The organism is Devosia pacifica, assembly GCF_014652635.1.
GTDB classification, from domain to species: Bacteria; Pseudomonadota; Alphaproteobacteria; order Rhizobiales; family Devosiaceae; genus Devosia; species Devosia pacifica.
In genome coordinates this window covers 301,293-629,986 of record NZ_BMZE01000001.1, presented here as the reverse complement: position 1 = coordinate 629,986, position 328,694 = coordinate 301,293, and the positions used below count along the sequence as shown (strand labels likewise).

351 protein-coding genes, 5 tRNA genes, 4 pseudogenes and 3 riboswitches are annotated in these 328,694 nt (G+C 59.9%); of the genes and pseudogenes, 196 read left to right on the top strand and 164 right to left on the bottom strand.

Features of this window, described 5'->3' with window-relative positions:
* Positions 1-30: 30 nt before the first annotated feature.
* A complete protein-coding gene (gene sbmA, locus IE127_RS03205; RefSeq protein ID WP_189423316.1) occupies positions 31-1,332 on the bottom strand; it encodes a peptide antibiotic transporter SbmA in 1,302 nt (433 codons plus the stop codon).
* A gap of 180 nt (positions 1,333-1,512) precedes the next feature.
* On the opposite strand from sbmA, the gene ttcA reads away from it, so the two are divergent.
* From ttcA to IE127_RS03180, 5 genes are all read left to right on the top strand, one after another.
* A complete protein-coding gene (gene ttcA, locus IE127_RS03200) occupies positions 1,513-2,382 on the top strand; it encodes a tRNA 2-thiocytidine(32) synthetase TtcA (protein ID WP_189423314.1) in 870 nt (289 codons plus the stop codon).
* On the top strand, positions 2,379-3,200 hold the full coding sequence (locus IE127_RS03195; RefSeq protein WP_189423311.1) for an inositol monophosphatase family protein: 822 nt from the start codon (positions 2,379-2,381) through the stop codon (positions 3,198-3,200). Before ttcA ends, IE127_RS03195 begins: the two co-directional genes overlap by 4 nt.
* Before the next feature lie 61 nt (positions 3,201-3,261).
* Positions 3,262-3,576, top strand: coding sequence for an ArsR/SmtB family transcription factor (locus tag IE127_RS03190; RefSeq protein WP_189423308.1), 315 nt, complete (start codon positions 3,262-3,264; stop codon positions 3,574-3,576).
* The gene (locus IE127_RS03185; RefSeq protein WP_189423305.1) at positions 3,573-3,938 is read left to right on the top strand and encodes an SRPBCC domain-containing protein; all 366 of its coding nucleotides are present in this window, start codon (positions 3,573-3,575) and stop codon (positions 3,936-3,938) included. Before IE127_RS03190 ends, IE127_RS03185 begins: the two co-directional genes overlap by 4 nt.
* A 59-nt stretch (positions 3,939-3,997) precedes the next feature.
* Positions 3,998-4,618 (top strand): ATP-dependent Clp protease proteolytic subunit, encoded by a 621-nt coding sequence (locus tag IE127_RS03180; protein WP_189423303.1) that lies wholly within the window; start codon positions 3,998-4,000, stop codon positions 4,616-4,618.
* On the opposite strand, the gene IE127_RS03175 is transcribed toward IE127_RS03180, so the two are convergent.
* From IE127_RS03175 to IE127_RS03165, 3 genes and pseudogenes are all read right to left on the bottom strand, one after another.
* Entirely contained in the window at positions 4,615-5,076 is a 462-nt protein-coding gene (locus IE127_RS03175; RefSeq protein WP_189423301.1) for a GNAT family N-acetyltransferase, read from the bottom strand. The two genes, IE127_RS03180 and IE127_RS03175, sit on opposite strands and share 4 nt — an antisense overlap.
* A 121-nt stretch (positions 5,077-5,197) precedes the next feature.
* The gene (locus IE127_RS03170; protein ID WP_189423299.1) at positions 5,198-6,448 is read right to left on the bottom strand and encodes a multidrug effflux MFS transporter; all 1,251 of its coding nucleotides are present in this window, start codon (positions 6,446-6,448) and stop codon (positions 5,198-5,200) included.
* A 116-nt stretch (positions 6,449-6,564) separates the two neighbouring features.
* A pseudogene (locus IE127_RS03165) lies at positions 6,565-7,806 on the bottom strand (MFS transporter).
* A gap of 176 nt (positions 7,807-7,982) precedes the next feature.
* Here IE127_RS03165 and IE127_RS03160 point away from each other — a divergent pair.
* Positions 7,983-8,276 (top strand): Dabb family protein, encoded by a 294-nt coding sequence (locus tag IE127_RS03160; RefSeq protein ID WP_189423297.1) that lies wholly within the window; start codon positions 7,983-7,985, stop codon positions 8,274-8,276.
* 56 nt (positions 8,277-8,332) lie between these two features.
* Here the strand turns inward: IE127_RS03160 and grxD are convergent, their stop codons facing one another.
* From grxD to purC, 12 genes are all read right to left on the bottom strand, one after another.
* Positions 8,333-8,668 carry a Grx4 family monothiol glutaredoxin gene (grxD, locus tag IE127_RS03155; RefSeq protein WP_189423295.1) on the bottom strand — a complete coding sequence of 112 codons (336 nt, stop codon included), beginning with the start codon at positions 8,666-8,668 and terminating at the stop codon, positions 8,333-8,335.
* 57 nt (positions 8,669-8,725) lie between these two features.
* Positions 8,726-9,388 (bottom strand): HAD family hydrolase, encoded by a 663-nt coding sequence (locus tag IE127_RS03150; protein WP_189423293.1) that lies wholly within the window; start codon positions 9,386-9,388, stop codon positions 8,726-8,728.
* 34 nt (positions 9,389-9,422) lie between these two features.
* Positions 9,423-9,746 carry a DUF6665 family protein gene (locus tag IE127_RS03145; RefSeq protein WP_244639911.1) on the bottom strand — a complete coding sequence of 108 codons (324 nt, stop codon included), beginning with the start codon at positions 9,744-9,746 and terminating at the stop codon, positions 9,423-9,425.
* 17 nt (positions 9,747-9,763) lie between these two features.
* Positions 9,764-10,513, bottom strand: coding sequence for a hypothetical protein (locus tag IE127_RS03140; protein ID WP_189423291.1), 750 nt, complete (start codon positions 10,511-10,513; stop codon positions 9,764-9,766).
* Complete coding sequence (locus IE127_RS03135; protein WP_189423288.1) at positions 10,510-11,253, bottom strand: 3-deoxy-manno-octulosonate cytidylyltransferase; 744 nt, start codon at positions 11,251-11,253, stop codon at positions 10,510-10,512. Before IE127_RS03135 ends, IE127_RS03140 begins: the two co-directional genes overlap by 4 nt.
* Before the next feature lie 64 nt (positions 11,254-11,317).
* Positions 11,318-11,551 carry a BolA family protein gene (locus IE127_RS03130; RefSeq protein ID WP_189423286.1) on the bottom strand — a complete coding sequence of 78 codons (234 nt, stop codon included), beginning with the start codon at positions 11,549-11,551 and terminating at the stop codon, positions 11,318-11,320.
* Positions 11,552-11,627: 76 nt separating this feature from the next.
* Positions 11,628-12,224, bottom strand: a complete 597-nt coding sequence (locus IE127_RS03125; RefSeq protein WP_189423282.1) for a hypothetical protein — start codon at positions 12,222-12,224, stop codon at positions 11,628-11,630.
* 69 nt (positions 12,225-12,293) lie between these two features.
* The gene (gene purL / locus IE127_RS03120) at positions 12,294-14,513 is read right to left on the bottom strand and encodes a phosphoribosylformylglycinamidine synthase subunit PurL (RefSeq protein WP_189423279.1); all 2,220 of its coding nucleotides are present in this window, start codon (positions 14,511-14,513) and stop codon (positions 12,294-12,296) included.
* 50 nt (positions 14,514-14,563) lie between these two features.
* Positions 14,564-15,232: a phosphoribosylformylglycinamidine synthase subunit PurQ gene (purQ, locus tag IE127_RS03115; RefSeq protein ID WP_189423276.1), complete on the bottom strand. Its 669-nt coding sequence runs from the start codon at positions 15,230-15,232 to the stop codon at positions 14,564-14,566.
* A gap of 97 nt (positions 15,233-15,329) precedes the next feature.
* Entirely contained in the window at positions 15,330-16,421 is a 1,092-nt protein-coding gene (locus IE127_RS03110; protein ID WP_189423274.1) for an acyltransferase family protein, read from the bottom strand.
* A 249-nt stretch (positions 16,422-16,670) separates the two neighbouring features.
* On the bottom strand, positions 16,671-16,913 hold the full coding sequence (purS, locus tag IE127_RS03105) for a phosphoribosylformylglycinamidine synthase subunit PurS (protein ID WP_189423271.1): 243 nt from the start codon (positions 16,911-16,913) through the stop codon (positions 16,671-16,673).
* Between the two features lie 9 nt (positions 16,914-16,922).
* The gene (gene purC, locus IE127_RS03100; protein ID WP_189423268.1) at positions 16,923-17,687 is read right to left on the bottom strand and encodes a phosphoribosylaminoimidazolesuccinocarboxamide synthase; all 765 of its coding nucleotides are present in this window, start codon (positions 17,685-17,687) and stop codon (positions 16,923-16,925) included.
* A 209-nt stretch (positions 17,688-17,896) separates the two neighbouring features.
* Here purC and IE127_RS03095 point away from each other — a divergent pair, with 209 nt between their 5' ends.
* Positions 17,897-18,220, top strand: a complete 324-nt coding sequence (locus IE127_RS03095; protein WP_189423265.1) for a DUF1476 domain-containing protein — start codon at positions 17,897-17,899, stop codon at positions 18,218-18,220.
* On the opposite strand, the gene IE127_RS03090 is transcribed toward IE127_RS03095, so the two are convergent.
* From IE127_RS03090 to rpe, 3 genes are read right to left on the bottom strand one after another with little or no spacing between them, the layout of a single operon-like run.
* Positions 18,217-18,774, bottom strand: coding sequence for an RBBP9/YdeN family alpha/beta hydrolase (locus IE127_RS03090; protein WP_189423262.1), 558 nt, complete (start codon positions 18,772-18,774; stop codon positions 18,217-18,219). The genes IE127_RS03095 and IE127_RS03090 overlap by 4 nt on opposite strands.
* Positions 18,771-20,087: an adenylosuccinate lyase gene (gene purB, locus IE127_RS03085; RefSeq protein WP_189423259.1), complete on the bottom strand. Its 1,317-nt coding sequence runs from the start codon at positions 20,085-20,087 to the stop codon at positions 18,771-18,773. The genes IE127_RS03090 and purB overlap by 4 nt, the downstream gene beginning before the upstream one ends.
* Before the next feature lie 25 nt (positions 20,088-20,112).
* Entirely contained in the window at positions 20,113-20,793 is a 681-nt protein-coding gene (gene rpe / locus IE127_RS03080) for a ribulose-phosphate 3-epimerase (protein WP_189423257.1), read from the bottom strand.
* A 145-nt stretch (positions 20,794-20,938) separates the two neighbouring features.
* On the opposite strand from rpe, the gene IE127_RS03075 reads away from it, so the two are divergent.
* Positions 20,939-21,673 (top strand): cytochrome c biogenesis CcdA family protein, encoded by a 735-nt coding sequence (locus IE127_RS03075; protein WP_189423254.1) that lies wholly within the window; start codon positions 20,939-20,941, stop codon positions 21,671-21,673.
* Positions 21,674-21,762: 89 nt separating this feature from the next.
* Positions 21,763-23,004, top strand: a complete 1,242-nt coding sequence (locus IE127_RS03070) for a GNAT family N-acetyltransferase (RefSeq protein WP_189423251.1) — start codon at positions 21,763-21,765, stop codon at positions 23,002-23,004.
* On the opposite strand, the gene radC is transcribed toward IE127_RS03070, so the two are convergent.
* Positions 23,001-23,726 carry a RadC family protein gene (radC, locus tag IE127_RS03065; RefSeq protein WP_189424657.1) on the bottom strand — a complete coding sequence of 242 codons (726 nt, stop codon included), beginning with the start codon at positions 23,724-23,726 and terminating at the stop codon, positions 23,001-23,003. The two genes, IE127_RS03070 and radC, sit on opposite strands and share 4 nt — an antisense overlap.
* Positions 23,723-24,553, bottom strand: a complete 831-nt coding sequence (map, locus tag IE127_RS03060) for a type I methionyl aminopeptidase (protein ID WP_189423248.1) — start codon at positions 24,551-24,553, stop codon at positions 23,723-23,725. Before map ends, radC begins: the two co-directional genes overlap by 4 nt.
* A 155-nt stretch (positions 24,554-24,708) precedes the next feature.
* Between map and IE127_RS03055 the strand changes: the two genes are divergently transcribed.
* Positions 24,709-25,485, top strand: coding sequence for a competence/damage-inducible protein A (locus IE127_RS03055; RefSeq protein ID WP_189423245.1), 777 nt, complete (start codon positions 24,709-24,711; stop codon positions 25,483-25,485).
* A gap of 58 nt (positions 25,486-25,543) precedes the next feature.
* On the top strand, positions 25,544-26,038 hold the full coding sequence (gene gpt / locus IE127_RS03050; protein ID WP_244639907.1) for a xanthine phosphoribosyltransferase: 495 nt from the start codon (positions 25,544-25,546) through the stop codon (positions 26,036-26,038).
* Between the two features lie 8 nt (positions 26,039-26,046).
* Here the strand turns inward: gpt and IE127_RS03045 are convergent.
* A tRNA-Leu gene (locus tag IE127_RS03045) sits at positions 26,047-26,129 on the bottom strand.
* A gap of 70 nt (positions 26,130-26,199) precedes the next feature.
* Here IE127_RS03045 and IE127_RS03040 point away from each other — a divergent pair.
* On the top strand, positions 26,200-26,490 hold the full coding sequence (locus tag IE127_RS03040; RefSeq protein ID WP_189423240.1) for an ASCH domain-containing protein: 291 nt from the start codon (positions 26,200-26,202) through the stop codon (positions 26,488-26,490).
* 14 nt (positions 26,491-26,504) lie between these two features.
* On the opposite strand, the gene IE127_RS03035 is transcribed toward IE127_RS03040, so the two are convergent.
* Positions 26,505-27,194: an RluA family pseudouridine synthase gene (locus tag IE127_RS03035; RefSeq protein ID WP_189423237.1), complete on the bottom strand. Its 690-nt coding sequence runs from the start codon at positions 27,192-27,194 to the stop codon at positions 26,505-26,507.
* Positions 27,195-27,286: 92 nt separating this feature from the next.
* On the opposite strand from IE127_RS03035, the gene IE127_RS03030 reads away from it, so the two are divergent.
* The 4 genes from IE127_RS03030 to IE127_RS03015 all read left to right on the top strand — a co-directional run bounded on the left by IE127_RS03030 (position 27,287) and on the right by IE127_RS03015 (position 29,902).
* Entirely contained in the window at positions 27,287-27,469 is a 183-nt protein-coding gene (locus IE127_RS03030) for a CsbD family protein (protein WP_189423234.1), read from the top strand.
* A 65-nt stretch (positions 27,470-27,534) separates the two neighbouring features.
* A complete protein-coding gene (locus tag IE127_RS03025; RefSeq protein WP_189423232.1) occupies positions 27,535-28,425 on the top strand; it encodes a CHAD domain-containing protein in 891 nt (296 codons plus the stop codon).
* A gap of 4 nt (positions 28,426-28,429) precedes the next feature.
* Positions 28,430-28,882: a CYTH domain-containing protein gene (locus IE127_RS03020; RefSeq protein WP_189423231.1), complete on the top strand. Its 453-nt coding sequence runs from the start codon at positions 28,430-28,432 to the stop codon at positions 28,880-28,882.
* Between the two features lie 66 nt (positions 28,883-28,948).
* The gene (locus IE127_RS03015; protein ID WP_189423229.1) at positions 28,949-29,902 is read left to right on the top strand and encodes a DMT family transporter; all 954 of its coding nucleotides are present in this window, start codon (positions 28,949-28,951) and stop codon (positions 29,900-29,902) included.
* Between the two features lie 5 nt (positions 29,903-29,907).
* Here the strand turns inward: IE127_RS03015 and IE127_RS03010 are convergent, their stop codons facing one another.
* Together IE127_RS03010 and IE127_RS03005 are read right to left on the bottom strand one after the other, a co-directional pair.
* Positions 29,908-30,444, bottom strand: a complete 537-nt coding sequence (locus IE127_RS03010; RefSeq protein ID WP_244639905.1) for a gluconokinase — start codon at positions 30,442-30,444, stop codon at positions 29,908-29,910.
* A gap of 25 nt (positions 30,445-30,469) precedes the next feature.
* Complete coding sequence (locus IE127_RS03005; RefSeq protein ID WP_189423227.1) at positions 30,470-31,243, bottom strand: SDR family oxidoreductase; 774 nt, start codon at positions 31,241-31,243, stop codon at positions 30,470-30,472.
* A gap of 257 nt (positions 31,244-31,500) precedes the next feature.
* Between IE127_RS03005 and gnd the strand changes: the two genes are divergently transcribed.
* On the top strand, positions 31,501-32,919 hold the full coding sequence (gene gnd / locus IE127_RS03000) for an NADP-dependent phosphogluconate dehydrogenase (protein ID WP_189423225.1): 1,419 nt from the start codon (positions 31,501-31,503) through the stop codon (positions 32,917-32,919).
* A gap of 31 nt (positions 32,920-32,950) precedes the next feature.
* Here the strand turns inward: gnd and IE127_RS02995 are convergent, their stop codons facing one another.
* The 4 genes from IE127_RS02995 to IE127_RS02980 all read right to left on the bottom strand — a co-directional run bounded on the left by IE127_RS02995 (position 32,951) and on the right by IE127_RS02980 (position 36,351).
* Complete coding sequence (locus IE127_RS02995; protein ID WP_189423224.1) at positions 32,951-33,442, bottom strand: GNAT family N-acetyltransferase; 492 nt, start codon at positions 33,440-33,442, stop codon at positions 32,951-32,953.
* Positions 33,414-34,760 carry a TCR/Tet family MFS transporter gene (locus tag IE127_RS02990; RefSeq protein ID WP_189423222.1) on the bottom strand — a complete coding sequence of 449 codons (1,347 nt, stop codon included), beginning with the start codon at positions 34,758-34,760 and terminating at the stop codon, positions 33,414-33,416. Before IE127_RS02990 ends, IE127_RS02995 begins: the two co-directional genes overlap by 29 nt.
* A gap of 133 nt (positions 34,761-34,893) precedes the next feature.
* Entirely contained in the window at positions 34,894-36,081 is a 1,188-nt protein-coding gene (locus IE127_RS02985; protein WP_189423220.1) for an FAD-dependent oxidoreductase, read from the bottom strand.
* Between the two features lie 15 nt (positions 36,082-36,096).
* On the bottom strand, positions 36,097-36,351 hold the full coding sequence (locus IE127_RS02980) for a zinc-finger domain-containing protein (protein ID WP_189423218.1): 255 nt from the start codon (positions 36,349-36,351) through the stop codon (positions 36,097-36,099).
* A gap of 122 nt (positions 36,352-36,473) precedes the next feature.
* Between IE127_RS02980 and IE127_RS02975 the strand changes: the two genes are divergently transcribed.
* The 3 genes from IE127_RS02975 (at position 36,474) to IE127_RS02965 (ending at position 38,457) form a co-directional block, all read left to right on the top strand.
* Entirely contained in the window at positions 36,474-37,244 is a 771-nt protein-coding gene (locus IE127_RS02975) for an alpha/beta fold hydrolase (RefSeq protein ID WP_189423215.1), read from the top strand.
* Between the two features lie 73 nt (positions 37,245-37,317).
* Positions 37,318-38,148: a serine O-acetyltransferase gene (gene cysE / locus IE127_RS02970; protein ID WP_189423212.1), complete on the top strand. Its 831-nt coding sequence runs from the start codon at positions 37,318-37,320 to the stop codon at positions 38,146-38,148.
* A 96-nt stretch (positions 38,149-38,244) separates the two neighbouring features.
* Positions 38,245-38,457: a DUF3126 family protein gene (locus IE127_RS02965; protein WP_189423210.1), complete on the top strand. Its 213-nt coding sequence runs from the start codon at positions 38,245-38,247 to the stop codon at positions 38,455-38,457.
* Between the two features lie 6 nt (positions 38,458-38,463).
* Here IE127_RS02965 and IE127_RS02960 read toward each other — a convergent pair whose 3' ends face one another.
* Positions 38,464-39,126 (bottom strand): hypothetical protein, encoded by a 663-nt coding sequence (locus IE127_RS02960; protein ID WP_189423207.1) that lies wholly within the window; start codon positions 39,124-39,126, stop codon positions 38,464-38,466.
* Between the two features lie 100 nt (positions 39,127-39,226).
* Here IE127_RS02960 and IE127_RS02955 point away from each other — a divergent pair, with 100 nt between their 5' ends.
* The gene (locus IE127_RS02955; protein ID WP_189423204.1) at positions 39,227-39,544 is read left to right on the top strand and encodes a DUF6949 family protein; all 318 of its coding nucleotides are present in this window, start codon (positions 39,227-39,229) and stop codon (positions 39,542-39,544) included.
* A 91-nt stretch (positions 39,545-39,635) separates the two neighbouring features.
* On the opposite strand, the gene IE127_RS02950 is transcribed toward IE127_RS02955, so the two are convergent.
* The 3 genes from IE127_RS02950 to IE127_RS02940 all read right to left on the bottom strand — a co-directional run bounded on the left by IE127_RS02950 (position 39,636) and on the right by IE127_RS02940 (position 41,777).
* On the bottom strand, positions 39,636-40,256 hold the full coding sequence (locus IE127_RS02950) for a transglutaminase-like cysteine peptidase (RefSeq protein WP_189423201.1): 621 nt from the start codon (positions 40,254-40,256) through the stop codon (positions 39,636-39,638).
* 120 nt (positions 40,257-40,376) lie between these two features.
* Positions 40,377-41,009, bottom strand: a complete 633-nt coding sequence (locus IE127_RS02945; RefSeq protein WP_189423198.1) for a PilZ domain-containing protein — start codon at positions 41,007-41,009, stop codon at positions 40,377-40,379.
* 114 nt (positions 41,010-41,123) lie between these two features.
* Complete coding sequence (locus IE127_RS02940; protein ID WP_189423170.1) at positions 41,124-41,777, bottom strand: PAS domain-containing protein; 654 nt, start codon at positions 41,775-41,777, stop codon at positions 41,124-41,126.
* Positions 41,778-41,954: 177 nt separating this feature from the next.
* Between IE127_RS02940 and IE127_RS02935 the strand changes: the two genes are divergently transcribed.
* Positions 41,955-42,695 carry a rhomboid family intramembrane serine protease gene (locus IE127_RS02935; RefSeq protein WP_189423168.1) on the top strand — a complete coding sequence of 247 codons (741 nt, stop codon included), beginning with the start codon at positions 41,955-41,957 and terminating at the stop codon, positions 42,693-42,695.
* On the opposite strand, the gene hisI is transcribed toward IE127_RS02935, so the two are convergent.
* Entirely contained in the window at positions 42,689-43,135 is a 447-nt protein-coding gene (gene hisI / locus IE127_RS02930) for a phosphoribosyl-AMP cyclohydrolase (RefSeq protein ID WP_189423166.1), read from the bottom strand. The genes IE127_RS02935 and hisI overlap by 7 nt on opposite strands.
* Before the next feature lie 120 nt (positions 43,136-43,255).
* Here hisI and IE127_RS02925 point away from each other — a divergent pair, with 120 nt between their 5' ends.
* The gene (locus IE127_RS02925; RefSeq protein WP_189423164.1) at positions 43,256-44,392 is read left to right on the top strand and encodes a DUF418 domain-containing protein; all 1,137 of its coding nucleotides are present in this window, start codon (positions 43,256-43,258) and stop codon (positions 44,390-44,392) included.
* 4 nt (positions 44,393-44,396) lie between these two features.
* Here the strand turns inward: IE127_RS02925 and folE are convergent, their stop codons facing one another.
* Complete coding sequence (gene folE / locus IE127_RS02920) at positions 44,397-45,020, bottom strand: GTP cyclohydrolase I FolE (protein WP_189423162.1); 624 nt, start codon at positions 45,018-45,020, stop codon at positions 44,397-44,399.
* Between the two features lie 133 nt (positions 45,021-45,153).
* Here folE and IE127_RS02915 point away from each other — a divergent pair, with 133 nt between their 5' ends.
* From IE127_RS02915 to arfB, 5 genes are all read left to right on the top strand, one after another.
* Positions 45,154-45,606, top strand: coding sequence for an iron-sulfur cluster assembly scaffold protein (locus IE127_RS02915; protein WP_189424654.1), 453 nt, complete (start codon positions 45,154-45,156; stop codon positions 45,604-45,606).
* A complete protein-coding gene (gene yidD / locus IE127_RS02910) occupies positions 45,606-45,917 on the top strand; it encodes a membrane protein insertion efficiency factor YidD (protein WP_189423160.1) in 312 nt (103 codons plus the stop codon). The genes IE127_RS02915 and yidD overlap by 1 nt, the downstream gene beginning before the upstream one ends.
* 88 nt (positions 45,918-46,005) lie before the next feature.
* Positions 46,006-47,994: a threonine--tRNA ligase gene (gene thrS / locus IE127_RS02905; RefSeq protein ID WP_189423158.1), complete on the top strand. Its 1,989-nt coding sequence runs from the start codon at positions 46,006-46,008 to the stop codon at positions 47,992-47,994.
* A gap of 47 nt (positions 47,995-48,041) precedes the next feature.
* Positions 48,042-48,269 (top strand): hypothetical protein, encoded by a 228-nt coding sequence (locus IE127_RS02900; RefSeq protein ID WP_189423156.1) that lies wholly within the window; start codon positions 48,042-48,044, stop codon positions 48,267-48,269.
* An 8-nt stretch (positions 48,270-48,277) separates the two neighbouring features.
* Positions 48,278-48,709 (top strand): alternative ribosome rescue aminoacyl-tRNA hydrolase ArfB, encoded by a 432-nt coding sequence (gene arfB / locus IE127_RS02895; protein ID WP_189423154.1) that lies wholly within the window; start codon positions 48,278-48,280, stop codon positions 48,707-48,709.
* On the opposite strand, the gene rlmB is transcribed toward arfB, so the two are convergent.
* Positions 48,706-49,464, bottom strand: coding sequence for a 23S rRNA (guanosine(2251)-2'-O)-methyltransferase RlmB (gene rlmB / locus IE127_RS02890; protein ID WP_189423152.1), 759 nt, complete (start codon positions 49,462-49,464; stop codon positions 48,706-48,708). The genes arfB and rlmB overlap by 4 nt on opposite strands.
* 151 nt (positions 49,465-49,615) lie before the next feature.
* Here rlmB and IE127_RS02885 point away from each other — a divergent pair.
* Positions 49,616-49,700 (top strand) — tRNA-Tyr (locus IE127_RS02885).
* A 105-nt stretch (positions 49,701-49,805) separates the two neighbouring features.
* On the opposite strand, the gene IE127_RS02880 is transcribed toward IE127_RS02885, so the two are convergent.
* From IE127_RS02880 to IE127_RS19675, 4 genes are all read right to left on the bottom strand, one after another.
* Entirely contained in the window at positions 49,806-50,798 is a 993-nt protein-coding gene (locus IE127_RS02880; RefSeq protein WP_189423150.1) for an MBL fold metallo-hydrolase, read from the bottom strand.
* A 59-nt stretch (positions 50,799-50,857) separates the two neighbouring features.
* Positions 50,858-52,417, bottom strand: a complete 1,560-nt coding sequence (locus tag IE127_RS02875; protein WP_189423148.1) for an ABC transporter substrate-binding protein — start codon at positions 52,415-52,417, stop codon at positions 50,858-50,860.
* A 64-nt stretch (positions 52,418-52,481) separates the two neighbouring features.
* Positions 52,482-52,589: riboswitch (guanidine-I (ykkC/yxkD leader) on the bottom strand.
* A 166-nt stretch (positions 52,590-52,755) separates the two neighbouring features.
* On the bottom strand, positions 52,756-53,745 hold the full coding sequence (locus IE127_RS02870; protein WP_189423146.1) for an ABC transporter permease: 990 nt from the start codon (positions 53,743-53,745) through the stop codon (positions 52,756-52,758).
* 2 nt (positions 53,746-53,747) lie between these two features.
* Positions 53,748-54,107 (bottom strand): ABC transporter permease, encoded by a 360-nt coding sequence (locus tag IE127_RS19675; protein WP_244639983.1) that lies wholly within the window; start codon positions 54,105-54,107, stop codon positions 53,748-53,750.
* Between the two features lie 31 nt (positions 54,108-54,138).
* Between IE127_RS19675 and IE127_RS19670 the strand changes: the two genes are divergently transcribed.
* Entirely contained in the window at positions 54,139-54,492 is a 354-nt protein-coding gene (locus IE127_RS19670; protein WP_244639902.1) for a hypothetical protein, read from the top strand.
* A 101-nt stretch (positions 54,493-54,593) separates the two neighbouring features.
* On the opposite strand, the gene IE127_RS02860 is transcribed toward IE127_RS19670, so the two are convergent.
* The 3 genes from IE127_RS02860 to IE127_RS02850 form a co-directional block, all read right to left on the bottom strand.
* The gene (locus tag IE127_RS02860; protein WP_189423144.1) at positions 54,594-56,342 is read right to left on the bottom strand and encodes an oligopeptide/dipeptide ABC transporter ATP-binding protein; all 1,749 of its coding nucleotides are present in this window, start codon (positions 56,340-56,342) and stop codon (positions 54,594-54,596) included.
* Positions 56,335-57,114 carry an N-acyl homoserine lactonase family protein gene (locus IE127_RS02855; RefSeq protein ID WP_189423142.1) on the bottom strand — a complete coding sequence of 260 codons (780 nt, stop codon included), beginning with the start codon at positions 57,112-57,114 and terminating at the stop codon, positions 56,335-56,337. The genes IE127_RS02860 and IE127_RS02855 overlap by 8 nt, the downstream gene beginning before the upstream one ends.
* Positions 57,115-57,233: 119 nt before the next feature.
* Positions 57,234-57,338: riboswitch (guanidine-I (ykkC/yxkD leader) on the bottom strand.
* A gap of 179 nt (positions 57,339-57,517) precedes the next feature.
* Complete coding sequence (locus IE127_RS02850; RefSeq protein ID WP_189423140.1) at positions 57,518-58,204, bottom strand: GntR family transcriptional regulator; 687 nt, start codon at positions 58,202-58,204, stop codon at positions 57,518-57,520.
* 77 nt (positions 58,205-58,281) lie between these two features.
* Here IE127_RS02850 and IE127_RS02845 point away from each other — a divergent pair, with 77 nt between their 5' ends.
* From IE127_RS02845 to IE127_RS02835, 3 genes are read left to right on the top strand one after another with little or no spacing between them, the layout of a single operon-like run.
* Positions 58,282-59,280 carry an Ldh family oxidoreductase gene (locus tag IE127_RS02845; protein WP_244639900.1) on the top strand — a complete coding sequence of 333 codons (999 nt, stop codon included), beginning with the start codon at positions 58,282-58,284 and terminating at the stop codon, positions 59,278-59,280.
* Positions 59,281-59,284: 4 nt separating this feature from the next.
* A complete protein-coding gene (locus IE127_RS02840) occupies positions 59,285-60,529 on the top strand; it encodes an iron-containing alcohol dehydrogenase (protein ID WP_189424652.1) in 1,245 nt (414 codons plus the stop codon).
* A gap of 4 nt (positions 60,530-60,533) precedes the next feature.
* Positions 60,534-62,009: an NAD-dependent succinate-semialdehyde dehydrogenase gene (locus tag IE127_RS02835; protein ID WP_189423136.1), complete on the top strand. Its 1,476-nt coding sequence runs from the start codon at positions 60,534-60,536 to the stop codon at positions 62,007-62,009.
* A gap of 5 nt (positions 62,010-62,014) precedes the next feature.
* Here IE127_RS02835 and IE127_RS02830 read toward each other — a convergent pair whose 3' ends face one another.
* The gene (locus IE127_RS02830) at positions 62,015-62,749 is read right to left on the bottom strand and encodes a FadR/GntR family transcriptional regulator (protein WP_189423134.1); all 735 of its coding nucleotides are present in this window, start codon (positions 62,747-62,749) and stop codon (positions 62,015-62,017) included.
* A gap of 131 nt (positions 62,750-62,880) precedes the next feature.
* Here IE127_RS02830 and IE127_RS02825 point away from each other — a divergent pair, with 131 nt between their 5' ends.
* Both IE127_RS02825 and IE127_RS02820 read left to right on the top strand, forming a co-directional pair.
* Positions 62,881-63,378 carry an RpiB/LacA/LacB family sugar-phosphate isomerase gene (locus IE127_RS02825; RefSeq protein ID WP_189423132.1) on the top strand — a complete coding sequence of 166 codons (498 nt, stop codon included), beginning with the start codon at positions 62,881-62,883 and terminating at the stop codon, positions 63,376-63,378.
* A 29-nt stretch (positions 63,379-63,407) separates the two neighbouring features.
* Positions 63,408-64,184 (top strand): RraA family protein, encoded by a 777-nt coding sequence (locus IE127_RS02820; protein WP_189423112.1) that lies wholly within the window; start codon positions 63,408-63,410, stop codon positions 64,182-64,184.
* Positions 64,185-64,312: 128 nt separating this feature from the next.
* Here the strand turns inward: IE127_RS02820 and IE127_RS02815 are convergent, their stop codons facing one another.
* The 3 genes from IE127_RS02815 to IE127_RS02805 are packed head-to-tail and all read right to left on the bottom strand — an operon-like array spanning position 64,313 to position 68,078.
* Complete coding sequence (locus tag IE127_RS02815) at positions 64,313-66,070, bottom strand: glycoside hydrolase family 140 protein (RefSeq protein WP_189423110.1); 1,758 nt, start codon at positions 66,068-66,070, stop codon at positions 64,313-64,315.
* Between the two features lie 17 nt (positions 66,071-66,087).
* A complete protein-coding gene (locus IE127_RS02810; protein ID WP_189423108.1) occupies positions 66,088-66,876 on the bottom strand; it encodes an enoyl-CoA hydratase/isomerase family protein in 789 nt (262 codons plus the stop codon).
* A complete protein-coding gene (locus IE127_RS02805) occupies positions 66,873-68,078 on the bottom strand; it encodes a CaiB/BaiF CoA transferase family protein (RefSeq protein ID WP_189423106.1) in 1,206 nt (401 codons plus the stop codon). Before IE127_RS02805 ends, IE127_RS02810 begins: the two co-directional genes overlap by 4 nt.
* A gap of 147 nt (positions 68,079-68,225) precedes the next feature.
* Between IE127_RS02805 and IE127_RS02800 the strand changes: the two genes are divergently transcribed.
* From IE127_RS02800 to IE127_RS02745, 12 genes are all read left to right on the top strand, one after another.
* Positions 68,226-68,921 (top strand): GntR family transcriptional regulator, encoded by a 696-nt coding sequence (locus IE127_RS02800; protein WP_189423104.1) that lies wholly within the window; start codon positions 68,226-68,228, stop codon positions 68,919-68,921.
* A 159-nt stretch (positions 68,922-69,080) separates the two neighbouring features.
* Positions 69,081-69,854 carry an RraA family protein gene (locus IE127_RS02795; RefSeq protein WP_189423102.1) on the top strand — a complete coding sequence of 258 codons (774 nt, stop codon included), beginning with the start codon at positions 69,081-69,083 and terminating at the stop codon, positions 69,852-69,854.
* A gap of 54 nt (positions 69,855-69,908) precedes the next feature.
* Entirely contained in the window at positions 69,909-70,814 is a 906-nt protein-coding gene (locus tag IE127_RS02790) for an amidohydrolase family protein (protein ID WP_189423100.1), read from the top strand.
* Between the two features lie 2 nt (positions 70,815-70,816).
* Positions 70,817-71,719 carry an NAD(P)-dependent oxidoreductase gene (locus tag IE127_RS02785; protein WP_189423098.1) on the top strand — a complete coding sequence of 301 codons (903 nt, stop codon included), beginning with the start codon at positions 70,817-70,819 and terminating at the stop codon, positions 71,717-71,719.
* A gap of 18 nt (positions 71,720-71,737) precedes the next feature.
* Positions 71,738-72,034, top strand: a complete 297-nt coding sequence (locus IE127_RS02780; protein WP_189423096.1) for a YciI family protein — start codon at positions 71,738-71,740, stop codon at positions 72,032-72,034.
* 338 nt (positions 72,035-72,372) lie between these two features.
* Positions 72,373-73,725, top strand: a complete 1,353-nt coding sequence (locus tag IE127_RS02775; protein ID WP_189423094.1) for an ABC transporter substrate-binding protein — start codon at positions 72,373-72,375, stop codon at positions 73,723-73,725.
* 97 nt (positions 73,726-73,822) lie between these two features.
* Positions 73,823-74,794 carry a carbohydrate ABC transporter permease gene (locus IE127_RS02770; RefSeq protein WP_189423092.1) on the top strand — a complete coding sequence of 324 codons (972 nt, stop codon included), beginning with the start codon at positions 73,823-73,825 and terminating at the stop codon, positions 74,792-74,794.
* Positions 74,781-75,677: a carbohydrate ABC transporter permease gene (locus IE127_RS02765; protein ID WP_189423090.1), complete on the top strand. Its 897-nt coding sequence runs from the start codon at positions 74,781-74,783 to the stop codon at positions 75,675-75,677. The genes IE127_RS02770 and IE127_RS02765 overlap by 14 nt, the downstream gene beginning before the upstream one ends.
* 20 nt (positions 75,678-75,697) lie before the next feature.
* Positions 75,698-76,882: an ABC transporter ATP-binding protein gene (locus IE127_RS02760; RefSeq protein WP_189423088.1), complete on the top strand. Its 1,185-nt coding sequence runs from the start codon at positions 75,698-75,700 to the stop codon at positions 76,880-76,882.
* A 48-nt stretch (positions 76,883-76,930) separates the two neighbouring features.
* Positions 76,931-77,656: an RraA family protein gene (locus IE127_RS02755; protein WP_189423087.1), complete on the top strand. Its 726-nt coding sequence runs from the start codon at positions 76,931-76,933 to the stop codon at positions 77,654-77,656.
* A 217-nt stretch (positions 77,657-77,873) separates the two neighbouring features.
* Positions 77,874-79,895, top strand: coding sequence for a methyl-accepting chemotaxis protein (locus tag IE127_RS02750; protein ID WP_244639899.1), 2,022 nt, complete (start codon positions 77,874-77,876; stop codon positions 79,893-79,895).
* Between the two features lie 108 nt (positions 79,896-80,003).
* Positions 80,004-80,168 carry a hypothetical protein gene (locus IE127_RS02745; RefSeq protein WP_189423085.1) on the top strand — a complete coding sequence of 55 codons (165 nt, stop codon included), beginning with the start codon at positions 80,004-80,006 and terminating at the stop codon, positions 80,166-80,168.
* 7 nt (positions 80,169-80,175) lie between these two features.
* On the opposite strand, the gene uca is transcribed toward IE127_RS02745, so the two are convergent.
* The 4 genes from uca to IE127_RS02725 all read right to left on the bottom strand — a co-directional run bounded on the left by uca (position 80,176) and on the right by IE127_RS02725 (position 86,477).
* A complete protein-coding gene (gene uca / locus IE127_RS02740) occupies positions 80,176-83,709 on the bottom strand; it encodes an urea carboxylase (protein ID WP_189423083.1) in 3,534 nt (1,177 codons plus the stop codon).
* Position 83,710: 1 nt separating this feature from the next.
* Positions 83,711-84,538, bottom strand: a complete 828-nt coding sequence (locus IE127_RS02735) for an ABC transporter ATP-binding protein (protein WP_189423081.1) — start codon at positions 84,536-84,538, stop codon at positions 83,711-83,713.
* Complete coding sequence (locus tag IE127_RS02730) at positions 84,535-85,350, bottom strand: ABC transporter permease (protein ID WP_189423079.1); 816 nt, start codon at positions 85,348-85,350, stop codon at positions 84,535-84,537. Before IE127_RS02730 ends, IE127_RS02735 begins: the two co-directional genes overlap by 4 nt.
* A gap of 62 nt (positions 85,351-85,412) precedes the next feature.
* Positions 85,413-86,477, bottom strand: a complete 1,065-nt coding sequence (locus IE127_RS02725) for a putative urea ABC transporter substrate-binding protein (protein WP_189423077.1) — start codon at positions 86,475-86,477, stop codon at positions 85,413-85,415.
* Between the two features lie 71 nt (positions 86,478-86,548).
* A riboswitch (guanidine-I (ykkC/yxkD leader) is annotated at positions 86,549-86,655 on the bottom strand.
* Positions 86,656-86,851: 196 nt separating this feature from the next.
* On the opposite strand from IE127_RS02725, the gene IE127_RS02720 reads away from it, so the two are divergent.
* Positions 86,852-87,748 (top strand): MBL fold metallo-hydrolase, encoded by an 897-nt coding sequence (locus IE127_RS02720; RefSeq protein ID WP_189423075.1) that lies wholly within the window; start codon positions 86,852-86,854, stop codon positions 87,746-87,748.
* A 39-nt stretch (positions 87,749-87,787) separates the two neighbouring features.
* On the opposite strand, the gene atzF is transcribed toward IE127_RS02720, so the two are convergent.
* From atzF to IE127_RS02675, 9 genes are read right to left on the bottom strand one after another with little or no spacing between them, the layout of a single operon-like run.
* A complete protein-coding gene (gene atzF / locus IE127_RS02715; RefSeq protein WP_189424649.1) occupies positions 87,788-89,590 on the bottom strand; it encodes an allophanate hydrolase in 1,803 nt (600 codons plus the stop codon).
* Between the two features lie 11 nt (positions 89,591-89,601).
* Positions 89,602-90,234 carry an urea amidolyase associated protein UAAP2 gene (locus IE127_RS02710; protein ID WP_189423073.1) on the bottom strand — a complete coding sequence of 211 codons (633 nt, stop codon included), beginning with the start codon at positions 90,232-90,234 and terminating at the stop codon, positions 89,602-89,604.
* Positions 90,235-90,244: 10 nt separating this feature from the next.
* The gene (locus IE127_RS02705) at positions 90,245-91,069 is read right to left on the bottom strand and encodes an urea amidolyase associated protein UAAP1 (RefSeq protein ID WP_244639897.1); all 825 of its coding nucleotides are present in this window, start codon (positions 91,067-91,069) and stop codon (positions 90,245-90,247) included.
* Positions 91,070-91,078: 9 nt separating this feature from the next.
* On the bottom strand, positions 91,079-92,470 hold the full coding sequence (locus IE127_RS02700; protein ID WP_244639895.1) for a M20/M25/M40 family metallo-hydrolase: 1,392 nt from the start codon (positions 92,468-92,470) through the stop codon (positions 91,079-91,081).
* A 2-nt stretch (positions 92,471-92,472) separates the two neighbouring features.
* Positions 92,473-93,105, bottom strand: coding sequence for a cysteine hydrolase family protein (locus tag IE127_RS02695; protein ID WP_189423072.1), 633 nt, complete (start codon positions 93,103-93,105; stop codon positions 92,473-92,475).
* Positions 93,106-93,131: 26 nt separating this feature from the next.
* On the bottom strand, positions 93,132-93,935 hold the full coding sequence (locus IE127_RS02690; protein WP_244639893.1) for an ABC transporter permease: 804 nt from the start codon (positions 93,933-93,935) through the stop codon (positions 93,132-93,134).
* Positions 93,932-94,828, bottom strand: a complete 897-nt coding sequence (locus tag IE127_RS02685) for an ABC transporter permease (protein ID WP_244639891.1) — start codon at positions 94,826-94,828, stop codon at positions 93,932-93,934. Before IE127_RS02685 ends, IE127_RS02690 begins: the two co-directional genes overlap by 4 nt.
* A gap of 9 nt (positions 94,829-94,837) precedes the next feature.
* A complete protein-coding gene (locus IE127_RS02680) occupies positions 94,838-95,881 on the bottom strand; it encodes an ABC transporter ATP-binding protein (RefSeq protein WP_189423071.1) in 1,044 nt (347 codons plus the stop codon).
* 7 nt (positions 95,882-95,888) lie between these two features.
* Positions 95,889-97,004 (bottom strand): ABC transporter substrate-binding protein, encoded by a 1,116-nt coding sequence (locus IE127_RS02675; protein WP_244639889.1) that lies wholly within the window; start codon positions 97,002-97,004, stop codon positions 95,889-95,891.
* A gap of 216 nt (positions 97,005-97,220) precedes the next feature.
* Between IE127_RS02675 and IE127_RS02670 the strand changes: the two genes are divergently transcribed.
* From IE127_RS02670 to IE127_RS02650, 5 genes are all read left to right on the top strand, one after another.
* Complete coding sequence (locus tag IE127_RS02670; protein WP_189423069.1) at positions 97,221-98,150, top strand: LysR family transcriptional regulator; 930 nt, start codon at positions 97,221-97,223, stop codon at positions 98,148-98,150.
* 96 nt (positions 98,151-98,246) lie between these two features.
* Positions 98,247-98,885, top strand: coding sequence for a cysteine hydrolase family protein (locus IE127_RS02665; protein ID WP_189423067.1), 639 nt, complete (start codon positions 98,247-98,249; stop codon positions 98,883-98,885).
* 8 nt (positions 98,886-98,893) lie between these two features.
* Positions 98,894-100,303 carry an MATE family efflux transporter gene (locus IE127_RS02660; RefSeq protein ID WP_189423065.1) on the top strand — a complete coding sequence of 470 codons (1,410 nt, stop codon included), beginning with the start codon at positions 98,894-98,896 and terminating at the stop codon, positions 100,301-100,303.
* A 101-nt stretch (positions 100,304-100,404) separates the two neighbouring features.
* Positions 100,405-101,094 carry a GntR family transcriptional regulator gene (locus tag IE127_RS02655; protein ID WP_189423063.1) on the top strand — a complete coding sequence of 230 codons (690 nt, stop codon included), beginning with the start codon at positions 100,405-100,407 and terminating at the stop codon, positions 101,092-101,094.
* Between the two features lie 64 nt (positions 101,095-101,158).
* Positions 101,159-101,232: transfer RNA gene (locus tag IE127_RS02650), tRNA-Gly, on the top strand.
* 83 nt (positions 101,233-101,315) lie between these two features.
* Here IE127_RS02650 and IE127_RS02645 read toward each other — a convergent pair.
* From IE127_RS02645 to IE127_RS02620, 6 genes are all read right to left on the bottom strand, one after another.
* The gene (locus IE127_RS02645; protein ID WP_189423062.1) at positions 101,316-102,521 is read right to left on the bottom strand and encodes a site-specific integrase; all 1,206 of its coding nucleotides are present in this window, start codon (positions 102,519-102,521) and stop codon (positions 101,316-101,318) included.
* A gap of 198 nt (positions 102,522-102,719) precedes the next feature.
* Entirely contained in the window at positions 102,720-103,568 is an 849-nt protein-coding gene (locus IE127_RS02640) for a ParB N-terminal domain-containing protein (RefSeq protein WP_189423060.1), read from the bottom strand.
* Entirely contained in the window at positions 103,565-103,927 is a 363-nt protein-coding gene (locus tag IE127_RS02635; RefSeq protein ID WP_189423058.1) for a S24/S26 family peptidase, read from the bottom strand. Before IE127_RS02635 ends, IE127_RS02640 begins: the two co-directional genes overlap by 4 nt.
* Complete coding sequence (locus IE127_RS02630; RefSeq protein WP_189423056.1) at positions 103,924-104,442, bottom strand: hypothetical protein; 519 nt, start codon at positions 104,440-104,442, stop codon at positions 103,924-103,926. The genes IE127_RS02635 and IE127_RS02630 overlap by 4 nt, the downstream gene beginning before the upstream one ends.
* Positions 104,443-104,514: 72 nt before the next feature.
* Positions 104,515-104,808, bottom strand: coding sequence for a hypothetical protein (locus IE127_RS02625; RefSeq protein WP_189423054.1), 294 nt, complete (start codon positions 104,806-104,808; stop codon positions 104,515-104,517).
* An 83-nt stretch (positions 104,809-104,891) separates the two neighbouring features.
* Positions 104,892-105,650 (bottom strand): helix-turn-helix domain-containing protein, encoded by a 759-nt coding sequence (locus IE127_RS02620; RefSeq protein WP_189423052.1) that lies wholly within the window; start codon positions 105,648-105,650, stop codon positions 104,892-104,894.
* Positions 105,651-105,746: 96 nt separating this feature from the next.
* On the opposite strand from IE127_RS02620, the gene IE127_RS02615 reads away from it, so the two are divergent.
* The 7 genes from IE127_RS02615 (at position 105,747) to IE127_RS02585 (ending at position 110,259) form a co-directional block, all read left to right on the top strand.
* Complete coding sequence (locus tag IE127_RS02615) at positions 105,747-105,995, top strand: hypothetical protein (RefSeq protein ID WP_189423050.1); 249 nt, start codon at positions 105,747-105,749, stop codon at positions 105,993-105,995.
* Positions 105,996-106,069: 74 nt separating this feature from the next.
* Positions 106,070-106,300: a hypothetical protein gene (locus IE127_RS02610; protein ID WP_189423048.1), complete on the top strand. Its 231-nt coding sequence runs from the start codon at positions 106,070-106,072 to the stop codon at positions 106,298-106,300.
* Positions 106,297-107,196 carry a hypothetical protein gene (locus IE127_RS02605; protein WP_189423046.1) on the top strand — a complete coding sequence of 300 codons (900 nt, stop codon included), beginning with the start codon at positions 106,297-106,299 and terminating at the stop codon, positions 107,194-107,196. Before IE127_RS02610 ends, IE127_RS02605 begins: the two co-directional genes overlap by 4 nt.
* 13 nt (positions 107,197-107,209) lie before the next feature.
* The gene (locus tag IE127_RS02600; RefSeq protein WP_189423044.1) at positions 107,210-107,545 is read left to right on the top strand and encodes a hypothetical protein; all 336 of its coding nucleotides are present in this window, start codon (positions 107,210-107,212) and stop codon (positions 107,543-107,545) included.
* Positions 107,542-109,125: a DEAD/DEAH box helicase gene (locus IE127_RS02595; protein ID WP_189423042.1), complete on the top strand. Its 1,584-nt coding sequence runs from the start codon at positions 107,542-107,544 to the stop codon at positions 109,123-109,125. Before IE127_RS02600 ends, IE127_RS02595 begins: the two co-directional genes overlap by 4 nt.
* Before the next feature lie 181 nt (positions 109,126-109,306).
* Positions 109,307-110,041 carry a primase/helicase family protein gene (locus IE127_RS02590; RefSeq protein ID WP_189423040.1) on the top strand — a complete coding sequence of 245 codons (735 nt, stop codon included), beginning with the start codon at positions 109,307-109,309 and terminating at the stop codon, positions 110,039-110,041.
* The gene (locus tag IE127_RS02585) at positions 110,038-110,259 is read left to right on the top strand and encodes a hypothetical protein (RefSeq protein WP_189423039.1); all 222 of its coding nucleotides are present in this window, start codon (positions 110,038-110,040) and stop codon (positions 110,257-110,259) included. Before IE127_RS02590 ends, IE127_RS02585 begins: the two co-directional genes overlap by 4 nt.
* 580 nt (positions 110,260-110,839) lie before the next feature.
* Here the strand turns inward: IE127_RS02585 and IE127_RS02580 are convergent.
* Together IE127_RS02580 and IE127_RS19890 are read right to left on the bottom strand one after the other, a co-directional pair.
* Positions 110,840-111,904, bottom strand: coding sequence for an RDD family protein (locus IE127_RS02580; protein ID WP_244639887.1), 1,065 nt, complete (start codon positions 111,902-111,904; stop codon positions 110,840-110,842).
* 171 nt (positions 111,905-112,075) lie between these two features.
* Positions 112,076-112,207, bottom strand: a pseudogene (locus IE127_RS19890) (DUF4339 domain-containing protein); the annotation flags it as partial.
* A gap of 188 nt (positions 112,208-112,395) precedes the next feature.
* On the opposite strand from IE127_RS19890, the gene IE127_RS02575 reads away from it, so the two are divergent.
* Positions 112,396-113,253 carry a hypothetical protein gene (locus tag IE127_RS02575; protein ID WP_189423034.1) on the top strand — a complete coding sequence of 286 codons (858 nt, stop codon included), beginning with the start codon at positions 112,396-112,398 and terminating at the stop codon, positions 113,251-113,253.
* A gap of 257 nt (positions 113,254-113,510) precedes the next feature.
* Here the strand turns inward: IE127_RS02575 and IE127_RS02570 are convergent, their stop codons facing one another.
* On the bottom strand, positions 113,511-114,947 hold the full coding sequence (locus tag IE127_RS02570; protein ID WP_189423032.1) for a calcium-binding protein: 1,437 nt from the start codon (positions 114,945-114,947) through the stop codon (positions 113,511-113,513).
* Between the two features lie 61 nt (positions 114,948-115,008).
* Between IE127_RS02570 and IE127_RS02565 the strand changes: the two genes are divergently transcribed.
* The 15 genes from IE127_RS02565 (at position 115,009) to IE127_RS02495 (ending at position 126,341) form a co-directional block, all read left to right on the top strand.
* Positions 115,009-115,578, top strand: coding sequence for a hypothetical protein (locus tag IE127_RS02565; protein WP_189423030.1), 570 nt, complete (start codon positions 115,009-115,011; stop codon positions 115,576-115,578).
* Positions 115,579-115,952: 374 nt separating this feature from the next.
* Positions 115,953-116,504 carry a terminase small subunit gene (locus IE127_RS02560; protein ID WP_189423028.1) on the top strand — a complete coding sequence of 184 codons (552 nt, stop codon included), beginning with the start codon at positions 115,953-115,955 and terminating at the stop codon, positions 116,502-116,504.
* Positions 116,407-118,446, top strand: a complete 2,040-nt coding sequence (locus IE127_RS02555; protein WP_189423026.1) for a phage terminase large subunit family protein — start codon at positions 116,407-116,409, stop codon at positions 118,444-118,446. Before IE127_RS02560 ends, IE127_RS02555 begins: the two co-directional genes overlap by 98 nt.
* A 10-nt stretch (positions 118,447-118,456) precedes the next feature.
* The gene (locus IE127_RS02550) at positions 118,457-120,112 is read left to right on the top strand and encodes a phage portal protein (protein ID WP_189423024.1); all 1,656 of its coding nucleotides are present in this window, start codon (positions 118,457-118,459) and stop codon (positions 120,110-120,112) included.
* Entirely contained in the window at positions 120,105-120,362 is a 258-nt protein-coding gene (locus IE127_RS02545; protein WP_189423022.1) for a hypothetical protein, read from the top strand. Before IE127_RS02550 ends, IE127_RS02545 begins: the two co-directional genes overlap by 8 nt.
* Positions 120,363-120,377: 15 nt before the next feature.
* Positions 120,378-121,424 carry a head maturation protease, ClpP-related gene (locus IE127_RS02540; RefSeq protein WP_189423020.1) on the top strand — a complete coding sequence of 349 codons (1,047 nt, stop codon included), beginning with the start codon at positions 120,378-120,380 and terminating at the stop codon, positions 121,422-121,424.
* 17 nt (positions 121,425-121,441) lie between these two features.
* The gene (locus IE127_RS02535) at positions 121,442-121,816 is read left to right on the top strand and encodes a head decoration protein (RefSeq protein WP_189423019.1); all 375 of its coding nucleotides are present in this window, start codon (positions 121,442-121,444) and stop codon (positions 121,814-121,816) included.
* Positions 121,817-121,830: 14 nt separating this feature from the next.
* Positions 121,831-122,856 (top strand): major capsid protein, encoded by a 1,026-nt coding sequence (locus IE127_RS02530; protein WP_189423017.1) that lies wholly within the window; start codon positions 121,831-121,833, stop codon positions 122,854-122,856.
* Position 122,857: 1 nt separating this feature from the next.
* Complete coding sequence (locus tag IE127_RS02525) at positions 122,858-123,091, top strand: hypothetical protein (protein WP_189423015.1); 234 nt, start codon at positions 122,858-122,860, stop codon at positions 123,089-123,091.
* Between the two features lie 4 nt (positions 123,092-123,095).
* Entirely contained in the window at positions 123,096-123,479 is a 384-nt protein-coding gene (locus tag IE127_RS02520) for a hypothetical protein (RefSeq protein ID WP_189423013.1), read from the top strand.
* Positions 123,479-124,291 carry a hypothetical protein gene (locus IE127_RS02515; RefSeq protein ID WP_189423011.1) on the top strand — a complete coding sequence of 271 codons (813 nt, stop codon included), beginning with the start codon at positions 123,479-123,481 and terminating at the stop codon, positions 124,289-124,291. Before IE127_RS02520 ends, IE127_RS02515 begins: the two co-directional genes overlap by 1 nt.
* The gene (locus IE127_RS02510; protein WP_189423009.1) at positions 124,288-124,836 is read left to right on the top strand and encodes a phage baseplate assembly protein V; all 549 of its coding nucleotides are present in this window, start codon (positions 124,288-124,290) and stop codon (positions 124,834-124,836) included. The genes IE127_RS02515 and IE127_RS02510 overlap by 4 nt, the downstream gene beginning before the upstream one ends.
* A gap of 11 nt (positions 124,837-124,847) precedes the next feature.
* Positions 124,848-125,051, top strand: coding sequence for a hypothetical protein (locus IE127_RS02505; protein ID WP_189423007.1), 204 nt, complete (start codon positions 124,848-124,850; stop codon positions 125,049-125,051).
* Positions 125,044-125,439, top strand: a complete 396-nt coding sequence (locus IE127_RS02500; RefSeq protein WP_189423005.1) for a GPW/gp25 family protein — start codon at positions 125,044-125,046, stop codon at positions 125,437-125,439. Before IE127_RS02505 ends, IE127_RS02500 begins: the two co-directional genes overlap by 8 nt.
* Positions 125,436-126,341 carry a baseplate assembly protein gene (locus tag IE127_RS02495; RefSeq protein WP_189423003.1) on the top strand — a complete coding sequence of 302 codons (906 nt, stop codon included), beginning with the start codon at positions 125,436-125,438 and terminating at the stop codon, positions 126,339-126,341. The genes IE127_RS02500 and IE127_RS02495 overlap by 4 nt, the downstream gene beginning before the upstream one ends.
* Positions 126,342-126,346: 5 nt before the next feature.
* Here IE127_RS02495 and IE127_RS02490 read toward each other — a convergent pair whose 3' ends face one another.
* A complete protein-coding gene (locus IE127_RS02490; protein ID WP_189423001.1) occupies positions 126,347-126,616 on the bottom strand; it encodes a hypothetical protein in 270 nt (89 codons plus the stop codon).
* Positions 126,617-126,789: 173 nt separating this feature from the next.
* Between IE127_RS02490 and IE127_RS02485 the strand changes: the two genes are divergently transcribed.
* From IE127_RS02485 to IE127_RS19800, 11 genes are all read left to right on the top strand, one after another.
* Positions 126,790-128,037, top strand: a complete 1,248-nt coding sequence (locus IE127_RS02485) for a phage tail protein I (RefSeq protein ID WP_189422999.1) — start codon at positions 126,790-126,792, stop codon at positions 128,035-128,037.
* Entirely contained in the window at positions 128,037-130,229 is a 2,193-nt protein-coding gene (locus tag IE127_RS02480) for a hypothetical protein (protein ID WP_189422998.1), read from the top strand. Before IE127_RS02485 ends, IE127_RS02480 begins: the two co-directional genes overlap by 1 nt.
* A gap of 30 nt (positions 130,230-130,259) precedes the next feature.
* Positions 130,260-130,412 carry a hypothetical protein gene (locus IE127_RS02475; protein ID WP_189422997.1) on the top strand — a complete coding sequence of 51 codons (153 nt, stop codon included), beginning with the start codon at positions 130,260-130,262 and terminating at the stop codon, positions 130,410-130,412.
* A gap of 6 nt (positions 130,413-130,418) precedes the next feature.
* Complete coding sequence (locus IE127_RS02470) at positions 130,419-131,615, top strand: hypothetical protein (RefSeq protein WP_189424749.1); 1,197 nt, start codon at positions 130,419-130,421, stop codon at positions 131,613-131,615.
* Complete coding sequence (locus IE127_RS02465; protein ID WP_189422996.1) at positions 131,615-132,346, top strand: glycine-rich domain-containing protein; 732 nt, start codon at positions 131,615-131,617, stop codon at positions 132,344-132,346. Before IE127_RS02470 ends, IE127_RS02465 begins: the two co-directional genes overlap by 1 nt.
* Positions 132,346-132,768, top strand: a complete 423-nt coding sequence (locus IE127_RS02460) for a hypothetical protein (protein ID WP_189422995.1) — start codon at positions 132,346-132,348, stop codon at positions 132,766-132,768. The genes IE127_RS02465 and IE127_RS02460 overlap by 1 nt, the downstream gene beginning before the upstream one ends.
* Complete coding sequence (locus IE127_RS02455; protein ID WP_189422994.1) at positions 132,765-133,217, top strand: hypothetical protein; 453 nt, start codon at positions 132,765-132,767, stop codon at positions 133,215-133,217. The genes IE127_RS02460 and IE127_RS02455 overlap by 4 nt, the downstream gene beginning before the upstream one ends.
* A gap of 34 nt (positions 133,218-133,251) precedes the next feature.
* Positions 133,252-134,475, top strand: coding sequence for a phage tail sheath protein (locus tag IE127_RS02450; RefSeq protein WP_189422993.1), 1,224 nt, complete (start codon positions 133,252-133,254; stop codon positions 134,473-134,475).
* A gap of 65 nt (positions 134,476-134,540) precedes the next feature.
* Complete coding sequence (locus tag IE127_RS02445; protein WP_189422991.1) at positions 134,541-135,059, top strand: phage major tail tube protein; 519 nt, start codon at positions 134,541-134,543, stop codon at positions 135,057-135,059.
* Between the two features lie 46 nt (positions 135,060-135,105).
* Positions 135,106-135,423, top strand: a complete 318-nt coding sequence (locus IE127_RS02440) for a phage tail assembly protein (RefSeq protein ID WP_189422989.1) — start codon at positions 135,106-135,108, stop codon at positions 135,421-135,423.
* 8 nt (positions 135,424-135,431) lie between these two features.
* Complete coding sequence (locus IE127_RS19800; RefSeq protein WP_280516629.1) at positions 135,432-135,563, top strand: hypothetical protein; 132 nt, start codon at positions 135,432-135,434, stop codon at positions 135,561-135,563.
* A gap of 16 nt (positions 135,564-135,579) precedes the next feature.
* Here the strand turns inward: IE127_RS19800 and IE127_RS02435 are convergent, their stop codons facing one another.
* Positions 135,580-135,921 carry a DUF6693 family protein gene (locus tag IE127_RS02435; protein ID WP_210310402.1) on the bottom strand — a complete coding sequence of 114 codons (342 nt, stop codon included), beginning with the start codon at positions 135,919-135,921 and terminating at the stop codon, positions 135,580-135,582.
* Between the two features lie 12 nt (positions 135,922-135,933).
* Complete coding sequence (locus tag IE127_RS02430; RefSeq protein WP_189422987.1) at positions 135,934-136,251, bottom strand: signal recognition particle; 318 nt, start codon at positions 136,249-136,251, stop codon at positions 135,934-135,936.
* A gap of 58 nt (positions 136,252-136,309) precedes the next feature.
* On the opposite strand from IE127_RS02430, the gene IE127_RS02425 reads away from it, so the two are divergent.
* Complete coding sequence (locus IE127_RS02425; protein ID WP_189422985.1) at positions 136,310-138,643, top strand: phage tail tape measure protein; 2,334 nt, start codon at positions 136,310-136,312, stop codon at positions 138,641-138,643.
* A gap of 60 nt (positions 138,644-138,703) precedes the next feature.
* Here IE127_RS02425 and IE127_RS02420 read toward each other — a convergent pair whose 3' ends face one another.
* Positions 138,704-139,897, bottom strand: a complete 1,194-nt coding sequence (locus IE127_RS02420; protein ID WP_189422983.1) for a sensor domain-containing phosphodiesterase — start codon at positions 139,895-139,897, stop codon at positions 138,704-138,706.
* Between the two features lie 261 nt (positions 139,898-140,158).
* Here IE127_RS02420 and IE127_RS02415 point away from each other — a divergent pair, with 261 nt between their 5' ends.
* The 3 genes from IE127_RS02415 to IE127_RS02405 are packed head-to-tail and all read left to right on the top strand — an operon-like array spanning position 140,159 to position 141,716.
* Positions 140,159-140,605, top strand: a complete 447-nt coding sequence (locus tag IE127_RS02415; protein ID WP_189422980.1) for a phage tail protein — start codon at positions 140,159-140,161, stop codon at positions 140,603-140,605.
* Entirely contained in the window at positions 140,605-140,832 is a 228-nt protein-coding gene (locus IE127_RS02410) for a tail protein X (protein ID WP_189422978.1), read from the top strand. Before IE127_RS02415 ends, IE127_RS02410 begins: the two co-directional genes overlap by 1 nt.
* Entirely contained in the window at positions 140,832-141,716 is an 885-nt protein-coding gene (locus tag IE127_RS02405; RefSeq protein WP_189422976.1) for a phage late control D family protein, read from the top strand. Before IE127_RS02410 ends, IE127_RS02405 begins: the two co-directional genes overlap by 1 nt.
* 395 nt (positions 141,717-142,111) lie before the next feature.
* Here the strand turns inward: IE127_RS02405 and IE127_RS02400 are convergent, their stop codons facing one another.
* The 6 genes from IE127_RS02400 to IE127_RS02375 form a co-directional block, all read right to left on the bottom strand.
* Complete coding sequence (locus tag IE127_RS02400) at positions 142,112-142,468, bottom strand: VOC family protein (protein ID WP_189422974.1); 357 nt, start codon at positions 142,466-142,468, stop codon at positions 142,112-142,114.
* A gap of 117 nt (positions 142,469-142,585) precedes the next feature.
* Positions 142,586-143,209: a hypothetical protein gene (locus IE127_RS02395; RefSeq protein ID WP_189422972.1), complete on the bottom strand. Its 624-nt coding sequence runs from the start codon at positions 143,207-143,209 to the stop codon at positions 142,586-142,588.
* A 100-nt stretch (positions 143,210-143,309) separates the two neighbouring features.
* Positions 143,310-143,777, bottom strand: a complete 468-nt coding sequence (locus tag IE127_RS02390) for a hypothetical protein (protein ID WP_189422971.1) — start codon at positions 143,775-143,777, stop codon at positions 143,310-143,312.
* Positions 143,774-144,709: a DUF4238 domain-containing protein gene (locus tag IE127_RS02385; protein WP_189422969.1), complete on the bottom strand. Its 936-nt coding sequence runs from the start codon at positions 144,707-144,709 to the stop codon at positions 143,774-143,776. The genes IE127_RS02390 and IE127_RS02385 overlap by 4 nt, the downstream gene beginning before the upstream one ends.
* Entirely contained in the window at positions 144,702-145,088 is a 387-nt protein-coding gene (locus IE127_RS02380; RefSeq protein ID WP_244639885.1) for a thermonuclease family protein, read from the bottom strand. Before IE127_RS02380 ends, IE127_RS02385 begins: the two co-directional genes overlap by 8 nt.
* A 224-nt stretch (positions 145,089-145,312) precedes the next feature.
* The gene (locus IE127_RS02375) at positions 145,313-148,402 is read right to left on the bottom strand and encodes an Eco57I restriction-modification methylase domain-containing protein (RefSeq protein WP_189422966.1); all 3,090 of its coding nucleotides are present in this window, start codon (positions 148,400-148,402) and stop codon (positions 145,313-145,315) included.
* A gap of 768 nt (positions 148,403-149,170) precedes the next feature.
* On the opposite strand from IE127_RS02375, the gene IE127_RS02370 reads away from it, so the two are divergent.
* Positions 149,171-149,377, top strand: coding sequence for a hypothetical protein (locus IE127_RS02370; protein ID WP_189422964.1), 207 nt, complete (start codon positions 149,171-149,173; stop codon positions 149,375-149,377).
* Between the two features lie 18 nt (positions 149,378-149,395).
* Here the strand turns inward: IE127_RS02370 and IE127_RS02365 are convergent, their stop codons facing one another.
* Both IE127_RS02365 and IE127_RS02360 read right to left on the bottom strand, forming a co-directional pair.
* Positions 149,396-149,842, bottom strand: a complete 447-nt coding sequence (locus IE127_RS02365) for a hypothetical protein (RefSeq protein WP_189422962.1) — start codon at positions 149,840-149,842, stop codon at positions 149,396-149,398.
* A 193-nt stretch (positions 149,843-150,035) separates the two neighbouring features.
* A complete protein-coding gene (locus IE127_RS02360) occupies positions 150,036-150,563 on the bottom strand; it encodes a hypothetical protein (RefSeq protein ID WP_189422961.1) in 528 nt (175 codons plus the stop codon).
* Between the two features lie 353 nt (positions 150,564-150,916).
* Here IE127_RS02360 and IE127_RS02355 point away from each other — a divergent pair, with 353 nt between their 5' ends.
* From IE127_RS02355 to IE127_RS02345, 3 genes are read left to right on the top strand one after another with little or no spacing between them, the layout of a single operon-like run.
* Positions 150,917-151,759: an ORF6N domain-containing protein gene (locus IE127_RS02355; protein ID WP_189422960.1), complete on the top strand. Its 843-nt coding sequence runs from the start codon at positions 150,917-150,919 to the stop codon at positions 151,757-151,759.
* Entirely contained in the window at positions 151,759-151,995 is a 237-nt protein-coding gene (locus IE127_RS02350; RefSeq protein ID WP_189422959.1) for a hypothetical protein, read from the top strand. The genes IE127_RS02355 and IE127_RS02350 overlap by 1 nt, the downstream gene beginning before the upstream one ends.
* A complete protein-coding gene (locus tag IE127_RS02345) occupies positions 151,992-152,342 on the top strand; it encodes a hypothetical protein (RefSeq protein WP_189422958.1) in 351 nt (116 codons plus the stop codon). Before IE127_RS02350 ends, IE127_RS02345 begins: the two co-directional genes overlap by 4 nt.
* 264 nt (positions 152,343-152,606) lie before the next feature.
* Here the strand turns inward: IE127_RS02345 and IE127_RS02340 are convergent, their stop codons facing one another.
* From IE127_RS02340 to IE127_RS02325, 4 genes are all read right to left on the bottom strand, one after another.
* The gene (locus IE127_RS02340) at positions 152,607-153,014 is read right to left on the bottom strand and encodes a VOC family protein (RefSeq protein WP_189422957.1); all 408 of its coding nucleotides are present in this window, start codon (positions 153,012-153,014) and stop codon (positions 152,607-152,609) included.
* Positions 153,015-153,147: 133 nt separating this feature from the next.
* Positions 153,148-153,675 carry an AAA family ATPase gene (locus IE127_RS02335; RefSeq protein WP_189422956.1) on the bottom strand — a complete coding sequence of 176 codons (528 nt, stop codon included), beginning with the start codon at positions 153,673-153,675 and terminating at the stop codon, positions 153,148-153,150.
* Positions 153,676-153,704: 29 nt separating this feature from the next.
* Complete coding sequence (locus IE127_RS02330; RefSeq protein ID WP_244639883.1) at positions 153,705-154,364, bottom strand: class I SAM-dependent methyltransferase; 660 nt, start codon at positions 154,362-154,364, stop codon at positions 153,705-153,707.
* A 62-nt stretch (positions 154,365-154,426) separates the two neighbouring features.
* Positions 154,427-154,906, bottom strand: a complete 480-nt coding sequence (locus IE127_RS02325; RefSeq protein ID WP_244639881.1) for a DUF421 domain-containing protein — start codon at positions 154,904-154,906, stop codon at positions 154,427-154,429.
* 172 nt (positions 154,907-155,078) lie between these two features.
* Here IE127_RS02325 and IE127_RS02320 point away from each other — a divergent pair, with 172 nt between their 5' ends.
* Positions 155,079-156,131: a DUF4214 domain-containing protein gene (locus IE127_RS02320; protein WP_189422954.1), complete on the top strand. Its 1,053-nt coding sequence runs from the start codon at positions 155,079-155,081 to the stop codon at positions 156,129-156,131.
* Positions 156,132-156,163: 32 nt separating this feature from the next.
* Here the strand turns inward: IE127_RS02320 and IE127_RS02315 are convergent, their stop codons facing one another.
* Positions 156,164-156,403, bottom strand: coding sequence for a helix-turn-helix domain-containing protein (locus IE127_RS02315; protein WP_189422952.1), 240 nt, complete (start codon positions 156,401-156,403; stop codon positions 156,164-156,166).
* A 238-nt stretch (positions 156,404-156,641) separates the two neighbouring features.
* Here IE127_RS02315 and IE127_RS02310 point away from each other — a divergent pair, with 238 nt between their 5' ends.
* From IE127_RS02310 to IE127_RS02295, 4 genes are all read left to right on the top strand, one after another.
* Positions 156,642-157,844: a glycine C-acetyltransferase gene (locus IE127_RS02310; protein ID WP_189422950.1), complete on the top strand. Its 1,203-nt coding sequence runs from the start codon at positions 156,642-156,644 to the stop codon at positions 157,842-157,844.
* A gap of 11 nt (positions 157,845-157,855) precedes the next feature.
* Positions 157,856-158,881, top strand: coding sequence for an L-threonine 3-dehydrogenase (gene tdh, locus IE127_RS02305; protein WP_189422948.1), 1,026 nt, complete (start codon positions 157,856-157,858; stop codon positions 158,879-158,881).
* A gap of 55 nt (positions 158,882-158,936) precedes the next feature.
* Complete coding sequence (locus tag IE127_RS02300; protein ID WP_189422946.1) at positions 158,937-159,326, top strand: MAPEG family protein; 390 nt, start codon at positions 158,937-158,939, stop codon at positions 159,324-159,326.
* A gap of 63 nt (positions 159,327-159,389) precedes the next feature.
* A tRNA-Trp gene (locus IE127_RS02295) sits at positions 159,390-159,465 on the top strand.
* A 47-nt stretch (positions 159,466-159,512) separates the two neighbouring features.
* On the opposite strand, the gene IE127_RS02290 is transcribed toward IE127_RS02295, so the two are convergent.
* The 4 genes from IE127_RS02290 to IE127_RS02275 form a co-directional block, all read right to left on the bottom strand.
* Positions 159,513-160,034 (bottom strand): AAA family ATPase, encoded by a 522-nt coding sequence (locus IE127_RS02290; protein ID WP_189422944.1) that lies wholly within the window; start codon positions 160,032-160,034, stop codon positions 159,513-159,515.
* 89 nt (positions 160,035-160,123) lie between these two features.
* Positions 160,124-161,215 (bottom strand): Gfo/Idh/MocA family protein, encoded by a 1,092-nt coding sequence (locus IE127_RS02285; protein ID WP_189422942.1) that lies wholly within the window; start codon positions 161,213-161,215, stop codon positions 160,124-160,126.
* A gap of 222 nt (positions 161,216-161,437) precedes the next feature.
* Positions 161,438-161,581, bottom strand: coding sequence for a hypothetical protein (locus tag IE127_RS02280; RefSeq protein ID WP_189422940.1), 144 nt, complete (start codon positions 161,579-161,581; stop codon positions 161,438-161,440).
* A gap of 80 nt (positions 161,582-161,661) precedes the next feature.
* Complete coding sequence (locus tag IE127_RS02275; RefSeq protein ID WP_189422939.1) at positions 161,662-161,895, bottom strand: hypothetical protein; 234 nt, start codon at positions 161,893-161,895, stop codon at positions 161,662-161,664.
* A 658-nt stretch (positions 161,896-162,553) separates the two neighbouring features.
* Here IE127_RS02275 and secE point away from each other — a divergent pair.
* The 8 genes from secE (at position 162,554) to rpoC (ending at position 174,515) form a co-directional block, all read left to right on the top strand.
* The gene (secE, locus tag IE127_RS02270) at positions 162,554-162,748 is read left to right on the top strand and encodes a preprotein translocase subunit SecE (protein WP_189422938.1); all 195 of its coding nucleotides are present in this window, start codon (positions 162,554-162,556) and stop codon (positions 162,746-162,748) included.
* Positions 162,749-162,781: 33 nt separating this feature from the next.
* Complete coding sequence (nusG, locus tag IE127_RS02265; RefSeq protein ID WP_189422937.1) at positions 162,782-163,312, top strand: transcription termination/antitermination protein NusG; 531 nt, start codon at positions 162,782-162,784, stop codon at positions 163,310-163,312.
* Positions 163,313-163,448: 136 nt separating this feature from the next.
* Entirely contained in the window at positions 163,449-163,877 is a 429-nt protein-coding gene (rplK, locus tag IE127_RS02260) for a 50S ribosomal protein L11 (protein ID WP_189422936.1), read from the top strand.
* Between the two features lie 4 nt (positions 163,878-163,881).
* Positions 163,882-164,574: a 50S ribosomal protein L1 gene (rplA, locus tag IE127_RS02255; RefSeq protein ID WP_189422935.1), complete on the top strand. Its 693-nt coding sequence runs from the start codon at positions 163,882-163,884 to the stop codon at positions 164,572-164,574.
* A gap of 298 nt (positions 164,575-164,872) precedes the next feature.
* A complete protein-coding gene (gene rplJ, locus IE127_RS02250; protein ID WP_189422934.1) occupies positions 164,873-165,388 on the top strand; it encodes a 50S ribosomal protein L10 in 516 nt (171 codons plus the stop codon).
* 71 nt (positions 165,389-165,459) lie between these two features.
* Entirely contained in the window at positions 165,460-165,837 is a 378-nt protein-coding gene (gene rplL / locus IE127_RS02245; protein WP_189422933.1) for a 50S ribosomal protein L7/L12, read from the top strand.
* A 254-nt stretch (positions 165,838-166,091) separates the two neighbouring features.
* Entirely contained in the window at positions 166,092-170,228 is a 4,137-nt protein-coding gene (gene rpoB / locus IE127_RS02240) for a DNA-directed RNA polymerase subunit beta (RefSeq protein ID WP_189422932.1), read from the top strand.
* A 78-nt stretch (positions 170,229-170,306) separates the two neighbouring features.
* The gene (gene rpoC / locus IE127_RS02235; RefSeq protein ID WP_189422930.1) at positions 170,307-174,515 is read left to right on the top strand and encodes a DNA-directed RNA polymerase subunit beta'; all 4,209 of its coding nucleotides are present in this window, start codon (positions 170,307-170,309) and stop codon (positions 174,513-174,515) included.
* A gap of 50 nt (positions 174,516-174,565) precedes the next feature.
* Here the strand turns inward: rpoC and IE127_RS02230 are convergent, their stop codons facing one another.
* On the bottom strand, positions 174,566-175,042 hold the full coding sequence (locus tag IE127_RS02230; protein WP_189422929.1) for a YbjN domain-containing protein: 477 nt from the start codon (positions 175,040-175,042) through the stop codon (positions 174,566-174,568).
* A gap of 444 nt (positions 175,043-175,486) precedes the next feature.
* On the opposite strand from IE127_RS02230, the gene rpsL reads away from it, so the two are divergent.
* From rpsL to IE127_RS02070, 32 genes are all read left to right on the top strand, one after another.
* Complete coding sequence (gene rpsL, locus IE127_RS02225) at positions 175,487-175,858, top strand: 30S ribosomal protein S12 (protein ID WP_189422928.1); 372 nt, start codon at positions 175,487-175,489, stop codon at positions 175,856-175,858.
* A 14-nt stretch (positions 175,859-175,872) separates the two neighbouring features.
* On the top strand, positions 175,873-176,343 hold the full coding sequence (gene rpsG / locus IE127_RS02220; RefSeq protein ID WP_189422927.1) for a 30S ribosomal protein S7: 471 nt from the start codon (positions 175,873-175,875) through the stop codon (positions 176,341-176,343).
* 12 nt (positions 176,344-176,355) lie between these two features.
* On the top strand, positions 176,356-178,446 hold the full coding sequence (gene fusA, locus IE127_RS02215; RefSeq protein ID WP_189422926.1) for an elongation factor G: 2,091 nt from the start codon (positions 176,356-176,358) through the stop codon (positions 178,444-178,446).
* Positions 178,447-178,518: 72 nt separating this feature from the next.
* Positions 178,519-179,709, top strand: a complete 1,191-nt coding sequence (tuf, locus tag IE127_RS02210; RefSeq protein ID WP_189422925.1) for an elongation factor Tu — start codon at positions 178,519-178,521, stop codon at positions 179,707-179,709.
* Between the two features lie 69 nt (positions 179,710-179,778).
* On the top strand, positions 179,779-180,087 hold the full coding sequence (gene rpsJ, locus IE127_RS02205) for a 30S ribosomal protein S10 (RefSeq protein ID WP_189422924.1): 309 nt from the start codon (positions 179,779-179,781) through the stop codon (positions 180,085-180,087).
* Positions 180,088-180,171: 84 nt separating this feature from the next.
* Entirely contained in the window at positions 180,172-180,873 is a 702-nt protein-coding gene (gene rplC, locus IE127_RS02200; protein WP_189422923.1) for a 50S ribosomal protein L3, read from the top strand.
* Entirely contained in the window at positions 180,874-181,515 is a 642-nt protein-coding gene (gene rplD, locus IE127_RS02195; protein WP_189422921.1) for a 50S ribosomal protein L4, read from the top strand.
* Entirely contained in the window at positions 181,512-181,805 is a 294-nt protein-coding gene (locus IE127_RS02190) for a 50S ribosomal protein L23 (protein ID WP_189422919.1), read from the top strand. Before rplD ends, IE127_RS02190 begins: the two co-directional genes overlap by 4 nt.
* Before the next feature lie 18 nt (positions 181,806-181,823).
* Positions 181,824-182,663 carry a 50S ribosomal protein L2 gene (gene rplB, locus IE127_RS02185; protein WP_189422917.1) on the top strand — a complete coding sequence of 280 codons (840 nt, stop codon included), beginning with the start codon at positions 181,824-181,826 and terminating at the stop codon, positions 182,661-182,663.
* Between the two features lie 3 nt (positions 182,664-182,666).
* Positions 182,667-182,945, top strand: coding sequence for a 30S ribosomal protein S19 (rpsS, locus tag IE127_RS02180; protein WP_189422915.1), 279 nt, complete (start codon positions 182,667-182,669; stop codon positions 182,943-182,945).
* A 2-nt stretch (positions 182,946-182,947) separates the two neighbouring features.
* Entirely contained in the window at positions 182,948-183,328 is a 381-nt protein-coding gene (rplV, locus tag IE127_RS02175) for a 50S ribosomal protein L22 (RefSeq protein WP_189422913.1), read from the top strand.
* Positions 183,328-184,035, top strand: coding sequence for a 30S ribosomal protein S3 (gene rpsC, locus IE127_RS02170; RefSeq protein ID WP_189422911.1), 708 nt, complete (start codon positions 183,328-183,330; stop codon positions 184,033-184,035). The genes rplV and rpsC overlap by 1 nt, the downstream gene beginning before the upstream one ends.
* A 14-nt stretch (positions 184,036-184,049) precedes the next feature.
* Positions 184,050-184,463 (top strand): 50S ribosomal protein L16, encoded by a 414-nt coding sequence (rplP, locus tag IE127_RS02165; protein WP_189422909.1) that lies wholly within the window; start codon positions 184,050-184,052, stop codon positions 184,461-184,463.
* 12 nt (positions 184,464-184,475) lie between these two features.
* The gene (gene rpmC / locus IE127_RS02160; protein WP_189422908.1) at positions 184,476-184,670 is read left to right on the top strand and encodes a 50S ribosomal protein L29; all 195 of its coding nucleotides are present in this window, start codon (positions 184,476-184,478) and stop codon (positions 184,668-184,670) included.
* Between the two features lie 12 nt (positions 184,671-184,682).
* On the top strand, positions 184,683-184,916 hold the full coding sequence (rpsQ, locus tag IE127_RS02155) for a 30S ribosomal protein S17 (protein ID WP_189422907.1): 234 nt from the start codon (positions 184,683-184,685) through the stop codon (positions 184,914-184,916).
* Positions 184,917-184,983: 67 nt separating this feature from the next.
* Positions 184,984-185,352: a 50S ribosomal protein L14 gene (gene rplN, locus IE127_RS02150; RefSeq protein ID WP_189422906.1), complete on the top strand. Its 369-nt coding sequence runs from the start codon at positions 184,984-184,986 to the stop codon at positions 185,350-185,352.
* Entirely contained in the window at positions 185,352-185,663 is a 312-nt protein-coding gene (gene rplX, locus IE127_RS02145; RefSeq protein ID WP_189422905.1) for a 50S ribosomal protein L24, read from the top strand. The genes rplN and rplX overlap by 1 nt, the downstream gene beginning before the upstream one ends.
* Positions 185,656-186,213, top strand: coding sequence for a 50S ribosomal protein L5 (gene rplE, locus IE127_RS02140; protein WP_189422904.1), 558 nt, complete (start codon positions 185,656-185,658; stop codon positions 186,211-186,213). The genes rplX and rplE overlap by 8 nt, the downstream gene beginning before the upstream one ends.
* Positions 186,214-186,243: 30 nt before the next feature.
* Positions 186,244-186,549, top strand: coding sequence for a 30S ribosomal protein S14 (gene rpsN, locus IE127_RS02135; RefSeq protein WP_189422903.1), 306 nt, complete (start codon positions 186,244-186,246; stop codon positions 186,547-186,549).
* A gap of 13 nt (positions 186,550-186,562) precedes the next feature.
* Positions 186,563-186,961, top strand: coding sequence for a 30S ribosomal protein S8 (gene rpsH, locus IE127_RS02130; RefSeq protein WP_189422902.1), 399 nt, complete (start codon positions 186,563-186,565; stop codon positions 186,959-186,961).
* Positions 186,962-187,027: 66 nt separating this feature from the next.
* Positions 187,028-187,561 (top strand): 50S ribosomal protein L6, encoded by a 534-nt coding sequence (gene rplF / locus IE127_RS02125; protein ID WP_189422901.1) that lies wholly within the window; start codon positions 187,028-187,030, stop codon positions 187,559-187,561.
* 12 nt (positions 187,562-187,573) lie between these two features.
* Positions 187,574-187,936 (top strand): 50S ribosomal protein L18, encoded by a 363-nt coding sequence (gene rplR / locus IE127_RS02120; RefSeq protein WP_189422899.1) that lies wholly within the window; start codon positions 187,574-187,576, stop codon positions 187,934-187,936.
* 22 nt (positions 187,937-187,958) lie between these two features.
* The gene (gene rpsE, locus IE127_RS02115) at positions 187,959-188,492 is read left to right on the top strand and encodes a 30S ribosomal protein S5 (RefSeq protein ID WP_189422897.1); all 534 of its coding nucleotides are present in this window, start codon (positions 187,959-187,961) and stop codon (positions 188,490-188,492) included.
* A 16-nt stretch (positions 188,493-188,508) separates the two neighbouring features.
* Entirely contained in the window at positions 188,509-188,697 is a 189-nt protein-coding gene (gene rpmD, locus IE127_RS02110) for a 50S ribosomal protein L30 (RefSeq protein WP_189422895.1), read from the top strand.
* A 17-nt stretch (positions 188,698-188,714) separates the two neighbouring features.
* Complete coding sequence (gene rplO, locus IE127_RS02105) at positions 188,715-189,194, top strand: 50S ribosomal protein L15 (RefSeq protein ID WP_189422893.1); 480 nt, start codon at positions 188,715-188,717, stop codon at positions 189,192-189,194.
* A 139-nt stretch (positions 189,195-189,333) separates the two neighbouring features.
* Entirely contained in the window at positions 189,334-190,671 is a 1,338-nt protein-coding gene (gene secY, locus IE127_RS02100) for a preprotein translocase subunit SecY (RefSeq protein WP_189422891.1), read from the top strand.
* Positions 190,668-191,237 carry an adenylate kinase gene (locus IE127_RS02095; RefSeq protein ID WP_189422889.1) on the top strand — a complete coding sequence of 190 codons (570 nt, stop codon included), beginning with the start codon at positions 190,668-190,670 and terminating at the stop codon, positions 191,235-191,237. The genes secY and IE127_RS02095 overlap by 4 nt, the downstream gene beginning before the upstream one ends.
* Positions 191,238-191,417: 180 nt before the next feature.
* Entirely contained in the window at positions 191,418-191,786 is a 369-nt protein-coding gene (gene rpsM / locus IE127_RS02090; RefSeq protein WP_189422887.1) for a 30S ribosomal protein S13, read from the top strand.
* 74 nt (positions 191,787-191,860) lie between these two features.
* Entirely contained in the window at positions 191,861-192,253 is a 393-nt protein-coding gene (rpsK, locus tag IE127_RS02085) for a 30S ribosomal protein S11 (protein WP_189422885.1), read from the top strand.
* Positions 192,254-192,357: 104 nt separating this feature from the next.
* On the top strand, positions 192,358-193,374 hold the full coding sequence (locus IE127_RS02080) for a DNA-directed RNA polymerase subunit alpha (protein ID WP_189422883.1): 1,017 nt from the start codon (positions 192,358-192,360) through the stop codon (positions 193,372-193,374).
* A gap of 31 nt (positions 193,375-193,405) precedes the next feature.
* Positions 193,406-193,834: a 50S ribosomal protein L17 gene (gene rplQ, locus IE127_RS02075; protein ID WP_189422882.1), complete on the top strand. Its 429-nt coding sequence runs from the start codon at positions 193,406-193,408 to the stop codon at positions 193,832-193,834.
* A gap of 84 nt (positions 193,835-193,918) precedes the next feature.
* Complete coding sequence (locus tag IE127_RS02070; RefSeq protein WP_189422880.1) at positions 193,919-194,983, top strand: NAD-dependent epimerase/dehydratase family protein; 1,065 nt, start codon at positions 193,919-193,921, stop codon at positions 194,981-194,983.
* Here IE127_RS02070 and IE127_RS02065 read toward each other — a convergent pair.
* Both IE127_RS02065 and IE127_RS02060 read right to left on the bottom strand, forming a co-directional pair.
* Positions 194,980-195,522 (bottom strand): P-loop NTPase family protein, encoded by a 543-nt coding sequence (locus IE127_RS02065; protein WP_244639879.1) that lies wholly within the window; start codon positions 195,520-195,522, stop codon positions 194,980-194,982. The two genes, IE127_RS02070 and IE127_RS02065, sit on opposite strands and share 4 nt — an antisense overlap.
* A gap of 67 nt (positions 195,523-195,589) precedes the next feature.
* A complete protein-coding gene (locus IE127_RS02060) occupies positions 195,590-196,762 on the bottom strand; it encodes a type III PLP-dependent enzyme domain-containing protein (protein WP_189422878.1) in 1,173 nt (390 codons plus the stop codon).
* Between the two features lie 171 nt (positions 196,763-196,933).
* Here IE127_RS02060 and IE127_RS02055 point away from each other — a divergent pair, with 171 nt between their 5' ends.
* The 7 genes from IE127_RS02055 to IE127_RS02025 are packed head-to-tail and all read left to right on the top strand — an operon-like array spanning position 196,934 to position 203,096.
* A complete protein-coding gene (locus IE127_RS02055; protein WP_244639877.1) occupies positions 196,934-198,475 on the top strand; it encodes a Do family serine endopeptidase in 1,542 nt (513 codons plus the stop codon).
* 3 nt (positions 198,476-198,478) lie between these two features.
* Positions 198,479-199,810: a replication-associated recombination protein A gene (locus IE127_RS02050; protein WP_189422876.1), complete on the top strand. Its 1,332-nt coding sequence runs from the start codon at positions 198,479-198,481 to the stop codon at positions 199,808-199,810.
* Positions 199,810-200,193: a fluoride efflux transporter CrcB gene (gene crcB, locus IE127_RS02045; protein ID WP_189422874.1), complete on the top strand. Its 384-nt coding sequence runs from the start codon at positions 199,810-199,812 to the stop codon at positions 200,191-200,193. The genes IE127_RS02050 and crcB overlap by 1 nt, the downstream gene beginning before the upstream one ends.
* Positions 200,190-201,179, top strand: coding sequence for an RluA family pseudouridine synthase (locus IE127_RS02040; protein WP_189422873.1), 990 nt, complete (start codon positions 200,190-200,192; stop codon positions 201,177-201,179). The genes crcB and IE127_RS02040 overlap by 4 nt, the downstream gene beginning before the upstream one ends.
* Positions 201,176-201,838 carry an HAD-IA family hydrolase gene (locus tag IE127_RS02035; RefSeq protein ID WP_210310401.1) on the top strand — a complete coding sequence of 221 codons (663 nt, stop codon included), beginning with the start codon at positions 201,176-201,178 and terminating at the stop codon, positions 201,836-201,838. Before IE127_RS02040 ends, IE127_RS02035 begins: the two co-directional genes overlap by 4 nt.
* Before the next feature lie 2 nt (positions 201,839-201,840).
* Entirely contained in the window at positions 201,841-202,620 is a 780-nt protein-coding gene (locus tag IE127_RS02030; protein WP_189422871.1) for an ATP12 family chaperone protein, read from the top strand.
* A gap of 2 nt (positions 202,621-202,622) precedes the next feature.
* The gene (locus IE127_RS02025) at positions 202,623-203,096 is read left to right on the top strand and encodes a GNAT family N-acetyltransferase (protein WP_189422870.1); all 474 of its coding nucleotides are present in this window, start codon (positions 202,623-202,625) and stop codon (positions 203,094-203,096) included.
* Here IE127_RS02025 and folK read toward each other — a convergent pair.
* The 4 genes from folK to rimO all read right to left on the bottom strand — a co-directional run bounded on the left by folK (position 203,080) and on the right by rimO (position 206,162).
* Positions 203,080-203,526, bottom strand: a complete 447-nt coding sequence (gene folK / locus IE127_RS02020; RefSeq protein ID WP_189422869.1) for a 2-amino-4-hydroxy-6-hydroxymethyldihydropteridine diphosphokinase — start codon at positions 203,524-203,526, stop codon at positions 203,080-203,082. The genes IE127_RS02025 and folK overlap by 17 nt on opposite strands.
* A 2-nt stretch (positions 203,527-203,528) precedes the next feature.
* Positions 203,529-203,906, bottom strand: a complete 378-nt coding sequence (folB, locus tag IE127_RS02015) for a dihydroneopterin aldolase (protein WP_189422868.1) — start codon at positions 203,904-203,906, stop codon at positions 203,529-203,531.
* Positions 203,903-204,754: a dihydropteroate synthase gene (folP, locus tag IE127_RS02010; RefSeq protein WP_189422867.1), complete on the bottom strand. Its 852-nt coding sequence runs from the start codon at positions 204,752-204,754 to the stop codon at positions 203,903-203,905. The genes folB and folP overlap by 4 nt, the downstream gene beginning before the upstream one ends.
* 61 nt (positions 204,755-204,815) lie before the next feature.
* Positions 204,816-206,162 (bottom strand): 30S ribosomal protein S12 methylthiotransferase RimO, encoded by a 1,347-nt coding sequence (gene rimO, locus IE127_RS02005; protein ID WP_189422866.1) that lies wholly within the window; start codon positions 206,160-206,162, stop codon positions 204,816-204,818.
* Positions 206,163-206,376: 214 nt separating this feature from the next.
* Between rimO and IE127_RS02000 the strand changes: the two are divergent.
* Positions 206,377-206,759: pseudogene (locus tag IE127_RS02000) on the top strand (DoxX family protein).
* A gap of 2 nt (positions 206,760-206,761) precedes the next feature.
* Here the strand turns inward: IE127_RS02000 and IE127_RS01995 are convergent.
* Positions 206,762-207,289: a DUF4282 domain-containing protein gene (locus IE127_RS01995; RefSeq protein ID WP_189422865.1), complete on the bottom strand. Its 528-nt coding sequence runs from the start codon at positions 207,287-207,289 to the stop codon at positions 206,762-206,764.
* A gap of 55 nt (positions 207,290-207,344) precedes the next feature.
* Positions 207,345-208,091: a lipoyl(octanoyl) transferase LipB gene (gene lipB / locus IE127_RS01990; protein WP_189424626.1), complete on the bottom strand. Its 747-nt coding sequence runs from the start codon at positions 208,089-208,091 to the stop codon at positions 207,345-207,347.
* Positions 208,092-208,162: 71 nt separating this feature from the next.
* Here lipB and IE127_RS01985 point away from each other — a divergent pair, with 71 nt between their 5' ends.
* Positions 208,163-208,396, top strand: coding sequence for a FliM/FliN family flagellar motor switch protein (locus IE127_RS01985; RefSeq protein ID WP_189422864.1), 234 nt, complete (start codon positions 208,163-208,165; stop codon positions 208,394-208,396).
* Positions 208,397-208,505: 109 nt separating this feature from the next.
* A tRNA-Leu gene (locus IE127_RS01980) sits at positions 208,506-208,590 on the top strand.
* Positions 208,591-208,624: 34 nt separating this feature from the next.
* Here IE127_RS01980 and IE127_RS01975 read toward each other — a convergent pair.
* Positions 208,625-208,963 carry a hypothetical protein gene (locus tag IE127_RS01975; protein WP_189422863.1) on the bottom strand — a complete coding sequence of 113 codons (339 nt, stop codon included), beginning with the start codon at positions 208,961-208,963 and terminating at the stop codon, positions 208,625-208,627.
* 107 nt (positions 208,964-209,070) lie between these two features.
* Between IE127_RS01975 and mgtE the strand changes: the two genes are divergently transcribed.
* From mgtE to IE127_RS01950, 5 genes are all read left to right on the top strand, one after another.
* Positions 209,071-210,483 (top strand): magnesium transporter, encoded by a 1,413-nt coding sequence (gene mgtE / locus IE127_RS01970; protein WP_189422862.1) that lies wholly within the window; start codon positions 209,071-209,073, stop codon positions 210,481-210,483.
* Positions 210,484-210,981: 498 nt separating this feature from the next.
* On the top strand, positions 210,982-211,659 hold the full coding sequence (locus tag IE127_RS01965) for a glutathione S-transferase family protein (RefSeq protein WP_189422861.1): 678 nt from the start codon (positions 210,982-210,984) through the stop codon (positions 211,657-211,659).
* On the top strand, positions 211,656-212,084 hold the full coding sequence (locus IE127_RS01960; protein WP_244639872.1) for a DUF1489 family protein: 429 nt from the start codon (positions 211,656-211,658) through the stop codon (positions 212,082-212,084). Before IE127_RS01965 ends, IE127_RS01960 begins: the two co-directional genes overlap by 4 nt.
* Before the next feature lie 180 nt (positions 212,085-212,264).
* The gene (locus tag IE127_RS01955; protein ID WP_244639871.1) at positions 212,265-212,846 is read left to right on the top strand and encodes a VWA domain-containing protein; all 582 of its coding nucleotides are present in this window, start codon (positions 212,265-212,267) and stop codon (positions 212,844-212,846) included.
* The gene (locus IE127_RS01950; RefSeq protein WP_189422859.1) at positions 212,843-213,562 is read left to right on the top strand and encodes a J domain-containing protein; all 720 of its coding nucleotides are present in this window, start codon (positions 212,843-212,845) and stop codon (positions 213,560-213,562) included. Before IE127_RS01955 ends, IE127_RS01950 begins: the two co-directional genes overlap by 4 nt.
* On the opposite strand, the gene IE127_RS01945 is transcribed toward IE127_RS01950, so the two are convergent.
* From IE127_RS01945 to IE127_RS01935, 3 genes are read right to left on the bottom strand one after another with little or no spacing between them, the layout of a single operon-like run.
* A complete protein-coding gene (locus tag IE127_RS01945) occupies positions 213,563-214,303 on the bottom strand; it encodes a hypothetical protein (RefSeq protein ID WP_189422858.1) in 741 nt (246 codons plus the stop codon).
* Positions 214,300-214,587 (bottom strand): hypothetical protein, encoded by a 288-nt coding sequence (locus IE127_RS01940; RefSeq protein WP_189422857.1) that lies wholly within the window; start codon positions 214,585-214,587, stop codon positions 214,300-214,302. The genes IE127_RS01945 and IE127_RS01940 overlap by 4 nt, the downstream gene beginning before the upstream one ends.
* A gap of 45 nt (positions 214,588-214,632) precedes the next feature.
* Positions 214,633-216,198 (bottom strand): D-alanyl-D-alanine carboxypeptidase, encoded by a 1,566-nt coding sequence (locus tag IE127_RS01935; RefSeq protein WP_189422856.1) that lies wholly within the window; start codon positions 216,196-216,198, stop codon positions 214,633-214,635.
* A 374-nt stretch (positions 216,199-216,572) separates the two neighbouring features.
* Here IE127_RS01935 and clpS point away from each other — a divergent pair, with 374 nt between their 5' ends.
* Together clpS and clpA are read left to right on the top strand one after the other, a co-directional pair.
* Positions 216,573-216,923 carry an ATP-dependent Clp protease adapter ClpS gene (gene clpS, locus IE127_RS01930; protein WP_244639869.1) on the top strand — a complete coding sequence of 117 codons (351 nt, stop codon included), beginning with the start codon at positions 216,573-216,575 and terminating at the stop codon, positions 216,921-216,923.
* Positions 216,924-216,932: 9 nt separating this feature from the next.
* Positions 216,933-219,296: an ATP-dependent Clp protease ATP-binding subunit ClpA gene (gene clpA, locus IE127_RS01925; RefSeq protein WP_189422855.1), complete on the top strand. Its 2,364-nt coding sequence runs from the start codon at positions 216,933-216,935 to the stop codon at positions 219,294-219,296.
* A 72-nt stretch (positions 219,297-219,368) separates the two neighbouring features.
* On the opposite strand, the gene IE127_RS01920 is transcribed toward clpA, so the two are convergent.
* The 6 genes from IE127_RS01920 to IE127_RS01895 all read right to left on the bottom strand — a co-directional run bounded on the left by IE127_RS01920 (position 219,369) and on the right by IE127_RS01895 (position 223,935).
* A complete protein-coding gene (locus IE127_RS01920) occupies positions 219,369-219,800 on the bottom strand; it encodes an HIT family protein (RefSeq protein WP_189422854.1) in 432 nt (143 codons plus the stop codon).
* A gap of 78 nt (positions 219,801-219,878) precedes the next feature.
* Entirely contained in the window at positions 219,879-221,057 is a 1,179-nt protein-coding gene (locus IE127_RS01915) for a GNAT family N-acetyltransferase (RefSeq protein WP_189422853.1), read from the bottom strand.
* A gap of 46 nt (positions 221,058-221,103) precedes the next feature.
* A complete protein-coding gene (locus IE127_RS01910; protein WP_189422851.1) occupies positions 221,104-221,856 on the bottom strand; it encodes a glycerophosphodiester phosphodiesterase family protein in 753 nt (250 codons plus the stop codon).
* A 31-nt stretch (positions 221,857-221,887) separates the two neighbouring features.
* The gene (locus IE127_RS01905) at positions 221,888-222,352 is read right to left on the bottom strand and encodes a RidA family protein (RefSeq protein WP_189422849.1); all 465 of its coding nucleotides are present in this window, start codon (positions 222,350-222,352) and stop codon (positions 221,888-221,890) included.
* Positions 222,349-223,659 (bottom strand): DNA polymerase IV, encoded by a 1,311-nt coding sequence (locus IE127_RS01900; protein ID WP_189422847.1) that lies wholly within the window; start codon positions 223,657-223,659, stop codon positions 222,349-222,351. Before IE127_RS01900 ends, IE127_RS01905 begins: the two co-directional genes overlap by 4 nt.
* A 3-nt stretch (positions 223,660-223,662) precedes the next feature.
* Entirely contained in the window at positions 223,663-223,935 is a 273-nt protein-coding gene (locus IE127_RS01895) for a DUF3572 family protein (RefSeq protein ID WP_189422845.1), read from the bottom strand.
* 99 nt (positions 223,936-224,034) lie between these two features.
* Between IE127_RS01895 and IE127_RS01890 the strand changes: the two genes are divergently transcribed.
* Both IE127_RS01890 and IE127_RS01885 read left to right on the top strand, forming a co-directional pair.
* Positions 224,035-224,406: a response regulator gene (locus IE127_RS01890; RefSeq protein ID WP_189422843.1), complete on the top strand. Its 372-nt coding sequence runs from the start codon at positions 224,035-224,037 to the stop codon at positions 224,404-224,406.
* 133 nt (positions 224,407-224,539) lie between these two features.
* Positions 224,540-225,910, top strand: a complete 1,371-nt coding sequence (locus IE127_RS01885; RefSeq protein ID WP_189422841.1) for a PleD family two-component system response regulator — start codon at positions 224,540-224,542, stop codon at positions 225,908-225,910.
* Between the two features lie 350 nt (positions 225,911-226,260).
* Here the strand turns inward: IE127_RS01885 and rpmG are convergent, their stop codons facing one another.
* From rpmG to rnr, 3 genes are all read right to left on the bottom strand, one after another.
* Positions 226,261-226,428, bottom strand: a complete 168-nt coding sequence (gene rpmG / locus IE127_RS01880; protein WP_189422839.1) for a 50S ribosomal protein L33 — start codon at positions 226,426-226,428, stop codon at positions 226,261-226,263.
* A 123-nt stretch (positions 226,429-226,551) separates the two neighbouring features.
* Positions 226,552-226,968 carry a DUF983 domain-containing protein gene (locus tag IE127_RS01875; protein WP_189422837.1) on the bottom strand — a complete coding sequence of 139 codons (417 nt, stop codon included), beginning with the start codon at positions 226,966-226,968 and terminating at the stop codon, positions 226,552-226,554.
* Positions 226,969-226,972: 4 nt separating this feature from the next.
* Entirely contained in the window at positions 226,973-229,255 is a 2,283-nt protein-coding gene (gene rnr, locus IE127_RS01870) for a ribonuclease R (RefSeq protein ID WP_189422835.1), read from the bottom strand.
* 143 nt (positions 229,256-229,398) lie between these two features.
* On the opposite strand from rnr, the gene IE127_RS01865 reads away from it, so the two are divergent.
* Entirely contained in the window at positions 229,399-230,439 is a 1,041-nt protein-coding gene (locus IE127_RS01865; RefSeq protein ID WP_244639867.1) for a dipeptidase, read from the top strand.
* Here IE127_RS01865 and topA read toward each other — a convergent pair whose 3' ends face one another.
* From topA to ruvX, 6 genes are all read right to left on the bottom strand, one after another.
* Complete coding sequence (gene topA / locus IE127_RS01860; protein WP_189422831.1) at positions 230,440-233,067, bottom strand: type I DNA topoisomerase; 2,628 nt, start codon at positions 233,065-233,067, stop codon at positions 230,440-230,442.
* A 115-nt stretch (positions 233,068-233,182) separates the two neighbouring features.
* Positions 233,183-234,313, bottom strand: coding sequence for a DNA-processing protein DprA (gene dprA / locus IE127_RS01855; RefSeq protein ID WP_189422830.1), 1,131 nt, complete (start codon positions 234,311-234,313; stop codon positions 233,183-233,185).
* Positions 234,314-234,922, bottom strand: a complete 609-nt coding sequence (plsY, locus tag IE127_RS01850; protein WP_189422829.1) for a glycerol-3-phosphate 1-O-acyltransferase PlsY — start codon at positions 234,920-234,922, stop codon at positions 234,314-234,316.
* A complete protein-coding gene (gene pyrC, locus IE127_RS01845; protein WP_189422828.1) occupies positions 234,919-236,223 on the bottom strand; it encodes a dihydroorotase in 1,305 nt (434 codons plus the stop codon). Before pyrC ends, plsY begins: the two co-directional genes overlap by 4 nt.
* Complete coding sequence (locus IE127_RS01840; RefSeq protein ID WP_373297268.1) at positions 236,220-237,212, bottom strand: aspartate carbamoyltransferase catalytic subunit; 993 nt, start codon at positions 237,210-237,212, stop codon at positions 236,220-236,222. Before IE127_RS01840 ends, pyrC begins: the two co-directional genes overlap by 4 nt.
* Before the next feature lie 81 nt (positions 237,213-237,293).
* A complete protein-coding gene (gene ruvX / locus IE127_RS01835; RefSeq protein WP_244639865.1) occupies positions 237,294-237,743 on the bottom strand; it encodes a Holliday junction resolvase RuvX in 450 nt (149 codons plus the stop codon).
* 87 nt (positions 237,744-237,830) lie between these two features.
* On the opposite strand from ruvX, the gene IE127_RS01830 reads away from it, so the two are divergent.
* From IE127_RS01830 to IE127_RS01805, 6 genes are all read left to right on the top strand, one after another.
* Positions 237,831-238,361 carry a hypothetical protein gene (locus IE127_RS01830; RefSeq protein WP_189422827.1) on the top strand — a complete coding sequence of 177 codons (531 nt, stop codon included), beginning with the start codon at positions 237,831-237,833 and terminating at the stop codon, positions 238,359-238,361.
* Positions 238,362-238,447: 86 nt separating this feature from the next.
* On the top strand, positions 238,448-238,735 hold the full coding sequence (gene gatC / locus IE127_RS01825; RefSeq protein WP_189422826.1) for an Asp-tRNA(Asn)/Glu-tRNA(Gln) amidotransferase subunit GatC: 288 nt from the start codon (positions 238,448-238,450) through the stop codon (positions 238,733-238,735).
* Between the two features lie 2 nt (positions 238,736-238,737).
* Positions 238,738-239,256, top strand: coding sequence for a GNAT family N-acetyltransferase (locus IE127_RS01820; protein WP_189422825.1), 519 nt, complete (start codon positions 238,738-238,740; stop codon positions 239,254-239,256).
* 2 nt (positions 239,257-239,258) lie between these two features.
* The gene (gene gatA / locus IE127_RS01815; RefSeq protein ID WP_189422824.1) at positions 239,259-240,743 is read left to right on the top strand and encodes an Asp-tRNA(Asn)/Glu-tRNA(Gln) amidotransferase subunit GatA; all 1,485 of its coding nucleotides are present in this window, start codon (positions 239,259-239,261) and stop codon (positions 240,741-240,743) included.
* 37 nt (positions 240,744-240,780) lie between these two features.
* Entirely contained in the window at positions 240,781-241,098 is a 318-nt protein-coding gene (locus IE127_RS01810; protein WP_244639863.1) for a hypothetical protein, read from the top strand.
* Positions 241,099-241,187: 89 nt separating this feature from the next.
* On the top strand, positions 241,188-241,541 hold the full coding sequence (locus IE127_RS01805; protein WP_189422820.1) for a hypothetical protein: 354 nt from the start codon (positions 241,188-241,190) through the stop codon (positions 241,539-241,541).
* On the opposite strand, the gene IE127_RS01800 is transcribed toward IE127_RS01805, so the two are convergent.
* On the bottom strand, positions 241,538-242,143 hold the full coding sequence (locus IE127_RS01800; RefSeq protein ID WP_189422818.1) for a 5'-methylthioadenosine/S-adenosylhomocysteine nucleosidase: 606 nt from the start codon (positions 242,141-242,143) through the stop codon (positions 241,538-241,540). The two genes, IE127_RS01805 and IE127_RS01800, sit on opposite strands and share 4 nt — an antisense overlap.
* A 15-nt stretch (positions 242,144-242,158) precedes the next feature.
* Entirely contained in the window at positions 242,159-242,332 is a 174-nt protein-coding gene (locus IE127_RS01795; protein WP_189422816.1) for a DUF2934 domain-containing protein, read from the bottom strand.
* Between the two features lie 149 nt (positions 242,333-242,481).
* Between IE127_RS01795 and IE127_RS01790 the strand changes: the two genes are divergently transcribed.
* On the top strand, positions 242,482-243,729 hold the full coding sequence (locus IE127_RS01790) for a TIGR03862 family flavoprotein (protein ID WP_189422815.1): 1,248 nt from the start codon (positions 242,482-242,484) through the stop codon (positions 243,727-243,729).
* Between the two features lie 3 nt (positions 243,730-243,732).
* Here IE127_RS01790 and IE127_RS01785 read toward each other — a convergent pair whose 3' ends face one another.
* The 4 genes from IE127_RS01785 to IE127_RS01770 form a co-directional block, all read right to left on the bottom strand.
* Positions 243,733-244,962, bottom strand: a complete 1,230-nt coding sequence (locus tag IE127_RS01785; RefSeq protein ID WP_210310400.1) for a PQQ-dependent sugar dehydrogenase — start codon at positions 244,960-244,962, stop codon at positions 243,733-243,735.
* A gap of 135 nt (positions 244,963-245,097) precedes the next feature.
* The gene (locus IE127_RS01780; RefSeq protein WP_189422813.1) at positions 245,098-245,508 is read right to left on the bottom strand and encodes a VOC family protein; all 411 of its coding nucleotides are present in this window, start codon (positions 245,506-245,508) and stop codon (positions 245,098-245,100) included.
* A gap of 60 nt (positions 245,509-245,568) precedes the next feature.
* Positions 245,569-246,204: a LuxR C-terminal-related transcriptional regulator gene (locus IE127_RS01775; RefSeq protein ID WP_189422811.1), complete on the bottom strand. Its 636-nt coding sequence runs from the start codon at positions 246,202-246,204 to the stop codon at positions 245,569-245,571.
* Positions 246,204-248,384: a sensor histidine kinase gene (locus IE127_RS01770; RefSeq protein WP_189422809.1), complete on the bottom strand. Its 2,181-nt coding sequence runs from the start codon at positions 248,382-248,384 to the stop codon at positions 246,204-246,206. Before IE127_RS01770 ends, IE127_RS01775 begins: the two co-directional genes overlap by 1 nt.
* Before the next feature lie 153 nt (positions 248,385-248,537).
* Between IE127_RS01770 and IE127_RS01765 the strand changes: the two genes are divergently transcribed.
* The 4 genes from IE127_RS01765 (at position 248,538) to IE127_RS01750 (ending at position 252,814) form a co-directional block, all read left to right on the top strand.
* Complete coding sequence (locus IE127_RS01765; protein WP_189422807.1) at positions 248,538-248,810, top strand: hypothetical protein; 273 nt, start codon at positions 248,538-248,540, stop codon at positions 248,808-248,810.
* Between the two features lie 82 nt (positions 248,811-248,892).
* Positions 248,893-249,987 carry an ABC transporter ATP-binding protein gene (locus IE127_RS01760; protein ID WP_189422805.1) on the top strand — a complete coding sequence of 365 codons (1,095 nt, stop codon included), beginning with the start codon at positions 248,893-248,895 and terminating at the stop codon, positions 249,985-249,987.
* A 95-nt stretch (positions 249,988-250,082) separates the two neighbouring features.
* Complete coding sequence (locus IE127_RS01755) at positions 250,083-251,108, top strand: extracellular solute-binding protein (protein WP_189422803.1); 1,026 nt, start codon at positions 250,083-250,085, stop codon at positions 251,106-251,108.
* A 35-nt stretch (positions 251,109-251,143) separates the two neighbouring features.
* Positions 251,144-252,814, top strand: a complete 1,671-nt coding sequence (locus IE127_RS01750; RefSeq protein ID WP_373297295.1) for an ABC transporter permease — start codon at positions 251,144-251,146, stop codon at positions 252,812-252,814.
* Positions 252,815-252,816: 2 nt separating this feature from the next.
* On the opposite strand, the gene IE127_RS01745 is transcribed toward IE127_RS01750, so the two are convergent.
* The 5 genes from IE127_RS01745 to IE127_RS01725 form a co-directional block, all read right to left on the bottom strand.
* Positions 252,817-253,926 carry a DUF1513 domain-containing protein gene (locus IE127_RS01745; RefSeq protein WP_189422799.1) on the bottom strand — a complete coding sequence of 370 codons (1,110 nt, stop codon included), beginning with the start codon at positions 253,924-253,926 and terminating at the stop codon, positions 252,817-252,819.
* Entirely contained in the window at positions 253,907-254,986 is a 1,080-nt protein-coding gene (locus tag IE127_RS01740) for an imelysin family protein (protein WP_189422797.1), read from the bottom strand. The genes IE127_RS01745 and IE127_RS01740 overlap by 20 nt, the downstream gene beginning before the upstream one ends.
* A complete protein-coding gene (locus tag IE127_RS01735) occupies positions 254,986-256,497 on the bottom strand; it encodes a di-heme oxidoreductase family protein (protein ID WP_189422795.1) in 1,512 nt (503 codons plus the stop codon). The genes IE127_RS01740 and IE127_RS01735 overlap by 1 nt, the downstream gene beginning before the upstream one ends.
* Before the next feature lie 42 nt (positions 256,498-256,539).
* Entirely contained in the window at positions 256,540-257,805 is a 1,266-nt protein-coding gene (locus IE127_RS01730; RefSeq protein ID WP_189422793.1) for an imelysin family protein, read from the bottom strand.
* A 118-nt stretch (positions 257,806-257,923) separates the two neighbouring features.
* The gene (locus tag IE127_RS01725) at positions 257,924-258,289 is read right to left on the bottom strand and encodes a DUF4174 domain-containing protein (protein ID WP_189422791.1); all 366 of its coding nucleotides are present in this window, start codon (positions 258,287-258,289) and stop codon (positions 257,924-257,926) included.
* A gap of 142 nt (positions 258,290-258,431) precedes the next feature.
* Between IE127_RS01725 and IE127_RS01720 the strand changes: the two genes are divergently transcribed.
* From IE127_RS01720 to IE127_RS01710, 3 genes and pseudogenes are all read left to right on the top strand, one after another.
* Positions 258,432-259,361 (top strand): aldo/keto reductase, encoded by a 930-nt coding sequence (locus IE127_RS01720; protein ID WP_189422790.1) that lies wholly within the window; start codon positions 258,432-258,434, stop codon positions 259,359-259,361.
* A 55-nt stretch (positions 259,362-259,416) separates the two neighbouring features.
* Positions 259,417-261,505: pseudogene (locus IE127_RS01715) on the top strand (ATP-dependent helicase).
* A gap of 79 nt (positions 261,506-261,584) precedes the next feature.
* Positions 261,585-262,001, top strand: coding sequence for a DUF4112 domain-containing protein (locus tag IE127_RS01710; RefSeq protein WP_189422788.1), 417 nt, complete (start codon positions 261,585-261,587; stop codon positions 261,999-262,001).
* 385 nt (positions 262,002-262,386) lie between these two features.
* Here IE127_RS01710 and IE127_RS01705 read toward each other — a convergent pair whose 3' ends face one another.
* Positions 262,387-263,007, bottom strand: coding sequence for a trimeric intracellular cation channel family protein (locus tag IE127_RS01705; RefSeq protein ID WP_189422786.1), 621 nt, complete (start codon positions 263,005-263,007; stop codon positions 262,387-262,389).
* 188 nt (positions 263,008-263,195) lie between these two features.
* Here IE127_RS01705 and IE127_RS01700 point away from each other — a divergent pair, with 188 nt between their 5' ends.
* The 3 genes from IE127_RS01700 to IE127_RS01690 all read left to right on the top strand — a co-directional run bounded on the left by IE127_RS01700 (position 263,196) and on the right by IE127_RS01690 (position 265,347).
* Entirely contained in the window at positions 263,196-263,825 is a 630-nt protein-coding gene (locus IE127_RS01700; RefSeq protein WP_189422784.1) for an NAD(P)-dependent oxidoreductase, read from the top strand.
* 18 nt (positions 263,826-263,843) lie between these two features.
* Positions 263,844-264,329, top strand: coding sequence for an anthrone oxygenase family protein (locus tag IE127_RS01695; protein WP_189422782.1), 486 nt, complete (start codon positions 263,844-263,846; stop codon positions 264,327-264,329).
* 217 nt (positions 264,330-264,546) lie between these two features.
* The gene (locus IE127_RS01690; protein WP_189422780.1) at positions 264,547-265,347 is read left to right on the top strand and encodes an alpha/beta fold hydrolase; all 801 of its coding nucleotides are present in this window, start codon (positions 264,547-264,549) and stop codon (positions 265,345-265,347) included.
* 78 nt (positions 265,348-265,425) lie between these two features.
* Here IE127_RS01690 and IE127_RS01685 read toward each other — a convergent pair whose 3' ends face one another.
* From IE127_RS01685 to IE127_RS01635, 11 genes are all read right to left on the bottom strand, one after another.
* Positions 265,426-266,955 (bottom strand): hypothetical protein, encoded by a 1,530-nt coding sequence (locus IE127_RS01685; protein WP_189422778.1) that lies wholly within the window; start codon positions 266,953-266,955, stop codon positions 265,426-265,428.
* Positions 266,952-267,968, bottom strand: a complete 1,017-nt coding sequence (locus IE127_RS01680) for a glycoside hydrolase family 5 protein (RefSeq protein WP_189422777.1) — start codon at positions 267,966-267,968, stop codon at positions 266,952-266,954. The genes IE127_RS01685 and IE127_RS01680 overlap by 4 nt, the downstream gene beginning before the upstream one ends.
* A 10-nt stretch (positions 267,969-267,978) precedes the next feature.
* Positions 267,979-269,841, bottom strand: coding sequence for a GumC family protein (locus tag IE127_RS01675; protein WP_189422776.1), 1,863 nt, complete (start codon positions 269,839-269,841; stop codon positions 267,979-267,981).
* 107 nt (positions 269,842-269,948) lie between these two features.
* The gene (locus tag IE127_RS01670) at positions 269,949-271,049 is read right to left on the bottom strand and encodes a lipid II:glycine glycyltransferase FemX (RefSeq protein ID WP_189422775.1); all 1,101 of its coding nucleotides are present in this window, start codon (positions 271,047-271,049) and stop codon (positions 269,949-269,951) included.
* Entirely contained in the window at positions 271,039-271,905 is an 867-nt protein-coding gene (locus IE127_RS01665; RefSeq protein WP_189422774.1) for a polysaccharide pyruvyl transferase family protein, read from the bottom strand. Before IE127_RS01665 ends, IE127_RS01670 begins: the two co-directional genes overlap by 11 nt.
* Before the next feature lie 133 nt (positions 271,906-272,038).
* A complete protein-coding gene (locus IE127_RS01660) occupies positions 272,039-273,256 on the bottom strand; it encodes a hypothetical protein (RefSeq protein WP_189422773.1) in 1,218 nt (405 codons plus the stop codon).
* Positions 273,253-274,575, bottom strand: coding sequence for a lipopolysaccharide biosynthesis protein (locus tag IE127_RS01655; RefSeq protein ID WP_189422772.1), 1,323 nt, complete (start codon positions 274,573-274,575; stop codon positions 273,253-273,255). The genes IE127_RS01660 and IE127_RS01655 overlap by 4 nt, the downstream gene beginning before the upstream one ends.
* A gap of 8 nt (positions 274,576-274,583) precedes the next feature.
* Positions 274,584-275,372, bottom strand: a complete 789-nt coding sequence (locus IE127_RS01650; RefSeq protein ID WP_189422771.1) for a WecB/TagA/CpsF family glycosyltransferase — start codon at positions 275,370-275,372, stop codon at positions 274,584-274,586.
* On the bottom strand, positions 275,369-276,829 hold the full coding sequence (locus IE127_RS01645) for an exopolysaccharide biosynthesis polyprenyl glycosylphosphotransferase (RefSeq protein ID WP_189422770.1): 1,461 nt from the start codon (positions 276,827-276,829) through the stop codon (positions 275,369-275,371). The genes IE127_RS01650 and IE127_RS01645 overlap by 4 nt, the downstream gene beginning before the upstream one ends.
* A gap of 267 nt (positions 276,830-277,096) precedes the next feature.
* Positions 277,097-277,324 carry a DUF2188 domain-containing protein gene (locus IE127_RS01640; RefSeq protein WP_189422762.1) on the bottom strand — a complete coding sequence of 76 codons (228 nt, stop codon included), beginning with the start codon at positions 277,322-277,324 and terminating at the stop codon, positions 277,097-277,099.
* A 67-nt stretch (positions 277,325-277,391) separates the two neighbouring features.
* Positions 277,392-281,099 carry a vitamin B12-dependent ribonucleotide reductase gene (locus IE127_RS01635; RefSeq protein ID WP_189422760.1) on the bottom strand — a complete coding sequence of 1,236 codons (3,708 nt, stop codon included), beginning with the start codon at positions 281,097-281,099 and terminating at the stop codon, positions 277,392-277,394.
* A 642-nt stretch (positions 281,100-281,741) separates the two neighbouring features.
* Here IE127_RS01635 and IE127_RS01630 point away from each other — a divergent pair.
* Both IE127_RS01630 and IE127_RS01625 read left to right on the top strand, forming a co-directional pair.
* Positions 281,742-282,140, top strand: coding sequence for an NADH:ubiquinone oxidoreductase subunit NDUFA12 (locus IE127_RS01630; protein ID WP_189422758.1), 399 nt, complete (start codon positions 281,742-281,744; stop codon positions 282,138-282,140).
* Positions 282,141-282,166: 26 nt separating this feature from the next.
* Positions 282,167-282,592, top strand: coding sequence for a DUF2155 domain-containing protein (locus IE127_RS01625; RefSeq protein ID WP_373297265.1), 426 nt, complete (start codon positions 282,167-282,169; stop codon positions 282,590-282,592).
* Positions 282,593-282,601: 9 nt separating this feature from the next.
* On the opposite strand, the gene IE127_RS01620 is transcribed toward IE127_RS01625, so the two are convergent.
* From IE127_RS01620 to IE127_RS01595, 6 genes are all read right to left on the bottom strand, one after another.
* The gene (locus IE127_RS01620; protein ID WP_189422756.1) at positions 282,602-283,375 is read right to left on the bottom strand and encodes an APH(3') family aminoglycoside O-phosphotransferase; all 774 of its coding nucleotides are present in this window, start codon (positions 283,373-283,375) and stop codon (positions 282,602-282,604) included.
* Positions 283,332-284,009 carry a leucyl/phenylalanyl-tRNA--protein transferase gene (gene aat, locus IE127_RS01615; RefSeq protein WP_189422754.1) on the bottom strand — a complete coding sequence of 226 codons (678 nt, stop codon included), beginning with the start codon at positions 284,007-284,009 and terminating at the stop codon, positions 283,332-283,334. The genes IE127_RS01620 and aat overlap by 44 nt, the downstream gene beginning before the upstream one ends.
* A gap of 61 nt (positions 284,010-284,070) precedes the next feature.
* The gene (accC, locus tag IE127_RS01610) at positions 284,071-285,417 is read right to left on the bottom strand and encodes an acetyl-CoA carboxylase biotin carboxylase subunit (protein WP_189422752.1); all 1,347 of its coding nucleotides are present in this window, start codon (positions 285,415-285,417) and stop codon (positions 284,071-284,073) included.
* A 9-nt stretch (positions 285,418-285,426) separates the two neighbouring features.
* On the bottom strand, positions 285,427-285,927 hold the full coding sequence (gene accB, locus IE127_RS01605; RefSeq protein ID WP_189422750.1) for an acetyl-CoA carboxylase biotin carboxyl carrier protein: 501 nt from the start codon (positions 285,925-285,927) through the stop codon (positions 285,427-285,429).
* 32 nt (positions 285,928-285,959) lie between these two features.
* Positions 285,960-286,397 carry a type II 3-dehydroquinate dehydratase gene (gene aroQ / locus IE127_RS01600; RefSeq protein ID WP_189422748.1) on the bottom strand — a complete coding sequence of 146 codons (438 nt, stop codon included), beginning with the start codon at positions 286,395-286,397 and terminating at the stop codon, positions 285,960-285,962.
* An 87-nt stretch (positions 286,398-286,484) separates the two neighbouring features.
* A complete protein-coding gene (locus tag IE127_RS01595) occupies positions 286,485-287,360 on the bottom strand; it encodes a DsbA family protein (protein ID WP_189422746.1) in 876 nt (291 codons plus the stop codon).
* A gap of 153 nt (positions 287,361-287,513) precedes the next feature.
* Between IE127_RS01595 and IE127_RS01590 the strand changes: the two genes are divergently transcribed.
* Entirely contained in the window at positions 287,514-288,659 is a 1,146-nt protein-coding gene (locus tag IE127_RS01590) for a pyridoxal phosphate-dependent aminotransferase (RefSeq protein WP_189422744.1), read from the top strand.
* A 52-nt stretch (positions 288,660-288,711) separates the two neighbouring features.
* Here IE127_RS01590 and IE127_RS01585 read toward each other — a convergent pair whose 3' ends face one another.
* Entirely contained in the window at positions 288,712-291,468 is a 2,757-nt protein-coding gene (locus IE127_RS01585) for a ribonuclease E/G (RefSeq protein WP_189422742.1), read from the bottom strand.
* Between the two features lie 563 nt (positions 291,469-292,031).
* On the opposite strand from IE127_RS01585, the gene IE127_RS01580 reads away from it, so the two are divergent.
* Both IE127_RS01580 and IE127_RS01575 read left to right on the top strand, forming a co-directional pair.
* Positions 292,032-293,363: an N-acetylmuramoyl-L-alanine amidase gene (locus IE127_RS01580; RefSeq protein WP_189422740.1), complete on the top strand. Its 1,332-nt coding sequence runs from the start codon at positions 292,032-292,034 to the stop codon at positions 293,361-293,363.
* Positions 293,364-293,435: 72 nt separating this feature from the next.
* The gene (locus IE127_RS01575; protein WP_189422738.1) at positions 293,436-295,961 is read left to right on the top strand and encodes a penicillin-binding protein 1A; all 2,526 of its coding nucleotides are present in this window, start codon (positions 293,436-293,438) and stop codon (positions 295,959-295,961) included.
* A gap of 52 nt (positions 295,962-296,013) precedes the next feature.
* Here IE127_RS01575 and lexA read toward each other — a convergent pair whose 3' ends face one another.
* The 8 genes from lexA to IE127_RS01535 all read right to left on the bottom strand — a co-directional run bounded on the left by lexA (position 296,014) and on the right by IE127_RS01535 (position 304,483).
* Positions 296,014-296,733 carry a transcriptional repressor LexA gene (gene lexA, locus IE127_RS01570; protein WP_189422736.1) on the bottom strand — a complete coding sequence of 240 codons (720 nt, stop codon included), beginning with the start codon at positions 296,731-296,733 and terminating at the stop codon, positions 296,014-296,016.
* 87 nt (positions 296,734-296,820) lie between these two features.
* Positions 296,821-298,029: a molybdopterin molybdotransferase MoeA gene (locus IE127_RS01565; RefSeq protein ID WP_189422734.1), complete on the bottom strand. Its 1,209-nt coding sequence runs from the start codon at positions 298,027-298,029 to the stop codon at positions 296,821-296,823.
* Positions 298,026-298,514 (bottom strand): cyclic pyranopterin monophosphate synthase MoaC, encoded by a 489-nt coding sequence (moaC, locus tag IE127_RS01560; RefSeq protein WP_189422733.1) that lies wholly within the window; start codon positions 298,512-298,514, stop codon positions 298,026-298,028. Before moaC ends, IE127_RS01565 begins: the two co-directional genes overlap by 4 nt.
* Complete coding sequence (trpC, locus tag IE127_RS01555; RefSeq protein WP_189422731.1) at positions 298,514-299,323, bottom strand: indole-3-glycerol phosphate synthase TrpC; 810 nt, start codon at positions 299,321-299,323, stop codon at positions 298,514-298,516. The genes moaC and trpC overlap by 1 nt, the downstream gene beginning before the upstream one ends.
* A complete protein-coding gene (gene trpD, locus IE127_RS01550) occupies positions 299,320-300,342 on the bottom strand; it encodes an anthranilate phosphoribosyltransferase (RefSeq protein ID WP_189422729.1) in 1,023 nt (340 codons plus the stop codon). Before trpD ends, trpC begins: the two co-directional genes overlap by 4 nt.
* Entirely contained in the window at positions 300,339-300,938 is a 600-nt protein-coding gene (locus IE127_RS01545; protein ID WP_189422727.1) for an anthranilate synthase component II, read from the bottom strand. Before IE127_RS01545 ends, trpD begins: the two co-directional genes overlap by 4 nt.
* Positions 300,939-301,015: 77 nt before the next feature.
* Positions 301,016-302,524 carry an anthranilate synthase component I gene (trpE, locus tag IE127_RS01540; RefSeq protein WP_189422725.1) on the bottom strand — a complete coding sequence of 503 codons (1,509 nt, stop codon included), beginning with the start codon at positions 302,522-302,524 and terminating at the stop codon, positions 301,016-301,018.
* A 15-nt stretch (positions 302,525-302,539) separates the two neighbouring features.
* Complete coding sequence (locus IE127_RS01535) at positions 302,540-304,483, bottom strand: peptidylprolyl isomerase (RefSeq protein WP_189422723.1); 1,944 nt, start codon at positions 304,481-304,483, stop codon at positions 302,540-302,542.
* Between the two features lie 76 nt (positions 304,484-304,559).
* Between IE127_RS01535 and tpiA the strand changes: the two genes are divergently transcribed.
* From tpiA to IE127_RS01515, 4 genes are all read left to right on the top strand, one after another.
* On the top strand, positions 304,560-305,315 hold the full coding sequence (gene tpiA / locus IE127_RS01530; RefSeq protein ID WP_189422721.1) for a triose-phosphate isomerase: 756 nt from the start codon (positions 304,560-304,562) through the stop codon (positions 305,313-305,315).
* A 110-nt stretch (positions 305,316-305,425) separates the two neighbouring features.
* Positions 305,426-306,019 (top strand): preprotein translocase subunit SecG, encoded by a 594-nt coding sequence (secG, locus tag IE127_RS01525; RefSeq protein ID WP_189422719.1) that lies wholly within the window; start codon positions 305,426-305,428, stop codon positions 306,017-306,019.
* Positions 306,020-306,129: 110 nt separating this feature from the next.
* On the top strand, positions 306,130-307,758 hold the full coding sequence (pyrG, locus tag IE127_RS01520; RefSeq protein ID WP_189422717.1) for a CTP synthase: 1,629 nt from the start codon (positions 306,130-306,132) through the stop codon (positions 307,756-307,758).
* A 49-nt stretch (positions 307,759-307,807) separates the two neighbouring features.
* Positions 307,808-307,987 (top strand): DUF4169 family protein, encoded by a 180-nt coding sequence (locus IE127_RS01515; RefSeq protein ID WP_189422715.1) that lies wholly within the window; start codon positions 307,808-307,810, stop codon positions 307,985-307,987.
* On the opposite strand, the gene IE127_RS01510 is transcribed toward IE127_RS01515, so the two are convergent.
* Both IE127_RS01510 and IE127_RS01505 read right to left on the bottom strand, forming a co-directional pair.
* Positions 307,984-308,772 (bottom strand): ion transporter, encoded by a 789-nt coding sequence (locus IE127_RS01510; protein WP_189422713.1) that lies wholly within the window; start codon positions 308,770-308,772, stop codon positions 307,984-307,986. The genes IE127_RS01515 and IE127_RS01510 overlap by 4 nt on opposite strands.
* Positions 308,773-308,847: 75 nt before the next feature.
* Positions 308,848-309,435 carry a VOC family protein gene (locus IE127_RS01505; RefSeq protein WP_244639860.1) on the bottom strand — a complete coding sequence of 196 codons (588 nt, stop codon included), beginning with the start codon at positions 309,433-309,435 and terminating at the stop codon, positions 308,848-308,850.
* Here IE127_RS01505 and IE127_RS01500 point away from each other — a divergent pair.
* Together IE127_RS01500 and eno are read left to right on the top strand one after the other, a co-directional pair.
* Entirely contained in the window at positions 309,407-310,363 is a 957-nt protein-coding gene (locus IE127_RS01500) for an NAD-dependent epimerase/dehydratase family protein (protein ID WP_189422711.1), read from the top strand. The two genes, IE127_RS01505 and IE127_RS01500, sit on opposite strands and share 29 nt — an antisense overlap.
* A gap of 111 nt (positions 310,364-310,474) precedes the next feature.
* Entirely contained in the window at positions 310,475-311,752 is a 1,278-nt protein-coding gene (gene eno / locus IE127_RS01495; RefSeq protein WP_189422709.1) for a phosphopyruvate hydratase, read from the top strand.
* 54 nt (positions 311,753-311,806) lie between these two features.
* Here the strand turns inward: eno and IE127_RS01490 are convergent, their stop codons facing one another.
* Entirely contained in the window at positions 311,807-313,282 is a 1,476-nt protein-coding gene (locus tag IE127_RS01490) for an AMP nucleosidase (RefSeq protein WP_189422707.1), read from the bottom strand.
* A gap of 220 nt (positions 313,283-313,502) precedes the next feature.
* Positions 313,503-313,943 (bottom strand): DUF1801 domain-containing protein, encoded by a 441-nt coding sequence (locus IE127_RS01485; protein WP_189422705.1) that lies wholly within the window; start codon positions 313,941-313,943, stop codon positions 313,503-313,505.
* 101 nt (positions 313,944-314,044) lie between these two features.
* On the opposite strand from IE127_RS01485, the gene folD reads away from it, so the two are divergent.
* On the top strand, positions 314,045-314,947 hold the full coding sequence (gene folD, locus IE127_RS01480; RefSeq protein ID WP_189422703.1) for a bifunctional methylenetetrahydrofolate dehydrogenase/methenyltetrahydrofolate cyclohydrolase FolD: 903 nt from the start codon (positions 314,045-314,047) through the stop codon (positions 314,945-314,947).
* On the opposite strand, the gene IE127_RS01475 is transcribed toward folD, so the two are convergent.
* A complete protein-coding gene (locus tag IE127_RS01475; protein WP_189422701.1) occupies positions 314,944-315,285 on the bottom strand; it encodes a hypothetical protein in 342 nt (113 codons plus the stop codon). The two genes, folD and IE127_RS01475, sit on opposite strands and share 4 nt — an antisense overlap.
* Complete coding sequence (gene metH, locus IE127_RS01470; protein WP_189422699.1) at positions 315,282-319,046, bottom strand: methionine synthase; 3,765 nt, start codon at positions 319,044-319,046, stop codon at positions 315,282-315,284. Before metH ends, IE127_RS01475 begins: the two co-directional genes overlap by 4 nt.
* Before the next feature lie 219 nt (positions 319,047-319,265).
* Here metH and IE127_RS01465 point away from each other — a divergent pair, with 219 nt between their 5' ends.
* From IE127_RS01465 to IE127_RS01435, 7 genes are all read left to right on the top strand, one after another.
* Positions 319,266-320,261, top strand: a complete 996-nt coding sequence (locus IE127_RS01465; protein ID WP_189422697.1) for a septal ring lytic transglycosylase RlpA family protein — start codon at positions 319,266-319,268, stop codon at positions 320,259-320,261.
* Positions 320,262-320,320: 59 nt separating this feature from the next.
* Positions 320,321-321,475: a D-alanyl-D-alanine carboxypeptidase family protein gene (locus IE127_RS01460; protein WP_189422695.1), complete on the top strand. Its 1,155-nt coding sequence runs from the start codon at positions 320,321-320,323 to the stop codon at positions 321,473-321,475.
* A 43-nt stretch (positions 321,476-321,518) separates the two neighbouring features.
* The gene (tmk, locus tag IE127_RS01455) at positions 321,519-322,205 is read left to right on the top strand and encodes a dTMP kinase (RefSeq protein ID WP_189422693.1); all 687 of its coding nucleotides are present in this window, start codon (positions 321,519-321,521) and stop codon (positions 322,203-322,205) included.
* Positions 322,198-323,220, top strand: a complete 1,023-nt coding sequence (locus IE127_RS01450; protein ID WP_189422691.1) for a DNA polymerase III delta subunit-related protein — start codon at positions 322,198-322,200, stop codon at positions 323,218-323,220. The genes tmk and IE127_RS01450 overlap by 8 nt, the downstream gene beginning before the upstream one ends.
* Complete coding sequence (gene metG / locus IE127_RS01445) at positions 323,217-324,764, top strand: methionine--tRNA ligase (RefSeq protein WP_189422689.1); 1,548 nt, start codon at positions 323,217-323,219, stop codon at positions 324,762-324,764. The genes IE127_RS01450 and metG overlap by 4 nt, the downstream gene beginning before the upstream one ends.
* Positions 324,764-325,543: a TatD family hydrolase gene (locus IE127_RS01440; RefSeq protein ID WP_189422688.1), complete on the top strand. Its 780-nt coding sequence runs from the start codon at positions 324,764-324,766 to the stop codon at positions 325,541-325,543. Before metG ends, IE127_RS01440 begins: the two co-directional genes overlap by 1 nt.
* 168 nt (positions 325,544-325,711) lie before the next feature.
* Complete coding sequence (locus IE127_RS01435) at positions 325,712-326,386, top strand: MBL fold metallo-hydrolase (RefSeq protein ID WP_308430287.1); 675 nt, start codon at positions 325,712-325,714, stop codon at positions 326,384-326,386.
* Positions 326,387-327,582: 1,196 nt separating this feature from the next.
* Here the strand turns inward: IE127_RS01435 and IE127_RS01430 are convergent.
* Positions 327,583-328,503: a rolling circle replication-associated protein gene (locus IE127_RS01430; RefSeq protein WP_444542489.1), complete on the bottom strand. Its 921-nt coding sequence runs from the start codon at positions 328,501-328,503 to the stop codon at positions 327,583-327,585.
* The coding region (locus IE127_RS19590; RefSeq protein ID WP_210310399.1) for a hypothetical protein at positions 328,487-328,694 on the bottom strand (208 nt) is incomplete at its 5' end. The genes IE127_RS01430 and IE127_RS19590, both read right to left, overlap by 17 nt.

Genomic DNA, 328,694 nt, shown 5'->3' with positions numbered 1-328,694 from the left:
CCCTTTTTTGTGCTGTGCGCAATTGCCAGGTCAGAACTGCGCGGGCTTGCGCGGAATGTCGTCGCTGGTGCGCGGCTCCGCCAGTTCCTTGAGGAAACGCGGGTCGTCGTAGTCGTTTGCGGAAATTGCGTCGCGCGGGATGTTGGCTTCAAATGCGCGCAAGCGCTTGAAGACTGAGATCAGTGAGATGATCGTCGTCCAGGAACTTGCCAGGAACTTGAACGAGTCCTCGACCTGCCCGAAGGCATTATTGACCTGCTGGAACACACCCAAGGTGATTGCGCCCGCAACGATAGTCGGCCCCATGGCAATCAAGGGCACAAAATTAGACCCCTGTAGGTATGCATAACGGGCGATGTTGAAATACAGGTAGTGGCGATAGAGTCGGAAATAGTTGTGCTGCATGTTTACGAACAATTGCCGGATAGTCACCGGCTCAGCCCGCTCCTGAGCATCTTCGCCGTAGACGAGCTCCTTACGAAACGCAGCTTCAACACGCTGATTGTCGAACTCGAGCCCCGGCAGCTTCCAACCAACCGCAGCCAACAGTACCGTGCCAAAGGCCGACGAGACCAGAGCAACCCAGACGAGGCTCCCGTCGACCTCTCCGACAAAAGGGAGTTGGGTAATGTTGGACGAAAGGTCCCACAGCAGCGGAAGAAACACGATCAACGTCATGATCGATGCAACGAATGACACTGCTAGTCCCTCGACGATACTTGAAAAGCGCTGCGTATCCTCCTGAATACGTTGTGAAGCACCCTCAATGTGCCGGAGGTATTGCCAGTGGCTCATATAGAAAAACGACATGGCGCGACGCCACCGGAACAGGTAGTGCGCGATGAAGAATGCGTTCAAAACCAGGACGGTGATGTTTGGGATGAGGACGTAGGCTACCGTCCATATCTCGCCGAGGAACTGTTCGAGCGTGACTGTGCCAGGAGATGTTAGCGCCGCTTGGATCAAGTTATAAAATGATCCGTACCAGTCATTTAGCCACGCGCTGATCTGAACGTTGAAATATACAACTTCGATAATCGTTACGCTTCCGACCACTGACCACCAGTACCAGCGCCGGTTCCCGCCGATCCAATACCAGGGGATACAGAACAGATATCCGGCCATCAGCACGTATTGATAAAGCCAGATCCGGTCGGCATCGAAAAACGGTTCCGGATCCGCTTCGGTGGGAACGACTGCGACCAAGCGGCCAATACTTACGACGTCACGTAGAACGGGGCCCGCCACGAACCAGAACACCATCGCAAAGATGGTCCAGAGCAAAGCCGCAGGAAAGAAGATGCGCGGAGCGGGGAAGAATGAGCGAAACACCTAAGTCTCCTGGGTGTTGCGGTGAATGGACCATGTAACTGTGGCTTTCGGGCGCAATCAAGCGCGCCAGATTAAAGCTCGGTAAGGTGACATGAAACCTTGGTAAGCTTTGAATGGCGGCGCGGGCTCTTTCATTGCTGGCCCCGGAGCGCTATCAGCGCACCGACAGGAGATTTTTCAATGGTAGAAGCGCTGGCACCGATACAGGAAGAAACGGATGCGCCGCAGGAAGGCGCTCCCGCAATTTACAGAAATGCTCCATCGAGCGTCGGCTTCAACAAGCTCAGGAAGCGGCTGATTCGGCAGGCGCGTGAAGCGCTTGATAGCTTCGCCATGGTGCGGCCGGGTGAGAAATGGCTTGTAGCGCTTTCAGGCGGCAAAGATAGTTACGGGCTTCTCGCGATCCTTCTTGACCTCAAATGGCGGGGGCTGCTGCCCGTCGAACTGCTGGCGTGCAATCTCGACCAGGGTCAGCCGAACTTCCCGAAGCATATACTGCCCGAATTTCTCGATGGGTTGAGGCTGCCGCACCGCATTGAATACCGCGATACCTATTCCATCGTCACCGACAAGCTTCCGGAGGGCGCAACCTACTGCTCGCTATGCTCTCGGCTGAGGCGGGGGCACCTTTACCGCATCGCGCGCGAGGAGGGGTGTTCGGCGCTGGTCTTGGGCCATCATCGGGACGACAGCCTCGAGACCTTCTTTATGAATCTCTTTCATGGCGGCAAGCTGGCGGCAATGCCGCCGCGCCTGTTGAACGACGAGGGGGATGTGGAGGTGCTGAGGCCGCTGATCTATTGCGCCGAATCCGATCTGGCGCGGTTCTCCGAAGCGATGCAGTTTCCTATTATTCCCTGCGATCTGTGCGGTTCTCAGGACGGGCTCCAGCGAAACGCCATGAAAGCCATGCTCGATGATATCGAGCGCCGGATGCCGGGACGCAAGGACGTGATGATCCGCGCGCTCGGCAATATCAATCCCAGTCATATGCTCGATCCAAAGCTATTCGACTTTGCCGGCCTGCTCAATGAAAGGACCACTGCGTGACCATCGCTCCCGACAAACTCGCCGAGATTCTGCGCGATGCCGCCAAACGCGAGATCCTACCGCGCTTTCGCAAGCTGGATGAGGGAATGGTTCGCACCAAGTCGAGCGCCATCGACCTCGTCACCGAGGCCGATGTCGGCGCTGAAAGAGTGATAACGGCAGCTCTTAAGCAGGCTGCGCCAGACGCTCTCGTTGTGGGCGAGGAAGCCGTAGCGGCGGACGCTAGCTTGCTCGACAGGGCGCTCGACGCCCCATTTGTGATCTACGTCGATCCTGTCGATGGTACAGCGAACTTCGTCGGCGGCTTGCCGCTCTACGCGGTGATGGCTTCGGTGGTCGTCAACGGAGAGACTGTCGCCGGGGTCATCTATGACCCGATGGGCGACGACTGGTTGATGGCGGAAATCGGTAGCGGCGCATGGCTGAAGTTCCCCGATGGTCGCGCCATCCCTCAACGCTTCTCCGATCCTGCCCCTCTCAACGATATGATCGGCACGGCATCGCCATTCTACATGCAGCCAGCCGCCAGGGCCAAAGTGCTTGCCAACTTCAACAAGCTGCGCATGGTGGCGAGCTATCGTTGCGCCGGGCACGAGTACCGGCTGGCTGCGGGCGGCAATATTCACTTTCTGATGTTTCATAAGCTGATGCCGTGGGACCATCTGGCTGGCAGTCTGATCATGCAGGAGGCCGGTGCCTTCGTCGCGCGTTTCGACGGAGAGCCCTACCTACCGGCGCATCGTGATGGCGGATTGCTGATCGCGCCCGACCAGGACAGCTGGACTGAGTTGCGGCAGCAGGTATTTGTCGACGCGTAGGTTTGCGGTCCAAAGCGACCAACGCTTGCACGACTCATAAGTCTATGCTTATCTCATTGGCATGAGTGAAGCAGAGATCTTTCGGGCGCTGGCAGATCCGACCCGCAGGGCGGTTTTTGAGCGCCTTGCCACTGGCGAAATGACGGGGACCGCCCTTCGGGACGGCCTCGCCATCTCACAGCCGGCTCTTTCCCAGCATCTGGCTGCGTTGCGTGGCGCAGGACTGCTGCGCGAGCGTCGATCTGGCCGCTTCGTCAATTACAGCATCGAGCCAGAAGGCCTGCGTCCGTTGCACGACTGGATGCTGCGCTATCGCGCCTTCTGGCCTGAGCGGATCGAGCACCTCAAGGATCTTCTGGGGGAGATGGATCAATGACGCATCCAGAACTGAACTTCGAATGTGAACTGGATGCGTCGCGGGACAAGGTGTGGCGTGCATTGACCATCCCCGCCTACCTCGAACGATGGCTGTTGCCGCTGGTCGATGGGCAATCCGATACCGGGCTTCGTGGAAGAACTGCCAGCGGCAGTCAGATCGAGTGCGAAATCCTTGATGCCGAGGCACCGCACCGGCTCCGCTATCGTTGGCGCGAACGCGTTGCTGGCATGGTGGAAGAAAGCATCGTCACCATTGACCTCGATGGCAATGACGAGGGGCCGACACGGCTACTGCTGAAACACGAAATACCGGCCCAGCCTGCCAACGACAACACCACCACCATGGCACTGGCGGCCTGATCTTTTCGCGCATCTGGCGCGATCTATTTGACCACACATCACTGACCGGAGGTTCGCCTATGCGCGACACGATGCAACTCGTCCCTATGGTGGTGGAGCAGTCCACCCGGGGTGAACGCTCATTTGATATCTACTCGCGGCTTCTGCGAGAGCGGATCATCTTTCTCAACGGGCAGGTGGAGGATGGGATGGCAGCGCTGATATGCGCGCAGCTTCTGTTTCTCGAATCCGAGAGCCCGAAGAAAGAAATCTCGCTTTACATCAACTCGCCGGGCGGCGGTGTGAATGCTGGCTTTGCGATCTACGATACGATGCAGTTCATCAAGGCGCCGGTCGCAACGCTCTGCATGGGCTCGGCAATGTCGATGGGCTCGTTCCTGCTCATGGCCGGTGAGCCGGGCAGGCGGATGTCACTCCCGAATTCCAGTATCCTGCTGCATCAGCCGTTGGGCGGGTTCCAGGGGCAGGTAAGCGACATTCTTCGTCACGCCGATAACGCTCGTCAGCTCAAGGAACGTATGATCAGGCTTTACATGCAACATTGTGGCCGCACCTACGAGGAGGTCGAGCGCACGCTGGACCGCGACCACTTCATGACGCCGGATGAAGCCAGAAGCTGGGGACTGGTAGATCGCGTCTACCACGAGAGGGATGAGAGCACAGCCTCCACTGAGATCTAGTCTCCCCAGTCCCGGCGCATTGTGAGCATGCCGTTCGACCGCCCGAGCTCTTCGTAGCCCGATGCCTCGTAGACGCGCAGTGCCGGTTCGTTGTCTTCCTCGACCTTGAGCGTGATAGCGATTGCGCCAAGGTCGCGCGCCGCCTGCTCAGCGAACTCGGTGAGCGCCTTGCCGGTTCCACCGCGTGAAGCCTCTTCCACGAACACATAAACCAGGTGACGGACCTCGGGGCCGATGCCGACGCGCAGGGCAAAGAACCCAATTTCGCGACCAGTCTCATCGACAAGGTAGAATGACGCATCGTCCGGCTCGTTGAGCCACTTTTCCTGCCATTCGAGTGGATCGAACGGGTATTTGGCGTTCGGATTGACCAGCTGCAGATCACTCTCGTCATGCAACAGATGCGATAGTGGCGTCAGGTCGAACGGGGCGTTGGGTCGGAAACTGATATCAGGCATCTAAAGGCTCTCGGCGTTGCGCGACGAAGGGGCTTTGATGCGCACTCGCACATGAGTGCGAGGCTGTAAACGGTTGTGAGGCACCCGGCCCCTGATGGGCCGGATGCTTTCGAATGCGATTTCAGTGCGGCTCGGCGACAGCGTCGGGCTGCGAATAGGCCTCGCCGACACCGAACAGGCGACCTTTTTCGGCAATCAGTATGCAGGTAAGCGCTGCCAGCCCCATGCAGAAATACCCTGCCGATGTGGGCACGACAGTATCGTTGAATTGCTGTCCGATGAAGCTTCCGATCAAGGCGCCGCCGACTGTCTGGATGAAGCCGAACACAGACGAGGCCGTGCCGGCAACGCGCCCCAGCGGTTCCATCGAGAGCGAGTTCATGTTGCCGGCGGCCCAGCCAAACATGAACATCACGGTCCCCAGGAAGCACAGGAACAGCCACAGCGGAATAAACCCGCTAATGGCGAAGGTCATCCAGATGCCGCTGACGACGGTGAACACGCAGACGGCGAGATGCGAGATCCGACGCATACCGAACCGCTGAACGATGCGCGAATTGATTAGCGAGGAAATGGCCATAAGTCCGGCCACGGCCGCGAAAGCCACGGGGAAAAGGCTGCCAAGATCATAGATGCCAACATAAATCTGCTGGCTCGTGCTGATGAAGCCAAACAGCGCGCCGAACATGAACATGCCCGCAAGCCCGTAGGAAATCGCGGCTCGATTGGTGAAAACGATCTTGAAACCTTCAAGGATGACCTCTGGACGGAACTCACGCCGGTTTTCCGGCGCAAGCGTCTCCGGCAGGCGAATGAACATCCAGGTCCCAAAGACAAAAGCCAGACCGCCCATGAAGACAAATATCGCCTGCCATGGACCGGTCAGAAGCAGAAGCTGTCCGATGCCCGGAGCGACAATCGGGATTGTCATGAAAACCATGAAGGTCAGCGACATCACCTCAGCCATGTCGCGGCCGGAGTAGCGGTCGCGAACAATCGACATGGCGATCACGCGGGTTCCTGCAGCACCCAGGCCCTGAACGAACCGCAATATGAGCAGCGTAGCGAAATTCGGCGCGAAGATTGCGGCAGTAACCGCGGCGATATAGACGGCGATACCGCTCAGTAGCGGGATGCGACGCCCGAAACGGTCGGAGAGGGGGCCGATGATGATTTGCGCAGCGCCGAAGCCAAGCATGTAAACCGAAACGACGAACTGACGTTCGTTCTCATCCGCAACGCCTAGCGCCTCGCCCATATAGGGAAGGGCTGGCAGCATCACGTCGATCGCGAGCGCGTTGAGCGCCATCATCGCCGCAATAAGGGCGATGAATTCCGGGCGGGATACAACCCGCTGAGCTATAGAGGACATGAAATATCTCGAAATTTCTGGCCGCGAGGAGGGGCAGCCGACAAGTACGTCGGCGGAACCATGAACTCCGGGCCCTCGAATTGCAAGCCGCTCTATCGGGTTTCGCCGATTGAAGCTTAGCGCGCCGGCATGGCTGATTTCAGATTGAAGCTTGGCGCTGAGCCTTCGCGGATCGGCAGATGCAGGGCTGCCGAGGCGAGGCCGAGGATGATGCCGAGATACCAGACCAGGCTGTACGAACCCGTGCTGTCATAGACATAGCCGCCGAGCCAGACACCGACAAACGAGCCGAGTTGGTGCGAAAAAAACGCGATGCCGTAAAGCATGCCGAGATAGCGCGGACCGAAGAACAGTCCCACGAGCCCCGCCGTCAGCGGTACTGTCGACAGCCACAATACGCCCATGGCCGCTGCGAATGTGTAGGCAGTAGCCTCGCTCACCGGCAGCAGCAGAAACAGGCCGATGGCTATGGCTCGCAACAGATAGATGCTTGCCAGGAGAATCTGCTTGGGCAGTCTGCCGCCGAGATAGCCGGCAAGCAGCGAGCCGATGATGTTGAACAATCCGATTACTGCAATTGTCCAACTGCCTACGCTCGGCGAAAGCCCGCACTGCACCAGATAAGCCGGCATGTGCACGTTGATAAACGCCAGGTGAAACCCGCAAACAAAGAACCCAATCACCAGGAGCCGATAGGAGCCATGCCCCCATGCCGAGGCCAGCGCGCGCATGAACGGGAGGTCTGCCTCGCCCGGAACGCTTTCGACGCGTCCACGGAGAGCGACAGTGAGTGGCACCATCAGCAGTACCGCCATCGCAAGGTAGATTAGCGTGGGCTGCCAGCCAAAGCTTGAAATGAAGCCCTAGCTGATCGGTGCGAATGCGAACTGTCCGAAGGACGAGGCAGCGGTGGCAACGCCAAAAATGAAGCTGCGCTTTTCGACCGGCACATTGCGTCCGAACGCGGCCATGACGACGCTGAACGAGGTGATTGCGATGCCGACACCGGTGGTTACGCCGGCTGTGAGGTAGAGAAGCTCTGCGCTCGATGAAAACGCCATGCCGAGCATGCCGAGGCCATAGATCAGAGCACCAACCGCCAGTGTCCGGCCCGTGCCGACGCGATCGGCGAAAGCGCCGGCGATCGGCTGCGCGATGCCCCAGGCGAGATTCTGGATGGCCATGGCGAGGCCCCATGACTCGCGAGAGAGACCGAGGTCGCCGGTCATCGGGAGCGTGAACAGACCAAAGCTCGTGCGAACACCGTTGCCGATCGCGGCAATGGCGCAGCCGGCGATGATGATCACCGCAAGCGGCAGGACAGTATGACGTGTTGCGCCAAGCGTTGAGGTCGTCATGGGAGGATCTGCGTTATCGTTACTTCACCTTCGATAACGCCGATCTCTCGTCTCGGACAGTGAATTGTCCTGATGGCACCTATCAGCGCGGCGAATGCGCGCGTTGTCGGCAGATGCCTTGACCCTGGCTCTGACAGGCCGCAGAAGGCGCGCAGTCAACAACTACCGAGCCCATTTTGATCCGACATATCGTGTTCTTCACCGCAAGCGACGAGTCGCACCTCGATGCCATTCTCGAGGGTCTCTCTCTACTGGGGACGACCGGCCTCACCGAGCGTTTTGAGGTAACGCCCAACCTCAAGGTCGACCAGATTTCCAATGAGATCGATGTCGTCGTTTATGCCGAGTTTGCGGATGTCGCGGCCCTTAGGGCCTATAAGCAGCATCCGGTCTATGCCGAGGCCACGAAGCGTGTGCGCCCGCTGCGAGAGCTACGCTATTCGGCTGACTTCGAGGCCTCACCCCGCTAACGAAAAAGAGCCGCGCCAAAAGCGCGGCCCTTCACAACTTCATTTTGCCTTAGCAATCAGGCGCTCTGGCTGACGGCGATGCCCTTGTCCTCAAAGGTCTTTTGCAGTTCACCTGCCTGGAACATCTCGCGGATGATGTCACAGCCGCCAACGAATTCGCCCTTTACATAAAGCTGCGGGATCGTCGGCCAGTTGGAATAATCCTTGATGCCCTGACGCAGATCGTCGCTTTCGAGCACGTTTGCGCTTTCATAGTCGACGCCGAGATAATTCAGGATCTGAACGACTTGGCCCGAAAAACCGCATTGCGGGAAATCCGGCGATCCCTTCATGAACAGGAACACGTCGTTGCTTTTCACCTTGTCGTCGATAAAGGCGTTGATGTCTGTCATGGCGAAACTCGCTTTCTTGTCCGGAGGGCGGACGGTGTCTCGTTCCTAGATAGGAGATCAGGTGCCCGGTGTCGAGGTGTGCGGCGTTGTGCGTTTTAGTCTGTCGTCAATGTATCGATGGTTGAGGAAATCCTCGGTTGTGTCGAACAGTACCGCCTCCCAGCCACAAGCGGTGGCGGTGTCGACAACCTTTGCAGTGTCATCGAAGAACAGCGGTGGCTCAGACTGCGGACCAATTTTCATATCAACGAACTTGAAGAACTCCGGACGGGCTTTTGTGCAGCCGATCCGCGCAGAGTAGAAAATGTCGTGGAATATCTCGTGAAGCCCCAACACCTGCCACAACCACAGCGCCCGCATGTGTTCCTGGTTGGTCGCGATATAGAACTGCAAATCTGACGACGCTCTGAGGGGGCGCAGGTACCCGAGAAGGTCGTGGTTGAGCGTGCTGTCCTTCGCCAGCCAGTACTGCGCGAAGCGCATAGGGGAACCGGTGAAGCCGAGTGAGGGGAGACGCCGTTCAAGGGCCTCGATCAAGGCCATCTCGCCGACAATCACTTTCTTGACGAAGATGTCGAAGATGAATTCGGTTCTGAACCGCCCAGGATCAACGCCAAGGTCTTCCAATAGGTTTTGGTCCCAACGGACCTGCCGCTCGGGACGTGCGTGGTATCCGTGGATCAACACGCCGTCGACATCGAATATGATCGCACGGCTCATTGTGTCCACAACCTGCGGTCGGGACCAACTGTGCTCATGTCTGGCGCTTGGCCGGCATCACACCGAGGCCTGCCAGAACTTCGGACGGAATGTCGAGATCCCGGATCACGTCAGTATGGCGGCGAAAGCCGGACAGCTCGCGCTGGACGAAGTACTCCCAGACATAGCGCCGCGCCGTCGCGAGCACCGCCTTGCGGTCTTCTGGCTCGGCTTTGAGTTCGGCGATGCTTTTTTTTACGCGGCGCTCGGCCTCACCCAGCGATGAGGCACGCTCGGCCATGATCTCGTGGTCTAGTGCCGCAGTGCCCGTCTGAGGACGGACCATGCGGATCATGTCGAGGGAATCCTTGAGGGACATGGGCGGCTCCCTTCGCCTTAAGACGCGACTGTGGCTACCCTTCCTGTCCAGAGGGGCAAGCCGCTGTGTTCGGCAAATATGGCGTCTGAGGCAAAGACGGGCAACCCTCGACGAGCGACGGCGCGGCATACACGCAGGTCCGCGCTAACATGGCTGCGCGGTCCTTTCCGGTCGGGTGCGAAATACCAGCCAGGCGTCACGGAGAAGCCAGCCATCACCACTGGCTTGGCTCCAAGTTTGAGCGCCAGAAGCATTGCGAGGATACCGTTCGAGATGCCCGAGGACACGGTGACCACGTATTCCCCGGACATCTCCACGACAACGGCTCCGCGGATATGCCGGTCGAGCTCGGTTACCGTGTCGGGAAGATAGCCGCGCGCTTTCGCATAGTCTTCAATGCCATGATCCCAAGGGCTTGCGATCGTAGCCACAAGGTGGCGGGTTGTCTTGGCAGCCAGCGCCGCCCAAACCACCTGTGGATGTTCGTCCTCGCGCATGATGGCGTCGCGCATCACGGTAAGATCAGGTGTGCCGAGGCCGAAATCGTTTGCGGTGATCTGGGACGCGTTGACAGTCACCACACCCCAGCTTTGGTCAAGCCCTGTGGGCCGTGTCGGATTGGGGGCACTGCCGACGACAATTGTCGGGCCAGTGAAGCGGGGAAGTTCCGCAAGTGCCGCGTCGTAGCGTTTCCGCCGGATGGTGAGATAAAGGAAAGCGCGGGTGCGTGGTGCGAATCCCGCCCGCATCCGCGTGAAGGAGGTCATTCGGCGGCTGTATCGTATGTTGCGGCCAAAACCCGGCGCACGCGTTCAGCATCCTCCGGTGTATCGACCGCGACCGATTCGGCGCTCATTTCGACAAGGCGAATATCGTACCCCATCTCGAGAAAGCGCAGGCACTCATTGTCCTCGATCTCTTCGATCACGCCCTTGCCTTCGTGGGCCGCATAGTCCGCGAGCGCCGCTGGGGGGAAGCCATAGACCCAAACTGGTCGCCACGCACGGCGGAACTCGAGATACTTTGTCGAGGGCAGCGCTGTGCGGGAGACATAGAGCAACCGTCCATCCTTGCGGAAGACCGCCTTGGGGATGGTTGGGTTTCGAAACTCGCGCTCGTCGAAAATCTCGGTAATCCCGAGATGCAGCTCATGTGGCGCGTTTCGGGCAGCTACAATAAGGCGGCTGATGTCGTCCGGGTTGATCAGCGGCTCGTCACCCTGGACATTGACAAAGTAATCGGCGTCGATCCGGGTAGCGACCTCTGCCACACGGTCAGTGCCTGTGAGACACTCGGGTGATGTCATCATCCAGCGGATACCGACCGATTCGCAATGGTCGGCGATCCGCTGATCGTCGGTCGCGACCAGGACCTGATCTTCCGCAATCGCGCTGATGCAGCGCCGCCAGGTGCGTTCCACCATAGGCATGCCATCGAGGTCGATCAGCGGCTTTCCCGGCAGGCGTCCTGAATTGTAGCGGGCGGGAATGACGACCTGAACCTGCATCTCGACCTCGTGGGCTCGTGCATTTGCAGTCCCACTCCTAAAGTCTCAGCTTGACAGTTTTGCGTCAGTCCGGAGGGCTGGTCTGCAGCGCCAGAGCGTGCAGTGCGCCGCCCATGTCACCCTGCAGCGCGGCATAGACCAGTTGATGCTGCTGCACCCGCGTCTTGCCGCGGAACTGCTCCGACTTGACCGTCGCGGCGTAGTGGTCGCCATCGCCGGCAAGATCGCGGATTTCGATTTCTGCATCCGGAAGCGCGGTCTTGATGCGGCGTTCGATTTCGCTTGCGTCCATGGGCATGGCAGGAATCCTCGATCTCGGTGCGGCTATCTGTTCGCTGAGGATATCGCACGGCCTGCGAGCCTCATCAACACGCTCACTCGCTGAACGGGATATCCGGATCGAGGCGTGCGACCCCAACGCAGCAATCGCCATCAGAGCGGGTCGAGAAATTCGCGACGATGAAATTGACAATCGGGCGCGCATTGGCCGTCACGGATGTCGCGAAAAAGCAATCCAGTATATAGCCACGCCCGCTGCTGACAGTCTCCGTGTGGACGAGACTGATCGGCATGTTCATCGGCGACGTCTCGCTCGTCCCCTCGTAAATCAGAGCGCGCCCGCTTTCGTAGCTCGTGATGCCCGAGCTATCGATCTCGAAGCCAGGAAAAGTCTCCGCCCACTGCGCCGTCAGCGACTCCTGGTCGAGCCGTGCCAGCGCGCTTTCTGGCGACCAATCGCTATCCTCGGCAGGTATCACTTCAAGTGTGCATTGCAGCGGCGCTTGAGGATGGTTGATCGTTAGGGGATCTGCGCCGCCACCGCTGGCCTGCATCGTGCTTGGATAGACGAGGGTGTACGGCCGGTCTTCCAAGATCGAACGGGTAACGCTGACATCGCTTGCAACCGCTAGCGTAGACCCGAATGGCATTGCGAGTATGGCCAGCGTCAAGGCATGCAGGCAGCGTATCATCGAAGGCTCCGAGCCGATCATTGTATCTTTTCGCCGCCAACTGCGTCGATGTTAAGGCCGTATTCCTGCTTAGTTGCTCATGAAACGAGGAAACCACTCCTCGTGCGAATGCCGCAGGTCTTCAATTGCCAGCGGAGCAGCCGCGCCGAGCGTGAGATCGGTGCCGCCGGTCGTGCCGATCCAGGGCGCGAAAATCCCGGCCTCCTCGGCATCCTGCCAGAGCTTATCGAGCGCTTCATCCTGCGGATCGACCGAGAGCGTCACAAGGTAACGTCCCTGGTCTTCACCAAAGAACACCTCGACCGGATCACATCCTTCAAGTGCAGTGATTTCGGCACCGATGCCGGATGCCAGCGCCATTTCTGCAAGGCCGATCGCGAGGCCACCGTCCGACAGGTCATGCACCGCGCTCGCCATGCCGCTTCTGATCAGCGAGCGCACGAAATCTCCGGTCCTGCGCTCGTGCTGAAGATCGACTGGCGGTGGCGCCCCTTCCGAACGCTCAAACAAGTCCTTCATATAGGCGGACTGGCCAAGATGCTTGCCCCAGGCGGCAGGAGCGCCGACCAGTAGAATTGGCTGGTTCTTGGCCGCGAAGCCGATCCGAGCCATGTTCGCGTGATCGGGAAGAAGGCCGACGCCGCCAATGGTTGGGGTCGGAAGGATCGCGCGTCCGTTGGTTTCGTTATAGAGCGAGACATTGCCTGAAACGATCGGAAACTCGAGCTCTCGGCAGGCCTCGCCGATCCCCTCTATTGCCTTGACCAGTTGGCCCATGATCTCCGGGCGCTGCGGGTTGCCGAAATTGAGGTTGTCAGTCGCAGCCAATGGGTCCGCACCCGTTGACGTCAGGTTGCGCCAGCATTCGGCGACCGCCTGCTTGCCGCCTTCGAACGGATCCGCTTCGCAATAGCGCGGCGTCACGTCGGCGGAAAAGGCAAGAGCTTTGGTCGGATGCCCGGCGACCCGCACCACCCCTGCGTCACCGCCCGGCGTCTGCAGAGAGTTGCCGCCGATCAGCGTGTCGTACTGCTCGTAGACCCAGCGACGTGACGCAAAGCGGTGGCTGGAAAGTAGCTTCAGGACAGCCTCTCCAACATCCATCCGGGGTATATCGCCCAACGGCGCCGGTGCAGGGGGCGTCACCCACTCACGGTCGTATTCCGGTGCTTCGTCGCCGAGTTCGCGGATCGGCAGATTGGCGACCTCATCGCCGTGCCACAGGATGCGGAACCGCAGATCGTCGGTGGTTCTGCCGACGGTCGCAAAGTCCAGTTCCCATTTCTCGAAAACTGCACGGGCCTCTGCCTCCTTGTCGGGGCTGAGGACCATCAGCATGCGCTCCTGGCTTTCCGAGAGCATCATTTCGTAGGGTGTCATTGCCTCTTCGCGCACAGGCACCTTATCGAGGTCGAGTTCGATGCCGAGGCCACCCTTTGCCCCCATCTCGACAGCAGAGCAGGTAAGGCCCGCCGCGCCCATGTCCTGAATGGCGATTACTGCGCCCGTCGCCATGAGTTCAAGACACGCTTCCAGCAGGCGCTTTTCGGTGAAAGGGTCGCCCACCTGCACAGTTGGGCGCTTCTCCTCGATATCGTCGCCGAATTCGGCCGAGGCCATGGTGGCGCCACCAACGCCGTCGCGTCCGGTCTTCGCACCGAGATAGACAACCGGCAGGCCGACGCCCTCGGCCTTCGAGTAGAAGATGGCATTGGTATCGGCGAGACCGGCGGCGAAGGCATTGACGAGAATATTGCCGTTATAGCGTGCATCGAACTCAACCTCGCCGCCCACAGTGGGCACGCCGAAGGAATTGCCATACCCGCCAACGCCGGCCACGACACCCGACACGAGGTGCCGTGTCTTTTCATGGTCGGGCGCACCGAAGCGCAGCGCGTTCATCGCCGCGATCGGACGCGCGCCCATGGTGAAGATATCACGCAGGATGCCGCCAACCCCGGTGGCTGCGCCCTGATAGGGCTCGATAAAGCTCGGGTGGTTGTGTGACTCCATCTTGAACACCACGGCCTGACCGTCACCGATATCGACGACGCCGGCATTCTCGCCCGGTCCCTGAATGACCCGCGTGCCAGTGGTTGGCAGCGTTTTCAGCCATTTCTTCGAGGACTTATAGGAGCAGTGCTCGTTCCACATTGCCGAGAAGATGCCGAGCTCTGTGAAGTTCGGCTCTCGGCCGATCAGCTGCTTGATCTTTTCGTACTCATCCGAGGACAGGCCGTGATTAGCGACAATGTCCGCTGTGATCTGGATATCGTTCGGAATGCTCATAAAGCCGCTCCCTGGGGCGGATAAGATAGGCGGGGCTCAGCGCGAGGCGTTCAGGCAACCTGATCCAATGCTGCGGCGAACAATGCGCGTCCATCGCTGCCGCCGTGCGCGGCCTCGATCAGGTTCTCCGGGTGCGGCATGAGGCCAAGCACATTCTTCGCTTCATTGAAGACGCCGGCAATATCGTTCAGCGACCCGTTAGGGTTGGTGCCCTCGGCGTAGCGGAATGCCACCTGGCCATTGCCCTCGACTCGATCAAGTGTGTCCGAGTCAGCGAAATAGTTGCCGTCATGGTGCGCAACGGGGCAGTCGATGATCTGACCGGCGCTGTAGCCACGTGTGAACGCGGTGTCAGCATTCTCGACCTTCAGACGCACCGTCTTGCATACGAAGCGCAGGGAAGCGTTGCGCATCAGAACGCCGGGCAGGAGGCCTGCTTCAGTCAGAATCTGGAAGCCATTGCAGACGCCTAGCACACGAGTTCCCTGATCTGCCTTTTCGCGAATTGCCTGCATGATGGGAGACCGTGCGGCAATGGCGCCGGCCCGCAGATAGTCGCCATAAGAAAAGCCGCCGGGAATAACCACGAGATCGACGTCCGGAAGGCCGGTTTCCTTGTGCCACACAGTGACCGGCGGGATGCCTCCGATGCTTTCGAGGGCGGCCAACATGTCTCGATCGCGGTTGAGACCGGGAAAAACGACGACTGCTGACTTCATCGGCGGTGCCTCGACTGTGGAAGAGATCAGCCGCCTTTTCGTCGCTCCGGAGGCAAAAGGCAAGTCCCGTGCACTGCACGAAACCGGGCCTTCCGCATCATTCCGCCGGGGTGCGGCTGACCAGTTCTGCTGATTGGCGCGAGCCGGGCGTGCCGGGAATATGGGCCCAGGCGGGGCGCTCGAACAGGAACCGTCCGATGCCGGTGCGTTCTATGATCGCCTGCAGAATCAGCGGGCTGATAACTGCGGTCGCCATTACAAGCAGACTGATCGCCGAAACATCTTCGATGATACCAAGCCTTAGCAAGATCTCACGGGCGACACCCATTGGCAGCGCGAAGGCCAGGTAGACGACGATAGAGCGGGCGCCGAGCCAGCGCAGCCAATCCATTGCTGGAATGCGCGCAAGCAGCGCAGAGGTGGTGCACAGGGCGACTGCTCCGGCAACGCCAAGCATGAGATTCACACCGGGCAGGCCCGCATAGCCCAGATATGTTTCCGTTGGCTCGATTGCGAACCCGGGCGAGAAGACCAGCATCGAGTGTATTGTTGCCCATGCCGCAAGGCTGAGAAGCGCCAGGATCACATGCTTCGCAGCCCAATCGGCAAGCTGGAACACCAATGGTGCACCTGCATATCCGGCATAGAAGAAGACGAAGAACTCGGCAAACTGATCGACCGCATAGCTGCCTGTGTGAACCGGCGCGATCTGGAGCGCAGCTCCAGCCGCCAGCACGAACCAGTGCGGAAGGCGCAGATCATGGCACAGCTTGGCAACGGCGCTGACAATAGCCAGCATGTAGATAAACCAAAGGACTCCGTAGGGCTCTACAGGTGCAAGCGCGATATAACGCAGCGCGTCTGGCGCTGAATACGCGCCGAGGCCAAACTTGAAGCCGATGTGGATGACGGCCCAAACGGCGTAGAAATATAAATAGTGTACCACCCGCCGGTCGGCGTAACGCCCCCAGGGACGGGCGATGACGGCTGCCAGGAAAAGCCCGGAGATCAGGAAGAATTCGGGCATTCGGAATGGTGTCGCCCAAGCGATCACCCAATGCAGCACCCCAATATCGCCCGTGTCGGCGCCGACGCCATAGGCCGAGTGCATCATTACCACCAGAAGGATGGAAATGCCCTTGGCCAGATCCACCCAACCGAGACGACCTGAAGATGACGCCGATGCCATGCCGCTACTCCAACTACTGAGTTGGCCGCAACTTAGCGCGCGAGGCATCGGGTTTGTGAGAAACTGATCTACAGCCTTAAAAAACAGGCTTAATCAGTAAAATTGTCAGAGAAATTGATGCCTTCACACTGGCACAGATGCGTAGGCTGCAAACATAAATGCAAGAGAAGCGAAGAAGAGGATGGAAAGAGAAATAGTCTTGACCATGATTGCCGTCCGGCGCCCCCAGCGCCTTATTCCAACTCTGAACTATTCAGAGATTTCTACCGAGTAATTCTCGATAACCGTGTTCGCCAAGAGCCGCGTGCACATGCTATCGACTTTTGAACGCGCGTCCTCTGCATCGGTTGCATCGACTTCGAGGTCAAAGATCTTTCCCTGGCGGACCGCTGAGACGCCGGTAAATCCGAGACCACCGAGCGAGCCTTCAATAGCCTGCCCTTGCGGATCGAGCACACCGGGTTTGAGGGTAACGACAACGCGAGCCTTCATGAGCTTTCCTTACTGAACGAGCCGCGGGCCGGTAGTGAGGGCGTTCTCGGCTTCCACCAGGATACCAAGCCGCTGCGCGACCTCACGGTAAGCATCGACCACGCCGCCGAGGTCTTCACGGAAGCGGTCCTTGTCCAACTTGTTGCGGGTCTTGGTGTCCCAGAGCCGACAGCTGTCGGGGGAGATCTCGTCGGCGAGAACAATGCGCATGAGGTCGCCTTCATAGAGCCGACCAACTTCGATCTTGAAGTCTACGAGCTGGATCCCGACACCCATGAAAAGGCCGGAAAGGAAATCGTTGACGCGGATAGCCAGCGACATGATGTCGTCAAGTTCCTGAGGCGTCGCCCAACCGAACGCTGTGATGTGCTCTTCCGAGACCATCGGGTCGCCCAGAGCGTCATCCTTGTAGCAGAACTCGATGATCGAGCGGGGAAGCTGGGTCCCAGGCTCAAGGCCAAGCCGCTTGACGAGAGAGCCAGCGGCAACGTTGCGCACAATGATCTCAAGCGGAATGATTTCCACTTCCTTGATCAGCTGCTCGCGCATATTGATTCGACGAATGAAATGCGTGGGGATGCCGAGGGCATTCAGCTTGCTGAAGACGAACTCGGAAATGCGGTTATTGAGTACGCCCTTGCCGTCCATGACTTCATGCTTGGCGCCATTGCCAGCAGTCGCGTCGTCCTTGAAATACTGAACCAGAGTACCGGGCTCAGGACCCTCGAACAGGATCTTGGCCTTGCCCTCATAGATTCTGCGCCGACGATTCATTCTGGTCCTGCCGCTTGTCGATAAGGGAGATGGTTGCAATCGGGCCGCTTCATGCGCCAGAAAAGGGCAAACTTGCAAGCCCTTTCGCTCGTCGCGAATGCTTCCTCCCCGGAGGAATCGGCACGATGGCCGCCACAACGCCGTTGCAGGAGCGTGATTGCGTGACTATCTCGGTAGGGTGATCACCAGGGCAATTTTCGGGAGAAGCCATGTCCAGTTTCGATGATCGTCGCAAGAGCCATGAGGCCAAGTTTGCCCATGATGCTGAACTCCGATTCAAGGCAGAGGCGCGGCGCAACAAGCTGTTGGGAATCTGGGCCGCTGAACTTATGGGGCTCGAAGGCCAGGAGGCCAAAGCCTACGCTGCCCAAGTGGTAGCATCAGATTTTGAAGAGGCCGGCGAAGAAGACGTTTTCCGCAAGGTCAGCGGTGACCTCAAGGCCAAGAATGTCGACGTAAGCGACGAGACGATCCGCCAGAAGATGGCCCAGCTGGTGACCCAGGCGCAGGAACAGGTGCTGGCCGAAGGCTAGGCCCGCAGTCTCTGCATCAACCGGGTAAACATCAGCAAACCTTCGGGCCACGGACCGTGGCCCGATTCTTCATCGATGTGTCCAGCATCGCCCGCGTCGTGAAAGTCCGAGCCCCAGCAAGTGGCGAAATCCACGGCACGCTCAAGCGAGCAGAACCTGTCGGTGCTGGAACTGACAAGCATCGAGGGAAACGGCAGCGGATCTCGCGGCACTGGTGAGAATGCCCTGGCCGTTCGCGCGACCTTGGAGTTCAACTCAGGGTCGGGTGCCGCTACCAGAAAAGCGCCGCGCACCTTGGTGTCAGCCATCCGCGCAGCGGCATGCGCAACGGCCAATACCGACAGCGAATGAGCGACGAGAACCACCGGGCGTGTGGACATCATGACATGCCGCTCGATCGTGGCCACCCACTCCTCGAGCTTCGGCTTGTCCCAGTTCTTCTGTTCGATGAACTGTCCGGACGAAAGCCTTTCCGCCCAGCGCCTTTGCCAGTGCCCGCGACCGCTATTGCCGAGGCCTGGCAGAATCAAAATGTCGGCTTCCGATACCTTCACGCATTGGCTCCGAAAACTCGTGAGAAGATCGTATCGACGTGCTTGAGATGATAACCCTCATCAAACATAGCGTCGATTTGTTCATCGGAGAGAGTCACTTCGCTGTCTTCCTTGAGGAACTGAGCGAACTTGCCGGTGCGGTCCTCACGTAGTTCCCAAACCTTCATGGCGTTGCGCTGGACCAGCGCATAGCTGTCCTCTCGCGAGAAGCCGGCCTGCGTCAACGCAAGCAACACGCGCTGCGAGTTATGCAAGCCGCCAAGCAGGTCGAGATTGCGCTGCATGTTCTCCGGGTAAACCAGCAGGTTCTTGATCACCGAGGTCAAGCGAGCGAGCGCAAAGTCGAGCGTTATGGTGGCGTCGGGGCCAATCATCCGTTCGACGGAGGAGTGCGAGATGTCGCGCTCGTGCCAGAGCGCCACGTTCTCAAGGGCAGGGGCCACCATGCCGCGCACGAGACGCGCCAAGCCTGTGAGGTTTTCGGTGAGCACAGGATTGCGCTTGTGCGGCATGGCCGAAGAACCTTTCTGGCCGGGGGAGAAGTACTCCTCCGCCTCGAGCACCTCGGTCCGCTGCAGGTGGCGTATCTCGGTAGCGACCCGTTCAATCGACGAGGCAATGACGCCGAGGGTAGCGAAGAACATTGCGTGCCGGTCGCGCGGGATCACCTGGGTCGAAACCGGCTCGGGCCGCAGACCCAGCTTTTCAGCAACGTGCTCCTCAACGGATGGATCGATATTCGCGAATGTGCCAACCGCACCAGAAATGGCGCAGACGGCGACTTCCTCACGTGCAGCCGCGAGGCGTGCCCGGTTCCGCGCGAACTCTGCGTATGCCTCTGCGAGCTTGACGCCGAACGTGGTGGGTTCAGCGTGAATCCCGTGACTCCGGCCAATGGTGACGGTGTTCCTGTGCTCCATGGCGCGCGTCTTCAACGCCTCGAGCAACGAATCAATATCAGAAAGGAGCAGATCGGCGGCCCGGCTCAGCTGTACGGACAGAGTGGTGTCGAGGACGTCCGAGGAGGTCATCCCCTGATGAACGAAACGCGCTTCCGGCCCCACGATCTCACTAAGGTGGGTGAGAAAGGCAATGACATCGTGCTTGGTGGTCCGCTCGATCTCGTCGATACGCTCCACATCAAAACTGGCGGAACCACCTTTCTCCCAGATTGTCTGTGCCGCTTCCTTCGGAACGATGCCGAGCCCGGCAAGGGCGTCCGTCGCGTGTGCTTCGATCTCGAACCAGATGCGGTACTTGCTCTCGGCAGACCAGATGGCGACCATTTCGGGACGGGCGTAGCGCGGGATCATCTCCGGTAGAATCCTTATCTTTCGTTCAGGCGATGCGGCTGGTGGCGTTGGTGCGGATCTGTTCGATGCGGCTGGCGTAGGTATCGGGATCGTTGCCTTTGAAGATCGACGAACCGGCGACGAAGACGTTGGCGCCCGCATCGGCGACTTCGCGTGCATTGTCTGCACTGATGCCCCCATCCACCTCGAGGTCGATCGGGCGGTTGCCGATCAGCTGACGCGCCTGGCGCAGCTTGTCGAGAGCGGCCGGGATAAATGATTGTCCGCCAAACCCTGGGTTGACCGACATGATCAGGATCAAGTCCACGTCATCAATCACGTGCTCGAGTACAGACACAGGTGTTGCGGGGTTGATGGAAACGCCTGCTTTCTTGCCGTGCGCCCGGACCGCCTGGATCGATCGGTGCAGGTGAGGGCCGGCTTCAGCGTGTACGGTGATGATATCGGCGCCGGCATCGGCGAAATCAGCGATGTAGCGGTCCACCGGCGCGATCATCAGGTGGACATCCAGCGTTTTCTCGGTGCGCGCGCGTATTGCATTGAGAACAACAGGGCCAAAACTGATATTCGGAACGAAGTGTCCGTCCATGATGTCCACGTGGATATAGTCGGCGCCGGCCTTATCGACGGCCTCGACTTCCGCGCCCAGCTTGGTGAAATCTGCCGCCAATATGGATGGCGCGATGCGAACCGGTCTCGATGTCATGATCTGTGTCCTCGTTTCGCGTAGCGCTTCGTGCCTGCCTTAGCCTCTCGCCAAGCCGGCGGCAAGCTTGGCGGGTGCTGCGTCGCGAAAGCGCATTGCCGACGGCGTACATGACGCTTAACAGGGACGTACGCGGAGGTGCGACTTGGAATTTTCCCTGCCAATCGTCTTCGGGGCCGGCATATTGAGCTTTCTGAGCCCGTGCGTTCTACCGCTCGTGCCGCCCTATCTGACCTATATGAGCGGCGCCAGTTTCGAGCAGTTGCGCGATGGCGAACTGCGCACCGGCGCCCTGCAGCGTCGTGTGGTCGGGACGTCGTTGTTCTTCATTCTTGGGTTCTCCGTCATTTTTGTTACGCTCGGCGCGACCGCGACAGCGTTCGGGCAAGTGTTCCGGCAAGCGTTGCCAATCCTCACGCCGATCGCCGGGCTGGTGATCATCGCGATGGGGCTGCACTTTCTCGGCGTCTACCGCCTGGCATTGCTCGACCGACAGGTGCGGCACAATGGGCCGACCGCGGCAAGTGGTCCGGTTGGTGGCTTTCTTCTGGGGCTCGCCTTCGCCATAGGCTGGACGCCCTGCATCGGTCCAATCCTTGCTGCCATTCTGTCCGTAGCCGCGAGCCGTGATACGGCGCTGGAAGGGGCAGCGCTTCTGGGCCTCTATTCCCTCGGCCTCGGGGTGCCATTTCTGCTTGCAGGCCTCGCGATCGGCCCGTTCCTGGCGTTTTTTAACGGCTTCCGGCGCCATCTCGGCGTGGTGGAGAAAGTCATGGGCGCGTTTCTGGTCGTGACAGGCGTACTGTTCCTGACTGGTCAGTTCACCCGATTGTCCTTCTGGTTTCTGGAGACGTTTCCGGTGCTTAGCCAGTTTGGCTGATCAGCGCCATTCGCCCTTAACCTTTCGCAGGCGAATGTTTTGATGCCGTTGGATATTTGGCGCATATTCGCTGGAAAGACGGGGGCGACATGGCTTTGGCCACAGCACGGGGCGACATTGAAGAGCACGACACGTCCGTGTTGGAGGATCGCTACGTTCGTACTGCGCATGAACTCAACGCAGGTCGTAAGATTCGTGTTGAGCTACACCACGATCTGAATTCAGTTCAGGGCGTCTGGTCGCAATTGGCGTCAGAGGCTGCTCAAAATTCTCCAGGGCAGTCCTTCGGGTTCACACGAGAGTGGATTAAGCATCAGCAGATCCCTGCCAACTCGCAGCTTTACGCCGTGGCCTACATTGGCTGTCGGCCTGCCGCTTTGTTGGCGCTTCACATCAGGTGGCGGTACGGTATCCGCGTGCTCTCGTTTTTTCCGGGTGCGCACGTGGGATGCAACGGCCCGGTAGTCGGCGCAGCATTAAAGCAGTTGAGCGAGCCGGAACGACAGGCCTTCTGGCGGGACGTGTTCGGCGCATTGAAAGGCGCGGACATTGCAGTGCTTCGCAGTGTGCCGTGCGAGTCGGGGGATCCGTTGATGTGCCTAGGCGGCATCGGAACCCGCATTCCGGTCGACACGCTCTATCGGGCGCAGTTCGAGAGCTGGGAAGAGTGTGACAAGACCCAGCGCGGTCGCTCCCGGCGCAAGCATGATCGCCAGCAGGGAGATAAGCTCAGCGCGCTCGGCGAGGTGCAGTTCGAAGTCTTGCGCAATGGTGACGATGTCGATGACGTCATCAACACAATGTTCGAGCAGAGGGCGGTACGGTTTCGGGCGATGGGTGTGCGTAACCCGTTCCAAACCAAAGGCATTCGGGACCTATACCGCGACATGCTCTCTTTCGACTCCGGCGTTGAGGTCGTTCTGCATGTCCTCCGGCTTGAGGGACGAATTGTTGCGACACGGTACAATATCGTTGAGGGCGAGAGGATGTTCTGCCTGATCTCCTCGATGAGCGAAGATCCAGCCATTCAGGCGGGGTCACCGGGCAAGCAATGTCTGCTACGCGTGATGCAGTCGATCTTCGATGATGGCTATCGGCTCTTTGATATGGGCGCAGGCCTCACCGACGAGAAGCGTCACTGGTGCAATGTCCAGATGCCGCTTTATCATCATTACGTGCCACTGACACCACTGGGCCATCTGCACGGCCGCGCCCACCAGCTGCTGCATGCGCTGAGGGCCAGGGCCAAGTCTGCACGATGGCTTCTTGATATGCGCCGCAAGTTTGCCCAGAAGCTGCAGGGTGCAGAAAGACCCTCCGGCGTTCGCTAGATCAGCTTGAGGCTGCGCAGGGATGTGTGACCGGATTTGCCGATGACCAGATGGTCGTGCAGCGTGATCCCCATGGATTGCGCGATATCGGCGATCTCGCGCGTCATTCGCACGTCTGCCGCAGAGGGTTGGGGATCGCCTGAAGGATGATTGTGAACCAGTATCAGCGCCGTCGCCGACAGTTCCAGCGCGCGCTTAATCACCTCGCGTGTGTATACGGGCGTGTGGTCCACCGTACCGGTTTGCTGGACCTCGTCGGCAATCAGCAGGTTTTTCTTGTCGAGAAACAGAATGCGAAACTGCTCGATGGATTCGTATGCCATCTGCGCGCGACAGTACTCGATCAATTGTGTCCATGAACCGAGAATTGGCCGATCGCGTACGATCTGGTCGCGGCTGTAGCGTTGGCCAACGGCCTGTATGACCTTGATGTGCGTGATGGTCGTCTGACCAAGACCCTTGATCTCCGCCAGTCGCTGTCTGGGAGCGCCGAGCACTTCTGAGAACGAGCCGAACCGGCTCAGGAGTTCCTTTGCCAGAGGCTTTGTATCTTTTTGCGGAATGATGATGTGCAGCATCAACTCCAACAGCTCATAGTCCTTGAGAGACTCCCCGCCGATTTCGATAAAGCGCTGGCGTGCACGTTCCCTGTGCCCGGTGTAGTGCGGGAGCGCTTCGGAAAGACCCTTGCCTTTCTCACTGCCGCCCGAGTGCACGGTCAGCGCCGCGCAACGAGAGGATTGAACAGGTTGGCAGGCGAGGCGGTGAACACCTCGCACCCGGTCTCGGTAATTCCGATCGTGTGTTCGCACTGCGCGGACAAAGTCCGGTCGCGCGTTACCGCTGTCCAGCCATCCGCCAGGATCTTCACGTGCGGCTTGCCGAGGTTGATCATTGGCTCAATGGTGAAGATCATGCCGGGCTTCAGCTCCGGCCCCATCCCCGGTGTGCCGAAATGCATGATGTTCGGCTCGTCGTGAAACAGCTGACCTACACCGTGGCCGACGAAATCCCGCACAACGCTCGTCCGCTCGCCCTCCGCATAGGCCTGAATGGCAGCCCCGATGTCGCCGGTGGTGTGGCCGGCACGGGCAGCGTCGATGCCGCGAGCAAGGCTTTCATAGGTCACTTCGATCAGCCGTTCGGCTTTGCGAGAAATCTCGCCGATCGGGTACATACGGCTCGAGTCGCCGTGCCAACCATCGAGAACGAGGGTGAGATCGATATTGGCGATGTCACCTTCACGCAGCGGCCGGTCGTCGGGTATGCCGTGGCAGACAACGTGGTTGATCGATATGCAGGTCGAATGCCGGTAGCCTTTGTAGAAAAGAGTTGCCGGCACGGCACCGTTGTCCCGGGCGAACTCATAGGCAAGCTGATCCAGCTTGAGCGTTGATACGCCTGGCTGTGCATAGTCCACCAGCATGTCGAGTGCTTCTGCAGTCAGCCTGCCGGCGCGGCGCATGCCTTCGAAGCCCGCTTCGCCATGAAGAGGTATCACGCCGGGAGTGCGGCGGGACTTGTTGCGGGCGTCGGTATAGGTAGTCATCGGATCTCCGCTTTGGGCTGAAGTAACCCCTCTGCAACGTAATGTCTGCAGCCGAGCAAGGGAAGAGGTGAGCGCGGTTGGGGCAAAGGCTTCGCTCTCCCTTGATTTTTCCCCTGCTGCGGGGCATGGCATGCAGCAAGCGAGAGGACAAGCATATGCAGGACGACCAGGGAATTGTGACCGCCGGCATGGTGGTAATCGGCGACGAAATTCTCTCCGGGCGCACCAAGGACATCAACATCGCAACAACCGCAGAGTTTTGCACCGATCTCGGCATCGAACTCAAGGAAGTACGTGTGGTGTCAGATGAGGTCGACGCTATCGTCGAAGCGGTGAACACGTTGCGCGCGCGCTACACCTATGTCTTCACCACAGGCGGTATCGGTCCTACCCACGATGACATTACAGCCGATGCCGTCGCTGCCGCCTTTCAGGTGGCGCTGCCGATCAACCCTGAAGCTCGCGAGATGCTGGAATCGCGCTGGCGCAAGACGGGGACGGAGGTGACGGAGGCGCGGCTGCGCATGGCCCGGATTCCGGAAGGGGCCGACCTCATCGTGAATTCGGTCAGCGCTGCACCCGGCTTCCGGATCGAGAACGTTCACGTCATGGCCGGCGTGCCGGTGATCATGAAGGCGATGCTGGAAGCGCTGGCGCCAACGCTCAAGGGCGGACGCAAGGTCATGTCTGTCGCGATCAAGGCCTATGTCGGCGAAGGGACTGTTGGCGGGCCGCTTGGCCTTCTGCAGCAGGAGTTTCCCGACGTGAAGATGGGCAGCTATCCGCAGATGGGCGCGGATCGCGTGATGACCGAACTCGTGCTACGGTCCGCCGACGAGGAGCGCCTGCACCTCGCTGCGGAGCGGGTGCGGGCCATGGTGTCAGATGCTCATGCCAAAGCGGGCGTCGAACTTCCGACCGAACAACAGTAGCGGGCGCCCACAACATGATCCTAGAGGCTGCCGCCGCGTCAATACGGAGACAAGCGAGTTGAGCGACAACCAGAAGTCATTCCCCGTCAGTTGGGATCAGTTCCACCGCGATAGCCGTGCCCTCGCGTGGCGGCTGATGGGGCAGGGTGGTTTTGACGCCGTCGTGGCGATTGCCCGCGGCGGTCTTGTGCCTGCTGCCATCGTTGCTCGCGAACTGAACATTCGGGTCGTTGAGACAGTCGCGGTAAAATCCTATGACCATCAGGCACAAGGCCAGGTGCAGGTGCTGAAGCAAATCAGCAAGCCGGTGCTCGATGTTGCAGCCAATGGTGGCCGCGTGCTCATCGTCGATGATCTGGTGGATACCGGTGCCACGGCGCGCGCCGTGCGCGACATGCTTCCGGGCGCGCACTTCGCGACTGTCTATGCCAAGCCCAAAGGCCGAGAGATGGTCGACACCTTTATCACCGAAGTGAGCCAAGACACCTGGATCTTCTTCCCCTGGGACCTCGACGTGGCCTATGCGGCACCGATCTCCGGTGGAACCGACTGATCACCTGGTGGTACGGGCGGCGGGACTCGAACCCGCATGCCATAGGCCAGGGATTTTAAGTCCCTTGTGTCTACCATTCCACCACGCCCGCAATGAGCGTGTGTTTGTCATAAGCGCACCTCGGTGACAATCTTCACATTGCCCAACTACGGGGATAAGCCATGCTGCTGAAGCGTGACCTGCTGGAGAAGATCAAGGCCGGGGAGGTCGACCTGGTGTTTCGACGCTGGAAGCGCCCAAGTGTGAAAGCGGGCGGAACACTGAAGACCAAGGTGGGCTTGCTGGCCATCGAAGCCATGGACGAAACGACGCCCGAAGCCGTGACTGAAGAGGAAGCCCGGCGCGCCGGGTTTGCTGATAAAGACGAATTCTGGCGTTGGCTTGCCACGATGAAAGACGGGCATCTCTTTCACAAGATCTCGGTGCGTTATGTCGGCCCCGCGCCGGTGTAAGGTGAAGCTGATCCTCAGAATGGCGCCTTCACGACGAAGGTGCAGTCCTCACCAGTCGTGGGGTGTACGAAACCGAGTTCTTCCGCATGCAGTTGCAGGCGGTCCGCTGCGGCAAGCGCGTTACCTTCAGCATAAAACGCATCTCCCAGAATCACATGGCCGATTGCCTTCATGTGAACCCTCAACTGGTGCGTGCGACCGGTGAGCGGCACCAAGCGAAGGCGCGTCGCAATTTCCTCGCGATCGATAACCGACCATTGCGTGCGCGCCTCGCGGCCATTCTCGAAATCCACGCGCTGGCGTGGCTTGTTGTCCCAATCCGTCATCAGGGGCAGATCAACGAGACCTTCATCGTCTGTGAGGACGCCGTCGACCCGCGCCACGTAGCTCTTGCGGGTCGAACGCTTCTCGAACTGCATCCCAAGTTTCGCATGCGCCGGCTTGTTGAGCGCCATCAGTATCAGGCCTGATGTGTCCTTATCGAGCCTGTGAACCATCTCTGCCGTGGGCCAGCGCTTGCGTGCGCGGTGTCGGATGCTGTCCCACAGCGACGGATGCCGTCCCGGCACACTCAATAGACCACTGGGCTTATCGAAAATGAGGATGTCGTTGTCCTCGTGGATCACCACCAGATCGGGCTCGGTCGGGGGATGATAATCGAGCAGTGTTGGCAGCGGATCTGACGGCGGCGGACGCTGGGGCATGAGCTATTCAACAGGTATCTGGGCGGTGCGCCGAGGCGCAGGAACGATGCGGCGATGACGGCGTTTGTATCGCATCGCACAGGAGGTGCATCATGGACAAGAATCGGATCGACGGCGCAGGCAAGCAAGCCAAAGGCGCTTTGAAGGACGCAGCCGGTAAAATTACCGGTAACGACCGTCTACAGGCGGAGGGTAAGCTGGACAAGGCGGCCGGCAAGACTCAGCAAAAGATGGGTGAGGCGGCTGACAAAGGCCGTGATGCTGCAAGGCACTAATAAGAATACCGTTTAGACCTTCGAAAGGGCCGCGACAGCGGCCCTCTTACTGTCTGGAGAATGTGTTGTCTTTCAAGTTCAAGCGCAAGGATCGCTCTATACAGCATGCGGTCAGACGCATCGCCCGCGAACAGATCGACAAGGCCATCGAGACGGCTGAGGACAAGAGCATCGATAGCGAAGAGCGCATTCACGCCGTTCGCAAGCGCTGCAAGAAAATGCGCGGCCTCGTGCGCGTGGTGCGCCCCGAGTTCGATGGGTATGAGAAAGCTAATGCCACCCTTCGTGATGCCGCCAGACGCTTGGCCGTGTCGCGCGATGCGACGGTCCAGATCGAGACGTTGGATGACTTGAAAGCAGAGGGTGACACCGGCGAGGCCCACGAAGTCTCCGAGGCCGCGTATCGTAGCAAGCGCCTTGAGCTCGAGGCACGCAAATCCGAAGCAGAGGCGGGATCCGACCCCGAACAGCTGCTCAGTGAGTTCGTATCCGAGATGAAGCGCTTACGCCGGGCGGTCAAGCGCTGGCGGATTGATGAAGACGGATTTGCCGCAATCGAAGGCGGCCTTACGAAAACGTACAGACGCATGCGAAGCGCCATGCACGAGGCGCGCGAAAATCCTTCGACCGAGACTATGCATGAGTGGCGCAAGCGCGCGAAATATCATTGGTATCACGTGAGCCTTTTGCGCGACGCTGCGCCAGCGATGCTTAAAGCGCGCGCCAGTGCTTTGAAGGACCTTGGCGACCTGCTAGGTGATCACCACGATATCGCCATCTTCCGTTCCATGCTGGATACGGAGGACGAGCAGGACGCGCTTCTCGAACGCACAGCCAAAGAGAGGCAAAGCCAGCTTGAAGCAACTGCTTTTGAGTTGGGCCAACAACTGGCTATCGAATCGCCCTCTACACTGAGGAAGCGGTTTGAGGGATTTTGGGGTTTGATGAAGGATTAGTCGCATGGGCGTCGAGATCGAACGGAAGTTTCTGGTCGACGGAGACGCATGGCGCGATGAGGTCCGAGAGAGCCACGCCATTGCTCAGGGCTATCTCAGCCGTGGCGCCGGCAATTCCGTAAGGGTGCGAAGCTACGACGACCAACGCGCCAAGCTTACCATAAAGGGAAAAGAATTCGGCTTCAGTCGGCTGGAATTCGAGTACGACATACCGATCGAGGATGCGCGCGAGTTGCTGGAGCTGGCGCAGCCACTGGTCATCCAAAAATGTCGGCATATTGTTGGTGCGGGCCACAGGGTCTGGGAGATCGATGTGTTCGAGGGCGCGCATGACGGGCTGGTCCTCGCGGAGATCGAGCTGGGTGACGAGGCTGAAGATTTCGAGCGCCCGCGCTGGCTCGGTCGCGAGGTGACCGGCGAAGAGGCGTATTATAATTCCACTCTGGCAGGCGTTTAGGGCTAGTCTGGGCTTGATTGCTCTTGTCGGTGTCCGTAGGACAGCACGACTCCCGCCGGATCTGACATGACTTTGCACCAGCCCAATACCAGACTAGCGCTGGTCCTCGTCACCTGCGCCATCATCATGATGACCGCAATGAACTCTGCGGTGCACGAGGCGGCTGAGATTGCTCCAGTGGGGCAAATCGTCTTCTGGCGAAGCTTTGTGGCCATTTTTCCTGTGCTGATCTACATGGCTGTCCGGGGCGAGCTGCCCGGGGCCTTGCGCACTCGCTATCCGCACAAGCACGTCATTCGCGGCGCGCTCGGCTGTCTCATCATGTTCTTGAATTTCACCGCCCTGAGCTATCTTGCGGTTGGTGTTGCGACAGCGCTCAGCTATCTGGCGCCGATTCTCTCGATCGCGGCCGCGATGGTGTTCCTGCGTGAGCGGCCCGGCGTTGCGGTGTTTGCAGGCGTTCTGCTTGGTTTTGGCGGCATCATCGTCATGCTGTTCCCAACCTTGCTGGGGGCCGAGGTGCGCGAAGGCGCAATCATCGGCGTGCTGTGCGGGGTGGGCATGGCAGCGACCAGCGCGCTGTCGCGGGTTCAGGTCAAAGACCTTACGAAGACCGACCCTGCCTCAAGCATTGCCTTGTCATTTGCTATAGCCTCCAGCCTGGGTGGCCTCGCGACGCTGATTTTCGGCTGGGTGGAGCTCGACCTCTACGCCTGGACCCTGCTTGTTGGAGCAGGGGTTCTAGGCGGTATCGGACACATTATGTTTTCGGAAGGGCTTGCCCGCGCTCCGGTATCCGTCATTGCACCTTACGAATACACGGGAATTCTCTGGGCATTCGTATTCGATATCGTTCTGCTAGGCACAGCGCTCGATGCATTTTCTGTAGTCGGCGCCATGCTGATCGTCGGTGCCGCGGCGCTTGTCGCGTTCGGGCAATCGCGCGGTTTGCGCCGTGCACGTGAGGCTTTGCCGGAAAACGCAATAGAGCCGGCAACACTCAAGCAGCGCGGCACCTGACCACTTTATTGCTTGCGCTTGAAGGTCTTGAGGTGATCTAGGGCGTCCGTCACGGTGCGCGTGAGCTTTTCGATGCTATCGGTGACCGGTACTTCCAGCACGTTCTCGGTGGCAGGATCGGGCTCTTCGAGCGTTGCGAACTGGCTGTCCAGCAGGCTCGCCGGCATATACTCGTGCTTTCGCTTGGCGATGCGCTCGCCAATCGTCTGCTTGTCGCCCTTCAGATAGACGAAGAGGATTGGTTCGCCAGCCTTCTCTACCAGAAAATCGCGATAAGCACGCCTTAGGGCCGAGCAGGCACCAACGGCAGCATCCTTGCGATCTGCTGCGGCTGACAAAGCATTTGCGAGCGCCTCGAGCCACGGCCATCGGTCCTCATCGACCAAAGGCGTTCCTGACCGCATCTTCTCGACATTTGATTCCGGGTGGTACTGGTCACCGTCGAGAAATGGCACGTGCAGGCTGCGGGCCACCGACTGGCCGATGGTGGACTTGCCTGAGGAACTGACCCCCATGACGATAATGATACGTGCCGGCTGCAAGATCTGCCCTCCGAGTGGCTAAGCTTCAGACTACTGCGGTAAACGCGCCGTCGACGTAAAGGATGTGGCCATTTACGAAGCTGGCGGCATCCGAGGCGAGGAATATTGCCGCACCGCCGAGTTCTTCGAGTTCGCCCCAGCGGCCCATGGGAGTGCGTGTTTCAACCCAGGCGTTGAAATCGGCGTCAGCCATCAGCGCAGTGTTGAGTTCGGTCTTGAAATAACCTGGCGCGATGGCGTTGGCGTTGATGCCATGCTTCGCCCAATCTGCCGCCATGCCCCGGGTAAGATTACCGATGGCGGCCTTTGCGGCGCCATAAGGTGCGGCGGTTGGGCGCGAAACATTCGTCAGCACGGAGCAGATATTGATGATACGGCCACGGCCTCGCCCGATCATGCCGGCCGCAGCTGTCTTCGAGACGTTGAAGGTTGCTGTCACATGGGTCGACATCATTAATTCGAAATCAGCCAGATCGTAGGAGTCGAGGGGACCACGGATCTGTACGCCGGCATTGTTGACGAGAATGTCGATACCGCCGAGCTCGGATTCGCAATACTGGATGCCTTCGGCTACGCTCTCCGCGCTTGTCACATCGAATGCCACCGCCTTCACAGTGGCTCCGGCCTCCGCCAGTCGCGACGCAGCGTCCCCTAGCGCCTCGGTGTTGCGGCCGTTGAGGATGATCTCCGCGCCGGCCCCGGCAAGCGCTTCGGCAATTGCGAACCCGATACCGCGGCTCGAACCGGTGATCAGGGCACGGCGGCCGGTCAAGTCGAACTTGGAGAGCTTCGCCGTCATTGTCGATCCTGTGCCTGTTGAGTGCGCGGTCTCGTGTTAGCTGCCCAAGTGGCTGGGTGCAACGTCCCGCACACGCCCGGCGCTGCAGCCAGTTGCCTTCAGCGCGACTTTTAGGCAAGTTCTTCCATACAAGACAGACGAAAAGCTGCAAAATTGTGCGTTCAGCCCTTCCGCTTTGCAGCGGTTTGTGGTCAGGTTCGCCCGCCCGCAAAGGGTGAACCAGTTGGTTACTTATCTGACATCTAAAGGACAGGCGTATGTCGAAAGCAGATATCGGCCTTATCGGGCTAGCGGTCATGGGCTCCAATCTGGCGCTCAACATCGCGGAGAAAGGCCATACGGTCGCTGTCCACAACCGCACGACATCGCGCATCGATGACTTCGTAGCCACCGCCAAGGAGCAGGGGCTTGAAGAAAAGGTAATCCCGCAAGCTGATCTGAAAGCGTTCGTCGATGCAGTCGCAAAGCCGCGCTCGATCATCATCATGGTGAAGGCGGGCGGGCCGGTCGACGACATGATCGAACAGCTTCTGCCCATGCTCGACGAAGGCGACGCGATCATCGAATGCGGCAATTCACTGTATTCTGATACGCAGCGCCGCTTCGACTACCTCAAGCCCAAGGGCATCGGTTATCTCGGCGTCGGTGTCTCGGGCGGTGAAGAAGGCGCGCGGCATGGTCCCTCGATCATGGTCGGCGGCGCCAAGGAACAGTGGCACAATGCGGAAACCGTGCTGAAGGCGATTTCGGCCAAGTTCAATGGCGAGCCGTGCTGCGCCTATCTGGGCGAAGGCGGTGCAGGCCATTTCGTCAAAACTATCCATAACGGCATCGAATATGGCGACATGCAGATGATCGCCGAGGTCTATGGCGTGATGCGCGATGGCTTGGGCATGGAGCCGAAGGCTTGTGCCGAAGTGTTCCGCAAGTGGAACCAGGGCCCGCTCAATTCCTACCTGATCGAAATCACTGCGCATGTGCTCGACGCTGTCGATGATGAAACCGGCAAGCCGCTGGTGGAACTGATCCTCGACAAGGCGGGCCAGAAGGGCACTGGTGTGTGGTCGGCTATTGCTGCGCAGACCCTCGGTGTTCCCGCAACTGCGATCGAAGGCGCGGTTGCGGCGCGTTCGATTTCGTCGCGCAAGGACGAGCGCGAAGCGGCCGAGAAGGTTTATGGCGCACGCCATGCTGGCAAGGCCGACATTTCGCTGGAAGACCTCGAAAAGGCGCTTCTTGCCGGCAAGATCGTCTCTTATGCGCAAGGCTTCGCCGTGATGGCGCGTGCCTCGGAAGAGAATGGTTGGAATCTGCCGCTAGCCGAAATCGCAAAGATCTGGCGCGCCGGCTGCATCATCCGCTCGCGCTTCCTCGACCAGATGTCTGCTGCCTATCAGAAGACCGATACGGTGAACCTCCTGATGGTACCGGATTTCATTGAGCTGATGAAGCAGAACCATGGCGCTCTGCGCAAGCTGGTGGCGGAAGGCGCCCTCGGCGAATTCCCGCTGATCTGCCTGTCTTCGGCGCTAAGTTATTTCGACAGCTACCGCCAGGCGCAGGGCACGGCGAACCTGATCCAGGGGCAGCGCGACTTCTTTGGTGCGCACGGCTTCGAGATCGTCGGTCGTGGAAAGGATCTTCACGGCGACTGGCCGTCTACTCTCGACAACTAATCTCGAAGAGCCCCGCTTCGGCGGGGCTTTTTTATAGCAGCTTGCGGAACATCACATAGCTGTCGACAAAGCCGAGCCGCGGGTGATTAAAGGCTTGCGGCAGCGTGCCGACAATCTCAAACCCGAGCGATTTCCACAGTCGCACCGCACGGTCGTTTGTCGACACCACGTGATTGAATTGCATTGCGCGAAAGCCCTGGCGCGTCGCTTCCTTCATAGCGTACTCGCACATTGCACGTGCCACGCCTTTGCCCTGTGAGTCAGCGGCGGTAACGAACCCGCAATTAGCGACATGCGCCCCACCGCCACCCTGATTGGCCATCAGGTAGAAGCTGCCAGTCAGGCGGTCGGCCTCGGTCGCAACGAAGACCTGATGGCGCGGCATAAACCAGAAATCCGCCACCTGCTGCAGGCTCATATCGCGATCCAGAGCATAGGTTTCGCCGGCAGCGAATACTGGTGCAACAATATCGAGGACGGCTTGATGATCGGCGTTAGTGACGGGGCGAATCGTCGTCATCATCGTCGTCCTGCTCGTTCTCTACAGAGGGAATGCGCATCTGGCCCGGCGGTGCGATCTCCGGGCGGTGGGGATTATCTGCAATGCTGGGGCGCCGCCTCAAGTCATAGCTGAGCGCGGCAATGATAAAGAGACCAGCACCCACCAGCACCAAGAACGCGGAAGCAATGAACGGCGCGCCCGGGAAGTAGCCGGGCCCCTCCGTCTCACGGGTAAAGTACGAAAAGATCTGCGTTGAAAGCAGCGGGCCGATAATGGTTGCGAGCGAGTTCGCAGCATTCACAGCTCCTTGCAACTCGCCCTGGCCATTATCCGGCACCTGGCGCGAAAGAATGCCATTGATCGCGGGCGCCGCCACGCCGCTGAGAGCGCCCAGCATCAAATAGGCGTAGAGCATAGAGACGTCATTGTTGAACGAGACACCGATGAATGCGCCGGCCGCGGCCACCATGCCGAGAACCACCACGGCAACTTCGCCAAATCGCTTGACCAGCGGACCCACCAACAGCCCTTGGCAGATGGCGAAGCCGATGCCGAAGGCCCCGAGCGCTCGCCCGATCTGGCTCGAGGTGAAGTCAAAGACCGCGATTGTGTAATAGTTGAAGACCGAGGGAAACGCCTGCGCCGATGTGGTGAACAGCAACAGAACCAGCAAGAGCCAGAGAACGATCGGAGAATTGCGAAACTGGACCAGCGCTCCAAACGGATTAGCCCTGCGGATATCGAATCGGCGTCGATGTTGCGGCTCAAGGCTTTCCGGGAGGACGAGCAGGCCGAACAGGAAATTCGCGAAGGCGAGCAGCGATGCGGCAAGGAATGGCACGCGCGGGCCAAACTCCCCGAGCTCGCCGCCAAGAACCGGGCCGATGATGAACCCAAGCCCGAACGCTGCGCCGATGAGCCCGAACCGCTGGGTGCGCTTATGGGGCGGGGTGATATCCGCCATATAGGCAGTGGCCGTTGCGACAGCCGCCCCCGCAATGCCGGCTACGATTCTGCCAACGAACAGCACCCACACGTCCTGGGCCATCGCCATGATCATGTAGTCGACGGAAAGACCGAGCAGCGACAAAAGCAGTACGGGGCGCCGCCCGAACCGGTCGGAGAGGTTTCCGAGGACCGGCGAGAATATGAACTGCATCAGCGCATAGACGAACACGAGATAGCCGCCGATGACTGCGGCGAGCGCCACACCGCCGCCGGTCACCTGTTCCAGCAGTTCCGGGAGCACCGGAACAATGATGCCGAGCCCCACCATATCCAGAAGAATGGTGACCAGAATGCAGGCGAGTGTCAGTCTGGATTGCGTCGCTAGGCGCATACGGGAACAAAACTCTCTATTTCTGCGCCTCGACCCTGAAGCCGATACCGGTTCTGCTGGTGCCCATTGCATTGCTGTCGCAACCGGGCCGAGCGAACCCTCACCATGCTCTACGCCAGTTTACAGAGGGTTGTCACCGCTTGACTGTCGCTGGCGCTCCCGCATCGTGATCATAAAGCCAGCCGAGGCGTCGGAAATGCTCTTGTTTTCCCTGGAGCCGCATCACTGTATCGCGTGCGACAGAAAGGGGCGGGCGCATGTGAAATATTTGGCCATTTCGGCGTGAAAGCGTGGCGACACGCTTTACGCGCATCTGACGTGATCTGGCGTAAGCTGCCAGCGCCTGCTCGGCATCAGCGCCATCCGCAAGGAGCGGTGCAAGACACGCCGCATCCTCGATCGCCAGCGCAGCGCCCTGGGCCTGAAAGGGCAGCATCGCGTGGGCAGCGTCACCCAGCAGCCCGACCGGTCCATCGTGCCATTGCCGGGTGTGGACGCTGAACAGCGGCCATGCGGTCCATGGTTGATCGGCTGCGTCTACGAGGCCCATGAGCCGGCGGCTTGCGCGACGCGGCAATTTTGGTTGCTGCGGTGCCTCTGGAGCGTCCGCATTGAGGAAAAGTACGAGGTTGACTGCGTTGCGGCGCGGCAGCGGGTAGGCCACGAGGTGTGTGTCTGGTGCCAGCAGAAGGCTGGTGTTCTCGAGGCTGAGAAATGGCTGGACGCGTTCCGGCGAGACCAGCGTTCGCCAAGCGAGTTTATGCGTGAACTGCGCCGGCGGTCCCTTCAAGACCGTCGTTCTTGTGTTTGAGCGGACCCCGTCAGCGCCGATGAAGGCGAATCCTCGTCCGCTTCGTCCGGTTCGCTGAAGCTTTTCAGCCTCGACCAGCACGCCGTTGCCGTCTCGGCTGACGGCAAGATCCGATACGCCGAATATGCACTCGATGTTGGCGAAGCGCTTGCAGGCGCGATAGAGCGCCTCGGCGAGATCGCCGCGATGCATCACCACATATGGGCTGCCGAAGCGCTCGCGGGCAGGCTGCCCTAGTGTCAGCGTCACGAGCGGTTCGGAATGCGACGCCGTATAGACATCGATGCCTGCCGGCTCGAAGGCGCGTTCAAGTATGGCTGGCCCAAGGCCCAGCCCTTCCAGTACGCGGTAGGCATTGGGGCTTAGCTGCAGGCCGGCGCCGAACTCGGCGACCTGATCTGCACGCTCCAGCACGACGACCTGTAGGCCGCGCTTGGCCAGAGCCAAAGCAATCGTCAGCCCCGCAATGCCGGCTCCGGCAATATAAACGGTGCGGTCGTTCCGACCCATGAAACTGCTTTTTGACTAGGCAGACTTGGCATCTTCAAGATGGAAGACGGCAGTGGCAGGCTTTGCGTCACCTGCTGCCAAAGATGCATCGAACACGTAGTGCGTCGAGCAGTAAGGGCACACGATATCGGCATCCTTGCCCATGTCGAGAAACACGTGCGGATGATCGAACGGAGGCAGTGCGCCGACGCATTGGAATTCTTTGGACCCGATAACGATCTGGCTCAGCCCTTCGGTATTGTGAAAGTGAGGCGTCGAATGCTGCGCCATGGGAATACCCCGTAACTGCGTTGGATCGGGCGGACCATACTCAAGCCGTGGCGGGAAGGAAAGGGTTGGTGGTGCGCTCCGCGCTTGATAAGTGCGAAGTCGCTTCATTCGGGAGATATGGAATGCCCCACTTCGAGTCTGATGGATTGCAACTGCACTACCGCATCGAAGGTGAGGGGCCGCCGGTCCTTTGCATCCACGGTTTCGCCTCCAACGGGCAGGTAAACTGGTTCGAGACGGGTTGGGTCGAGACGCTGACCGAAGCCGGATATCAGGCTATTGTTCTCGACAATCGGGGGCACGGCGAAAGCGACAAACCGCACGATCCTGCTGCCTATACGCCGCGCCTTATGGCGGGTGATGCGATACGTCTGCTTGATAGCCTCGGCATTCAACGCGCCGCGCTGTTGGGATATTCGATGGGTGCGCGCATCAGCGCCTTTCTGGCTTATGATCACCCCGATCGGGTTGCTGTCGCGATCTTCGGGGGCATGGGGATGAACCTGGCCCACGGTCTCAGTGACAGCAGCGACATCATCGCCGGTCTGACAGCGCCGTCTGTGGACGGTCTCACCCATCCGACAGCACGCCAGTTTCGCATTTTTGCAGAACACACCGGGGCTGACCGTGAGGCTTTGGCAGCCTGCATGGAGACGTCACGCGAGGCGATGCCGAAGGCGGACATACGCCGGATCGAGGTACCGACGCTCGTCGTTGTCGGAGAGGCCGATACGATGGCTGGCAAACCCGAAGATTTGGCAGAGCTGCTGCCAATGGGAGAGGCAGTGGCAGTGCCGAGGCGAGACCATATGCGAACGACAGGCGATCCGAAATTCAAACAGGCGGCGCTGGATTTTCTCAAGCGCCATGAATCAACTTTCGCAACCGCGTGAACCATCTTGAAGGCGCGTGCTTTGTAATGTCACGCTGATGACCTATATGGGCGGGGCGAATGGAGAGACCGTCATGACAGTTGGCAGCAAGTCCAAGGCCGCTCAGATCGCGGAAGTCGACCCCGTTTGGGCCGCCGTCGTGGCAGGTGCCCGCCAGATAGCCAGTGACGAGCCACCGCTGGCCAACATGGTCGTCGCCAACATCTTGAACCATGAACGCTTTGAGGACGCGCTCGTGCATCGGCTTGCAAGCCGACTGCACCATCCGGACGTATCCTCAGACATGATCCGGCGTGCGTTTCACGATGCGTTGGAGCAGCACTCCGATATCGGTACGTTTGCGCGGGCGGATCTCGCCGCTACGCTCGAGCGTGATCCGGCCTGCCAGCGCGCAGTCGAGCCGCTGCTTTATTTCAAGGGCTTTCAGGCGATCCAGACACACCGGTTCGCGCATGCACTCAACAAGATGGGACGGCGTGATTTCGCGCTGTATCTGCAAAGCCGGGCCAGTCAGGTCTTCCAGACCGATATCAATCCGGCTGTACCGATGGGACGGGGCATTATGCTCGACCATGGCACCGGCCTGGTGATCGGCGAGACGGCTGCGATCGGCGATAACGTATCCATTCTTCAGGGCGTGACACTTGGTGGAACCGGCAAGTCAGACCAGGACCGTCACCCGAAGATCGGCAACGGCGTGCTGATCGGGGCGGGGGCCAAGGTTTTGGGCAATATCCAGATCGGTGAATGCTCGCGTATCGGGGCAGGTTCGGTTGTGTTGAAGGCGGTTCCGCCCAGAACAACAGTCGCTGGTGTGCCGGCAAAGGTGATCGGCGAAGCGGGTTGCGCTCAGCCGGCGCTGGTGATGGATCAGATGGTACTCGTCCACGATCCGAATTCGTGATCACGAGAACAGCGGGTAAATCTGGCAGCAAGGGTTGCTACCGAAGGCATACTGACTACATTCGCCGCTCCTTACAGACATAATCAGGTAGTCCTCGTGCAACACCCCGAGATCATCAAGCTTCAGAAATTTCTTCAGACGAAGTTCAATTCCAAGATCGACGTGCGTCCGCGCGGAAAGCTTAACGATTCCGTCGAGGTGTTCCTTGGCGAAGAATCAATCGGTTTGATTCATGTCGATGATGAAGACGGCGACCGTTCCTATGTCTTCACCATGTCGATTCTCGACATTGATCTCGACGAGGTCTGATCCAGACTATTCGGCTCGCCACGCGCCAATTGCGTCAAGTGGCGTCTGCATGATGGCGTCAAACTCACGCCATTGTGCGAGCAGCGCGGCATCAAACGAATAAACGGCGCCGATGCCACTAGGCAGGACGACGGAGCGCAGGCATCGTCCGTCTGGTTCGGGGGCAATCGGCGCCAAGCACTTTGCGGCGAACGGCGCGGGGGACAGCGGGTCGTACCAGACCGTCTCGTCTGCAAAACCGCTTTGCCTATCGAGTGGTTTGCCCACAAGGCCCGGTATCCCCGAAACGACCTCTGGCTGGAACTGGTGAAGGTAGACGGTGTCGAGCAGGACGCTGCTTGCGCGCATCCGGCTTTGCGGTAGCAGCGTCACATCGACACTGCGGCCGTCTCCAAGCGGCACAATCAGATCAATCTGACTGCTAAAGCCTGAAGCCATCGTGCCGCCCGTACGGAACCACGATCCTGGGATCGTCAGTTCGCGCCCGCCTATGGTTCGTTCAAGCGCGATGTCCGAGTGACCGTCGCGTTGCTGACCTGCGCTATAGCCGTCGATGGCGTACGCCACGCCTATTGCCATCATGGCTGCCAATACCGCCATTCCCGCCAGATTGAAGCCTACCGACCCGGTCTCGGGCTTGGCAGTGCTTGCGGCAGTAGAGGCGTTCATAGCGTTAACCAAACCTTACTCGGGCGGGTGACAGTCGATTGAACGGCGAATATGCTTAATTTGGCGTTAAGCAATTCAAGTCGAGGCCGGAGACTGGCGTATGAACGAGTTTGTTCTGGCAACATTCATAACCGCTGTCGGGCTTTGCGTGGCTGGGGCAGGAACGCATCTATATCAATGGCTTTTGCGCGAACCGGCGCATCTGCGGTACGATGGAAAGACTGCCGTCAGTTCGCTCGGACACGTCTTCATGAGTTTTGTGTGCGGGCCTTACATCTTGCTGCAGATGGGATGGCAGCAGGAGGACGACGGCACCGTGGCACTCGGTTCGGCGCTGCTCTCCGCGTTTGTGGCTTTCGGCTGGTCATTCATCACCGGCTTGTTCGTGATGAGTTTGTACGTCGCACTGCGCTACTGAGCGGCAAAAATACAATCGGGCCGGCACCGTGAGGTGCCGACCCGATTCTTCAGGCCCCTATCAGGGAAAAGGGTGCGGGGCCCGGAACTTGTCAGTTGCTTGCAGCAACCATGATCTGGCGGTCGTCTATCATGTCGACCCAGCGTGAGGAATCGGCCTGATCCTGACGCTTGATGAATTGGTAGGGCGTGTCGCTCCACAGCTGGATCAGCCCTTCCTGATTATCGAGCACGAGGTCGCCGCGGTCGGTCTTGACGAGAAGCACCGCGTGGCCCTCACCATCGAGTTCCCGGACAACGGTCACCAATAGTGTGCTGGCGGGCCAGCCGGCATCTATCAAGGCGCGGCGCTTGGCGAGAACGAAGTCCTCACAATCTCCGTAGCCGTTGGGGTAGGTCCAGAACTCTTCTACACCGTAGAGCTCGCGGTCCGAGATCGGGATAATTGTATCGTTGAAGTGCGCATTGACCTGAAGCAGCGTTTCCCAACGCGGCTGGTCAAGCTCGACATAGACGACTTGGTGCTGGTTCGGTCCGCACTCGGTCTTCCGTGTCTTGCAGAATTCAGCGTGCCCAACCGGGGTGCTTGCCTGGCCCTCGACAACCTGGATGAACGCCGCATCGACGACTTGCGCATTTGCAGCCCCTGCCATCGCAAGAGTGATCGCTCCGGCGGTTGCGAGGCTCGCGACTAGTTTGAGAACGCTCTGCATTGTGTGGTCTCCCTGATGGGAACCACGCTAGGCAGTCGGAATTGGCACGGTCCGAAAAAGGCCGCGGAGTTTTTAGATGTGTTTTATGGAGTAGCGAAAGCTTTTGCTAACCACGCACGCTCAGTTCAGCCGCAGGTTTTGCTGAACGACAGAGATCATCTGCTGGGCAGAGATGAACTCCACTGCGACGCCGTTCTGGAAGTGACGCACGACGCGTGCGCGCATCCGACCGAGGGTGAGTGGCGTTCCCATCGCCGGGCGGACATCGATCTCGATCGCGGCGCCGGAGAGCGAGATGTCGATAATCTTGCAGTTGTAGCGCCGGCCATCGTCGAGCACTGCTGACGAATGCCTATTATCGGGAACCACACGATCGTGCCGGCGGTCTTCGGGAAGGTTCAAAAGCCCCTTGTTGGCTATCCATGTCAGCTGGGCAGCCATCTTGTCGCGCTTGCGAGGCGAGGCGGTGACGCTCATGATGAACCCGCCATCGATCTGCTCGAGGATCTCGCCCTCGATACGGCCCATATTATCGAGGTAGGCAATAACCCGTTCACCAATTTCGCCGGGAACAGGTGCGACGACGACAGCGTCGCCAGGTGACATTTCAAGAATCTGGCAGGGGTACTCGCGACGACTGGCGAGCATGTATCGCCCCAGCACAGAAACCTGCACCCGCTGAAAACGGCCTTTTTCCAGCACGATTCCAGCGTTCCGCAAGGTCTGTGGGGGCGAGAGATCGTCGCTAAGCATCAACCCGGGTCCGCAATAGGCAGTGAAGTATTCTCCAGATCCTAAAGCGCCTTGGTTAATGTAAGGTAAGATAGCGGCAGTCTTTCTAAAGCGTATTTGACCGCTCTTTTCTGCCTACTGACGGCCCCCATCGATCACCGAAAGATGGGCGTATCTGCGCGCGGAGCGTCCAAAGACCTGGGACGGAATGGCGCTCATACCGGGGACAGAGTAGGGCGGTTCCCCCGAAACGTTAGCGGCCACATCAACGTCGCTGCCAAGATCGGACGTGATGTCATCGGGCCAGATCAGCCGCAGACCGGTGATCCGCTGTTCGAGAATCGGTTGGACGCCGAGCCAGTACGGCTCATCGAGCGCGGTGGTGGCGCCGAGAATGCGCGCATGGGTGCTGCCGTTATGGCGCAGCGGGAGCAGAATGGTCTCGAACTGCGTGCGGGTGTTCACTGCCGTCGTGCCCTGGAATGTAACGAGGGCGACGGCATGGTCTTCCGTCACTGCACGCACGAGCGTGTCCATCGCATCCGCATCGCGCTCGTCCCATAGCTTCGTGAAAGAGCGCCCCTTCAACTCACGACAATAGGCCGTGCACAGATGTGATCCGGCAAGCCGAAAGGAGTAGCCCGTCGTCTCTTCAGCCTCAAGGATGAAGGTGTAGGCGAGGGCCTCCCGGATAGCGGTCGGGTCGATATCCCGGCGTTCCGGTGCGCTGCGTGCTCCGCGCAGCAGGTTCCAGTATTGATAGAGAGTCTTGGAGCTCGTTTTTTGCATGCTTCTCTCGCCAGAATCGTGCGAGCCATCCCCCAGTGGATGCTCCCGTTGCCGAAATCGACACTGGCAAATGCGGGCCTGAAAATCGCCCTTAAAGAATGGTTAAGGTTAACGCGGCCGCTCGAATGTGGAAAAGCTGTCCTGATCTGAGGCGGCGCAAGGGAAAGTCGGCAGTGCATGAGTGATCAGAACGATGATGGCGGAGACCCGAGCGAATCTGGGCCTCAGCCGGTATTTCTGTTGCCCGGTGTCGTCACCGCGCTCGCTGGTTTGCTGGTGGCGATTCACCTTGCGGCAACCTTTGTTCTTAACTCTGACAGCTACCTGACCTTCCTGCAGCTCTTCGCGTATCTGCCTGTGCGGATCCCGGTCGCTCTGGCTGAGGACCCGACCTACGCGCTGCCTTTGCTGTGGACACCAATCACCCACGCGCTCTTGCACGATGGCTGGGAACACCTGCTGGTGAACACCGCTTGGCTCGCTATCTTTGCGACCCCTGTGGCGCGCCGGTATGGAGCGTCCTCAACGCTTCTGGTGTTCTTCGCATCGGCAGTAGCGGGGGCCGCTGCGTTCACGATAACGAATCTCAATGAGCCGGCATTTCTGATCGGCGCCTCGGGCGGGGTTTCGGGGCTGACCGGTGCCGCCGTACGCTTCATCTTTCAGCCGGTGTTGATCGGGCGCGACGAGGAAACCGGACAGCGGGTTGTCCTCGGTCGCCGGTTGCTGTCACTTGGTGGCATTCTGCAGGAGCCGCGCGCGCGGGCTTTCACACTTATCTGGATCGGCCTCAATGCGGCGGTGCCGCTGCTGCCGGCGGTATTCGGGATCTCGGGGATCCAGATCGCGTGGGAAGCCCATCTTGGCGGCTTCATCGCCGGTCTTTTGCTGGCAGGCTGGCTGGAGCGCGGTCAGTAAACTTTGTTCGGGTCGAAAATCTGCGGCATGCCGGTGTCCTCCAGCACGGCGTTTCCATCAACGAGCAGCGCGCGCCGGTAGAAGCAGGATTTGCGCCCGGTGTGGCAGGCCGCGCCACGGCCGGTCTGTTCCACTGTCATGACCATCGCGTCCTGATCGCAATCCGTGCGCAGTTCCACGAGGCGCTGTAGTTCTCCCGAGCTTTCGCCCTTCTTCCACAGCTTCGAGCGAGAGCGGGACCAGTAGTGCGCGAAGCCCGTCTCAAGCGTCAGTGCCAGCGCATCCGCATTCATGTGCGCGAGCATCAGCACTTCGTTTGTACCATGCTCCACCGTGACGACCGTGACGAGGCCGTTGGCATCGAAACGCGGCGCAAATGTACTGCCGTGTTCGAGCCGTTCGTGGTCGAGGGTTTCGGGCTTGGCGAAGGTCATGCTCATTGGGTGCTCTTAGACTCTACCTGAGGCGGAGACCAGCATTGTCTCACGCGCTCGTGCGCGAAAGCTCGGCATCTTCGTGATGCACCGCTCGTTCTGCAAGTAGGCAACCGGCGGATGAACATGGCCAGCACGCGAGAAGACCCGTCCGTTGTGACGGATGGACGTCTGGAAGGGCTCGATGCGGCCCGCGCACTAGCGTTGGTCGGAATGCTCTGCGTGCACTTCGGTCCCGAAGATGCTCCTGGAATCATAGGTGCCGCGTACGGCGTCTTCCATGGCCGGGCCTCGATACTATTTGCCGTTGTGGCGGGGTTCGGAATGGCGCTGCTGGCCGGAAGCAGCCTTGGAATCAGAGCGGCCCGATATCGTTTGTTGAGCTTTGCCATCGTCTTGCTGCCGCTCGGGCTGGCGCTGCAAGCGCTCGATCATGGGATTGCGGTCATTCTTCAGCACTACGCGCTGTTCTTCGTGCTTGGTGCATTGGTGCTGGCGCTACCCGGTCTCGCGCTCATCGTATCCGGCGCCCTGGCAGGCGTTCTCGGCCCAATTGCGTACCTGGCGTGTCGGGCTGCATGGCCTGATCTTGTCGATCGCGGTAGTGTCGCGTGGGGCAATTCTCCGACCGGCATCCTTTTGGGACTGCTCCTTTCCGGGCCTTATCCGTTGCTGACATGGGCGGCACCGATTCTGGTAGGAATCGGCGCTGGAAAGCTCGCTGCATCTGGCCGGGGTATGGCTCCGTCGTTCGTTGTTGGCGGGCTGATGCTTGCTGCGCTTTCGATTGGGGCTGCTCATGCATTTGCTGAAGTTTGGGGTGCACCCACCTCGGACGCAGATTGGCGCAATCTGCTGATCGTAACAGCGCATTCGCAAATGCCACTGTGGATCGCGCAATCGACATCTATAGCTGTCGCAGTGGTTGGAATGATGCTGCTGATGGGGAACAGGCCAACTTCGGTGATCCGGCAAGCTGTGGCGAGGCTCGCGCTGCTTGGTCGCTATGTCTTGAGCGTTTACGTGGCGCATCTCTTGGCGCTGGCGCTCTGGCGTGACGCCCTAATGCAAGACCGGGTGGCGGATGCGTTGCTGAGCGTTACCGGCTTTTCAGTTGCTGCCTCGATCTGCATCTGGTTGTGGCGCAAACAGGGATTTACCCGCGGGCCCGTGGAGATGCTCGTGCATATTCCGTGGTCGATAACGCGAGAGATACTGGCGCGCAGGGCATCGAAGCACCGGCGCCCTGCCTGTCTGCGCTAGCTGCTCAGCGCCGTCCGATCAGTGCATAGAACCGGTCGCGTTCTTCGCGATCTTCGGCGAAGACCCCCGTGAACCGATGCGTGATAGTGGCAACATCGTGCGCCCGAACTCCGCGCATGGTCATGCACATATGCTCGGCCTCCAGCATCACTGCGGCGCCACGCGGATTCAGGTTTTCATTCAGAGCGTCGATGATCTGCGCCGTCATGTTTTCCTGAGTCTGCAAGCGTCGGCCAAAGACCTCCACCAGCCGCGCCAGCTTCGATAATCCCACGACCCCATCATGCGGCAGATAGGCGATGTGCGCCTTGCCGACGAAGGGCACCATGTGGTGCTCGCAGTGCGAATGAAACGGAATATCGCGCATCAGAACGATATCGTCATAACCGCCGACATCGCGGAACGTGCGCTTCAAAATTTCACTGGCGTCCTGGCTGTAGCCGGCAAAGAACTCACCAAATGCCTTGGTTACCCGGGCAGGGGTTTCCAGCAGTCCCTCACGCTCTGGATCGTCACCCGCCCATGCAATTAGAGTGCGAACGGCTTCCTCCGCTTGTTCGCGCGTGGGGCGGGGCGCATCGCGGCGCTCGAGGCGGGAGGCCTCGCTGGACTTCATTTGGGCATCCATGGAAAACTCCTTGCAGGCGCGACATCAGTACGGGCGCCCAACACAGCCGGATCAGATTGAGCCCTGTGATCCGGCGTTTCGTGCACTTATATAGGCCCTTGCCGCAGTCTCTCAAGAAACAGCGTTGCAGGTAATGGAACTAAGCGATCTTTATTCCCAGGCCATCCTCGATATTGCAGGAAATCCGCCCTCGGCCCCGCGCCTCGTGTCGCCGGACGCAAGCGCGCGCAAGGTGAGCCGCATCTGCGGATCCCGGATCGAGGTCGACATATCCGTGCGCGACGGAATTGTAGTCGCCTACGGCCATGAAGTATCGGCCTGCGCTCTCGGGCAGACTTCGGCAGCGATCGTCGCGCGTGAGATTGTCGGCAGTTCCGTCGCGGAGGTTCTCGAGACCCGGCAGAGCATGCACGACATGCTGAAAGCCAGTGGCGATCCGCCAGCCGGCAAGTGGTCCGATCTGAAATATCTCGAGCCTGTTCGGGACTATCCGCAGCGGCATGTTTCGACACTCCTGGTGTTCGATGCTCTTGCCTCAGCTCTCGAGAAACTCGAGTCGAAACCGGAACTTGCGGCAAGAACCTGATGCAGAGAATCGTCTCCTGGTTCTTGCGGGCCGTTGATCTGCCGTTCAAGCTTTCGGCCTATGGCCTGATCACAGTCTATCGGTACACGCTGTCGGCCTTCATGGGTCGAACCTGTCGGCACATGCCGACATGTTCCGAATTTACCCGCGATGCCATCTGGCGGCACGGATTTTGGCCTGGCGGTTGGATGGGGCTGGCGCGAATTGTTCGATGCCGGCCGGGTGGCACAGACGGATACGATCCCGTTCCCGAGGACACACCAGCGCACAGTCACTGGTATGCGCCCTGGACCTATGGCCGGTGGCGCTGAGCGGGCTGGCATCTGCGACAAACCGTGCTAGACAACGCCGGCGCGGCAGCTGCGCGCGCTTATCGAATTTCTTTCTGGAGATAGGACTATGATCAAGGTGACATTCCCCGATGGGGCTGTACGCGAATTTGCGGCCGGCACCACCGGCACCGCGATCGTTGAGGGCATCTCCAAGAGCCTTGCCAAGAAGACGGTCGCGATGCGCTGGAACGGCGTGTTGAGCGATCTTGCCGATCCGCTTGAGGCGGACGGAAAGCTGGAGTTCGTGACCCGCGACAGCGGCTCGAAGGACATTCTGGAGCTGATCCGTCACGACAGCGCCCACGTGCTGGCCGAAGCCGTTCAGGAATTGTGGCCCGACACGCAGGTGACCATCGGTCCGGTGATCGAGAACGGCTTCTATTATGACTTCAAACGCGAGACTCCGTTTAGCGAAGATGACTTCCCTGCCATCGAAAAAAAGATGGCTGAAATCATCGATCGCGGCGCAGCCTTCACCAAGGAGGTCTGGAGCCGCGAGGAAGCCAAGCAGGTTTTTGCGGCCAAGGGCGAGAGCTTCAAAGTCGAGTTGATTGACGCCATTCCGGCCGATCAGGACGTAAAGATCTACAAGCAGGGCCAGTGGTTCGACTTGTGCCGCGGCCCCCACATGCGCTCGACACGCGATGTCGGTCCGGCCTTCAAGCTGACCAAGGTGGCCGGCGCCTACTGGCGTGGCGACAGCAATAATCCAGTGCTCAGCCGCATCTATGGTACGGCCTTCCCGAGCAAGGCTGAACTCGAAGCCTACCTGACAATGGTGGAAGAGGCTGAAAAGCGCGACCACCGCAAGATCGGGCAGGAGATGGACCTTTACCATTTCCAGTCCGAGGCTCAGGGGAGCGTCTTCTGGCATCCAAAGGGTTACGTCCTATACAACCAGATGGAAGCCTATATCCGACGCCGCCTGAACAGCTCGGGCTATCAGGAAGTGAAGACGCCACAGCTCATGAACTCGAAGTTCTGGGAGCAGTCGGGACACTGGGGCAAATACCGCGAGAACATGTTCGTGGTGCCCGACGAGGTGCCGGGTGTCGACGAGGAAGGGCCCGTGCTCTCCGGCGAAGGCGAGCTGATGGCACTCAAGCCGATGAACTGTCCGGCGCACGTGCAGATCTTCAACCAGGGAATCAAGTCATACCGCGATCTCCCGCTGCGTATGGCTGAATTCGGCTGCTGCCATCGCAATGAGGCGCATGGTGCTCTGCACGGATTGATGCGCGTACGTCAGATGACCCAGGACGACGCTCATATCTTCTGCCGCGAGGATCAGATCCAGAGCGAGACCGAGCATTTCGTTCATCTGCTCTATTCGGTCTATGGCGACATGGGCTTTGAGGATGTGGTGATCAAGCTGGCGACGCGCCCCGAAAAATATGGCGGCACCATCGAGCGCTGGAATGCTGCCGAAAAGGCTTTGGGCGATGCCCTGCTGGCCACCGGCTATGAATTCGAGATCGCGGAAGGCGAGGGGGCATTCTATGCGCCCAAGCTCGAATTCCACCTCAAGGATGCGATCGGACGCAGCTGGCAGGTCGGCACACTGCAACTCGACTACGTGCTGCCGGAACGGCTCGACGCCACTTACGTAGCTGAGGATGGCAGCCGGAAATATGCAGTGATGCTGCACCGCGCGATCCTCGGATCGCTCGAACGCTTCATCGGCATGTTGATCGAGAACTATGCCGGCAGGATGCCTATGTGGCTGGCGCCGACCCAGGTGGTCGTCGCCACCATCGTGTCGGAGGCCGATGCGTACGCTCAAGGGCTTGTCGACACGCTGCGCGCTGCGGGCATTCGTGCCGATCTCGATACCCGCAACGAAAAGATCAACTACAAGGTGCGCGAGCACTCGGTTGGCAAGGTGCCGCTGATCTTTGTTGCCGGGCGGCGCGAAGCCGAAGAAGGCACCGTTTCGGTGCGTCGACTGGGGACGCAGGGGCAAACCGTCATGCCCTTTACCGAAGCGCTCGACAGCCTCGTCAGCGAAGCTTTGCCGCCGGACCTTGCACGCCAAGCCAAGTCCGCAGCAGCCTGATCTTTTCGCCGGCCGCCTCGGGCGGCCGGCATCTCGAGAAGTGTGAAATGACCCGTCCGTCAAACCGTGAATTGAAGGTGCTGAGCCACCTCGGCGAAGTAAACGCGTTGGGTCCTGACGACTTCAAGGACGTCGGGGACAAGGTGTTCTCGGGCATGCTCAAGAAAAACTGGATCGTCGCCGATTCAAAGACGCCCGGCGTTTATCGGGCGACCGAAAAGGGACTGACGGTGCACGCTGAAGAAATCGTCTACAAGGGACGCTGGAAGCGCTAGGAGAGGGCATGCCCGAGCTCATCCAGGTGACATCGTCGATCGCCATCGATCCCAGCGAAATCGAAGAAAGTTTCATTCGTGCCTCTGGGCCCGGCGGGCAGAATGTCAACAAGGTGTCGAGCGCGGTACAGGTGCGCTTCGACCTGATGAACTCGCCATCATTGCCGGAGGCCGTAAAGAAGCGTGTCGCGGCAATTGCCGGCAGTCGCCTGACCAAGGACGGTGTGCTGATCCTGACGGTCAACAATTACCGGTCGCAGGCGCAGAACCGTGAGGCGGCACAAGCTCGGCTCGTCCAGCTGCTGCGCGAAGGCACAATTGTCCAGAAAAGGCGCGTCGCCACGCGCCCGACGCTCGCGTCAAAGCGGCGGCGGCTGGAAGGCAAGAGTGTCCGCAGCAACATCAAGAAGATGCGGCGAGGCCCAAGTATCGAGGACTAGTGCGTGTCCGGTACGCCTGCCAGGGCGTAAAGGGTGATGGCAGCCGCGTTCGACACGTTCAGCGATTTAATCGGCCCCGGCATGTCGAGACGCACCACCGCATCACAGAGAGCCCTGGTACGCTGGCGCAGCCCCTTGCTCTCGGCGCCCAGCACGATGGCAAGCGGCTTGCCGCCGGTCCTCGGGGCAAGGGGGGCATCCGCCTCCGAATCGAGGCCAATCACCTCCATGCCACGCCCTTTGAGCTGTTCGAGCGTATCTCCAAGGTTGCGCACTTCGACCATCGGCACCTGATCGAGAGCACCCGAGGCTGATTTCGCCATCACCCCGGTTTCGCGCGGTGAATGACGCGCCGTGGTGATGACTGCGTCTGCACCAAAGGCACAGGCAGTGCGCAGGATCGCGCCGACATTATGCGGGTCGGTGATCTGGTCGAGCACGACGACAAGCCGCGGCTGGGCAACCTCTTCCAGCTGGAAGCGTGTGACCGGATCCACCTCAAGCGCAACGCCCTGGTGCACAGCCTCGCCCCCCAGAAGGCGATCTAGGTCGCGCGGGGTTGTTTGCTGCGGCTCGAGGCCGGCCAGATCGCCCGTCTCCTGAAGCCGGGACAGCGCATTGGGTGTGGCCAGGAGCGCCTTGCGCACACGCAGCGGATTATCCAGCGCCGCCCGCACTGTGTGCAGACCGTATAGATAGACTGGCCCGAGATCCGGGTCGTGGCGTTGTTTCGGGGGGAACTTGTTGCGGCTCATGGCGTCCCCTAGCGCCTTTGCGCTGCGCCGACAAGCTATTGTGGTACAAACCGGTTTAGGGGTGTTGACACTGCCGGCTCAGCCAACCATAAAGCCGCCCGACGCGAACGTTACTTCGCTGTCACATCGCTCACGCTCGGTGCCGAGATGTGGAGGGGTGGGAGAGTGGTTAAATCCATCAGACTGTAAATCTGACGCCTATGGCTACACTGGTTCGAATCCAGTCCCCTCCACCACCGCGCGAGAGCAAAACCCCCGGAAATCCTTGAGAAACGCTGCCGGCTCGTCGGCGCCCTAGCTTTCGGGCCTTAGCACTACATCCGCGCGATATACGGAAGCCCTCAAAACCTGAGGCTTTCGGTCGATACTTTGCTTCGACCGCCATAAAACTGCTTCGCAATCTTGAGATTGTTTCGATGGAGTGCGCGGTAAGGCTCATGAAGCGCAAGCACGCCACGATCGAGCCAAGGCTGGATAAAGCTCTCAACCGGGGCTGACAGGAAGTCCTCGTCATTCGCCCGATCAAGCAGCTTGACGTTGTAGTCCAGCATCGCGGCAATGAATTCGTTCGTGTAGCCACCGCCGTCAATGACCTCAAAACGTCCGTGGCATGGGTAAACGGTTTTCGCACCCAAGCCTAAAAGCTCTCGGTAGGTTTCAAGCTGGATCGGCAGTTCACTGGTCATTGCCGGGGCGTTGAACGGGACCGTGTCTTCGCAAGCGTCGCCTGCCAGAAGGATCTGGTCTTGCGGTAGGTATGCTACCAGATGTCCAATCTGATGAACGAAGGTCTCGATCAGGTCAATCCGTATATCATCGAGGTAAAGCGTCATGCGGCCGTCGAACGTGCGGTTCGGCAGAATAACCTCTTCCACTCCCGGATAGTACGGGTCTCCGGACATCGCCCAGATTTCCCCCGTACGGAACATCTCTGCGTTCGCTTCGAGCTTCAGGCGGGTCTTGCTTGTGCTGATGATATCGCGATTTTTGTAGAGGAAGTTGCCGGCGATATGGTCGCAATCCCAGTGCGAGTTGATGACCGATACGTGTTTCACGCCCATCTGTTCGAGATAGGCATCGATCCAGATTATGTGCTCCCTGTAGAGCATGGTGTCGAAGATGATGGCCTTTTCGCCGCGATGCAGGACGTAGCAGCACAGCCCAAGCTGCATGTCGATATTGGTATGCAGCCAGGCTGGATACTCTGCGATTTCGCGTCCATCGTAAAAGCAGATGAGATAGTCGTTCATGTGCGAGACGCGCATGTCCGGCGTGAATGGTTGCCGGTCGATGGTGGGGTCCTGGGCCACGCGCGTGATTTCAACAGTGTCCATCGCTTCAAACCTCGGCTCGCTGGCGGAGAAGGGCGGCTGCCGCAGCAGCCACCCGGTTTTTAGTCGGCCCAGCGCACGGAGCCGTAGTCGATATTGCCGGGCGCATAGGCAGCGCGCAGGTCAAAGTCGACAAGGCCTTCCGGATGCACCACCACATCATCCACCTCGACCAGCGGAATGAAGAGGCCGTTCTCGATGTAGAGTCGGCTTGCTTCTTCATAGAGCGCGTCGCGCTCGGCGATATCTGTCAGCGTCCCGGCTTCAGCAACCAGTGCGTCCGCCTCGGGAAGGCCGCGACCGTAGAAGTTGATCGGCGCGTTCTCGGTAAAGAAGATGGCCGCCTGGTTTTCAGGATGGAGCGCGTCCGGTGTGAGTTTGCCGATATACATGTCGGGGCCGTCCGGGTTGTCCCTGAGCCCAAAAGCGGCGCCAGAGGGCAGGATGGTGACGGTCGCGTCGATGCCGATTGCCGCCAATTCCGCAACCATCAGATCGCCTACTCGTCCTAGAGCATTGGCTTCCTCGGTGCTGATTCCGATAGTGAGCGAAATCGGCCCTTCATCGGCAACGGTCTGTTTGGCGGCGTCCTCGTCTGTCGGAAAACTCAGCGGCGTTTCAGGATCGAGCATGATTGTTGGGTAGAGTGACTTGGCAGGATGCCCGTATGCGCCAAACGCATCCTCAACCCAGCCTTCCGGATTGATGGCGGTGAGGAATGCTTCTCGAATTTCAGGATCGGTGAGTGGCGAGTCGGGTTTGATGAAGCCGATAATCAACGACGTGCTCTTCGCCGTGGTAATTTCGAGCCCCGGGGGTAACGCCGCAAGTTGCGCCCAAGGATAGTTGCTTGGCACTGCATCAACTTCCTGGGTCTGAAGGCTCAGTACCTGCTGGCTGACCTCTGGCATGAGGGGAAGTTCGATGGTGTCGAAAAAGGCCGGATCGCCATAATAGTCGTTGTAGCGTTCCAGCACATATCCCTGGCCACGATCAAAGCTGGCGAGTTGATACGGGCCGGTGCCCACGGCATTCGTATCGAGCCATTCGGCAGCATTGTCTTCGCCAGAATGTTCTGAAAGGGCCGTGGGGCTGATGACCTTCGGTCCCCAAGGGCTCGCGAGACTGTCGAGAAAAGACGGCTGCGGCATGCCGAGGGTCAGCTCGACGGTGTCCTCGTCGGTGGCCTCGATCTCTTCGAGATTCCACAGGAAATAGGAGAGGATCAGGTCGCTTTCCTTGCGCCGCTGAAATGAGGCGACCACGGCCTCAGCATCGACGGGGGTGCCGTCATGAAACGTCGCTCCGTTCACCAGGTCGAACGTATAGACCAGGCCGTCGTCTGAAACATCCCAGTCGGTCGCCAGCCGTCCGCGTATATCGGCGCTGCCGGGGACATATTCCACCAGGCCTTCATAGACATTGTTGATGGCGGCGAGGCCGTCCATCTCGAAAGCGTTGTCGGGATCGAATGAGTCAAAATCAGTCGCTATCGGTAGCCTCAGCACTTCCTGCGCCGCAGAGGGCATCGCGCTGGCCGCAACGGCCCCTAAGGCCACCACGGCCGAAAGTACGCAGCGAAGATAGCGTTGCCGGTATCCCGGCAGTCTTTGAATTGTCATAGGTTGCTCCCTGTCTAACAGGGGATTGACGAAGACCATCCGCGCCAATCCCACTGGCTACGAGGTCTCCCGGGCTTTTGTCCCGCCGTGCATCCAATGGACAGCCGCCCACCGGTGGCAGCTCTCGGACCAGCCATGCAGTACGTGCACCGGAACCCTAGCCACCACTCTCGGAGAAGAGTTTTGCAAGTTGCGTGCCAGAGTGCCGAAGTTCGCAAAGTGTTGTAATTATTGAATTTTAGTCTGGAGAACTGTATACTTAAGTGGTATAAATGCTTGTTTTATGATCGGCCTTGGTGCATGTGCTTAGAAATTAGGCGGAAAGGCTTGCGCGTTACCTAAAGTGCGATGCGCGGATCAGCCAGCGATTGGGCGATTTCAACCAGCATTGTCACGGTAATGTAGAACGCGCCGAACACCAAAGCGACGCCAAGCACCGCTGGCAGGTCGGAGGTGGCGAAGGATTGCACAGTATAGAGGCCGAGGCCGGGCCAGGCGAAAACTCGCTCGACAATCAACAGATTGCCGAACAACAGACCCACCTGCAGGCCCAGCATCGCCAGTGGTGCCGAAGCGGCATTGCGTAGGCCATGGCGCAGGAAGATGCCGCTGGCGCTCAGGCCCTTGCCACGTGCCGTACGGATATAGGGCTGACGCATCACATCGATCAGCGACGAGTTCAGAGAGCGTCCGACCGACACGGCAATAGGCACCGACAACGCGAGGGCTGGGAGGGCCAGATGACGAAGTGCCGACAGGCTGATGTCTGGTCGTCCAAGTAACAGCCCGTCAAGCACGAAAAAGCCGGTTGGTCCGCTGAAACGCCGGATATCGAGCCGGCCATTGCCTGGAAACCAGCCGAGCTTGAACCAGAGGAAATATGCCAGCAGGAGCGCGCTCAAGAAAATTGGCACGGATCCAAGGCCGAGCATCAGAACCCTGATGCCGTCAGAACGCCGAACGATCGACTGCAGGAAAGCGAAAGCAAAGGCAAGAAGACTGCCAAGGAGCATCGCCGCGATGATCAGTTCGAGCGAGGCCGGGCCATAGCGCAAGACGTCAGCCGCAATCGGTTGGCGCGTGCGGACCGAAGTGCCAAGATCGCCTTCTGCGAGCCTCATGACGAAATTGCCGTACTGGACCAAAAGCGGATCGTTGAGCCCCATGTCCTCGCGCAGTTTTTGGATGGTTTCTTCTGGCGCCGAGGGCCCGGCCATCGCCCGTGCCGGGTCAGCCGGTATGATGCTTTGCAGGCAAAAGACAATGAAGCTCATGACCATGAGGACCACCACCAGTCCGAGCAGGCGCTTGAGCAGATAAACAGCCATGGTCACGCTCCCCGCAAAGCTGCGCGCAAGCCGTCGCCAGCGAGGTTGGCGCAGACAGACAGCACAAAGATCGCAACCGCCGGCAGAATCGGCAGCCACCAATAGACCGTCAGACTGCCGATTGAGCGTGCGGTCATTGCACCAAGTTCAGGCGCGGGCGCGGGCAGGCCCAGCCCGAGGAAGGACATCAGCGACAGGGTCAGGATTATGTTGGCGACATCAAGGGTCGAGGCGACGAGGAGCGTCGGCACAGCACCGGGCAAGAGGTAGCGCAGCATCAGCCGCGGGCCACTGACCCCGGACATTCTTGCTGCCTCTACGTGCGGCCGGCTGCGAATGCGCCGAACCTCGTCTCGCGACATACGGGCGTACCAGGGCCACCAGAAGATAGTGATGGCGATCATGGTGTTTATAAGGCCTGGACCTAGCGCAAATGGCGATAAGTGTCGACGGGAGAACGAGAAACAGTTCGACAATACGCTGCAGCAAGGCATCGACCCAACCGCCCATCATGCCGGCGAAGACACCGACGGTGCTGCCGATAACAAGAGCAATGCCGATGATGGCGAGGCTCGGAAGCCAGGTGTAGCGGACGCCGAGCAAGACGCGCGAGAACAGGTCGCGCCCGATTTCATCGGTGCCGAAGAGGTGCTCAAGGCTCGGCGGCAAATAGGCATCGGCCACCCGAAGCATCGGATCAAACGGTGCCAGAAGTGGCCCGAAAATCGAAATGATGGTGATCAGTAGGACGCCCAAAAGGCCGATGCGCTCGACCCAGCCGACCCTGCGCAACCAGGACCATCGCTTTGAAACCATTGAGATTTGTGGTGCGTGAGAGACCGACATCCTCATGCCCCCTTGATTGATGCGCCAATGCGCGGGACGGCGCTGACGAGGCTTTTGGTGTAAGTGTGAGCAGGCGCGGAAATGATCTGATCCGGCTCGCCGATCTCGACGAGATTGCCCTTGTCGAGAACCGCAATGCGGTCGGCAATCAGGCGCGCCGCCGCGAGATCATGGGTGACGAAGAGCATGCCCATATTCATCTGGCGCCGTAGCGTGCCCAGCAGGTTAAGTGTCTGGGCGGCAAGCGAAACGTCCATTGCGCTGATGGGTTCGTCGCACAGCAGAAGCCGTGGCGGGACCACAACCGCGCGAGCGACGGTGACGCGCTGGCACTGGCCGCCGGAGAGTTCGGCGGGCAGGGCGGAAGACAGTGCCGGGTCGATGCCGACAAGCTCGAGCGCCTCGGCAATGCGGGCGTTCTGCTCTGCCTTTGGGAGGCGAAGCGGGCGCAAGCGATCGCGAATTTGTTCACCGATGGTGAGCCAAGGTGTTAACGCGGCGCTAGCATCCTGAAACACGACCTGGGGCAGATCACCGCCGGGCCAGGATACGTCACCTTCATCGGGCGTGACGAGGCCGGCGGCGATCCGCAACAGCGTCGATTTGCCGGAGCCGCTTTCGCCGACGAGGGCGACGCATTCGCCGAGCCTGATCTTTAGATTGATGCCAGAGAGCACCTCGGTTCGGGTGCGCTTGCCGGAGGCAAAGCTCTTGCGGATTGCAAACAGTTCGAGCGCATCGACCTCGCCGGGCGAAGCGTGCGGCCATGCAGGCGTTTCGCGGCGGCTCGAGAGCAATTCGGGGACACGATCTGAATTGAAGCAGGCTACAAGACGGTTCTCGCCCCGCTTGGCGAAGTCAGGCCGGCGCTGTGTACATATGGATGTGGCGAGCGGACAGCGTGCCGCGTAGTTGCACTGTGCGCCCTCGAGCTTTTCGCTGCCGGCCTCGGCGGAGAGTGTCGCCAGCTGCCGGTCGCGATCCGAGGTCAGGTCAAAGCGCGCCGAAAGAAGCCCGGCTGCATAGGGGTGAGCCGGGGCGTCCACCACGGATTGGGTATCGCCCAGTTCCATGATGCGGCCGCCGAACAGCACCATGACACGATCCGAGAGTTGCGACGCGACTGCCAGATCGTGGGTGATGAAGAGGATGGCGGTATCCTGTTCGCGGGCCAGATCGGCGAGAAGCTTGAGGATCTGCGCCTGTACCGTCACATCGAGCGCGGTGGTCGGCTCGTCGGCAATCAGCACTCGCGGCTTTGCTGCCATGCTCATGGCAATCAGAACCCGCTGGCGTTGCCCGCCGGAGAGCCTATGCGGCAGGTCTGCGGCAATACGCTGAGGGTCGGGCAGCCCGACACGCTCCAACCACTCAAGCGCTTCGGTCCTTTCGATGCCGGATTCCTGCATCTGCCGGCCGATGGTCATCGTAGGGTTGAGGGCACCCATCGGGTCTTGCGGCACTGAGCGGATCAGGCTGCGCCGCACCTGACGCAGCGCTGCGGGCTTGGCGCCGACAACCTCCTGGCCGGAAATGCGGATGCTGCCATTGATCTCAGGCAGACTCTCTGCCGGTAGCAAGCCCTGAAGCGCCAAGCCTATTGTCGACTTGCCCGAGCCGCTTTCGCCGACCAGCGCCACCACTTCGCCTGCCGTGAGCCGGAGATCGATGCCGTCCAGCACTGTACTGGCGCGCCCGTCGCGGCTGAGCCGAACGTGGAGCCCGTGTATGGAAAGTGCCTCCTCACACATAGTAATCCGGGGCCAGTTTGATCTTGCGGACCAGAACCGGATCATGCGTGAGGAACATCTCGCCGTCGGTTCGCTGGTGCAGATCATTGATGCGGTGGATGGAAGCGATGGCTTCTTCGTCGTTGGTGGCCGAACCCGGAAGTATCTCTTGCGTGAAGTTCTCGATCCAGTCGCCGACATCGGCGGTGAGGATGGTTTTACCTTTGGACGGCAGATCAATGACCAGCGACTGATGGCCGGGGGTGTGCCCCGGGGTGAAGATCGCGTCGATGCCGGGCATGAGCTGCTGATCGCCATCGATCACAGTCCAGTTGAGGCCCGGCAGATCGTAGTCTTCGGGGAAGTACGCGACCTTTGGCTCGTCGGAGAACGCGTAGTCGTATTCGCGCTTCTGGATGATGATCTCTGCTTGCGGCATCCGCTTGATATGGCCGCTATGGTCGGCGTGAAGATGCGACAGGATGAGGATCGAGATATCCTCAAAGCCGATGCCGATCTGGCGAAGCTGCTCTTCCATTTCGTGCACAGGCTCAACCACCGGCGGTGGGAACCAGCCATCGCGCGAAAAGTACTTCTCGACCTGTGCGGGGTCGGTGAGGTGGTGGCTGTCGAGACCGGCATCGAACAGCACCCAACCGGCTTCGGTATCCAGCAGGTAGGTGCAGATCGGCACCGAGACGATGAACCGCGGATTCGCACCGCGCAGAGAAACGGTTATCGGCAGGATTTCATAGCCGCATAACAACACGAACAGGCGCCTGACAGAGGTCATGCTGCACCTCCTGTGCCTGCTCGCGATTCAGAATTGGTGTTTATCAAAGGCACTACGCGTTTCCCTCTCACTTGAGGGACCAGCGAGAGTCGACGCTCGCCAATCCCTTGGCCAACGAGGTCTCCCGGGCTTTTATCCCGCCGTGCATCTGACCGATGTCGTTCGGCCAGTGGTCGCTCTCGGACCTGCCGCGCAAAAGCGCCGGAACCCTAGCGACCAACTCAAAGAAAATTATGCAAACGGTGTGCCAGCGCGCAGAAACGGCGATTAGCGCGCTTTTCGGCGAAAGTACGGAAATAGCGATGCGCGGAAAGTGGGCAGTGCCGATTTATTAGGCTGCAGCAGCGGTGCTTTGCGCTGTGGCGAGCGGCGCTGCACTCAGCCGTAACTGCCTGCTTGAATATCACACGGCGAGCATGAACCGTTCCCGCGAGCGGGCAATGTGTCGGCGCATCGCGGCTTCGGCATCTTCGGGCGCGCGCCGCTTGAGAGCGTCAAGAATTTCCTCGTGCTCTGTATTCGCGGTCGCGGTCGCCAGCGTATGGTAGAACAGCCGGAACAGGTGAACGTGGATGTAAAGTCTCGCCAGCGCTTCCTGGATCAGCTCGTTGCCGCTGCCATCGGCAATCTTGTCGTGAAATGCTGAATCCTTGCGGGCGAAGCGACTATAGGCGGCGCGTGGGTCTTCATTCTCATCGGTGTGAAGCATCATGTCCGCAGCCAGAGTCTCCAAGTCGTTCAGCGCTTCATCGCTCATATTGGTAGCCGCCATGGCTGCAGCGTGGGGCTCGAGCAAGAGCCGAAGCTCGTAGAGTTGTTCGAGCCGTTTCCTGTCAATTTGGTTGGTTGCGCTATAGCCGACGAGATGTGTTTTGGTCACGAGCCCCTGGGCTTCCAGCCGTGAAAGCGCCTCGCGGATCGGTGTCTGCGAGACGCCGAGCTCACGCACTAGGCTATCGACTGAAATGCGCGCCCCAGGCGGTATCTGCAGGGTCATCAACTGAGCGTAGATGGCGTTGTAGACCTCTTCGCCCAGACGTGGCGGCCTCTGTATCAAGCTGCCGGTCTCCGGCTTTGCGCGTATCGTCATGATCAGCCTCGTTGACACCGAACGGATAGCACCCTAGCGTCCAGCCAACAATGGGATATCCGATCGGATCTGATCTAGTGCCGGTACTCAAACAGAGTGAGATCGAGCAGGTGGTGTTGGCTCTGCTGGCCGGCGCAGGCGTTCCACGCGACCAGTCTCGCCTGCAGTGCGATCTGCTTGTCGACGCAGAGATGCGTGGGTTGCCTTCACACGGTCTCTTGCGGTTGCCGCGCATAATCGAACGCATCGCGAATGGCGTCACGGATCCGAACGCGCGCGGAGATTGCGACTGGGTTTCGCCCGCCTTTCTGAGGGTCGACGGAAAAAGAGGCCTCGGCCCGGTGGTTGCGCTAAACGCACTCGATGCGGCAATGCCGCGAGCGCGGGAGATGGGAACGGCGGTCGTATCCATCGCCAACTCAAACCATATCGGCAGCCTTGGTTTTTACGCGGAGTGCGTGGCGAACGCGGGCCAATCCGTCATCGCGTTCTCGACAAGCGAAGCGCTGGTCCACCCGTGGGGCGGGCGTAGAGCTTTGATCGGTACCAACCCGATCGCCATCGGCGTGCCCGGCGCCCCGGAGCCGTTCGTGATGGACACCGCCACGAGTGTCGTCTCGATGGGCAAAATTCACGATCACGCGGCCCGCGGTGAAGCGATACCGGCCGGGTGGGCGCTCGATGCCGATGGCGTGGTTACCGAAGATGCGGAGCGGGCCAAGCAAGGGGCGATAGCGCCTGTCGGGGGCGCGAAAGGCTACGCTCTCGGTCTTGCGTTCGAACTGCTGGTTTCCGGTCTTGCAGGCGCCAGCATTGGCCGGGATGTCAAGGGAACGCTGGACTCGACCGAGGTTGCGAACAAGGCCGACCTGTTCATTCTGATCGACCAGCCACTGGCAGCGTTCGACGCCTATCTCGATGAGCTGAGAAATTCCCCGCCGGCAGACGGTTTTTCGGGGGTCCGTATCCCGGGGGAGCGAGGCCGCGCGCTACGGGCGGAGCGTCGGCAGGGCGGCGTACCCGTCGATGAAGGGCTATGGGCGCAGTTGCTGCGCCTGCAACAGGAAGTGGTTTAGATTGATGTTTGGTGTCGCCAGATCACCCAGAAATGTCGTGTTCGGGGCAGGGCAGAGATTCTCTGTCGGCAAGAGTGCGGCTGCGCTCGGTAGCAGGCTTCTGGTCGTGACGGATGCACGACTGGAAGCCGACCAGGAATTTGCCAAACTGATGGATGTGATACGTTCGACGGGCGTGGCGTTTTCCGTTTATGCCGGTGTCGAGCCGGAACTTCCCGCTGCATCGCTGGTCGGCGGGGTGAGCGCGGGCAAGGTGCTCGGCGCCGAAATGGTGCTTGGGATCGGCGGCGGCAGTTGCATTGATGCCGCCAAGGCCATTGCTCTGCTCCTCGCGCATGGCGATCCGCTCTCATCGTATTATGGCGAGTTCAAGGTTCCGGGGCCGACGCTGCCAGTCATCGCCATGCCGACGACCTCAGGCACTGGCTCGGAGGTCACCCCGGTCGCGGTGGTGGCGGATGCTGATCGCGCCCTGAAGGTCGGCATCGCAAGTCCGCACCTCATTCCACACACCGCCATATGCGATCCGGAGCTGACCTATACCTGTCCGCCGGGTTTGACTGCCATCTCCGGTGCCGACGCGTTGGTGCATGCCATCGAAGCCTTCACTACGGCGCGGCGTGCCCCTGACCACGGCACCGTGCACGAGCACGTCTTTATCGGGAAGAATGAGATCAGCGATCTCAACGCGCTCGCTGCAATCGGGTATATCGGGGCCAGTCTCGAGCAGGCCTACGCGAATCCCAAGGACGAGACCGCCCGCGCCCGCATGATGTTCGGATCACTTCTGGCGGGACAGGCGTTCGGGGTGGCGGGAACGTCGGTGTGTCACGCGGCGCAATACCCAATCGGTGTCTTGACTCATACGCCGCACGGACTCGGCGTTGCCGCCATGTTGCCATATGCACTGGCGTTTAATCGGCCGAATGCGGGGCCGGACATCGTTCGCGTCGGCAGGGCGCTCGGCGTTGAGGTTTTCGAAGAGAGCGAGGATGCAACGGTTGAGTCCACAATACGACACATCGAGCAGCTACTGGAGAGAATCGGCGTTCCGCAATCTCTCGAAGCGCTGGGGCTGGCGGCGTCCGACCTCGACTGGGTCGCAGAACATGCGATGCTTTCGACCCGGCTGGTGAAGAACAATCCCAGGCCGATCGACCAGCAGTCGATGCGCTCCCTAATCGGGGCCGCACATGCCGGAGACCGCCACATGCTCAGCACGTCTTCCACACACTCGCAGGCCGTTTGAAATCATGAACAAATTCAGCCCAATTCCGGAAATCTCATTCGATCCCTCCCAGTTGCCGACCGATCTTTTCATCGGCGGCGCCTGGCGCCCCGGGCAAGGCGGCGCGCGGATCGACGTTCTCGATCCATCGACCGGCAAGGTCATCGCTGCGGTTGCCGATGCCACGGTCGAAGACGCGATGGATGCAGTTTCAGCGGCCTCGGATGCGATGCCCGGTTGGGCGGCGACTGCACCGCGCCAGCGCTCTGAAATCCTCAGACGCTGTTTTGAGCTGATGATCGAGCGGCAGGACATGCTGGCTGAACTGATTTCGCTCGAGAACGGGAAGTCGCTCTCAGATGCCAAGGGGGAAGTCGCCTATGCCGCCGAGTTTTTCCGGTGGTTTGCCGAAGAGGCCGTACGGCTGAACGGCGAACTTTATCGGGCGCCTGGCGGCAACAACAACATCATCGTGCGGTACCAGCCGATCGGTGTTTCCGTGCTGGTGACGCCATGGAATTTTCCGGCAGCAATGGCGACGCGCAAGATTGCGCCGGCCTTGGCTGCAGGATGCACGGTTGTGCTGAAACCTGCTACGGAGACGCCGCTCACCGCCTACGCGCTCGCGGATATCTACCGCGAGGCGGGGGTGCCGGACGGTGTCGTCAATGTCTACACGTCCTCGAAGTCCGGTGCGACGGTGAGTGCCATGCTGCACGATCCACGCGTGCGCAAATTGTCGTTCACCGGATCCACCGAAGTTGGTCGCAAGCTGCTGCGCGAGGCGGCCGATACGGTCGTGTCGTGCTCAATGGAACTCGGCGGCAACGCGCCCTTCGTCGTGTTCGACGATGCAGACCTTGAAGCGGCACTCGACGGCGCAATGATTGCAAAGATGCGCAATGGCGGTGAGGCGTGTACGGCCGCCAATCGCTTCTATGTGCAGCGCGGCGTTGCTCAAACGTTCGCCGATGGTCTGGCAAAGCGGATGGGAAGTCTGAAGGTCGGCAAGGGCTATGTTGCGTCAACACAATGCGGACCGCTGATCAACCCGGATGCAGTGGAGAGGATCGGGAGCCTGGTTGAGGAAGCTCTCAAGAAGGGCGCGACGGTGCTAACGGGCGGAGAGGCACAAGCCGGGGAAGGCTTTTACTTTCCGCCAACGGTTCTTTCGCAGGTGGATGCCGATGCACGCATCATGAATGAAGAGATTTTTGGCCCCGTCGCGCCGGTTGCCATCTTCGATAGCGAAGACGAAGCGGTGAGGATGGCGAACGCCACGGAATATGGCCTGATGGGCTATGTCTACACCAAGGATTTGGGGAAGGGCCTGCGTGTCTCGGAACAGATCGAGGCGGGCATGATTGGTCTCAATCGCGGGCTTGTCTCCGACCCGGCAGCGCCATTCGGCGGCGTCAAGCAATCGGGGCTTGGCCGTGAGGGCTCGCATCACGGCATTCTCGAGTTCTGCGAGGCGAAGTACATCGCTGCCGAGTGGTAGGCGCGTTAGTTCTGCCGCGGTTCAGCGGCAGCTTGCCTCTGGAAGTCGGCACCGATCTCGAAATGCTGCATCAATAGTCTGTCCGCGGCCTCCTCGTCGCGGGCTACCACTGCAGCCAAGAGATCTCGGTGATGCTCGACAAGGTAGGCATCGATACCGTGCAGGTTGATGATGCGCTCGCGCCGCTCGAAGTGCGAGCGCTTGAGGAGAATCGCAATCGCCGCATGGAGGCTGGCGAGCGTCGGTGCATGCGCCGCCGCTATCAGGGCGTCGTGAAACGCAAAGTCTGCATCGCCGCCGACTTCCGGGTCTCTCACGGTTTCCTCGATTCGCTGCAGGGCATGGCGCAATGCTGCGATATCGGCAGGTGTGGCGCGTAGGCATGCAAGGCGGATCGCCTGCCGTTCGATTGCTATACGGGCCTCCATGACGTCTTCCACCACCTCTGCCTGCTGCGCCAGCATCATGGTGAAGAGATCGCCCAATTCAGCGAACCCGGGCTGACGCACCACGCTCCCATATCCGTGGCGGATCTCAAGAACACCGATTGCGGCAAGGGCGCGGAGAACCTCGCGTATGACAGGGCGGCTGACGCCGAGTTGGGCGGCAAGTTCTCTTTCCGGGAGCAATCGGTCCCCGGCCTTGAGCTGACCGGACAACAACTGATCGCGCACAAAAGCGAAGACCTTGTCGTAGCCCTTCGCTTCCGGCTCTTCCTGTCGCGTCAGCGCAGCGGCCATAGTTCGTTCCTTAAAATTCCTGTCCCGCACATGACCGTCGTTCGGACTGCTGTCAACGCAGCGCAGGGCAGAAGCCCTTGCACAAGTGGTAATACCACGGTAAGACTACTTGGCAAAGGGGAGGACGCCGAATGAGCGAGACGCTGCAGCACACGGGCATTGAGATCCCTCGCCGCAAGGCGATCGGCCTTGCATCGGACCATGCGGGATTTCCGATGAAGGGGTTCATTCGCGATCTGTTGGCGCAGCATTGCGACGAGGTGATTGCGCTCGGCGCGACGTCTGAAGAGCCAGTTGATTTTCCGGATGTAACGCGTGCGGCGATCGATCTCATTTTGACTGAGAAGGTCGATCGGGTCGTGCTGGTTTGCGGCACCGGAGCCGGCGCCTGCATCGCGGCAAACAAGATCTCAGGGATTCGCGCGGCTGTGGCTCACGACACCTACGTGGCGCGTCAGTGCGTCGAGCATGACAACGTCAATGTTCTTTGTATTGGCGCCTGGATTGTCGGTCAGCAAATCGCCGCTGACGTGACGCGAGCGTTCCTGGCTGCCGAGTTCAGTTCCGAACCGCAATTCCGCCGCCGCGTCGAGAAACTGGCCGAGATGGACCGGGCACGCGGCAGTTGAACATAACTGATCTGAAAGGGAGGGGTCTCATGGACGCCAGCAAGCGCAAGGAAATACTCGACACCGTCGCCAAGTTGCGGGTGACAGACATTCGTGACGGCATGGATTGGGTTGGTCTGCACCATGTCGGTACGGTGGATCCGGAAATCCGGCCACTATACCGCACCAAGTCCGCCGGGTTTGCCCAAACCTACAAGCATATCCCGACGCAGATCCGCGTGCCGGAGCTCTCACCCGAGGATTATACCAAGTGGGCCTATGAGTACTGGTACGGCCAGCTCTGGAACATGGGTGATTTCCGTGAGCAGGTCGGCGAGGGTGATTTTCTGGTCATCGATACGCTCGGTCAGAAAACTCCGGCGGTCGGCTCGATGGATTCGATGGTGTGGGCCGCCAAGGGGGTGAAAGGTGTGCTCACCAATGGTGGTGCTCGCGATACCGATGAGCAGCTCTACCAAAAGGCAATGCCGTGCTGGCACCGCTGGGTCGTCCAGCCCATGTATCAGGGGCGCGTGGAATTCGGTGAGCCGAACTCAACGGTTGAGATCGGCGGCGCCACGGTGCGTCCGGGTGATCTCGTGGTTGCTGATGGCGATGGCGCGATCGTCGTGCCGCAGGACGTGATCGACGACGTCATCTACTACGCCAAGCAGGAATCCGAGAACGACCGGTATGATCGTGCGATGCTGTTCGAAGCCCTCGGGATCGAGCCGGATGAATCGACCCAATCGATGTTCCCGGACATGCCGCCGCATCCCTATAAGAAGAAGCGGGAAGACTTCATGAAGCGGCTCGGGAAGTCGTAGTCGTCCATCTCGCTAGAGTATTTTAGCGCAAGAGATAGAGCGGTCTGGCCTACATGGCCGGGCCGCTTCTCTCAGCAAAAAAAGGGGCGCCAAGGCGCCCCTCATCGTCGGGTCATGACGCTTTCAGTTCAAAGTCGCTCCAGCATGAGGCCCCAATCCGACTCGTCGGGTCGGGCGGGCAGGGTGAGGACACCGCTCCGCGCAACGGTAATTGCATCTCCAGCTTCCGCCCACTCGCCGCGCCGCGGATCGAAGAAGCGTGGACGATAGCTGGCACCTGAGGGCAGTGCACGCACAGTCGCTTCGAGGGGCGCGGTAGCTTCGAAATACAGCATCAGCCAGGAGCGATCCTGCGTTGCGGCGCAATAGCTCCAGCCCTTGTAGCTGTATCCGGGGCCAGTTTTATTGGGCACTACAAGCTCGGAGGACGGGATCAGGTCGAGATAGCGCTGGTCCTGTATCGTCGCGAAAGCTTTCAGGTGCTGGACCTGATTTGCTGATTCCCAGGAAAAGCTGTCCCACATCTTGTGAAGCGACTCGGGCTCGATGTCGGATTGCCAGATGCCCTCGGCACCATAGATGAAGCCGGCAAGCCCACCCGAAAGGAAACTGCCGTAAAGGCCCGAGCGCACATATATGCGATCATCCTCGCTGTCCGGGTCAACACGGAGCGGATAAGGCTCACCGAGCTGGTGCAGTCCCGCATAATAGGGTTCGCCGTTGATCGCAGGCTTATGCTCTGCCTGGAACATATCGGTCAGGTACCAATAGGTGTAGTGCTCGCGCACATTGCCAGATTGGTGAAGGTTCACCCAACTGTCAGGCCCGAAGTTGATTAGCGTCGAGGGGTTGGGATTGGCGGTCATCAATGTGCCGAAGGGCGGCTTGCCGTGTCGCTCTAGGGCGAGGTTGATCGCGGCATTATAGTCCTCGGCTGGAATGGTCTGGCCCCAGTAATCGTAGTGAATGGGACTGAACAGGCTGATATGGGCGCCGTACCTCGCCATCATGTACTGGACGTAACGAGCGTAGGACTCGGGCCAGTCGTGAAATTTTTGCCAGCACTGGCCGCTGTCGCGTCGTGAAATCTCGATGAAGGGCACCATCCCTTCGTCATTGAGAACATCCATCTTGCGATCGAGAACCTTGAAATACTCGGGGTTTATCCTATCCATATCCGGGAAGACGTCTTCGAAGCCCGGCACTTTTCCTGGAAACTCGAAAGGCCGCCCGCCTTCGTTGTGCATGTCCTTGGCAGATGTCGTGCCCGGCTGCTTCCAGGCGGCGCGCACCCACGTGCCGTCGTCCATCTGCAGGCTGTTAGGTTTTCCATCGTTTGCCCAGGCCGGCTGGGCGGCGATCAGGCCGACGCAGTTGAAGCCCTGTGCTTTGCGTTTTGCAACGTAGTCGTTAAGGCTCGCCTGCGGACCGAGGTTCTCCGGCGAGCCTTTGTCCTCAGAGAGTGGAAAGCGGAAGCTGGGCAGGGACCACCAGGTATCTCCCAACAGGAAAAACGGCGTGCCATCGGCATATTGCAGACCTCGGCCATCGGCTGTCACGCCAAGCATGCCACGGCGATTGGGATTGGCTTCAAGATCGGCGGTGTCCCAGGCTTTGGCCACGAAGCTTCCCGAGACCCCCGAGAGGCCTGGAACTTCTGGCGTGCTCCCGCTCTTCCAGCGCCACTCTCCAGGGCCCGTTGCCAGCACGCGCACGACAAAGTCGTTGCCGCCGTTCCAGAAGCCGTAAACTCGCTTTGAGAAACCGGGACCTTCAAGATCGACCCAGATATCGACATCCGTATAGGGATTATCGAAGGTCTTCTCGGATTTGAAATTCAGATCGAGTCTGGCCCAGACGCCGATCGCATCTGCTGACTTGCTCATGAGTCCTCCCCGCCGCTCTAGCGGCCTTGCCATTCCGGCTTCGTTTTCTTGACGAATGCGTCGACTCCACGCCGAAAGTCCTCGCTGCCGTATGCGAGTGAGATCAGATCGTCGGCGGGATCGATGTCGCGGGCCAGGATGCGCCCGATTGCCGCCTTGCTGACCCGCAGTGTGATCGGGGCGTTCTCGAGCAGGCGCTGGATGACCGCATTCGCATCAGCATCAATCGCGTCGGGTTCGCTTAGCCGTGCCAAAAACCCGGCCGCCATTGCCTCTTCTGCATCGATGAATTCGGCCAGCAGCAGCATGCGCTTCGCGCGCGCCTCTCCAAAACCACTCACAAGGCGGTTGTACGTCTGCATCGAGACGCAATTGCCGATTGTCCGGGCGATCGGGCTGCCGAAGCGCGCGCGGCGGCTCGCAATACGAATATCGCAGCACGCAGCAATGTTGAGACCCCCGCCGACAGCCCAGCCATCGATAATGGCAACAGTTGGAACCGGGACGGCCAAAAGGCGGTCGAAATACCCATTCATCTTGGCTTCGTAGGCGATGCCGTCGGCGCCACCGGAGAATTCATGAAATTGGGAGATGTCGGACCCGGCCACGAACGCTTTGCCACCCGCGCCACGAAGGGTCACGACCCGGAGGTTCTGATCGTCACTGAGGCTTGCAAGAATTGCGTCCAGCTCTTCATACATCGCCCAGGTGAAGGCGTTATGCGCCTCGGCCCGATCGAACGTGATATGTGCGACCGCGCCTTCACGCTCGAGCGTAACTCTCGCGTTGTCGGAATCCATGCTCATGCGTTCGCGCCCATGCCGAGTTCCGCAAGGATCTCATCGTTGTGCTCGCCGAGCAGGGGAGGCGGCCTTTGTACGCTCGCGGGAGTTCTCGACAGCTTGGCTGGAAAGCCGAGCGCCTTGAACTTTCCTTCAACCGGGTGCTCGATCTCCATCACTGCCTTGCGGTGATGAACATGCTCGTTGTCGAGCGCGACGCTGTAGTCGTTGATCGGTCCGGCAGGCACGCCTGCCGCGAGAAACAGTTCCACCCATTCATTTGCCGGCCGTCCAAGGAATGTCGGGCGCAAGACCTCTGCAAGTTCGTCCCGGCGCTGGACGCGATCGATATTGTCCTTGAAGCGGGGATCGTCCCGCAGCTCGGGCCGCCCAACGACATCGCAGAAGATCAGCCAGAGCTTTTGATTTGCCGCGCCTACGACGAAGTGACCATCCGAGCCGGCAAATGCCTGGTAGGGGGCGCTCATCCTGTTGGCGGTGCCGAGCGGCGCCGGCGACTTGCCTGTGGCCCAGTACTCAGTGCTTTCCCACACGGAAAGCGCCAGGGCCGCATCAAGCAAGGAGGTGTCGACATATTGGCCCAGCCCGGAACTTTGCCTGCCGATGACCGCCGAAAGGATGCCATAGCAGGCAAACATCCCTGCACCGAGATCTCCCACGGGTATACCGGACTTGACCGGCTCGGCGCCTGGAATGCCGGTGCCGCTGATAATGCCACCCATCGCTTGTGCGATAAGGTCGAATCCCGGGCGCTGTGACCAGGGACCTGTCTGGCCAAAACCGGAGATGCTCGCGTAGATCAGCTTCGGATTGATCTTGGAGAGCGTTTCGTAATCCGCACCGAGCTTTTTCGTGACGCCAGGACGGCTGTTCTCCACTAGAATATCGGCGGTTTCGACCAGCCGGTGCAGAACGCGTTGTCCCTCTTCAGACTTGAGGTCCAGCGTGATGCTTCTCTTGTTTCGGTTGAGCGCCAGGAACCCGGGGCTGTCCTCGCCCTTCATGCGAAATCCCATCGACTTTCGTGTCTGATCTCCCACACCCGGAGGCTCAACCTTGATGACGTCGGCGCCCATGTCACCGAGCAGCATGCAGCAGAATGGACCTGCCATGACCTGGCTGAGATCCAGAACGCGCAGGCCAGCGAGCGGCAGCCCATTCTGGCGCGCGTTATTGTAGCCGTCTTCGGCACCACCTTCGGACATTGGCTCCTCCCCATTGGCCGCAAGGATTTTCGACAGCCGTCAAAACCCTTCCTTGTGAATTCTTGCATACAAGACGTGCCGCGCTTAAAAATCAAGGGGGACATTCCCGGATCTTGCATTTCGGCGAGAAGCTGCATACGAGCAGATATGGAAAAACACCCGGAAATCGGCGATATCGAAGAGCTTCTCGATAGTTCAGCCAGCAGAAAGAAGGGCCGGCTGCATACAGAAGCCGCCGCTCGCCTGCGCAGCATGATCCTTTCGGGGGAGCTTCCACCAGGCGCGCGCTTGCGAGAATTGCAGCTATGCGAACAACTTGGCGTGTCACGCACACCCGTACGCGAAGCCTTTCGCACGCTGGCGGCCGAGGGTTTGCTTGACCTGCTGCCGAACCGCAGCGTTGTCGTATCGCAGCTTCGGGCGCCGGATCTCGAGCATTTGTTTGTCGTATTCGGAGCGGTGGAAGGCTTTGCGGCGGAGCTCGCCTGCAAACGAATAACCGAAGCCGAGATCGGCGAGATCGGTCGTCTGTTGGCGGAAATGATCGACTTTCACGCGCGAAAAGAGCGTGCGCCATATATGCGGGTCAATCAGCTTATTCACCAACGCACGGTAGAAATCGCAGCAAATCCAGTACTTTTGTCAGTGTGGCAGTCTCTCGCCCCGAGGGTCGAGAGGGCGCGAGCCTTGGCGAACCTGGATACCGGTCGTTGGACTGGCGCGCTTTTCGAACATACCAAGATGTTCACAGCTTTGGCCGCCCGCGATGGGGCATTGCTGTCGCAGCTGACGCGCGAGCATTTTCTCAACAGCCTGCCTTTCCTTCAGTCTCGCGCTGAATAACGCTTAGCGCCGATCGACTCTCGCATTGGATGCATTTGCGTCCGAAAACCGTTTGACTTGATGCATCCTTGCATACAAGAATGGCAGGCGGACGGGGAGGAGCCCTCCAAATCAATTCCATTTAGAGGCGGCGCTACTGGGCGCCAGCAAGGATTCGCCATGTCTTACGAGCCGAAAGATTCAGACGGCAACGCCGTAGATCCGTACCACATCCGCAAGTACTTCGAGCCTCTGCGTGTTGTGGACGTTGCCGACGCTATGGATGGGCTCGGCTATTTCAATATCGGATTGGTCTCGCAGGAAATTCGTCCCCTCTGGCTCGGGATGAAGTTCTGGGGACCGGCAGTAACCCAGCGTTGTGTGCCGGCCAACAAGCCGATGTGGCAGCTTGAAACCACCGAAGATATCGTTGGCGCACACGGGATCTGGTTCAAAAAATATGGCCACAATGGACGCGGGCTGAACGATCTCGTCAAACAGGGTAGTGTGGTCGTGACCGACGTGGGGAGTTCGGGCGAGGTCGGCTTTTTCGGCTCGGAGAATGTCCTTGCTTTGCAGGCTAGTGGCGCCGTGGGCATCGTGACCAACGGACACTGCCGCGACACTGGTGAAGTCGCAATGCAGGAGACGCCGATGGTTTGCCGCGAACGCGGTCGCACAATCATTCCAGGCCGCATCGAGGTGGTGGAGCTGAACACACCGGTGGGAATCGGCGGTGCGCAGGTGCGGCCGGGTGATATCGTCGGCTGCGATGACGACGGCCTTATCGTCGTACCGATCGAGATTGCGCGGCAGGTGGCATTGCACGCCAAGGCCGTGCTGATTGCCGACATGAATGCGCGCCGCAAACGCTATGACGCACTCGGCCGCACGCACGATGAGAGCGTCGATACGGATGCCATCGATCGCCACTACGCACAGCTTGAAGCCTGAGCCGGACAACGACAAGGGGGCCGCTTGGCGGCTCCCTCCAGCGGGAGGTCATTCGTGAGAATTATCGACGCGCACCAGCACTTTTGGGACCTTGAGGCAAATTACCTGCCGTGGTTGACCGACAAGCCGGTCAACTTTCGCTACGGCGACTATGACGCGATCAAAAAGAGCTACTTGCCCGCCGATTATCGGCAAGATGCGCAGGAGTTCGAACTCGCGGCTAGTGTGTTCATCGAGACGGAGTGGGATCCGACAGATCCCCTTGGTGAAGTCGCCTGGGTGAACAGTTTGCGCAAGCGGGAGAGCCTCCCGAGTGTAATGGTGGCCCAGGCATGGCTTGATCGCGACGACGCGGAGAGTGTGCTCGCGGCGCATGGTCAGACCGATTTCGTGCGCGGCATAAGGCATAAGCCAAAAGCTGCTTCCGCTCCGGGGGATGTCGTTCCAGGCGCGCCGGGCAGCATGGGCGATCCGGCCTTTCGCCGAGGATTTTCGATGCTCGCCGCTAACGGGTTGAGCTTCGACCTGCAAACCCCTTGGTGGCACTTGCCAGAGGCCGCGGACCTCGCGGAAGCCTATCCGAACACTCAGATTATCATCAACCACACTGGCCTGCCTGCAGATCGCAGCGATGACGGGCTGGCTGGGTGGCGTGCCGCATTGATGCGTGCAGCCGAGTGCCCAAACATTTCGATCAAGATTTCGGGCCTCGGGCAGAAAGGGAAGCCTTGGGAGTCCGCGGAGAACCGCCCGATCATCCGCGATACGATCGAAATCTTTGGTGCGGACCGGTGCATGTTCGCCTCGAATTTTCCCGTCGATAGCCTCGTCGGAACATTCAGCACGATTTTCAACGGCTTTCGGGATGCTGTCGAGGATTTTACGCCCGGCGAACAACAGGCGCTTTTCCACGACAATGCGGCGCGCATCTACCGGATCGACCCCACGCGAGAGGTGTAGGCATGGCAGAACAGATATTCGGCAAGCAGACCCGGTTGGGTTTTATCGGGCTCGGCATCATGGGCGCACCGATCGCGTCGCGCCTGCGCGACTGCGGATACGAAGTGACCGTTTGGAACCTTGAGCCGGAGCGCTTCGAGGAAGTGAAGGAGAGCGGCGCCACATGGGTCGACTCGCCGGCCGAGGTCTGGAGTAATTCAGACGTGGTGCTGGTCTGTGTCCTGGGCGACGATGCTATCGAGAGCGTCTGTTTTGGCGAGAATGGCTTTGCGAGTGCCGGCACGGGCGCCAAAGTTCTGATCGATCTTTCGACGACCTCTCCAGATGCCACACTCAAACTATCGCCGCGCCTAAAGGATGAACTCGGTGCTGAGTGGGTGGATGCGCCGATGTCCGGTGGGCCGCAACCGGCACGCGAGGGCGGGCTGACGGTGATGGCTGGCGGTGATGACGCACTTTATAAAACGGTGGAGCCGATCCTCCGCGATATCGGCTCAAACGTTACCCATATGGGAGCGCTCGGCTCGGGGCAGAAGACAAAGATCCTGAACCAGGCGATTGTTGGGGCCAACTATATCCTGATGGCTGAATTGCTGGCCATTTGCAAAGCTGCCGGTGTCGACCCGGATCTGCTGCCTGTTTGCCTGAAGGGTGGCCTGGCTGACAGCCAGATTCTGCAACGCATCTACACCCAGATGTCCGCCGAGGATTTCGATCCACCACGCAGCTATGCCCGCCAGGTAAACAAGGACCTGAAGTCTGTTGCCCACTTTGTGGAAGAGTTAGGCCTCGATCTGCCTCTGCTCGACATCTCCATCAGCCAGTACCGCCGCTACACCGAAGCGGGAAATGAGATGCAGGACGGTGCGTCCGTATCGCGGCTCTATCAGTCGAAAGAAAACTAGAGTTTCGAGGAGGGTAGTATGCTGTTCATAGTGAGCGGGCGTGACAAGGCTGATGGAATGTCCGGCCGACTGGCGTTCCGAAGCGAGCACCGGGCGTACTACTCGGCCCTGGGTGACGATCTCATACTCGCCGGCCCGTATCTTGATTCAGAAGGCGAGCCGATTGGCAGCATGATCGTCATGCGCGCCGACAATCAGCAGGCCGCAGAGCAATTCGCACGATCTGATCCCTATTGGACGCAAGGGGTGTTCGAAACCCTCGACGTGTCGCGTTGGGACTGGTTCATGAAACGCCCGGACGACCTCAAGAGCTAACCGAGATCTGTGCATACAAGACTTGGAGTGACTAGTCGCCTCTGGCGCTCGCACCGTTTGGTACAGTTTCGACACAGTATGCGCCATTCCAAGGCTGATGAGCGCGATTTTTTGGGTGATAACGGCGAAATTATTCCGTCAGAAAGAGCAAGCTAGGGTGAAAGAGCCGTTGACACTGTTCTTTCTTGCATACAAGAATATGCATACAGCAAGCGGTCGTGGATCCGGTGGGAGGTATATCGGCACTCGACGCGCCGCTGTTGATTGCCAGACGCTGGCGCGGTGGAAGGACCCGGCGCGCAGGATCAGCGGCAGAGTAATTTCAACGGGAGGAGACCATGCAGAAATCACGACTTTTCGGAGCCGCAATGCGCCCGGCCATCGCCACGTCAGTAATCGCGCTGACGCTGGCCACCGTGCCGGGCACTACGGTAGCGCAGGATAGCGACCTGCAAGGCGATATTCGGTTTAGTTGGTGGGGCGGTCAGGTCCGCAACGACAAGACGGACCAGATCATCCAGTTGTTTGAAGAGCAGCATCCGGGCGTATCGATTTCGCGCGAGAACGCTGACTGGGAGCCATATTGGCAGCGTCTGACCATTCAGACCACCGGTAACAATCAGCCCTGCGCCATCACGATGCAGACGCGTTGGCTGGCAACCTACGCGAGCGAAGACATCCTGATGCCACTGGACGACATGGTCGCCGATGGCACGTTGAACGTCGAGGGCATTCCCGAGGCGGTGCTGGAGTCCGGGCGCGGCCCCGACGGCAACCTTTATATGATCCCGCACGGGGTGTTCTACTTTGCTCTGATGTATAATGAGCAGATGGCGGAGGCAGCTGCGGAAGCAGGCGTCGAGCGGCCTGAGTACCCGTATAACTGGGATCAGTTTGCGCAGTATCTGCGCGATGTTCTGCCAACTCTGGAAGAGGGCGCGGTTGCCTCGCACAACATGGGCATTGAACCCGACGCGTTCATCCCCTGGGTGCAGTCTCACGGTGAAGACGTGTTCGATGGCTCCGAGATCGCGTTCTCGCGCGATACGGTGATCGAGTGGTTCAACTACTGGGAAGCCCTGCGCCAGGAGGGCGTCACCGAGCCTCCAGAGGTCATGATCGAGGACAACAGCGCTCTGATCGAGCAATCCAACCTCGCCAATGCCCGCGGCTTCGTGACGAACCGTCCGCCAAACCAGCTCGGTTCCGTGCAGACCATCGTGGACACCGTAAGCCCAGGCGCCACTATCGACATTATGCCATATCCGGTCGGTCCGGATGGCACGGTAGGCATGGACCTCGGCGCAAACGGCATCGCGATCGGTGCGAACTGCCCGGAAGAGAAATGGCCGGTGGTTGCGGAGTGGATCAACTTCTTCACCCAAAACCCCGAGGCTGCGGACATCTATGAGTCCGATAACGGCGTGGTTGCGGTAGACTCGCTTGCAACGGCGCAGGCCGAGAATCCGGATACGCAGGCAACCCAGGTTCGTCACATCGAGCTCTACCAGGAGGTCGGCGAGACGGCGAACCCAGTGTTCTGGCCGCCGAGTGGCTATCAGGCACTGGATGACACCCTCGGCCGTGCCTATGAGGCAGTCGCCTTTGGTTCGCTGTCGGTTGAAGATGCTGCGGACCAGTTCATGAGCGACCTGCAGCAGCAGCTCGATCAGGCAGCCAGCCAGTCCTAGCCTTCGCAAAAAGTAAGGTTTCGGGGCGCCTAGTCGCGCCCCGAGGCCATTGCCAGCGATCTCAGCCGAGACGTAGTCCGATGCTTTGGGGAGGACCATGACGACCCTCGCTCCAGACGATGCCAAGAGCACGTCCAAACCGGCGCCACGCCGTCGCGAAATTCCACAGAACAGGTCGGGCTCTGCACTCAAACAGTCCGAAAATCGAGCGGCCTATCTGTTCCTGACGCCTTGGTTGCTTGGCATTGTCGGGATCACCGGTCTGCCGATGCTGGCGTCGCTATATCTCAGCTTCACCGATTACCGCGTCACCGCCGCGCCGAACTGGGTTGGTCTCGAGAACTATGCGACACTGTTTGGCGGAGATCGCCGCTTCATCAGCTCCATATGGGTGACGTTGAAGTATGTCGGGTGGTCGGTGCCGCTCGTCCTTATCTTCTCACTAGCAATTGCGGTTGCGCTCAATCGCGGCCTCAAGGGGCTGGCAATTTACCGCTCGCTTTTCTACGTGCCCTCCTTGATCGGCGCGAGCGTGGGCATAGGCTTGCTCTGGAAAGAGGTCTTTGGTGCCCGCGGCGTTGTCAACGAGATCCTCGGCTGGTTCGGCATGGCGGGTCGCGGCTGGGTCAACAGTCCCACGTTCGCGCTTCCGACCATCGTCGCGCTGAACGTTTGGACCTTCGGGGCCTCGATGGTTATCTTTCTGGCGGCGCTGCGTCAGATTCCAGAATCCTATTATGAAGCCGCCTCGATCGATGGCGCGAACGCGTGGCAGCGGTTCAGGCGGATCACGCTTCCGTTGATCACTCCGGTGATCTTCTTCAACACCGTGCTGCTGCTGATCAACTCTTTCCAGTCTTTCACGCAGGCCTTCGTGGTCTCCGGGGGTAGCGGCGGCCCAGTGGATTCGACGCTCCTGTACTCGCTCTATCTTTACCAGAAGGCCTTCCAGCAGCTTCAGATGGGCTACGCCTCCGCGATGGCCTGGGTTCTGTTGCTGGCGATCGGCATCGGCACAGCCTTCGTGTTCTGGACCTCCAAATATTGGGTGTTCTATGGCGACCGCTAAGACCTACGATCCCGAAGCACTCGCCTCGCAACGGCGTCAGCGGCGAAATGCTCGTCTGCTACGGCATCTCGGGCTACACGCCCTGCTGATCGCGCTCCTGGGTATCATGCTCTATCCGGTTATCTGGATGATCTTCAGTGCCCTGCGGCCTGAGCAGGAGATCTTCGGAGAGATGGGGTTCATCCCCACCAACTGGACTCTCGAAAACTTCACCAGCGGTTGGCAGCTCTACGGCGACCTGACGTTCACGACGTTCTATGTGAACTCGTTCATCATCTGCGCCCTGGCGATCCTCGGAAACCTGATCGCCTGTTCTATGGCCGCCTACGCTTTTGCCCGGCTCAACTTTCGGCTCAAGTGGCTGCTGTTCGCGGCAATGCTGACGACGATCATGCTGCCTATCCATGTGCAGCTCATCCCGCAGTACATCTTCTTTCTCAATATCGGATGGGTGAACACGATCCTGCCACTGGTCGTGCCGAAGTTCCTCGCCACTGATGCGTTCTTCATCTTCTTGATGGTGCAGTTCATGCGCTCGCTTCCAAGCGAGCTGGAGCAGGCTGCCGTGGTGGACGGAGCCTCCTACTGGCAGCGGTATTGGCGGATTATCTTGCCGTTGACGATGCCCGCGCTCGCAACCACCGCGGTCTTCACCTTCATCAATACCTATAACGACTTCTTTTCGCAGCTCATCTACCTCACCGACACCGATGCCATGACCGTTCCGGTCGCGCTGAGGCTGTTTCTCGATCCAAGCGGAGGTCAATCCTCGTTCGGCGGGCTGTTCGCCATGGTGCTCGTGTCAATCGGTCCGGTTCTGGGCTTCTTCATTGCCTCGCAGCGTCTGCTCACCAAGGGCATCGCGACGCAAGGTTTCAAATAACAGGGCTCCGGGAGGCAGGTATGTCCAGTGTAACGCTGCAAAACGTCACAAAGATCTATGGCGGGGGAGCGCTCAAGGCTGTCAAAGATCTCAGCTTCGAGGTGGAGGACGGCGAGTTCCTAGTCCTAGTAGGGCCATCCGGATGCGGAAAATCGACCGCGCTTCGCATGATTGCAGGGTTGGAGGAGATTTCGGACGGCGGCGTGTGGATCGGCGACGAATTCGTCAACGACATGCATCCAAAAGACCGGGACATCGCGATGGTGTTCCAGTCATATGCGCTCTACCCGCACATGTCGGTCTACGACAATATCGCCTTTCCTCTTCAGATCGCGAAGATGTCGCGCCAGGAAACGGAAAAGCGGGTTCAAGAAGCGGCCCGAGTGCTCGAGCTCGAAAATTACCTGAAGCGCAAGCCGGGACAGCTTTCGGGTGGACAGCGTCAGCGCGTCGCGATGGGCCGCGCGATTGTGCGTCAGCCATCGGCCTTTTTGATGGATGAGCCGCTGTCCAACCTCGATGCGAAGCTGCGCGTACAGATGCGGGCAGAAATCGCGGGCCTGCAGCGCCGGCTCGGCACCACCACAATCTACGTTACCCATGACCAGGTCGAGGCCATGACGATGGGTGACAGGGTGGCGCTGATGAAGGATGGCGTGCTGCAGCAGATCGACAGCCCCAGCAATATCTACAACAAGCCCTGCAACATGTTCGTCGCTGCCTTCATCGGCTCGCCGACCATGAACATGTACTGGGCTGATCTTGAGTCCGGTGCCAACGATTCAGCGCGGCTGATTTTCGGGGACAATACGCTCACCGTGCCAGCCTCCATCGTGGCTGAACACAAGCAGTTGTCACGATATCGGGGCAAGCGGGTGGTTCTGGGTATTCGGCCTGAAGATATTGCCGATGCGCGTGAGCAGACTGAGCCAGCGCCCGGAGACGAAATCGTCAAGGGCAAGGTGGACCTTGTCGAAGCGCTTGGCTCGGACATCAATGTCCACCTCAACCTCAACGCGCAACCGGCCGTCGTGACGAGTTCCGACAGCTTGCAGGATCTGCATGCGAACGAAGGCGACGGCGCGCGCTGCATCGCTCGGTTCACAGCCAAAAGTCAGGTCCGATACGGCGACAACGTGCAATTGCGGTTCGATGCCGAGCGGCTGCACCTATTCGACGGCGAGACCGGCGAAGCCATCACCTGAGCGGCCCTGCGCCGCCCGAACATAATTTAAAGGAAAGGGTCATTCATCATGGCTATTAGCTCTGCAACACTCGAAATCTTGCGGAAGGTCCGTACTTCGGATGTCACCGACGCCCTCGATTCACTCGGCTACATGAACACCTACGAGATGGATCCAAGACTGCGCCCGCTTTTTCCTGGCGTCTTCTTCGCCGGGATCGCAACGACTGCCGAGTTCAACATCATCAATCGGCACATTCCAGCGATGAGCTATGATGAGTTCGACGACCGCCAGTATAAGCGCAATCCGGACCGCTCTTCGCATCCGGATGCTCTCTGGCCGGCGGGACACAGCTTCGGCGCGCCGGACGAGGTGCACGTGATCGATACAAAGCAATCGCGCTGCGGTCTGCTTGGCTCGAACAACCTCCTAGACGCGCGGGTCAAGGGCTCCGTAGGGTTCGTTATCGATGGTGCGTGCCGGGATTCCGGCGAATGCATCATGCAAAAAGACCCGGTCTTCTGCTCGGTGCGCTCCATGCGGCACATGGCCGGCCGGCTGGAGCTTGCATCGATGGACAAGCCGATCACCTGTGGCGGCGTCTATGTCCGGCCGGGCGATGGCGTGATCGCCGATGACGATGGAATCGTTGTGATCCCGCAGGAAGACGGTGAGGAAGTCGCCAAGCGTGCATGGCGGGTTCAGGACAAGGACCGCCGCATGCGCCGCGCATTCTACGAGAAGCTGGGTATGCCGATGGACAAGACCGTCGAGCTCGAAGAGCGTCCCTGGTAGGTCCATCTTGATAGCATAGCGAACGGGGCGCTCGAACGGGCGCCTCGTTTCCGGCTCTCGTAACGAGTGTCGGTCGCCTTGACGGTCAAGGAGGCTAGCTGTCAGGAGACGAGACTTTGGTCTTTCACTAAGATTTTTATTAGGATTCCTACGATATCACCGGTCCAAAGGCCGCGATTGAAGCGGCCCGTTTTTCTTCAAGCGGGACACGGTGCGAATGACAATCAAAGCGAGACTATTGCTGAGCATGGGGCTGCTTGTCGCCGCGCTCCTGGCGACAGCCCTTACCGGCTACGCCGCCATGACACTGTCTAACGATAAGGCAGAAACGATCGTACAGGATCGCGTCAAGCCACTTGTACAGCTTAAAGACGTGGCAGACGCCTACGCTGTGGACATTGTTGACGCCGCTCAAAAAGTACGCGGTGGAGCGCTATCGTTCGAAGACGCAGAGCAGACCGTCAATAGCGCACTTGTGCAAATCGACACCAACTGGTCGGCTTACTCCGCCACCAGGTTTACCGGGCGCGAGCCGGAACTGGCGGCGCAGGCTGAAGCTGCCATGGCGGCCGCTGCTCCGGTCATTGATAGGCTTCTGACGATCTTCAGCGAGGCGGACAGAGTAGCGCTCGCCGGGATTGTCTCGACGGAGCTGTATCCGGCTATGGATCCGATCAGCGATAGCATTAGTGCACTTATCGACGTGCAGACAGACGTTGCTGTGCAGGAATACTACGCCGCCGAAGAGATACAGTTCTATTCGATGATCGTCATGGCTGTTATTGGCCTGGCGAGCCTTGTGATTGTCGGTTTTGCGATGAGCGTTGTGTTGCGCGGCGTCGCCAGGCCACTTCAGGTGATGCAGGCACTGATGCAGAAATTCGCCGCAGGCGACTACTCGCAGCCTGTGCCGTATGTTGACAATCGCGACGAAGTCGGTGGCATGGCGAGGGCCGTCTCGGTGTTCCGCGAGAACGGAATCCGCATTGCTGAGCTGGGCGAGGAAGAACGTGACCGCGCAGTGCTGGCCGCCGAGCGTGCAGCCATGATGGAGTCGTTCCAACACTCCTTCGATGAGGTGATCTCCGCCACTAGTAATGGTGATTTCACGCAACGTATCGACAAGCGTTTTGGCGACACCGATATCGATCGGATTTCAGCGAATTTCAATGGCATGCTGGACGTCGTGAATACCGGGCTGGAGGAAGCCGGGCAGGTGTTGTCCGCGCTGGCCCGCGCGGAACTCGGTCAGCGTATGCGCGGCGACTACAAGGGCGCCTTCAATGCGCTCAAGACGGATACGAACGCGGTCGCCGACAAGCTCACCGAGATTGTCGGCCAGCTCAAGGATACCAGCCGTGCGCTGAAAACTGCGACCGGCGAAATTCTTGCCGGGGCAAACGACCTTTCCGAGCGCACAACCAAGCAGGCGGCGACGATTGAAGAAACGTCGGCGGCGATGGAGCAACTCTCCGCCAACGTGGCCCAGAACTCACGCCAGGCCCAGGAAGCCTCCAACAAGACTGTTGCCGCGTCCGAACTTGCCGAGCAGAGTGGGGCGGTCATGGAGCGTGTGACTGGCGCGATGCAACGCATCACAACCTCGTCTGCCAAGATATCGAACATTATCGGAATGATCGACGATATCGCTTTCCAGACCAATCTGCTTGCGCTGAACGCTTCAGTTGAAGCTGCCCGAGCGGGCGAGGCTGGCAAGGGCTTTGCCGTGGTTGCCGTGGAAGTAAGACGTCTGGCGCAAAGCGCCGCCGAAGCGTCTTCGGAGGTCAAGGCGCTGATCGAGACGAGCTCCAGCGAAGTTGGCGACGGCTCGAAGCTCGTAGACGAGGCTGCCAGCAAGTTGGTCGCTATGCTCGATGCCGTTCAGCGAAACGCCGAGCTGATGAAGCAGATATCGAAAGCCAGCACCGAGCAGGCCTCGGCGATCGAGGAGGTCAACACCGCCGTGCGGCAGATGGACGAGATGACACAGCACAATGCTGCGCTTGTCGAGGAGACGAATGCCGCAATCGAACAGACGGAATCTCAAGCCTCGGAGCTCGATCGTATCGTTGAAGTCTTCACGCTGGGGGATGTTGCAAGGCCTGCCAACGATACACGCCCGAAAGGCGGCCGGTCCGGGATTCGAGGACTTCAGGACAGGGTCACCGCTGCTGCAAAATCCTATCTGAATCACGGCAATGCGGCAGTCGACACTGACAGACAGTGGAACGAATTCTGATCCTCGTCGCGCTCTGCGTCTAAGGAAATCAGGGAACGTAGTGGGCCTCCAGGCGTCTATCGCGAGGGGGCCTTTTCGTTGGCCTGTTCGCAATAAAGAGACTCGTTCATGGCCATTATCCTCATCATTGCGCTGCTAGTCGGCGCGGGCGCCAGCCTTGTTGCCATCAGTGTCATGAAGCACGTGCTTGGCGGCACGATGCGCCGCCCCCTTTTGATAGGGGGGCTGCTTCTGTTCGCCTGCGGCATCGCGCTCCTCGTGCTTTTGGTGTAAATGAGGCTTAAGGCTCAAGTACCGCTATAAGGTCACCGCCACGCACGGCGCTACCCGGTCTGGCCCGGATCGAGCGAACCCTCCCGGCCTCGGTGGCAACGACGGTGAACTCCATCTTCATCGACTCGATGATTGCGACAGTTTCGCCGGCGGCAACCGCAGCGCCGTCTTCCACCAGAACTTTCCACACGCTGCCAGGCACCGTGCTTGTCAGTCCTATGCAGCCAGCGGGGACCTCTAACTCTGCCTCAGCAGCCAGAGGTTCGCTTGAGGTAAAGCTGTCGAGGCCCTCATCCTTCCAGCGCTGCCGCTCAGCCTCGAACGCTGCCTGCTGGGTCTGCTTGAAGGCGGAAATAGACTCAGCTTCTCGCCGATGAAACTGCGCATATTCAGCGTAATCAAATCTGGTTTCTTCGATGCGCATGGGATAATCGCCATAGGGAAAACTGGCGCGCGCTTCCGTCAGCTCATCGTGTGAGACCGGGAAGAACCGGATCTGGTCGAAGAAGTCGAGCAGCCACGGTTTTTCCTGCGGGAAATAGGGCGTCGAGCGCCAGGTGTTCCAGACTTGAATCGTGCGTCCGAACAGCTGGTAGCCGCCGGGACCCTCCATACCGTAAATGCACATATAGGCGCCGCCGATGCCGACGGCGTTCTCCGGCGTCCAGGTGCGGGCCGGGTTGTATTTGGTGGTGACTAGCCGATGCCGCGGGTCGATCGGCGTTGCCACCGGCGCGCCGAGATACACATCGCCGAGGCCCATCACCAGGTAGCTGGCATCAAAGATGATCGATTTCACGGCATCGATATCGGGCAGGCCGTTAATGCGGCGGATGAACTCGATATTGTCCGGGCACCAGGGTGCGTTGGGGCGGACGAGTTCCTGATATTTGCGCATGGCGAGCTGCGCGTCGACGTCGTTCCAGGACAGCGGTAAATGCAGAATGCGGCTTGGGACCTTGACCTCCTCTGCGGGAGGCAAGGAGCTTTCGATCTCAGCCAAGAGACCAAGGAGGCGCTGGCGGGTGAGCGCTGTCCCGTCATAGTGGATCTGGAGCGAGCGGATGCCGGGGGTCAGATCGATCAGGCCGGGCGGGTTGGCTTCGCGTAGCGCCTGCATCAACAGGTGGACGCGTAGCCTTAGGGCGACGTTGAGGGTCATCGCACCGTATTCGACCAGCAAATTGTCGTCGCCCTGGCGGCGATAGACCACCGGGACCGGTCCAGAGTCGCCGAGACCAACAATGGCGGAACCGATATCGGGACCGGGGCGGTGGACTTCAGGTGTCGGGATCGGATCGTCCGGGCGCGCGGCGGGCACGAAGCGGATCGTGTCGCCGGGCTTGAACTGGCCCATTTTCCACTGCTCGGAACGCGCGATCACGGCGGGGCAGACGAATCCGCCCAGGCTCGGGCCATCAGGGCCGAGAATGATCGGCATGTCGCCGGTGAAGTCGATGGCCCCGACAGCGTAGGCATTGTCGTGAAGATTCGAGGGGTGAAGGCCAGCCTCGCCGCCGTCGTCGCGGGCCCAGCGCGGTGTCGGCCCGAGGAGCCGAACGCCGGTGCGGGCGCTGTTGTAATGCACCTCGTATTCCGCCGAGAACAAATCATCGATATCCGCCTCCTGGAAGAAGTCGGGGGCGCCGTGCGGTCCGTAGACCACTGAGACCTGCCAATGGTTGGTCAATTCGGCGGGGGCTTCCGGCGGCTTCGGTCCCGTCTGCGTGGCCCTGGCGAAGTGCAGGGTCTCGCCGGCCTTGAGAGTTCCGGTGGCATGGCCGCCAAAGGCGCCGAGTGCAAACGTGGCGCGAGAGCCGAGGATTTCCGGAGCCTTGATGCCGCCTTCAATGGCGAGATAGGAGCGTTGGCCGGGGCCTTCGACGGAGCCGACTTCCAGAACTGAGCCGGCCTCGACTTCGAAGGGTTGGCCGTGCGGCATGAGGGTGCCGTCGAGCCGTGCCGGCATGCTTGCGCCGGCCAGAGCCACGCGGGCGAGGGCATGAAACAGAAGTTTTGGGCCGGAGACCGTCAGCTCGAGTGCGGCGGTGCCATCGGCGTTGCCAACGAGGCGATTGGCGTGGCGGAAAGACCGCTCGTCCATCGGGCCACTGGGTGGTACGCCGACATGCCACAGGCCAATGCGTCCCGGCAGCTCCTGAACGCTCGATTGGGCGCCTGGGATCAGGATGTCGATGCTGTCAGAGGTGAACTCGAACTGGTCGAGCGCCGTCGTCGCGACATCGCCAGAGACGAGAAGATTGGACCGGGCGATGGCGCGTAGATAATCGAGATTGGTCTCGATGCCGGCGATCTCAGTATCATCGAGCGCTTGGCGTAAAGCTTTCAGCGCAGCGGGCCTGTCCGCGCCGGTGACGATGATCTTGGCCAGCATCGGGTCATAATAGGGGGTGACGTCGGCGCCGGTCTCGATCCATCCGTCGATGCGGGCGGTATCGGAAAAACGCACTTCGGTCAGCCGACCGGCACTGGGCTGGAAGCCGGAATTCGGCTTTTCAGCATAAAGGCGCACTTCGATGGCGTGGCCGCTTGGCTCCAGGTTTCCTGCATTTTGAAGAACTGGTTCGCCGGCGGCCTGCCGAACCATCCATTCCACAAGGTCTATCCCGAAGACAGCCTCGGTGACCGGGTGTTCGACCTGCAGCCGGGTATTGACCTCGAGGAAGTAGAACTCTTCGCGTTGCGGGTCGTAAATGAACTCGACAGTGCCGGCGGATTCATATTGCGCCGTGGCGCCGAGATCGATCGCGGCCTGGTGCATGCGCGCGCGAACCTCTGACGACAGGCCGGGGGCAGGGGTTTCCTCGACGACTTTCTGGTTGCGCCGCTGCAGGGAGCAATCGCGTTCGCCAAGAGCGATGACATGGCCCTTGCCGTCACCGAACAGTTGCACTTCCACGTGCCTGGCTTTTGCAACGAACCGCTCGAGATAAACACGGGCATCGCCAAAGCTGGCGCTGGCGGTGCGCTGCACGGACTCGAAGCGTTGACGCAACGTGTCCGCGTCATGGCACAGCTGCATGCCGATGCCGCCGCCGCCGGCGGTGCTTTTGAGCATGACCGGGTAGCCTATGCTTTGTGCGCCCTCGAGCGCGGCCTCTGCGCTATCCAGCAGATCGGTGCCCGGCAAGAGCGGCACACCGGCTTCCTGCGCCAGTGCGCGCGCGGTGTGCTTCAGCCCGAAGGTTTCTAGATGTTCCGGGCGTGGTCCGATGAAGGCGATGCCTTCCTCGGACAAACGACGGGCAAAGTGTGCGTTCTCGGACAGAAACCCGTAGCCGGGGTGGACAGCTTCGGCACCGCTGCTTTTACAGGCGGCGATGACCGTCTCGACATCGAGATAGCTCTCGGTTGCGGGCGCGGGGCCGAGCCGAATGGCTTCGTCCGCCAGTCTGACAGCGGGCGTGAAGCGGTCCGCATCCGAATAGACGGCCACGGCGCCGATCCCGAGCCGCTGCAGCGTTCTGATGACACGCACGGCGATTTCGCCACGGTTTGCGACGAGAACCTTTTTGAACATCTTAGTCTCCGGGCACAGTCTCGAGTGCCAGGTCGTCCCGGCTGAAAGCCTCGGAAAGGATCGGGCCGTCCCGATCCGGGCTGTAGGGATCTGGTTCACCAGCGAGGCGGGCTGGCCAGATGGAAATGTCCTGGCTAAGCCGCGCTCCGTAGCGCTCGCGCTCTTCGGGCCGGTCGCGCGGCCGTTCGAACGCGATGACACGGTTGGCGAGGGTGAAGGCTTCGCGCATGTCATGCGTCACCATCACGACGGTGAGCGCAGTTTCATGCCATAGCCGGCGCATCAGCACGTGAATGTCGGCGCGTATGCCAGGATCGAGTGCGCCGAAGGGCTCATCCAGCAGCAGGACCTTGGGTCGCATGACAAGCGCCTGGGCCAGCGCCAGCCTTTGCTGCATGCCGCCTGAAAGCTGCGCGGGGTACTTGGTTTCGCTTCCGGCGAGGCCGACTTCGGCAATCATTTCGCGCGCCGTGTCGATGGCGCGCCGGCGTGCCTCACCGCGCAGGCATATCCGCACTGATGAGCCTTGCAGTTCGAGGCCCAAGAGCACATTGCCGAGCACCGTCAGGTGCGGAAACACCGAGTACTTTTGAAACACCACGCCCCGATCTGGCCCGGGCTCTGATGGCAATGGATGACCATCGAGGGTGATGGTGCCGCGCGTCGGACGTTCGTCGCCGAGCAGCATGCGCAAGAAGGTGCTCTTGCCACAGCCGGAGGGGCCGACAAGCGCTACGAAGGCGCGCGGCGCGATGGTGAGGGATATCTGCTCCAGTACGATCTGCTCGTCGTACTCCTTCCAGACATCGGAAATGACGATCTCGCTCATCCTGCGCTCCCGCGCGCCCAGGGGAACGCACCCCAGCGCAGCCAATCAAGCAGCAGGTTCATGATCACCGCCAGCAGCGTGATCCAGGCGACGTAGGGAAAGATGATGTCCATCGACAGATATCGCCTGACGAGAAAGATGCGATAGCCGAGCCCCGAATCCGACGAGATGGCTTCGGCGGCAATGAGGAACAGCCAGGCGGGGCCAAGCTGCAGCTTCAGGCTTGTGAGAAGCCGCGGCAGAACCTGCGGCAGCACCACGCGCATGCCGATCTGCCAGGATGAGGCGCTCAGGGTTTGCGCCTTTACCAGCTGCTCATGCGGCAGGTCCGTGACCTTGAAGGCGAGGTCACGGATCAAGATCGGTGTCACGCCGATGGCAATAAGCGCAATCTTCGCGGCTTCACCAAGCCCCATGAGAATGAAGAGAATCGGTAACAGCGCCAGCGGCGGCACCATAGAGATTACCGCAACAAACGAGCCTAACAGGCTGCGAACGTAAGGAAACATGCCGAGGACCATGCCGGTCGCAAGGGCGATGGCGGTAGCGATCGCAAGGCCGGCGCCAAGTCTCGTCAGGCTGGCGATGGTATCGCTCACCAGCAGCAGTTCACCGGTTCGCTGGTCCGGCATGAACGCCATGCGCTCGATGGCTTGGGCGAATGCAGCGAGGCCAGGCAGCAATTTGTCGCTTGGATTGTCTGCGAGGCGCGCCGCCGAGCCCATGGCATAGACGACGAGCACGAGGACAAACGGCACCAAGGCAAGGGCCAGCCGAGCGCTTCGCGTGGGCGTTGCGTTGATCCAGCGCATGAAGGACCACCTGAGCTTGTGGGAAGAGTGGGGCGCTTCAAAGCGCCCCAAAGCGCGTGGTTCTACAGGTCGCCGTCAGCGGCTTGCTGCATGTAGCTGTCCGTGAACCGAAGCTTGATGTTGTTCTCATCGCCGAGAACGGTGCCGTCCGGCAGTTCGATGCCGATCACGTCCGCTGAGGGTGCACCCGAGCCAAGCAGACCCTTGTCGAACAGGAAGCTGCGAACGTTATCCATGGTTGTTTCGAGATCCGGCGATGTAACGAACTCAACGGCTTCGCTTGGGGTCGAGAACAGCTTGGTGGCGGCAAGCTGCGCCTCGTAGCCTTCCTGATCGGTGCCGGAGGCGGCGCCCATGGCGGCACGCGCTTCGGCGCCTTCCGGCGTGTCTGCAGTCATGATCTGCATGGTGTCATACCAGATGCCCGTCAGTGCCCTTCCGAAATCCGGATTGGCTTCGAGCACGTCGGTCTTGACCGCCATCATATCGATGATCTCGCCGGGAATCTGCGAGCTGTCGAAGACGTTGTTGGCGTTCGGCATGGATAGGATTTCCGAGACCATCGGGTTCCAGGTGACCATTGCCGTGACGTCATCCGTCTGGAAGGCGCCGACCATGTCGGGGTCCGCGGTGTTGACGACGTTAAGATCGCGCTCTGTCAGGCCGACGCTGTCGAGCGCACGGGCCAGCAGGTAGTGGGAGACCGAAAACTCAACGAGATTGACGTCCTGTCCAGCGATCGAGGCGAGGTCATCGCTATCCTTGAGGATGACGGCATCGTTGCCGGCGGAAAAATCTCCGATGATCAGGGCCGTGGTATCGACACCTCCGGCTGCCGGGATCGACAGCGCATCCATGTTGGTCAGCGTCACCGCGTCATAGTCGCCAGCGGTAAACTGGTTCATCGATTCAACGTAGTCGTTGAACTGGGTCACCTCGATTTCGAGGCCATATTTTTCGGCCCATTCATCGACGATGCCGTGGTCCTCGGCATAGCCCCAGGGCATCCAGCCGACGTAGATGGACCACGCGACGTTGAATTGCGTGCGTTCCTGAGCGATTGCCGGTGTCGCGATGCTCGCGACGCCCGCCATCAATGCCAGTACAGTTCTGCTGATTGTTTTCATGCCAATCCCTCACCTTATGTTTCATTGGGATTGGTGACGACCATCGTGCCGCCAATCCCTTGGCCACAGAGGTCTCCCGGGCTTTTGTCCCGCCGTGCGACCGTACGGATGTCTCCCGTATGGTGGCAGCTCTCGGACCAGTCACGCCGATGGCGCCGGAACCCTAGCCGCGAACTCGTGCACCCAATGCTGCAAGACACGTGCCAGAGGCAAAAACCCCTTGTGATCGACACTCGGGAAGGTGCTCGAGAAGGGTGGTGCGCATCTGGCTGGCAGAATGATTACTTTTTAGGCTCAGATGAAAAGTAAATCATAAATCGGCTTGAAATTGAGTTGTTGTATGCAAAGCTTGGCGCAAATCGAAGGAGAGTACGATGAGCGTTCAGCTGGGTTCCACCATGAAGGTCCTGCGTCCATACCCGAATGTCTTGGCGTTCTATGATGGGCGTATTCCCGGAGTGCGGGCGCATTCCGAGGGTCCGAACTGGCTCGATGATGGCGCCTTTACCCTGGGGACCGCGTCCTATGCGATCGTCGATGGTAGTGAGGCCCTGGTCTACGACACGCATATGTCGATTGCGCATGCGCAGATCGTCCGCGAAACCCTCGAGCGCCTGGGAGTGGAGCGCATGACGGTGGTCTTGAGCCACTGGCACACCGACCACGTCGCCGGTAACGCGGTGTTCTCAGACTGCGAGATCATCGCCAATACATTTACCGAGCAGGCGCTCAAGGCAAACCGCGACGCCCTTGAAGGCGGCGATCCGCCAATCAACCCGCTAATCATGCCGAACCGGATCTTCGAGACCGAAATGACCTTGCAGATCGGGGGGCTCACAGTGGAATTGCGGCACCTCGATATTCACAGTTTCGATGAGACGGTTTTGTATATGCCCGAGCATGACGTGGTGTTCGCCGGTGACACGCTGGAAGACACGGTGACCTATGTTTCCGAGCCGGACCGGCTTGATGCGCACCTTGTGGACCTGGAGCGTTTCGCGGGGTGGTCGTTCAACAAGATCCTGCCGAACCACGGCTCTGTCGAGCGCATTCAGGCGGGCGGGTACGATCGTAACTTCATCGAGGCGACCCGCATCTACGTCGAAAAGCTGTTGCAGCTCGAAGCGCACCCGGATTTGGCGCAGCAGGATCTCCAGACATTTGCTGCCGAGGCGCTGGCAACGGGCGGGGTGGAGTATTTCGAAGCCTATGAGGCGGTACACCAGAGCAATGTAAAATCTGTGCTCGAGGCCGGGCGCAAACGCGCCTGAGTACTGGTGGCCGGGCGTCGAAACGCCCGGCCACGACGATCAGCTTGCCTTTTTCGTTGTGCTCGCGACGTAGGCACGCCAACCGCCGAACTCGGTGATATCCTGGGCCCCGGCGAGGCCTATGGCTTCGCACAAAAAGCCCATGACGTGACGGCCATCAGCGAGTTCGAGCTTGCCGACGCCAAGCGGAGCCGGGATTGCGGCTATGAAATCCGCCAGTTCGGCCCGGGGCAGGGACCAGACTTCAACGATGATCCCACTGTCTTGCTGCTCGCTGGTGCGCTGGAGGCCGGGCTTCGCGGGCGTTGTGCCGGCCAGCGCGTAAAAGTTGTAGAAGGGCGCGGTGCGGGTTTCCTCGACCAGGGTGCCGCCGCGACTGGTCAACTGCGGGTTGAGGGGCATGCCAGTGAGATGAGCGCCAACGACCGCGATCTCCAACCGATCGTTGGCGTTGTGCGGAATATCTTCGATTGCTTTGCTGCGATCGAGGCCGCTGCCCGTTTCGGCAACCCGATGGAGGCGAGACGCGAACGGCGCGAGGGCATCGTCGGCGTCCTGCGGACCCACAAGCGTGACGCCGAACGGCAGACCAGCTTCGGTAAAGCCCGCGGGTACGGCGATGGCGCTGTAGCCGAGGAGGTTTGCGAAATTGGTGTAAAGCCCGAAGCGCGAGTTCAATGCGACCGGATCGGCCTTCATCGCCTCCACCGTCTGGATATCGGGCGATGTGGGGAGCAGAAGCACGTCGGCCTTCGCCCATTCCTTCAGCGATAGCTGACGAAGGCGCTCAAGCTCGTAGCGGGCGTTGAAGGCATCGACGGCAGAGTAGTTCGCGCCACCGGCGATGATGTCACGCACGGTCGGGTCCATGGCGTCGGCATGCGCGTTGAAGAAGGATTCGATCGCGGCCAGGCGCTCGGCCACCCAGGGGCCTTGGTAGAGGAGGGCTGCAGCCTCACGAAACGGGGCGTAGTCGAATTCGACGATCTCGGCGCCAAGCGTGCGCGCACGCTCGATAGCCTGCTCATAGAGCTTGGCGTAGCCGCCATTGCCGTAGAATTCGCGGTCTTTGTCCATCAGTACGCCGACGCGCAGCGTTGCCGGCAGGGCAGCCTGACTGGCTTCGCGGGAGAACGGGTCCTCGGCGCCGTAGCCATCCATGATGGCGCGCGTGGCGATGCCGTCAGCCACGGTATTGGCGAACACCGTGACGACGTCGACACTGCGGCAGGCGGGCAGAACCCCTGTGTTCGGCACGCGGCCCGGGCTGGGTTTGACGCCGACGATGTTGTTGAAGGCTGCGGGCACGCGGCCGGAACCGGCGGTATCGGTGCCGAGAGCAAAGGCCGCAAGGCCCGAGGCGACCGTCACCGACGAGCCGGAGCTCGATCCGCCTGAGACATACTCGGAATTGAACACCGAGCGTGGTGCGCCATAGGGCGAACGGGTGCCATTGAGACCGGTTGCGAACTGGTCGAGATTGGTCTTGCCGATAAGCAAGGCGCCAGCCGCCTTCAACCGCGCAACCACCGTTGCATCGCGCTCGGCGGTGTAAGCGAATTCCGGACAGGCGGCCGTGGTTGGCATGCCGGCGACGTCGATATTGTCCTTGACCGCGAACGGCATGCCCCACAGCGGCAGCGAGTTGGGCTCGGGTGCGCGCGCCATCAACTCTTCAGCGGCCTTTTTCAGTTCGGCATCGTCGACGCGGGCAATGAAGATCGCCGGATCTGGCGAGGCGTTCATGCGCTCGATCACGGTCTCGACGAGAGCCACCGGGGTCAGGCCGGATGCGAATGCCGCGCGCAGTGCCGTGAAATCAAGGGTGATAGGCAGGGTCATGTCTTCGTCGCTCACGCCGTCTTACCCTCATAGATGCGCACGCCAACCGGGGTGGGGTTGAAGCCGTTGCAGGGATTGTTGATTTGCGGGCAATTCGAGATGACGCACAGGACATCCATCTCCGCCACCATCTCGACGTATGATCCCGGTGTGGAAATGCCATCGTCGATGATCAGGTCGCCATTCGGGGCGATCGGCACGTTCATGAAGAAATTGATGTTGGGCACGATATCGCGCTTAGACATGCCGTGGCGGGTGACCTCGGTGACGAAGTTTTCACGGCAAGCGTGCTCGAACTTTGTGTGATGTCCGAAGCGCACGGTGTTCGACTCGCATGAGCAGGCGCCGGCGGAGGTGTCGTGCCGCCCGCATGAATCGTCGGTCACCGTCAGCATGACATTGCCTTCGTTGGACATCAGCCGCGTGCCGGTGGTGATATAGGCGGCGGCTTGCGCCTGCAGCGTATCCTGGGCGCTATAGCGCTCGGCGGTGTCGGCAGCAGCGTAGAACAAGGTGTCGACGGCCTGCTGACCGCAGGTGTCGATCAGGCGGAAGCGTTGACCCTTCTTGATGATCCCGGACCATGGCTCGCGCGCGGGTATCTCATGTTCGTAAACCAGGCCGTTTTCGGTAGTGTCGGTCATGGCTCTTGCCTCACATGTTCCGGTAGGTGTCGGTGTTTTCGAATCCGCGAACGGCTTCGGGCGTCGCGGTGCGGCAGAAGTCCTCGGCCTCGATGTCCTTGGCTTTGAGGACCGTTACGCCAAGTGGGCCCGGCGCATAGTCCGGCGACGGGTCGAGCGGATGCGGGCAATTCGAGACGGCAACCAGCAAATCCATTTCGGCGCGCACTTCGATGAAGTCGCCTGGCTTGCGGATACCGTCGCGCCAGCTCAGTTCTCCGCCTTCGGCGACAGAGACCGGCGCGAAGAATGTCAGCAGCGGCGGAATATCGCGCGGATCGAGGCCAAACTTGGCAGCGGCCAGGATCATGTTTGTTCGTGTGTTCCGCAGATCGGGGTCATCGCCATATTTCGCTGCGACGCCGGCCTTATTAAGACCGCCCGCCAGCACATCGTGCGCTCCTGAGCTATCCTCGACAATCGAGAGCAGAACCCGACCCATATCGGAGAATACCACCCGGCCCTTTGCCAGCTTTGAGGTCCATTGCACCTTGATGCTGTCGGCGTGGTTCAGCCGCTCAGATGTATCGGCGGCGTTCCAGGCGAGAAGGGCTGCAGCGGCAGTGCCCTCGGTATTCTCGAGGCGCAACCGTTCGCCGGTTTTGAGGCGGTAGTTTGCATACCAGCCACCGGGAATGGTCTCGGCGAATATCACGTCATCATCGTTGATCCGCGCCTCGCCCAGCGCAGTGGGTTGCGGCATTGCCTTGGGTGACTGGTCTGTTCCGGCCGCCTTTAGCGCTTCGTAGCGTTCACGGTTCTTCGCGATCAGCGTTTGCGTATCCATCTTACTCATGGCGTTCTCCTAGGCAGTCCAACTCGCATCCCAGAATGCAGCGGGGTCGGTCGTCAGTATCGCGCGCGCGCCGTAACGGGGTGGAGCAATCGTCTGGCCCTCTGTCCGCCGCGCCAGTTCGGCCTTTGCACCGTCGATCAGTTCGGGTTGCTGAGCCAGAGCCACGGCACCGAGCGCCAGCGCTTCCGAAGCCATCATCGGGCCGGGAGTGCTGGCCGAATGCCCGGACAGCGCTGTCCACGCCCAATGGTGGATCGGCACGTTCTTGGGGTACGCCCAGTTGACGCGACCAAGCGGGATCGCCCAGCTCACATCGCCATCGTCCTGGCCATAATAGTCGACGCCGGTATCGAAGTAATCGAGCTCCCGATGCAGGTCGAATTCGGTGCCCGGTGCGCTGTTCGCGCTGAGCTCGGTCATGAATGCGATATCGTCCTCGCTCCATGCCGGCGGGCCGATGACTTCAAGTGCTTCGGCCAGCACATGGCCGATTGTGTCATTGCCCAGATAGCCCCTGCACATATTGATCAGGTGCGCGGAGAAGCCGACATTTTCGACCTCCGCGATCTCCTCGAACGTCTCATGCATCAGGTCATAGCCAGCGGTCAGCCGATCGAAGTCGAGATGGCGCACCGAGCACCAGACGCGAACTTCTTCCGGCATCACGCCGGGGGCAACTCCGGCGACGCGGAAGATGTGTTTGAATTGCAAGTCCGGGTCGGCCTCGGACCGCTTTGCTTCGAATGCGGCGATCGCGGCTTCTGCGGCTGCAAGGGCGTTGCGGGTGGTGCCCATACCGCCATGAGCGCTGTCGCCAGTGAATCGAAACTCACCCGAAGCGACACCGTGGCAGGGACGCGCCAGCGAACCGTTCTGGTAGTCACCGTGCGAGGTCAGAATGACGTCGAGTTCGTCGAACACGCCGGCATCCTGCAGCGCCAGCTTTCCCCAGCCGATTTCTTCCGCCGGGCAGCCGACCACGATGATCTCGCCATCGAGGCCGAGTTCAGCCAATGCGGCAGCGGCAGCGATGCCGGCCCCTGTATTGGCGGGGCCGATATGGTTGTGGCCGCATCCGTGGCCTGGCTTGCGACCTGATCCCTTGCGATAAGGAACCGCCTCATTGTCCAGCGAGGGCAGGGCATCGTACTCAGCCAGAATGCCGATGCGTGGCCCTTTGCCGTTTCCGCTGCGCGCCTTGAAGGCGGTGGGGACGCCGCCGGCACCACGCTCGACCGCGAACCCGTTGCGTTCGAGAAACTCCGCGAGGCGCGCCATCGATGCGTACTCCATCGCCGGCATTTCAGGCTCGGCCCACATTTCGGCGAACAGCTCTTCGATGCGAGCGCGATAGCGTTGCCAGATGGCGCGCGTCGCGGTTTCGGTGTTGCTGGCGGCCACGATCACGCCACCTTGGATTTTGCTGATGCGCCGTAGGTGTTGAAGGCGTCGATGATCTCGGCCGCTGTACGCCGCGCACCGTGCTGGAGATACTCCATGTTGTTCAAAGCGGCATTGTGCGCATCGATACTGGAGCCGCACACGCAGTCCTCGACCACGCGGACATGGAAGTCTTTCTGGTGAGCGTCGGCGAAAGTGTAGTGAACGCAGATGTTCGTCAGCCCGCCGACGAGGAACAGGGTCTGAGCGCGAAGCCCGCGCAGGAGGATCTCGAGGTCCGTGCCGATGAAGCCCGAGTAGCGGCGCTTTTGTACGACATAGTCGTCCTCACGCAGGCCAACGACATCGGCAGCGATCTCGGTTTCCGGCCAGTCTTCGCGCAGGTGCTCGTCCTCGTCGCCGTCCATCTCACGGCCATAGTCGACGCCGGACTTGCGGTGGATTTCCTGCAAGAAGACGATCGGAATGTCGTTTTCACGCGCGGCATCGATCACGGAGCGCGCGCGATAGGTGTTCTCGTCGGCGCCCGGCATGATCGGGATTGCCGTGCTGACATCGCCGATACCGGATTTTTGGATGTCGACGACGATCAGGACGGGCTGATCAACGATGAGGGGGATCTGTTTTTTCTGCATGGAACTACTCTTGTTCGTGTGAGGGATTAGCCTTTGGCGCCCATCAGCTTAGGCAGATTGCCGAGGCGCGCGATTGCGAGGAAACCGGCAAGACCAAGCGTGAGGAACAGCACCGCAGCCACGCACATGGTGGGGGTGAAGCCTGTTCGCATGCTGGAGAATATCTTGACCGGCAGAGTTTGGGTCGCGAAGCCGCCCACCATGTAGGCGATGAGGTACTCATTGAGCGAAAAGATCGTCACAAAGATCAGGCTCGCGATGATGAACGGCAGCACAATCGGCAAGGCGATGGAACGGAACACCTGGTCCTCCCGCGCGCCCATGGTTTCCGCGGCTTCCACCAGCGTCTGCTCGACCGAGGCGAAGCCCAGCGTGATCATCACAAGCGGCATCGCAACGAAGGTGATGGCATGGCTGACGATGATGTTTTCGATCCGTCCGACGTGCTGGACAATGCCCCAGAACAGCAGAAAGACGATAGCAATCACCACTGGCGGCAGGATGAACGGCAGGCCGCCGAGTGCGGCCAGCGCATCCGCGACCTTCGAGCGGTGCTTCCATTGTGCGTAGGCGATCGGCAGCGCAAGACTGGTGGACAGCACGGAAGCCGAAAGCGCAATTATGACCGAGCGTTCGAATGCACCGACCCATGTCGGATCATTGAAGAACTCCTCGTACCAGCGAAGGCTCAGGCCTTGCGGCGGGAAGACCATCTGCGCCGTGTCGTTGAAGCTGACGCTGGACACCACGATCAACGGCATGGCGAGAAATATCGCAACGAGGGTCAGGAAGACGAACCGGGCGAGCCAGGCGGCTTTATCGGTCATCATGATACGTACCCCTTTCCGCCGATGCGGTTGATGCCGAGAACCAGCATTGCAGTGACTAGCATCAACAGGATTGCTATGGCCGAGGCGAGCGGCAGGTTCTGTCCCGTTATCGCCACCTCGCTGATGACGACGCCAATGGTCCAGTTCGCCGGGCCTCCGAGCACGATAGGGGCGACATAGGCGCCGATCGTCATGATCACCGTGGTCAGGAACGCCGTGGCGATGGGCTTGCGCATCAACGGCAGCAGGATCTCGAAGAACGCCCGGGTCGGGCGAGCGCCAAGAGTGCGAGCCGCCTCGAGATAAGACGTATCGAGGCGCGAAAGGCCTGGATAAAGCGTCATGAAATTGAACGGTATGACGAGATAGATGATGCAGGCGACGACACCGCCGAAGCTCGGTGCGAGCGACATCGACTCATCGAGGATGCCCAGCATTACCAACACGTTGGACATGCCCGCCTTTTTCGAAAGCAGGATCTGCCAGGAGAAGGTTATCAGCACCTCGGATAGCGCAAGCGTGCTTAAAAACCCGATCAGCCAGGCCACTTGGGCACGTCGGCTGAGGCGGGTGATGAAGTAGGTCGCTGGAAAGGTGACCAGCATGCTGATGCTGGCAACGATCAGCGACAGCATCACCGAAAAGCTCACCGCGTTGAGCACCATCGGCTGGCCGAGTTGCGTGAACGCCTGAAGGCTGAACCCGGTGCCCTGATATACGGCCGGGTCCCGGTTTGCGAGGCTTACCCGGAACAGGAAAAATAGCGGGATCGCAAAGAACCCCAGGATCATGAGCGCCGGCCAGATCAGTGGCAGCTGCGAGAGCCCGCCGGGGACATTTTTCAGCCCGCGGATATTCAGGCCGCTGGGGCGCATTTCACTTATGGTTGCCATATGGGCTTCCTAGCTTGCGAGTAGGGTGGCCGAATTGGCGCTGAAATCGATGCCAAGGCGCTCATTGCCTGAAATCTCGGCCCAACGGGCAGGGCTGGCGGTGGCGAGAATTTCCCGGCCATTGCACTGGAGCCAGACCTCGACGCTCGAGCCGACATCGCGCACGAACGAGACATCGCCAATCAGACCGGAAGCGCTGTCGCCCGGAGCCGTGAGGATGACATCCTCGGGACGCACGCACAGTGTCGTTCCCTCGAGCTGGTTCTCATTCGATGCAACTGGGAAGGTCGTCTCGCCAAAGCGGACCGTGCCTGGTGCGACCTGCTCGACATCGATCAGGTTGGACTGACCTATGAAGTTGGCGACGAATTTGTTGGCTGGACGCCGGTAGATATCGACGGGGGAGCCGACCTGCTGCACCTTGCCTTCGGACATGACGACGATCGTATCGGCAATGGTCATCGCCTCGCGCTGGTCGTGCGTGACGAACACCGTCGTGATCTTGAGTTTCTGCTGAAGTTGGCGAAGTTCGACCTGCATATGGTCGCGCAGTTTCGCGTCGAGGGCGGACAGGGGCTCATCCATCAGGAACAGGCGCGGCTCCTGTGCCAGCGCGCGGGCAATCGCCACACGCTGACGCTGGCCGCCCGACAGCTGATTGACGCTGCGATCCTCGACGCCCGGAAGGGCGACGAGGTCGAGCAGTTCCGACACACGCTCGCGGCGGAATTTCTGCTCCATGTTCCTCAGGCGCAGGCTGTAGCCGATGTTCTGGCCCACGTTGAGATGCGGAAACAGCGCCAGTGCCTGGAACACCATGCCGAAATTGCGCGCATGGGTCGGCGTTCCGGTAATGTCACGACCATTGAGGATGATCGAACCGGAGGTCGGCTGCTCCAGCCCGGCGATCATGCGCAGGAGTGTGGTCTTGCCGCAGCCTGATGGACCGAGAAAACAGACGAACTTGCCGTCCTCGATGCTGAGCGAGACATCGTCGACCACCTTGCCGGCACCGAACGATTTGCTGAGATTTGCGACTTCCAGTCCGATCATCTTGACCTCACGACGACAGGATGCGGATGAATTCCTGCGCGAGGAAATCGGCGTTCTTCACCTTGGCCTCCGAAGCGATCAGGATCGGCTCGGACTGCGAGGACACTGCTGCGAACTCTTCATCCGTCAGATCGAGCTGCGAGCGATCGATCAACGGTGCGGCTGACACGTGGCGTGCGATTAGCTCGTGCGCTTCCGGGGTCGCGCTCCAGTTGAGGAACTCGATCATCGAGTCAGTCACCTCATTGGAGGACGGAATGCACCATGCGTTGTATCCTTGGACCGCGCCTTCCTCCGGGAAGATCGACTCGATTGGAGTGCCTTCACTCTTCATGATCATCGCGACGTCATGATAATAGGTGCCGCCGATGACTTCCTCGTTCTGGTAGGCGCTCTGCATCGAGCCTTCATCGCTCCACCACAGTCGCGTGTTTGGCTTTAGCTCTCCGATCTTGGCGAGAACTTCAGCGCAGCCTTCTTCGGTGTCGAGGGTCGATGCGCCGTCGAAATAGGTCGCGGCTGTGATGTCGAGGATCGGCGAGGTGCCGCCGCTATTGATGCCCCAGGCGCCGGGGTGGTCGCCCCACAGCTCTTTCCAGCTTGTCGGCAGCGTTTCGAACTCGTTGGGGTTGGCGAGGAAGGTCATGTACCATCCCATCGCGCCGACACCATCCACGCCTTCATCGCTACGATAGACATAGGGTGTCATCAGGTTGGACAGGTTGGGCAGGCTGGCTTCGTCGACACTTGCCCAAAGGTTCTGGGCACGGCCGCGGATGACTTCCGCCTGGCCAGCACAGCAAATATCCATTGGGGCTGCGCCGGCCTGGTTGGCCTGTGCCAGCTGGATCAGGAACTGCGCGCCCCCGGATTGCGGAATGGATTGGACCGGTATGCCCGTTGCTTCGGTGAAAGCCGGGTAGACGTGTTCGGCGAACGCCTGCTCGAAAAAGCCGCCGAAGTTCGAAATCCGCAGGGGCGTTTGTGCCGCGGCACGGCTGATGAATGGCATGCTGACGCTGCCGACGAGGGCGGCGCTACCCATGCCCTTAAGCACAGAACGGCGAGACAGGTTTTGACCGGAGCGGGGCCGGGAATTGGGAAAGAGGATCTTGGAGGGCAACGGTGTTCTCCTTGCAACGGATGTCAGGGCTCCCGTCAAGGCGGTTGCAACATGCGTGCCAACTTGCTTTCGAGCGAAACTATCCACAAAATCAGCGGGACGGATCGCCGATGCTTTCATGAGCATCGGCATCTATGACTAAAACTTAGGCATAAATACCACCATTTGTGCGGCGTTGCATACAATGTTGCATGCGGTGGATGGGCGGAGGCGGTGTTGTCTCAATTGGGCTATTCGAAACGCTTCCTGGGTTTTCGGCTGGGGGAAGCGGATATCCGACTTATCCGTATCTTCTGCGCAGTGGCGGAAGCAGGGGGCTTTTCGGCAGCGCAAAGCGAACTGCAGATGAGCATGCCGGCAATTAGCCGTGCGGTGTCCGGCCTTGAAGCCCGGCTGGACAGCCGTCTCTGCACGCGCGGCCGCCGCGGCTTCATGCTCACCGACGCTGGCTTGCAGGTACTCGAGATGGGCGGGCGGCTGCTTGGTGATCTCGATCGCTTCGAGAGGGAGATGCGGCACCTGCACCAAGCGATGAGCGGTCGCTTGCGGCTGGGCATGGTGGATTGTGTCCTGGGTCACCCCTCAGGCGCCGTGCCGGCTCTCATCGATCGCATCAAGGGGCAAGTGCCGAGCCTCGATATTGAGATCTCTATCGCGCGTGTGCTCGATGTCGAACAGGGTGTGACCGAGGGGCGCTTTGATGCGGGGATTGTTGCAGCGCGGCAAAGGCAGTCCCGGCATCTGACGCGCTACACGCTCTACGAAGAGGCAAGCAACCTCTACTGCGCCCACACGCACCCGCTAGCGGCAGGGGTCGAGGCGCCAGAGCAACTCAGTGAGTATGACTACGCCGGGTTTACCTCGGCACAGGGCGGCCCGCGCACGAAATACACGCAGTTCCTCAAACGGACAGCCAGTGTGGATCATGTGGAGGCACTGGCTGTACTGGTGGCAAGCGGACGCTATATCGGCTTCCTGCCGGACCACTATGTCGACACGACTCCGGCGCTTGCGGGTGCCGTGCCTGTCATGCCTCGCCTGTTTCGCGCCCGCGCCCGCATGGAACTTGCAATAAAAGCCGACCAGCCTCCGGCAATGGCCCGGCTGTTGATGGAAATTGCCCAGAATAGCCAGAACGTCGCATAGTTGCGCTGTGGCGCAAGTATGATTGCGCGCAACGCTATTTTCCCGTGCTCAGTATCGAGCCCATCTCATTGCGAAACCCGTCAAAAGGAGTTCGTGATGAACGACAGCAATCCCGTTACTGCAAAGCCGATGATTGTCGGGCGTCCGGTGGTGATTTCGGTCGATATCCAAAAGGGCGGCTTCATGACACGCCCCGACACGTCCCGGCTTGAATTCATGTCCGACGGTATCGAGCGTATGTGGCGCGCCAAGACCGTGATTGATGCTGCCCGCGATGCGGACATCCCGATCGTGTTCGTCAAGGAGGAACACCGTAACGACATGATCGATTTCGGTCGCGAACTTGACGGTATGGAGAGCGTCCACTGCCTCGAGAGTTCTCCCGGCACGGACTTTCCGTATGAGGAACTGGAGATGCGGCCGGATGACTACAAGATTACAAAGCGCCGCTACTCCGTCTTTTACGGCACGGACCTCGAGATCTTGCTGCGTGGCCTCAAGGCGGAAACGCTGATCCTGGTTGGCGGCTTCACCGATGTCTGCATCCACTACAGCTTCGTTGATGCCCACCAGGGCGACTATTACTGCCGCGTGGTGGAAGATTGCGTTTCCGGGTCAAGCCGCACCGCGCACGATGCAGCCCTCAACGCGATGGAATATCTGCAGGCCGGAGCACGGCGCTCTGCAGAAGAGATTATTGCGGCGTTTTCTTCTCGCTCCGACAAAGCCGCCTGATACTCTCCATGATCCTCAAGGCGCGTTCGGAAAGACCCGAACAGTCCGAGCTCGCAGCGCTGCTGGTCATCGCAGCGCCGCTTGCGGCGACGCAGTTGAGCCAGCTGGCGATGTCCCTCATCGCCAGCTTTGCGCTCGGTCGGCTCGATAGCGCAGCTTTCGCAGCCGGCGGAATATGCGCAATCATCATCCAGACCATTACCGTTGTCAGCCAAGGGCTTATCGCCGGGGTGCAACCATTGCTCGCTGCCGATCGTGGTGCGCGGTTCGAGCGCATTGAAGGCGATGGTCTTGGCGTAAAGGGGTTTGCTGGCGCCTACGTGCTGGCGCTTGCCCTGTCGCTGCTAGCGGTCATCGCGCTCTACAATCTGGGACAACTCCTCGTCCTGTTTCAGTTCGATCCGCTGGTTATCGAAAAGGCCGAGCGTTTCGTGCGGCCCGCTGCTTGGAGCCTTCCAGCGGTGCTGTTGCTGGCGCCGATGCGATTTCATCTTGCCGTCGAGCAGCGCACATGGGTGATCATGCTCGCAGCGTGCGGCGGCGTTGCCGTCTATAGCGGTCTGCTGATGCTGCTGGTGTTCGGCCCGATGACGCTTGGCATTGCCGGGGCAGGGCTCGCCCTTACCATAACCTGGTGGCTGATAACCGCGGCCGTTGCCCTTTATCTTTGGGTTGGCAGGCTCTTTCCGGCGGGCCTTGCAGAACTGTCAGTGGCGGATCTAAAGGCCGGCGTGCTCGCTGTGTTCGGTATAGGCTGGCCGATCGCCGTGATCTATGGGGCGGAACTGGGGCTGACCACTGTGCTTGCTCTGCTTGTTGGCAGTTTCGGAACGATGTCGATGGCGGCGCATCAGGTCACGCATTCCATCAACTCCGTTGCGTTCATGCCGGCAGTGGCTCTGGGCCAGGCGGTTACAGTCCGTGTCGCCTACCACATGGGGCGGCGGCGTGCCGATGCGGCGCGCGCTGCAGGCAATCTGGCGCTTGTCGTTGTCGCCGTACAAATGAGTCTCTTGGGCGTTGCGGTGGTTCTGTTCTCGGATCAGATAACTCTGCTCTTCATCGGCGCTGACAATCCGGATGCCGGGCGCATCATGGCGATCACCCGGACGCTCAACGTCATCCTGGCGTTGTTCCTGATCTTTGATGGGTTCCAGGCCGTCGCCAGCGGCGCGTTGCGCGGCCTGAAGGATACGCGAGTGCCGATGCTGCTCGGTGTGTTCTCTTACTGGGTGATCGGGCTGCCGCTCGCGTTGTTGACCGCCTTCCATCTGGGTCTGGGCCCCGCCGGAATCTGGATCGGCATTCTCGGTGGCATCGGCACCGTGGCATGCCTCTTGCTTTATCGTTGGCACAAGCGCACCGCTATCAAGGCGGTGCCGCTCCAGGCCCTGACGCCGGAGCCCGCGCAACGCTAGAGCAAAGACAGACCATGCACTCGCTTGATAACTTCTCCGCCTCAGTTGACACTCACAACGAGGAATCGGGCGGTGACAAGCGGAGGCGGCGAGAGCAGGGGATGGATGGAAGTGAAGCGCTTCTCCCGGAAAGTGCCGTATTGCGCAAGCTCACGCGTGCCGAAGAGGTCAGCCAGCGGCTTGCAGATGATATCGCCGAGGGCAAGTTGGCGCCGGGCATGTCGATTGACGAAACAGAGATCGCAAGTCGTTACGGCGTGTCTCGCACACCGGTGCGCGAGGCTATTCGTGATCTCGCCGCGATGGGTCTGGTCGAAACCCGGCCTCATCGCTCGGCCGTGGTGACGCGGCCATCAACGGAACGGCTGCGTGATATGTTCGAGGTCATGGCCGAACTCGAGGCGACGTGTGCCTCGAACGCTGCGGTGCGCATGCGCCCGGACGAGCGCAATGCGATGAGAGCCATCCATGAGCAGATGGCGCAGGTGGTGCGCGACAGCAGTCTCGATAGATACAAGCTCATCAACGAGCAGTTTCATGCCGGGATCTATGCGGGCAGCCACAATGCTTATCTTGCCGAGATCACGACAACGACACGCAAGCGGCTCTCGCCGTTCAGGCGCGCGCAATTCCTCTCTCCTGGCCGTCTTGCGCAGTCCTATCAGGAACATGACCAGATCCTGGCCGCGATCTTCCGGGCAGATGCGCGGGGAGCCGCCGACGCCATGCGAAAGCACATTCTGGTCGTCGAAGATACTTACGAGCGCATGGTCGGAATGGGTGGTGAATAAGCATCCACGCGTGCGCCCGGCACTTGCCTTAGGGCCGCATCTCGGGCTATAGCGCCAAAGGCTCGCGGGTATAGCTCAATGGTAGAGCAGCAGCCTTCCAAGCTGAATATGCGGGTTCGATTCCCGCTACCCGCTCCAATATCTACCTGATATTGCTGCTGTTTTACGATTAAGCCAGTCGACTGTTCCAATGCGTTCCAGAGCCGTTCCAGAACGACTCGTTAGCTCCGCAAACCTTGTCTTGCGCGAGCAGTCGCCCTGTTGCTCTCCAAGACGTCGTTCCGCACATAGCGCATTGTCGTCTTGACGTTCGAGTGCGTTGCCAGTTTCCTCGCAGCGTCGAGGTTCCCCGTAGCTGCCTCGGCTTCTGAGATCGCGCCGGCCCGGCTATCCATTGACCACACCGTGTCAGGCACACCGGCTGCTCGAGCGATCGCTCGCCAGTCCTGTGCATAGTAGTTTTCGCGATACGGCACTCCCGTGTCTTCGGATACGATCAGCGGACCAACCGCCGGCAGATCGATCTTGTCGAGAACCAGTGATGTGAGCGAACAGAGTGTCAGGTCGTGAACGGATCGAGCACCCGTTTTTGAAGTAGCCTCGATCGTGAGCACATGGTCTTTAGAGATCACAGTCACCGACGGGCCATGCCATCGGGTCTTGCCCCGGATGATGCCGCCTTCACCTTCTGCCGCCGGCAGCCATTCACCAATCAAGTCGATGCGTCGGAGAGCGGTGTCCCACTGTAGAGCTTGCGTGAGTGCAATAGAAGCACGGCCAAGCTCGAGCGCCTTCTCAACAATCGCCTTAGCGTGCTCGAACTCCATCTTGATCGAGCGTGCCTTGGGCGCCTCGAATTCGATAAGAGACAAGATCTCGCGTGCAAGCCGGCAATCCTCGAAGCGCTGTTCCACGCCGAAGCTGAGCACGGTGCGTAGCTTGCGTATCGCGTTGTGCCCGCGGTGAGTGCGGCCTTCAGTCGACCAGTTCGCGTGCCAGCGCCGAAAGTCTCTTCCGCGCAGAGCATGAATGGCACGATCGCCGACAGTGTCGCTGATTACCTTCAGGATTGGATCGTAATCCCGTTTCCTGGTGGAGAGCTTTAGCGCCTGATAAGAGGAATCCTCATCCGTACGGTAAAGCCGGATGAGGCTTTTGATGGTTCCATCATACCCCGGCGTAGCTTGAAGGTCTGCAAGCTCGCCAATCAGTTCGTCGGTCCACCGCTGACACAGGTCTTCTATTTGCGCGTCGCTTGCCCGATCTTCAATTTGCTTCGCTTTCAGGTACTTCGGTGCATCTGCTAAAGCGCGTTGCGGTATCCAGTAGTGAGCAATCGAACCATCCTTTCGCTTGCGGCCCTTATAGCCAGGCCGCTTTGACCGTCGTTCTGACATTTTAGAAGTTCTCCTTTCCATCGGCAGCAAGAGCGCTGCCAGTGGAAGGTGCGTCTATGCCAGCGCGGTTGTCAAAGAACCTGTCGACCATTCTGCTGTCAGTGCGATTGGTGATGGCGTCTCGGCGAGGGAAGCTACGCATCGAGCGCAGTCGGCGAAGCGCCCTTTCGCTTAGGCCAAAGTGATGTCGCAGCTGCTCGTCGGACATGAAGCGAGGGACATGGTCCGTCATGCCGGTCTCCGCTTCTTCCGGCATTTCCGGAACCAGATCGAAGCCATCGCCTTCCATACCGGCACGCGATGCGTCGCTGCCCAAAGTTTGGCCTCATCGTCGATTGTCATTTCCTGCGCTTGGATGCATTCGGTGAGCGCCTCAGGATAAAGCGTTTCGCGAAACTCGGGGTCGGTCAGCAGGTACTCGGCCGATTTGATATGCGGCGCGGTGACCGGAGCGAGCTCTGCCTTCGCCAGAACCTCGAGGATCTGCCGAGCGCGCATCGCCCCCCGCCGCGATGTCAGGCCATTGATTGCGGCGATCGCGACCGTATCCCGAGGCGCATAGACCTTTGGCGTAGAGCGGAGAATGCGAAGGCCGGCACGATCGCATACCTGAGCTACCGTAATGGCTTCAGGGTCTTGAGCGGCCAATGCTGCAAAATGGATCTGCAGAGGGGTGACGTTCAGCCGTTCCTTGTTCTGCCCGATAAAGGCCACGGCCTGCGATTGCGTATCCGGTGCCTCTACGATCATGACTGGGATCGTTTCTATGTGAGGATTGCTGGCGCAGGCGATCGCAGTGTGCTGGCCGTCGAGTACCTTGAGCACGCTCTGGCCTTGGCCGTCTTCCGCGAATGCACAAATCGGAGGCTTGAATTTGGCCCAGTCGAAACCTTCGACGATGCGCCGAACTTGCTTCAGGCCTTTCTCGCCGACGGAGCGCTGGTAGGCCGGATCGACCCACAGGTCGCGCGGATCGACCATTTCGCATATCGGCGCGCCGGTAGTCGGTGCAGCGGGGATGAGCCCGGTCAGCGCAATCGGACGGACCTGGCGTAGCGGGGCAGGGGTTTCCGTCATGGAAGTCGCCCGAGCAAACGAAGCAGCATCTCTCGGTCACGCACGTGCATCTCGCAGACCACGATGCCCACCATGATCTGCTGGAGTTGATGCCTGGCAACGCCTGTGACCTCCCAGCCATCTTTCTCGCCAAACAACCGATATGTGCCGTGCCCGGTGTACTGGACATGGCAGACAAAGAGGTGCCCGTCGCCGTAGTCCAAGACATATATATCGTCAGCGACAAAGCCAGAGCGTGCGTAATAGACGGCGTCTTGTCCGTCCCGAAGACGAGGAGACATAAGGTCGCCACGCACAGCGAGGGCCAGCAGTGCAGGCGTAGGGCCTTGCATGGGTATCGATTGCAATGCTTGGGTCACGCCATCTCTCCCCGTGCTCGTGCGGCGCTGTCTTGGATCTTTCTCGACCGATTGAAATGAACGCCTTGCAGTTGCGTGAAGCAGCCTGGCTCATCCCCCTCGGTGCGCGACACCCAGACCCCGAGTATGGTGGGGTCGTATTCTTGAGCAGCATCACGCAGAGCGGCGATCGCCTTATCGAGCTTCGCGCGCCGGGCGTTGGCCGACGGCGCCTCCTGCAGCCGATTGGCGAGAGCTTTCGCGCGATCTATAAAGTCGTCGCTGCAGTCCGAGTCTCCGTAGTCGGTGGAAACAAGGAGTTGGATCGCCAGGTCCCGGGCGGTCAACGGAGCCATCTGCTCCACGATCGACACCTGCAGTTCGCGACAGCGCCGGTATTGCTCCTCACGTTGTACGGCATTCTCGCTGCTGGCAGCGGCTTTGCGCACATTCAGCCAGTCTGCATAGGCTTCTGCGATCGTCGCAGCCGCCGCTGGCAACGCGGTGTGTTCGGGTATAGGAAGGGGACATGCCATTTGAGCCTCCAACGGATCGGGTGGTAGAGGGCTCAGGACGGGTGGCCGCCCGCCTGGGCCCGTTTTAATGGGTCAGGCGGACTTTATCCGGACGCTATCGAACGAGTGCAGCAGAGCTTCCACCTGATCTCTATCTAGCGTTTCGGTGTGCTTGATGTGGAGAAGCAGGTAGCCGATCTTGCGCCGCAGCTCGATGGTGCTGGTCGGCACATACATTACCAGAGCGTCGAAGGCCTGCCGCTCTGCCTCATCGTATGCTTCTGTAACGGCATCTTCGTTGTCGACCGTGCACTCGAGGTCGGCTAGCGCCGCCGCGTGCTGTGCGATCAACCTGTAGATGGTCTGAGCAGTCGAAGGCAACGGCATTTGGGTCTCCATCGCTCTGTGAGCTTGAAGTTAACCCTAATGCCGGAAATATCCTGCGTCAACAGCTTTGCGTGAAATATCCGTCAGAATGGGTCGCGCAGAATCCTCGTCACTCGAATGGCCAGACCCTCAATCGTCAGCGTATTTCCTGGACCGGTAAGGTAGTTGTTGCGGAGGGTGCCAGGCTCGTCGTCTAAAATCTCGTGCGACCATATCTTGATCGCTTTCGGTTCGCCTACTGCCGGTCGGGTAGTGAGGTAGACGTCGCCGCCTGCGATCTCTATCTGGCGAGCGCTGTATTCACTGGCTTCAGTGCCAAGGTCCCTCCGAACGATGGCGATGGAGCCGGAAGACAACGGCAGGTCTATATCGCCAAAGTGATCCGCCACAAACGTAAGCTGGTCGCCCTCTAGAATACCAATTCCGGCCAGACTGTCATCGTCCATGATTGCCAAGCTCACTGCCTGTTTCGGGTGGCTTGGGTTTCTATACACAATCGTCGGGGAGATCGTTCGCTCCAAGCCGGAGCCGCGCTCACGATATATCCCTGTCGCCAGAACTATCGCTGAAGTTCGGATTTCGGTGTCCAAGAGAGCGTATTCCTCTCTAGACAGCCTGTCGGGCTTTGGGTCGTCTCGATCGCCGGTGAGATAGGCGAGGCTGCATTGTAGTGGCCCAGTCAACTTCTTGAGGGTGTCTACCCGAGGATGCGCCGCCTTCCCTTTGAGGATGTCCAGCACCGACGACCTACTTAGCCCCGCCTCAAGCGCCACCGCTGATGGGTTCTTATTAAGGGCGTCAAGCCTCGCTTGAATGCGATCTGCGACTGTCGATCTTGTCATGTAGTGAATATCCGTCATTGGCTTGACGGATTCAAATCAGAAAAATCCGGCTTATACCACTTGCGATAGGCGGATGTTTCCGGCATAGTAAACAGCATGGAAACAGCGCTACGCGAACATCTGCTCTCTTTGGCCCGTCAGTATGCGGATGCGGCAGGGGTAGGAATATCGACAGTTGGGCGGCGGTGCCGCCGCGACAGTTCGTTCTTCACCCGGATAGCTGACGCCGACAGTAGCTTTACCGCTCGCACTTTTGACGAGGTGGTGGCTTGGTTCGACGCCAACTGGCCGGACGGAACCGTCAAACCTGATTTCGCGCTCCAGCCGGAAGCTGTGAGTGCCTAGCCCTTAAGCAGTTCGGTCGGGCAGGTGGAGTGGGATCCTTTGTCCGGCCGTCACCAACCAATCGGAGATCGACCATGCGCGAGTTGACCGTGGACGGCGAAGCTATGTCTGCCGTCGAGGGACAATGCCCCGACGGGGTGATCGTGAACCTGCTGGATATGCAGGTGGGCCCGCAGCGTGCGGCCTTCGACAGCTACCAAGCGGCGTTCCGAGCGAATGAAAGGGAACCAAATTTGGCGCATGCCGCCGAGCTCGTTCGTGCATGGAATGTCTTGGCTGACGTGACGGGGCTCGCCCGCACATGAGGACAGCGCTTAATCAGATCAGTCGCTCTGACGCGCAAATCCTCACGGATCAGATCCGTGTAGCCGTCGATCAGCTCTGGGAATTGCTGCTCGAGGCACATGAGCGGCAGGCATGGAAGGCCATGGGGTATCCGACTTGGGACGCCTATATCGCCGGCGAATTCAACATGTCTCGGCGTCATTCCTATCGCCTCTTGGATCAAGGCATGGTGAACCGCGCCATAGCCGATGCCTCGGGGCAGGATGTGACCCATGGGTCACAAATATCCGAGCGCGAGGCCCGCGATCTCAAACCAATCATCGGCGAAGTGACCTCCGAAATACGGTCGCGCGTTGAAAGCGGAGAGCACCCAGGCAGGGCCGCATCGGAGGTTGTTGAGGCGAAGCGCGCGAATAAGAAGAGAGCTGATGCAGAGAAATCCGTCAGGAAGGTTGAGCGCGAAGCCGAGCAAGCCAAGCACGATAAGGAGCGAGCCAGAAACGCTGATGCGCTACCGGATGCCGTTAAAGAGCAGCAGGCCCGCAAGGCTGAAGCTATGGGCGAACGGCGCCAGCAGAGGACTGAGGTGGGCATCGACCGCATCGCCGCACTCGAGGCCGAGAACGAAGAGCTTCGTGAGACCAACAACGCCCTCGAAACCGAAATTGCCACCCTCAGGTCAGGTCACGCAAAATGGGAAGGCATGCGCGTCCAGTTCGAAAAGGGCGGGTTCGAGAAGGTGGTCGCAGATAAGGACGAGGAAATCCGCGTCCTGAAAACACGGGTCGAGTCCGAAAGCCGCGATAAGGTCGGATGGAAGAGATCTGCAGACCACTGGAAAGCGGAGGCCGAGAGGCTCGGATACAGCCGCGACCTGATCATGGACCTGGAAACGGGCGAGATCACCGATGCCTGATGGTGCAAGCATCATGGCCCGAGTTCGATCGCGTGGCGCTGACCTCAGGCTGGTCAATGGCGCGCTGCGTATTGTCAATGGCAATCGGCTCGATAGTACCGCCCGCGACTACATCATGCAGCACCGCCAAGAGGTACGAGCATATCTCGAGGCTGAGCGAGACTTTGAGATCGAGGAGCGCGCTGCTCTCATAGAGTTCGACGGTGGAGCCCCGCGACAGTGGGCAGAGCAGTTCGCCCGCGTCCTTTACAGCCAGCGCCCTGACGGCGTCAGTGACCTCGAGTGGTCGTGGTTCATGACTGCATGTGGCCGCATGATTGATGAAGCGCCTGGCCGGAGGGCAGCATGAACCTGTTCGCTCCAATCAGCAGGGACATAAACCTCCGTCCGTATCAGGATAGCGCGGTACAAAAACTCCGCGAGGGCATCCGGGAGAAGCGCCGACGGCAAATCCTCGTTGCTCCAACCGGCGCTGGCAAAACGGAAATGGCGATGAAGATCGTCCAAGGTGCCGAAGCGAAAGGGTCAAGGGCCTGGTTTATTGTCGATCGCGTCGCGCTGATCGACCAGACCAGTGACCGCTTCTCGTCTTACGGCATCGACCACGGCGTTATTCAGGCCGACCATTTCCTCACCGACTATTCGAAACCGATCCAGATTGCCAGCGCACAGACGATTGCCCGCCGGTCGATCCGCGACCTCCCAGACCTGATTATCTGGGACGAGTGTCATGCGATATACAAGGCGATCGTCGATCTCATCGAGCGGGCTGAGTTCGCCAACGCAATCGGCCTCACGGCAACTCCGTTCACTGCCGGAATGGCCGATCACTGGGATGGGCTGGTCAACAGCACAACCGTCAACCAGTTACTCTCGGAAGGCTACCTTGCGCCGCTGAAGGTCAAGGCCTGCGTGACGCCGGACATGGCAGGCACCAAGAAGAAGTTCACCGGCGAATATGAGGACGAAGAGGCAGGTCAGCGCGGCATCACCATCATCGGTGACGTGGTGCAGACCTGGGTGTCGCAGACAGCGAAGCACTTTGGCGGTCCGGTGAAAACCATCGTCTTTTCGCCATCGGTGAGACACGGCGAAGAGTTGTGCCGCCAGTTCGCCGATGCAGGCTTCAACTTCCAGCAGATCAGCTACCTCGACAAGGATGATGACGAGCGCCGCGAAAAGATCAGCGAGTTCCGCAAGCCAGACAGCGCGATTGACGGGCTGGTCTCTTGCGCGGTGCTGACAAAGGGGTTCGACGTCCCCGACGTGCTGTGCGGTATCTCGTGCCGGCCATACCGCAAATCCTTCTCGTCTCATGTTCAGGAGATGGGGCGGGTCATGCGCACCTTTCCAGGCAAAGAGTTTGGGCTCTGGCTCGATCACTCCGGAAATTGCGTTTCTTTCGCAGAGGATACGGCTTGGCTGTTTGAGTATGGGGTCGACAACCTCTCCACTGCGCAGAAGCGTGACACTGAAGTTCGTGAGCCGACCGAGCGCGTAAAGCAGGAGCGTTTCTGCGGCGGGTGCGGTGGACAGATGGAGCCCGGAGATGCCCCCTGCTCTCTATGCGGGTGGGAGCGTCCAAAGCGCGGTGAGATCCAGATCGTCGAGGGCGAACTTGTCGACCTGAACCTCAGTGCCCCCGATGCTTTCGCGCCGAGGAAGGGGCTGCGGGCAGCCTGTCTTAGCAACCCGCGCGGGGTCTGGAACGCAGCGCTCGCGTACTGCCTCTCAAATTGCCGGAACGGCGAAGACAAGGCTCGGAAGTGGGCATATGGCGTTTGGCGGGGCATCTATCCCGAGGCGAAATTGCCGAACGGGCTATTCGACGCCCCGTGCACCCATCACCTCGTGACGCCCGATCAGTACGGACTGATCGAGCGCGAAGTCACGCGGTTCCGCAAACGTCCGCGGAGGCGCGCAGCGTGACGCTCGAGGAGGCTCTCCAACAGGCCTGCGCGTCGGTCGGCATCTTGCCGCCGAAAGAGCGCACGCCTCGCCGGTGGCTGCTGGCTGATGTTGTCGGCAAGCGCAGCAAAGGCGATGGCCGGGTGATCATGGATGACGACAGGGTATCGGCCTTCAACTGGCAACGGGCGACAAGGCGACAGTGTGGCTCAAGGAGCAGCGCACTGCAGAAGACAAGCGCCGGTTTGCAGAGCGCAAGGCGCGCGATGAGAAGCGTGACCGTGAGCGCTCAGAGCGCGCTTCGAATATCGCTGAGCGGCTCGTGACGACCGCCAAGATGGACGGCCATCCATATCTGCGCCGCAAAGGCTTTCAGACCGAGAAGGCACTGGTAATTGGCGCCGACGCCGTCCGAGAGATCGGCGGCGAGTATCTCGTACCGGACCGCGCTATGTCGGCAATCGTGGTACCGGCGCGCGTCGGAGTTCGACTGGCGAGCGTCCAGTTGATCTGGGAAGATGGCACCAAAAAATTCCTCGCTGGTGGACAGATGGGCGGCGCATGGCACCGCATCGCGACCGGCGCCGATACTTGGTTGTGTGAGGGATACGCCACAGCGCTGTCTATCCGTATGGCACTCAAAGGGCTCGGTCGCCGCGATACCGTGCTGGTCTGCTTCTCCGCCGCAAATATCGTGAAAGTGTCGGGCTCAGTCCGGGGCCGCTGCTTTGTCGCTGCAGACCATGACATGCCGCCGAGCGCCAACCCTGAACAGTTCGGCGGCCTCGGTGCAGGCGAGCACTTCGCGCGCCAGACCGGCAAGCCCTACACCATGCCTCCGGGCGAGAAGATGGACCTCAACGACCTGCATGCCGCGGAAGGGATCTTTGCCGTTCAGCGGCTGATCCTCAGTATTTTGCGAGAGCGGTCGACATGAGGTTGCGAGACAAGAGAGAGCGTCAGGCGCTCAAGTTTCTAATGTCTCGCCGCGTCGCCAACGCAATCGATCTGGCACGCGCAGCCACGGACGGCGAGGTGCGTCGGGAACACATGAAGGATTCCGGAAGTCTCGGCGTGATGCTGGGCAATCGTTTCATCCGGCGCGGCTTCGCGCGCCTCGACAAGTACAACCGTTATGAGTGGGTGCCGAAGTGACAGAGCGTTATTACGACGAAGGATTGCAGGCGTGGGTGACGGTCTGCCGGCCCGGTGCCGCCAAGGGCGTCTTGACCGCTGAGGGCTTCCGTGGCGCCCGAGCATCGGGATGGGGAGCGTCCAAATCCGCGTCATCTGCGAAAGCTTGGAATGGATCCAGCAAGCGATCGAGAAAGAAGCGCAAAGCTTAGCCTCAGCCGCCTAGTTACATACGCCCAGCCCGTCTGTCGGGGGTCCGGCCAAGCGAAAGTGGAGGCTACGGACGGCACACCAAATGAACGAAGCGGGATACCGCCGTCCATGGAAGGAGGATACTCCTTGCGCGCATTGTCGGCTGGTCGGCTCTGCGCGTGAACCGTCTGCTTGTGACGCACTGGTAGCGATGACCGGGCAACCCCATCGCGCTCTACTTGAGAAATCCAGCGCCCAGCTCATGCTCGTTGCCATACCCGGCTCGGTCCTGCATGACAGCGTCCCCCTCACCGATTCTCCGGCGGGGGGACGTATGCCCAGAACCACCCCTCTCTATCCTGCATAAGATTTCTGACAGTCAGATTGGAGTCATCCCATGAGGCTCGACCTATCTTGTCGTGCTCCACAGCGCACTGGCGAGAGCGGGATCGGATACGTCGCCGCCCGAGGCAGCCGTGTCGATGCTGACGATGCGCCAGAACGTGGTGCCGACTTTGTTGATCAGCATGGAGGCCCGCCAGCCCTCACTGTCGAAAGTGCCATCCGCGCGTAGCACGCCCGGCGTCAGGGTCTGGGCAAAGTCTCCGAACGTCATCGTGCCGGCGACACCAGCCTTCAGGGCCCGGCCATAGGTCGCCAAGTCGGTGACATCGGCAACCTCATCCTCGGCGCCGAAGATCGCCTGCTTGGTACCATCTGCATTGTTAAAGACGTGGACCGTTGCGCCTTGGCCATTGTCCTGAGCGGAAGCGGTCCAACCAGCAGGCAGCATCATGCGCTTGCCGGTGACTGGGTTGGTCCACTCCATCGAGATGACTGAAGTCGGATTGGGTGGGCTGTACGCTACGGGCTTGGGCCAGACGCTGTATGCGATCCCACCGACGAATACCAAGGCGCAGAAGAGCATGCCGCTGGCCCGACGCCATCCGGGGATGTCGTCTTGCTTCACCAGCACGATGCCTTCGTCGTAGCTCGCCGGCAGGCCCTTGGTCGCACGGCGGTATTGGAAGACGAGCGAGAAGATCGACACGATCGGAATGCCGAAGGCGAGGCCTTGAACCCATACCTTGAGTTCGCGGACGATCTGGCCGATAAGACCAAGGTGACCGTTGAGATAGGCGAAGCGTAGCGCCATAACCGATTTGCCGATCGTCGTGCCGAAGATGCCCGTCACGATGCCATTGAGGATCAACGCGACCGGCAACAGGATAACGTTCTGGACCTGAGCCTGCTGGCTCACAAGCTGCAGGTAGAGGCTTGGCGCCCAATATGCCAAGGCATATCCGACGCCTAAGCCGGCAAGGTAGCTGGTGATCGTGAGGTCCAGCGCGCGAGCAAAGTATCGAGACCAAGGGCTGTTTTTGTTCAACTCGCGTCGCTCGGCAGCCGGCACGAAAATGGGTTCTCCCCAACCATCGGGCCTCTCGTCCTCGGATACGGTGGGCTCATCCATCGCCGGCGCCCGTGAGCCACGGGATTTGAGCACAGAGTGTGGCCTCAGATCCTCGACTACGAGAGCAGCAGGCGCAGGTTCGGGGCTATTCCCCTCGACCGGTTGTTGAGGCGGTAACGGTGGCGGAGATGCGCGAAGATTTTGGAAAGGCAGCTGCAGCCGGAGGGGTGCCCACTGCGGCATGCCTTCGCTCCAGACAAGGGTGTCACCGTCCAAGCGACCGGTCAGGAACAGGTTACGGATGTATTCTTCATTGTGCGGACCATCGGCCGCACCCTCTGCAGCAAAATACCAATCGGCCAAGTCGATTCCCCCAACGGCCAAAGTCTTCGCCTAGATCGTGCCACAATTAGGCGCAGCTCGTCACGATCTACTTCATCAGTGGGTCAATCTTCGAGGACCAAGCTGTTGACGAAGCGGTCGATTTCAGCCAGATTACCTGTATCCCACTCTGCCTGCCCGACCTCTCCTTCGTTATCGAGAGGTTGCATATGCCTAAGCCCCGCACGGGTAAGCCAGCTCAGATCACATTCGAACAGGCCATTGCCGAGTTGCCGGACGCCGAAGCGAAACTGCGCGCGGAGTCGACAGAGTACGCGCGGGCCTATGAGCAGTGCATAACCGAACTCCACCGCCTGCACGGTATTATGGCAAGGGAGCGGGCGCGACACCTCCAGACTAAGGTGCGTGTCGATCAGTTGCGCGCTGTGATAGACAGGGGAGACGGCGAAGGTCGACCGGCGGTAGTCTATCGGTCGATACCCAATCCCTACATCACTCAAGGCCTGATCGACGCGGTGGCTAGCGACGAGGTGGAAACCAAGCACGAAGCCAGTCAGATGGCGGCTATGAATCTGACGCTGCTCGTTGGCGGGCTAGCGCGTGTGCGCAACAAGACCGAACTCCAGACCGCCGCTGCGATCCGCTACTCCAATCTGCACGACCGGTCTCAAATTGGCGGTGCGCGAGCGGTGGATTATTCGAAAGAGCGTGTGGACACGTCAGGTCCGAAGCAAGACGCCCTCTCGGCATCCCAAGATGACGCGCGAGCAGAACTGGCTGGTGCCCGTAAGGTCCTTGGTGTACATCATGCGAGCATAGTGGACGCCGTAGTCATCGGTGGGGAGTCGATCCGAACGGTGGCCAAACGGCTTGGAAATGGCCAGAGCGGATCTGGCCGGCGAAAAGCTGAGGCTGCGCTGCTTGATGCACTCGACGTATTAGTCGACTATTTTGCGATGCAGCCCAACGCGCAAGTAAGGCAGAGAAGGTGGAGCGATGGCAGCCGGGCAAGGATCTTGAGAGACCTCGACGGACTGCCGTTAGCGTATGGTCCTGAGGAGGCCTAATCTGGCCCCTTGCGCGGTTGGGCCAAATCGGCGTATGAAGTGTTATTCGCCATATTAGCGCTCGCGTAAAGGCTCCGCTTGTCGGGAGCCTTTTGCATTTGATTCACTTGGATCTTTACGGTCCGTGCAGTCTAGCCGGAAGCGCACCTGTTCACTGCCGGCCTTTTCGACCCTGGGCGAGCAGCAGCCTGAAAGCACTAGATTGAATTGCGGACCGCGTAAGTGAACATGGTCCGCATCCGCGTCTGTCCCTGCTGTTATTTCCTGACGCCCTTAGGAGATACAGTGATGATGCCATCGATGAGTATGAGTTGATCGAGCGTCAGCCAAGTATCTTTGAGTGTCACAATAAGTGACCAGGAACTCATATCCCGCTCGTCTTCAAGTGCATAGACCTCTGATCCCTGACCACTGCGCTCTATTTTGACAAAACGCCGAATATTATAGATTGAAGGGGCGGTATAGTTAGACAAAAGATTACTTAGCTCTAGGGTGTCGCCGTCAAAAAGCGAGAAATCCAAAACCGTGTCGGGATCAGAGGTAAAGTTCATAAACCAGAAACTATCCGCTCCACTTCCGCCGGTGAGAACGTCATAACCCGACTGGCCGACTAACTCGTCAGCGCCTGGGCCTCCGTCCAGGATGTCGTCTCCAGCACCACCAAGGAGGGTATCGTTTCCTTCCTCTCCGTAGAGAATATCTTCCCCGCCACCCCCAAAGATGTAGTCTCTATCAGTTCCGCCATACAGTGTGTCATTGCCCTCGTAAGCGGCTGAATCCCCTCCATCTCCATAAATGTCATCTCTGCCGGCTCCGCCCCAAATCGTGTCATCATGGTGGCGGCCGAAGAGTTTATCGTTGCCTTCTCCGCCAAATAGTACGTCGCTGCCCAATCCTCCCTCCATGGTGTCCCAACCTGCGCGACCATGCAGGATGTCATCGCCCTCCATGCCGTAGATTAGGTCGTCTCCATTCGACCCTCGGACCTCATCGTCGCCACGCAGCTCGTGCGGATCTGTAACAACGCTTACAAGGATAGTGCTCGAGATCTGGTTCTTGTTGGCTATCGTGATAGTGAGCGAGTCCACAGTTGAGACTGATGAGGGAGATCTGTTGCGATACGCTAGTGTCCCGTCTGGCCACACATTAAACGTACCGTAATCGGCTCTCACGTACCCCCGTGCGCGGTCGATGGTGACCGCCTCTGTCCAAGTCGATATCTGAACAACATGGTCTCCAGCCTCTATCTGCTCCGGCTCTAAGAGATAGTATAAGTGTGCTGGGTCATCGCTTAGATAGAAAAACTTTGTAGCGACTTCAGGGGGAGTGTCCGAGTCTACAGCGACCGAAGTACTTGCAATTGCACCAGCTGGAGGTCGACCTTGCGGTGTTTGTTCCTGAGACGTCGCAAAGTAGAGCCACCAAGCCACGAGCATTGCGTGCAGCGATGCGAAGAGAATAAAGGCAGTCGCGTAAGCGCGGAAATGTTGAGGCTGAAGTACAAGATAAAATAAGCCTAGGCCTAAAAGCGATAAACCCACGGCGGATCCAACAACGGTGTAAGGGATCCCGGGGATTTCGGTGGCCACTAATGTGGCGGTTATGCCTGTAATTGGCCCGCAAATGCCAACAAACTTTGGTAGGTCAAAGGCGCGCTCCGCGCGCGCAAGCACACTGGGCGCCCACTTAATCATTCACATTGTCCTTCGGCAGAGCGAGCGACTGACGTGAACCTATCCTATTCAATGTGCTGAGATGTCCATCAAGATCGAATTCCACGGCGAAGGCCTGCCCAAGTTTCAAGATGCTGTTGAAGCTCTTGGTGAAGGCAAAGCCACCAGCGCATACCGCAAGGCTCTGAACTCCACCGGCAAGAAGGTTTTCACTCAGGTCAAGCGCAGCGTAGCCAAACAGATGGGCACATCGCAACGCAATGTGGTGAAGCACGGTGGCATGAAGCGCGTCCCGGCATCGGGTGCTCATCTTGTTACGACGATCGAAGCCAAAGGCAATTACCTGCCACTGAGCGACTTCAAGTCTCGCCAGGTCGGTGCTGGTGCTTCCGCTGCGCCTTGGGCAACACGCCGGATCTTCCGTGGCACTTTCATCATCGCAAAGCTTGGTGGCAACGTCTTTCGTCGCACAGGCAAGTTCAGTCCTGCCTCTGGCCGTCACAACGCCATCGAGAAGCTATGGGGACCAGCAGTGCCGAAGGAGATGGTGAGAGACGAAAGCGCGGCAACGTTCGATCGCGTCGTCCGCACCGAGTTGGCACCGGAGGTCAACCGCCTCCTCAAGCTGATGAGCAATGGCGCGCTATCGTGACGATCAACGAAGAACTCCAGTCAGTCGCTCGCCGCATAGAGAGACTGTCACCATCGCCGCGCAATCCCGATCGCTTCCACGAAGACAAGTCAGAGATCGTTCGCGATCTGCTCGATCTTGCTAAATCGGTTGGTCAGTCGAGCAAGCCATCGATGGTCGCGACGCCCCCCGGTTCAGGGACCGTTTGCAGCGTCACAGCCGTTAGCGGGCGCGCAGCCGCGAAATCTGGCTAGGTCCAGAACCTCCAAATCGCACTTTGCTTTGCAGGAAATAGCAGCAAAAACAGTGATTTGAGGAAAGTGCTTTCGCCAGCGCTCTCAACGCTCTAGTGCCGATTTTGGCTGTCACACTCTTTTTGCTCAGGTTGGAAAGTGATGGCGAAGAACGAAGGCAGGCTCGTTACCCAGACTGAGCTGTCGCAGATCCTCGGATATTCGGCGGTCACGATCCGAGCCTGGGAGCGCCAGGGCTGCCCGGTCGAGAAGAAGGGCAGCCGAGGCAAGAGCTCGCTTTACAACACCGCGGAAGTAATCCGCTGGCGTGAAGAGCAAGCAGTGCTGTCGGCTTCAGGCGATACTGCCGCAATGGATATGGAAGAGGCCCGGCGTCGAAAGACGGCGGCTGAGGCAGCGATTGCGGAACTCGATCTGTCGGTTCGCCGCGGCGCCTATGTTCTGATCGAGGAGGTCGGGGCGATCGTCGCTGATGAATACGCAACGATCCGCGCCAACTTCACCTCATTGCCGGGAGACATCGCCGCTGACCTCGAGAACCTAACGGCAGTCGAGATCCAAGAAGCGCTGGCCGCGAAGGTATCGGAAATCCTCGATGGACTTTCAGCAGACGACAGTTTCGCGATTGATGGCGAGGCTGAAGCGGGCGCGCCGGGAGGCACTGCGTCCGCCACCGAAACTGAACCTGATTGAGTGGGCCGATAGCTACAGGTTTGTCTCGAAGAAGAACTCGGCCAATCCGGGGCTATGGCAGACGGGCAGGGTGCCCTGTGCCTACGGCCCTTATCTGGCGGTGACCGAGAAAGACACGGACACCATCACCGTGATGGCGTCCACCCAAATGGTGAAGACCGAGCTGCTGCTGAATATCGCCAGCTACTTCATCCATCAGGACCCGGCGTCGATCCTCTTCGTGCAACCGACGCAGAAGCTTGCAGAAGATTTTTCGAAAGAGCGGTTTGCACCGACACGGGAATCGACGCCGGTCCTTCGCGAACTGATCCCTGACGCCAAGGCGCGCGATAGCGGGGTGACGATTACCCACAAGGAATACCCGGGTGGTACGCTCGACTTCGTCGGCGCGAACTCACCGGTGGATCTGGCCTCGCGTCCGAAACGGATCGTGCTGTCGGATGAGATCGACAAGTATCCGGCCTCGGCTGGGTCCGAAGGCGATCCTCTAAGCCTCGCCGAAGAGCGCGCCTCGACGTTCTGGAATCGCAAGAAGGTACGGGCCTGCTCGCCGACCGACGAGCAATCGTCGCGGGTGGCAACTGAATATCAGTCTTCAGATCAGCGAAGGTGCTTTGTTCCATGTCCGCATTGCGGCCATGAGCAGATCCTTCGGTTCACGCCTGAGACTGTGATCTGGGACAAGGACGACGACGGCAACCACAAGCCGCAGACGGCGCAATACTACTGCGAAGGTTGTGGTGCCGGCTGGAGTGAGGCAGAGCGGATCAGGGCATTGCGCTCGCTACTCGACAAGCCAGACAAGGGATGGCGTCAGACCAAGCCGTTTCGCTGCTGCGGTCGAGAGCATCAGCCCAGTGTCTGGACCGAGAAAGGCCGATCGCTCTGCCCTGATTGCGGAACGCCTTCGCACTACAGTGGCCACGCCGGCTTTCATGTGTCGAAGCTTTATTCGACGCGCCACAAGCTGGCCGATGTCGTCAAGGAATGGCTGCAGGCGCACAAGAGCAAGGAGAAGCTGCGCAAGTTCGTGAACACTGCACTGGCCGAGACCTGGAAAGAAAAGGTCGAGCGGCTGGACCCGAAGGCGCTTGCCGAGCGTGTTGAGCCATATACGGCCGATGCGGTGCCGGCGGATGTGCAACTCGTCACATGGGGCGGCGACACTCAGGACGATCGCATTGAGGTGACGTTCCAAGGCTGGGGCGCCGATGAAGAGTGCTGGGTGCTCAAGCATGGGGTACTGCTCGGCGACACTGCCAAGAAGGCGGTGTGGGATCAGCTCGACGAACTGATCAAGGAGCCGTTTCTGACCGTCGACGGGCACCGGCTTGTGCCGCAAGCCGGATGCATCGACAGCCAAGGGCACCGCGGCGAAATGGTTCACGCCTTCTGCCGCAGCAAACGCAATCGCCGGGTCTACGCCGTGAAGGGTCAGGGTAACGATCCGCGTGGCTCAAAGCTGATCTGGCCAAAGACGCCGTCGCGAACCAAAAACAGTGGCGACAAACTCTATCTGGTCGGCGTCGACACAGCCAAAGATGCGTTGGCCTCGCGCCTCGCAATAGAGATCGTTGGTGAAGATCAGCCGACGCCGTTTGCAATTCACTTCCCGCATGACGGATTGAGCGCTGACTACTTTGAACAGCTGACGGCGGAAAAGGCCGTCACGGTCATTCAGCACGGTCGCGAGTACCGCGTCTGGAGGCCGAAAGCCGAGGGCATCCGAAACGAGGCGCTCGATTGCTTTGTGTATGGCCTGGCGGCACGGCTTTCATTGCCGAATAAGCTGAGGGCAAAGCCACAGCCAAAGCCGACGACGGACGAAGAACCAGTGACCGAGCAAAAGGAGCCAGTAGCGGCAAACGCTACTCCTGAAGTGGCTCCTGCGCCAATTGCCCGCCCATCTCGTCAGCGCTCCCGCTGGAACGCTTATCGATAGGATTGTTTGAATGTCATCGATCGACAAGCCGCGTGTCCGTGTGAAGACGGGTAGCGGAGTAGCTGCACTTAAAAGCTCGCCGAAAAAGGCAACGGCTCGGTACCTTCGCGGAGACAACTCCGGCATCCTGCATATGCGCCGGGCAATTACTCGAGATGCAGGTCATGAGGTCCGTGAGGCTGCAGACCGGGCTACAGCCCTCGCTCTCGATTTTCTGCACAACTCCGGCTGGCTCTCGGGTGCCGCCGTCCAAATCCTCTGCGATACGATCGGCGAGGAGCTCAAGCTCAACTGTCGGGCGCAGCTGACGCGGTTCGGGTATTCTGACGACGAGGCCCGTGCCTGGTGCCGAGATGTCGAGGCGGCCTGGCGCCGCTGGGCCTGGAATCCGAAGGAATGCGATCTCGCTGGTGTGTCGACCATTGCCGAGATGCTCGATGGTGTTGTGCGCTCCTATCTCGCCTATGGCGAAGCGTTCGGCGTCATGGACTTTCTGACAACCCGGGAGCGCCGGCGGCTCGGTGTTGGGACTGGCCTCAAAGTGTCGCTGGTGGCGCCACATCGCTGCCGGCGGACCTCGAACCTTTTCGAAGGGATCGACCAGGGCATCGTCAAGGACAGTTTTGGGCGTCCTCAGCGCTATCGGTTCCGCGAGCTCTCGGACGGCATCGAGCGCGACAAGGATGTGCCGGCGGTCGACGTGGTGCATGTGATGGATCGCGGCGAGAACCTCAACAGTCCGCGCGGCATCTCGCCAATGACGCCGGCGCTGAAGGTTGCCGCACAATTCGACCAGCTGGCCGACGCCACCCTCGCGACGGCACTGATGCAGACGATCTTCGCGGCAACGATCAAAAGCCCGGAAGCCAGTGAACAGGCGTTCGAGGCAATCCAGACACTGGCGGATACCCAGCCCCCGGCGGGCTTTGATGGCAACTGGGCCGAACATGTCGGCGCCATTGCCCAGGACCTGATCGACGTGTGGGGCATGCGCATCGATGCCCTCAAGGAAAAAGGCATCTCGATGTCTGATCCGGCCCGCATCAATCATCTAGGACCCGGCGAAGAATTCCAGATGCACACGGCATCGACACCGGGGTCGCAATACATTCCGTTCTCGCAGAACCTACAGCGGGAACTGGCCCGATGCCTCGGCGTCACCTTCGAGAGTTTTACCGGCGATCATTCGAGCGCGACCTATTCGAGCGTTCGCATGTCGATGGCCTCAATCTGGCCAGTGGTGATGCGCCGCCGCTCGCGTATTGCCGCGCCATTCGTCCAGGCGATCTACGAACGCTGGCTCGAGGAGAGCATCGTCGAGGGCCGGATCCCGTTCCGCGGCGGCGCACGAGCATTCCTGCGTGACAAGGAATCGGTGTTCCAGGCAGAGTTCCAGGGGCCCTCGCAGCCAACGGCTGACGACTACAAATCGGCCATGGCCAACAAGGTCAAGCTCGAAACCGGACAGGCCTCGCTCGAGGACATTCACGCGGCCTCTGGCCAGAACCATACCGAGACGCTGGCGGCGATCGAGCGCGGGCACCGCTGGTTCAGCGAGCGCGATATCCCCTCGCCATATGGGCGCTCGACCGGTGGCAGTGGCGGGCCGCTCGGCGGCGCCGCCGATGGCAATCGCGAACCGAGCCGGGAGACGACAGATGCCTGATGAGCAGGACGAACTGGCGGTCGACTGGTGCGGCCGGGCTGCGACGCTGCGGAAGGTCGAAGAGGCGCTGCTGACCGGTGAGTTGGTCACCGAAGCGCGGTTCGGCGCCGACATGGCGCGCTATGCCACGGCCTCGCTTGGCGAGGTGCAGCGGGCGCTCAACGAGGCGATCCGCAACTGCCAGATCGCCCGCGGCGAGACACCGGCACGTGCCCGCTACGCCATTCGCGGCCGCATGCGGCCTTACTGACCGAGAGTTCTTACCATGGCTTGTATCCTCAACGACGGGAAGCTGACGCTTTCCGGCGATGTCGGCGACTTTTACTTCGGTGAGTGCTTTACCCACACCGATGTCGTCATCGCCCTGGCGCAGATCGACGACGAGGCGGACCTCACAGTCTTTCTCAATAGTGGTGGCGGTTACACCGATGAGGGCGCCGCCATTCATGCGCTGCTCGATCGCCGGCCCGGCAAGACGGACATCGTCGTCGACGGCATTGCGGCATCGGCCGCATCGCTGATCGCCATGGCAGGCGACACTGTCACTATGTCCGCCGGCTCCTTGATGATGATCCATGGGCCGTCGACCGTCACGATCGGCAATGCCGACGAGCACAACAAGACGCTCGAGCACCTCGAGGCGCTCGCCCAGTCCTGGGCGAAGATCTACGCCAGAAAATCCGGCAAGAGCATCGACGAGTGCCGCGCCATCATGAAGGCGGAACGCTGGTACGCGCCTGACGAGGCGGTCGAAGAGGGCTTTGCCGACGCTGCCCGTGATGAGGCAGCGCCGATGGTCGCAGCCTTTGACTACCGGCTCTACGCCGAGGCGCCACAGCGCCTCAGAGCCCTCGCCAGCAAGAAGAACTGGTCGATGGCGACCAGCAAGCACCCTGCGGCACCCGCCGCACAGGACAGTCCAACAGAGGAACAATCCATGACGGACAATAATGCCGGCGGGGACAAGACCGCCGATCTCGAAAAGACAAAAGCCGATGCCGGCAAGGCGGCGGTAACGGCCTATCGCGAGCGCCGCAAGACGGTGCTGGCAATGGACGAGGCCAAGGGCCGCGAAGGTCTCGCCGAGCATCTCGTCGATACCGATCTCGATGAGGACGCCATCCGGGCAACGCTCGCTGCAGCGCCAAAGGCCGAGGCGAAAGCCGACGAGCCCGATCCTGCTGCCGATCACGAGCGCCGCCGCCTCAATGGCGAGGGTCTCAACGTCAATGGCAGTGACGGCAAGCCGAAGGCGAAGGGTGACAAGTCTGCCCTCGCTGCCGCCGTCGCCCGCACCAACAAGCGCCGCTAACTGGAGATCGTTTCGACATGACCATTCTGACAGAAGACCGGTTTTCAGGGGCAGCGCACTACATCGTCTCGGAAGCCACCGGCTATCGCTCGCGCGAGCAGATCGTCATTGCCTCGGGCGCCGGCAAGCTGAAGCCCGGCGCAGTGCTCGGCAAGGTTACGGCATCGGGCAAGTACGTTGCCTTCGATCCGGATGCCGAGACCGGCGCTGAGACGGCGGCCGCGATCCTCTATGAGGGGTGCGACGCCACCGACACAGATGTGCGGCGCACCGCCAGCGTCCGCGACACGGAAGTCCATGCCGATGTGCTGGTGTGGGCGGATGGCACCACGGACATCGAAAAGACCGCCGCGCTCGCCGACCTGGCCGCCGCCGGCATTATCGGCCGCTAAGGAGGGCTGACACCATGGGTCTGGTTACAGACGTCTTTACCGCCAATGCCTGGGGCGTTGTCGACTTTCAGGAGGAGGTGGTCGAGCGCACTGAGTTTCGGCCGCAGCTCTTGGGCCAGCTTGGCCTGTTCGAGCCGATCTATTCGCGCTCGCGCACCATTGCAATCGCCGATCGCGACCGCACGCTGTCGCTGATCCCGACCTCGGAGATGGGCGCACCGCCGGAAGAACTGATCCCGCAAGGCGCGAAGGTCCGCCCGTTCAACACCACGCGGCTCGCCAAGGGCTCGACCATCTATGCGGCCGAGCTCGCAGGCGTCACGGCGCTACCCTTCGATGTCCAGACCATCGACATCTCGCAGGAGGTCTCCGACCGCACCGCCCAGATCATGGATGATCTGGAGCTGACCTGGGAGCACATGCGGTTCGGCGCCATCCAGGGCAAGGTTTTGGACGCCAACGGCTCGACCATTATCGACTGGTTCCAGGAATGGGGCATTGAGCAGCCTGCCGAGATCAACTTCGAGCTCAATGTCGAAACCACCGATGTGCGCAAGAAGTGCCGCGACCTGAAGCGGACCATGCAGCGCGCCTCGAAGGGTATCTGGACGCCGGCGACACGGATCGGTGCGCTTGTTGGCGACACGTTCTTTGACCTCTTGGTCAACCACAAGCAGATCAAGGAGACCAAGCTCGGTACCGAGCGCGCCGCAAGCCTCGAGAACATCGAGGGCTATTCCGCGATCGAGATCGAAGGCATCACCTTCATCAATTATCGCGGTACTGATGATGGCTCGAAGATCGCCATCGATACGGCAAAGGCCCGGTTCTTTCCGATGAATGCGCGCGGCGCCTTCAAGGTCGGGTTCTCGCCTGCCAACGAGTTCAAGCCGTATCTCAACCAGCGGGCCCGTGAATATTACGGGCTGATCCTGGCCGACAATTCTGGCCGGGAGGCCTGGGACCGGGTCGAGATCTACAGCTACCCGCTGTTCATCGCGACCCGCCCGGAGATGCTGCTGCGCGGAAGGGCTCAGTAACATGGCCATGATCGCAAAATCGGGATTTTATGGCGGCAAGTTCTATAAGGCCGGACAATCGGTGCCAGACGGTCAGTCGACCGAACAAGACCTGCCGAAGGACAAGCCGCTCGACCGGATGAACAAGGACGAGCTGATCGCCGAGGCCGAGCGCCGCGGCGTCGAGATCAAGGCGTCCGACACCAAGGCGGACATTCTCGCGGCCATTGCGGCGGCTGAGCAGCCGGCGTCCTAAAGCCATGCCGATCGCTGGAAACATGGCCGAGGCGAGACAAAAAGTCGTTGCCTCGGTCGATCGCTTCCGGGCCGAGCCGGTGAAGATTTACTTCTTCCATGACGGCGTGACCGATCCAGGCCGGCAGCCGGTCGAGATTAAGGCAGTGCTGGCCGTTGGCGGCGGAGACGAAAGCAACATCGCTGGTGGATTTGCACAGTCGTGGCGGACACAGCTCGCCGCCGGCAAGGCAGAACTGCATATCGACCGAGCAACTTATGATGGCCCGCCGCTGAAAACTGGCGACAAGGTCGAGGCGATCTCGCGTCATGGGAAGCCGCTCTGGGGCATTCTGCGTGTCGATGATCGTGGCGACACTCGGCTTGTCGCTGAACTTGGAGAAGCTTGATGTCACTGGCCCGCATCGCACTACGCATTGCGGCTGTCGAGGCGATCAAGGGTCACACTCTGGTCGGACAGAACGTTCTCGATTCTCCGAATGGTGCGCTCGACATTCAGGCTGATGGAACGTTGCGGACGGAGAAGGATAAGCCATTCGTCTCGGTCTTCACCGACCAGGGCAAGGCCGAGGGCGTGACCAATCGCAGCCTCGTCGAGAACGGCCTTGTCGACATCGTGTTTGAGATCGGCCTTTCGACGGCAATGCTCGAGCATGATCCGGAAACGAAGGAATCTCGGTTAGTCGGCATTACGGTGCCGGCGACAGACCGCACTTTCGAGTTCTTCCTTGATGTGGTGCAGCGCCAGATTGCGGATGCGCTAAACGATCCGGCCAATGAGTGGGCTGAGATCTATCGAGGCCTGCACTATCATGTCGTGAAGGTCGAGTATGCCGGCGCCCGCAATACCGATGACGGCCAGCGTCTTGCCGGGCATCAGATGCGGGTAACGATCGCCTTGGCGGATGATCCGGTCAAAGGCGAGCAGATGGATGAGGACGCGCCGTTCATGCGGTTCCTCGACCGTCTAGATGCTACCGAAGACGTTACTTACCAGACACAGGCGGCGATGATCCGCTCGCTTATCGAAGGTCAGAACACGCCGTGGCAGGACATCCTGAAGCGGCATGGGCTGACAGCCGACGAACTGCTGGCAGTTGGGCTTGGCCCTCTGGCTGTGAAGGATGATCTGTCGGCTCCTGAATTCGAAGTAGGCTCGCTTGAAGTCGAGGGTGCGGACGAAACGGACGTGACGCCATGATCCGCGAAATCGTAACAATGAAGGCCGACCTTGAGGCGCTGAAGACGCAGTTCGGGACCGCGCTGCGGGTTGGACCTGTTGACAAGGTCGATGCCGAAAAGGGCTTCCGGGTCAGTTGGGGGCAGGATGCACGCGGCGAGCCGTTCCTGTCGCCCTGGTATCCGCATCCGGAATCCGGTGGCCGCACCTCGACCTGGATGCCGTTGAGCGAAGGGCAGGTCGTGGGGATCATCAACCCGGATGGCGATCCACGGCAGGGCATTCTGTTGAGGGGCGGGTTTTCTGACCTCAACCCGCCGCCGAGCCAGAGCCTCGATGAGAACGTGTTTCGGTTCGGTGGCGTGACCATCACCATCAGCGCTGATGGGGCTGTGACAGTCGACGCGGCGGGGCCGGTGACGGTCATTACACCACAGGTGAACCTCGGCGGCGAGGGCGGAAAGCCTGTTGCTCGCATCGGCGACAAAGTCGCTGTCGGCACAGGCTCATCGGCCGGCGAATGGCCGATTGTTGAAGGGTCTGGGACCGTGTTCGCGGTAGACTAGGGAAAGCTCAAATGACGAAAACAACCTATGAGGCTCGGCCGGATGTGGCCTGGGTCAATGGAAAGCCTGTGCCAAAGAACCGGCGGGTCGAACTGACCGAAGCCGAGGCCGGATATGATCTGTCGCTCGGGCGGATTGCGCCAGTTGGCAGCAAGGCGAAGCCGAAGTCTGGCGACAAGCTGGATGAGCCGGCGCAAGCCCAAAACAATGGCTGACATCGACCGGCACACCGGTGCCGTCATCGACAACTTTTCGTCGGCGCTGCAGTCGGTCGAGCTGATCTTCTCGACCCGGCTCGGTGAGGTGGTGCTGGCCCGAGATTTTGGGGCAGGGCTGGTCGAGCTGCTGGGCCGGGCGCTGACGCCGAAGCTGATCGCAGCGTTTCAGACGCTGATGGTCGTCGGCATCGATCTTTGGGAGCCGCGCTTCCGAGTGCGACGGGTGAGTGTCGACGGCAGCGTCGACGAGATCCGGCTCGGACGCGCCGGCTTCCGCATCGAGGTCGATTGGCGCCCGCGCGGTCACCTCGGAGACTTTCGGGTCGAGGGCGTTCGCGCCTTCGGCGTCAACTTTGGTAATGGACAGGCGAGGGTGCTGGCATGACGCGGTTTTCTGCTGCGACGCTCGACCTGTCACGCTTTCCGCCGCCATTTGCGATCAAGGCGCTCGATCTCGACACGGTGTTGGCCGAACGGCTGGCGCGGCTGAAGTCGTTGTTTGCGGCCGAGGGTATCGACTGGGATGTCGACCAGCTGGTCGGCAATCCGGCCGCCATCCTCGAGCGCGCCGACTCCTATCGCGAGCTGCTGGTCCGGGCTGCACTCAATGATGCGGTGCGCGCCGTCATGGTGGCGTTCGCCATCGGTTCGGACTTGGAACATTTGGCCGCATTCTATGGCTTGTCTCGCCGGGTGATCACGCCGGCGCAGAATGGCCAGCCGGCGGTGATGGAAAGCGATGCCGAGCTGCGGCGCCGGGCACTGCTGGCGCCCGAAGCCTTCGCTGCGGCGGGGCCGCACGGGGCGTATGTCTTTCACGCGCTCAATGCTGATCCGCGTGTGCTCAATGCTGATGTCTGGTCGCCGGCACCGGGCGAAGTGCAGGTGGCCATCCAGTCCCGCGAGGGGGACGGTAGTGCCTCGGCCGAACTTGTCGATGCCGTGCGCCGGCATCTCAACCGCGATGACATCAAGCCGATCACTGACATGGTCTCGGTCCGGTCGGTCACGAACCATCCGTTCTCGATCTCGCTCGACGCTTACGTGCAGCCTGGCCCGGATCCGGTGGCAGTCAAGGCCGAGATCGAAGAGGCGATCCTCAAGGCGGTCGCTGACCGGCGGACGCCATCTCGTGACATGCCGAGATCGGCCATTATCGGCGCCGCGCAGCGTTCCATGGTCGACAGGGTGACTCTGGTATCGCCGGCTGTCGATCTGGCGCGCGGCAATGGCGAAGTTGCGGTGCTGCAGGCCATGGACGTTCGGGTAACGACGCATGACGGTTGAGATGACTAGACAGTCTCGGGCAGTTCCGGGAGTGCATCATGCTCGGGAGCACCAGGGCGCTCGTCGAGGGCGCAGATCAAACGGCGCACGAGGGTATAGTCCCGATCGGGATAAAGATGGCTCTGGGTTACCAGATGTGCCTCGAGGCTGCGCACCAACTGGACTTTATCGGCACCGGTCTGGGCAGCAATGTCTGCCAACGCTGCTGACACAGCCGCCGCCAGTTCGGTACTGCGTTCCAGCTGCGCCTGCCCATGCCCGGCGATTGACCGCATGGCTTGCGCGGTTGCGGCATCCTGTTCGCGCGCATGCGCTCTAGGCCAATGAGACGCTGTTCGAGCAGCAGTAGCCGTCTGTCGTAGTCGTCCATATCCGAAACACTCCAACCGGCTCGGCAACAATCTATGTGCGCGCTTTGCGGTGAAGAGTCGAGGATGAAGGTAAAAAGATGTCGTTCCAGACAATCCTGCCGACGAACAGTACGGCCTTTGAGCGCTCACTTGAACAGACATCAGGCGAACGCTGGGACGATCTCGACGTCGACCTCGTGCGCCGGTTCAAGGATCCCTGGGCTTGCCCGCCGCATCTGCTGAACTTTCTGGCCTTCGAGCGCTCGGTCGATATCTGGAGCCCGGACTGGAGCGAAGAGCGAAAGCGCGAGGTCATCGACCGTGCGCCGCGTCTGCATCGCCTGAAGGGTACGCGGCGCGGACTTGAGAATGCGATCGCGTTGACGGATGCCCGGCTGCGCGACGTGATCGTGCCGCCGGCCAAGACGTTCCTGTCACCGAACACCACGCCGGAACAGCGAGCGGCGTTCCTCGCGCGCTATGCCCAGCTGCGGATCTATCCGCAGCGGTCACGGGGGCAGGCCAGGGGTCTTTTCCTGGGAACACGCCGGGGCTATGTCGAACGGCACTTCCCGATGCCGAGTGATGCGTTCTTCCGGGCACTGCCGCGCGCCTTCATCTGGGACAAGGGCACGGAGACTGAACTCACGGTGCTCGAGCGCCGGCACGAAACCAGGACCGCCGAGATCGAGGAACGGATCGACCTGCGCCAGAAGAGCAGGGCGCGTCCGAACCACTATGCCCCGGTGGGCAATCGCAAGGTCTTTGCCCTGACCTCGACGGCGCCGCGCCGGATTTACTCGATTCACACGCGGCAGTCTCTCGAGGTGCCGGGTGATGATCGTCTCGCACGCCGAATGGTGCATCCATCGATCACGCCGATCAATGTCGTCGCCGATATGGTGCGCGAGCGTGGCGTTCGCAGAACGGCCATGCTCGGACGTGCCTATCCTGGTGCCAATCGGTTCACCGGCTTCCTGCAACGCTCGCGGGCCAAGGAGCGTGTCTATCGGCGCACCTACATCTTTGATCCATCGCGTCCGCTTCGGCGACGTGGCGCCACCACCTTTGTCGGGGTCGGGCGGCTCGGCATGCCGCACCACACGGCGGAGATCACTGTCGAGCTGCGCTATCGCCGGCACCCATTCGCGGTGCGTGGCCATGTCGCCGGCTATCTGATGGCGCGCGGGCGTCCCGAGCTTGACCTGACCAAAAGCGCGATCCGTTCCGCCAAGCGGCTATCGGATCGCATCCTCATCAACACCAGGACCGTCGCTGCCGTGACGGCCGGCGTTCAGCGCCGCGCCGGTGCGCTCTATGCCGGCCAAATCGTGGAGACCGTTTAATGGAACAGCTCGTCGTCTTTCGCGACCGCCAGGAGCTCGATCCAGCCGACCTCAATGGCATCGAGACGATCGCGCGCACCTCGCTCGACCGGATCGTGCGCGAAGCTGTCACCAGCGACGCGCGCTATGCCGGTTTGCAGGTCGCTGCCGCGACGGTAACCAGTGTGTCTGTTGGACCCGGTGCCTTCTTCAACGAGGGTCGGGTCTATGCCGTCTCAGAACCCGCGCCGATCAATCTCTATGAGAACCTGCCGATCAATCACCGCAGGTACATCGCGATTGTCGCGTCCGGTCAGGACGATGTGAACGACCGGGTCGAGGAACGCGACTTCCTGATCGATGCCGACAGCGACGAGGTCGAGCCGCAGGCAGTGCCGATGCGCACCGTGCGGCTCGGTGGCGTGTCGAAGGTTGTCGGCACCGAGAATATTGATCCGCAGGTGCCGACCATTCCACCTGGCGCCATTCTTGTCGCCACGGTGCTGATGAGCACGTCCGGCATTCAGTCGGTCAAGATGCATGAGGAGACCCGGCTGCCTTCGCTGAAGCGGCATGCCGAGCGACTGATCGACCTCGACAACTTCAGAAAGCGCGCCGAACCGCAGATCGGCGCCCTCACCACGCAGCTTGCCAATATTGCCGATCGCACCGAAGACAAGCTCGACCGCGAGGAGCTGCTGCCAATGCAGCTCGATCTGGCGCGGATCAAGGAGCGGGTGAACCTGCCGGACGATTATTACGACTATGGCTCCGACAAGTTCACCGATGCCGACGAGACCGATCCGGCCTCGGCAAGCGGCCACACCATTGCAGGCGACGGCCTCGGGTTCGCTTCGGTCACTGCCACGCGGGCACTGAGCCTCCTCAACCCGACAGACCCCAAGGTCAAGCGTTACGAGGCCGACTGGATCCAGCCGAGCTACTCTCCTAAGGTGATGCTCGAGGTGCTTGGCGAGAGCGGGACGATCACCATGTCGTCCTATCAGACGCAGGGTGCCGACACCCAGAAGGCGGTCGTGAGCAGGAAGGAGGTGAAGTATCAGGGCTTCATGGCGGACTACGTCAACAGGCAGCTTGATGCGGGGAGGAAGGTTCGCCGAGGCATCACGTTGGCTGACGGCTCCCGCGGCTACTACTACATCACAAAAGAGTACAAGGACGTCACGACGTATGTGACTGTCCCGGGGCCGGTTACCACCCATACCGGTGCACAATTGTCGCAAACCGTTCTGGCGCCGCGCACCTTCGTCATGTCGCAGCTTGGGTTCTTCCTCGCCGAGCTCGACGCCAGCGGCGACGTGACGGTGCTGGTGACCAAGACAAAGGACGGCAAGCCGGATCTCGATGCGGTGATCAACCGTGTCACCGTGGCGCGTGCCAACCTAATCGGGGGCGGCGAAACGGTGGCGGCGATCCAGCCGACGCTTCTCGAAGCTGGCCAGCTCTATGCCTTCGTCTTTATCACCCAGGGTGGCCACAAGATCACCGTGGCCGAAGCCGGCTCGACCGAAGGCCAGTTCTATTATGGCCAGGATGGGGCGTGGGTATCGACCGATGCCACGAGGGACGTGAAGCTTAAGCTCTATGCCAACAAGTTCGATCGGACCCGTACCGAGGTAGCCCTCGGTACGGTGACCCTTGCTGGCGGGATCTCCGACATCAGCTGGGGCACGGACGTGATCGAGCCGGAAGGCACGCAGATCTACCTTGAGGCGCGCAAGGCCGGGCACTGGTACACGCTCTACGATCACGGCTTCCTCGACGACGAGCCTGATACTCTTGAGCTGCGCGCGGTGTTTGTCGGCACCTCCGACTTGCAACCCTCGCTCAAGCTTGGTGCGGATCTCATCACGCTTCACCGCGTCGGGGACACGATCGAACACCTCTCGACCGCAAGAATTCTTGCGGCCGGAAAGCAGAACTTCGTCGTTGACCTTCACCTCACGAACTACAGCCCGGACGATCCGGACCAGGATCTGACGGTGACGCTGAAGCGCGGGGCCGGGTACGCGACAACGACGACCGCGTCGGCGGAAGTGGTCGAGGACGATATCCTCGGCACCAAGCGGGTACGGTTCTCGTTCAATACCGGCACGCCGATCACCAGCTACAAGATCGCGATCTCGGGGAGCCGGCAGGCGCCGGCCTTCCCATTCCTGGTGCTCGAACGCGTCGACGTCGCGATCAGCTAACCCACTTTCGTCAATCGGAGATCATTGGCCATGGCCAAATCACAACAGCCCGAGACCGGGCTGGTGAGCGTCACGCTTATCGAAAAACACGACCTTCCGGGGCTCAAGCTGCGCCCCGGCACCATCAAGGTCTCACCCGAACTGCGCGATGAGCTGGCAGCGGCGGGCAAACTCGCGGAGTAACGCCATATGGCCATCGAGTTCGGAAGCCCGAACCTGCCGGCAATGCGGGACGGCAAGAACGGCACGATCCTCAGTGCTGACTACTTCAATCCGATCTTTGCACGGCTCGACGGGCGCCTGCATGTCGTCGAGCAACTGCGTGCCTCCTGGCTTGAGGCGGTCGACACCGTCACCCGCCAAGGGCTCACCCGCATCGATGTGGTTCTGGCGCCAGCCTTCGAAAAGCTGGGGCAGGTGCTCGAGCTCGGCTTTCTGGTGGTGTCGAGCAGCACGCCGGCAACGCTCAGCGAGGGCGCGAACATCACCTTCGTGACCGATGCCGGTGTGCAAAGCGAGCTGTTCACGCCCAGTCCGATGCTGTCGGTACAGCGGCGCGGCTCGGTCGACGATTGGGCGGTCGTCAAGCTGATGGCGCCGTATAATCGGACGACGAGAGAACTGCAGGTTCAGGTTGTCGCCACGAGCGGTGACGGGCTTGAGCATGACGATTGGGACATCGGGGCGCTTGCGGGCTCGACGGCCGCGCAACTTGCGATGCTTGATCGCGTGGAGACGGCGCGAGCTGAGGTTGCGGCGAACCGTGCCGCTGTCACCGCCGATAAACAAACGGTCGCGGCTGACAAGGCGGCAGTGACCGCGCTGCGCAGCGAGACACTGACCTATCGCAACGCGGCGGAGACGTTCCGGAACGAAGCGGCGGCCTCGGCTGCTGCAGCGGCTCTGTTCGACCCGGCCTCGTTCTATCCAAAGAGCGAGACCTACACGAGGAGCCAGGTCGAGACGCTGATCGCCGATGCGGTCAATGCTCTCATCAGCGGTGCGCCTGGTGCGCTCGATACGCTGAACGAACTCGCCGCGGCATTCGGCAACGATCCGAACTTCGCGACGACAGTGCTCAACAGCCTTGCGACCAAGGCGCCGATCGCTGCAACGCAGGTGTCGACGAACGTCACCCTGGTGCCGGGTCAGCGGGCATGGGTGATGTCGGATGCTGCAGCCCGCACCGCGACGCTGCCGTCAAATCCATCTACCGGCACGGAAGTGCAGGTGGCGCGGGTTGGCGCCAACCTCGTCACCATCAACCGCAACGGCAAGACCATTGCCGGGCTCTCGGAAAACCTCGTGATCGATGAAGATTTGCGCATCGTGTCGCTGACCTATGTCGGCAGCACCTGGCGCGTCACTGCTGGGAGTATCGCCTGATGGCCAATCTGTCTGAGCTTATGGGTGGCGGCGGCGGCAGCGGCGTCATTGATCAACAGCAGTTCGATACCTCTGGCACTTGGACCAAGCCCGATGGTGTCGAGGATTGGGACGTTGTTGAAGTCGAAATGTGGGCCGCTGGCGGCGGCGGATGCAAGTATGCTGGCAGTAATTACTACGCATGGGGAGGCAGCCCTGGAGCCTACGCGCGTATTAGGTTTTTTGCGCGAGATTTGGAAGCTAGCGAAACTGTTCAAGTGGGCGCTGGCGGCGCGGCGGGAACCTACGTTGCTGGATCAACGGGGGGAATAACGTCTTTCGGGCCCCTAGTCATGAACGGCGGGGCAGGCGGTAGCTACAACAACGGATATATTGCCAACGTTGAAAGTGCTTCCCAGGCTTACTTTCAGAGCGCGTCTTCTCAAAAATTGAGAAGAATGGTTGAGTTTGTCGACGCCTACTTCAGTTCAAGCGAACAAACGTCCTTTGTATTTTGCGGTGGAGGTCCCGGATACGTAACAGGCAGTGGTTCATACAATGGCCAGAAAGAAACTATGTTTGGCGGACAAGCTGGCGACACTGTTGTGAACAATACAACCCGCGTCGGCACGCGAGGGACAACCAATGGCGAGACACCGGGAGGGGGAGGCGGTGCCTCGTTTGGCAATGAAAACGCAGGCAAAGGCGGCGATGGCCGTGTGATCATCCGTGTTTTGAAAGGCGGCGTCTGATGCGAGTAGCAATCGACCAAGATAGCAACGGCGTCGTTGATAACGTCATCGAGGCTGAAAGCGTCGAAGCCGCGCAGTCGATGTTTCCCGGTGCCAGCGTCTTTGCGTCAGACGAGGTCGGCCCGGGCTGGGTATCGGACGGCGAGGGCGGATGGCAGGCACCGCCTGAGCTGCCGACAACGAAAGACCCGGTTCGCATCGACACGCCGCTATTCCTCATGCGCTTCACGCCACAAGAGCGCATTGGTATTCGCCAGGCGGCCAAAACCGACCTCGTGATCGAGGATTGGTTCGCGATCATCAACGATCCGCGGCTCGCCTATATCGAGCTCGGCGATCCGAACCTCACGGCCGGAATGGGATACCTCGTGCAGCAAGAGCTGATGACCGAGGCCCGCGCGCAAGAGGTGCTGGCGCCGTGATCACCCTCGCGTTCTACAAAGCCGACGGCGACTGGTTCGATAAGCTTATCCGCTGGTGGACGTGTGGCGCCTATAGCCATTGCGAGCTTGTCGTCGGCGATTCCGAAACGTTGCCGGGCGAAGTGATCATCCTCTCGTCGTCTCCACGCGATAGTGGTGTGCGGGAGAAGCACCTGGCGCTCGATCCGGAGCACTGGACGCTTGTGACCGTGCCCGGTGATGCCGATCACGCTGCCATGTTCATTCGCGGCTGGATCGGTGCCCGCTATGACTGGCTGGGGATCGTTCTTAGCCAGGTCGTTCCGCTCGATCGGCACTGGTCGAACCGATGGTTCTGCTCGGAGATCTGCGCGGCGGCTTTGGGGATACCAGAGCCGCAGCGAATGAGCCCTTCGGGGCTTTATCGTCACCTCACAAAGGCCCGGCCCCAGAGCCGGGCTTTTTCTTGACCGCTATTCCAGTTCTGAACACAGGAGAGACCCGATGACCGCACCGGTTTTCGGCATGACCTTTTCGCGCCCGGCCGATGAGCCGGTACCGGTTCTCGGCGCCGACTTTTCCAAGGCACTTCTTATCGAAACTTCCGAAGATGCAGATGCCACGGCGTTCCCGCTTGATACGCCCGTCCGGCTCTCTTCGAGCGACACCGCGATGGTGGCAAAGCTTGGTACCGGATTGCTTGCGGATGCTGTTGCCGGCATCAACGCGCAGCTGACCGGTCTCAATGCCGGCGCCGACATCACGGTGGTGCGGGTGAAGGAAGAGGCGGCGGTTGCCGATACTGCGGCCAATATCGTCGATGTGCTGGCTGACATCGCGACGATTCCCTCGCAGGTGAACGCGACGCCTCGGCTCATCTGGTGCGGACGCACGGCCTGGCGCGTTGATCTCGACACGACAAACCCGATTGTCGCGGCGCTACCGGCGGCTTGCGAAAAGTTGCTGGCAATTGCTGTCGTTGATGTCGATGACACCTCGGCGGCGAATGCCATCGATGCCCGCGAGACCATGAACTCCGAGCGGCTACTGCCGGTGGGTGTTGCGGCGCGGGTCTATGAAGATTCAGACCTGGTGACCCGGCCTATGGCGCCGCGCGTGATCGGGCTGTTCATCCGCGTCGACAATCTCAACGAGGGCAAGCCATTCGATCCGATCGCCAACCGTGCCGTCTATGGCTTGGCTGCCCTCAGCCGCAAGATCCCGTTCTCGCTGCTCGATGGCTCGACGGAAGGTCAGCAGCTCCTGGAAAGCGAGGTGTCGATCGTCGCCTCAGGTGAAAGTGGTGTCGATGGCTCGATCGCCGATGGCGGGTTCGTGTTCATCGGCACCGACAACACCACGACTGGTGAACTCTGGAAGCAGATCCACCAGGTGCGCGGCGCCGACTACATCACCGTCAAGCTGATGCAGATCACCCGCCAGTTCCTAGGCCAGAAGATCACGGCCGACATGGCCGAGGCGTGGCTCAACTCGATCAAGTTCACGCTGCGCGACCACAAGGCCGACGAGGATATTCTCGGTTATGAGGTCGATTTCCGTGCCGCCAAGAACAGCCCCGAACAGATTCGGCTTGGTCACCTGACTGTAAACCTCGGCATCGAGCCAGCTCCGGCGTTCAAGGTGGCGCACCACGAGGTGCGGCGCTATCGCCCGGCAGTCGAGGGGTTGGTCTCCGAGATCATCGCCCGGCTCAATGCTGTGAGCTGACCCTTCTGACGGCGCTGCTGCGCTTCGCCGTCCATTCCTGTTGCTATCCCATCTGAGGAACCACCATGCAGCCGCTTTACCTGCTGACGGCCGTCGATTTGCGCCGTGCTACCGAGACCGGGTCGTCCCGCGCCGCGACCATTTCGTCGCTTACCCTGCCATCCATCCAGTTCGCCAATGCCGAGCACAACCCGGGTGGCGGCGTGGGTGCCGTGAACTTCGCCATTCCACGTATTCAGGCGCCGGAGCCGAAGTTTTCGGCCAAGGGCATCGACCGCGACATCTTTCGCGGCATGGGGCAAGCGGAACGCTGGACCTTTGCCGGCGCCTACCGTGAGAAGCGCTCCGGCGGCTCTGTCTCGATCGGCGGTCGCGGCATCATCGAAGGTGCAATCACCATGTGGGAGCCCGACGAGAGCGATCCGGCGGAGTTCCAGGGCTGCAATCACAGCTTCACCGAGGTGACGCACTACGAGCTGACGCTCGGCGACGAAGAACTGTTCTACTGGGATTTTTGGGAGCGGGTCGTCCGCGTTGCCGGCGTCGATCTCTTCGCCGATGAACGCCGGGCGCTGGGCGCGTAGCCGCCTCTCAGCCCCTCACTGACATTCTGAAAAACCGAGACCCGATATGACCGAGACCCGACCAACGTCGGCCACCGTGCCGCTGTCCGAACCCGTCACTTATGATGGGGTGACCTACACCGAGCTCACCTTCCGCCGCATGAAGGCGCGCGACACTCTCGTTGGTGAAGGCGAGACCAACGAAGTGATGGCGGGCTACAAGATGTTTGCCGCGCTCGCCGATGTGCCTGTCGAGGTAATCCTCGAGCTCGACATGGAAGACATCTCTGAAGTCGGTGCGAAGGTGGCGCCCCTGATGGGAAAGCGCGCGGCGGCGGCACTGGAAGTCGCGATGGAGAAGAGCCCGTCGCCTGGCGAGACGTGATCCTCGCCATGGCCCGACACGGCAACTCGCCAGTTGATGCGGTCGAGGATTGGGACATCGACAAGCTGATCGACTACTCGCGTGCGCTCAGCGGGCAGCTATCGCGGGAGAACAAGGGACGGGGCGGGAAGAGGCGTTAGCGCCCCGCCCCCCCCCTCAAGAGAAATATTCTATTTCGGTTTCGTTCATTACGACGCGCAGAACACGGTAGGCATAGAAGAACGCAGCAATGCCGAGTGTGAAGATGATCAGCAAAATCCAGATGATCACGTGGCCAACTGAAGACACGAGGCTGAAGCGGCAATTTAGCCTGCCGATGACGTGACCGTTGGCGTCAAGAACCTTGGTCTTATTCAACACGTCTTTGTTGAAGTAGTAGGGGAAAACGGCAAGGGCTAAGCCCAAGGTGACGATGGTGAGCAATATCCAAATCACCGCTACGCCGATGGTGTCGATGATCCCGAATTCGGCTTTGAAGCTGACGGCGCGATTGTCCATCTCTACGGTTTCCTATTCGATGAAACCGTAGGACCGCGCGACACGAGTAATCTGTGCGCAGTGCGCCGTCTTGGCCGAGGCAGAAAGTTCGTTGATCTGCATCTCTTGGCCCATGACCATGGTTTGAAGTGTCGAGGCAAAGCTCATGTCGTCTGCCGCAACTTCGGCCTCGATAAATGCGGTGATCGCCTCCTGGTCATAGGACAAACCGCAGGCTTCTTCTGAGCCCAGAACCGTGCCGAGTTCCACGGCTGTATTCATGCTGCCGAAGTCCTGACCGACTGCCGGCAGTGCGACTGCCATGAGTAGACCAGTAATAATAGCCCGCATTCGACCACCCTCCTGTTTGTCCCGCAGATTACGCTGACGCGCAGAAGAAAGTCCATTCATGGCAACCCTTACCTCTCAGCTCATCGTCAGCCTGATCGATGAGGTGACGGCACCTGCGCGTTCAATCGCAGGAACGGTGCACAACCTGCAATCCGCTCAGCGTGCCAACCGTGCCGAGATGGATGCCATGCGTGGACGCATGGTCGATGCGGCAGCGGCTGCCTATGCCATGGCCCGCGCTGTTGCCGCGCCAGTCAAAGCGGCAATCGAGTTCGAAAGCGCCATGGCGGATATCCGCAAGGTGGTGGACTTCGAAACGCCAGAAGCCTTTAAGGCAATGAGTGACGACATTGTTGCGATGTCGATGCGCCTGCCGATGGCGGCGAATGATATCGCCGCGATCGTCGCTGCCGCTGGTCAGGCTGGGATGGCTGGCGACGAGCTGCTGGCGTTCGCCGAGATGGCCAGCAAGGTCGGCGTGGCGTTCGACATGTCGGGCGATCAGGTCGGCGAGGCGCTTGCCAAGATCAAGACGCAGCTCAACCTGACGGTTTCGGAGACCGGTGCGCTTGCGGATGCGATCAACCATTTGTCGAACAACTCGGCATCGGCTGCGCCTGATCTCATCGAGTATATGAAGCGGGTCGCGTCAGCCGGTGAATTCTTCGGCTTCACGTCCGAACAGACTGCGGCGATTGGCTCGGCAATGATTGCGGCGGGCGCGGAGGCGGAAGTTGCAGCAACTTCGTTCCGTAATGTCGGCAGGGCTCTTTCTCGAGGATCGTCCGCGACAGATCGGCAGGCAGAGGCATTTCAGCGACTGGGGCTTGATGTCACGGAGGTGGCGCGCCAGTTCAACGAGGATGCCGTCGGCACCCTCCGCGATGTCATCGTCAGGATCAACGGGCTGCCTGAGCATCTGCGCGCCAACACGCTCTCAGAGATCTTCGGTGACGAGGCGCGAGCGCTGCAGCCTCTGGTGACGCAAGTTGAGCTTTACGACAACGCTCTCGAATCTGTCGCGGATAAGACGGCCTATCTCGGCTCTACCGAGGAAGAATACGCAGCCCGCGCCGCGACCACTGCCAACAACATGCAGCTGCTGGCGAACAAAGCACATGCAATCTCAATTGCGATTGGCAACGCGCTGCTGCCGGCGCTCAATGCATTCGCTGATGCGATAGGGCCGGTGCTGATCGCGATTGCCGATTTTGCCGCACAGAACCCGGCGATCGTGCAGGCGATCATTGCCTTGGTAGGTTCTCTGGTTGCGGTCCGCGTTGCTTCCGTTGCGGCGCGCTGGGGCTTTCTGTTCCTCAAAGGCGGGCTGATCGATATCGCGCTGTTTGCGACCCGTGGCGCGGCATCAATGCTGAGCCTACTAAACCCGATCAATCTCGTGAAGGGCGCCATGGTGGCGCTGCGCTTTGCGGTGATCGGCACTGGCATCGGGGCGATTCTTGTCGGCATCGCGCTTGCCGGGATGTGGATCTACAACAACTGGAAGGGTCTGACCGCCTTCTTTGAAGGGTTCGGCTCCGCCTTTATGGCGGCGATCGAGCCGATCATGCCGGTGCTGCAGCCGGTGGTCGACGCGGGTTCCGAGCTGCTTGGGTGGGTTGAGGCACTTGTCGGTCCGGTCGATGCCAGCGAGGGCGAATGGCGAAGCTGGGGCGAAACCCTTGGCGGCACTGTAGGCAATGCCATTCGCACCGTGGTCGAGGGCATCCAGTCAATCATGTCGGCGGTTGGTAGTGCTGCGGCCAAGGCTGGCGAGCTGGCCAATGCGCTCGGCAGTCTGACGCTGCCTGAGGCCATCCAGTGGATCAAGGATATGGCGGCGACTGGCATCTCTTTGGCGATTGGGTTCACTCAGATTGCCATCCCTCAGGTCATTCAATGGCTGATGGATATCATCGGATCGGTCGCGACGTTCGGCATAAACATTGAATGGCCACAGCCCCCCGAATGGCTGACATGGCTCATGGGCGAGGGGGCCAAACTGCTCGGAATGGGCGGCGATGCCGGTGTAGTTGGCGGTGCAACGCCAGCGGGAACCAATCCTGACAGCCCTGAGCACTTCCTTTCCCTGCCGGATGGCGCAGGTGTTGATGGCACCCGCGCTGCCGGCGGGCCGATCCTCGGTGGCAAGACCTATCTCGTTGGCGAGCACGGCCCCGAACTGGTCACGCCGAACCGCTCCGGCTTCGTCCACACTGCTGACCAGACATCACGAATGATGGGTGGGCTCGGGCCGATCCAGTTCGGGGACATTGTGATCAACGGCGTTCAGAACCCAACAGCGATCGTCGATGAGGTGATCCGTCAGCTCAACGACAGAGTTGGGCAGGCGTTCGACGGTATACATGCCGATATCGAGTACAGGGGGTAGAACGGGCCTGTTTGAGAACCTGAACCATCCATGCCGGTCAACCCGACTGGGGTCTTGGTTTCACCTCTTGAGCGGGCGGCTAAACAGGTAGCCTTGTGCCAAATCGATGCCTAAGGTCTTCAACGTAGCCGCCTCTGCCTCTGTCTCGACCCCCTCTGCAACGATGCGAGCGCCCGTCTCGTTGGCAAAGAATACCATCGCGCTCGCGAGGCTGCGCCGTGACGTATCGCTGTCAATATCGCGCGTGAGATTCATGTCGAGCTTTATGATCTCAGGCTGCAAGTTGACGATATGCTGAAAGCTCGAGTAGCCCGCTCCGGCGTCATCGACGGCTATGTACGCACCACGGGCACGCAATTTCGAAAGCGCCTCTATTAGAGTGAGATAGTCTTCGACAATTGCATGCTCAGTAACCTCAACCATGACACGTTCAAGACGGTTGTTGGCGAGCAGCTCAACGATCTCAGGGTCATGCAGCGCGGCTGGAGATACGTTGAGAGATAGGCGCGCAGTCATGGGAAGTGTTTCAAGGCCATTTAGCGCCGACCGCATCGTCTCCGCCTCAAGCGCAATGCCCATGCCGACCGCCTCGGCCTCTTTAAACCACTGGTCCGGAGTGCGCATGGGCTCTGCATCGAAGCGAGTCAGCGCTTCGAAAAAAACCGGCCTGCCTGTATCCAGCTCGATTATTGGCTGAAAGACCGGATAGAAGCTACCCCTCGCCAGAAGTGCCGCGATGCGCTCGCGAGCAGTGTTGTGGACATGGTCTCGCTCTTCCTCGGCAATCACCACCTCGGCGGCAAGATCGGCAAACATCCGCATAGTGTCGAGGTCACGATCGTTGAGACTGCCATTGGCTTTGCGGCTCAAGCAGCAGAACATGCCATATGGTTCTCCGTTTGGGCGGCGGATTGGAATGCTGACATGCGAGCCAATCGGCACCTGCTGCGTAATCGGCATTTCGCGCGCAGAAGGAAAATCTGCGGTGTCCGGCATCAACTGAGGCAAACGCCCTTCGAGGATATGACCGCAATATACCGCATCCAGCGGCATGCTTTGCCCCGGCTGGATGACCGCCTCTAGTCCCGGTGCGTCGACGCGCTGAAAGACAGTTTTGTCGCCTTCTATTCTCGAAAGATAAGCGACTTCCATGTTGAGATGTTTGCGTATCGTTGAAAGAGCTCTCTGTACGAGGTCGTTCCCCGAACTGCTATCTAGGTCGTATTTGTCGATAGAGCGTGCGAGGTCACGCATCAGAGCCTCCCAAATTACCCTAAGACCTTGCCCGCGAACGGTTAATATATTCTAGCTGTCGCTATTATGTGATCACTTAAGGGGCAGTGTAACTCGGCACTAATCTAGTGGCAGGGTCTACGCAAGGCTAAGAGTCTAAAGTTAGCGAGTCTGCTCATCGGCTGGTTTGCGAAGACTCGCCAGTTCGCTTCCCCCGGCTAATCAGCCGCCAGATAGCGAAGCGCTGAACCCCAACTCATAGCAATCGAGCGGAGGAATCCGATGCTTTACCAGATCGGGCCGATCGCGCTCGACACCCGGCCCTTCTCTGCGGATTCGTTGAGCCGTGCTGGCGGTGCAGATCTCGCTGTCAAGCCGCTGATGAATGCGTTGCCTGGCCGTGAGTTCATGGGCGAGGCAGACGAGAAGATCTCGATTTCCGGCCAGCTGCTGCCGACAAAGATCGGCGGGATGACCGAACTCGAGATGGCACATGCGTTGAGCCGGCAAGGTACGGCGCTGCCGGTGATGCGCGGCGACGGCAAGATGTTCGGCTGGTTCGCAATCGAGAGCGTCAGCGAAGGGCACGAAGAGCTGCTGCGCGACGGCATGGGTTTCGTGGTCAAGTATCAACTGGCCCTGGTGAAGGTGGAGCCGGATGCCGGCAATGTGGCAACGCCCGCCGGCGGCATCGTCGGCATGCTTCTCAGTTTGTTCGAGGCGCTTTGATGGAAACCGTGACGATCACCCGCGAGCGCATGACGCTCGACCTGTTGTTGTGGCGCCGGTTCGGCGGGGCAGGGCGCGCGCTGATTGCGGCTGCGCTCACTCTCAACCCCGGCCTTGCTGCACTCGGCCCCGTGCTTCCACTCGGCACCGTCGTGACGCTGCCTGAGCCGCCGCTCGAGACCGCGCAGCGCTCGCGCAAGGTTCTTTCGCTGTTCGGAGACGCGTGATGGCGTGGACCGTTTCGTGGCGCGTGCTGATCAATGGCCGTGACCTCACTTCGGCTTGGCGCCCAGTGCTGATCGACATAGAGATCGAGGACCGCGACGGCACCTCGTCTGACACCTGCAGCCTGACGATCGACGACACCGATGGCCAGGTGCGCCTGCCCAACAAGGGCGATCGGCTGATGGTTTTTCTCGAAGGCGGCAAGGTGTTCGAGGGCTTTATCGAGCAGCCGCAATCGAGCGGCTCGCGCAGTGCCGGCAGGGTGTTGAAAATCCGTGCCAAGGGGTTCGACTCGACCGGCAAGGTGAAGGAGCCGCAGGGCTTTCACATGGATGATGCCAGCCTCGAGGCGTTCCTCAGTCGCGCAGCCGGGCATGCCGGCATGACGATCAACATCGATCCGGACTTTGCAGGGATCGTTCGCGACTACTGGTCAGCCGAAGGTGAGAGCTTTCTGGCGCTCGGCAACCGCATGGCGAAGAAGCTCGGCGGCACCTTCAAGATCCGAGGCGATCGAGCGGTGCTGGCGAAACGTGGCGCTGAGTCTGTCGGTGCTGTCCTCGGCATCGTCGGGCAGAATGTCATCAGTTGGGACATCACCCCTCGTGCGCCACGGCGGGCGTTCAAGTCTGGCTCTGCAAAATGGTTCGACCGCAAGTCGGCCCAGTTCGTGACCGAGACGCTAAAGTTCGGCGCCGAGGGTGTCGAGGCTGACAATTTGGCGCGTGACGTGATGGCCGATGCCGATGAGGCGAGAGAAGCCAATGACACGTGCAAGCGCGAGGGCGAGCGCGATATGGACCAGCGGTTTCCCATGGCAACGCCACGAAATCGAGCGCCATCGCTGGCAGCCCCAAGCCAGAAGCCAGCCCTAGTCCCCCCATGATCGATAGCAACCGCCTGCGTCCAATCATCTTGTGAAGGTCGTGTGTAAAACCGAGATCGTGGTCATGCTTTTGTGCGTGCGACATTGATTTTGTCCTGAGCTTAGTGATCGCGGCCTCAAGCGACCGCAGCATCAGGCTATTGCTTGCGATCTAACGACGATCTGTCCTAGGGATTAATTCTCGGCAAGGGTTGGAGCTGGCTCACTGCCCGCGTGCCGCCATTCAAATTCCACCGCCATCCGTTTGTCAGCGCGCAACGAGTAGATATCGCGCAGAGCGTGGGTAGGGGGCTGAAAACAGCGCTGCACTAGGCACAGGGCAGAAGAGCCGTCGGAAGGCTTGACACGGAGCCGGACCAAGCTATTCCGGTCCGATCGATCCGCGACGGATGTGCCTATACTTGCTTCTGAATTACACAGAACCGATTTCCATCGGGATCCGCCAAAACAACGTAGTCAGCGTCTTCCGGATAATCTCTCTCCACACGCGTCGCCCCAAGTGCGATCAGTCTTTCGACCTCGGCCTGTTGGTTCTTGGCATAAAGATCGAGATGGTGGCGCGGGCGCTCCCTGGAAGCTCTGACATCAGCCTGATCTATGGCAATCTGCACGCCGGCACCATTGCAAGGCACTAGAATAGCCCAGTCAACATCTGGCTCCCGCAGTGGCCGGTAGTCGAGGGCCTCACACCAGAATGCGATGGCCCGTGGGACATCGTCGACTCCCCAAACGATTGAACCTATGCGTAGCATGGTTACCTCCTGCGATTGTGCCGCAATGCGTTGCCTATTGCTTCTTACCGTCCGTTGGTCCGCCGTCGATACAGCTCCGCCGACGGCGCTGTGAAGGGGTCAGGCCGCTTTTCAACCTTAGTCTGCTGCCAGTTGATCAGCGATCCTAGCCCGCTCGGACTTCGACCGAATCTGTTGCGTTTGCATGCGTTGCGGTCGCAGCTGCCAAACGCCCTCGTGCTCCACAAGATTGAAGCGCCGTCTTGCACCGATCATGAGATCTTCGGACGCGTAGTCGGCAAAGACGTCGATTTGTGCGGTAACCGGCGATTCTAGGCGGCGCAAGGTTTCCGCCGATTGCCCTCTGTCCTTGTCTAGTGCCCTATCGAGCAGTTCGCCGTATGCGCCGGCGTCCAGATAGTCTCCCGCGCCCAGCGGACCTTGAAACGTCAACTCTCTTGGGTCGTTGGGCCGAGCGCTGTCGTCCGACAGTTCGCGCGCTGTGACTGAGGCACTCCATCGCCGGTCACCGGCCTCCAGCGTCGCTATAATGCTCTCGACGTAAATCGCATCAGAACTCATGTTGCTGATCAGGCACCGAGCATCTAGTCCGCCGCTGGCGCCGCGGTTGATCAGGATCTTCGATCGGGTCTGCCGTCTGTAGCTTTGCAGGAACAAATGAAGGTAGGCCACCCAGATAAACAGCATCCCCCAATTTGCTGCGAGATTGAGCAGCTCAGTATTACTCGACAACCATTGCATGCTGGCAAACTCCACACGAATTTTTCTACGCCGACAAACGCAAGTGGGCTTCTGAGGTGCCGGTTTTATCCTGTGATGCTGAGTTGCGTCTCTGAGAACTTCATATACCGGTGCGCCGTCGATACAGTTCCGCCGACACCGCCTCCATAAGGCGCTTGATGTTCGGCTCCATGCGATCGAGCCTAATTGCTGTTTCCCACCTCACTCGGATCTGGTTCAGCACCTTGTGCAGATATTCGGTGTCTTCCTCAAGCAGCCCGGCCGGGATCCGTTGAGAGAGCCTGTCGAGCATCGCATCGATCTCTCCCACCACATCCCTCGGCACCTTTGTCGTCTCGATGAGCCGATGCCATGCTTCGGTTGCTGCATCCGCTGCGGCCTGACGATCGGCTGCCATGCCGAACTCACCGAAGCGTCCTTCCCAGAACACGCTCCATTGCCATTTCTCCTGCCCGACAGCCTGCGGCATGTGCCGGACTGTTGCGGCATGATCCGGGTGATCGTCGGGATAGGCGACGAACCAGTCGCCAGAGGTGGAGCGTTGCCAGGGGAGGCGGGGCAGGGTCATCCAGTCAAAGACCGCTCGCGGCGGGTGGCGAAGACGGCTTCGATTAGTCGGGGCTGTGGGGTCTTGCCGAATCTGTTGTGAATGAATCGACTTTGACGCTCATCGACGGCGTAGACGTAGTTAGCCGCACCCTCAGTCACCGCCTGATTCACATATGCTACTAGGTCTCGCGGCCTTACCTTCGAAAGTCCTGCCGCCATCGTGTCGTCGGTGGCCGCCAGAAATAGCTTCCGCGGGCCGATAGGGAGCAGAAGGTGACCGCCCTTGCGCAGCAAAGCCGCCGTCCGGATGACCGGTCGATCGGAAGTCAGAAACGTTCGGTCGGAAAAGTTGTTATAAACCGACCAATGAAGGTTATTAATCTCTTGTGCCACACGAGAACTGTCAATGCAGTAGGCGAACACCTGTGCCATGGATAGCTCGTGTTCGCGCTCCGTCATGCTGTCTATTAGGTCCAAGATCGACCCATCAAAGCCAGGAGGCGCATGCTCCTTATAGTCCTCTTCGTCAGCGGCATCTATCTGCCTAATCTCTCGCGGCCACTCTCGGCGAAATACGGCGACATCTTCTGGAGATCGCACCAAGAGAGAATAAATAAATCGCGACCACGCAGAGGTTCTGCGGGCGGTCCAGTTTCCTTCCCAGATATTGGGTTGATCTAGGAGATCCAGCGCATCCGAAGCGGCGTTGTCGATCGGGGCGAAAAAGTGCGTCTCAAGGATGCTCGCGGCGGCGGGTTCAACATGCTGCAGTTCGTAAAGTCGATCCATGAAGCCGGTAGCATTGGGATGAGCGCGGCGCACAGCGATCCGATTGCCATGCACCCTCCTAAATTCAGTTAACTTTCCGTCGACCCCGGTGGCCCATCGCTTGAGGTAGAACGCCGGAATATAGTGATGCTTGTGAGCCGGGTTTTGCCGACTCTCACTCACTGCACCACCACTCCTCACCATCCGGCCACCTGCGCGCCAGTCCTTCGCTGATCAGGATATCGCCAACGTCGCGGCCGCCGATCCGAATCGTGCCGAGCGTCCTGCCGTAGTTGCCGGTGCCGCCTGTCTCAATCGTCCACTCATAGCCGTTGAGCAACTCAACCAGGCGATTGCTGGCTTGCTCTGCCAGTGCCTTCTCTTGAGCACCACCACAGATGTTCGTCATCGGCTCCGGAGTGTCGAAGTCCTTCAGCCTGATATTTTCGCCATTGAGCCAGAGCGTGTCGCCGTCAACAACGCAGGTTTTATCTGCGGTGTTTGGTTGTCCCGGTCGGCACTTCTCTATGGCTTGAGCGGGCAGGGCGAGGAGGGCGCTCAACAAGAGGATGGCTGTTCGCTTCATGCTCGACGATATAGCACCGCCTCAATGCCCCTAGCCAGTTGCAGGCAGGACCCGTTCCCACTTCTGACCACTTTGCAGCATTGCCAATGTGGATGGCGAGTGGGAACATTTCCTGAGCTCTACATATAATGATTTCGCCTGTCACTCCTGAACCGGTCGTTCGAGGATGCGGGGCGGCGCGGGGCGGAGTGACATAAGGCCTAGATGCCGATAATGTCACGTTCTGTTTGGCTGAGCCCAAATGCCGTGGCCAGCGTCTCGTCGATCTCGGCCTCGGCGGCGTCAGCGGAAGCCATGACCTTGGCTACTCGGGCTTTATGGCGGGCGAAGACGTCCAGCCACTGCGGACGTTCCTTTATCGGGACGTGGACACCGCGCTTCACTATCTCGGCAAGGAATTCTGCTGATGACAGTTCATGCCACGCGTCGAGCTTCCGCCCGAGCTTTGCCGCACCGCCCGATGCCCGGAGCAGGGAATGCAACGAGGCTGTGGTCTCCACGAACTTCGACCGGCCAGCCACAATGCGGTCGACAAGCGCAGCGATCACAGGCTTCTTGATCCCCTTCGGAACTGGGATCGAGTTTATCATGTCCGAGGTGAAGTTGACGCCGCCGTTGTAGCTGGCGCTGGCGTACTTCTGCTTCACGTAGAACGACGCAATCTGGCTGTTCACAATGCCGGCCAGGCACTTCAGTAGGACGAGGTCGTCTGAACAGATCACCAGCGTGGTCTTGCCGGGCACGTAGGAGCCGTCGAGATCGATCGCTCCGTCTAGGAGGGTCAGTCCCTTGATGACGATCTTGGGCGATGCCGCCCGCCGATTGTATGTGGCGCCGAGAGTCTCCCGGAACGATGCTTTCGAGACGATCGGGAACTCGTAGTCGTTCTTGAGGTAGCGCATTGGCTTCGCGCCCCAACGGAAGACGTACTTGTCGAGCGTCCCGGTGTTGGCGATTCTGTAGTCCTTTGCCGGGTCGTAGCCATGTACGGATTCCGCGTCCTCTATGATCCCGCCGAGGGTGTACGTGTCGGCTGTGGCGCAAGCGTTCTCGGTCTCCGCGAGCTCGCCGAGCCGCTTCGCGGCTTTTTTGTCCAACTTGCGCAGGAAGGCATGATGCACGGAGAGAAGACGGTCGAACCCATCCTCACCATTGAGTTCAGCCTTTGGAATTCTTCCGGAAACTACGATCTCGCCGTCGATCAGATCGTGGATCTGCAACTCGTCCGACGGCTTATCGCCTATCGTCGTGATGATTGAATCCACTAGCGCGCTCTCGAAGACGTCGCGACCGACCGGCAGAATCGACAGGATACCCGGCACAATACGCTTGCGCATCGCGGTGCCGAAGTCCTTCGAGATCCACTTGTCGGGCGTGATGTAGGAGAGGTAGCCGCCGGGAGCCATCAGGTCGCAGCCGAGCTCTAGGAAGGCGATGTACAGGTCCCAGTTCCCCCTAGTCTGCGAGTAGGTCTGGGTGATGAACTCGCGTTCGCGGGTCCATGCCTTCACCATCGCTTCCGAGTCGACGTAGGGGGGATTGCCGACCACCACATCGAACCCTCCGTCCTCCATGATCTCCTCAAACTCAACTTCCCAGTCGAAAGCGTTGTCGCCTACGACAGACGCGTCGTCGATGAGGGAGTTTCCCGTCTTGATGTTGTCATCGAGGTAACTGAGCTTCTCGTTGCGGTTGGCGGTTTTCAGCCACAGGGAGAGCTTGGTGATCTCTACGGACTCGCTGTTAATGTCCACGCCGTAGACGTTATTTGCAAGAATATGTGTGTCCCATCGGAAGAGGTTGATCTGGCCCCCGTACAGGGTCTCCAGCGTCCGATTGATCGTCTGTCCCTCGCGGTACAGTAGGTCGAAGACCTCATTCAGGAAGGCGCCTGAGCCGCACGCGGGATCCACGACGCGAATCGTCGATAACCGGTCCCTATAGGCCTCCCAGATGGCGACGTGCTTCCGGATGTTCTCGTTGAAAACAACCTTCGATACCTTCCGACCCCTCGTTGGGATCCTGATGGACGCGTAGTCGGCGTCCGCGAGCGGCGCCAGTTTGTCGAAGCCGAGCTCCGCCTTCCTCTCGGCGAGCCAGCGTCCGACCGTCTGCTCGACGATGTGGCGAGTGATGAATGGCGGGGTGTAGAAGATGCCGTCTGTCCGCCGCTTCGAGCCGACCTCAGGCGGAGGCGCGGAGTCGGGGTCGAGCTCCTTCTTCAGGTCCTCGATGTCGGAGATCGACTGCTCGAAGACGTGGCCGAGGATGTTGACCGACACCTCACTGTCGTAGTCGTAGTCGCCCATGGCGGCAAAACGGGCGCACATTTTCTCGCTTATCGCGAGGGCGTTGATGTCTTCGTCCTTCGCGAAGAGACCGCCGTTGTAGCCGGGGATACCGAGGCGTTCGTTGCCCTGGTCGATCGAGTTGAAGAGGCCTTTGAAGTTCTCCCAAGCCGGCTGGGGGCTGTAGGGGTTCTTCGTCTCGAAGGCTTCCTTCAAACTTTCCTTCCGAAGCAGTCCACGATCCTCCGCGAAGGCGATGAACAGCACCCGATCCAGGATGGTCTGCGCCATACGGACGGCCGAAAGCGACTTGATGGCCGGATCCGATGACCTGATTTCCTCAATCAGTTCGGTTCGGATCTTCTTGTACTCCGCGTAGAGCTGCTTCGTGATCTCCTTCTGTGTCGCATCACTCTCCTTCAGGAGGTCAAGCGTCGCGCCGGACAGCAAGTTTTCGGCCGACAGGAGCAGCATGAAGCGGTGGTAGTTCTCCGGCCGCGTCATCGTAGCCAAATCGAAGGCTTCGTAGTCCTTTCGTCCGTATCCCACGGCGTAGAGGCGAATCTGGCGATAGTTGGAAACAATGACCCACTGGGCACCCTTCGCGTCCATTGCGTATTCCCACGCCTGCTGGACGGGGGACTTATTCCTCCCTGACATCATGGCGTCCAGATCCTTCATCCGGGCGCCCTTCAGCTCGAACGGTGCCAGGATCTTCGGATCTATTCCGGCCCCGAACCGGCCGAGGGCTACGTCGACGTTCCCTGTCCCGACCGGCTGGTTCTTCGCAACGGTCCAAGTCGGCCCCGCACTGCTGCCGGAATAGCCGAGGGTATCGACTAGAATGCGCTGAATAAATTCGCCATCGTTCGACGTCTCTCGGTCGTACACACCGTCCGAAAGACTCTGACTCCACGCTGAAAGGATAGTCGCATGGGTGGCTGGGATCGGACCCATATTCCGCAGCTTTTTTGTGATTGCACGGGGATGGAATAACGGCATGTAGCGAATCCAGTACTAACGGCAGTCGTTCGCATTCGCTTCATCTATGCGTTAGCGACGGTGTCGAAAAACAAAATATAGTCAGTGCTCGATCGATAGATCAACGTTGAGCAAACTCCATCATGGCCGTTATACTAGGAGATCGCGCTGGTGTAGGATATGCTTTCAGCGCTCCGCGACCTGAAGCGGTTTGGAAGCTATCCACCCCGTTTGCGCAGTGAAGGTGCGACAGGGTTAGGGGCAACGGAAAATCAGCTTCAATAGGCAGCGTTGCGGACCGCACAATACGCGAGCACTCGCATAAAATCTGCTGTGGATGTTGCGCACGAGGCAGGTCGCAATGGGCACGACCCTCAAGTTCTTGTCCAAGGCAGGGACAACAAGTTCAGGACCGAGTGGACATACGGAAACGATCCCTATCAGCTGAAGGTTAGGACCGACCGCTAAGCTTTATCGTCATTGCCGACAAATCGCGACGCGTAGAATGTCCGTCTGAAGCTCAGCGAGGTACTCCCTTGACCCTGTCAGTATTTCGGCACCGCTGCCGCTTCTCCCGAATTACCCGCATAGTTACGTAAAGCCGCCCGGCAACATACTCGGCTTCTAGGTTGCCTCGACGGATCTCGAGTCGCAGACTGTTCACCGTCAGTTCGCCGCCCGGATAAGCCAATGGCAGAATGTCTTTGAGGCGGTAGGGGCGATCGATATCAATCTCGGTTTCGGAGATTGTTGCATTCCGGGAGTCTAGAAGGGCGGAAGGATGCGAGGATGAAACAACCGAAGATGCAGTTCGAGATCAACCTAATGGATGACGGTTCGGTCCTTACCGCCGATGGCGAGTATCTGGGCACTTGGTCCGACATCAATGACGCGATCTACACGTTTACTCCGGATGGATCTGAGGAGGAGTTGTTCGCGCACTCATTCGTGTGGGGGCTCTGCGAACAGATCAAGGAGTGGCAGAGTTCGAAGTAGGACGCGAGCCGCGCCTCATCAACGCTTCTTCGTCTTCTTGCGCTTGTCCAATTCTTCGCGGAGACGCTTCAGGTCTTCATAGCTGTTGTTCATGAACTCAACCTTCTGACGCTTGCTCTCGATAGATGCCGCACGGGTAATGTCGAACAGCTTCAATTCTGTCGGTCCTGGCTTCACCGCCTTGACCAGGATCCACCAGCAGTTGTCACCGTTGAACTCGCCGACATAGTAGCGCCGGACGACCTCAAAGGCGTCTTCATCGCCGGGGTCTCGGCGCGGCCAGAGCATGACCTTGATATCGCCGACGCTGGGCAGGACGCCTCCGAACATGTCGAGCGTGTAGTGGTCCTCCAAGTCCTCGACGTCGCCATCTTCGGTGAGGAGCGCGAAGCGGACACCGTACTCCGAGAACTCGATGGGCTCAGACCCCTCGGGGCCGTCCGGTCCTTCGACGATGTCTCTCACGCTACTGTCCTATTTCAGTTCCCGCTGTACTTGGCGGTCTTGCGCCACAGCGAGAGAGCCTGCGTTGCAGTCCGTCCCTTCACCTCGGTGCGCTGGTCCAGATAGTGGCTGACGGCTACATGGCTCCTTTCCTGGCCGGCAGGATCGCGCGGATGCGTCAGGGGCGCAAGAGGTGCTCACTTCTGCTATCGTCCTAGAAAGGTATGTCGTCAGTGATAGTGCCGGGACCGAATTTGTCGTCGTCAGGCACCCACGACCAAGCCAAACCGCCGCGCTTGCTGGCTTCCCCTGGAGGCCAAACCAGAACTGTCCCATCGTCCGATATTTTAACGTTCCAACCGTCCTTCATCCAAAAGTCGACTTTATCTTCTTCGAAAGACATGGACCCGACCAGCGGGTGCCCGACGAGGATGTCCCGTGACACTTCGACAGCACTTCGCTGAGCGCCCAGCCTAGTCAAAAATCGGCTGATGATTCGCTCTAAGGTATCCCGAGATTTCAACGCGTCGTCGAGAAGCCGGCGAACTGCTTCAACCTCAGAAGGATAACCCTTCTCCCTCTGGTACTCGACTATCCGCTCTACAAGGTCGGCGGGCAGAGCGTAAACCCGGCGCTGCGTTTCGACAGGTGCTGGCGGCGAGGGCGGATAGGGAATTCCTTCCTGAGCTTTAAGCCGACCCTTCACCGGCTGCTTTTGGCCGCCCTCATCATCATCAACCATTGTTCCCTCCATTTGTACCGCAGGTGTGGGCAGTGGTAGCCGCCTGCTTGACAATGATCCATTGCACGAGCAATGTCACAATCGTTGTCACATTAAGGGTAACAGAATGCTTGCATATCGAAGGAACCGCCCGAAGCCCTGTCGAGTGGTAGTCCTCTTCGACCAGTCAGAACTACAGAAGATTGACAGAGTTGGTGTGGCGTTGGGGATGACTTCTCGGAGCGCCGCTATCCGACACCTTGTTCGCGAGGGTCGTTACCAAGCTGACGCCAAGAACGAGAAAGGCCCGGCCGAGACTGCAATCTCGCCGAGCCATGATCATAACCACCCCACGGAAATGGATGGAGGAAATGATGCCTGAATATAAGGGCAATCTGCACGAAATTGCAATCGTCGGTACCACGGTGCGTCAGATCGCCTATCGCGGTGAGCCGGTCGTGACATTCGCGATAGTCGACCGGGTGCATCAACGAGTCGATGGAACGGCGGGAAGAACCTTTCGCGAAAACCGTGAGCGCTTTGTCGAAGGCGAAGACTTCGTCGAAGCGCCGTACGATGCATTTTCGTCCGACGTAGTGCGTCGGACCAAGGGCGGCAACCGCAAGCCGATCATCCTGTTGACTCGCCGCGGTTACCTCAAACTGGTCAAGCCCATGAACGATGATCGGGCATGGAAGGTGCAAGGCGAGATGGTCGACCGCTACTTCATGGTGGAGCAGGCGCGGTCCGGCACTCTCGACTTCAGCGATTACCGCGCCGCACGAGAACACCGTCTCCAGTTCGCGCAGAACCTCAAGATGGCGGCGCTGATCGGGCTCAAGGGCGCTGAAGCTGCCATCGCTGCCAATCAGGCGACGGCGCGTGCCACCGGCTTCGACACGCTCGAGGCGATGGGCCAGCGGCACGTCATCGCGCCTCAGAAGGACGCGCTCATCGTCCCGTCCGATATCGGCAAGGAGGTCGGCCTCAACGCCGTCGAGGTCAACCACCTTCTCCAGGTCCATGGCTTTCAGGAGGGCAAGCGCACCAAGAAGGGGAAGCCGTACTGGGTGCCGACGCCCAAGGGTGAGCAGCATGGCGGTACGATGGTCGTGGTGCAGCGGGCCCATGACGTCACCGGCTCCGCCCGTCAGCTGAAATGGCCGACCAGCATGATCACCATTGTTCGCGAATTGGTCGCTCGGGAGGTCGTATAGTGGAAACGATCGTTGTGACCTTTGATGGTGTCGGCCTCACCGACGGCGAGAACTATCACCACCGCGCCGGCCGCAAGGCAGTTCGCGCAGGCTTCATGATCAATCAGGATGTTGTGTTGCAATACCCCGATGGCTCAATGGGGAGGGGGACGCGCATTCTGGTGACGCCGAAGGGGCTCGAACGCCTGAAGCGGTCGATGCCCCTTTCTCTCCGTGGAAGTGAGGGCACAGCATGACGCCCGAATCTCTCGATATGACCGACTGGTCGATCCTCGACTTCGAGCTTGCCTATGATGGTATCCGCCAGGTGGCAGAGGCAGCTCTGTGGCTCCAGAACCAGCCACGCGCGTATGATGGCTCACAGTACTACGCCGGCGCTGACTTCATCGTCGAACTGGGCGAGGGTTGGTGCGCGTCCGTTCTAGATGAACTGATGGGAGCACTCAGGATTCGGCGTTTTTCTGAGCGCGCTGATGAGGATCGGCGTCTACGGTTGCTTATTCGGGACATGACACATCACGGCCCGGCGGGTGATCCAATTGAAGCCATCGTGCAGCTGGTAACCGAGCAAAGGGCAGCCTGAAAACCGCGGCCTGAGGAACTGGAACAACGGTGAACGGGCGCCGACCAATAGCAGATCGGCGCTCATTTTAGTTGGAACACGTCATTGAAATCATTGACTACCTAGCAGCCTTCCAAGCTGAATATGCGGGTTCGATTCCCGCTACCCGCTCCAATAGACTACCGCTTTCCCTTGATTGCGCCGGTCATCCGCTCCCAAGCCATTCTGAAATCGCCCCGCAAACGCAACCTTGCGTGAGCTTCGGCATGGTCACCTCCCGAGATCTTATGCGGAGGGAAACTGGCTCATGTCCATGTAGACGTATTCCCAGACATGCCCGTCAATATCGGCAACCGCCCGGACGTACATGAATCCATGGTCCTGCGGATCGCGTATCTCGGTGCCACCGGCGGCGATGCCCGCATCAGCGATTTCGTCAACAGCTTCGCGGCTTTCGCGGGACAGGGCGTATAGAGCCTGAGTTTGCTCTTTGGGGTCAGGGATTGGCAATGGCGAAAACTGTTTGAACTTCTCGTGGGTGAGCACCATCAGGTAAATGGTGTCGCTGATCACGATCGACGCCGCCGTCTCGTCCGTAAACTGGGGATTGTGATCGAAGCCGAGGGCCTTGTAGTAAGCCATCGAGGCTGCAAGATCCCGAATGGGCACGTTGATGAAAATCGAAGTGGGCATTGCCTGATCCCTCCGTGGGGCGGTTCAGTTGTAGCGACAAGCTAACCGTACGCAATACCCCGGCCAGCCCACACCATCTTTGCGGTCGGCCATCAGAAAGCCAGGGCGAACAGCAGCCGGAAGTGGAGAGCTTCTAGGCGATTGACGGGGGTCTCTGCGACAGCGTGCAATAACTCAGTATTGTGTCGACCACGTCGCTCAGCGGCCTTGTCGCGTCGATGGTGATCGAGTCGGTCGGTATATCCTCACGGCTGGCATGCAGGCGCATTATGAAGTCACGCTCTTCTGGGTGACTGCCCCATTCGTCTTTAGGTCTTTGCTCCAGCCGCTGACGCAGGGTTTCTGCGTCGACATCAAGCACAAACACACGGTCGAAGAGGTCGATGAACTGGGGGAAATTTCGCGAGCCTCCACAAAAGAACGTTGCCGGCGCAGAGGTGTCCGCGGCGATGTCCGCTACCTTGGTGACATCCCAAAGATGATAGTAGTGGCCCTGACCATCCGGAACGTTGAGGATGGGCTTTCCGGTTGCCGGATCTCCCTTGTAGGCGAGGTCGCGGTCGCCATTCAAAGCCTGATACCCACGTCGACGCAATTCGTGACAGACCGAGGTCTTGCCAGTACCGGAAACGCCTTCGATCAGATAGTTGCGAACGCCCATTCTGCTGACTTTGTCTGTTCGATTACGAGCTAGGCGTACGCCACCCACCCTCTGAAGCTCAAGGCACAGTAGAATAGCTCGATGCCGGAAAAACCGGCTTCGGCAAGCATAGCTTCTTCGTCTGACGGAGACAGTACGTGCAATCGCGTGGCGATGGCGCGTCGCGACTCTTCGGCTTTTGCCGGGTCAGCGCTCGGGCCCAGGCCGTAAGCGACATGCCTTGCAATCCACTTCGCCCGCTCAGGTTCGGACTGCGCAAAACTGATATGCGCAAGGATCAGGGGAGCGCCCCGTCTCATCCTTGCCCGCATTTGGCGCAGCGTTTCGAGCCGTTCGGGGGGCGCGATGAAATGAAAGGTCAGAAGACTGACCGCCGCGTCGAACGGCCCGTCAGGTGCGGCAGAAATGGAGCCTTCGTGCAGCGACATCCGCGGACCAAACTCGTGCAACGTCTGCCGTGCGAGGGCAAGCATATCCGTGGAAGGATCGACACCATCAAAGCGCCAGCCAGGTGACGTTTCGGCAAGCGCCTTGGTTTCCATACCGCCGCCGGCGCCCAGAACGAGGAGGCGGGCGCTTGCAGGAACCGTCTCCTGCAGCAGCAGTGCGGTCATTCGGTGAAGTGCCTCGAGACCCGGCACCTGCCGACGCGCATTAGCGATATAACCAGAAGTGAGATGATCAGACATGCTCGTGCCTCAATTTGTATCATCAACTGATACAAATTGAGGCACCATGTCAATCTTTGATGCTACTTCAATACTACGCTGATGGTGCCGTCGCTTTCGAGAACCATGGATTGTACCGCAGAGACCTCCTGAGCGCCGCCGGCACGCAGCGCGCTCTCGGCTTCCTCCAAGGTGACGCGCTCACGTTTCAATGCGCCGGCGCAGTATTCGCCCTTGTGCGCCAGCAGGGTCGGATCAGAGCGCATCACATGCGCGAACGGTCGCGACCGAACGGATATGAAGGTCACCAGGAATTGCAGCGAGATTAGCAGCGCCAGCGCCAAAGCGCCTTCGGCTAAAGCGATGGATTCCTGCAAGAGGATCGCTGACAGCGTGGAGCCAAGTGCGACCGTCACAACCAGATCGAACGCGTTCAGCTTGGCCAGGGTGCGCTTGCCGGAAATCCGCAGGAATAGAACCAGCGTCAAATATGCCAGCACCCCGACAATGAGGGTGCGGACAATTCCGCTCCAGTTCTGGAAAAACATCTCGGAGAAGTCCACCAGCGCCTCTTCTGTCTCAGTAAAATGCTAATTGATCCAATGAGTCTCGGCGGCATTAGGCTCCGCAGATCGCGCAGGTTAGTCCGCGTGATTCAGAGCTGGAGGCGACTTTCGATTGTAAAGCGTAGCTTTGAAAGCTTATCATCCCGGGAATATTGATCGGGGGGACACTATGGCAGTTGATTACAGAACTGATAGCTCGCAAGACGCTATTAATGCCAAGGAGTTGGAGCTCTACAACCTGATCATGGATTATAGGGCGACGCTTGGGCTGGCGTCGGTTCCGCTTTCCGAGGCCTTGTCTACCGTCGCAGCACGGCATGCGCTTGATACGGTAGAGAATGTCGGAACGTATTCTGGTCATTCGTGGAGCGACGCGCCTTACGATCCCTCCAATCCTGCCACTTACGGGACCATCTGGTATGCGCCGCAGCGGCTGCAGACCGACTATCCCGGGAATGGCTACGAGATCAGCACCGGGTATACCGGCAACATAGCCTCGTACGAGATGTCTCCGGAGCGTGCCCTGCAAAACTGGCAGGGTTCACCCCCGCACAATGATGTTCTCACAAATCAGGGGCCATGGGACGATCCATGGCTTGCGATTGGTATCGGCATGTATAAGGGCATCGCCCATGTCTGGTTCGGACACGAGACGGATCCCGATACTGGACCGTCCGGCGTGATTACCGGAACGCCCGGCCTCGATATCTATACGCTGGATGCCGGCCGTGGCGCGGCGACGATAGAAACGTCCGACAAAACCATCATCATTACGACCGGCACGATTTCGGTGACGCTGTCCGACTATGAACGCGTGGCGTTCAACGACGGGGTTCTGGCGTTCGATATCTCGGGAACGGCGGGGCAGGGCTACCGCATCTACCAGGCCGCGTTCGATCGCACGCCGGACGCTGAGGGACTTTCCTTCTGGATTGGCGAAATGGATGGAGGCATGTCGCTTTATGATGTCTCGACGCGCTTCCTGATTTCGCAGGAATTTATCGCGCTATACGGGGCCAGCCCGAGCAACGCGGAATTTGTCGATTTGCTCTATCGCAACGTTCTCGGCAGAGAAGGCGAGGCTGAAGGCACACAATGGTGGAACGAACAGCTTGATAGTGGCGCTTATGACCGCGCCAGGACCTTGGCGAGTTTTTCCGAAAGCGACGAAAACGTTGCGAATGTTGCGGGAGCGATCGCTGACGGAATATGGCTCACATAGCCAATCTTCGACGGTGGCGCCTAGTCTTCTGATCAGGTCTTGACGCTCTGGGATGACGGCGGGTTGGCTTCCAGCCGTTCCAGCGCCGCCCCGACGCGCTCGGCAACGCTTGTGTCGAAGTCATGATCGGGGCTGGTCGTCTCGTATTCGTGGAGTTGGTCAGGCGTCACACCCGCCTCTGCAGCCAGTTGCTCAAGCTCAAGACCAAGGTCGAGGCGGCGATTGTGATCGCCCTTCGGTACACGGTCAGCGGGGTTGATGGGTGTTGGCATGTTCAGGCTCCTCGTGGTGCTTTTGCTACGAGAAAGCCTGCAAAGCAGGAAAGGTTCACGAGGAAAGGGTCTTGCTGACCCAAGCATCGCGGACAGTGACGCCCTGGAGCAGCGCCAACAACCGTACGGCTGCCTTTCACGCACCTCATGACAGCTGCCCGTCTATCTGCACTCGACTGTTGACGGCGAACCCGATACCGCTGACCGCTCAGAACCGGATCAGTTGATGGAGATGGGCATGCTCGGCAAGTTTGAGGATCATGCGAGGGAAATCCTGGCGCAGATCGAGGCCGATGGCCTTTACAAGCGCGAGCGCCAGATAACCAGCGCACAGGATGGGCGCATCAGCTTCAAGAGCGAGCACGGAGAGCGCCAGGCGATCAATCTGTGCGCCAATAACTATCTCGGCCTCGCGAACCATCCCGAGATTGCGGCTGCGGCCAAGGCGGGCATGGACTCCCACGGCTACGGAATGGCCTCGGTGCGCTTTATCTGCGGCACGCAAGACCTTCATCGTGCGCTGGAGCGGCGCATTGCAGATTACCTGGAAAAAGATGACGCGATTCTCTTCGCCGCGTGTTTCGACGCCAACGGCGCGATCTTCGAGACGCTGCTTGAGGCGGAGGATGCAGTCATTTCCGATTCCCTGAACCATGCTTCCATCATCGACGGCGTTCGCCTGTCGAAGGCGAAGCGCTTCCGGTACGCCAACAACGACATGGATGAGCTCGAAGCGCGGCTGAAGGAAGCGGACGCTGCCGGCGCTCGGTTCAAGCTCATCGTGACTGACGGGGTCTTCTCGATGGATGGCCACGTCGCGCAGTTGCCGGAGATGGCGGATCTGGCGGAACGCTATGGCGCGATGGTCGTCGTCGACGATTGCCACGCTACCGGCCATCTCGGTGAAGGAGGGCGCGGCACGCCGACACTCACCGGCGCCGGTAGTAAGGTCGACATCATCACGGGGACGCTCGGCAAGACCCTCGGCGGCGCGATGGGCGGGTTCATCACGGGGCCGCAGGCGGTGATCGATCTCCTGCGCCAGCGGGCTCGTCCCTACCTGTTCTCAAATGCTCTCTCGCCTGCTCTGACTGCCGGAGCCCTGAAGGCCGTCGACCTGGCGGAGCAGGCAGACGATCTGCGCGAAAAGTTACAGCGGCTCAGCAAGAAGTTTCGTCAAGGCCTTGAGGATGCTGGGTTCACGCTGATCCCAGGCCGCACGCCGATTATTCCGGTGATGCTCGAGGAGGCCGAGTTGGCGCAGCGCATGGCGCAGGAGCTCGACAGGCGAGGCGTCTTCGTTGCCGGCTTCTTCTATCCGGTGGTGCCAAAGGGCAGGGCGCGTATCCGCACGCAGATGTCTGCCGCCCTTTCCGAGACGGACGTCGATGCCGCGCTTGATGCGTTTGTCGATGCCGGCAAAGCCCTCAAGGTCATCTAGGAGCGCTTGTCATGCGTGCATTGGTCAAAGCAAAGCCCGAGCAGGGCATCTGGATGGAAGAGCGTGCCCGGCCCGAAATCGGACCCAAGGAAGTCCTGGTGCGGGTCCACAAGACCGGCATCTGCGGAACCGACGTGCACATCTACAAATGGGACGCTTGGGCCCAGAACACCGTGCCGGTGCCGATGGTCGTCGGACACGAGTTTGCCGGAGAGATCGTCGAGGTCGGCAGCGACGTCAAAGACCTGGCCATAGGGCAGCGTGTGTCCGGAGAAGGGCATGTGGTGGGAATGAACAGTCGCGCCAGCCGTGCGGGCAAGTTTCATCTCGATCCTGAAACGCGCGGTATCGGTGTCAATCTGCCCGGAGCCTTTGCCGAGTATCTCGCTCTCCCGGCCTTTAATGCGGTGCCTTTGCCCGACAGCATCGACGATGAACTCGGCGCAATTCTCGATCCTCTGGGCAATGCTGTTCACACGGCCCTCGCGTTCGACATCGTCGGCGAGGACGTGCTGATTACCGGTGCCGGGCCGATCGGCATCATGGGCGCGGCTGTCGCGCGGCATGTCGGGGCGCGTCATGTGGTGATTACAGACGTCAATCCGCAGCGGCTGGAGCTGGCGGGCAAAGTGGCAGACGTGGTGCCGGTGAATGTTGCGGAGACAGAGCTGCGTGACGTCATGAGCCGGCTCGGGATGAAAGAGGGGTTTGACGTCGGGCTCGAAATGAGCGGCGCACCTGCCGCGCTCGACGAGATGATCGCTCACACCGTCATGGGCGGTCGCATCGCGCTACTAGGCATCCCCGCGCAACCTTTCCCATTCGATCTCGGCAAAGTGGTGTTCCGGATGATTACCCTCAAGGGTATTTACGGGCGCGAGATGTTCGAGACCTGGCACAAGATGTTGGCGATGCTGGAAAGCGGCCTCGACATACGTGGTGTCATCACCAGCCGCATGCCGGCAGCTGACTACCAGAAAGCCTTCGAATCGGCTGCGGCTGGTGGCGAAGGAAAGATCGTTCTCGATTGGCAATGATCGGCGGACGCCTGAGCGGCGTTGAAGGTGAGAGCCAACTCAATAGGAGGCCAGCATGGTCCTGATAATTCTCCTCGTTCTGCTTCTGCTCATGGTGCAGGCGTTCCTTCCTGCCAAATATCTCACCGATCAGGTGGGGCCGGAAAAGCAGATGGGCCCGCGCGACGACCTCCCACAGCCGTCCCCCGAGTTGCATCGCGCCCAGAACGCCCTCCGCAATTTGCAGGAGACGCTACCGATCTTTCTGACGTTGGCAGTGCTCGGCATCGTACTTGACGCAGTGACGATCATCAGCCTCGCTGGTGCCGTGCTTTATCTGCTTGCAAGGGTGGCGCATCTTGTCTGCTACCTGCGTGCCCTGAGCCCGTGGCGCTCGGTTGCGTTTGGCATTTCACTGCTCGGTCTGATTGCGATGGTGATTCCGCTGCTTTGGCATCTGTGGTAGTGGAGAAACAGGGATAAGGCCTTGCACAGCGCGGGCTTTGGCTTTAGACAGCATTCGGCCTGAAGGGGTGTAGCTCAGTTGGTAGAGCATCGGTCTCCAAAACCGAGGGCCGTGGGTTCGAGTCCCTCCGCCCCTGCCAGGCCTAAAGTCTTCCGAAACTGTTGACCTCTCGAGCACCGGTAGGCTTTAGCCGGTGCCATATGCTGATATTATGGCGTCAACAGTGTCCTCCACCGTCATCTGCGAAGTATCCAGCCACAGCCCGTCTCGGGGCGTTAGCTGTTGAAGCGCCTTAGATAGCACGCTGGCTGGGAAACCTTCGTTGTATCCTGTCTTGCTTCGCTGCTGATCTCGCCGCGACAGGACTTCGACAGTGGGGTTGAGAACCACCACACGCGGTTGAAGATCGGACAGCTCATGCGTGATGCGGATGAGGTCTTCGCCGATCAATATGTCCTGGTAAACGGTAGTGAAACCGGCGCCGACAAAGCGGCGCACGGTATCCATGGCGATGTCCTGCCTCAAACGCAGCTGCGAAACTGCCTCGGCGTCGAGCACGGGACCCATCACAGCCCGGCCTCTCGCGATCATGTGCAGGAACGCATCGCCGCCGACATGGGCGGCCCTGTCGTATCGCTCGACCAGCGCTCGCGCCACGGTGGACTTACCCGCCGCCATGGCTCCAGTGATGATGTATAGGCCAGCCATCGCATACCACGCATCTAGTGGTGCTGAATGTCACTTCCTTAAGGGCACGCCAGCTGCATGAGCGGCCGGCGTAGCCCAGCAATGAAAACTCAGGCCGATTGCCCTGCAAGCTTCGAGAACAGCTCATCATAAGCTTGGCGGGACAACGGCAGTTCAACTGGAGCCCCGGTGTGGCTGGACAGGATCAGAGCGTTCGCCAGTTCCAGCGACTGCCGCCCGCTTGCGCCGTCTGCCACCAATGCGGTGCCGTTCTGGATCGCATCATGCAGATTGCGGTAGATTTCACGGTGATTGCCTTCGCCGTCGAGCGGCTTGATCGCAACGTCATCTGCAGAAAGCTTCGGCATGGCTTCATCGCTGGTCTTGGCGATCTCGGCGAAGTCCGGCGATAGCCGCCGATGCGTCAGTTCACTGTCGATGATCTGAACTGAGCCGGCCGAGCCAACGATCTCGAAGCGCTCTGAGCGGCCTGCTTCAGCAGTGGTGATGTGGAGCGATCCGAGCATGCCGTTGGGCCATTCGCAGATGGCATGCACGGTGTCTTCGGTTTCGATGTTATGCAGAACGGTGCGGGTCCAGGCGAAAACCCGCGCAGGCAAACCGAACAGATGGCAGATGAGATCAAGATTATGGGGCGCTTGATTCATCAAAACGCCGCCGCCTTCGCCCTTCCACGTGCCGCGCCAGCCGCCGCCCGCGTAATATTTCGCGGTGCGTGGCCACGCCGCCACCATGTCCACGTGCTGTAGCTTGCCAAGCTCGCCGGACTGAATCAGCTGCTGGATGGCGCGAATGTCGCCGCGGGTGCGATGCTGGAAGTTGATGGCCAGCAGCTTGCCGTTTCGCTCGGCAGCTTCAACCATTGCGTCCGCTTCCGAGGCGCGGACCGCCATCGGTTTTTCAACCAGCACATGCGCACCAGCGTCGAGCGCATCAATAGTGAGCGAGGCGTGGAATGGGTGCGGTGCGAGGATCACCACCACATCCGGTTTGGCCTCTGCGAGAAGTGCATGGTGGTCGGCAAAGAAAGGAACGCCCAGTTCTTCGGCACGCGCAGAACCGATTTCCTGGTTCACATCAGTGACACCCACCAATTCGGCTGTGTCCAGTTCCAGACCCGGGCGGTGCCCGCCGAGAATGCTGGCGCCAACACCTATGATTGCGTGACGGAGCGTGGCCATATCTTGCCTCTTGACGTTTTTGGCGCAGACGTGCTGCGCGCGAGTTTTTTCGAGTTTGATCGCGAGGAAGGTGCGCCTCGCTTCGGATGGTGGAATGCTGATAGCACCTCAAGGTCCGCTTGTGAGCAGGTGCAGCTAAAAAACATGCCGACGTTGACGGCCCGACAGCAAAAAGCCCCCTCAAGCGGAACTTGAGGGGGCTTTGAGAATTCGTTGGCTCGTTTAGCGGCCGCGTCCGCGAGACTGATTGTTCTGGCGTCCGTTGCCTTTTGCCATGCCGGCGGCTTGGCCGAACTTTGTTCCGCCAACCTGATCACCGGTGCTCATATGCTTGAGGCGCCCGGCCTGACGGTCCTTGTTGCTCATCTTAGCCTCCTGGGTTCTGTTCGTCACAGGAATGGCCGAGACGAGCGCCTGGTTCCCTCGGCGATCTCAGGAAGCAGAAACTACTTCTCTTTTTTGTCTTCGCGAGAATGTGCAGGACGTAAAATGGGAAGTGTCACACCGCTGTCTGTGTGGTTTCCCTCCATCTGGTCACGGTAGTTCTGCAAGGTGGCAATAAGCGTGTCTAGGCTATCCGGGCCAAACTCGCTGGTCGCCACGGACTCGCCATCGACGCTCATGCGGATTTGCAAGCGCCGTGGACTGGTCAATTTGAAATGCAGGCCGGTTCTAGCCATTGGGCGCCCCCTCAGCGCGCCGCATACAAACACTTGAACTCTGCGGTGTCTACGGCCCTACATCACTAAGTTGCGCGGGGCACTACACATTATCGACTTAGGTAAACTTGCTAAGTTAATGTCCCAGCGCGGGATCATCGATCGAGACCCGGCCGTGGAAGCGCGTCGAAACGACGTTGTATCTGCAAGCGATCTAGCCGCTGGTCCAGCTGGTCGAATTGTGACCGTTCGTCCGTTCTGCGGACGCGATCACCTAGCTCATTATTAAGGCAAATGATCGTTTGGCGTTGATTGGTCAGATAATTAGAGCTGGCGTTGTCGGCTAACGCGACACATCTTGCCTGAACGGCTGTCGTCCCGATTAGCCCAAGCCATAAGACGCAGGCTGCGCGTCTCAGGTATTTGTCCATCCCAACCTTCTTCATTGTTTCCAACTCGAGCACAATTGGAACTCTAGCGACAACGCGCTATCAGTCCAACGGTTCATGTCGGTCGGCAATAGGCATGTTGCAGATCCATCGTAGAGTCCAAAAATGCATGAGCCTGAGCGCCCAGGTGTTGCAATCCCGCTCCAAAGCTTCTAGATACGCATCTCCGAGCCGTGCGGGCATACCGCGCGGCCTTTAGTTTTGCTCACAGCACAAGAGTCGATTCGCGGATGGCCCGAACGAACCCGATTACATTTCTCCAGCAGGTTCGTCAGGAAGTCTCCAAGGTTACCTGGCCGGGGCGGAGTGAGGTTTTGATATCCACGGTGATGGTTATCATCCTTGTGATCCTCGCGAGTCTTTTCTTTCTGGCGGCGGATCAGGTGATTTCCTGGTTTGTCTCGCTGCTGCTGTCGATCCGCTAGTCGGACCACTGAGAATTAGGAGCGGCGAGCCGCATGGCCAAGCGCTGGTATATTGTTCAGGCGTACTCGAATTTCGAGCGCAAGGTGGCGGAAGACATCCGCCAGAAGGTTGCGCAGAAGAAGCTTGAGGATCTTTTCGAGGACGTCATCGTCCCGACCGAAAAGGTCGTCGAGGTGCGTCGTGGCCGCAAGGTCGATGCCGAGCGCAAGTTCTTCCCTGGCTACGTGCTGGTGAAGATGGACATGACCGATCAGGCATTCCACCTGATCAAGAATACGCCGAAGGTTACGGGGTTCCTCGGTGCCGACAACAAGCCGATGCCGATCTCCGAGGCTGAAGCAATGTCGATCCTGCAGCAGGTGCAGGAAGGCGTCGATCGGCCAAAGCCGTCGATCAGCTTCGAGGTGGGAGAAAGCGTGCGTGTGGCCGACGGGCCGTTTGCCAGCTTCAATGGCGTCGTCGAGGAAGTCGATGAGGAGCGTTCGCGCCTCAAGGTAGAAGTTTCCATCTTTGGCCGGCCGACGCCGGTGGAGCTGGAATACGGTCAGGTCGAAAAGGTCTGATCTGCCGGGCCAACTGGCTCGGCGAAATCTGTGGGAGTAGGTGGCAATCGCCAGTTGCCTGACCCTGCGAACCACAGCGTCAACTGTCCGGTAGAGCCGGACACAGCGTCCCAAGCGGGACATTGAAAGGACGAACATGGCAAAGAAGATTACGGGCTATATTAAGCTCCAGGTGCCGGCTGGCTCAGCGACGCCGTCGCCCCCGATTGGTCCTGCGCTCGGTCAGCGTGGCCTGAACATCATGGAATTCTGCAAGGCGTTCAATGCCGCCACGCAGGAGCTGGAAAAAGGCTCGCCGATTCCGACCGTCATCACCGCCTACGCCGACAAGAGCTTCACCTTCACGATGAAGCAGCCGCCGGTGACCTTCTTTATCAAGAAGGCGATGAACCTGAAGTCCGGCTCGAAGACCCCGGGCAAGGAATCCGCCGGCACCATCACTGAAGCTCAGCTTCGTGATATCGCCGAGAAGAAGATGAAAGATCTTAACGCGGATACCGTGGAAGGCGCGATGTCGATGATCGCCGGTTCCGCGCGCTCCATGGGCATTCAGGTCGAGGGCTGAGACGATGGCAAAGATTGCAAAGAAGCAAGCCGCAGCGCGTGAAGGCATCGATCGCAAGAAGCTTTACCAGCTCGATGAAGCCATCAAGATGGTGAAGGATCGCGCCTCGGCGAAGTTCGACGAGACCTTTGAAGTGGCGATCAATCTCGGTGTTGACCCGCGCCACGCAGACCAGATGGTCCGCGGCGTCGTCAACCTGCCGAACGGTACCGGCCGCACGGTGCGCGTTGCCGTTTTCGCCAAGGATGCCAAGGCTGAAGAAGCCCGCGCCGCTGGTGCTGACGTCGTCGGTGCCGACGATCTCGCAGAGCAGGTTCAGGCCGGCAACATCAACTTCGATCGTTGTATTGCAACGCCGGACATGATGCCGCTGGTTGGCCGTCTTGGTAAGATCCTCGGCCCGCGCAACCTGATGCCAAACCCGAAGGTCGGCACGGTGACCCCAGATGTTACGGCCGCGGTCAAGGCCGCCAAGGGTGGTGCAGTCGAGTACCGCGTCGAGAAGGCCGGTATCCTGCATGCAGGCGTTGGCAAGGTGTCTTTCTCGGAAGATGCACTGCGCGAGAACATCAAGGCGTTTACGGACGCCGTTCAGAAGTCGAAGCCGGCAGGCGCCAAGGGCACGTATGTGCGCCGCGTGTCTGTGTCCTCGACGATGGGCCCTGGCGTCCACGTCGATCCGTCTTCGGCTGTTTGATTTAAGTTTCCGGGTGCGGTTCTGCCGTGCCCGGTAAACCCGATCCGGCTTCGGCCGGGACGGGCAAGACCTGTCCGAGACTGCCGGTGCGCTGCAATTTGGTAGCGTTTAATTCCGCAAGGAGCCTGCACAGATGGGGTGAGACCGAATTCCGCCGTTGGCGGTGGTTCGGTTCGAACCAGGCCAATTGTCCCGCTGGGGCGATGGTTGACAGGCACTAACCGTTGCTTCCCGCAGGGAAGCGACAATTGGCAATGGTCCGGTGGCTCGTCCGCCGGGCTGGAAGTGGAGACTAGCATTGGAAAGAGCGGAGAAGGTTGAAGCCGTCGCGATGCTCCAGCAGGCCCTGGGCCAGGCTGGGTCTATCGTCGTCGCGCACAACACCGGTCTGTCCGTGGCTGAACTGACTGACTTGCGCGTGCAGGTCAAGCAGGCAGGCGGGCAGCTCAAAGTCGCCAAGAACCGCCTCGTCAAGCTCGCTCTCAAGCAAACCGAGACCGCGGACATCGCGGACCTGTTCACAGGTCCGACGGTGATTGCCTATGCGGAAGACCCTGTGGTGGCGCCGAAGATCGTCGCCAAGTTCGCCGAGAAGAACCAGAAATATGTGGTTCTCGGCGGTGCCATGGGTGAAACCGCGCTTGACGCCGATCGCGTCAAGGCACTCGCCACGATGCCCTCGCTCGACGAACTGCGTGCGACCCTCGCCGGAATGCTCAAGCAGCCGGCACAGCGCATTGCAACCGTCGCGCAGGCACCGGGTGCGCAGATCGCACGCGTGTTGTCCGCCTATGCGGAAAAGGGCGCTGCCTAAGAGGCACTCCGAAGTCCCAAGGGGCTTCGTCCACTGTTCGAACCGAAACACATTGAAAGAGAAGTACCGAAATGGCTGATCTCGAAAAGCTCGTTGAAGATCTGTCCGCTCTGACCGTCCTGGAGGCTTCCGAGCTCTCCAAGATGCTCGAAGAGAAGTGGGGCGTTTCCGCCGCCGCTCCGGTCGCTGTTGCTGCTGGTGGCGCTGCTGCTGCCGATGCTCCGGCTGCCGAAGAAAAGACTGAATTCGATGTCATTCTTGCGTCGTTTGGCGACAACAAGATCAACGTCATCAAGGAAGTCCGCGGCATCACCGGTCTGGGTCTCGGCGAAGCCAAGGCACTCGTCGAAGGCGCTCCGAAGGCTGTCAAGGAAGGCATTTCCAAGGCAGAAGCCGAAGACATCCAGAAGAAGCTGGAAGCTGCCGGCGCAAAGGTCGAACTCAAGTAGTTCGTCAAAAGTTCGTGTTCCGGGGTGGCGCTCAGGTGCCATCCCGGCCTAACCCTTGGAACGGGGTACTGCCACTTTGGTGGCAATGAGTTGCGGATCATCACAGAGTATTCGAGCCGAAGCGCGGATTCCGCCTTCGGCAAATCGTGTCTAGGATGATCCCGTGCAGGGCACATGTCCCGATATTCGACGGCTGATTGTCGGATCTTTGGACATTTGCCTCCGAGACATATTCGCAAGAAACAGGAGCTTTCATGGCTACCACGTTCAACGGACGCCGCAAGGTCCGCAAATCCTTCGGCTCCATTCGCGAAGTCACGGAGATGCCAAACCTGATCGAGGTCCAGAAGGCCTCTTACGATCAGTTCCTCTTGGTGGATGAGCCTCAGCAGGGTCGTCCCGAGGAAGGGCTTCAGGCCGTCTTCAAGTCCGTTTTCCCGATCACCGATTTCTCGAACACTGCGTCGCTCGAGTTCGTGCGCTATGAGTTCGAGCAGCCGAAGTACGACGTCGACGAATGCCGGCAGCGCGACATGACGTTCGCTGCGCCGCTGAAGGTGACGTTGCGGCTGATCGTGTTCGAAGTCGACGAGGAGACCGGTGCGCGCTCCGTCAAGGACATCAAGGAGCAGGACGTCTATATGGGCGACATGCCCTTCATGACGGCCAACGGCACCTTCATCGTCAACGGCACCGAGCGTGTTATCGTCTCGCAGATGCACCGTTCACCTGGTGTGTTCTTCGATCACGACAAGGGCAAGTCGCACTCGTCGGGCAAGCTGTTGTTTGCCGGCCGCATCATTCCGTACCGCGGTTCCTGGCTCGATCTAGAGTTCGACGCCAAGGACATCGTTTATGCGCGTATCGATCGGCGCCGGAAGATCCCGGTAACCTCGCTGCTAAAGGCGCTCGGAATGGATGCCGAGGAAATCCTCGACACCTATTATGAGAAGCTGACCTACGAGAAGGCCGAGAACGGCTGGCGCAAGCCCTACGACGCCGAGAAGATGAAGGGCGCGAAGCCGCTTCAGGATCTGATCGACGCGAATACTGGCGACGTTGTCCACGAAGGTGGCAAGAAGCTGTCGGCCCGGCAGGCGAAGAAGCTCGCCGAGAATGGCCTGACGCATCTTCTCACCACGGAAGACGATTTGTACGGCACGTATCTCGCAGAGGATATTGTCAACCTGCAGACCGGCGAAGTTTACGCCGAAGCCGGTGACGAGATCGACGAGAAGCTGCTGAACAAGCTGGTCGAGAATGGCTTCGACGAGTTGCCGATCCTCGATATTGATCACATCAATATCGGTGCGTATCTGCGCAACACGCTCGCGATGGACAAGAACGAAAGCCGTGAAGACGCGCTGTTCGATATCTATCGCGTAATGCGTCCGGGTGAGCCGCCGACGGTCGAGACCGCCGAGGCGATGTTCCATTCGCTGTTCTTCGACTCAGAGCGTTACGATCTCAGCGCCGTCGGCCGCGTGAAGATGAACATGCGCCTCGAACTCGATGCGCCGGACACCATGCGGGTCCTCCGCAAGGAAGACATCGTCGAGGTGCTGCGTACGCTTGTCGATCTGCGTGATGGTCGTGGCGAAATCGATGACATCGACAACCTTGGCAACCGCCGCGTGCGTTCGGTCGGCGAGCTGATGGAAAACTCCTATCGGCTGGGCCTGCTGCGCATGGAACGGGCGATCAAGGAGCGCATGTCTTCGGTCGAGATCGACACCGTCATGCCGCAGGATCTGATCAACGCCAAGCCGGCGGCCGCAGCCGTTCGCGAGTTCTTCGGGTCTTCGCAGCTTTCGCAGTTCATGGACCAGACCAACCCGCTGGGCGAAATCACCCACAAGCGTCGCCTGTCGGCGCTTGGCCCGGGCGGCCTGACTCGTGAACGTGCAGGCTTCGAGGTGCGCGACGTGCACCCGACGCACTACGGCCGTATCTGCCCGATTGAAACGCCTGAAGGCCCGAATATCGGCCTGATCAACTCGCTGTCGACGTTTGCCCGCGTCAACAAGTACGGCTTCATCGAAACCCCGTACCGCAAGATCGTCAACGGCAAGCTTACCGACGAAGTCGTTTACCTCTCGGCGATGGAAGAGGCGAAGCACTACGTGGCCCAGGCCAATGCGGAGTTCACGGAAGATGGTGAGCTGGCGCATGAAATGGTCACCGCGCGTCACTCCGGCGAAGTCATGCTGACGACCAAGGATACGGTCGACCTCATGGACGTGAGCCCGAAGCAGCTGGTTTCAGTTGCTGCCTCGCTCATCCCCTTCCTTGAGAACGACGACGCCAACCGCGCGCTGATGGGTTCGAACATGCAGCGTCAGGCTGTTCCGCTTCTGCGCTCGGAAGCGCCGTATGTCGGTACTGGCATGGAAGCTGTCGTGGCTCGCGACTCGGGTGCTGCAATTGGCGCCAAGCGCAAGGGCATCGTCGATCAGGTGGACGCTACACGTATCGTTATTCGGGCGACCGAAGAGACCGATGCGTCGAAGTCCGGCGTCGACATCTACAGCCTGATGAAGTTCCAGCGCTCGAACCAGTCCACCTGCATCAACCAGCGCCCGCTGGTGGTTGTCGGTGACCATGTCGAGGCAGGGGACATCATTGCTGACGGCCCGTCCACCGAACTCGGTGATCTGGCGCTCGGCCGGAACGTGCTCGTCGCGTTCATGCCGTGGAATGGGTACAACTTCGAGGACTCCATCCTGCTGTCCGAGCGGATCAGCACGAATGACGTCTTTACCTCGATCCATATCGAGGAATACGAAGTCATGGCCCGCGATACCAAGCTCGGCCCAGAGGAAATCACGCGTGACATTCCGAACGTTTCGGAAGAAGCGCTGAAGAATCTCGACGAAGCGGGTATCGTGCATATCGGTGCCGATGTTCAGGCTGGCGACATTCTCGTTGGCAAGATCACGCCGAAGGGCGAAAGCCCGATGACGCCGGAAGAAAAGCTCCTGCGCGCCATCTTCGGCGAAAAGGCGTCCGACGTCCGCGACACGTCTCTGCGTGTGCCGCCGGGTGATGCCGGCACGGTCGTTGAGGTGCGGGTGTTCAATCGCCACGGCATCGACAAGGACGAGCGTGCGATGGCGATCGAGCGCGAGGAAATCGAGCGTCTCGCCAAGGACCGTGATGACGAGCAGTCGATCCTCGACCGAAACGTCTATGCGCGTCTCAAGGAGATGCTGTTCGGCAAGGTCGCGACGACGGGTCCGAAGGGCTTCGTTGCCGGCACCAAGCTCAACGACCAGATGTTCGAAGCACAGCCACGCTCCAAGTGGTGGCAGTTTGCTGTCGAGGACGACAAGGTCATGAGCGAGATGGAGGCATTGCACGCGCAGTATGACGAGAGCCGCAAGCTTCTCGAGCAGCGCTTCATCGATAAGGTCGACAAGCTTCAGCGCGGTGACGAACTTCCGCCGGGCGTGATGAAGATGGTCAAGGTCTTCGTCGCAACCAAGCGCAAGATCCAGCCAGGCGACAAGATGGCTGGCCGTCACGGCAACAAGGGCGTGGTTTCGCGCATCGTGCCTGTCGAGGACATGCCGTATCTCGAAGACGGCACCTCGGTCGATATCGTGCTCAATCCGCTGGGCGTGCCTTCGCGCATGAACGTCGGACAGATCCTCGAGACGCACCTCGGCTGGGCCTGTGCCGGCATGGGCCGCAAGATCGACAAGATGATGCGTGCCTACCAGGCCAACGGTGATCTCAGCCCGATCAAGAGCGAAATCACCGAGCTGTTCGCGAACGACGAGACGATCACCGACCTTGATGACGATGGCATTGTCCGCCTCGGCGAGCATCTGTCGAAGGGTGTGCCGATTGCCACTCCCGTGTTCGATGGCGCCAAGGAGCCGGATATCGTCGAGATGCTCGAGCGTGCGGGCCTCAAGGGGTCCGGTCAGTCGACCGTATTCGATGGGCGCACTGGTGAGCAGTTCGATCGTCAGGTGACGGTGGGCTACATCTACATGCTCAAGCTGCACCACCTGGTCGACGACAAGATCCACGCGCGTTCGATCGGTCCGTACTCGCTCGTTACCCAGCAGCCGCTGGGCGGCAAGGCGCAGTTCGGCGGACAGCGTTTCGGCGAGATGGAAGTGTGGGCTCTCGAGGCGTATGGCGCTGCCTATACGCTGCAGGAAATGCTCACTATCAAGTCGGACGACGTTGCGGGGCGCACCAAGGTCTACGAGGCGATCGTTCGCGGCGACGAGACTTTCGAAGCGGGGATACCGGAAAGCTTCAACGTTCTGGTCAAGGAGATCCGTTCGCTGGGTCTCAATGTCGAACTCGACTTGCGCGAGAACGACGAGGCCAACCAGAACGAAGAGCTGGCACCTCCTCAGGATGCGGCGGAATAAATCTGGCGCAGCCTACCCATTAACGCTTTCGTACGCCGGAGCTGAGTGCTCCGGCTGTACGGAACGAGGAGAGAAGTGATGAATCATCATTCCCACGTCATGGACCCGTTCAATTCAGCGGTTCCGGCGCAAACCTTCGATCAGATGAAGATCAACATCGCCAGCCCGGAGAAAATCCTCAGCTGGTCGTATGGCGAGATCAAAAAGCCCGAGACCATCAACTACCGTACGTTCAAGCCGGAACGCGACGGCCTGTTCTGTGCGCGCATCTTTGGGCCGGTGAAGGATTACGAGTGCCTTTGCGGCAAGTACAAGCGGATGAAGTTCAAGGGCGTCATCTGCGAGAAGTGCGGTGTTGAAGTCACGCTCAGCCGCGTGCGCCGTGAGCGCATGGGCCATATCGAGCTGGCTGCTCCGGTCGCTCATATCTGGTTCCTGAAGTCGCTGCCGAGCCGCATCGCCTTGCTGCTCGACATGACCCTGAAGGACATCGAGCGCATCCTCTACTTCGAGAACTACGTGATTCTCGATCCGGGTTTGACGCCGTTCAGCCAGAACGAGCTTCTGACTGAAGAGCAGTATATCGATGCTCAGGACGAATACGGTGCCGACAGCTTCACCGCCAAGATCGGCGCCGAAGCGATCCGCGACATCCTGATTTCGCTCGATCTCGAAAAGATCGCGGCTGATCTGCGTGTCGAGATTGCCGAGGCGACCACCGAGCTGAAGCCGAAGAAGCTGGCGAAGCGTCTCAAGATCGTCGAGCAGTTCATCGTTTCGGGCAATAAGCCTGAATGGATGATCATGACCGTCATTCCGGTCATCCCGCCCGAGTTGCGCCCGCTGGTGCCGCTCGATGGTGGCCGGTTCGCGACCTCAGATCTCAACGATCTCTATCGTCGCGTGATCAACCGCAACAACCGCCTGAAGCGCCTGATCGAACTTCGTGCGCCGGATATCATTATCCGCAACGAAAAGCGCATGCTGCAGGAAGCTGTCGACGCTCTGTTCGACAATGGTCGGCGTGGCCGCACCATCACCGGCGCCAACAAGCGTCCGCTGAAGTCGTTGTCCGACATGCTCAAGGGCAAGCAGGGCCGGTTCCGCCAGAACCTGCTTGGCAAGCGCGTCGACTATTCCGGCCGTTCGGTCATCACCGTTGGTCCGGAGCTGAAGCTGCACCAGTGCGGTCTGCCGAAGAAGATGGCGCTCGAGCTGTTCAAGCCGTTCATCTATTCGCGGCTTGAAGCCAAGGGCTTCTCATCGACTGTGAAGCAGGCGAAGAAGCTGGTCGAGAAGGAGCGTCCGGAGGTCTGGGATATCCTCGATGAGGTGATCCGCGAGCACCCGGTTCTGTTGAACCGCGCCCCGACGCTTCACCGCCTCGGCATTCAGGCGTTCGAGCCGATGCTGATCGAAGGTAAGGCGATCCGTCTGCACCCGCTCGTCTGTTCGGCCTTTAACGCCGACTTCGACGGTGACCAGATGGCCGTTCACGTTCCGCTTTCGCTGGAAGCCCAGCTGGAAGCGCGCGTGCTGATGATGTCGACGAACAACATTCTGCACCCGGCAAACGGTCAGCCGATCATCGTGCCGAGCCAGGATATCGTTCTCGGGCTCTATTATCTCTCGCTGATGAACGAGAACGAGCCGGGTGAAGGCATGGCCTTCTCCTCGATGGCAGAACTCGAGCATGCTCTCGAGAGCCGGATCGTCACCCTTCACACCAAGATCAAGGGCCGCGTCCGGGGCATCGATGAAAACGGCAATCGTTACACCGAGGTCGTGGAAACAACGCCTGGCCGCATGATCATCGGGCAATTGCTGCCCGAGAGTGCTGCCGTGCCGTTCGCCACGGCCAACCAGCTGATGACCAAGAAGATGATCTCGAAGATGATCGATACGGTCTATCGTGGCTGTGGTCAGAAGGAGACGGTGATCTTCTGTGACCGCGTCATGCAGCTTGGTTTCCGCCAGGCGGCCAAGGCCGGCATCTCGTTCGGCAAGGACGACATGGTCATCCCGCCGTCGAAGTACGAGATCGTCGATGCGGCACGTCAGCAGGTCGAGGAGTTCGAGCAGCAGTACAATGACGGCCTGATCACTCAGGGCGAAAAGTACAACAAGGTGGTCGACGCCTGGGCCAAGTGCGGCGACAAGGTTGCCGAAGAGATGATGAAGGGCATCGCGACCGTTCAGTTCGATGAAGAGACCAAGCGGCAGAAGCCGATCAACTCGGTCTATATGATGTCGCACTCGGGTGCTCGTGGTTCGCCGGCTCAGATGAAGCAGCTATCCGGTATGCGTGGTCTCATGGCCAAGCCGGATGGTTCGATCATCGAGACCCCGATTACCGCGAACTTCAAGGAAGGCCTGAACGTTCTCGAGTACTTCAACTCGACGCACGGTGCCCGTAAGGGTCTGGCCGATACCGCTCTGAAGACCGCGAACTCGGGTTACCTGACCCGTCGTCTTGTCGACGTGGCACAGGATGCGATCATCGTTTCCGAGGATTGCGGCACCGATAATGGCCTCACCATGGAGCCGATCGTCGATGCCGGGCAGGTGGTTGCGTCGCTCGGTCAGCGTGTTCTTGGTCGCACGACTGCGGATGATGTCCATCATCCGGTGTCTGGCGATATGATCGCGCCGAAGGGCACTCTTCTCGAAGAGAGCCACGTCGAGGCCATCGAATCTGCCCGCATTCAGTCGGTTCGCATCCGGTCGCCGCTCACCTGTGAGATGCGTCAGGGCTGCTGCGCCGCCTGCTACGGCCGTGACCTCGCACGTGGTACGCCGGTGAACATCGGTGAGGCTGTCGGCGTGATCGCCGCTCAGTCGATCGGTGAGCCGGGCACTCAGCTGACCATGCGTACGTTCCACATTGGTGGTACGGCGCAGGTGGTCGACACCTCGTTCCTCGAGGCTGGCGGCGAAGGCAAGGTCACCATCAAGAATGCGAACGTTGCGCGCGTCGCGGATGGCAAGCTTGTCGTCATGGCACGTAACGTGTCGCTGGTGATCACCGACTCCGAAGGGCACGAGCGTGCGTCGCACCGCGTGGCCTATGGCGCCAAGCTTCTGATCGAGGACGGCCAGGACGTCCGGCGTGGCCAGCGTCTCGCCGAATGGGACCCCTATACCCGTCCGGTGCTGGCGGAAGTCGAAGGCTCGGTGATGTTCGAGGACCTCATTGATGGTGCCTCGGTCGCCGAGACCACCGACGAGGCGACCGGCTTCACCAAGCGTCTCGTGATCGACTGGCGCACCAGCCAGCGTGGCGAGGGGCTGCGTCCGGCGCTTGCCGTTGGCCGTGATGGCCAGGCGGTCAAGCTCGATCGTGGTGGTGAAGCGCGCTATCTGCTGTCTGTCGATGCGGTGATTTCCGTTGAGCCGGGCGAGAAGGTGGCACCGGGTGATGTGCTGGCGCGTATTCCTCTGGAAAGCGCCAAGACCAAGGACATCACCGGCGGTCTGCCGCGTGTTGCCGAACTCTTCGAGGCGCGTCGTCCGAAGGACCACGCCATCATCGCAGAGATCAGCGGCACGATCCGGTTCGGACGCGACTACAAGAACAAGCGTCGCGTCATCGTCGAGCCGGTGGAGGAGGGCCAGGATCCGGTCGAGTACCTGATCCCGAAGGGCAAGCCGTTCCACCTGCAGGAAGGCGATACGATCGAGGTTGGCGAGTACATCCTCGATGGCAACCCGGCACCGCACGACATCCTTGCGATCAAGGGCGTCGAAGAGCTAGCGCGCTACCTCGTGAACGAGATTCAGGAGGTCTATCGACTGCAGGGCGTGCTGATCAACGACAAGCACATCGAGGTGATCGTTCGCCAGATGCTGCAGAAGGTCGAGATCGTCGAGCCGGGTGATACCGGTCTGCTCAAGGACGAGCAGGTGGATCGGCTGGATTTCGAGGAACTCAACGATCAGCTGATCGCTGAAGGCAAGAAGCCGGCTACGGCAACTCCGGTGCTGCTCGGCATCACCAAGGCTTCGCTGCAGACGCGCTCGTTCGTTTCGGCTGCATCGTTCCAGGAGACCACCCGCGTCCTGACCGAAGCTGCGGTCTCGGGCAAGGCGGACCTTCTGGAAGGCCTCAAGGAGAACGTCATCGTCGGCCGGTTGATCCCAGCGGGTACGGGTGCGGGCATCGCCTCGGCCAAGCAGATCGCCACCAAGCGCGACGATCTGATCCTCGAGGAGCGGCGCCGGCAGGCATCGACTGCCAAGATCGCCGGACCGGGGGCAGGGGTCTTCGAAGATACGCCTGCTGAGTAAAATCGGCTCAGGAAGACAAAGAAGAAGGGGCGCCTGCGGGCGCCCCTTTTTTATTCCGTTTCGATATACCCGATGTGCTCGGCGAACTGCGTCGACACCAGCTGCCACAGGTCGAAGACGGATCGCATATATTCGACCGATACCGGCACCGCGAGATCGAGATCCATCTCAACATTTGGTGTTCCGTCCTCGCCGATATACGCGCGGCTGAATCGCTTGCTCCTGTTCCAGTCGTTGACCGTCTCGAGCGATGGCGTTAGCGCGCTGAACCCCATGTAAAAGTTAACGTCCTCGCAGTCCTGATTATCGGTGCAGTTGAGGAAGTAGATCTGATAGATCAGCCCATCGAGCCGTCCTGTGATCAGCGGATCTTCGCCGGCATCATGCTCAGTGATTGCCTTGCCGTAACCGCGCGCGATGTCCAGAATCGCCTCGACGTTGCTGCCGTCAATTGTCTCCTGGGCGGGGGCAGCGACAGTCGTTGTCAAAGACGCGGTTGCGAAGAAAAGAATTCGAATCATCTTCATTTGGGCACCTTCCGTTCCTACATGTGTACTCGACCGACACTTTCGGGTCAGGGTACATGGTTTGGCGCGGATGGGCAGGTGGCATTTCCGCCTCCATCATCAGCATGAGACCAAATATTGTCTCGATTAGCCTCCCGCATGGCGGGGTTGCAGGAAATTCTCGATACAGCCCTTGACGTCGCGAGAGTCGGCAAGTAAACAGCGCCTACCTTAGCGGTCGGTCGTGATTGTCGCTTTGGGTTCCTGCCACCTAGCGCGGGCATCCGGGACTTTCAAACACACTGTCAGGTAGATAGACGAGCAAATCGTTGTACGCATGACTGTCGTCCTCGGGCGATGGTCCCCTGCAATTGAGGCGCCGCCGGGCTGAAAGCCACGGGCGGGCGCCGATTTGGTTTGCTTGTATCGCGATCGAATTGAATTTTGGACGATGGAAAGAGCTCGATGCCGACCATTAATCAGTTGATCCGCAAGCCTCGCTCGTCGAAGCCGAAGCGGAACAAGGTCCCGGCGATGGAAGCGAACCCGCAAAAGCGTGGGGTTTGCTCGCGTGTATACACCACCACGCCCAAGAAGCCGAACTCGGCTCTGCGCAAGGTGGCAAAGGTTCGCCTGACCAACGCCCGTGAAGTGATCTCCTATATCCCCGGTGAGGGGCACAATTTGCAGGAGCACTCCGTGGTTCTGATCCGTGGCGGTCGCGTTCGTGACCTTCCGGGTGTCCGTTATCACGTGCTCCGCGGTGTCCTCGACACGCAGAGCGTGAAGGACCGCAGGCAGCGCCGTTCGAAGTACGGCGCGAAGCGGCCGAAGTAAGGAGATATCGAGTCATGTCCCGTCGCCACCGTGCAGAAAAGCGTGACGTTCTCCCCGATCCAAAGTTCGGGGATATCATCGTCACCAAGTTCATGAACTCGCTGATGAAGGACGGCAAGAAGTCGGCCGCCGAGAGCATTGTCTACGGCGCTTTCGACATCGTGCAGGCCAAGATCAAGCAGGACCCGATCGAGGTCTTCCACGGCGCTCTCGATAACATTCGTCCCGCCGTCGAAGTTCGCTCCCGCCGCGTTGGCGGTGCCACCTATCAGGTGCCGGTCGAGGTTCGTACAGACCGTCAGCAGGCTCTGGCCATCCGTTGGCTGATCGACAGTGCCCGCAAGCGTGGTGAGAACACCATGCGCGAGCGCCTGTCTGGCGAGCTGATGGACGCGCTCAACGGGCGCGGCCAGGCCGTCAAGAAACGCGAAGATACGCACCGCATGGCAGATGCCAACCGTGCTTTCTCGCACTACCGCTGGTAGTAGGAGGACCTTATGGCCCGCGAATATTCTATGAAGCACTACCGCAACTTCGGCATCATGGCTCACATCGATGCCGGCAAGACCACCACGACTGAGCGCGTGTTGTTCTATACCGGCAAGAGCCACAAGATCGGCGAAGTTCATGACGGCGCTGCGACCATGGATTGGATGGAGCAGGAGCAGGAGCGGGGTATCACCATTACCTCGGCTGCCACGACGACCTTCTGGAAGGGTCGCGATGGCACCATGCACCGCTTCAACATCATCGACACTCCCGGACACGTTGACTTCACCATTGAAGTCGAGCGTTCGCTCCGCGTTCTCGACGGTGCAATTGCGCTGCTCGATGCGAACGCTGGTGTCGAGCCGCAGACCGAGACTGTCTGGCGCCAGGCCGACAAGTACGAAGTCCCGCGCATGATCTTCGTCAATAAGATGGACAAGATCGGTGCAGACTTCTTCCGCTGCGTTGACATGATCCAGGATCGCCTTGGTGCGAAGCCTGTTGTCATGCAGCTGCCGATCGGCGCCGAGAGCGAGTTCAAGGGCGTTGTCGATCTGATCGAGATGAACGCACTGATCTGGCGCAACGAAGAACTCGGCGCACAGTGGGATATCGTCGAGATCCCCGCTGAACTCAAAGAGCAGGCCGAGAAGTATCGTGAGCAGATGATCGAAGCCGCCGTTGAGGTGGACGATGCTGCCATGGAAGCCTATCTCGAAGGCGAGATGCCGGATAACGACACCATTCGTCGTCTTATCCGCAAGGGCACCTGCGATGTGGCCTTCTTCCCGGTATTCTGTGGTTCAGCGTTCAAGAACAAGGGCGTTCAGCCGTTGCTTGATGGCGTGATCGATTTCCTTCCGTCGCCGCTCGATGTTCCAGCTATTGCCGGTGTCGATGCGAAGACAGAAGAGCCGATCGAGCGTCATGCAGACGATGACGAGCCGCTGTCCATGCTTGCGTTCAAGATCGCAAACGACCCGCACATGGGTTCGCTGACGTTCTGCCGTATCTATTCGGGCAAGCTCGAAGCCGGTGCGCAGCTGCATAACACGGTCAAGGACAAGCGTGAGCGCGTCGGCCGTATGTTCCAGATGCACTCGAATAGCCGTGAGCAGATCACCGAGGCGTTTGCCGGTGATATCGTGGCGATCGTGGGCCTTAAGGATACCACTACGGGTGACACGCTGTGCGTGCCGAACTCGCAGGTTATTCTTGAGCGCATGATCTTCCCGGATCCGGTTATCGACATCTCGGTTGAGCCGAAGTCAAAAGCCGACCAGGAAAAGATGAGCCTTGCCTTGGCCCGTCTGGCCGCTGAGGATCCGAGCTTCCGCGTCAAGAGTGACGAAGAGTCCGGTCAGACCATCATCTCGGGCATGGGCGAATTGCACCTCGACATTCTCGTCGATCGCATGAAGCGCGAGTTCAAGGTCGAGGCGAATATCGGTCAGCCGCAGGTCGCGTATCGTGAGACGATCACGAAGCTTGCTGAAGTGGACTACACCCACAAGAAGCAGTCGGGTGGTTCGGGTCAGTTTGCTCGCGTCAAGATGACGGTCGAGCCGGCAGAGCCCGCAGCAGGTCTCGTGTTCGAGAACAAGATCGTTGGTGGTTCGATCCCGCGCGAGTACATTCCGGGTGTCGACAAGGGCGTTCGCTCTGTGATGGCTTCAGGTCCGCTGATCGGGTTCCCGATCGTCGACGTGAAGGTCACCCTGCTCGATGGCGCCTACCACGACGTCGACTCCTCCGTGCTCGCTTTCGAGATCGCCGGTCGTGCCGGCTTCAACGAAGCGCTGCGCAAGGCGGCTCCGCGTATCCTGGAGCCGATCATGAAGGTTGAGGTGACGACGCCTGAAGACTATATGGGCGACGTTATTGGTGACCTCAACTCGCGGCGTGGTCAGATCCAGGGCACCGAAGGCCGTGGTGTGGTTCAGGTCGTGAATGCGTTCGTGCCACTTGCAAACATGTTCGGTTATGTGAACTCGCTGCGCTCGATGAGCCAGGGTCGTGCTCAGTACACGATGCAGTTCGATCACTACGAGCAGGTGCCGCAGGCGGTCGCGGACGAAGTCCAGGCCAAATACGCCTAACAGCGCAAGCCTACTCAATAACAGTCAATCTAAGAATGTCGGCCTTTGCGCTGACGATTACGGAGAAAAGCGATGGCGAAGGAAAAGTTCTCTCGCAGCAAGCCGCACTGCAACATCGGCACCATCGGTCACGTTGACCATGGCAAGACCTCGCTGACTGCAGCGATCACCAAGGTGCTCGCCGAGACCGGCGGCGCGCTCTTCAAGAACTACGCCGACATCGACGCTGCGCCCGAAGAGAAGGCCCGCGGCATCACCATCAACACCGCTCACGTCGAGTACGAGACGGAAAACCGTCACTATGCTCACGTCGACTGCCCCGGCCACGCTGACTATGTGAAGAACATGATCACCGGCGCCGCGCAGATGGACGGTGCGATCCTCGTCGTGTCGGCTGCCGACGGCCCGATGCCCCAGACCCGTGAGCACATCCTGCTCGCTCGTCAGGTTGGTGTTCCGGCTCTCGTCGTGTTCCTCAACAAGTGCGACATGGTCGACGATCCGGAGTTGCTCGAGCTCGTCGAGCTGGAAGTGCGTGAGCTCCTGAGCTCGTACGAGTTCCCCGGCGACGATATTCCGATCACCAAGGGCTCGGCTCTTGTTGCTCTCGAGAACGGCGATCCGAAGCTCGGCCACGATGCCATCCTCGAGCTGATGAAGACTGTCGACGAGTACATTCCGCAGCCGGAGCGTCCGGTTGACCAGCCGTTCCTGATGCCGATCGAAGACGTGTTCTCGATCTCGGGTCGTGGTACCGTTGTGACCGGTCGTGTCGAGCGCGGCATCGTCAAGGTTGGCGAGGAAGTCGAAATCGTCGGCATCAAGGCGACGCAGAAGACGACCGTTACCGGCGTTGAAATGTTCCGCAAGCTGCTCGACTCGGGTGAAGCTGGCGACAACATCGGCGCACTGATCCGCGGTATCGACCGTTCGCAGGTCGAGCGTGGTCAGGTTCTGTGCAAGCCCGGTTCGGTTACCCCGCACACGGACTTCGTTGCAGAAGCCTACATCCTGACCAAGGAAGAAGGCGGCCGTCACACTCCGTTCTTCGGTAACTACCGTCCGCAGTTCTACTTCCGCACGACCGACGTGACTGGCGTCGTGACCCTGCCGGAAGGCACTGAGATGGTCATGCCGGGCGACAACGTGAACATGAACGTGCAGCTGATCGTGCCGATCGCCATGGAAGAGAAGCTCCGCTTCGCTATCCGTGAAGGTGGCCGTACCGTCGGCGCCGGCGTGGTTGCGAAGATCCTGAAGTAAGAACCCTAAAGACACTCGCGGCGCGCGGGGCTATCCGCGCGCCGCAGTCCATTTTGTCAGGATTTGAAAATGAACGGTCAAAATATTCGCATACGGCTCAAGGCCTTTGACCATCGCGTGCTCGATACATCGACGCGGGAGATCGTCAGCACGGCCAAGCGCACGGGCGCCCAGGTTCGTGGCCCCATCCCGCTGCCGACGCGGATTGAAAAGTATACCGTGAACCGTTCGCCGCACATCGACAAGAAGTCGCGCGAACAGTTCGAGATCCGGACCCACAAGCGTTTGCTCGATATCGTGGATCCAACTCCTCAGACGGTTGATGCACTGATGAAGCTCGATCTCGCCGCCGGTGTGGACGTCGAAATCAAGCTCTGAGTGACTGAGTTTCCGCGCTCTTCCGCAAAAGGGTCCTCTGAAGACATGACCCGGAACAGCGCTCAATAGAGAAGGTAGCAACCGATGCGTTCTGGATTGATCGCACAAAAGCTGGGCATGACCCGCATCTTCACGGAAGATGGATCGGATGTTCCGGTGACGGTGCTCGGCCTGCAGAATTGCCAGGTCGTGGGACAGCGGACCGCCGACAAGGACGGGTACGTCGCACTTCAGCTCGGCGCCGGCCAGGCGAAGGCCAAGAATTTGGCGAAGGCCACACGTGGCCAGTATGCCGTGGCCAAGGTCGAGCCCAAGCGGCACGTCGCGGAATTCCGCGTTGACGCTGAGAACCTCATTGAAGTTGGCGCCACGTTGAAGGCTGACCATTTTGTTGAAGGCCAGCTTGTTGACGTTACCGGCACCTCGATCGGTAAAGGCTTCGCCGGCGGCATGAAGCGCTGGAACTTCGGTGGTCTTCGCGCCTCGCACGGTGTGTCGGTTTCGCACCGTTCCGTCGGTTCGACTGGTCAGAACCAGGACCCCGGCAAGGTGTTCAAGAACAAGAAGATGCCTGGTCACATGGGTGCCCAGCGCGTCACCACGCAGAACGTCAAGGTCATCAAGACCGATGTTGAGCGTGGTCTGATCATGGTTCAGGGGTCGGTGCCAGGCGCCAAGGGCGGCTGGATCCAGATCCGCGATGCGGTCAAGCGGCCCGCTCCTGAAGGTATCGCTCTTCCCGGTTCGTTCGAGCCGGCCTCGGAAGCTGCGGGGGAAGGTAAATAAATGGAACTCCAGGTCACAACCCTCGACGGCAAGTCGGCCGGCAAGGTTGAGCTGGCAGACGACGTATTCGGTCTGGAAGTCCGCCAGGATCTTCTGCACCGCATGGTTCGCTATCAGCAGCTCAAGGCCATGGCCGGTACGCACCAGGTCAAGCACCGCTCCGATATCTCGCTGACGGGCAAGAAGTTTGTTCGCCAGAAGGGCTCCGGTGGTGCACGTCACGGCGATCGCAAGGTCACCCAGTTCCGTGGTGGTGGTCGCGCCTTTGGTCCCGAGACCCGCAGCCATGCGATTGATCTTCCCAAGAAGGTTCGCGCGCTTGCTCTCAAGCATGCACTTTCGGCGAAAGCCCGGGCAGGCGATCTCGTTGTTGTCGACAGTGTCGCGCAGCAGGAGGCCCGTACGGCCGGTCTGCGCACGGCTTTCGGCAAGCTGGAATGGACCAACGCGCTGATCATCGATGGCACCGAGGTGGATAAGAACTTCGCGCTTGCCGCGCGGAACATTCCTCACATCGACGTTCTGCCGGTGCAGGGTATCAACGTTGTCGACATCCTTCGTCGCCAGAAGCTGGTTCTGACGAAGTCGGCTCTCGATGCTCTCGAAGCGCGGTTCAACAAGACCGAGAAGGTGTCGGCATGAACAAGCTCGCTGCATACGACATCATCCGCAATCCGGTGGTGACTGAAAAGTCGACCCTGGCTTCGGAGTACAATCAGGTGGTTTTCGACGTCGCGGTTGATGCCTCGAAGCCCGAGATCAAGGCTGCGATCGAGCAGCTGTTCTCGGTGAAGGTTAAGGCGGTCAACACGTTCGTGCGCAAGGGCAAGGTCAAGCGGTTCCGCGGCCAGCTCGGTGCTCGCAACGATGTCAAGAAAGCCGTGGTGACCCTCGTCGACGGTCAGTCGATCGATATTTCGACCGGCCTCTAAGGGAGGGAGAAGAAGATAATGGCTCTAAAAACCTACAATCCGACCTCAGAGGGTGTTCGTCACCTCGTCACGGTCAACCGTGCGGGCCTGTGGACTGGCAAGCCGGTCAAGGCTCTGACGCAGGGTCTGACCAAGTCGGGCGGACGCAACAACGCTGGTCGCATCACCGCCTTTCACCGTGGCGGCGGGCACAAGCGCGCCTACCGCATGGTCGACTTCAAGCGGGTCAAGTACGACGTTGAGGGCACGGTCGAGCGTTTGGAATACGATCCTAACAGGACCGCGTTCATTGCGCTTGTAACCTACTCCGATGGCGAGCAGGCCTACATCCTGGCCCCGCAGCGTCTGCAGGCCGGCGACAAGATCGTCTCCTCGATGGGTACGGTCGACGTCAAGCCGGGCAATGCAATGCCGCTCGAGCGGATGCCGGTCGGCACTATCGTGCACAACATCGAGCTGAAGCCGAAAAAGGGCGGTCAGATCGCCCGCTCCGCCGGTGCCTATGCTCAGTATGTCGGTCGCGACCAGGGCTGGGCGGTTCTCCGTCTCAACTCGGGTGAGCAGCGCCGCGTGCATGGTTCCTGCCTCGCAACCGTTGGTGCGGTGTCCAACCCGGACCACTCGAATACATCGCTCGGCAAGGCCGGTCGTAAGCGTTGGCTCGGCAAGAAGCCGGTTAACCGCGGCGTGACCATGAACCCTGTCGACCACCCGCACGGTGGTGGTGAAGGCCGGACCTCAGGTGGTCGTCACCCTGTGACGCCGTGGGGCAAGCCGACCAAGGGCAAGCGTACCCGCACGAACAAGTCGACGGATAAGTTCATTATCCGTTCGCGCCACACCAGGAAGGGCCGCTAAGCCATGACCCGTTCGATTTGGAAAGGTCCCTTCGTTGATGGCTACCTGCTGAAGAAGGCAGAGAAGTCACGCGAGGGCGGCCGTAACGAAGTGATCAAGATCTGGAGCCGTCGTTCGACGATCCTGCCGCAGTTTGTGGGCATCACCTTTGGTGTTCACAACGGCCAGAAGCATGTTCCGGTGCTCGTGTCCGAAGAAATGATCGGCCACAAGTTCGGTGAGTTCGCTCCGACGCGCACCTATTACGGGCACGCGGCCGACAAGAAGGCGAGAAGGAAGTAGTCATGGGTAAGTCGAAAACCCCGCGGGCGCTCGCCGACAACGAGGCCAAGGCCGTTCTGCGTATGGTTCGGATCAGCCCGCAGAAGTTGAACCTTGTGGCACAGCTCATCCGCGGCAAGCGCGTTGAGAAGGCCATGGCTGAACTCGAGTTCTCGCACAAGCGGATCTCCGGGCAGGTCAAGAAGGTGCTGGAAAGCGCGATCGCGAACGCCGAGAACAATCACGGGCTCGACCCGGATGCGCTCGTCGTCAAGGAAGCCTATGTGGGCAACTCGCTGGTGATGAAGCGCTTCACCGCACGGGGCCGTGGACGCTCCTCGCGGATCCTGAAGCCATTCGCGCATCTGACGATTGTTGTCCGTGAAGCTGAGGAGGCCGCATAATGGGCCAGAAAATCAATCCGATCGGCTTCCGTCTCGGGATCAACCGGACCTGGGATTCGCGTTGGTACGCGAACAAGGGCGAGTATGGCTCGCTTCTGCAGGAAGATCTGAAGATCCGCGACATGCTGATGCGCGAGCTGAAGCAGGCGGCGGTCTCCAAGATCGTCATCGAGCGTCCGCACCGCAAGTGCCGCGTTTCGATCCACACTGCCCGTCCGGGCATCGTGATCGGCAAGAAGGGCGCAGATATCGACAAGCTGCGCGCCAAGGTTCGCAAGTTCACTGACAGCGAGGTTCACCTGAACATCGTTGAAGTGCGCAAGCCCGAGACCGATGCCACTCTGGTCGCCCAGGGTATCGCTCAGCAGCTCGAGCGTCGCGTTGCATTCCGTCGTGCCATGAAGCGTGCGGTGCAGACTGCGGTCCGCATGGGTGCCGGTGGCATCCGCGTGAATGTTGGCGGTCGTCTCGGTGGTGCCGATATTGCGCGTACCGAATGGTACCGCGAAGGTCGCGTTCCGCTGCACACCCTGCGTGCCGACATCGACTATGGCGTTGCTGAAGCCGAGACCACTTACGGCATCATCGGTGTCAAGGTCTGGATCTTCAAAGGTGAAGTTCTTGAGCACGACCCGATGGCGCATGAGCGTCGCGCCACTGAAGGTGGCGGGGAAGGCTCTGGCCGCCGCCAGCAGGCCGCCGGCTAGGAAGGTAGTGAATTATGCTGCAACCAAAACGCACTAAGTTCCGCAAGGCCCACAAGGGCCGGCTGCACGGCAATGCCAAGGGCGGTACGGACTTGAACTTTGGCCAGTTTGGCCTTAAAGCGACCGAACCCGAGCGCGTGACCGCGCGGCAGATCGAGGCGGCCCGCCGCGCGATCACCCGCGAAATGAAGCGCCAGGGTCGCGTGTGGATCCGGGTGTTCCCGGATCTGCCGGTTTCGCAGAAGCCGACTGAAGTACGCATGGGTAAAGGCAAGGGCTCGATTGAATATTGGGCTGCTCGCGTCAAACCCGGCCGTATCATGTTCGAGATTGACGGTGTGCCGGAAGATGTTGCGCGTGAAGCGCTGCGTCTCGGTGCCATGAAGCTTCCGGTTACGACCCGTGTCGTGACGCGGATTATCGACTAAGGACCGCGAGCTATGAATGCCAGTGATGTGCGGGCGAAGACCGCAGACGAGCTGAAGAGCGAGCTCGTGAACCTGAAGAAGGAACAGTTCAACCTGCGTTTCCAGCAGGCAACCCAGCAGCTGGAAGCTCCGGCCCGGGTGCGTCAGGTCCGCCGCGATATCGCGCGGATCAAGACGATCCTGGCCGAGAAGACCGCAGCGAAGTAAGGAGCGGCCCCAATGCCAAAACGTGTCTTGCAGGGGACTGTCGTCTCCAACGCAACTGATAAGACGGTGGTGGTGCGCGTTGAGCGTCGCTTTACCCACCCGCTGCTGAAGAAGACGGTTCGCCGTTCCAAGAAGTACCACGCCCATGACGAGGCCAATACGGCCCAAATAGGGGATGCGGTGTCGATTGAAGAATGCGCACCGAAGTCCAAGACCAAGCGTTGGTCGCTTGTTCCGCAGGCGTAGTGAATTTTAGAGATTTAGGTCGGCGAGCCGGGGACGGTGGGCCGGCTCAACAAGAAGGCATCCAGTCATGATTCAGATGCAATCCAATCTCGACGTCGCGGACAATTCCGGCGCTCGTCGTGTTATGTGCATCAAGGTGCTGGGCGGCTCGCATCGCAAGTACGCATCGGTTGGCGATATCATCGTCGTCTCGGTGAAGGACGCGATTCCGCGTGGCCGTGTTAAGAAGGGCCAGGTGATGAAGGCTGTGGTGGTTCGCACCGCATACGACATCCGCCGCCCCGATGGCACCGTGATCCGCTTCGACAAGAACGCCGCGGTTCTGATCAACAATCAGAAGGAACCGGTCGGCACACGTATCTTCGGGCCAGTGCCGCGCGAACTGCGCGCACGCAACCACATGAAGATCATCTCGCTCGCCCCAGAGGTGCTGTAATGGCTGCCAAGATTAAAAAGGGCGACAAGGTTGTCGTCCTGGCCGGCAAGGACAAGGGCAAGACTGGCCAGGTCCTTGAGGTCATTCCGTCCGAAACGCGCGCACTAGTCCAGGGCGTGAACCTGGTTCGTCGCCATCAGCGTCAGACGCCATCTAATGAGGCCGGCATCTTCACCAAGGAAGCGCCGATTCACCTTTCGAACCTGGCCGTCGCCGATGCTAACGGCAAGCCGTCGCGTGTCGGTTTCCAGATCAAGGACGGGGTTAAGAGCCGCGTCGCCAAGACCACCGGAGATGCAATCGATGGCTGAGACAGCTTATGTCCCTCGGCTCCGGACCGAGTATGACGAAAACATCAAGAAGGCGCTGTCCGAGCAGTTCGGTTATTCGAACGTCATGCAGCTGCCGCGGCTCGAGAAGATCGTGCTGAACATGGGCGTCGGTGAAGCCGTTGCGGATTCCAAGAAGATCCGTTCTGCTGCCGCCGATCTCGAACGCATCAGCGGTCAGAAGCCTGTCATCACCCGTGCCCGCAAGTCGATCGCCGGCTTCAAGGTTCGTGAAGACATGCCGATCGGCGTCAAGGTTACGCTGCGCAAGCAGCGCATGTACGAATTCCTCGATCGCCTGGTGAACATTGCGTTGCCGCGCGTTCGTGACTTCCGCGGGCTCAACCCCAAGTCGTTCGATGGCCGTGGCAACTACGCCATGGGTATTCGGGAACACATCGTTTTCCCGGAAATCAACTATGACCAGGTCGATCAGATCTGGGGCATGGACATCATCATTGCGACGACCGCCAAGACGGACGACGAAGCTCGTGCGCTCTTGAAGGGTTTCAACTTCCCATTCCGCCAGTAGGCGCAAGAGGGAAGGGACAAGGAACAGGATATGGCAAAGACCAGCTCCATCGAAAAGAACAAGCAGCGCGCCGCCGCTGCGAAGCGGACCGCTGCGAAGCGCGCCGCTCTCAAGGCAATCACCAAGGACCAGAGCTTGTCCATGGAGCAGCGTTTTGCCGCTCAGCTCAAACTGGCCGAGTTGCCCCGCAATTCGTCGCCGGTGCGCGTGCGCAACCGCTGTGAAGTGACCGGCCGTCCGCGTGGGTACTACCGCAAGCTCAATCTGAGCCGTGTGGCACTGCGCGAACTGGGCAACATGGGAATGATCCCGGGCCTGGTTAAGTCGAGCTGGTAAGGAGAAAAAGAAGATGAGCCTTACAGATCCGATCGGGGATATGCTGACCCGCATCCGCAATGCGCAGATGCGTCGCAAGAACTCGGTGACTACTCCGGCTTCCAATATCCGTGGTCGTGTGCTCGACGTGCTGCAGTCCGAAGGATTCATCCGCGGCTACAGCGAGGTCAAGTTCGAGAACGGCGCTGCCGAATACGAGATCGAACTCAAGTATTCTGAGAACGATCCGGTCATCCGCGAGATCCAGAGGGTTTCGCGTCCTGGACGTCGCGTGTATGCGTCGGTCCGCAATATTCCGTCGGTCGCTAATGGGCTTGGCGTGTCGATCCTGAGCACCCCGAAGGGTGTGATGGCCGATCACGAAGCGCGCGCGGCCAATGTTGGTGGTGAGGTACTCTGCCGCGTGTTCTAGTGCTGCGCCCGTTCGGCGGGCGTATTCTGGAATGCGGGTAAGACGATTACTCAAAAGGTTTATGAAATGTCACGTACTGGCAAGAAGCCGGTTGCTCCGGTGAGCGGTGTGACGGTCGCGATTGATGGTCGCTCCGTATCCGCCAAGGGCCCGAAGGGCGAACTCAGCATGATGCTGATGGACAACGTCTCGGTCGAGAACTCCGATGACGGTGTCGTGGTTACGCCGAACAACGACTCCAGCAAGGCTCGGGCGGCCTGGGGCACGACGCGCGCGTTGATCCAGAACATGGTCACCGGGGTCTCCAACGGCTTCGAGAAGCGCCTGGCGATCCAGGGCGTCGGTTATCGCGCTGCCATGCAGGGCAGGGACGTGAAGCTGTCGCTGGGCTTCAGCCACGAAGTGGTCTATCAGGCTCCTGAAGGAATCACGCTGGCAACGCCGACGCCGACCGAGATCGTGATCTCGGGCATCGACAAGCAGCAGGTCGGCCAGGTGGCATCGAATATTCGTGAGTGGCGCCCGCCTGAGCCCTACAAGGGCAAGGGTGTACGGTATGCGGATGAGCAGGTCTTCCGCAAAGAAGGCAAGAAGAAGTAAGGAGCGCCGGATATGGCAATCAGTGCAAAGGGAGCGGCCCGTCGCAAGGCTCGCGTGCGCAAGGCGCTCAGGGCCCGTGCCAACGGCCGTCCGCGGCTCTCGGTCTTCCGCTCCGACAAGAACATCTATGCGCAGATCATCGACGACGCCTCGGGGCGCACGTTGGCTGCGGCATCGACCCTCGACAAGGACGTCAAGTCCGAGGTCAAGAACGGCTCCACAACCGACGCAGCGGCCCGCATCGGCAAGCTGATCGCCGAACGTGGCTGCCAGGCCGGGGTTTCGCAGGTTGTCTTTGATCGTGGCAGCTACATCTATCATGGCCGTGTGAAGGCCCTCGCAGACGCCGCCCGTGAAGGCGGCCTGCAGTTCTAGCGCGGCTGAGGAAAGAAACATTATGAGCAGAGACGTTCAGGAACGCGATAGCGAATTCGTTGATCGCCTGGTTCACATCAACCGCGTTGCCAAGGTGGTCAAGGGTGGCCGTCGCTTCGGCTTCGCCGCTCTTGTTGTGGTTGGCGATCAGAAGGGCCGCGTTGGCTTCGGACACGGCAAGGCGCGCGAAGTGCCGGAAGCGATCCGCAAGGCAACCGAGCAGGCCAAGCGTCAGATGATCCGTGTGCCGCTGCGCGATGCGCGTACGCTGCACCACGATGTGGCCGGTCGCCACGGCGCCGGTAAGGTGATCCTGCGTGCAGCTGTGCCCGGTACGGGTATCATTGCCGGTGGTCCGATGCGTGCAGTGTTCGAGACGCTCGGAATCAACGATATCGTCGCCAAGTCCCAGGGCACGGCGAACCCCTACAACATGGTGCGAGCCACGTTTGACGCTCTCAAGCGCGTGGACAGCCCGCGCTCGGTTGCGGCGCGCCGGGGCCTCAAGGTCTCGGAGCTTCAGGCTCGTCGCGGCGAAATCGCCGTTGAAGCCTGAGTGACGGAGACAAAGAATGGCCAACGCTAAGACCATCGTTGTCGAGCAGATCGGTTCGCCGATCCGTCGCGACAAATCGCAGCGCGCGACCCTGATCGGGCTCGGGCTGAACAAGATGAACAAGAAGCGCGAGCTTGCAGACACGCCCGACGTTCGTGGCATGGTCCGCAAGATTCCGCACCTCGTCCGCATCGTCGGCGAGTGAGAAGGTAAGGTCCCGATATGACCCGTTTGAACGAACTCCGCGACAACCCCGGCTCGTCGAAGTCCCGCATCCGCATCGGGCGGGGCATCGGTTCGGGTAAGGGCAAGACCGGCGGCCGCGGCGGCAAGGGCCAGACGGCGCGCTCGGGTGTTGCCATCAACGGCTTCGAGGGTGGCCAGATGCCACTGCACATGCGCATGCCGAAGCGTGGCTTCAATGCGTATAATCCCTCGAAGTGGAATGCGGTCCGTATTGATCGCATCCAGGGCTACATCGACAGCGGCAAGCTGGACGCCAAGCAGGTGATCGACACCGACGCACTGGTTGCCGCCGGCGTTATCCGTCGTGCCAAGGACGGCGTGCGCCTGATCGGATCTGAAGGTTTCACCACGCAGAAGGTGTCCTTCAAGGTTGACTATGCGACCAAGGGTGCTCGTGAGGCCATCGAGGCTGCGGGCGGCAAGGTCGAAATGGCAGTAGACGCATCGGCCGAGTAATCTCGGCCCCGCGCCTGGCCTCTGGAGCATCGACGCGCAGGCGGGTGAGCCCGTCCTGCGCGTTCTGGTGCGCTAAATGACAGATTGGAGTGTCCTCTGCTTCGGCAGATAGTGGGCACCCACGCCAAGGGAGCGATTAATGGCGTCCGCAGCCGAACAGCTGGCCAGAAATCTCAATTTCTCGACATTTTCGAAGGCGAAAGCCCTGCAGCAGCGCATCTGGTTCACACTGGGCGCGCTGCTTGTCTATCGTCTGGGTACTTTCATTCCCGTTCCCGGCATCGATCCTGATGCCTTCCGGGCGACGTTTGAGCAAAGCCAGCAGGGCATTATCGGCATGTTCAACATGTTCGCCGGCGGTGCCGTCGAACGCATGGCGATCTTTGCGCTCAATCTTATTCCCTACATTACCGCATCGATCGTGGTGCAGGTCATGGCCACAGCCATCCCTCGGCTCGAGCAGTTGAAGAAGGAAGGCGAGGCGGGTCGCCGCAAGATGAACCAGTACACGCGCTACCTGGCGGTCGTGTTCTGTTCTGTGCAGGCATACGGCATCGCCGTAGGGCTGGAATCGAGTCCTGGCGTGGTACTCGATCCGGGCTGGTTCTTCCGCCTTTCGACCGTCATCACGCTCGTCGGCGGTACGATGTTCCTGATGTGGCTTGGTGAGCAGATCACCGCCCGCGGTGTCGGCAATGGTATTTCGTTGATCATTTTCGCCGGTATCGTCGCGAACCTGCCTGGCACGGTGGCGCAGACGCTCGAGCTCAGCAGAACCGGCGCTCTGCCGGCCTGGGCTGGTGTCGGGCTCCTGGTTCTTGCCGTGGCGGTCATCGCCGTCATCGTATTCTTCGAACGCGCCCAGCGTCGCTTGCTGATCCAGTATCCAAAGCGCCAAGTGGGCAACAAGATGTTCCAGGGCGATACCTCGCACCTGCCGCTCAAGCTGAACACTGCCGGTGTTATTCCGGTGATTTTCGGGTCTTCGCTGCTGCTGTTGCCTGCCACCATCGCGTCGTTCGCCGCGCAGGGGAATGCTCCCGGCTGGCTGACGACCATTACAGCTCTGCTCGGTCGCGGTCAGCCTCTCTATCTGGCTCTGTTTGCCGCGCTGATCATCTTCTTCGCGTTCTTTTACACGGCAATCGTGTTCAACCCGACGGAGACTGCTGACAATCTGAAGCGCTCAGGCGGCTTCATCCCTGGCATTCGCCCAGGTGAGCGTACGGCCCAGCACATCGATTACGTGCTGACGCGTATCACCGTCGTCGGTGCAGCCTACCTTGCGGTTGTTGCGCTTATTCCGGAAGTTCTGGTGAGCCAGCTCAGTGTCAGCCAGTTCATCGGCGGTACGTCGCTGCTCATCATGGTGACGGTGACGCTTGATACCATCAGCCAAATTCAGAGCCATCTGATCGCCCAGCAGTACGAAGGGCTGGTCAAGAAATCGAGACTTGGGGGAGGGCGACGCCGATGAGGCTGATCCTTTTGGGCCCGCCGGGGGCAGGCAAGGGCACACAGGCAAAGATCCTGATCGCGGAGTATGGCATTCCGCATCTATCGACCGGAGATATTCTGCGCGGCGCTATCGCGGAGAAGACCCCGCTGGGGTTGGAAGCCAAGGCCATCGTCGATCGCGGCGACCTGGTTTCAGACGATATCGTCAACGGCATTGTGTCGGAGCGGCTCGATGCCGAGGATTGCAAGCCGGGCTTCATCCTTGACGGCTTCCCGCGCACCATCGCCCAGGCGGAAGCGCTTGAGGCCATGCTTGAGGAAAAGGGCATGCAGCTCGATGCCGTTATCGAGGTTCAGGCCGATGCCGATACGCTTGTCGAGCGCGTTAAGAATCGTGCCAAGGAAAGTGGCGGTGCTCGCGCCGACGACAATGAGGAAGTGCTGCGCAAGCGCCTCGAGGTCTACAAGGGGCAGACAGCGCCGCTGGTAGAATTCTACCGCGGCAAAGGTCTTCTGAAGCCGGTTGACGGCATGAAGCCGGTGGATGAAGTCACCGCTTCGATTAAGGCGTCGCTCGGACGCTGAAACGAATAAAGGCAAGGCGGGCCTGTTGACAGTGTCAAGCCTTGTCCTTAAAGAACCGCACCAGTCTCACGGATTTTTGGACTGGATTCGGTTCCTCAATTGGTTGGGGGTCGAAGTCCGGTCCCTTGTTGTTTAACGACGCGCATCCAGGTGGTCCGCGTTGAATGAAGGAGAGCAGGCGTGGCTCGTATTGCTGGCGTCAATATCCCGACGAACAAGCGCGTGGTTATCGCGCTTCAGTACATTCACGGTATCGGTGACAAGTTTGCTGTCGATATCTGTGAGAAGGTGGGCATTCCCGCCGAGCGCCGTGTCAATGAGTTGACCGACGCTGAAGTCATTCAGATCCGCGAGACGATCGACCGCGATTATATCGTTGAAGGCGATCTGCGTCGCAGCGTGGCGATGAACATCAAGCGCTTGATGGATCTGGGCAACTACCGTGGCCTGCGTCATCGCCGCGGCCTTCCTGTTCGCGGTCAGCGCACGCATACCAATGCGCGTACCCGCAAGGGCCCCGCTAAGGCGATCGCCGGCAAGAAGAAATAGGATCCGCTGGATCCACGATGTAGCTGCCGGGGCATTCGGCTGACGGCAGCGCTGATATCGAACTGAGGACTTAAATGGCAAAGACCGAGACTACACGCGTTCGCCGCAAGGAACGCAAGAATATCACGTCGGGCGTGGCCCACGTGAACGCCTCCTTCAATAATACGATGATCACCATCGCCGACATGCAGGGCAACACGATTTCGTGGTCCTCGTCGGGCGTGATGGGCTTCAAGGGTTCGCGCAAGTCGACCCCGTACGCCGCGCAGGTTGCGGCTGAAGATGCTGCTAAGAAGGCTCAGGAACACGGCATGAAGACCCTTGAGGTCGAGGTTCGTGGTCCCGGTTCGGGGCGTGAATCGGCGCTTCGTGCACTTCAGGCGGCCGGTTTCAGCGTCACCTCGATCCGTGACGTGACCGCAATTCCGCACAATGGCTGCCGTCCGCGCAAGCGGCGCCGCGTCTAGTCAGACGCCCCTGGACTCCCGGCCTGCCGCATGGCGCCGGGAGCTGCATTTGCGTTTGCGGCCAAGCGGCCTTGGGTGGGCCGCTCTATTGAAAGGAATATACCGTGACGATCCAGAGGAACTGGCAAGAACTGATCAAGCCGACCAAGCTGGACATTGTTTCGGGTGACAACGCGCGCGTGGCTTCAGTGGTTGCTGAGCCGCTTGAGCGCGGGTACGGACTGACCCTTGGCAATGCTCTTCGTCGCGTGCTGCTGTCGTCTCTCCAGGGCGCCGCTGTCACTGCGATTCAGGTCGATGGCATTCTGCACGAGTTTTCTTCGCTGCCGGGCGTGCGCGAAGATATGACCGATCTCGTGCTGAATGTGAAGGAAATTTCGGTAAAGATGGATGGCGAGGGGCCGAAGCGGCTCACGCTCTCCAAGCAGGGTCCAGGCACCGTTACCGCCGGCGACATCCGCGTCACCGGAGATATCGAGATCCTGAACCCGGAACTCGTGATCTGCCACCTCGATGACGGTGCCGAGATCAATATCGAGTTCACCGTCGATACCGGCAAGGGTTACGTCGCTGCCGACAAGAACCGTCCCGAAGATGCTCCGATCGGCTATATTCCGGTCGACAGCCTGTTCTCGCCGGTTCGCCGTGTCAGCTACAAGGTCGACCCCACCCGTTCGGGTGAGAGCCTCGACAAGGACAAGCTGACGCTGCAGGTCGAGACCAATGGCGGTATCAGCCCTGAGGATGCGGTTGCCTATGCCGCCCGCATTCTGCAGGATCAGCTGACGGTCTTCGTGAACTTCGAAGAGCCGACGAAGGAAAAGGCGCAGGACAGTGTTCCCGAGCTGGCCTTCAACCCGGCGCTGCTCAAGAAGGTGGACGAGCTCGAGCTTTCGGTGCGTTCCGCCAACTGTCTCAAGAACGACAACATCGTATATATCGGCGACCTCATCCAGAAGACGGAAGCCGAAATGCTGCGGACCCCGAACTTCGGCCGCAAGTCGCTCAACGAGATCAAGGAAGTGCTGGCACAGATGGGCCTGCACCTTGGAATGGACGTGGCCAACTGGCCGCCTGAAAACATTGACGACCTCGCCAAGCGCTACGAAGATCACTACTGATCTCGCGCGGCACTGTTAAAGGAGACCTGAAATGCGCCACGCAAACCGAGGCCGCAAGCTCAATCGAACCGCCAGCCACCGCAAGGCGATGTTCGCGAATATGTCCGCCGCGCTGATCAAGCACGAGCAGATTGTCACCACTTTGCCGAAGGCGAAGGATCTTCGTCCGATCGTTGAGAAGCTCGTCACGCTCGGCAAGCGCGGCGACTTGCATGCCCGTCGTCAGGCGATCTCGCAGATCCGCGATGAGGCTCAGGTGCAGAAGCTGTTTGACGTTCTGGCGTCGCGCTATGCTGATCGTCAGGGCGGCTACCTGCGCATCATGAAGGCGGGCTTCCGCTATGGCGACAATGCGCCGCTGGCTGTCATCGAATTCGTTGATCGCGATGTGAATGCAAAGGGTCTCGACAGCGGCCCGGTGCAGGAACGCGATGACGAGGATGAAGCTGCCGCAGCATAAGCTGCCACACAGTTTCGGCTAGACTTTAGGAGGGCGGTCACGCAATGTCGTGACCGCCCTTTTTCTGTTGGGCTGGGGGAAACGATGAGCAACAAGGGCCTTGTGCTTGTAACCGGTGCATCGGGGTTCGTTGCGAAATACGTGATCGCCGGACTGATCAGTGGCGGCTACGAGGTGCGAGGCACCTTGAGGGACTTAAAAAAAGCTGACAGCGTCCGTCAGGCAGTTGCCAACATTTGCCCTATTGATAGCGCGCGCTCCCAGCTTGAGTTCGTCGAGACCGATCTGTTGGCCGATGCGGGCTGGGCGGCGGCAATGAACGACGTGTCCGCTATCATGCATGTCGCAGCAACCGTCGTGAAGATCGAACCGAAGGATGCGGATAGTGTGGTTCGGCCAGCGGTCGAGGGGACACGCCGTGTCATGGAAGCCGCGCACGCCGCCGGCGTCCGCCGTGTCATCCTGACATCTTCGATTGCCACCGTTGGGTACGGGCATGGCCACAAGAGCGGCGAGCGGACCTATACTGAGCAGCATTTCACCAATCTCGATGCAATGGCGAAGCCATGGGCCTACTGTATCGGCAAGACGCGTGCCGAGCAGGCCGCCTGGAGCTATGCCAGGGCGAACGACATGGCGCTCACAACCATCCATCCGGGCATGATCCTGGGGCCGGCCTCCGATCAGGACACCAGTATCTCTCTAGGTCTGGTCTCGGGGCTGCTGGATGGTTCGACACCCGCCATGCTCAATATGGGCTTCGCTGTTATAGATGTGCGCGACGTCGCGGCCATGCACATCGCTGCGCTCGAAAACGATGAATCAATCGGAGAGCGGTATCTGGCGACCAACCGCTATATCCACTTTACGGAAGTCGCGGAGATATTGCGGCAGAAGTACCCGGACCGGCCGATCACCCGCAAGGTAGTGCCGGATTGGATGCTGCGAATCATGGCGCGCATGGGCGCTCCGGTTCGCCAGATCATCAATGATGTCGGCAACGTCAAGCATTTCGAGGGGCGCAAAGGCGAGCGCCTGCTCGGGCGCCCCTACATTTCGGCGGAAGAGGCAGTGCTCAGCGCAGCAGAGACCGTTACCCGTTTCGGGTTGTTGTCAGATAAGGCCGTACCGAAGCGTCGCTCGGCCTAAGGTCTTGTCAGAGCCCACGCGTCGTAGAGCGCGTTCAGCTCGCGTGCGGAGCGGCAGTACACCATCGGCACGCCGATCGAGCGCGCGGTCTCAGGATAACGCTGCGGGCGCCGAGCCGAAACGATGAACACCCATTTCACCATCGACCATTTCAGGCTGTCGCGGCCGCCTTCGAGCATTCCTGCGCGTGGCTTGAAGCCGAACGTGCGCAAGAGATACCGGCCCATACGCCGCCATCGATTGTCCCAGAGCACGATGGCGCCGGTCGCCCTCGCGAAACGGGTAGGGTAGAGCTTCGAGTAGTTCCCCTCCATCACCCAGCGCGCGCTCGCGACGGCCTCATCATGAAGACGCTTGAACTCCTCGTCGGGGCGCTCCTGCCAATCACTGTTCTCGAGAAATCTGAACCGGTCGAGATGGATGGCTGGCAACCCGGTTGCGCCACTGATCGCTTCAGCGAGCGTCGACTTGCCCGCATTCGAGGGGCCGAGAATGACAATGCGTTCGCCGAACTCGGCGAGTGGCAGGATCGCAGGCACAACACCCTCCAGAGACGAAAAAGCCGCCGGCCCGGAAAGCCGGCGGCAACATTGAGGCTTGTCAGGTCTACTCCGGACGAACGTCCTTGCCGGTATAGATCTCGTCGACAAAATACTGATGGCGCTTATCGAAGCCGTTGAAGGGGGTCAGCGATGCCTGGGTATAGGCCCCCATCAGGCCGAACTCGATCCAGTCGTCCTCGCCGATATCGGCCGGCAGCATGTAGGTCTGCGGCAACACGTCATAGCTGTCGCAGGTCGGCCCGAAGATCGTGAAGCCTGCCACATCTTCCTCGGCATGAATCCGCGCGCCCCTCCAAACGCGCACTGGCGGCGTGAAGTCCATGAACTTCACTTCCATCAGAGCGCCGTAGGCGCCATCGTTGAGATAGACCGACAGCCCGCCGCGCTGATGCTTTACGCGCAGCAGCAACGACGTGCACGAGGTTGCAAGCGCGCGGCCGGGCTCGCAGATCAATTCGGGACGCGAGGAGCCGAAATTGTCGTCCATCGCCTCATTGATGAAGTCGAAATAATAGTCCATCGGCGGTGCGACGCTGGTCGGGTAGGGTGCCGGGAACCCACCGCCGATATTGAGGCGCTTGAGCTCAATGCCGGAGTCGCGCGCGATGCGCGCTGCCGCTGCGATGTGGCGCTCATAGGCGTAAGCGTCCTCGCACTGGCTGCCGACGTGAAAGCAGAGGCTGGGCTGGTAGCCCATCTGCTCGACCATCGTGGCGATCTCCACCGCACCCTGTTCCATCACGCCGAACTTGGTGCCGAAATCGTAGGACTTCAGCGCCTTGCCAGCCTTGAACCGTGTGGTCACTTCCACATCGCGATCCGGCGGCACCACCGAGGCCAGCTGATCCAGCTGCTGCGGGTGATCGATCGTGAAGGAGCGCACGCCGAACTCGTTATAGGCGCGCTCGATCTCGCGGCGGTTCTTGATCGGGTTATTGTAGTGCATCGTCGCGCCCGGCGCATATTTCTGCACCAGCGCCATTTCGGTGTTCGATGCCACGTCGAAGGCTTGCAGGCCCTCCTCATGCAGCTTCGCCAGGATGTGCGGCGAGGGGTTGCACTTGACGGCATAGGTCAGAAGACCCGAAAAGCCCTTCCGGAAAACCTGTACCGCACGCTGCAATTCGCGCTCCGAATACAGAAAGCTCGGGTAATCCGGCGCCTCGGCGGCGATCAGGGCAGACGTGGTCGGATACGCAGCAATAGTCTCGGTCATGAATCCGCGTCCTCGGCGTTGGTTTGAGAAGGGAGCGCCGCGTATAATCAGTGTTGGCGCGCAGCGCAATTGGTATATGGCGCAGGGATCTGACGATCGTGCGACCACCTTATTGGCGTCACCTTTGAGGGATTGAGGAACTGCACATTCTGCAGGTCCGGGGAATAGTATATGGCATCGTCTAGAACAGTCTTGGGCATCGTCGGAGGGGTTGGCGTCATCCTCTTGGCGGGTTGGTTTGCGCTAGATGAACACGATAGTGTCAACCCGGTCTTCAACCAACCCTCTGAAGCGCCGTCAGTTGTGGAGCCGGCAGTTGTCGGCACCGAAGCCCCGGTTTCGCAGATGATCGCTGAGGCGCCCGCACCCGAAATCACGCGGGCGGTGCCGAGCTCTCAAGATCAGGTGCGCCTCAGCTTCGCGCCGGTCGTAAGCGCCGTTGCCCCGGCGGTCGTCAACGTCTACGCCACGAGGGTCGAGCAGAGGAGCGCCAGCCCTTTCGCCAATGATCCGTTCTTTCAGCGGTTCTTCGGCGGGCGGACGCCCTATCAAAGCCGGCCTCAGACCTCCCAGTCGTTGGGATCGGGCGTGATCATCGATCCCTCGGGACTGATCCTGACCAATAGTCACGTGGTCAGCGGCGCAACCGACATTCGCATTGCCCTGACGGACCGGCGGGAACTCGGGGTCGAACTCGTTCTCGATGATCCTGAAACCGATCTGGCGGTGTTGCGGCTGAGCGAGCCGGAGACCGAGCCGTTGCCCTCACTCGGGTTTGCGGATTCAGATACGCTTGAGGTCGGCGATCTTGTGCTCGCAATCGGCAATCCGTTCGGCGTCGGGCAAACCGTGACCAGCGGCATCGTTTCGGCCCTAGCACGGACCGGGGTGGAGGCGAGCGATTACGAGTTCTTCATCCAGACCGATGCTGCCATCAATCCGGGAAACTCCGGCGGGGCACTGGTCGATCTCGATGGCAATCTGGTCGGGATCAACACAGCAATCTTCTCCCGGTCTGGTGGATCGGTGGGAATCGGCTTCGCCATTCCCTCGAACATGGCGCGAGTCGTCGCCGATGCCGGCTCGCGCGGCGGCGATATCGTGCGGCCATGGCTCGGGGCCCGGCTGCAGCCGGTTACCCCCGAACTGGCGGAGAGCCTTCAGCTCTCCTCGCCATCGGGCGCCCTTGTGAACGAAGTTGCGCCAACTGGCCCTGCCATGCAGGCGGGTCTGCAAACGGGAGACGTGATCACCGCGATCGATGGCGTACCCGTGACCACCCCGGCAACGTTGAACTTTCGTCTGGCGACGATGCCGCTCGGCACAGAAGCAGAGCTGAGTGTCGTGAGACGGGGTGAGACCGTGTCGCTCAATCTTCCAGTCGAGGCGCCCTCCGGCGGCACCGATGTCAGCGCGACAACGATCGAGGGAAACACGCGGTTTGCCGGCGCGACGGCTGAAACCCTGCAACCGGCCCTCGCTGAGCAGTATGGTCTGTCCTACGAGGCCAGCGGCGTTGTCATCACCGATGTGGCCGCGTCCTCGCCGGCTTCTGCCATGGGCCTTGCCACAGGGGATGTCATTCTTACCCTTAACGGCATAGAGATCGAAAACGCCGAAACTTTCTCTCAGCTTGCCTCACAGCGTCAGCGCGTCTGGGAGATTGTCCTGCAACGAAACGGCCGGGTCATTCGTACCCGGGTCAGTGGTTGAACCATGTCCGATCTTTTTGCCAGTCCGCAGGATGAGTCCGATTATGAGGATGGGGGTAGCCGTCCGCTCGCCGACCAGCTTCGGCCACGTAGTCTTGACGAGGTCATCGGGCAGGCCCATCTGCTCGGGCCCGATGGTTCGCTATCGCGCATGCTGGCGTCGGGCCGGCTAGGCTCTTTGATCCTTTGGGGCCCGCCTGGTACCGGAAAGACCACAGTTGCGCGTCTACTGGCCGACCGCATTGATTACCGTTTCGAGCAGATCTCGGCTGTTTTTTCCGGTGTCGCTGACCTCAAGAAAGCATTTGAACGCGCCCGTTTTGAGCGGCGGAGCGGCCGTAGCACCTTATTGTTTGTCGACGAGATCCACCGGTTTAACCGCGCCCAGCAAGACGGCTTTCTGCCTGTCATGGAAGATGGCACCGTGGTTCTGGTGGGGGCGACGACAGAAAATCCGTCATTCGAGCTCAATGCCGCCTTGATGTCGCGGAGCCAGGTGCTGCGCTTCCAGTCCTTGGCGATCGAGGATCTCGACCAGCTTGCACGCCGTGCCGAGGAGCTGACGGGCGCACAGCTGCCGCTTGAACTCGAGGCGCGACAGACGCTGCTGACGCTTGCGGATGGCGACGGCAGGGCTCTGCTTGGTCTTGTCGAGGAGGTTCTGGCGTCCGTGCGCGAGGGAGAGGTGCTCGACGCGCCTGGCCTGCTGTCCGTCGTGCAGCGTCGCGCGCCAATTTACGACAAGGCGCAGGATGGGCACTACAACCTCATCTCGGCCCTGCACAAGACAGTGCGCGGTTCGGATCCCGATGCGGCGCTCTACTATTTCGCGCGCATGCTCGATGCGGGAGAAGACCCGTTGTTCATTGCCCGCAGGCTGATCCGCATGGCGGTGGAGGATATCGGGCTTGCAGATCCGCAAGCGCTGCCGCAGGCGGTCGCGGCTCGGGATGCCTACCAGATGCTCGGCTCACCCGAGGGTGAGCTGGCCCTCGCTCAGGCAGTCGTCTACCTCGCGTCTGCGCCCAAATCGAATGCCGTCTACACGGCCTTCAAGGGTGCAATGAGCGTCGCAAAATCCAGCGGGTCGCCAACACCGCCTTTCGTCATCCTCAATGCGCCGACAAAGCTCATGAAGTCTGAGGGCTATGGCGAAGGCTATATCTATGATCACGATACGCCCGAGGGTTTTTCTGGCCAGGAGTACTTCCCCGAGGCCATTGGCCGACAGGACTTCTACAAACCTGTCGAGCGCGGCTTCGAGCGGGAGCTGCGCAAGCGGCTGGACTATTTTGATCGCCTGCGGGCGAGCAAGCGCGAAGGAACAGAAGACTGATGCAGAATTTTCTGCTGGTGGGTGCAGGCGGGGCGATCGGCGCCATCGGGCGGTACGGTCTTTCGGTTCTGTTCGGTCGCCTGCTGCCCACCGGGTTTCCCGCCGCCACGCTTGTGGCGAACATTCTCGGTTCGATCGCGATGGGGCTGTTCATCGGCTGGCTTGCACGCTCCACACCGTCCTGGCAGGCCGAACTACGGCTGTTCGTGGCGATTGGACTGCTTGGCGGCTTCACGACTTTCTCAAGTTTCTCGCTAGACACCGTTGCACTTCTTGAGCGCGGTGCGTACGGGCAGGCCCTTGCATATATTCTGGCCTCGGTCGTCATATCCGTGTTCGGCCTGTTTGTCGGTCTCAGCCTAATAAGGAGCCTGCCGTTATGAGTGGTGTTCAGCAGCGTCGCGTAGAGGCAGACGAGCAGGGCATGCGGCTTGACCGCTGGTTTCAGCGTAATTTCCCGCAGCTCGGCTTCGGCCGCCTGCAAAAGCTTATCCGCAATGGCGAGGTGCGTGTCGACAAGGGCAGGGTGAAAACCAGCACCCGGCTCGAGCCGGGGCAGATGGTGCGGATACCGCCCATCGATGACGAGGATACCTATCGCGCGCCACGCATCGTCGATGAAGATGCGCAGTTTCTGCGTGATCTCATCATTTATGAGGACGATGAAATCTACGTCTTCAACAAGCCGCACGGGCTTGCAGTGCAGGGCGGCAGCGGCACCACGCGTCACATCGACGGAATGTTGCGCAGCCTGCCGAACAAGCTGGGGGAGCCGCCGCGGCTCGTCCATCGTCTGGACCGCGACACGTCTGGTTGCCTGATCGTCGCAAAGACGCGGCAGGCGGCGAGCCACTTCGGGTCCGTGTTCCGCTCGCGCTCTGCGCGCAAGATCTATTGGGCGCTGGTGGCCGGCAACCCGACGCCGAAGCAGGGTGAGATCTCTTGTTTCCTTGCTCGCCAGAAGACGGAGGATGGTGAACAGATGAGGGTGGTCGCAAACGGTACGCCGGGCGCGCAACACTCAATGAGCTACTATTCCACCACCGACACGGCCAGCAGGCGTTTCGCCTGGGTTACGCTCAAGCCGGTGACAGGGCGTACGCACCAATTGCGTGTGCACATGGCGCAGCTTGGCAATCCAATCCTCGATGATCCGCGGTATTTCAATATCGAGAACTACGAGCGCTCGGATGGCCTCGGCGAGGGGCTTCACCTGCATGCACGCCGTTTGGCATTCCCGTTGCGCTCTGGTAAGCGCCTCGATATTTCCGCGCCTCTGCCGCCTCACATGCGGCAGAGTTTTGAAGCGCTCGGGTTCGATGCGGATCGGTTCGATGTTCAAAAGAACGATCCGGAGGATGGCGCTTGAGGCTTGTTATCTTCGACATGGATGGCACGCTGATCGATACGCAGGCCCTGATCAGCGAACACATGGCAAGCGCCTTCCAAGCCGTGGGGCTGGAGCCACCAAGACCGACCGAGGTTCGTCGAGTCATCGGGTTGTCGCTCCCTATTGCAATAAGCCGGTTGGCTGCTGACGCTGATGCCCAGACTGTCGAGCGATTGGTGGAGACTTACAGGAGCCACTACCGGGCCGGCCTTGTGCGCGACGAGGATCGGGAGGGGCTGTTTCCCGGCGCTCGAAAAGTCCTCGAAGTGCTCTCCGCCGATCCGGCCACTCTCCTTGGCATCGCGACAGGCAAGGGGCTGTCAGGCGTAAACCGTATCCTTTCGGTGCACGAGCTTGCGCCCTATTTCGTCACACTACAGACACCAGACCATAATCCGTCAAAACCGCACCCCGGCATGGTGTTGCGCGCGATCGATGAAACCGGCGCAGAGGCTGCTTCGACGGTTATGGTTGGTGATACGACCTTCGATATAGAAATGGGCCGCGCCGCCGGCGTGGCGACAATCGCGGTCTCCTGGGGCTATCATGAGCCTCAAGACCTTCTGAAATCCGGCGCCGACATCCTGATCGATGATTTCGATCAGCTATCCGGTGCCATAGACCAAGTGTTGGCTTGACTATGCGAGACCATTTGGAAGAGGCGCTGAACCACCGCGACGACGGCTATGGGCGCGTGCAACGCAATCTGCGTCCAGAGTTGCCCAAGCGCTTCTACAAGGAAGCGACAGCGTTGCCGGCGGATGGTGGATACACTGTCGCGCTTGATAACAGGCCGACCCTGACCCCCGGCAATCGGACGCCGGTGCGTGTGCCGTCAGAGGATATTGCCGCAATCATGGCCGGCGAGTGGGGAAGCCAGGGCGAGCGTATCGATGCCGAAACGATGCCGATGGTCCGGCTCGTAAATTCCGCGATCGAAAGCGGGGAGACGAGCATTCCGGCGCTGCGGGCGGAGGTCGTCAAATATGCTGCAAGCGATCTGCTGCTTTATCGTGCCGAACACCCGCAAGAGCTGGTAGCCGAGCAGGAGCAGCACTGGGACGCGGCGCTTGTTCGTATTGCTCGGCACTTCGAGGTCAGTTTTCAGCCAACGGTCGGCATCCTTTATCAGGAACAGCCGGCAACCACGCTCGAGAAGCTCGATCACAGCCTTGAAGGGGCAGGGTTACTGGAGATCACCGCACTTGTATCAATAACGTCATTGACCGGCTCGGGGATTCTTGCAATCGCTTTGCGTCACGACTTGCTCGATGCGGATTCGGTCTGGAATTCCGCGCATGTGGACGAAGACTTTCAAGCGCGTCTTTGGGGAGTCGACGAAGAGGCTGCGCTCAGGCGGAGAAAACGCCGTACGGAGTTTGATGCTGCAGTCAGGTTGGTAGAAGCGATGCGGAGGTAAGGGTGGCCGTCGAGGTCCGAAATTGCGAAGTAGCGGACCTTGCTGCCGTCATCGACATTCTTCAGGCGCGCCGCGCCGAACATGAGCGATACGAACCCGTCTTCTGGAAGATCAGCGAGGATGCTGCGGCGTCCAGCAAGGCCTTTTTGGCTACTGTTCTCGAGGATGAGGAATCGTTGTGCCTTGTCGCGATGGAATCCGGCATCCTTGTCGGTTTTCTGTTCGCGAGGCCAATGCCGACGCCGCCAGTCTATGATGCAGGGCCGACCGCCGTCATCGATGATTTCTACATGCTGTCGCCAGACCGCTGGATCACCGCCGGCGTGGCGCTGATCGAGAATGCCAAGCAGCGGCTTTCGGAAAAAGGCATCAAGCAGATCGTTGCCGTCAGTGCTTACAAGGACAATGCCAAGATGGTGTTCCTGCGCCAGCAGGGGCTCTCGCTCGCCTCGGCCTGGTTTACGAGCGAGATCTAGCGCGCTCCTCAAGCCAATTGGCTGTGTCGGGCGCGATCTCGCGCAGCGGATCGAGAACGAACGATCTCTCGTGAGCGTGTGGGTGGGGCAGCTTTAGTCTGTCGGAAAGAATTTCCTGGCGGTCATAGGCGATGATGTCGATGTCGATGACGCGCGGCCCCCACTTCTCCAAGCGCTCGCGTCCCATCCTGCGCTCGATTGAAAAGCAGAGCTCAAGCAGAGCGGTTGGTGGTAGCGTGGTGTTAACCTCGAGTGCCATGTTTATGAAGTCCGGCTGGTCGGTCTTGCCCCATGGCTTGGTCGTCATCAACGCAGATTCCCCTGTAACTTCAAGGCCATCCGCTGCATCCAGTAGCGCCACCGCTCGCCGAACCTGGCTTGCAGGATCCTCACCAATATTCGCACCAAGTGACAACCAGGCTGTCGGCATTCTTATCCCTCGCGGCTGCGGAGCAAACGTACCTGGGCATCGCCGCGCACCATCGCAATCGGTGCCTCGGGCTTCCGGATTGTGATTTCAATACAAGTGATTAGGGGGAACTCCTCGAACAATGAGTCGACGATGCGTTGGCCCAGAGCCTCAAGGAGTTTGAACCTTTTGCCCTCAAACGCTGCTTTAATGACATCATACATCTCAGCATAAGAAACCGTATCCTCAACTTGGTCGGAACGGCCCGCTTTCGCGAGATTTAGGCCACATTCGATGTCGATGAAGAAGCGCTGGCCAAGGCGCGCCTCCTCCTCCAGGACCCCATGATATCCATAAAAACCGAGGTCGCGCAGTATGATAGCATCGCCATCGATTGTCATTGCTGCGCACCTTCCACGCCGAGTGAATAGAGCGTTGCCGCAGCCACCATCAGCGCATCGCGCACCGGGCGCGGGTCATGCACCCGAAACAGGTGCGCCCCGGATTGGTAGCCAAGAACATTGGTCGCGATCGTACCCGGCAGGCGCTCGTCCACCTCGCGGTTGAGCAGCTTGCCGATCATCGATTTCCGAGAGGTGCCGACGGCTATAGGGTACCCGGGGTAAAAAGATCCGAGCTCGCGTAACAATCGGTAGTTCTCGTCGAGGGTTTTCGCAAAACCGAATCCCGGATCAAGGATGAGCTGAGACTTGTACATTCCTGCATTCTCTGCGGTCGCGATCGTGCGGTCGAACCAACGACGCACCTCGTCTAGCAGCGGCTTGTCACGGTCGCGGTTCTTGTCCCAATGCATTGCTATCAGTGGCGCCTTATGAAGGGCCGCCACGTCTGCCATTTCCGGGTCCCGCTGGAGACCGTAGACATCGTTTATAATGCAGGCGCCAGCCTGAAGAGCCTGATCCGCAACCAGTGGCTTGTAAGTATCTATTGATATCAGGGACTTGAAGCTGATCGCTTTCAGAGCATCGAGGATCGGCATGACTCGGTCGAGCTCATCCTGCACCTGAACTTCTTCGGCGCCGGGCCGGGTACTCTCGCCACCGATGTCGATGATCTCTGCGCCGTCATCGGCGAGCGCTATCGCCTGACGAACAGCGGTATCGACGCCATCATAAGAGCCGCCGTCCGAGAAGCTGTCCGGGGTTACATTGAGAATGCCCATGATGGTTGGGCGTTGACCGAGAGTGAGCGTGCCGGCGGCGGTCTCAAGTGTATGGGTCGTATGCATGCGCAGTCCGCTCTGCCTATAGGCGGGGCCTCCGACCGCTGGCGGTCGAAGGCTATGGCGTTCAGTTCACCGCGGCGGGTACGGCAAAGAGGTCATATTCGTCACTATCGGTGACCGTAACCGAGATCATGTCGCCGGGTTTGACACCCGTTGCATTGTCGACGAGCACCTGGCCATCGATTTCCGGAGCATCCCATTTCGAGCGGGCGACCGCCCGGTTGCGGTCTGGCAGAACGTCATCCACCAGAACCTCAATGGTGCGCCCGACCTTCTTCGACAGTTGGTGCGCAGAAATGTCCTGAGCCACTTCCATCAGGCGTTCGAACCGGTCGCGCTTGACCTCGTCGGGCACGACACCCGGCAGTTCGTTGGCCTTGGCGCCCGTCACCGGCTCATACTCGAAGCAGCCAGCGCGGTCGATCTCGGCTTCCTCGATCCAGTCGAGCAGAAACTCGAAGTCTTCTTCAGTCTCGCCCGGATAACCGACGATGAAGTTCGAGCGCACAGTGAGATCCGGACAAATTTCTCGCCACTTCTTGATCCGGTCCAGCGTCTTTTCGTGATTTGCCGGACGGCGCATGGCCTTGAGGACGTTCGGTGAGGCGTGCTGGAACGGAATGTCGAGATACGGCAGCACAGTGCCCTCAGCCATCAGTTCCACAACCTGATCGACGTGCGGGTAAGGATAGACGTAATGCAGCCGCACCCAGGCGCCGAGATCTCCGAGCTCCTTCGCAAGGTCATAAAAGCGCGCCGCAACCTGCCGGCCCTTATAGGGTGAGGTGGCGTATTTCAGATCCAGGCCATAGGCGCTGGTGTCCTGCGAGATGACCAGAAGCTCCTTCGTTCCAGCCTTCACCAGCCGCTCGGCCTCGGAAATCACGCTTGCGGCCGGCCGCGAGGCAAGATCACCGCGTATCTGCGGAATGATGCAGAAGCTGCAGCGATTGTTGCAACCTTCTGAAATTTTCAAATAGGCGTAGTGACGCGGCGTCAGCTTGAGTCCCTGTTCAGGGACCAGATCAACAAACTTGTTGGGCACGGGTGGCAGATGCTCGTGCACCGCCCCGACCACCGCCTCGTACTGGTGCGGCCCAGAGACAGCCAGCACGTTCGGATGCGTTTCGCGGATCATTTCCTCTTCGACACCGAGGCAGCCGGTGACGATCACGCGGCCATTCTCGTTGAGGGCCTCGCCGATCGCCTCGAGGCTTTCCTGCTTGGCGCTATCAAGAAAGCCGCAAGTGTTGACCAGGACGAGGTCCGCGCCCTGATAGTCGCGGCTGAAAGCGTAGCCCTGAGCGCGCAGTGTCGTCATGATGCGCTCGCTATCAACCAGCGCCTTCGGACAGCCGAGACTGACAAGGCCGATGCGCGGCGCCTGGCCGGATTTGGTCGTCTGGCTCATTAGCCAACCATTCGTTTGGGAAAGTAGCCGGGTACATAGCGCAATCTGCGCGAAAATCAATGTTGGCCCGGGCCTGTGCAGCGACCTGGCGCCTTTGCACGCGAGTTTGTGATTCAATTTGCGAACAGAGCGTGCGCTGTACGGGGGCTCGTTCACAAGCAATGGCGCCAACTATGGTCCGGCCGCGAACCATAGAGTCCATGAAAGGAATACCATGTTCGAACGGCTGACGCCTCATGCTCCGAAAGCGCTCGCAGTTCTGCGCATCATCACTGGTCTGCTGTTTCTCGAACACGGCACCCAAAAGCTCTTTGCGTTCCCCCCAACCGAGGGAACGCCGCCGCTGATGTCGATCTTCGGCGCTGCCGGCGTGATCGAGTTGATCACCGGCGTGCTGGTGGTGCTCGGGTTTTTCACGCGGCCTGCCGCGTTTTGGCCTCTGGTACAATGGCGGTTGCTTACTGGATGGTGCACGCGCCGGGCAGCCTTTATCCAGTGAACAATCAGGGCGACGCAGCCATCCTGTTCTGCTTCGTGTTCCTCTACCTGGTGTTCTCCGGACCCGGCGCCTGGAGCCTCGATAGCCGCAAGGGCTGAACCTATGGCTTTGCCGCCGGGTTTCTCCGAGCGGTGCGCGTGGGACGTGGACGCGTCGAATGCGTTTCACCTGGAATGCTCGCCGGCCCACGCTCAAGATCAGGATCGGACGCGGCGCCGCTGCTGGGTCCATCCGCCTCGTATTCGCTGACTTCGGCGTACTCCTCGTCTTCCTCGTCCCCATCTGCAAGATCCCGGATCGCGTCGCGCACTTCATCGAGAAGCGAGCCATTGGTGCGGACTACCGGCTCCATCGCGGCCGATTTGTCGCGGAAATAGACGAGCAGCGCCTCGCAGCCGATGCGCAGCACCGTGAACATCAGAAGTCCGAAGACCAGAATTTCGAGGATTCCCCATAGCCCTTGGCCGAACCCGAGGCTGAAGCGCCAGAAAAAGTGCGAGACCGCCCACAACAAGAGACCTGCCAGACCGAGGGCGTAGAGAATCTGTATCAAGCGTGGCGCCAGAATTGCATCAAGGCGGAACAGGGTAGGGCCGGTGAACAGGCGGCGAAGGTCTCTGAACGTCATTTCCGCATCCGATTGACGGTGGAGGGTCTGGGTGGGTGGCCGAAGAGTGCGCAAATTATGCTGGCTTTGCAATCGGCATGGGGTCGGCAAGTCGCGTCGGGCCGAAACAGCTCTCAAATGCCTGCCGCAGGACCATGTCGACTTCCGGCATCGAAACCAGATGCCCAAGATCCTCAAAGCTGGTCACGCCCTGATCGCTAATGCCGCACGGAATGATTCCATCATAATGGCTGAGGTCAGGAGCAACGTTAAGCGCGATGCCGTGAAAGCTCACCCATTTCGAGACGCGAACCCCTAAAGCCGCGATCTTGTCCTGGCGCGCAAAACCCTTTTCCGGGCGGTCGACCCAAACGCCGATTCGGCCTGCGCTGCGTTTGCCGATTATGTTGAAGGCATCGAGTGTCTCGATGAGCCAACTTTCCAACCCCTGCACAAGGCAGCGCACGTCGCGCCCACGCTGGCGAAGGTCAAGCATCACGTAGGCAACCCGTTGGCCGGGGCCGTGATACGTGTATTGCCCGCCGCGTCCTGCTTCAAACACCGGGAACCGCGATGACTTCAAGTCATCTGGCCGAGCAGACGTGCCTGCGGTATAGAGCGGCGGGTGCTCAAGCAGCCAGACAGCCTCTTCCGCTTCTCCTGCCGCAATAGAAGCTGCACGTTGCTTCATAGACGCCAGAGCCACCTCGTATCCAACGACATCATCGCTCACGATCCACTCAACAGGACGCTTGTCAGAGCGCATGAGCGCCAGCGGCGCATGACGGCCAGGAGTCTCGGTGTTTAACGCTTCACTAACCATGTTCGGCAATGCTCGGCTCAGTTTTGAATCGCGCCCGCGATAAATGGGCGTCTCGGCTATGGGCCTTATCTATGAGTTCTATCGACAAGATTGAAGTCGACATCTCTGTGGAGTTGGGGGCGGCGAATATGCCGATACACCATTTGCTCCGTATGGGCCGCGGCGCCGTGATCGAACTCGACACAACCGAGAACGACCCGATGCGGATTCACGCCAACGGGCGACTGGTCGCGCAGGGTGAGGTGCGCGTCGAAGACGGGCAGCTGCGCGTGATCGTCATCGAGAAGGTTGCGCGGGGGGCCTGAAGGCGCGCTTCCACAATTCGATCAAAAGCGCAAAATCGCCGCTTGAGGTCCTGCAAGTGATTTGCTACATGCTCACTCGCTCCGCTGAGGCGGGCTCCTACCATGATGTGCGGTCGTGGCGGAATTGGTAGACGCGCAGCGTTGAGGTCGCTGTGCCGCAAGGCGTGGAAGTTCGAGTCTTCTCGACCGCACCATTGGCCCTTAGGGCCGACACCTGGGGAAAGGCGATCAGCCTCTCTCGCTCCAGGCGTCTTCAAGACGAAGCGAAAGCTCCTGATCATCGATTTTTGATAGCCTGACGAACAGCGCTGGCTCATCTTCGGTGTCTGCTGTCTCGAAATAGATTTCCGGTGAAATCTCAACAAGCAGGGCCTTCTGCTCCACCGGACAATCGAGCGCGATCGTATCAGAATCAATGAGGCTTGCGAAAACGGCGCCGTTTCGGGCGAGGGCCGGTTTTCCGTCACGCTGCGCCGACTCAACTGGCTCAAGGTGGCGCTCTTGAACCAGCTTCTCGCACCTCGAAAAGATGTGGGAGAGATCGTGGGGGCCATTATCGATACTCATTTCGAAACTCCGCCTCATCAGTGCGTGACCATGCGAATCCGCTCTGGTTGGTCTGCGCTCAATTCTGTATCCGTTGAGGCAACACCGGTTCGTAAGCAGGGCGGCGCATGACAGACTACAATGATAATCATCAAGCCGAAACGGCGTCTGAGGCAAACCGGTTTCGTGATGAGGAAGGACGTATCGATCCGGCGTGGTTGATGCGACTGCGCACGGCCCTCGCTGCGGCTCAGACTGCTGAGATCGTCGAGATGATCGCGCCGTTGCGCACCGCAGATACCGGTGACGTTCTCGAATCACTCGAGAATCCAGAGCGACTGGCGCTGGTCATGGCGTTGGGAGACCGGTTCGATTATTCCGCGCTCACCGAGGTCGACGAAAGCGTCCGTCTAGACCTGCTTGAGCTTGTGCCCAACGCCGACATTGCGCGCGGTGTCGCCAATCTGAGCAGCGATGACGCTGTCTACCTGCTTGAAGATCTCGAGACCGTTGATCGGGATGATATTCTGGCGCAGCTGCCGGCCTTTGAACGCCTGAGCCTGAAGCGAAGTCTCGACTTTCCAGAAGAATCAGCTGGGCGTCGGATGCAATCCGAGTTCATCGCGATCCCGCCATTCTGGACCGTCGGGCAGACGATCGACTATCTGCGCGCCGAACGCGATCTGCCGGATGAGTTCTACCAGATTTACGTCGTCGATGCCTCTTACCACGTGCTCGGCATCGTACCGCTCGACAGATTGCTGCGTACGCGCCGCCCAGTGAGCATCGAACAGTTGATGACCACTGATATCGTCCTTGCGCATGCCAATGACGACCAGGAAGAAGCAGCGCGTGATTTCGAGCGTTACGACCTGATCGAGGTTGGTGTCGTCGATGAAAACGAGCGTCTGGTCGGCGTGCTCACTGTCGACGACATCGTTGATGTCATTCAGGAAGAGGCTGGCGAGGATATCCGCCTGCTTGCAGGCGTGGGTGATGAAGAGGTGTCCGACAGCACCCTCGATACGGTCAAAAGCCGCGTTCCCTGGCTGATCGTGAATTTGTGCACGGCCATTGTGGTTTCGCTGGTGATCGGGCTGTTCAACGCCACGATCGAGCAGATGGTGGCCTTGGCGGCTCTGATGCCAATTGTCGCCTCGATGGGCGGGAATGCGGGCACTCAGACGATGACTGTGACGGTGCGAGCGCTGGCGATGCGTGAACTCTCTGGACGTAAACTGCGCCGCTTGATCACGCGCGAAATGGTTGTCGGCGTGATTAACGGAATCATCTTTGCGATTCTGATCGGTATCGTCACCGCCATCCGCTTCGCAAATGTCGATCTGGGCGTCGTGATCGCCATGGCGATGATCATCAACCTGATCGTCGCTGGCACTGCGGGAATTCTCATTCCGCTCACGCTCGATAGGCTGAAGGCCGACCCGGCTATCGCCTCGGCGGTGTTCGTCACCACCATTACCGACGTGGTCGGGTTCTTCGCGTTTCTGGCGCTTGCGGGGTTGTGGTTCGGGTTATTCTGATTCGTTTTCCAGCGACCGTGGCGCGGATCCTTAGCCGACGTTCAGTATTTTGCTGCGGGCACCGCGGCAAAGCGGCGCCTTCGAAGAGGAGCTTGCAATTAAAAGGTCGATTCAGATGTGCGGCCTATGCCTCTGATAACGCAGTATCTTCTAGAATGTACCTTGACGGTAACGGGAGGGATATCCACATACCGCGCTCATCATCGGGTGTGGCTTTTCTGCCGCTTGCCGACGCCGCTGAGACCAGCCTAGGCTTGCTGCTCGGGCGGCGATCCCGCGGTGGAGGCGGCGCTCGATATCGAACGGCTGACAGGGAGCATAGCATGCGAAGTCAACCGAATACCCAGCGGTGGCGATCTGCCACCTGGACTTTGGTCTGTCTGGTATCGATGGGCTTGTTGTTCTCAGTGGTTGCCGGCGTGTAGATTGCCGTCAGCCCAACGATGAAGTGATTTACGGGGCGTCTGCGAAAGTGGGCGCCCCGACTTTCGAGAGCCAATGAAACTTCTGATCGGAAACAGAAACTATTCGAGCTGGTCGCTGCGCCCTTGGTTGGTGCTGTGCCACTTCGATATACCGTTTGACGCTGAGCAGCTGTTGTTATCCGGCCCCGGGTGGAAGGAAGCAATTAACGAGCGGTCTCCAACAGGCAAGGTTCCCGTGCTGATCGACGGCGACCTGGCTGTCCCGGAGACAATTGCAATCCTCGAGTACCTGGCTGACAAGTATCCAGACAAACCGATTTGGCCGAGCGATATAGCGGCCCGGGCCTTGGCGCGCGCGGCATCTGCCGAAATGCACGCTGGTTTTCCTGCGCTAAGACGCGAAGCGCCGATGAATTTGCGCGCCAGCCATCCGAACCTCGTGCCTCTCGATGCGGTGGCATCTGACCTGCATCGTATCGAGGAGCTTTGGGACGGTGCTTTGCAAAGGTCCGGCGGTCCGTTCCTCTTCGGTGAGTTCTCGGCTGCGGACGCAATGTATGCGCCGTTGGCAACGCGGTTGCGGACATACGAGCTGCCCATTTCGGATCAGGCATCACGTTATGTCGAGGCCATCTATGCGCTACCAGCTTTCCAGGAATGGCTGACGGAGGCGCTTAAGGAGCCATGGGTGGTCGATGATGACGAGATCGAGGTCTTGCAGGGGCGCAGACCGCGCGGGAGTATCGGTTGATCCATCTGGTAAAGTTGAGTGTGGGCGTCTCCAGCGTTGAAGAGCTGGAGAGCTACCGGGATCAACGTGCGCACTGGTGGGGCGCCGACTATGGCGAGGATGTTCATGTACATCGCACACGTATGACGCCGCGCCGTGCCGGGGAACTGGCAGGGAAATCGTCGATTTATTGGGTCATCGGAGGGGTTATCGGCTGTCGCCAGCCGATCCTGCGGTTCGAGCAGTATGTGGACGATGAAGGAAAGTCATACTGCGATATCATAATGTCGCGTGATCTGGTGCGCACTGTTCCGTACCCCAAACGTCCGTTCCAAGGATGGCGTTATCTGCAGGAAAAGGACGCCCCGCCCGATCTGGCAGGGGAAGGAGATGGCGATGGATCACCGGAGCTGGCCGCTGAACTCGCTCGGCTCGGCCTGCTATAGCGCGCGGGCGGGCTTGTCGCCGGTGCTCTGGGTCCACATATTGGGCCTATGGCAGAGAAATCTCGCATAGCGCGAAGAAGTGGCGACGCCGCTGCGCCTTCCAGCAGGTCCGACATTGCCGCGTTCGTGCGCAACGCAAACGCCGTGGCACGGCCCGCGGAGGGCGGTCAGGGTCGGTTATTGTTCGCGATCGACGCAACAATGAGCCGTCAGCCGACGTGGGATCTGGCCTGCGGGCTTCAGGCGGAAATGTTCAAAGCTATACCCCCTGAGTCTGCGCTCGACGTTCAATTGCTGTACTTCCGTGGTTTTGGAGAATGCCGCAACTCCAAATGGGTCCGTGATGCAAACGCGCTTTCCCGCTTGATGACCGGGATCGAGTGCCGGGGCGGTCATACGCAGATTCGCAAGGTATTCTCTCACGCCAAAGCAGAGCACGGGAAGCAGCGCCTCAACGCGGTGGTCTATATCGGCGACGCCATCGAAGAAGATGTCGACATGCTTGCGCAGCGTGCTGGAGAACTCGGGCTCCTGAAGTGCCCGCTGTTTCTGTTTCAGGAGGGCTCTGATCAACGGGTTGAGGCGGCCTTCCGAGATTTTGCCAGGCTGACAAAGGGCGCCTATGCGCGTTTTGACAGCAATGCACCGGCGCAACTCGCAGATTTGCTCAAAGCCGTGGCTGCCTTTGCAAGCGGAGGGCGCACGCTTCTCGGCCAGCAGAAGAGTGCTTCGGCCAAAGCGCTGCTGGAGCAATTAAGGTGAGCTATGTCCTTTTGGGCTGCCTTATCCTTCTCCTGGTGGTTGTCGGCTACCAGTGGGCGCGCCACCGGCTGGGACGAGGCTTCCTAGTAAGTGCCGCTCGTTGGGGGAGTGCCGCCGTCGCGGTCCTGATCACAGTGCTTTTCGCCCTGGCGCGTCGATTCGACATTGCTTTTTTCGCGGGGGTCGCAGCGTTCTCAATCATCGCAAGAGGACAACTGGGTCCGATATCCTTTCGACGCGATGAAATCGGCTCTGACAATACCTCGCGGGTGCGCAGCCTGTTCTTCGACATGACCCTTGATCATGACACCGGCGAAGTCTCGGGCAGGGTGGTTTCGGGAAATTTTCAGGGCGCTGATCTGCTCGATCTCGATGAGCATGAAACGCGTCAACTCATCGAGGAAGTCTCAGGCGATGCCGACAGCATCAGCCTTCTGGAAACTTGGCTGGATGCAAATCGTAGCGGCTGGCGGGAGTATTTCGCCGAAGCCTACGGCGATGGCCCGGGGAATGAAGAGCAAAGTGCTGGCAACGATCCGGTAGCGGATGCGCTGGAGGTATTGGGGCTTGAGCGCGGCGCTTCGGCAGACGAGATCCGTGCGGCGCACCGCAAGCTGATGAAAGCTGTTCATCCCGATCACGGAGGGTCAGCCTATCTCGCCTCTAGGATCAACGAGGCACGCGATCTGCTTCTGGACCTCGAGCGGAAGTCCTGATTACAGGAATTCTCGCATCGCGGCAGCATGCTGGGCAGCGAACTCAATCCGGCGTATCCACTGCAGCGGATCATCATCCAGTGTGTCCGCTAGGCGACCATAGTCTTCAAGCGTTCTGTAGTAGAGCGCATCGCATTCGGTGTACTCGACCCTGAAGCCGAGCGCTCGTGCCCTCAGCGGCCACTCAGCGTCGTTCGCGAGGCTGTCTACCTTCGAAGTCTCGACGATCATGCGGGCGACATCTGCAGTCATGCGCCTCATGGCGAACATGAGGTCATACTGTTCGCCGGTGATCAGAGCGTGCACATGGTTCACCAGCCGCTCTGTCTGCTGAAGGCGCTCCGGTTCCGCAGAGAAAGCCCTCTCAGAACGCCCAATGACAAGCATATCCGCATTTGGCTTTGACGATAGAGTTCTGCTCAGTGAGCCAATATCGGCTTCGATCCAGCGAAGCAGGTGGTCGAGGTCTGTGTAGAAGACACTCGGTTGATCGAGCACTAGCGCGATGGATTCGCGCCGGAAGCGCCCAATGGCACTTTCTTCCGGCTTATGGCGGGTGAGGCGGGTGGCCTTTATGTTGGCTAGAGCAGCAACAACCTTCTCGCTTGTAGCTGTCGAGAGATTGACCGCCACCGTACTGAAGAGTTGCGACAGTGTTTCGGCGTGTGTCTCTATCGGGCCCGCGAGCTTGCCCTGCGGGTCATGCAAGGCAACGGCGAGCGCCGGCTGAGGCGCTGTCATTTCACGGCCGAAGACGGCGCGCTTGTAGCAGGCTGATCGAAACGGACAGCACGGCGACCCTCTGGGTCGAAGACATCGAGATCTATGCGAACGGCTGGCTGCGCCGTGCGGCGGGTCCGAGCGGACAGAACCAGCACCGCGTTGAGCAATTCGCCGACCGAGCGCCTTTGGGGACTGGCAGACCCAAGCTGGGTGTGCCGGGAGGCTCGCCTCGTGACAGGCTGCTGCCTTTCACTGTGCGGGGCAAAGTCTGCAAGCTTGCTAAGAGCGGTGGTGTCGTTCATTGGGCTACTCCAAACACATGCCAATTCGACGGTGAGATCGAAGAACTATCCTTCGAGGGCGAGGCAACTGAGGCTGTTGGCCTTGATGCGGTTGCAGGTGGTTTCGGCCTGGCCGCGATCGCCAAAGCCAACAAAGCGCGCCCGATAAAATGTCTGGCCATTGGCATCGACCTTGACGATCGCAGGCCGGTAATCGAGCAAAAAGTTCATGCGGGTTGCCGCATCAGCCAGGATCGCCCTTGCCGAAGCTTCGCTCGGTGCAGCAGCTATCTGCACGACCCATCCGCCTGATACTGAACTCGCGGCGCCGGTCGAGTTGGTGACGCCAAGATCAAGGCTAAGAGGCGCTGATGGCGTTGTCTGGCCAAGCGCGGCCGGTGGCGCGCCAAGCTCGTAAGTGTCGCTTAGCCACGCTGCGATCACGTCGCTGCCGGTATAGTCGGGCGTCGAGGCAGCGGTTGGCTCTGCGAGCCCCGAGACAGCCTGAACAGCTGTATCGCGAGGAACCGGATCAGGGATCGGCGCCGGAACAGGCGCCGCGACTGGAGCAGGAGCCGAGGGAAGGCTGGCAACAGCCAAGCCCGGAGCGGGACGGGCGCCATTTGCGGCCACGAGCTGTTGCAGGCGAAAGCCCGGCAAGGGCATCGGCCTCACGAACACCGGTTCACGCGGGGCGGCTGGAGCCGTCGCTACAGCAACGGCGACCGGAGCGCTACCTGCGCGGCCAGGATAGGGAATTCTCGCGTTCGCGAGATAGGTGCCGCGACGACCTTTGGGCAGGTATTCCGAGACGAGCTCACGGACCTTCTGGTCGCGCGCGGCTGAGGAATTAAAGCCAAAGGCAACGACGATGATGTGCCGATCGTCCTTGCGCGCAGCGGTCAGAAGATTTGATCCTGCAGCATTGATATAGCCTGTCTTGATGCCGTCAACGGCCCCCATGTAGCCCAGCACGCGGTTGTGGTTGCCGAAGGTACGGCCGCCATACTTGAAGGCCTTGGTCTGGAAGACGCCATAATACTGCGGGAAGTGTTGATAGACGGCGATCCCGAGGATCGCCTGGTCCCGCACCGTCGTGATCTGGCCGCCATCGGGCAGGCCGGACGCATTTTTGTAGGTGGTATTGCGCATGCCGAGGGCGCGGGCCGTAGCGGTCATGCGTTGTGCAAATGCAGATTCGGACCCTGAAATGTGTTCGGCTATGACGCGCGAGATGTCGTTGGCTGATAGCGTCACCAGCGACATGATTGCATCTTCCACCGTAATCGTGGAGCCGGCCCGCAGGCCAAGCTTGGTGGGCACAGCCGCTGCCGCGTGGCGCGATACGGTCATTTTTGTAGAAAGGCTCAGGTTCCCGGCTTCTATCTCCTGAAACAGGACATAGAGTGTCATCACCTTTGCGACCGACGCGGGATAGCGCCGCTCGTCGGCTGAAGACTCGTAAAGCACCTGCCCGGATTTGGCGTCGACAACGATGCCTGCATATTTCCGCAGGTTTTCAATGGCGGATGCGGGGGTGGAGGCGAGGCTGACGCCACTGACCACGAGTATGACCGCCAGACACAAGCGCGCGGCAAAGGCGCGCCAGGGGTTTTGCGCCGAATGGGCCACCGGTAAACTCCAAACTCATTACGCGCGAACCGAAGCGATCGATCCGTTACTAGACAACACGCCCGAGGCACGCCGCATGCCCCCGCAGCGGCACGTCCTCGGATGCGCCAAACATTAGGCGATGTGCCTTACTTTTCGGTAAAATGCGCAACAAATGCCGAGAAGCCGGATTTCAGCTGGATCACGATTATGGGAATCCGCGCCCCTTAACACGGCTGCGATTTTGCCTACATAATGGGTCCAACATGCTGCTTCGCTTTCCGCCAACTCGCTGTTCGACGCCCACCGGCAAACGGTCCTCGCAAACGGACATGACTACGCTCGCCCCAACAGCGGTGCTGCGAGATGGCGGTGATACATGGATGGAGTATTATATGAGACTGACGGCCGGCCCCGAGCGGGATGACGAGGGGGACGGCGGACGCACAGGAACGGAAACCGGTGCGGTTACCAAGACGCGTCCGAAAACCAAGCGTCCCAGCCTTTATCGAGTTTTGCTGCTGAACGATGACTACACCCCACAGGAGTTTGTGGTGGTCGTTCTGCAGGAGGTCTTCAACAAGAGCCATGAAGACGCCTTTCGCATCATGATGCACGTCCATACTCGCGGCGTGGGCGAATGCGGCGTCTACCCTTATGAGGTGGCCGAAACTAAAGTTACCCGCGTTATGGACATCGCCCGCAAGAACCAGCATCCGCTGCAATGCGTGATGGAAAAGCAGTAGGAACCCAACATGCCTTCATTTTCCCGCGGATTAGAAAAGGCCCTCCACCAGGCGATGAACCTGGCGCGGGAGCGTTCGCACGAATTTGCTACCCTCGAGCACCTGTTGCTTGCCCTCACCGATGACCGAGAGACGGTTGTCGTGCTGAACGGTTGCGACGTCGATATCGACGCGCTCAAGAGTGACCTCGAGGATTTCATCAACGAAGAACTCGATAGCCTCATTGTGCCGAACGGGCAGGATGCCCGCCCAACGGCGGCGTTCCAGCGGGTGATTCAGCGCGCGGTGATTCACGTCCAGTCTTCTGGCCGAGAAGAAGTGACGGGTGCGAATGTACTAGTCGCGATCTTTGCCGAGCGCGAAAGCCATGCAGCTTATTTCCTCGAGCAGCAGGACATGAGCCGGCTTGATGCGGTGAACTTCATCTCGCACGGGATTACCAAGTCGGGTGCCACCGAGGACCGCACGATCCGCGGAGCCGAAGACGGCGCTGAGACTGGCGGCGGCGAGGGTGCACGTGGCGAAGGCGGCAAGTCGTCGGCTCTTGCTGATTTTTGCGTCGACCTCAATGCCAAGGCCCGTAACGGCAAGATCGATCCGCTGATCGGACGCGATGCGGAACTCCGCCGCACCATTCAAGTGCTGTGCCGTCGTTCGAAAAACAACCCGATCTTTGTGGGTGATGCAGGTGTCGGCAAGACAGCGATTGCCGAAGGCCTTGCCCGTCGAATCGTCGAGAACGATGTTCCAGAGGTTCTGAAAGAGGCGGTTATCTATGCACTCGACATGGGTGCGCTTCTGGCGGGTACGCGCTATCGCGGTGACTTCGAGGAGCGGCTCAAGGCGGTGATGAAGGAACTCGAGAAGATGCCGCATGCGGTTCTCTTCATCGACGAAATTCACACCATGATCGGCGCCGGCGCTACTTCGGGCGGTGCGCTCGACGCGTCAAATCTCTTGAAGCCGGCTTTGGCCTCGGGTGCAATCCGCTGCATCGGTTCGACCACCTATAAAGAGTATCGCCAGTTCTTCGAGAAGGACCGCGCACTGGTTCGCCGGTTCCAGAAGATCGACGTCAACGAGCCTTCGATCGTCGACGCGATCGAGATCGTCAAAGGCTTGCGCCCCTATTTCGAGGAGTTTCACAAGCTCAAGTACACCGACGAGGCGCTGACTGCGGCTGTTGAGTTGTCAGCGAAGTACATCAACGACAGGAAGCTGCCGGATAAGGCGATCGATGTGATCGACGAAACCGGGGCGAGCCAGAAGTTGCTGGCCGAGGACAAGCGCAAGGAGGTAATCGACGTCGAGGACATCGAGACCACCATTGCGAGTATCGCGCGGATCCCACCGAAATCCGTCAGCAAATCGGATGCTGAACTTCTGGCCGGCCTCGAGCAGAACCTGCAGACGGTTGTTTTCGGGCAGGACGAAGCAATCACGGCGCTCACCTCCGCGATCAAGTTGGCCCGTGCAGGGTTGCGCGAACCGGAAAAGCCGATTGGCTCTTACCTCTTCACCGGCCCGACTGGCGTCGGCAAAACCGAGGTGGCCAAGCAGCTGGCCGATACGATGGGCGTCGAACTCCTGCGCTTCGATATGTCGGAGTATATGGAGCGTCACACCGTCAGCCGCCTGATCGGTGCGCCTCCGGGCTATGTGGGCTTTGACCAAGGCGGTCTGCTGACCGATGGGGTCGACCAGAACCCGCACTGCGTGGTGCTACTGGACGAGATCGAGAAAGCGCATCCGGATCTTTACAACATCCTGTTGCAGGTGATGGACCACGGCAAGCTAACCGACCACAACGGCAAGTCGATCGATTTCCGCAACGTCATCCTGATCATGACCTCCAATGTGGGGGCCATGGAGCTGCAAAAGAGCCCGATCGGGTTCGGCCGCAAGCGCGAGAAGGGCGACGACGAGGAAGCCATTAATCGGATGTTCACGCCGGAATTCCGCAATCGGCTCGATGCGATCATTTCGTTCGCACCGCTGCCGCCGGAGACCGTGCGCCGGGTTGTCGAGAAGTTCGTGCTTCAACTTGAAGGCCAGCTGGCAGAGCGTGGCGTGACCATCGAGCTGACGGCCGAGGCTGCAGATTGGCTCTCCGAGAAGGGGTACGATGAGCGCATGGGTGCGCGCCCGTTGGGCCGCGTGATCCAGGAGTACGTCAAGAAGCCGCTGGCTGAGCAGGTACTGTTCGGCGAGTTGGTGAATGGCGGCACCGTACGCGTGGTTGTTGTTGGTGAGGGCGCTGACGCGAAGCTGGAACTGGTTGCATCGCCGCCGCGCCCTGCCAAGCCGAAAGCGATCTCCGGCCCCAAGGGCGGCTCGCGCAAGTCGAAGAAGGAAACCGCCAGCAAGGAGTAGCAGGCGGCAGTACTGAAACAAGAAGGGCCGGGAGAAATCCCGGCCCTTCTTGTTTTTCAGAACTGATTGGGTTCAAGCGTTTTCCAGTTCGCCTGAGATTGCCTTGGCGAGAGCGGCAAGTTCGTCATTGTCGGCCGGTTTGCCATCCGCGTGGCGCTCGAGATCCTTGCCTGCATATGCCGGTATGACATGAAAATGCAGATGGAAGACGGTTTGGCCGGCCGCTTCCTCGTTGAATTGAGCCAACCGAATTCCGTCAGCGTTGGTCGCGGCCTTCACCGCTTTCGCCACGCGCTGAACCAAGGGCATCAGCGCGGACAGGGCGGCTGGACCGGCATCGAGCAGATTCCGTGACGCTGCCTTTGGAATGATAAGCGTGTGCCCGCGGGACTGCGGGAAAATGTCCATCATCACAAGCGCTTGGTCATCTTCGAAAACCTTGTGCGAAGGGATTTCCCCACGCAGAATTTTTGCAAAGATATTATCGGGTTCGTAGGTTTGCATGCGGGCTCCTTGCGATGTCTGGCGCGAGCCTATTGCATCCGCATTGCGGGGGAAATGCCGAAGGAAGAGGGCGGGCTATTAGTTGTCGCTGCGCTCGCCACGACGGAAGGGTGTGAACTGTCCCATCATCTCTTGACCACGCTCGACTGACCGGCGCTCACGCTCCAAATAGTCTGCAACGGCATCGCGCAGCCCCGGATGGGCGATCCAATGCACTGAGTGGGTCAGAGTGGGTTCGTAGCCTCTTGCCAATTTGTGCTCACCCTGAGCGCCAGCCTCCACCACCGAAAGCTTGTGAGTGATCGCGTATTCGATGGCCTGATAATAGCAAAGCTCGAAATGCAGGAAGGGCACCTGTCGGGTGCAGCCCCAGTTGCGGCCGTAAATACGATCCTTGCCGACGAAGTTCAGCGCACCCGCAATGGGCTCATCGCCGTCATAGGCAAGCATGAGCACGATGCTGTCCGGCATCGACTGATTGATGCGTGAGAAGAACTCGCGGTTGAGGTATGGGCGACCCCATTTTCGCGACCCGGTATCCTCATAGAACTCATAGAACGCATCCCAGTGCTCTTCGCGCAAATCGCTTCCGCTCAGCCACTTTACCGTCAACCCCTCTGCTTCCAGCGCCTCACGGCGCTCACGACGGATGGTCTTGCGTTTGCGCGACGACAAGGAGTTCAAGAAATCATCAAAGGTTTCGTATCCGCGATTGAACCAGTGAAATTGGGTGTCCGTGCGTTCGAGCCAGCCGGCGGCAGAGATGGTCTGCGCCTCTTCTTCCGGCAGGAAAGTCGCGTGGATGGACGATGCATCGATCTGCACGCAGAACTGCTGTGCCGCGGCCATCAGATGGGCATGCATATCGAGCTGTCCGGACGGCACGAGAAACTTGGGAGCGGTTGCGGGGGTGAAGGGTACGGAACTCTGCAGCTTTGGATAGTAATGCCCGCCGGCACGCTCGAAGGCATCCGCCCAGCCATGGTCGAACACATATTCGCCCATTGAGTGCGACTTGGCGAAAAGCGGCATCAGCGCGATGGGTTCGCCGGCCTCATCGCGAAGCAATATGTGCTGCGGCTGCCACCCGGTGCGGCCAGTGGCGCAGCCCGCTTCTTCGAGCGCGAGAAAAAAGGCATGGTCGAGGAATGGATTATGCGGCTTCCCCTTTGTATTGGGAGAAAGCCGATTCCATACGTCCGCGTCGATTGAGGCGGTCGACGGGTGAATGTTCGCGGTAAAGCCGGGTTCAGACATGCTGGCCTTTTTGGAAGAAGCAGTAGCTTCCCCATGCTACCCGATGTCAGTCCCTGGGGTCGAACCCTTCAAATACAATTTGATCGCAAGCGGAGGCCACTGCATCGGCTTCTGCTTGCGACTTGATCGTCCAGGCGGTAACGGGCACCCCGAGCTCCCGCCAGAAGCGGATTGCCGGAAGGTCCAGTGCGTTCTTGGCGCAAGAGATGAAATCGAACCGGGTCTCGTGCCAGTGCAGGAGATTCTTCAGGATGAAACGCTGCTCTTCGCCGAGGGTCGAGTGGTGGCCCTCTGGATCGTAGTCATAGGTGATGATACCGAGCGGGCCGGAAAAACCGTGCTTCCGGACCAGTACCAGCAGCCGTGGGTCGAATGATTCGACGGTCACAGGGCCGGTATAATCGGCAAGACATTCGGCCGCAGCCCTGGCAAGACGATCAGTGCCTTCTTCGTCGCGCTGATGCTTCAGCTCGACCTGCAGCAGTGCGCGGCCATCGACCAATGCCAGAAAGTCAGCAAACTGCATTGGACAGTCACCCGCGGCGCTATCCAGTAGAGGGATGCTCGACATCTCCTCGAAACTGGTATCAGCGACAGCTCCGGTGCGGCCTGTGAGACGCTCGCGATCGTCGTCATGAAAAACGATCGGCCTGCCGTCCGCTGTCAGTTGCAAGTCGCACTCGATCGCGAACCCTGCCTCAATGGCTGCGCGAAAGGCGGCGGCGCTATTCTCGATAATGCCGGCCGTACGATCATGCAGACCGCGATGTGCGACAGGGCGATCGAACGTCAAGTTCATAACTGATTCCAATGTATTGCTCACCGCCAGGCTAGGCGTCGATCTCTACAACAGCCTCGATCTCCACGGCTGCGCCCATCGGCAGCCCTGTCGTCCCAAAGGCGGCGCGAGCATGCTTGCCTTTCTCGCCCAGGACCTCCGCGAGCAGGTTAGATGCACCATTTGCGACGAGATGATGCTCTGTAAAATCAGGCGCAGCAGCAACCAGCACGGTCAATTTCACGAAACGCCGGATCTGGTCGAGAGGTACACCCGCCGTGTGAACGATTTGTGCCAGTACCGATAGAACTGCGTGCTCGGCAGCGGTACTCCCCTGAACCACGTTCATCGTGTCTCCCAAACGCCCCTCGATGACACCATACTCGTTGGTAGAAATCTGGCCCGAGATATAGAGCAGATTACCAGTACGCACGACGGGCACGTAGCTGGCGACTGGTGGGTTGGGTGAGGGGAGTTCATATCCGTAATCGCGGAGTTTCTGCAGCGGGTCGCTCATTGGTCTTCCCCTTCCGGTTGTATGTCGCTGGCCGGCGAAGGCCGATAGAGTTTGCCTCGCACCACCGCCTCACGGCCGAAGCGAGAGCGAACCCGGTCCATTGCCCGCTCGGCTGCAGCGCGGCGCGCCACAGCGGGCTCCAGAAGATCGACAGGATCTTCTCCTGTCGCCTCGGTTATCGCAGATACTCCGATGCCGATCAGCCTAAAGGCTGTGCCATCTATTTCACGCGCCAGCAAGTCCGATCCGTTCTCGTACAGGACGCTAGAGAGTTGTGTGGGCATCATCAGGTGGCGCGCTCGGGTTCGCGTCTTGAAACCGGCCGTCTTGAGTTTGAGGGTAACAGTGCCTCCAACGATGCCCTTATCCTTCAGGCGCTCAGATAGCCGCTCGGAAAGCGCAAGAAGTTTTCCAGACAGCTCGTTGAAGTCACTGATATCCTTGTTGAAAGTCGTTTCCGATGACACTGACTTCATGTCGTGATCGGGTGTGATCGTACGGCTGTCCTGCCCACGCGCAAGCCGTGCCAGGCGAGCTCCTGTCTCGCCGTACCGTCGTATCAGGGTTTCCGCGGGCAACTGCTGCAGCTGGCCGATGGTGAAAAGCCCATCGCGCCGCAGCTTCTCGTTGAACACCTGACCGACGCCATAGATCACCGAAATCGGCTTCTCGGCCAAGAGACGCTCGGTCTCTTCGACGCCAATGAGTGCGAACCCTCGCGGCTTGTCCAGCTCGGAGGCCAGCTTGGCCAGAAATTTGTTGTGGCTCAGACCGACCGAGACGGTGACACCAATCTCCTGTTCGACACGCTGTGCGAACCTCGCCAGAACGACAGCTGGTGGCGCCTTGTGCAGGCGCTGCGTGCCCGACATGTCGATGAAGGCCTCATCGATCGACAGCGGCTCGACGAGTGGCGTCAGGCCATTCATCATCGCGCGGATCTGCCGGCTGACCGCAACATACTTCTTCATGTCTGGTTTGATGATGATGGCATCAGGGCACAGCTTGCGGGCCCTGAACATCGGCATGGCAGAGCGCACGCCGCTCTGCCGCGCGATGTAGCAGCAGGTGCTGACGACGCCCCTCTGTCCACCGCCGATGATCAGCGGCTTATCGAGCAGTGACGGATCGTCCCGCTTTTCCACTGATGCATAAAAGGCATCGCAATCCATGTGTGCCACGCTGAGATCGAAAAGCTCACGGTGCAGCAGCAGCCGGGGCGAACCACAATTCGGGCATCTCTCGCGGCCGTTGGCCGCCGGGCCATGGGCTATACAGTCGCGGCAAAGGAAGTGCTGTCCATCCATGGCTCAGTCATGAGGGTTCTGCTGCTGCCAGACGCGCGTGAATGTTTCCGGGCTCACTCCGGAATTCGCGCAAAAAGCGAGCAGAATCGCTTCACGTCCTGCAAAATAGTCCAGCAAGCCGGCATTGAGGTCCTGCGATCCCACTGCGCTGCGCAACTGGTCTGGAGAATACCCCGTTTGCACCATGAACTCGGCGAGCTCATCGGGATGTTCGGCAAGGTAGCCGAGACATTGCGCAGCGAGCGCGTCTACGTTGGAGCGGGTGGAATCGTTCACGGTCACGGCTCGAAGTGTTTCGTGTTTCGTAAGAGATGACATGTTAGCGGATTGCTGCGGCAAAACGAAGGGTCGCCACGAAGTGGCAAGCGAGGTTGCATGCCAAAGACAATCATGATCGTCGAAGACAACGAGCTCAACATGAAGCTCTTCAACGATCTCCTGGAATCGCGTGGGTATGCGGTTATTCAAACGCGCAACGGCATGGAAGCGCTCGATCTCGCGCGTGCCCATCATCCCGACCTGATTCTCATGGATATCCAGCTTCCAGAGGTTTCGGGGCTGGTCGTCACCAAATGGCTGAAGGACGACGAGGAACTCGCACCAATCCCGGTTATCGCCGTCACCGCATTCGCAATGAAGGGCGACGAAGAGCGAATTCTCCAGGGCGGGTGCGAAGGCTATATCTCCAAGCCAATCTCCGTGCCGAACTTTTTGGAAACCATTGCCCGGTACATTGGACCTGCCTGAACGGCGGAAGGGGCCCGCTGCCACATCAAGCTGATGAACGGCCGGCGCTGTCGAGAACGTAATAACGTTCTTAGCGACAACGTGCTCCTAGCTGCCTCGAGGTGATTGATGGCAGGTGTGGGAGTGGCACTTCGTGACAGCGCGGGTATTGATCGTAGATGACATCCCGACCAATGTCCGGCTGCTGCAGGCGCGTCTGACGGCTGAGTATTTTGAGGTTGTTACGGCCGGATCTGGCGCCGAGGCGCTTGAAATTTGCGCGCGCGGCGATGTCGATATCGTCTTGCTCGATGTCATGATGCCAGAGATGGACGGGTTCGAGGTCTGCCGTCGCTTGAAGGCAGATCCTGCGACACAACATCTTCCGGTCCTGATGATCACGGCTCTCGATCAGCCTTCGGACAGGGTGAAGGGCCTGACGGTCGGCGCGGATGATTTCCTCACCAAGCCTGTCGATGACATGCAGCTGATGGCGCGTGTAAAGAGTCTCGCTCGGCTGAAGTCGTTGACTGACGAGCTCCGGGCGCGTGCCTTTACTGGCCAGCAGATTGCGATTGAAGACGCAGCGCGTGCAATGGATCGGATCAGCGGCGAGGGCGGGTCTATCCTCGTCGTGGACAGCGATGAGCGCCACGCTGCGCGCATTCGCTCATATCTTGCTGACCACCACACTGTCGACGTACTGACGCAGCCCGCGGATGCGGTGTTTCAGGTCACTGGTGGCCGCTATGATCTGGCCCTGGTGTCGATGGCACTCGAGGGGTTCGATCCGCTTCGTGTCGCATCGCAGATTCGTACGCTCGACCACGCGCGCAATCTACCGATCATTCTGATCTCAGATGAAGGCGACCGCGCCAAGGTGGTGCGTGCGCTTGACCTGGGAATCAATGACTTCATTCTGAGGCCGGTTGAGCGAAACGAGCTTGCTGCCCGTGTGCGCACCCAGATTCGCCGTTATCGTTATGCGACTGAACTGCGCGACAGCGTTACCAACACCATGGCGCTTGCCGTCACCGACGAACTGACTGGCCTTTATAACCGGCGGTACTTCGACCGGCATCTTTCAGCGATGCTGTCCAAGGCTCAGAGCCAGGACCGCGAATTGGTGCTGATGATGCTCGATATCGACCATTTCAAGCACGTCAATGACAGCTATGGGCACGATGTCGGAGATTTGGTCCTGAAAGAGTTCGCGGACCGGTTGCGTCGCAACATTCGCGGTGTCGACCTTGCTTGTCGCTTCGGCGGGGAAGAGTTTGTAGTCTTGATGCCTGATACCGATTATCAGCAGGCCGAGATTGTCGCCGAGCGGGTCCGCGCGGCTGTCGCCGAAGCGGCGTTTGAGGCCGGGACGGTGCCGCCTCTGAAACAGACCGTCTCCGTGGGGGTCTCTCTCCATGAAAGCCGTGACGATACGCCGGAGGCTCTTCTCAAGCGCGCTGATATTGCGCTCTACCGTGCGAAGCGGGAAGGGCGAAACCGGGTCGTCTTTGACGCTGCCTGAGCTAGGTCGTTCAGAGTATAACGCGCCTAATACTTAGTATTCGACACGTTAGGGTTATTCATTATAGTTAACTATGCGTTTCTTCTGACAAACGCCGGTGTTTTCTTGCTTATTCCGCGTCAGGCGATAGTGTCTTTTCAAGACGCAAGGAAAAACGTTCTGACCTTGCATCGATCCCTACGGCTCTCCTCAGGTCCGCCGCAACTCCTGAGGCCGTAGGGGGCTGGCCCAGATGCGGTTCAGAGTGGCCTCTTCGATATCCGTATCTCGGGCCAGCCACTCCTTTTCCAAAAAGAAGAAGCCCCGCGACAATATCGCGGGGCTTCTTTGTATCCAGCTAGAAAGAAGATCTATTTGATCTTCGCTTCCTTGAATTCAACGTGCTTGCGGGCCACCGGATCGTACTTGCGGAAGGACAGCTTGTCCGTCTGCGTGCGCGCGTTCTTCTTGGTGACGTAGTAGAAGCCGGTATCTGCCGTCGACACGAGCTTGATCTTGACGGTATTGGCTTTGGCCATTTCGGTGTCCTCTAAACAGCACAGAGCGCTGCAGGGCGCAACGCTCCGGGGTTTGGCGCTAAAGAGCGCCCGTGTTTGGCGCGCAACCTACGGATTTGCGGGCGATTGTCAACTCGGTTTCACTCAGGGATAGTCAGGATCAGCGGGATCGCGATGCTTCGGGTCGAACCCGTGCATCCGAAGCGACCACTGAAGCCCGACAATGCTGCCCTTGATTGACGGAAGCATGGCCAAAGGCAGGACGATTGCCAAAGGCAGCATCGTATACAGGTAAGTCAGTGGGTCGATCCGCCACGTCATTTCCATATGCAGGATAATGGCAACGAGCAGGTGTCCAACGATGAAGATCGCGACGTAAGGTGGCAGATCGTCGGCCCGATGGTGATGCAACGCTTCACCGCACGCCGAACAAGTTTCGGTCACTTTCAGATAAGACCGGAACAGCTTTCCCTCTCCACAATTGGGGCACTTACACACGGCACCCCGTATCATGGATCGGGCCAGTGGCCTCTCCTCGCCAGTAATTGTGCGTACGCTCATCGGATTATCTCCGTTTCCGGCCCTTTGTCCTGCTGGACGACATAGTGCGTTTTCCGCGCTTGCCAGAAGTAGGCGGTTTGACGCGGGGGCCCTCTGATAGCATTTCAAATCTCAGGGCACCTGCCACGGGCGCTGCCTCGAGCAGACGTACCGTTACCGGATCGCCTATGCCGAACTTTTCGCCGGTGCGCTCTCCGATGAGGGACTGCTGCTCCTCAACGTGCCGGAAATAATCCTTGCCGAGGCTGGAGATTGGAATGAATCCATCTGCCCCTGTGTCGGTCAGTTTCACGAATAGCCCCGACCGCGTAACGCCCGCAATCCGACCCGTAAAACGCGCACCGATCTGTGATGCGAGGAACTGAGCCAGAAGCCGGTCCGACGTTTCGCGCTCTGCGATCATGGCGCGCCGCTCTGTTGCAGATATGTGCTGGCCAATTCCAGACAGCTTAACGCGTTCCGAGTCGCTCAAGCCATCCTTGCCCAGATCGAGCGCGCTGATCAGAGCACGATGGACGATAAGATCCGCATAGCGGCGAATCGGCGATGTGAAGTGGGCATATCGGTCGAGATTCAGGCCAAAGTGGCCGTAGTTTTCAGGCGCATACTCTGCCTGCGCCTGTGTGCGCAGAATCATTTCGCTGACCTGCTGCACGTTGCCGGCTTTTTCGGCGCGAGCGAGAATTGTGTTGAACTGGGACGGCCGCACCGCTTCTGTGTTGGCCATCGAGATATCGAGTGACGCCAGAAACTCTCTTAGCGCTGCCAGCTTTTCGCGGCTGGGGCTGTCATGCACGCGGTAGAGCAGGGGCGTTTGATGTTTTTCCAGCGTCTCGGCGGCAGCAACGTTCGCCGCAATCATCATCTCCTCGATAAGACGATGGGCATCGAGGCGCTCCGGGATACGAATATCCGCCACCATGCCTTTGTCGTTCAGAACGATCTTGCGTTCCGGCAGGTCGAGTGCAAGCGGTCCGCGGTCGTCGCGCGCCTTCGACATGTTCTTGTAGGCCTGCCAGAGAGGACGTAGCACCGGATCCAGCAAAGGACCTGCTGCATCATCAGGCTTACCGTCGATTGCTGCCTGCGCTTGCTCATAGCTGAGCTTCGCCGCCGAGCGCATCAGAACACGGTGAAACGTATGGCTGCGTTTTTTCCCATCAGAGCCAAATACCATGCGCACTGCCATTGCAGCCCGCGGCTCGCCTTCGCGCAGAGAGCAAAGATCGTTGGAGATACGCTCGGGAAGCATCGGGACAACCCGATCCGGGAAATACACGGAATTGCCGCGCAGATACGCTTCGCGGTCCAAGGCACTTCCTGGCCGCACATAGGCTGCGACGTCAGCAATGGCGACACGGACTATATACCCGCCCTTGTTGTTCGGATCAGGATCGGGTTCGGCATGAACCGCGTCGTCGTGGTCCTTGGCATCTGCGGGGTCGATGGTAACCAGAGGAATTTCGCGCCAGTCCTCCCGGCCTCGAACCGTTTTCGGCTTGGCGTCCTCTGCCTCTCGCAGCACGGATTCGGGAAACCGGTAGGGAATTTCAAGGTTATGGATAGCGATCAGGCTGACCGCGCCTTCGGAGGCCGGATTGCCGATGACGTTGATGACCCGGGCACGTGGGATCATCATCCGACCTGAGTGGCGCACTTCGACCTCTACCAGATCGCCGTCCTTGGCCTCGCCGAGATCGCCGCGTGGAATACGCATTTCCTTCTGCTTGCGGTCGACCGGTACCAGCCGGGCATCCTCGTCCTCGACCCGAACAATGCCGATATGGGCCCTGCGCGGCTTGTCGAGGATCTTCATCGGGCGCGCTGAATAGTCGGGGACTATATCTTCGCCCGCATCTATGCGCGCCAGGATGCGGTCACCGGGACCGGGAGCGACACGCGCTGAAGACGCTTGTACAACCCGCACGCGCGGACGCTCGCCTTCTTCATCATTCCACTGCGCAGGGAATGCGTGAAGCGCATCGGGGTCGGCATCCGAGGGAATATCGAGGACTGTAACTGCGGGCAATGAGGCTGTACGTCGTAACGTCTTGCGCGTTCGCGTAATTACGCCTTCGCCTTCAAGCTCCTTCAGCATGTCCTTGAACGGCTTGCGCTGCGCACCCTTCAGGCCGAAGACCTTCGCCAGGTCGCGTTTGCCCTTTACGTCGGGCTCGCTCGCCAGCGCTTCGAGGATCTGCTCGCGGCTCGGAAGTTCGCTGGGTGATACCACCCGTGACCGTTTGGGGCCCGGGCTCTTGCTGTTTTTGGTCTTTGTTTTGGCCATAAGCTCGCTTCGTTGAATTCACTTAAGATAGGAGCGATCAGCTCGTTTTGCCAGCCGGGGTCTATTAGGTGCTCGACATGCCCCGCATTGAAGTCGCAGGAGAGATTGTGGCAAATCCTCCTAACAACTTCGAGAGGTTCCCAGTGTCTGCGATTCCATTCTTCGACGGCCATAACGATACGCTGTTGCGGCTGCTTGATCAGGGGGATGACGCCGCAACGGCGTTCGTGGAAGGAAACGCGAAAACGGACATCGATCTTCCGCGTGCACGAGAGGGGGGTATGGTCGGCGGCTTCTTTGCGATGTTCCCACCCCCGTTGAAGTCCTCGGGCACTCTGACCGCAACGGAGCGCAATGAAGGTAAGTTGCCAGCGGAACTCGAATTCGAGCCGGCCATGCGTTCAATCAACAGTATGGCGCGCCTTCTCTACAAGATCGAGCAGAGCGGTGTCCTGCGCGTGTGCCGGAACGCCGGCTCTTTGCGCGAAGCGATCGCTGCCGGCGAGATGGCGGCATTGTTTCACATCGAGGGTGCCGAGCCGATCGATCTAAAACTCGATTCTCTACATGTGCTGCATGCTGCGGGATTGCGCTCGCTGGGGCTGACGTGGAGCCGCGCGAACGCGTTCGGCACCGGCGTGCCGTTCAAGTTCCCAGCTGATCCGGATATAGGGCCGGGGCTTACTGACGCCGGCAAGGCACTGGTTCGGGAGTGCAACGCGTTGGGTGTGCTCATTGACCTGTCGCACCTCAATGCTGCCGGCTTTCGGGATGTCGCGGCGACGAGCCAAAAACCGCTGGTAGCGACGCACTCGAACGTACACGCCTTATGCGCCCACCCGCGCAACCTGTTGGACTGGCAGCTTGCAGCCATACGCGAGACCAAGGGTGTCGTCGGACTGAACTACGCTGTCGGCTTCCTCCGTGAGGACGGCCAGTTCCGCGCCGATACAGAACTCGAGGTCCTGGTGCGGCATGTTGATGCTTTGTTGGAAGCGCTGGGCGAAGATGGCGTTGCGCTCGGGTCGGACTTCGATGGGGCGATGATGCCACGACCCATCAAGGATGTGGCTGGCGTCCCGAACCTGCTGCAAGCCATGCTCGATAAAGGCTATGGCGAGCCGCTGGTGCGAAAGATTGCGCTCGACAACTGGCTATCGGTCGTCGAGCGCACAATCGGCTGACTATTCGGCACTCTCTGCAGACTTGGCAGATTTCTTCGCAGCGGGCTTCTTCGCAGCGGTCTTTTTGGCTGCGGGCTTTTTGGCCGCTGTCTTTTTCGTTGTCGCTTTCTTGGCCGAGGCTTTTTTGCCGGAGACCGTCTTGCCAGTTGCTTCGGCCCTGGCCGCAATCAGTTCCAACGCCTTCTCGAGCGTTACATCTTCGGGTGGCAGGTCCTTGGGTAAGGTTGCGTTGATCTTGCCCTGATTGACGTAGGGGCCGTATCTGCCGGATCGGACAGACACTTCGCCGTCATCGTGTTCGAATTGCTTGATCGCAGCGGGCGCGGACCGACGACCACGGCCGCCGCCAGCAGCCTTTTGCGCGATCAGATCGACTGCGCGGTTTAGCCCGACCGAGAATACCTCTTCGACATCTGGCAGATTGGCATATGTCTTGTCGTGCAGAACAAACGGTCCGTAGCGTCCGATACCGGCGGTGATCGGATTGCCGGTCTCAGGGTGCACGCCCACCTCACGCGGCAACGAAAGCAGTTGCAGCGCCTTGTCGAGGTCTACGCTCGATGTGTCCCAACCACGGGGGACCGATGTGCGCTTGGCTTCTTTGCCATCACCGAGTTGTACGTATGGGCCAAAGCGGCCGTTCTTGAGGAATACCTCTTCGCCGCTCTCTGGATCGACCCCGAGTGCGTCGTCAGCCACTGCCTCTGTCTGGCCGGTCGCGGCGTCCGCGAGCTGCATGGTGTGCTTGCATTCCGGGTAGTTCGAACACCCGATGAACGCGCCATAGCGCCCAAGCTTGAGAGACAAGGTTCCTGTGCCGCAGGTCGGGCATTGTCGCGGATCCGCGCCGTCTTCGCGCGGCGGGAAGATATGGTCGGCCAGCAAATCGTTCAGCGCGTCGAGCACCTCGGATACGCGCAGGTCCTTGATCTCGGCAGTGTGCTTCGAGAAATCGTCCCAGAACTCGCGCAGTACCTGCTTGTAGTCGAGATCGCCGGCGGAGATGTGGTCGAGCTGCTCCTCGAGGCTCGCGGTGAAACCGAACTCGACATATCGGGAGAAAAAGCTCGTCAGAAAGGCGGTAACGATGCGGCCCCGGTCTTCCGGCACCAGCGCGCGCTTGTCGAGCCGGACATAATCGCGATCCTTCAGGGTGCCGAGCGTTGCCGCGTAAGTGGAGGGGCGACCGATACCGAGCTCCTCCATCTTCCGGATGAGGCTGGCTTCAGTGTAACGGGCAGGGGGTTGCGTAAAATGCTGCTCCGTCAGCACATCTTCGAGGTCCGGCTTGTCGCCGACCGCCAATGGCGGCAGCTCGCGGCTGTCCTCGTTCTCGTCGTCACGCCCGTCATCCTGCTTCGCCTCGACACCGTAAAGCGCGAGAAAACCGGGGAACGTAACCACCGAGCCTACCGCGCGCAGGCCCAAGGCGCGGCCCGGAACGTTCACATCGATTTCGGCCGTCGTGCGCTCGATCTCGGCCGACTTCATCTGGCTCGCCAGGGTGCGGCGCCAGATCAACCCGTAGAGTTTTTGCTGATCAGCCTCGAGGTTTCTCAGCGTATCCGGATGCTTGAAGAGGTCAGTCGGACGAATCGCCTCGTGTGCCTCCTGGGCGTTCTTGGCCTTGGATTGATAAAGACGCGGCTTTTCGGGGAGATACTCGTCGCCAAACTCCTTGACGATACAGCGCCGCGATTGATCGATGCCTTCAGGAGACATCTGCACAGCATCGGTACGCATATAGGTGATAAGCCCGTCCTCATACAGACGCTGGGCGATCTGCATTGTGCGCGACGGGCTGAGGCCAAGACGCGACGAGGCATCCTGCTGCAGGCTTGATGTGGTGAATGGGGCGTACGGATTGCGGCGCGTCGGCTTCTTGTCGACGCTTGATATGTTCAAGTTGCCACTCTCGATCAGCTTGCGCAGTTCGGCCGCGTTCTCGCCGGTCTTGATTGTCAGCTTGTCGGTCTTTTTGCCGTCGACCGAGGCCAGGCGCGCTTCAAAGCTCTTGCCCTTCTGGTTCAGCTTTGCGGCAACAGACCAATATTCCTCGGGCTTGAACTTTTCGATCTCGTCTTCGCGATCGCAGACAAGACGCAGCGCGACCGACTGTACGCGGCCGGCGGACCGAGAGCCCGGAAGCTTGCGCCAGAGGATCGGCGAGAGGGTAAAGCCGACAAGATAGTCGAGTGCCCGGCGCGCAAGATAAGCGTCTACAAGTGGTGCATCGATCTCGCGTGGATTGGCCATGGCCTGGGTCACGGCATCCTTGGTGATGGCGTTGAACATCACACGTTTGACGGGCGTGTCTTTCTTGATGGCCTTCTTCTGGCGCAGCACATCGAGCAGGTGCCAGGAGATCGCCTCGCCTTCGCGATCCGGGTCGGTGGCGAGGATCAGTTCGTCGGCGCCCTTGAGCGCCTTGGTGATATCGGTGATGCGCTTCTTGGCGGCCGCATCGACCTCCCAAGACATCGCAAAATCTTCGTCCGGCCGGACCGAACCCTCCTTGGCCGGCAGGTCTCGGATGTGGCCGAAGGACGCCAGGACCTCATAGTCCTTGCCCAAATACTTGTTGATTGTCTTGGCTTTAGCCGGACTTTCAACGATGACGACCTTCATACCAAATCCGTTCCGCAACTATCGTGTTCAAGGTGGCGCAAGATGGTGAAGGACTATGACGGTGTCAACGGGCACCCAATCTTGCTCTCTTCACGAGCCCGCGCGGACGGCCCAGTCAGGAGTATCTGAGGGCCACTAATTGCCCGCTCGACCATTCGATCGTGCCAGCAAGATCGAGTTCGAGCAGCAGCATCTGCATCGCCGAAGCGCCGATACCGGTCTGATCGATAAGATCATCGACGGCTATGGGTGTTGCGCTAAGGGCTTCGACCAGCCGCGAGCGGTCGTCGTCCGAGCTTGCGGTGTTGACCTCCGAAGCTTCGTCATCCGGCATCCAGTCAGGGTCGGCAAGGCTGCTCCGTGCGGGATTCGCGACAGACAATGACTCGACGATATCCTCGGCGCAGGTGATCAGCCGCGCGCCCTGCTGGATCAAAGCATTGCCCCCCTCGGCGCGCGGGTCGAGTGGAGAGCCGGGAACTGCGAAGACGTCGCGGTTCTGCTCCAGCGCGAGCCGTGCAGTAATGAGCGAGCCAGATCGTTTCGCAGCCTCGACGACAACCACTCCCAGAGACAATCCTGATACAAGCCTGTTTCGCCTGGGGAAATCTCTCGCTCTTGGTTCCCATCCAAGAGGCATTTCCGTCAGAATTGCGCCGCCTGCGTCGAGAATCTCCTGAGCGAGCGGGATGTTCTCGTTGGGATAGATGTGATCGAGTCCCCCAGCCAGAACTGCCACCGTTCCTGTATTCATGCTGGCGCGGTGTGCTGCCGCGTCGACGCCGCGTGCGAGCCCCGAAACGACGGTGTAGCCAAGCCTGCCAAGATCCGTTGCCAGGAGGGCGGTCATTTTTCGTCCGGCGCTCGAGGCATTGCGCGCACCGACGACACCTACCGTATGCTCCCAGTCGAGACGTTCCCCGCCCATCATGGAGACCAGCGGCGGTGCCCCGGGAATGAAGCGCAGATGTGGCGGATACTCGGGTTGCCCACTGGCCACCAGTCGACCACCCATGCGCTCAAGCGCCGCGCGTTCGTCTTCCGCCTGGCTTCGCGTCGCCACGCGTCCGTTCCGGCCAGACTTGCGCATTAAGTCGGGGAGCGCCTCAAGCGCTGCTTCGGCGGAGCCGAAGCGGTTGACCAACTGAAGAAAGGTGACCGGCCCGACATTGTCGCTGCGAATGAGCTGCAGCCAGCATGTGAGTTGATGAGCAGATAGTCCGGAGGGCGCCGGTACGGTCGCCACCTACTTTCTCGCTGCTTTCGCGGCGCCGATCTTGGTTTCAGTCCCCGCGAGCAGGCGCGCAATATTGGTGCGGTGCTGGAACATCAGCACGAGGGTAATGAGGGTGCACGTGATGGCGAGCGCCACGCCGGAGAAGGCGTAAGCGAACAGTGGGGCGGTGACTGAGGCTGTCAGGGCTGCCAGAGACGAGTAGCGCTGTGCGAAGGCAATGATCAGCCATACAGCGCAGAAGATCAGCCCGACGGGCCAGAACAGCACCAGCAGGATGCCGATATAGGTTGCGACACCCTTGCCGCCTCTGAAGCCGAGCCAGGCCGGAAAGCAGTGGCCGAGGAACGCGAACACCCCGGCGATCATTGCCGGCAACTCGCCCCAGAAATAGCGCGCGAGGAGCACGGCAAGAGCAGCCTTGCCGACATCAAGCAGCAGGGTTGCCGCCGCAAGCCCCTTGTTACCGGTCCGCAGCACGTTCGTCGTGCCGATATTCCCGGAGCCGATGGAGCGAATGTCCCCCAAGCCGGCGAACCTTGTCAGCAGCAGACCGAATGGAATTGAACCAAGCAAATAGCCCAGGATTGCTGCAAAGATGTTGGTGATCTCAAAGGTCAAGTGGGGCTCTCCTCCGCATGCACGAACACGGTCTGGCCGGCCACGATCGTGCGCATTACCTTGCCAGCAAGTCGCGCGCCTTCAAAGGCCGTATTGCGTGAGCGAGACAGGAAACGCTGTTCCTGCACCTGCCAGGGATAATCGAGATCGAACAGTACGAGATCCGCCGGCGCGCCGGGGTGAATGCGACCTGCCTCGAGCCCTAGAATTTCGGCGGGACGAATGGTCATCGCCCGCAAGACCGTCATCAGGTCGACATCGCCGCTGTGGACCAACCGAAGCGCCGCCGCCAATAAGGTTTCGAGACCGATGGCGCCAACGGAAGCTTCGGCGAATGGCTGCCGCTTCACTTCCGTGTCCTGCGGGTCGTGATCGGAATGGATCGTGTCGATGACGCCCGAGCGCAGAGCCTCGATCATCGCCTGGCGCTCTTCTTCGGCGCGCAAAGGCGGTGACAGCTTGAAGAAGGTCCGGTAGCGCCCCACGTCGTTCTCATTGAGCGAAAGGTTGTTGATGGAAACGCCGGCGGTGATCTTGCGGGATCGGCGCTTCGCCTCCCGGATCAGGCTTGCAGCTGACGCTACGGAAATTTGCGCAGCGTGATATCTGGCTCCCGTCAGGGCCGCCAGCTGCAGATCGCGCGAAAGCGGGATGGTTTCCGCTTCTGCCGGAATGCCGCGCAAGCCGAGCACTGTTGCAAACAGCCCCTCGTTCATAACTCCGTCAGCAGCAAGTCCGAAATCCTGCGGTTGATGGACGACCGGCAGATCGAAGTTCGCGGCATAGTTAAACGCAGACCGGACAAGAGCGCTCGATTGTAGCGCGCTGCGCCCTTCGGCGACACACACGGCGCCCGCCTGCTTCAGCAGTCCGAATTCCGTCAGTTCCGCGCCCTTGAGGCCGCGCGTGATTGCGGCCGCAGGCAAAACATGCACTTTCGACGTCGCCTCTGCACGCCGAATAAGGAAATCGACGACTGCCGCATCGTCGACCACCGGGTTGGTATCGGGCATCATGACGAAGCTGGTAACGCCGCCGGCCGCCGCTGCATCTCCCGCCGATGCAAAAGTCTCCCGGTACTCACGTCCGGGTTCGCCGGTGAACACCCTCATGTCAATGAGGCCAGGCGCAAGAACGAGGCCTTTTGCATCAATGACCTCGGCACCATCCGGCACACCAACCGGCCCCTGGTGATTGACGGCGGTAATGCGTCCGCGTTCCACCAGCACCGAACCAGGTTCATCCGTCATGCTCGCGGGATCGACGATCCGGGCGTTTTCGATCAGTAAGGGGCGGTTCATGCCTGACCTCCCTCCGAGTCTGGAAGCAAGGCATCGAGCACCGCCATGCGGACGGCCACGCCCATTTCCACCTGGTCGTTGATGACAGAACGAGGCCCGTCGGCGATGGCCGGATCGATCTCGACGCCGCGGTTCATGGGCCCTGGATGCATGACGATCGCATCCGGCTTCGCATTGGCCAGCTTCTCTTCATCGAGACCGTAGAAGCGGTAATACTCGCGTGTGGAGGGTATAAGCCGACCGCTGGCGCGTTCATGTTGCAGCCGCAACATCATCACCACATCGACGTCGCGCAGTCCCTCGTTCATATCGGTGTACACCTCGGTTGCGAGGTTCTCGATGCCGACCGGCAAGAGCGTGCGCGGCGCTATCACTCGGGTTCTGACGTTCATGGCGCCAAGCAGCAGAAGATTCGAGCGAGCAACGCGCGAATTGGCGATATCGCCGCAAATGGCGACGGTGAGCCCGGAGATACGGCCCTTGTGCCGCCGGATGGTCAACGCGTCCAGCAAGGCCTGTGTCGGGTGTTCGTGCCCGCCGTCGCCGGCATTGATCACCGAGCACCCAACTTTTTGGCTTAGAAGTTCTACCGCGCCAGCGGCCCCGTGACGGACGACGATGACGTCAGGGCGCATGGCGTTGAGCGTGGCGGCGGTATCGATCAGCGTCTCTCCCTTGGCGACGGATGAGGTCTTGACCGACATGTTCACCACAAGCGCACCAAGGCGTTTACCGGCGATTTCGAACGAGGACTGCGTGCGGGTGGAGTTTTCGAAGAACAGGTTGATCTGGGTCTTGCCCGAGAGCGTCGACAGTGACTTTCGCTGCTGGCGCGAGACGGCGACCATCGCCTCGGATCGATCGAGCAGATCGATGATCTCATGTTGCTCAAGGTCGCCGATGGCGAGCAGATGCCGCTGAGAGAAGGGCGGAAAGCCAGCTTTAGTCATGGAGGTTGCTGGCGCAGGATTGTTTGTAATGTCGGCCATTCCGCTTCGCGATCTCCCACGTTTGCTGCGGCATAAACGAGGGCGCGTGCCTAATCAACACGCTAGGCGGACGACATCGCCTCAGGCGTGACGAAGCCTGTCCAGTGCGCCTTGCAGAATGTAGCTTGCCGCAAGTTTGTCGACCACTTCGGCGCGCCGGTCACGACGGAGGTCGGCTTCAATCATCATTCGAGTAACAGCGCTGGTCGACAGCCTCTCGTCCCAGAAGGCCAGGGGAAGCGATGTCTTTTGCGCAAGGTTTCTTGCAAACGCACGGGTGGATTGGGCTCGCGGGCCTTCGGAGCCGTCCATGTTCAGCGGCATGCCGAGAACGATGCCGACGGACTTTGTCTCTTCCAATATTGCAAGCAGGCGCTCGGCATCCTTCGAGAACTTGATACGCTTGATGGTCTCGAGCGGCGTGGCCGAATAGCGCAGGGCATCGGACACCGCGACCCCTATAGTTTTGGTGCCAAGATCGAGCCCCAGCAGTTTGCCTGCGGCAGGAAGTTCGGCGAGGGGGTTGTCCACTATGTACGACCTGCTACGTCATTATCTCAGGTTTGTGCCTATAGCCTCAGTGGCCGGTTGGCGAGGCGTTTTATTGGATTTGTCGCGATGAAGCTCACCTGGTTTGGCGGCACGACGCTGCGTCTGCATATCGGCGGAGAGGTGATTGTAACCGACGCGGATGGTGCGGAGCACGGCATCGAGCGCACGGAGCTTTTGGGTGCCGCCGATCGCGAACTGCCTCTTAAAGCTCCGCGATCCCTGGCTGTTGCCAACTTGAAGAACTGGCGGCCTGCACGTCGGGGGTCGGCGCTGGAAGACGACACCGCGCCCGATGTGCAGTTGTTCGACGCCGGCGGCGCGATTCTGATAGACGCCCCGGGCGAGAAAACGCTTCTGATCGTCACAGGAGACGTGGAAGCGCCCGGCCGATGGATCCTCGACGCCGTCGTCGTACTGTTCGGAGACGGCGAAGCGCTTATGCGTCGGGGGCGCGGCCTGCTCGGCACGCTGCCACCGAAGGTGCTTGTGCTTGCGGGCGAAGCCGGAGATGTCGAGGCCGCCTTTGCTGATTTGCGCGAGCTGCTGGAGGACACGGCGCTGCTGGCCATGGAAAAGGGGCTTGCCCTTGAGATCTAGGTCAGACTGTCGGCCATTGCATAAATGCGCGCCTCATTGCTAAAAGCGCAGCGATCATCCAGCCGCAAGATCCAAGGATAACCAGCATGTCGGTCGACGCTGCCACCGTGAAGCGCATTGCACGCCTTGCCCGCATTCGCATCGAGGAAAACGAAGTCGAGGCGTATCGCGAAGAGCTGAATGCCATTCTCGGTTTCGTTGAGCAACTCGGCGAAGTCGATGTCGAAGGCGTCGAGCCGATGACCTCCGTGATGCCGATGAGTCTGCGCCTGCGCCAAGACAAGGTGACCGATGGTGGCTATGCCGAGCGCATCGCTGCCAATTCGCCGCTGAGCGAGGACAATTTCTTCATGGTGCCGAAGGTGGTCGAGTAACTATGGCGGTCAGCATTGCCATCGAAACTCCGCTGCAGGACGATGTGCGCCGGCTGGTCGACCAACTCAACGCCCACCTGATGCCGCTGTCTCCGCCGCAATTTCAGTTCAAGATGACTGTCGAGGAAATGGCCGGTCCGGAAACCACCGTGTTCGTGGCGCGAGACGGGGCCGGTGAAGCCGTGGGCATTGGCGCGCTTCGTTTGCACGAAGGCGGGGTCGCAGAGGTCAAGCGCATGTATACCGCACCATCTGTGCGAGGGCAGCGCGTAGGACGGGAAATTTTACAGGCCATTGTAGACGAGGCGGCAAATCGCTCGGTCACACATCTCGTCCTCGAGACGGGGACCGGTGAAGGCTTTGCCGGGGCTCATCGCCTTTATAGCCGCTACGGGTTTTCCGCGCGAGGACCGGTACTGGACTATCCAGAGAACCCGTGGTCCGCCTTTTATGAAATGCATCTGGCGCCAGGCCCTGTCGGCCTAGGCGACAACGCCGATACTCAAGAAAAGAGAGCATAGCCTTGAGCGAACTGACCAAACTCACTCTCGCCAAAGCCCGACAGGGCCTCAAGGACAAGCAGTTCACGTCGCAGGAGCTCACGTCAGCATACCTTGAGGCTATCGAGGCAGCCAATCCCGCTCTCAATGCCTATGTCGACATCACCGCCGAAAAGGCGATCGATATGGCCAAGCAAAGCGATGAGCGACTATCGGCCGGCAATGCTGGCGCGCTCGAAGGGGTTCCGCTTGGAATCAAGGACCTGTTTGCGACCAAGGGTGTGCATACGCAGGCGGCAAGCCACATTCTCGATCGCTTTCAGCCTGAGTACGAATCGACGGTCACCGCCAATCTCTGGCGCGACGGTGCGGTGATGCTCGGCAAGCTCAACATGGACGAGTTCGCAATGGGCTCGTCCAACGAAACATCTTACTACGGGCCGGTGGTCAATCCGTGGCGTGCAGAGAATTCGAACGCCAATCTTGTGCCCGGCGGCTCATCCGGCGGCTCGGCATCCGCCGTTTCGGCGTGGCTATGCTCTGCTGCGACCGCGACCGACACGGGTGGATCGATACGCCAACCTGCGGCCCTCACTGGTACGGTTGGTATCAAGCCAACCTATGGCCGGTGTTCGCGCTGGGGCGTCGTTGCCTTTGCGTCGTCGCTTGATCAAGCCGGCCCGATTGCCCGCACCGTTGAAGACGCGGCCATCATGCTGGGATCGATGTCCGGGTTCGACGCCAAGGATTCGACCAGCGTTGATTTGGCGGTGCCAGACTTTGCGGCGGCAGTGGAACGTGGGGTAAAGGGGCTGACGATCGGCGTGCCCGACGAGTACCGCCTGGACGGAATGCCGGCGGAAATCGAGGCGCTATGGCGCCGGGGTGTGGAATGGCTCGAGGCCGAGGGCGCGACTGTGCGGTCCATCAGTCTGCCGCATACCAAATACGCTCTGCCCGCGTATTATATCGTGGCACCAGCCGAAGCCTCCTCGAATCTCGCCCGTTATGACGGGGTGAAGTACGGGCTCCGCGTGAGTGGCAAGGACATCACGGACATGTACGAGCTCAGCCGGGCTGAGGGCTTTGGCCGCGAGGTAAAGCGCCGCGTGATGATCGGCACCTACGTGCTCTCGGCGGGCTATTACGACGCGTACTATGTGCGTGCGCAGAAGGTCCGTACGTTGATAAAGCGCGACTTCGAAACGGTTTTTGCCGATGGCGTCGATGCTATCCTAACGCCGGCAACACCGTCCGCTGCCTTCGGCATCGGCGATGAGGCGATGAAGGCCGATCCAGTGAAGATGTACCTCAATGACATTTTCACGGTGACCGTCAATATGGCGGGGCTTCCCGGCATCGCGGTTCCGGCTGGCAAGGACGGGGCAGGGCTGCCGCTGGGCTTGCAGCTCATCGGCAAACCCTTCGATGAAGAGACCTTGTTCGCCGCTGGTCGCGTGATCGAGCGCAGCGCCGGTATCGAATTTGCCCCCAAGCAGTGGTGGTAGATGCACCGCGAATCCGCTTTCAAGCCTGGTAGGAATGATGAGCCAAGACGTTTTCTCGACCCTCGATTGGTCTGAACCGCCCAAGGATATGACAAAGCCGCTGCAGGCGCTGTGGTGGGTTAAAAAGGGCGAGTTGAAGGTTGGCCCGGAATGGGAACAGGCTCACATCATCTGCCAGTCTATGGAGGGGATCCAGGCCTTCGACTGGGTGCATGCTTTGCTTCACTGGATCGAGGCAGACATGGGCAATGCCGATTATTGGTATCGTCGCGCCGGCAAGCGTCGGGCAACTGCAAGCGTATCGCAGGAGTGGGAGCACATTGCAGCCGCTCTCAGCGAGGTCACACGGCACTAGCACCGTTAAAATTGTTGTTTCCAAGGCTGTTGGTCTTGGTCCGGTCACATCGAAGCGCCATATGATCGGACGTGGATGACCGGTGGACTATGAGCGAAAAGAACGCCTGGCGCCTTAGGCGGCAGTTTCTGCGAATTGAACGGCAAGTCCCGATCGCGGCGCGGGTTCTGATTTTCCTGCGTCAGCCTGGGGCGCGGCTTATCAGGATACCGTTGGGGATCCTGCTGGTGGTCGGCGGGATGCTGAGTTTTCTGCCAGTACTCGGCGTGTGGATGCTTCCGCTGGGACTGCTCTTGTTGGCGGTCGATCTGCCATTTCTTCAGCCGTCCGTTAACTGGGGGCTTGTGCGGGGTCAGAGACGCCTCACGCTGTGGCGCCGGTCGCGGCGCCGTGATCCGGACGCAACTCGTCCGCCGCCGACAGAGAAAGCGCGGGAAGACTAGGGCAGTCGGCCCTCTTTGTAAGCCTCTTCAATCCGGTCAACCACGTTCGCCAAGCGCTCGTCGACCACATGAAGGTAGCGCGTCCAATCTTCGTATTGATGCAACTCCTCTGCGCCATCGGAAATACCGCGTACAGCGATAACCGGCACGCCGAAGCTGTCACATGCGCGCACCACGGCGAAGGTCTCCATATCCACCATATCGGCTTCGATCGACGCGTATCGTCCACCAGAGACGACGTTGGCGCCGGTCGAGAGCGAAGCTGTTGAAACACCGGGCACAGTAAGCGGTAGCTCGATGATGGGAGGCAGATCGAGAAACGGCGTTACCCCCAGCTCGAAGCCGAGCGCCGTGGCATCCATATCCCGATAACTCACCGAGCTCGCAACATAGACGTCGCCTTGCGCCAAGCGGCGAGATCCCGCCGATCCCAGAGAGACCACCAGCTCAGGCAAGGCGCCGGCGGCTTCTGCCATACTGAGTGCGCGGGTGAGCGCGATTGCCGCTTCCACCGGACCAACCCCGATGTACAGCGGAGAAATACGACTGCGGAGACAGGAGCCGTACTCTGCCTCCGCAGCCATGGCATACAGGATCGCCATCTGCGGTGTGTGCCCTCAGGCAGCTTTCTTGCGGGTACGCGTGGTGCGCTTGCGAGCGGGCTTGGCCGGCGCCGGAATGGTGCTTGCCAATTCCGCTACAGCCTTGAACCAGTAGATCTGGTCGCTGCCTTCAGGGCGGCCATCAGCTTCCCAGAGTTCATAAGCGCGTTTCTTGATTTCGGTTTCCATAGGTCTTGTCATCCAAATGCGGGCCGAGACCCACTCAGGGTGCGGGCATATAGTTAATCAGTGGTAACGCTGTGCCAGTGCCGATGAGATTGTGATCCGCGAACAACGGCCGCCTTGCAGTGCGCATGTTGAACCGGCATGAGGGGCGTATGATCAAAGAGGCGGTTGTGAGCAAGACAGTTGGCGTTGTTGGTGGTGGTCCTGCCGGTCTGATGGCGGCAGACATTTTGGCGGCTGCCGGCTTACGGGTCACCGTTTTCGATGCCATGCCAACTGTCGGGCGCAAGTTTCTGATGGCTGGAAAGTCGGGGCTCAACCTGACTCATAGAGATTTGCAAACGACCTGGCGCCACGCCTATTCAGGCGCGGCCGGCAGACTTGAAGCTGCTCTCGATGGATATTCGGTACAAGGGATTCGCAATTGGTGCCAGACGCTTGGAGTGGAGACTTTTATCGGAAGTTCAGGTCGGCTGTTTCCGAAAGGGATGAAGGCATCTCCGCTATTGCGCGCATGGTTAGGTCAGCTTTCAGACCGGGGCGTTACGTTCGCGACCCGTCATCGGCTTATTGAGCGCAACGAGGATCGATGGCTTTTCCAGACACCGGATGGTGAGCGCACTTACGTGTTTGCTGCGGTTATTCTCGCCATGGGTGGTGCAAGCTGGCCGCGGTTGGGATCTGACGCGAGCTGGGTACCTTGGATGGCAAGAGAGGGGGTCACCGTCGCACCGTTTCGACCTGCCAATAGTGGTTTCGAGGTGGTGTGGAGCGATATCTTCCGTGAGCGATTTTCTGGTACACCGGTTAAGGCGGTTACGGCCACCAGCAGCGTCGGGACCAGTTCCGGGGAGTTCGTAATCTCGCAAAATGGAATCGAAGGCGGGTTGGTCTACGCGCATTCACGGGCGCTTCGCGAGCAAGTTGAGGCTGAGGGTTCGGCGACATGGCCACTCGATCTTGCGCCGGACAGGACGGTTGAAGAGATCAGTCGGCAGATATCTCGCCAGCCGCACAAGAACTCGCTCTCAAATCGTTTACGGAAAGGTGCGGGTCTCGACGCAGTCAAGATCGGATTGCTGCGCGAGTTCGCGTCTCCTCTCAGCGCCGAAGAAAACGCCGGCTTGGCGCACTTGATCAAAGCGCTGCCCCTAAAGGTCACTGGTATACGATCCATAGAGGAGGCAATCTCATCAGCGGGAGGCGTTGCCTGGAGCGAGGTCGACAACGACTACATGCTCAAGCGGCTTCCTGGCGTATTCGTTGCTGGAGAAATGCTGGATTGGGAGGCGCCGACCGGGGGCTATTTGCTGACGGCCTGCCTGGCTACGGGGCGCGCGGCAGGCGAGGGGGCAAAGAAATGGCTGAGCCGGCGAGAACAAGCTGCCGACCCAGCGTGAAGCTTAGCTTGCGTTGGTGAGCCGCAAGATTGACGAAGTTCCGCTATCACGATCCTCCGTCACGGCGTAGACGGCGCCGTCAGGGCCTACGCGAACGTCGCGTACGCGGGCTTCGAGGGGTACCCGGCTTTCAGTGGCCACGCGGCCATCCTCAATTTCTACGACGACAATGCCTTGGGTGACGAGACCGCCAATAAGGAAGCTATCTTCCCATTCGGGGAATTCGTCGCCCTCGTACCATGCCATGCCCGACGGTGCGATAACCGGGTCCCAGTAATAGACAGGCTGTTCAAGGCCTTCCTGGGCTGTTCGTCCGTTTCCGACCGGTGTCCCGTCGTAAGATATACCATAGGTTATAACCGGCCAGCCGTAGTTACGTCCCGACTGCGGCTGATTAAGCTCGTCACCGCCTCGCGGTCCGTGCTCAACTGTCCAGAGATTGCCTTCGCCATCCAGAGCGGCTGATTGCAGATTGCGGTGTCCCCAGGTGAAGATCTCGCCCTGAATGGCAGCATGATCGGTATAGGGATTGCCCTCTGCCGGCTCGCCTTCTGGCGTGATGCGGAAAATTTTCCCCTGACCCTGGGTCAGATCCTGCGCATGATCCCGGATTGGTGTGTCGGAGCGCTCGCCGACCGTCACGTAAAGCTCGCCTTCAGGGGAGAACACCAGCCGTGAGCCGAAGTGCATATCGCCGTCATAGCTAGGCATCTGCTGAAAAATCACCGACACATCCTCAAGGCTGGCTGCGCCATCTTCGGAACGCTGCAGCGTGGCGGATGCCACTGAGGTGCCGTTGCCATCGCCGCGAGGTTCAGCAAAGGAGAAAAAGATCTGGTTCGATTCTTCGAAATCCGGCGCCAGCGCGATATCCAGCAGGCCACCTTGGCCCTGGCTCATGACTTCCGGCACTCCGGAGATCTCCGGACCGACCTCGCCTTCCGGCGTTATGATGTGCATCGCGCCCTGCTTGGCGGCGACCAGCATGCTGCCGTTGGGGAGGAACTCCATCGACCATAGCTGCGGCAGACCTTCCACGACCGTTTCCGTTGAAACTTCGACTGTCTCGTCCGGTTGTGGCGCGCGCGTCTGATTTTCGAAAGCGGGCTCCTGGCTTGGAGCGTTGGGCGGTTGCGTCACAACCGATTCGTTGCTGGACTGCGCGAACGCATGCGGCGTGAGAATGGTCGCAGTGAGAAGGGCGCCAGCAATGGCTCGAGTGGAAATTTGCACGGTAGATCTCCCGTCTTTGGGGTTGGCGGGGAGCGGAAGCCGCTCGCTTGCCGGGCACGACTGCCCGCACAAGATCACAAGCCAAAGCCCACGGGGTCGTTGCCGTGGCAGCGGTCAAGTTTGAGTTATCGCCGGTCAGCTGCCGGCGATATTGACCATCCAGTTGATGCCGTATCTGTCACGGACCATGCCGAATGAGTCGCCCCATGGCGCCTTTTCCAGCGGCATCGCGATGTTGCCGCCCTCGCTGAGTTTCTCCCAATACCCGCGAAGAGCACTTTCATCATCACCGCTCAGCGAAATCGAAATTGTGGATCCGGGGTTTAGCGGTATCGATGCGGGGGTGTCGGAGCCCATCAGGGTCATGCCGTTCTCGCCATCGAGCTGGGCATGCATGATCAGGTCGGCTTCGTCGGGCTGTTGTGCCATCTCGAACTCGCCAAACGTGTTCATGTTGAGCTGGCCGCCGAAGACAGAATGATAAAACGTCATTGCTTCACGGGCTTGGCCGCGGAAATTGATATAGGGGTTGAGGCGACTGGTCATGGTTTCCTCCCTTGGCGGAACCAATTATACGCCGGCCAAGTGTCACGCGGAAGCGAACTTTCAGGTGAGGCCCAGCCTCGTCGCATGCAGTGCGGCCTCTGCGCGCGATGAGATGCCGAGCTTGCGGTAAATGCTCTTTATATGTGTGGCGACAGTGGCTTCAGACATTCCGAGCGCGACCGCAGCGTCCGCGTTCCTCAGCCCCTTTGCGATCAGGGCCAGCACCTCATTTTCACGTGGCGTTAACACCTCGCTAACCTCGGCCACCGGACCGGTTCGCTTGAAGTGTTCCATGATGCGGCGGGCGATGGCGGGCGATAAGGCGGGTATGCCCTGCTTGATCTGCAGCAGTTGACGCTTGAGCAGGGGCGCAGGCTGACCCTTGAGAACATAGCCCTCGGCACCAGCAGACAGAGCCGAGACGAGATGAGCGTCATCCCCCAACACGGTGCTGACGATGCAGGTCGTTTCCGGGAACTGCTGGCGGATCTTGCGGATAACATCCAATCCGGAGCCATCCGGCAATCCGAGATCGACCAGGGCCATGTCGAACTGCATCTCATCGAGAGCCGCGAAGGCTGCGGCAACACTCGGCGCGGCCAAAATCTGGATCTTCGGAAAAGCTTCGGCGACGACGCCCGCAAGCCAGTCCCGCGCTTCCGCCAGATCTTCGACAATGAGAATCGCGCCGCTCATCAGCTTTCGCTGTCCGAAATCGGTAGCCTGGCTTCAATGCTCACGCCGTCCTGGCCGGAAATCGACAAAGTGCCATCGTGCGACAATAGCCGCGCGCGCATGTTGCCAAGGCCATTACCTGGCGCCATGAGCGTTGCATCGAAACCTTGTCCGTCATCGGCTATGCTCAGCGCGATGGTGCCCCGATCCACTTGCACGGCAACCTTGAAGGTTTCCCCGCCAGCGTGACGGATTGCATTGCTGGCAGCTTCGCGCACGATAGAGCGAAGCGTATGTGCCACCCGGGCCCCGACAATGACATCGTCGGCTCCGCGGGCGCTCCAATTCAGGTGCATCTCGGCGAGGCTGACCCGCTCCTCTGTTTCGTAGCGCAACTCGGCCAAGAGCTCCTCGAGATCGATGCCGCCGTCGCGCGCATTGCTGATGATATCTCGAAGGTCGCTGAGTGTTTCGCCCACCAGAGCATTCTTGCGTTCCGTATCGGGGGCGTGAAGCGTTCGAAGCAATTGCGCGCCGATATTGTCGTGCAGGTCCTGAGCAATGCGGGTGCGTTCCTCTCGAACCCCTGCTTCGTGTGCGTAGCGGCTCTCGATCGCATGCGACATTAGCGCGACGATTTCCTCGCCTTGCTCCACGTCCCGACGGGAGAACAGGCGCCGGCCGCCACGTGCGAATCTCATATGCAGATCGGGCAGGGGTGGCGGACCCGGTATCATCATCCCAAGTCCATCCTCGACGAGCGTCGTGTGCTTAGCGCCCGTAGCGGGCTCGATGGCAAGAGGTGCAAAAGTCTGGTCGAGCAATCGATGCCAGCTCTCGCGCTGTTGCTCCAGCGTTTGCGCCAAGGCAATATCAACGATCTGCTTGAAGCGGTGCTGACCGAGTTCAGGTCGCGCCAGAAGTCGATCTCCAACCGCGCTGCGCAGCGGCAGGTAAACGAGAGCGACGATCAAGAGTGATAGACCGAACGCAGGCACCCGCTCGATCGCTACTGCATAGATGAGAAAGGCATCGAAGACGACGAGCAAAAGTGCGCCAAGCAGGTACGACCCCAGGCGAAAGGCCCAGACGTCCAGATCAAACAATCGGTATCGTGCGACGCCGAGTGCCAGACCCGCGTAGATCACCAGAATAATGCCGAACGCGTAGGCCTGAGAGACCTGGGGCTCACTGCCGGTAAGCAGCGGCGCGGCAATGGCGAAGATGAACACGCTGGTGCCACACAGTATCGACAGCCCGAACCACCCCAATGCCGCACGGGCCAAAGGGTCCCGCCGGGAGCGGTAGATCTGGACCGCCACAAGCACGCCAATAATGAAGAACATCACAGTCATCGGGCCGTAAGAGCCCAGAGTCTGTGAGGGCAGAAGTTGCGCGAGGTGTGCTGTGGCAAATACCGCTGTGGCACCCCATACCGCAGCAATCACGCCGAGGCTTGCGATCCGGTGCGGGTAAACCAGCAGGAGGGAGATAAGAGCCGCGCCGAAGGCATGCGTGCCGAGGTAGTTGAAAGCAGACAGCGTGCGCAGCAATGTTGCGTCGAGCGCAAGCTCGCGGGTGCTGTAAATTGCTGCGGCGCCGGCCGAGATCATCAGCCCGGCACCAGAGACGAAGAAGAAAAACGCGCTAGGCTCTGTGCGTCTTAACGACCAGACCAAGCCGCCGACAAGAACGCCGCCAATACCGACGAAGAGTTGTATCCAGAATTCGACAGGCAAAGACAGAAGCGGTCTAGACGGCTGCGGAGACACGGACACCTGCGAACGCTCGCCTTGGCTGTCTTCGATGGTCAGGCGAACCGGGGTCGTCGAGAGGATATCGTGCAGTTGCTGCTGGCGCGCCAGGAAACTGTTGATCGCCTCATAGCTCTCAAGCGTGTCTGGCTCTTCCACCATGTCTTCAGGGGAGAGAGCGAATACCGAACCGTTTGCCCCCTCAAGCGACAGAACGCTGTACCCGCTTTCGATTGGCGGCAAATCCTGACGCTGCAACGAGGAAATCCGGACAGTGTCATCTGCGAGTAGAAGTTTGAGGCCGAGCCAGGGCTGCATAACTGCGAGGTAAACAATGGCGCCGGTAGCAAGCAGCGTTGCCACAAGTAATGCGGAAAGCAGGACAAAAGGCGCCGTGCGAACACGCGCACGTTGCTGCACTGAGCCGGTTTGCGCAAAAGTCGTCACGTTTGTCCCTCGCCCCTGGCATTGAATGCCACATTAACAAGGGCTTGCCCACATCTTTAAAGTATTGGGCAGTACTTGATGAATGCGCTGTCTGGATCGTCCCCGGCGCTTGCCCGTTCAGTTGGAGGTACGCTGCAAAGAAGGGAATGCATCATGGCACCAGCTAGTAACGTGGATAAGCTCCGCCACGACATCGACTCTGGCAAGACCGGTGACAAGGTCGAGGCTGCGGATCCGGCAACAGTGCCGCTCGGCACGGACGCTGAAGCATCCGGCAATCCGCCAACTTCGGCGCAGGTGAGGCAGGCAGAGGAGCCTAAGAGGAAGAACCTTCACCCACGCGAATTCAACGGATTTGCCATCTATATCGGATTGGTCGTGGCAGTTGGCACGGTACTCTTGCTGGCCGGTGCTGCTGCCGCCTAGCACGTCTAAAAACGGCGTCGCCGGTTTGCACAGCAGCCTCAAGCGGCTTATGGCAGGGCCATAGGTCTGCTGAGGGACTGGCATGGCTAACGAAACAAAAAACGACCTCGTGCTGACGATCGATGCGGTCGGCAAGTGGTTTGGCAATGTTAAGGCGCTGGACGCAATTTCGTTGAACCTGCACAAGGGCGAAATCGCGTGTCTTGTGGGACAGTCCGGATGTGGCAAATCCACCTTGCTGCGGTCGATTGCCGGCGTCGAAGACATAAGTGCAGGCCAGATTCTCCTCAAAGGAAAGCGCGTCAGCTCAGCGGGCGGCACGACGCCGCCAGAACGACGCAATGTCGGCCTGATGTTTCAGGACTACGCGCTGTTTCCGCATATGGACGTGAAGCGAAATATCGCGTTCGGACTCAAAGGGCTGAACCGGCAGGATACCCAACGCCGGGTTGCCCAGATGATCGACCGGATCGGGATTGTGGCGCTGGCTGACCGATATCCGCACATGCTGTCAGGCGGCGAACAACAGCGCGTTGCCTTGGCGCGGGCGCTTGCCCCACAACCCGATGTGCTGCTCATGGACGAGCCATTTTCGAATCTCGACCGGGGGCTTCGTGAGACGGTCAGGCTGGAAACGCGAGCACTGCTTAAGTCGCTGGGAACCACAGCGATCATCGTGACGCACGACCCAGAGGAGGCTCTGGCGTTCGGCGATACCGTTATTCTGATGGACGCGGGCCGCGTCGTGGAGACCGGTACAGGCGAGGCGCTCTACCGCACACCACAACATGCCTATACAGCCCGGTTCTTCAGCCGGATAAACCGCTTCCTGGGCGTGATGAGCGATGGACGTCTGTCGTCGCCGATGGGCACGTTTGCTGCCCCGAACGATTCCGCGGAACAGATGGATATCTACATACGTCCGGAAGCTATCCGATTTGCCGAAAGCGGTGTGCCGGCGCAGGTCCTTGAACGGAGGCTGCTGGGCGAAATCGATGAGGTGCTCCTAAAGGTCAGGGATCTCGCGCAACCGGTGGTCATGCGCACCAGCCTGCGTCACGCCCTGCGCGAGGGCGACCGCGTGCACCTTGCAATCGCCGAGGAAGATGTCCTGATCTTTCCTGTTGATACAAAAGCACATAACAGGCTGAGGCAGGTTATGAAGGCGGCGCAATAGCTTAGAACGATTCCAGGCTATTTCAGTATTACTTGACACCCACGGTCAACTATGGGTATCGGCTCCTTGCGAATTACAATTTGCGGGAGAGCGTCATGAAGTTTTCGATAGCAACTGGCCTTGCGACAGTCCTGGCATTGTCGGCCATCGGCCCGGCTCTGGGCCAAGAGGTGAACCTTTACACCACGCGTGAACCTGGCCTCGTACAGCCGCTTCTTGAAGCTTTCACCGAAGAAACCGGAGTCAGCGTCAACACGGTCTTTCTGCAGGATGGCCTGGCCGAGCGCGTCGAGGCTGAGGGCGAAAGCTCCCCTGCTGACCTGCTGATGACAGTGGATTTCGGCATCCTCATCGATCTGGTGGGGCGCGGCCTTACCCAGCCGATCAATTCCGAAGTTCTGACAGAGACGATCCCGGCAAATCTGCGCGGAGAGGACAACAACTGGTTTGCACTCTCGGCGCGTGCACGCGTTATCTACGCCGCCAAGGATCTCGAGCTGGATAGCATCACTTACGAAGACCTTGCCGATGAGCAGTGGCGCAATCGGCTGTGCATCCGCTCTGGTCAACACCCCTATAACACCGCCTTGTTCGCCACTTATCTCGTCAAGCACGGCGAAGAGGAGACGCGTTCTTGGCTCGAGGGTCTGAAAGCCAATCAAGCGCGGGTGGCGGCCGGTGGCGATCGCGATGGCGCGCGCGATATCGCGGCCGGAATCTGCGATATTGCCGTAGGGAACTCGTACTATGTCGGGCTGATGACCAGCGGTGCAGGCGGGCCTGATCAGCAATCGTGGGCGGAAGAGATGAAGGTCATCCTGCCGACGTTCGAAAACGGCGGCACGCAGGTCAACATCTCCGGGGCGGCAGTCGCAGCACACGCGCCGAACAAGGACGACGCTGTCCGTTTGCTGGAGTTTCTTGTATCGGACGAGGCTCAGGCCATCTATGCCGAAGCCAATTTCGAGTATCCGGTTTCCCCGACAGCGGAGCTCAATCCGATCATCGCCGAATTCGGCACGCTTGAGCCGGACGACATGCCGTTCGAAGAGGTCGTCGCCAATCGCGAACGCGCCAGCGAACTCGTCGATGAAGTGAATTTCGACACGTTCGAGAACTGAGCGTGCCGGCACAGGCCGCCAACTGGGAAGACAGGATCGGCGAGACGTCCCGCGCAAGAAGCGGGCCGGCTCGCCGGCCTTTTCGTCTGACTGCATGGCAGGCCGTGGCTTATCTTGTTGCCGCTCTGGTGATCCTGCCGATCCTGACCATTGCCGGCACGGCAGCGGGCGGAGACGGTGAGCTGTGGTCGCACGTGCTGGCAAATGTATTGCCGCAAGCCACGAAGAACACAGCGCTGTTGCTTATCGGGGCTGGCTGTATAGCCGCAGTTGTCGGGACTGGTACAGCATGGCTCGTCTCAGCTTACGACTTTCGCGGGCGTGGCGTGCTCGAGTGGGCTCTGCTGCTGCCTCTGGCCGTTCCCACCTACATCATGGCTTATGCCTATCTTGATGTTCTGAGCCCGCTGGGCCCGGTGCAGGGGGTGATCCGAGCGATGCTCGGATATGACAGCCCGCGCGATTTCCGGCTGCCCGACCTACGGTCGATGTGGGGCGCGATCATGGTCTTCGGGCTGGTGCTCTATCCCTACGTCTACCTGACGACACGGGCTATGTTTCTGACGCAGGCCGCTAATCAGATCGAAGTGGCACGAACACTTGGGGCAGGGCCGTTCAGCGTCTTCTGGCGGGTGGTTCTGCCACTAGCGCGTCCGGCGATCGCCGTGGGAACGAGCCTGGCGCTTATGGAGGCGCTCAATGACGTGGGCGCCGCGCAGTTTCTCGGGGTGCGGACGCTGACGGCATCCGTCTACACGACATGGATCATTCGCTCCGATCTGCCCGGCGCGGCGCAGATCGCCATCGCCATGCTGATCGTCGTGGTGGCGCTGATTTCGCTCGAACGCTGGGCCCGGCGAAAGCAAAGTTTCGCGGCTGGTGTGCAGCGGGCACGGCCAATGCAGCCGCAGAGACTGACAGGCGTAAAGTCAGGGCTGGCGTTCGCTCTCGGGGCGCTGCCGGTACTCATCGGGTTCGTAGGACCGGGGCTTTACCTTCTGGTTGAGGCGATCGAGCGCATAGAGTTTGCAGGCTTCTCCGGCGCGCTCATCAGCGCGACACTGAATACGGTCGCGTATTCGGCAATAGCGACGATACTGGTCGTGGCATTGGGCTTCGTGCTGGCTTACGCCGCCCGGATTGGCTCTGGGCGGCTGACGACAGCGTCTACGCGGCTCGCCGTGCTCGGATATGCGATGCCAGGAACCGTGCTGGGCATTGGCATTCTGGTGCCGGTGGCTTTTTTCGACCGAACGCTCGATGCGACCATGCAGGCATGGTTCGGCTACTCGACGGGACTGTTGCTGCTCGGCTCCGGTGCGGCGATGATCTACGCGTACTCGGTGCGGTTCATGGCAATCTCCGCAGGCGGTATCGAGGCGGGCTTCAGCCGCATTCCGCTGGCTTACGACCATGCGGCGAGGACGCTCGGGCAGACCGCGACCGGCACCATGCTGCGGGTGCATCTGCCGCTCTCGAAGCGGGCGCTGGTGGCGGCGGGTCTGCTGGTGTTCGTCGATTGCATGAAGGAGCTTCCGGCAACTTTGCTGCTGCGCCCGCTCAACGTCGAGACGCTTTCGACCATGCTTTATGGCGAGGCCGTGCGTGGAACCTATGAGAATGCGGCTGTTGCGGCGCTGATCATCGTGGCGATCGGCATGCTGCCGGTGGTGTTGCTGGCACGTACGGGACGCATGGAGAGCTAGCTCTAGATCACGAGCCTCAGATGGTGATCCCATTCGGGGGCAGTGCGGTCTTCGGGGCGCAGGCTTTCGAAGCGATCGGGGCCGGTGACCGCGATGGCGCCGCGGCCACTGGTCGAGAGCAGGCTTTGTTCGCCGAGCGGGGCGATTCCGCAGCCATCCGCGAGCTGTTGCATGCCAAGATATCTGCCGGTTGTTGCATCCCAGTAGGCGATCATGCCGCCACGCGGAGATGCGGCGGCAACCACTGTGCCGGAGCGGTCGACGGCGATGGAGCCGACATAGTTGTCCATCTGGCGAAGCACATCGGGCGGGGCGAAGAACAGTTCGATGTCGCGGCCGCGGCGATGCCGGCCGATGAGCGGCGGCCGCTCGGTGCGCGGCCCCTGATGCTGGCAGCCGAACCAGACGGCGCCATCTGCCGAGACAGCCAGATGGCGGATCGAGAGCTGGTGCAACGCGGGCGGCAGGGTGGCGACCTCGAGAAGGTCACCGGTTTCGATATCAGAATAGGCGAGACTCGGACGCATATCGGCAAGGTTCAGATCGATGCCATCATAATCGGGATGCGTGAGAATGCCGCCATTGCCGGTGACCAGGGTCCGCCCATCGGGCATTAGAATGGCCTCGTGCGGGCCGACGCCACCCGTTGTGAATTCGCCAATCCGGCGGTTGCCGCCGGCGACGTCATAGACGCCAATCACGCCGCGCCCGGCGTCATAATCGTTCTCAGTCGCAAACAGCAGACGGCCATTGCTGCCAAAGGCCCCGTGTCCGAAGAAATGCCGCTCCGGGTCGACAGGCAGTGCGACAGGTTCAGTGCTGCCATCGAGCGATAAGAGGACGGCAAACCTGCCGGGGGATCGGGCGAAGGCGACGGCGCGGTTTCCCTCGGCGTCGATGGCGAAGGAATGGCCGCGATCCTCGAGCGGCAGGACCAGCTGGTCCTTGCCGCGCTCATCAATTATCGCCGCTTCATAGTTCTGTCCGACCCGCCGCGCGCCGATATAGAGCGCCTGCGAAGGCAGTTCCGACGCCCAGCCGAGGCTGGTCTGCCCCAGGGCCGAGGCCGCAAGGGCCAGAAAGGTGCGCCGATCAATCGCCGTCGAGCGCATTGAAGCCCATCACGAGACCGATCGCGCCGGTCAGCATGTCATGCACGGTGGTGTTGGCATAGCCGATTGTCAGGCCGGCATAGCGCAGCTTCTCCCAACCTGCGGCATCATAGAATGCTGCCTCTACCGGGGTTTCGATACTCAGCAATGCATCACGCGCAGATTGCAGATCAAATCGGAGGGTCGATACGACCGTCGCGGCGTTAAGCCCGAGCGTGTCTTCGAGTTGCGTTGCGGCGACGAGGCGATCAAGACCGTTCAAATGCGCTGCCAGCAGCTGGAAGGTCAGGTCGCTGCGCCACAGTGGGGCGCGTCTAGGCGCGGCAGTTTCCAGGGACTCGCCCGCGGCTGGTCCGAGCTCAGCGTTCATGGTGAACTGCAGAGTGGTCGCCAGCGCCTTCACGAACTCGTTCGCGACTTCGCGGTTGTCGCGGTAGAGTTCGCGATCGGGGCCTGGCTCTGTGAACGCGGCGTGAAAGTCGCTGCCTTCGCGCCAACGGTCTTCAATTTCGACCGCCAAACCGTGCAGATTCTCCGCGGCTGCTGCTGCATAGTTGCAGCGGAAGGCATCATCGCCCGTCGCTAGCTGTTCGGCACCAGAGCCCCACAGGAGGTATTCGAGCGCCGGCATCCCCTGTACCGCGATACTTTTTTCGGCGAGGGTATCCGCGCTCGTGGCTGTAGACTCTTGTTCAGCAAGCACTTCCTGAACCTGCCGAAGGATAACGCCGCGCGGGTCTGGCCAAAAGAAGAGGCGTTCATAGCGGTTCTCGCTCGTCAGCGGGCCAAAGCGAAGCACCGACAGCTCACCCCAGGTGGTCACCACGTCGGCAAAGCTCTCCCGCATGCTGTTCAGCGCTTGTGGAGACGGTGTGGTGCAAAGGGCCGTACCGGATGCGGCGAGGTTCTCGGTTGCGGCGGAAAATTCGGTCGTGACCGGTATAGCAAAGCCATCCGCAATGTTCCGACCGAAGTCCGGACCGATCAACGGTTCGTCCGCCAGGACGGGTGAGCTGGAGAACAGTCCAACGATCAGGGTGGCAACATGCAGAATGCGCATTACAGCGACTCCAGATAGGTCAGCAGCGCCTCTCGGTCGCCAGGTTGCAGGGCGACGACCGCATCGCGCGCAGCTTGTGCTTCGCCACCATGCCAGACGATCGCTTTCAGAATGGTTCGGGCGCGCCCGTCATGAAGAAACGTTGCTTCGTCGTTGACCGTGCCGGTGAGGCCAATACCCCAGAGCGGCGGTGTGCGCCACTCGCGACCATTTGCCTGACCTTCCGAACGATTGTCCGCGAGGCCTTCGCCCATGTCGTGAAGAAGCATATCCGTGTAGGGCCAGATCAGTTGAAACCGCTGTGCTTCGTGGCCGGCATCGCGACTGGTGACGAATTTCGGCGTGTGGCAGCTCGTGCACCCGCTCTCGTAGAAAATCTGCTTGCCGCGCAGGACCTCTTCATCCTCGACATCTCGGCGCGCGGGAACCCCCAGATTGCGCGAGTAGAAGCTGACAAGTTCGAGGAGTTCACCAGGCACTTCCTGATCGCCAAGATGTTCCTGGGCGCCATGCGGGAGTTCGAGGCATTCTGTCTGGCGTTCTGTACAGTCACCCCAATGGCTGGGGGTCAGGGGTGAGGAGAGCCCCATATCGCCCGAGAAGGCGTGCGCCGTCTGCATGGCCACATCAGGTTGCGCAGCCTTCCAGCCGAAGCGCCCGAGAACAGGATCTCCGTGTTCATTCAGGGCCCAATTGGGCCGCCCGGAAATGCCGTCCCCATCGCTGTCCTCTGGATCGGCAAGCGCGAGAATATCCGAGGGGTGGATAGCCTCGAGTAGTCCCATGCCGATCATGGGCGGGGCTACACGCGCCGAAAGCATCATGTCGTCGCCGAAGGCGCCATAGCCCGGATTGGACAGGGTGAGCGTGGGCTTGCGTAGCGAAACGGTCTCGCCGCCGGCCAACGACACCTCGATGTCTTCGTAACTCACGCTGACACGCGCTTCGGCCGGTATGCCGGCAGCAGCGAAGTCCTGGATCTGGAGGCCGTAAGATGGGTGAGGGGCAGCGGGAATGAGGCTTTCGGCGATCGCCAGCTGCTGTTCTTCATCAGGTGGCACCGAGACCCTCACCAGCATCGTCGTGGCGGGGTCGTCCGCATCCAACGGCGCGTGACCACGGCCGTCCTTGATATGGCAAGATTGGCAGGAACGGGCGTTGAACAGTGGTCCCAGACCATCGGACGCCAATGTCGAGGACGGCGAGGTAGCCCAATCCTTGCGGAAAAGCCCGTTTCCGAGCAGGAACGACTCCTGGTCCTCGAATGAAAGATTGCCGGAGGGATTCGAGAAAGCGTTTGCGTTTATCGGTTTGGTGGACGTGGCCGCTCCGGCCTGCATGGCCTCGAATGCTTCGGCTGCATCAAAGCTGCCGGCAGGCTGCGTGACTTGCTGGACCCGCTCGCGATCGCTTTTGCTGAGGTCGAGGCGCAGATATCCATCGCTGGCCCAAGGGGCAGCTGCGAAAATACAGATAGTGGCTAAGCCGGCCAGTAAGGTGGTTTTTTGCATGGTAGTCCTGGGGCCGGAGGGATACTCCGGCCCCGAATAAAATCAACCGAAGACTGCGTTCGGGCTATCGAGACTGTCGGATCCCTCGATCTCGATCCCTTCGATGTTGAGCGCGTCGATAATCCGCTCGAGGGTGCGGGTGTGATCGACGAGACCATCGATCGCAGCCTGAACCACGGCATTCCCTTCCGTGTTACCTTCGCCGATCATCTGGTCATACGCCTCGGTGTCGTCACCACGAGCCTTGAGATCTTCGAAGGCAGCGACGGTAGCGCCCAGCTTTTGATCCATTTCGCTGGCCAAAGCTTCATCGGTCTCGGCAACGTAGTCCGCAAGGCTCGGGCCCTCGACTGTGTCGCCGTCGACCCCTTCATAGGTGCCAGTCCAGACGTTCCTGATGCCCATGACATCGTAGTAGTGCGAATTATGGGTGTTGTCGGAGAAGCAGTCGTGCTCTTCCTCGGGGTCGTTGAGCAGCAGACCGAGCTTCATGCGCTCGCCCGCCAGTTCGCCGTATGACAGCGAACCGAGGCCGGTGAGCATTGCCGCAATACCTGCTCCGGGATCGGCGGTCAGTTCGGTACGGGCAGCGCCATTGTCCTGCCAGTTCCCGACCATCTCCTCGAGATCGCTCACGAGAAGATCGGCTGCAGCGGAAAGATAATCGGCGCGGCGTTCGCAATTGCCGCCGGTGCAGTTCTCGGTATCGAAATCTGTGACCGGGCGGGTTCCGCTTCCGGCGTTAGTCCCGTTCAGATCCTGGCCCCAGAGCAAAAACTCGATGGCATGGTAGCCGGTGGCGACATTGGCCTCGACACCGCCGACCTCATGCAATTGCGCGAGAACATCGGGATTGATCTCGCTGACGTCGATATCGACGCCACCGGAAGAGACACGATCGTTCGCAATTACATTGACGGTGTAGAACGCGTTGACGTCGGACTCGCCGCCATAGGAGCTGTCGACATAGTCGATCAGTCCTTCATCAAGAGGCCAGGCGTTCACTTTGCCTTCCCAATCGTCAACGATTGCATTGCCAAAGCGATAGGCTTCGGTCTGCTGATACGGTACGCGAGCCGCAAGCCATGCCTGCTTCGCGGCTTCCAGGTTCGCCTCTGTCGGTTCCGAAATCAGCGTCTCGACTGCTTCCTGCAGCGTCTGCGCAGTCTCCAGGCTGTCCTCGTAAGTGGCCTGTGCGATATCGGCGTAGGTCTCAACGACATCAGCAGCTTCTACGGCAGCGGCACCTTGCGTGGCGATGACAGCTATGGCAGCGCCTGCCATGGCGGTGGCGAAAGTTCGAGCCATTGGTTTTCCCCCAAGCGGAATGAGCGTAGCGGCCGACAAAGCCCTGCCGGCCAATAAATGTGAGCATCATACTCATGTTTCGACTAGCTCAGAAACGGACCGTTATCAAGGGGCGGACTTAGCTGCGGTTTCGCATTTCGCTCTGACGCATGGGCATTGAATCAACCAGGGCAAAGAGCTCCTCGATTGCTACAGGGGAGTCGCGGCGCAGCTTCTCGCCGCCATCCTTTCCAACCAGCACCACCGCAAACTGAGGCTCATTATGCCAGTTCTTGCGCAGAGCTGCGCCATCGGATGGAGACACATCGCCCGCGACGACGTTTGTTCTTGATCCCGAGATCTGCACGACAATCATGTCGCGGTCTCTGAAACCAGCGATGTCGCTTCTGATCCGATCAAGCTGGTTCTGCACCGCCGGATCCTCATCCTCGCCGAAAAGCAGCAGGGTGCGATACTTCCATCTATACTCTTCCAAGCCGTGCAATTGTCGTCTCCGATTGGTGGTGCAGGATTCGACGCGTCAAACGTCACCAGCGTTGCATTGCCGGATGAAATAGTTTTGGCAACTCAGGAGCGTTATCGGCGCTTCTTGAAAAGCTGATAACCAAACAACAGGGAGATGGGTGATGAAGACCTACACATTGCCGAACAGCCAGACCGAAGTATCCAGCGTTATCCTCGGCCTGATGCGCATTGCCGACAAGAGCGATGATGAGATCCGTGCGCTTGTCCAGACAGCGCAGGACGTGGGCATCAATTTCATCGATCATGCAGATATTTACGGCGGCGAGCGCCACTTTTGCGAGAAGCGTTTTGGCGACGCCATGCAGCTTACCGCTGCAGACAGAGAGAAGCTCATCATCCAGAGCAAGGTGGGTATCCGCAAAGGCTTTTTCGACTTCTCAGCAGAACACATAAGGCAGTCGGTAGATGGCTCATTGAGTGCCCTCAAGACGGATTATCTCGACATCCTGCTACTGCACCGCCCCGACACACTTGTGGAGCCGGATGAGGTGGCAGAGGTCTTCGATGAGCTGCACGCCGCAGGAAAGGTCAGGCAGTTCGGCGTATCCAACCATACCCCTGGCCAGGTTGAATTGCTGAAGACATCGGTGACGCAACCGCTTATCGTCAATCAGGTGCAGTTGAGCGTGACGCATGCGCCGATCATCGCCAGCGGCATTGCGGCGAACATGGCGGGGCTCGACCAGTCGATCGACCGCGACAACGGGATTCTGGACTATTCCCGCCGCACCGGAATGATGCTGCAGGCCTGGTCGCCGTTCCAGAAAGGCTTCTTTGACGGGGTGTTCATCGGGGACCGCGATCATTTCGCCGAGCTCAATGATGTGCTGGATGAGCTTGCCGAGCAGCATGGCGTAACGCCGACGGGCATTGCTGTAGCCTGGATTACGCGCCATCCTGCCAACATTCAGGTTGTGCTGGGAACGACCAAGCCGCACCGCGTAAAGCAATCCGCAGAAGGCTCGGATGTGACACTCAGCCGGGAAGAGTGGTACCGGATCTTTACCGCTGCAGGACACACTCTGCCTTAAAGCACATATCTGCGGGGCGGTTGCGAACGAACCGGAAACAGAGTTCAGTCCCGGCATGACTGCTGCTGTTGATGATTCGCCTCTCGCGCTCCCCGAAGATGACTATCTGTCCGGGCTGAACAACGACCAGCGCGCCGCCGTTGAACACGGAGTGGGCGAGCTGGTTGCTGGGCCTCTTTTGGTGATAGCGGGGGCCGGGTCCGGCAAGACGAACACTTTGGCGCATCGGGTGGCCCACCTGATCGTCAAGGGTGCCGATCCGCGACGCATCCTGCTGATGACGTTCTCGCGACGCGCTGCTTCGGAGATGACGCGGCGCGTCGAGCGCATTGCGGCGCGGGTGATGGGCGACAAGGCCTCCGTTCTGACAGAGGGGCTGACCTGGGCCGGGACATTTCACGGCATCGGCGCAAGACTGCTGCGCGACTACGCCTTGGAAATCGGGCTCGACCCGGCTTTCACCATCCATGATCGCGAGGATTCCGCCGATCTGATGAACCTCGTGCGTCATGAGCTGGGGCTTTCAAAGACCGAGAGCCGGTTTCCCGCGAAGGGCACGTGCCTAGCCATCTACTCGCGTGCGGTGAACGCCCAATCGGCAATCGAGCCAATTCTGACGCGGCATTTCCCGTGGTGCATCGGCTGGGCCGAGGAGTTGAAGCGACTGTTTGCGGCTTATGTCGAGGTGAAGCAGGCCGAGAATGTGCTGGATTACGACGACCTGCTGCTTTGGTGGTCGCAGATGTGTACGGAGCCGGCGATCACCGAGCATATGGGAGCACGGTTCGACCACATCCTGGTGGACGAGTATCAGGACACGAACCGACTCCAGGCTTCGATCCTGCTGGCGCTGAAGCCGCAGGGGCGTGGGCTGACGGTCGTGGGTGACGACGCGCAATCGATCTACTCGTTCCGCGCGGCCGAAGTGCGCAACATTCTCGATTTCCCGGCGCATTTCGAAGAGCCGGCGCGGGTGGTGATGCTGGAGCGGAACTATCGCTCGACGGACGCGATACTCGGCGCAGCCAATGCGGTTATCGAACAGGCAAGCGAACGCTATGCGAAGCGGCTGTGGACGGAGCGCCGTTCAGCAGAAAAGCCGCAGCTGGTGACGGTGCGCGACGAGGCGGAGCAGGCAAACTATGTCTGCGAGCGCGTTCTGGCAGAACGCGAGGCCGGTACGGGCCTCAAGAGCCAGGCAGTGTTGTTTCGCGCCTCGCATCATTCCGGACCGCTCGAGATCGAACTGACGCGGCGCAACATTCCTTTCGTCAAGTTCGGCGGGCTGAAGTTTCTCGATTCCGCGCATGTGAAGGATGTTCTCGCCCTTTTGAGGTTCGCCGAAAACCCCCGGGATCGGGTGGCAGCGTTCCGCGTGATGCAGTTGATGCCGGGCGTCGGCCCCTCGACAGCGGCGGCGGCGATGGAGGCCATGGATAGGGCACTCGATCCATCGCTGGGCCTGCAATTCTTCAAGGCGCCAGCACGCGCAGAGGCGGAATGGCCGGGGTTTGTCGAGCTATTCGCGTCGCTGCGGCAGCGCTCATCCTGGCCGGCGGACCTCGAGCACGTGCGGCTCTGGTACGAGCCGCATCTCGAGCGGCTGCATGAAGATGCCGGCATGCGCCGAGCGGATTTGTTGCAGCTCGAGCAGATCGCCGCGGGGTATCCGTCGCGTGAACGTTTTCTGACCGAATTGACCCTTGATCCGCCCGATGCAACGAGCGACGAGGCCGGGCCGCCGCTGCGTGATGAAGACTATCTGATCCTGTCGACGATCCATTCGGCAAAGGGGCAGGAGTGGACGAATGTCTTCGTGCTCAACGGCGTTGAGGTGCATTCCGTCGGATCTGTCGACAGGTGAGCGGGACGAGCTCGAAGAGGAGCGACGGCTTCTATATGTGGCGATGACGCGGGCCAAGGACAGCCTGCACCTGATCACACCGCAGCGCTTCTTCGTCCATGGGCAGGCGGCGCGCGGCGACCGGCATGTTTATGCCTCCCGGACGCGGTTCATTCCCGATGCGATCCTCGACAACTTCGCACTTACTAGTTGGCCGCCCGCCGGATCAGCGCACGAGCGTGCGCCGCGGCCCGACATACGTGTGGACCTGAAGGCGCGGATCGGCGGCATGTGGGGCTAGCCCTACATCCGCAGGTGGAACCGCTATGGTTGGGCGGCGGTTGTTCGGTTTCTGGCGCATGGTCAGAACCGGGGGATACATGGCACGCACGTCAAGACGCGACGCACCAGTTTCAGTGAGGTCCAAGAAGGACATTCAGATCGATAGCGCGCGCTACAGCGAGCTGGATCGGCTGGCAAACACGCTTGATTCCAAGTGGCGGATACCCGGAACCGGGATCCGGTTTGGGGTGGACGCGGTCGCTGGTCTGATTCCCGGTGTTGGCGATGCGGCGGCGGCGGTTATCTCCGGCTACCTGATTTTGCAGGCGGCGCGGCTGGGCGTTCCTCGCTCGACATTGGCCAGAATGGTCGGAAACGTTGCCGTGGACACGGTGTTCGGCAGTATTCCAATCTTGGGATCGGTGTTCGACATCTTTTTCAAGGCGAACAACAGGAACATCAAGCTGGTGCGAGAAGCTGCCGGTCGCGATAAGTCTCAGCCACCGCGTTCATGACGTCGGGTGTGTTGTCGCCAGCTTGTCCAGCCGTTCGGCGATCTGATCGAGACGCGCGAGCAATGCCGCGTTGGATAGGTGATGACTTTCGTAGCTGCGGCGGCGTTTGCGAAATGACTTTCGCGCATCACTGGCGTCAGCGATGACGGAACTGTGCTCTGGCAGAGCTGAAGATATCACGATGATCCCGCCGCAGTTCCTGCACTCAACCGAGCTGCCAGATGCCACCCGCCACGCAGGCACGCGAAACGCCGTGTAGCAGTGAGAACAGAGCATTGTGGTGTGTGCGGATACGTTCATTCATGCCATCATTGGATATGTCATATTTATGACAGCAGATGGTGAGCCGAACCTTAAGAGCGGGGAGGGCTGGCAGGTTTCGCATTCAGTACTTTCTGCCCGGCCGCGGACGGTAGGCAGGAACGGTCCATCCCAGGTGCAACCCGCCACTGCGCACTGCGAACGCTACCACGAAGGCAAGACCAGCAGCCCAGGCCCTCGGCAGGCCCATGGCATTGCACGCCACATAGACCACGCCTGCCGCCATTGCCGCCGCGACGTAGACCTCGTGGCGCATAAGAACGGACGGCTCATTGGCGATGATGTCTCGCAACACGCCGCCGAATATGCCGGTCAGCATGCCCATGACGACGGCCACGGTCTCGGAATTGGTGACTGCAAGGCCCTTGTAGGCACCGAACACGCCATAGGCCGAAAGCGCTACCGCATCGAACCACAAGAGCAGGCGGTATCGTGATTCAATAAGATGCGCGGTGAAGAAGACGATCACCGCCGCGATAGCGCAAGCGAGCACGTAGAACTGCTGCTCGACCCAGAATACCGGGACGCCAAGGATCAGGTCCCGCACTGTTCCACCACCGAGGCCGGTAATGGCGGCGAGGAACATGAAGCCGATAATGTCGAGCTGCTTGCGTGACGCCGCCAGAGCTCCTGTCGCGGCAAACAGGGCAACACCCAGATAGTCCAGCAGAATGATCGCGTTCACGTCGGGCCTCCGATGCAGTGGCGACTATTTTGCATGGATTCTCAAGGATGGGCACCTGAGACGACTGCCGAGCAGTCGCCTGTCTCAATCCACGAGGCGATTGGCGACGATATCCAAACTTGACACAGTGTAAAGTTCCTGGCAGATCACTGCCATTCTTGACACCATGTAAAGTTAAAGGAGCAGCCATGAAAGTCGCCGTATTTGGAGCCACGGGCACCGTAGGCCGTCTAGCAGTCATAGAAATGCTTGCCGAAGGGCATGAGGTCACTGCTTTTGCCCGGGATCCGCAAAAGCTGAAGGAAAATGATCCCCGCCTCACCCGTTTCGCTGGAGACGCGCTCCATTTCGAGGACGTCGCAGCGGCGATCAAAGGGCAGGACGCCGTGGTGGTCACGCTGGGTGCCGGAACGTCTCGCAATAGTCACGTCCGATCCGCCGGCACCATGAATGTTATTCGTGCGATGCAGCGCCACGGGGTGAGGAGGCTGATTTGCCAGTCGACACTCGGCACCCATGAAAGCTGGGACAACCTCAATTTCTTCTGGAAGCGCATAATGTTCGGCGCCCTGCTGCGCCCGGTTTTCAAGGACCATGAATTGCAGGAACAGCTGGTGCGCGCTTCGGGGCTTGATTGGACGATCGTTCGGCCCAGCGCTTTCACCGATGGCCCTGGCCTCGGCAACTTCATCGAGGACGTGCCGACCTCTGCACGGCGACTGACCCTCAAGATAACGCGCGCTGATGTCGCCAGTTTTCTAAGCCGGCAACTGCACGACACCGTCTACATCGAGCGAGCCGTAGGCTTGTCCAGCTAGCCGTAGGGGAGCTTCACAATGCCTACCGATCTCGCCGTTCCGGGTCTGCACCTGCTTTCGATTGCAATTGCTGTCGTCGGCGGCGTCTTTCTGACCTTCTCCGATTTCGTCATGCGCTCGCTTGCAGCCGCAGAACGGAATGCCGGCATTCAAAGCATGCAGTTGATCAACCGCAAGGTGTATCGCTCGGTGTTCATTGTGCTGCTGATCGGCCTCGTACCCGCTTCGATCGTCATGGCCGCACTTGTTGCGATCAATGCGGGGACACAGGCCAGCATCTTCGCCATGGCTGGAGCTATCACCTATACGTTTGGCGTCATGGGTGTGACTGCGGCCGGAAACGTGCCTATGAACAAGCGGCTGGACGCAATGACTCTCAACGTGCCCAAGACTCTTGGATACTGGTCGACATATCTGGCTCGGTGGACGGCATTGAACACTGTTCGCGTAATCGCCTCCATCGCCAGCGCGGCGCTGTTTTCGATTGGCGCGCAAGCGCTTTGATCACCAAGATGCTGCAATAGCACATGGTCACGGTCGACGACGTTTCCGAGCGAAACCCGACCGTGACGGAATGATCGATGGGAGAATGACCTAGGGGCCAGGTAAGGTCCCAGTGGGCTCAAGGCTCATATTGCGCTGCTTGCCCCCTTGTGCAGTTATTCAGGTGCAGCGCTCTCTCCGGCGAGAGCTAAACCCAATTTATCGCTCGAGTCACACCATGCAGCCAGTCCATTCTGATTTCGCGCAATCCGCGGACGGCACGTCGATAGCTTACTGGTCCGTCGGAAGTGGACCGGTGATAGTGCTGGTTGCGGGGGCATTCAACGATCACAACACCGGTGCAGAATTCGCCGCCGAGCTCTCCGCGAGCTACACAGTAGTCACCTATGATCGTAGAGGGCGAGGCGTCAGTGGTGACGCGGCACATTATGCGCCAGTCCGAGAGATCGAGGATCTTGCCGCCGTGATTGGTGCTCACGGCGATACGGCAATCGCAATCGGATTTTCATCGGGCGCATCCTTGGCCCTTATGGCGGCCGCGGCAGCATTGCCAATTTCCAAGCTCGTCCTCATCGACGCGCCCTGGATGCTCTCCGAGGCTCGTGTCCGACCTGACCCGGAACTTGCGGCGCGCCTTCGCAGTCTCGTCAAAGCTGGCAATCCCGGCGAGGCAGTTGAACTGTTTCAGCGCGACTATGTCGGTATTCCGGAGGACGTCATCGTGCACATGCGAAATGCGCCTTTCCGGCCGTTCCTGGAAAAGATGGCATTAAGCACCTCCTATGATGCAGAGATCATGAGAGATCTTCGGCTGCCAAACGACATTCTGCCCAACGTCACGCAGCCGGTCCTCGTGCTGACCGGGGAGAAAAGTCCGCCCTGGATGGCGGAAACTGCGGCCACGATCGCGAAGAAACTACCGGAAGGCGAAAGCGATATTGTCGCCGGCATCGGGCATGACTTGGTTCCGGCGATCATACCGTACTTGACTGATTTCCTAGAGAGGCAGCGGAGTTAACTCGTGCCTCGGGTGACGCTTGATCGGTAGACCATAGTGCGGTGACCGAAACAGCAAGTGCCAGATTCCCCGTGGATTTCAGGCGCGTTCAGCAGGCAACGCGTTCCGGATCGGGGCACCGGGTCGGAAATGCGTTCCCGTGACATTGCCGAGTGCAACGCCGCCCAATAACAACATAAGGCCAAGCGCCAGCGGCGAGAAGAACGCTTCTTCCTGCAGGATTGAGTTGGCGCTGATGGAAATAATGCCGATTACTGGAAAGAACAGCAGCCGATCTCCGGTATAGCGGAACGCGCGCCAGCAAGCGCGGGCGATCAGAAACAGCAGGCCATAAACGGAGATGCTCATGATGCCCATCTGATAAATCAGAACGCCAAATGCGCTTTCCAGCGGTATTGAAGCCGCGCCCTGCATCTGCGCCTGCTGCCAGTCGAGGTCGACCGTCGTGCTCGATAGATTGCCGCCGAATCCCAGCCCTTGGCCGATCGGGTTAGAAATGAATTCGCGAAGCCCGGCAAACAGCCCCAGGACATGATAATCCGAGGTGCCACCTACAAGGATCGATGCTGCAACCCACAGCATGCAGCCGAAGATGACGCCACCCAGTGCAAAGCGCGGACCAAACATTGCGGTGGCGATGCGGGCCAGGACCAGCAGTACGAACATCACCAGTGCGCCCTTGGAGCCAATGATAAGGATCAGTGGAAAGGCGAGGAGGGGAAGCAGCCAGCGCCCACTGAACATCAGCCATGCGGCGAAGATGGCCAGCGCGTAGGCATAGGCAATGGAGTGAAAGTTCGGGCCGCCGATGCGGAAGACCTTCGGCAGGACCCCGTCGAACATGGCGAGGTTGAAGGCGTTCGTGGTCATGACGTCTTCAAGGTTGCGCAGCACGAAGCCGGTTTCCTCCAGCGCCTTTTCCCACATGCCGGACTGGATCTGTCGCCAGATGTCGAGCTTCACATACTCGTCGCCATGAAAGAGCGAGAGGAAATCCATGGTGAAGATGAGCTCGAGATAGCCGTAGGCGACTGCGAAGCCGGCGCAGATGGTCACCAGTCGGGCCAGATCAATGCGCCATGTGCTTGCCGCGATCAACGCGATGTAAAAGCAGGCGACCGGCGTAACGATGTTGCGGAAGTAGATGATCGCATCCTTGGGCAGGCCGCGAACAATGCCAAGCCCGAGATAGACCATCACCACACTCCCCACGGCAACGCCGATCACCATCCAGCGCCTCATGGCCGGATTCGAGAGGAAGCGTGGCTGCAAGGCGGCTGCAAGGAACATGCCGAAAACAGCCATCAGGATGACGAAATTCGCACCGCGCATGGTGTCGAAGGTGTCATTCGTGCCGATGTAAGGTGTGTACCAGGCGACGACCATGTTCTGCAGCAGGAACGATGCGATGACGATCGCCACGGCGCTGGCCGGCATCACGAAAACCATGAGCGCCGACAGCAGGAAGGTGGCCAGAATGCCAAAGGGCACGGAGATCGCAAAAGCCGACACTGCAACAATGATGGCGACGACGGCCAGCGTGACATGCAGAAGCGTCTCGGCGAGACCGGGGGGCAGGTGCAGGCGAGAACCGGCGATGTCGGTCATGACAGCAGCGCGTCGATGACGCCTTCATCGAAACTGTTATGACGGGCCCGATCGGTCACGAAGCCGAAGCCGCGGTCAACCTCCCAATAAACCCACCCGATGCCGTTGAATTCCGCTGCCTCGCGCACGGCCCGGGTCCAGGTTGCACGGCTTTGAGCATCAGCGCAGAAGCGGGCGGCTCCGAATTCGCCAAGCATTAGCGGTATTCCGTGGCGCCGCGACCATGCAGCGGCTGTGGCGAAATGCTCTGCGATGGCCGCTGTGGTCCAGTTGGTCTTGAATTCGGTTTCGAGAATAGAGCGGCCCGACGGCTCAAGCGTGTTGGCCAAGGCTTGCACGGGCCTGTCGCTATATCGCGCGGGGAAGGGCAGGTCTTGAAACCGCGAATAGGCTGACCTCATCCAGGTTTCACACTGATGCGTGAACCCCATCGGCCAATAATAGTGGACGACGGCGATGCTGTTGTCGTCGTCGAGGGGCGGTTCATGCTCGAGTTCCCAAATGCCTTGCACTCGTGCGGGGCCCCACAGCAGGACGTGCTTTGGTGCGCGATGACGCACGATGGCGGCAATGCTCGCGCGAAGGCTCAGCCAATCGGAGGTTTCGAACTGAGGCTCGTTGAGCAGTTCAGCAAACACCGTGTCCGGGTCCGTGTCGGCCAATAGGGGTGCCAGACTTTGCCAGGCTGAGGTTATCTCATTCGCACTGGCGTCGCCCATGTGCACGTCCAGGATGGTCCGGAAACCCGCCTTGGAGAGCATGCGCAGGGCGATCTCGATCGGCTCTAGCGGGTCGCTGCCAATGTCGCGAAAATCTATTGGCAGACGGACGGTCTCAAACCCCTTGTGCCGCAATGCCATCAACGTTTCGTTCGACGGGGGCAACGGATCTGCAGAGATCCAGCCGGGGATGGCGAAGCCGCGCGTCGGCATGCGTTGTGTATCGGCGGCCAGCGGCAGTGCCGGTAACAGGCTCGACGCCAGAAGGCCGGCTGTCACTGCACGCCGGGACAAAAGCACGGCTCTAACCCGCAGCCAGCACGAGAGCGGGACGAGCCGCCGGGGGCGTGAATGCTATGTCAGCCGGATTGCGTCTCACTTCGCCTTGGGCCAGCGCCTCAACGGTCACATCGACTGGATGGATGTGCGCATCGCCGTCTTGCACGAAGATGAAATCATGCTGGGCAGATTGCCTGCTGGAATTTGCGTTGCCGTGAATGTGCACTTCGGCGCCGATCCGGGCGAACCCAAGTGCGGCGACGCGCATGGCACTTGCGCTGTTGGCGCCAGTGAAAGCGACAACGAACGGCCGTGAGTGTTCCGGCAGACGTCCGATCACATCGCGTACAAGGGTCTGTACGGAGGCAACAAGCGGCGTGTCGTTGGCGCTGAAGATCTCGCTTCGAGCCGCGGCAAGCGAGGCGGGGTGAGGTTCGCGGCGGATCTGTGCCTGCGGCACGAGCGACGGCTTGCGGCCCGGCGTTTTCTCCGTGCTCGGGGACGCCGACTTGCGCGGCTTTGGTGAGGGGGCAGGGGCATTTTGGGTGCGACTGTCTGCCAGCACGAGAGCAATCCCACAGCCGGCCAGAAATCCGAGGACCGCCGCTACCGGCAGCATCAGCGAGGGCTTCGGCCACACCGGTTGAGGCGGCGCGACAGCACCCGAGATGATCTCGACACGCGAGCTTTGCATGTTCGCGATCTGCGAAGTCTCTTTCGAGCGCTGCATGAAATCGGCGAGAACGGTGCGGGTTGCGTCGGCGCGCGCCTGCAACTGGCGCAGTTCGATCTGGGCGACGCTCGAGGCCGCACCGCTCTGGCGTAGCTCCTCGATACGGCTCTGCAAGCGATCGACCTTGCCTTGGACCGCGTCTCTATCGGACGCCAGCTGCCGGGTGAAGCGCTCCGCTTCGGAGGTGAGAAGGCTTGAGATCGAATCGAGCTCCGCTTGCGCCTGCACGACGCTTGGATGGCGCGAGCCGAATGTCGAACTCACGTTCGCAAGTGCTGCGGCGGCAAGATTGTATTGATCGCGCATCCGGCCAATTTCGGGAGACGCGGAGATGTCGCTCGTCATGGCAAGTTCGCCGGGCGAGGTGCCGGCGGCGACGGCCTGCTCATACCTTGCCTGCAGTTGCGCCAACTCGTCCTGCGCGGTTGCGAGTTGCCCGGCCGACAGGTCGATCTGGGACTGCAAGGTGCCGCCGGTCGAGCTATCGAAAATGCTGTTGTCAGCCTTGAACCGTTCGACGGCCAATTCGGCGTCGGCGACTTCGTTCTGAAGTTCGACGATCTTGCTGTCCAATTCCGCATTGACCGCGTCGACTGCGCTGGTCATCTGCGCCTGCGTTCTCGCAATGTAATTTTCGACAACAGTATTGGCGATCAGCGCTGCCTTGTCCGGGTCGCCGAGCTTCACTGAGACGTTGATGACGTAAGTGAGCCCTTCGCGAGATACAGAAACGGTCTTGCGGAACTTCTCGAAGCTGATCTCGTCTCTGGAGCCCTGGGGCGTGCCGAGCAGGCGAGACAGCATGCCAGAGCCGGCGGCGAAGTCTGGGTCGCTGTCGAGTTCCAATTGCCGATAGACATCGAGCAGGAGATCCCGGGACGCAATAATCGAGACCTGGCTGGTTATCGCCGCGCTATCAGTGCCGATACCCGGTAAGACGCTCTCGATATCGGTGCTGTTGATGTCGCGGGGATCCACCAGGATGGAAGCGGTCGCAACATAGTTTGGCTTGGCAGTCGCAACATAGGCAATCGACAGCGCAATTGCCCCAAGCGTGATCAGCAGAATGAGAAGGCGGTGGCGCCAGAGTCTATTCCATACGGCCCGGATGTCGAACAAGGTCGCCGGCGCATAATCAAAGAGCATCGAGTTCATGAGCTTGGTCCACAACTGTTGTGCGGACACTACCAAGGCGTAAATGGGCAACCAACGTTATAGCTTTGTTAACGCTAACACCTACGGTTTTACTAAAAGGCCATTCACTAAGCGGGCTTTGGCGTGGCGGGGTTGTTTGCGGACTTGCCCAGTACCGCGCGGTCGCGAAGAGCGTCGCGCAGCTTGAACATGGTGCGACCGGCGAATGCGACGACCGGTCTTGCCGCGTAGTCTATGCTGGTTGGCACGAAAACCGGCTTTGCGCTCTTGCCGGTGAACCCGCTTTTGAAAATTCTGAGGCCCTCAACGCCATCGGTAGCACCGAGATTGTACCACTGGGCGCGGGTGTTTGCCTTGAGCCACATAGCGACACTCCATTGCATGAAGTGCCCCGCATTGACAGGGAGCGCAGCGTCGGCCGTAGCGCCGTACAGATAGTGGGCTTGCGTACCGGCTGTTAATACCACCGCTCCCACCACCGCAGTCTCTCCTTGTCGAACGAAGAACAGGCGAGGGCGTAATGACTGCTCTTCAGTCTTCATCATGGCTTCCAGGGTGTGGTATGCGGACCGGTCATCAAATCCCTTGCGCGCCAGCATTTCGGCATAGAGACGATCCATTTCCGGCAGGCCGTCAGCGCCAGCCACCTCGAAGGTAAGTCCGCTTTGCTCGGCCTTCTTCAAGTGGTGCCGCCACTTGCCCGCAAGGTTCTGGCGCATTTGCGCTTCAGTCTGTGCCAGGTCCAGCACGTGAACGTAGGGATCGGGCCATGACCGCGAGCTTCGGAAGCCGCGCTCGAGAGCAAGGCCTTGATCATCCGGATCACCATCGCATACCGGCGGCGTCCAAACCGTCACCATCATGCGGCGACGGTCGCCGTATTCTTTGGCGAGCGCGTCGATCATGGCTGCACGGACCGTCGGTGCATCGGTGTCGCGACGACGCAGGATTGGCCCCCAGTGGGTCGAAGCGAGCTTACCCAAGAACGGCATTGGGCGGATGACCATCAAAGCACCGCCGACAATCTCTCCGGCGCGGGAAAACAGGACGGGCTCTACGATACGCCCCGGCCCCTTCGCCGTTTCATAGTTTGCCAGCTGATACCGTGACACTTCATCGAAATCAGCAATGTTGGTGTGCCAAGTGCTGTGGTTTACCGGAATGAGATCGAGGTGCGGTAGGACACTACGATTGCTATCAAGCGGCATGGTCGGCGGCTCCCGTAGGGTCCAAATTCATGTGAATGGTATCGATGCCTTTGCCCCACTGGGCGAAGTATCGAGAGTTCTTTCCGTAAGAGTTGTCGTGCAGTGTGACGGTGCGGCCCAGCAGGAGCCCGAATATGGCTCCGTGTAGCCTGGAGGTTATCCACGGATCGTTGATAACAAGCCGTGAGGCGAGCTCACCGATCACGCGCTTGACCGCGCGATGGTGTCCGCGCTGGATCGCGGGAGTGGAGAGGTTGACGCGCCCTGCGACCATGGCTGCCAGGCGATAGCGGCCGATGGCGGCCTTATCTGCGAAGGTCAGGAGGTCCTTCCAATCTCTACCGCCGGCAATACCAGTGGTGCCGCTGGCCTCGACATCGCGCCGCATCAAATACAGCGGTGCGCTCCCCCTAAAGGTGCGCAGCAGCTCAAACTCATCGTAGAGCCGGTGGGCCATGTCGGGGAGCGGCATCACCTTGTCAGTGAAGTGTGCCTTGGCAAGGCTTTCGCTGTGGGTGTCGCGGACAGCGATGGTGAGGTTGGGGTGGCGTTGAAAATGCGATGCACTTTGGCGCATCGCGTCTTCCGTCTTAAAGTGGAACGACTGGGGCATGACGACCACGGGCTTGTCCGGGAATCGTCCGACGATCTGTTCGCGCAGGTTTTGATGTGCCGGATAGATATCGCCGAAATTGCCGCCGCCATGGCAGACAATAACGTCACAATCGGCAAGGCTGTCGAATGCGCGTGGCCCGGCATCGAAAATGCAAAAGGAGGTCGCAATCTCGTTGCCATTGGCCTGGAAAAAATTCAGGGCGCCAAGATAGATCAACAGATCGCCGACATTGGCGTGCATTGGATAGTCGACATATCCCACGCGTGCGCCAGACGGTATTGCGCTGCGCAATTGGTCGGTGAGAGCTGACAGCTCGCGCATCCTGTGGGCCGAGCCGACCGGCGCGGCAGACGCGACTGCCGTATACCCGATGTCATTCATTGGTTTTTCCTTTGGGGCGCAGGCGCCGGTACAGGGACTCGTTGCGACGGATTGCAGCTTTCACTTCATCGAGGAGCCAAAGCCGCGGTCGGGCGAGGATATGCCGGAGGATGGTTATCGACTGAGCCACGCGCCACATACCGTGCAATCCACGCCGGTTGGCGGCCTTGTGCGACTCGAGGAGGAAGTAGAGGTCGCCTTTGCTGCGTACCGGGGCGGAAGCGATCGTCCACCACGTCGCGCGCTTCGCAAAGCCCTGCGGTTCGATACCTGCGGCCAAGTAGTTCAGTTGTGTACTGACGCACTTTTCGCAGACACCGCAATTGCCGCCGGTGTCCGGGTTCTCCCAGCAAACTCTTATCTTGTCGGCGAGTTCGCTGTTGGCTGCGACGAAGGCCAGGCGCTCGGTGCGGGTCTTTGCGCCGCCCTCGGTTCGCAGCTGCATGGCGCCGCTCAGAAGCGGGTTGGTGACGTAGTTCGAGCCCCATGGAATGTCGATTTCATCGTAGCCCTCGTCCGAGCCGACAACAGCAACATCGGCAAGGCCATGAAACTGATTGAGTGACGCCACGACACCAGCCATGTGCTCCATGCGCCAGTTGTGGCAAAGCTGTTCACGCCAGTTGGTGGTGACAGTCGCAAGCGGAACGTCGAGTGTTTTCAGTGCAGTGCGGGCGCTTTTTGCTGCGCTAGCGAAAGCGTGAGTGCTGGATAGGGGGATATCAAGGCCATGAACCAAAACCCCGGCGGCGGGGGCAACGCTGCGCCGGCCTACGGCGCCGCGCGCGTGAACCAGAATCGAGTATGCGGAGTCTAGCCCGCCGGAGAAGGCGACCACCGAGCGGTTCTTATCCGAGCGGATTTCGGTGATTTCAGTGTCCGCCGTAACTGGCACCGTCTTGTACTGCTTGGGCAACCAGTTGTGCCAGGCGTCCTGGAATTCCTCGATATTAGCCAGAAGCGTCCGGCTGACAGGGCCGGCGACGTGAAGTGGGCGCCCCAGACGCATGGCCGTGAAGATCGAGGCGATGACAGCGAAATCGAGACACTGGAGCGGAGCCGGTGTCACCCCCGCGATGCGGAAGAACACCTGCTGTCCATCGAGCGTCATGGTGCGGGTAACGCTATCCTCATCCCGCGTTTCTGCAACAGACAACAAAAGCGGCTTGTCCGACTTGGCGACGGTATCACCTTGGAGCATGAAGTTCATACGTCCACCTCTTTTGGGTCGGGTTGGCGAATTAGCATGCGGTAGCGGAAAAAGAGGAAAGGCAGGATGGCGAGCTGCATGACGACGAGGCTTGCGTTCGCCGTGGCGGCATCGATGGTGCCGAAAAGGTAGCACCCGGAAAGGAAGCTCAAGCCAGCTGCCAGGCCCACCAGATTGATCCGCAGGAGATAGCCTGTATCCCGCAAAACGGTCAGTCCGACGGACAGAGGCGCAGTTGCTAGCAAAGGCACGAGAACGAGAATGCGCATCCGCAGTTCAAGCGTCGCATCGGCATAGCTGTCGCCGTAGAGCAGGCCCAGGAACAGCTCTGGAAAGAGCAGCATGACGGCAATCGGTGCGCCGGAGAGCGCAAGCAATGTCAGCCCGGTGCGGCGCACCATGCGCTGAAACGCTTGCGAGTTTCCGCCAGCGAATGCTCGCGCCGCCCGGGATGTGTCGACATCTAGGACGCTGGAGATGATCAGACCGATTGGACGCTCGAGTGTCCGCGTCACGGTGAATATCGCTACCGCAGCGGGTGTGCCGACCAGTGAGAGGAGGATCTGCGCCGATGCGTAGCTGGATTGCCAAAGCGCCGAACTGCCGCCAAGGCTCGAAATCAGCTGCCATGAGCTGAGCACTCGCGTGAGGCCGCCACTGCTGAACCGAGCCCGAAGGCAGTTTCGGATGCAAAAAATCAATCCGGGAAGCCCATACGCCAGTGCCAGAACTGTGGCAGCGCTGGTGGCCGAAATCGATCCAGTGCTCCAGAAAAGGTAGATCCCGACGATATAGACGAGGCCATACAATCCGGTCTGTGTGATCAAATGGACGAGTTCGTCCCAGTGATGATGCATACGGCGGGAGAATGAATAGACCGCAGCACCCAACAGTATTGGGCCGGCCCACATGACCTGTTGCGCAAAGCCGGGCACGATATCGATGAGCGACCAGCCAAGCCCGAACAGGGCCAGTGACATGATCGCCGCGACCGCAAAGTGCCACACGAGCCAGTCGCCGAATGTGCGCTGATCGTTTTCAGGCTCCGGGCACACGACGATGAACGGACTGATGGTCAGCGAATCGTGGATGAACTGCACAATCAGCGCGATGCCGAGGGCTCCGCCGAGAATACCGAAGCTGGAAACATCCAGAATGCGCGAGAACGCAATCAGACCCAGCATGGAGATGAGACTGGTGAGCACCTGCTCGGCACCACTCAGCAGCCGGTGCGTGGGCCACTTGCGCGGCAGCGCGAAGCTTCGCCCGAGAACGGTGATAGAAGGCGCCCGTGGCTCTATTTCGGCTGCCAACGTCATCCTCAACCTCAACGCGAACGAGTCAGCAGCAGCCAGATGGCTACTGGATTTGTCTTGAGGTACCGCCAGAACAGGCGTTTCGGCTCCATTAGCAAACGCCACAACCATTCGAACCCGGCACGCTGCGCCCAGGCGGGAGCGCGGCGAACCTTACCCGCCATGTGGTCGAAGAGACCGCCAGCAGTCTTGATAAGGCCGACATTGGGCAGCTTGGCACCGTGGTCGCGGAAGAAATATTGTTCGCGTGGGACGCCGAGGCCAAGCCACAGGATATCGGGCGCCAGAGCATTGATTTCGGCCAGCTTGTCCTCGAGCGCCTCTTCAGACAGATAGCCGTGCGAGGCACCGACGATGCGCAAGCGTGGGTACTGCGTCCTGGCTGCGGCGACGGCCCTGGCATTCTGCTCCGGCTCCGCACCGAACATATAAAAGGTTGTGCCAGTTTCTTCGGCCAGTTTGGCCACGTCGTGAAACAGGTCCGTGGTTGCGGTTCGCTCCGGCAACGGCGTGTGGCAGAGGTATCGCGAGGCAATCACCAGCGGCTGGCCATCCGCCACGACTTGATCGGCCTCAGCGAAAAGCCGAGCGAGTTCCTTGTCGGCATTGACCCGCGCAATGACTTCGCCGTTGGCCGACGTAAAGAACGCGGGGGTGCCACGGGTGCGCTTGGATGCCAGGTTGATCATCAAGCGCGCTTCGGCGGCGCGGTCGATGACCCGGATCAGCATGCCCCCGAGCGTAATAACCGCCGGCTCGACAGTGTCGACGAACGTGTCAGAAGGCGCGATCGTACTCATCGGGCATTGCTCCGAGCCATGGGGGAAAACACTGTCAGCACGAGGATCCAGAAATCGAACAGGAGCGACCAGTTTTCGATGTAGTGCAGGTCGTGCTCGACCCGGCCCTCGAGCTGCGCGCGCTGCGAGGTTTCACCGCGAAAGCCGTTGACCTGAGCCCACCCGGTAATTCCAGGTCGCACGCGATGACGATGCGCATAGACGTCGAGTTCGCGGCTCAACTCGTCATCGTGTGAGATCGCATGCGGGCGAGGGCCCACAAGGCTCATTTGTCCAAGAACCACGTTTACCAGTTGCGGCAGCTCATCGATCGAAGTCTGCCGCAGGATGCGGCCGACGCGCGTGATGCGCGGATCGTTCCGCTGCGCTTGCTGCATGGCGTAGCCGCTTTCGGTGACGCGCATGGAGCGGAATTTCCAGATCAGGAACGGCTCGCCGTTAAAGCCTCGGCGGGCTTGGCGGTAGAGCACCGGACCGCGGGTCTCTAGCTTTATCGCCAGGGCTACGAGTGCGAACAGCGGCATCAGCACGAACAGGCCTATCGCAGCCAGGACCAGGTCCATAGTCCGCTTCAACAGCACAGAGGATTCATTCATCGGCGGACGCACGAAGCGCAGCACGTTGTTCGGCCCGAAAGTGATGACGTCGATGAACTTCAGGGTCTTGTCGTTCAGCGAGGGCGCGAACAGCAGATTCAGCGCATAGCGCCTGAGTTCCGTGAGAATCGGGGCGAACTTGTCGAGTTCCGAGATGTCGCCGACGAGGATGATCTGGTCCGTTCCGCCCTTCAGAAGAGTCTTGGCGAACTCCGTCACGACAACCGCATCGATCTCGCCGCCCGCGTCCTGCGCCTCCTCGAGATAGAGAGCCGATTCAACCCGATGGCCCTGCAGCTTGACGTCCGCGCGTCCCAGAAAGCCGCTGACCGCCTGCCGAGTGCCGATGATCCCGACGCTCTCGTAACTCAGCTGGCCCTGACTGATGCGGTTGGCAATGGCGCCGTGAAGGCGAAGGCGCAGGAGGGACATCACCGGAAGGCTTGCAAGATAGCCGAGCGTCAATGATGCGCGGCTGAAGTCCTCAACCTGGCCGACGAGAAACGCCGCCAGCAGCACGAGTGCAACGCTGGTCGTGCAAGCAGACAGGACCTGGCGAAACACCCGCTCCGGGGTCATCGCGATCTCCAGCAGACCACTCGCCGAGTACGCGGCAAAGCCGGCATAGATGGCCGCTCCCAGCGCTCCGTAGGTGACGTAGAGCGCGGAATCGAAGGTGGCGACTGTCTGGTGGAGAACCACTACGTGGTAGCTCAGCGCAGCAATGCCGAACAGCGCGAAAACGGCCAGGCTTTCAAGAGCTGCAATAGAAAGACAGAGTACAAGCCGGTCTGTAATGACCGCCGGGGCCGAAAAAGCCCGCCTTTGAACCCTGGTAGGCGTAAAATCGGAGAGGGCCATCGAAAGTCCATTCGGATAATTCGGGCCAAGTCCTAGACTTAATTAGTACGCAGGTCTCTCGAGTGATTAATTTTAGGTTAAGTGTAAGATTTTATTTAATTTACTGAGAATTCAAAAGAACACGGACTGTCGCCGGGAGTGGTCCTGACAACATCGACGCGATTGTCGACACTGGCCACCACGCGCAGCGTCGTTGCCCTTGGTGCCGGACCATTGGCCGCCCACCGAGGCTCGAAACTCACAATGGCGGCCTATGAGTAATAGGCTTTAGCCGGGGATGTCGCTTGGGTCGTGGCCGTACGTATTCCGCTCACGAATCTGGCCGTCCTCGCCCTGCAGAAAGGCCTCGCCTTCAGTCTTTTTGGCGCGCTCTTTGGTCTCTTTCCAGGCTTCGGCCTGGGTGGAGTGCACCGACGTGGCCCGCTCCGCGCCTTCGCGCTTCACGGCCCAGCCATCCGGGTGTTTTACGGTCCAGTAGTTCTTGTCGTTGGCCATAACCTGTCCTCCTTTGCTGAAGTGGGGCCAACGCCTGGCATAGGCGATGGCCCCACACTCATTAGGTTCAGCTGCAGCCGGTTGTCGTGCCGCAGGTGTCGCACTTCAGGCAGGTGCCGTTCCGCACCATGGTGAAGTTGTGGCACTCGGTGCACTGGTCGCCGGTGTAGCCCTTCATCTGCGCTTCGGCCCGCAGCAGTCCGGTGTCTTTCGAGGGTGGCGGGCTGGGGATGGGATCGAGCTCAGCGGCGCCAAGAGCCGTTGGCGAAGACTCGATCTTGACCGAACTCGACGGCTTCAAAGCAGTGACCGTTGAGCCTTGCCCCCCATTTGCCGGTTGCTGGAAATGCTCGGCCGTGACGAGAACCAGTGACTTGTTGGTGACCTTACCGCGCGACATGCCGCGGGAGACGAAGCGCTCGGCAGGCATCGGTGCGGGCGCGCCGCTGGGACGCGTGCTCTGCTCTTCGGCAACGCCCTGGCTGAGCGATGTCGGGCTTTCCGGATTGACGTGCGCGAGATCGTTGCGATCGAGATAGGACACCGCAAGTTCCCGGAACACATAGTCGAGGATCGACGTCGCATTCTTGATCCGGTCATTGCCCATGACCATGCCTGCCGGCTCGAACCGGGTGAAGGTGAAGGCCTCCACATATTCGTCCAGCGGCACGCCGTATTGCAGGCCGATCGAGATCGAGATGGCGAAGTTGTTCATCATCGCGCGGAAGGCGGCGCCTTCCTTGTGCATATCGATGAAGATCTCGCCAAGGCGGCCATCCTCGTACTCGCCGGTGTGCAGGTAGACCTTGTGGCCACCAACGATCGCCTTCTGGGTGTAGCCCTTGCGGCGATCCGGCATTTTCTCACGCGTGCGGACCGCGACTTCGCGCTCCACGATGCGCTCGACGATCTTCTCGGCGACTGCCTCGCTGCGTGCTGCTGCCGGCAGGGCGGCAATTGCTTCGGCGACCTCATCCTCTTCATCATCCTCGACAGCGAGGACCGACGAATTCAGCGGCTGGCTGAGCTTTGAGCCATCTCGATAGAGCGCGTTTGCCTTCAGAGCCAGGCGCCAGGACAGCATGTAGGCATTCTTGGCGTCATCAACGGTGGCGTCGTTCGGCATGTTGATGGTCTTGGAGATGGCGCCAGAAATGAACGGCTGAGCCGCTGCCATCATCAAGATGTGGGATTCGACCGACAGGTAGCGCTTGCCGATCTTGCCGCACGGCGTGGCGCAATCGAAGACGGGAAGATGCTCGTCCTTCAGGAACGGGGCACCTTCAAGCGTCATCGCACCGCAGACGTGGATATTCGCGGCCTCGATATCCTTCCTCGAGAAACCGAGGAACGGCAAAAGTTCAAAGGAGAAATCGTTCAGCTGCTCGTCGCTGACGCCGAGAGACTTTAGGAAGTCGGCGCCGAGCGTCCACTGGTTGAAGACGAACTTGATGTCGAAAGCCGACTTCAAGGCGCCATTGAGAGCGGCGATCTTCTCGTCGGTGAAGCCTTTGGTCTTCAGGGTCGACGGATTGATGCCTGGAGCCTGGTTGAGATTGCCATGGCCGACGGCATAAGCCTCCATCTCGGCAATCTGGTCCTCTGAATAGCCGAGCGTGCGCAGGGCAGGGGGAACGGCCCGGTTGATGATCTTGAAGTAGCCGCCACCCGCGAGCTTCTTGAATTTGACGAGCGCGAAATCAGGCTCGATGCCGGTCGTGTCGCAATCCATCACCAGCCCGATCGTGCCGGTGGGGGCGATCACGGAAACCTGTGCGTTGCGATATCCATGCTGCTCGCCGAGCGCCAAAGCCTGATCCCAGGCGTGGCGGGCGCGCTCACCAAGAGCGGCATCCTTGAGGTTGGCATGATCAAGCGCGACCGGTGCGATCGACAGGCCCTCATAGCCTTCTGCATTGCCGTGCGCCGCGTTGCGATGGTTGTGGATGACGCGCAGCATGTGCTGGGCGTTGCGCTCGTAATCCTTGAACGGTCCGAGCTCGCCAGCCATCTCGGCCGACGTGGCATAGGCGACGCCGGTCATGATCGCGGAGACGGCACCGGCGATGGCACGGGCCTCGTCACTGTCATAGGGAATACCCGAGGTCATCAGCAGCCCGCCGATATTGGCGTAGCCGATGCCGAGCGTACGGTATTCAAACGAGCGCTGCGCAATGGCCTTCGAGGGGAACTGCGCCATCATCACGGAGACCTCGAGGACGATCGTCCAGAGGCGTACCGTATGCTCGTACGAGGCCGTGTCGAACGAGCCATCCTTGTTGCGATAGGGCAGCAGGTTCACTGAAGCGAGATTGCACGCGGTGTCATCGAGGAACATGTACTCGGAGCACGGATTGGACGCGTTGATCGGTCCGGCTGCCGGGGAGGTGTGCCACTCGTTGATTGTGGTGTGATACTGGATGCCGGGATCCGCCGACGCCCAAGCGGCGTAGCCGACCTGATCCCAGAGATCTCGCGCCTTCAGGGTCTTGGTAACGTTGCCCTTGATGCGGCCGATAAGATTCCAGTCACCGTCGGTTTCGACGGCCTTGAGGAAGTCGTCAGTGACTCGCACCGAGTTGTTGGAGTTCTGGCCGGAAACAGTCAGGTAGGCCTCGGAATCCCAATCGGTGTCGTAAACCGGGAATTCGAGATCGGTATAGCCCTGCCTGGCGAACTGAATGACGCGGAAGATGTAGTTTTCCGGCACCAGCGCCTTTTTCGCGGCCTTTACCTCGCGCTTGAGGGCAGGGTTCTTGTTGGGATCGTAGCAATCGTCGTTATTGCCCTCGCAATTGACGCAGGCCTTCATGATCGCCTTGAGGTGCTTCGAGACGGTCTTGGACCCGGTAACGAGAGCGGCGACCTTCTGCTCTTCCTTCACCTTCCAGTTGATGTACTGCTCGATATCCGGGTGATCGATATCGACGACGACCATCTTGGCGGCACGACGCGTGGTGCCGCCGGACTTGATGGCACCCGCGGCGCGGTCACCAATCTTCAGGAAGGACATCAGGCCGGACGATTTACCGCCGCCCGAAAGCTTCTCGCCTTCGCCGCGCAGAGCGGAAAAGTTGGAGCCGGTGCCCGAGCCATACTTGAACAGGCGCGCCTCACGCACCCACAGATCCATAATGCCGTTTTCGTTGACGAGATCGTCTTCGACGGACTGGATGAAGCAGGCATGCGGCTGCGGATGCTCGTAGGCCGACTGCGACTGCACGAGCTGATGCGTGAACGGATCGACATAGAAATGGCCCTGGCCGGGACCATCGATGCCATACGCCCAGAACAGACCGGTGTTGAACCACTGCGGAGAATTGGGCGCAACGCGCTGCGTGGCGAGCATGTAGCACAGCTCATCAAAGAAGGTGCGCGCATCGTCTTCGTTGTCGAAATAGCCGCCCTTCCAGCCCCAATAGGTCCAGGTGCCGGCCAGGCGATCAAAAACCTGGCGCGAATCCATTTCGGAGCCAAAGCGATCGTCTTCGGCAACGTCTGCCATTGCGTCCTGATCGGGCACGGAGCGCCAGAGCCATGACGGGACGTCATTCTCCTCGACCTTCTTGAGGGCGCGCGCCACACCGGCTTTACGGAAATACTTCTGGGCGATGATATCCACCGCCACCTGGCTCCAGGCGGCAGGAACCGCGATGTCGTCCAGCTTGAAGACGATTGATCCGTCGGGATTGCGAATCTCGCTGGTCGCGGAGCGGAATTCGATCCCGGCGTAGCGGTCCTGATTGGCGGCGGTAAACCGGCGTTCGATGCGCATTCTTGTCGTAGTCCCCAAAAACTGCGGGCAGCGCCCGCTAACCGATCCCTCGGTTTCTCCGAAATCTATCTATCTGACGCTTATGCACTGCGCGCCCTCAAGGGGCGGCAGGCCCTATGCCCGCGCTTTCGACTGATCAAAATGCCAGTCGTGTCGCGAGCGTTTCCGATTGCTCATAAGGTCATCAGAACTGGAGCGAGAGTGTTCCGATTCAATTTCGTGGTCAACGCAGAAAAATCACTAGCCCTTGTGTCCAGACTGCATACCGAGCCTAGTGATAGTAGGTGAGATATGTGGATTCCGGGGACAAAATCCAAGCTTTTCGCGAAGACTTCGAGTCTAATCTTAGCTGCCGGAACAGCAGCCAATCGGTGTTGGATCATCACCTCGAAACTGGCGCGTAACCCGTTCAAGATACGCATTGATTGAAAGCGTTGCACGGCGGGTAACAGGTGGTTAACCCTGTGCGTAACCAGCCCCGACTCGGGTGTCACACAAGTGTCAAGCGCGGAAATTTGTGTGCATTGGTGGTTCACCTCGCGAGGCGCCATGTTGTGCTTTCGCACCACAACACGGGTCTAGGCTCGAGAGCCTGCTCATGCTAGAGCAGGCACGAACGCAGACCGACACGCGGGCAGCCCAGTGGCAGACAATTCTTTCAAGCAGTTTCTCTCGGAAATCTTTGTCTGGTGGCACGGCCAGACCTGGGGCACGCGGCTGTGGCTCAAACGCTTCGGCGAGCATGTCGGCACAGACGAGTTCGGTAATCGCTACTATCTGGATCGCAAGCATGACCGTCGCTTCGTGCGCTATAACGGCCCGGCTGAAGCGTCGATGATCCCGCCGGGTTGGCATGGCTGGATGCATCACCGCACCGACGTGATTCCCGGCGAGGGCAGCTACAAGCCGCGCGCCTGGGAAAAGCCTCACGTTCCCAACCACACCGGCACGGCGCTGGCCTATCGTCCTGACGGCAGCCTTCTGACCAAGGGCGAGCGCCCGCGCGTCACCGGCGACTATGACGCCTGGTCACCGGAATAAGCCTTGCTGCAGCGCGGATACTTGAAATGAGCCGCAAACTGCTCTGGTCAGTGCGGGCAGGTGGCGTTATCGCATCGATATGCGCGGCGCTGCTGCCTACGACGGCTTCCGCACAGATGCTTGCGAATCCCATCGCGCGTTTCGCAGGCCTCGACAAGATTACCGCGCGCATCACCGAGTTCGACGTATACCTCAATGAAACAGTGCTGTTCGGTGCTTTGGAGGTCACTCCGAGGGCTTGCTACAGCCGATCGCCAAACGAGACGGTGCAGCGGACCTCGGCGTTCGTGGAAGTAGACCAGCTCGACCTCGAAGGCGAAAGCGAACGAATATTCACCGGGTGGATGTTTGCCGACAGCCCGGCACTGCATGCGGTCGACCATGCGGTCTATGACGTATGGCTAGTCTCGTGCAAAGTCACGACCGACGTGCCGCCGCCGGATCAGCGCTGAGCGCTCTAGTCAAAACAGCTCGTCGAGCGTGGTGAAGTAGCGATAGCGGCGCTCATTCCAGTGCTCGCCATAAGCGCGCAAGAACGTTTCAATGTGCTGCTGGCCGCAGTTGTCGGCGACGCTGCGGCAGGCAATGGCGAGGTCTTGCCAGCGATCAGCGACCCCAACCCGGCCGCAATCAACCATGCCCGCAAACCCGTTGGACGTTGCCATGAAGTTTGGAATGCTGGCATCGCCGTGGGTTACGACAAAATTCTCATCATTTAGAGGGTTGGCTCCAAGCCAATCCAGAACCTGGGAGGCGGACCAGCCCAACCGCTCGTCGTCGAAATCGCTCTCATCCACCAGGCCGGCTGAAATGTTGCGTCTGCCGACGGCGATCCGTTTCTCGGCCGCATGGTCGAACGGGCAGGCGGCGGTCGGCAAATCGTGAAGCTGGTGCAGGGCTTTCGCCAATATGGTGCAGAGCCGCTCGGGATCGTCAGCCAAGGCGGTCAGGTCTTCGCCCTCAACCGCAGTCATCAGCAGAAAATGCGAATCTGCGGTCGATGCGAATGCGATCTGTCGCGGGGCGGGCATTTCCATCGTCTCGAGCCAACGAAGACGCTCGGCTTCGCTTGGCAGTTCGCTGGTCGGGCGGGCCGTTTCGCGCTTCAGGATGAAGGTTTCGCCTTGATGATGCAGGCGCCACACGGAGGCGCTCGAACGCCCGATGGTGATAGCCTCCCACTCTGCAGCTTCAAGGTGAGCCAGTGAGGATGGAAGTTGCAGTGCGCTCGTCATTAGGGTTTGCGGTCCATGCGTGCCAGTCTGCCTCGACGGCAAGCGCATGCGCGAGCCGGTCCTCATAGGCCGAACGAGGAATTTCGATGGCGCCGAGAGAGGCGAGGTGTGGGGTTATAAACTGTGTATCCAGAAGGACATAGCCGCCAGCGTTCAAGCGCTCTACAAGATGCGCCAAGGCAATTTTCGATGTGTCTCTTCGGTGGTGGAACATCGACTCGCCAAAGAAGGCGCCGCCAATCGCCAAGCCATAGAGACCGCCCACCAGCTCCTCGCCGTCACGCACTTCGACCGTGTGGGCATCACCGCGCCGGAAGAGTTCTCCGTAGACGCCACGAATGGTGTTGTTGATCCAGGTCTCGGTGCGCCCCGGTGCAGGCGTCGCGCAGGCGTCAATGACTGCGTCAAAATCCTGATCGACCGTAACAATATAAGGGTGCGTCTTGAGCGTCTTGCGGAAGCTCTTTGATACCCGAAAGCCGTCGAGCGGAATTATCCCGCGCTCTTCGGGCGAGACCCAGAACAAATCCTCGTCCTGTGCATCTTCTGCCATGGGGAAGATGCCGGCCCGATAGGCGCGCAGGATCAGGTCCGGCGTGATCTCGACCGAAAATGGATCCTGATTGCGCACCATAATCCCATTCACGAATGCAGACGCGCTTTGGGCGCGTCTGCTGCCGGCAAACGGCCTGAGATCAGGCCTTGTTTTCAGCCAGGAACTTTTCGAGCCAGTGGATGTCGTACCGCCCGGCCAGAATATCGGGTTCCTTGATCAGCCGCTGGAACAGGGGAAGCGTCGTTTTGATGCCGTCGACGACGAACTCATCGATGGCACGGCGCAGCCTTTGCAGACATTCCTCGCGAGTGCGACCGTAGACAATCAGCTTGCCGATCAGCGAGTCGTAATATGGAGGAATGCGGTAGCCCTGATAGACGGCCGAATCGACGCGAACACCGACGCCGCCAGCGGGATGGTAGAACGTAATGGTGCCGGGTGAAGGCGCGAACGTCTGCGGATCTTCGGCGTTGATGCGCACTTCGATTGCGTGTCCAAAGAACTGGACTTTCTCTTGCGTCAGCGAAAGCGGTTCGCCGGACGCCACGCGAATCTGCTCGTAGACGATGTCGACGCCGGTGATCCGTTCAGTGACCGGATGCTCCACCTGCAGGCGGGTGTTCATCTCGATGAAGTAGAAGTTCCCGTCTTCATACAGAAACTCGATGGTGCCCGCGCCGGAGTATTTCAACTTGCGCATGGCAGCGGCGCAGATCTCGCCAATCTCGTCGCGCTCTTTCGGCTCGATCGTCGGGCCACCGGCCTCTTCCCACACTTTCTGGTGCCGGCGCTGCAAAGAGCAATCCCGAACCCCAAGGTGCACGGCACGCCCCTGGCCATCACCAAGGACCTGGACCTCGATGTGACGCGGCTTGCCGAGATACTTCTCCATGTAGACGGAGTCGTTTCCAAACGCCGCCTTGGCTTCGGATCTCGCAGTAGACCACGATGTGAGCAGGTCCGCTTCGGATCGGGCTACCTTCATGCCGCGCCCACCGCCGCCAGCGGTGGCCTTGATAAGCACAGGGTAGCCAATCTCCTTGGCGGTGCGAAGGGCGTCCGCCTCTGTTGCGACAGCGCCTTCAGATCCTGGCACCACCGGGATTCCAAGTTCAACCGCGGTCTTCTTGGCGGTGATCTTGTCGCCCATGATTTCGATGTGATGGGCGGAGGGGCCGATGAAGGTGACGTTATGCTCGGTCAGAATCTGAGCGAAACGGGCGTTCTCGGAGAGGAACCCGTAACCCGGATGGACCGCATCGGCGCCGGTGATCTCACAGGCGGCCATGATGGACGGGATGTTTAGGTAGCTGTCCCGTGCGGAGGCGGGCCCCACACAGACGCTTTCATCAGCCAGGCGCACGTGCATGGCGTTGGCATCGGCGGTCGAATGCACGGCGACGGTTTGAATGCCGAGCTCCTTGCAGGCGCGCAGGATGCGCAAAGCAATCTCGCCTCGGTTGGCGATCAGAACTTTGGAGAACATGTTGATCTCCTACTCGATGACCACGAGCGGTTCGCCGTATTCCACCGGCTGGGCGTCTTCGACCAGAATTTTCGTGATGGTTCCGGATCGATGCGCCGGAATCTGGTTCATTGTCTTCATCGCCTCGATGATGAGGACGGTCTGGCCCTCGGTGACCTTGGCGCCGACTTCGACGAACGCCGACTTGCCAGGCTCGGGAGAGCGGTAGGCGGTGCCCACCATGGGAGAGGTCAATGTGCCCGGATTCGATGCGATGTCATCCGCAGGGCTCGATGCCGGAGACGATGCGCCGGTTGCGGGCGTCGCCGGCGCTGCCGGTGTCTGCGGCGCCTGTTGTGGCGCGGGCGCGTAAGCCTGCATCATCGCCGGAGCCGGTTCCGGAGCGTATGAACGGGTAACGCGAACGCGGAAATCCTCCTGCTCGATCTCGATCTCGGCGAGGTTTTCCTTGTTGATCAGTTCGGCAATGGTCCGGATCAGATCCTGGTCCACCAGTGTTGCCTTGGTCATTTGTTCGGCTCCCGCGGTTACGCGATGATGTATTATTGCAGTTGTTCGGCCAGTGCCCTGAGGGCCAGTGTATATCCGCTGGGGCCCAGCCCGCAAATAACGCCCGTTGCGACCAGCGATACATAGGAATGGTGTCGAAACGATTCACGCTGGTGAATGTTGGACAGATGCACTTCGACGACCGGAAGGCCAATGGCCTTCAGGGCATCGTGCACCGCAACGGATGTGTGGGAATAGGCGGCCGGATTGATTACGATGGCATCCGACGTCAGGCGTGCATCCTGTATCCAGGTCACAAGCTCGCCTTCAGAATTCGTCTGGCGAAAGTCGAGCGTCAGCCCCAACTCGACGGCGAGCGCCTTACAGGACTGCTCGATATCCCTGAGAGTTGCGACGCCGTAGACACCCGGTTCGCGAGTGCCCAGCAGATTCAGATTTGGACCGTTCAGAACGAGAATGCGCTTGGCCATGGTCCTTGCCTTTTCACCCGGCCCAGCGGCCGGTTGCAAGCCCGGTTACAGGAATTGCACTGAAAAGGCAAAGCGTATGGGGCGCGATCAGCCCTCGCAAATCGTGCTGCCACAGGCCCGCACATTGGCGATCTTCTCGCGGAGCGCGTCGACACCGATGGCTCCTGGCACGATCTCATCGCCGATTATGTACGTTGGGGTGCCAGTGATGTTGAGCCCCTGAGCTACCTCATAGGAATTCTGGATGACCTCGGCGACGCGCTCGGCGTTCATGTCGAGTTCCAGGCTGACGGGGCTGAGCCCGAGTTCCTGGGCCGCATCGAGAGCCACCTGCTTGTTCACCTGGCCGCGAGAGGTGAAGAGTGCCTCATGGAACTGCCAGTAATCGACATCCTGCTCGTTCACTAGGATTGCAACGCGCGCAGCTTCCACTGATTCCTGCGAGAGAATGGGGAATTCTTTCAAGATCACCTTGAGCTCCGGGTCTTCAGCGAGGAGCGTGGCAAGATCCGGCAGGGCCTGTCGGCAGTAGCCGCAATTGTAGTCGAACAACTCAACGAGCGTAACGTCACCGTCAGGATTGCCTAGGACCACATCGCCCTCGGCGTTATAGATCTGGTCTTCATAGGTCGCGAGGGCCGCACGGGCCGTGGCCTGTTGCTCGGTACGCATCCTTGTTTCGAGTTCCGCAGACATCCTTTGAAGAATCGAGGGGTCCGCCATCAGGTAGTCCTCGATCATCGGATTCAGCGTCTCCGGATCGATCTGTGCGGTCTCGATAGGAGCGGCGACGGGCTCCGGCGCGGGCCTAGTTGCATCATACTCGGTGATCGCTTCGTCGACGATGCTCCGGACGGCGACCGCGTCCGTCTCGGTCGGCTGGCTTTCAGCGTAGTAGTATGCAGCGCCACCGCCGACTGCAGCTCCAGCAAGCGCGACGAGAGCGTAGGCGATACGTGACATGGGCGGGCTCCGAGAATCAAACGATTGCCGATTAGGTAACAGGCTCGGGCAAAAATACCATTGAAGAGGTTAAACGGGGGGCAACCGGTGCTCAATTGTGGTTGAGCGAGTGACCATTTCCACGCTAGCCATGCCGGCAGACACGGAGCACCCATGACCCAACGCGCCAAGCCCGTCCTGATGCCGTTTCATGCCATGGAGGTGATGCGCGAAGCGCACGACCTCGAAGCAGAAGGGCGCACGATCTGTCACCTGGAAGTGGGCGAACCCGGCGCGCCGCCAGCGCCGAATGTTCTTGAGGCGGTGAAGCAGGCGCTTCCTCACCCGCAGCGATATACGAACGCCAAGGGCATGCCGCAACTGCGAGGACGGCTAAAGCAGTACTATGCGGAGCAGCATGGCGTCGACATTGCCTCCGAGCACATCATAGCCACGATGGGCTCGTCTGCAGGGTTCATTCTGGCCTTCCATACGGCTTTCGCCCCGGGTGCGCGCATCGCCGTGACCCGACCCGGCTATCCGGCTTACGTCAATACGCTCGTGGGTCTCGGATTCGAGGTGGTCGAGATTCCGGTCAGCGACGCCGACGGATGGCAGCTGAGCGGGCGCGCGATTGCCGAGGCACACAGACAGGAGCCATTCGAAGGATTGCTGTTCGCCAGTCCGGCGAATCCAACCGGCGCCGTGGCGGGCAGGGGAGCCCTAATAGAGATTGTTGAGACCTGTCGCGAGCTCGGGGTGCGCCTGATCTCCGACGAGATCTACCATGGGCTCGACTACGGCGGAGATTCAACGAGTGCTCTCGAGTTGTCCCGCGATGCGATCGTCATCAACAGCTTCTCAAAATACTATTGCATGACCGGGTGGCGGATTGGCTGGATGGTGGTGCCAGAGGCGCTGATCCGGCGTGCCGAAATACTGCAGCAGAATTTCTTCATTTCGGCGCCGAGCCTCAGCCAGGTGGCGGCGTTGGCGGCGCTTGGCGAACGCGACTATGCAGAAGCGCAGAAAGCTGGCTACGCCAAAAATCGCCTCGCGCTAAGCGATGGTCTCAGGCACCTCGGATTTGAGCTCGGCACGGTCACAACGGGAGCCTTTTATGCCTATGCCGGCATTGGCCGGTTTTCGGACGACTCGATGAGCTTCTGCCAGCGCATGCTGCACGAGGCCGGCGTGGCTGCGACGCCAGGCGTCGATTTCGATCGGGTCAATGGCCATAACTATGTGCGGTTCTCTTACGCCGGAACGGCGGAGACGATGAACGATGCACTAGAGAGGCTGGAGACAATGCTGAGCTAAGCTCCCGGTCAGCCGAAATGCAAAGGGCGGCCAACGGGCCGCCCTTTTTTCATTAGCCAAGCCCGAGGCGGCGCTGCCACCAGCCGCGCTTTTTCTTCTCCGGCTCGCCCTTGTCTTCTGAGGTTCCTGTCGAGGAACTGACGACAATGCCTTCTTCGGGCAGATCTGGTCGTGCACGAACCGGACGCTCGCCTTCGGCCGTGGTGTCTTCCCCCTCGGCAGTTGGTGCGGGTTCCGGTGCAGGCCGATCAGCAGCCGAGACTGCTTCCTCCACAACCGGCTCCACCGCCTCTGGCGCGGACATTTCGGGTTGACCTTCGGCAGCACCTTCCGGCTCGGCTGCCGGTGTTGGCGCTTCCTCGGCTGGGGCGGAGGTCTTGCGCCGCGAACGAGGCTTACGCTTCGGCTTTTCCTGCTTGGCTGGCTCGGCTTCCACAGCATCGGCCTCTGGAGCATCAGCCACAGCAGCAGCGGCTTGCGCGACCGTTTCCGCTTCGGTCTGCTTCTTGGTACGCCGCCGGCGCTTCGGCTTTTCTGCCGGTTGTGCGTCTTCAGCCGGCGACGGCTCTGGCGCCTGGCTGGCCGCGAGATCGGGCTGCTCGATGCTTGCGGAGGGCTCTTCGACCGCCTGTGGGCGCTCAAGGTCGGCGTTTGCGGGATGCGCATCAGCCGGCACTTCGCCCTCACTCTGCGCAGGCACAGCGGCCTGGGCGTCAGCGTTCTCAGAGTCAGTCGCTGCAGATGTGCCCTCGGTTTCGCCCTCGTTGCGACGATTGCGACGCCCGCCGCGCCGACCACGGCGACGGCGTTTGCGGTTTTCGCCCTTATCGTCGTCCGCATTATCCTGCGAGGCTTCTGCTGCCTCCTGATCGTCCGACGTTTCGTCGTCGGCGGCTTCGCTGGTCTTTGTATTCACGGCCGCTTCTTCGTGCCGCTCACCATTGCCATTGTTGCCGCCACGGCGACGACGACGGCGCTTGCGGCGCGAGGATGAGCCCTCGTTCTCCTGCTCAGCCGGAGCGGTCTCTTCTGCCTCGGTCTCTTCCTCTTCGATCTCGTCGAAATCGGTGCTGTCGACGCGGACCGGGGCCGTTTCGCGAACTTCGGCAACGAAGCCAGCGCGCTGTTCCGTGCGCTCGAGGTTGAACTGGCTCGCCGTGAGCTTCGGATCGGCGGTGATGGTGATGCTCAGCGCATGCCGGCCCTCGAGGGTGGTCAGCGTGTCGCGCTTGTAGTTCAGAATATAGAGCGCAACATCGACCGGCACATGCACATTCAGGGACTGGCCGGGCTTGCGCAGCACATGATCCTCGACATGGCGCATGACCATCAGGGCGACGCTTTCGGTGGAGCGCACAAGACCGGTGCCATCACAGATCGGGCACTTGTGGGTCGAACTCTCGACCACGCCGAAGCGGATGCGCTGACGGCTCATCTCCATCAGCCCGAAATGGCTGATGCGGCCAACCTGAATTCTCGCCCGGTCGTCCTTGAGACATTCCTTGAGCTTGCGCTCTACAGCACGATTGGAGCGGTTCTCCATCATGTCAATGAAATCGATGACGATCAGACCGGCAAGATCGCGCAGGCGCAGTTGGCGCGCGACTTCTTCTGCGGCCTCGAGATTGGTCTGAAGCGCCGTGTCCTCAATGTTGTGCTCCTTGGTGGAGCGTCCGGAGTTGACGTCGATCGAAACCAGCGCCTCGGTCGGATTGATCACAAGATACCCGCCGGAAGGCAGGGTGACCTGGGGCGAGAACATCTGATCGAGCTGCCCCTCCACGGTGAACCGCGAAAACAACGGCTGCTCGTCGGCGTAAAGCTTCACGTTCTCGGCGTGGGACGGCATGATCATCTTCATGAAGTCCTTTGCCTCGCGATAGGCGTCTTCGCCTGCCACAAGAACTTCAGCGATGTCTTTGTTGTAGAGATCGCGGATCGTTCGCTTGATCAGCGAGCCTTCCTCATAAACGAGGCAGGGCGCCTGCGACTGCAGGGTCAGGTTGCGCACATTTTCCCAGAGCCGCATCAGGTATTCGAAGTCACGCTTGACCTCGGCCTTGGTGCGGCTGGCGCCGGCGGTGCGCAGGATCACGCCCATGCCTTGCGGCACTGAAAGATCCGAGGTGATTTCCTTGAGGCGCTTGCGATCAGCGGCGTTGGTGATCTTGCGCGAGATGCCGCCACCGCGTGCGGTATTGGGCATCAAAACCGAATACCGGCCGGCAAGTGAAAGATATGTCGTGAGGGCTGCGCCCTTATTGCCCCGCTCTTCCTTGACGACCTGGACCAGCATGACCTGCCGGCGCTTGATCACTTCCTGGATCTTGTAGCGGCGCATCAGGTTACGCTTGCGTTCCGGCACTTCCTCGAGCGCATCGCCACCGCCGACACTCTCGACGGACTCGCGGTGCTCGCCATTCTCGGGCGGATCCTGCGGATCCGAGTCGGCGGCGGGTTCAGAGACGCCCTCGGGAACACTTACATGATCATCGTCATGGTCATTATGGCGCGAGTGCTCGGCTTCTTCAGCCTGGATCAGCGCCTCACGGTCGGCGACGGGGATCTGATAATAGTCCGGGTGGATTTCGGAGAAGGCGAGGAAACCGTGCCGGTTTCCGCCATACTCAACAAACGCCGCCTGTAGTGAAGGCTCTACACGCGTGACCTTTGCGAGGTAGATGTTGCCGCGTAACTGGCGGCGACTAGCGGACTCAAAATCGAAATCTTCGAGCTTGTTACCGGATGTGACGACGATCCGTGTTTCTTCCGGGTGGATGGCATCCACCAGCATTCTCTTGGTAGCCATAGACTAGAACTCCGGGTGCCCGCGCGCCGCCGCGGGCGGAATTCCACCGTCCGGGCAAGGCGCCATGCGAGGCGACTATTGTGATGGGGGAGGCGTCATTGACGCCAGACGTTCCGGGGAGGTCGTGCCGAATAGGCGTGGCGCAGGCGAGCATGTGTCGTCTCGTTACCTTGCGCTCTATCCGCCGTCGGGCCATATGACCTCTTCCTTGTGGGCGCCGTCGCATTGCAACCGGCGCCTTGATCGAACTCATCGCAGATCACGTGAGCCGAAAACCTTTGAAGTCGCCCATCGTGCAACGCGTCACTTCTGATGCGCGTCCTACGGCTCCGAAATCTCGGCCGTTATGCCCTTGGTGGCCCAAAGGAACAGGCGTTCTTCACCTTTAGCGTTTAGGGCTGTTGCTGCCAATTAGCAACAGGAAACATCGAGCGCGCCGACAAGCCAGCCCTGCGGCGACGGGGAGTTTGCGCGTTCTGGCAAATCACCGCATAACAAGATTCGATGCCTGGGCCCGCGCAGCAGGGCCCGGCAAGAGCCGTTTTCCCGAGGTGTTCGACACATTGCCCAAGTTCAGAATTCTGGCTTTCGCATTTGCCGCTATGATGCTGTTGCCCACGGGGATCGCAGCGGGACAGGATGATCAACCCTCGTCGACGCAGAATCAGCCGATTACCATTCAGCCGCTTTCGACTGCGCAGCCTGCCGAAACTCCTCTGGCAACAAGCGGGCTTCCACAAGTTCTCGAAGCGCGGGTGTCGTCGACTGCAGATCGTGCGCGGCTGGTTGTCGATCTCTCGCAGCAATCAGAGTTTGCGCTGGTGTCTTTGAGCGAGCCGAACCGTATTGCGGTCGACGTGCGCGCCGAGCGGCAGAAGGCTGTCGATCAGGTCGAACCCGCCGCGCCAAGCGGCGAGGGGCTTATCGCGGACTATTCGGTTCAGCAGCTGGGCAGCGAACGCGTACGAACAACCCTGGAGCTTTCGCAACCGGCCCAGGTGCAGCAGGCCTATGTCCTCGAGGCGTTCGACGATCAGCCGGCCCGGCTCGTTGTCGATATCATACCGGCAACGCCTGAAGTGTTTGCCGCTAATGTCGAGCGCGACCTGCAGCAAGCTAGCAGCACGGAACAGCCGACGCCTGCGGTAGAGACGGTGCCAGGTGGCTCAAATATCGCCGCGCAGTCCCGGCCCCTCATCGTTATCGATCCGGGGCACGGAGGCATAGACTCGGGGGCCGAGGCAGACAACGGTGTCAAAGAAAAGGATATCGTGCTCGATTTCGCATTGAAGCTTCAGGACATACTTCTGGAATCCGGCCGCTTCGATGTTGCGCTGACGCGTCAGGACGACACGTATCTTCGTCTCGAACAGCGCGTGATGCTGGCTCGTCAGAACCGCGCGGACATGTTCATATCCATTCACGCAGACAGCTTTCAGCAACCCGAGATTCGGGGCGCCAGCGTCTACACGCGTGATGAGAACGCGACCGACGTTCTCGACAAGGTTCTGGCAGACCAGGAGAACAAAGCCGATGTGATCGCCGGCCTGGCGGCCCCGCATATGGCGCCTCAGGTTGTTGATATCTTGGTGGATCTGCTGCGGCGGGAAATGCGCGTGCAGTCCTATCTTGCGGCGCAGTCTATTGTTCATCAGTTGGAGCCGAGCGTCGAGCTTCGTCGATTTCCGGTGCGCCAGGCCGATTTTTTCGTGCTGCAGGCCCCGGACGTTCCTTCCGTCCTGATCGAACTCGGTTTCTTGTCCAACAATCAAGATGCTGCGAACCTCATGCAAGGCGAGTGGCGTGATCGGACTGCCAATGCTATTGCACGCGGCATCTCGACGTATTTCGACGATGCACGAACTGCAACGCAGATGGCAGACACCGCGCAGTAAGGTCGCTATTTAGACGCCGCGGGTTAGGGCAATAAGAATCTGACGCTGGGGGGCGAAGGATAGAGAGGCAAGATGTTCCGTGTACTAGGCTGGCTGTTCGGACTTGGCATGTTCCTCGCGCTCGCGGGTGTTGCCGGCGGTGCGGTGTATCTGTCGAGCGTGGCCGCAGGCTTGCCCGACTACACAGTGCTGAAGGACTACCAGCCGCCTGTCACGACGCGCGTGCACGCCGCCGATGGAACACTGCTGGCGGAATATGCACGCCAGCGCCGCCTCTTCCAGCCAATCGAGACGGTACCGCCGCTTGTCGTCGACGCCTTCCTCTCTGCCGAGGACAAGGATTTTTACTCTCATAACGGCATCGCGCTGGATGGCGTTGTGCGCGCGGCCCGCGACAACATCATCGAGATGATGAACGACGGCAACGGACCGCTCGTCGGCGCGTCGACGATCACCCAGCAGGTTGCAAAGAACTTCCTGCTTTCAAGTGACCAGACATGGGACCGCAAGATCCGTGAGGCGCTCCTCGCGTTGCGGATCGAGTCTGCTTTTACCAAGGACCAGATCCTCGAGCTCTATCTCAACGAGATCTTTCTCGGGCTCAACTCCTATGGCGTTGCTGCCGCAGCATTGAACTACTTCGACAAGGCGCTTTACGAGCTTACCCCCGCTGAAGCGGCATACCTTGCCGCGTTGCCGAAGGGGCCGAACAACTATCATCCCTACCGGCAGCCGGAAGCGGCAGTATCGCGCCGCAACTGGGTTCTCGAACGGATGCAGGAAAATGGCGTTCTAACCGCCGAGGAGACGCGCGCAGCCAAACAGGAACCGCTTGAGGTGACGCCACGTGGGTCGGGCAACCAGCTCTACTCAGCCGAGTACTTCGCAGAGGAAGTGCGCCGTGAAATCGGCAGCCTTTATGGCGAGGATCAGCTCTATGGCGGCGGTTTGTCCGTGCGTACTTCGCTCGACCTCGAATGGCAGGCCTACGCCCGCAAGGCGCTGATGAACGGTCTTATTGCTTTCGATCACCGTCAGGGCTTCCGCGGACCCGTAGCCAGTATTGAACTTGGCGATGATTGGGGCACCGCTGTCAGCGAGATCGAACCGCTCGACGACGTACCGGAGTGGCAACTCGCAGTGGTCCTTGAGATGCAGCAGAACGAGGCCAGCATAGGCCTGCGTCCTGCCGCCGGGCCGGATGGCGCAACTGGCTCCGAGCGCGCCACTGGAAGACTGCCTGGGCCCGAGATTCGCTGGGTATCCAGCCCCTTGTCGCAACTTCTTGAAGTTGGCGACGTGGTTTATGTCTCTCCCGTAGAAGGCAAGGACGGCGTCTACACGCTTGAGCAGATCCCCGAGATCGAGGGGTCCCTCGTCGCCATGGATCCGCGCACCGGCCGTGTACTGGCGATGGTTGGCGGTTTCTCATTCGATGAATCGGAGTTCAATCGCGCAACGCAGGCGCTCCGCCAGCCAGGCTCCGCATTCAAGCCGATCGTCTACTCGGCAGCGCTTGATAATGGCTACACACCTGCCTCAGTGGTGCTCGATGCGCCTGTAGAAATCCGCAACAACGATGGCAGCATCTGGCGGCCGGAGAATTATTCCCAGCAGTTTTACGGGCCGCAGACACTGCGGCGCGGGATTGAAAACAGCCGCAACGTGATGACGGTGCGCCTGGCGCGGGATATCGGGCTTCCGCTGATCGCGCACTACGCAGAAAAATTCGGCGTCTACGATGAGATGAATCCGGTCCTCGCGATGGCGCTTGGAGCGGGTGAGACAACAAATCTCCGCCTGACCACTGCCTATGCGACGATTGCGAATGGTGGACAGAAGGTCAATCCGACACTGATCGACCGTATTCAGGACCGTTACGGCAAAACGATCTACCAGCACGATCAGCGCCGCTGCGACGGCTGCGATGCTGCAGCCTGGGAAGAACAGGCGGAGCCGCGGATCGTCGATACAGGCGAGCAGGTTATCGACGCTATGACCGCCTACCAGATCACTTCGATGATGGAGGGTGTGGTGCAGCGTGGTACCGGCACAGGAGCGCGTTCGCTTGGACGTCCTGTGGCTGGCAAGACCGGCACGACCAATGACTACAAGGATGCCTGGTTTGTCGGTTTTACCCCCGAACTGGTCGTCGGGATCTACCTCGGCTACGACGTACCCCGCTCGATGGGACGCGCTTCGACAGGCGGCGAGTTTGCTGTCCCGATCTTCACGGAGTTTGTCAGCCAGGCACTCGAAGGCCAACCGGCGACCCCATTCAACGTGCCACAAGGCATGCAGACGGCCTGGATTGATCCGGCAAGCGGTGTTCAGGTTTCCGGAAGCGGCGGTGGTATTGAGGAAGCCTTCAAGCCGGGCACGGGACCGAACCCCGAGCGCTCAATGATCGGGTTGAACAGGCAGAACTATGACACGCCACCAGCTGCTGCTAGCCAACCACCGTCACAGGGACAGGTTGGGACCCGAGTGGTCCGACGTTTGCCATCTCAGAGCGGCGGCTTTCAGGAGCCAGAGCGCTCTTCTGGAGGCAGCGGCGGAAGCTTCAACTGGCCGACCGCGCGCAGCCTGACAGACTAAAGAAAAGGGCCGGAGCGATGCTCCGGCCCTTTTGTCTGTGATGGACAAGTTATCAATAGCGCCGGAGCAACCCGACGAGGCGCCCCTGCACCTTGACGCGCTCCGGGCCGAAAATGCGTGTCTCGTATGCCGGGTTGGCGGCTTCAAGAGCGACAGAATTACCCTTGCGCCGAAGCCGCTTCAGCGTTGCTTCTTCGTCGTCCACCAAAGCCACGACGATCTCGCCAGTGCCCGCGGAGTCCTGCTTGCGGATAAGGACTGTGTCGCCATCGAAAATGCCTGCTTCGATCATCGAGTCGCCGCGAACCTCAAGGGCATAGTGCTCGCCGGTTCCCAGCATCTCCGGGGGGATCGTGATTGTATGTGAATGGGTCTGAATCGCTTCGATCGGCACACCGGCAGCAATCCGGCCCATCACCGGTACCGAGACGGACCGAGAGGGGCCTTCTCCGGTCTCAGCCGACCGTACGGGAGGCTGCGGCGGCACCTTGCCCAGATTTCCTTCAATCACGCTCGGCTCAAACCGCGCCTTGCGGCCGCCGAGCGCCGGGTTCATAGAATCCGGGAGTTTGAGCACCTCTAGTGCACGTGCCCGATTGGGCAGGCGACGGATGAAGCCTCGTTCCTCCAGCGCCGTGATAAGTCGATGGATGCCCGATTTAGAGGCAAGATCGAGCGCTTCTTTCATTTCATCGAACGAGGGGGGAATGCCGGTTTCCTTCATCCGTTCGTGGATGAACATCAGCAACTCATGTTGTTTGCGCGTCAGCATTATGCCCCTCGGCCGCAGAATCAGAACAAAGACTGAACGATCTTATGTGTTCCAGTTATGTTCTGCAAGGCCAGGGTAAATATCTGGTTATTGGAAGGCCTGATCGAGCGGCAATACCCATACAAGATCGCCTTCCGCACCTCCCGGGTCATCTTCGGGCTGAATGATGAGTGCATCGGCCGAGGCGAGTGAAGACAGGTGCGCGCTGTCGGTTTGCGGTATGGGAAGGACCACGGTGCCGTTTTCCGTGGTCACTATCCTGCCGCGCAGAAAATGACGCCGGCTTCCGTTCGGTGTCGTGGTGCCAGCCAGCGGCAGCCGCAAGGGTTGTGCCTCTGCCAGGCCGAGCCAACGACGCAGGGCAGGGAGGATGAAAACAGTGGCTGTAACCATTGCCGAGACCGGATTGCCCGGCAGGCCGAACACCAATGTCTTGCCGCGATGGCCGAACATCAACGGCTTGCCCGGGCGCATATTGACGCGCCAGAAGTCGATTTCGACGCCCAGGTCCTGCAGCACATCCTGAACGATGTCATGCTCGCCGACACTGGCACCGCCGGTGGTGATCAGAATGTCGAAGCCACTGTCCAGGGCTTCCGAAAGTGCAAGCACGGCGCTTTGCCGATTGTCCCGCACAATTCCCAGATCCTCAGTGCTTTCGGCAAAGGAGGACAACAGCGGCGCAAGTCCATAGCTGTTGGAGGCGACGATCTGTCCCGGCGCTAGCGTCTGCCCGGGCAGAATCAACTCGTCACCGGTGGCCAGAACGCCGATACGCGGCCGGCGTGCCACCTCAAGCATCGGGGCGTTGGCTGCGGCGGCCAGTGCTAGGCTGAACGGACCAAGACGTGTGCCCTGAGGCAGGATTTCGCTTCCTGCTGCAAAGTCATTGCCGCGGGGCCGCACGCTGCGACCGGCAGCCACAGTGCTGCGAAAGCTGACCTTGTCATCTTTCCTGTCCGCTTCCTCCTGCATGATGACCGCATCGGCACCTCCAGGCAGTGGCGCACCCGTGAAAATCCGGACGACTTCGCCTTGGCTAATGGTGCCGTCAAAGCCGGCGCCAGCCTGCGAAGTGCCGATCACCGAAAGGGGCTGCCCGGCTTCTACATCGGCGGCCCGTACGGCGTATCCGTCCATCGCACTGGCATCGAACGGCGGCTGATTATGCTGGGCTTTCAGAGGCTCGGCTAATACACGGCCGTCTGCCTGCTCGAGCGGGACGGTTTCGCTGATGACCGGAGGAACGCGGGCGAGGATGCGCGCCAGAGCTTCGTCTACTGGCAATAAACTCATGCGACGCGGACGAAGTCGCCGGATTTGCCGCCGCTCTTCTCGAGCAGGCGCAAATTGGTCACGGTCATGCCGCGATCTATGGCCTTGGCCATATCGTATAGTGTCAAAGCGGCCGTGGAAGCGGCTGTCAGAGCTTCCATTTCAACCCCGGTCCTGTCGGTCGTTTCGGCTGCAGCTCTGATGTGCAGGCCCGTATTGTCCGGCAACGGGGCGATCTCTACTGAAACCTTGGTCAGCGCGATCGGGTGACAGAGGGGGATAAGGTCCGAGGTCTTCTTTGCAGCCATGATGCCTGCAATTCTCGCGACGGAGACCGCGTCGCCCTTCTTCAGGCCGCCGGAGATAATGACCGCCACGGTTTCGGGAGCCGCCAGTACAGTGGCCTCGGCGACCGCGCGCCGACGAGTCGCCTCCTTGTCGCCGATATCGACGATCTCGGCTTCCCCGCGAGCGTTGAGATGGGTGAGCGCGGGTTCAGAACTCATCAGCCAACAACTTTCTCGCCCTCGAGGAGGGCGCGGGTGGCGGCGGTGACATCGTCCTGACGCATCAGGCTTTCGCCGACGAGAAAACAGCCAACGCCGGCTTCCGCATCGAGATGACGGAGGTGTTTGTGATCGACGATGCCGCTTTCACTCACCAGCAGCACGCCATCCGGCACGCCGACAGCGAGATCAAGGGAGGTGTCTAGCCGGGTCTCGAACGTGCGCAGGTTTCGGTTGTTGATGCCGATGAACCGCGCATCAAGTGCCAGGGCACGGTCCAGTTCCAGCTGATCGTGCACTTCAACGAGCGCATCCATGCCCCACTCTTCCGCCGAATCGAGCAGGTAGCGGGCAGTGTCATCTCCAACTGCGGCAAGAATGATAAGGATACAGTCCGCGCCCCAGGCACGCGCCTCGGCGACCTGATAGGTTTCGAACAGGAAGTCCTTTCGCAATACCGGAAGGCGGGTCGCAGCCCGCGCTTCGATCAGGTAACTCGGCGAACCCTGAAACGAGGGGCGATCGGTCAATACCGAAAGGCATGCGGCGCCAGCGAGTTCGTAGGCGCGAGCGATCTCGGCAGGATTGAAATCGGCGCGTATCAGACCCTTGGATGGGCTTGCCTTTTTGACTTCCGCAATCAGACCGTATTGATTTGCCGCGCGCTTTGCCTTGAGCGCGTCAACGAAGCCGCGTGGGGGCGTCTGGTCGTGCGCTTCGGCCACCAGTTCAGCCCATGGGCGCATGGCCTTGGCCGCTGCAATCTCCTCGCGCTTATAGGCTTCGATCTGGCGCAGGATATCTGTCATTGGCTCTGCCCGTTGGATACTGCGACGAGTTGGTCGAGCACTTGCCGGGCACGTCCACTGTCGATGAGTTCGGAGGAGGCTTCGACGCCTGCCGCCAAGCTGTCTACTTTCTCGGCTATGAACAGGGCTGCTCCCGCGTTCATCAGCACAATGTCTCTATAGGCGCCCGGCTCGCCGTCGAGCAGCGCCTTCAATGCCGCCGCGTTGTAATCCGGATCACCGCCTTCGATGTCCTTCAACTCGGCGCGAGGCAATCCCACACCCTCGGGAGAAATCTCGAAGCTACGCAGATCGCCATCGATAATCTGCGCCACAAAATTGGAACTTGTGGTGCTCAGTTCATCGAGGCCATCATCGCTGCAGACCACCCAGGCCCGCTTCGCCCGATTGGCCAGCAGCGCCGCCGCAACGGGCTCGACCCATTCACGATCGTATACGCCAAGCAAATAGTGGCGAACGCCGGCAGGGTTAGCTTGCGGCCCCAGCAGGTTGAACATTGTGCGGATACCCATCTCCATCCGGGTCGGGCCCACATGCTTCATCGCCGGGTGATGTTGCGGGGCGAACATGAACCCGATTCCGGCAGTCTCGATACAGGCGGTTATCTCTGCTGGCGTAAGATCCAGCTTGATTCCCAACGCCTCGAGAGCCTGTGACGAGCCGGACTTTGAGGAGAGGGCACGGTTGCCGTGTTTCGCCACCGGAACACCTGCTGCGGCGACGACAAAAGCTGCTGCGGTCGAGATGTTGTAGGTATCGGCGCCGTCACCTCCGGTACCGACAATGTCAAGAGCGTTGTCCGGTGCGTCGACCGGCACCATTTTCTCGCGCAGGACAGACACCGCCGCCGCGATTTCACCCACGGTCTCGCCTTTTACGCGCATGCCCATGAGAAACGCCGCGATTTGCGAGGGAGTGGCTTCGCCAGACATGATGGTGCGCATCACGGCGCGCATTTCTTCACCGGTCAGGTCCTGATGGCTGGCGATCTTGTTGAGTGCGCCCTTGAAGTCGATCACGCTGCCTTCTCCTTGTTGAAGTCGCCGGCGATATTCAGGAAGTTCTGCAGCATGGCGTGACCATGCTCTGACGCGATACTTTCCGGATGGAACTGCACGCCGTGGAGCGGCAAGGAGCGGTGCTGCAGGCCCATGATGATGCCGTCTTCCGTGCGGGCGGTGACTTCCAGCGTTTCGGGTAGTGTCGAAGGCTCAACAGTCAGCGAATGGTAGCGTGTCGCCTCGAATGCGTCGTTGATTCCACGAAAAACTCCTTGGCCGGAATGTGTGATGCGGCTGGTCTTGCCGTGCATCAGACTTGGGGCGCGGACGACGTTGCCTCCCATGGCCTGGCCAATCGCCTGATGGCCGAGGCAGACGCCGAGCATCGGGATGTCGGCCTTGAAGCGGTCTATGACCGACAGGCAGATTCCGGCATCGTTGGGTGTGCAGGGACCTGGAGACAGCACAATCGCCTCCGGCTGCATTGCGGCGATTTCCTCGATCGTCACTTTGTCGTTGCGGCGTACCGTGATGCTCGCGCCGAGTTCTCCGAGGAAATGCACGAGGTTGTAGGTGAAGCTGTCATAATTATCGATAACGAGCGTACGGGTCATGGCTTACTGTTCCGAAAAAAGCTCAGGGGTTCAGGCTTCTGACCTGCTGCGCCATCGAAACCGAGATATTGCGCCACTCATTGTCCGATCCTTGCTTCACCGGCATAGCGTAGCGCTTCTTCGGCGGCGCTGAATAGTGCGCGCGCCTTGTTTTCGCATTCCATCTGCTCAAGTTCAGGCTTGCTGTCAGCGACGATGCCCGCACCGGCCTGAACATAAAGCCGCTCATTCTTGAGAATTGCAGTGCGCAATACGATGCATGTGTCCATCGTGCCATCAGCGCCGAAATAGCCGACGCAGCCGCCATAGATGCCGCGTCGGGATTTTTCGAGTTCGTCGATGATTTCCATCGCGCGGACCTTGGGCGCACCGGACACGGTGCCAGCCGGAAACCCTGCCGCCAGCGCATCCATAAAGTCATACTGCGGGTCGAGTTTGCCGACGACGTTCGAGACGATGTGCATGACGTGCGAATAGTATTCGAGGAAGAACTTGTCGGTGACCTTGACCGATCCGATCTCTGCCACCCGGCCCACATCGTTGCGGCCGAGGTCGAGCAGCATCAGGTGCTCTGCGAGCTCCTTGGGGTCCGAGAGGAGTTCTTCTGCAAGTTCGCGGTCCCGCGTCGGGGTCGACCCGCGCTTACGCGTGCCGGCGATGGGCCGAATGGTAACTTCCCCGTCCTCAACGCGCACGAGGATTTCCGGGCTTGAGCCAGCGACCGCAAACTCGCCAAAGTCGAGAAAGTACATGTAAGGGGAAGGATTTGTTCGGCGCAGCGCACGATAAAGCGCGGTCGGCGGTAAATTGAATGGCGCTTCAAAACGCTGGCTGAGGACGACCTGAAAAATGTCACCGGCGGTTATGTACTCTTTCGCCTGCGCGACCATTCCGGCGTATTCCGCCTGGCTGGTGTTGCTCGCGACAGAGATGCCCGACACTTCGGGGCGGTAAGCGTTCTGGGGCAGGGCGCGCGAAAGGCGTGCAACGGCATCATCGATACGCCCATTGGCAGCTTCTTCGGCCTGCGCAGCTGTGACTGCATCGCGCGGATAGACCGGCGCCGTAAGATAAAGCTCGTCTTTGAGCGTATCGAAGACGGCGAGCAGAGATGGCCGCATCAAGGTTGCTTCAGGAAGCTTAAGGTCATCAGGGTTCGAGTCCGGAAGCACTTCCATGTACCGGACCATGTCGTAACCGAGATAACCGAAAATACCCGCAGACTGCGGCGGAAGCTCTGCGGGCATCTCGATCTGAGACTCTGCAACAAGCTGACGCACCGCATCGAGTGGTTGCGCGTCGAGCGGTTGGAAAGCGTCAGGCTGATGCAGCGCGTTGCGGTTGATCAGGGGCTGTCCCGCCTCGACCCGAAACAGCAAATCCGGCTCAAGGCCGATGATCGAATACCGCCCGCGCACGGAACCGCCCTGGACGGATTCCAGCAGAAAAGTGTGCGTACGGTCCTCGGCGAGCTTGAGGTAGGTACCGATCGGCGTTTCGAGGTCAGCAACAACGCGGCGCCAGACGATCTGCGACTCGCCGCGCCGATAGCGCTCCTCAAAACTGGCGTCTCGGACGTCTGCCATTGTCGGATCTACCACCTATTGGGCGCCGGAGTCGGCGCCGATGACCTGCTGCAGCGCCTGCTGGTTGATGCTCAATCCAGCTGCCTCGCGAACCCCGGTAACGAAGCTCGCGAGGACGTCGAGCCGTAGGTCCTCGGAGAAAGCCTGCTCCAGCTGTTCGCCGGGGCCATCCTCGGCAGCGATTGTGTTGGTCACCTGAAAGACCACATCCTGGCCGGAACCGCTCGTCGCGACGCCATAGTGGTCGGCGCCTCCCGCAAACACGGCGTCTGCCACCTGCGCATCAATGGGCGTGCCACCGAGCCCCTGGCGGGTGAACGGTTGGCTGGTTTCTGCAAACAGGTTGAACTCGATTGCGAGCTCGGAAAGCGACGCGCCATTCGCAAGGCGCTGCTCGATCGCTGCGACGCGCTCATCGATCGCCTCTTCGTATTGCTGGTCGCGGTAGGCTTTGGTCACCTCAGCACGAACGTCCTCAAGTGATTGATCAGCCGGCTCATTGATCGCCTGCAGCTCAAAGAAGACGTTTCTGTTGGCGCCGAGAGTGATCGATGGCGAAAGTCGGTCGCGTTCAGCCGCGAAGATCTCGTTGGCAATGCGCGGGTACTGCTCCTGTGGGATAGTCGAAATCCCGGACAACTCGGTGCCGCTGGCGCTCACGTCGATTTCCGTCATCGGCAGATTGTATTCAGCAGCGATATCGGAGAGTGGCTCGAAGGCCGCGCGGCTCTCTTCGACCTGATCCAAGACGTCGATGTACTGATCGCGTGCACGCTGCAGGGCCAATTGATCGGCTATCTCGTCGCTCGCATCTTCGAGTGACACTTCGCCACCCTCGATGACGTCCGAAACGTGGATGGCTCGCTGCCCCCCGACACCGGGAATGACTGTGTAGCCGCCTTCTTCCAGAGCGAATGCCGCTTCTGCGAAACTCTCGTCGACGAACTGATCTCTGGCACGCGTGCCGACTGCGGAGGGCGTCAGTCCGATCTCGGCGACCAGTTCATCCCACGGCTGCCCGCTCTCTGCCGCCTGCCGGACGGTCTCGGCTTGATCTTCGCTGTCGAGGACAATCTGCTCAACAGTGCGGCGTTCCGGCTCGGTACGCGACTCGCGAGAGCGTTCGTACTCCGCCTCGATATCCGCCTCGGACACCTCGATCGTCTCAGCGATAACTTCGGGAGACAAGCTGACGACCTGCACAGTGCGGGTGGCGGGGGTGCGGAACTCTTCCTGATGCTCTGCTAGATATGCCTGAAGCTCCGCGTCGGTCGGCTCCGGCGGCGGCAAGACGCTCTGACGGTCGACCACGAAGTAATCGACGACGCGCTGGTCACCGACATAGCGGGCGAGGATCTGCGCCGCCGCGTCGGGGACGGTGATGTCGCTGAAGAGGGCCCTTGCCAATTGCTCGCGGCGCGCTGCGCTCGCTTGAAGTCCGAAATATTCGGATTCGGTCAACCCGCTCGACTGCAGGACCTGCTCGAAGCGTTGTGAATCAAAATTTCCAAGCGTGCCGGCAAAGCTCGGATCGTTCCGCAGCATTTCGGCGAGCTGTTCATCAGACACGCCCAAGTCGAACTGGTTCGCGAGATCGGTGAGCGCCGCGTCCTGCGACAAACGCTGGATCACCAGCGTTGGCAAGCCCATGTTGATCGCCTCCTGCGAGGTCGGCATGCGCCCGGTCTGGTTGGCGATCTGGTTGATCTGGCTGTTGTAGGCGCGCTGGAACTCCTGTGCGGTGATTTCCTCGCCGCCGACGCGCGCAATGGTATTGCTGCCAAAGTTCAGGATCACGTTGTTGATCCCGAAGCCTGCCACACCGATAAGCAGGAACACGCCCAAGATTTTTCCGGGAACAGATTTCGCGAAGTCTCGCAAACTATCGAGCATATTGGGCGTTCCGGTTAAGTGTTCGCGCTGTACCTTGATCGGGCGCGCGATATTAGACAGGGTCATGATGATGCCGCAAGGCGCGGTTCGCGCCGGGTTAGGGCAATCATCGATCTGGTGCAAGAGGCAGGAGCTAAAGCAGGTGTCTACGTCAATCACGCCCCTTATTGCAGGCAACTGGAAAATGAACGGGGTGACCGCTTCACTTGCGGAGCTGCAGCAACTGGGCGTTTTGTTGAGTACCGGAGAATCGCCGAGGGCAATGGTGGTGATTTGTCCGCCGGCAACGATTCTTGCGGCGGCGAGCGCGCAAGGGGCCTTGAGCGGCATCCTGACCGGCGGGCAGGACTGTCACCCTGAGGGGCAGGGCGCACATACCGGCGACATAAGCGCCGGCATGCTGGCTGATGCCGGAGCTCAGTATGTGATCGTCGGGCATAGCGAGCGCCGGCAGGATCACGGCGAAAGTAACGATCTCGTCAGGTTGAAGGCCGGCGCCGCCCTTGGCGCAGGGCTCAAGCCCATTATCTGCGTGGGCGAAAGCGAAAGCGAGCGTGACGCCGGCGAAGCCGAGAGCGTTGTCGCCGCTCAGATCGACGCCTCGGTGCCCGATGCGGCCAGCGCCCACGACATCAGCATCGCCTATGAGCCAGTGTGGGCCATCGGCACCGGGCGGACGCCATCGCATGACGAGATCGAGCGCATGCACAATTCAATCCGCAAGCAGCTCGAAGAACGCTTTGGCGAGCGTGGGGCCGGTATCCGCATTCTGTACGGCGGGTCGGTGAAGCCGATGAATGCCCGGGACATCCTTTCCATCGAGAACGTCAACGGTGCGTTGGTTGGCGGCGCCAGCCTCTTGGCAAATGACTTTTACACCATTATCTCGGCGGTCTGAGACTTGATGCTGGTGGGCCGCTGCGAAAATCACGCGGTCCGCTGGCATTTATTGCGGCTGGCGTGTATGAGGCCGCGAACCAATACATATACCGGGACCCTGAAAGTCGCATGGCGAACGTCCTTCTTGTTGCATATCTGCTGATCGTGCTTGCTCTTATCGTTGTGATTCTTCTGCAGCGATCGGAAGGAGGCGCGCTCGGCATCGGCGGTGGCGGCGGCGGTGGCGGCTTCATGACCGCGCGTGGCTCTGCCAATCTGCTGACGCGCACGACGGCTATCCTCGCGGTACTGTTTTTTGCCACGGCGATTGGCCTGACGGTTCTCAGTGAATTGGACCGCGGCACGTCGAGCATTCTCGACAGGGCTGCAGATGGCAGTGGCGGCTCGAGCGGCACGGTTCTGGATGCGCTGGATGCGTTGCAGGGCGACAGCCAAGGCGATCTTCCGGTTCCCGCGACAAGCGATGAGGCCCCCGGGGGCGAAGCGCCGAGCGCTGGTGACGACCTCAATCTTTCGGTGCCTGAGACTCCCGCTTCCGACGATACTACGGGCACGGCCCCTGCTGCACCCGAGGCTCCGGCCATCGAGACGCCAGCCGAACAGACTGACGCCGAGCCGACCGCTCCGGTAGGGGCAGATGAGGCGGTGGATGCATCCGAAGAAACGCAGCCAGCGGTACCAACCGCCCCCGGCGGCAACTAAGGCTGCTTCCGGTACACGAGTTCGAGGGGATGGCGACATCCCCTTCTTTCTTTGTATGGGCCCGTTCTCGGGTTCTGCGAATCAAATCGATAGGGGTAAGGTAGTCGTCCATGGCTCGGTACGTTTTCATCACCGGAGGCGTGGTGTCCTCGCTTGGCAAGGGCCTGACCTCGGCTGCCCTGGGCGCCATGCTCCAGGCGCGTGGGTATCGGGTGCGCATGCGCAAGCTGGATCCGTACCTGAACGTTGATCCAGGCACCATGTCGCCTACACAGCACGGCGAAGTCTTCGTAACGGATGACGGCGCCGAGACCGATCTCGATCTCGGGCACTATGAGCGCTTTACCGGTCGGTCTGCCAACAAGCGCGACAACATCACCACTGGCCGCATCTATTCGGACATTCTCGCCAAGGAACGGCGCGGCGACTATCTCGGTGCAACTGTGCAGGTGATCCCGCACGTCACGGACGCCATCAAGGAGTTCGTGCTCGAGGGAAATGAGGAGTTCGATTTCGTTCTGGTCGAGATCGGCGGCACGGTCGGCGATATCGAAGGGCTGCCGTTTTTCGAGGCGATCCGTCAGTTGGGCAACGAATTGCCGCGCGGTCACGCAGCTTATCTGCATCTGACCCTGATGCCGTTCATTCCGAGCGCGGGCGAACTCAAGACCAAGCCGACGCAGCACTCCGTCAAGGAGCTTCGGTCGATCGGCATCGCGCCGGACGTGCTGCTTGTGCGGTGTGACCGTCCGATCCCGGAAGGCGAAAAGCGCAAACTCTCGCTGTTCTGCAATGTTCGCGAGAGCTCTGTGATCCAGGGGCTAGACGTCAGCTCGATCTACGATGTGCCGCTGGCCTATCACAAGGAGGGCCTCGACCGGGAAGTCCTTGGTGCATTCGGTATCACCGACGCACCTGAGCCGGACCTGTCCGCATGGCAGGAAGTGTCCACCCGTCTGCACAACCCCGAGGGCGAGGTCAACATTGCCATCGTCGGCAAGTATACCGGTCTGAAGGACGCATACAAATCGCTCTCCGAGGCGCTCGCGCATGGCGGGATCGCCAATCGCGTCAAGGTCAAGCTGCAGTGGATCGACAGCGAGATCTTTGAGCGTGAGGACCCGGCGCCGTGGCTGGAGCACATTCACGGAATTCTGGTGCCTGGCGGGTTTGGCGAACGCGGGTCTGCCGGTAAGATCGAGGCGGCGCGTTTTGCGCGCATCAAGAATGTGCCGTATTTTGGCATCTGCTTCGGCATGCAGATGGCGTGTATAGAGGCGGCGCGCAACACTGCCGGCATCAAGAACGCATCATCGTCGGAGTTCGGCCCCACGCGTGAACCGCTTGTCGGCATCATGACCGAGTGGACGAAGGACAACAACAAGGTGGTGCGTGGCGAGGATACCGACCTCGGCGGCACGATGCGGCTCGGCGCGTATCCAGCACAGCTGACACGCGGCAGCCGCGTAGCAGATATTTATGGCGCAACCCACATCTCGGAGCGGCACCGCCACCGCTACGAGGTGAACATGAACTACCGCAAACTTCTGGAAAAGAACGGGCTGCTGTTCTCGGGCGTTTCACCCGATGGCAAGCTGCCGGAGATCGTGGAACGCACCGATCATCCGTGGTTCATTGGCGTACAGTTCCATCCGGAGCTGAAGTCTAAGCCGTTCGAGCCGCATCCGCTATTTGCAAGCTTCATCAATGCTGCAGTGGAGCAGAGCCGACTGGTGTAGGCTGACCCGAGCTGGGTTTGTGTGCATGTGATGAGAAGGTGTGAGTGCCATGAGCGAGATCATCAATCTCAGACGTGCACGCAAGCAGCGCCAGCGTTTAGACAAAGAACTTGAAGCGCAGCAGAACCGTCAGCTGCATGGCCGGACGAAGGCCGAGCGCAAACAGGACGAGGCGACGCGCGAGCTTGCTGCGGCGCGGCTGGATGCCCACCGACTGAAGGACGACTAGTTCTCCTCTCGGCGTGCCTGACGCAGCTCTGCGACTTCCACGCGTAACGCACGGATTTCACGAAGGATTTCCGACCGACCTTCGTCGGCGTGCTGCTGACTCGCCTCGGTATCACCGTGCTGCATTGCTGAAACGATGACACCGATGAACAGGTTCAGCACTGCGTAGGTCGTTGAAAGAATGAACGGGATGAAGAAAGCCCAAGCATAGGGGTAAACTTCCATCACCGGCCGTACGATCCCCATCGACCAGCTTTCGAGCGTCATAATCTGAAACAGGGTATAGCCAGCTGCTCCTAGCGAGCCGAACCATTCTGGAAAGGCGAGCCCGAACAAGTTCGTTGCCATCACCGAGAAAACGTAAAAGACGAGCGCGATCAACACCACGATCGAGGCCATCCCGGGAAGAGCAGCAATCAGTCCGCCGACCACCCGTCTCAGTGACGGCACCAGCGAGATCATGCGCATGACACGCAAGATGCGGAGCGCCCGCAGGACCTGCAGCGGTCCAGTGGCGGGCACCAGCGCGAAAGCCACAACCGTGAAATCGAAGATGCTCCAAGCGTCACGGAAAAACGCGCCGCGATAGGCGAAGAGTCGCAGCGCGATTTCCACGACGAACAGCGCCAGTATCACTGTATCGAAAAACTTCAGCGGGCCACCGAAGTTAGCCATCACCTGCGAATCGGTTTCCAACCCCAATACGACGGCGTTGAGAATGATGAGGCCGATGATGAACCGCGACCATAGGCGCGTTTCAATGATGCTCTTGATTCTTGCCTGCATGACCTATCCGACGGTTACGCGGTTCATTTGAGCCAGAGCGCCAGGAAGATCAAGCGTGACTAGTGTCGTAGCAGGTCACCAGTTTACCTGGCAGATCCCACCGGTAAATTGCTTGCTTTGCGCAGTATATTCAAAAATTTCCAGTTTCACGCCGTTCGGATCCTTCGTCCAAGCCTGCCAAGTTCCGTCTGAGCCGACTTTCTTGTCGGTTATCTCGACGCCTTGCTGACGAATGTGTGCGATCGTGTCGTCGAGGTTTTCTACCTCGAGGCAGATATGATTGATCTGATCGGTTTCAGAGAATTTTGCCTCATCCTTATGGAAAACCTCGAAGAACGTGCGTCCTCCCAGATCAAGGTAATAGCCGATGCAGGTTTCGCCGCGCATGAAGGTGAAAGCCTTCTGCAGGCCAAACACGTTTCGGTAGAACGCTTCTGTTGCGTCGAGATCATGGGCGAAAATGCAGACGTGAGCGATCTGCTTGACGGCAGGTGCTGGCACCGGCTCCTCCTTGTGTAATGCTGGTCCGGGGCAGAACGCCACGGCCAGGCGCAGGCTAAACCTATTCGGCGAACTGTGACCAGTGCCGGAAGTTCTGTTAAATGCTTCTCGAAGAACAAAGGGAGAGAAGCATATGGCGCGAGTGGCGGTGATCGGTTCCACGGGGCATATCGGCAGTTACCTCGTGCCTCGACTGGCAATGGACGGACACGAGGTTGTTGCTGTCTCCCGCGGGAACGCAGAGCCCTACCTCGCGCACAGGGCGTGGGACAGTGTGCAACGCGTGCATCTCGATCGGGATGCTCTCGAGAAAGACGGTGATTTTGGCAAGGCAATTGCCGAGTTAAAGCCCGATGTGGTCATCGACAATATCTGCTTCACTCTGGACAGCGCCAGGCAACTCGCAGAAGCGCTTATGGGGCGCGTACAACACTTCCTGCACATTGGCACGATCTGGACCCATGGGCGCTCGGAAGTGGTTCCGACGCCCGAAGACGTCACGAAGCGGCCATTTGGCGAATATGGCGTGCAGAAAGCTGCGATAGAGGCCTACTTGCTCGATCTCGGCCGCCGCGAGCAGTTTCCGGTAACGATCCTGCACCCGGGGCATATCGTTGGCAGAGGCTGGGCGCCTCTGAATCCCGCGGGGCATTTCGATACCAGCGTGTTCACAACTCTGGCGCGCGGCGAGCGGCTGACGCTGCCGAATTTTGGAATGGAAACCGTTCATCACATCCATGCCGACGATATCGCCGCGATGCTCATCGACGCGATGAGGAACTGGTCATCAGCTGTTGGCGAGTCCTTCCACGTTGTCTCGCCCGCGGCAGTAACCTTGAGGGGCTACGCAGAGGCCATGTCTCGCTGGTTCGGGAAGGAGCCCGATATCGCCTTTATGCCTTGGGAGGAGTGGAAACACACCCAGAGCGAGCGAAACGCCAACGCCACGTGGGAGCACATAACGCGCAGCCCGAATTGCAGCATCGAAAAGGGCAGGCGGCTGATCGGCTATGCGCCGCGCTATACATCGTTGCAGGCGGTCGAAGAGGCGGTGCGCTGGCTGATCGAGAACAAGCGTCTCGATATTTAGGGACGGGCAATGCGGGCATGGCAGCTTTTTTGCTGCCTGCCTCTTCCCCTTGTCACACGCCGCGTCTAGACAAGCCGGTAACCGTTCATATGAAGCGCGAAGGGCTTGTCCATGTCTTCAATCATCCACGTCGCCGGCCGCCAGATCTTCGATAGCCGAGGCAATCCCACGGTTGAAGTCGATGTCGTTTTGGATGATGGCAGCTTTGGCCGTGCCGCGGTGCCATCGGGCGCATCGACGGGAGCACACGAAGCCGTTGAACTGCGCGATGGCGGCAAGCCGTTTCTCGGCAAGGGCGTGACCCAGGGCGTTGAGAACGTCAACACGGTCATCGCCGACGAAATCCAGGGGCTCGATGCTCTCGACCAACTTGGCGTCGACCAGACACTGATCGAACTCGACGGTACGCCCAACAAGGCGAAGCTGGGAGCGAACGCCATTCTCGGTGTTTCGCTGGCAGTCGCAAAGGCCGCCGCCGAATCGAGCGAGCTGCCGTTCTACCGTTATATTGGCGGGCCGAACGCGCACGTGCTGCCCGTGCCGATGATGAACATCATCAATGGCGGCGAGCATGCCGACAATCCGATCGACATGCAGGAATTCATGATCATGCCGGTCGGCGCCGATACGATGGCCGACGCCGTGCGGATGGGTTCCGAGATCTTCCATACTCTCAAGAAGGGCCTGTCGGCTGAAGGCCACAGCACTTCGGTCGGCGATGAGGGCGGTTTTGCGCCGGGCCTCAAGAGTGCTGAAGATGCCCTCGGTTTCATCATGCGCTCAATCGAAAAGGCGGGCTATCGCCCGGGCGAGGATGTCTATCTCGCCCTCGACTGCGCCTCGACCGAGTACTTCAAGGACGGCAAGTACGTCATGGAAGGCGAAGGCAAGACCCTTTCGCCTGAAGAAAATGCGTCGTTCCTCGCCGATCTCGTCAGCCGCTTCCCCATCATCTCGATCGAAGACGGCATGGCGGAAGATGATTGGGACGGCTGGAAGGCACTGACCGACGCAATCGGCGACAAGGTTCAGCTGGTGGGAGACGATCTGTTCGTTACCAACACCGAGCGTCTGATCTCGGGGATCAAGATGGGTGTCGGCAATTCGATCCTCGTCAAGGTCAACCAGATCGGATCGCTTTCGGAAACGCTGAACGCCGTCGATACCGCGCACCGCGCCGGCTACACATCTGTCATGTCGCACCGCTCCGGCGAGACAGAGGATTCAACGATCGCGGATCTGGCTGTTGCGCTCAATTGCGGGCAGATCAAGACGGGCTCGCTGTCGCGCTCAGATCGGCTCGCGAAGTACAACCAGCTGATCCGCATCGAGGAAATGCTGGGGGCGTCTGGACGCTATGCAGGGCGCAGCGTGGTGAAGGGACGCTAAGCGTCCTTTTGCAGATATTGAATTGGGAAGGGCCGCTTGAGAGCGGCCCTTTTGTTATTGAAATGCAGTCTCTGCAAAGCTGCGGAGCTTGCGTGAGTGCAGCCGCTCTGCCGGCTGGTCACGCAGGATTTCCATCGCGCGCAACCCGATCAAGAGGTGCTGATTGACCTGGGTGCGGTAAAAGTCCGAGGCCATGCCGGGCAGTTTGAGTTCTCCGTGCAAGGGCTTGTCGGAGACGCATAGCAATGTACCGTAGGGCACCCGGAACCGGAAGCCATTGGCGGCTATGGTGGCGCTTTCCATATCGAGGGCGACGGCGCGCGACTGGCTCAGACGCCTGATGATTTCGGCCTGATCGCGAAGTTCCCAGTTGCGGTTGTCGAAGGTGGCGACGGTACCCGTACGCATGATGCGCTTGGTCTCGAGACCTTCGAGCTCGGTGATCTCTTCAACGGCCTGCTCAAGCGCCACCTGCACCTCGGCAAGGGCGGGAATTGGCACTGATAGTGGAAGATCCGCATCGAGAACGTGATCCTCGCGCATATAGGCGTGCGCAAGGACGTAGTCGCCGAGCTCCTGCGAATTTCGCAAACCCGCACAGTGGCCGAGCATGATCCACGCATGTGGCCGCAGAACCGCCACGTGGTCCGTGATCGTCTTGGCGTTGGATGGCCCAACGCCGATATTGATCATGGTGATGCCACGCCCGCGGGACGCCGTCAGATGATAGGCTGGCATTTGCGGGGTGCGGCTGGCGCGCGTGCCGCTGGTGCCGCCGCCGCTTCGGCTGTTGAGCGTGACAGCGTTGCCAGGCTCCACGAAGCTCTCATAGTGCTCGTGACCATTGCGCATATGCTCGTGCGCAACGCGGCAGAACTCATCGATATAGAATTGATAGTTCGTGAAAATCACGAAGTTCTGGAAGTGCGAAGCCTCGGTGCCGGTATAATGGCTTAGCCTATAGAGCGAATAATCGACCCGCGGGGCGGTGAACGCGGCGAGCGGGTAGGGGCCGCCGTAAGGCGGCACGAAAGTGCCGTTGGCGATCTCATCATCGGTGTGGGTAAGGTCTGGTGCATCGAAAATGTCGCGCAAGGGCAGACCAAGCGCGTCGATCTTCGAGCCATCAACAAACGAATCCGATGCCAGCGCAAAGTGCAGCGGAATCGGCGTGTTCGAAACACCGATATCAATCGTTCCGCCGTGGTTCTTGAGCAGAACCTCGAACTGCTCCTCGAAATAGACGCGGAACAGATCAGGTGCGGTGACGGTGGTGCGATAGATGCCGGGTGTGTGCAAATAGCCGTATGGCAGGGTCGACTCGCTCTTGCCAAAGCTGCGCGAGCGCACCTCGATCTGCGGGTAACATGCACGTACGCGTCCCTTGGGCACATCACCCCGGGTCAAGCGGTCCAGATGGTCACGGATGAACCCCGTATTCGCGTGATAGATCTCGGCAAGATACTCCCAAGCGGAGGCGGGGTCCTCGAACGATTTCTTTTCGAACTGTGGGGGATGGGAAAACGTCATGGCTTCCTGTCTGGCTGCGCGGCCGCAGATTTTCACCATTCGGTGATGGCACTTTTCCTGCCGCAATTCCATCCCATCTTGGCCAGCAGTTCACTGGCAACGCAAGCGACCCATGCACCGGTGAGCGAGGGAAACGAACGCCGCTTGTCCCCCAAGCCCTCAACAGTGCGGCGGTCGATTACCCGGGCCACGTGACGCCAAGGTGTCGCGTGGCCTTTTTTTAATCGGCAGGGATAGTGGGATACCGGCGCTCCATCTCGATGAGAGAGCGGCTGATCAACTGCTCCAGTATATCGAGATCTACAGCTTCAAGCGACTTCAGGTAGAGGCATGATTTGCCGGTCGTATGAGGACCGAGACGGTCAAGCAGATCCTGCTGCTGCATGAAGCCGATCATTATGTAGACCACCGTGTTTGCCTTGCGAGGTGCAAACCCGACACGAAACGATGTGCCGCTGTGACCGCTCTCATAGTGGTAGTGGTAGGTACCAAACCCGGCCATGCCCGGTCGCCACAGACGCGGCGGATACCCGGTGAGGCGCTGCATCATCTCCAGAAGGACTGCGGCGTCTGCTCGTCGTCCCCGGTGCTCAATAGCAGACAGGAACGCCTCAGTGTCGAGGTCGGCCGGCTCAGTAACGGTGCTCGTAGATCTTCCCATCATTGATCTCCTGCCCATGGTGAGAAACTGTTGGACCTGCGCAAGGCGCTGACCTATGAGCGACCCACCGACCACAACCTAAAATCACCATGGAGCAGACGATGACTGCGACGATCATTGACGGCAAGGGCTTTGCAGCGGGACTGCGCGAGCGCATTGCGGGTCACGTTGCGGGCCTGAAGTCGCAGCATGGAATTACCCCCGGGTTGGCGGTGGTCATTGTTGGCGAGGATCCGGCAAGTCAGGTGTATGTGGCGAGCAAAGCCCGGCTGACTGCAGAAGTCGGCATGCACTCGGTAAAGCACGAACTGCCGCGCGAAACCTCTCAAGCTGCGTTGCTGCAGCTGATCGATGAACTCAATCGCGATGATGCCATCCACGGCATCCTGGTTCAAATGCCGGTCCCGGATCAGATCGATCCAAACGCGGTGATCAATGCCATTTCTCCTGAAAAGGATGTGGATTGCTTCACTCCGGCAAATGTCGGCAAGCTGGCGATCGGCTTACCGGGCCCGGTTTCCTGCACGCCGCTGGGGTGCCTGATGCTGCTGCGCGACCAGCTCGGCGAATTGTCGGGCAAGGAGGCCGTCATCATTGGCCGTTCCAATCTGGTCGGCAAGCCGCTGGCGCAATTGCTGCTGCGGGATAATTGCACCGTTACCATGGCGCACTCCCGAACCGCCGATCTCGCCTCTGTCGTCAAGCGCGCGGATATCGTGGTGGCGGCTGCCGGACGCCCGAACATGGTCAAAGGCGACTGGCTGAAGCCTGGCGCTACGGTTATCGACGTCGGTATCAATCGCGTCCCCGCACCAGAGCGTGGCGAAGGAAAAACCCGTCTTGTGGGCGATGTTGAATTCGATAGTGCCGCCGACGTCGCGGGCGCCATCACACCGGTACCGGGGGGCGTCGGGCCTATGACGATCGCGTGCCTTCTGGCCAACACGATCACCACGGCGTCACTGCTCAACGGGCTTGTGCCGCCCAAGGACCTGACGCCTTAGCTGGCGGGCCGAAAGCGCCGCGCTACCGTATGATCGCGAAGGGCTTTCGCCGGGGCGCGGCCCTCTATCGCTGCGATAACCGGGTCTGGGTCGACAGCGCGTGCGTCGACAAGAACAGCGCGCGGCTCGTCTCTCAGGCCCTGACGCGCGGCTTCAATCAGTTCGAAAAGCAGCGTGCGCACATCCGTGCGGGCGGCACAGGCGACGCACAGATCGCCCGCACCGTGGTCATGCAGTGGCGGGTCGAGCCGGATCACCGCCACCCCCGGGCCTGCCAGTGGCATCTCGTGCCCAGCTGTCACGACAGTCACCGAGATCTTGTGAGGCAGGGCTGTCATTCCGCTGCCTCGACTTTCGGACCCGGAACATAGTTGAGAATCGGCCCAAGCCAACGCTCAACTTCTTCCACATCCATGCCCTTGCGCGCCGCATAGTCGCTTACCTGATCGCGCTCGACCTTGGCGACACCGAAGTAGAAGGCTTCAGGGTGGGCGAAGTAGAAGCCCGACACCGACGATCCCGGCCACATCGCGTAACTTTCCGTCAGTTCCACGCCTGTACTGGCCGTGGCGTCCAGCAGCTTGAACAGCGTTGTTTTCTCGGTGTGATCAGGCTGGGCCGGGTAGCCGGGTGCAGGGCGAATGCCGCGATAGCTTTCCGAGATCAGCTCCTCGGCAGTCAGTTTCTCGTCGGTTGCGTATCCCCAGTGCTCGCGGCGGACGCGCTCGTGCATCATCTCGGCGAACGCTTCGGCAAAGCGATCAGCCAGAGCCTTGACGAGGATTGATGAATAGTCGTCGTTCTCTTGCTCGAAGCGCTTGGCGATAGCTTCCTCTTCGACGCCAGCCGTCACCACGAAGCCGCCGACATAGTCCGGCTTGCCGGTTTCTAGCGGCGCCACGAAGTCCGACATCGCGACATTCGGCCGATCGCCCCGCTTGCTCAACTGCTGGCGGAGCGTGAAAAGCGTTGCCAACTCCTCCGACCGGCTCTCATCAGTGAACAAGCGGACGTCGTCGCCAACGCTGTTCGCCGGCCAGAAACCGATGACCGCGCGCGGGTGAAACCACTTTTCTTCGATGATGCGCTTGAGCATTGCCTTGGCGTCGGCAAAGAGCTGACGCGCAGCCTCACCCTGCTTTTCGTCATCGAGAATCGCGGGATAGCGTCCCTTGAGTTCCCAAGTCTGGAAGAATGGCGTCCAGTCGATGTACTCGGCGAGCATTGCAAGGTCGGTTTCATCGACGACGCGTGTGCCGAGAAAGCTGGGCTTCGGCGGATCGTACGAGGACCATTCGGTTTTGAAGGCATTGGCGCGGGCGGCCGCGAGAGGCAGGCGCTGCTTTTCGGCTTCTGCACGCAAGTGCGCTGCCGCTGCCTTGGCATATTCTTCCCGCACCGACTTGATGAAACCGTCTCGCGTCTTCTGAGACAGAAGGTTGGAGACAACGCCGACGGCGCGGCTAGCGTCATTCACATAGACGGTCTGTCCGCGCTCATAACGGGGATGGATTTTGACTGCCGTATGCACGCGACTGGTGGTGGCTCCGCCGATCAGCAACGGTATGTCAAAGCCTTCCCGCTCCATCTCCGCTGCGACATGAACCATTTCATCGAGAGAGGGTGTGATCAGCCCCGACAGGCCGATGACGTCGACGTTCTCGGCCTTGGCGGTCTCGAGGATTTTCTGGCTTGGCACCATCACGCCAAGATCGATGATCTCGTAATTGTTGCAAGCCAGCACAACGCCGACGATGTTCTTGCCGATATCGTGCACATCGCCCTTAACGGTGGCCATCAGCACCTTGCCGGCCGTGCGGCGCTGTCCTGCTTCGGTGGCCTTTTCCTCTTCCATGAAAGGGAGGAGATACGCCACGGCCTGCTTCATCACGCGGGCCGACTTCACGACCTGGGGCAGGAACATCTTGCCCGAGCCGAACAGATCGCCGACGACGTTCATGCCGTCCATCAACGGCCCTTCGATCACATGAAGCGGCCGTTCGGCATTGGCTCGCGCTTCTTCTGTATCCGCCTCGATATATTCGGTTATGCCATTCACAAGAGCATGGGTGATGCGTTCGCCAACCGGCAGCTCTCGCCAGCTGAGATCGCGTGCCTTGCCGCTTCCTCCGGCCTTCCCCTTGTAGCTTTCAGCGAGATCGAGCAGGCGGTCCGTCGCGTCGTCGCTGCGGTTGAGAATAACGTCTTCGCACAGCTCGCGCAGTTGCGGTTCGATCGATTCGTAAACCGCGAGCTGGCCGGCATTGACGATGCCCATGTCCATGCCGGCCTGAATGGCGTGGTAGAGAAACACCGAATGCATGGCTTCGCGCACCGGCTCGTTGCCTCGGAAGGAAAACGAGAGGTTGGATACGCCCCCCGAAATATGTGCGTGCGGCAGCGTGTCCGTGATCTGGCGCGTGGCCTCGATGAAGGCAACGCCGTAGCCGTTGTGTTCCTCGATGCCCGTTGCGACGGCAAATACGTTGGGATCGAAGATGATATCTTCCGGGGGAAGCCCCACGGTTTCCGTGAGGAGCTTATAGGCTCGGGTGCAGATCGACACCTTGCGCTCTTGCGTGTCGGCTTGCCCGTCCTCGTCAAAGGCCATCACCACAACTGCCGCGCCATATGCTCTTACGAGCCGGGCCTGCCGCAGGAATGGCTCTTCGCCCTCCTTGAGCGATATCGAGTTGACGAGCGCCTTGCCCTGAACGCGTTTCAACCCGGCTTCAATGACCTCCCACTTCGAGGAGTCGATCATCAGCGGCACGCGTGCGATATCGGGTTCAGCGGCCAACAGGTTGAGGTAGTCGATCATCACCTGGGCGGAGTCGATCAGACCTTCATCCATGTTGATATCGATGACCTGGGCGCCGTTGTTCACCTGGTCCCTGGCAACCTCAAGCGCCGCCTCGTAATCGCCTGCCGTGATCAGCTTGCGAAAGCGTGCGGAGCCGGTGACGTTGGTCCGCTCGCCAATGTTGACGAACGGTATGTCATCGGTCAGCACGAATGGCTCGAGCCCGGCAAGACGCAGTTTCGGTTCGATCGTTGGAGCAATGCGAGGGGCATGCCGGGATACTGCCTTGGCGATCGCTGCGATGTGCTCTGGAGTCGATCCGCAGCAGCCTCCGACGATGTTCACCAAACCGTCGCGCGCGAAGCCTTCGATCTGCTCCGCCATGAACTCTGGGCTCTCGTCATACTGGCCCATCTCGTTCGGCAAGCCAGCGTTCGGGTAGGCGCAAATCAGAGTGTCTGCGGCGTCACTGAGCTCGGCCAGATGCGCACGCATGGCGTTGGCGCCAAGGGCGCAATTGAGGCCGATGGTCAGGGGCTTGGCATGGCGCAGCGAATACCAGAAAGCGGTCGGCGTCTGGCCCGACAGCGTCCGTCCGGACAGATCGGTGATCGTGCCGGATATCATGATCGGCAGCGAGCGCTCGCGTTCCTCGAACACTTGCTGCGCGGCGAAGAGGCCGGCCTTTGTGTTGAGCGTATCGGTGATGGTCTCGAACAGCAGCATATCTGCTCCGCCCTCGAGCAAACCTTCGATGGCGGTGCGATATGCTTCGACAAGCTGATCGAAGGTGATCGAGCGGTGGCCGGGATTGTTGACGTCCGTCGACATCGACGATGTCTTCGTCGTCGGCCCCAACGCGCCGGCAACAAAGCGCCGGCGTCCATCTTCAGCGGTAGCGCGGTCTGCGGCACGGCGCGCCACCTGCGCTCCGGCATAGTTGAGCTCGTGGATGAGCTCTTCCATGCCGTAATCCGCCTGCGCGACCGAGGTGGATGAAAAGGTGTTGGTTTCGAGAATATCGGCCCCGGCCATTGCATAGTCGAAATGCAAGTCCTCAAGCGCCTCGGCCTGCGTCAGGTTGAGCAGATCATTGTTGCCGCGCAGCGGGTGCGGCCAGTCCTTGAAGCGGTCCGATCGGAATGCGTCCTCGTCCAGATTGAGACGCTGAATCATCGTGCCCATCGCACCGTCGAGGATCAGGATGCGCTCTGCTGCGGCAGTACGTATTGCCTGCTCCACCTCGTGACCGTCAGGCAGGGCAGGGCTCGGCTTGGCGGGAGTATCGTTACGCATGCTTGCTTCCAATCCAGTTCTCGCGTGGGTGCGCGATCACATAAAGATATCTTTATATCCCTCGCGCTGCAAGGCCGGGCCCGTTAGCGGCACGTTAACCTTGCGCACCGCTTGACGCGAACAATTCACCTAAAGCCGGTGCCCTTAACCCGCCTGCAACCACAATCGCCGGACAAGCGGAGAATTCGCAAAATACACCGCTCGAGAGATCGCTTACCCATGACCGCTCGCTGCCGCACCAGCCTCAATCTCGTTTTTGTTTCAGCGCTGCTTGCACCAATGCTCGCAGCCTGCGGAGGCACTTTAGGACCAACGGTCAGCCGTGCGGCCTTTACGTCCAAGGAGTTCGGTGTACCGGTCTCCGAACGCGTTACATGGAATGCGAATCCGAGAAAAGGCGGCGGACGTTATCTTGTCGGCCAACCCTACAGTGTTCGTGGCCAGATGTACTACCCCGCAGAGAACCCGAACTACCGTGCCAGCGGGCATGCTTCCTGGTACGGCGCAGACTTTCATGGACGCCGGACAGCGAACGGCGAGATTTTCTCCGCAAACGCTCTCACGGCCGCGCATCCGACGCTGCCACTACCATCTTATGTGCGGGTGACGAACCGAGAAAACGGCCGCTCAATCATCGTTCGCGTCAACGATCGCGGACCCTACATTGCAGGTCGGGTGATCGACCTCTCCTCGCGTGCAGCGACCATGCTCGGCTACGTCCAGGCGGGAAGTACCGAAGTCGATGTAGAGTATGTGGGCCGCGCGCCTCTAGAAGGCGACGATACGAAAAGGCTTCTCGCGAGCTATTCGGGTCCTGCCGTGCGCGATTCGGGCACGCGTGTGGCTTCTGCCGGCGATCACACTGTAGTTGGCATGGCTTCAAATCTCATCGGCGGCCTGTTCGGCTATGCTGAAACGCCTCAGCAACAGCCGAATACCGGTGCGCTCGCGGCAGTCACCAGCTTAGCCGAGGGCGGAGTCAGCGATCTGCCAACTTCTGGCACCGCTCAGGTTGATATCGCGCTTGGGCAATTCTCGGACACAGCCGCGGTCGAGTATGTGGCTGACGCGTTCGCGATGCTCGGCGCCGTCGAAGAAACGCCGGCAGCAAGCGGCACGATGCTCAGTCTTTCGGCGCTCAAGCCGGGTGTTGGCATGGAGGACGTGTCAAATCTTGCGGCGGAACTTGGGCTTTCCGGCGTCAGCCTGTATTGATGGTGCGCCAGATCCGCTTGTAGCGACGAGCGGACGTCAACCGCTTCGATAGGATCCTCATGCGGCGCATACTGACTTTGCTCATAGCCACTGCGTGCCTGCTCTATTCAGCCGCATCGGCCTCTGCCCAGGTGACGTTCTCGACCGAGGCGCAGTACGCGATCCTGATGGATTTCGAGTCGGGGACCGTGCTTTTTCAAAAGCAGGCGGATGAGCCCATGGAGCCCGCCAGCATGGCGAAGCTGATGACGATCGCCGTGGTCTTCCACGAGATCGAGGCGGGCAGGGTCTCGTTCGACGACGAGTTCTATGTTTCAGAAAACGCCTGGCGGACGGGCGGCGCCTCGTCTGGCGGCTCGACAATGTTTGCGGAAGTGAACTCGAGCATCAGCGTCGAAGATCTCGTGACGTCGGTCATAGTCCAATCAGGCAACGACGCCAGTATCGTGCTCGCCGAGGGCATAGCAGGCTCAGAAGGCACCTTTGCATTGATGATGAACGAGTTGGCGGGGGACATCGGCCTCGATAACTCGCACTTCACAAATTCGACGGGATTGCCCGACCCAGAGATGCACACAACGGCGCGCGATCTCGCCAACCTCGCCCGCTATCTGATCCGTGAGTTTCCAGAGTACTACGAACTGTTCTCGATTCCCGAGTTCGAATGGAACGGGATCAACCAACCCAACCGCAACTCTCTCGTCGAGATGGGGATCGGTGTTGATGGCCTGAAGACCGGCCATACCGAGGAATCAGGATATGGCTCTGTGGTATCGACGGAGCAGGGCGGTCGGCGGCTCATCGGAGTCGTCCATGGTCTCAACAGCATGCGCGAACGCACTGAACAGGCGCGAGCGCTGATAACCTGGGGTTCTCGGGCATTCGAGCGCATACCGGCTTTTCCGGAGGGCTCAGTTGTCGGCCAGGCAGACGTCTTCGGTGGTGAAAAGGCGCAGGTGGATCTGGTCGGAGAAGGAGCGCTCGACCTCTATCTTCCGCGCGGGTCGCGACGTTGCCTGAGCGCACAGATCGTTTATGAGGGTCCACTCCTGCCACCAGTCAGGCAAGGCGCTCACGTTGCGGACCTCGAGGTCTATTGCGATGATGCGCTGATCCAGTCTGCGCCGCTTTACGCTGTCGAGGATGTCGGACAGGGCGACATTGTCCGCCGTGCCAGCGATGCCCTGAAGGAATTGGCGCTCGGCTGGTTGTAGGTCGCTGGACGAGCCAGCGAGAGTTAGAGACGAGGGCGGAAGCATGGATCAAGCTCTTGCACACGGCAGCGCCCGCTTCATCACGTTCGAGGGTGGAGAAGGTGTTGGCAAATCCACCCAGGTGGCAAGGTTGCTCAGGCGCCTCGAAGCGAGTGGTGTGGACGCAGTGCGCACGCGCGAGCCAGGCGGTACGCCCAACGCAGAGGCGATCCGAACGTTTATTTTGCAGGGACGGTCGGAGAAGTGGGGGGCGGCCAGCGAAGCCGTTTTGTTCGCCGCCGCGCGGCTGGACCACGTAACGAATTTCATCGGGCCGCACCTCGACGCCGGACAATGGGTGATTTGCGACCGATTCCAGGATTCTACGCGCGCATATCAGGGACTGACCGGCGGTGTTGACGAACAGACGATCGGGTCGCTTGAGGTGCTGGCACTTGATGGCCGCACGCCCGATCTGACGCTTGTGCTCGACATGGACCCCGAAGCCGCTTTCGATCGGGTCAATGCTCGCATGATCGAGGCCGAACTGGCAGAGACAGGCGATCGGTTCGAGCGAGAGGATCTGGTCTGGCATCATCGCCTGCGCGAGAACTTTCTCTCGATCGCGCGAAACAATCCAGAGCGCTGCGTGGTGATCTCAGCGGACCAATCGGAGGACGATATGGAGGAGACGATCTGGCGGATCGTTTCAGCAAGGTTCTCAGACCGCATCGGTCCCGATAATGAATGATCCAGACGCACTCGAAGATGTAAGCCTACCCGAGGAAAGCCCTGGCGTCATCGGACACGACGAAGCGCGCGCGATCGTCTCGCAGCGTTTGAATGGCGGAACGTTGCCGGGTGCGATCATGCTGCATGGGCCCCGTGGAATAGGCAAGGCAACGCTTGCATTTGCCATCGCGCAGGACCTTCTGGTTGCGACCGGGGACGAGGATGCCCATCGCGTTCAGGAGCAGATACTGGCTGGTGCGCATCCAAATATCCAGGTGCTGCGGCGCCAGCAGCGGGACGCCCGCGCCTATTATACCGTGATACGGATTGAGGATATCCGAAGCCTCCGGGACAGCCTGCACATGACGCGCGGCCGCAACGGGCATCGCATCGCAATTATCGATACCATCGATGATTGCAATATCAGCGCCGCAAACGCGCTGCTGAAGACACTGGAAGAGCCACCGGCGCAAACCATGTTCATCCTGGTTTCGCACAGGCCAGGGCAATTGCTGCCAACCATTCGCTCACGCTGCCATAGCATTGCGCTGCGCCCGATCAGTGATGATGACGTTGCCCAGGTGTTGCGGCAGCAGCGCCCCGACCTGCCGGATCAGCAAGTTCAAGGCGCCGTCTCGATGGCTCAGGGCCGCCCGCGCCGCGCGTTCGAAGCGCTCACCATTGGCGGTGAAAGCGCGCTCGGAGGGCTGAGTGGCTGGCTTGCACGGCCCCTCGACCACGATTCCGGAGCGCATCTTGCGCTGGCGGATCAACTCGCCGCGAAAGCACAGTCCCCTGAACTGATGTTTGCGCGTGACATGATGCTTGAGTGGCTCGCTGTTGAAGCGCGCGAAGCGGCAACACAGCACGCCGGCAAGAGGCGGCTTGCCTCTGTCAATCAGCTATGGGAGAAGGCGCAGGCCGCTTTCGCGGAGGCCGATGCCCTCAATCTCGACATGAGACAGACGCTGGTGACGGTCCTCGACGACATCCGCTTGCACGCAAGATCGTTCCTCGCTGCCGAGATCCAATGACCACCGAACCGTACTATATCACGACGCCGATCTTTTATCCGAACGGCGTGCCTCATGTGGGGCATGCTTATACCGCAGTTGCCAGCGATGTTCTGGCGCGCTTCATGCGGCTGGATGGACGCGATGTGCTGTTCTTGACCGGTACGGACGAGCACGGCCAAAAAATGCAGCAGACGGCCGAGCAGGAGGGGCTCACCCCCCTGGAGCTCGCGACCCGAAATTCGGGTGTGTTCCGTGACCTATGGTCGACGCTCAACATCTCCTACGACGATTACATTCGCACCACCGAAGAGCGTCACCGCGAAGCGTGCCAGGCAATCTGGCAGCGCATGGTGGATGCTGGAGATATCTATCTCGACAAGTATTCCGGCTGGTACTCCGTCCGCCAGGAGGGTTTCTTCGATGAGAAGGAAACCACCGTTGGCGAGGACGGCGTGCGCCGCGAGCCGCTTGGCTCGCCAGTCGAGTGGGTGGAGGAAGAAAGCTATTTCTTCAAGCTCTCCGCATATGGTGAGCGGCTGCTGAAGCACTACGAAGCGAGCCCCGGGTTTATTGCTCCCCCGGAACGACGCAACGAGGTCGCAAGCTTTGTGCGCTCCGGTCTTCGGGATCTGTCGATTTCTCGAACAACATTCGATTGGGGCGTGCCGGTTCCGAACGATCCGAAGCATATCATGTATGTTTGGGTCGACGCGCTGACCAACTACATCACCGCAGCTGGATATCCCGATAGCGAGGATAGACGCTGGCGCTATTGGCCCGCAGATGTCCATTTGATTGGCAAGGACATCGTCCGGTTTCACGCGGTCTACTGGCCGGCATTCCTGATGAGCGCGGGGATCGAGTTGCCGAAGCGCGTTTTTGCCCACGGTTTCCTGCTGAACCGCGGTGAAAAGATGTCGAAGTCGGTCGGCAATGTGGTCGACCCGTTCGGTCTGGTCGAAACCTATGGCCTTGACCCATTACGCTATTACATGATGCGCGAGGTGCCGTTCGGTCAGGACGGCTCGTACAGCCATGAAGCGATCGTCAATCGCATTAATGCAGACCTTGCGAACGACCTCGGCAATCTGGCGCAGCGCTCGCTATCCATGGTGGGCAAGCACTGCGGTGCAGCCGTGCCGACGCCTGGCCAATTCACTGCCGAGGACCAGACGATATTGGATGCGGCCGATGGCTTGCTGACCAGATCTCGCGCTGCGATGAACGAGCAGGCTATTCACACGATGCTTGGCGCGGTGTGGCAGCTGGTGGCGGACACAAACCGGTACTTCGCCAGCCAGGAACCGTGGGCGTTGCGAAAGAGTGACCCGGCACGCATGGAAACTGTGCTGTACGTCACGATCGAGACCATTCGGCAAATTGCAATTCTGGCCCAGCCGGTGATGCCAGGTTCTATCGAGCGTCTGCTCGATCTGCTCGGCCTCGACGGCGCGGAGCGCGACTTTGCTCACCTAGGGGCAGAGCACCGCCTAAAGCCGAAGGCGTCCTTGCCCGCGCCTCAAGGTATCTTTCCACGTTATGTCGAAGCGACAGAGGCCTGATGCTGATCGATAGCCACTGCCATCTCGATTTCGATGTTCTCGCCGAGGATATCGAAGGCGTCCTGCAACGTGCAAACGATGCCGGTGTCGACGGGATGGTGACGATATCCACACGTGTGCGAAACTTTTCCACATACGCTGCGCTGGCGGAACGTTATGAGAACGTATGGTGCTCTGTAGGCACTCACCCGCATAACGCGCACGAGGAGCTGGATGTCACGGTGGATGAGCTGGTGCGCTTATCCGCCCATCCCCGCTGTGTTGCCATCGGTGAAGCCGGACTCGATTATCACTACGACATGTCGCCGCGGGAGGCGCAGGCCGAGGGATTCCGCAACCACATCTCCGCCGCCCGTCAGACCGGTCTTCCACTGGTTATCCACAGCCGCCAGGCTGACGAAGACATGGCGGAAATCCTTGAGGAAGAGACAGGGAAGGGCGCCTTCCCGTTCATTCTGCATTGCTTCAGTTCCGGTGCCGAACTGGCACGGCGCGGCCTGGCGCTCGGCGGCTACGTATCGTTCTCCGGTATCGTGACCTTCCGAAACGCCGAAGAAATTCGCGAAGTCGCGCGATTTGTTCCGGAGGACCGGTTTCTAATCGAGACCGATGCGCCGTACCTGGCACCGGTGCCGCACCGCGGAAAGTCTAATGAGCCTGCCTTTGTCCGACACACGGCTGAGCATCTGGCGGAGGCGCGCGGCGTTGATCTGGAGGCGATCGGGAGTCAATCGACAGAGAACTTCTTCCGGCTGTTTGGCAAGGCATCACGAGTCTAGCTGATGACGTTTGCAACCGAATTCACCGCCACCGTTCTTGGGTGCGGGTCATCTGGGGGTGTACCGCGGATCGGGAACGTCTGGGGCATTTGTGATCCCAGCAATCCGCGTAACCGGCGGCGGCGCTGCTCTTTGTTGATTGAAGCGTGGCACGCAGATTCGCCTGGTGTGACGCGCGTTCTTATCGATACGGGCTGCGACCTGCGCGAGCAATTGCTGGATGCGCATGTCGATCGCATCGATGCCGTCTTTTATACGCATGAGCATGCCGACCATACGCACGGTATCGATGACCTGCGTGTGTTGGCGCTGAATAACCAGAAGCGGGTCGACGTCTATTTTTCCCGAGAGTGCGGCCAGCGTCTGCGTGAGGCGTTCGGCTATTGCTTCGAGACCGCGCCCGGCAGCGGCTATCCGCCGATCCTCGATGCCCATGAGATTTCAAGTGACGACAGCATTGAAATAGCGGGGCCGGGAGGAACCGTCGTGGTCGAGCCATTCCTTCAGGAGCATGGCGGGATCAACTCTTTCGGCTATCGCGTCGGCGACTTTGCCTATTCCTGCGATCTATCAGGTATCCCGGAGCAGTCGCACAAGGCGATCCGCGACCTTGAAGTCTGGATACTCGATGCCTTGCGGCCGACACCGCATCCAAGCCACTTAAGCCTGCCGGAATCGCTCGAGATCATTGAGCGTTTTGCGCCGCAGCGCGCCATTCTGACGAACCTCCATATCGACATGGACTATGAAGCCGTGGCGCGAACAACGCCGGACAACGTAGAGCCTGCGCATGACGGCATGCACATAAACTTCGCCATCGACGCGAAGCGCTACGCTCGCTAGCAGCCGAAATACCCAACAAAATTAGCTCTGACGTCGCCCAGAAGGTCAGAAAGCCGCCCAACTGCGCGCGTCAGCCAATATGTCAGGGATCGTCGCCACTCTTCGCCAACATATAAAAGTTCCATAATATATATTATGCGAACCGAAACTGTGTCACCTCTCCAGCACACTATCGCTGGACTGATTTGGGTGACCTCGTCAATCACCTTCCTGCCACTTTTCAACAAAGAGCACGCTCACCCGTTCTCGGCGTCAAGGGACGCTGCGCTCTCCGCCCTTGACCCCTGCGAGCGGGTGCGCAGCGCGTGGAGAACGACAATGGCGCATTCTGCGCCATGTCGCAGGAGGTATAGACAGATGAGACCCAGAGCTTGGTACGCCGTTTTCGCGGAGGGCCGCGTTATTGCGATCTGCCACGGCCACGAGGCCGCACGGCGTGTAAATGGCAATCGCTCATATAGGCGTTTCGGCAGCCGTGAAGCCGCCGAAATCTTTAGCGCATGGTGGAATTACTCCGACAGTCCACGCAGCGACAAGCGCACTAGCACCACGGCACGAAGCGCCGTTTAGCGCCGCCGCCTTTCCCCTTGGGCCTGTTATCTTTTGGCCTCGCCTTACATACATCGCGCACCTTGTCCGGTGAACTCTCAGGGTTCGTGCGATTTGGCGGGTCCAATGTTAGGCCCGAGGGATATTTGACTGTTGGCGTTGGGCGCGCGGGTTGCTGTGGCGCGGGCCGCGCTGGCTGCGACGGCCTTGACGATACGCCGCGCCGTGGAGGCGTGGGTACGGACGCGCGAGGACGCTCTATCCCACTGCCATCAGGCAACGGCGTCTTATTTGGTCTCAGTTGCATCGTTCCACTGCCATCAGGCAGCGGGGTGCGATTTGGCCGCACCATGTTGACCCCGGACCCGTCAGGCAATGGGATTTGTCCTGGCCGCTTTGGCGGCCCCTTCTTAACATCGGGCCGACTTCCGCCTACGAGTGACTTCGGCGTCTTGTTGTTGTTTCCGGGGTTGCTCGTGATCGGCGGATCAACCCGCACGATCACCGTAGGCCGCGACGACACTCCGCGCGTTGGCGTCGTTGGCCTCGCAGTTGGCGTTTTCGGCGTTGTGGGTCGCGGCTGCGCCTTTGGTGTGGTTGGCTTCGGTTTCGCCGGAGGCGGGTCCCGCCGCGTTGGGCGATCTCTGTCACGCTTTGCCAATTGGCATATCTCCCTTGATATACGTCAGCAGTTCCGCGACGTGCTGACAGTGAAAATCCTGCTCCCAATCGTAGACATCATATGCCACGACCGGCCTTGCGCGCTCCGGCATGACGAACGGCCTTTCGGCCTCGATTTCCTTGCGCGCTATCTTGTCGAGGTATTCCTCGACGTATTCGGAATTCGGCATGTGCCTTCTTCCGTACAGTTCTCGCCACGTCCTGACGTAGTGGCCGAGAAACAGTTCCGCTGACCTATTGGTCAGAACGAACGGCACTGTGTACGTGGTGCCGTCTGCGCGTTGCCCTCTGATATCGGGGAACGTATAGACCGGGCTTTGCGGTGCCAGCCCTTGCCTTGCATATTGTTCGGCAAGCCCCTCGAAGTATTTCGCACCGAGCGGCGGTTTCTTCGACATTGCCAGAACGCCCTGCCGGGCATCGTCTGTCATGTCCTTTTGTATGTATTTGCAGTTGTACCGGACCGCATGGCTTGTCGGGTTCGTCCAAAACGACCAGCCGTGCGGCCAGTGTTCTTCCATGAAGTTTTGGTCTAGTACGTGATCCGGTACAGCCTTTTGCCAATAGAGCATGATATGCCAGTGCGCCCGTCCTTTTGTGCTGCCATATTCGCCGGTTACAAAGTAACGCACGGGATAGCCGTGACGGCGTAGCAGCTTGAAATATTTCTGGACGTCTGAGTAGGTCAACAGCACTGCGCGTTCATGGTCCGCGTCATTGGCTTTGCTTCGGCCATATGTCAACGTTACCGCTGTCGTTGCCTTCGCCGTTTTTGATTCTGCAATGTTTCGCCCTACCCAATCGTTGATTGCTCTCTGGCGACATTGCTTGCATTCGCGACACGCAACCTCGGTACCGTCCGGAAGGGTGTTAGGCGCCAGGCACATGGAGCGGACCCCTTACTTCGTCGGGCTCCAGATAATCCGGGCCATACCATCCCGGCATCAGCCAGTGCCATCCCCAACCATTGTCAAAGCGCCAATGAAACACCTGCCACTCCTCTTTGACACGGACCCAGTAGAACCCTTCCACCCGTCCAAAGTCGTGCCTGCCTCTTAATTTCATGATTTCCCTCGTT

Coding starts and splice junctions, on each gene's coding strand:
- ttcA (WP_189423314.1), top strand. CDS start 1,513: ATGGTAGAAGCGCTGGCACCGATACAGGAAGAAACGGATGCGCCGCAG.
- IE127_RS03190 (WP_189423308.1), top strand. CDS start 3,262: ATGAGTGAAGCAGAGATCTTTCGGGCGCTGGCAGATCCGACCCGCAGG.
- IE127_RS03185 (WP_189423305.1), top strand. CDS start 3,573: ATGACGCATCCAGAACTGAACTTCGAATGTGAACTGGATGCGTCGCGG.
- IE127_RS03180 (WP_189423303.1), top strand. CDS start 3,998: ATGCGCGACACGATGCAACTCGTCCCTATGGTGGTGGAGCAGTCCACC.
- IE127_RS03175 (WP_189423301.1), bottom strand. CDS start 5,076: ATGCCTGATATCAGTTTCCGACCCAACGCCCCGTTCGACCTGACGCCA.
- IE127_RS03170 (WP_189423299.1), bottom strand. CDS start 6,448: ATGTCCTCTATAGCTCAGCGGGTTGTATCCCGCCCGGAATTCATCGCC.
- grxD (WP_189423295.1), bottom strand. CDS start 8,668: ATGACAGACATCAACGCCTTTATCGACGACAAGGTGAAAAGCAACGAC.
- IE127_RS03150 (WP_189423293.1), bottom strand. CDS start 9,388: ATGAGCCGTGCGATCATATTCGATGTCGACGGCGTGTTGATCCACGGA.
- IE127_RS03145 (WP_244639911.1), bottom strand. CDS start 9,746: ATGTCCCTCAAGGATTCCCTCGACATGATCCGCATGGTCCGTCCTCAG.
- IE127_RS03140 (WP_189423291.1), bottom strand. CDS start 10,513: ATGACCTCCTTCACGCGGATGCGGGCGGGATTCGCACCACGCACCCGC.
- IE127_RS03135 (WP_189423288.1), bottom strand. CDS start 11,253: ATGCAGGTTCAGGTCGTCATTCCCGCCCGCTACAATTCAGGACGCCTG.
- IE127_RS03130 (WP_189423286.1), bottom strand. CDS start 11,551: ATGCCCATGGACGCAAGCGAAATCGAACGCCGCATCAAGACCGCGCTT.
- IE127_RS03125 (WP_189423282.1), bottom strand. CDS start 12,224: ATGATACGCTGCCTGCATGCCTTGACGCTGGCCATACTCGCAATGCCA.
- purL (WP_189423279.1), bottom strand. CDS start 14,513: ATGAGCATTCCGAACGATATCCAGATCACAGCGGACATTGTCGCTAAT.
- purQ (WP_189423276.1), bottom strand. CDS start 15,232: ATGAAGTCAGCAGTCGTCGTTTTTCCCGGTCTCAACCGCGATCGAGAC.
- IE127_RS03110 (WP_189423274.1), bottom strand. CDS start 16,421: ATGGCATCGGCGTCATCTTCAGGTCGTCTCGGTTGGGTGGATCTGGCC.
- purS (WP_189423271.1), bottom strand. CDS start 16,913: ATGAAGGCTCGCGTTGTCGTTACCCTCAAACCCGGTGTGCTCGATCCG.
- purC (WP_189423268.1), bottom strand. CDS start 17,687: ATGAATCGTCGGCGCAGAATCTATGAGGGCAAGGCCAAGATCCTGTTC.
- IE127_RS03095 (WP_189423265.1), top strand. CDS start 17,897: ATGTCCAGTTTCGATGATCGTCGCAAGAGCCATGAGGCCAAGTTTGCC.
- purB (WP_189423259.1), bottom strand. CDS start 20,087: ATGATCCCGCGCTACGCCCGTCCCGAAATGGTCGCCATCTGGTCTGCC.
- rpe (WP_189423257.1), bottom strand. CDS start 20,793: ATGACATCGAGACCGGTTCGCATCGCGCCATCCATATTGGCGGCAGAT.
- IE127_RS03070 (WP_189423251.1), top strand. CDS start 21,763: ATGGCTTTGGCCACAGCACGGGGCGACATTGAAGAGCACGACACGTCC.
- map (WP_189423248.1), bottom strand. CDS start 24,553: ATGACTACCTATACCGACGCCCGCAACAAGTCCCGCCGCACTCCCGGC.
- IE127_RS03055 (WP_189423245.1), top strand. CDS start 24,709: ATGCAGGACGACCAGGGAATTGTGACCGCCGGCATGGTGGTAATCGGC.
- IE127_RS03040 (WP_189423240.1), top strand. CDS start 26,200: ATGCTGCTGAAGCGTGACCTGCTGGAGAAGATCAAGGCCGGGGAGGTC.
- IE127_RS03035 (WP_189423237.1), bottom strand. CDS start 27,194: ATGCCCCAGCGTCCGCCGCCGTCAGATCCGCTGCCAACACTGCTCGAT.
- IE127_RS03030 (WP_189423234.1), top strand. CDS start 27,287: ATGGACAAGAATCGGATCGACGGCGCAGGCAAGCAAGCCAAAGGCGCT.
- IE127_RS03020 (WP_189423231.1), top strand. CDS start 28,430: ATGGGCGTCGAGATCGAACGGAAGTTTCTGGTCGACGGAGACGCATGG.
- IE127_RS03015 (WP_189423229.1), top strand. CDS start 28,949: ATGACTTTGCACCAGCCCAATACCAGACTAGCGCTGGTCCTCGTCACC.
- IE127_RS03005 (WP_189423227.1), bottom strand. CDS start 31,243: ATGACGGCGAAGCTCTCCAAGTTCGACTTGACCGGCCGCCGTGCCCTG.
- gnd (WP_189423225.1), top strand. CDS start 31,501: ATGTCGAAAGCAGATATCGGCCTTATCGGGCTAGCGGTCATGGGCTCC.
- IE127_RS02995 (WP_189423224.1), bottom strand. CDS start 33,442: ATGATGACGACGATTCGCCCCGTCACTAACGCCGATCATCAAGCCGTC.
- IE127_RS02990 (WP_189423222.1), bottom strand. CDS start 34,760: ATGCGCCTAGCGACGCAATCCAGACTGACACTCGCCTGCATTCTGGTC.
- IE127_RS02985 (WP_189423220.1), bottom strand. CDS start 36,081: ATGGGTCGGAACGACCGCACCGTTTATATTGCCGGAGCCGGCATTGCG.
- IE127_RS02980 (WP_189423218.1), bottom strand. CDS start 36,351: ATGGCGCAGCATTCGACGCCTCACTTTCACAATACCGAAGGGCTGAGC.
- IE127_RS02975 (WP_189423215.1), top strand. CDS start 36,474: ATGCCCCACTTCGAGTCTGATGGATTGCAACTGCACTACCGCATCGAA.
- cysE (WP_189423212.1), top strand. CDS start 37,318: ATGACAGTTGGCAGCAAGTCCAAGGCCGCTCAGATCGCGGAAGTCGAC.
- IE127_RS02960 (WP_189423207.1), bottom strand. CDS start 39,126: ATGAACGCCTCTACTGCCGCAAGCACTGCCAAGCCCGAGACCGGGTCG.
- IE127_RS02955 (WP_189423204.1), top strand. CDS start 39,227: ATGAACGAGTTTGTTCTGGCAACATTCATAACCGCTGTCGGGCTTTGC.
- IE127_RS02950 (WP_189423201.1), bottom strand. CDS start 40,256: ATGCAGAGCGTTCTCAAACTAGTCGCGAGCCTCGCAACCGCCGGAGCG.
- IE127_RS02945 (WP_189423198.1), bottom strand. CDS start 41,009: ATGCTTAGCGACGATCTCTCGCCCCCACAGACCTTGCGGAACGCTGGA.
- IE127_RS02940 (WP_189423170.1), bottom strand. CDS start 41,777: ATGCAAAAAACGAGCTCCAAGACTCTCTATCAATACTGGAACCTGCTG.
- IE127_RS02935 (WP_189423168.1), top strand. CDS start 41,955: ATGAGTGATCAGAACGATGATGGCGGAGACCCGAGCGAATCTGGGCCT.
- hisI (WP_189423166.1), bottom strand. CDS start 43,135: ATGAGCATGACCTTCGCCAAGCCCGAAACCCTCGACCACGAACGGCTC.
- IE127_RS02925 (WP_189423164.1), top strand. CDS start 43,256: ATGGCCAGCACGCGAGAAGACCCGTCCGTTGTGACGGATGGACGTCTG.
- folE (WP_189423162.1), bottom strand. CDS start 45,020: ATGGATGCCCAAATGAAGTCCAGCGAGGCCTCCCGCCTCGAGCGCCGC.
- IE127_RS02915 (WP_189424654.1), top strand. CDS start 45,154: ATGGAACTAAGCGATCTTTATTCCCAGGCCATCCTCGATATTGCAGGA.
- yidD (WP_189423160.1), top strand. CDS start 45,606: ATGCAGAGAATCGTCTCCTGGTTCTTGCGGGCCGTTGATCTGCCGTTC.
- thrS (WP_189423158.1), top strand. CDS start 46,006: ATGATCAAGGTGACATTCCCCGATGGGGCTGTACGCGAATTTGCGGCC.
- IE127_RS02900 (WP_189423156.1), top strand. CDS start 48,042: ATGACCCGTCCGTCAAACCGTGAATTGAAGGTGCTGAGCCACCTCGGC.
- arfB (WP_189423154.1), top strand. CDS start 48,278: ATGCCCGAGCTCATCCAGGTGACATCGTCGATCGCCATCGATCCCAGC.
- rlmB (WP_189423152.1), bottom strand. CDS start 49,464: ATGAGCCGCAACAAGTTCCCCCCGAAACAACGCCACGACCCGGATCTC.
- IE127_RS02880 (WP_189423150.1), bottom strand. CDS start 50,798: ATGGACACTGTTGAAATCACGCGCGTGGCCCAGGACCCCACCATCGAC.
- IE127_RS02875 (WP_189423148.1), bottom strand. CDS start 52,417: ATGACAATTCAAAGACTGCCGGGATACCGGCAACGCTATCTTCGCTGC.
- IE127_RS02870 (WP_189423146.1), bottom strand. CDS start 53,745: ATGGCTGTTTATCTGCTCAAGCGCCTGCTCGGACTGGTGGTGGTCCTC.
- IE127_RS19675 (WP_244639983.1), bottom strand. CDS start 54,107: ATGTCGCGAGACGAGGTTCGGCGCATTCGCAGCCGGCCGCACGTAGAG.
- IE127_RS19670 (WP_244639902.1), top strand. CDS start 54,139: ATGGCGATCATGGTGTTTATAAGGCCTGGACCTAGCGCAAATGGCGAT.
- IE127_RS02860 (WP_189423144.1), bottom strand. CDS start 56,342: ATGTGTGAGGAGGCACTTTCCATACACGGGCTCCACGTTCGGCTCAGC.
- IE127_RS02855 (WP_189423142.1), bottom strand. CDS start 57,114: ATGACCTCTGTCAGGCGCCTGTTCGTGTTGTTATGCGGCTATGAAATC.
- IE127_RS02850 (WP_189423140.1), bottom strand. CDS start 58,204: ATGACGATACGCGCAAAGCCGGAGACCGGCAGCTTGATACAGAGGCCG.
- IE127_RS02840 (WP_189424652.1), top strand. CDS start 59,285: ATGTTTGGTGTCGCCAGATCACCCAGAAATGTCGTGTTCGGGGCAGGG.
- IE127_RS02835 (WP_189423136.1), top strand. CDS start 60,534: ATGAACAAATTCAGCCCAATTCCGGAAATCTCATTCGATCCCTCCCAG.
- IE127_RS02830 (WP_189423134.1), bottom strand. CDS start 62,749: ATGGCCGCTGCGCTGACGCGACAGGAAGAGCCGGAAGCGAAGGGCTAC.
- IE127_RS02825 (WP_189423132.1), top strand. CDS start 62,881: ATGAGCGAGACGCTGCAGCACACGGGCATTGAGATCCCTCGCCGCAAG.
- IE127_RS02820 (WP_189423112.1), top strand. CDS start 63,408: ATGGACGCCAGCAAGCGCAAGGAAATACTCGACACCGTCGCCAAGTTG.
- IE127_RS02815 (WP_189423110.1), bottom strand. CDS start 66,070: ATGAGCAAGTCAGCAGATGCGATCGGCGTCTGGGCCAGACTCGATCTG.
- IE127_RS02810 (WP_189423108.1), bottom strand. CDS start 66,876: ATGAGCATGGATTCCGACAACGCGAGAGTTACGCTCGAGCGTGAAGGC.
- IE127_RS02805 (WP_189423106.1), bottom strand. CDS start 68,078: ATGTCCGAAGGTGGTGCCGAAGACGGCTACAATAACGCGCGCCAGAAT.
- IE127_RS02800 (WP_189423104.1), top strand. CDS start 68,226: ATGGAAAAACACCCGGAAATCGGCGATATCGAAGAGCTTCTCGATAGT.
- IE127_RS02795 (WP_189423102.1), top strand. CDS start 69,081: ATGTCTTACGAGCCGAAAGATTCAGACGGCAACGCCGTAGATCCGTAC.
- IE127_RS02785 (WP_189423098.1), top strand. CDS start 70,817: ATGGCAGAACAGATATTCGGCAAGCAGACCCGGTTGGGTTTTATCGGG.
- IE127_RS02780 (WP_189423096.1), top strand. CDS start 71,738: ATGCTGTTCATAGTGAGCGGGCGTGACAAGGCTGATGGAATGTCCGGC.
- IE127_RS02775 (WP_189423094.1), top strand. CDS start 72,373: ATGCAGAAATCACGACTTTTCGGAGCCGCAATGCGCCCGGCCATCGCC.
- IE127_RS02770 (WP_189423092.1), top strand. CDS start 73,823: ATGACGACCCTCGCTCCAGACGATGCCAAGAGCACGTCCAAACCGGCG.
- IE127_RS02765 (WP_189423090.1), top strand. CDS start 74,781: ATGGCGACCGCTAAGACCTACGATCCCGAAGCACTCGCCTCGCAACGG.
- IE127_RS02760 (WP_189423088.1), top strand. CDS start 75,698: ATGTCCAGTGTAACGCTGCAAAACGTCACAAAGATCTATGGCGGGGGA.
- IE127_RS02755 (WP_189423087.1), top strand. CDS start 76,931: ATGGCTATTAGCTCTGCAACACTCGAAATCTTGCGGAAGGTCCGTACT.
- IE127_RS02750 (WP_244639899.1), top strand. CDS start 77,874: ATGACAATCAAAGCGAGACTATTGCTGAGCATGGGGCTGCTTGTCGCC.
- IE127_RS02745 (WP_189423085.1), top strand. CDS start 80,004: ATGGCCATTATCCTCATCATTGCGCTGCTAGTCGGCGCGGGCGCCAGC.
- uca (WP_189423083.1), bottom strand. CDS start 83,709: ATGTTCAAAAAGGTTCTCGTCGCAAACCGTGGCGAAATCGCCGTGCGT.
- IE127_RS02735 (WP_189423081.1), bottom strand. CDS start 84,538: ATGAGCGAGATCGTCATTTCCGATGTCTGGAAGGAGTACGACGAGCAG.
- IE127_RS02730 (WP_189423079.1), bottom strand. CDS start 85,350: ATGCGCTGGATCAACGCAACGCCCACGCGAAGCGCTCGGCTGGCCCTT.
- IE127_RS02725 (WP_189423077.1), bottom strand. CDS start 86,477: ATGAAAACAATCAGCAGAACTGTACTGGCATTGATGGCGGGCGTCGCG.
- IE127_RS02720 (WP_189423075.1), top strand. CDS start 86,852: ATGAGCGTTCAGCTGGGTTCCACCATGAAGGTCCTGCGTCCATACCCG.
- atzF (WP_189424649.1), bottom strand. CDS start 89,590: ATGACCCTGCCTATCACCCTTGATTTCACGGCACTGCGCGCGGCATTC.
- IE127_RS02710 (WP_189423073.1), bottom strand. CDS start 90,234: ATGACCGACACTACCGAAAACGGCCTGGTTTACGAACATGAGATACCC.
- IE127_RS02705 (WP_244639897.1), bottom strand. CDS start 91,069: ATGAGTAAGATGGATACGCAAACGCTGATCGCGAAGAACCGTGAACGC.
- IE127_RS02695 (WP_189423072.1), bottom strand. CDS start 93,105: ATGCAGAAAAAACAGATCCCCCTCATCGTTGATCAGCCCGTCCTGATC.
- IE127_RS02690 (WP_244639893.1), bottom strand. CDS start 93,935: ATGATGACCGATAAAGCCGCCTGGCTCGCCCGGTTCGTCTTCCTGACC.
- IE127_RS02685 (WP_244639891.1), bottom strand. CDS start 94,828: ATGGCAACCATAAGTGAAATGCGCCCCAGCGGCCTGAATATCCGCGGG.
- IE127_RS02680 (WP_189423071.1), bottom strand. CDS start 95,881: ATGATCGGACTGGAAGTCGCAAATCTCAGCAAATCGTTCGGTGCCGGC.
- IE127_RS02665 (WP_189423067.1), top strand. CDS start 98,247: ATGAACGACAGCAATCCCGTTACTGCAAAGCCGATGATTGTCGGGCGT.
- IE127_RS02660 (WP_189423065.1), top strand. CDS start 98,894: ATGATCCTCAAGGCGCGTTCGGAAAGACCCGAACAGTCCGAGCTCGCA.
- IE127_RS02655 (WP_189423063.1), top strand. CDS start 100,405: ATGGATGGAAGTGAAGCGCTTCTCCCGGAAAGTGCCGTATTGCGCAAG.
- IE127_RS02640 (WP_189423060.1), bottom strand. CDS start 103,568: ATGACGGAAACCCCTGCCCCGCTACGCCAGGTCCGTCCGATTGCGCTG.
- IE127_RS02630 (WP_189423056.1), bottom strand. CDS start 104,442: ATGGCATGTCCCCTTCCTATACCCGAACACACCGCGTTGCCAGCGGCG.
- IE127_RS02625 (WP_189423054.1), bottom strand. CDS start 104,808: ATGCCGTTGCCTTCGACTGCTCAGACCATCTACAGGTTGATCGCACAG.
- IE127_RS02620 (WP_189423052.1), bottom strand. CDS start 105,650: ATGACAAGATCGACAGTCGCAGATCGCATTCAAGCGAGGCTTGACGCC.
- IE127_RS02615 (WP_189423050.1), top strand. CDS start 105,747: ATGGAAACAGCGCTACGCGAACATCTGCTCTCTTTGGCCCGTCAGTAT.
- IE127_RS02610 (WP_189423048.1), top strand. CDS start 106,070: ATGCGCGAGTTGACCGTGGACGGCGAAGCTATGTCTGCCGTCGAGGGA.
- IE127_RS02605 (WP_189423046.1), top strand. CDS start 106,297: ATGAGGACAGCGCTTAATCAGATCAGTCGCTCTGACGCGCAAATCCTC.
- IE127_RS02600 (WP_189423044.1), top strand. CDS start 107,210: ATGGCCCGAGTTCGATCGCGTGGCGCTGACCTCAGGCTGGTCAATGGC.
- IE127_RS02595 (WP_189423042.1), top strand. CDS start 107,542: ATGAACCTGTTCGCTCCAATCAGCAGGGACATAAACCTCCGTCCGTAT.
- IE127_RS02585 (WP_189423039.1), top strand. CDS start 110,038: ATGAGGTTGCGAGACAAGAGAGAGCGTCAGGCGCTCAAGTTTCTAATG.
- IE127_RS02580 (WP_244639887.1), bottom strand. CDS start 111,904: ATGGATGAGCCCACCGTATCCGAGGACGAGAGGCCCGATGGTTGGGGA.
- IE127_RS02575 (WP_189423034.1), top strand. CDS start 112,396: ATGCCTAAGCCCCGCACGGGTAAGCCAGCTCAGATCACATTCGAACAG.
- IE127_RS02570 (WP_189423032.1), bottom strand. CDS start 114,947: ATGATTAAGTGGGCGCCCAGTGTGCTTGCGCGCGCGGAGCGCGCCTTT.
- IE127_RS02565 (WP_189423030.1), top strand. CDS start 115,009: ATGTCCATCAAGATCGAATTCCACGGCGAAGGCCTGCCCAAGTTTCAA.
- IE127_RS02560 (WP_189423028.1), top strand. CDS start 115,953: ATGGCGAAGAACGAAGGCAGGCTCGTTACCCAGACTGAGCTGTCGCAG.
- IE127_RS02555 (WP_189423026.1), top strand. CDS start 116,407: ATGGACTTTCAGCAGACGACAGTTTCGCGATTGATGGCGAGGCTGAAG.
- IE127_RS02550 (WP_189423024.1), top strand. CDS start 118,457: ATGTCATCGATCGACAAGCCGCGTGTCCGTGTGAAGACGGGTAGCGGA.
- IE127_RS02545 (WP_189423022.1), top strand. CDS start 120,105: ATGCCTGATGAGCAGGACGAACTGGCGGTCGACTGGTGCGGCCGGGCT.
- IE127_RS02540 (WP_189423020.1), top strand. CDS start 120,378: ATGGCTTGTATCCTCAACGACGGGAAGCTGACGCTTTCCGGCGATGTC.
- IE127_RS02535 (WP_189423019.1), top strand. CDS start 121,442: ATGACCATTCTGACAGAAGACCGGTTTTCAGGGGCAGCGCACTACATC.
- IE127_RS02530 (WP_189423017.1), top strand. CDS start 121,831: ATGGGTCTGGTTACAGACGTCTTTACCGCCAATGCCTGGGGCGTTGTC.
- IE127_RS02525 (WP_189423015.1), top strand. CDS start 122,858: ATGGCCATGATCGCAAAATCGGGATTTTATGGCGGCAAGTTCTATAAG.
- IE127_RS02520 (WP_189423013.1), top strand. CDS start 123,096: ATGCCGATCGCTGGAAACATGGCCGAGGCGAGACAAAAAGTCGTTGCC.
- IE127_RS02515 (WP_189423011.1), top strand. CDS start 123,479: ATGTCACTGGCCCGCATCGCACTACGCATTGCGGCTGTCGAGGCGATC.
- IE127_RS02510 (WP_189423009.1), top strand. CDS start 124,288: ATGATCCGCGAAATCGTAACAATGAAGGCCGACCTTGAGGCGCTGAAG.
- IE127_RS02505 (WP_189423007.1), top strand. CDS start 124,848: ATGACGAAAACAACCTATGAGGCTCGGCCGGATGTGGCCTGGGTCAAT.
- IE127_RS02500 (WP_189423005.1), top strand. CDS start 125,044: ATGGCTGACATCGACCGGCACACCGGTGCCGTCATCGACAACTTTTCG.
- IE127_RS02495 (WP_189423003.1), top strand. CDS start 125,436: ATGACGCGGTTTTCTGCTGCGACGCTCGACCTGTCACGCTTTCCGCCG.
- IE127_RS02490 (WP_189423001.1), bottom strand. CDS start 126,616: ATGCGGTCAATCGCCGGGCATGGGCAGGCGCAGCTGGAACGCAGTACC.
- IE127_RS02485 (WP_189422999.1), top strand. CDS start 126,790: ATGTCGTTCCAGACAATCCTGCCGACGAACAGTACGGCCTTTGAGCGC.
- IE127_RS02480 (WP_189422998.1), top strand. CDS start 128,037: ATGGAACAGCTCGTCGTCTTTCGCGACCGCCAGGAGCTCGATCCAGCC.
- IE127_RS02475 (WP_189422997.1), top strand. CDS start 130,260: ATGGCCAAATCACAACAGCCCGAGACCGGGCTGGTGAGCGTCACGCTT.
- IE127_RS02470 (WP_189424749.1), top strand. CDS start 130,419: ATGGCCATCGAGTTCGGAAGCCCGAACCTGCCGGCAATGCGGGACGGC.
- IE127_RS02465 (WP_189422996.1), top strand. CDS start 131,615: ATGGCCAATCTGTCTGAGCTTATGGGTGGCGGCGGCGGCAGCGGCGTC.
- IE127_RS02460 (WP_189422995.1), top strand. CDS start 132,346: ATGCGAGTAGCAATCGACCAAGATAGCAACGGCGTCGTTGATAACGTC.
- IE127_RS02450 (WP_189422993.1), top strand. CDS start 133,252: ATGACCGCACCGGTTTTCGGCATGACCTTTTCGCGCCCGGCCGATGAG.
- IE127_RS02445 (WP_189422991.1), top strand. CDS start 134,541: ATGCAGCCGCTTTACCTGCTGACGGCCGTCGATTTGCGCCGTGCTACC.
- IE127_RS02440 (WP_189422989.1), top strand. CDS start 135,106: ATGACCGAGACCCGACCAACGTCGGCCACCGTGCCGCTGTCCGAACCC.
- IE127_RS19800 (WP_280516629.1), top strand. CDS start 135,432: ATGGCCCGACACGGCAACTCGCCAGTTGATGCGGTCGAGGATTGGGAC.
- IE127_RS02435 (WP_210310402.1), bottom strand. CDS start 135,921: ATGGACAATCGCGCCGTCAGCTTCAAAGCCGAATTCGGGATCATCGAC.
- IE127_RS02430 (WP_189422987.1), bottom strand. CDS start 136,251: ATGCGGGCTATTATTACTGGTCTACTCATGGCAGTCGCACTGCCGGCA.
- IE127_RS02425 (WP_189422985.1), top strand. CDS start 136,310: ATGGCAACCCTTACCTCTCAGCTCATCGTCAGCCTGATCGATGAGGTG.
- IE127_RS02420 (WP_189422983.1), bottom strand. CDS start 139,897: ATGCGTGACCTCGCACGCTCTATCGACAAATACGACCTAGATAGCAGT.
- IE127_RS02415 (WP_189422980.1), top strand. CDS start 140,159: ATGCTTTACCAGATCGGGCCGATCGCGCTCGACACCCGGCCCTTCTCT.
- IE127_RS02410 (WP_189422978.1), top strand. CDS start 140,605: ATGGAAACCGTGACGATCACCCGCGAGCGCATGACGCTCGACCTGTTG.
- IE127_RS02405 (WP_189422976.1), top strand. CDS start 140,832: ATGGCGTGGACCGTTTCGTGGCGCGTGCTGATCAATGGCCGTGACCTC.
- IE127_RS02400 (WP_189422974.1), bottom strand. CDS start 142,468: ATGCTACGCATAGGTTCAATCGTTTGGGGAGTCGACGATGTCCCACGG.
- IE127_RS02395 (WP_189422972.1), bottom strand. CDS start 143,209: ATGCAATGGTTGTCGAGTAATACTGAGCTGCTCAATCTCGCAGCAAAT.
- IE127_RS02390 (WP_189422971.1), bottom strand. CDS start 143,777: ATGACCCTGCCCCGCCTCCCCTGGCAACGCTCCACCTCTGGCGACTGG.
- IE127_RS02375 (WP_189422966.1), bottom strand. CDS start 148,402: ATGCCGTTATTCCATCCCCGTGCAATCACAAAAAAGCTGCGGAATATG.
- IE127_RS02370 (WP_189422964.1), top strand. CDS start 149,171: ATGAAACAACCGAAGATGCAGTTCGAGATCAACCTAATGGATGACGGT.
- IE127_RS02360 (WP_189422961.1), bottom strand. CDS start 150,563: ATGGTTGATGATGATGAGGGCGGCCAAAAGCAGCCGGTGAAGGGTCGG.
- IE127_RS02355 (WP_189422960.1), top strand. CDS start 150,917: ATGCCTGAATATAAGGGCAATCTGCACGAAATTGCAATCGTCGGTACC.
- IE127_RS02345 (WP_189422958.1), top strand. CDS start 151,992: ATGACGCCCGAATCTCTCGATATGACCGACTGGTCGATCCTCGACTTC.
- IE127_RS02340 (WP_189422957.1), bottom strand. CDS start 153,014: ATGCCCACTTCGATTTTCATCAACGTGCCCATTCGGGATCTTGCAGCC.
- IE127_RS02335 (WP_189422956.1), bottom strand. CDS start 153,675: ATGGGCGTTCGCAACTATCTGATCGAAGGCGTTTCCGGTACTGGCAAG.
- IE127_RS02330 (WP_244639883.1), bottom strand. CDS start 154,364: ATGTCTGATCATCTCACTTCTGGTTATATCGCTAATGCGCGTCGGCAG.
- IE127_RS02320 (WP_189422954.1), top strand. CDS start 155,079: ATGGCAGTTGATTACAGAACTGATAGCTCGCAAGACGCTATTAATGCC.
- IE127_RS02315 (WP_189422952.1), bottom strand. CDS start 156,403: ATGCCAACACCCATCAACCCCGCTGACCGTGTACCGAAGGGCGATCAC.
- IE127_RS02310 (WP_189422950.1), top strand. CDS start 156,642: ATGCTCGGCAAGTTTGAGGATCATGCGAGGGAAATCCTGGCGCAGATC.
- tdh (WP_189422948.1), top strand. CDS start 157,856: ATGCGTGCATTGGTCAAAGCAAAGCCCGAGCAGGGCATCTGGATGGAA.
- IE127_RS02300 (WP_189422946.1), top strand. CDS start 158,937: ATGGTCCTGATAATTCTCCTCGTTCTGCTTCTGCTCATGGTGCAGGCG.
- IE127_RS02290 (WP_189422944.1), bottom strand. CDS start 160,034: ATGGCTGGCCTATACATCATCACTGGAGCCATGGCGGCGGGTAAGTCC.
- IE127_RS02285 (WP_189422942.1), bottom strand. CDS start 161,215: ATGGCCACGCTCCGTCACGCAATCATAGGTGTTGGCGCCAGCATTCTC.
- IE127_RS02280 (WP_189422940.1), bottom strand. CDS start 161,581: ATGAGCAACAAGGACCGTCAGGCCGGGCGCCTCAAGCATATGAGCACC.
- IE127_RS02275 (WP_189422939.1), bottom strand. CDS start 161,895: ATGGCTAGAACCGGCCTGCATTTCAAATTGACCAGTCCACGGCGCTTG.
- secE (WP_189422938.1), top strand. CDS start 162,554: ATGGCCCGAACGAACCCGATTACATTTCTCCAGCAGGTTCGTCAGGAA.
- nusG (WP_189422937.1), top strand. CDS start 162,782: ATGGCCAAGCGCTGGTATATTGTTCAGGCGTACTCGAATTTCGAGCGC.
- rplK (WP_189422936.1), top strand. CDS start 163,449: ATGGCAAAGAAGATTACGGGCTATATTAAGCTCCAGGTGCCGGCTGGC.
- rplA (WP_189422935.1), top strand. CDS start 163,882: ATGGCAAAGATTGCAAAGAAGCAAGCCGCAGCGCGTGAAGGCATCGAT.
- rplL (WP_189422933.1), top strand. CDS start 165,460: ATGGCTGATCTCGAAAAGCTCGTTGAAGATCTGTCCGCTCTGACCGTC.
- rpoB (WP_189422932.1), top strand. CDS start 166,092: ATGGCTACCACGTTCAACGGACGCCGCAAGGTCCGCAAATCCTTCGGC.
- rpoC (WP_189422930.1), top strand. CDS start 170,307: ATGAATCATCATTCCCACGTCATGGACCCGTTCAATTCAGCGGTTCCG.
- IE127_RS02230 (WP_189422929.1), bottom strand. CDS start 175,042: ATGAAGATGATTCGAATTCTTTTCTTCGCAACCGCGTCTTTGACAACG.
- rpsL (WP_189422928.1), top strand. CDS start 175,487: ATGCCGACCATTAATCAGTTGATCCGCAAGCCTCGCTCGTCGAAGCCG.
- rpsG (WP_189422927.1), top strand. CDS start 175,873: ATGTCCCGTCGCCACCGTGCAGAAAAGCGTGACGTTCTCCCCGATCCA.
- fusA (WP_189422926.1), top strand. CDS start 176,356: ATGGCCCGCGAATATTCTATGAAGCACTACCGCAACTTCGGCATCATG.
- tuf (WP_189422925.1), top strand. CDS start 178,519: ATGGCGAAGGAAAAGTTCTCTCGCAGCAAGCCGCACTGCAACATCGGC.
- rpsJ (WP_189422924.1), top strand. CDS start 179,779: ATGAACGGTCAAAATATTCGCATACGGCTCAAGGCCTTTGACCATCGC.
- rplC (WP_189422923.1), top strand. CDS start 180,172: ATGCGTTCTGGATTGATCGCACAAAAGCTGGGCATGACCCGCATCTTC.
- rplD (WP_189422921.1), top strand. CDS start 180,874: ATGGAACTCCAGGTCACAACCCTCGACGGCAAGTCGGCCGGCAAGGTT.
- IE127_RS02190 (WP_189422919.1), top strand. CDS start 181,512: ATGAACAAGCTCGCTGCATACGACATCATCCGCAATCCGGTGGTGACT.
- rplB (WP_189422917.1), top strand. CDS start 181,824: ATGGCTCTAAAAACCTACAATCCGACCTCAGAGGGTGTTCGTCACCTC.
- rpsS (WP_189422915.1), top strand. CDS start 182,667: ATGACCCGTTCGATTTGGAAAGGTCCCTTCGTTGATGGCTACCTGCTG.
- rplV (WP_189422913.1), top strand. CDS start 182,948: ATGGGTAAGTCGAAAACCCCGCGGGCGCTCGCCGACAACGAGGCCAAG.
- rpsC (WP_189422911.1), top strand. CDS start 183,328: ATGGGCCAGAAAATCAATCCGATCGGCTTCCGTCTCGGGATCAACCGG.
- rplP (WP_189422909.1), top strand. CDS start 184,050: ATGCTGCAACCAAAACGCACTAAGTTCCGCAAGGCCCACAAGGGCCGG.
- rpmC (WP_189422908.1), top strand. CDS start 184,476: ATGAATGCCAGTGATGTGCGGGCGAAGACCGCAGACGAGCTGAAGAGC.
- rpsQ (WP_189422907.1), top strand. CDS start 184,683: ATGCCAAAACGTGTCTTGCAGGGGACTGTCGTCTCCAACGCAACTGAT.
- rplN (WP_189422906.1), top strand. CDS start 184,984: ATGATTCAGATGCAATCCAATCTCGACGTCGCGGACAATTCCGGCGCT.
- rplX (WP_189422905.1), top strand. CDS start 185,352: ATGGCTGCCAAGATTAAAAAGGGCGACAAGGTTGTCGTCCTGGCCGGC.
- rplE (WP_189422904.1), top strand. CDS start 185,656: ATGGCTGAGACAGCTTATGTCCCTCGGCTCCGGACCGAGTATGACGAA.
- rpsN (WP_189422903.1), top strand. CDS start 186,244: ATGGCAAAGACCAGCTCCATCGAAAAGAACAAGCAGCGCGCCGCCGCT.
- rpsH (WP_189422902.1), top strand. CDS start 186,563: ATGAGCCTTACAGATCCGATCGGGGATATGCTGACCCGCATCCGCAAT.
- rplF (WP_189422901.1), top strand. CDS start 187,028: ATGTCACGTACTGGCAAGAAGCCGGTTGCTCCGGTGAGCGGTGTGACG.
- rplR (WP_189422899.1), top strand. CDS start 187,574: ATGGCAATCAGTGCAAAGGGAGCGGCCCGTCGCAAGGCTCGCGTGCGC.
- rpsE (WP_189422897.1), top strand. CDS start 187,959: ATGAGCAGAGACGTTCAGGAACGCGATAGCGAATTCGTTGATCGCCTG.
- rpmD (WP_189422895.1), top strand. CDS start 188,509: ATGGCCAACGCTAAGACCATCGTTGTCGAGCAGATCGGTTCGCCGATC.
- rplO (WP_189422893.1), top strand. CDS start 188,715: ATGACCCGTTTGAACGAACTCCGCGACAACCCCGGCTCGTCGAAGTCC.
- secY (WP_189422891.1), top strand. CDS start 189,334: ATGGCGTCCGCAGCCGAACAGCTGGCCAGAAATCTCAATTTCTCGACA.
- IE127_RS02095 (WP_189422889.1), top strand. CDS start 190,668: ATGAGGCTGATCCTTTTGGGCCCGCCGGGGGCAGGCAAGGGCACACAG.
- rpsK (WP_189422885.1), top strand. CDS start 191,861: ATGGCAAAGACCGAGACTACACGCGTTCGCCGCAAGGAACGCAAGAAT.
- rplQ (WP_189422882.1), top strand. CDS start 193,406: ATGCGCCACGCAAACCGAGGCCGCAAGCTCAATCGAACCGCCAGCCAC.
- IE127_RS02070 (WP_189422880.1), top strand. CDS start 193,919: ATGAGCAACAAGGGCCTTGTGCTTGTAACCGGTGCATCGGGGTTCGTT.
- IE127_RS02060 (WP_189422878.1), bottom strand. CDS start 196,762: ATGACCGAGACTATTGCTGCGTATCCGACCACGTCTGCCCTGATCGCC.
- IE127_RS02055 (WP_244639877.1), top strand. CDS start 196,934: ATGGCATCGTCTAGAACAGTCTTGGGCATCGTCGGAGGGGTTGGCGTC.
- IE127_RS02050 (WP_189422876.1), top strand. CDS start 198,479: ATGTCCGATCTTTTTGCCAGTCCGCAGGATGAGTCCGATTATGAGGAT.
- crcB (WP_189422874.1), top strand. CDS start 199,810: ATGCAGAATTTTCTGCTGGTGGGTGCAGGCGGGGCGATCGGCGCCATC.
- IE127_RS02040 (WP_189422873.1), top strand. CDS start 200,190: ATGAGTGGTGTTCAGCAGCGTCGCGTAGAGGCAGACGAGCAGGGCATG.
- IE127_RS02030 (WP_189422871.1), top strand. CDS start 201,841: ATGCGAGACCATTTGGAAGAGGCGCTGAACCACCGCGACGACGGCTAT.
- folK (WP_189422869.1), bottom strand. CDS start 203,526: ATGCCGACAGCCTGGTTGTCACTTGGTGCGAATATTGGTGAGGATCCT.
- folB (WP_189422868.1), bottom strand. CDS start 203,906: ATGACAATCGATGGCGATGCTATCATACTGCGCGACCTCGGTTTTTAT.
- folP (WP_189422867.1), bottom strand. CDS start 204,754: ATGCATACGACCCATACACTTGAGACCGCCGCCGGCACGCTCACTCTC.
- rimO (WP_189422866.1), bottom strand. CDS start 206,162: ATGAGCCAGACGACCAAATCCGGCCAGGCGCCGCGCATCGGCCTTGTC.
- IE127_RS01995 (WP_189422865.1), bottom strand. CDS start 207,289: ATGACGTTCAGAGACCTTCGCCGCCTGTTCACCGGCCCTACCCTGTTC.
- lipB (WP_189424626.1), bottom strand. CDS start 208,091: ATGGTTAGTGAAGCGTTAAACACCGAGACTCCTGGCCGTCATGCGCCG.
- IE127_RS01985 (WP_189422864.1), top strand. CDS start 208,163: ATGAGTTCTATCGACAAGATTGAAGTCGACATCTCTGTGGAGTTGGGG.
- IE127_RS01975 (WP_189422863.1), bottom strand. CDS start 208,963: ATGAGTATCGATAATGGCCCCCACGATCTCTCCCACATCTTTTCGAGG.
- mgtE (WP_189422862.1), top strand. CDS start 209,071: ATGACAGACTACAATGATAATCATCAAGCCGAAACGGCGTCTGAGGCA.
- IE127_RS01965 (WP_189422861.1), top strand. CDS start 210,982: ATGAAACTTCTGATCGGAAACAGAAACTATTCGAGCTGGTCGCTGCGC.
- IE127_RS01945 (WP_189422858.1), bottom strand. CDS start 214,303: ATGACAGCGCCTCAGCCGGCGCTCGCCGTTGCCTTGCATGACCCGCAG.
- IE127_RS01940 (WP_189422857.1), bottom strand. CDS start 214,587: ATGAACGACACCACCGCTCTTAGCAAGCTTGCAGACTTTGCCCCGCAC.
- clpS (WP_244639869.1), top strand. CDS start 216,573: ATGAGACTGACGGCCGGCCCCGAGCGGGATGACGAGGGGGACGGCGGA.
- clpA (WP_189422855.1), top strand. CDS start 216,933: ATGCCTTCATTTTCCCGCGGATTAGAAAAGGCCCTCCACCAGGCGATG.
- IE127_RS01920 (WP_189422854.1), bottom strand. CDS start 219,800: ATGCAAACCTACGAACCCGATAATATCTTTGCAAAAATTCTGCGTGGG.
- IE127_RS01915 (WP_189422853.1), bottom strand. CDS start 221,057: ATGTCTGAACCCGGCTTTACCGCGAACATTCACCCGTCGACCGCCTCA.
- IE127_RS01910 (WP_189422851.1), bottom strand. CDS start 221,856: ATGAACTTGACGTTCGATCGCCCTGTCGCACATCGCGGTCTGCATGAT.
- IE127_RS01905 (WP_189422849.1), bottom strand. CDS start 222,352: ATGAGCGACCCGCTGCAGAAACTCCGCGATTACGGATATGAACTCCCC.
- IE127_RS01900 (WP_189422847.1), bottom strand. CDS start 223,659: ATGGATGGACAGCACTTCCTTTGCCGCGACTGTATAGCCCATGGCCCG.
- IE127_RS01890 (WP_189422843.1), top strand. CDS start 224,035: ATGCCAAAGACAATCATGATCGTCGAAGACAACGAGCTCAACATGAAG.
- rpmG (WP_189422839.1), bottom strand. CDS start 226,428: ATGGCCAAAGCCAATACCGTCAAGATCAAGCTCGTGTCGACGGCAGAT.
- IE127_RS01875 (WP_189422837.1), bottom strand. CDS start 226,968: ATGAGCGTACGCACAATTACTGGCGAGGAGAGGCCACTGGCCCGATCC.
- rnr (WP_189422835.1), bottom strand. CDS start 229,255: ATGGCCAAAACAAAGACCAAAAACAGCAAGAGCCCGGGCCCCAAACGG.
- topA (WP_189422831.1), bottom strand. CDS start 233,067: ATGAAGGTCGTCATCGTTGAAAGTCCGGCTAAAGCCAAGACAATCAAC.
- pyrC (WP_189422828.1), bottom strand. CDS start 236,223: ATGAACCGCCCCTTACTGATCGAAAACGCCCGGATCGTCGATCCCGCG.
- IE127_RS01840 (WP_373297268.1), bottom strand. CDS start 237,212: ATGGCCGACATTACAAACAATCCTGCGCCAGCAACCTCCATGACTAAA.
- IE127_RS01830 (WP_189422827.1), top strand. CDS start 237,831: ATGAAGCTCACCTGGTTTGGCGGCACGACGCTGCGTCTGCATATCGGC.
- gatC (WP_189422826.1), top strand. CDS start 238,448: ATGTCGGTCGACGCTGCCACCGTGAAGCGCATTGCACGCCTTGCCCGC.
- IE127_RS01820 (WP_189422825.1), top strand. CDS start 238,738: ATGGCGGTCAGCATTGCCATCGAAACTCCGCTGCAGGACGATGTGCGC.
- IE127_RS01810 (WP_244639863.1), top strand. CDS start 240,781: ATGAGCCAAGACGTTTTCTCGACCCTCGATTGGTCTGAACCGCCCAAG.
- IE127_RS01805 (WP_189422820.1), top strand. CDS start 241,188: ATGAGCGAAAAGAACGCCTGGCGCCTTAGGCGGCAGTTTCTGCGAATT.
- IE127_RS01800 (WP_189422818.1), bottom strand. CDS start 242,143: ATGGCGATCCTGTATGCCATGGCTGCGGAGGCAGAGTACGGCTCCTGT.
- IE127_RS01795 (WP_189422816.1), bottom strand. CDS start 242,332: ATGGAAACCGAAATCAAGAAACGCGCTTATGAACTCTGGGAAGCTGAT.
- IE127_RS01790 (WP_189422815.1), top strand. CDS start 242,482: ATGATCAAAGAGGCGGTTGTGAGCAAGACAGTTGGCGTTGTTGGTGGT.
- IE127_RS01780 (WP_189422813.1), bottom strand. CDS start 245,508: ATGACCAGTCGCCTCAACCCCTATATCAATTTCCGCGGCCAAGCCCGT.
- IE127_RS01775 (WP_189422811.1), bottom strand. CDS start 246,204: ATGAGCGGCGCGATTCTCATTGTCGAAGATCTGGCGGAAGCGCGGGAC.
- IE127_RS01765 (WP_189422807.1), top strand. CDS start 248,538: ATGGCACCAGCTAGTAACGTGGATAAGCTCCGCCACGACATCGACTCT.
- IE127_RS01760 (WP_189422805.1), top strand. CDS start 248,893: ATGGCTAACGAAACAAAAAACGACCTCGTGCTGACGATCGATGCGGTC.
- IE127_RS01755 (WP_189422803.1), top strand. CDS start 250,083: ATGAAGTTTTCGATAGCAACTGGCCTTGCGACAGTCCTGGCATTGTCG.
- IE127_RS01745 (WP_189422799.1), bottom strand. CDS start 253,926: ATGCGCTCGACGGCGATTGATCGGCGCACCTTTCTGGCCCTTGCGGCC.
- IE127_RS01740 (WP_189422797.1), bottom strand. CDS start 254,986: ATGCGCATTCTGCATGTTGCCACCCTGATCGTTGGACTGTTCTCCAGC.
- IE127_RS01735 (WP_189422795.1), bottom strand. CDS start 256,497: ATGCAAAAAACCACCTTACTGGCCGGCTTAGCCACTATCTGTATTTTC.
- IE127_RS01730 (WP_189422793.1), bottom strand. CDS start 257,805: ATGGCTCGAACTTTCGCCACCGCCATGGCAGGCGCTGCCATAGCTGTC.
- IE127_RS01720 (WP_189422790.1), top strand. CDS start 258,432: ATGAAGACCTACACATTGCCGAACAGCCAGACCGAAGTATCCAGCGTT.
- IE127_RS01710 (WP_189422788.1), top strand. CDS start 261,585: ATGGCACGCACGTCAAGACGCGACGCACCAGTTTCAGTGAGGTCCAAG.
- IE127_RS01700 (WP_189422784.1), top strand. CDS start 263,196: ATGAAAGTCGCCGTATTTGGAGCCACGGGCACCGTAGGCCGTCTAGCA.
- IE127_RS01695 (WP_189422782.1), top strand. CDS start 263,844: ATGCCTACCGATCTCGCCGTTCCGGGTCTGCACCTGCTTTCGATTGCA.
- IE127_RS01690 (WP_189422780.1), top strand. CDS start 264,547: ATGCAGCCAGTCCATTCTGATTTCGCGCAATCCGCGGACGGCACGTCG.
- IE127_RS01685 (WP_189422778.1), bottom strand. CDS start 266,955: ATGACCGACATCGCCGGTTCTCGCCTGCACCTGCCCCCCGGTCTCGCC.
- IE127_RS01675 (WP_189422776.1), bottom strand. CDS start 269,841: ATGAACTCGATGCTCTTTGATTATGCGCCGGCGACCTTGTTCGACATC.
- IE127_RS01670 (WP_189422775.1), bottom strand. CDS start 271,049: ATGCCGCTTGATAGCAATCGTAGTGTCCTACCGCACCTCGATCTCATT.
- IE127_RS01665 (WP_189422774.1), bottom strand. CDS start 271,905: ATGCACGCCAATGTCGGCGATCTGTTGATCTATCTTGGCGCCCTGAAT.
- IE127_RS01660 (WP_189422773.1), bottom strand. CDS start 273,256: ATGAACTTCATGCTCCAAGGTGATACCGTCGCCAAGTCGGACAAGCCG.
- IE127_RS01655 (WP_189422772.1), bottom strand. CDS start 274,575: ATGACGTTGGCAGCCGAAATAGAGCCACGGGCGCCTTCTATCACCGTT.
- IE127_RS01650 (WP_189422771.1), bottom strand. CDS start 275,372: ATGAGTACGATCGCGCCTTCTGACACGTTCGTCGACACTGTCGAGCCG.
- IE127_RS01645 (WP_189422770.1), bottom strand. CDS start 276,829: ATGGCCCTCTCCGATTTTACGCCTACCAGGGTTCAAAGGCGGGCTTTT.
- IE127_RS01640 (WP_189422762.1), bottom strand. CDS start 277,324: ATGGCCAACGACAAGAACTACTGGACCGTAAAACACCCGGATGGCTGG.
- IE127_RS01635 (WP_189422760.1), bottom strand. CDS start 281,099: ATGCGCATCGAACGCCGGTTTACCGCCGCCAATCAGGACCGCTACGCC.
- IE127_RS01625 (WP_373297265.1), top strand. CDS start 282,167: ATGAGCCGCAAACTGCTCTGGTCAGTGCGGGCAGGTGGCGTTATCGCA.
- IE127_RS01620 (WP_189422756.1), bottom strand. CDS start 283,375: ATGACGAGCGCACTGCAACTTCCATCCTCACTGGCTCACCTTGAAGCT.
- aat (WP_189422754.1), bottom strand. CDS start 284,009: ATGGTGCGCAATCAGGATCCATTTTCGGTCGAGATCACGCCGGACCTG.
- accC (WP_189422752.1), bottom strand. CDS start 285,417: ATGTTCTCCAAAGTTCTGATCGCCAACCGAGGCGAGATTGCTTTGCGC.
- accB (WP_189422750.1), bottom strand. CDS start 285,927: ATGACCAAGGCAACACTGGTGGACCAGGATCTGATCCGGACCATTGCC.
- aroQ (WP_189422748.1), bottom strand. CDS start 286,397: ATGGCCAAGCGCATTCTCGTTCTGAACGGTCCAAATCTGAATCTGCTG.
- IE127_RS01595 (WP_189422746.1), bottom strand. CDS start 287,360: ATGTCACGTATCGCCTACGCTCTCGTCGCGCTTGCTGGAGCTGCAGTC.
- IE127_RS01590 (WP_189422744.1), top strand. CDS start 287,514: ATGACCCAACGCGCCAAGCCCGTCCTGATGCCGTTTCATGCCATGGAG.
- IE127_RS01585 (WP_189422742.1), bottom strand. CDS start 291,468: ATGGCTACCAAGAGAATGCTGGTGGATGCCATCCACCCGGAAGAAACA.
- IE127_RS01575 (WP_189422738.1), top strand. CDS start 293,436: ATGTTCCGTGTACTAGGCTGGCTGTTCGGACTTGGCATGTTCCTCGCG.
- lexA (WP_189422736.1), bottom strand. CDS start 296,733: ATGCTGACGCGCAAACAACATGAGTTGCTGATGTTCATCCACGAACGG.
- IE127_RS01565 (WP_189422734.1), bottom strand. CDS start 298,029: ATGAGTTTATTGCCAGTAGACGAAGCTCTGGCGCGCATCCTCGCCCGC.
- moaC (WP_189422733.1), bottom strand. CDS start 298,514: ATGAGTTCTGAACCCGCGCTCACCCATCTCAACGCTCGCGGGGAAGCC.
- trpC (WP_189422731.1), bottom strand. CDS start 299,323: ATGACAGATATCCTGCGCCAGATCGAAGCCTATAAGCGCGAGGAGATT.
- IE127_RS01545 (WP_189422727.1), bottom strand. CDS start 300,938: ATGACCCGTACGCTCGTTATCGATAATTATGACAGCTTCACCTACAAC.
- trpE (WP_189422725.1), bottom strand. CDS start 302,524: ATGGCAGACGTCCGAGACGCCAGTTTTGAGGAGCGCTATCGGCGCGGC.
- IE127_RS01535 (WP_189422723.1), bottom strand. CDS start 304,483: ATGACCCTGTCTAATATCGCGCGCCCGATCAAGGTACAGCGCGAACAC.
- secG (WP_189422719.1), top strand. CDS start 305,426: ATGGCGAACGTCCTTCTTGTTGCATATCTGCTGATCGTGCTTGCTCTT.
- pyrG (WP_189422717.1), top strand. CDS start 306,130: ATGGCTCGGTACGTTTTCATCACCGGAGGCGTGGTGTCCTCGCTTGGC.
- IE127_RS01515 (WP_189422715.1), top strand. CDS start 307,808: ATGAGCGAGATCATCAATCTCAGACGTGCACGCAAGCAGCGCCAGCGT.
- IE127_RS01510 (WP_189422713.1), bottom strand. CDS start 308,772: ATGCAGGCAAGAATCAAGAGCATCATTGAAACGCGCCTATGGTCGCGG.
- IE127_RS01500 (WP_189422711.1), top strand. CDS start 309,407: ATGGCGCGAGTGGCGGTGATCGGTTCCACGGGGCATATCGGCAGTTAC.
- eno (WP_189422709.1), top strand. CDS start 310,475: ATGTCTTCAATCATCCACGTCGCCGGCCGCCAGATCTTCGATAGCCGA.
- IE127_RS01490 (WP_189422707.1), bottom strand. CDS start 313,282: ATGACGTTTTCCCATCCCCCACAGTTCGAAAAGAAATCGTTCGAGGAC.
- IE127_RS01485 (WP_189422705.1), bottom strand. CDS start 313,943: ATGGGAAGATCTACGAGCACCGTTACTGAGCCGGCCGACCTCGACACT.
- folD (WP_189422703.1), top strand. CDS start 314,045: ATGACTGCGACGATCATTGACGGCAAGGGCTTTGCAGCGGGACTGCGC.
- IE127_RS01475 (WP_189422701.1), bottom strand. CDS start 315,285: ATGACAGCCCTGCCTCACAAGATCTCGGTGACTGTCGTGACAGCTGGG.
- metH (WP_189422699.1), bottom strand. CDS start 319,046: ATGCGTAACGATACTCCCGCCAAGCCGAGCCCTGCCCTGCCTGACGGT.
- IE127_RS01465 (WP_189422697.1), top strand. CDS start 319,266: ATGACCGCTCGCTGCCGCACCAGCCTCAATCTCGTTTTTGTTTCAGCG.
- IE127_RS01460 (WP_189422695.1), top strand. CDS start 320,321: ATGCGGCGCATACTGACTTTGCTCATAGCCACTGCGTGCCTGCTCTAT.
- tmk (WP_189422693.1), top strand. CDS start 321,519: ATGGATCAAGCTCTTGCACACGGCAGCGCCCGCTTCATCACGTTCGAG.
- IE127_RS01450 (WP_189422691.1), top strand. CDS start 322,198: ATGAATGATCCAGACGCACTCGAAGATGTAAGCCTACCCGAGGAAAGC.
- metG (WP_189422689.1), top strand. CDS start 323,217: ATGACCACCGAACCGTACTATATCACGACGCCGATCTTTTATCCGAAC.
- IE127_RS01440 (WP_189422688.1), top strand. CDS start 324,764: ATGCTGATCGATAGCCACTGCCATCTCGATTTCGATGTTCTCGCCGAG.
- IE127_RS01430 (WP_444542489.1), bottom strand. CDS start 328,503: ATGTGCCTGGCGCCTAACACCCTTCCGGACGGTACCGAGGTTGCGTGT.